Raw genomic sequence first — 461,373 nt, 5'->3', positions numbered from 1 at the left:
TTAACCATCTTCCTAGAGTGTAGCAGCGTTACGCTAGGCGCACCGTGCTGTTATTGTTGTTCTAAACGTGGCGTGTCAACGCTAACATCTCCATTCTGTCCACGATGACGTAGCCAATGATCTAGCAGTGTGATCGCCATCATCGCCTCAGCGATAGGCGTCGCACGAATACCGACACACGGGTCATGGCGGCCTTTCGTTATTACCTCAACTGGCTGACCATGTACATCAATTGATCGCCCTGGCGTGGTAATACTTGACGTTGGCTTCAACGCTAATCGAGCGACGATCGGCTGGCCACTGGAGATTCCGCCCAACACCCCGCCCGCGTGATTAGATAGAAACCCTTCGGGCGTCATCTCGTCGCGGTGCTCGCTGCCACGCTGAGCAATGCAACCAAATCCAGCGCCGATTTCTATCCCTTTTACCGCATTGATGCTCATCAAACCATGCGCCAGATCAGCATCTAAACGGTCGAAGACCGGCTCGCCTAACCCGACCGGCACACCGTCGGCAATCACGGTTATTTCAGCGCCTACGGAATCTTGATCCCGACGCAGCTGATCCATATAGGCTTCAAGTTCGGCCACTTTGTCCGGGTCAGGGCAGAAAAAGGCATTTTCGGCTACCGCGTCCCAGGTTTTGAATTCGATTTTAATGGGCCCCAACTGGCTCATATAACCGCGAATCTGAATCCCTTGCGCGGCCAGTACCTGCTTGGCAATAGCGCCAGCAGCAACACGCATGGCTGTTTCTCGCGCGCTAGAACGACCGCCGCCCCGATAGTCGCGGTGACCATACTTATGATGATAGGTGTAGTCAGCGTGGGCGGGACGGAATTGATCTTTGATTTTAGAGTAGTCTTTGGAGCGCTGATCGGTGTTCTCGATCAATAAACCAATCGACGTCCCCGTGGTTTTGCCTTCAAACACGCCAGAAAGGATCCGCACCTGATCCGGCTCTTTACGCTGAGTGGTGTGTCGAGAGCTACCTGGACGGCGGCGGTCTAGGTCGATCTGCAGGTCTGCTTCACTGATCGGTATGCCAGGCGGACAACCGTCAACAATAGCGCCTAAAGCAGGGCCGTGACTCTCACCAAACGTGGTAACGGTAAATAGCTTGCCAAAGGTATTGCCAGACATGGGCGTTAGTTCCTTACACAAAAGACGCCGCATGGGCGTCGAGTTCAGCGGCGCTCAAGGCAAAAACACCCTGGCCGCCACGCTCGAATTCAAGCCAGATAAAGGGTACTTCAGGGAAAGCAGCCTCCACATGGCGGTCGGAATTGCCAACTTCAACAATCAGCCAGCCCTCGTCGGTTAGGTGCTGGCGTGCCTCACGCAGAATGCGTCGCACGATATCCAACCCGTCGTTACCAGCGCCTAACGCCAGAGCAGGCTCATGGCGGAACTCGGCAGGCATAGTGGCCAGATCACGCGCATCCACATAAGGTGGGTTAGATACGATCAGGTCAAAACGCTGCCCTTCCAGGCTATCAAACACATCGGATTCGACAGCCCGCACGCGATCACCAACGTCGTGACGGGTAATGTTTTGACGAGCAACCGCTAAAGCATCCTGGCTAATATCCGCCAACGCCACTTCGCAGGTAGGCAACACCAATGCCGTGGCAATGCCGATACAGCCAGACCCGGTACATAAGTCCAATACTCGGGTGGGCGGTTCTTCCGGGAACCATGCAGCAAAGCCGTCTTCAATCAATTCAGCAATAGGCGAGCGCGGAATTAACACGCGTTCGTCAACACTGAACGGGAATCCTGCAAAAAAAGCCTCGCCTAATAGGTAAGGCAGCGGGCGACGAGTCGTCACCCGCTCTCGCGCTAGTCGGATAATGCGTTCGCGCTCTACTGGCAGCAAACGTGCATCCAGCACAGCCGGGTCGACGTTCCATGGCAGATGCAGTGCGCCTAAGCAAAGCGCAACGGCTTCGTCCCAGGGCGATTCCGTACCATGCCCATAGTGCAACCCCGCCAGATAAAACTCGCTGGACACCCAGCGTAAGTAATCGCGCAGTGTAAAAAGCTCGCTCACCAATGCCGATTCCGGCAACGAAAGCATTGAATGGGAGGTCTCATCATTGAGATGCGTGGTCACAGCGGCTCCTGGCGTGTAAAAAGTTCATGGAAGGATTGTACCTTTGACGCCGTCTGGTTCACAGCGCGTGGTTCACGGTGAACGGTTCACAGCAACGACAAGCTCGCTATACTGTGCGCTTCTCAATTATGCTTATTTGTTAACACTTCATTTCTCTATTTGAGCCGACCATGACGCGACACCTGCCCAACGACGACGATATCAGTGCCTTTCGCCAAGCGCTGCAGGCAGCAGGCGTGCGCCGTATTGCCAGTAATCAAGCTGACACCGGCAAGCCTAAGCGCAACGACGAAACTGCCCTGCAAGCACGTCGACAAGCGGCAGTAGAGAGCAACACGCTGCAAACCAGCGGTCGCACGACCGACGGTCGAGTAGAGGCGGTACGCCCCTCAGAGTATCTGGAATTCAGCGTGCCCGACCTACCTTGGCGCACCTTTAGCCAGTTAAAACGTGGCCAAACTGCGTGGCAAGCGGGGTTGGATTTACACGGTTATACCCTAGAAGAAGCGAGGATTGAGCTGGAAAGTTTTTTGCGCGACGCCGCTGCACAAGGCATGCGCTGCGTTCTAGTCGTGCATGGTAAGGCCTGGGGCACCACCTCAGACTTTCCGGTGCTTAAAAGCCATACCAATGCGTGGTTAAGAGAGTGGCCCGGTGTCTTGGCGTTCTGTTCCGCCACCGATATCGATGGCGGTACAGGCGCAGTGTATATTCTACTGCGTAAGCGCGGGCAGTAGACGGCTATGTCACTCGGTCGCATCCGACGCAATGCTAGGCATGCGGCGCTCTAACGCTTCATCAGCAAGATGCCGACCCAGCCGAATTAATTCATTAGCGCGGTGAAACTCGTAAGTGCTGCAAACAGTTTTGGGAATTTCGATCAATACATCCGGCGGATAGCCTGCGATTTTATATTTCGCCAGCGCCGCCTGGGTGATATCAAACGACTCTAGAATCATATCGAGCTTGCCCCATTCACGCCGACCACGCAGGTCAACGGTTTCATCAACATCGCTCTCTTCACCATTGCTACCCCCCAACCCATCCCACAGACGGCGCGTGGTGGCACGCACATCGTCCATCCAACCGCCAATATTAGCATCACGATCGCGCTCTAACGCAGTGCGGCTGTCGCTTGTATCTTCGCTGGGTAACAACTCTGCTAAGGTGATCGGTTGTGGGCTGTGCGCCGTCACGTTAACCGCCACGACAAAATCAGCTTCGTGGGTGGCTAATATCGGCATGATCGGCAGTGGGTTTAGCAAGCCGCCATCAACGAGTACCTGGCCCCCCACATGTACCGGCGTAATCACGCCGGGGACTGCAATAGAAGCACGGATTGCCTGGAGTAAAGGGCCGTTTTGAAACCATACTTCACGTTGACGAATCAGATCCGTCGCGACGGTCGTTACCGGAATAGGCAGGTCCTCGATCAGCATATTGCCGACCAGCTCTTCTAACTTGCTCATGACCTTATTCGCGCGCATGGCGCCCATCGGGCTCCAGGTAACATCGACCAGTTTGAGCACGTCTAAATAGTCCAGGTTGCACACCCACTCCCGGTATTCAGGCAGCTTTCCAGCGGCATAGATACCAGCAATTAGCGCGCCCATAGAGCAACCGGCAATCGAAATTATCTCGAAGCCGCGCGCTTCTAATGCTTCGATAACACCGATATGGGCATAGCCCCTGGCCCCTCCACTCCCTAATACCAGCGCAACCTTATTACCGCCATTCAAGCCGCTGCTTGCCACAGGTGCTTTAACAACATGCGCTACTTTTTTCTTCATCGTCATCTTCCTAACGCGAGCAATCAGGTACCCGCTACGCTTGCTGACTGATTGTGCTGGCCACGCGATGCACCGATTGTGGCTCAAGGTGCAGATGATGGCCACCCGCGAGTACATGGCGCGTTAACTGTGGTACTGCTTGGCGCGCTTTTGCTGCCCAACCCCGTTCGCCTAAAATACCTCGCTCCCCCTCTATCAATAGCACCGGGGCTTGAATCTCCGCCAGTAGCGCCAACACCTGCTGGGGCGTAAAGCGCACCAAAGAAGGCTTTAGTAAACGGCTATCCGTGCGCATTTGCACATGCCCATCGGCAGTGGCCTGGGTGTTACGCTCGACAAGTGGCGTGGCGGTGATGCTGTCCAGCGGCGTGACACCTCCGGCTACCCGCGCGGCAACTGCACTCTCAACATCGGGATAACGAGGAGGACGGGAAAGCGGCCGCCGATAGGCCACTAGCCCTTTACGTAGTTGGCTGGCCGTCTCTTCAGCAGGTGTATTTAATGCGCCTAAGCCATCTAACAGAATTAGCTTATCCACCTTCTCAGGCAACGCTGCCGAGACTAGGCAAGCCACGGCGGCCCCCATCGAGTGAGCAAGTAGCGTCGCCTTTTCGATCTCTAATGACTCCATAGTATCCAGCACGTCGTGGGTATAGTCCCATAGTGCATAGTCGCTTCCTGCAGGCGCATGAGCTGAGTGCCCGTGACCACGGAAGTCGATCGCTACAATGCGAATATCCAGTGCTTTCACCAACAGCGGCGCCAGCCGGCTGAAGCTCGCCGCGTTGTCTAGCCAACCATGCAGCGCCACCCAAGTAGGCGCAGTGCTACGCCCCCAGCTAAGCGCCGCCAGCCGACCATTTGCCAGGGAAAGTGGCTGCGCAGCGGTAGCAACGTGGGTCGATTCATTCATAAACAGGATCTCTTAAAAGCCGGATAACCAAGCAATGTTATATACGTCAGATGACGCTCTAAGACGTAAACGTTACCATGCTAAGCGCAGCGCATCTGCCGCTTTATGCGGATAACTCTTGCGTGCTGCGACTACTTCGAAATGCTCTTAACGATGATGATCAACAGGAAAATGACTATGAAACCACGTCGTGACACCCGCGCTCGCAATCTTGTGTTCTTGATTACCGTGATCAGTGCGTTGGTGGTTGGCCTGTGGCTTGCTCGCTAATCCAATAGCTCCCTTGAGCCAATACTCCCCAGACACACAGCGCTGAGCATCGCTTGCAATTTTTCTCCCATGAATAAATACTGCCCTCAAATACTGGTTATAAAAACAGTATAAAAGTACATTATTTATTCATGAGGATGCCGATGATGCCGTCCCAACCCGCCTCATCAGAAACAGTCACGTTTACAACAAGTACGTTAACAACGAGCACATTTCCAACAACGATGGTTGCGACAGCCCTGCCGTTAACCTCTCAGCCGTTGCCATTTCCAACGTTACACGGCCGTGCTGGGTTTAGCGGCTTCCCCTCACCTGCTCAAGATTACGAACCACGCACGTTGGATCTCAATGAGCGGTTGATTAAACACCCTAACCATACGTTTTATCTCACCGCCGCGGGCGACAGCATGGAAGGCTGGGGGATATTTGAAGGTGATTTGCTGGTGGTAGATCGCAGTATACCGCCCCGCTTAGGGCATATTCTGGTCGCCATGTTTGAAGAGGAAGTACTGATAAAGCGTTATGCGCTCTATCAAGGCACGCCACACCTCTGCTCGGCACATCCTCACTATCCACCGCTGCCGTTAGAAGAGACAAACTGCCAGCTATGGGGGGTGGTACGCGCTGTGGTGCATGAGTATTTGCCATGATTGGCCTTGTTGATGCCAATAATTTTTATGTTTCCTGCGAGCGCGTTTTTAACCCCGCGCTTGAAGGCAAACCCGTGGGTGTGATGTCGAATAACGATGGCTGTGTGATTGCCCGTTCGGCCGAAATGAAGGCCTTGGAAATTCCCATGGGCACTCCCTCTTTTCAGTTGGAAGGTTTGCGCCGACGGAGAGAGATTCACTTATTGTCATCTAACTACGAGCTATATGGCGACATGTCCGCACGGCTCGCCCAGCTACTGCGGGATGCCTGTCCAGACGTCGCGCCTTACTCTATTGATGAAATGTTTATCTACCTGGATGGCTTCAGCGACGCTCAATGCCAAGCGCTCGGGGAAGTTATCCGCCGCCGTGTTCGCCGCTATTTAGGGCTGCCCGTATGCGTAGGGCTGGCACCTACCCATACGCTAGCCAAGCTCGCTAATCACGTTGCCAAACAGCAACCTCACTACCAAGGCGTCTGCCTACTCACTGCCAATAGCCCGACCACGATGGCGCTGCTTAAACAGCTGCCGGTGAATGACGTATGGGGCGTCGGCAGACGCTTAGCAGAACGGCTTGCAGTGAGTGGTATTCGCACGGCGTGGCAGTTGCGGGAGTGCGATCCAAAACAGCTTCGCAAACGATTTTCAGTGGTGCTTGCACGTACAGTGTTAGAGCTACGTGGCACCTCCTGCTTGGAAATGAACGCACTAGAAGCGCCGCGTCAGCGTATTATGACATCACGCTCTTTTGGCCAAGCAACCGGGGTAAAAGCGGAGTTGCACGCAGCGCTGCGCCGCCATGCTCAGCGTAGTGCCGAAAAACTGCGCCAGCAGAAAAGCCTTACCCGCGCCGTGTTACTGTTTCTAAACACCAACCGCCATCGTAAAGACCAGCCTCAGCTTTCACCTAGCGCGATGATTCCACTGGCATCGCCAAGTAACGATACCCGCATCATTTTAGAAGCCGTTCGCGAAGGGTTGGAACAGATGTATCGGCCGGGTTTTCAGTTTATCAAAGCCGGTGTCATGCTATTGGACTTAGTCGATGCACAGCAGTATCAGCTTTCGCTGTTGCAGCCTTCACATAAAGCGCACCCGCACTTAATGAACACCGTTGACGCGATTAACCAGCGCATGGGGCAAGGCACGATTCGTTTTGGAATGACAGAAGCGGAAGCACCGTGGCAGTTGCGCTGTGCACACCGCTCTAACCGTTACACCACCTGCTGGGACGAACTCATGGAGGCAGGCACTCACCCTGGCGCCATTGCAGCTGCCAGGGCGAAGCGTGAACAACAGCGGCTAGCGCGAGCGCAGCGCTTGGCGCAGCCGCGGGCTTAGAGTCTCCCCCACTGCGACCATGACCAGCAAAATCGCTAGCAGCCACGGCCAATGCACCGCGAACGAAACTTGGTAAAGCCCTAAGGCATCAGCAAAGATAACCAAAATACCCAACGGGCTAACGTAGCGCACCATGGTCAGCCATAGCGTATAAGGCAACGGTGCGAGGCCCAGTTCGTCGCGGAAGGTTTCGCTTTTCAGCACAAATCCCGCCAACACGACCGTACCCAGGCCACCCAGCGGCATCATCCAGCGCGAGGTCAAATAATCCAGCCAGTCAAAGAAGTTTTTACCCGCCAGTGTCCAATCAGCGCCCAGGTTAAACGATAGCATCGCCAGCGTGCTGATCAGCCATAGCACGGTGCCCGTCGCCCAAGAGGCCGATTTACGGGTCATGCCTTTGTTATCGCATAACCACGACACCGTGGCTTCCACCATCGAAATAGACGAGGTCAGCGCCGCCATCGAGAGCATCAAGAAAAACAGAATGCCAAATAGGGTGCCCATGGGCATCGCCTGGAAGGCCAGCGGCAAGCTCATAAAAATAAGCCCCGGCCCTTCACCAGGATTCATTCCGTTAGCAAAAATAACCGGGAAGATCGCCAGCCCCGCCATTAGCGCAACCACGGTATCAGCAATGGCCACGCTTATCGTGGTACGCCCAATGGATGCTCCTTTAGGCAAGTAGCTACCGTAGGTCAGAATCGCACCGGATGCCAACGACAAGGTGAAAAAGGCGTGGCCCAACGCCGCCAGCATGCCTTCACTGGAGAGGCTTCCCGCGTTAAACGAGAACAAGAAACTCACTGCCTCGCCAAACCCACCGGAAAACACCCCAAAAATAATAAGCAGAATGAGCATGAGCACCAGCCCGGGCATCATCCAACTGACGTTTTTCTCGATACCTTCCTGAACGCCTTTGCCCACAATCACCATGGTCAGCACTGCCACCAGGGTGCTCCAACCGCCCAGAATAAACGGGTTGGCATTATTGGCTCCAAAGACCGCCGCCATGTCATCAACGCTACTGCCTGCGAGGCCACCGGTGAGCATTTTCCATAAATAGGAGAACGACCAACCTGCGACCACAACATAAAACGACAGAATCATAAAGCCGCAAAGCATCGCCATCCAACCAATCAGCGACCAGGCAGAAGAGCGGCCAGACTCATTGACGACACGCCGTATCGCATCAATCGGGCTGCCGCGCCCACGCCGACCAAAGGCAATTTCGGTCATCATCACTGGAACGCCAACGGCTAAAATGCACGCCAGATACACCAGCACAAAGGCCCCACCACCATACTCCCCGGTGATATAGGGGAATTTCCAAATATTGCCCAGCCCCACCGCCGAACCGGTGGCTGCCAGCATAAAGCCCCAGCGGCCCAGCCACTGAGTGCGAGGTTGCCCAGAAGACGCCATGACCTTCCACCTTGTCAGAAAAAAGCGCCTATCCTAGAGGATTTTATAACCAAAGCCCAAAATTCTTGTCTCACTCGGCGAACCAGCCATGCACATCTGAAGCAAGAATCTGGCAGACTAGTAAGCGATAAACACCACCCAACGGAGAGTGCTTAACATGAGCGACAGCGCCAAACCCTGGACGCAACCCATGCCCGACGCGCAGTTCAACATCATGCGCGACATTCTTGCCGCCCCTAGCCCGGTAGGCCTGGAAGGCGCCATGACCTACGGCGTACTGAAGCCCTACTTTGAAAGCTTCGCACCCAGCGGCTGGCATCTGCATCAGTTTAAAGGCAATGCTGGCGTAGTGCTGGACACCCACCCTGATCGCGATGACATGTTCAAAGTGATGATCATCGGCCATGCAGACAAAATTCGCATGCAGGTTCGCTCGATTGGCGAAGACGGCAAGATCTGGATCAACACTGACTCCTTCTTGCCCACCGTACTTATCGGCCATGAAGTGAAGCTATTCAGCGAAGATCCTGACGCTCCCGGCAGCTACCGCTGCATCCAAGGCGGTACAGTAGAAGCCCTGGGCGCTATTCACTTTTCTGATCCTGCACAGCGCGATGGCAGCAAAGGTATCAAAAAAGAGCAGATCTACCTGGACCTGCAAATCCATGGCGAAAATAAAAAGCAGCAAGTACTGAATTTAGGCGTTCGCCCGGGTGATTCGATTATTTTTGACCGCCCCATTCGCCCTGGTTTTAGCCCGAATACCTTCTACGGCGCTTACCTGGATAATGGCTTGGGCTGCTTTGTTACCGCAGAAGTGGCAAAGTTAATCGCAGCAGCTGGCGGCACCGAAAACGTACGCGTACTGTTTGCCATTGCCAGCTACGAAGAAATTGGCCGTTTCGGCAGCCGCGTATTGGCTGGTGAACTAAAGCCAGACGCACTGATTGGCGTAGACGTTAACCATGACTACGTAGCCGCCCCCGGTATTGGTGATAAACGCATGCAGACGCTGGAAATGGGCAAAGGCTTCACGATGTCTGTAGGCTCGATTGCCAGCGAACAGCTCAACCGCATTATCGCCAGCGCTGCCAAAGAGCAGGATATCCCCCTACAGCGGGACATCGTCGGTGTGGATACGGGTACTGATGGCATGGCAGGCGTGCTGGCCTCGATTGATAGTGCAGCTACCTCAATCGGCTTCCCGATCCGCAACATGCACACTATTTCCGAAACCGGCAACACCCAGGATGTGCTCGCAGCAATTCACGCGCTGACCCACACCTTAAAAGCATTGGATGCCCTGCCTGACCTGCAGCGGGAGTTCCTGGACAACCATCCACGGCTCGACCAAGCCAGCCCGCTTAGCCATCAGGGCAGCGACAAACCTGATACTGATGAAGCCCCAAAAACGTCAAAGCCCAAAAAAGCAAAAAAGCCGTGAAAAGAAAGTTAGTGAAGAGCTAGTGAAGAGCTAGTGAAGAACAAGTGTAGCCAAGCACTAGCCTAAAAAAGCCCCGGCCATTCCTGGCCGGGGCAGCAGTATTTCCTCCATAATCCTTCTTCACAAACGTCCTGTTCGTGCATCCCTGGTTTAAACAAGCCATCCTGCTTGTTCGTCCTTAACACTTTTCCTTGTGTTGCTACCTACCTTGAACCTCATATATGTCAAAAACATTAACCTGGGCTATCAAAACATAAGTTTTTTAAATTTTTCACGACCTGCTCACCAATAGATAGCAGCTTATATAAATAGCGAACTAGCCGTTTGCTGTTTATACTTTTTAAGCATCGTCACGGATGCATTTCTACACGGACGTTACCACGACTGAGCCCATTAACTCGCTTGCAGTAGGAGGTCAGCGTGAGACATATCATGATCAGCCCGACAGTCTATGGCGTGGATATTATTTGCCGCCACTGCGGCAACGCAGAATCCTCGACAACGTCGTACCTAAAACGATTTCGCCTTGAGGGCACTGGCAAAAACAGCGCGACACTACGCTGTATGAATTGCCAAACGGCAGTATCCACACCATTAAGCAAACTCAGCGCACTGTTTTATCATCACGCTTGTTAGCTAGCAGTGCCGTTTGCCCATAAAAAAACCCCGACCATCGCACTGGCCGGGGTTTTATCAGTTCCTCCCTGATCTTTCTTCACGAACCTCCTGTTCATGCATCCTTGTGCACCACAAGCACTCCTTGCTTGCACTTCCCTATAGCGCTATCCCTGCGCCATGTGCACACAGTGAGCCCTATAGCCGTTGAGTTATCTAACCTAAGCTATGAAATAGAAAATAGTTTCAACTCATGAGCCACACAGGTCTCTAGAGTGCTTGCAGTAGCTTGAAACAAAAACATACAATCTCGCAGGTTTAAACAATTTAAAGGACACCCCGTGACGACTCTCGTTTCTCGTGCGACTCAAAGCACTTCTAACGATAAGGGCCTCACCCCCTGGTTAGCAGCGGCTTTCATTAGCATCGCATTCGCTGCCCCCGCCTTGGGGGACAGCTGGGAAGGCAGTATAGGCGCAGGCGTAACCTACTCACCTGATTACCTGGGCAGCGACGACTATGAAACACAAGCGTGGCCTGTCCTTAACCTGACGTACGGCGATCAGCTCTCAATCAATGTGCGCGACGGTATTGAGTGGCACGCTATCCGTAGCGGAAACTGGACCGCATCTCCGTTCATTGGTTACACCTTTGGGCGAGACAACAAGGGCGATATCAGCCGGTTTGAAAAAGTCGATGACGGAGCCACGTTAGGCTTGCGGATTAGCTATCAGCAAGGGTTCTGGCGTTATAGCGTTGCAGGCAGTACGCCGGTAAGCGGTGACGTTGAAGGCGCGAAATTTTCCGCCAATGCTGTTATGCGTATGCCTGTGAGTGAACGGACATTTTTCACGCTATCGCCCAGCGTTACCTATTCAAACGAGAAGTGGACCGAGTCGCTATTTGGCGTATCAATGCAAGACAGCGTACGTAGCGGCGTGGCTGCTTATAACCCAGACAGCGGTTACTGGCGAATGGGGGTGAATGCCAGCCTTAGCTATTTCCTAACGCCTGAATGGACTGCTACCGGTTTCGTAGGCGCAACCCACTTGACTGGCAGCGCGGCCGACAGCCCAATCGTTGATGAACTAGGTAGCGATTGGCAAGCTCTCACCGGAGTATCGCTAAGCTATCGTTTTTAAAATCGGTCGTTTTTATAATCGACCGTTTTTAACATAGGCAGTTGGCCATGCCTTAATAAGGCTAGCTTTTGGGGCGTACGGATTTAATGGTTGATGGGGCACTTTAGCCCTATCAACCTGATACTGCCCTCAGATGGTTGACAGAATCCTCCCGTAGCCGAGCTCCTCTGCCCTGTGGTGTGTCGACATAACAAAGCAGAAACTAAACACTCATACCTGCCTCCTGTTGACTCCTACTCATTCTGATACAAGCAGGGCCTTTGAAAGCTGTTCTACTGACTGCGTAATCTCAGCTTTACTCAATGCTCCGAACCCAAACCTTAGGTGGGTCGGTATAATCTGATCATCGTTGTAAACGGTGCTTAAAGTTGAGTCTTTGCCGGGAAGCTGTTCCAGTACCTTCCCATTAACAAGCTTTGAAATATTTACCCATATAGCCATTCCTCCTGTAGGCAGCTTAAAAGAAACCTTATCACCAAAAAAACGGACGAATTCTTCTGCAGCGAAATTACGCCTTGCCTCATACTCCTTGCGCGTTTTTCTGATATGACGCCTGACTTCGCCTGATTCCATCAGATTTGAAAGCACAAGTTCAGATACCGCATTACCCTGCCTGTCAATCAATACGATTTCCTGTGCGGCACGCTCAATAAACTGAGCATCGGCCGCCATATATCCAAGTCTTAGACCAGGAGCAAAGACCTTCGACATTGAACCTATATGAACAACATTCTCAGAGTTCGGTAGGCTTGCGAGCGGAGGAATTGGGTTCGTTTCATAGTGAAACTCATGATCATAGTCATCTTCCAGAACCGCAAACTTGTATGTTTTGGAGAGTTCCAGAAGTACCAGCCGCCTGCTCATGTGCATACAAACAGTTGTAGGATACTGATGATGGGGGGTGACATAAATGGCTGCGACTGAATGTTCAGCCAGTATCTCTCTCAAGTGTTCTATATCTAACCCTTTATCATCAAGCCTGCATTTCAAGACTTTAAAGCCATTTGACTCAAACGCAGCTCTAGCGGGCAAATAACAAAGGTCCTCCATGACGATGGCACCTTTTCCCGGATCCAAAATACGAGAAGCGAGATAAATCCCCATTTGACTCCCTCTGACAACACAAACCTGCTCGGCAGAGCAGTTCATAAAACGGTCGCCGGATAGCATTTTCGCGATCGATTTCCGCAATTCAATGCTCCCTTTAGGGTCGCCATAACCCAGCTTTGATTGACGGCTAAGGTCTATACACACCCGTCGATAGGTTCGCGCGAGCAGCTCATAAGGGATAAGACGAGAGTCCGGAGTACCATCATTCATTATCGGTATGTTGTTATAAGGGCCGCGTGCCTCCTGGTAGAGTATTTCAACCAGCTCCGAGGCCGATTTTGTCCTGTCGGTACTGTTGACCAAGTAGTGGTCTGACGTGGACAGTCCTTGCTCGGGAAGGATTTCAGAAACAAACGTACCCGACCTAGAGCGTGTCACCAGCCACCCCTGAGCTTCCAGTTCTTCGTATACCTGCTGTACGGTTTTCCGATTAACGCCTAGTTGCTCGGCTAAAACGCGGGACCCCGGCAACATGCTGCCGGGCGTCAGCCGCCCTTCCTTAATATCCGCCGTTAACGTGTTCAACAGCTTTGAATGCAAAGTTTTACCAGAGCTGTCTTCCAGCCACAGCTGAGTTTGCCAAGGTCTTAACATGTCACCCCTCCTCTGGACCACTTAAATTAAAAAAACTGGCCCTTATTAAGGGTCCAAAACGGCGATATTGTACAACCATTATCAAAGCCACCTGAGGAAAAAAGCATGAAGACCGCCACTAAAGCAAAACAGGAACTAATGCAGATCGCAGAAAGCAATATGCAAGAGCGTATACAAGACATAGAGCTGACTGTTCGTGAAAAACTCGCGCTGACATGCCGAATCCTGTTCGATAAAGGTCACGATTCAGGCTTGGCAGGCCAGATTACCTGCCGTAGTGAGCAGCCCAATACTTTTCTAACTCAACGACTGGGTTTGGGGTTTGATGAAATTACAGCCGAAAACTTGTTAATCGTTGATCATGACCTCGAGCTATTGGCTGGCAAAGGCATGCCCAACCCAGCCAACCGTTTCCATACATGGATCTATAAAGAGCACCCAGAAGTTAATTGCATCATTCATACCCACCCTACCCATGTGGCCGCATTGTCGATGCTAGAAGTACCACTGGTCATTTCCCAAATGGACACTGCCGCTTTGTACAACGATTGCTCGTTCGTTGCTGAATGGCCAGGCGTCCCTGTTGGAAATGAAGAGGGCGTATTAATTTCAAAGGCGCTGGGTAATAACCGAGCTGTATTTCTTGCCCACCACGGACAACTTGTAACCGGCAAAACGATTGAAGAGGCCTGTAACTTGGCCATCCTGATCGAGCGAGCGGCAAAACTGCAGCTTCTAGCAATGTCTGCTGGTCAAATTAAGCCCTTACCTCATGACCTGGCCCAGGAAGCACATGACTGGGTATCGTCCGACAAACGAAACAAAGTGAATTTTGCTTACTACGCAAGACAGGCTCTAAAAAATCACCAAAACTGCATTTAAGGGGTAAGTCATGAACTTATCAGGCATCATTGGCTATCCGGTAACTCCCTTTAGCCAAAATAATAAACAGGTAGATCTCAACAAACTCGGTAGCGTGATAGATGTGCTACTTGAAGCCAAAGTAGATGCTATTGCTGCATTAGGCAGTGCCGGTGAGGCCGCCTATTTGAGTGAAGAGGAGTGGAAGCAGGTCGCTGAATACACTGTGAAGTATGTTGCAGGTAGGGTACCTGTGGTCATTGGTATCGCAGAGCTTACCACCGAGCAAGCGGTTAAATACGCGCAGCATGCCCATAACATCGGGGCCGATGTCATTATGCTCTCTCCATTTTCGTATTATAAATTGAGCGAGGCTGAAATCTTCCAGCACTACGAAGCAGTCTCAAGCGCAAGCCCGCTGCCCATAATGGTTTATAACAACCCCGCTACCTGTGGCGTGGATATGAGTCCCGAATTCATGCTTAAAATGGTCGACAGCATACAGAATGCATGCATGATCAAGGAAAGCACTGGCGACATACAACGAATGCACAAGATCTACACATTATCGGATGGCAAAGTGCCCTTCTTTAATGGCTGTAACCATATGGCGTTAGAGGCTCTCAATGCAGGTGCCAGCGGTTGGTGTACAGCAGCTCCTTGCCTGATAGGCGATAAACCGAAACAACTGTTCGACGCGGTCAAGAGCGGTGACAATGAGAAGGCTAAGGCACTGTTTTACCAGCAATACGAGTTTCTTGAATTTATCGTTTCATTCGGCCTAGCAGCAGCAATTAAATCAGGGCTTACACTTCAAGGAAAAGAAGCAGGTAACCCAAGAAAACCGCTTCTTCCTTTAAACAAGACAGCGCAACAGCGGCTTCAAAGTATGTTGGACAATCTGAATCAATAGAAGATAGAAATAGTGATATACGATGATTTTCAGTCCAAATGGCTGCTCTTAAGCAGCCGTTTATTACGCTCGATTTCGTGAACTTTGTCAGGGCTAATCGACAACGGACCGATTACCTTACAGCTTCGAGCGTTGCCTGGCTGCTGCAAACTCTTGGATAGCTAGTTTTAACCTTTGGAGCCTACCACTCAACGACTACTCATGTCTTTCACGGGTAAGCTCCTTCCCCTTCAAAACCATTCCATTAACCCCTCCCTTTTGGCTCTTTGAGGTTTATTCCTTTTTCGCATTACAAAGCATGTAATGCGCGCCGCCTTATTTTGCCTTGATGCATCTCAACAGCTTCACCAAGAGATACTTTAAGCTCATTAAAAACACTCATAATAAAACCTCTTCCTTAAGTCATTTGGTAAGCTTTTTAAACTCGGCTTTTTCTACCCTTGTTAAACTATCCTTCGTAGACGTTGGGTAAGCTAACACCAGATAAATGAAATCTACTAAAGCCAAAAAACAAATAACCCTAGCACTACCGCTTTAGATGAGTTATCCCAAAATCACGATTACCAATGGTAGGCACATCACAATGGCCAAGACCAGGATGTCGGCACTGCTGGAAATGACTGCTTGAGCATGGCTTTTCATAGTTGCATATGGAAACGGCGGGCATCATGCCCGCCGTCATGCTTTCTAACGCTAAAAAAGAACTACTTAACGCGCCAGCCATGCCATCAGTGCTTCAGCAGTAGCCGCAGAAGAAGGTGGATTTTGACCGGTAATTAGCTGGCCGTCTTCACGCACATACGGTGTAAAATCATCTGCTTTGCTGTAAATAGCGCCGTTCTGTTGCAACGCATCTTCCACCAAATGCGGAACAATATTCGTCAGGCCGACCGCCTCTTCTTCGCCGTTGGTAAAGCCTGTGACTTGGCGCCCTTTTACCAGTGGTTCACCACTGCTGTTTTTTGCATTAATCAACACGATAGGTGCATGGCAAACCGATGCCACTGGCTTGCCCTGGGCAATAAAGTTTTCGATCAGCTGGATAGAGTCTTTATCGTCAACCAAGTCCCACAGCGGGCCATGGCCACCAGGGTAGAACACAGCATCGAAATCATCAGCACTCATATCGCTAAGGCGGTGCGTTGCCGCTAGCGCCGCGTTCGCTTCATCATCTTGCTTAAAGCGCCGCGTTTCATCGGTTTGGCTATCGTCTGCGTCACTTTTTGGGTCAAGTGGCGGCTGCCCTCCGTTTGGCGAGGCCAGCGTTACGTCTGCACCAGCATCTTTAAAGACATAGTAAGGCGCTGCTAGCTCTTCTAACCAAAAGCCAGTTTTTTCGCCGGTGTCTCCTAACTGATCATGGGAGGTCAACACCACTAAAATACGCTTGCTCATCTAATAACTCCTAAGTGTGAAGCGTGCGATAGCGTCTCGCGTTACTTATCCTACCTTGGGGCGTGTTTTCCGGGTTGCAAGGCGCATAACCTTTTCTACTCACTTGCGTTACAGCAGACTCTTCAGCGGCATCCATAACCCCATGGCAATCATGACAAGGTTTTCCGTCAGCGAAATAAAGCCCAGCGGCACATTGCTATTCCCTCCCGCACAGGCACATTTCAGTTCTCGCTTATCGATATACACCGCCTTAATCACCGACACAGCACCCACCGTACCAATGAACAGTGCCAGCGGCGCTGCCAGCCAGATCAATGCCCCCGCCAGCATCAAGACACCCGCCAGGGTTTCCGCATAGGGGTAAACATACCCATAGGGCACATAGCGCTTGGCCAGCAAATCGTAATTCAGAAACATGGTACTGAAGCTTTCCACGTCTTGAAGCTTCTGCAACCCAAGCAACACCATGGCACTAGCCACTGCATATTCAGGTAATCGCGCCGTCAATAGCGCCCCATGGGCCAGCCAGCTAATCGCCAAACCAATCAACAACGCCGTGGCAAAAATGGCGATCACTGGCCGATAGGATGTTTCCTGAGCACTCGGCACGCTTAACCCCAAATAATCGCGCACCTCTTCATAGCCACCGATGCGCTTATCATCAATATAGGTTTGCGGCGTCGTACCGACCTGCTCTTTCGCTTTAAATGCATCGGTTTCGTCGCGGGATGTTAACGGGTGGTCATGTACCTCGTAGCCCTTACGCTGCAGCAATGAAACGGTTTTCAAACCAAAGGGGCACTGGTGCGCATCCGTTTTCATGCGATAAATATGTGCCGTTGCCATGCTTCCTCCCTGTTGTGCAACAAAGTGCAGCCCATCATTCGCTGCCTAGGTATAAGGGTAGACACCTTAGCCAGTCTTGCCGAACAGCCTTTGGCGCTGACTCGTTACCTTCGATAAGATAACGCGGTGAACTTCTTTTTTAGGTTAGCGAGCACGCCGTGAGCATTGAAGCGCGAGAGTTTTATCGCCAAGGGCCAATGCACCGCCCAGAGCGTGCCAGCAACTTTGCGCTGATCCGTCGCCAGTTCGATTTTCGCTCAATTGAAATAGGCCGCTGGGTGACCACCGCCGAGCGCGACCGCGCCGCCGAACTTTTTCACGATGCGCTGTGCGATTTAATGCTGATCCTGCACGGTAATGAAGCACTGATTTCGCTGCGTGGCTCGTTAGCTCTACAGTACGGCTGCGGCGGTAGGCCCGGCGTTTCTGCCCATTACGCTCCCAGCCAGCGCAGCTTTTCGCTCGCCAAGAATGCAGGGCCTGGCAGCATTGCCCACGAATGGTTTCACGCCTTCGATCACTACATTGCCCAGAAGTGTTTTAACAATGTGCCCGCTAGCGCCTTCGCCTCGGCGGCATGGCTAGCAGATGCAGTTCCGATTAATCACCCGCTCAACCAGCGCCTACTCACCTGCTTCCACGCTATTCTGCTTCACCCCGACGGCCAGCAGCCCAGCGCGCTTTTCAACCACTCCGCCGCCATGGACAAAGCACTCGGCCAGCTCTATTACAGCAAACCAGAAGAGCTATGCGCCCGAGCCTTTGAAGCCTTCGTGCAAGACGCCAGCATCAAAAACCACTTCCTGGTGAAAGGCACCAAAACCTCCCCTGAGGCAGAACGCGGCCTCTACCCACAAGGCGAACAGCGCGAACGCATCAACGCGCTATTCAGCGCCTATTTTGCCAGCTTGGGGAAAGCACTCAGCAAAGAGAGCCGCTCATAAAACGTGAGTTGTGCGAAACACGCCAATGACGACTACGCTTCAATGACACTCATTTCTCAAAGGAAGAGAAAAATGCCCTCTACTACAACCATTGTGGTTATCGTTGTTGTGATCGTTGCCGTCACAGGGATAGGTTTCAGCGGCCTACTCCCCTTTTAAGGGGAAGTGACACACACCTCATCGCTGAGAGTGTAATGAGCGGTGGGTAGGCAAGGGCTTTAAACATGATCTTAGCCTCGCAGCGCCGCTGCGTCTCACGGCTGGAGATGATGCCTAACCGCCACCAAAATGCACTAGGGCGGCTATCTCTTCAAGCCTGAGCTGATCAATTGCCCGATCAACCAAATGACTCAGTCATAGCCTGACATGGCACAGCCTCTCAGACACGATTTATGGATACGCCGCCATCTACCAGCATCGCAGAACCTGTTGTGAAACTGGAGGCATCAGATGCTAAGTACAATGCGGATTGAGCAATTTCCTCGGGGGTCGCCATACGCTTGAGAGCATGCAGGTTATGCACAAACGCCAATGCTTCCGGCGTATTGGCAAATTCACGTCCCGCTGGTGTATCAGTACCACCGGGCAGAAGGGCGTTGACCCGGATATTCTGAGGCCCATGCTCTGACGCCAACACTTGAGTCAATCCAATAAGGCCCGCCTTGCTGGCTGCGTAGGCAGCCATACCAGGCATACCTGCGGTGTAACCAACGAAGGTAGAGGTGAAAATTAATGAACCTCCTTTTCGGGCAGCCATGGCGGGAAGTTGATACTTGGCACCCAAAAATGCGCTGGTTAAGTTGGTCGCAATAACCTGATTCCAGTCCGTATGCGACATCTCCGGCACAGGGCCCATAGCACCCAGGATAGCCGCATTGTTAAAAGCGATATCCAACCCGCCAAAGTGACTTACCGCCTTATCTACCAACGCTTTGGCAAAAGCTTCCTCGCCAACGTCGCCCGCTAGTGCCAGTACCTGCCCGCCTTCCCCGTTGATTGCGTCCGCAAGGTCATCAAGCTCCTTTTGTCGCCTTGCGGCCACCACGACGGCAGCTCCTTCTTTCGCAAAAAGCTTCGCGGCTGCGTAACCAATTCCGGTGCTGGCACCGGTCACAATAGCGACTTTATTGGCAAGCATAGTCATCGTTATTCCTCTAGGATCTGCTTACTATAAAAGGGCATATGCCCAAACAGATGCCATATTAGGAGACCGAACGACTACTGCCGACCCGAATCTTGCTGTACTTCAATTACGCTATAACAGTTTATTAGTGCGCATACGCGTAAACATTATCGTCAGCCTTTGAAAATTGCGTATAAAAACAAACACAAAAACAATAAATCATTGTTTTATTTATATTTATTAGCAACTTTGTCACCTTTCATGGGCAAAAACAGAGCTAACGTAGCGCTAACCGCATGTGGATAACTTAAATGGCAGGCACGAAAAAGCCCGCTGATTGCTCAGCGGGCTTTTTCTATATTCTGTGGCGGAGAGGGAGGGATTCGAACCCTCGAAGCCTTTCGACTTACACACTTTCCAGGCGTGCTCCTTCGACCACTCGGACACCTCTCCACTTTTTTGCTCGGTTGTTAAGGCGTTGCCTTTCCCAACAGAACGGCGCATATTCTATGGTCTAAGACCTAAAATAGCAAGCCTTTTAAAGATTTAAGCAACAGGCAGCACGGCATAGCGTCCGCTGGCTTCCAGGCAGAGCGTGTCGCCACAGTAGAGCTGCTGGGTGAGTGCAATGCTGCCCCTGCCCCGCGCATTAAGCTTTTCCGCTAGCTGCTCAGGGCCTTCGGGGGCGCTGGGAGTGCAAATGATGCGGTAGTTGCTAGTGACTGGCGCAAGAAAGCGCTGACTGGCTTCGGCCACTACCACATCCTGCGCCCGCCCTTGGGCACGCAGCCATAGCGTTACCCAACACCAGCCCTGCAGCGTGGTTTGCGCCGTTAGCGCGCCGCCAAAGCCTGTGCCTTTGTCGTTTAAGTTAGGGCTAAGCGCTAGCTGCCACATCAACGCCCCGCCCTCTCGGGCGGTGCTTTGGGACATGCTCTGAATCCCCAGCGCGCCCACCATGGGAATTGCTTCCCCTAGCCACTGCTGAAAGGCGGCAAGGTCTTCCTGGGTTTCAGGGAGTGGCAAACGCGGGTAAGGCACTCCAGGTTGACGTGACTGGCTCATGACCGTTAATCCCAACGCTCTACAAAGTCGTCCACATTGTGCTGAGGTAGCGGCTTATGGCGACCGGCCAAGCTACCCAGATAGATAAACGCAACCACTTCGTCATTTTCGTCTAGCGATAGACCTTTACGCACCACGGGGTCAAAGGCGTACTTACCGCTGCGCCACATGGCACCTAACCCTTGCGCGTGGGCAGCCAGCAGAATGCCGTGGGCGGCGCAGCCGGCCGAAATCACCTGCTCCATTTTCGGCACACCCGGAATATCTGGGGTGACCTTGGCAATCACAGCAATGATCATCGGCGCACGCAGCGGTTTTTTACGCGCGGAATTTAGCGTGTCATCGCTGGCACTGGGGTCTTCTTGAAATTCCGCTTCTGCAAACAGCTCACCCAGGCGCTCGCGCCCTTCGCCGATAAATTCGATAAACCGCCAGGGACGCAGCTCTTTATGGTCTGGGGCGCGCAGCGCGGCTTGGTAGATAGCGCTGAGCTGGTCGGCACTGGGCGCAGGCTCGGTGAGCTTCCCCATAGAGCTACGTTCGTGAAGCAGCGTGAGTGCGTCCATGATGACTCCCCTTTTATTGATCGTTGAACGCTAGATTAGCGCCGTTGTTACTGCCTTGCTAGGCGCAATGGGCTGGGCGGTGTTAACCCAGGAGTTGCTCGCCATGGGCTGATATCAAGCCCGCCACGTCGCACATAACGGGCCAGCACTAGTAGCTCTTCAGGCTTAGCCAGTTGCATCAGGTCGGTAAAAATATGCTCGACACAGTGCTCGTGAAAGTCCTGGTGCTGACGATAACCGATTAGGTAGCGTAGCAGCCCTTCACGGTCGATTTTAGGGCCTTTGTAGCGAATTAATACACTGCCCCAATCAGGCTGGCCAGTCACAGGGCAGTTAGATTTAAGTAGATGGGAGTGCAGTGTCTCTTCAACAATCTCTTCGCTGACGACCAAATGCGCTGCACTGGGCGTGTAGTCACTGATATCGATATCCAAGTCATCCAGGCATTCGCCCGGCAAGCGTTGGGGGGCAAGCTCAGCGTCGTCTACACCTAATAGCTCCACGCTCACAGAAGCACCTGCCGCGGCGGCCAGGTCGCGCACAAGCACACGCTGCACCGCTTCTCGGCTTTCAAAGCGCGTTTGATTTAGGCTATTGAGATAGAGCTTCCAGGATTTAGACTCGATCAGGCTGGGGGAATCCGCAGGCAGGCGAAAACGGGCAACCGCCACAATGGGCTTACCTCGGTTATTCAACCAGGAAACTTCAAACGCGTGCCACTCATCTTCCCCAACAAACGGCAGTTTACTGTCTTCAATGCCCAATGGGGCACGGTTCGCAGCCCTGGGAATAGGATACAACAGCCCAGCGTCATACTGTTCTGGGTAGGCGGAATCGCGCCCTAAGGGCGCGTGTACTAAGGTATCGGGGCGGTGTGCCATGACTAGTTACTCTCTTGACCAGTTATGCTTGATTAGTATCGCGCTTTCTACTGGGCGTTATCACACGTCTAACTGCGAATGCCTTTGCCGCGCTCTAGCATGGTAAGCGCCACCATAAACAGCACAACGATAAAGGCAAAGATAGCGGCCAACGCCCAGACGACTGGAATATCAGAAACGCCTAAAAAGCCGTAGCGGAAGACGTTCACCATATACAGTATTGGGTTGAGCATGGAGACGCCTTGCCAGAAATCGGGCAGCATCGAAATCGAGTAAAACACGCCGCCTAAATACGTTAGCGGGGTCAAAATAAACGTCGGCACGATGGAGATATCATCGAACTTATTGGCCAGCAGCGCGTTAATAAAACCGCCGATGGAAAACAGTGCCGAGGTCAGCACAACGACCAGCACCGTGAGCAGTGGATGCTCGACAGTTAAACGGGTAAAAAACAGCGATACCAACGTAACAATTAACCCCACCCCCAAGCCGCGGGCCATACCGCCCAAAATAAAGCCGGATAAGATCACCCAATTGGGCATGGGAGAGACCATCATCTCTTCGATAGAGCGCTGAAACTTATTGGAAAAGAAGCTAGAGGCCACGTTGGAGTAACTGTTGGTGATCACCGACATCATAATCAGCCCTGGCACAATGAAGTCCATGTAGCTGAAGCCGTCCATATCGCCAATGCGCGAACCAATCAAGTTACCGAAAATGATGAAGTACATCGCCATGGTGATTGATGGCGGCAGCAAGGTTTGCGGCCAAATCCGCGTAAAGCGTTTGATCTCTTTAAGCACTAAGGTCCACAGCGCAATGAGGGTCTGCGTTGCATTCATATCCGCGCCTCCTGCTGCTTACGTTGATCAATCGCTTGCTGGCTACTTTCCACCATGGAAACAAACATCTCCTCTAAGCGGTTGGCGCGGTTGCGCATGGAAACCACGTTTAGCCCCTGTTCGCTTAAGGCACTGAACACGTCGTTAAGCTGCTGACCACGATGAATCACTAACGCCAGTTGGGAAGGCTCGATTTGCTGAATTTCAAACCCTTCAACGACGGGCGCTTGCTCAACCGGGGCGGACAAGTCGAGCAGGAAGGTTTCAGTGTTCAGCTCGGTCAACAGTTCACGCACACTGGTGTTACGCACGATTTCGCCTTGATTGATAATGGCGATATTGCGACACAAGCTTTCGGCTTCTTCGAGATAGTGTGTTGTGAGAATAATGGTAGTGCCTTCATCGCGATTAATACGCCGCATGTATTCCCACATACTGCGACGCAGCTCGATATCGACCCCTGCCGTTGGCTCATCAAGAATCAGTAACTTCGGACGATGCATCAGCGCACGGGCAATCATCAAACGACGCTTCATACCGCCCGAAAGCATACGCGCACTGCCGTTACGCTTGTCCCATAGCCCAAGGTCAGTGAGCAGCTGCTTAGCACGGGGCAACGCCTCATTACGGGTCATTCCGTAATACCCCGCCTGAGCCAAAATGATATCAATGACCTTTTCAAACTGGTTGAAATTGAACTCCTGGGGTACCACGCCAAGCTGGTATTTGGCTTTCGCGAAATCTTTATCGATGTCGATGCCAAAAATCGATACTTTACCGGCGGATTTCTGCACCAACGAGCAGACCACCCCCAGGGTGGTCGACTTACCCGCGCCGTTAGGTCCTAACAAAGCAAAAAAATCGCCCTGCTGGACGTCTAAATCAATACCTTTTAACGCTTGAAAGCCGTTGCCATACACTTTTGTGAGGCCACGAATAGACAATGCCGGTTCGGCCATGAATATGTCCTGTCAGCAAATGGGGGGCACAAGAAAACAAGTTAGACGAGAGGATATCGGGGCATCCGTATATTTTTTCAAGTCGCTCGAAAGACGGCCACGCGAAAATATCGCCAATTGATGTGCGATACAGTGTTCAAAACATAGGAAAAAAGTAACAAGAGGAAGAAAAGGAGTGTTTTTTGGAGCGGGAAAAGAAATCGATCAGACTGGCGCTCCAGCTCTCGCCCCTTGGCACCTATGTAAAACCGTTGTATGGAGCGGGAAAAGAGATTCGAACTCTCGACCCTCGCCTTGGCAAGGCGATGCTCTACCACTGAGCTATTCCCGCGTACAACAAACAGTGCTACGAAAAATGCGAGATGGCGTCCCATAGGGGGTTCGAACCCCTGTTACCGCCGTGAAAGGGCGGTGTCCTAGACCACTAGACGAATGGGACACTGTAAGCATAAAAAATGCTTGGAGCGGGAAAAGAGATTCGAACTCTCGACCCTCGCCTTGGCAAGGCGATGCTCTACCACTGAGCTATTCCCGCTTAACCTGTATTACTCGCAAATCGGATTGGCGTCCCATAGGGGGTTCGAACCCCTGTTACCGCCGTGAAAGGGCGGTGTCCTAGACCACTAGACGAATGGGACACTGTAAGCATAAAAAATGCTTGGAGCGGGAAAAGAGATTCGAACTCTCGACCCTCGCCTTGGCAAGGCGATGCTCTACCACTGAGCTATTCCCGCACTTCCGATACCTTGACGACTTCATACTCTATACCACTAACTCTAAAAGAGTAAGTGGCGTCCCATAGGGGGTTCGAACCCCTGTTACCGCCGTGAAAGGGCGGTGTCCTAGACCACTAGACGAATGGGACGTTTCATTGCCTCGTCGAGGTGGCGCGTATATTACTCAGCCCTTAATCTGCTGTCAAGCACTCTAAAACCGAAACGTTTTATCCTGCCACGAGTCGCGCCTGCTAAATCGAGTGCACTGACTCCCCCACGGCACTTTATACAAGAACAGCCGCTTATTTCTCATACACTTACTATACCGTCACGATAATGTCGCTAGCGTGTAAACACCATACTGGCAGTTTTCTTACCTTTCACACATGCTGAACCTGAACAGGCTATCTACTGTCACTCTGCGTAGTGATACGCTAGCCTGCTTAGTAAGCCTCTGTTTAACGATAACCAGAGGGAGAGGAGATCCCCATGGCGAAAATAGAAAAATCCGCTGATGAATGGCGCAAGCAACTCACCCCAGAGCAGTACCATGTGGCGCGTGAGAAAGGCACTGAACGTCCTTTCACCGGAGATTATCAGGTCAGTGATGCCCAAGGTATTTACCACTGCGTTTGCTGCCATGCGCCGCTGTTTGAAAACGAACATAAGTTTGATGCGGGTTGCGGCTGGCCAAGCTTTGATCGCCCGCTGGGAACACGCTGCATTGAAGAGCATAGCGACACCTCCCACGGCATGCGGCGCACGGAAGTCGTTTGCTCCCACTGTGATGCTCATCTGGGTCACGTCTTTCCGGATGGCCCGCCAGACACGACAGGGCTACGCTACTGCATCAATTCGGTGTCACTAGAGTTTCACCCTGACGAGTAATCGTCACTAAATCCTCGTTCAACCTCAGAAAGGCGGGCACCATCTGCTAGAATGGCAGCCCGCTTTTTTTGTGCCCGTTTTTCGTGCTTGTATTGCTTTGCGCTAATTAGGAGAAACTCATGCTCGGCTGGTTCCCCGGACATATGAATAAGGCCCGCCGCCAGATTAAGGACGCGCTGCCCGAAATTGATGTCGTGATTGAAGTACTTGATGCGCGCCTGCCCTACTCCAGCGCCAACCCGATGCTGGCCGAGCTGACTCGCCATAAGCCGGTATTGAAGATTTTGTCGCGGGCAGATCTTGCCGACCCTGAGCGTACTGCTGAGTGGGTGGCTTTTTTCGATGCTCAAGAAGATACCCGCGCCCTGGCAATTACCACTACCAATATTCGCGAGCTTAAAAAAATCCCTAAGCTATGCCACGAGCTGGCAGGCGCAGTACGTGCGGATAGAGATGTCCGCGTGATGGTAATGGGCATTCCCAACGTCGGAAAATCGACGCTTATCAACGGGCTCGCGGGTCGAAAAATCGCTAAAACTGGCAATGAGCCCGCGGTCACCAAGCGTCAACAAAAGGTACGTATCGACGGCCGCGTCGCGCTGATCGACACCCCTGGGGTGCTATGGCCAAAAATCGAAGACCAGGCTAGCGCCTATCGTTTGGCTGCAAGCGGTGCAATTCGTGATACTGCGATTGAGTATACCGATGTTGCCATCGTCACCAGTGCCGAGCTTGCCAAGCGCTACCCTGCAGAGTTGACCGCCCGCTATAAGTTAAAGGCGCTACCGACTTATGAAGCGCCCGTAGCACAAGAAGTGGATGCTGATGGCCCGCAAAAGCCAGATTTCTTAGCTATTGCCGGTTTTGACGGTCACGCCATTTTGAAAGAAATTGCGAGTAAGCGCGGCGGCTTACGCCCCGGCGGCGAGGTCGATATACACCGCGGCTCCGAGGTGCTGCTTCACGAGCTACGCGATGGCAAGCTCGGTAGGCTTACGTTAGAAACCCCAGGTGATATTCCACCACCACCGATACAAAACGACGAAGACAGCCACCTACAATCCGACGCATAATGAATCGGTCATCAATAACATCTTCGGCCACAGGACATTTTGGATAATAAACCCCATGGACACCCCGCAGCCTACAGAATCACACACGCTGAAAAAATCGCACAAACTGCATAACGTCTGTTACGACATTCGCGGCCCAGTGCTCGACCATGCCAAGCGCCTGGAAGAAGAAGGCCAGCGAGTTTTAAAGCTTAACATTGGCAACCCGGCGCCATTTGGCTTTGAGGCACCGGAAGAGATTCTTCAAGACGTGATGCGCAACCTGCCCACTGCCCAGGGCTACTGTGATTCTAAAGGCCTTTACTCGGCGCGTAAGGCAATTATGCAAGAGTGCCAGCGTAAACGAATTCCTGGGGTTGGCATTGAAGATATCTACATCGGCAACGGCGTTTCTGAGCTGATCGTGATGTCGATGCAGGCACTGTTAAACGATGGTGATGAAGTACTGATCCCCGCCCCTGACTACCCGCTATGGACCGCCGCAGCGAATTTATCTGGCGGTCACGGCGTGCACTACTTATGCGATGAACAAGCCGATTGGGCACCGGACATAGCAGACATTCGCGCCAAAGTTACCAGCCGTACCCGAGCCATTGTCATTATCAACCCGAACAACCCTACCGGTGCGGTTTACCCGCCTGAAGTGGTACGGGAAGTGCTGGATATTGCCCAAGAGCACAATTTGGTGGTGTTTTCCGATGAGATCTACGACAAGATTCTTTATGACGGCGTAGAGCATACCGCCACCGGTGCGTTGGCGGATGATGACCAACTGGTCATTACCATGAATGGGCTATCGAAAAGCTACCGCTGCGCGGGCTTTCGTTCCGGCTGGATGACCATTTCCGGTACGTTAGCCAAACAGCGTGCCAGTGATTTCATTCAGGGCCTGACCATGTTGGCCTCAATGCGCCTGTGCGCAAACGTACCAGCCCAGCACGCTATCCAAACCGCACTGGGTGGCTACCAGTCAATCAATGATTTGATTCTGCCGGGCGGCCGACTATTGGCTCAGCGAGATATTACGATAGAAAAGCTTAACGCTATCCCAGGGGTCTCTTGCGTGACGCCTAAGGGTGCGCTGTATGCCTTTCCCCGCTTAGACCCTAAGGTGTTTAACATTCAGGATGATCAACAGCTGGTACTGGACTTACTGCTCCAGGAAAAAATCCTGCTGGTGCAAGGCACCGCCTTCAACTGGCCGGAGCCAGATCACGTGCGCATTGTTACTCTGCCCTGGGCTGACCAGCTGGGTGATGCGCTTGATCGCTTTGCTAATTTCTTGTCTCGCTATCGTCAATAAAAGCAGTCATCAATAAAAACGGTGACTTGAAACTGACGTTAACAGCACGTATCTAAACTGTCATTCCACTAACGCTTTTTTAATGACCTTTGATGGAGAACCTGCACCATGATGCGAATTGTGCTGTTTTTAGCCACTAACTTAGCGGTGTTGCTGGTCGCCAGCTTAACGCTGCGCCTGTTTGGGGTGGAAAGTTACCTAAGCAGTCAGGGCATCAACTTTACTAGCCTGCTGGTTTTCTGCTTTATCTTCGGCATGGTCGGCTCGCTGGTATCGCTGTTTATTTCCAAATGGATGGCAAAGCGTTCGACCGGCACCGTGATTATCGAAACACCCTCTAATTCAACTGAGCAGTGGCTGTTGGATACAGTGGCTGAGCTTTCCCGTGAAGCCGGTATTAAAACGCCTGAAGTGGGTATTTTTCCTGCCCAGCAGTCCAATGCATTTGCTACCGGCTGGAATAAGAACGATGCATTAGTCGCCGTTTCAGCGGGCTTACTAAACCGCATGCGCCCTGAAGAAGTGCGCGCGGTACTGGCCCACGAAATCGGCCACGTGGCCAACGGCGACATGGTAACGCTGGCGCTGATTCAAGGCGTTGTGAATACCTTTGTTATGTTTTTTGCTCGGGTCGTGGCTCAGTTAGTCGACAACTTCTTAAGAAGTCGTAGCGATGGCGAAGGTGGCCTTGGCTTTATCGGCTATTTTGCCGTGGTGATCGTGGCAGAAATCGTCTTTGGCCTTGTCGCCTCTGCAATCGTTGCTTGGTTCTCACGCTATCGCGAATACCGTGCCGATGAAGCAGGCGCACGCCTAGCGGGCACCGGCGCGATGGTGAATGCGCTGGCACGTCTCAAAGCAGAAACTGAAATGCCTGACCAGATGCCCGATACCCTGCGCGCGATGGCTATTACAAAAGGCCAAACCCGCTCTTTGCTAGAGCAGCTGTTCGCCAGCCACCCACCGCTGGACGATCGCATTCGCGCTTTAAAAGAAGCGGCTTACCGTCAGTAAACGCCTGTTCGCTAGCTGCATAACACACAAGGCCCGCAAATGCGGGCCTTGTGCTTTCTAAACAACCTAACAATCAACACACCGTCACCACACAACTATACGCAGCGCACTTGAAAACCAGCCGCTAGCAGTGGTGCTTCCAGTACCGTTGCATCGTTTTCTAGCAACACGCGCAGCGTGGCAAACTCTCGGCGCAGCGGGTAATTTGCTCGATAGTCATCAAAGCCCTTTTTGACTCCTTGATGAAACACATGCCGCTGCAACGCATCGTGGTCGCGGCGCACATCGTAAACCGCGCGCGTGCATAGTCGGAGCGCTTCTTCTATCGGCATCGCTTGCTGCAGCGTTAATGCTGACAGCGCAGGCCGTGGGCAGAGTTCGCTAAACGTAACGCCACTTGGCCGCTCGATATGCTGAGCCAGCGCCTGCTGTATCATCCACGTGCCACGCAACTTGCCATCCAGGCTATGCCCGGCAATATGGGGTGTCGCCAGCGCTACCAAATCACGCAACCCAGCATCGATCTCCGGCTCATCTTCCCAAACATCAAGAATCGCCGTGATATCGCCTTTGCCCGCCAAACGACTCCGTAGCGCCAGACCGTCAATACAGTTGCCCCGTCCGGCGTTTAGCAACACAGTCCCAGGGGCTAGGTCATTAATACGCTCAGCATTAAACAGTTGATAGGTGGCATGGGGGCCCTCTTTCACCAGCGGAGTATGCAGGCACACGACGTCGCAGTGTTCGATGACGCTATCCAGCGAGTAAAACAGGCCTGTCTCCTTTACTGCAGAGGGCCCTTTTCCAGGCTGTTCTTTTGCTGCGCGAGGCGGATCACACACCATGGTTTCCACACCCAGTGCTTGCAAACGCTGCTGCAAGCGGCTACCAACGTTGCCAGCCCCCACAATACCCACCCTACGTGCCAGCAACGACCAACCTTGCCGTTCACTTATTAGCAGCAAGCTGCTAAGCACGTAATCCACCACGGCATCGGCGTTACAGCCAGGCGCACTAGCAAAACTAATGCCGCGCTCGCGTAATAACGCGCGATCAATGTGGTCAGTGCCAATAGTGCAGGTACCCACAAAACGGACAGGGCTTTGTGCCAAAAGCGCCTGGTTGACCTGAGTGATCGAGCGTACTATCAGCGCGTCGGCATCGGCTACATCAGAGGGACGAATCTCACGCCCTGGCAAGCGATGCAGCGTACCAAACGACTCAAAACAGAGGTCTGCGGCAGGGATATTTGCGTCGATAACAAGTTTCATAGGCGTTTTCGTATCCGGGCTTTACAATACGCCCGCAACGGCTTGCTGTGCAGGCATGATCAAGAAGCAGTTAAGGAGATGGGTGTGATCGTACGCTGGGAAACCGACCATGACTATGTGTTGGTGCATATTCACCAGGATATGTTTGGCGACTGGATTTTCAGCCGCGCCTGGGGGCAAATCGGCACCCAGTTTGGTGGGCTAAAGCACCAGTTGGCAGACACCCTGGAACAAGCACAAATGTGGATGGAAGATGAGGCTACCATCCAGACCTCGCGAGGGTTTCGCAAGGTGCTGGAAGCAGCCGATCATACGCCCGAAGGACAGGAAGCTATGCGGCAGTTGTCGCTACTTGATGCACTTTAGGTGCACCAAGTCCCATGTTAGCGACAGTAATTCAAACCTTAAGGCTGTTTTAACAGCGCTCTCAAGGGCTCTTTCAGGGCCTGTCTCAACCTAAATAGCGCCGTCCATCGCGCTGATATGCACCAACTGGCGGCGCATTTTCGGGCGGTGTGGTAAGTGCTACAAGCGCAGCCTCATCCAGCCAACCGCGCGCTCGTAACCAAGCGCTCAGCCTATCAAGATCAAGTCCTCGATCCAGCTCTTCCCCATTACCATCCATCAAAACCGGAATGCGCACACCGTAACGCGCCGCTAACGTAGCGTCGTCGCTGATCTCAATGTGATGCAACGATACCTCTTGGTTCGCCAAGGTTACCACCAGCGCCTCTAACTGAGCGCACAAGTGGCAGCCTAACGTTGTATAAATCGACAGATGAATCATATTCGATCTCTTTGCGCCCTTACGCTGTATGCCGAAGCAAAAACACATGATGCAGATTGGTTCGACGTTGAAAATCCGGATCAAACGTACGCGATGTAATATCTTCCACTACGTAGCGCTCGCTAAGCGCTTCGTCTAGTTTGAAGCGTCGCTGATTGTTCGAGAATACCAGGGTACCGCCGGGCGCAAGACGCGCCATGGCCAGTTCCACTAGCCGCGGATGATCACGCTGAACATCAAGGGTATCGCGCATTTTCTTGGAGTTAGAAAATGTCGGCGGGTCCATAAAGATCAAGTCAAATTCGGCGTTGGCGGTTTCAAGCCAGCGGAAACAGTCATCCCGCACCACACGATGCAGCCTTGGGTCCAGGTTGTTTAGCGCAAAGTTGTCTCTCGCCCACTCAAGGTAGGTATTCGACATATCGACACTGACGCTGTCGCTTGCACCGCCTAAGGCTGCTTGCACAGTTGCCGTGGCAGTGTAGCAAAACAGGTTTAAGAAACGCTTCCCGTTAGCCATTTCGTTAAGCAGACGGCGCACTGGCCGATGATCCAGAAACAAGCCGGTATCCAAGTAGTCACGCAGGTTCACCCACAAGCGAGCGTCACCTTCCTGCACTTCAAAGCGCTCACCGCTGGCATCCCGCTTCTGGTACTGGGCACTGCCCGTTTGCCGCTCACGACGCTTGATATACACCTTGCCTGGGTCAACGCCAAGGGCATCGGGCAGTACTTCCAAGGCATCAAACAGACGCTTTTGCGCCTGAGCGGGGTTGATTGAGCTGGGAGCAGCGTACTCTTGAACGTGCACTCGGTCACCGTAACGGTCGACTGCCAGCGCATACTCCGGCATATCAGCATCGTAAACACGGTAGCAAGTCTCAGCGCTTTTCTTGAGCCACTTTTTCAGACGTTTTTGGTTTTTCGCCAGTCGATTGGCAAACATTTGGGCATTTTCCGATACAGCAGGCTTGGCACTGGTGCTTGTTTGCTGCGCCACTTCACCATTTTCTGAGACAGCAGCAACACTGCCACTGTCTGGCGTATTGGCCGTGTGAGCGGCAATTTCCATGAGCAGCAACTTCGCATCCAACGCACCGTTCTTCAGCGCATACTGTTTGTGAGCACGCAGCCCAAGACGATGCCCTAAATCGGGATTACCGGTAAACAGCGCCAGTGTCCAACCAGGAAACAGTGCTTTCGCCTTCTCTCCCAACTGGGCATACAAACGCACCAACTCAGGCAACTCACCCAAGCGCTCGCCATAAGGCGGGTTAGTTATCAATAGCCCACGTTCAGCAGTAATAGTCTCTGGTCTGGTTAGCTGACTTAGGCTCTGCCCATGCAAGGTAATTAGCGCAGGAATGCCCGCACGCATGGCGTTAGCTTTAGCTGCTGTTAATGCTGCCGGACTCTGATCAAAGCCGACCAGCGCCGTTTTACAGCGCTTACGGCCTATCGACGCCCGCGCCTCAGCTTCGCGCTTTAACTCTTTCCACAGCGGCTCGTCATGACCTGCCCAGCCCTGAAAGCCGAAGCGCTCCCGATTGAGATTGGGTGCTTGGTCGGCGGCCATTAGCGCCGCTTCAATCAGCAACGTGCCTGCACCGCATAGCGGGTCTAACAGCGGCTCACCGGCTTTTGCTCGTTCAGGCCAGCCAGCACGCACGAGCAATGCCGCTGCCAAGTTCTCTTTCAGCGGTGCATGGCCAACGTCACGACGGTAGCCACGGCGATGTAAACTTTCGCCTGAAAGATCAACTCCCAGACTTAAGTTAGCGCGATGTAGATGGGCGTAGATGCGCAGATCCGGTGTTTTGGTATCAACATTTGGGCGCTCCTGGCCGGCTAGCTGCAGCGAATCCACAACCCCATCTTTGACCGTCTGGGCACCGAACCGGGTATGACGAATATGGTCGCTGCGACCATGGAAATCGACCGCCAGCGTTTTGCCTGGTGTTAAATGCTGTGTCCAGGGGAGCCGGGCAACGACGTCACGCACCTGTTCAGCGGTATCGATCATTGGCTCCCGAGCCAACAGCAAAATAATGCGGTTAGCTAACCGTGACCACAAGCATATGCGATAAGCGGTTGCTAGATTGGCGGAAAAATAAACGCCCGCCACGGTCGTTTTACCTGGCTCGGCGCCCAGCGCTGAAAGCTCATCAGCTAAAAGGCCTTCAATGCCTTTTGGGCAGGTAGCAAGGAGGTTTAGAGGGGCAGTTTGGCTCGACTCGGTCATGTTTATCGCCGCGCGTAAGAGCGCGATATTCCTATATATGGCAAATGAGTTTACGTCTTATGACAATTTGATGGTCGACAAGTGACCCCATAATGAGCTAACAATAAGAGTGTAGCTACTGAAAAACGCATGCGTTGTTTGTCAGGGTTCTATTAGCAACTAGCTTTCAAGACCCCTAATTTGTCGAGTCTGCCGCTTTGCCCGTTCAGCACGTGAGTGCTAGGCACTAGCGTTAAGTGGCGGCTTGCCAACGTTATTTATCGAAATAGCACTGATGCAAGTAGGGCATTTTTGCCCAGCGTGCTTTTCTTATCAAAGGCTTTCGTGAAAAGAGGTTAGCCAATGAAACGACAAAAACGTGATCGCTTCCAACGGGCTTATGTTCACGGCTATAAAGCAGGCGTCATGGGTCGCTCCCGAGATGACTGCCCCAGTCAAGATGTTAATTTACGCGAGTATTGGATGAGTGGTTGGCGTGAAGGTCGCGGCGATCAGTGGGACGGGATGACCGGCGTCTCCGGCATTCATAAAAATCCCATGGTGATGACCTAGTTTCTTTTACCTTTTCAAACATGACATTTGGAGTACGGAGCCCGCTGGCAAGCGGGCTTTTTTATCGCTCAACTATTGCTGCTTCAATGCCTCGGCGCACGCCTTCACTAATCCAGGCCCTTGGTAGATCAACCCTGAATAGAGCTGCACCAAGTCCGCGCCAGCGGCAATTTTAGCAACAGCGGCTTCACCGCTATCAATCCCACCCACACCTATAATAGGCAGCGTTGGCAGTTGTGCACGTAACAGACGAATCACCCTATTCGATGCTTCAAAAACGGGTTTTCCAGAAAGCCCGCCCGCCTCTTCTGACTGAGGGTCACTCTTAACGGCATCGCGAGCGATCGTAGTATTTGTCGCAATAACACCATCCAGTGCATTTCGAGCAATACTGTCGGCTACCAATACAACCTCTTCTTCGCTCATATCTGGGGCGATTTTGACCAGTAGCGGTACCTTACGGCCTAGCGCGTTGTCCAATGCTTGGCTACGCGAACGGATAGGTCCTAGTAACGCATCCAGCTGCTCGCCGAACTGTAATGTCCGCAGTCCAGGCGTATTAGGCGAGGATATATTGACCGCAATGTAATCAGCAACGCCGTGTACCGCTTCTAAACACAGCAGGTAATCATCGAGCGCATTTTCTACCGAGGTGGTTAAATTTTTACCTATATTGATGCCTACAACGCCTCCGTAGTGGCGCTTTTTAACCTGGGCGACAAGGTGTTCAACCCCTTTGTTATTGAACCCAAAACGGTTAATGATCGCCTCATGGCCTGCAAGCCGGAACAAACGTGGCTTTGGGTTACCTGGCTGCGCTTTGGGCGTCACGGTGCCTACTTCTACAAACCCAAAGCCCAGCGCACCCAGCGCATCCAAGTGATCGGCATTTTTATCCAGCCCAGCGGCAAGCCCTACCCGATTACTAAAACGCAGCCCCATCAGTTCGACAGGGTCGCTCACAGGCTCACCATACACCCGCTGCACACCGCCAACCCGATGCAGAGTATCTAACGCACCCAGCGCTAACCCATGAGATGCTTCTGGGTCGAGTCGAAATAACAGCGAACGGGCGAAGTTATACATCAGCGAGGCTCTCCAGAGCAGTGGGCATAAAGCAGACGAACGGACACGCTACATGAAGGCAAATAAACGACATAGCGCGCGGCGCGCAGAGTATAGCGTAAATCACGTTATCTTCGCAGCGCTGAGCGGCGAGAAAGGCGATGCCGTAAAAAAACGATCACAAGAGCAGTCTCAAGAACCGTCACAAAAAAAACCGCGCCCTAATTCAGGGCGCGGTAGGTGGTGTTACTTATCGAGCAAGTCGATAGCTAACCTGTGGCTTACGCTTCGCTATCGCTTTCAGCAAGATCAACCAATTCACGTACGGCGACGGCAAACAGTGCAAAACCACCTTCACTGCCTCCGCGCACTTCGTCAATCAAATGGCACCAGCGGCGATGTAGCTCGGCGTGCTGTTCAAGCCACTGAGCCACACGCTCTTGAGTGTCACGACTACCCGCTTCCAGTTTTAGGACGCTGGTCGTTAGTGCTAATTGCTGGCGATCAATGTCGTCGCGGAAGGTTTCTCGCGCTTGCGCTTGCCACGCATCACGCACTTCCAACTGGGTCACCTGCTGTATAATCCAGGGTAGTTCTAGGCGACTGCCAATTTCGTAGAACACTTCGGCTACACGCTGAGGCTTCTCATTAGTGACCCGCGCGGCGTGAATAATACCCAAACCTGCATAGAGGCTAGGCGACGCAGCCACTGTAGAGGCTAGCGCTTCAGGCACGCCTGCTTCTAACAGTTCATCGCAACGCTTACGCCATATCGCCTTCTCTTCTCCGCTGAGCAGTTCACCAATCCCTTCCTGCAGCTGAGCAAGGCGAGGCCCGAAATACTCAATTGTATCTTGGGTCGATAATCCCAAATGCTGACGCAGGAACCAGCGCGTTGCGCGGCGAACCATGCGCATCAGGTCGAGCATCATTGAGTACTGCACACGGTTCGGCACTTGGTTGTCCAGCGCCTCAATCTGCTCCCACAGTGCCGTCAGATTAAACGCGTCTCGAGCAACCACGTAAGCACGAGCAATATCAGCGCGCCCCGCACCGGTAGAGTCCATTAGACGACGAACGAAGACGATACCCATGTGGTCGACTAGATCGTTAGCTACCTGGGTGGCAACAATTTCGCGCTTCAGACGATGGTCATACATCTCGGTCTGATAGCGTTCAGTCAAGACGTCAGGGAACAAGCGCTCTAAATGACGATGAATGTAGGGATCATCCGGCACATCAGAGTTGATCAAGTCGCCTTTCAGGGTGCTCTTAGCGTAAGAAATCAGCACCGACAGCTCAGGTAACCGCATGCCCTGGTCATGGCTGGCGCGCTCTTTAAGCACATCATCAGCAGGCAGGAACTCTAATTCACGATCGATTTGGCCGGCTGACTCAAGCTCACTGATAAAGCGGCGGTATGGCCCCATGCCTTGATGAGACAGAATCTCTGACAGATCCAGCGCTTGGGTTTGGCGATAGTTATCGAGAATGACTAGGTTAGCCACTTCCTCGGTCATATCTGATAGCAGCTGGTTGCGCTGCTTGTCGGTCATATCCCCACGCTTCACCACTTCATCAATCAATATCTTAATATTGACCTCATGGTCAGAGCAGTTAACTCCCCCGGCATTATCGATAAAGTCCGTATAAACGCGCACACCCTTAGCAGCCGCTTCCATCCGGCCACGCTGGGTCAAGCCCAAGTTTCCGCCCTCACCAACAACACGGCAATTCAGTTCGGCGCCATTAATACGCAGCGCGTCGTTGGCCTTGTCACCCACGTCGGCGTCGGTTTCATCGGAGCTCTTCACATAGGTACCGATACCACCGTTCCACAACAGATCAATCTTGGCCTTCAGCATCGCGCGAATAAGGTCATTGGGTGAAAGGCGTGTTTCTTCGATACCAAACACCTGCTGCATTTCCGGAGTAATCGGGATCGATTTCGCGCTGCGGCTAAAGACACCACCCCCCTGTGAAATTAATTCAGCATTATAGTCTTCCCAACTGGAACGCGGCAGGTTGAACATGCGCTTGCGCTCGATGAAAGCAGCTGCTGCGTCGGGGTTAGGATCGACAAAAATATGCAGGTGGTTGAATGCGCCTACCAGTTGGATTTTATCTGACAGCAGCATGCCGTTGCCGAACACGTCGCCGGCCATATCACCAATGCCCACCACCGTGAACAAGTCTTGCTGGGTATTCACGTCAAGGTTTTTGAAGTGGCGCTTGACGGATTCCCAGGCACCACGCGCGGTAATCGCCATTTTCTTATGGTCGTAACCGTTAGCCCCGCCAGAAGCAAAGGCATCCCCGAGCCAGTGGCCGTACTCTATGGATATCTCATTTGCGATATCCGAGAAGGTTGCAGTCCCTTTATCGGCGGCAACAACAAGGTAGCTATCGTCACCATCATGGCGTACTACATTTTGCGGCGGCACAACCTCACCACCCACTAGGTTGTCGGTGACATCCAGCAGTGCGCGAATAAAGATTTTGTAGCAGGCGATACCTTCTTTCTGCTGGGTTTCACGGTCAGCGTTTTCTGGCATGCGCTTGCATACAAAACCGCCTTTAGCTCCCACAGGTACGATAACCGCATTTTTCACCTGCTGGGCTTTTACCAGGCCTAACACTTCCGTACGGAAATCTTCGTGGCGATCTGACCAGCGCAAACCACCGCGAGCGACTTTACCACCACGCAGGTGAACGCCTTCTACGCGGGGTGAACAGACAAAAATCTCAAACGCAGGACGGGGTTTGGGCATGCCCGTGACTTTCGAGGGCTCCAGTTTGTAAGAGATATAGTCTTTAAAACGACCATCATCCGCTTTCTGGTAGTAGTTAGTGCGTAGAGTCGCTTGAATAAGCTCCATAAAGCGACGCAGCAGCTGGTCATCATTCAGGCTGGCGACACTTTCCAGGTGCTCATTTAAACGAGCAATACAGTCATCTAAGCTTGCGGGCTGTCGCATGGGATCAAAGCGCAACCGGAATAGCTCAACGAGCGTCTGAGTGATTACCGGATAGTTCGCCAGAGTAGCCGCGATGTAGTCCTGCGACATACCAAAGCGAATCTGCTTAAGGTAACGGGCATAACCGCGCAGCATGGCAACTTCACGCCAATCAAGGCCGGCACCAATAATCAGACGGTTAAAAGCGTCGTTGTCCGCCTCACCAGCCCATATACGCTTAAATGCTTCGCTGAAGGTGTCGCGCATTTCACTTAAATTTACGCCTTCGCGACTATGCTCCAGCTCGAAGTCATGAATCCAGTAACGCTGCTGCGGGGCATTAATGTCATAAGGGCGCTCACCGATAACGCGCAATCCCAGGTTTTCCATCATCGGTAGCACATCAGACAGCGGGATCTGGGTTTCACGATGGAAAAGCTTTAAGTTCATACCACCCGCTTGCTCTTCCAAGGGGCGATACAGTGACAATGAGAGATCGTCACCGCTATCCAGGGTCAGTAGATGCTGAACATCAAACACCGCTGTGCGCGCATTGAAATCTTCTCGGTAACTGGCCGAAAATGCCTCATGGAAGTGATCCATTTGGTGGTTGGCGCGCTCTTCACCAAATCCTTCGATCATTGCTTCTTGAAGCTCATCACGCCAGCTACGTGCTAAACGTGCCACTTTATTTTCTAAGCGCTTAAGATCGTATTGGCTTGGACCTTCACCATTAAAGCGCAAAATAAGCTGAATACGGGCTAAAACCGATTCTGACAAATAGGTATTAAAGTCGCCAAAATGAGCGTCGAGTTCATCGCACAGCATCGTTTGTATGCGCTGGCGCAGGTCGGTAGAGAACACATCCCGAGGAACAAAGACTAAGCAGGAGTAGAACTTACCGCTGACGTCCGCGCGAATAAACAAGCGCACTTGACGGCGTTCGCGGATATTAAGAATACCCAGAGCTGTGCTGGCCAGGGATTCGGTGCTGATCTGGAAGAGGTCATCACGCGGGTAAACTTCCAACACTTGCAACAGCTGTTTGCCGTTATGCCCCTGGGGATTAAACCCGGCAATATCCATCACGGCTTTCAACTTACGACGCAGCAGCGGAATATTGCGTGGCGATTCGTTATAAACCGTAGACGTGAACAAGCCAAAGAAGCGCCGCTCGCCAATCACATTGCCGTCGTCGTCATAGCGATCAACGGTAATGTAGTCTGGGTACGTGGGGCGATGCACCCGGGAATGATGCGCGCTTTTAGCAAACGACAGTAGCTGGGGTACTAGTACATAGTCGCCATTTTCATCAACCCCCTCTTCAGTGCGGATACGCTCGCGGTAACGCGGCTGATCAAGGCGGAACACGCCCAGAACACTATTGGGGTCGCGCTGCAGCTCTTTACCTTCCAGCAGGTACTCGTCGTAACCCAGGAAGGTAAAGTTGTCTTTGAGTAGCCATTCCAGGAACGCGATGGCCTCTTCATGATCATCAGGATCAATTTGCGGCGGGCAGTTCTTTTCTAACTCTTGAATAGCCGACGTGATTTGGCCGCACATCTCGTCAAAATCGCTGACGGCGGTTCTAACATCGCGCAGCACTTCATGTAACTTATTCTCAATTTTGGTCAGCGATTCAGGATCCGAGTGACGATCCACTTCAATGACCATCAGCGACTCGCGCGCATCAGGCGCATTTTCATCTCTGGGCGAGGCCAGTGCTTTGAGCTGATGCTGGCCGTCACGCGCCACGGCAAGTACCGCGTTCTGAATAGCGTGAACCGTCAGCCCGCGACGATTCAGTTCAATCCGTACCGAATCGACCAAAAATGGCATATCTTCGTGCAAAACGGCAACGAAGGTATGGGTTGACTGCCAGCCATGCTCTTCAAAGTCAGGATTGAAGATACGCACCTTAGGATGCTGCGGGTCGTGGTGCTGTAAAAACTGCCAAATCGACAGTGTGGCCCCGTACAAGTCGTCTAAACGCCGATCCACCAAGTCCTCAACGGGGACCGTGGCGTAGAAGTGGCGAGCAAAGGCTTCAACATCTGCCGCTCGCTCCGGCTCCAGTCGCGCATCCAATCGCTCTTGTAGCTGCTTCAAAAGATCCCGCCGACTCTCTTCAATCGCAACGTAATGCATCCATCACCTCGACTGCCTGGGGCCACAAATTAGGCCAAAAAAACGAAGGACAATAGGCCTTTAGGCCACACTATCCACTAGCTTACGCTACCGTTACTTATCCCCCTAACCATCTGACAGGTTCTTCATGGTGTATGCCGCTTATGCATCATAAGCACTATTGACAAGAGCTCTTAAACATTATCAATAAGCTTTCTATTGCGCAGCATCCTTTCGTTTGAGCAATACACCGCATTCACAATGCTCGGTAAACGGAAACTGGTCAAAAAGCGCGAACCGTTCAATATGGTGCGTTTGCGTCAGTATGGTTAAGTTTTCGGCTAGCGTTGCAGGATTGCATGAAATATAGACGATTTGAGCGTATTCGCTGATTTGATGACAACTTTCAACGTCCAGACCCGCTCTTGGGGGGTCGACTAGCACGCTGGAAAACTCATACGCATCCAACGCCATCTCCGTCACTCGGCGACCTGTTTTGTCGCCTTTTAGCGCCAATGCGAACTCTTCAGCGGACATTCTTGCGACCTGAGCATTGGCTACCCCGTTAGCGTCCAGGTTAACGTTAGCGCTAGCTACCGAGGTGCGCGAAATTTCAGTTGCTAAAACGCGGCGGAAGTTATCCGCTAACGCAATGGTAAAGTTACCGTTACCACAGTAAAGCTCCACCAAGTCTTCCTCTTGCCGTCCGGCGGTGGCCTCTCTAGCCCAGCTAAGCATGGTCTGGCAGATATGCGCATTTGGCTGAGTAAAGCTGTTTTCAACCTGCTGATAAACCAGCTCACGACCATCAACTGTTAAGCGCTCCCATACATGATCGCGGGTTAGCACCAAGCGCTGTTTGCGCGAACGGCCAATAATCATGATGCCAAGCGTTGTCTCCAGCGCACGCGCTTCGGCTTCCCAGGCCTCGCCAAGCGGGCGGTGGTAAATCAGCGTTACCAGGGCTTCGCCAGATAAGGTGGTTAAAAACTCAACTTGAAATAAGCGCCGACGAAGTTCATCGCTGGCAAGGAACGCTTCTCGCAGACGCGGCATGAGCGCATTGATATGCTCACTGGCGACGGGAAACTGATCCAAACGCACAACCCGCTTATTTTTAGGATTGTGCGAATCGACCTCAAACATGGCGTAGAAGAGGTCGTCATCTTCATGCCAGATGCGAAATTCGCAGCGTTGCCGATAGTGGCTTGGCGGTGAGGGGTAGACTTCTAGCGTGGGTGTGGTGAACGCTGCAAAGGTTTTCTCCACGTAGGCTTGCTTTTCAGCGAGCTGTTCGGCGTAGCGTTCTGGTTCTACAGTGGGGATCGCCAAGGTAGTTCCTCATTTAAGTAAATAACATCAATAAAAACAAATAACCTAACAGAGGGACTACACCGCGTTAGGAATCGACAATTGTTGTGGCGCGTGAAAACCAAAACGCGCTAATCCGTTAGTCAGTTGCGACGCTGATGCTGTCGTGAAACAACGTCCATCTTGGGTGCTACTGACGATGGTAGGTGCCACTTGTCCTACCCGACGAGCAATAGCATCGCCAGAATCTACCCACGCCAGAGGTACCGGCGATAGCCGGATTAGCTCAGTTTTCAGCAGTGGAAAATGGGTACAGCCCAGCACAACGGTATCAAGTGCTGGGTTAGCCTGGGTAGCCTGCCATAACGGTGTTAGCGCTAGGTTTATGCGCTGCTGGTTAATCGGTATGCCGGATAGCCACGCTTCCGCCTCTGTGACAAGTTCACCTGCTGCCACCCTGGTGATCACACAGTCGCTCGCGAAACTATTAATTAACGTCTGCGTATACGGTCTATTGACGGTCGCCGCTGTAGCGAGCAAGCCAATGTGACGTGTCTGACTACGCAACGCAGCAGGTTTGATAGCAGGCACCGTTCCAACAACCGGGATATCTAACGCTGCACGCAATCCCTCTAACGCTAGAGTACTAGCGGTATTACAGGCAACGACTAAGACACTCGCTTGGCAGGCATCCACGGCTGCTTTACATACCGAGACAATACGCTGGGAGAGCGTCATATCATCGCGTAGACCATAGGGTAACCACGCATTATCACAGGCATAACACATTGCCAGGTGGGGATAATGCTGGCGAAGCGCATGGGCAACAGAAAGTCCCCCCACACCAGAATCAAACAGTAGTACAGGCCCTGACATCACCGCTTAACCAACCAATACGTTTTGTACACACCACCCTCCTCAAGCCGCCAATAAAAACGGGGCGTTAGTCTAACACGCCCCGCCCCCCCTTGAGTGATCAGCTGATGCGCTACATTGGCGGCACTTCGGCACCACGCAATTCAGCGTAAAGTTCGGGGTACGCTTGCTGTAGGCGCTCTAGCTCTTGTTCAGCCCCCTCAGGTAGCGCTTGACGAAGCTCTTCCATATCTTCTTCGCTGAAATGCTCATCTATCAACGGGAACAGGCCCTCTCTCTCATGACGGAGATAAGCACGGTGTGCATCAAGGTACTCTTTCAGCGCCTCTGCAAAGAGGTCCATTGGCAGCACATTATCCATTAGAATCATGTCGATATCATTGGATAGACGAGACAGACGTGGCTTTAATTTACGATAGTCACTGGCCATTTGCTCCATCAATGGCAGATGCTCAGGGGCCTGCTTTTGCAGACGCTCCACGCAGATCTTTTCCAGCGGAGAAGCGAAACCATCCATATAAGACAAAATGTAATCCACCACCTCGCGCATCAACTGGAAATCGGGCCGTTCACCGCTCGCGAGTGTTTTTTGTTTCAGCTGCAACACATGGAGCATTCGCGCCATGTTGGCATGATCTAGACGCAGTTGGTTTAACATCTTGCCGCCTCCTTTGTAAGTGCCTTACCTTTCGCCCATTGCCTGCTAGCGCTTAGGCGCATGGCATGAGCAGGGTTCAACTACACTAGTGTTAATCGTTACCATGCGCCTTTGGCATTACCTAGACAAGTAGGCGCTTATCCGTCGGTTATGCCCAAAGGTAGCCCGACGTTACATTATTTACCACAGACACGTGTTAATCGTTGATTGTTCAATGGCAAGATTTACGCTGGAAATTGATAGGGAACGTTTATATGGATCTTTTTGACCGCGCGTCCGTTACCACGAGCGAAGACGTGCCCCTTGCCTACCGTATGCGCCCACTAACCCTTAACGATTACGTCGGCCAGCAAGCACTAGTGGGGCCTGATAAACCGCTACGTCGAATGGCAGAGTCTGGCATTGTGCGCTCAATGATTTTGTGGGGGCCGCCAGGCGTGGGGAAAACCACGCTAGCAGAGTTATTAGCACGCGCGTCTGGCGCTTATCTTGAGCATTTAAGTGCCGTCATGGCCGGTGTAAAAGAAATTCGCTCAGCCGTCGAGCGAGCACAGCAACGTACATCACCCACCCTGCTGTTCTTAGATGAAATCCACCGTCTGAACAAGAGCCAACAGGACGCGTTGCTGCCCCATGTGGAGTCTGGCCTGCTAACACTGATCGGCGCAACAACAGAAAACCCCTCTTTTGAGGTCAACTCGGCGCTACTTTCCCGTGCTCGGGTGTATGTACTTAAACCGCTAAGCCATGACGAGCTTCTCCAGGTTTTGTCTCAGGCATTAAACGATGCTGAGCATGGGCTGGGGAGGCGCCGCATCGAGATGGAAGAGGGAGTATTAGATGCCCTTGCTCATGCTAGTGCAGGCGATGCTCGTCGCGCGCTGGGACTACTGGAAACGGCCTGCGACTTTACTCAACAACATGGTGATAAAGAGGTACTACACAAAGCGGTGCTAGCCGATGTTGTCGGCCATCAATCAAGCGCCTTTGATAAGCAGGGTGATGCTTATTACGATCTATTATCAGCAATTCATAAATCAATTCGCTCATCACGTCCCGATTCAGCCTTGCTGTATATGGCACGCTTTTTACAGGGCGGCGGCGACCCGCTTGATATTGTGCGCCGCTTAACGGCGATTGCCTCCGAAGATGTCGGCAATGCTGATCCACGAGCACTGCCCCTGGTCATTGCTGCCTGGGATGCCTACTTACGCTTAGGCGATTATGAGGGCCAGCGAGCGATTGCCCACGCCGCCATTCATTTAGCGGTTGCTCCAAAAAGTAATCGTATCGACCGTGCCTGGAAGGCGGCTCAGCAGTTTGTACAGCAGCAACCACAGCTGGAAGTTCCCAGCTATCTTCGTAACGCTCCTACCAAGTTGATGGAGCAGTTAGGACATGGCCACGGTTATCGCTATGCGCATAACGAACCCCATGGTTACCCTGCTGGCAGTGCTCATGACTGTTGGCCTGATGACTTACCTAAAGCACGCTTTTATGAACCGAGCGTCTTTGGCCAGGAGAAACGCTTTGGTGAAATAATGGCATGGCGGGAACAGCAGGATCTAGAAGCAGATCAGGCACCTTAAGGTGCCTGATCGGATCATCGGATGACATTAATGCGAGCGTGTACTGCTCTTCTCACACCATTTTTTACAGCTCTTCGCGGATAACATCAGTGCCTTCAGGAATATCAAAATTGAATAAGCTGCGGTCAATATTACCGTTACGGGTAATGTCGCTAAACGTAATTGCGGTACGTTGACCAGTGCTGTCCATCATCCACAGTTGCGTTAAGGTCTGATCGTCAAAGACCATGCTGAGCTCTTCGAATAACGTATCCGCTGAGATGGGAATCAGCGTAAACACATCGTCACCGTCCTGCTGCTCATGAAATACGTCATAGCTGGCAGTTAAATCGCTTGCACTGCCTGAGAGCAACAGCGCGGGGGTATGAGTGACCCGGTCATCCATTGCCTGAATGGTGACTTGCTCAAGATCAGGGTCATAGAGATATACATCATCACCATCCGAGACGACGACTTGCGTATAAGGCGCATCGACTTCCCAACGTAGCATGCCGGGACGCGACAGCCACATTTCTCCACGCGCGCTTTGTAAACGCTCGCCACCACCGTCCAAAATTTGCTGTTCAAATGTCGCTTGATAGTTCTCAAGCGGGTCAAGCCGCTCAGTCAGGCGCTCTGCGGCCTCGTTGGCCCACGCAATAGGCGATGCAAAGGCTAATCCTAGCGCACTGGCTGCTAACGCCAACGCTGATGAGCGTCGAGTATGTGTATCGCGCATTATTTTCTCCCTAGGCAGTCATTGCCGGATAGCGGACAAGGCAAGGAGCGTTAAGACGATCCGTGTAGCCTCTCAGACGCAAAACGCGCCGTAGGGTTTCACCTACGGCGCGATTTTCACGCTTATTGCATTATTGAACCAAGCACCTAGTATTCACTAACAGATAAGTCAGTGGCCTACCGGAGGCGGTGCTAACACTTCACGGGCACCGTTAGACCCCATAGATGTCACCACACCGGCACCTTCCATTGCTTCTACCAAGCGCGCAGCGCGGTTGTAGCCGATTTTGAAGCGGCGCTGAACGGCAGATATAGAAGCTTTGCGTGTTTCTGTAACGAACTGAACCGCCTCATCATAAAGCGCATCCTGCTCAGCATCATCGCCATCGACACCCTCAGCCTCAAGTCCCGTCAACGCATCGGCAGTGACACCGCCTGACAAAATCTCTTCGATGTACTCAGGCGTGCCACGTCGCTTCCAATCATCCACAACCCGGTGCACTTCGTCATCGTCTACAAAAGCACCATGAATACGGTTAGGCGGCCCCGAACCTGCAGGTAGATAAAGCATATCACCATGGCCAAGCAGGCTTTCGGCGCCCCCCTGATCCAAAATGGTACGTGAATCAATCCGCGACGATACCTGGAAGGCCATGCGCGACGGAATATTCGCCTTAATCAGCCCCGTCACTACATCAACAGAGGGGCGCTGAGTAGCCAAAATCAGGTGGATACCCGCTGCGCGCGCCTTTTGCGCCAAGCGAGCAATGAGTTCTTCAACTTTCTTACCGACGATCATAAACATGTCGGCGAACTCGTCGATCACCACCACGATGTAGGGCAGCTTTTCAAGGATTGGCGGCGTCTGATGCATTTCCCAAGGCTGCGGCTCCCAAAGCGGGTCGGCAACTTGTGCGCCGGCACTCTCAGCCTCATCTAAACGCCCATTAAAGCCTGCAATGTTACGCACCCCCATTGCCGCCATTAATTTGTAGCGACGCTCCATCTCCGCAACACACCAACGCAGACTATTTGCAGCCTCCTTCATATCAGTGACCACGGGAGCCAAAAGGTGCGGAATGCCATCGTAAACTGACAGCTCCAGCATTTTTGGGTCAACCATGATTAGCTTGAGCTCATCTGGAGTCGCTTTAAGCAGCATGGAAATCAGCATGGCATTCACACCCACTGACTTACCAGACCCTGTCGTACCCGCAACCAAAAGGTGAGGCATCTTGCCTAGATTAGCGACAACCGGCCCGCCGCCAATGTCCTGACCCAACGCCATGGTCAGTGGCGAGCTCTCCTGTTGGTAGCGGTCAGAGTCAATGACTTCACGCAGGCGAATCATTGCGCGATGGGGATTAGGTATTTCAATGCCAACCGTTGGACGACCAGGAATGACCTCCACCACACGTACACTCTTGACCATTAACGAGCGTGCTAGGTCTTTAGCAAGGTTGCTGATTTTGGAAACTTTCACCCCAGCCGCTGGCTTAATTTCAAACCGAGTGATAACAGGACCAGGCCATGTATCAACGACTTCCGCTTTAACACCATACTCACGCAGCCGCACTTCCAAGAGCTCGGCCATATCAGCAAGCTGCTCGTCGGTGTAATTAGGCTCATGCGGCTCTGGAGGCGTCAGCAATTGGAGACTAGGCACATCCCCTTCTGGCTCATCGAAAGTTTCAAACGCCGGACGCTGGCTCTGCAGATGCTCAACCGTCCATAGAGTAGGCCCATTGTCGGCGTCTTCTTTTTCTTCAGAAGACGCCACGTCGGCAGGCATGTCATTTGGAACCAACGCCTCAGAAGGCTCATCTCGGAGACTTTCAACCCCAGGCGCCTCCGCTCTGAGTGGCTCAACGCTAGGCACCTCAGCATCATGAAGCGTTGGCTCTTGGCGCACGGCAGTTACGGCTGACCGTGCAACAGGAAGGTCATCTTCCTCATCATCCCATACTGGCTCTGGTACGACTTCAGGTACCCGTTCGGAGCGAGGCTCAGGGGGATTCGCATAGACAGAGCGAGAGTCACCCTCATCTCGATCTCGCGGCGTGATTGCGGGCGTGGGCGTATGCTCGGGTTCAGGCATGCGCGTAGAAACAGGCGCCACCTCGCGCTCAACGTCGTCGCCTTGTTTAGCTGCGTCATGCTGTTTTATTTCATGCGCTGCATAAGACATCGCCTGAGACGTAGCTCGAGGCTCTATTTCATCGCGTGATACACCCATCGATGAATTAAATGGCTGCGTCTCTGCTGACTGGAAACTAGGCGCAGAATGAGAAGCCGTTTTTTCACCTGCCGACTCATCACGCGCTGGCTGATCGAACGTCGGCTCAGCCTCTCTCGCGGAGAGGGGTACTGAAAGTGTTGGCTCGCTGCTTTCGTCCTTGATGCGCACCGCAAAAGCATCCTCGCGAGGCGCGCTGGGTAACTTTTCCTCGACGCTTTCTGCAGTATCTTGTGCAGCTTTTTCCACACCGCTGCTCGCAATAGGCTCTATTTTAGGCTCTGTTTTCGGCTCTGTTTTAGCTTCACGCCGTTCTTCAACTGTGTTGACAGGCGGCTGGCTATTAGACTCAACCGGCGAAGCATCATGAGGGGCAGCCTGTTCAGGAATAGTCTGCTCAGGCGCAGCTGAGGATGCTGACTTAGGCAAGCCCTCCTCAGGCAACGCACCTGAAAATGCAGCAGCTGCCCATGGAATTGAGGTATCAGTCGTCGTAGAAAAACTAGGCTCACGACGTACGCGGCTGCTTTCTTGGGCGGGTGCCTGCTGGTGACTACTTTCTTTTTGACTTGGACGCTGCTCGTCACTCTCTGGCTTAGCCGCTTTAAATTCAGCTAGCGGTTTCTCTTTTACTTTTTGAGACGCCGCTTTCGCGGCAGCACGCACAGCAGCACGCTGGGAGCGTTTCTCACGCCCTTTAGCACGCCGAGCGCTGAACCACCCGCCTACTTTACACAGGCGACGACCAAGCTCATCAGCCACCTGTAACCACGACATGCCGCTAAACAGTGGAAAACCGATCAAGATTAGGGCAGCAGAAATAAGGCCAACGCCGCCGCTGCTGACCAGGGGTTTTAGGGTACTTACTAATCCTTCGCCCAATATACCGCCAGAGGCGTAAGGCAAAATGCTGTCAGGATGATAAAAATGCAGCGCCCCCAGCATCGTCGTGCCGAAGATAAGCAGCACTAACCCACCGGTATGGACAGCGATCGCTACCGGATCGATATCAAAGCGTACTTGGCGCGATCTCATTAGCCACCAAGCTGCATAACCAAACATTCCCGGCCACCACAGGGCACTTGCTCCCGACAGCGAATACAGCACGTCTGCAAGCCAGGCACCAACAGCTCCCATCCAGTTATGAACATCCGTTTCCGGACCTTGATAAGACCAACCTGGGTCGGCAGGGTCATAACTAAACAGTGCCAATAACAAAAATACGCACAACGCAAGCAGCACGACGACCACACCTTCGCGCGCCGAGCCCTGCAAGCGCAAACCAAATCGACGAGCTTTATCCTTTGCAGCTTTAACTCGCCCAGTTGAGGCTGTTGATGATGGTTGACGCGAGTTACGTTGCGTTCGCTTGTCTACCGCCTTATTTACTTTCAAGCGATTCTCCCTTTACACCTCAATGGCGTCTTTAATCCACTTGCGAGTTTGCATCATACCGAGCATCCTTTCGCCGTCACAGCGCTTCTATCGAAGTGTTCAGTAACAGGAGCAAACAATGCTACCTTGGCTTTCATCGCCACAGCCCATCTTTCCGTCTACCGAACTTGCCCTCGAGTCACCGAACGGCCTTCTTGCCGCGGGCGGAGAACTCTCCCCCCACTGGTTAATCGACGCTTACCGAAAAGGTATTTTTCCATGGTATAGCGATGATGAACCTATCTTATGGTGGAGCCCCAACCCACGCATGGTATTGCAACCAGCACAGTTTAAACGACGTCGTAGCCTTGTTAAGCGATTGCGACATGGTGGCTTTATCGTCACTCTGGATCAACAGTTTGAAAACATTGTTAAAGCATGCGCTGCGCCACGTTCTGGGGAACCGGGCACCTGGATCAATCAAGATATGCGCCACGCTTACCAACGTCTACATGAGCTAGGCATCGCGCATAGCATTGAAGTGCATCTTGATGGACAACTGGTTGGCGGGCTTTATGGATTAGCCATGGGGCCTATCTTCTTTGGCGAATCAATGTTCTCGAAAGTGCCCGATGCTTCCAAAATTGCCCTTGCCCACTTAGCCAATGCCATGCAACACCATGAGGGTAAACTGATCGACTGTCAGATGCACACACCTCACTTGGCGAGCCTTGGTGCGACAACAGTCGCTCGTAAGACGTTCATCAACTATCTTGAAAAGTGGTTGCCTAACGAGGCATTTAACTTAACGAATATGACCAATGAAGCGCCTACTATACCTGGATCACCGTGGCTTGATGCCATTGCTTCAGGCCATCATCCAGAATGGTAGACGTATTCAAACTAGTCCATGTTCAAGCTAGTCCATGTTCAACTAAGCAAGGAGGCAAGCCGTGAGTAGTAACGCTCCTCGCCGCCCGGTGCGGGATTTGCGCTTCTTCCTAACCGTTCCCCATGCCTGCAGCTATCTTCCTGGCAAGGAAGCAACCACTCTGTTCCTGGACCCCCAGGAATCTCCCGTTCCTGGCGTTTATGATTCACTCTCATTGCTCGGTTTTCGTCGCAGCGGTCGCCATCTATACCGCCCTCACTGCGAAGGTTGCAATGCCTGTCGCTCAGTACGCATTCCTATCAGCGACTTCAGCGCTAACCGCACCCAACGCAAACTCTGGCGTCTTAATGCTGATATTACTACACGTGTAGTACCTGCACGCTATGAGGCAGAGCATTATACGCTCTATGCAGACTATATCCGCATACGCCACGCCGATGGTGACATGTATCCGCCGAGCCGAGAGCAGTATCGTACCTTTTTAACGCTCGAAGAACCCTATGCACATCTTTTAGAAATGCACCTGGACGGGAAACTCGTCGCGGTCGCGGCATTTGATCAACTTGAGCATGGGCTATCGGCTATTTACACGTTTTTTAGTGTCGACAAGGCCCTGGAAAAGCGATCCCTGGGAACGTTTGCTATTCTCAAGCTTATTGAACTGTGTGGTGAAAAGTCTCTCCCCCACTTATATCTTGGATATTGGATTGAGGAGTGCCGTAAGATGAGCTATAAGCGTGCGTTCACGCCAATAGAAGTGCTCGACGGGCGTCATTGGCGGCCTTTAATTTGCTAAACTTGCCAGCTTTTTTGCCTTGATGGCAGGCTTACGGCACAATATAGCGCTGCTTGCTGGGCAGTCGTCATCTGACGATGCCCACTGAAGTAACTAATTAGACCAAACCATTACGTTAAATAAGTGAGGATCTGCCTATATGGCACGCGAAGATCATATTGAAATGGAAGGCGTTATTGTTGATACCCTTCCCAACACCATGTTCCGTGTTGAGCTGGAAAACGGCCACGTCGTTACTGCTCATATTTCAGGCAAGATGCGCAAAAACTACATCCGCATCCTGACAGGTGACAAGGTAAAAGTAGAGCTGACGCCCTACGATCTGTCAAAAGGCCGTATCGTTTATCGCTCGCGCTAAGCCTTGGTAATGCCTTCAAGCAAACACTGTCCGCGCAAGCACGCATCCTGTTTTCAAATACAGTGCAAATATAGCGTAAGTACGGCGCCGCTCTCTGGAAACGACAACGCCCCGTCGGATGACAGGGCGCTGTGCTAGTTAGGCATGAGCATAAAGGCCTAGTGTGGACTTAGGTGGCCTTAGCGCCCTTTTCAGGGCGCATCTGCCATCTCCGATTCCATTGATAAATGCAGCTCTCCCTCTTCAAGGCTTACGTGCACAATACCGCCTTGATCAGCCAACTCACCAAACAAAATCATCTCGGCCAACGGCTTTTTCAGTTTCTCTTGGATCAAGCGGGCCATTGGGCGTGCCCCCATATCAGGGTCGTATCCCTTCTCTGCCAACCAATCTCGTGCTGTATCATCCACTTCAAGCTGTACACGCTTTTCGTCCAGCTGCGCTTGTAGCTCGATCAGGAACTTATCGACAACGTTACGCACAACGGAGGTTGGCAGTGCATGGAACTGGATAATACCATCCAAGCGGTTGCGGAACTCAGGCGAGAAGGTACGGCGAATCACTTCCATCGCGTCGGTTGAGTGATCTTGGCTTTGGAAACCGATAGAGCGCCGTGACGCCTGCTCTGCCCCTGCGTTAGAGGTCATGATCAGGATAACATGACGGAAATCCGCCTCGCGGCCATTATTGTCTGTCAAACGACCGTGATCCATCACCTGCAGAAGCAGGTTAAACACTTCAGGATGCGCCTTCTCAATTTCATCTAGCAACAATACACAGTGCGGTTGCTTGGTAATGGCTTCAGTTAACAGCCCTCCTTGGTCATAGCCAACATAGCCTGGAGGGGCACCAATCAAGCGAGAAACAGTATGACGCTCCATGTACTCCGACATATCAAAGCGTACTAGCTCGATACCCATGATATGCGCCAACTGCTTAGCCACTTCGGTCTTACCAACGCCGGTTGGGCCAGCAAATAAGAAACTACCTACTGGCTTATCTGGCGATTTCAAACCGGCACGGGAAAGCTTAATGGCAGCAGAGAGAGTATCGATGGCCTCATCTTGTCCGAACACCAGCATTTTCAAGTCGCGGTCAAGCTTTTCAAGCAATTTACGATCAGAGCTTGAAACACTCTTTGGCGGAATCCGCGCAATAGATGCCACTACTGCTTCCACTTGCTCAACATCAATGGTGTTAGCCCGCACTTCCGGCGGCAGCATCCGTTGGTGCGCGCCTGCTTCATCAATCACATCGATGGCTTTGTCAGGTAGGTGACGGTCATTGATATAGCGATCAGCCAAACGCGCGGCACTCTCTAGCGCGCCATCGGTGTACTTAAGCTCATGGTGTTCTTCAAAGCGCGAACGCAGCCCTTTCAGGATCTTGATGGTGTCATCTACAGAAGGCGCGAGCACATCCACTTTTTGGAACCGGCGAGCCAGAGCGCGATCTTTCTCAAAAATACCGCGGAACTCCTGGAAGGTTGTCGAACCGATACAACGCAGCTCACCAGAGGAGAGTAAGGGCTTCAGTAAATTAGACGCATCCATGACGCCACCCGAAGCAGCCCCCGCCCCAATGACGGTATGAATCTCGTCAATAAAGAGCACAGCGTTAGGCTGCTTACGTAATTCACTAAGCAAGCTTTTTAGGCGCTTCTCGAAATCACCACGGTATTTAGTACCCGCTAATAGCGCCCCCATATCAAGTGAGTAGACCACTGCGTCAGCAATCACATCTGGCACGTCTTCTTCAACAATGCGCTTTGCCAAACCTTCCGCGATAGCGGTTTTACCAACACCCGCCTCGCCGACCAATAGCGGATTATTCTTGCGCCGACGGGCAAGGATTTGCACCACGCGCTCAAGCTCATGGTCGCGACCAATCAATGGGTCTATTTTGCCTTGACGCGCCTGCTCGTTCAGATTGGTAGCGTAACCGGTTAATGGATGCGCAGCCCCTTCAGAGCTACCCTCTTCAGCATCTTCACTCTCTTGGGAAGACGGCGATGGAGCAGGCCCATGGCCAGCTACCTTAGAAATACCATGAGCGATATAGTTAACAGCGTCTACACGTGCAACGCTTTGCTGCTTGAGGAAGTAAACGGCTTGGCTTTCTTGCTCAGAGAAAATAGCGACCAGCACATTAGCGCCAGTCACTTCACTCTTTCCAGATGACTGCACGTGAAATACAGCACGTTGCAGTACGCGCTGAAATCCAAGGGTTGGTTGCGTTTCGCGATCCGCCTGACTCTCAGGAATCAATGGCGTAGTCGAATTAATAAAGTCCTGCAGATCGGACCGCAGCTTATCGAGATTCGCCCCACACGCCTTTAGCACGTCAACTGCTGACGCATTATCCAACAACGCCAGGAGCAGGTGCTCAACGGTCATAAACTCGTGGCGCTTTGAGCGAGCCACGGTAAAGGCCGTGTTCAGGGTAAGTTCAAGTTCTTTGCTCAGCATGGCAGTCCCCTTTTCGCTACTACCTAGGGCGTGTCGCCACCTAGGGCTTGCGTCGGATCAGTTTAATCGACCGGCACTTTCAACATCGGGTACAAATGGCGCACTTGCAAGGCCCATCGCTAATTTTTTTCAACGCTTTCAGTCAGCAGCTTCAATATCACACATTAAAGGATGCTCGCATTCGCGGGCATATTCATTGACTTGATAACTTTTCGTTTCTGCAATATCCCGTGTAAAGATCCCGCACGTCGCTTTACCTTGGGTATGCACTGCAAGCATGACCTGGACCGCTTGCTCACTATCCATATTAAAAAATTCCTGTAATACCTCAACGACGAACTCCATCGGTGTGAAATCGTCATTATGAAGTACCACTTTATATAGCGGCGGCCGAGCAAGCTCAGGCTCAGCTGGCTCAACGGCCAGATCATCATCATATTCAGGCGCATCAGGCCGAGTCATTCCTGCGTGCAGGATAGCCGTAACGCATAGGCTGTCTGTAGTAGGCATAAGCAGCAAGGTTTGTCGTCTCTTAGCTGGCGGGTGGTGTCTTACAGCGCTTGAGTCATTCTAGCGTTCGTTGCCCTAGCTTGAATGACGCTAGTTCTAATGACTCTAGCCATTACTCATTCAGCGTTGTTCGACTCACTGTAGTAAGACGCCCGTTACCAGCAAGGGTTCATGGAAAATACAAAATTAGCATACTAAATAAGACAAAAAACCCTCGCCCACCAAGGCGGGCGAGGGATATCACAGCATTTTCATGAGTATTGCCGAACAGCAACACAGAGCGCTTGTGATTTATTTAACCGTTAGCGACCATTGCAAGGGCTTCGTTAAGCGTCTTACTCGGGCGCATAACTTGACTAGCCACTTCCCCATTCGGGTGGTAATAGCCTTTAAGGTCAACAGGCTGGCCTTGCACGCTATTCAGTTCGTCAATGATCGTAGCTTCATTGGCTTTCAGCGTTTCTACCAAACGGGCAAAGCGTGTTTTTAGTTCAGCGTCTTCATCCTGAGCTGCTAGTGCTTCTGCCCAATAGAGCGCTAGATAGAAGTGGCTTCCTCGGTTATCAAGCTCACCCACTTTGCGCGAAGGTGATTTATTGCTCTCAAGGAACTTGCCGTTAGCTTCATCCAACGCTTTTGCCAGTAACTTAGCACGGTCATTGCCAAAACGTTTGGCGAGGTGCTCCAAAGAAGCAACCAGCGCCAGGAACTCGCCAAGGCTGTCCCAGCGTAAGTGGTTCTCTTCAAGCAGCTGCTGAACGTGCTTAGGTGCGGAACCACCAGCCCCCGTTTCAAACAGACCGCCGCCATCCATCAGCGGCACGATGGAAAGCATTTTGGCACTAGTGCCCAATTCAAGAATCGGGAATAGGTCTGTCAGGTAGTCGCGGAGAATGTTGCCCGTCACCGAGATTGTATCAAGGCCACGAATCACGCGCTCAAGGGTGTAACGCATCGCCCGGACTTGAGACATGATATGGATTTCGAGGCCATCCGTATCGTGATCTTTGAGGTACGTTTTGACCTTTTTGATCAGCTCATTCTCGTGCGGACGGTAAGGGTCAAGCCAGAACACCGTCGGCATACCAGAATCACGGCAGCGCTCAACCGCCAACTTCACCCAGTCGCGAATCGGCGCGTCTTTAACCTGGCACATACGCCAGATATCGCCCTGCTCCACAGTCTGTGACAGCAGTACTTCACCTGTGTCCAGATCGGTGATATTGGCAACACCATCCGCAGGCACTTCGAAGGTTTTATCGTGCGAGCCGTACTCTTCGGCTTTTTGCGCCATCAAACCAACATTGGGCACAGTACCCATTGTGGCCGGATCAAACGCGCCGTGCCACTTACAGAAGTTGATCATTTCCTGATAGATACGCGCAAACGTCGACTCGGGCATGACGGCTTTGACGTCCTTGAGACGACCATCAGCACCGTACATCTTACCGCCAGCGCGAATCATTGCAGGCATCGAAGCATCGACAATCACATCGCTGGGTGAGTGGAAGTTGGTGATGCCACGTGCCGAGTCAACCATCGCCAGCTCTGGGCGCTTGTCATGGCACGCATGCAGATCACTAATGACTTCATCACGCTGGGATTCTGGCAAGGTCGCAATTTTATCGTAAAGATTAGCGATGCCGTTGTTAACATCGACACCCAGCTCTTTGAAGAGCTCACCGTGCTTCTCAAAGGCGTCCTTGTAGAAAATTTTGACGCAGTGCCCGAACACAATGGGGTGCGAGACCTTCATCATCGTCGCTTTTACGTGCAATGAGAACATCACACCGGTCTTACGCGCATCCTCGATTTCACGCTCGTAAAACTCCAGCAACGCTTTCTTGCTCATAAACATGCTGTCGATGATTTCGCCTTCCAGCAGCTCGACCCGGGGCTTGAGCACCTTGGTTTCACCGTTGGCAGTGATCAGCTCCATCTTGACGTTGCGGGCGCGATCCAGAGTCATCGACTTCTCGCCGTGGTAGAAGTCGCCACTATGCATGTGCGAAACATGGGTACGCGACGCCTGGCTCCACTCCCCCATAGAATGCGGGTACTTGCGGGCGTACTCTTTTACCGCCTTTGGTGCGCGACGATCAGAGTTACCTTCACGCAATACGGGGTTAACTGCGCTGCCTTTCACTTTGTCGTAGCGCGCTTTAACATCTTTTTCTTCGTCGCTGCTGGGGTCGTCCGGATACTCGGGCAGCTTGTAACCTTGTTCTTGCAGCTCTTTGATCACCGCCCGTAGCTGCGGCATAGAAGCACTGATATTCGGTAATTTGATGATATTGGCTTCAGGCACCTTGGCCAGTGCACCCAACTCGGCCAGGTGATCCTCGATACGCTGCTCTTCAGTCAAGTAGTCGGGAAATAAAGAGAGAACGCGAGCCGCCAGGGAAATATCCCGGGTTTCCACCTCGATACCCGCAGCGTCGGTGAAAGCGTCAATAATCGGTAGCAAAGAGTATGTCGCGAGCGCAGGCGCTTCGTCGGTGAGCGTGTAAATGATCTTCGGCGTTTTAGACATTTTGCGTTAACCTCTTTTTTCTATCGCTGTGATTATAGAGATCCTGAGCGACGCGACTTCTTCAACGAGAGACCATGCCGCGAAGCAGGCGGGGCCATTTAATTTGGCTTTCCCGGTTATCAATCGGTGGTTTTTACGGTGGTTATTTCAGTGGAAATTACGACAACTCCAGCACGACATAAACGCGATTCAAAGGCAGCTTTTCAAGCACTGCCTTTGACAGATTAGCCTCAAAGTATACCAGCGCTGCATTTTAATCGCATGAGAGATTGTCGACAAATCAAGGGCACCCTTCTAAAGAGATTATGAGCACTTTATATTTACTGCATAAACCCTATCGTATGCTCTCTCAGTTTACCGACAAACAAGGCCGCGCCACATTAGCCGATGTTATAGATGTGCCTGGCGTATACTCCGCAGGGCGACTTGATTATGACTCTGAGGGTCTGCTGTTATTAAGTGATGATGGCAGTCTCATTCACCGTATCGCCCACCCACGTCACAAGCAGCCCAAAACTTACTGGGTGCAGCTCGAAGGGCGGATTAATGATGAGGCAATGAGTGCGCTGAAAAACGGTGTCGTCTTAAAAGATGGCCCAACCCAGCCTGCAAAAGCCCGGCGTATTGAACCACCGGCCATCGCACAACGCGACTCAAGGATTGACCCTAAGCGCCACCCAATTACTAGTTGGTTGGAACTAACAATCAGCGAAGGCCGCAACCGCCAAGTACGGCGCATGACTGCCCATGTAGGATTTCCTACGTTGAGATTGATACGCGCGGCGATTGGCACTTGGCAACTTGGCGATTTGGCTCCGGGCGAGTGGCGCAAAGAAACACTACACGCCCCCCGCCCCACTAAAGCGACTAAGCGCAGTAGCGCTCCTCGGCGCAGGTACTCAAAATGAGCAGTGAGATGATAAAAAATGCCATCATCAGAAGCACCGTTGCCTGCGTGATCCAGCGCAATGATCGTTTTTTGATGGTGGAAGAAGCCCGCGGCGGCAGACAAACCGTGTTTAACCAACCAGCTGGACATGTAGAGCCAGGCGAAGGCCCAATGGCAGCCATCTTGCGCGAAGTACAGGAAGAAACCGCTTGGCAGGTGACGCTAACCGACTACTTAGGGCTTTATGTCTTCCACACGCCCGAAGGCCTTACCTTTCATAGCCATGGTTTTATAGCCACACCAGACGTCATGCTCTCATCCCCCATTGATAGCGACATCACCGCCACTCACTGGCTGACATTAAATGACATCAAGGCTCTCGGCGATGCTGGCCGGCTGCGCAGCCCCCTGGTGCTGAAACGGATCGAAAACGCCATTAAGGGCCGCTGTTTTCCTCTCGCCGTGATTCATGAGTGAAGCACTCGAAGCACCAAGCCTCCATCGTGTATAATCAGCATCCAATTGCACACCACTTCAACTGAGGATGCCAATGACATCCACCCATGGCACGTCTATTGCTGAAGCGCCCGAGACCCAAAAAGTAATCGTTGGCATGTCGGGCGGCGTTGACTCATCGGTTTCTGCTCTCCTTCTACTCCAACAAGGGTATGAGGTTGAGGGCCTGTTTATGAAGAATTGGGATGAGGACGACGGCACCGAATACTGCACGGCAAAAGAAGACCTCGCCGATGCAGAGGCCGTGTGTGAGAAGTTGGGTATCAAATTGCATACGGCCAATTTCGCCTCCGAGTATTGGGATAACGTCTTCGAGCATTTTTTAGCCGAATATAAAGCGGGTAGAACGCCCAATCCCGATATCTTGTGCAACAGGGAAATCAAATTTAAGGTCTTTCTAGACTACGCTGAAATGCTAGGCGCCGATAAAATCGCAACCGGGCATTATGTTCGCCAAGGGGTTCGCGGAGGACGCCCGCGCCTGCTAAAAGGTGTGGATAACAATAAAGATCAAAGCTATTTCCTACACGCGGTGCCTGAAGCAGCGATTGCGCGCACCCTGTTTCCGGTTGGAGAGCTGGAAAAGCCTGCCGTTAGAGCCCTGGCTGAACAGCACGATCTTATTACCGCCAAGAAAAAAGACTCGACGGGTATTTGCTTTATCGGCGAGCGCCGTTTCCGTGATTTTTTGCAGCAATATCTGCCCGCGCAACCTGGCAATATTGAAACGCCCGAAGGCGATGTCATTGGCAAGCATATGGGGCTGATGTACTACACCCTGGGGCAGCGCCAAGGGTTAGGTATTGGTGGTCTCGCCAACTATTCGGAAGACCCATGGTACGTAGCGGCCAAAGACCTTGAGCGCAATGTATTGATTGTCGTCCAAGGCAAGCATCACCACCTGCTGTTCACCAATGCATTGGCCACTGAAACCATGGACTGGGTGGCAGGAGAACCGCCTGCTGCGCAAGGCCGTTACACGGCCAAAACCCGCTATCGTCAAAGTGATTGCCCATGCGTAATCCATGCGCTGCCCGACGGCACTGTTGAGGTGGTGTTTGATGATCCGCAGTGGGCGGTCACACCTGGCCAGTCATTAGTACTTTATGATGGTGAAATCTGCTTAGGCGGCGGCGTTATTCGCGCCACTTGGAATACCACGGAGGCCGCTGCATGAGCGCTACCCCTATTCGTCGCGCGCCGGAGTCTCAAGCCGCTCGCCAAGCACTGGCACTGGCCGGCGTTTTTCAATCCGCTAGTTTGGTAGACGAACTCGCGCGCACTGGACAAGTAGATCCTCGCGCCTGGGAAACACTTATCAATGCAACCGTGGACACCAACCCGGAAAGCTTTGAAGCTATTTATGGCGGCCACCCCAACAATTTACGCCGCGGATTAGAAACACTCGAAGCCCTTGTTGGCCGCAAACAAGCCAACCCTGTGGTTCTTCGCTACGGTTTTTCGCTACTACTGTTAATGAACAAACTGCGCACTGACCGCCATATGATGGATTTACTTGGTCAAAAGCTGTCCCACGTACAGGGGCAGGCAGAGCACTTTGGCAGCACTCATGAAAATGTGATTGCAAGCCTGGGTGATGCCTACCAAGAAACCATTTCGACGTTCAAAACCCGCATCGTGGTTCAGGGCGATCCCTCTTTACTGCAGACTCGCATGATGCCCGAGCGGGTGCGCGCCTGTTTGATGGCGGGCATACGTTTTGCGCTGCTATGGCACCAACAAGGCGGCCGTCGCTGGAAGCTTGTCTTCCAGCGTAAAGCGTTGAGGCGCGCGCTTGATAGCCTTGGCTAACGCGCCCAAAGATCATCTAGGCACTTCGCGCCATTTCTTTTCGGCATATTGCTGTTCGAACCATTGACTTCAGACCACCTTGGAAACCAAGCCATGCAACTCTCTGCTTTGACCGCCCTCTCCCCCGTTGACGGACGTTACGGCGCAAAAGCCGCCGCACTACGGGAACACTTCAGCGAATTCGGTCTTATCCGTGCACGCGTGATTGTGGAAGTGCGCTGGCTGCAGCGCCTTGCTGACCACAGCCAAATTGTCGAAGTACCGCCGCTGTCAGTGGAAGCGACGGCTTTTCTTGAACAGTTAATTCGTGACTTTTCTGTCGAAGATGCCGAACGCATTAAAGAAATTGAGCGCACCACCAACCACGATGTCAAAGCGGTTGAGTATTTCTTAAAAGAGAAGATTGCAGGGCAACCCGAGCTCAACGCGGTCACTGAATTTATTCACTTCGCTTGCACCAGCGAAGACATCAACAACCTTTCCTACGGCGTTATGCTGGCAGATGGCCTAAAAGCCACTCTACCTACCTTGCATGAAGTCGCTGATGAGATTGCCAAACTGGCCATTGCCCATGCGGCTCAACCGATGCTTTCGCGCACTCATGGGCAAACCGCCAGCCCCACAACGTTAGGCAAAGAAATGGCCAACGTGGCCTACCGGCTTAAGCGCCAGCTCAAGCAAATCGAACGCGTTGAGATTCTGGGTAAAATTAACGGTGCTGTAGGTAACTATAATGCCCACCTGACAACCTACCCAGACATTGACTGGGAAGCCAACGCACGCACCTTTGTGGAAGGCTTAGGACTAAGCTTCAACCCCTACACCACACAAATTGAGCCCCACGACTACATTGCCGAGCTTTTCGATGCAGTTTGCCGCTTCAACACTATTTTGATCGACTTTGATCGTGACGTATGGGGCTATATTTCGCTGGGCTACTTTAAGCAGCGCACCGTCGAAGGCGAAATTGGCTCATCGACCATGCCACATAAAGTTAACCCAATTGACTTTGAAAACTCGGAAGGCAACCTTGGGTTGGCCAATGCCGTGCTTAATCACTTGGCCCAGAAACTACCGATTTCACGCTGGCAGCGCGACCTGACGGATTCCACAGTGTTGCGCAACTTAGGCGTTGGCTTGGCTTACGGCCTGATTGGCTATCACGCCAGTCTCAAAGGTATCAGCAAGCTTGAAGCAAATCCTGAGCGTCTCGCTGAAGACCTGGATAACAGCTGGGAAGTATTGGCTGAGCCAATTCAAACGGTCATGCGTCGCTACGGCATCGAAAAGCCCTACGAAAAGCTTAAAGAATTAACCCGCGGCAAACGTATTGACCAAGCAGGCTTTGCCGCTTTTATTGATACGCTAGAGCTACCCGAGTCGGTTAAAAATGAGCTGAAGGCCCTCTCTCCTGCCAGCTATATTGGTAATGCAAAGGCTCAAGCCGAAGCACTTAACCAGCGGCTTGCTGCACTCTAAACGACGCACTGCGCCCTTAGTCAGGCGCAGCGCTCATTTGAACTAGGATAACGCCATGAGCCAACACGATAAGCCACTCACATTGCTGGGCGATTTAACGCCCGAAGACTTCTTGGCCAATTACTGGCAGCAGAAGCCGCTGCTGATTCGTGGCGCTATCCCCGATTTTGTTAGCCCCATCGATCCCGATGAGCTAGCCGGGCTTGCCTGCGAACCCGGTGTAGAAGCGCGTCTTGTAGAAGAAAATGGGCCTGATGGTCCCTGGCAGGTTTCCCACGGTCCGTTTGACGACGCAACCTTTGAGCGGTTGCCGGAAGGCAACTGGAGCCTCCTGGTTCAAGCCGTCGATCACTACGTACCTTCTATCGCTGCATTAATGGATGAGTTTGATTTCCTTCCCCGCTGGCGGTTGGACGACATCATGGTCAGCTATGCACCACCCGGTGGCAGTGTCGGCCCGCATATCGACCAATACGATGTTTTCCTGTTACAGGCTAGCGGCCACCGGCGCTGGCAACTAGGCGGTAAGCAGCCAGACAACGCGCCCATTATCCAAGGTATCGATCTACGCATTCTCGAAACCTTTGAGATTGAAGCCGACTCTGACTGGACGTTATCACCGGGCGACATGCTGTATCTCCCTCCCGGCTGGGCGCACCACGGCGTTAGCCAAACCGACGACTGCATGACTATCTCAGTAGGGTTTAGGGCACCATCAGCGGATGAAGCCATCACATCCTACGCCGACTATCTCGGAGAGCAGCTTGCTGACTCCCACCGCTACAGCGATGCAGGCATGTCTCCTGCAAGCCAAGTGGGTGAACTCGATGATGCGGCCGTCGAACGTATGCGCCAATTTGTACTTTCCACTTTGGATAACCCTGAACAAATAGCCCAATGGTTTGGTCGCGTCATGACCCAACCGAAATATATTGACCAAGTAGCGCCTCTTGAAGTGCCCATGACGGAAGCTGACCTTGTTGCGCAACTACAACACGGTGAACCACTGTTTCATATGCCCGGTTCCCGCGTTGCTTGGCGAAGCGATGCCAACGGTACCACGCTCTTTGTCGATGGCGACGGACACTCCTGCTCAACCGAGCTAGCCAAGCGGCTTGCCGACCCATCGCCTATGTATGAAGACGTACTTGCCATTGATGGGGCAGCAGCGCTGATAACACAGTTAGTAAACACTGGAAGCCTAGGCTTTATGGGCGAAGAGGATGATGAGGAGTAGCTAGCGGTGTCGACGGCAACCATTATTAACGGTGATTGGAGTACGCTAAAGGATATAGCTTCCGAGATCCGCCGCGTGGTGTTTATCGAAGAGCAGTGCGTGCCTCATGAGGAGGAGTGGGATGGCCGTGACGAGGAGTGCAGCCACTTCATTGCCTACCTTGAGGATCAGCCAGTGGGGACTGCGCGACTGCTGCCCGACGGCCATATTGGGCGTGTCGCGGTACTCGATAGCGCGCGCGGCGCTGGCATTGGCTATCAACTTATGGAAACAGCCATCCAGGCGGCCCGAGAAGCAGGCCATGCCCATGTAGCGCTGAGCGCTCAACTGCACGCCCTCGCTTTTTACCAGCGCCTGGGATTTGTGGCGCATGGTGACACCTTCATGGATGCCGGAATACCTCACCGGGAGATGCTATTAACGCTGTAGTTTTGCTGTTCTCACTTCGCTTGTAATCAATCGATAAAAGCGCCACTAGCTATGTGGCGCTTTTTTTTGCTCCATTTTCAGCCCAGCTGACGAAAAACGACTACACAAACAGAGCATTTCAGCACGCTCCTGTAGTTGAACTACAACCCCTTCTGCCCCCAAGTGACAATTGTTGAAGCTGGCTTTCTCGTTGATAGTTATTGCACCGCAGCGTTATGGCGCAACATTGAAGGTAGCCAAATTGGAAACGCTGTAATCGACGTTTAAATAAGCATCTCCACAATGATGACTCTCCGATGCGACGTTTGACTAAGAGACGTTTTGCTCAGAGACAATTGGCGTAGAGACAGCGCGTTAAATTTCGATAATGCTGAACACATCTTCGCAGGTGCAGCATAAGAATAAGCTAACTTGCGAAATAGCTATCATGACCCCGGAGGAAACAGCTTATGTCAGGACTGCTCGACGATATCAAAGCAATGGCCCAACTGCGCGAAGCTCAAGGCGGCAAATGGGAAGCGATCAAACCTGAATACGCTGCACGCATGCGTGCTCAGAACCGCTTTCATACCGGTTTGGATATTGCGCGCTACACTGCAAAAATTATGCGTGACGATATGGCTGCCTACGACGCAGACACATCTAAGTACACGCAGTCTCTGGGGTGCTGGCACGGTTTTATTGGCCAACAAAAACTGATTTCCATTAAAAAGCACTTTGGTACGACTAAACGCAGTTACCTCTATCTGTCAGGCTGGATGGTAGCCGCCTTGCGCTCCGAGTTCGGCCCACTGCCCGATCAGTCGATGCATGAAAAAACATCGGTCGCTGATCTGATCGAAGAGCTGTACACCTTCCTGAAGCAGGCAGACGCCTGGGAACTTAACCACCTGTTCCGTGCTCTGGATGATGCTAAAGAAGCAGGCGACAGCGCTAAAGAGCAAGAGCTGATCAGCAAAATCGATAACTACGAGACGCATATCGTACCGATCATTGCCGATATCGATGCAGGTTTCGGTAACGCTGAAGCGACTTACCTGCTGGCCAAGAAGTTCATCCAAGCGGGTGCTTGCTGTATCCAGCTTGAAAACCAAGTTTCCGATGAGAAGCAGTGCGGCCACCAGGATGGTAAAGTTACCGTCCCCCACGAAGACTTCCTGGCAAAAATCAATGCAGTGCGTTATGCCTTCCTTGAACTCGGCATCGAAGATGGCGTTATCGTGGCGCGTACTGACTCGCTAGGCGCAGGCTTAACCCAGAAAATCGCAGTGACTAACGAACCTGGCGATCTCGGCGACCAGTACAACAGCTTCTTAGATGGCGATGTCATCGAAAATGCTAGCGACATCAATAATGGTGATGTGGTTATCAAGCAAAACGGTCAGCTGGTTAAGCCGAAGCGTTTAGCGTCAGGCCTCTATCAGTTCAAACCGGGCACTGGCGAAGACCGCGTTGTGCTTGACTGTATCACCAGCCTGCAAAACGGTGCGGACCTACTGTGGATTGAGACCGAGAAGCCACACGTCGGCCAAATTGCCAGCATGGTTAATCGTATCCGCGCCGTCGTGCCCGATGCCAAACTGGTTTACAACAACTCACCGTCATTTAACTGGACACTTAACTTCCGTCAGCAAGTATTTGATGCCTGGGAAAAAGAAGGCAAAGATGTTTCCGCTTACCAGCGCGACAAACTGATGGGTGTTGAATACGACAACACGGAACTTGGCCAACTAGCGGATGAGTGGACACGTAACTTCCAACGCGATGGTGCTCGTGAAGCCGGTATTTTCCACCACCTGATCACTCTGCCGACGTACCACACAGCGGCACTGTCGACTGATAACTTGGCTAAAGGCTACTTCGGAGATGAAGGCATGCTGGCCTACGTCGCAGGGGTACAGCGCCAGGAGATTCGTCAAGGCATTGCTACTGTCAAACACCAGGATATGGCTGGCTCTAATATTGGCGACGACCATAAAGAGTTCTTCCATGGTGACGCGGCACTTAAAGCGGGTGGCAAAGACAACACTATGAACCAATTCGGTTAATCATTTAATTAGCAATACCCAACAGGGAGCTTCGGCTCCCTGTTTTTTTATTGCACTCCCACCTCCCCAGCTGCTCAAACATTGTGTACGCTTTTACACATTGCTTTCTTAATACTTGTCTACACTTAAATTTGTGATCTTTCTTACTGATGGCTAGTCAAAACTAGCCGCTTAGGTTATCTTTAGCGAACGCTGTTCTATAACTAGCTTACGTATTACCACCGTTGGGCTTAGCAGCCATGCGGGTCAAGACACACTGGAGGTTTGAATGAAACGTTTACTACCTATTGCAGCATTAAGCATTCTTACGCTGGCAGGCTGCGCCAATACTGCACCTTACTCAGGTGATGTGTATCGTGGTAATCAAGCGCAAACAGGCCAAAGCGTGACCTATGGCACCATCGTGGCGATCCGTCCTGTACAAATCCAGGCAGACAGCCGTACGGGCAACCTGTTGGGCGGCGGCGGTGGTGCTGTCATTGGCGGACTGCTGGGCAGTCAAGTTGGCGGTGGCTCTGGTCGTCAACTAGCAACCGTTGCAGGCGCATTAGGTGGTGCAATTGCGGGTACCGCCGCGGAAGATCGCGCTAACCGTATCAGTGCGTTGGAAATGGAAATTCGTCGCGACGACGGCACAAATGTGATCGTGGTTCAAAGCGCTGACCGTCAATATCAAGCAGGCCAGCGTGTTCGCCTGATCGGTAGCGGCGCTAACTTAAGCGTAGCTCCGTACTAAGCTCGTATTACCAAACGCTTCCTAGCCAGTAACACAGGTAGCGCCGTAATAGAAAAATGCCCGACCAAGTAAACTTGGTCGGGCATTTTTGTCGCCTTCGCTAATGGCTAACAAAGCATAACTTAGTGAGCTACTTTATTACTCGCCCAGCCTGCCAGCTTTGCGATTACCAAACCAATAATGGTCAGCAGAATAACGACCAGAAGGATATCGACTGGACGAATCAGCGTTGTAGCACCCAACACGGCTAATGCTGCCACCCATAAATAGCGGTTGTCGCCATGTGTTTTTAATACCTCAGGCAGCATTTTATCCAACCCCTGGCTGACACTGCTATCCCAGCGTTTGTTCGCAAAGTAGGCAATTAGCACAAAGGCGATAACCCAAATCAAGAAGATTGTCATAACCAGCTCCAGTGAATGTTGTCTAAAGGGGGAAAAGAAGTTGTCGTAGGGTATCCCCGGTTACCCCGTGGCGCAATAGCGCCAAAGGAGTGGGAGGAGGAAAAAGCCTGCTTACCCCCTGACAAGCAAGCTTTCACGCGTTACCATGTTGGGACATGCACTCACCGAAAGGTTATTAAATGCAAATTGCGCAAAACTCGGTTGTCGCGTTCCACTACACCCTGACCAATGATGCAGGTGAAGTGCTAGACAGTTCCGAAGGCCGTGAGCCGCTGACGTATCTACACGGCGCTGGCAACATTATTCCAGGTCTGGAAAAAGAACTCGAAGGCCGTACCGAAGGCGATAAGCTGAACGTAAAAGTAACCCCAGAAGAGGGCTACGGCGAAGTTCAAGAACAGCTTATGCAAGAAGTACCTCGCGATGCGTTCCAAGGTGTTGAAAGCATTGAGCCGGGCATGCAGTTCCAAGCCCAAACTCAAGGTGGCCCGCTGATGGTTACTGTCAAGAAAGTTGAAGGTGATACTGTTGTCGTTGACGGCAACCACCCGCTGGCTGGCCAGCATCTTAACTTCGACGTTGAGATTGCCACCGTTCGTGAAGCGAGCCAGGAAGAAGTCGAGCACGGTCATGTGCACGGCGAAGGCGGCGTAGAGCACTAAGTTGCTTAACGCGTGCTTATGGGCGGCCTAGGGCCGCCCTTTTTAATGGACGCTTACCAGATTACTCCTCAGGGATAATCACTAACTGTCCATAGCGCACACTACGTGACGATGTCACTTCATCAGAGAACTGCTTCAAGGCACTACCCTGCCCTTTTAGTAGCGCCACTTCCAAGCAGCTATCATGATTAATATGCACATGAAGCGTCGATAGCGTTAGATCATGATGATCATGGAAGTGTCGGGTTAAGCGTTTCGATAAATCTCGCGCCGCATGATCGTACACATAGACGAGCGCGCCCATGCATGGCGCCTCAGGCGCGACCTCCTCTTTAGCCTGCTTTAATCCACTGCGTGTTAAATCGCGTATCGCCTCTGAGCGGTTTTGGTAGCCGCGCGCATGCATCAATGCATCGACCTCGCTCAGCAGTTCCTCGTCCAGCGTTACCGTTACCCGTTGCATATTCTCTCCTAAACTAACGCCGCAAGCGCGGTGCTGCCATGACTTCCAGACCTTAAAGTATGATGTTATTGTAAAAACATCATACTGCTGGTTTCTGGGATATCTTATGCGTCGTACTATCTTACTGGGTCTGGCGGCTACATGCGTCGCGTTTAGCACGCCGGCCTTCAGCAAAGAGCAATTGGTTTTGGCAATCGGCGGAGAACCCGAGCAAGGGTTCGATCCATTGCTTGGCTGGGGCCAGTACGGTAGTCCGCTTTTTCAATCAACGTTGCTAACCCGCGGACGTGAACTTACGCCAGAAGCCGGATTGGCTACCACGTGGACACTGTCAGAAGACCGACTCACTTGGATACTCACTCTGCGCGATGATGCCCGCTTTAGTGACGGCACACCGCTGACTGCCAAGGATGTTGCCTACACCTTTAATGCCGCAAAGCAAGCCGGTGGCCGAGCCGATTTAAGCGCACTGAACAAAGCCCGCGCCATCGATAATACGACCGTGGAACTGTCTTTAAACGCGCCGCGGATTACCTTCATCGATCAGTTAATGACGCTTGGTATCGTTCCAGACGCTAACAGAGAAAACGGTTATCGCGAAGGGTACGGTAGACAGCCGCTGGGCTCAGGCCCTTATCGACTCGTCGAATGGCAAGAGGGCGAGCAACTAATTGTTGAGCGGAACCCCTACTTCCATGGCCCTTTACCGGCCTTTGAGCGACTGGTGTTTGTATTTACTGGCGAAGAGGCTACGTTAAGCGCGGCCCATGCAGGGGAGCTCGACCTTGCCGCTGTGCCACCGGCACTCGCCACCAACTTGCCAAGCGATATGCAGCGCATCGTCATGGAAAGCGTCGATAATCGAGGTATTTTGTTTCCTATGCAGCCTGCTACGGGCGAGCAGTCTGCGTCTGGCGCGCCTATTGGTAACGATGTTACTGCCGATAGCGCGATACGCCGGGCGGTTAATCTTGCCCTTGATCGAAATACCCTCGTTGACGTCGCCCTTAATGGCTTTGGGCGCCCAGCATTTGGCCCTGCCGATGGGCTACCCTGGAGTCTGGATGACGAAGCCTTTACAGCGCCCGACATCGACCGTGCCAATGCGCTACTCGATGCAGCAGGCTGGGAGCGTCGTGCCGACGGGCTACGCTATAAAAACGACCAGCCCGCTCGTTTTCGCTTGACCTACCCTGCCAGCGACACCACTCGCCAACTGCTTGCTCAGGTAAGCGCCGAAATGGTACGTCCGCTGGGCATTGAGATGCAGCCGACAGGCCGTCACTGGGACGAAATACAGCGCGAAGCACTGCACCAAGACGCCATCGTCTTTGGTTTTGGCAGCCACAGCCCACAAGAAGTGTACTACCTATTTCATAGCCAGCACGCGGGGTTTGGCTTCTATAACAGTGGCTACTACTCAAACGCGACAGTGGATAGCCACCTAGAAGCCGCTCAAGCGGCGGCAGGGGCAGAAGAAGCTAACCGTCACTGGCAAGCCGCCCAGTGGGATGGCAACACGGGCTATGGCTTTAGGGGCGATACTAGCTGGGCATGGATGGTTAACCTAGCCCATGTATATGCAGCCAACACCTGCCTGGACCTTGGGGAATTAGGCATTGCGCCTCACGGCCACGGCTGGCCGATTACCGCCAACCTGCTTGAATGGCGCTGGACGTGCGATTGATTAAGATACTGGCAAGCCGTTTAATACGCCTTGCGTTGGTATTGCTGTGCGTCGCTATAGTGACGTTTGGGTTAGTCATGCTGTCGCCTATTGACCCTGTAGATGCCTATCTTGGCCCTCAAATGGCACAGGTAAGCCCCGAACAACGTGCTCTGATCGCTGAAAGGTGGGGCTTTGATGCCTCGCCTGCCGTTCAATTTGGTCATTGGCTGAGCCAATTGCTAAGTGGCGAGTTAGGCTGGAGCCACATCTACAATCAACCGGTTAGCGAAGTTATCAGTCAGCGTTTCCAACGCTCTTTTATCTTGCTGGGTAGCGCTTGGCTAATGTCGTTGCTTGTTGGCTTTGCGCTGGGCGTCATCGCCGGTGCGAAAGAAGGCTCACCATTCGACCGGCTGATTAGTGGCTACGCCTATGTCACCGCCTCAACACCTGCTTTTTGGCTTGGCATGCTGGCTGTACTAATGTTTTCCGTTTATCTCGGCTGGACCCCGACCTGCTGCGCTGGGCCGGTGGGCGTACTCAACCAAGACGTTAGCATGCTGACTCGATTGCACCACTTAGTACTACCCATGACGACACTGGCCCTGCTAGGCATCGCCACCATCACCCTTCACACCCGCGCGCGCATGATAGCGCTGATGAACTCCGACATCGCCCTTCACGCTTTTGCCCAAGGAGCCAGCCGATCAGATATCGCCTGGCGCCATGGCCTACGTCATGCCAGTCTCCCGGCACTAACACTCGCTTTTGCTTCGCTGGGAGAGCTGTTTGGCGGCTCAATATTAATCGAGCAGGTATTTGCCTACCCCGGCCTTGGACAAGCCACTGTTGAAGCAGGACTACGTAGTGATGTTCCGCTACTGCTTGGGATAGCGCTGTTTACCGCGCTGTTTGTCAGTGTCGGCAATCTGATCGCAGATAGCCTGTATCCACTTATCGACCCACGCATGGCACAGGAACAGCCATGAGAATGATCCAACCACGCTTAGCCGCCGCTGGCTATATTGGCCTTCTACTCATAGTGTTGGTTTTGCTGATAAGTAGCTCATGGTGGGCAGGCCCTAGCGCGGCGCCAATGCAGTTTGATGCGCGCCTTATGCCACCGAGCACCAGCCATTGGCTAGGCACCGATGCTTTGGGACGCGAGCTATGGGCGCGAACACTGGCTGGGTTAAGACTCAGCTTTTGGGTAGGGCTAAGCGCTGCGCTACTCGGCACACTCATTGCGTTAACGCTAGCGACGCTGGCGACACTTTCAACCACGTTAGATGCTCTCGTTAGTCTGCTGATTGACACGCTGCTAAGCGTACCGCACCTGATATTACTACTCCTATTGGCCTTTGCTTTAGGTGGTGGTACACAGGCAGTGATTATTGCCGTGGCACTTACCCATTGGCCAAGTTTAGCCAGGATACTAAGGGCGGAACTCTTTTCCCTACGCCATGCCCCCTACGTTGCTATTTCCCAGGCACTAGGAAAAAGCCGTGGTTTTATTTTAGTACGCCACTTACTCCCCCATTTAATTCCCCAATGTATTGTTGGCGCGCTATTGCTATTTCCTCACGCCATTCTGCATGAAGCCGCACTGACTTTTCTGGGCGTAGGGTTAGACCCAACCCAACCCGCTATCGGGGTATTACTCGCCGATGCTATGCGCTACTTAACCGGAGGCTTTTGGTGGTTAGGAGTATTCCCAGGCCTGGGATTACTGCTGATGGTGCTATCGATTGATCGTTTAGCGGTGCAATTGCGTCGCGCTCTATAACGGGAGGAAGCAAGCATGCTGGATATAGAGAATCTGACGCTGCAATTACCCTACTACCAGTACTGGTGGCGACGTGCGTGGACCACCTGCATTGATAACCTGTCGTTAAGCATACAACCCGGTGAAATACATGCTGTCATTGGTGCATCCGGCGCCGGAAAAAGCTTGCTAGCTTACACAATTATGGGATTGCTACCCGAAGGGGCAAAAACCAGTGGTCAGCTATTTTTTAAAGATGCGCCATTGACCGCTGAACGCCAGCGCCAGCTCAGAGGCCGCCAGCTGGGCCTCATTCCGCAATCACTTAATGCCCTAGACCCACTCGCCAGCAGTCAACGCCAAGTTAGTTGGGCGGCTCGCCGGGCAGGGCAAGGCAAAACCGTCGCTTGGTACAGCGCAGAGCGGGCACTCAATCATTATCAGCTCAGTCATCACGCTCAGCGGGCATACCCCCACCAGCTTTCAGGCGGTATGGCTCGGCGTGTTTTAGCCGCCATGGCCCAAATCGGCAACGCCAGCCTAATTATTGCCGACGAACCAAGCGTAGGTTTGGACCCTCAACAGCGCGACCGTGTATTGGCCTCTCTGAAGGCACTCGCGCTTGAAGGAAAGGCCGTCATGCTAATTACCCACGATTTGCGCCACGCGTTGCCCATCGCCGACCATGTAACGATACTGCGCCAGGGGAAGTGTATCGAAGCGACTCCTGCCACTGCCTTTCAAGGCAATGGAAAACAGCTTAAAAGCACCTATGCCTGCGCGCTATGGAATGCTCTGCCCGACAACACCTTTAGCGCTCAGGTGCCTGTTAACGAGCGCGGCCCCCATACTGATGCCGTTGACCTAGCTAAGGAGTCAACCCTTGCTTGAAGCACGAAAAATCACCTTTGGCTTCCGTTCTCAAGCACCACTATTAACGCAACTTTCGTTATCACTTGAGCGGGGAGAATGGCTGGGGCTAAGCGGTGACTCAGGGGCAGGCAAGTCTACGCTGGGAAAACTCTTGGCTGGCTTACTGCAGCCACAACAGGGGGAGATTTATGCCGATGATAAGCCACTCCCTTCCCGTGGACTGCGGCCGGTACAGTGGCTACCGCAATCACCGGAACTTGCCGTCAACCCACGTTGGCAAGTAAAGAACATACTCTGCGAAGCATGGTGCCCTTCCGCATCATTAATGCAGGACTTTGGCATCCAACCTGATTGGCTATCGCGGTTTCCAACCACCTTGTCTGGAGGAGAATTACAGCGGGTATGCGTATTGCGAGCGTTAGCCCCGGGGGTGCGCTACCTGATCGCTGATGAAATCTCGACCATGCTCGATCCTATCACCCAAGTGGAGCTATGGCAGGCAATAAGAAAGGTGGCTGATCGCCAGCAACTTGGCGTGTTAGTGATCAGTCATGACGCAGCACTGCTAGCGCGATTGTGCACTCGCCGCCTCCATTTACAAGGCACACTTAATGCCGTTCACGACGTTCGAAGCGCCTTAAACCAATGCTAATAATTAGCGTAACGCTAAGCAGCAGCCAAGATCCCAACGCGATGCCCTGCCACTGCGCCCAGCGCCAAAATGGCTCTAACCAGAATCCACCAACACTTGCCCCGAGGTAGTAAAATACCAAGTAAAGCGCTGAGGCACTGCCCCTAGCACCCTGTGCATAGCGACCCACCCAGCTAGAGGCCAAAGAGTGTGCTAAGAAAAACCCAAATGCGTTAATGGTGAGACCAACAATAATCAGCGGCAGAGCGTTGGCCAGCGTTACCGCCGTGCCTAGCATCAAAATTAAGATACCCACGCTCATACAGCTCGCGGGTGAAAAACGATCGGCTAATCGACCTGATAGCGTAGAACCCAGCGTCCCCCCCAGATACGTCAGGAAAATCAGCCCCAAGCTGCTAGCCGCTAACTGATACGGCTCACCCGCTAAACGGAACGTGATATAGCTGTACTGATTGATAAAAATAAGGAAGTTAATTCCGCCCAGGCAATAAGCGGCCAACAACACCGGCGTGCGTAGATGCCCGAGCAAATCACCGGCCGCTTGGCGAAATTTAAACCGCTTGGCTGTAAAGGCTCGACTATTAGGTAGCAGTCGCCAAAAAACCGCGCACCCGGCGACCGTCATGATTCCTACCGCTAAAAATGCCGCCGTGGGGCCGCCTATGGCCGCCGCGCCACCGCCTACAATTCGGCCACTAATACCGCCCAGTGAATTGGCGCCAATATACAAACCAACCGCACTGAGCAAAGCAGGCTTCTCAAACTCATCCCCCATCCATGCAATCGCAACGGCTGGCAACCCGCCCAGCACGAACCCTTGCAGTAAACGCAGCAATAATAAGCTTTCGAAGGTAGGTGCAAACGCCAATGCAAGGGAAAGGCCGCCAGCTAGTAGCAACGTAATGCGCATAATAGCCTCACGGCCAATCGCATCAGAAAGGGGGCCAAATACGAGTAGCGCGAAAGCCAGGGAAAGCGTGGAGGCGGACATCAAAAAACTAACACCTAAGGTAGATACTCCATAGGTGTCCTTAAGCCCGGGTAGCAGCGGTTGCGGGACATATAAATTGATAAAAACAAGGAACGACCCTAGACAAAGAGCCGCAGTCGCGCGCCACCAGGCGCGCGTTCTAGCCTCAATCATGTGATGTCCACACTATGCAAAACTGATCGCAGACATTTACGGCATATAGCGGTTACTTAGCTGGGCTAAGTTGGTCGGTTCTAGCGCGCGCCGAGCCTGCCAATAGTAGCGCTTCCAGTAGCTGTTATCCAAACGAGAAATCATTACGCCTTTGGAAGAGGACGCGTGTAAAAAACGGCCATCCCCTACATAAATGCCCACATGGTTGTATCGACCTGGAGGGCGGAAGAAGACCAGATCGCCCGCCTGTAGCTCTTGGCGGTCGATCGGGCGTCCCTCATGTACTTGATCATAGGTAGAGCGTGGCAATTCTAAATTAAACGTGTCACGAAACACATTTCTTACCAGAGCAGAGCAATCAATGCCTTGTTCCGAGGTACCGCCAATACGGTACGGCGTCCCAGCCCATCGCTGATGTTGTTCTAACAGCGCTTGGCGAATGATCGTAGGTGGCGGCGTCTGAAGGCTACGCAGTTGGCCAGTGGCGTTACTGACCGGGGACATTGCAAGGTTTTCACCTTCTGCCAATCCCGGCAGCGCCATTGAGAAATAATTCTCGGGAGGCTCCATGCCCTGGCGTGAGGCAGCGCCCGCACAACCAGTTAAAACAGCGACAACAGCACAAACACTTACAACACGGACAGCGGTCACAGCGGGGTGTGGCGACGCAACCATGCGATTAACCTCGTAACAATAAAAATATTTAATGGGAATGAGGTATGAAAAAACTCATTTTTTTCATACCCTGGACTATAAGCTAATTACCCTGTGCTTGGCGAGCTTCAATGTAATATTCGCTGATCGCCCGGTAATGTATCGATATGTAGCGGCGCAAAATGACGCGGTTTATTTCCAGGAAAATCAAGGCTTGCCCAAGGGCCAGCCAGTATAGGAGCGCCACACAACCATGCGACTAACGCCTGCCGAAACCCAGCCAGAAAGCTTTCTCGCTCTGGTGTTTCGCCCATAAAAAACGAAAAACCGGCGTACATTCCCGCGGCGTACTCTTGCCAGCCAGAATAGTGCTCAGCCGCCAGCTTATAAGCCCGGTCTAGCACGTCGGCAAATGCTTGTCGGTCTAACCAGCCAAGCTGGCGCGCAGCAATGGCAAGGTCGACTAATTGCGCAATGTCCCAGGCAGCCATATCTACATCGTTACAACCATCTTCATTACTTTGCACCCGGCGCAAGCGCAGCAGATGATGGCGTTCCTCCTCGGCACACTCCCCTGACTCGAGAATAGCGATTTCGGCATCCAAGCGATCAGGATTAAGTGTGTAGGGCGCATAGTTAATTTGGTACTCCTGACGATCCCCAGACTCGAGCATGAAGGTTAAAAATTCCTGCATGTCATCAGCACTGGTCAGATGATAATGGCTTTCTACCCATTCACGGATATCAGCACACTCTCTAGGGCTTTCCGGTTGAGGCTCACTCCACACGGCGCTATTAAGCGGCCCAACCAGCGACATAGCCGTAAAATGGCTGAGCGTTGGCCGCTCGCCAGGTTCGCACCACGCATCAGGGTGCCAATTCAACCAATGGAAAAGACTACCAGGGTCTTCTAAGTGCCAGGCAATTTCGTTAATCAGCGAGTCGTGCTCCGGCTCTGGTAAGCAGCTTTCCCAGGCAAACCATGCTTCAAGCAAACGCTTTGGTGTGGCATAAAAGCGACATAGGCAACTACGCAAAGCGCTGGCATAGGCCATCAGTGGTTCACGCTCAAATAGGCTGCTATCCAGCGCCATATGTAAGTAGAACGCGAACTTCTCTGCCATATGAATAGTGGCAGCATGACGGCTAACCCCTTTTACTGCATTACGTTGCTTTAGCTCATCAGGTGTAGGCTGACCAAACGGCGTCTGCGATGGCGGCATAACGCCATGAATGGCGTCGGCGGCAAGCTGATTAAGGTGATGCGCCTGGGCCGGTAGCCAATAGCGCACTAACGCTTGGTGTCCCTCATCAGCATGCAGGTCTAACGAATCCTGAAGATAGACCGCCGCATCGGCACGGCGCTGTTCTGCAATAGGCGCGGATGGATTCAACTGACGCAGCATCACATCAGGTTCTCGCACGCTGGCCAGGGCCAGCAACCAGTGATGGGAAGTATTTCTCCACTGTTTAATGCGTTCACGAGATGCGTTCAGCGTTAGCTCATCCAGCAGCGAGCTTAGCGGACACTGCCACGGACTATGGGGCGCCTGCGTCAGTAGCTTATGGCGTTTACTAGGCGTCATACCACGCCGATCGACCCCTTCAAACAAGCTTTGACCCCGCATATAGGCTTTCAACACCGCGTACCAATCATGGTAACGACGGTTAATCAAGTCAGCCGCATGCGCTGCCAAATCATCAGCCTCCGTTTGGCTTAACCAGCCACAACAAGCGCCCGCCCACGCCAGCTCAGCCAGACGTAGCCAGTCCCAAGCAGCCCACTCTAATGGCTCCCCTTGACTAACAAATGTGGCCAATACCGGTGCATAAGGAGCATCTGCAACCGCACCCCGCTGCCACTCTTGGCGCTGAGCATGGTCCATAGTGAGCAGTTCACGGGCTTCGATATCCCAGCTCTGCCGCTCCCCCTGGGCGCTTAGCCACAGCATCACTTCCAGCAGCTGATCACGGTCATGAATTTGCCAGATACGTGCTAACCATGCAGGGGCGTCTGGCCAGTCAGCAGCACTTGCTGGGTAACTGAGCATCGAGCGAAACAGCGCACATAGCCGCCACGGCTGGGCTGATGGCTCTTCTGACCATAGCGTTTGGGGTTCAGGCAATCGTGCCAGTGCTGCTTCCAGAACTTGCCAAGTGATGCCTTCGCCCTCACTCTCTAAATCCGCTAATGCCTGACAAGCGTCAATAAAGCGATCATCCGCACCGGTTTCCCACCCTTTCACACCAAGTGCTCGGCGCAGGTCGGAAAGCCAAGCGCGTAGGTCGCTGTAATCAGACGTAATACGACGGGTAATATGATGCGCCCACGTTTGCGCCTGAGATTGTGTCAGCCAACCTGCCGCGCCTGCTAACGCTGCCCACTCTAGCGCCCCCAGTAGTCGATCAGCTTCACCGGCCGGGGCATCCAGCGCAAAAAAGAGCTGATCAGCCAACTCGCCACGGTGCGCAATACCCAGCTGTAGCAGACGTTGCTCGGCCGCTCCCGCATCCACCGTCAGCGGATGCGGCGTAAAGGCCCAATCACACAGCACAAGCTGTTGAGCCCACCAGGCATTCAGTGCATCGGCCAAAAGACACCTCTAAGAAACAGGAAGCTATTAATGAAAATAAAAAAAGAGTGAGCCGCCTATACAATTAAGGCCGCTTAAAATAAAAAGAGACATCGTTATAACGACATCGCCAAAATGGCATTACTAAGGGGACATAGTGTAACGGAAAGTGGCGCGAAGGCCGATAGCGACGAAACGTTAAAACGCGGCAAAAAATGAGCGCCTAAACCAACACTGCCCGGCACAGGGCCGGGCAGTAAATAATGCATCAGGTTAGCTATGCTAAGCGCTTTTCACTTTACTGATTATCCATAACAACACGACTGCACCGACGATTGCGGTCACCAACGAACCAATAAAACCGCCTGCTTGCAAACCTAACAGGCTAAATAAAAACCCGCCAAGCAGTGCGCCAACAACACCGACACCAATATTGCCCAAAATACCAAAACCACCGCCACGCATGATGTTGCCAGCGATCCAGCCAGCCAAACCACCAATAATCAACCACGCAATAAAGCCGCCCATAGTGCCTCCTTGATGTTCACTTTCGTCAGGGTTTTACCTATAACATCTTAACTGCAACGTTTTATTCGCAGTGTTTTACGTATCACTGTTGCTTGTCCTACCATAGCACACGGCGCTACGGTCCTGCCCATTTGATCCCCTTCCTTACAAGGAAACCTTATGATTCCCGATTCTCTCAAGCAATTACTGTCCGATGTAGACGGCCACCAGCAGGTAACTTGGCAAGGGCGCGACATAGCGCTGTTCAAGATGGCTTGGGGAGAAATGGCAGTTAGCCTACAGGGCGCACAAGTGCTGCATTTTGAACCCACTGACGACACCGGCTGGCTTTGGGTTACCCCCACACCGCAGGCGCTTCCAGGTGCGATCCGTGGTGGCATCCCCCTATGTTGGCCCTGGTTTGGCGACGAACGCTATGCCGATGAAAGCCCTGACCGTAACGGCCCTTTTCACGGGCTTGCTCGTCACGCTCAATGGCGTTTAGACGCGATTGATGACCATGCTGAAGGTATTGAAGTGCACCTCTCTCCTATCGAGCGTCTACATAGTCAGCTAACCGCTCGCGTCGTCATTCAAGCGAATGCCCAGCGCTTAAACGTTGAATTAATTAGCGAAAACATTGGCGAAGCGCCGGTCAAGATCAGCGGTGCGCTACATACTTACTTAGCTGTTAGTGATGTACACCAGTGCCGTCTGGAAGGGTTGGCTGGCGCACGTTATTTAGACAAACTGCGCGGTTTTGGCGAAGACCAACAACAGGGCACGCTGGCTATTCGCGGCGCCGTCGACCGTATTTATCACACCAATGAAGCCGTATTGCTGAACGATGGGCAGCGTACGCTGCGTATTGCCAAACAATCCAGCGACTCCACCGTGGTGTGGCACCCAGATAGCGACTTGCCCAGTGATACGCCTGCCGACGCGGCACGTCACTTTTTTTGCGTTGAAGCTGCTAACACCCGCCTAGATCCTGTATGGCTAGTCCCCGGCGCACAACACTTATTAGGTACGACATTAAGCCGCGGTTAATCCTCGGTTCATCAATGCTTTGTTATCATCAAATTAGTTAATATTTTGAAGGGAGACCGAATGGATCCACAGCAATGGCTGGAGGCTGCCACGTTTGCCTTTAACCTAATCGGCATGGTGGTATGCTTAATTGGCTTAACACTTGCGCAAAAAATGCAGCGCCGCTGGCCAGGGTATAGCGTCGCTGTGATTGGGTTTATCATCGCCACCCTACCCATGCTTTCCCAGGTTGTACTAATAAGGAATTGATAGGATGCGCCAGCCGTTAAGTCGCGAACTGAGCAATTTGTTAGAGCGAGGCCGTGACCGACAATTACGGCTGGCGGTAACGGGGCTGTCTCAGGCCGGGAAAACCGCGTTTCTAACGTCACTGGTTAACCAATTGCGCCACGCTGGGGTAGAGGCCCAACTAGACTTGTTACCCGTCGCCCGTGAAGGGCGTTTGCTGGGTGCGCAGCGGTTGAACCAACCGGACCTTGGCGTGCCACGTTTCCCCTATGATCCTGGCATGGCGGCGCTACGTGCTACGCCGCCGCGCTGGCCTGAGCCCACCCGTGGCATCAGTGAACTGCGCTTACAGCTGCGCTACCGCCCTGCCCAGCAAGGCTGGTTTACTCCAGACATTGCCCACTTAACCCTCGACTTGTTCGACTACCCAGGCGAGTGGTTGCTGGATTTACCCCTGCTACAGCACGACTTTTACAGCTGGTGCCAGGCGCAATCACTGCATGAAGGGCCACACCGGAAGGTGTTGTTCAGCGAATGGTTAATGGAGGCTGAACAACTAGACCCTGCCGCCGAGGCGGATGAAGCGAAACTGGCAGCGCTCGCAGATGCCTATGCCCAAGGCCTTCGCCGGGCCAAACAGGCAGGGTTTTCTGATCTTCAGCCTGGACGCTTTCTGCTCCCCGGCGAGCTAGATGGCGCGCCCGTACTGCAGTTTTTTCCGCTACCTGAATTAAATGCACCAAAAGAAACCCTGGAAGCACTACCTGATACTAGTATTTACGCCACCTTGGCCGCGCGCTTTCGCTACTACCAGCAGCAAGTGGTACGGCCCTTTTATCGTGACCATTTCCGTCGTTTCGATCGTCAGATTGTGCTGGTCGATGTGCTTGGTGCGCTTAATGCCGGGCCGGAACGCTTTGAAGACCTTTCCCATGCGCTGCGTCAACTGATGCAAAGCTTCGATTACGGCAAGCGCAGCCTGTTGACGCGTCTATTTGCGCCGAAAATAGACCGTCTGGCCATTGCGGCTACCAAAGCTGACCACGTGACGCCCGACCAGCACGGTAATGTTGTGCAACTGCTGGAAGCGTTACTTGCTGAGCCACTTAAAGACCTGCGTTTTGCCGACATTCCGGTGAAGGCACTGTCACTAGCGGCCATACGCGCCACTGAAGCCCGTGAAGTTCTCCACGAAGGCAAACGCACTCCCGCGCTAAAAGGCACTACCCTTGAAGGCGAAGACGTGCTGGTCTACCCGGGTGACGTGCCAAACCGTCTTCCGAAACCCGACTTTTGGCAGCAGCAAGGCTTTGACTTTCCCAGCTTTCGCCCAATGCCTATCGACAGCGAAGCGCTTTCACATATCCGCATGGACGCCGCTATCGACTGGCTGATTGGAGATAAATTGATATGAGTAATCCTCAGCCGCGTCGGGATTTCCAAACACAAGAAGCACCCGCCCCCAACTCCGAGCAGTTGCGTCAGCGTGAAAGTTTTGCCGCGACTGAATCGCATCAGCCGCTGACTCCCCAGGCAGACATCAAAGCACTTCCGGAAGCGAGCCTGAGCACACCCCGAAAACGCCGTTGGGGGTTGATGTTTGCCCTGGTCGGCGGTGCTACCTTGGGCAGCGTAGAATTGGCCACCGGCATTCCGGACGCCTTTTCCCAGTCACAGTGGATGACCATGGCCTGGCAGCTGTTTGGCATTAGCTTGATTGGTATAGGCGGCTTGTCGTTGTTGAAAGAGCTTGGCCGTCTGCGCCGCTTAAAGCGCCATGACCGATTACGCCATGACCTGGCAGAACTGCCACAACGCTCTACCAAGCAAGCCCAATCCATGGCAGAGCAGCTCAAGCGCCAGCTAAAACTGGGCGATGATGATCCTCATTGGCAGGCGTTTCAACGTGCCTGCCAGCCCCATCATAGCGGAGAAGAGATACAAACACTGCTGCGCTACCATCTACTAGCGCCCCGCGACCGCGAAGCCCAGCGCCTGATTACCCGTATGTCTGGTGAGACGGCCATCATGGTGGCCATCAGCCCACTGACGTTGGTAGACATGGCACTGGTGGCCTGGCGCAGCCTTGCCATGGTCGACAGACTCTGCCGCCTTTACGGACTTGAGCTTGGTTACGCTAGCCGTCTACGGCTATTTCGCAATGTGCTGCATAACATGGCCTTTGCCGGAGCCAGTGAGCTCGCCACGGATGCCAGCATGGATATGCTCTCACTGGACTTGGCAGGCAGGCTTTCCGCTCGTGCGGGCCAAGGTTTGGCCACAGGCCTACTGAGCGCCCGTTTAGGGCTACGCGCCCAGCGTCTATGTCGCCCAGTGGCCTTTACGGAACAAGAGCAACCCAAGTTGGCCGATCTACGCCAAGACCTATGGCGGCAAATCAAACGGCTCGATAAAGAGCCCGTTTCACAAGATCGTTAAACGGGAGGGTTCGATGCGATCCAGTCAAGAAACGTGCGTTTGCCAACCCCATTGTCATTTGGGTTGGCATCAATGATGCCGTAACCATTGGGCGTCGCCAGACTGAGATGCTTCAGTCCGACCAGCATGCCACGTTCAAGCATGTCTTCGACTAGACCTCTCCAACCCAGCGCTACGCCTTGCCCTGCAATCGCCGCTTGAATCAACAGCGTATAGTTATTGAAATCCAATTCGGAAGATTGGCCATGAGGCGTCCCGCCCATTTGCTTGAAGTATGTCGGCCAATCCAGCCAGTGCTGCCGTTGATCAGCGGTAAGGGTCAGCAGGGGGACTTCAGCAAGCGATGAGAGCTGTTCCAATGGGCCGTACTGTTTCAAAAAACCAGCACTACAGACAGGAAAAACCTCCTCCTGGAACAATGGAGAAGCGTTTTTCATCCCCCGTTCATCACAGAACATAATGGCCACATCGACCTCTTGCCCTCTCCAATCAAAGACTTCTTGGCTAGTTAAAATGCGCACGTCGATCTTGGGGTGCTGCTGCCGAAACATCGGCAGCCGCGGCATCAACCAGTAAGCAGCCAACGAAAAATCGGTCAAAATATTGACGTGCGGACTGTGCTGGCGATGCTGCAGCCGTTCGATCGTCTCCTCAATGATCGAAAACCCCTCTTGAACACTGGCAAACAGCGCATGACCAGATTCGGTCAGTAGCACGCCACGGTATACCCGGTCAAAAAGCCGCAAGCCAAGCTCTTCTTCCAGTGCCCGAACCTGCTGGCTGACCGCCGACTGGGTCGAACGCAGTTCACGAGCTGCTGCAGTAAAGCTCAGATGTCTGGCTGCTGCCTCAAAGACTCTCAATCCATTCTGCGACACCCTTTTACCCGCCACTGACATTAGCTCACCTAATGGAAAACATTAAAAAACAGCCAGTTTACAGCATAACGGATTAGCAGAGAGACTGGTTAAGAATTGATACGCGCCACGACCTGGAGTTTCTGCACATGACTGCTCGACAACCCAACATTCTCTTTCTGATGGCCGACCAGATAGCAGCCTCGGCGATGCCCTTCCACGGCCACCCCATCGTAAAGACTCCCCACCTCTCACGATTGGCAGATGAAGGGGTAGTGTTCGACTCAGCCTACTGCAACACCCCGCTATGCGCGCCATCTCGTTTTACGTTGATGGCCGGTCAATTGCCGTCACGCATTGGAGGTTATGACAATGCCGCTGATTTTCCAGCGGACACTCCCACTTTCGCCCATTATCTACGCGATGCTGGTTACTACACTGCCCTCACCGGTAAGATGCATTTCTGCGGCCCTGACCAGCTGCATGGTTTCGAAGAACGGCTGACCACCGACATCTACCCGGCCGACTATGGCTGGTTTGTCGACTGGGAAAATTTTCATGAACGGCCTAGCTACTACCACAATATGTCGTCGGTGATTCAGGCGGGGCCATGCGTGCGCTCCAACCAGCTCGACTTCGACGATGAAGTCGCTTTCCGCGCTAAGCGCTTTCTTTACGATTATGCCCGCAATGGCGAGCAGCGGCCCTTCTGCCTGACTGTTTCAATGACGCACCCACACGACCCTTACACCATTCCTCAGGAGTACTGGGACCGCTACCAGCACGACGCCATCGATATGCCACGGGTACCCTATTCAAGAGAGCTGATGGATCCACACTCCAAGCGGCTGCGTCATGTTTACCAGTGCGATGAGGGCACCATCAACGATGAGCAGATCCGCAACGCGCGACATGCTTATTATGGGGCGCTAAGCTATGTCGACGATCAAATCGGTGACGTGCTTAAAGCGTTGAAGGAGACTGGCCTCGATGAAAACACCATCATTGTTTTCTCAGGTGATCACGGTGATATGCTCGGCGAGCGCGGCCTGTGGTACAAGATGAGCTGGTTCGAGGGCTCAGCACGCGTGCCGATGATTATCCATGCGCCACAACGCTTTACTCCAGGCAGGGTGGGTGAATCGGTATCGACCATGGATCTGCTGCCAACGTTTGCCGAACTAGCCCACAATGGAAGCGCACCAGAGTATGCCGTGCCGATTGATGGTCGCAGCCTCTTGCCGCACCTGACGGGTAACGGTGGTCACGATGAGGTAATAGGCGAGTATCTTGGCGAAGGGGCTATTGCACCGCTACTAATGATTCGTCGCGGTCGTTACAAATTCGTCCACACTGCACCAGATCCAGATCAGCTATTCGATCTCGATGCAGATCCGCTAGAGCTCAATAATCTCGCCGAAAGCCCTGCTTATCAGGAATTATGTAAGGAATTTCGCAATGAGGTCGCCAGTCGCTGGGACTATGAGCAGATGCATAATGAGGTGATTGCCAGTCAACGGCGCCGTAAACTAGTTTCACGGGCCCTTAAGCAAGGCAAAGTTACGCCATGGGATTATCAGCCCACTTTCGATGCTAGTATCCAGTATATGCGTAACAACATCGACTTGGACGACCTAGAGCGTCGAGCACGTTTATCAGCCACCGCCTCCGTAACAAACAACCGTTGATTCATCATTTAACCACTACCACCCTAAAATAAAGATGATAAGACGGCGGATGCGCCCATTATTAATAATAAGGGAAACTCTATTATGAGCACTAAAAGCGACCCTGAGTCGCCGCCTATGGCTAGTGATATGCAAACCGACTACGTGGTCGGGCAGGATAATATCGAGGGGAGCTTTGGCCCCATCGGGTTTGATATCCATAATCGCGTTTTTGCTGTATCCGCCCTTTCTTCGGTCGTGTTTATTATCCTCACCCTACTATTTCCTGAACGCGCAGGGAGCATTTTTCAGTCGATCGTCGCCTTTTCCACGGGAACCCTGGACTGGTATTTCATGATCCTGGTGGATTTCTTTATTCTGTTTTGCTTGGCTCTAGTGGTCTTGCCTTATGGATCAGTCAGGCTAGGGGGGCCTGACGCTCGCCCGGATCATAGCTATCTTTCTTGGTTTGCAATGTTGTTCACTGCTGGCATTGGCATCGGCTTACTGTTTTTTGGCGTTCTAGAGCCGGTTTATCACGCCAATGTTTCGCTGCCTTTAGGTATTACGTCGCCCTTCGGAAGTGACGGAACACTGAACCCAGACGCGATTGCTAATGCTAGTGCCATGGGGCTTGCGGGTACCTATCTTCACTGGGGGCTGCATGGCTGGGCAGTGTATGTTGTGATGGCGCTCGCACTGGGCATTTTTACCTATAACAAAGGCCTGCCATTTTCGATACGTTCAGCATTTTTTCCAATTCTGGGCGAACGCGTCTGGGGCTGGTGGGGTCATGCCATCGACATTCTGGCAGTGTTTGCCACCCTCTTCGGACTGGCCACATCCCTTGGGCTGGGTGCACAACAAGCGAATGCAGGGATGAACTTCGTCTTTGGCATGGAGGTAAACACCACCACCCAGGTGATCGTCATTGTGCTCGTAACGGCAGTCGCGCTAGTGTCAGTATGGCGTGGATTAGAGGGCGGCTTAAAGAAGCTGTCTGAATTCAATATGATCCTGGCCGTGTTGTTCTTCTTCTTTGTTTTGTTTGCCGGGCCAACGTTGATTGCGCTAAGCGGTTTCATGTCCGGGCTTGTCACCTATGTTGCTGACTTCCTGCCTCTATCGGCCCCTTTCGGCCGTGACGATGATGCCTATCGTCAGTCCTGGACGATTTTCTACTGGGCGTGGTGGATCAGTTGGGCACCTTTCGTCGGCATGTTTATCGCCCGCGTGTCGCGAGGCCGTACCGTGCGAGAGTTCGTGCTTTGTGTGCTGCTTGTTCCCAGCTTGTTCATCTTTATTTGGATGGGCGTCTTTGGTGCTACGGCGCTAGATCAGCTCTACGCAGACCCCGCTAGCAGTCTGGTTAAAGAGTATGTCATCGACAACTACAGACCTGAACTTTCGCTATTTGGCATGCTTAATGAGCTGCCTCTAACAGGCATTATGTCTACCTTAGGCATCGTATTAGCACTGATATTCTTTGTTACCTCGTCGGACTCGGGGTCTTTGGTGATCGACACTATCACTGCCGGCGGAAAAATTGACGCTCCCCGCCCACAGCGCATGTTCTGGGCAATTGTTGAGGGACTTATCGCTATCGTACTGCTGATTGGTGGCGGCTTATCAGCGCTTCAGGCAGGCGTGACAGCAACGGCCATTCCATTCTCAATTGTTATGCTGTTGATGTGCTACTCGATCATTAAAGCGCTGAATGGCGAGTTAAAGCATATACGTCGCTAACGAGGACATAAGGACGATAGTAAAGAGTCTCTGCTGGTATCCGCAGAGACTCTTTCTTTTACCGTATTATCTTATTCAGCACTACGTGGCGCTAATACATCAAGCCAAGCGCTGTTCAGTCTCGGCATCAAATAGCACGGCGCGGGCCATATCGACGCGTAGCGATAAGCGTTCGCCGGGTGCAATTGCGCACTTGGGCCCCACCCTGGCGGTGATTTCCTGCTCTCCCAGCGGCAGGCGTAGCAGAATATCGGCACCGGTCGGCTCAACGATGCTTACCTTGGCCTCCATTAGTGTCCCTTCCGCCTGCTCGCTCAGCCGAACATCCTCCTCGCTGAAGTGTTCTGGTCGCAATCCAAGAATAATTGGCTTATTCAGCTGTTCCACAAGCCCCGCTGCGTTGCGTTCAGAGGGCCATGGTAGTAAGAGATCGTCTTCATCTGGGGTGGCAATACGTAGTACATAGCCATCGCCGGCCGTCTCCAGCGTCGCGCGAATAAAGTTCATCGATGGTGATCCCATAAAGCCTGCGACGAACATGTCGACCGGGTTGTTATATACCTCATCGGGGCTACCAAGCTGCAGGATATTGCCATCACGCATCACCGCGATGCAGTCGGCCAGGGTCATTGCTTCAACTTGATCATGGGTGACGTAAACAATTGTGGTGCCTAAGCGCTGATGGAGCTTTTTAATCTCGGTACGCATATCCACCCGCAGCTTTGCGTCCAGATTTGATAGCGGCTCGTCAAATAGATACACCTTGGGTTCACGTGCCAGCGCCCGTCCCATGGCCACCCGCTGACGCTGGCCACCCGATAGCTGGGCAGGCTTACGCTCAAGCAGGTGAGAGATTTGCAGCAGATCGGCCACGCGCTCTACGGCACCGACACGCTCGGCTTTGGGCACCTTGCGCATTTCCAGCCCAAAGCTGATGTTTTGCCTTACGGTCATGCTGGGATAGAGCGCGTAGGACTGAAACACCATGGCAATATCCCGCTCAGCGGGCGTGCGCCAAGTGACGTCTTCGCCGTCGATATAGATATTGCCGCTAGTCACTGGCTCCAGCCCGGCGATGGCGTTCATCAGCGTGGATTTACCACAGCCAGATGGCCCCACCAAAATCAGGAATTCACCAGAATCAATCGAAATACTGACATCTTTCAGCACCCGCTCGCTGCCGAACTCTTTGCGCACGTTGTGAATTTCTAACGCTGCCATTATGAAAATCCCATTGTAAGACTGCTGACAAAGTTGTTATTTCGGTCTGAACAACCCTTGGCGGGGGCGCTGTAAATCCTTCCTTGGACGCTACTTTCGCCATCCATGGCGAAAGACCCCCGCTACGGGTTGATTCTGACCTTGCTAAAGAAACCTCTAGAAAGTTGTCACCAATCTGATTGTTATTAGCCTTTCACGGAGCCTGCCGTCAGCCCGCGCACGAAATACTTTCCGGCCAGCACATACACCACCAGCGTTGGCAGTGCTGCAATCATCGCGGCGGCCATATCGACGTTGTACTCACGCACACCAGTGGACGTATTGACCAAATTGTTGAGCGCCACCGTCACCGGCTGGGTGTTGTGGGCCGAGAACGCCACGCCGAACAAAAAGTCATTCCAAATCTGGGTAAATTGCCAGATAACTGACACCACAATAATCGGCGCGGAAACCGGTAATAAAATACGCCAGAAAATACGGAAGAATCCCGCGCCATCCAGCTTCGCTGCAGAGACCAGCTCGTTAGGAATTCCGACATAGAAGTTGCGAAAAAACAGTGTGGTAAAGGCAATGCCAAAAACCACATGCACCAGAATCAGCCCCGCACGTGAGCTGGAAAGCCCTAACCAGCCCAAGGTTTGTGCCATTGGTAACAGCACTACCTGAAACGGGATAAAGCAGCCAAATAGCATCAGCGCAAAGACCAATTCAGAGCCTTTAAAGCGCCATTTGGTCAGCGCATAGCCATTTAGCGCCCCGACCGTGGTGGAGATCAGCACGGCAGGAATCACCATCGCAAAGGAGTTCCAAAAATAACCGCCGACACCTTCACAGCGCATACCGGTACACGCTTCTCCCCAGGCTTTCGTCCAGGGTTCAAGGGTTGGATTTTGCGGCAGCGATAGCAGCGTTCCCGCACTTATTTCGCTCAACGGTTTAATAGAGGTCATCAACATGACCACCATCGGCAAGATATAAAACAGCCCCGCTACAATCAGTACGCCGTAAAGCACAGCCCGCAACAGCCGTGCGGCAGGCGTTTGCCGACGAATCACGTTAGCCATGTTTGCGGCTCCTTAGTTCGGAATAGAGGTAAGGAATCAAAATCGCCAGAACACCACCGAGCATTAACATAGCGCTAGCGGAGCCGAGCCCGATCTGAGCCCGATTAAAGGCGTGGGTGTACATAAAGGTGGCGGGCAGATCGGTGGCATAACCAGGCCCACCGCCAGTGAGTGCGACCACTAAATCAAAGCTTTTAATCGCAATATGGGACAGAATCATCACCGCGCTGAACACCACCGGACGCAGGCACGGCATCACCACCCGCCAGTAAATGCGCGGCAGGCTAGCACCGTCTAACTGAGCAGCTTTGACGATGCTGTCATCAATACCCCGCAACCCCGCCAAAAAGAGCGCCATCACAAAACCAGACGCCTGCCAAACTGCCGCAATCACCAGGGTATAAATCGCCATATCAGGATCAACGATCCAGTCGAAGCGAAACGACTCAAACCCCCAGCTTTGCACCATCGCCTGAATTCCCAGCTGGGGATTCAGCAGCCACTTCCAAACCACGCCCGTAACAATAAACGACAGTGCCATGGGGTAGAGATAAATCGTGCGCAGCGCGCCCTCTTGGCGAATTTTCTGATCCAGTAGAATTGCCAACAGCGCGCCAATCACCAAACAAATCACAATAAACAGCACGCCAAACAGCACCAGGTTGCTAGAGGCTATCCACCAACGTTCGTTGGCCATTAGCCGCGCATATTGGCCAAAGCCAACAAAATCGTAGCTGGGCAGCATGCGCGAGCTGGTTAGCGACAACACAAAAGTCCACAACATAAAGCCGTAAACAAACAACAGAGACACCGCAACAGAAGGGGCAAGTACCAAACGGGGCAGCCAGGCTTGTAGCCAGCCAGACGCCGTCGGCCGCACTAGAGTGCGCGTCGTGGGTTCGCTCATAAGATTATTCCTCGCCAGTCAGCCACTAGCCCCGCCGTTGCGGCGGCGCTAGTTACGTCACTTATTAAAAGAACGCAGTGGCTTAGAAAGAGGCGGTTTCAGCCGCACTTACCAACCGCTCAGCAGCTTCTTCGGCAGGCATATTGGTGTCATTGAAGTAGTTGGTCACAACATCAAAGATCGCTCCCTGGACATCAGCGCGCACCGCCATCCCGTGAGCCAAGCTGGGGACTAAACCGCCTTCATCAGCAGTGCGTTGGAAGTCAGCAAGCGACTGCTGAGCACAGCTATCGAAGTCACTTATATCAAGGTCAGATCGCGCAGGAATAGAGCCTTTGGCAAGATTAAAAGCTTCCTGGAAAGTCGGCTCCAAGACTAAGCGAGCCAGGGTCTGCTGGGCCTCACGCCCAGCGTCGTCGCTCATACGAAACATCGTTAGGCTATCAATATTAAACGTAAAGGCATCTTCAGTGCCGGGCGCAGCCGCGCACAGATAGTCTTCACCAGCAGTCAGGCCTGCGGCGGTGAACTCCCCTTTGGCCCAGTCACCCATTAGCTGGAAGCCTGCAGTGCCTTCAATGACCATGGCGGTGGCAATGTTCCAATCGCGGCCAGACATGCCCTCATCCATCAGCTCACGTAGACGCTTAAAGTCTTCTAGCGCTGCGATCATCTGTTCCCCGCCAAGCGCCTCTGGGTCTAGTTCCACCAGCGCCTGCTGATAAAACTCGGCTCCCTGGCTACCCAGCACGACACTTTCAAACACCGTCGCGTCTTGCCACGCTTGGCCACCATGGGCTAGCGGTACAAAACCAGCCTCACGAATGGCTTCACCGGCGGTAAAAAGCTCATCCAGCGTGGTAGGCATTTCAACGCCTGCCGCTTCTAGAACGTCAGGGTTCGCCCATAGCCAATTAACGCGGTGAACATTCGCGGGAACGGCAACATAATGGCCATCGTAACGCATAATATCGGCAACTATTTCAGGCAGTAAGTCATCCCAGTCTTCAGCGGTAGCGACCTCGTCTAAATTCCCCAGAAGGCCGAGCTTGCCCCACTCTTGAATTTCGGGGCCATTAATGAGCGCAGCGGAAGGCGGGTTGCCAGACATTGCACGAGATTTAAGTACCGTCATGGCGGTTTCACCACCACCCCCTGCAACAGCGAAATCCTGCCAGCCATAGCCTTCGGCTTCCATTAACTCTTTGAGGAAGTTTGCGGCACGGGCTTCACCGCCGGATGTCCACCAGTGCAGCACTTCCACTTCGTTGGCTTGGGTGGTGCTGGCCGCCATGCTGGTGCCAGCCGCCACGACTAATGCAAATACGGACTTTTTAAACGTAGGTACGTTAAATACGGGTATATTGATACTCGGCATGAATAGCTCCTGCTGTTGTTATTGTGCTGTTGTTATTGTGCTGTTGTTTTTATGCTGATGTTTTGTGCTGATGAGATGTCGTTGCTGATAATGCTCAACTGAACGACTCACAGCAGAGTACGCCACCCTGGCACACAACGGGAGTTACCGATTCCTGCATAGTCTTGGCAATTTATTAATAGTGTTAGAGGTTTATTACAAGTCAGTAACACTCGTTTGGCGCGGTAGCATTAACGTGGCCACTAACCCACCTGCCGAGTGATTCGATAAGACGATATCGCCTCCATGGGCACGGGCAATATGCCTGGCAATGCCGAGTCCCAGGCCGCTTCCACCGGTGTAGCGACTTCGAGAGGCTTCCAGGCGCACAAAAGGTGAAAAGACTCGGGTAAGCTGCGCATCAGGAATACCTGGCCCACTATCATGAATGCACAACGTGACGACACCCGCCTGCTCTTCCAGCGTTACGGTTGCTTTCTGGCCATAAAAAACGGCGTTTTCAAGTAGGTTTGCCAAGCAGCGTTTTAGCGCCAGAGGCTTAACGGTTAGTGGTAACACAGCGCCATGAAGTGACACCTCACCGCCGTACAGACGTAACCCTTCGGCAATCTCCAGCAGCAGCGCGTTAAGATCTGTAGGCTGGGGTTCTTCATGCAGATCCAATCCTTTAACCGAGGCCAGTGCGCCTTTGACCAGCTCACTCAACTCGTCAAGCGAGGCACAAAAACGTTCACGCTGAGCAGCATCATCGAGCATTTCGGCACGCAGCCGCATGCGTGTAATGGGCGTTTTAAGATCATGAGAAATTGCCGAAAACAGTCGCTCGCGCTCATCAACCTGCTCTTGAATGCGTCGCTGCATGCGATTAAAGGCCGCTGCGGTGGCGGCCACTTCTTTAGGGCCGCTCTCTTTAAGTGGCGGGCTAGCCAAATCATCACCCAACTGGCGTGCTGCTCGGGAAAGCCGCGCCAACGGCCGAGTCACACTGGTAATACCGAGTAACGAAAGCGCCAGCACGCTTAGCAGCACCAGCACGCCGACCAATAAACGCTCTTCAGACAGCCAACGGTAGCCGCTAAAAATATCCGGCACGCCCAGTAGTGTGGCCACGTAAAGCCAGGTATCCGGAGCCAACTCCAGTTGCACCACTAAGATAGGGGGAGAAAGCGGCTCCATTAACAGACTGTGCTGTCCCCAGCGGGGTGGTAAATCGTAAAGCAGCACTTCGTTATTGAAGACACGTAAGTTTTCCGGGCGGGAAAACTCCACCACCACATCGTCAATGGAGAGCTGCTGGGTCAAAATAGAGCGCACGTTGTCTACCACGACCTCTTTTTCAGGGCCGCTGCCAATATCTTCGACTGGAATGCGTCGCTCATTCACGCTGACAAAAAAACGCGTGCCGCCCATGCTACGCAGTTGATCCAACACAATGTGCCGATAATCTACCGGCAGCGAACGGAAAAACCGCATGGTCGAGGCAATACTGAAGGCCATGTTGCTGGAAAGCTCATCTAACTGTTCAAGCTGGCTGGCTCGCACCTGAGAAGTCCATAGCGCATAGCTAGCCGCTTGAGCAACCAGCACCCCTGTAATCATAATGACCACAAAGCGCCCACGTAGACTGCTTGGCAACCAACTCGCGAGAATGCGCTTTACGCTCTTCACGAAGCAGCTTCAACCCTAGCGGTCAACACATAGCCAGCCCCACGCACAGTGCGAATCAGCTGGGAGTGCTGTGCATCTTCCCCTAGCCGCTGGCGCAAGCGACATACATGTACGTCAATCGAGCGATCTAGCGGTGGTGCTTCACGTCCGCGGGTCAAGGTGTAGAGATCGTCGCGAGTAATGACGGTGGCAGGCCGTTCCAGAAACACCTGCAGTAGTTGGAAGTCTGCGCCGGAGAGCGCAGTGCGAATACCTGCCTGGTCAATCAGTTCGCGGGTCATGCGGTCCAGTTGCCAGTCGCCAAAGCGCACCCAGCGAGCCTCTTGGGTCGGCGCGCCAGTTGCTGCCGGGCGGGCTCGACGCAACACCGCTTTAATCCGCGCCAGCAACTCACGAGGGTTGAAGGGCTTAGCGATATAGTCATCAGCGCCTAACTCAAGCCCCAAAATGCGGTCGGTATCATCGGCACTGGCGGTGAGCATAATAATCGGCGTATCGCTGGTTTTTCGCAGTTCCCGGCAGATAGTAAAACCGTCATCCCCCGGCATCATAACGTCAACGACCAACAAGTCTGGCGCTTGATCAGCCAGTTGCTGATACAGCGAATCCGCGCCGTCGGCGGTCAACACGTGATAGCCGTGACGCCCTAAATAGTCTGCCAACAGTTCGCGAATTTCCGAGTCGTCATCAACGACCATCAAGGTAGCAGGCGTGGTTGTCATGGTAGCAATATGCCCTGGGTTATTATTACTCGTTATTATCGTTTTAGGGGCTAGATGATGGTGGAGTGGCCATCCTGTCGCAAGCGGCCATCGACCAAGTTACAGCGCGAAGCGTTTTGCTAGCCACCGAGCCACGGCCGCTTCGCCATGATGGCCGATACGCTCAGCGTTGGAAACTCGATCAAAAAGCTCAGGGTGGGCGTTGTTCATTATCTGGGCCTCCCCTGCCAGATTAAGCATTTCAGTATCGTTTAGGTTATCGCCAAATGCTAAGCACTCTACTGGCGTTAGCTTTAGCTTTTTCAGCAGCGCTGTTAAGGCCACGCCTTTATTGACGCCACCCGCCATAATTTCTAAAGAGTCGATCGTTGAGTATGTGATATGTAGGCTGTGACCATGCGCCTCCTGGGCCTGATATTCCAGTTGCGCTAACGCAGCCGGATCGCCTATATAGAGCACTTTACCAACCCCATCAGCATCCATCGCTTCCTGCGGCACAACTTCGTAACGAAAGCCCGTCGAGGCATGCAATGACAACAGATGCGGTGCGTCGGCATCGATATACCAGCCGCTTTCACGGTAAAGGTTGAGCCTTACCTGAGGCGGGCGCGGCAACTGAATAAGCGTTTCGACGTAGGCTGGTTCAAGATGGGTCGCGCTCAAAAGCGTGCCGTCTGGAGCATGGATATAGGCCCCGTTGGTACTGATTAAATAGGCCGGGATATCCAACTGATCGCGAAACACGCGCATATCGTTATAGTGGCGACCAGACGCCAGCGCGACATGATGGCCTTGCGCTACAAGCGCTCTAAGCACCTCAACCGTATTGTCGTGCAGCCGGTGGTCGCTGCCTAACAGCGTACCGTCAAGGTCGGAAACGATAAGGCGTGATGTCATGGTGCACTCCTGATGATAGAACTTCTCAGCTTATCCGATTACGCTCGCCGCTCCCAGCCGGCCTAAAGAGACTCAGAACCCTCTAAGGCAACGCTGCCTGAAGAGGGCTCTTCGTTATCTTAACGTTGGTTAATTTAGCGTCACGACACGACTATGCCGCTGACCATTGGCACTAGCACTGCGTAATAGCACCGTGTTTTCCACCTCGGGGCGCGCGCTGTCCTGATAGACCTGCCAGCTCGCCCCGTCGTCCAAGGAGTACTCAATACTGACTCCTGGTAACGCGACATTGGCGACTAGCCTGCCCGCTTCAACCCGGGCTCCTGGCAACGGCAGACGATAAGCGATCCCATCGCGCTCCAGTCGTGGCAGAACACGCTGACCAAGCAGGTTGGCAAAACGCTGCCAATCTTCAGTCAACGACTCATCGTCGACAAAGGACGTCTCGCCACCGATAAACGTCTGACCAGGTTGATAGTCGAGTTCCCACTCGGCTTGGTGCCAGGCTCGCTCGGCCAACGCTAGCAGACGCGGGAAGATCATGTACTCCATCTGCGTCTCGCTACGTACCGTTTCACCCCAGGCTTGAGCGGAAATCCCCCGAGCGCCTTGCCATCCCTCAGCGCTCTCGGAACGAAAGGTATTACCGTCTCGATCAACTGAGGTTTCCGCATTTTGCGCCAGATTATCGGGGGCAAAGGAGAACACTTTGCGCGTATCGGTGAAACGTGTCGCCCAGTAGTAGCCTCGTTCGTGTGGATTGACCTCGTAGGGCATGTCGAAGTAGAGATAATCTGGGCTAGAAAGAATCACCTCATAACCCCGCGACTGCCACTCGGCCACCGACTGACTACCGCCCCAAAACAGCGGATCCCAGAAATTGACCGCGACCTGTGGCGTCGCAAACTCAGCGGCGGACTCAACATGCTTAAGGCCGTCTTGCCAGGCTGACATACGCGCTATTCCGTAGCTATCAGCGAGTTGATTGACCTGTAGGGCAAAACGGCTCGGCAGTTCCTCTACAGAAGCAACCTCTCCATCGGCAACGCTCTGTTGGCAAATTGGCGACGCCTCCCAGGGGTGATGCTGATCACTCTGGTCGATGGTTCCTCGCCAGTCGACCGGTTCGTCGGCATCGATATCCTGAAAACCATGACCCAGTAGGATATTCTTGGCTTCATCACCACCAAAGTGCCAGTTGTCCAGCGCCTGCCCCGCCTCTTGGTGCATCGATACCACTTCGCCCATCACCTTATCGACAAAGCGGTTCGTCGACTCAAGACAGGGGTTGAGGTAGCTGCGACGATCATAGAGCTGAACCGACAGCGTATTAGACGTATCTTCGGGGTCGATTAATCGATACTCATTGGCTGCCGCACTATCGCCCTCCTCCATCAGCCGACGATATCGCGCTTCCATAGCCACCACAGCGGCGCGAGCATGAGCTGGCATATCAATTTCAGGCACCACCTGAATATGGCGAGCCTCGGCATAGCGAACAATATCGATGTAATCCTCACGGGTGTAGAAACCGCTACCGGCAGTATCGTCCTTTGGCCCAGAGCCCAACTGAGGTAAAAGACAGTTCGTTTCTGCCAGATCATGACAGCGCTTGCTGCCTACTTCGGTTAATTCCGCCAACCCTGGAATTTCCAGCCGCCAGCCCTCATCATCGGTGAGATGGAAATGGAAACGGTTGAGCTTGTACGCAGCCATCTGATCCAGCAGGCGCAACACGGCGGCCTTATCTTTGAAATTCCGTGCAACATCCAGCATGACGCCGCGATAGTCGTAACGTGGAGCATCATCAATGTCCATCGCTGGCACCAGCCCCTCCTCATCCATGGCCGCTATTAGCGACTGGACAGCGTAAAAAGCCCCGCTAGCGTCAAAAGCCAGAATATCGGCACCGGACTCATTGAGCTGCAGGCGATATCCTCCTTCCCGTGCCAATGCTTCATCGAGAACTTCTGACTCAGAGACCAAGCGGGCTCGGATCACCAAGCTGTCGCCACCTTCGTTGACGGGGATGTCGAGCCGTTCGAAGCGCTCTCCCAGTACCGCTAGGCTGGCCTCGCTAAGCATTGGCATCTCGAGGCTGACCCCTTCAGACAAATCGAGAGTAGCCTCTCCCAGGCGAGATGAGCGCGGTGTCGGCAAAATAGCTCCCCGCAATGCGTCGGCGGGCATTGCAGTGGCCGCAGCGTTGCGCTCGAAGCGTGTCTCGGCGGTCATCACCACGTTGTTATCGTCCGGTGTACGCATAAGCTGTTCACCGAAGGGAGCACGGACAAAATCGCTCAATACGTCGTCACGGGTATTATCGATCACCGCGGTTTCATCGCCCACGGCTAGGTACCAGTTGGGCATCACATCGGTCATGAATAGCTGCCAGTACTCACCCACAATGGGAATTTCCAGACTCTCTCCAGCGCCCAGCCCAGTAAAAGAGTCATTGGGCTCAAGGCGATGCAGATCCCCAGTGATACGCGTCAGCGACAGTTCAGGATGATCCATCTGCAGCAAGCGGCGAATACTCGAAAAATAGAGCTCCCAATCGCTCGCCTCAATGGCCTTATCAGAGGTATTGGTCAAAAGAATCGTCGCGGTGAAACAGGCGGCATAATCCGCCCCCAGTCTCTGGCAGTCGATATCATGCGCCTGCGGCTGGTTGGCGGTTATCGTGTACTGCACGTCCAGCCGCTGCGCCAAGTCGCGGGCAGACGACGCGTCAAGCTGAGTGGTTTCGCTGGCCTGGGCTGCCGCCGAGTTGATTGCAACCCCGATAGCCAGTGTCGTTAGGGCCTTCGTCAATGTTGTCATTGTTTTCACCTCAAGCATTACAGAATCGAGAAAGGAGCCACGACCGTGAACTTGATGTCGTGCTCATCTTGAAAGGCATTTTTAAAGCCGCCATCTCCCCAGGAGGCGTAGTCGGTGCGGTTGTCGTAGCGGGTATAGTGAAGTTGAAAACGCGTGCCCTCGGCCCAGCCATTCTGAACTTTGTAATGCACGTCAAAGTTCCAGGCGGACTCACTAAAGCGGCGCCCGGGGTCCTCAAAACCTGAGTAGGGACGAGCATCCCAGCCATAAGCATGAGCCAAGCCCAGTGACCAACCAGGCAAATCCCAGCCTTCCAGGTCATAGGTGACACCGGCGTAGAGGGACTTTTCACCATCGTGATTCCAGTCGGACCGGGCATCCCACCAGATATCCAAGCGGCCGTTGGACGATGCATAAGGAGTGGTCATTCGAGGCAGGAAGTAGCCCTGAGACCCAGGTGCATGCACCCAGCTAAACTCAAGCCGCCAATCGAAGGCCCCCTGATCATAATGAGCGGTAAGCACCTGTTGCCAGGCAGTACCGTCATAGACGTCGTTGGCTGAGCCATCGTCATGGCGGTCACGGGCGGCGTAGGTTTGGTAACTCAAACGCAGCGGGGAGTCGTTCAGCTGGGTGGCATAAGACACCTTGCCGAACCCTTGATCCATATAGCCATGGGCTTGCCCAAAAGCTGCCTCGATGGCCAGCTCATCGGTGACGTCGTAGCGTGCTCCCAGCGAGTGCAGGTAGTCGATCGTCTCTCCATCAGCTTGGCGGAACTCGTAGAAGCTCTGATACCAAGGCGCCTTGTAACGATCAGCATGAAAATAGCTCAGCGATAGGTCACCTATCCTGGCGCCGAGTTCTCCACCGCGATAAGTGCCTGGCAGGAAGGACCAGTTGGGGGCGATAACACTGGTGCCTTGGGGCTGCAGATATCCTAACCGCCCCCACATATCGCCAACCTTGAACTTGAGTGCGGCCCGATAGAGGCTTGCACCATTCGTTTCCTTACCGTCCCAGCGCTCTTCCCACAGAGTGCTCGCCGGACGAAAATTGAATTCCGTGCCCTGGTGGCGGTTCTGAAAGTCGTAAGCAGCAAAGGCGGCTAGATCCAGCCCCACAACGCCCCCCGCATGACCACTCGAGAAGTCGACAGCCAGATTGGCGGTGGAGTGCTGCAGATTGGAAGCGTAAGCCCCTGGAGTGCCCTCGCCATCCGGCCCCATACCTCCCGAACGACGATCACGGTCGCGATAGATATAAAACAGGGTGGTCTCAAGGCTGGCCTCTTCCATAAAGCCCTGGGGCTCGTCGGCAGAAGATGTCAAAGGAACCAACGATAAGGTACCGATCAGGGCTAGTTGACCAAAGCGACCTAACGGCTGCCCTTTTTGGGGCGTAGGTATGCTTGATATCAGCATGGCGTCGTATCCGATTGTTGTTGATTTTGTATTAGCGTTGCAGTGACGTGCACGTTTTAAAGACGCGCGGGGTCTGTGGGGCAGCGCAGCGCTGCCCTATAAACATGGGTCTATGACGTAGAAGTCTTGGCTAAATCGCCACGGCTACCCGTTACTCAGCCGTTGCCGAGTAACGGGTATCAATTACGAGCGTTAGGCTCTTAGTGAATGCGCGATAGCAGCGGCTTGATCGCCGACGATCAGGTGCCATGTATTGCCGTTCAACGCCTGGATGCCTCTGCATCCCAGTTGGTCAAGCGCGGCGCTGTCTAGCCCAGCGCCATCGACTAGCTCTACGCGCAGGCGTGTCTGGGCTTGAACGTCCAGCCGTTGTACGTTGGCATTACCACCTAAGGCAGCCATCCAGCGTTGGGCCACCTCGGCGGGCAATGCCGTTGGTTGAGAAGGGGTTGCGGGGGTGCCAGGGCTCTGTTCAGCAGGGCTGTGTTCAGAAGGGCCATGAGAAGAGGTATTAGCATCAACCGCCGTTCCACTCTGCTCAAGCGCTTGTCGAATCTCATCTGCGATACCATCTGCAATGGGCCCCATCACTACCTGCAGACCACCGCCCTGAAGACGCATAATCCCCCGAGAGCCCAATGATTTCAGGGTCGCTTCATCAATTGCCTCAGGATTCTCCAGCACCAAGCGCAACCGAGTCGTACAGGCACCTACGCTTTTCAGGTTGCTCGCGCCACCTAACGCCGTGACAAACGCCGGGCCACGCTCACCAGGTGGTGCTGAGGCTGCTGCGGAGGAAGTAGTTTCAGGCTCGCGCCCGGGAGTAGGTAGGTTAAAGCGGACGATGGCCCAGCGAAATACCGTGTAGTACAGAACAAAATAGACGAGACCGACAGGCAGCATCAGCCAGCCATTGGTGGAAAGCCCGTAAGAGAGCGCAAAGTCAAAGGCTCCAGCGGAGAAGGTGAAGCCAAGCTTCACGTCCAGCCAGTGCAACAGCGCCATGGAAATGCCCGTTAACACTGCGTGCATGCCATAAAGCAGCGGTGCCAGGAACATAAAGGTGAATTCGATGGGCTCGGTGACACCGGTCAGGAAAGCCGTTAACGCCAGCGAAAGTAACAAGCCACCCACCTGGGCACGGCGCCCTTTTGGTGCAGCATGGTACATGGCCAGTGCCGCGGCTGGCAGGCCGAACATCATCACCGGGAAAAAGCCTGCCATAAAGCGCCCTGCTTCAGGGTCACCGGCAAAGAAACGATTAAGGTCGCCATTGGCGACTACCCCAGCGGCTGTCTCAAAATTGCCGAAGACGAACCACACTAGGCTGTTCAGCACGTGATGCAGGCCCGTCATAATCAACAAACGGTTAATCGTTCCGTAGACGAAAAGCCCCAGTTCACCTGCGCCAATCAGCCAGTGACCAAGAGCATCAATGCCATGTTGAATGGGCGGCCAAATCACCCCAAAAACCACCCCCATTGCCACTGCCGCTAGGCCAGTAGCAATAGGTACAAAGCGTCGCCCACCAAAAAAGGCCAGATAATCAGGGAGCTGGATCGACTTATAACGATTATAGAGTAGGCCTGCCACGCTGCCGGCAATAATCCCTGCCAGCACCCCCATATCGATCTCAGGGTTAAGCGCGGTCAGCACCGCATCTAGCACCAGATAGCCAATCACCCCGGCCAGGCCAGCAGCGCCGTTGCTATCATCCGCGAAGCCTACGGCGAGGCCGATGGCAAAAATCAGCGCCAGGTTGGCGAAAATGGCCTGGCCAGCACCAGCAATAAAGGCAACATCCAGCAGATCAGGCTGCCCAAGGCGCAGCAATAGACCTGCAATGGGCAATACCGCGATGGGTAGCATCAGAGAGCGGCCAAGCCGCTGTAGCCCGCCCATCAGGCGGGAACCGAAGGTCGTAGAAGACATTTCAGCACCTCTCAAGGGTCGTTGTTGTTATGTCGGTTTGGTTGGCCTGAGCAAGCCACGCGCTTAAGTGCTGGCGTACAGCGGTCGCATCGTCCAAGGCCAGTAGTGCGGGAAGTTCATCTGCCAGTGCGGCAGCATTCAGGCAACGCAGGGCAGCTTTCACTGCAGGCACACGAGCAGGTTCTACAGAAAGTTCATCGACACCCAGTGCGACGAGTAGAAGCGCGACCCGCTCATCCCCCGCGGCGGCACCGCATACGCCCACGGGACAGTGCCCTTTCGCGCCGTCTACCGTCGCCTGAATTAGCCGCAACACCGCGGGATGCAATACATCCGCTCGTGCGGTGAGCGCCGGGTCCTCGCGGTCCATCGCCAGGGCGTATTGGGTTAGATCATTGGTGCCGATTGATAGGAAGTCAGCTTCAGCGGCGAGGCTTCTGGCGCATAGGGCAGCACTAGGCACCTCGATCATAGCGCCAAGGCGCGGCCGCGCTTCAAGGCCCATCTCGCAGGCCAACGTCTCTAAGCGCTTGCGCACTTCGCGCAGCTCGCCAACCTCAGTCACCATCGGCAGCATGATATGCAGCGTTGCCAACGGCGTAACGCCGAGCAGCGCTCGTAGCTGGGTCTCCAGCAGCTCAGGCTGGCTGGCCCACAAGCGAGCGCCCCGAACGCCCAGCGCTGGGTTAGGTACTGACGGCAATCGCAGATAAGGAAGCTGCTTGTCGGCACCAATATCCAGGGTGCGAATAATCACAGGCTTGCCATCTAAGGCCTTCACCGCAGCCTGATACTCCTCGCGCTGAGTCGCTTCGCTGGGGGCACTATCTCGCTCAAGAAACAAGAACTCACTGCGCAGTAGGCCGACACCATCAGCCCCCGAGTCTGCCGCTAAACGGGCCTCTTCGGCGCCACCGATATTGGCGCATACTTCAATTTCTCGCCCATCCAGAGTCATCGCTGGTTCATGGGCTAACGCTTGTGCTTGCTCAGCTTCATAACGGCGAGCATCAATACGTTCTGCCACTTCCGCCCGTTGAGCCGCGCTGGGACTCAACGCCAAGCGCCCATTTTCCGCATCTAGAATGACGCTCTCGTTTGTGGCGCTATTAGCAGCCTCAATCAGGCTCCCTCCCATGGCCACAAGGCAGGGAATCCCTCGGGCGCGCGCCAAAATAGCCACATGGGAAGTAGTGCCGCCGCCCGCGAGACACAGCCCAGCAGGGTGCTGGGCGGCAACGGCCACCAGCTCTGAGGGTGTCAGTTCATCAGCAACGACGACGGCTCCCTTCGGCAGCTCAGGAAGTGCCGCTTGCTGGTCGTCGCTGAGTTCCACCATCACACGGCGCTGCAAGTCGCGCAGATCAGCAACCCTGGCGGCAAGCAGCGTATTTCCACTCGCCGCAAGCCTTGCAGCTTCACCATCAAGCGCCTCACGCCAAGCTTGGCCAGCGCTGCGACCGTCACTAATGTGCTTACCTGCCGCTGCCGCCAAATCGGGATCTTCTAGCCAGGCACTATGGGCAGCAAAGATTTCCGCCTCGGCGCTCTGCCCTTGGCGCGTCGCTTGTGCTTCAGCGTTGGCTAGCGCCTCACCAACGCTTAACAGCGCCTTTTTCAAGCGAGCTGTCTCAACAGCTTCGCCCTCGCCCATCAAGGGCACAGTGGGGAGCGGCAATTGATAAGAGACAAGCGGGCCGATGGCTAAACCAGGGCTAGCCACTAAGCCAGCCAGTTCGCCCTCTTGAAGTGTCACTGAGGCTAATGTAGACGACGCAGGCGCGCTATGTTCGTCGGCTTCAGGCGTAGTCAACAGGCACTCGGCGTCATCCAGTGCGGCCTCAGCAGCCTCTCCCTGGGCCGTCAGTTTTAACGTTGCGCCTTCGGTCAGGCCCAAGTTCATTAATGCGCTAAGACTAGCGGCACTCGCACTGGCAGCGTTGTCGCTTGAACCTTCATGCTGCACCGTCAGATTAACGCTATGCTGGCGAGCAATAGCACGCAGCCGGGCAGCAGGCCGTGCATGCAGTCCCGATGCCAAAGCTAGGGTCACTCGGCGTTCAGCCAACGGCCCATCAGCACCTGTATCAGATTGCTCAATAGCCGTGCGAGTGAGTACCAGCAATGGCTCACCAAGGGAAACCCGTTCCCCTTCGCGATGCTTCGACGGCAGTAATTGCCAACCAGCCGCTTCGGTGATCACCAATGGAGTAATCAGCGCACTTGCGCCCAGCGCTAACGCATCGGCATCGAAACGGCACAGCGGGTCACCAGCGCGCACGTGATCACCTACGACGACCAAAGGCTCAATACCTTCCCCGTTTAACTCAACCGTATCCAGGCCCAGATGAAGCAGTAATTCAACACCCGCCTCGGTTTTTAAAGTGAACGCATGGTGGGTACGCGCGCACTGCACCACTTCTCCGTCACAGGGAGCATGCAGGCATTCGTCCAGTGGATCGAGAGCAATGCCCTCACCCAGGGTTAGGCTGGCGAAAACTGGATCGGGCACCGCTGTTAGGGGTACCACAACCCCCGCCACGGGGGCCCGCAGCGTTAATGATTGGTTTGCGTCTGACATGGGAGAACTCCCAAGATTGTTGTTATGCGTTACAGGGTGCAGGTAACTTTATTGAGGTGCCGTGGGCGATCTGGATCACTACCCCGAGCCTCTGCAAGCCCTGCCACCATTTGATAAAAGCTCTGAATCACCGATAGTGGTTGCAGAGCCTCATGTCCAGCATCTGCCAAGGTTAAATTGCGCTGTACCACGCTCTTGTCGGCAGCAAGGACGACTCGGGCGCCAACACTCTTGAGCCACTCGGTTAACTCCAACAAGCCTGCCTGTTCGGGCCCTGGTGGCGCGAATACCAGCACCGGATAATCAGGGCCAATTAGCGCCATCGGACCATGGCGAACTTCGGCACCGCTAAAGGGTTCCGCTTGAATTGCACAGGTTTCTTTAAACTTGAGCGCCGCTTCCTGAGCAACGGCAAGACCTGCTCCACGACCAATCACCATCATCTTGTCGGCATTTAGCAGTGCCTCGATGGCCGGTGACCAGTCCATCGCCAGGGCCTGGGTCAGTCGTTCTGGCAGTTGTTCCAGAGCAGTGAGTAGCAGGCGGTCTTCCTGCCAGTGGCCGATAAGCTGAGCCATGGCAGAAAGCGTGGCCAAGTAGCTTTTGGTGGCAGCGACACTTTTTTCTTCTCCCGCATAGAGCGGAATTTCACTATCGCTGGCCTCGCCCAGAGGCGACTGTGGCGTATTGACTAGCGCTATCGTTCGAGCCCCAGCGGCAGCGAGCGACTGCTGCATCGCCACTAGGTCAGGGCTTTGTCCAGACTGGGAAACCGCCAAGGATAATTGCCCAGTTAGTCGCCAAGGTGCCTTCGCCAGAGTGGTCAGCGAAGGAGGCAGCGAGGCCACCGGAATGCCTTTACGCTGCATGCATTGGTAGGCGAAGTAGCTGGCGGCATGATCGGAACTGCCCCGAGCCACGGTGACGGCTGCAGTGGGCTCGGCAAGGCGCAAGCGCTCACCTAGTGCAGCAAGCAACGCGTGATTACGCTGCAACTGACCGCGAACACGTTCAGGGGCGTTGCGAGTTTCTTCAAGCATCAAAGACATTTATGAAGCTCCTTGGGCGTTTCCACAGATATGACGGCCTTCGACATAGACCGCCTGGAGTTGAAGTTGGGGGTCAAGGATGACCAGGTCCGCCAATGCGCCCTCTTGCAGGCGGCCAATGTCGTCGATCCCCAGGAAGTCGGCGGGGAAACGTGACAGGCGATCTGAGGCGTCCGCCAGGGTAAGACCGAGGCTAATGAAGTTACGTAATGCCTGATCCATGGTCAGCGTACTGCCTGCCAAGGTGCCGTCAGCCAGACGCACACCTCCCAGACATTTGGTGACGGTCTGCTCACCTAGACGGTAATCACCGTCTGGCATGCCTGCCGCTGCAGTGGAGTCGGTAACCGCGTAGAGATTAGGGATGCAACGTAAGGCGGCACGGATGGCACCAGGGTGTACATGCAGCAGATCAGGAATCACCTCGGCGTACTGCGCATGGGCGAGCGCTGCGCCGACCATTCCTGGCTTGCGGTGATGCAGTCCGGTCATGGCATTGAACAGATGCGTAAACCCGCAGGCACCATGCGCCATTGCCTCAACACCCTCTTCATAGCTGCCAAGCGTATGGCCTATCTGAACCCGCACACCACGCTCGCTGAGATGGCGAATTAATGCATAGTGGCCAGCTAATTCAGGGGCAAGTGTCAGTAAACGGATAGGGGCCAAAGCACACAGCTCATCCACCTCCTCAATCACGCCGTTACGCGCATGGGCGGGTTGAGCGCCCAGCTTACCGGGATTGATATAGGGGCCTTCCAGATGAACGCCCAATACCTTGGCGGCATCCGGCTCCTGCGCCTCCATATAGCAGGCGATATCGCCTAACACCTGACGGATCCGCTCATCTGGCGCCGTCATGGTGGTCGCAAGCAAGCGGGTGGTGCCAAAACGCACATGGGTGCGTGCTAAGGTGGCAAGCGCTGTGCCGCCTTCCATGGTGTCGGCACCGCCACCACCATGCACATGCAAATCGATAAAGCCGGGAATAATGCGTGGATGGTCATTGGTATCAGGATCTACCGGATCGCCGTCAATGCGCCGGATACGCCCGTCTTCCCAGTGGATCTCGCCCAGGCGCCAGCCCTCAGAGGTGAGAATATTGCCAAACTGCATAAAACCTCCTAGCGGGTCATCTCGACCATAAAGTCGTAATAATCAGTGCGACAGTAGGTAACGGTAAGCTCTGCCGGAGAGCCATCTGCGAGATAGCCGAGACGCGTCACTTTGAGCAGCGCCTGGCCCTCAGGCACCTCCGCCAGCATGGCTAGCTCTGCGCTGGCATTAATGGCGGTGACATGCTGCAAAGCGCGTGCAATTCCTTTCCCATTGGCTTCCAAGGTTGCATACAGCGATGTCTCAACCGTCAGCGGATCAGACAGCACTGAGGTGGGCAGGCAACTCTCTTCCACCGCCATTACTACCTCATCGGCCAAACGCAAACGCTTGAGGCGCGTGACTTGAGCATCAGCCCCCAGGCCAAGGCGCATGCTCTCTTCTGCACTGGGGTTAGCCAGCTTGCGTTCTAACCAATGAGAACTCGGCGTAAACCCACGCTGGGTCAGCAGCTCGGTAAAACTGGCGAGCCGCGACAAGGACTGATTGAGGCGAGGGGCAATAAACGTGCCCGAGCCACGGTTACGGTGAATCAATCCAAGCTCTGCTAGGCGATCCAATGCCTTCCGCGCAGTGATGCGCGAAACCGCTAAGCTTTCAGCCAAATTGCGCTCCGAAGGCAACGCTTCGCCAGCTTGCCAGGCGCCCGTCTCAATGGCTTGTTCTAGTTGGCGCGCTAACTGCTGATAAAGCGGTGTCGCGCCCTGAGGGTCAAGATGAAGCTGAGTAAAGCGTGGGTCCATGAGTGTCTACCAGTAGCGGCCATACCAATTAGATACCACTATAGACCCAATAAGATACCAATCAAATACCAATTAGATACAACTATGGTTGAATAGTGACGGCCGACCTAGTCAATAAGGCAATAAAGCACGCACAAAATTGAACGCAGATCATTGATAGTTTGGGACCAAAGCGAACTTCAGGGTAACCACGATTGGCGCGGCCTTTGGGAATCCGTATAGTGGCAGGCTACTCTCGCCAACTGATTGAACACATGCTGCAAAACAACTCATTGCTTGCCCAGCTCAAGCAACAGATCCGTGACACCACTCCACGCGCTGAAGGGGTGATCAAAGCCACCGAAAAAGGCTTCGGTTTTCTTGAAACCGACAGCGGTGAATCTTATTTCGTGCCGCCCCCCGCCATGAAGCAAGTACTCCATGGCGATCGCGTCGAGGCAGTGATCCATGAAAACGGCGACAAAAAGTCCGTAGAGCCTGAGAAGCTGATCGAAGCTGGGCTTGACCGCTTTGTTGCCCGTGTTCAGAAGCGCGAAGGCCGTTTAGCCGTTGTGCCCGACCATCCGTCGATTCGCAATGTGCTGAAAGCGCGCATAAAGAACAGCCTGGATGAAGCCACCATTGCTGATGGCGACTGGGTTGTCGCGCGGCTGGTACGCCACCCGCTGAAAGAGAACGATCGCGGCTTCTTCACGCAAATTGATGAGCTAGTGGCCAAGGCCGACGATCCCGCCGTTCCGTGGCGCGTCACCCTTGCCCGCCATGCGCTGGAGCAAGAGTGCCCGGACGCAGGTACCGAGTGGCCACTGCATAATGAAGGGTTAACCCGTGAGGACCTCACGGCGCAGCCCTTCTTTACTATCGATAGCGAAAAAACTCGCGATATGGACGATGCGCTACACGTGGAAGCGCTGGAAAGTGGCGGCTGGCGGCTAAGCGTCGCGATCGCTGATCCAACGGCCTACGTCGAAGAGGGCCATGCGGCCGACCTTGAAGCGCGCACCCGTGCGTTTACGGTCTACTTACCTGGCCAGAACGTGACCATGCTGCCTGAACAGCTGGCAGATGATCTCTGCTCGTTGTGGGAAGGCCAAGAGCGCCCTGCTCTTGCCTGCACGCTGGACATTAATGCCGACGGCAGCCTAGGTGATTACCGTTTCTTTGCGGCCAATGTGAAATCCCACGCCAAACTGGCCTATGACAGCGTTTCCGACTGGATTGAAGGACAAGGTGAGTGGGCTCCTGCCGACAATATCGCGGAGCAGTTGAAAGCACTGCGCGATTTGACTGAGGCGCGCACTGCTTGGCGCAACGAACACGCGCTGGTGTTTAAAGATCGTCCTGATTACGTTTTCGACCTGGACGACGCGGGCAACGTGTTAGGCATTCGCACCGAAGATCGCCGTATTGCCAATCGTATGATTGAAGAGTCAATGATTGCCGCTAACGCTTGCTGCGCGGATTTCCTTGCCCAACATATCGGTCACGGCATCTTTAATGTGCACCGCGCTTTTGAGCCAGAAAAAGCCGAATCTGCTCAAGAGTTCTTAGCCACTCAAGAGATTGAGGTCGCCCAGGAAGCGCTGACAGAACTGGCTCACTACAAAGAGCTGAAGCGCGCCCTGGAAAGCCGTGATGATGCTTGGCTGGACGCGCGCCTGCGCCGTTTCCAAGGCTTTACCAGCATGTCAGCTCAACCCGGCCCACACTTCGGCCTGGGGTTACCGGCTTATGCCACTTGGACGTCGCCAATTCGTAAGTACGGCGATATGGTCAACCATCGTTTGATCAAGCGTGTGCTTAAAGGTGAACAGGCTCCAGCAGAAGCCAGCCAGCAGCTCACCGAGCAACTCACCGAACGGCGGCGCCTGAACCGTATGGCAGAACGCGACGTAAAAGATTGGCTCTACGTTCGTTACTTAACGCCAGCGGCTCAAAATCAAGATGCCTTCGACGCAGAGATCATGGCGATCAACCGTGGAGGTATGCGCGTACGTCTGTTGGAAAATGGTGCTACCGCCTTCGTCCCCGCCCCGCTAATGCATAGCGATCGCGATAAAGTGGTCATTGATGATAAAGAGGGTCGCATTCAGATTGAAGGCGAAGAGCGCTACAAGCTGGGCGATAGCCTGCGCATTGCGCTAACAGAAGCCCGTGAGGAAACCCGCTCGCTGGTCGCCAAACCCACTGAATAACATTACCTTGTACCGCCCACGCCACGGCATTGCCGTGGCGTTTTATTTTCCCACCATCCATTAACTGTCGCAGAACTGACTTATTTCTTCCTTATGGTAATCCGATGACACCCTTGTAGTTCGGAGGTTACCTTGCACATCGCTGATGTGACCATGTTTCACGCCCCGGCAAGCGGCGGCGTTCGTACTTATCTGCAAGCTAAACACCGGGTGCTTGCGCATACGGCCAACCTGCGCACTAGCCTGTTAGTGCCGGGCGCTGAGCGCGACAGCCTTGGTGACCACCACACCTTGCCAGCGCTACATCTCCCTTTGGGCCAGGGCTACCGCTTTCCGCTGAGAGGGTCACGCTGGCGCGATGCACTGATCGAGCTAAAACCTGATCTTATCGAGGCTGGCGACCCTTATGTAACGGCATGGGCAGCCCTTGCCGCAGGCCAAAAGCTTGGCGTGCCGGTGGTCGGATTTTATCACTCAGATCTGCCGCGCTTAATGGGGGATCGCTTTGGCCGCTACGTAGAGAAACGCTTAACGCGCTACGTCAAAGACCTCTACTGCCAATTTGATAGCGTGCTGGCACCCTGTAACGCTATGGCTAATCGACTCAGGGAGTGGGGAGTCGATAACGTTCGCGTTCAGCCATTAGGGGTCGACTTAAACCATTTTCACCCTCAGCAGCGAGACCCTGCTTTCCGCCAAGGGATGGGCATCCCCAGCGATAAAAAGCTGCTGATCTTTGTGGGTCGCAATTCCCGCGAGAAAAATATTGATGTGCTGCTGGCGACGATGCGCCAGCTCGGCAGTGATTACCATTTATTGCTGATGGGTCCCGGCATGCCCCATCAGGTGCCTAGTAATGTCACTGTCGTGGATCGCTGCTGCGGCGCACATGAAGTAGCCAAAGCACTCGCCAGTAGCGATGCCCTTCTGCATGCGGGTACCCGGGAAACCTTTGGCTTGATCGCTCAAGAAGCGATGGCCTGCGGTATCCCTGTCGTGGGTGCTAGGGCCGGAGCACTGGTCGAAAATGTGCCATTAGGCGCAGGCATTCTGTGTCAGCCACTCGACCCGGAGGCCATGGCCGAGGCATGCACAGCCTTGTTCAGTAATGACATCGCTGCCAGCGGGCGCTATGCCCGACATTTTGTCGAACGCCAATTTAGCTGGGATAGCGTCATCCAGTCTCTACTTGAGCACTACATCGACCTTTGCAACATTGAACTTCCCAATGCCCTCGCCCACCACCACTAAGCCCCAAGGATTACTGCGTTTTCGCCCACTGCATGGTTTTCTACTGGCGGGAGCGCTCTTGGCCCCGCTCGTACTTACCACTTGGCTGGGCGGTGCTGAGGCGCTGCAGCGTATTAAACATTTTCCATTCGAGTTATTGCTGTTGATGGTGATGTTAGCGTTTCTGTGTTGGAACCTGAACGCCACAAGACTGCGGTTAATGTTAGGTGGCCGTGCAGGGCAACTGGGGCAACGTGGTGCGCTGGGCATTGAGCTGGCATCAAAGTTTGCGCTGTGCGCTACACCAGGAGGGAGTGGAGGGCCAGCCACTCTACTAATCCTACTTGGACGACGCGGCTTCCCTCCCGCCAAAGGGGCAGCAGTGTTTTTGATTGATCAAGGCTGTGATTTACTGTTTTTCCTGACCATGCTGAGCGGCTTAGTACTCTTCTCTCTGGTCAGCGATACCCAGTGGCCGCATCAGTCATTAGTACAGTGGTCACTGGTCGGTTTAGCATTTATGGCGACCCTGGTCAGTGGTGCGATGTACTACTTACCCAGCCTGTTGCGTGCAGGTGGCGTTATAACGGCGTGGCCAAGCCGTTACCGACGGCGCTGGTTAGTAAGGCGCTTATTGCGATGCCGATATGCGCTCAAGGTCACACTCGGACTGCCTTTTACAACGCTGCTTGCGATGATGATGCTCACCACCGCACACTGGTTAATGCGCTATAGCTTGCTCTATGTCGCGGTGCTGGGCGTGGGTGGCCATGCCGATTGGATGTGGACGTTTTTAACCCAAATGCTGGCCATGGCGGCCAGCCAGCTTAGTTTTCTTCCTGGCGGTGCTGGTGCCGCTGAAGTGGGCGTTGGCAGTTTATTGCTGCCCTTGATGGAACGCGAGCAGGCTGCAGCAGCCGTCTTAGTGTGGCGACTGGTGAGCTACCACCTCTATTTAGTGGTGGGGGCGCCACTATTTATTCTGTACAGCTACCGAATGCTAAACAGAAAATCCGATAATAAAACGCCGGCAAGATAACCGTACACCAACGAATAAGGGCGCCCCGAGGGGCGCCCTTATCGCGTGCGACTAGAGGTCGATAGCTTACCAGCCAGTGACTTCTTTCAGTGCATCGCCGATTTCAGCCAGAGAACGCACGGTTTTAACACCGGCATCTTCTAGGGCAGCAAACTTCTCATCCGCAGTACCTTTACCGCCAGAGATGATTGCGCCCGCATGGCCCATACGCTTGCCAGGAGGTGCAGTGACACCGGCAATGTAGGAAACCACAGGCTTAGAAACGTTGGCCTTGATGTAAGCCGCTGCTTCTTCTTCAGCCGTACCACCGATTTCACCGATCATTACGATCGCTTCGGTTTTCGGGTCATTCTCGAACATTTCAAGAATGTCGATAAAGTTAGAACCCGGAATCGGGTCACCACCGATGCCTACACAGGTAGACTGACCGAAACCATGGTCAGTTGTCTGCTTAACAGCTTCGTAAGTCAGGGTGCCTGAACGCGACACGATACCGACTTTACCCGGCTGGTGAATGTGGCCCGGCATGATGCCAATTTTACATTCGCCAGGCGTGATAACACCTGGGCAGTTCGGGCCGATCAGACGCACGCCCAGCTCGTCACATTTTACTTTTGCTTCGAGCATGTCTAGCGTCGCGATACCTTCGGTGATGCACACGATCAGCTTGATGCCAGCGTTAGCAGCTTCAAGAATCGAGTCTTTACAGAACGGTGCCGGAACGTAGATTACGCTGGCTTCCGCGCCGGTTTTCTCAACCGCTTCTTTCACGGTGTTGAAAACGGGCAGACCCAGGTGCGTCTGGCCGCCTTTGCCCGGCGTAACACCACCGACCATTTGCGTTCCATAGGCAATCGCCTGTTCGGAGTGGAACGTGCCCTGGCCACCCGTGAAACCTTGGCAGATGACCTTGGTGTTCTTATCGATCAGGATGCTCATTACTTGCCCTCCGCTGCTTTTACAACCTGCTGAGCCGCGTCGGTCAGACTGGTAGCAGCGATGATGTTCAGACCGCTAGACGCCAGTTTTTCAGCGCCCAATTCAGCGTTGTTACCTTCCAGACGCACAACCACTGGAACGTTAACACCAACTTGTTCAACAGCACCGATGATGCCTTCAGCAATCATGTCGCAACGAACGATACCGCCGAAGATGTTCACCAGAACCGCTTTAACGTTGTCGTCAGAAAGGATGATCTTGAACGCTTCTGCAACACGCTCTTTGGTCGCGCCGCCACCAACGTCCAGGAAGTTAGCAGGCTTGCCGCCACTCAGGTTGACGATGTCCATGGTGCCCATCGCCAGGCCAGCACCGTTAACCATGCAGCCGATGTTGCCATCAAGCGCGACATAGTTAAGTTCCCACTTCGCTGCATCAGCTTCACGCTGATCTTCCTGGGAAGGATCGCGCATCGCTTGAAGATCCGGATGACGGTACAGCGCGTTGCTGTCGAGACCCAGTTTGGCGTCGAGGCAGTGCAGATTGCCTTCGTCGGTAATAACCAGCGGGTTAATTTCTAACAGCGCCAGATCTTTGTCATGGAACAGCTTAGAAAGGCCCAGGAAGATCTTGGTGAACTGCTTGATCTGGTCGCCTTTAAGGCCCAGAGCAAATGCTAGCTCACGCGCTTGGTAGGGCTGTGCGCCAACCAGCGGATCGATTTCGGCTTTCAGAATCTTTTCTGGCGTTTCTTCTGCAACGGTCTCGATTTCAACACCGCCTTCAGTAGAGGCCATGAAGACAACGCGACGGGTGGTGCGATCGACGACGGCGCCGAGATACAGCTCGTCAGCGATGTCGGTGCAAGTCTCAACCAAAATTTTAGCAACCGGCTGACCTTTTTCGTCAGTCTGGAAGGTGACCAGGTTCTTACCTAACCACTGCTCGGCGAAAGCTTTCGCTTCAGCCGGATCTTTAATCAGCTTAACGCCGCCCGCTTTACCGCGGCCACCAGCGTGAACCTGGGCTTTAACCACCCACATGTCACCGCCGATCTTTTTGCACGCTTCTTCAGCTTCTTCGGGAGTGTCCACGGCAAAGCCTTTAGACACTGGTAGACCATAATCAGCAAACAGCTGTTTGCCTTGATACTCGTGAAGGTTCATCGATTCATGCCATTGGTTGCATGTGACTCGAACGATGACCCGCTGCTTTAAAAGAGCGGGGCATCCCCGTACCTTCGTCCCCGCTGATTTCTCACAGAGCCGAAAGTGTTGCGCCACCTGACGGTGGCGCTTGGTTGTTGCTTAGCGAATTACTTACGCTTCTTACGGTTAGCCATATGAATGGCATGGCCTTCTACCGCAAGCGCTGCTTCATGCACAGCTTCCGACATAGTCGGGTGTGCGTAGCAGGTCAGAGCTAAGTCTTCAGCGCTGGAGCCGAATTCCATTGCAATCACGCCCTGGGCAATCATCTCACCCGCGTGCTGACCAACAATATGCATGCCGAGAATACGGTCGGTTTCCGCATCGGCGATAATTTTGGCGCTACCCTCGGTGGCGTTGTTCGCCATCGCACGACCACTTGCCGCGAACGGGAAGCTACCAGTCTTAACTTCAATACCTTTCGCTTTGGCATCTTGTTCGGTCATACCGACCCAAGCGACTTCCGGGAACGTGTAGATCACGTTCGGAATCGTGTCGTAATTCATCTCGGCTTTGTGGCCAGCGATGATATCAGCGACCATAATGCCTTCTTCCGATGCCTTGTGCGCCAGCATGGGGCCACGCACACAGTCACCAATGGCATAAACACCGGGTACATTAGTGCGGCACTGATCGTCAACAAAGATAAAACCGCGCTCGTCCAGCTCAACGCTCACACCATCGGCAATCACACCTTTGGTGTACGGACGACGACCAACGCAAACAATCAGTTTGTCGAAGGTCATTTCCTGTTCGCCATTGGCATCGGTGTACTTAACGATGACTTCATCGCCATTGGTTTCCGACCCCGTCACACGGGCGCCCAGTTTAATATCCAGCCCCTGCTTTTTGAGCAGTTTCTGTGTTTCTTTAGCGATCGCCGTATCGACCATCGGTAAGAAGCTATCCATCGCTTCCAAAACAGTCACTTCAGAACCCAAGCGGTTCCAAACGCTACCCAGCTCTAGGCCGATAACACCAGCACCAATAACGCCTAAACGCTTCGGAGTTTCCTGGAATTCCAGCGCGCCGGTAGAGTCAACAATCAAGCCTTCGGTTAGCGGCGTCGGTGGAATTTCAACCGGCACGGAACCTGCAGCAATGACGATGTTATCAGCGTCGTAAGTGGTGGTATTGCCGTCCAGATCGGTAACTTCGACTTGCTTACCGGAAACCACTTTACCGGTGCCTTCAATAGCAATAACACCATTGGCTTTAAATAAGCCTGAGATGCCGCCGGTCAAGTTCTTAACGATCTTGTCCTTGCGAGCCATCATTTTTTTGACGTCCATCGTGACGTCACCGGCATTAATACCCATGTCGTCGAAATCGTGCTTGGCTTCGACGAACTTGTGCGAGGCTTCAAGCAACGCTTTAGACGGGATACAACCGACATTCAAACACGTACCGCCGTGAACGACGTTGCCTTCTTTACCAATCCATTTTTCAACACAGGCGGCCTTCAGGCCCAGCTGCGCAGCGCGGATAGCCGCTACGTAGCCACCAGGGCCTGCACCGATAACGATCACATCAAACTTGTCAGCCATGTTGGCTCCTTTAGCTTGGTTGCCTCCCCCCGTTTGAGCTTAAAACGAGCAGGAGGCAAGGTGCGATTGCATTAGAACGCTAATACAGCAGAGGAGGCGGATCAACGCGCTCCGTTATACGTCCAGCAGCAAGCGAGCCGGGTCTTCCAGCAGCTCTTTAATAGTAACCAAGAATCGTACCGCATCTTTACCATCAATCATGCGGTGGTCGTAGGACAGCGCCAGATACATCATCGGGCGAATCTCGACCTTACCATTCACAGCCATTGGACGATCCTGGATTTTATGCATACCCAGGATAGCGGTTTGAGGTGGATTGATAATCGGGGTCGACATCAAAGAACCAAAGGTACCGCCGTTAGTGATAGTGAAAGTACCGCCGATCATGTCATCCATGCCCAGCTTACCGTCACGACCACGCTTACCGAAATCAACAATGGTGCGCTCAACGTCGGCAATTTTCATGCTATCGGTATCACGTAGCACCGGTACAACCAGGCCACGATCCGTTGATACCGCAACGCCGATATCTTGATAACCGTGGTAAACGATATCGGTACCATCGATAGAGGCGTTAACATCCGGGAAGCGCTTGAGTGCTTCAGAAGCCGCTTTTACAAAGAAGCCCATAAAGCCCAGTTTAATATCGTGGGTTTTCTGGAACGTCTCTTTGTACTGCGCACGAAGCGCCATGATTTCAGTCATGTCCACTTCGTTATAAGTGGTCAGCATGGCAGCCGTTTGCTGTGCCTGAACCAGACGCTTAGCAATGGTTTGACGCAGACGCGTCATCGGGACGCGCTTCTCAACGCGATCACCTTCCACTGCCGGTGCGGCGGCAGCTGCTTTCGCCGGCGCTGAAGATTTCGCTGCTTTTTTGGCAGACCCATCTTTCACGGCTTTTTGCACGTCTTCTTTCAAGATGCGGCCACCTTTGCCGGTGCCCTCAATCTTGGCGACATCCAGATCATGCTCAGCAACCATCTTGCGTGCTGCCGGCGCGAGGATCTTATCGCCGACCTTCTCATCAGCGCCCTCATCATCGCTACCCGCAGCGCTTGAAGCAGAGGCACTGCTGCTCTCTTCACCGGCGCCACCAGCACCTTCAGTAAAGATGGCCAGCACCGCTTCGGACTCAACCTGGCTGCCTTCTTCGGCCTTAATTTCTGCCAGTGCGCCATCGGCAGGTGCAACAACTTCGAGCACAACTTTGTCGGTTTCGATATCGGCTAACACTTCATCGCGCTTAACCGCTTCACCTACTTTCTTGTGCCATGTTGCCACGGTGCCTTCCTGGATAGACTCAGGGAAGCTTGGGGCTTTTACGTCATGTTGCTTACCACCGCCGTTACCGCCGCTGGCTTTTTTCTCTGCAGACGCTTTAGCGCTAGCACCGTCAGAAGATTTTTCTTCTTTACCGCTAGACGCGCTGCCTTCACCGATTTTGCCTAACACCTGCTCTGACTCAACGGTATCGCCTTCTTCTGCCATCACGTCAGTCAGGGTACCCGCTTCCGGCGCGACGACTTCTAGCACCACTTTGTCGGTTTCGATCTCAACAATCAGCTCGTCACGTTCGACGCTGTCACCCGGCTTTTTATGCCACGCAGCCACAGTGCCTTCGGCAACGGATTCCGGAAAGGTTGGCGCTTTGATATCAGTAGCCATGTCGTTTCCCTTATATGTTCTCTAAACCCGGTGGGCGCTTATAGGTTAAAAGCGTCTTCCACCAGCTGGCGCTGCTGTTCAGTGTGGACGGACATATAGCCCGCTGCCGGTGCGGCAGAGGCAGGACGTCCTGCAAATTTCAAATCACGTCCGAGGCCATCTTTCAGCATATCGGCTACGGCGCGCATGTGGTGCTGACTTGAGTACCAAGCGCCCTGGTTTAGCGGCTCTTCCTGGCACCACACGATGTCTTCCACATTGGCATACGCCTGGAGCACTTCCAAAAGTTCTTCTTTCGGGAAGGGGTAGAGTTGCTCAAGACGAATAATCGCCGTGTCATCACGTTCGTTTTCAGCACGCCAGTTGGCTAGGTCGTAGTACACCTTACCGGCACACATGATAACGCGAGTCACCTTTTCTGCCTCAAGATTCGCCTGATCCGGTAACACCATGTAGAACTTGCCGTGAGCGAGGTCTTCTAGGCTAGATACCGCTTCTTTATGACGCAGTAGCGACTTCGGCGACATGATGACTAGCGGTTTACGTAACGGACGAATGACTTGACGTCGCAGCAGATGGTAAATCTGTGCGGGGGTTGTCGGCACACATACCTGCATGTTGTGTTCGGCACACAGCTGCAAGAAGCGCTCTAACCGCGCGGAGGAGTGCTCTGGCCCCTGGCCTTCATAGCCATGTGGCAACAGCATGGTCAGTCCACACAGCCGCCCCCATTTGGTCTCACCAGAAGAGATAAACTGGTCAACCACGACTTGGGCACCGTTGAAGAAGTCACCAAACTGGGCTTCCCAAATGACTAAGTCACCGGGTGCTGTCGTCGAGTAGCCGTACTCAAAAGCCAGCACAGCCTCTTCCGATAAGAAAGAGTCGTGAATGGTAAAGCGCGGTTGACCGTCTGACATATTCTGCAGCGGAACGTACGTCGAACCATCTTTCTGGTTATGAATAACCGCATGACGGTGAGAGAACGTTCCACGACCAACATCCTGACCGGTAATACGAATCGGATGCCCCTGATCAAGCAGCGTGGCATACGCTAGCGTTTCAGCGAAGCCCCAGTTAAGCCCCATGCCGCCCGCCTGCATTTTGCGACGGTCTTCATAGATTTTAGCGACTTGGCGCTGTACTGCGACGCCATCAGGAATCTCGCACATTCTCGCGGCCAGCTGCTGCAAACGCTTCATATCGAAGGTAGTGTCTGCATCACCGGTCCACTCATGCCCCAGATAGGGAGCCCAATCCACAAATAGTGATGTATTAGGCTCCTGCACCAAGGCATTGGCTACGTGATTGCCTGCCACAAGATCATCGCGGTAGGTTTCAACCATTGCCTTAGCGTCTTCTTCGGACAATACGCCCTGCTCAACCAGACGCTTTGCATAGAGTGAACGCGAAGAAGGGTGATCTTTAATCTTGGCATACATCATCGGTTGGGTACCCGATGGCTCGTCGGCCTCGTTGTGGCCGCGGCGACGGTAGCACACCAGATCAATAACAACGTCTTTCTTAAACTGTTGACGGTAATCCAATGCCACTTGAGTCGCATGGATAACCGCATCAGGATCATCGCCGTTAACATGGAAAATCGGCGCCTGAACCATCTTAGCAATGTCAGTACAGTATTCGGTGGATCGCGCGTCCAAGGGGTTCGAGGTCGTAAAGCCCACTTGGTTGTTAATCACGATGTGTACTGTGCCACCGGTTTTGTAGGCACGGGTTTGAGACATCTGGAATGTCTCCATCACCACGCCCTGACCAGCAAACGCTGCATCACCATGAACGTTGATTGGCAGTACTTTACTGCCCTCTTCATCATTGCGGCGATCTTGGCGTGCGCGTACTGAGCCTTCTACTACTGGCGCGACAATTTCCAAATGCGACGGGTTAAACGACATTGCCAAGTGAACTTCGCCACCTGGCGACATGACGTTAGAGCTGAAGCCTTGGTGATACTTCACATCACCAGAACCACGCTCGATCACCTTTTTACCGTCGAACTCGTCGATCAATTCAGCGGGGTTTTTCCCCAGAATATTAACCAACAGGTTCAAACGGCCACGGTGAGCCATGCCAATAACAACTTCTTTAGTGCCATAGCCGCCGGAGCGCTGAATCAACTCGTCCATCATCGGGACAAATGACTCACCACCTTCAAGACCGAAGCGTTTGGTACCTGGATATTTAGACGCTAAATAATTTTCCAAACCTTCGGCAGCGGTGAGGCGCTCAAGCACATGCTTACGCACATCGTCGCTGAATTTCGGCGCACTGCGCACCGATTCAAAACGCCGTTGCAACCAACGTTTCTCTTCGGTATCGACAATGTGCATGATCTCGCAACCGATAGAGCGACAATAGGTCTGCTCCAGCGCATCAACAATGTCACGCAGCGGCGCTTTATCAATACCTAGAAAAAACGAACCGGTCTGGAACTCGGTGTCAAGATCAGCTTTGGAAAGCTGATGAAATGACAGATCGAGATCTGGGACGGGGGTGGGATTACGCAGCCCTAGCGGGTCGATATTGGCCTTCTGATGGCCACGAAAGCGGTAGGCGTTAATCAGCTGCAGGACCTTCACCTGCTTTTTATTCTCACCGCCATCGGAGGCGGCGGCTACTCTGCCTGGGCGACTTTCACGACCCAGTTGGTAGAACTGATCACGAGTGGGGCTTAGTGGAACATCGTGGGAGGCACTGCCCTCAGAACGAGGCAACTGATCAAAATAGCTGCGCCATTCATCTGAGACAGAATCAGGATCGGCGAGGTACTGCTCATAAAGCGCTTCCACGTAGTGGACATTGCCACCACTAACGTGAGAGGAACGCCACATCAACTCCATTATGCCTTGTTGCATCTCTCGGTCACCCTGCACTGATGGGGTGGTATCGGTATCGCTGCAATCGCGCAACGACATCGCTATTGCCCTGCCGGCGGGGCGGGACATATGCCGGCGGCGCCGACCGGAGGTCGGAAGCCCTATTCATACTAGCTGTAAGTACTACATTTTCACTGCATACCACTTCAGTACGCTCTATCTCACTGCGCACTATTATACCTTCGTCTACTTACTACGTTAATACAAAGGCTTCTTTTATCTAGTCATGCTCAATCAGTTCATGCTCAAAAGCCGGTACTTGCGGCACCGGCTTTTAAACTTGACTGGTTAAGTGGTGCGACGCGTCGCCGCACCACCTAACGCCCCTATGATAACAAGCGAAGCGCTACGATTTAAGTGGCTTTATGCAGCAACTTACGTAGCGATCGCATTTTTTTCATAGGATTAGGCGTTTACGTCGCATCAGCCAACAACATTTCACGAATTTTACCAATTGCACGGGTCGGATTTAGTCCTTTTGGACACACCGCAACGCAATTCATAATACCGCGGCAACGGAACACGGAGAACGGATCTTCCAGACTGGTAAGGCGCTCGCGAGTCGCTGTGTCACGTGTATCCGCAAGAAAGCGATAAGACTGAAGCAAACCAGCCGGCCCGACAAACTTGTCTGGGTTCCACCAGAACGATGGGCATGACGTAGAGCAGCATGCACAAAGAATACACTCGTACAGGCCATCTAGCTTGTCGCGCTCTTCTGGTGACTGCAGACGCTCAATCGCTGGCGCAGGCTCATCGTTCTGCAAGTACGGCTGAATGCGCTCGTACTGCTTATAGAACAGCCCCATATCCACAACCATATCGCGGATAACCGGCAGACCCGGCAACGGGCGCAAGGTCAGTTTATTGCCTTTAACGACATCTGACAGCGGCGTAATACATGCCAAGCCGTTTTTACCGTTCATGTTCATGCCATCGGAACCGCATACGCCCTCGCGGCAGCTGCGACGGTACGCAAGACCACTATCCTGCTCTTTCATCAGATGCAGAACATCCAATACCATCAGATCACGGCCTTTGGTATCGACCTGGAACTCCTGCATATAAGGCGCGGAGTCGGTTTCCGGATTGTAGCGGTATACGGATACCTGAAGGTTAGACATGGTGACTCCCTCTCGTCAGTGCAGAGATTAGTAGGTGCGAACCTTAGGCTCGAATGTATCAACAGTTTTCGGCTTGAAGTTGACGTCGCGCTTCTTCAGCTCTTTCGTGGCCGGGAAGTAAAGCGAGTGCTTCAGCCAGTTGACATCATCACGGTCAGGATAGTCGTAGCGCGAGTGCGCACCACGGCTCTCTTTACGCTCAAGGGCAGCAATCGCCGTTGCTTCTGCCACTTCCATTAGGTTATCAAGCTCTAAAGCTTCAACACGCGCCGTGTTGAAAGCATTGGACTTGTCAGGCAGGTGCGCATTAGCAATACGGCTGCGCAGATCGGCCAGCTTTTTGACACCTTCCTGCATATTCTTCTCTTCGCGGAATACACCGAAAGAGGTCTGCATGATGTCTTGAAGCTCAGCTTTAAGCTCAGGAATGCTCTCACCACCTTCCGATTCATTCCAGCGCGTAATACGTTTCATCGCTGATTCGATATCAGATTCAGAAGCATCCAGGTAATCAACACCTTCGTTCAGCGCGCCTTCAATAAACATACCCGCTGCACGACCGAAGACCACCAGATCCAGCAGCGAGTTACCGCCCAAGCGGTTAGCACCATGAACCGATACACACGCCGCTTCACCACAGGCAAACAAACCGTTAACGATATGATCGTTGCCGCTTTCGTCCTGGGTAATTGCCTGACCATGAATATTGGTCGGAATACCGCCCATCATATAGTGGCAAGTCGGCACGACAGGAATCGGATCTTTAGCAGGGTCAACGTGAGCAAACGTTTTCGATAGCTCAACGATACCCGGCAGGCGCTTACCAAGAACTTCTTCACCCAAGTGATCAAGCTTCAAGAAAACGTGATCGCCCTTCTCACCACAACCACGACCTTCCAGAATTTCCATGACCATTGAGCGAGCAACAACGTCACGGCCTGCCAAATCTTTGGCGTTCGGCGCATAACGCTCCATGAAGCGCTCACCATCTTTATTGATCAGGTAACCACCTTCACCACGGCAACCTTCAGTGACCAGCGTACCCGCACCATAAATACCGGTCGGGTGGAACTGCCACATTTCCATGTCCTGCATCGGGAAGCCAGCACGTAACGCCATGCCAATACCATCGCCAGTATTGATCAAGGCATTAGTAGTAGAGGCGTAGATACGACCTGCCCCCCCCGTGGCCAGAACAGTCGCTTTCGATTTAACGTGGACAACTTCGCCAGTTTCGATGCACATGGCGATACAGCCAACCACATCACCGTTGCTGTTTTTCACCAGATCTACCGCGTACCACTCATTCAAGAACGTGGTGTTGTTCTTGAGGTTGTTTTGGTAAAGCGTGTGAAGCAGTGCGTGGCCAGTACGGTCAGCGGCTGCGCAGGTACGTGCCGCCTGACCGCCTTCGCCGAAGTTTTTCGACTGACCACCAAATGGACGCTGATAAATACGACCATTATCAAAGCGCGAGAACGGCAGCCCCATGTGCTCAAGTTCAAACACCGCTTTCGGGCCTTCTGAACACATGTACTCAGCTGCGTCCTGGTCGGCAATGTAGTCGCCGCCCTTAACAGTGTCGTACATGTGCCAGCGCCAGTCATCGTTCGGATCTGACGATGCAATGGCACAAGTAATACCACCCTGGGCAGAAACCGTGTGAGAGCGTGTCGGGAACACTTTGGACAGTACGGCTGTCTTTTTACCAGATTTGGCAAGCTCTAAAGCAGCACGCAAGCCAGAGCCACCGCCACCGATGATAATGGCGTCAAATGTCAGGCTACGAAGGTTAGACATGTATCAAGCTCCCCACAGAATTTGAATGCCCCACACCAGATATACGAAGATGGCCAGAATAATCAGAGTCTGGGCACCCACGCGCAGGCGAGTGGACTTGAGATAATCGGTGGTGACCGTCCACAAACCGATCCAGGCGTGCGCTGCAATGGAAACAAATGCGAGCAGCGAGAAAATACGCATCCAAGTTTGATCGAACAGTCCACTCCAAGCGTAGTAATCCAGATTAGGATTGAGCAGCAGGTAGGCGACGATAAAGACGGTATATACAGCCAGGATTACCGCTGAAACGCGCTGCATTAGCCAATCGGATAATCCGCTACGGCCAAAACTTGTGATGTTGGTTACCATACCCAAACTCCTGCCAGGATGATCAGAACGACACTGACGACAACAGTGATTTGTGCTTTTTTCACGCCACCTTCTAGGGTCACGCCGATATCCGCATCCATCAACAGGTGTTTAATGCCTGCTACAAAATGGAATGCCAATGCGGATAACAATCCCCAGGCAATGAACTTGGCGAAAAAGTTATTGGCCAATGCGTTGCTGACGGCATCAAAGCCAGCCGGAGACGATAGTGATTTACCCAGCGCCCAAAAAGCGAAGATCAGGCCAACGAAGAGGATGACACCCGTAATACGGTGTGTAATCGACGTTAGCGCCGGTAGTGGGAAATGTATCGTAGTAAGGTCTAAGTTTACGGGTCGTTTGCTATTCACGGCGTTATACACACTCTCTTGGCCCGCTCTGCGACAGGTCGGGCATGGCCCGAGCGGGCAGTGGTTGCTGGAAGGGGCTCGGCCGTTGCCAAGTCGAGCACGACCTCCTACCTGCCGGTCGCGCGCCGTGGATTATAAGAACCTTCGCCCCTGCTGACAAACCGAACTCAAGCTTAACTCGACTATGGTGCAAGAAAAATGAGGTCAACCTGAGTCGATTTTGCGTTGCAGCATGGTTATAGTGACAGGAGATTGATGGTTTGATAAGTCCGTAAACGTGTCGTCAACCCCCTGACGCCTCTACCACGAACTCCACACTTATCATATACAAAGCTCATCCAATACAACAACAGCTGTACAAGGATACCTAGCGCTTAGGCTAATTGACAAAATGTCGCACACTTCTATAGTAGGCGAGCCTTTTCGCCGGCGCGGTATGCGAAACAACGACATTACGTCCCAAACCGAATTCGAAAGGAGGCCAGCATGGCTGACAGGAAAGCGACATTGACGGTAGACGGTCTAGAAAAATCGATCGAACTACCCATGTATTCCGGCACACTTGGCCCCGACGTCATCGACGTACGCGGCTTAGGTGCTGAAGGCCTGTTTACCTACGATCCCGGCTTCATGGCCACCTCTTCCTGCCAGTCCGCTATCACTTATATTGATGGTGGCAAGGGCGTGCTGCTACACCGCGGCTACCCCATCGACCAACTGGCCAAAGAGTCTAACTTTGTCGAGGTATGCTACACCCTACTGTTCGGTGAGCTGCCTAACGATGAACAGTATGCAGATTTCGAGTCGCGCATTCGTAACCACACCATGGTGCACGACCAGATCAACAATTTCTTCAAAGGGTTCCGCCGCGATGCGCACCCAATGTCTATTCTTTGTGGCGTCGTTGGCGGCCTAGCTGCTTTCTACCATGACCACATGGACATCACCCAAGAAGAAGATCGCGTGATCAGCGCTATTCGCCTCATTGCAAAAATGCCGACCCTGGCCGCAATGTCGCACAAGTATAATGTTGGCCAGCCGTTCAACTACCCCCGCAACGACCTGAGCTATGCAGAAAACTTCCTCTACATGATGTTCAGCAACCCGTGCGAAGAGTACAAAATCAATCCGGTATACGCGAAAGCCATGGATCGCATCTTTATGTTGCACGCGGATCATGAGCAAAACGCTTCGACCTCCACGGTACGCTTAGCAGGCTCAACCGGCGCCAACCCCTTTGCCTGTATCAGCGCCGGTATTGCGGCACTTTGGGGCCCTGCGCACGGCGGCGCCAACGAAGCCGTACTGAATATGCTTGATGAAATTGGCGACGACTCTGAAGAAAACATTCAGCGGTTTGTCGACAAAGCCAAAGACAAAGATGACCCCTTCAAGCTGATGGGCTTTGGCCACCGTGTATATCGCAACTTTGACCCGCGCGCCAAAGTAATGAAAGAGACTTGTGATGAAGTTCTTGCTGAGCTTGGCTTAGCTGACGACCCGCAGCTCAAAATCGCTAAGCGACTGGAGCAAATCGCCCTTGAAGATGAGTACTTCATTGAGCGTAAGCTGTATCCAAACGTCGATTTCTACTCAGGCATCATTCTCAAAGCCATGGGCATACCGACCAATATGTTTACCGTTATTTTCGCGGTATCCCGCACCATTGGCTGGATCTCTCACTGGCATGAAATGCTCAGCGAAAGCTACAAAATTGGCCGCCCGCGCCAGCTGTATATTGGCCACGACATGCGCGATTATCCTAAAAAATAACGCCACGCTAACAGCGTAGCGTCACTAGGATAATAAAAGGCCACCCACGGGTGGCCTTTTGCTTATCGTAAATTCTTTTTTATTACTCTACACAAAATATTCCACACCCCTAACACTCACCACACACCCACAAGGTGCTCTATGCGAACCATCACTACTGTTGCTTTTATTGGCCTGGGCGTTATGGGCTACCCTATGGCAGGCCATCTTGCCAAACAAGGCCTCACAACGCGTGTTTACAACCGTACAAGCAGTAAAGCAGATGCCTGGGCAAACGAGTTTGGCGGCACAGCACATGCCACCCCCAAAGAAGCCGCTGACGGCGCTGACTTGGTTTTAATATGCGTAGGTAATGATGACGACGTCAGGCAAGTGACCACCGGTACCGACGGCGTGCTGAGCAGCATGGCAACCGGCACCTATCTCATCGATCACACCACTGCCTCCGCAGACCTTGCCCTGGAGCTCGATATTACCTGTCGCAATCAAGGCGTGGCCTTTTTAGATGCCCCTGTCTCTGGCGGACAGCAAGGAGCCGAAAATGGCGCCCTAACAATTATGTGTGGCGGTGAACAGGCACACTTTGATGCTGTTCACCCCATCCTTAATCACTACGCTCGTGCCGTCACACTAATGGGCGGTGCTAGCAGTGGCCAGCTTACTAAAATGGTCAACCAAATTTGTATTGCTGGCTTAGTGCAAGGTCTTGCCGAAGGCCTCCACTTCGCTGAACAAGCAGGGCTGGATCAACAACAGGTAATTGATGTGGTGTCCAAGGGTGCCGCTGGCTCATGGCAGATGGAAAACCGCCACAAAACGATGATTGCCGATGAGTACAATCACGGCTTTGCAGTAGACTGGATGCGCAAAGATTTAGGCATCTGTTTAGAGCAGGCTCGTCGACTGAGCGCCACACTCCCCATCACCGCCCTGGTTGATCAATTTTATGCTGATGTGCAGCGCATGGATGGCGGACGCTGGGACACTTCGTCGCTTTTGAAGCGCCTACAAAAGCCAGAATAATGCTTGACTTTTAAGCGCCTCGATCTTGAAAAGGGTTTTCCACACTATCTGTGGATAACCCTGTTCACAACCACTACAAAACGTCCCACAATCGCCATGAACAGTGACCCAGCCTTAAATTGATCATTTTTTAACCTAACATAACTTATTGATTTAAATGAAATAATTCTAAATCACTGATTTTTTGAGACAACAACCCAGGGTTGTGCACAACCCCTTTCACAAACTTGCAAAAGTGGACAAGTCAAGCACAAAATCGCCAAAAAACGATCGAAATGGGAATTATTTCAGCCAGCAGCGAGAATAATGGGGACGCAAAAAGCGACAGATGAGTAACCTCATTGCCTTTGGTTAAAATGCGTATTGTGAAGAATATTCACTGACAATAAGTCAGCAAATAAATTCTGAGGAATCAGGAGGTGGCGTCCCATAGGGGGTTCGAACCCCTGTTACCGCCGTGAAAGGGCGGTGTCCTAGACCACTAGACGAATGGGACGTTATTAACCTAAATAGATACGGCCTTGAGACGCTATATTGAAAACCTTGTATTGGAAATTAACAACCAGAGTTTTCGATATTGGTGGAGCCTAGCGGGATCGAACCGCTGACCTCAACACTGCCAGTGTTGCGCTCTCCCAGCTGAGCTAAGGCCCCACATGTCTCGAAGACGGAGCGTATGTTACTGATTACGCCCGTCTTCGTCAAGCCTTTCAAATACTCTTTTCAAATACTCGTATTACAGGCGCCTTTAGAAAGCTCGCTAGTGAAAAGCCCGAAAATCAACTAAGCACCTAGAGATCACGGAACTCTTTTTCAAAGCGTTTGGTTTGCTTTTTCGAAACACCGCCTAGCACCTCAATGGCACTACGGAGTCGTGCTCGCGTCACGTCGGAACCTAAGATCGCCATGGCATCCATTACAGAGGTACTCGAAGCACTGCCCGTAATGGCAATAAAGACAGGCGCGAGGAAAGCCTTCATCTTAATATCAAAATGCTCAGCAAGCAGCTTAACTTCCGCCAAGAGCACTTCCTTTGTCCATGCAGGAACGGCCTCAAAACGCCATACCAAGAATTGTAGCAGCTTAACCAACTCTTCCTTCTCAAGCTTCACGCTATCGAAGTCGTTTTCCGTTAGCACAGGCAGCCCAGAAAAGAAGTGCCCCGCCAGCGGAATGACTTGAGACAGAGTTTCCACACGAGGGCGCACCTGAGGAAGTATTTGCTTCACGTACTCCTCATTGAACGCCCATTCCCGAAGCGCCTGAAGTAGCGCATCGTCATCTAAGTCTTCACGAATATAAACGCCGTTCAACCAGGTCAATTTTTCCAAATCAAACACCGGTCCACCTAACGATACTCGCTGAATATCAAACTCAGCCATCATATCTGACAGGCTAAACTTTTCACGCTCGTCAGGCATCGACCAACCCATACGGCCTAAGTAATTAGTGACCGCCTGAGGCAAGAACCCCATGCGCCGATAATAGTTAATCGACGTTGGGTTTTTGCGCTTGGACAACTTGGACTTATCGGGATTACGCAGCAACGGCATATGGCACAACTGCGGCATTTCCCAGCCGAAGTATTCATAAAGTAGCTGATGCTTAGGCGCTGAATTAATCCACTCTTCACCGCGCAGCACATGGGTAATGTTCATTAGGTGATCATCAACCACGTTGGCCAGATGATAAGTAGGCATGCCATCCGACTTCAGCAGAATTTGAGCATCAACTTGCGCCCATTCAACTTCGATTGTGCCGCGCAACATATCGTTAACCACACAAACGCCGGTGCTCGGCACCTTCATGCGAACGACATAAGGCCAACCTTCCTGCTCACGACGAGCTTGCTCATCTTCGCTCAACGCTAAGTCAACGGGCTTCAAGGCCAAATGCATACCGGCTGCTTTGCGAGCTTCCCGCAGTTCATCCAACTCTTCACTGGTGCGGTAACACTTGAAAGCATGCCCTGCATCCATCAACTGCTGGGCGTACTGAGCGTAGATATCACCTCGCTCGCTTTGCCGATACGGGCCGTGAGGACCGCCAATATCTGGGCCCTCATCCCACTCCAGCCCAAGCCAACGTAACGAATCTAAAATCATCTGTTCTGATTCAGCGGTAGACCGAACCCGATCGGTGTCTTCAATGCGCAGAATGAACTGGCCACCATGCTGACGCGCAAAACAGAGATTAAACAGCGCAATATAGGCAGTACCTACATGCGGATCACCCGTTGGAGAAGGCGCGATACGAGTACGAACGGTCATCAAAATGTCCTTTTGGCAATAGAGCGTCTCGGCATTATACGCACCCTGAAGGCAACCAGCAGTACCTTGCAGGGAACGAGTTTGACTTAAAAGCGTCTGATCAGAGGTTGGAGGCTCATTGATAGGAAGATGCGCGTTAAAGCACAATCGCTTAGTATGGCGCTGCCCCTATGATTCATGTTCATACTCGAAAGCGCCTCGCGATTTTTAGTATGCACTGAGCGCCGCCGATAGGGTGGAAGCACACTCAACGAGCTTGTTTAGCTCATCGATAGGAAAATGAAATGGAATCGCTAGGCTCACGTATAAAGCAACTGCGGCTTCGGGCCAAGCTCAACAAAGCTGCCCTCGCACGCAAAGTAGGCGTATCAGATGTCACCATTTCTTACTGGGAATCCGGTGCTATCAAACAAATCGGCCACGAACGCCTCGTTGCGCTCGCCGACGCCCTTGATTGCTCTTTGGCAACCCTGCTGGAAGGTGACAGCGCTGCTCCTCTGTTAACCCTGACACATACTGGTCCCCTCCCCTGGGAACAGGTTCAGGCAACTATGATGACAGTGCCACACCATCTGCCGCTAAAGATTGATTGGAAAGCTCCCTGCATAATGGCAACCCCCGGCCAAGAAACGGATTTCTCACCGGTGTCAGCAGGCGACTTAGTGCTATTAGGGCCTACCCATGTGTTCCACAAAGCTGGTCATTATCTGATCCAGCAAGAGCAAGGTTATGTTATTGAGCATTTTGCTAAAGCGCCCAGTGACACCACCATACATGCGGTACTGCTAGCACACTGGTCTCCTGCCTAAAGCATCTTTATCTCCCCCCACGTCCTACATTTCTTCAACCACATCCACCTGGTCGCGCGTACGTCTTGGTTCACTGCCCACTAAGAAACTGCGCGAGTAGGTGGCAACCTGCCCTAATCCATGGCGAGTTTGGCTAACCAGCTCGCCAGCCAAGTGCTCTCCTTCACTGCCAATGCGCGCCTGAACCTCTTCTGGCTGCACAGCTGCTTCTGAAAGCTGGACCGTCACAATATATCGCCCATCCGGTAGACCACTGCCAGAACCAAAGGGGCCAGCATTAAATTTCTCGTGCAAAACACGGGTACGCTCCTGCCAGCGCACGCGACTTATCTCTCGTTCAATGGTTACCTGAATAAGAGCGCCGTCCGGCAGGTTGGTTTCGCCGTCTACCATTAAGCGACGATCGGAGCGCAGAGAGGCGCTAGCCGAAATGGCTACAACGAGAGGTTCAACCACCTCCTGTGGCTCGGCGCTTTGTTGTGGGCTAGGCATTTCAACGACTGACTCAGGCGACTCTGGGGGCAAATCCTCCTCCTGACTACCACAGCCAGCCAGCAGCAGCACGCTCACCAACACTAAACGGATACCACCTAGTGTCTTATCCATAGAGACTCCTCAACAACGAAATATCAGCTTACCACTGCCCAGCCCTATTCACATTGAGTTAGACCGCAAAAGAGTAGTTCTTTTGCCTGCCCGCTACCCACCAAAACACCGAGCTTTGAAATAGCAATATTTACCCCCTACCTTTGCCGACGTCCACCTTAACAATTGTGCAACGTCTGCTTTGTACTCAAACCCGCTTTTTGCGTACAATCGCTCGCCAACGACTCCCCCGCTGCAAAGCAATTACCCCAGGCTTATACCGCATCGTATGATGCAAGTGATTGATATGACTAAAGCTAGCCCAGCAGACGCTGCTCGTCTGTTTTCTGTGGCCCCGATGATGGACTGGACAACCCGCGACTACCGCGCGTTTGCACGCACGTTAACCAGGCGGACATTGCTGTATACCGAGATGGTGACCACCGGTGCCATTTTGCACGGGTCGCCCCGTGAGCGCTTTTTAGGCTATAGCGATATAGAGCATCCGATTGCGTTGCAGTTGGGTGGCAGCGATGCGGGAGAGCTGGCCGAGTGTGCAGCTATTGCCGAGGCGTGGGGTTACGACGAGGTCAATCTGAATGTCGGCTGCCCCAGCGACCGGGTGCAGAACAATATGATTGGCGCTTGTTTGATGGGCCACCCTGAAAAAGTGGCGGCGGCAGTGGAAGCTATGCAGGCGGCAGTGTCGATTCCGGTCACGGTGAAGTGCCGCATCGGGATTGACGATCAGGATGAAGATGCTGACTTGGCGCGGTTTATTGAGATCGTAGCGAATGCTGGTTGCAACGTCTTTACCGTTCACGCGCGCAAGGCGTGGCTACAAGGTTTGTCGCCTAAGCAGAACCGTGATGTACCGCCACTAAACTCCCCCCGGGTACACCGCCTGAAACAGAGCCATCCAGAGCTGCATATCGGTATTAATGGGGGGATCAAAACCCTTGCCGAGTGCAAAGCACAGCTTGAGCACGTAGACAGTGTGATGGTGGGTCGCGAGGCGTATCAGAACCCGTGGCTACTCGCCGGGGTCGATGAGCAGCTGTTTGGTGAAGCAGGGCCTGCGCGCACGCGTTTGGAAGCGGCTAACGCATTTCGACCGTATATTCAGCAGCGGTTAGATGAAGGAGCCAAGCTGAATCATATTACCCGCCATTTGCTGGGGTTATTTCAGGGCTGTCCCGGTGGCAGACGCTTCCGTCGTCACCTGTCTGAGCACGCGCATAAAGAAAACGCGGGCCTGCGCCTTTTCGATGAGGCGCTTAGCTTAGTTCGCGAACCCCAAACAGAGGCCCAGGAAGCACTACAATCCGCGACCTAGCTCGACGGTGGGCGGCATGTTTAGACGACGCCTAGCGGCTTGGGCACGCTAGGCGTAAAACGCCACCATGTGTTTGCGGCCGGACAACAGCTTACCAACGTCGATAGATAGGCAGTCTTTGTGGTACCAGGCCTTGGTTAAATCGAAAGGACTGTGGGTGCGGTATTTTTTGGCATCATCATACACATTAATCTTACTAACCCAATAAATATAAAATTACTAATGTTCCAACCCCAGCTGTTCCTAATGCACCGAGAGTATCTATCAAATCACTTTCAACCATTTTTAATACATTGAAAGTACCATAGCGTTCAAGCAACTTTGAAATACCGTTCGACGTTATACTGAGTATGGCAATAATGATCTCTATTTTTTCTATTCCTATTAACCACAGCAGAGTCGCTAGCAAAGTAATTAAAACAACACTGGCTCTAAAGGAAAGCCATTTAGCAGAACTTATAGATGCATTGACACCACCTATCAAGCCCTCCTCTGTTGTCATTTTTGTAGGTAGAAACCGTCCCCAAAAACCTTGGTTAGAGTCCAACAGATGCGATAAAACCATGTGCACACACCAGAATAGTTGAGCAGAGTGAAAAACAGCTTGCCATGTAATACTTAACGATCAGTTAAACATTCATTAATTGACGCGGCTCTGGCACAGTTGGCTAATATCTTCTGCCTGCTGATAAACGTCCGTTGTTATGTCAAGCAAACCCAGTACGCTGTGAAATAAGTTATCGTGCGAGGCGGCTTGATCAGAGATTTGTCGTAGGCAGTCCGTATCAAGCCCTTGCTGCTGTGAAAATGAGCTGGACAGCCACCAAACCATAGGCACATGCGTCTGTTCGTCGGGGGCAATGGCGTAGGGAATACCGTGCAAATAAAGCCCTTTTTCGCCCAGTGATTCACCATGATCAGAGAGATAGACCATCGCTGTTGCGTATTCATCCTGATGCTTTAGCGTCTCAATCACCTGATCCAACACAGTGTCGGTATATAGAATGGCATTGTCGTAGCTGTTGGTAATGGCATCTCTTGAACACTTGGCTAAATCAGCGGTAGTACAAGCGGGAACAAAACGTTCGTAGCCATCAGGATAGCGTTGGTAATAGCTGGGGCCATGGTTGCCTAGCTGGTGCAACACGACCACCTGATCAGTTGAGGTACCACTAATTTGCGTGGTTAAAGCTTGAACCAGTGCCTCATCCAAGCATCGCCCATCTTGGCACAAAGACGCATAGTCCTCTGGCGCAAGCGCTTTTGTCGTCACTCCCTCGCAGACGCCTTTACAACCTGACTGGTTATCAAGCCAGGTGACCTCTAAACCGGCGTGGGCTAATACGTCCAGCAACGATTCATGCTGCTGTGCATAAGATTTAGTGTAATCGGCACGCCCCGGTAGTGAAAACATGCAGGGTAATGAGACTGCTGTGCTTGTACCGCATGAGGAAACATCTGAAAAATTGATAACGTCAGGCTGCTGGGCAAGTTTAGGTGTGGTTTGGCGTTCATAACCATTTAACCCCCAGTTCGACGCCCGTACCGTTTCGCCCACCACAATGACGAGTAATGTAGGTTTGTCGCCCACTTGCGAACTGATACGGGCGTCCTCCCCCACAGGAGAACGCACCATATTCGCGGTAGCGTGCTGGCTGGAAAGAGCCTGCGCCATCGAAACAATATAATTACCTGGGGTCACCAAGTAGCGAAGCTCTTTATTGTTGCGCATAAGTGACGATAATTCTTGATAAGATAAGAAGATCGCCAACAGCAATATAGCAGTGCTGGCAAGACAATAAGCCAAGCGACGCAATATTGCTTTCTGCCAAGTTGAAGGTGTTATTTTAACTCGCCAAATCATGACGGTAGGCAAACCAAAAAAGATCGCCAAATGAATCAGCAAACCAACTGTGAGCAGTTCCTGTGCTTCGTTAGTGTCCGTTTGAAGGACATTTTCTAGCATGGAGGTATCAAAATAGGTGCCGTAGTAACTGGTAAAGTAACTGACGAAGGCGGCAATTAGAAATAGCAAGGTTAACAAGGGTTTTACGAGCGTTCGCAAAGCAAGGCTAACGAAGACCAAATAGTTAAGGCAGGTCATCACCAAAAACATATTGGCAAAGGTTAGCCACGTCTTGATGGCAAAAGGATCATAGCCAGCAAAGGCCTGTTGCCAAAAAGGGACATTGTAAAAAACACTGAATATGACAACACTCCATAAGACAAGCAGCTCCGTGCTTAACGTGGGACGATAATGCCAAACGGTGTCAACAACTTTTGAAGGCAATGATAGCAAAGAGGGCATCGAAAGAATCTCTGTATGAAAAGATTAATGAACACTGGGGCGTAATAAGAACCTTGAAAGAACAAAACTTACGGTCCAACAAATCATGACGGTCCAGAGGTCATGGGAGAGAAAGTGCGCCCCACGAAACTGCTGAGCAATTCCAAACGTAAGGCCAAGCCCTAAACCCAGTGCGAGCCCTGCCCATCGCCACTGGGGCCGTATGGCGGCAAAAAAGAAGTAGCTGGCTATCCACGTGTATCCTGCGCTGGCATGCCCGGCGGGAAAGCAGGCGGACGCTGGCATTGAGGGAGGCCGCATGCTTAACAAGCCTATAAAGTCACGCGCTCCACCATAGCGAACTAAATCCCAGGGGCATTCCATGCTCACCAGGTGTTTAATAGTTGCTACAAGTAGCGCTGAAAGAAGCGTTGCGGAAAAAAGATAAAATAGCGGCGTGCGATATGTTTTAAGACAAGTCACCGTGGTGCTTAGTATCAATAGTAGGAGTGTGGCTAACCCCATAGCCAAGCTTAGCCATTTACCGCCTTTATGGAGCACTGCTTGGGTAAGATAGGTATCTTTCCATGCCCAAGCATTACCTTGAAGGTGATAGATAAAATCAGTTATCTTGAAGTCTATTTTTAAACTACCAAAAACCGACATAGCGATTAAAAACAAGATCCATACGGATGCTACAGGCTTGATAACATTTAGTTGATCAGCACGCATAGCCATACACCCATCATCATAAAAATAGTCATCATGACGGCGGCAGCTCCCATGTCTTTAGCACGCCCGCTAAGTTCGTTATTTTCTAGTCCGATACGGTCAATTGTACTTTCTATGGCGGAGTTAATAAGTCCCACTATCACGACAAGGGTGAGTGAAGAAAACAACAGCGCTTTTTCTACAGAAGTGGCATTAACAAAAAATATAAAAGGGTAGAGAATGAGACAGAGCATCACCTCTTGTCTAAAGGCAGATTCATTTACCCAGCAAGACTTTAAACCCGACACTGCATTTATAGAGGCGCGAAAGATTCGTTTAAAACCCGCACCATTGCGTTTTGATGTAGTTGAGATAGGCAAGACAGTACACTCGATAACGTAATAGTAGCGTCACTATAAAGTGCGAAACTTAACGAACAGTTATGCCATTAATTCAGTCGCTAGAACATAAACACCCATCACTGAGTGGTGGTATTACCCACTGTGTGGGTTGGCTCACTGGCTGAATTCAGATGAGTGTGCTATTTGGAAAGTAGGTTACCGTATTTAAGAAAAGCTTAAGTTTTGGTAGCGAAGATAGCAGCTTGTCGATTGAGGGGATCAGCATGCGCGCACTGCTAATAGAAGATGACCCCTTGCTTGGGGATGGCATTAAGACGGCGCTAGAGCGTGAGGGCTACACGGTCGATTGGTTTATGCTTGGCCGCGAGGCAATCAGCGCTATCGACAGCGAGACCTTCAGTGTGATTATTTTGGATCTTGGCCTGCCCGATATGGACGGTATGCAGGTACTGCATTTACTCCGGCAGCAGTCTACTCTACCTATTTTGATTTTGACGGCTCGCGATGCGATGGAAGACCGCATTGGCGGTTTAGATGCGGGAGCGGATGACTATGTGCTCAAGCCGTTTAACTTGCAGGAGCTACTCGCCCGTTTGCGGGTCGTAATGCGGCGCGCTGAGGGGCGTGCCTCGCAAATATTAACGCTGGGTGCACTGAGCATTGATGAAGCTCGCCATACAGTGAGCTGGCGGGGCAAAGACGTAAAATTGGGCCGACGCGAGTATGCCCTATTGCTAGAGCTAGCTAGACACCCGGACAGGGTGCTATCTCGCCCTCGTTTAGAAAGTTTGCTTTACGGCTGGGGCGAAGAAGTGGAGTCCAATACGGTGGAGGTTCACATTCATCATCTGCGTAAAAAACTTGAAAAGCATCTGATTATTAACGTGCGTGGGATTGGCTACCGGCTGGATAGCCAGGCGCAATGAGATCGATACGGCATTATCTGCTTCGCACGCTAGCCATTGCCATGGTTGTCGCCGGGGGTGTTGCGGTTACCGCGGCTTATTTAATTACCGATCATGAGCTAGAGGAGATTCTCGATACACAGCTCAGTCTGCATAGCCGGATTGTGGCTGGCCAGCTCGATCCCAACGCGACCCTTGACGACTATGCTCGTCTGGCTTCACGTATGGGCCTTCCTGAACATCCAGCTCAGCTATATCGCGACGGTAACGCAGTGCCTGTGAGTCGCTCTGAATCAAGCCCTAAGCTTTACCACGAAGAAGAGCTTAAATTAGTCCTGGGCTTTTGGAATGCCGATGGCTCACCCAGGCTGCTAGGAGGCAAATGGAGTGATGCAGGCCCTTTCCCCGCGCCTTTAGAAGAGGGTTTTCGCTGGGCAAAATACGATGGCCATCGTTGGCGGGTTTTCAGCATGTTCGATACTGCCAGCGATACCTGGATCAGCATGGGGCTGCGAGGCTCGTTTCATGATGCAGTGGTGGAGCGCATTACCTGGAACAATTTGTTGCCCATGCTGCTGTTGCTGCCACTCCTGCTTTGGCTGATGAGTCGTATTATCCAACGTGGCATTGCGCCCATCCAAGCGCTTTCCAGCCAAGTACAAGGCCGCTCCGCCCACGACCTGCGTAAAATTGATAATCCGGTTCCTCAAGAGCTTAATGGGTTACGCCAATCACTAAACGACTTTATCGCCCGGTTGAAAGAAACCTTAGAGCGCGAGCGACGCTTCACTGCAGATGCAGCCCATGAGTTACGCACGCCGTTAGCAGCGTTGAGAATCCACTTAGATAATGCGCAGGCAGGCGGAGAGCAATCATTACAAAAGGCTTATGTCGGGGTTGAAAGGCTTCAGCGGGTGGTAGAACAACTGCTTATTTTGGCTCGATTGGACCAAGCGACCACAACCTCATCAGCCACTATCGACCTCTATCCGATTATTGCCGAATTGGTAGCCGAGCTATGGCCACTCGCTGAAGAGCGCAATCAGCACTTGAGGCTAATAGGCTTAACCCACCTGGAGGTTTGCGCCGACGAAATTGAGGTGGGAATTCTCTTTCGTAACCTGCTGGATAACGCCCTGCGCTATACCCCGCAAGGCGGTCAAGTGGAAGTAGAATTAGCGCTTTGGGAGGGGCTACCTCAACTCACAGTGAGAGACACGGGCCCAGGACTCCCCGAAGCACTTCTGGATAAAGTCACTGAGCGTTTTAGACGCGCTGCTGGCCAAGGCACCACCGGTAGCGGATTGGGTTTATCGATTGTATCGGAGCTGGCTCAGCGCCAAAAAGCGCGCCTTACGCTTAGTAATCGCACGCCTAGCGGGCTAGCGGCAAGCGTGACATGGGAGCAAAACCAACACCAAGATAGTTAATTAGCTTCAACATAGCGATTGTCACCAACTCCAAACACTAAATAATACGTACCAAGCACTAAGTAATAGGTACCAAGCACTAAAGCCGAGTATCAATACATCGCATCAGGCGGAGGAGTCAGGCTTGATTGGAAGTTTTCAATCGCCGTCTCAGCTTCTTCAATTTCATCAAAACGGGCGATGTGATAAAGCGCTTCACCTTCATTTGCTAGTGGCAAGCGGCTCATACCAATAACAATACCGTCAGCCATAGAGAGCACTTCACCTTCATCATTGCCGAAGGGGTCTGCTACTTTACCGAGCACCTCGCCTTTTGCGACTCGAGCCCCCAGACGCACCTTAGGACGCAAAATGCCATCAATGGGCGCCCTCGCCCAGCTGGAGCCATTGGCAAGTTCAGCAGGCATTGGCGAGCGGCGACGCTGCTCGCCGGTCAGCATACCTAAACGGCGCATCACGCGTAATACGCCACGCACCCCGGGGGCAATTGCCCACTCATCAAAACGTAGCGCCTCACCAGCTTCATAAGTAAGCACCGGAATACCACGGTTCTGAGCATAGTGGCGCAGGCTACCTTCGCGAAGCTCTGCATTGAGTACCACAGGGGCACCAAACGCATCGGCCATGCGCTCAGTTTCACTGCCTGGCTTTAGCTGAGCACGAATTTGCGGAAGATTGGTGCGATGAATAGCACCCGTATGCAAGTCGATAATATGCGTGGCGTGATCGACAATTTCATCGCGAAATAGCGCCGCAATACGCCCGCCTAACGAGCCCTTTTCGCTACCCGGAAAGCAACGGTTCAAATCGCGGCGATCTGGCAAGTAGCGCGTTTGCTGTAAAAAACCGAAAACATTAACGACGGGTACCGCAATTAACGTGCCACGCAAGCTATTGATTGCTTTGGAACGCAGCAGTCGACGCACAATCTCGACTCCATTAATTTCATCGCCATGAATCCCTCCACACACCAGCATGACCGGGCCATCTTTGCGCCCATGCACGACTTCGACCGGAATATGCAGCTGCGTGTGGGTATACAGGCGTGCCACAGGTACATCAATTTGTAAGCGTTGGCCAGGCATTACAGTGCGCCCAGCCAGGGTAAAAGGTGCTCGCGCCATGCTGAGAGTCCTATAGCGTACAATAACGTTTTCGTTTCAAAACAGCGTTTCTAAATAAATCTTATACGCTTTTTACTGGCAAATGACGAATTTGTTAATCCACGTTATGAGCTAAAGCAATTAACCATACAGTTTTGAATGTAAAAAGTGGTGCACATAAGATAAAATGGGCGTATCACGTGTCAATTACTGAGGTTACGTTTTTATATGGCAAGAAAAACCAAAGCGGAGGCTGCTGCGACTCGCGAAGCGCTGTTGGATGCGGCTGAAGAGGTGTTTTTCGCAAAAGGCGTAGCTCGCACATCGCTGGAGCAAATTGCTCGTCACGCCGACCTGACGCGCGGTGCTGTTTACTGGCATTTTAAAAATAAAGGCGACCTTTTTATGGCGCTAGTGGAGCGTGTGCGCATGCCCTTCCAGTCACTAATGGAAGAGGTAAATAACGCCGACCCGACCATCTCACCACTAACGGCTATACAACTTGCCTGCTATGCCGGCTTAAACCGCATGGAACAGCCATCTCATCAGCGAATTTTATCGATTCTTTTGCACCGCTGTGAATTCTTTAGCGATATTAACCCGATTAAAATGCAAGACGAGATCGCAGACGAGTGTTTTGATGAAATGCTGTCGGTATTTCAATTGGCCCAACAGCAGCAATTGCTACGCGCTGATCTAACCCCGGAGGTGGCAACGCGGCTTATGCAGGCGGCACTGGGGGGCTTATTTCATGATTGGTTGCGAAATCCAGAGTCTTTTTCGTTGTGCGAACGGGGCGGTGAACTCATCGATACATTAATCACCATGATGAAGCGCTAACCATCTCGCTGCAACGCAGCAATACACCTATACTGAGCAAATCGTCAGCATAGGATAATTTTATGGATGCTCTTGAATTTGTTCGTATCCGCGAACTTGATATCGCTGTGCGCATTTGGAATCCCGATGCGCACCGCACGCTGCTGGCATGGCATGGTCTTGCGCGCCACGGCGGTGATTTTGAAGCCCTAGCCCGTCAGCTGGGCAGCGAATGGCGTATTCTTGCACCAGATACACCTGGTCGCGGCCTTTCCAGCTGGTCACTGTTTCCTGCCCACGACTATCTCTACAGCCACTACATGACTATCGCGATAGGCGTCCTGGATCATTTCCAATTAAATCAGGTCGACTGGCTGGGCACTTCCATGGGCGGGCTATTGGGCATGCTGCTGGCTGCTGACAAAACACATCAACAGCGGATTTCTAGACTTATCCTGAACGATGTTGGGCCTGAGTTGAATAAAGACGGCCTAATCGCGCTTTCCAGTTATTTCAGCCTAACCCACCGCTTTACGAACTTTGCAGACCTACAAAAAGAGCTGACACAGCACTACGCAAGCTTTGGAATTACCACTGATGATGAATGGCGAGCGCTGGCATTGGGAAGCGCACGGCGACTACCTGATGGTAGCTGGACCTACCACTTCGACCCCCGTATTGGCGAGCAATTCATCCATGATACACCGCGAGATACATGGGCAGATTGGGCGAACATTGACTGCCCTGTGATGGTAATTCGAGGCGCCGAGTCAACGTTACTGGATGCCGAAACGCTGCCACGCATGAAAGCAGTGCAACCCGGCTTAGTCACGTTCACCGCCCCAGGCTGTGGCCATGCCCCTATGCTGAACCATCCTGAGCAAGTAACACCGCTTCGTCAGTTTCTCGACACCCCACTAAGCGCCTTCCCCCGTAGCAAACCAACAACCGCCACCACTACTTCGCACCCTATTGGCCAATGGCTTATTAAGCAGTGGCGGCGCCTATTTGGCTAAACAATACGTTGGCTAAACAACACTCGCCACTAGGTGGAATAGCCGTTTGAATGATGCTTGCGGCGCAAGCGAAGCTTATTCACGCGAACCCGCGTATCAAGATACTGTTGCTCAAGCACACTGCGGTACGCACCTTCGCTGGCAAGATATTTCACAAGCACCCGGCGCTCGCCAGCTTGCGGGCAGTCCCCCGCTTTGCAATGCAATTTAACGGCGCTACCGGGCTCATTTTCCAGCTGAGCAGATGCGTATTCATCATTCTGGCGCTCTGAGACAACGACCGTAGCGCCCAATAAACAGCGGCGATTGAATGGCTGATAGCGATGAAGCGCGCGTTGTAATGAATGGCACACGGCTGCCGCAATCGGCGATGCAACTGCAAATGCAATCCACAGCACGAGCACGCCGACAGGCACCCTCAACATCCCCAACGATAGCCAGCGAAGGGCTAGTAGCTCAATAGCCAGCGAAATAACACTCGCAAAAAGCACTAAAAAGCTTAACGCAAGCGTGGCAGGTACACCTGCAAAGCCTAAAGACACCAGTGTGCTGGCCATATGATCGTCGCGCAGACTATCGCGCTCAAATAGCTCCAGCGGCGCAAGTCTGATTAACACCAGCAGCCAGTAGAGCGCTATCAAAGCCAACAAGAAGGTAAAAACAATTGTTGGAAATTGCAGTACGGCGGAAACAAGTGATTGCATCATGGCGTGCTCTCCTCCAGACAAAGCCTGGTGATGTTTTCGCTTGACGTTATATTTATTAGCACAAGCTAAAAACAGGGTCTCTTTTAGCGTAGACCACCTTACGCGTTTATGCGGTTCTCTAATTGCTCTTGATCAAGTTTGTAAAAAAAACGGGCACCATGAAAACATGGTGCCCGCTAGCAAGTCGCTAAACAGCGTTACGCTTGGTCGTGACCTAGCGCTGCCGTCTCGTTGTTACCATCCCGGTCAGGGTGGCGTTTCCGATAGAGCCAATCAGATACCGTGGCAATCATTGCGTAGAAGCTTGGAATAAACAGACTTCCCAGCACGGCAACCGACGCCATACCGACCGCAACGGTGGTGCCGATATGGTGGCTACTCACATCGCTCGCGCCAGAGGCCAGTGCCAATGGCAAGGTGCCGAAGATAAAGGCCAGTGACGTCATAACGATAGGACGGAAACGAAGCTCCGCGGCGGTAATCGCTGCTTCACGAATCGATTTACCATGCTCTTTACGCTGCAACTCGGCAAACTCAACGATAAGGATCGCGTTCTTAGCGGCCAAGCCAACCACCACCAGCATACCAATTTGGACATAGACACTGGTATCCAGGCCACGCAACGCAATACCACCCACGCCCCCCAAAAAGGCAAACGGCGTGGCGGTAAGTACCGCTAGTGGTAGCGACCAACTTTCATACTGTGCCGCCAGTATCAAGAACACCATCAAAATACCAAACACAATGGCAAGTAACGCAGTATTGCCAAGGTTGGACTCTTGATAGGCAGTCCCCGTCCAGCCCATTCCCCAGTTTTGGCCCAATGTTTCCTGAACCACTTCTTCCATCGCTTCGATAGCCTGTGTAGAGCTGTAGCCTGGCGCTGGATTACCCTGGAACTGAGCCCCCGCATAAACACCGAAGCGAGAAACCACAGATGGACCCGTTTGGCGTTCGAGCGTTACGAACTCAGACAGAGGAATGCGCTCACCACTGCCACTACGAACATAAACGCTACTTACATCGTCGGGTGTTTTACGGAACTTATCTTCATTCTGTAAATAGACCTGGAAGTTACGGTTTTGGTAGCTAAAGAAGTTAACAAAACCATTACCGAAGGTATTAGCTAGCGCCGAGTTGATATTCTCAAGGGCGACACCATAGCTCAGCGCTTTTTGCTGATCTATTTCCGCACGGTAAGAAGGCACATTGACGTTAAACGTTGTAAAAACGCGGCTTAATGCAGGATGCTGGTTAGCCGCCTGCATAATTTGCAATGACGCTTGATACAACTCACGAGGTGACGCGCCTTCAAAAGATTGCAAATACCCGGTGAAACCACCCGTGGTTGAAAGCCCCATGATCGGCGGTACGTTAAACGCCATCGCCGAACCACCATCAATGCTCGCCCCTAACTGCATAATACGACCAACCAACTCATTAGCCGTTAAATCGCGTTCTGCCCAGGTTTTCATGTTGATAAACATAATGCCCCGTGCAGTATTGACCGCACTCGACAGAATGTCGTATCCCGCCACAGCAGAGGAGTACTCAACGCCCGGGATGGCTTCTATCTGTGAGCTAAGCTCATTCATATAGGCTTGGGTTCGGCTAAGCGACGCAGCATCTGGCAATGAAACGCTAACCAGCACGATACCTTGGTCAGTTTCCGGCACCAGTGTGGAAGGCGTATTTGCATAGAGCCAGTAAGAACCGGCCCCCACCGCCACAGTCAGTGCAAGCGCTAACACCCAGAAACGCACCAGTTTTTTCACAAACCACATATAAACGGCGGTAAAGCCAGCAAAGAGACGGTCAAACAGGCGCAGCGGTGTGGTAATGGCACGCTTAAACGCGGACTGTTTCGTTTTATGCAGGTCATGCTTAATGAAGATGGCCGACAGCGCGGGGGTGAACGTTAGTGCCATCAGCGCCGATAGCGCCACCGATATCGCCACGGTAATCGCAAACTGCTGATAAATCTGGCCGGTAAAACCGCCCAGGAACGCCACGGGCACAAACACCGCCGCCATAATAAGCGAGGTGGCAATAACCGGGCCACCCACCTCTTTCATCGCACGGATAGTGGCGTCACGAACCGTAATATCGTCTTCTTCGCTCAATACCCGCTCAACGTTCTCCACCACTAGAATCGCATCATCCACCACGATGCCTATCGACAGCACCAAGGCAAACAGCGTTAACAGGTTAATAGAGAAACCAAACAAGTAAAAACCAGCAAAAGTACCGATAACCGAGACCGGCACGACCGACATAGCAATGACCGTAAAGCGCCAGTTCTGCAAGAAGATGAACAGAATCACGATAACGATCAAGAATGCTTCAATAAACGTATGCAGAACGGTTTCTACCGAGGCATCGATAAAGAGCGTGGTGTCATAAGGCGTTACATAGTCAAGCCCGGGTGGAAAACGCCCCGATAGTTCTTCCATCGTGGCTCGCACTGCTTCAGCGGTTTCCAGTGCGTTTGCACCCGGCTGCTGGTTGATGATGATCGGCGTCATTGTGGCGCCGTTTAAGCGTGCATCAACACCGTAGAACGAAGCGCCTAGCTCAATACGTGCTACGTCCGCAAGGCGCAGTGAAGAGCCGTCAGGATTCGTACGCAGGTAAATATTACGGAAATCATCGGTTCCCGATAAGCGCCCGCCGGCGGTAATCGTATAGGTATAAGCACGCGGTTCGCTTTGCGGTGTTGCCGCTAAGTTACCTGCGGGAATTTCGGTATTCTGCGCGCGAATAGCGCTAGCTACCTCACTGGGCGTGAGGTCATACTGAGCCAGCTTGTCAGGGTCCATCCACACCCGCATCGCAAACTCACCGCCGCCTAACACTTCGGCATTGCCGACGCCTGGCACTTGGCGTAGCTCATCCAAGATATTCAGCGTGGCGTAGTTTTGCATGTAGATTTTGTTGTAGTCACCGCTAGGAGACGTCAAGGCAACAAGCATCAAAATAGAGTCAGAGCGTAACTCAACCGTCACCCCTTGAGACTGAACCGCCTCAGGTAACTGCGAAAGCGCGCCCTGCACTCGGTTATTGACATTGATGGTGTTGATATCACCATCAGTGCCAATGTTAAACGCAACACTCAGGCTCATAAGACCATTATCAGCGCTGTTTGAGGTCATATATAGCATGTCCTCAACACCATTGATGGCCTCAGCAAGCGGTGCCGCGACGGTTTGCGCAACCGTCTCAGCATCCGCCCCAGGGAACTGAGCCTGAACGGACACGGTGGGAGGTACAACGCTGGGATACTGCTCTATCGGCAGTATTCGCATCGCCATCGTACCTACCAGCGTCAAGATAATCGCCAGAACGGTGGCGAAAATCGGTCGGCTGATAAAGAAGTTGGAAAAGTTCATTATTGCGCGCCCTCTGCCCCTTCAGCGGGCTGTGCGTCAGTCGCCCCATCCTGCATTGCCTCTGCCTGCCCGGCTTCTTGCTGGGCGTCTTGCTGCTCAGCTTCTGCGACGATGTCGGCAGCGTTACCTTTAAATGGCTGGGGGTCAATTAGCATTCCTGGCTCAAGGCCAGCAGGGTCGCCTACGATGACACGCTCGCCAGCAGTAAGGCCATCATGAATGATTTGCCATGGACCAGCCACTTCGCCGAGTTGAACCGTGCGCTCGCGCGCTTTATTTTCATCATCGACAATAAAGACTTGCGGCCCCATTAACCCTTGAGTAACGGCAATCTCTGGTACGGCCAGGACATCAAAACGCTTCAAGCCTTCAACACGAACCCGTACAAACTGACCAGGCAATACCGCGCCATCAGGGTTTGCGAACGTTGCTGACGCCTGAACCGTACTGGTGCCGCTATCCACACGAGAACCCAGGAAGTTCAAACGCCCTTCCAGCTCAGCGCTGTCGTCACCATACTGTCCTGGCACACTCAAACGCGCGCTAATGTCTGATGCGTTACCACTCTCGCCCAGCTGTCGGCGTAACTCAAAAGCATCGCGCTGAGGTAGTTGAAAACGCACTTCAAGAGGGTCAAGCGGCGTAATAGTGGCTAACTCAGTTCCTGGTGTTACCAAATTACCAACGTTGACCTGGCTTAAACTGATCATGCCAGATACCGGTGCGGTGACGTTAGAATAGCCTAAATCAAGGTTAGCACTGGTTAACGCAGCATCTGCTTGGGCGACACTTGCCTGGGCAACGCGCTGGTCAGCTAGTGCTTGGTCATACTGCTGGCGACTGACCGAGTTTTGGCTTAGCAACTGCTCGAAACGCTGCGCATCACGCTGGGCACGAGCCAGTTCAGCACGCGCACTTTGCAAGTCGGCCTCACGTTGGTTAACGGTAGCTTGGTAGAGATCTGGCTCGATGGTATAGAGCCGATCCCCCTGCTCTACCAGTTGACCTGGCTCAAAGTGACGCTCTTCAAGAAACCCGTTTACCCGGGCCACCAGTGTGACTTCACTGTCGCTGCGCAGCAGTGATGGGTAGGATTTATTCAGAGGAATATCCTGGCGGGCTATTTCAACTACTTCTACTGCATGGGGCGGAGCTTCCTGCTGCCCAGCCTGCTGTTGCTGAGGCTGCTCCTGGCCGCATGCGGCTAGCGCCAATGCAGCTATCAGCGTCACTAGACTCGCTCTACCTGAGTGAATCATTTTCTTCATACGTTGGTTTCCCATTAATCTTTGCAACATTGACGGATAGCAGCGCAGCGTGTGGTTGGTTAATGTGCTAAAAAACTAACAACTCGCTAACTTACGCACCCGGCGTGGGTGGAGCGCCAATATCCATAGCCCGCTGGTAGGCGTCGGGGTCGCCACCCTCAGGCAGGGTGAAGTTCACCTCATCTCCCGTTAGCCACGCATTGACTTCTTCAATCGCCTCAACGTCTAACAAGCCTGCCTGCTGACGCAGTGAGAGCAAATTGACCACATAGTCATAACGTGCTTCAGCATAGTTGGCGATAGCGTTATAGAGGCTTTGTTCAGCATTCAACACGTCCACGATATTACGTGTGCCTACTTCATAACCGGCACGGGTAGCTTCTAAAGCACTACGGTTAGAGACGATTGCCTGCTGACGAGCCTCAACGGTATCGACGTTGTTACTAACCTGGGTATAGAGCGAACGCACTTGTTGGATAGTAGTGCGGCGTTGGGACTCGTAATTGTATTGGCTACTTTCCAGCTGGAAGGTGCCTTGGCGAATACGGGCGCTGGTGCTGCCACCGGTATAAATAGGTAAGTTCGCCGAGACACCCACTTGACTTGATGTGTTGTAGCCACTCACCAAATCACTATCGCTATCCGAGTACTGGTAGTTAGCAAATGCCTGAACAGTCGGCATACGCCCGGCACGCGCCAGCTCGACGCCTACGCGGGAAAGCTCAATGCCTGCCTGCTGCGCTAATACCTGCGGGTTACGCTCAATGGCTTGTTCTACCCAATAGTTACGATCCGTGGGAGTTGGCAGAGCAATCGGCATACTGTCGCCCAGCGCGTCGATACTGGCGTAACGCTGCCCAGTCAGTTGTTCAAGCACCTCAAATGCCACCTGAAGATTACTCTCTGCTGCTATGCGATCAGCGCGGGATTGATCAAAGCTCGCCCGAGCTTCCTCTACTTCAGTGATGGCAATGAGGCCAACTTCAAACTGCTCTCGAGCCTGCTCAAGCTGGCGGCCAATCGCACGCTCTTGAGCTAAACGCGCCTCGAGCACTTCGTGGGCACGCAAAATATCGAAATAAGCGCTCGCGACATCAATCAGCAACTGCTGCTCAGTGGCGGCCAATAAGTACACTTGTTGGTCAATCTGACGTTCAGCCTGATTCACTTCCTCACGTGTGACAGCATTGAAGAGTGCCTGGGTCGCCTCAAGTGTTAATGACGCGGTGTTGTAGCGATCATCGCTGACACCCGCCGCATTAGAACCGGCACCAGCACTCTGCCCGGCTCTAGAGGAGGACTGGCTTTCGTACTGCTGGTTATGGACGACATTGCCAGAGGCATTTACCTGAGGCAACAGCGCGCCACTTGCCACATCGCTTGCCGCTTCAACACTTGAAAATTCAGCACGTGCAGAGGCCAAGGCAGCGTTGTTGTTAAGCGCATCGCGAGTGATATTGACTAAATCTGCCGCTTGAGCGGGCAGGACGAAAGAAGATGTCAGCACTGCTAATAGCAGGGGACGAAAAGGGGCATTGACTGCCCAGTGTGCCAGTCGCATGGGATTGCCTCTAGGTGTCAACGTAGGGTGACGATAATGATAGCCATTCTGAAGGGTGGCATTATAGTTACATTCATGTATGTATGCTAGGCTTGAACTTAACCTAAATATATGAACAGCGTCACGTATAGATCACCACACTCCACAAGACTCTCTATTACCTTAGTCCAAAGCCCCATGAGCTTGCAGCTTTTTACGCTTCTATTACCCACTCGAATCGTAAGTGAACCATGTTACAGCTAATGTAGTGGCGTGCTAACTCAAGGGAGCGTTTGAGTCTCTCAACAATATGCGGCAGTGATTGGCAATCCAGGCAGATAGCTAATAAAGCGAGAAAAACAGCACAATAATTATGATTATTCTGTCAAAAACGCTACCCCATTAACTCTCAAAAGCTTCCAACACTGCCACGCAGCGTTCAACGGCACTGCGATACCCTGAGCCAAATAACAGTAGATGGTTAAGCAATGGATAAAGCTGAAACAGCGCTTCGCGTCTTGGCCAGTCGATTGGCTTATCGCCGTTCCAGTAAGCATCAAAAAAAGGCACATCAGGCGATCCAAACAGGGTGAGCATAGCCACATCAACATCAGGATAATGGCGGTAAACAGCAGGGTCGATCAGTGCCGGCCCTCTAGTGGTTGTCAGCACATTGCCCGACCATAGGTCACCATGAATAAGGCTGGCAGACGAATCTGGCAGCCATGTTTCTAGTTGCTCTGCTTGGTGTTCAACACGGCGGCGCAACGTGCCATCCAGCAGGCCCTGCTGATAACAAGTTTGAGTAAGAGGCAGTAGACGCCGTTCGCGCTGAAACGCACGGCCATCTGCCAGTGGGGAGTTAGGTTGGGGCGTACGCCCACACGCATTGTCCTGATGCCAGCCATGGGCATCACTTATCACACCATGCAGCTCACGCAGCCCTTCGCCTAAAGCGACGCTACTTTGGGTGTTTGCGGGTTGGGTATCGAGTGACTCTATCACCAGCCACCCCAGCGTCTCTCCTAGCACCTCAGGTATCACTAATGAAGTGCCCGCCCCCTTGAGCGCGCGGAGCCCTTCTGCTTCGCCAAGCAATCGCGCGGAATCGTCGTGTTTGATAACGACTTGCCCTTGGCGGGTAGTCAAGGCGTAAACAGCCGCTATATCACCGCCACTGAGTGGCTGAAGCTTATCAGTAGGGGTTAATCCCAGCGTATCTAGCAGATCGCGCAAAACGGCATCCATGACTTCCTCCGCTCAAGGTGCATGTACTCTCCGCATCTCTCCTTAAACGGTACAAGGCAAAGCAATATCTTTCTAGGCAATCCGCATTATTAAACGCTATGACGCTGAGCAAGCGCCTCGCGATAACGCTGATAAATCGCCTCATAAGCAGTAACACGGCCAGCATCAGGGTCGGCAAGGGAAGCAGCATCCAGGTGCACCAAGCGCTCACAAAGCGATGCCAGGGTCACACCCTCCTGGTGTAAATCGCACCAAGCCGCTTGAATGGCCGCCCCTAACGCAGCGGCATCGGTAATCTCTGGGCAGATTACCTGGGTATTAGTAATGTCAGCCACCATTTGCCGCCAAACCGGGCTCTTGGCGCCGCCGCCTATCAGCCTAATTTGGCTGGTGTCGGTAGCTAGATCACCTAACAGTTCCAAGCCATAGCGCAGGCCAAAGGTAGCACCTTCCATCACCCCTCGACAGAGGTTAGCTTGAGTCATATTAAGGCTGGTCAAACCAAGAAAATCACCCGTCGCATTGGGCAGCATCGGTACCCGTTCGCCGTTAAAAAACGGCAGCACAACCACTCCCTCGGCCCCAACCGGGGCGCTTGCCACCTGCTCACTGAAGGTAGCTAAATCCAGTCCAAACAGCTCACGCACGCGGGTAGTCGCAGAGGTAACGTTCATAGTGCAGATTAACGGCAGCCAGCCACCGTGACTGGCACAGAAGTTGGCCACCATAGCGCTGTCGCACACCACCGAATTAGGTGAATAAGCGCACACCGTGCCGGAGGTCCCTAAACTAAGCGTTACCAGCCCCTGAGTAATATTACCGGTGCCAATTGCGCCCAGCATGTTGTCGCCGCCGCCAGAAGACACCACCACATCATCATGAAGCCCCAACTCTTTCGCCACTAGCGGGCGCACTCGCCCTGCTGGCTCGTGCGCCTGGATAAGACGAGGCAACACACGGTCTGGGTCAAGTTCCGGCGCAATGGCTGCAAATACCTCTTTCTGCCAGCATTGGGCACGGGTATCGAAATAACCGGTGCCCGACGCATCACCCGCCTCAGTGACCCGCTCACCAGTCAGCCAGAAGTTGAGGTAGTCGTGGGGCAGTAGCAGAGTGGCTATACGCTGGTAGGCATCAGGATGATGCTTCCGCAGCCACGCCACTTTAGACGCGGTATAACCAGTTTGTAACACCAGACCCAGCTTCTCCAGGCAGCCCGCGTCACCGCCAAGTCGGTCGACTAAATCGCTGTTTTGAGTACTGGTTTCGGTATCGCACCACAGTTTGGCGGGATACACCGGCACACCATCCGCATCCAGTGCCACCATGCCGTGCTGCTGTCCGGAAACGCCAATCCCCCGCACCTGCTTGGCATCAATGCCAGCACGCTCAAGCGCTTGAAAAAAAGCTCCTTTGAGCGCTGCCAGCCACTCTGCTGGCGCCTGCTCCCGGCGGCCATGCTCTCCCTCGTCTAGGCTATGAGGACGACTGCCTTCACCCAGGATGACGCCACGCTCCACATCTACCACCACGACTTTGGTACTCTGCGTACCGCAATCTACCCCGATATACATCACAACGTTCCTTTGGACGCGACCAGAGCCTCAAGAGTAGCCTGTGCTCCCCGTTCATGCAGCGACGTCAATGACTTTAGGTAAGCGTTTAGAAAGCGAGGCTGGTCAGCCAAGTCGCCAAACAGCTCGCGGTTCTCGACAAACGCAGCGGGGTTCGTGCGGTTGTTAGTGGCAATAGCCATCAATGGCTCACGCAGACGGTCCACGATATCAATAGCCTCTCCCTGCTCATCGACGCCTTCAGCGTAACGTGCCCAGCTGGCGACCACGGCGGCGCTACGTTCAATCTCCCCCCCCTGAGAAAGTTGCTGGCGAATCACCGGCACGAGCCATTTGGGAATACGATCAGAGCTTTCAGCACAGAGTCGTGCCAGAGTGTCTTTAATTTGCGGGTTGGCGAAGCGTTCAATCAGGGTCAGCCGATAGGTTTCTAAATCTACTCCTGGCACTGGCGCCAGCGTAGGCGTGCCCTCTTCACGCATATAGCCCAGCAAAAACTCGACAAACAGCGGGTCTTGGCACACTTCATGGGCGTAACGGTAGCCTGCCAGATAGCCAAAGTAAGCAAGCGCCTGATGGCTGGCATTGAGCAGGCGCAGTTTCATCAGCTCATAAGGCTCTACATCATCGACAAGTTGCACGCCTGCCTTCTCAAGCGCCGGGCGACCCAGGGGAAAGTGATCTTCCAACACCCATTGGCTGAAGGGCTCGCATACCACTGGCCAGGCATCTTCTACATCAAACCGCTGGGCCAGCTCTTCAATATCCGTAAGCGCTGTCACTGGTGTGATACGATCCACCATGGCATTGGGAAACGCCACTTCGGCAGCTAACCACTCGCCAAGCCCTGCGCTGCGAGCACGAGCGTAGGCACTGAACATGCGTTTGGCCACGTCACCGTTACCTTGAATATTGTCGCAGGACATCACCGTAAAAGGTGCAATGCCTCGCGCCCGGCGGCGAACCAGAGCTTCCACCACTAAGCCGAAGCTGGTGGAAGGCTGCTCTGGATGGGCGAGATCATCACGCACCTGTGGAGAATCCAGATTGAATTCTCCGGTCACTGGATGGAAGTTGTAGCCACCTTCCGTCACGGTGAGCGACACAATCTTGATGCTGGGATCGGCCATTTTTTCGATCACCGCTTCGGGGTCTTCCGGCGCAAATAGGTAATCCACCATACTGCCGATCACACGGGGCTGATACTCGCCGTCGGGGTGCTTCACTACGAGCGTATAGAGGCAGTCTTGCGCAGCAAGGGCCTGCTGCATACGCTTATCGCCGGGCATTACCCCCACTCCCACAATGCCCCATTCAAACGCCTCACCCTGATTCATTAGCGCATCCAGGTACATCGCTTGATGGGCACGATGAAAACCACCGACGCCAATATGCACAATGCCTGGCGTCACGGCCTGCCGATCATAAGTAGGCGTCTCAACCGCCGCGCTGAGGGCACCCATGTTGTGATTATTAAGCTGGGTCATCGTCACTCTCCGGGTCATTTGTTAGCCACGCCGCGTCCTAGCGCCAGCGCTGGTCAGCGGGCACGCTGCCGTTTTTTACAAGTTCAGCGTTAAGCATGTCTTTTTGATGAGCGCGCTCAAGGGCGCCGATATGATCTTGGCCCATACACAGCCAACGATTCACCAACCGCTCAACCAGTACGGCATCGTCCACATCGATAAACAGCGTCCAGTCGAACAGCTTGTGCAGCGCCCGCCAGGGCTCTTGATCCAACAGCAGGTAATTACCTTCCACAATCACAATGCGCTGCGCTGGAGTAATCAACCGCCCTGCAGCTCGAGCGAGATCCAGCGGCCGGTCAAACACCGGCACCGCTACCGATTGGTCGGCGCGACGAATGCGCACTAAGTCATGGTGTAAGCCATCAACATCGAAAGTGTGCGGCGCGCCTTTCACTGGCAGCTGCTCATCACCTAGCACGGCGTTATCGAAGTGGTAGCCATCCATCGGCACCACGGCTGCCTGCCCTGGCCGCTGCTGATTAATGGCATCGCATAACAGCCCGCTGCGATAAGACTTTCCTGCTCCAGGTGGGCCCGCCAGGGCAACCATAAAGCGTGCTTTGCCTTTAGCGGCATCCAACAGTTGGTGGCTTAACGAAACAAGATCAGGGGTCATAGGCGTATCAACTCATCCAGTTGCCACCATCGACGTTGAGCGTCTGGGCAACGACATAGTCACTATCCTGACTAGCAAGAAACACGGCGGCCCCCGTGTGGTCTTCCGGCAATCCCATACGCCCAAAGGGTACAGACTCGCCCACCAAACGCTTTTTCTCGCCCAGCGGTCGGTTCTCATAGCGTGCAAACAGTGCATCGACTTCTTCCCACATCGGCGTATCCACTACCCCCGGTGCAATGCCGTTCACGTTAATACGGTGCTTGATCAAATCCAGCCCACAGGACTGGGTCAGGCTAATCACAGCGGCTTTACTCGCACAGTAAACGCTGACGAGTGGCTCTCCCCGTCGGCCTGCCTGAGACGACATATTAATAATTTTCCCCCCTTGGCCTTGTGCCACCATGGCGCGAGCCACGGTCTGCAGGGTAAAAAATAGCCCCTTGGCATTCACCGCAAACTGCTTGTCAAAGCTAGCCTCTGTCACCTCGAGCACCGGTGCCATATCAAACACCGCGGCGTTATTGACTAAAATATCGATCCCGCCAAATCGCTCGGTAACGCTCGCCACCATGGCGTTGATAGAGGCTTGGTCGCACACGTTCAGCACGACCCCCATCACGCGCTCGGCGCTAGCGTCTTGTTGCAGCGTGGCGAGTGCATCGTCGATGGCGCTGGCATCGATGTCGGCCACAATGACCTTCGCCCCTTCGGCGAGATAGCGCTGAGCAATGGCTAAACCGATACCCCGGGCACCGCCTGTGATGACGGCGCGTTTATTGAGCAGTTTCATTGTTATCTTGTCCTTGCAAATGGGATTGCCACTCGTCTACTAAAGCGTGAAGTCCGCGCATATGGGGCAAAATTCGCCAAGCGCCCGCCGCCAGTAGCCGTGAGGACTGCTGTTCATCAACATGACTTGCCCCCACAAAACCAATCACTCGCATGCCTGCAGCATAAGCAGCGGTTACCCCTGCCACGCTATCTTCTACCACCAGACAGCGGCTGGGTGAGCAGCCAAGAGAACTGGCCGCCAAGTGATAAATAGCGGGGTCCGGTTTGGGGTTTTCGACCTGCTCAGCGGTGAAAATCGGCACATCGCCCAGCGCGCCGTCCAGTTGGGTCGTGGCGAGCGATGCCAGTACGCGACAACGGCGGCTGTTCGAGACCACAGCCTTAGGTAAGTCGATGCCGCTGACGGCTGCATGCACCCCTGCAATGGCGGTTAACTCCCTCGCCAAGCGCGCCTCAATGGCGCTATCAACCAGCTCAGCGGCATCGGGCGGCAACAAGTGACGGCTTAACTGTTCCAGGTGCTGGAGGATATTGGCCGTCGTCATACCCAGGGCTTGGCTAAGTAGTGTTGGGATATCCAGATCCGGTAGCCACTGCCCAAGGTGGATTTCCAGAGTCTCTTCAGCGAGTGCTTCGCTATCCACCAGGACGCCGTCACAATCAAAAATCAGCGCTTTCATACCTGCTCCCCTGGAGAGGCAGGTTCCGTAGCCGCGCGATTATCTTGACGGGTCAGGCTTGCTAGCGGGTGCTGCTGCAGGCTAGGTAGGGCGAGCCCGCTTGCGTCAAACAGATGGGCGCGCTCGGGGGCAAAACCAAAACGCACGCTATCATTGACCCGGTAGGCCACATCGCCATCAGCCATAATAGTGATCAGCTCATCGTCCATTTGAACGTAGAGCGAGGTTTGACCGCCGAGGCGCTCAAGCACTTTTATCTTCCCACTCAGCGGCCCCTGCTCATCAAGGACCAAGTGTTCTGGGCGAACACCCAGCTCAAGAGTGGCGTTAGTATCCAGGTGCCCACCGTCGACCGGCACGCTGCGCTCACCGCCGCCGGGCAGACGAATCGCTACGCCTTCAGACGTTACGTCGGTCAACGTCACCGGTAGAAAATTCATCTTCGGTGAGCCAATAAAGCCTGCCACAAAGCGATTGCGCGGATGGTGATAGAGCGCCATTGGCGAGCCCACCTGCTCCACCACGCCATCGTGTAGTACAACGATTTTATCGGCCATGGTCATGGCTTCTATCTGATCATGGGTGACGTAAATCATCGTGGCATCTAGTTCTTCATGCAGACGTGCCAGCTCAATGCGCATCTGCACCCGCAACGCCGCATCCAAGTTGGAGAGCGGCTCGTCAAACAGGAAGATACTAGGGTTACGCACAATCGCCCGGCCAATCGCTACCCGCTGGCGTTGTCCACCGGAGAGCGCTTTAGGCTTACGATCTAATAGCGGCTCCAGCTGCAGAATTTTGGCCGCCTCCAGCACTTTGGCGCGGCGCTCCTCTTTGGGCACTCCAGCCAGGCGCATGCTGAAGCCCATGTTGCCCTCAACCGTCATGTGCGGGTACAGCGCATAGCTCTGGAATACCATGGCCAAGCCTCGGTCGGCGGGGCCCACATCGTTTATTCGCTTACCATCGATCAGAATGTCGCCGTCGCTTGCACTCTCCAAGCCCGCGATCATGCGCATCAGCGTGGATTTACCACAGCCCGAAGGGCCAACAAACACCACGAACTCACGGTCGTTCACCTCGAGATCAATGCCTTTGATGACCTTGGTGTCGCCAAACTGTTTGATAATGTTCTTCAGTTGTAAGGTTGCCATGGGGAACTCCTTTACTTGACGGCGCCAAAGGTCAGGCCGCGCACCATTTGTTTTTGGGTCATCCAGCCGAGGATCAGGATGGGGGCGATTGCCATGGTGGAAGCCGCTGAAAGCTTGGCCCAGAATAGCCCTTCAGGGCTTGAGAACGAGGCAATATAAGCGGTCAGCGGTGCCGCTTTCGACGAGGTCAAGTTGAGACTCCAGAACGCTTCGTTCCAGCTCAAAATCACTGAAAGCAGCCCGGTAGAGGCGATGCCCGGCAACGTTAGCGGCAGCAGCAGGAAAAATACCTCCTGCAGAGTGGACGCGCCGTCCATCCTGCCGGCTTCCAGAATGTCTTTGGGCATATCCTTGAAGAAGGTGTAGAGCATCCATACCACGATGGGCAGATTCATCAGGGTGTAAATAATGATTAGCCCGGTACGGGTATCCAACAACCCCACATCTCGGAAAATCAAATAGATAGGTACCAAGACACCGACAGGTGGCAGCATTTTGGTAGACAGCATCCAGAGCAGCGTGCCCTTGGTGCGCTTAGTCGGCAAAAAGGCCATGGCATACGCCGATGGAATGGCAATCAGCAGTGCTAAAAAAGTCGAGCCAAACGCCACGACGACGCTGTTTAGCGCAAAACGCGCATAGCCCGAGCGTGCCTGAACGGCTTGATAGCTCTCAAGCGTGGGGGAAAAGATAAAGCTTGGATCTGCAATCGCTGCCGTTTCGGTTTTAAATCCGGTCAGCACCATCCACAAGATGGGAAAAAAGATAATCAGGGCAATCGACCAGCCCACTAGAGTTAAGACCAGTTGCCTGATGGGCAACGAGCGAGCGTTAGCTGGCGCGACGCTATTACGATGAAGTGTCATTGAAATGCTCCCAAGACGCCCTGTCACCGGGGTTAGTCTTCTAAGTTCTTAGCGACCATACGGACAAGGAAAATCGCGACGATATTGGCGAGAATGATGGCGATCACCCCACCCGCTGAGGCCAAGCCCACATCGAAATCCAGTAGCGCTTGGATATAGATCAAATAGGCTAAGTTAGTGGTCGCGAGTCCCGGCCCGCCGGAGGTGGTGACAAAAATCTCGGCAAAAATCGTCAGCAAGAAGATCATTTCAATCATGATCACCACGCTGATGGCACGCTTTAGGTGCGGCAGCGTAATGAAGAAGAAAATCGCCAGTGGCCCAGCACCATCCATGCGCGCTGCTTCCACCTGGTCTTCATCCAGCGACTGCATGGCGGTGAGCAGGATCAATAGTGCAAACGGCAGCCACTGCCACGACACAATAATGATGATGGACGGCAGTGGTAGCGATGAGAACCAGTCCAGTGCAGGCAGCCCTAGCGACTGCGCCAGCCACGCTAGTACCCCATTAGAGGGGTGCATCATCATGTTTTTCCATACCAGCGCACTCACCGTTGGCATGACAAAGAAGGGAGAAATCGCCAGCACGCGGGCGATACCACGCCCCGCAAACTCCTGCTGAAACAGCACCGCGAGCAGCGTGCCACCCACCACGGTAACCACCAGTACCGACCCTACCAGTAATAGGGTGGTGCCCATCGCCGACCATAACGCAGGGTCAGTCAGCAAGTATTCATAGTTTTCCAGCCCGGCGAAGCCGGTCATCCCTGGCATGAGTAAGTTATAGCGCTGAAAAGAGAACCAGATCGTCATGCCCAAGGGCACGATCATCCAGAGCAGCAGCAGCGATACCGCGGGCGCTTGAAGCGAAAGCGTTCTTAGCCCACCGACCGTTCGGCCAGAAGCACGTGTTCTATTCATGGAAACACCTACAAGAAAACAGACCTGCTAGAACCACTGAAATACGCCTGCCCACATAACCGACATAACCGGGCAGACGTAAGAGTGCATTAACGTTCGATGTAGCCTGCCCGCTGCATGGTGCGCTCGGTGGCTCGCTGAGCGCTATCAAGCGCCTGAGCTACTGAGGTGTCACCGGTCAGGGCGGCGGCAATCGTTTGGCCCACTTGCGTACCAATCGACTGGAACTCTGGAATACCTACAAACTGAACGCCGACATAGGGGGTTGGCTCTAGGCTGGAGTCGGTAGGATCAGCTTCTTGTATGGCGTTAAGCACAAAATCAGCAAAGGGCGCGGCATCAACGTACTGCTCGTTGGCATAGGTGGATTCACGAGTCCCCGGCGGCACGCTGGTCCAGCCGTTCGTTTCACCAACAAGCTCGATGTACTCCTGTGAAGTCGCCCAGGTAATGAATTCCTGTGCTGCTTCTTTGTGCTCAGAGGAAGCGGGAATCGCCAGCGCCCAGGACCACAGCCAATGAGAGCCTTTAGGGGTTTTGGCGATGGGTGCTGGCGCAAAACCTAGCGTACCTGCTACGTCAGACTCGTTTTCGTCGTAGAGTTTGCCTGCTGCCGAGGTGGCATCAACCCACATAGCGCAGTTCCCACGAGAAAAGAGCGCTAGGTTTTCGTTAAAGCCGTTGGAGCTGGCACCGGGCGGACCGTAGTTGCTTAGCAGGTCAACATAGAACGCAAGCGCATTGTTCCAGGCCTCAGAGTTAAGCTTCGGGTTCCACTGCTCATCAAACCAGCGGCCGCCAAACGTGTTCACCAGCGTCGAGACAAAGGCCATGTTCTCGCCCCACCCCGGCTTACCGCGCAAGCAAATACCTGCCAGGTTCTCTTCGCTACCGTGTAACTGCTCGGCCCAGTCGCGCACCTGCTCCCAGGTTGGCTGCGCTGGCATCTCGATGCCAGCCTGCTCAAACAGGTCGGTGCGGTAGTACATCATGGAGCTTTCCGCGTAGAACGGCAGGGCGTGCAGCGTGCCATCTAGGCTTAGGCCATCGCGTACCGATGCCAGTAAATCATCTTCATTGTAGTCATCGGGCAAGTTTTCCAGCGGCTCAAGCCAGCCACGATCTGCCCAGATGGGCACTTCATAAGTACCGATAGTCATCACATCGAACTGCCCGCCACCGGTGGCAATATCCGTGGTCATACGCTGACGCAGCACATTCTCCTCAAGCACGACCCAGTCCAGAGTGATATCCGGGTGCGCTTGCTCAAAGGCATCGGTCAGGCTCTGCATGATGACCATATCGTTATTGTTTACCGTGGCAACGGTGATTTCTGTTTGAGCGTGGGCTTGGCCAGCTACCGCAATAGCGGCCGCTAGGGTCGTGACGGGTAAATGACGGGCAAGACGCATACAGCTTTCCTCTTGGCAAATATTGGTATTGTTTTTATCGGCACAGCGATTACTGGAACTGTCGTTATTAGGGCTGTCGTTATTAAGGACTGTGATTATTGGCAATGTAGCTATTGGCACCGCAGTCAATTTGATCAAATTGATCAATCATCGATCAAATGATCGTACGAAAGCCAAAAAAAAGCAAAGCCTACTCTTTTAGACTTTATGCTAATTCATTCAGCTATTTGCATGTTGCACTGCGCTATAATTCATTGAGCAATAGTGTTAACGATTTGTCTCGCCGCAATTTCATCCGTTATCAATCCTTTTAACCAGCCTCCTCGCAATGCTGCCCGTATGGCGGGCGCTTTATCGTGCCCACCCGCTATTGCCACCATAAGATGCTTACCGAACCGCTCTAGAGGCAAGCTGGTCACTCGCCGTGTTATTGAGCAATCAATCACCTCGCCCTGATCGTTAAGCGGCCAGCCCAGCAACTCACCTACCGCTTTAAGGCTCAATAGCTCATCTAACTCACTTTCGCTGATGAAGTGGTCTTGAAACAGCGTGGCTTGCCGATCGATTCTGCCGACCCCAATAAAGGCAGCTTCAGATTCTCTCGCCACATCGGCAATCGCTTTAAACAGGCGCTGTGTCAGCATGGCCTCTTTCTCGACTAACGACTCCGCTACCACGGGTGCAGGTAGTAAAAAGCGCTCGCCACCCGTTTTATCCGCCAGCAGCATGACCGCGTCGTAGCGGTTAGCCGAACCATCCCTGGCAACATTACCCACCAAAGAAACAAAGCGATGTTGGGGCCGCTCAATACGGCTAAGAGCCTCTACCGCAGCCCTAACCGAGCGCCCAGTCCCCAAAGACAGCGTTAATGGATCGCTGCGCTCCACCAAACGAGCCATCCGCTCAGCACCTGCAACAGCTAAATAATACGCAGCATTTTCAGGTGCCTGGCTATCGGCGGGCACAACATCGCAATATGCCAAGCCAAAATGATCGCGAAGCACGCTGCCTAATGTCATACAGGTAGAAATAGGATGGTCAATATGGACCTTTACCAACCCTTCTTGCCTTGCGAGCGCTAACAGGCGCTGGACACCGGGTCGAGAAACCCCTAACTGGTTGGCAATTTCATCCTGAGTCATACCACCGACATAAGACATCCAAGCGGCTCTGGCCGCCTGATCAAGCTTCACCTCAAACTTATCCATTGACACACTCACTGCCCTATAATTTGAAATATTGTCGCACAACGCCTTCACTAGGGCTCTTGCGCCATCGTTTATTAATAAGGATAAAGTTGACTATGTACAAGCTTGCTTTTTTTGTTCCCGTTGAAGATGCCGAGAGTGTTAAAGAAGCGGTCTTTGAGACAGGCGCTGGCCGACTTGGTGATTATGAAGCCTGCTGTTTTCAAACCCGCGGTACCGGCCAGTTCCGCCCGCTAGAGGGTGCGCACCCCCATATTGGACACGTAGGATCACTTGAAACTGTCGAAGAAGTGAAGGTGGAGCTTGTTTGCCGCGATGAGTATATACGGGCAGCGATTGCGGCATTGAAGTTAGCCCACCCCTATGAAGAGGTGGCCTATGATGTTTGGCAATTGGCCGACCTGTAATTCAGCAATACAAGGCGCTAGAAGACCACGTGGCGAGCAACGCCTAAACAGCAATAAAACTTAGGCGCTGCCAAAATATCGCTCTCTGTCTTCAGGGGTAATTGAGCTGATGTGCAGCGGGTAGTGGGCATTTTTACGGTCTTCATAAAAGTGCTGTAACGTGCGCTCAATCGTTGGAAAAGCAAGCTCGTCCCAAGGAATTTCATGCTCTTCGAACAGCGCTACTTCCAAGCTTTCAGGGCCTGCGCTAAAACCACCGAGAAGCTCTGCACGAAAAATCATATACACTTGATTGATATGAGGCAGATCAATGAGCGTATATAACCCCTCCAGCTTGACCTCTGCAACGGCCTCCTCCCAGGTCTCGCGTGCGGCAGCCTGCTGAGTGGTTTCGGCGTTTTCCATATAGCCCGCGGGTAGCGTCCAATACCCTTTGCGCGGAGAAATCGCCCGTTTACACAGCAATATTTTATCGTCAATCACCGGCAGCGTACCCGCCACAATACGCGGATTCTGGTAATGAATAGTGCCGCAGGCATCGCATAAATAGCGCGAGCGGTCATCGCCTTCAGGAACAGCAAAACGGACTTTTTCACCACACTGACTACAAAAATTCATCGCGTTTTCTCTACGGCTGATGGGGCAAGGCTTTAACGTACTTGACGTCAATAACCGCTGCTGGGTAAAAGAGAACAAAGTAAATGGAAACCCTATGTTAGAGAAACTGCGCAAACAACTGCAACAGCACTCCCCCCAACGGCTAGACCACGTTGCCATGCCTGAGGCTGCCGTACTAATGCCTATTGTTGAGCGTCCATCGCCCACGCTGCTGTTTACACGGCGAGCGAGCCACCTCAGCACTCACAGTGGCCAGGTCGCCTTTCCCGGTGGCAAACGCGAAGCCTCTGATACTGACCTCTATGCTACGGCTCTTCGCGAGGCACAAGAAGAGATTGCGCTAGCGCCCTCTTTAGTACAACCCTTGGGAAGGTTATCAGACGTTATTTCGCTACATGGCATCCGCGTCACGCCATGGGTCGGCATTATTCCGCCAGATTTGCCGTTGGTAGCAGATCCCTCAGAACTAGACACCATTTTTGAAGTGCCACTCCGTCACTTTCTAGACGACAAGCGCACCCACACCGATGTAATAACGGTAGATGGCGTTGCTCACTACGTACCTAGCTACCATGTCGATGGCCACGTGATCTGGGGGCTTTCTGCCATGATGCTGGTAGAACTACTGGCAGAAGGGTTTGGCATGTCAATTGACCTTTACCAGCGCCCACCAGGGGCGTTACGGCACTACCCAGAGAGAAGCAGTCGCCTACCAAAAGCAGCTAGCATGCCGACGAAGAGAACCATGAAATGATTGCCTCTGCAGCGCCAAACTCTTTACCCAATAGCAGTAGCCCTCCAGCGATCAACCCTATTGCCCATCTTGCCCTGGTTGATGCGCTCGTTGAGCAAGGCTGGTACGTGGGTAACAACGTGATAGACCTTGATCTTTGCCAAGCGCTGCACCGAGAGCTGAACCATATGGCCGAACACGATGTGCTTGATGAGGCCGGCATTGGCCGCGGCAAGGAACATCACCTTCGCAAAGATATTCGCGGCGATGCCATTCATTGGTTGGATAGAGAAAGCGCAGCCCAGCGTCGCTACCTTGACGCCATGGCAGAACTCCAACTGTCGCTCAATCAAGCGCTTTTCCTAGGATTGTTTGAGTATGAAGCTCACTTTGCCCACTACCCGCCAGGTGCATTTTATCAACGCCACTTAGACAGTTTTCGAGGACGAGCTAACCGGGTTATTTCAACCGTTGGTTACTTAAATCCTGACTGGCCCTTGGATGGCGGCGGAGAGATGGTCATTTATCACCCCGATACCCCTTCTCAGGAGGTTGCCCGCGTAGTGCCTGAAGCAGGTACGTTCGCCTGTTTTTTATCCGAAACCATACCCCACGAGGTGTTGCCAACCCAGCACCCGCGCGCCAGCATCGCTGGCTGGTTTAGGCGCAACGCCTCGCTGGGTGGCGTGCTAGACCCGGCCCGCTGAAACACTATGGACACCAGTAACGAAGCCACATTAAGCGCCAGAATCAAAGCCCTAGAAGCACAAAATGCAGCGCTGGAAGAAGAGAAGCGTCACTATCAGTGGCTGGCTGAAAGTACCACTGACTTGATATCTCGCCATGCCCGCGACGGTACTTTTTTATATGCCTCTCAAGCGGCGCGAGATTTACTCGGCTATGAACCCGAAGAGCTGATTGGCGTATCGGCCTATCAGCTGTTTCATCCTGCCGATCTAAGTGATCTGCTGAACAAATCCCCCCGGGTCTACTATCACGACGGTTTTTATCAGCAAACCTATCGCTTTCGGGCTAAGGCAGGTCACTACATCTGGTTTGAAACCACCAGCCGAACCCGCCGAGATGCTGCCACAGGCGAGCTAATTGATATTTTATGCGTCTCTCGGGATGTGAGCCGCCGAGTCCATGCCGAAGCCACAAGAGAGCGTTTAGCGCAGGTGGTCGAATCTACCACTGACTACGTACTTTTTTTAGGGCCTAACCACCATATCTTCAGCGCCAATGAAGCAGCTCGGCGCTGTTTTTCACTCCCGCGCGATGCCATGCAAGTTGCTCTGTCAGCGCTTTACCACACTGACTCGTTGGCGCTGCTGGAACAGGTCGTCTTTCCGGCGGTAGAACGCTATGGCTCGTGGAGCGGCGAGCTGGAAATGCTCAGCACAAACGGCTCGGTTCCTGTGCTCAGCGTCGTGCTTACCCACCGCAGCCGCGGGGCGGAACCTGGGCACTTTGCCTTAATTAATCGCGATATTAGCGTGCGTAAAGCCGCCGAAGCCCAGGCTCGTCGGCACCAAGAACAAATTGCCCATGCCAATCGGTTAGCCGCCGCCGGAGAGCTTGCGTCTAATATTGCCCATGAACTCAATCAACCCCTTGGTGCCATCGCCAATTACGCCAGTGGCGCCCTTTTGAAAACAACGCATACGCCCAACTTGCCCGCCAGCGAGCTACAGCTGCCACTGGCTCGCATTGATGAGCAAGTACAGCGTCTCGCCCAACGACTCCGCCATATGCGCAGCTTTGTGCGTAAGCGCAGCCACTGTGCCAAGCCCCTGGTACTTGAGCACGTCATTGCCGCCGCCTTTCAACTGTGCGACTGGCAGTATAAGCAGGCCTCTGTTCAGCTTACCCAGCAATTGCCCCACGGGCTGCCACGTATTTATGCGGACCCTATTGCCCTTGAGCAAGTAATCGTTAACCTATTGCTCAATGCGCTAACCGCTAGCCGTGATGTTCCTGGTGCCGATCAGGTCATCGTTTCAGCGCAAAAAAGCGGCAACCGGCAGCTGACCCTTAGCGTTGAAGATCAAGGTCTGGGTGTAGCGCCAGATCATCAAGACACCATTTTTGATGCCTTTTTCACCACCCGCGATGAAGGATTGGGAATGGGGTTGGCAATTAGCCGTTCGCTAATCGAAAGCATGGGTGGAGCGCTGACTCTGCGCCCCCAGCAAAGCGCGAAAGGCGCATGCTTTGACATAATACTTCGCACAGAAACAGTCTGATTGCGCAATCAGTGCATCAACAGGGGCCAGTAATGACCAGCAGTGTTGAACCACAGCCTACCGCCACCATTGCAGTGGTTGATGATGATCAAGCATTGCGTGAATCGCTGGTTTGGCTGCTTGAGTCCGTCGGCTTAACCGCCCAAGCGTTTCATGACGGCGAACAATTCTTAGCGAGCCAGCACGATAAGCTGGGCGCGCTGCTGCTTGATGTGCGCATGCCAGGCATGAGTGGACTGCAAGTGCAGCAGCAGTTGGTTGATCAAGGCGCTACCCTACCGGTCATTATGATGACGGGGCATGGCGATGTCCCTATGGCAGTGGCTGCACTAAAGAACGGCGCATTTGATTTTATTGAAAAGCCGTTTAACCACCAGCAGCTGATTGACAGCGTGCAACAGGCGTTGGGCAGCGCTCATCAACAGCAGCGCGCTCAGCAGCAATTGGCAATGCTGCGAGCACGTTACCAATCGCTACGCCCGAAAGAGCAGCGCATTGTGATTCATGTAGCAGAAGGAATGACCAGTCGTGAAATTGCCGAGCACATGGAGATTAGCGGAAAAACCGTCGAGGTCTATCGGTTAAGAGCCATGAAGGCCATGCACGCTGCAAATTTGGCAGAACTGGTGCGGCAAGCGGTGGCGCTGGAGCTCGTTTCCTCGCTCAGCGCCTCCCCTATTGATAGCGAACGGCCTAGCTAAAACGGCTTAGCTAAGTGGCACAACCTGACCATTGGCTTTTTCCAGCACATTACGCACCTGTTCGTAATCAATGCCGTGCTCATCACCTTCGTGTGCCTCAATTAGGCTAACCACTTCTAACAGCGTTTCCATCCCAAAACTCTGTTCATCCGTGGGCGTAAAAGCTTGAACATAGGCATTTTCGTTACTCCCCCAACCCACTTTGACGGGGCTGTCGATAATGTTTACCTGCGTGCCGACTGGAATACGCCAAAATACCGATTCAATATCTTCTGGGTGCATCCGAATACAGCCCCGGCTAGCGCGCATGCCAACACCGTCGGGCTGATTAGTGCCATGAATTAAGTAGCCAGGGATATCCAGCAAAATAGCGTATTGCCCTAACGGGTTATCTTCACCTGGTGGAACAACTGCGGGCGCAGGATCACCGCGCTCAGCAGCTTCTCGGCGAATAGATTCAGGTGGATACCACGCAGGGTTCTCAAGGCGCATAGTGGTCTTAGTAATGCCCAGCGGCGTATTGAACGCATCGCGACCAATTCCAATAGGATACGTTTCGACCCGCGGTGCCTTGCCCTCTTCTACCTCTGGGTAATAGTAAAGCCTAAGCTCAGCAACATTAATCACAATACCCATACGCGGCTCGTCTGGCAGAATATATTGGCCAGGTATTGTCACCTCAGTACCTTCGCCTGGTATCCAAATACTGGTATCCGGGTTGGCCATGCGAATCTCTTCGTAACCCACATTATGCTCGCGAGCGATGTCGAGCAGGGTATCCTCTTTTTTCGCCGTGACCGTATAAACCTCGCCCACCATATTCCCCTCATCAGGAAGTAAAAAGTGGCCTTTGGGTAATTCACTCTCACTGGCAACAGCACTGGATGCAAACAACCAAGCTCCCAGAGCGACACTGCTAGCCCACAATTTTTTGACCTGTCGAAGCGTTTGATACCGTGCGGCAACTGTCATGGGGTCTCCTTTATTATATAGCCCCAAGGTGCTACCTGATGTTGAACAGGCTGCTGTGGGGGAAATTTGCGTACGAATATGAACAAGCGATCTGAGCGGGTCAATTCGACAGACTGTCGCAGTAGACTCAACGCCCAGCGTGAGCGAGGCGTTTCATTGAGAGCAATTTTAACGTTTATTAATAAATCTAACACGTCTTGGTTTGACGCTGATGTCCATTTAATTTGATCTTAACTATTCGTGCTTCATTAGCATTGCTAGACAGTGCATAGCATCTATCTTTCATAAACGCCTTTTATAAATACTTAAATCGGCTCTTACGCACCCAGAAAAATGCCACAAAAAAGCGCTGCATGTATGTGCAGCGCTTTTCGGCGTTATCTGGCGTTCGAATCACCCCTTTAAAGTTGCTTCCATGGTTATGTCCGCATTTAATACTTTGGAAACAGGGCAGTTTGCTTTAGCCGTTTCGGCGGCTTCTTGAAAGGCTGCGTCATCGGCACCGCTTACGCTGGCCACAACGTCCAAATGAATACTGGAAATATCGAAACCATCGGCACTTTGTGAAAGCGTTACACGCGCATTGGTATCAATAGCATCAGCGGTAAAACCTTTCTCGCCAAGAATCATCGAAAGCGCCATTGAGAAACAGCTTGCATGAGCAGCACCAATTAACTCTTCCGGGGTGGTGCCGGGTGCTCCTTCAAAGCGCTGTTTGAACGAATAGCTCGCATCCAATGCTCCACTTTCCGTTGCCACATTGCCTTGACCATCTTTGAGGCCACCTTCCCAACGTGCACTTGCTTTACTATCCATTGCGTTCTCCTTTCCTCTGATAGTTAGCGTCATCTCGTTTTAGGGCACACGCATCGCGCCCGCCAACCCCAATCAGCGTAGCTGATTCTAGCGCCGCTGCCGAATTTACTCGATCAACATGCCTATACTACTGCTTAGCGGTTATACACTATTCGCTTTCCAACGCTTTATCGTTAAGCTGAGCAGTACTATGGGACGCACTTCACTTATGGTCGCCGCAATGAATCTAAGGACACATCATGTCATCGACTGATGCGCTGCGTTTGGTGTTGCTCTCCTCCCTATGGGGGCTATCGTTTATTTTTATGCGTGTAGCCGCGCCGGAATTTGGCGCTATTCCGCTAGTGTTAGTCCGGATGGGAGTTGGCGCTTTGCTCTTGGTGCCGCTGCTCCTGAGCCTGCGCTATCTGCGGCTGATCTGGCAGCACAAAGGACCGTTACTACTGCTGGGTGTGATGAATCATGTGCTGCCTTTCTCATTGTTGGCGTTAGCAACAACGCGCTTAGAAGCAGGGTTTACTTCGCTGATAAACGCCACCACACCAATCTTTACAGCTCTATTAGGTGCCGCCTTTTTTGCCACTCCCATTCAACGTCAGCAGTACATTGGTCTCGCATTAGCGCTGCTGGGTGTGTATGTGCTGTCTGCTGACCGACTAGACTTCACTCTAGGCGGCGACGGCTGGTTTATTGTTGCAGTACTCGGTGCCACGTTTTGTTACGGACTTGCTGGTAACTACTCGAAAACACGCTTGAGCCATCTACCCAGCCGCGTGTTGGCGGCTGGTAGTAGCGCGATGTCAGCCCTGATATTACTGGTACCTGGTTTGCTGCTCTGGCCTAGCGAGCCGGTCAGCGTGCTCGCCTGGGGTAACGCCCTGGCGCTGGCGATGCTAAGTACCACATTAGCCTTCCTGCTTTATTTCGGCCTATTAGCGAGTGCAGGGGCCACGGCCACCTCAACTGTCACCTTTTTGGTCCCTGTCAGCGCACTGCTATGGGGATACTTGTTACTTAATGAGACGCTGAGTCTTCAAGTGGTGGCTGGCATGGTCATTACCCTAGCAGGCACCGCCATTGCTACCGGACTATTAAGGCTTAGGTCGCGCGGCGCGCTGGCACCACCTCATCCCCCACACGAATAGTGCTACCTTGCCCGGTAGTTAGCGTGGCGTTTTGGCCAAAATGCGCGCCTTTAAGATGAGGCTGAGTGTTTAAGGAAAGCAGCGTTTTTAGTGGTTCTGCCTGTTGCGGCACGGTGCCGGTTTGCTGGTCCACTGTGGTAATTTTGCAGCGCTGGCAGGGTTTGCGAAGCGTCAGCTCATAGCCACTCTGGCCAGCGAGTGTGGCCCACTGGTCTTCCGCCCAGGCGCTTTCACACTCGACCACTATATTCGGCCGAAAACGGTTCATCGGCACAGGGGATTGGCCATTGGCAACAAGCGCTTTATTCAAGGCATCCAGAGAACCGGTGGTGGTTATCAGGAAAGGATAGCCATCAGAAAAGTAGGTATGTGCTTCACCTCCCGCCAGAAAATCTTCTTCAACGGGACGCGTAAATTCGCTAGCAAAGCGCACTAAGCTAATGCCTTGTGCTTGCTCACCCAATGCCGCCACAAGCCAGTGCGATACATCCTCGCTTTCTGGCATTGCTTTGCAGTGGTCGTTCCACACTTTTACCAGACGCAAATTACCTTGGGGGTCTGCAAGGGGAATCGCGATCGGGTCTACATTCGGATGAGATAGCACCAATGCCTGATCGGTTAGTTCGACCGCAATGGTGGCAAGCTGAGGTAGCTGGCGCTGAGTAACAAAACGCTGCTGGGCATCCACCAGCATCCAGCGGCGATCCCAGGCCAACCCATGGCCATTGAGTTCACTTTGAGTAACGTCAATTCCCTTCAAGGATTTAACCGGATAGACAATGAGTTGGGTAATGTTCACGGCGGTCTTATGCTCTCTATAATGATTCTTTTAGTGATCAAGCTTTAATTAAAAGCCTATCGAGTTTGCTGGCTCGCCGCTAGCTACCCAGAAGCTAAAGTGTCTTGCCCGCCTCAATTCGATACCCCAAATCTATGATTTGGTGCTCAGGTGCTTCGCCACGAATGCGCGACAATAGCGTTTTCGCAGCGGTTTCCCCAATAGCTTGCCGAGGTGTAATGACGCTAGCAAGACGCGGACTCATCGCTTGGCCGACATCGTGGCCATGAAACCCAGCAATCGCCATCTGTTCGGGGACACTGATGCCATGGCGCAAACACTCAAAGTAAGCCCCCACTGCAACATCGTCGTTGGTGCAGAAAACACCATCGGCACTAGGATAATCTCGTTGAATTTCCTGCATAAGCGCCGCTCCGACGCTGTAGGAAGAGCGCTGACTACTCTGCAGCGTTATCGGCGTTAGGCCTTGCTCCTCCATGGCTTGGCAATAGCCTTGCTCACGCTGGCGTGTCCGCTCATCCAGACGCACAGCCAGATAAATCACCTGGCGCCTGCCACGGCGAATCATCTCGCTCACCATATCGTAAGCGGCCTGTACGTTATCGTAACCCACCGCCTGTTGCAGTGGCGGGCGATGAGTATCCATAATTTCAACAATGGGAATACCGGCAGTCTCCAACATCCGCAGGCTACGCGGCGTGTGATCGCGGTCAGACAAGATGATGCCGTCCACATTATATGAGAGCAGCGAGGCGAGGCTGCGCTCTTCAAGTTCAGGACTGTAACCGTAGTGAGACAGCATCAAGTGATAACCGGCAGGCTCGGTGTACGCTTCGATACCGACAATGACATCAGCAAATACCTGGTTGGTCAGCGATGGTACTAGCACACCGATAGAGTGACTGGTCGCCCGAGAAAGCAGGTCTGGTGCCCGGTTGGGAATATAGCCAATCTGTTCCGCAACGCTGAAAATACGTTCGCGAAGCCCTTCCGATACCGTATCAGGATCCCGCAAGCAGCGACTGACGGTCATCTTTGTCGCGTCAACGCGATCAGCAATATCTTGTAATGTTGGGCGTTTTTTCTTCAATGGCGTCACTGACTGTTCTGTTAAGTGCGTACGTCTGTTAAATGCGCAGGGGCCATACCATAGCGAATAGTATGCCCCCTCGCCTATCCCACCCTTTAGCCTAATGAACGCGTAGCGTGGGCGCTAGCGCTGCCGTGAAGCGCTCGACAATCTCGCTAGGCGAAAGCGCAATGGAGACGGTCACCGCTTCATCACTGCTTGGCGGCTCTAAATCGGCGAGCTGGCTTGCCAGCATATTATCACCTTTGAAGAAGTGCCCTGCCCGGGTTGCTAACCGTTCTCGCAGAAGCGCGTGGCTTCCTTCTAGATATAAAACATGCAGCGCAGGGTCACCTTCACGTAGGCGATCCCGATAGCGTTTTTTAAGGCCGGAACAAGCGATGACCACGGACGTATTACGCGCTTTATGGGCCGCGAACAACTCAGCAAGCGTTGCCAGCCAGTCACGACGATCGTTGTCATTGAGTGGCGTACCGCTGGCCATTTTCGCTACATTAGCCGGCGAATGATGGTCGTCACCGTCAATAAACGTTGCGCCCAACTTTGCTGCTAACTGTTGTCCGATATGCGACTTCCCTGATCCAGAAACGCCCATGACAAGAATACGATGTGATGGCTTATTCACTCGATGCTCCTATCAATTGCCGCGCACGGCGGTGAGGTCAGGCAACCAAGTAACGATGCCAGGGAACGCAACCAGCACCACCAGAACAACGATCAAGGCGGCGTAATAAGGCAGCATGGCTTTTACCAGAGACTCCATAGACACTTTGCCGACGCTGCACCCAACGTACAGGCAGGTGCCAACCGGCGGTGTTAATAGCCCAATACCTAAAATAAAGGCCATGAGAACGCCAAAATAAGCGGCATCGACGCCTACCGATGTCACGATCGGCGCAAGCATTGGTGCCATAATCACCATGGCTGGTGTTAGATCCATTACGAAGCCCACCAACAGCAGTAACCCCGCCACAATCAGCAGCAGCAAAAACGGCTCCTGGGTAATCGCCTGTACTTGGCGCACTAAGGTTTGTGGCACCATGTTAATGGTTAAAAACCAAGCAATAACGGTGGCAAAAGCCAACAACATCATCACCATGCCAGTGAGCCTTGCGGTTCGAATTAACATACCGCCTAACGCACTAAGCTTAAATTCACGGTAGACCAGCAGGGAAATAACCAACGAGTAGAGCAGCGCAGCAACGGCGGCTTCTGTGGCGGTAAACACGCCGCCAATAATCCCGCCAATCACGATCACAGGCAGTACCAGGGCTAGCCAGGCATCCTTAAACGCTTTCCACAACCGATCCCAGCGAAATTGGCGAACGCCGCCACCCTGCTTGCTCGCTAGAATAAAGGTGGTGACCATTAACGCGGCGCCAATTAACAGGCCAGGCACAATTCCTGCGATAAACAGACGACTGATCGACGTCTCAGTAACAATGCCATATAAAATAAGCGGTATAGACGGTGGAATAATAATGCCGATCACCGACGACACGGTGTTTATCGCCGTGGCATTTGCGGCGCTGTAACCTTGCTGTTTCATCGAGGGGATCATCATCGCGCCGGTCGCTGCGGTATCCGCAACTGCCGAGCCGCTGATCCCGCCAAAAAACATCGAACCGGTAATCGCTACCTGACCAAGTCCGCCGCGCATAAAGCCTACTAACGCACCAGCAAGCTCCATCAAGCGTCGTGCAATACCGCCATTGCTCATCACTTCGCCGACGAGAATAAAGAAGGGGATCGCCAACAGCGGGAAGCTATTTACGCCACGAATTGACTGCTCAATCATAATCGATAGCGGGATATCAGACAGCACCGCCATGACTAAGGCTGCTACCCCTAGGCCAAACGCAATCGGCAAACCAATCACAATAGATGCCAATAATATGGCTAGAAAAATCCACAACATGATTAACGCTCCCCTGGTAAGTCAGCCGACTGGCGATGTGGTTGACGGATAACCCCCACGCTGACCCACATACGCCAGAGCGATACCGCCGCGATAAAAATGACGCACAACACCAACGACAGGCTGACCAAGCTTAGCGGTACCCCCATAATGGCAGAGCGTCCGCTTGAGCGGCTGAGCACTTGATAACCGCCCCACATCATCACGAGCATCAGCCCACTAATAATCAGGTGTTGCAAGCAATAGAGCATGTGCGCAACACGTAACGGCAAACGCCTCACCAGCGCATCCACAGCAATATGTTCATAGCGTGCAAACGCCGCCGCGGCGCCGATAAAGACCAGCCAAATAAACAGCATGCGCGCCAGCTCATCGACCCAGGGCAGTGAATGATTGAACACAGAGCGGCCAACGACATTGCTGGAAACCGCGACAATTAGCGCCGCCAAAATAGCGCCAATCAAATACTCCATAGCGAGTGTTAACCAGCGGAACAGCGCAGGTCCTTGACGCGTCTCAGTATCAATCTCAAGCAGTTTGCGATTAGGGTCATTCAAGTAAACCGACGGATCTTCCAACGTTGCTGCTGAAGAAGTCACCGCGTTTGGGGGAGTAGAAGAGGATGTCATAAAAACTCCGAGGGGCACTGACAAATCGGGCAGGCGTGTGGGCCTGCCCGAGGGTGCGCGATACGTAGCAGATTAGTGGCTGCTGTCTTCCACGATTTGTTGGATTTCAGCAATCAGCTCCTCACCGATACGCGGCGCCCACTGTTCATAAACAGGCTGCACGGCGTCTTGGAAAGCAGCTAACTGCTCATCATTCAAGCGGGTAATTTGCATGCCGCGTTCTGTTAGCTGTTCACGCGACCAGTCGTCATACTCGGCAGAAAGTTGGATTTCGTACTCAGCCGACTGTCGGGCGGCTTCCTGCACCAGCGCTTGATACTCGGGTGCCATGCGGTTCCAGGTACGCTCGGAAAGCATCATGATAAATGGCGTATAAACGTGGCGCGTTTCGGTGCCGTAATCCTGCACTTCATTGAAGTTAGAGGTAAGGATAGTGCTCCAGGGGTTTTCCTGGCCGTCCACAACGCCTTGCTCAAGCGCCGAAAATAGCTCGCCGAAGGCCATGGGGGTTGGGTTGGCACCTAATGCTTCCCAAATTGCCAGGTGAACCGGATTTTGCATGGTGCGTACGCTCAGGCCGCGAACGTCCAGGCCAGCCACATCTTCCGGTGATTCGACGGGGCGTGCGCTGTTAGACAGCTGGCGGTAGCCATTTTCAGAGAACGTCAGCGCTTTTAAGCCTGTGCCCTCAAACGCATCCAGCATTCCCTGAGCTACGTCACTCTGCATAACAGCCACGGCGGCTTCTCGGCTCGGCAGTAGGAACGGCAAATCAAATGCTGACAGTGCCTCCACATACCCAGTCGTTGCCGAACTGGAAGGATAGGTCATATCCAAGGTGCCGGTTTGCAGCATTTCCATCATTTGGACATCGTCGCCCAACTGACTGTTGGGGAACACATTGACCGTAATACGACCATCGGTACGCTGCTCAAGAATTTCACCGAAGTACTGGCTAGAAAGAAACTGCGGCGATGTTTCGGACAGACCGATGCCCATACTCAGGGTGTGACTTCCATGATCAGCCACTACGTCGCCTTCAATCGCGGGCGGATCAGAAAGTTCAGGGCCTTGAGCATGTGCCATGCCAAAAGTCAGAGTGGTCGCGCCGACCAGAGTAAGCGTGCTGCGCCAAATCGTTGTCATGACGTTATCTCCAGAATAGTCGTTGTTGTTGATTGGCTATTTACCGAAAGGCAGTCGAATCGTATCGGGCACTAGGTTTGCAGTTTATGCTCCAACAAATTGTTACCGGTAACATTCGATAAACGAAGGCTAGCTATCGCAGCACTCGGTGTCAAAACAAAACGTCCCACTTACGACCAACGTCTAGGGATAGCTACTCCCTTCCCCGCGCGCTACATTACGCGTTATGCACCCTGTCCTGGAGTCGACATGCCAGCGCTAGACCCTTGTAGCGAATTAGAGCTAGATCACCAGCTCTGCTTTGCGCTGTATTCAACATCACTGATGATGACCAAAGTTTATAAACCTCTGCTCAAAGAGCTGGGGCTCACTTACCCGCAATACCTCGCTATGCTGGTACTGTGGCAAGAAGACGGCCTAACAGTAGGTACTCTAAGCAAGCGCTTGCTTACCGATCCAGGCTCGTTAACACCACTGCTAAAGCGACTTGAAAGTGATCAACTACTTATTCGGCAGCGTAGCCTGCAAGATGAACGTGTCGTCGAGTTATTCCTGACCGATAAAGGCCGCTCGCTTCGTGAACAGGCGCGCCACATTCCCAGCTGTGTCGTCAACGCCAGCGAAACGTCGGTTGAAGCACTCAACCAACTGAAAGAGGATTTAGTCCAACTGCGCGAAAACCTACTTAAGGTCAAGTAACCTGCTGAAGGCGGTGGCTGGATAGTAAATTTCCCCACCTATTTACTTGCGCACAAAATAAAGCTGCACTAAATTAATCTCCAAAGCACTCGTTATGATGCATAACAGCTAGGTTTATATCAGTCAGGTTTATATCAGTCAGGTTTATAACAGCCAGGTTCATAACAACCCGGTCCACAACAATCGTCCACAATAATCAGGTCTAGGAAATAATCTATGTCTATTGAAACTGTTGCTTACCGCGCACATGCTAACGCCACTGGCGGCCGCGAGGGCCATGCCAAATCTTCTGACGGTGCGCTTGATGTTAAGCTCAGCACACCCAAGGAACTAGGTGGTGCAGGCGGTGAAGGTACTAACCCCGAACAGCTATTTGCGGCAGGTTACTCTGCTTGCTTTCTAGGCGCACTTAAGCACGTCGCCAGCCAGGAAAAAATTAAACTGTCCGACGACACTCAGATTGATGGCAGTGTGGGTATTGGTGCCATTCCTACCGGCTTCGGCATTGAAGTTGAGCTGAAAATTAGCTTGCCAGGTTTGGAAAAAGACGTTGCCCAAGCACTGGTCGACAAAGCCCATATTGTGTGCCCCTACTCCAACGCTACCCGCGGAAATATCGATGTCACACTGACGCTGGTTTAATTACCTAGCGCCCAGGCCACCGCTTTGCTTGCGTGCAGGGCGGTGGTGTCATAAAGCGCTATCTGGGTGTGTTGCTGCTCAACCAACAGCGCTATCTCGGTACAGCCTAGAATGATGGCCTCGGCGCCCTGCTGGTGTAGCGACGTCATAATATCCAGATAACGCTCACGCGATGAAGCGTGGATATGGCCATGGCATAGTTCGTCGAAAATAACTTGGTGCACCTCGGCACGCTCTTGCTCATTCGGAATGACAACATCAACCCCAAAGCGCTCTTTTAAGCGCGCCTTGTAAAAGTCCTGCTCCATCGTGAAACGGGTGCCGATCAACCCAACCCGAGTCACGCCATCACTCTGACACTTTTCCCCGGTAGCATCGGCGATGTGCAAAAAAGGAATCTGAATAGCGGCTTCAATCGCAGGTGCGACGTTGTGCATGGTATTGGTGGCCAGCAACAAACACTCTGCCCCAGCCGCTTCAATACGTTTGGCTGCACTGGCGAGTAACTGGCCTGCAGTTTGCCAATCGCCCTGCTGCTGCAAGGTTTCTATTTCAGCAAAATCAACACTTATCATCACAATCTGCGCTGAGTGAAAACCGCCCAGCGCCTGATTAACCCCTTGGTTTAGCGCCTGATAATAGCTTTGTGTCGACTCCCAGCTCATACCGCCTAATACGCCAATAGTCCGCATAACATTTCTCCATGGTAAATAACTATTTATTATCAGACTAACAACCCACTATCCTTGTACCCGCGTTTTAAGGCCCCATAACGCCTTAGTAGCCGCAACATTTCGGGTGAGTCGCTGCACCGCCCTTTTTTATTGTAGGAATAGCGAGGACATCATGAGCGACAACACGACCTATACGCCACCGCGGGTTTGGAAATGGGAACCTGGTAACGGCGGAAAATTCGCTAACATCAATCGCCCCGTTGCTGGTGCGACCCACGAGAAAGTACTACCCGTGGGTAAGCATCCGCTGCAGCTTTACTCTCTTGCAACCCCTAACGGTGTCAAAGTCACTGTAATGCTTGAAGAACTGCTGGAGCAGGGTATTAAACAAGCAGAATACGATGCTCACCTGATACAAATTGGCGAAGGCGATCAGTTTGGCAGCGGCTTTGTTGAGGTAAATCCTAACTCTAAGATTCCAGCGCTAATGGATTACAGCACTACCCCGCCTCAGCGGGTCTTTGAGTCAGGTGCGATTCTGCTTTATTTAGCTGAGAAATTTGCTGCGTTCTTACCCAACGATCCGGCGCAGCGAACCGAGTGCCTATCCTGGTTATTTTGGCAAATGGGCAGTGCGCCTATGCTGGGTGGCGGTTTTGGCCACTTTTATGCTTACGCACCAGAAAAATACCAGTACCCGATTGATCGCTATACCATGGAGGTCAAACGTCAGTTGGATGTACTGGATCGCCACTTAGCAGATAATCGCTTTATGGCGGGTGATGAGTACACCATCGCGGATATGGCGATTCACCCCTGGTACGGCGCGCTGGTAAAAAACCGCGTGTACGAAGCGGCTGAGTTTTTAGACGCCCATACCTATCAGAACGTCTTACGCTGGACCGATGAGATTGATGCACGTCCTGCCGTTCAACGTGGCCGAATGGTTAACCGCACCTGGGGAGAACCTAGCGAGCAGCTCCACGAACGTCACGATGCCAGTGATTTTGATCACAAGACCGAAGATAAACGTTAAACCCAGGACAACTGTGAACCGTTAAGGCGGCCGCATTGGCTAACGATCGCTAAGGATGGCGACTTACCATGCTTCACTACCGATTTTTAGTTCATTATTCATAGCGTGTCTGACAGAGGCAGTCCATGTTTGATCCAAAATACGCCCAGCTGATATTTTCTTTCTTAATGGCACTGTTTATGTCGTGCATTATGTCGCTGGTGATTACGCTCTACAATGTCGGCTTCATTGAAGGCATTGCCTTTGTTTGGTTGAAAGCATGGCTCTTTGCTTTTGCAGTTGCTCTACCGGTAATTAACCTAGTATCGCCTATTGTACGGCGATTGGTTAAGGTGCTTATTAAGCATCCACACTGACTGTTTATACTAACCGTTCACACCAATCATCCAGACTCGGCACTGCAGGGGCACCTTCACTCACCAGCAAAGCGCTCAAAATAAAGCCTTGTGAACCCAGCTCTAGCAATCCTAGCGGAGGCAAGAACTGGCAGACACTAGGCTTTCATCTACCTAACGATTGAGCCGCTGAGCGGCAAAAGCCTTTGAAAGCAGCACTTCTTCTAGTTACTGGACGCGAGAGTTATTCAGTGCGTAATTCCAAACACGATAGAAATAAAAAATATACCCAAGCCCAAGCGTCAAAACTGAGATAATCATCCACAAAACGATATGACCAATATTGCTAAAAATATTGATATCACAGACCATTTTACGTTCTACGCCTGTTGCTGTATCCACCACTGAAGTACGATTAATCACAAAGCGTGAAAACGAGTAGGGGAAGAAAAACAGTGCAATCCCGAAAGTAATAATCGTTAGCACCACCCAAATCAACAAGTGGCCAATAATATCTAGAATAGAGAGATTCGCCTTAATATTCACGGTGCGTCCTTAAGTGTTAAGAAACAAACTGCCGCAGACTACCACCCACTTGTGTAAGCGTGAATGACAAATTGCCGCCATGGCTATAAATTTATAATTTTTAATCGTTTAGCAAAAAGCCGCTAACACCGTTCAGGTTTGAATGCGCGCGCCTTAGGAGCGCTCACCCCACCACTCTGCATACGAGCTATTGTGAGGGGCAAGACCACTTTCATCGGGGGTGCCGTCTTGCCACCATACCGGGCCGCGCTCCCCCAGCAGCTCCTTGGCAGATTGCACCGCCTCGCGTGCTTGGCGCAGCGCTAGTTCATCGTTAAGTTGTTGCGCACTGCGCACCGCTCGGCGGGCTTTCATCAGTGCCTTTATATGGGTTCGTTTTTCGTCATCGCTCAAGCGTGGGTCGGTACAGCGCCATAGCTGGTTTTTTGCTACAAAATAGCGGCCATCTGGCGTGTGTGGATACTTATTGGCCATACCGCCCCCTTCGCATGTAGTGTTACTAAAAGCGTTTCGTTAACGTAACCGCCCCGAATTTGTCCTGCTCATCTTGTCCATCAAACTCACGGGTACGCTGAACAGCAGCATATGTTATTTGCCAGTCCTCCCAGGCCATAGCAAGCCCAGCAGAGGCTTCTGCTACCCACTCTTCGCGGTCAACAGAGTGGCTATCTCTGAATGTATTACCATCAAGTGTTAGGTTCTGCGCCATGTAATAGCCTTCTACATTCGCAAACAGATACCACTGCCAGCCACGATGACCACTCATTAGATGACGACTACCCGGGTTGGGTGTCAGCGTAGGAATGCCTTCGGCATCGTCCCCCCAACGTACGCTATAGCCTGCACTGGCATAGGTATACAAGTTGCCTAGCGCTGCGCCTAAGCTGGGGCCGTGGGAGAGTTGTTTACCTGCAAACGGTAGGTCATTCCACCATTGGCGACGAACGGTTGCATTCACTAACGCCTCATCGCCCAACTGGTTTTTCCAGCCTCGGGGGCGGTCGCTATCGGTGACACGGTGTACTTCGCGCTGAATACTGTCAGCAAGGGAGGATGGCCCCACGAGTCCGATATCGAGATGTAAATCGGTCGCTTGCGTCCAGTGCCCCATTGCCACGTCTTCATAGAGCGATAGCCCACCGTAGACAAGACCTGCGTAGGGGCGATCATCGTCGATCAACGCACGGCGCTCGATATTGTTCGGCGTATAAATCTGGTGAACCAAACGATAAGACGCCCTGTCCGCTTGACCAATAAGGCTATCGGGCAGTGCTGTCGCAAGGCGCTGTAGCCAACTTGTTTCTTGCGGCGAGAAGGTCCAGTTAAGCTCGAAACCACTGGTAAAGTGGCCGTCATCGCTGCTGGCAAAACCATCATTTTCAAATTTGGCCGACAGAGAACTGTCGCTAGCCACGCCCAAGGAGGGCATTAGGCTTAACGGTAACATAAGCAGCAGCGCCTTCCTGCCTAGAGGAGAGGTATTATTCATGGCTCAATCCTTGAGTGTTGGGGAAAGCAAGAGCAACCAATTATTAACAAACATGAATGATTGTATGTAATCGCACGAATAGATAGCAAGCGTACTTTCTTGCTATCTACCCTGCTAACTCAATGCCTGTCACAACATCCTGTCGTGAAAAGCGCCGCCATTTCATATATGGCCACTAGCTAGTTTTGAACTCTCTAGCGATCCCTGAGAAGCCATTGGGGCGTTACTTCATGCTGGCCATTCTCATCGGTAATGAACAGCGAGCCATCGCTAATCATCACTGCCCAGTTAATCGAGCGTGGCAGACCCTCTGCGATAGTCGCCAGTGCCTCTTGCGGTAGCCCCGCCACATGTACATTTTTAAGCGACGCCACCGCCGGTAGCACTTTATTTTCCCACAGGTCTACTCGCCCATAAGCTAATAGAGACACCCGCTCAGCACGGCGTGAGCACCACGTCATACGCTCGGCATCGGGTAAACCTACTTCTATCCAGTGCAACACACGGCCATCCAAGCTTTTTTCCCACAAAGCTGGTTCGTCCACATCGGAAAGGCCACGGCCAAAAGCAAGCGCTTCGCTATACCACAATAGGTAGGCGATTAACCGTGCGCACATCCGATCTTCGGTTTCAGAAGGGTGTCGAGCCACGGTAAAACGCAGCGTCTCATAGACATTGCGATCAAGGTCGGTCAGGTTGACATCAACTTTGTAAGGGGTAGCACTCAACGCCATTGGAAATATCCATCTAAAATTTGCGCCAGTGTAGCGGATTTATCGCAACACAGGGGCGACAGGGGCGTCATACCGCTCGGTAATCGTTTAATAAGGCGGCGTTTTTAATCGTGTCCTGCTCATGCATGGGCTCACGCCAGGTTTCTGCCAATGCGGCTTGGTACCACTCCTCCATCGCCGGATGGGCAAGCAGATGCTGAACATAAGCCTGTGATGCTTCGCTCAGCGGCAGACTATACGTCTGCACCCGAAACGCAACGGGGGCGTAAAACGCATCAACAGCAGACAGCTGCTCACCAGCCAAAAAGGGACCTCCAAAGCGTTCAAGACCTTCCTGCCATAGCGAGTCTAGTCGTGCCAAATTGCTGTTTAAGCCTACTGAACGCTCTTTTAGCGCAACACGCACGCCACAATTCATTGAGCACTCATTGCGCAGTGCACTAAAACCACTATGCATTTCAGCACTGGCACAACGCGCCCAGGCGCGTGCCGCTTTGTCTGCGGGCCACACAGCCGGGTACGTTTCAGCCAGATACTCAACAATAGCTAATGAATCCCATGCCGCCACCTCGTTATCCGGATCTACCAAACAGGGCACCAAGCCTGAAGGTGAAAAACGCCTAAAGGTGGCGTAGCTCTCACCAATACCGCCTTCAAACGGCATGACGTGTTCATTGAAGGGAATATTCAGCGCCTTCATTAGCACCCAAGGGCGCAGCGACCAAGACGAGTAATTTTTGTTGGCAATATACAGGTCAAACATGCAGCGCTCCTTGCACAGGACATTCATCGGCAGCCGCGCTTAACGCGCCGCTTGAGCCAGGGTATTGCTTCCTAATCCCATTAATACGCCACCGCCGATGCGTTGAATCAATCGAGAGGAGCCGTGGGACTTTTGTAGCCACTCCCGCAGCGGGCTAGCCAGCAGCACCACCATGACATCTGCCGAAGAGAACAACGCATTGGTAGCGATACCCAGCCAAAGCAGCTGCCATGCCACCGGCATGGCACTGTCAGGCTGGACAAATTGAGGTAGAAAAGCCACAAAGAAGAGCGCCGTCTTAGGGTTAAGCACTTCGACCAGAAAGCTGTCACGCAGTACGCGCTTAGTGGTCGCCAGTGGAACTTCGTCGCCATGAGAGCGAATGCCCTGCTTCCAGAGACGCAGCCCCATCCAGAGCAGATACAGCCCACCGATGACCTTCATCGCTATGTAAGCTGGCGGAATAGCCGCAAACAGTAGCGCTAAGCCTAACGCGGCAGCAATTACGTGGACATAACAACCAATATGCACACCGATAACCGCTAACCAGCCTGCTCGTCGGCCTCGCCCCAGGGTTTGCGCTGCGGTGTACAACATCGCAGGCCCGGGTAGGTAAGCAAAACCAAGCGCGGCGAGGATAAACGCGGCCCATTGCATTGTGGTCACTCCAAACAAAGCTAAGATAGTAAGCCTGAGAATAAAACGGGGGTAGCGCAAGCGCCACCCCCTAAAGAAGTAAAAGTGAATAAGTGAACGCTTAGAAGTTGGGTTTTCGCTTCTCAACGAAAGCGCCCATGCCCTCTTTCTGCTCTTCGCCAGCAAAACAGAGCGCAAATAGGCTGGTTTCCAGCGCCAAAGCGCTATCAAGGTCTTGATCTAGCCCATCGTGAACGGCTTGCTTCGCGCCACGTACTGACAGCGGGCCGTTGCCTTTAAGCTGCTTGGTGAGCTCTTCTACATAACTTTCCAGCTCAGCCTGGGGCATAACACGGTTGACTAGCCCAATGCGTAACGCTTCCTGAGCATCGATTTTGCGGCCAGTGGTTACCAGATCAATCGCCATAGCAGGGCCAACACGACGCGGCAAACGCTGGGTGCCGCCAAAGCCAGGAATCACACCTAGCAGTACTTCTGGCTGGCCAAAGATAGCGTTGTCGCTAGCTACCGCCCAGTCGCAGGCCAACGCCAATTCGCAGCCGCCGCCAAGGCAAAACCCGTTCACCAGCGCGACCACCGGCACGGGCAATGTTTCTAAGCGCTTGATAGTCCGCAGCGCCTGGGTAGCGAAAGCACGCGCTTCTTCTGGCGTTTTGGCACGCATTTCGGTGATATCAGCACCGGCAACAAACGACTTTTCACCGGCACCGGTAATGATGACAGCGCGTAACCGTGGATGCGCTTCAAGCTCCACAAGCGTAGCTTCTAAGGCGCTAAGCACATCACTGTTCAGCGCATTCAATGCCTTAGGACGATTAATCGTTAGGCGTACCACACCATCGTTATCAACTTTTTCAATCACTGCATCGCTCATACAGGCTCCTTAATTGTTATTACGCATTTAAAGTGAACACCTACCAACCCTAGCGAACGCTTGGTTGGTAGGCAATCACTTCTTTTGTCGCGCTTGACTGACCTGATGGCTTTCGCGTGCTCACTCGTATATATGGAAGCCGCGACCGCTCTTGCGTCCTAGATACCCAGCATCCACCATACGCTTCAGCAACGGACAGGGGCGATATTTAGGATCGCCAAAGCCTTCCTGCAATACGTTCATAATCGCCAAACAAACATCAAGGCCAATCAAGTCCGCCAGCGCTAATGGTCCCATGGGATGGGCAGCGCCGAGCTTCATCGCTTCGTCGATGGCCTCTGGTGTTGCAGCCCCTTCTTGAACAATAAAGGCGGCTTCGTTAATCATCGGCACCAACAAGCGATTAACCGCAAAGCCTGGCGCATCACCAACCGGTACCGCCGTTTTACCCAGCGCTTTTGCCAACGCTTCGATGCGCTCAACGGTGGTATCAGAAGTCTGCTCAGCACGAATCACTTCCACTAACTTGAGCACCGGCACTGGGTTGAAAAAGTGCATACCCACTACCCGTTCGGGGCGTTCACACACAGCAGCCAGCCGCGTTAGCGAGAGTGATGAGGTATTAGAGGCAAGAATAGCATCGCTGCTTAAATGACTCAGATCACGAAACAACTTTTCTTTCAGCGCGGGTTGTTCTGGTGCGGCTTCAATAATAATGCCGCAATCACTCAACGCTTCTAGGTCAGTGGTCGTGGAAAGCCGCGCCAGCGCTTCCTGCTTAGCTGACTCGCTGATTTTCTGTTTCTCAACCAGTTTGCCAAGGCCTTTATCTATACTTTTCTGAGCACGGGTAAGCTGCTCATCAGCGACATCAAAGAGACGAACCGTAAAACCACTGGCAGCGACGACCTGAGCGATCCCCTGCCCCATGGTGCCTGCTCCCACTACACCGATTGGTTGTTCACTCATCGTTCTGTATCCCCTGAATCATTTCTGTTTCGCTTCTTCGCGCAAAACAAATTTTTGAATTTTGCCCGTTGACGTTTTTGGCAGTTCGCTAAAAATAATGGTCTTCGGTACTTTGAAGTTCGCTAAGTGCTCTCGACAATGAGCAATAATGTCGGCTTCGGTAATTTCACCATAACCGATTTTTAATTTAACAAACGCGCATGGAGTCTCGCCCCACTTTTCATCGGGCTTGGCCACAACGGCGGCTTCCTCTACCGCTGGGTGGCTATAAATGGCATCTTCTACTTCGATAGTGGAGATATTCTCACCGCCAGAAATGATAATGTCTTTAGAGCGGTCTTTAATTTCGATGTAGCCATCCGCGTGCCAAACTGCGAGATCGCCAGTGTGATACCACCCACCTGCCAAGGCTTCCTCAGTAGCTTCGGCATTCTTCAGATAGCCCTTCATTACGTTGTTGCCGCGCATCAAAATTTCACCAATGGTCTCGCCATCTTTCGCGACGGGCTCAAGGGTCAACGGGTCGGCGACGCAAAGCGCTTCAAGCATGTGGTAACGCACCCCTTGGCGCGCCTTGATTTTGGCACGGGCTTCCAACGGCAGTTCATTCCACGACTCACGCCAAGCGCACACCGTCACCGGACCATAAACCTCGGTTAACCCGTACACATGGGTCACTTCAATCCCAAGTTTCTCGACACCAGCAATCACTGATGCAGGCGGCGCGGCACCCGCCGTGGTCACTTTAACGGGATGATCAAACTCTCGCTTCTGATCAGCAGGCAGGTTGACAAGGCCGTTCAGTACAATCGGCGCCCCGCTGAAGTGCGTTACCTTTTCATCCACAATCAGGTCGTTAATCCGCTTTGGATCTACTTTGCGCAGACACACGCTAACACCGGCGTTAGCGGCAATCGTCCACGGGAAACACCAGCCGTTGCAGTGGAACATCGGCAGGGTCCAGAGGTAGACCGGATGGTGCGGCATAGCCCACTCTAAGATATTGCTGACCGCGTTTAAGTAGGCGCCACGGTGATGGTAAACCACCCCTTTAGGCTTGCCCGTGGTGCCCGAGGTGTAGTTCAGCGAGATAGCTTGCCACTCATCTTCAGGCAGTTTGTAGGCATAGTCGGCATCACCTTCGGCGAGCAATGCTTCATACTCAACCTCACCAATGCCTTGAGTTTCGCCTAAAAATTCCAGATCAAAAACATCAATAATCAGCGGCTTATCGTCTAACAAGGCAACGGCTTCGTTGATCAGCGGTGCAAATTCAGGATCAACAAGAACGGCTTTTGCTTCACCATGGGCCAGCATATAACTGATAGCTTCGGCATCCAGGCGAATATTCAAGGTATTGAGCACGCAACCAGCCAGAGGCACCCCAAAGTGGGCTTCAAACATCGCCGGAATATTAGGCAACATCGCCGCCACCGTTTGACCAGGCTGTAGGCCGCGTTTTTCAAGCGCCGATGCCAATTGGCGACAGCGGGTCCAGGTTTCTGCCCAGGTGCGGCGTGTTGTGCCATGCACTACCGCTGGGTAATCGGGATATACCGACGCCGTACGCTCAATAAACGTCAATGGAGAGAGTGGTACATGGTTAGCAACTGTGGGCGGCATGCCCTGCTCAAAAATGGATGCGTTCATAAATCACCTTTTATGTTGATCGTTTTGGTGTTGATCATCTTTATCGTTAGCGCTGATCTTGCTCTTCTACGCTTTGGATAGCCGAAGGCTCACGCCCGAACATATTTGTTTTTTGTACTAATACGTACAGCACAACCCCTGCCGCTAACCCCCATCCAGCACCGTATACCGCCAGTACGACGGCCATCGTGCCTGCAACGCCACGTTCGGCTGTGGTTTTAGTCTGCTCAATACCTACCATTAAGCAAATATAGCCAGTCAGCAGCAGTGTAAGCGAGAGCGCTATGGGCAGCACCGGCTGAAACATACTGACCAATGGCAAGGTGAACAGCGCAATAAAACCGGTAATCCAGAAAGTACCACCGCCGCTATAAATCGATTCCATCGCATGGCGGCCATTTTTATAGCGCTCTGCCATGGTGGCCGTTACAGCCGTCCAGATCGGGCCCGCTAAACCAGGATAGGGAGCAAAGAAAGCATGCATGCCGTTACGAATAGCGGTGACATGGTGGATACGGTCCGTGCTGTAGTCGATTTTTTCATCGCTACGAATATGGTCAACACGGGACATCAAGGTACGCCCGACGACAATATCACCGAATGCGATGACGTAGGCGATCACCGCGGTGGGTATGGCCAGCATAAAGACATCAGCGCCAGGAAAGCCGACCGTAAAGGGTAGATAGTTCCACACTTCGGTGAAGTTCGGCTGGGTAATTCCCCACTCAATCGTAGGACGCGGGTACTCACCAATCGCCCAAGCCACCAGGATCGCAATAATCATGCCTGGCACCATGCCGTAGTTGGCAATTTTACGAATGATCGCGTGATCTTCTACCCAGCGCTTAAAGGCCACCGAAAACAGCATAAATATGGCAATTAGCATACCCGCGATTAATGATATCGGAGTCTCTGCTAAGCGCCCGCCCTGCTGTATTTCACCAGTAATAGCCGCAATACCGGCACCGATAATAATGCCTGCCTGGAGGGAGTTAGGCACCAAGTGAACCAGCTTACGGCCCAGCCCAGTGACTCCTAAAATTAAGAAGATTAAAAAGACCAAGAATTGAAGCGCAAACAGCGCCTGAATAGCTTCTGGACCTGGCTCAAAATCCCCTAGGAAAGCTAACACCACCGGTACCGCAGGGGTAATCCAACCAGGCACCATGGGCACGCCTAACAGCGCAGGAAGCATAAAGCCGACGCCGCACACCACCACATAAGCCAAGGCCACATCATAAGGTAAACCAAGGTACTGCTCTAAAAGCGGAATCATCGCCAAGCTAACGACAAACATGATGAGTCCTTGAACCATCTCTGCCATTTCCCAGCGATAATGGACAAAGGGGAGCCGCACTTTAAACGGCCCTAAGGGCCAATATGGCTGCTCTTCGCCGTGCTGGCGGTGCTTAAGTTGCATGAAGTACTCCTTGGTTTGAGTCATTAATGTTGTTGTGAACCGGGAAAAAGAGTCAGCGCAACAATACGCATAGGCGCACTGGCGCGGTTAAGCACAACGAGACGTTTTAAAACGACCGTTTCATTGCGTCTTAACGTAAGCCGCCGACCCAACGGCCGGCGGAAATGAGTGGTTAAAGCACTTAGGCCTTACAGTGGTTTATGGCGTTAATTCGAAATCACTCAGGCACTGCATACCCGCTTCGATAACCGCGCGTTGCGCGCGGCCAGCAGGCAGCCACTGGGTGATAACAAAGTTAGCGCTGGACAGCTTGACGCGATAAAACGGCTCATCGCTGCCTTTTTGTAGCGCGTTGGTCGCGTGGAGTGCGGCGTTGCCCATTTGCCAGGCACATAGCACATGGCCCGCTAGGTTGAGCAACGGCGTTGCATAAGCCTGCACTGCATCTGGGCCAGTTTCCGGGTCACGGCCTTGTTCAAGCACAAGTTGCATGGCGGCACGCAGGTCATCGGCACCGGCCGCTAGCGCACTGCCCATCCCCGCAAGGCTAGGCTCTGAACGCATTATCTCAGCGTTTTTTTGCACTTCATCAATTAACGCAGATAACGCGGCACCACCATCACGCTGTAGCTTACGTCCCGCCAAATCGAGGGCCTGAATGCCGTTAGTGCCTTCATAGATAGGCGCGATTCGTGCATCTCTAAGTAGCTGGGCAGCGCCTGTTTCTTCCACATACCCCATGCCGCCATGCACCTGAATACCCATTGAAGCGATATCCACGGCTTGGTCGGTCGAAAAGCTTTTGACGATAGGGATCAGTACATCGGCGCATGCTTGGGCAGTTTGGCGCTCGCTGTCGCTTTCACTGTGCCGAGCAAGGTCAAGCTGGCCTGCGCAGTAAAGCGCCAGAGCACGAAGGGCATCGGTGCGGGCGCGCATTGAGAGCAGCATCCGGCGCACATCTAAGTGATCGCTGATCGTACATTCGTTACCACCACGAGATTTAGGCGCTCGCCCCTGAGTGCGATCCAGGGCGTAAGCAAACGCATGCTGGCAAGCACGCTCAGCCACCCCGATACCTTGAATACCCACTTTGTGGCGCGCTTCGTTCATCATGGTGAACATGTGGTTAAGACCGCGTCCCTCTTCACCCACCAGATATCCAATAGCGCCGTCGTTTTCGCCAAAGCTTAAGGTGCAGGTAGGCGAACCATGGATGCCCAGTTTATGCTCGATAGAGGCGCAGGTGACGTCGTTGCGCTCGCCTAACGAGCCATCTGCGTTAACCAGGAACTTCGGCACTAGGAACAGCGAAATGCCCTTGTTGCCTTCAGGCGCATCAGGTTTTCGCGCCAGCACAAGGTGAATGATATTTTCGGCGGCGTCGTGCTCGCCCCAGGTGATATAGATTTTTTGGCCGCTAATGCGGTAATGGTCGCCGTCGGGGATGGCTTTGGTACGTACTTTAGACAGGTCGGAGCCTGCCTGAGGCTCTGTTAGGTTCATGGTACCTGTCCAGGTACCTTCAACGAGCTTGGGGAGATAGGTTGTTTTTAGCGTTTCACTGCCATGATGCGCCAGAGCTTCGATTGCACCTGCCGTCAACATGGGGCAAAGACCCAAAGCCATATTGGCACCGTGAAGCATTTCTTGAACAGCGCTGGCGACCACTTCAGGTAGGTTTTGTCCGCCTAACGCTTCCGAAACACCAATGCCGTTCCAGCCGCCTTCTACATACGCTTGATAGGCCGCTGCGAAACCCTCTGAGGTGGTGACACTACCATCGGTGTGGCGCTTAGCACCTTGTCGGTCACCGACGCTATTTAGCGGCCCCCACACATCGCCGGCAAGTTTTGCTGCCTCTTCCAGCACCGCCTCGACCAAGTCGGGCGTGGCTTCTTCGAAGCCCGGCAGTGCAAGCGAGCGGTGCGCGAGTAGCTCTTCGAGTACAAAACGTAAATCGCGTACCGGCGCGGCATAATAATTCATGGCGAAACCTCAGAGAAAATCGGTGATAAATAGCAATTAGTAAAAACACTATCACGAATAGTAGTTTCACTACTTTCATCACACCATTAGCCCAAGGTCTCACCTGCTGAATTAACGCCAGTCCGCTAGCGGCGTTTTTGGCTACGTTTTTAGCTACGTTTTTAACTACGTTTCACCCACTCCCAGCACGGGTTATCGACGCGCCTCTGTTTCCACATCATCGTAATAAACGATATGGGTTTGATCTTCTGAGGGTGGGCCAACGATGGGTTCAACAGCATCCACGTCAGGCACAACATCGGAAAGGTCTTCCAGGTGCTCATGCTCGAGCGCGCCTTGCATCAGCTCCTCAGTAACCACTAGCTCGGCACCTGCTGCGGTCATCGGCGTTGTCGGCGTAAAGGGAGCCACAGGAACTGGCGCAGGCCGCACACTGCGTCGCCAGCTGAAAAAGACAACAAAAAACAGGCTCAGCGAGCCAAACGCCCAGAACAATCCCGCATCGCCCGCCGCGGTCATTACTGGAGAAATCATTAGCGGGCTGATGGTAGCCCCAATAGAGTTGATCAATAGCAGGCCCTGGCTCATGCGTACCAGCGCCCCCGCCGGAGCACGGTCGGCAGCATGGCTAACCGCCACCGGATAAAGCGCAAAAACACCGCCGCCGAGCAAAAACAGTAGCGCCGCCAGTAAGGGGGTCGACATCGGAAGCCATATCATGGCCGCGGAAATCACCACACAGAAAGCGCTGATGGCGATCAATACAATTTGCCGGTCGTGACGGTCAGACCAGCGTCCAATCGGGTACTGAAGCAGCATGGCGCCAAGAATCACGACGGCCATCATTTGCCCCACCTGGTTGACGCTCATACCAATGCGCTGCAAATACAATGGCAGCAAGGTGTAGGCGGCAGCCACCACCATGCCAGACCCTAAACTCCCCATTACCCCTGTTGGCGTCATCGTAATCAAGCGGTGCGGCGGTAGCGGCTCAGCGTGTTCCATAATAGGCGACACCCGCGGAATCATGGCCATGGGTAACACCGATAACGATGCCAATAGGCCAATCACCATAAAGGGTGCAGTCACCCCCATGGCACTGGTGACACCTAACAGCAACTGCCCAATCACACCCGCGGCATACAGCGAGATCATATACATCGCCAGCAACCGACCACGTACTTTTTGCTCGCCAGAGGTCAGCAACCAACTCTCAATCACTAAATAAACGCCCACGGTGGCCCAGCCGCCAATTAAACGCAGCACAAACCACGCCCAAGGATCAAAAAACAGCCCTTGCAACAGCACCGTGACAGCGACCAATGAGGCAAAGCTACCATAAGCACGGATGTGGCCTATGCGCAGCAACAGTCGGTCATTAAATAACGCGCCAAGCGCTAAGCCAATAAAGTAAGCCGAGGAGACAATACCTATCACCGTTGCCGACTCACCCGCAGCGTCTAGCCGCACAGAGATCAGCGTGGCAAGAAAGCCATTGCCAATCCCAAGAATAAACAGCCCTAATAAGGGCGCTAACGCCATGGCTAGCAGTTGCCGCGACATATCGCTTCATGCCTCACAGAATAAAAGCCCCCTTCAGGGCTAACACATGGCTGGAGAAAACTCCAACCGCAGAATCGGGCGGCGAATCTACACTCGTTCCGTGGGTTTCACCAGTTTTTTTCGCTCCCCATTGCCAGTGTAATCCGCAATAGTGAGAAGCGCATTTGCAACTCACCAGAAAGCAGTCGATATTGAATGCGGTGGCTGCGTCATTAGCCCCCTTGCCCTACATCAACAAATGCTAGAACAAACATTGCCATACTGACGCCTTCCAGGCTGAGACACATGCATTGTATCGACACATTTGACACGGAGAGGTCTCCTTTCTATTTGCCATGGCCAATCAGATGCCCAATACGTTCGCTCCCTTACCTGCGGTCATTCGCATGAAATATCGGCTCGCCCCTAAGCAACAAGACAAGGTGGCATATTTAGCGATCATGCTGCTAGTCCTGAGCCTGTCTGGCTGCACCTCGCTGGCCCCCCCTCACTCGGTGCCAGCAGCAACATTGCCCGATGTTTACCCAGATGAGCGCATGCCAACAACGGCTGCTGATGCTGATATTGCTTGGCGCAGCTACTTCACCGACACCAGGCTACAAGCGCTGATCGAACAGGCACTGACCACTAATTATGATTTGCGCAGTGCTTTATTGCGCGTTGAGCAAGCACGTGCAGCCTATGGTATTCAACATGCAGAGTTGCTACCCACACTTGGCGTGCAAGCTGCTGGTGAGCGTTCACGCACACCCTCTGACCTGAGTCCTAGCGGACGTACGCGGATTGGCAACCAGTTCCAGGCGGGCGTCGGCTTTAGCAGCTGGGAACTAGATTTCTGGGGGAGAATACGCAGCCTTAATGAGGCTGCCCTCGAGCAGTACCTAGCCACCGACGAGGCGCGGCGTGCTACCGAAATCAGCCTAATCGCTCAAGTTGCCGACAGCTATTTTCGTCTTCAGGAACTTGATGCGCGCTTGGACCTAGCCCGCCGCACCATCGACAGTCGGCAAGAGTCACTGCGGATATTTACTCGGCGCGTCGAAGTCGGCGCAACGTCACCACTGGAACTCACCCAAGTTGAAATGTTGCTGCAGCAGGCCAAGGCATTAGGTGCCCAGTTGGAGCAAGCCCATGCTCAGCAAGCCAACGCCTTGGCGCTATTAGTTGGTTCACCTATCGAAAAGGTAACAAGTGACGGGAATAAAGTAGCAGATGATACTCTGCCCCCTCTCGCGCCGGGGCTGCCATCGGAGCTAATGACCCGCCGCCCCGACATTCGCGCCGCCGAGCACCTACTGCGCTCGACTAACGCTAATATTGGCGCTGCGCGCGCGGCTTTCTTCCCGCGTATCGCGCTGACAGGCAGTTTGGGCACGGCGAGTGCTGACTTGAACGGTCTGCTTGGAACTGATAGCCAGGCATGGAATTTTTCCCCCACCCTGTCACTGCCCATTTTTGATAGCGGTCGCCGAAAAGCCAACCTGACGCTGGCCGAGTTACGCCACGAACAAGCCATAGTCGAGTATGAGCAAGTCATCCAGCAAGCCTTCCGTGATGTTGCCGATGCTTTGGCTGCTAACCACTGGCTAGCTGAGCAAGTAGAAACTGCCAATGACATGTTAGCAGTACAGCGCGAGCGTGCCCGCTTAGCCATGCTGCGCTATGAAAACGGTGCGGTGCCCTACCTAGAAGTTCTGGATGCACAGCGCGACTTGCTTTCCGCCGAGCAGCAGCGGCTAGCAGTTCGCCGCCAACTGCTGTCAGCCCGAGTGGCCTTATACACAGCGCTCGGCGGCGGATCAGCTACTGTGACAAGCACTTCCGCTCTCACTCCACCTCATGCTGAATGACATTAGGGCCTAGCAATATGCACTCTTCGCTTAAGAAACTGATCCTTGCCGCCGGGGTAATCCTTATTGCTGCTGGCGGCTATTACTACTGGACTGAATTGCGCGACGAAGGCCTCGGGGAAGGCTTCGCTAGCGGTAATGGACGTATCGAGGCCACTGAAATCGATATCGCTACCAAGCTTCCTGGACGCGTTGACGCAGTCTTGGTCGATGAAGGCGAGTTTGTCACCGTTGGTCAACCCCTGGCGCGCATGCAGATCCAGGTGCTGGAGGCGCAACGCGATGAGGCAAGAGCCCAGTATCAACAAGCACTCAATGCCGTACTCAGTGCGGAAGCGCAGGTTGCCCTGCGGCAAAGCGACCATCTTGCCGCTCAGGCCGTCGTGACTCAGCGTGAAAGTGAACTTGATGCGGCTCAACGCCGCTTGGCTCGCTCTGAAACCTTATCGCGGGAAGGAGCCGCTTCGGCACAAGAACTTGATGATGATCGTGCTCGGGTCAATAGTGCACGAGCAGCCGTTGCCGCCGCTAACGCCCAGGTGGATGCCGCCCAGTCGGCCATCGCAGCGGCTCGCGCCCAAGTGACCGGCGCCCGCTCTGCGGTTACTGCCGCCGAAGCCACCATCACGCGTATCGATGCAGACATCACCGACAGTCAGCTGGTTGCGCCTCGTGCAGGGCGCGTACAATTCCGTATTGCCCAGCCTGGCGAGGTACTTCCAGGTGGAGGGCGAGTGCTGAACCTGGTCGATCTTAGCGACGTACACATGACGTTCTTCTTACCTGCCGAACAAGCAGGTCGTGTGGCGCTGGGCAGCGAGGCACGTATCATCCTGGATGCAGCACCTGACCTAGTCATACCTGCGCGCATCTCGTTTGTCGCCAGCACGGCACAATTTACGCCTAAGACGGTAGAGACCGCTTCGGAACGACAAAAATTAATGTTCCGAGTGAAAGCACAGATTGATCGAGACCTTCTACAACGCCATCTTGAGCAAGTTAAAACCGGTGTCCCTGGGGAAGCCTGGGTTAAACTTGACCCCGACGCAGAGTGGCCTGCTGAGTTGGCTGTTCGGGTACCACAATGATAGCAACACCGCCCTCATCACCTACGCCAGCGGTAGTAACACTATCAGCCATCCAACTGCACTATGGTAAGCAGATTGCCCTGGCGGGCATCGATCTAGAAATCCCTGCGGGCAGCATGGTTGGGCTGATAGGGCCTGATGGCGTTGGAAAGTCCAGCCTGTTAGCGCTTATTGCGGGGGCACGCGCGATCCAACAAGGGCAAGTGGAAGTGCTCGGCGGCAATATGGCCAACAAGCGTCATCGCGACACTATCTGCCCGCGTATTGCCTATATGCCCCAAGGGTTGGGCAAGAACCTCTACCCGACGCTTTCAGTAGAGGAAAACCTACAGTTCTTTGCCCGCCTCTTCGGCCATGAGCATGCCGAACGACGCCGCCGAATCGACGATTTAACCCGTAGTACGGGACTGCACAGATTCCTCGACCGCCCAGCAGGCAAACTTTCCGGCGGCATGAAGCAGAAGCTGGGGCTATGCTGCGCGCTGATTCATGACCCCGATTTATTGATTCTCGATGAACCAACCACCGGCGTCGACCCGCTGGCTCGCGCCCAGTTCTGGGAGTTGATCGCACGTATACGTCGCCAACGCCCGCAGATGAGTGTCATGGTTGCAACCGCTTACATGGATGAAGCCCAACGCTTCGACTGGCTAGTGGCCATGGACGACGGCAAAATTCTGGCTACCGGAACGCCAGCGGCATTGCTAGAGCGTACTGCCAGCAACTCCCTAGAAGCTGCCTTTATCGCCCTGCTACCGGAAGAGAAAAAACGCGACTATGCCCCCGTGCATATTCCGCCGTTGGCACAAGATGACGATGAAGTCGCCATTGAGGCTAAGGATCTCACTATGCGCTTTGGCGATTTTGTCGCCGTCGACCACGTCAGCTTCCGGATCCGGCGTGGCGAGATTTTCGGTTTTCTTGGCTCCAATGGTTGTGGCAAATCAACCACCATGAAGATGCTTACCGGTCTATTGCCCGCCAGTGAAGGCCAAGCCTGGTTGTTCGGCAAACAGGTGGATACCCGCGATATCGATACCCGCCGCCGTGTGGGTTACATGTCCCAGGCGTTCTCACTGTATGGCGAACTAACCGTTGAGCAGAATCTTATCTTGCACGCCCGGCTTTTCCAGGTTGCTGAAGCCGAAATAGCCGCCCGCGTGGATGAGATGGTGAAACGCTTCGACCTACAAGAGGTACGCGGCAGCCTGCCGGAGAGTTTGCCACTCGGCATCCGTCAGCGTCTTTCGCTGGCGGTGGCCATGGTCCACAAGCCCGAACTGCTGATCCTGGATGAGCCGACTTCTGGGGTTGATCCCGTTGCCCGCGACAACTTTTGGCGGCTGATGATTGAACTAGCGCGCCGTGACCGGGTGACCATATTCATTTCTACCCATTTCATGAATGAAGCCGAGCGCTGTGATCGCATGTCGATGATGCATGCCGGTCAAGTGCTCGATAGCGATACGCCTGCGGCACTGGTGAAAAAACGTGGAGCAGCGACTCTGGAAGAGGCATTCATCGGCTATTTAACCGAAGCAGGCGCCGACGAACAGAACCAAGAAGCGCCTGAGCCAACGCCCCCCCCAGTGGCCAAAGTATCGCCCAGCACGGTGCCTAACAACGTAAAACACAGCGCTTTTAGTCTACAGCGTCTACTTAGCTACACTTGGCGAGAATCGCTGGAGCTTCGTCGCGATCCGGTGCGCGGCACTCTTGCCCTACTTGGCTCACTCATCCTGATGTTAGTTATTGGCTACGGCATCAGCCTGGACGTAGAGGATCTCAGCTATGCCATCCTTGATCGCGACCAGACGACCTTGAGCAATAGCTATGCGATGAATCTTGCCGGCTCCCGCTACTTTATCGAGCAACCGCCATTGATTGATTACGCAGATATGGACAAGCGCATGCGCAGTGGCAAGCTCACCCTGGCCATTGAAATCCCTCCTGGCTTTGGCCGTGATGTGAAGCGAGGAAGCCCGGTTGAAATCGGCGCCTGGATTGATGGTGCCATGCCCCAGCGTGCTGAAACCGCACGCGGCTACGTGCAGGGTATTCATCGACAGTGGCTGCTCGAGCAAGCAGCGCAAGCCACGACTAATGTCACGGCCCCCGCAGCCAGTGTCGAAACCCGCTTTCGCTACAACCCTGATGTTCAGAGCCTGCCAGCCATGGTGCCCGCAGTCATCCCGCTTCTGTTAATGATGCTACCGGCGATGCTGACCGCGCTGGCCGTCGTGCGGGAAAAAGAGCTAGGGTCGATCATCAACCTCTACGTCACACCCGTCACCCGTAGCGAATTCCTAGTCGGCAAGCAGTTGCCTTATATCGCTCTCGCTATCATCAATTTTCTGCTAATGGCATTACTCGCGGTCACGCTATTTGATGTGCCTATCAAAGGCAGTTTCCTGACGCTGCTGTTAGCAGTAGTGATCTACAGCATTATCGCAACGGGCATGGGATTGCTCGCTTCGACGTTGACGCGCAGCCAAATCGCAGCGATGTTCTTCGCCATCATCGGCACGTTGATTCCCGCTGTGCAATTCTCAGGAATGATCGACCCGGTCAGTTCACTAGAAGGCGCGGGGCGTTTCATTGGCACCATCTACCCCACTTCCCACATGTTAACCATCACGCGCGGTGTATTCAGCAAAGCACTCGGGCTTAGCGACCTCTATGCCTTATTCATACCACTGTTGATCGCGGTACCAACGATCATGGGACTGTCTATTTTCCTGTTAAAAAATCAGGAGCGCTGAGATGCATAGTGTCCTGACTATCTACCGACTGGGCGTCAAGGAACTATGGAGCCTGATCCGCGACCCGATTATGCTAATTCTGATCGCCTACGTGTGCAGTATCTCGGTCTACACCAAGGCGACCGCGTTGCCCGAAAGTCTCCACATGGCTCCCATCGCCATCGTTGATGAAGATAACTCGCCGCTGTCATCTCGTATCATCACGGCGTTCTATCCCCCCCAATTCGCTACCCCAGACAAGATCTCACTTCATGAGATTGACCCTGGGCTAGATGCAGGCCAGTACACTTTCGTCCTCAATATACCACCCGACTTTCAGCGCAACGTACTGGCTGGTCACGCCCCTCAGATTCAACTCAATATCGATGCCACACGCATGAGCCAAGCATTTACTGGCAATGGCTATATCCAGCAGATCGTTATGGACGAGATCAACGCGTTTACTCAACGTTACCGCAGCTCTAGCGCTCCACCCGTCGACCTAGTGCTGCGAGCGCGCTTCAATCCTGGGCTCGAAAAAGCCTGGTTTGGATCGCTGATGTCTATCATCGATAACATTACCATGCTCTCTATCATTCTCACTGGCGCGGCATTGATACGCGAACGAGAGCACGGCACCATTGAGCATCTACTGGCAATGCCAGTCACCCCGACGGAAATTATGCTGGCCAAGATCTGGTCAATGGGCCTGGTGGTTCTGGTCTCCGCACTGCTTTCGCTCTATTTAGTTGTTAGCTGGGCTTTACAGGTACCCATAGCAGGCTCGGTGGCACTGTTCGCTGTGGGGGCAGCGCTCCACCTCTTCGCGACCACCTCTATGGGCATCTTTCTCGCCACCCTTGCACGCAACATGCCACAATTTGGCATGCTAATGGTGCTGGTACTACTGCCCCTGCAACTGCTATCTGGGGGTACGACGCCACGCGAAAGCATGCCGGAAATTGTCCAGCACATCATGCTGCTCGCCCCAACCACTCATTTCGTTGAACTGGGTCAGGCAATCCTTTATCGAGGTGCGGGGATAAACGTAGTATGGCCGCAGTTTCTACTGCTGCTGTTGATCGGTAGCGTTCTATTCGCTTTTTCTTTATCGCGTTTTCGCAAGGCCATCGGCCAGATGGCATGAGTCATGAATTCTGGCACCGAATCATCAAGGTAATGGTCTGCGGCGGAGCAACACCACATCCGCTGCGGGAAACTCCACCACCATGCCCCAACGTTCGGCTATCCAACAAAACGTTGCTTCGCTGAAGAAGCTCACATGCGTCGGGTCGTTTATATAGTGCCAGCGGGCAAATGCTGCTGGGGTACTGACACGCTTTGTCATGACCCCAAGATAGCCCCCGGGGACTATTTTCTCGACCAGTTGACTAAGCTCTTCGCCGGGCCTCGCAAGGTGCTCTAACACCTCGGTGGCGGTAATAAAGTCATACTGGCGGTTGAGTACCTCAACGTCTGGGGCGTAAAAAATATCGTAAACCGCCATCGCGAACCCTGCCTCTTCAAACATCACTGACAGCGTAGGCCCCGGGCCACAGCCAAAGTCCAGCCCATGGGCATCTTGTGGTAGCTTCGCCACTAACGGGGCAAATAAACGCCCCAAAAAATGCCGATATCCCGTATCATGCGGCGAATTCTGATGCTGGTCGTACTCTGCCTTTTCTTGATGCGAATCTAAATGCTGCTCGGCAGGCACAAACACCAAAGCGCACGTGGCACACTGGTAGTAATCGCGGCGACGGTCTTGGTTATAAAGCGCCGGTTCAGGCGTATTGCATAGCGGACAGCGTCGCATCATCGTATTCTCATGTTTTACGTTTTTTTAAGGAAAGTGGCATGCTCTCAGGTTTTGACCATCTTGTTGTTACGGTGACTGATATGGGTCGCGCCGTGGATTTTTATTCTCGTGTGCTGGGGTTAGACGTGCGCTACCGAGACGCACAGCGGGTAGATCTTATGCTAGGCGACACGGCACTGCGTTTGCATCAAACCGATACTGATATTGCGCCTGTTTCTGCCACCCCAACCCCGGGCAGCCTGGACTTATGCCTGCGCTGCCAGCTGCCGCTGGATGAGTTCAAACAGCATTTGGATGCGCTGGCGATTGACGTAGAGCTTGGCCCGGTTGCTCGCCAAGGTGCTAATGGTCCAATTGAGTCAATTTACTTACGCGACCCAGACGGTAATTTGCTGGAAATTTGCCGACCTGCTGCCCGCTAATGATAAGCCGCGCCAGCCGCGCTATCATAGCGTGCTTAAGCGACGTCTTCAGGGACGTTTCATGGCGAATAGCAAAAAGGATCGGTTATGCACGACGATGCCAACAAAGCACCTTTAGAAGGTGAAGTAATTAACGACAGTACCTCCTCAGAACAGCCGGATACCACCATGGCGATGGTGATTTACGCGCTTTATTTGGCAAGCTTTTTGGTAGGGTTCACCTCGTTGGTCGGTATCGTTATCGCCTATGTCTATCGTGGTAAAGGCCCTGAATGGCTAGATGAGCACTACCGTTACCAGATCCGTACGTTTTGGATTGGGCTGCTCTACGGCAGCATCGCCACGTTGCTAACGTTTATTCTGATTGGCATCCCCATGCTACTGGCACTGGCCGTATGGTTTATTGTTCGCTGTGTGAAAGGCTTTAAGGGTCTGCAGGAGAAGCGTGCGCCAACTAACGTTGATAGCTGGTTCCTGTAACTTATGACAGAGCAGTCACCGTCTAAAAAATCACGTTTCCAAGCACGTGCCATCATAGCCCTTTGGAAGCTCCTGGCGCGCTGGCCACTTGGCGCGCTATGGCGTATCGCCGTGCGGTTAGGCCCGCTGGTCTATCGCTTTAGCAAACGAGAGCGCCAGGTGACGGAAATCAATCTGGCAGTGGTTAACCCAGAAGCCACTGCCAGCCAGCGCAAAGCCCTTGCCATACAAAGCCTGCGCCACTCGGCGGCGACAATGCTGGAACTTGGCCATGCGTGGATGGCTGCGCCCGAAAAAGTAGCAGCCAGCATTTTGTCGGTTCATGGCCGAGATAAGCTGGACAGCGCACGTGCCGAAGGCCGCGGCGTCATTGTACTTGCTCCACACTTTGGTAACTGGGAGGTGCTTAATTTTTGGCTCTCCAGCCACTTCCCTTTTACCGCCATGTACGAGCCACCCAAAATTGCCGACCTTGAGCCCATTATTCGCCATGGCCGCGAGCGCATGGGAGCCAGCTTGGTACCCACCAACGCCAGAGGCGTTGCTGCCCTTCTCAAAGCGCTTAAGCGTAGCGAAGCTATTGGCATCTTGCCGGATCAAGAACCTAACTGGGGCAGCGGTGTATTCGCCCCTTTTTATGGGCGCGATGCCTATACGGCAACGTTGCTACCGAAACTGGTCGCCCGCACTCAGGCAAGAGTCGTCACTGGCGTTGCCTTACGGGTGCCTGGCAAGGGATTTGAAATTCATTTCCTTGACGCCGATGAGCAGGTTTACAGCGCCGATGATGTAGTCTCAGCCAGCGGTGTTAACGCTAGCGTAGAAGCGTCAATTGCACTTGATCCAACGCAGTATCAATGGGAATACAAACGCTATCGCAAAGTAATAGAGCAACAGCAAGGGCTGGCAAACGCCAAAGAATTTCGGCTTTATTGAAGGGTAACGAGGTAATCTATGACCCAGCGTTATATTCTCAATGAGGAAGCGCGCCCACCACAAATCATTTATGCACTCTATTTAGCGGGTCTAGTAACAGCCAATGTTACGCTGTTGATTGGCGTTATAATCGCTTACGTGTATCACAAAGAGGCCGCGCCGTGGCTGCAAGCGCACTACCGCTATTTGATCCGGACTTTTTGGATAGGCTGCCTCTATTTTTTCGTCACCTTTACCCTTAGCTTGATGTTAGTAGGCACATTGCTATGGCCACTATTAGCCGTGTGGCTTGGTGTGCGCTGTATTATTGGCTGGCTCGCAGTGCGCAAGGGAGAACCGCCAGCGCGTCCTGGCAGTTGGCTCTGGTAACAACTAAGCAAGCCCCTATACAACCACCGCTAAGAATGACGGGCTGGATCATGGTGTCGCCCCTGTCGTTGACCAAGAAGAGGTTAATGCTGGCGTGCCGAAGTCTTGCTGTAACCAATGACGCAGCTGGCTCATTTTCGCGGCTCCTTCAGGGCTTTCCAGTGACGGCAGCATGCCATCAATAAAACCACGTGCCTTAAAAGGTGCTAAGAGCCGGGGGTCACCGCTAATCACATGCACAGGCACCGCTGCACTGGCGTTGTCGCCGGTAATCAGCGGTGCCGCTTGATGATCTCCCAGTACAATCAATAGCGTATTGTCATCAACCACTCGCTCGGCCCAGCGCCCTGTGACCTTTACAGAGTAGTCTATTGACCACGCGTAATGGTCACGGATGCTCTCAATATCCTGCCAAAGCACCTCTGGCGGATCGCCGGCCTCCTCCCAAGGGGCGAAAATACGCCCATCGCCGATCATCGACCAGTCTTCGAAAACGGGCAAAATGGGTGTCCATGGCGCGTGGCTGGAGATAAGTGCGAGTTGCGCGAATACCGGCACCTCACCTAATAAATGTCGCTGGGTGTAATCCAGCGTGAACTGATCGGGCATCGTAACCCAGTTCAGCGCAGGCCCGGCATAGGGTATATCTTTCGCTGCTGCAATCTCATCAAACCCGTAGGCCAGCCCTTCTGGCCAAGCCAACGTAATGGCTGGCATAACACTGAGCGTCCGATGCCCAGTGCTACTAAAATCATTAATCAGCGTTGAATGATCGCTTTCCAGCATCAGCCGATACCATAGCTGATTATCAATCCAGCGACCGCTTAGTGCCGTGGCATGGGCAAGCCAAGACTGACCTCCCCGAATAGGCGATTCTAGCAACCCCGAAACAGCGTGTAGACCACGCTGCCCCAAACGTTGCTGTATGCCCTCTAGCGTAGGCAGTACGACACTGCTGTAACGAGCATCATTAATGGCCGATACACCATAAGATTCAATAAACGTTAATAAGACATTGCGCCCTAACAAACCAGGTAATGGTTTAGGCGCTAATGGTGACGCCTGCAGCTGTTCGCTAAACGCCACTCTCGCCCGGTGCGTCTCCACCACCTGTTCCCACTGGAAACGCGTGGTGTTAACAGCAGGCAGCGTTGATTTAGCGATCAGGCGCTTGCCGTTAGCTTCGGCAAGCGCGAAACCGGCTGCAGTGATCACCACGAAGATGGCTAGAGCACCTGAAATACTCCTCACCAATAACGCTTGAGCGGGCAACAGCAATCGCAGCATCACCCATAAACTCGCTAGCAGAGCCGCACCGCCCAGCAACATCAGGCAAGTTGCGGCGAGTTGACCTACATTACCTACTAGCAAATGGTAGATAGAGCGCACCAAGGGCACGTCTAGATAGAGGTTAAGTGAACGCCCAAACGCGGTGTGTGTCGCGGCATCACCCAGGTTGGCCGCCGATACTAACGCCAGCCAGCCTACCAACAAAATTGCCAACCAGCGACGTAAGCTACCAGGGCGAATAAGCAGCATCGCAGGGGCTACAAGCCATGCCTCCCACGCAATTAGAGGAGAGCCAATCTCACCGAAACGCCACCAAAGCGGCAATACCAGCAGAAGGTTGAGCGTTACACACGTGAGTAGAAGACGAATCATTAGCGCTTCAACAGCATAGTAATCACCTAGATATTACCCGCTTAATGGAATTTAAAGCTTGCACATGGCCATAAATATCATGTACCAACAATACAAATGGTATAACTTTTGTTGAAATATTTCATATACTGATTTTATGGTTACCACGCTGGCATGCAATCGAAAGGAACTCGCTCATGAGTGTTCGTACTGCAGCAAAATGGATGTTGTCACTTAACTGTCTGATCGCCTTTTCTGCGCCTGCTAACGATGATGATGTTTTTGACTACGTTATTGAACGTGCTAAAACTTTAGCCGATGCGCCTTACCAGCCCCCGCATGAGACGCTTCCCAGCGCTCTGACGTCGTTAGATTACGACCTGTATCGACAAATCCGTTTCAATCCCGAGCGAGCCTACTGGCGCGATGAAAGCCCTTTCAGTATGCAGCTATTTCATAGCGGATTTATATTTCAAACACCCGTCACGATTAATGTGATCGACAATGGTGACGTTGAACCACTCTCTTTCTCGGCCGATGACTTTCAGTACGATGGTGATGCCAACCGTTTGTTAGAGCATGATTTAACGGGCAGCGGTCATGCCGGTTTTAGGCTGCACTATCCTATCAATAGTGATGATTATGCCGATGAATTTGCTGTTTTTCTTGGCGCAAGCTACTTCCGTCTAGTAGGCCGCGATCAAGCCTATGGTCTTTCTACCCGCGGTCTAGCCATTGATACCGCATTAGCCAGTGGTGAAGAGTTTCCCGAATTTCGCGAATTCTGGCTCTATAAGCCGGATGAAAACGCTGACAGCGTTACGCTTCTGGCACTCATGGATAGCCCATCGCTAAGCGGAGCTTACCGCATTACGTTAACGCCGGGTGAGAGCACCGAGGCAGATGTAGAAGCAACGCTGTTTGCACGTTCTGATATAGCAAAGCTAGGGGTTGCGCCGCTCACCAGCATGTTCACCTTTGGGGAGGCCAGCACCCAACGAGCTGATGACTTTCGTCCTCAGGTACATGATTCTGATGGTTTGCTAATCCACACGGGGTCCGACGAGTGGATTTGGCGGCCGTTGCAAAACCCCTCATCGGTTCGCGTATCAGCGTTTATGGACGACTCCACTTCTGGGTTTGGTCTAATGCAGCGAGAGCGGGATTTTAGCCGCTACCTAGACCTTGAAGCCCGCTACCATCGCCGCCCTAGCCAATGGGTCGAACCCCTTGCTGACTGGGGACCAGGGCATGTAGAACTTGTCGAAATTCCTACGCCAGATGAGACTCACGACAATATAGTGGCTTATTGGGTCGCTGAAGAGCCGCTAACTGCTGGCGAGTCTCGCCACTTTCACTATCGAACCTTTACGCTCAACGAACAGCCCGAGGCTAACTCACTGGGTAAGGTTGTGCGTACCCGCCATGGCAGCGCAGCGGTTCCAGGCGAGGCCGACTCCCCGTCTGCTGACCAGCGCCAATTCATCGTCGACTTCCAGGGCGGCAAACTGGATGATCTGACATCAAGCGAGCCAATCGAGCTGGACATCAGTGTACTCGATGGCGAGGTATTACTACCTCAAGTCAAAACACTGCCCAACAACGGCCAACGGGCCACTTTCCGATTACCCCCCAGCAGCGAACCCAGCGATATCCGGCTACGGCTGATGGTCGAAGGAGAGCCGATTACTGAAACCTGGAATTACGTGTGGTATCCCGATGTCTGATCTCCACGCGTTGCGGCCTTCAATGCCTTGGCTTAACGGTCGCCGAGCCCTTCTTGCCTGCACAGTGTTAGCCACTAGTACCGGTGGCTGTATCGCAATGGCAAAGGTCGTTGCCAATTTTGCCATTGGCTGGCAGCTCACCATGTTGGTCCTATTTGCATTAACGTTTACTTGGATAGCGCTGGCTTTCTGGGGGGCACTATGTGGCTTTGCGCTTTGTGCGCTACGCCGAGATCCGCTCAGCTTACGCCGCCAAACTATTAAAAATCCTAATGCTAGCCTGTTAGTCAGCCGCACCGCGCTAGTAATGCCTATTTATGCAGAGCCTCCCATCCCGACCATTGCAGGGCTAGAAGCTACATGCCGCTCACTTCTCCAGCAAGCAGAAGCGTATGGGGCAGGAACACCTAGTGCTATCAACCAACACTTTGAAGTGTTTGTGTTAAGCGACACCCAAGACATGGCCATGGCAAACATCGAAGCAGCTCATGTGGCTGCCTTGCAACAGCGCCTTGCCGGACAAATAACCGTTTATTATCGGCGGCGCTCTAATAATGACGGCCGCAAAGCAGGCAACATCGCCGAATTTTGTCGCCGCTGGGGTCGCCGCTATGACTATTTAGTGGTGCTCGATGCCGACAGCCTAATGAGTGGCGCTACGCTACTGCATTTAGTCCATCGGATGCAGCGCCAACCCAGCGTAGGACTTATTCAAACGGTGCCTATTCCCGTTGGCCAACGCACGCTATTTGGTCGTTTTACCCAGCTAGCTTCAGCACTTTACAGCCCGATGTTGGCAGCGGGCCAAAGCTTCTGGCAGGGCGATGCGGCAAATTACTGGGGCCATAATGCGATTATTCGCACACGGGCCTTTATGGCCCATGCAGGGTTACCTATTCTTCCAGGTAAGCCTCCGCTGGGAGGAGAGCTATTAAGCCACGATTTCGTCGAAGCGGCTCTCCTGAAACGAGGTGGCTGGCAGGTGCTGCTCGATACCTCTGCGACCACTGCCGTATCTCGCCATAACCCTTACGCTAGCGCATCACATAACAGCTTTGAAGCCATGCCGAGCAACATGCTCGACTTTGCCAAGCGTGACCGCCGTTGGCTACAGGGCAACCTGCAGCACTTACGCTTACTCACCGGCGCAGGATTTCACCCGATTAGTCGGCTACACTTTTTATTCGGCGCGTTTGCCTACCTTTCTTCGCTTGTTTGGCTTGGGCTTCTACTCTGCACTAGCCTGATGGTGGGCTATCAAGCCATTGAGACCACCTCAAACCCGCCGTTGCCTGAAGCCCTCTCTCTAGGGCTGTTAAGTGTAACGCTGGGTATGCTGATTGCACCCAAGCTGTTGGGGCTATTACTAACGTTCTGGCAATGTCCCCATGCGTATGGCGGACGACTTAAGCTTGTCACCAGCACGTTATTGGAAATTGTGTTTGCCGCTTTGATTGCGCCACTGATGATGGCGTGGCATAGCTTATTTATCATCAACGTGTTGATTGGCCGAGCTATCGACTGGCAAACCCAACACCGGGGGGAGCGCTCGCTAAGTTGGCGAGAGACATGGCACCACACCGGGTGGATGACGCTGTGCGGTATAGCCTGGGCAGGCACGATGATGCTTTTTTCACCCTCGGCGTTCGGCTGGTTAACCCCCGCATGGCTGGGGCTGATTGGAGCTGCTCCGCTGGTGAAATACTCCAGCAGTGCCACCTGGGGAGGCCTCGTTAGCCGCAAGTTCGGCTTACTGCAAACACCTAGTTCAGCACAACAACCACCGCTTTTGGAGGACTTTGTCGCGTTAGAAAACCGCAGCCACCAATCCAGTGCCACCTTAGCTCGCTCGTTGCCAACACTTGCTCTAGCACTTCCCCAGGAACAGCCTGGCGAAATGCCCTGCCAGTCATTTCGATGTCACGTTCAAACAGCAACCGAGCATGCACCATCCGTTAAGGAGCCCTACTAATGCCTTCTGCTTTTTCTCATCGGCTGCGCAGCGCCAGCGGTATGGCGCGTTCACTGTTTATTTACTGGCGGCCAGGAAGGCAAAGGGGGCTAAAGCAGTTATATCGTCCATTTATTCAACCGGGCGATATCGCTTTTGATATTGGCGCTCACTTAGGCGATCGTAGCGCCGCCTTCCATGCGCTAGGTGCTCAGGTAGTGGCCTTAGAGCCACAGCCAGCACTGGCTAAATGGTTTAAACGGATACTCAATCGACCGAACATCACGCTATTACCACTGGCCGCCGGACCGCAATCCGGCTATGCGGATATCGCTATCAGTGTTAGCAACCCGACCCTATCTACCCTAGCGACCGAATGGCGACATCAGGTGGGCGAACGAAACCCCGGTTTTCAGCACGTGCAATGGGAGCAACAGCTAAGCGTGGAAGTTATTACACTGGATCAACTGATCACCACTTACGGCGAACCAAGCTTTATAAAAATTGATGTTGAAGGGTTTGAAGCAGAAGTATTGATGGGGCTTAACCACCCAGTGGCAGCGCTTTCGATAGAGTTTGTTGCGGGCATGTTAGAGGTCAGCCATGCCTGCGTTGAACAGCTGTCCCGTCTTGGCGACTACCGTTTCAATGCAATTGCCGGTGAGCAGCGCCACTTTCGCTGGGCAACTTGGCAATCCCCTGAAAACATTACCCAGTGGCTCAACGATGGCGTTGACGGCTTAGCCTCCGGGGATCTCTACGCCTGCCGTGCCGACCATCCGCTGTTAAACGCATCCGCATAACTCTTCAACAAACGCTTTCCAAACACGGCTCTTAAAACACGGGCTTTAAAACACAGCTTTTAAGACATAGCTTTTAAAACAAGAGAACCTACATGATTTATCACTGGCAAATCCTCACCGCTCCCCAACTCGCCTCGATTGCCGAAGGTGACCCAGTCGCAGTGATCACCTTGGGGGCCATTGAGCAGCACGGTACTCACCTGCCGCTGGGCACCGACCTGATCATTGGTGAAGGGTTACAAGCCGCCATGTTAGGCATGATTGACCCAGCACTCGACGTGCTGTGTCTGCCAGCAATTGCCGTCGGTGCGAGCGACGAACACGCCAGTTTTGCTGGAACACTTAGCCTACCCGCGCCACTCGCCATCGCCACATTAGAAGCCTATGGCGCAAGCATTGCGCGTACGGGGATCAAAAAGCTGGTGCTGATTAATAGCCACGGCGGCAATAAAGCCGTGATGGACCTTGCCGCATTAACCCTACGCCGGCAGTTTGCAATGCGCGTGGTGAAAGCCACCTACACGCGGCTGCCACCGCTGGAAGGTGCTATCAACGCCGATGAGCTGCGCTATGGATTGCATGGCGGATTGTTGGAAACCGCCATCATGCTGCATTTAGCACCGGAGCTTGTGCAGCTCGATAACTACCAACCTACCCCACCGGCAATGCCTAAAGGGGACGCCCTGGTCAGCCCAGAAGGTAGCGCCGCGTTTGCCTGGCTTGCCGAGGACCTGAGCAGGTTCGGCGTTGCCGGTGATGCAACAGGTGCTCATCAAGCATTGGGTGAACGGCTAGTCAGGCACTACGCCTCTCAGTTGGCGCAGGTGGTGGCCGAAACCGCCCACCTGCCACCGCTTATCACTGGTAAAACGCCAGATTAACGCCCACGACCTTCAAGCACATCGTCTAAGAAATGCCCTGCCCGGTTAGCTTTGGCGCTTAGATAGCGGTGATTGTGATCAGTCACACTGCCGTAAAGCGCCTGACGTGAGACGACCTCAATACCCCCTTCACGCAGCGCTGCCATTTTTAGCGGGTTGTTGGTCAGCAGCTGAACTTTATCGATCTCTAGCGCATTGAGCATGTCCACCGCGACGGCGTATTGGCGCTCATCGTCGCCAAACCCTAGTACCTGGTCGGCATCGACGGTGTCTAAACCGCCATCTTGCAAGGTGTAGGCGCGCAGCTTATTGGCTAAGCCAATTCCCCGTCCCTCTTGTGCTAAATAAAGCAGCACGCCGCCACCCATCGCTTGAATATCGGCCACCGCATTACGTAACTGTTCACCACAGTCACAGCGCAAGCTGCCGAACAGATCGCCGGTGAGACAGGCCGAGTGCATCCGCAAAGGAATCGCCCCGTGATTAGCTTCCAAATCACCGATCACCACGGCCACGTGTTCACGTAAACCATCGGGTTCACGGAACAGCACAAAGCGGCTCTCAGGCGCGTCTTCAAGAGGAATACGCGCTTCACTGACCCGCTTTAGCATCCCCGGGGCACCGGCTAAACACGTCTCTGCATCACGGGCATTAACTTCTAACAACTCGCCTTTTGATAACTGCTGAGCAATATGCTCGGCTGAGGCCGCACTGACCTCTGCGCACAGCGCCGCCGGTATCAATAACGCACGCCGCATTAGTGCCACAGCGCCCCTCTCCCCCACGCCAGCAGGCTTCAGGCCGCTTAACAGCGAATGAGTCTTCGATGCTTCATTGGACACCGCAAGGTGATGTAAATCACGCTCACTGATTTGCTCGGTGAGCGGTAAGCAGGCCGCATCCGCCTTAAGCGACATGCCCATTGCCTGCAAGCGATGACGCGTTAACACCAACGCTGGCCGAGAGCCGGAGAGTTTCGCCAGTGAATCGACCGACACACTGCCTTCAAGAGCCTGTACCAACAGACGTTGCTCTCCGGTATTAATTACCACGGGCAATCCACGGCGAATATCGAAAATAGCGCGTTCAATGTGATACATGTAGGCCTCCAAGTTGCCGGTTGGGGCGGACAACGTTTGCTTGCGTCGGGCAGCATGGCCCCGCATGATGAGTTGCTGTTTTTTGAGTGGAGATACCATGCCGAGCACCAATGACGTAACGATCGATATCGACCAAGCGTGGGCATGGTTGCTGGATACTCAACAGGGCATCAAAAGTGACGCCACGATGACGCTTGATACCCATAGCGGTTGGCACTCTTCCTGCGCAGTCACAAGCGCCGCGCAGGAGCTGATGACGTGTTTGCTGCCACTGGTGCGTCATTCGAGCTGGGTGGTTGCCCAACTGGGGCAAAGCCTGGATGGGCGCATCGCTACGGAAAGCGGTCACTCCCACTACATCAATGGCGTTGAAAGTTTGGTGCATCTGCACCGCCTGCGGGCGCTGGCAGATGCCGTAGTGGTTGGCGCGGGTACGGCGAGTGCTGATAACCCTCAACTCACCGTGCGCCATGTAACGGGGAAGCACCCTACCCGAGTAGTGATTGACCCACGAGGACGCGTGCCCGTTGATGTAGCGCTGTTTAGTTCGTCTACCGCCCCCACGCTGCACCTCACCGGGCCAGAGGCAACGGTGGCGCCAACGGCCGCTGAACACTGCGTGCTGCCGCTGGATACCAACGGTCAGTTCCACCCTAGCGACGTTATTGCCCTGCTGGCGGAGCGTGGTCTTACGCGGGTACTGGTAGAAGGCGGCGGCGTCACTGTTTCGCAATTCATTGAAGCGAACGCTGTAGACCGCTTGCATTTGCTGGTTGCACCGCTGCTGATCGGTTCGGGCAGACCCGGGCTGCAGATGACGCCCATCGACACCCTTGAAAGTGCGTTGCGCCCGACGATGCGCTCTTTCCGCTGCGGGGACGACACGCTGTTCGACGTAGTGCTGAGTGGGCGCACTGCCTGACGGCGTACCGGACGGCGGAGAACTGGATGGCGTAGCTTGTGTCCGTGAAGCCAACGCTGCCCAAATGCCTGGCAGGCTAGCCATCAGCACTAACACACCATACGCCAGTGATATCGCCACGCCTTGCGCCGAAGGCAAGCCCACAAACATCCAAATGCCTGCGGCAGCGCCTTCCCGCACTCCCCATCCAGCAATCGAAAGGGGCACCAGCATCGAGAGCAGTAACACGGGTGCCAGCGCCAAAATATCGAGTGCCGCTAATTCCACGCCAATCGCACGAGCCGCGCAGACCATTACCAGGCCATAGCTAAGCACGATAGCAAGAGAAGAGATCAGTTGCCGTGGCCATACGTCGCGCTGCAGTAGCCCGCGACGCATATCCTGCCCTAATGCAGCGCACCAAGCGGGTAGCGTTACCGCCGAACGCCGCAACCAGATCATCAGCGTCACACCGGCCACCATCACGCTGCCCACTACGCCTACTACTACCATCAAGCCACTGAAACCCAGTGTTGTTAGCCAGAGTGGTGACGTGAACAGGGCGATTAGTGTGTAAAGTGCAATCGCCAATTGCCCAGAGGCACGCTCAATCACCACCGCACGCCAAGCACTTCCCTTTGAGGAGGACTGACGGGCATGGCGATGGGCACGGCCTGCATCACCCAACACGCCGCCGGGTAGGAGTTGGTTAACCAATAATGCTAAGTAGTACTCCCGCAGTGCATAACGGTAGCGCAACGGCACGTCGATTAAGCCTGCCGTCAACTGCCAGCGCCACGCGCTCAGCATCACTTGCAGCACGCTGATCAACAGCGCCAGAGCCATCCAACCCGGCGCAAAACGCTGCACTTCGGCCATCACCGCGTCTGGCTCTACCCACAGGGCAACAGCAACCAGCAGCCCTAAGCTCACTAGCCCTTTTTGCACCCACGGGGTTCTCAGCCAGCGCCAGCGTCGCATGGGATTAGCCCTCATCCGCTGGCAGCGCCAGCAAGTCGCGGTGGCCTACCCAAATACCGATCTCGCCGTTGGCTACCTGGCCCAGGCGCTGATCACGCCAGAGAGCAATCCGTGACGCCGCCTCAGGAACCTGTTCGCTAGCAGCGCTCGCCCATCCTTCAATCAACGCGCCCATCAAGGGGTGCTGCGCTGGCTCGCCCGCCGCCAAGCGCCATGGTGTTTCAGCCTCGTTAACACGATAACCGTGGCCAGCCATCGCGATAGCTAGCGCGCTGTGAGCAGCGCCGCCTAATGCACCGCCTAAGCCCTTATCGCGACGCTGGTGTGCGTTGAACAGCTCACTGATCCAGCGGTCGTCAAGGTCGTTCAGAGGTTGCTGCTGGGCATTGGTAAAGTACCATTCGCCGGTAATGCTTAGAGCGATAAGCAGCGCTTGCCGGTGTTTAGCACACTGTGCAGCCAAGGCATCAATCCACTCTTGAGATACCAAGTCAATCAGCGCAGATGCCGTCACTACGTCACAGTGCGTAAGAGCTGGGTGATCAAGCTGGTTTAAGGAGACGCAGTGGGTTTCGACCTGCAGCGGCTCACCTTTACCGGTGTTCAATTGGCTAGTTCGCGAGTAGGCTTCATTCAGTAAGGCCGGGTCATGATCAATCAGCATCCAGCGCTGGGCATGCTGCAAGCGAGGTGCAAGAAACTGGCTATTGCTACCTCGTCCACAGCCTAAATCCGCCAGTGTTATTGGCGACGAAGGTTCTGCTCTCTGCTGACTTTCTGATAACCAGCTCGCTAACGCCTCCACCAACGCTTGGCTGCGCGAATTGGCATCGACGCTTTCACGCAGCGACAGCCAATCCGCGCTAAATTGGCTTCCCGCCGACAATGTCGAAGGTTGCTGCAACGCCTGGGCAAACGCTTTTCCTGCAGTCTGCCAGTCGCCCAAGCGTTCGCGTGCAGCGGTAGCACCTGCACGTAGTTCAGTACGTAGTGTCTCATCCTGGCAGAAAGCCGCCAGCGCCCTCGACAGCGCCTGAACATCCCCCGGTGCTACGCTGATGCCAGCCCCTTTGGGTAAAGTATCCTGCAGCGCACCGCCAGTGGTGGTGATAACCGGCAAACCATGGGCTAGCGCTTCAGTTACCACCATGCCGTAGCCTTCGTACCAAGAAGGTAACACCAGCGCATGGGCATTTTGATAAGCAGCTTCCAATGTCGCAGCATCACATTCGCCGTGAAGCGTTATCCAATCACCAAGTTGATGGTTGTCGATCAGTGTTTGAACGCGCTCCGTAAATGCGGCATCGCGAGCACCGCCAAAGCAATCACATCGCCAGTGACCACGCTCAACACCCGCCAAGGCTTGAACCAAAATATCCTGCCCTTTACGCGAGGTCAGCGTTGCCACGCATAGCAGGCGGATAGGTTCGTTGGGTTGCGCCGCGGGGCTGACCGGAGCACGTTCAACGCCAGGTTCCACCACGCTGATAGGGGCACCAAATGGCAGCGCATACTGATTCGCCAGCGCTGTTACACGGCGTTTAGTAAAGCGACTGGTCACAATCACTCTATGCACATGCGCCAGACCACTTAATTCACTACGGTGAAAACGCTGCTGATCCAGCTCATTCAAGCCCTGCTCGTCACCTAACGGATGATGCAGTAATGCAGTGATATCAAGGCGCTCAGCGTGGTCAGCCACCACATCGGGCAATGCCCCCATGGCTAGGCCATCAATAATCACTCGCGAACGATCCTGTAATGCAGAAAGCGCACTGGCTAGCGCTTGAGCCGCCTCATCATCGGCATCAGGAAAACGCCCTGCCAACCCCACCACATTGATAGCCAGCCTACGCTTGCGCAGCGCAGCGACAATATGGGCGTCGTAAATATACCCGCCGGTACGCTGGTCTGGATCGCCAGCCACTATCAAGGTCAATGGCTGACTCATAGCGCTCCTTCATAGCTTGCCCAAGCCACATGAGATTCATGCAGTTTGATCTCCATATGCGTCAGCCCCTGAGCGGTGGCGCCCATTTTTCCTGCTTTAATGGCAGCCGCCAGCTGGTCAAAAATCACCTTGGCCATAAATTCCGTGGTGGTGTTTTTACCGCTAAACTCGCTTACCTCATCAAGGTTGCGATAGTTGTAAGCCGCCAGCACCTCTTTAACCGTCTCACTGGCCAAGCCGATATCAATCACTAGACCATCCTGGTCAAGTTCAGGGCGCTGGAATACTACGTCCACGACATAGGTGGCGCCGTGGGTGCGTTGGGCAGGGCCGAATATTTCCCCATTAAAACTATGGGCAATCATGAAATGGTCACGAACGCATAAACGGTACATAGACACTCCTGTCGTGTTAAATAAGCCACATCGCCTAAGCGGGCAATGGATAACGAATTCGATGGCAAAGCGCTGTGCTATCAGGCCCAAACAGAGCAGGCGCCAGCGTTGGAAAATCAGCAAAATCGCTCTCACCGCTGATCAGTTCATCCAACCTAGGGTCGATGAGTAAGCGTAAAGCGAGCGCTAAACGGCGGCGATAATTCCAACGCGGCTGCAACTGGGCAGGCAGTTGTCCAACTTGGCTGGCGCGAAGCGTTAAACGCTGGGAGTGAAAAGCACCACCGAGTGGTAGCGACACATCGCCTTCGCCAAACCAGCTCATTTCAATCACCCGGCCTTCGTTGCCCAGCAAGCTCATGGCCAGCTTCAGGCCATCCGGCTGACCACTAGCATGGATCACGCAATCTTGGTCGCTGGGTACCTGTTCTGGTGTACAGAAGGCAATCCCCAAATGCGTTGCCAACGCTTCTCGCTCGGGATTAATGTCGATTAGGCGCACTTCTACACCTGGAATTTGCGCACATAAATACGCCACCAGCACACCGACGACTCCAGCGCCCACCACACACACGTGCTCGCCAAGCATAGGGTTAGCATCCCACACGCCGTTAATGGCAGTTTCCATATTGGCAGTTAGCACAGCACGGTAAGCAGGTACGTCATCGGGAAGCGCTAAAACAGCGTCGACAGACACGACGTAGTAGTCCTGGTGCGGAAAAAGGCAAAAAACGGTTTTATTCAATAAATGATCTGGCCCCTGCTCCACATAACCAACGTTGCAGTAGCCGTATTTCACGGGCGTAGGAAACTCACCCGCTTGGAAGGGAGCGCGCATGCGCAAATATTCACTTTGCGGCACCCGTGCGTTAAACACGAGCGACTCAGTGCCACGGCTTACGCCACTATAAAGGGCACGAACCCGTACCTCATTGTCGTCGGGTGATGCTAGTGGCTCCTGCTTGAGCTCACCATGGGTAGGGTGGGTCACCCAAAAAGCCGTAGCGGTATCAGGCGGCAACATGACATTTCCTTATGGTTTAAGCGCTTCATCCCTCCATACAGCGTAGCCTAGAAAGCGAAGCGGCTGCTTAAGCCCTGGCTGCTTAACCCCTGTCAGCGCGAAGATGATTTGAAACAACTATATTCACATCATGGACAACCTTACCTTCTTATACAAGAATGGTACATAAGAAATATGTTTACACACTTTAATTCAACCGCGGGCCAGTCAGCCGCTTTGCGAGTCAGCATGCCCTCTCTTTCCAACACCTCCAGTGTCTCTTTGCCCAAGCGTATTTACACCTTGGCTGAGATAGCCCTGGCCAGCCTATTACTCGCAGGCTTAGGATCGATGCTGCCGGGATTAGTCGCCAGCGCTGCAAACTGGTGGTTGGCAGCTGGCTTCTACGTCGTGATGGGCGTACTGGTGGTAAGTTTTTGGCCCCATGGCCCGCTCGGTTGGGCAAACCGGGTAACGCTTGGGCGCGGCGTACTCGTCGCCATCGTGGCAGGGGCACTGGCAGCGAGTGCCTTTACTAACGCAATTTGGCTATGGCTAGCGGTGGCCGTCATCGCGTTATTACTGGACGGTGTGGATGGCTGGATTGCCAGGCGCACTAAAACTCACACCACGTTTGGCGCGCGCTTTGATATGGAGCTGGATGCAGTATTAATCCTGATACTCTGCATCGGCTTATTGCAGAGCGAACATCTAGGCGCTTGGGTACTACTGATTGGCGGCATGCGTTATTTATTTATCGCCGCTAGCTGGCCATTTGCGTGGCTAAAAGCACCGTTATTCGAAAGTTTCCGGCGTAAAGCAGTGTGCGTGTGGCAGGTCGTTGCCTTGCTGCTGGCGTTAACGCCACTCACTTCTCCTCTTGCTGCAGGCCTGCTTGCTCTGAGTGCGTTAGCCTCACTCAGCTACTCATTTGGGTTCGATGTGTGGTGGCTGTACCAACAACACAAACATAACGCCCACTAGCAAAGTAAAGATCACGACATCATCTCGCTAAACGTCTCCAACACGCCACTTTGGCCGAGCAAAAGTGGCGTGTTGGATTACTCTACTGCACTAAACCCTCTTGACCAGAATGGCGACGAGTCATTCAGGAGGGCTCTCCTTCTAGCCTCCCTTCTTTGGCATCATGGCTCAACGACCAGAGTGGCGTTGTGATGGCTGACAAGCGGGCGAGAGCCAGAGAGTTTACGCAGCGCCACATAGAATACCGGCGTTAGGAAAAGCCCAAACAGGGTGACCCCAACCATGCCGGCAAACACCGCCGTACCCAGCGCTGCCCGCACCTCGGCGCCCGCTCCGGTGGCAATGACCAACGGTAGCACGGCGGCGGTGAACGTGATCGAGGTCATAATAATAGGACGCAGTCGCAGTCGGCAGGCTTCTAGGGCCGCGTCCACCACGCTTTTGCCCTGCAGTTCCAGCTCGCGGGCGAACTCCACAATCAGTATGGCGTTCTTACACGCTAAGCCAATTAGCACCACCAATCCTACCTGTACGAAAATATTGTTGTCGCCATCACCAAACCAGACGCCGATGAGTGCCGAGAGCATGCACATGGGGACAATCAGGATCACCGCTAAGGGTAACGTCCAGCTTTCGTAGAGAGCCGCCAGCACCAAAAATACCAACAGAATCGACAGTGGAAAGACCACCAGCGCAGCGTTTCCCTGGGTGGACTGCTGGTAACTTAGATCGGTCCATTCGAACGCCATGCCCGGCGGCAGCACCTCCATTGCCAAGGCGTTGATCGCATCCATTGCCTGAGCAGAGGAGAGCAACCTAGGGTCAGCCTCCCCGGCTAAGTCCGCCGCCGGATAGCCGTTGTAGCGCAGTACCGGGTCTGGACCGAAGGTTTGTGTGATATTTACCATGGTACCAATAGGCACCATTTCGCCCTGGTCATTGCGGGTACGCAGGCGGGCAATATCTTCCACGCTGGTCCGGTAAGGAGCGTCCGCTTGGGCAATCACCTGCCAAGTTCGGCCAAAGCGATTGAAATCATTCACATAGGTAGACCCCAGATAGATCTGCAGAGTGTCGAATAGCTCGGTTAATGGCACTCCTTGGGCTTTAGCCCTCAGCCGATCGACCTCGGCATCTAACTGCGGCACATTCGATTGGTAGCTGCTAATCGGGAAGCCCATCCCTGGCGTTTGGGCGATAGCGCCCTGGAGCTGATTAACCGCTCCCTGCAGCGCTCCGTAACCCAGGTTGCCGCGATCCTCGATGAACATCTGGTAGCCCGACCCATTGCCAAGCCCCAGAATGGGGGGTGGCATAAACGCAAACGCAAAGCCCTCTTTCAGGCCCCCTATGCCCTGATTAATCCTGGCGTTAATCTCTGCGGCGGTGAGGCTACGCTCGCCAAAGGGGCTAAGAGTGAGAAACACCACCCCTGTATTGGAAGTGTTCGTGAACTGCAGCGCGTTGAGGCCAGGAAAGGCAATAGCGTGCTCAACACCTTCGGTCTCCATGGCAATATCTACCACTTCTTGGAGCATTTGGTCGGTTCTCTCCAGGGATGCTCCTTCCGGCAAAATAACGCCAGCAATCAGGTACAGCTTGTCCTGCACCGGAATAAAGCCAGGTGGCACCACCTTGAACATCAATCCCGTTCCGGTGAGTAATAGAGCGTAAACCATGAATACCGCCCCCCTCCGTTTTAAGGAGCGCGCCACGCCGCCCTGGTACTTTTCTGCGCTGGCGTTGAAGAAGCGATTGAAGGGTCGAAAAATCCAGCCGAATAGCCAATCGATTAGTCGAGTGAGTCGATCCTTAGGCGCGTCGTGGGGTTTGAGCAGCATCGCCGCCAAAGCGGGTGATAAGGTTAAAGAGTTAATCGTGGAGATAACAGTAGAGATGGCAATCGTTACCGCAAACTGGCGGTAAAACTGCCCGGTCACCCCGGAAAGAAAGGCCATCGGTATAAACACCGCACACAGCACCAAGCCGATAGCAACGATTGGGCCAGAGACCTCTTTCATCGCCTGATGGGCTGCGGCCTGGGGATTGAGCCCTTCACCGATGTTGCGCTCGACGTTCTCCACCACCACGATGGCGTCGTCGACCACAATGCCAATAGCCAACACCAGCCCAAATAGGGTCAGCGTATTGATCGAGTATCCTAGTAGGTAGAGCGCCCCAAAGGTGCCGATCACCGATACTGGCACCGCCAATAGAGGAATGATGGAGGCGCGCCAGGTTTGCAGAAACAGAGTAACGACCAGTACCACCAGCAGCACGGCTTCCAGCAGGGTTTTGACGACTGCCTTGATCGAATCGCTAACAAAGATGGTGGTGTCGTAGACCGCTTCATACTCAACGCCGGTAGGAAACTGCGTGGCCAACTCATCCATGGTCGCCACCACCTGTTCGCGGATAGCCAGCGCATTGGCACCCGGCGCCTGGAAAATACCAATGGCGACCGCGTCATTACCATCAAGCTGTGAACGCAGAGTATAGTCCCCAGCGCCCATTTCCAGTCGGGCCACATCCGACAACCTTAGAATATCGCCACTGTCACCGCGTTTCAGCACGATATCGCCAAACTCCTCCGCCGTCTCCAAGCGCCCACGGGCGTTGATCAGGGTTAGAAAATCACTCTCTCCGATGGGCTCAGCGCCCAACTGCCCGGCGGATACCTGAACATTTTGCTCGCGCATGGCAGCCACTACATCGCTAGCGGTGAGACCACGCGCCGCTACCCGCTCAGGATCGAGCCAGGCACGCATGGCGTAGTCACCACCACCAAAAATCTGGGCGTCCCCTACCCCTTCGAGCCGGGCCAGACGATCTCTGACATGCAGCCGCACGTAGTTGCGCAGATAGAGAGTGTCGTATTCGCCCCCGGGCGAGGTCAGGTGAACAACCATCAGGAAAGTGGGCGACTGCTTCTGGGTGGTCACGCCCTGGCGGCGCACGGCTTCCGGCAAGCGCGCCTCGGCTTGACTTACCCGGTTTTGCACCCTGACGGCGGCCTCCTCCGCATCAGTACCAGGGCGGAAGGTGACGGTCATCTGCAGTACGCCATCAGAGCCTGCGACGGACTTGAAGTACATCAAGTCCTCGACACCATTGATGGCTTCCTCCAAAGGCGTCGCCACGGTTTCGGCGATCTCCTTCGGGTTGGCACCCGGATAGACCGTGCGCACCACCACCGAGGGTGGTACCACATCCGGGTACTCGCTGATCGGCAGGTTGGGGATGGAGATCAGTCCGATCGCCAGGATGATAATCGACAGCACCGCCGCAAAGATCGGTCGGTCGACAAAGAAACGGGAGAAATTCATAGCGGTTTACTCTTCCCTGGCAGCAAGGGTGGCGGATGGGGCATCGACAGTCGAGGCGGCAACGGCGCTTTGCGGGCTCACTTCCATTCCAGGGAAGAACACTTTTTGCACACCGTTGACGATGATTCGATCACCGGGGCTAAGTCCCTCGGTGATCACCATCTGCTCGCCCATCTGGCGACCGGTAGCTACTTGGCGACGCTCTGCCCGATTGTCACCATCAACGACATAGACATAGCGACGATCTTGGTCGGTCAAAATTGCCTTACGTTCCACCAGCAGCGCCTGTTCCAAACGAGCTATCGGCATTTCAACCCGGGCAAACTCTCCCGGCCGGATACGACTATCAGGGTTGGCCAACCGAGCCCGGAACTGAAGTGTTCCCGTGCTGGGATTTAAGCGGTTATCAATAAAGTCCAGCGTGCCACTGTATTGACGCTGCGGATCGCCGCCCAACTCAATCTTAAGGCTGCTTTCCTCATCAGTTAGCAGGGCTTGGCTGGCAAAAGCGGCCTGTTCGTCCGCTTCGAAGTAGACATGAATCGGGTCGATAGTCACGAGAGTCGTCAACAGGCTTTGGTCAGCGTTAGCCAAATTGCCTCGGGTCACCATTGCCCGACCGGCACGACCACTGACCGGCGCTGTAATGCGGGTGTACTCAAGGTTAAGCTCGGCGGTCTGCAACGCAGCCTCGGCAGCATCGACCATGGCACGGGTACTACTCAGGGCCGATTGACGCTGGTCGTGCACCTCCTGTGAAATCGCCTGACGCCCCAGCAAGACCCGAGCACGCTCAGCTTCACTGCCCGCTTGAGCCTGCTGGCTCCTGGCCTGGGCTAGATCCGCCTGGGCGGCGCTAACACGAGCTTGGTATGGGCGCGGATCAATCAGGAACAGTAGATCGCCCTGCTCCACAAGCTCTCCCTCCTCGAACGCCACCTCCTGGATATAGCCGCTGACGCGGGGTCTTAGTTCCACCGTTTCCGCCGCTTCTACTCGCCCGGTGAAGGTTTCACTCAGCACTACCGGCTGAGCAACCATACTCACCACTTCTACCTCTGGCGGCGGTGGTGGCAAAGCTGCTGCCTCATCGCTCTTAGCCTCGCATCCAGTCAGCAAGACCATGACCAGTAGCAGCGGGATGAGTCCCCGGCAACTTGTTGAGAGAGCACTTTGATCCAAACTTCCCATGATTACTTGCTCCAGTGGCTATCGGAAACCGATATCAGCGTTGGTTATATAATTGCGTACCGCATTGGTGGTTAGCGTTTAACTAGTCGGTTGGGCAGCGCCAGATTCGACATCCACTTTGCAACCTCAAGTTAAGTTGAGGTCAATAGGTCAACGGTCGATTTTTTTATCAAGGAGGCTGACAGGAGGTTGCTAGCGCCTAAATCAGCAGCTCTCTACAGTAGGGGATTTAAGGGCAATGGAGGTATCGGGTTCCTGCGGCAAGATTGCCTATTTCTGTCGTGAGGAGTGAAAGGCTTCACTTGGCGGGGAGGTTGGATCATCGCGCTGTTTCAGCTTTTTAGCATAATGACCGTTTTCTGACATGCGGCACGGATTGCCGATTTCTACTTAGTACTTGCCCGATTCTGCAAAAACAACTCAAAAACCTCCTATGCACGCGGCAAAGACATATACTGCAGGCTGTTAGGGAGGAGAGCCATTGACCGATACCGTGCCTGAGCAGATCACCTATTTCAGTGACGGCCTGCCGCAGCAATTAAGCAAGCTTATCCGTCGCTGGACGCCCTTGGAGGAGCTTCAGAATACGGCGATTCCCGAGGTGCAACTAATACGTACTGATGCCCCCACCACCTTTCACTGCGCCGTATACGAGCCGTGCCTGTGCTTTGTCATTCAGGGCAGCAAGACGGTGCTACTGGGTGACAAGGAGATCGTCTACACCGGGCCTAGCTGCATTGGGAGCGCCGTTCACCTACCAATAGTAGGCAGGATTGATCATGCCACTCCTGAAACCCCCTATTTAGCGGTTAAAGTCTCGGTGGATCCACAGGAGGTAGCAGGGCTGATACTGGAACTAGGTGATAAAGCGCCACCCGCGGGAAATGATACTATCTGCCCCGAAACAGACTGCGGGCTTAAATCGGCGCCCATGGACTCAACAATGCTGGGTGCGCTCTATCGACTATTAAGCCTGCTCGACACACCGGACGATATTCAGATACTTTCGCCCCTAGCTAGGCGCGAGCTGATCTACCGGGCACTCATGGGTGCAATGGGGCCTCACATGCGCCGATTTGCCGCCTCTGACTCCCAAGCCAACCGGATTGCCAAGGTCATCTGCGCTCTTAAAGAACGCTACACGCAACCGTTCAAGATCAGCGAGCTGGCCGCCGCCGCCAACATGAGCGAATCGACGCTTTACCATAGCTTCCGACAAGTCACACGCATGTCGCCGCTGCAATACCAGAAGAAACTACGCCTGCACGAAGCCCGACGACTGATGCTGGCAGAAGGGCTGGAAGCGGCCACGGCCAGCTACCGGGTGGGTTATGAAAGCCCTTCCCACTTCAGCCGCGAATATAGCCGCATGTTTGGCGCACCGCCACGTGCTGATGTTACCCAACTACGCGGCATCGCTGCTGCCTCGCAGCCAGCTTAATTCTGAGTGTATTGTCGCTATGATGAGCCGATGCTGGCAATACCACTCTGATTACCGCGCGTTCTTCCTCAACACTCATTACTTATGAAACTAAGCTAACAAACTCACCACTCTTTTTAACATCCACTTTTAGCCTCACACTATTTAAAAACATTGAATCAACTATCATAAAATATATAAAAGCTAAGAAAATCAGCCAATATAAACACTGTTAGCCAAGGCTATACTAGTTCGCAACTACAAACTTTATTTTTAACTACGCTGCTTGTTTGCTTAATCAAATATGGTAGGATTCATCGCAACTTAATACCCGACCTTGTTACTCAGGCATACCTCTCTAGGTGATGCCCAAGGCATTTATACGCGGTAATTTTTGGCGAGAGTTCACACTCCATGACACCGACCACCATGTTGTTTCTAGCCGTTTCCATGTCGGCCGATGCGTTTGCCGCCTCGATAAGTAAAGGTGCCGAGTTAAAAAAACCCAGATTCCGACATGCCATTGGTATTGGTCTCGTCTTCGGCATTATTGAAACGTTAACCCCCTTGCTAGGCTGGATAGCGGGCAAGGCATCTCAACAGTACGTTGAAGCCTGGGACCATTGGATTGCCTTTACCCTACTAGCACTGATCGGCCTGCATATGATGCATGCTGGGATCACAAAGGAAGACAAAATAGAGCATCGCAAACAGACGCTCTGGTTATTGGTGTTGACCGCCACTGCTACCAGCATTGATGCCATGGCTGTGGGCGCCAGCCTCGCCTTCATCGATGCCAATATCATAGCCACCAGCCTAGCTATCGGCCTCGCTACTACGGTAATGGCCTCTATCGGCACTTTTCTGGGCAATAAACTTGGCCATTTTGTCGGTCACTGGGCCGAACTTATCGGCGGTATTGTGCTAATCGGAATTGGCTTAGCAGTATTGGCCGAGCACACAGCTTTTTTTAATTCTTAACCAGCCAACTATAACCTTATCCCCTTTTAAACTTGGAACTCTTTCTTAAGCGATTGAGCCTTTACACATCAAGCCACCATAAAAAGCGTAAGAAGAAGCCAGTTATTTAACTAAAGACTAAAGATTCGTTAGCAGGTCAGCCAAATGGCGTAATTCATCTGGATTACGCACAGCGTATAGTGCCTGAATACGACTATCCACGACTTCCAGTGTCATGATCTGGGTTAGCCCTTCGTATTCGATCGTTAACCACCCAGGAAGCCCATTAACAATTACAGGGCTTACCCTGCAAGGGCTGGATGACGTCAACTTGCGGGCCAAGCCTGCAAGTTGACGTCATCCAAAAACCCTAGACCACGGCCTCTTGTGGCGTACCGCGCAAGGTCAACAGCGACAAGCCCGCGGCCACCAACGAGCACAGTGCAATGGCTGCGGTCAGCATCAGCGGAGTGCCGTCGAACACCACACTGACCACAGCAATGGCGGCAGCGCCCAGCATCATTTGCAGGGTGCCGCCCAGGGCCGCCGCTGTACCGGCGATGGGGCCGTGTTCCTCCAGCGACAACACCATGGACGTGGGGATCACCAGACCAAGAAACGCAAAGGTTGTAATCAGCATTCCCACCAGCAGCGGGAAACTGGTGTATCCCAGCGCCATCAGCGTAAACATCAGACACGCCGACACGGCGTAACCGGCCACCGCCCATTTCACCACCGTGATGGAGCCGAAACGGACACCGAGATTGGAGGCAACTTGGCTGGTGGTAAAGAACCCCAAGGCGTTCAGTGCGAACGCAAGGCTGAACTGGAGTGCAGTCAGGCCGTAGTGGTCGGTATAGAGAAATGAGGCGGTGGCCAGAAAGGCAAAGAAACTGGCCATGCCCATACCACCAATCAACGTCAGGCCCATATATCCCGAGTCCCGGAACAATACGCCGAAAGCGTTCATCATGGCGTTGAAGCGAAAAGGTGCGCGGTCTGCCGGGGCCAACGTTTCCTTCAAAGCGAAGCCGGTCAGAAACAGGCCCAACAGCGTGGCAATGGCGACTGCCAGAAAGACAGCACGCCAGCCGAAGGGCACGATGATCGAGGTGCCCATCAGGGGTGCCAGCATCGGTGAAACGGCGATTACCAACATGATGGTGGACATCATGCGCGTCGCCTCGGTGCCAGTGTAGCGGTCACGGATCACCGCGCGCGGAATGGACATGACCGCAGCCGCCCCCATACCTTGCAAAAAGCGCAAAGCAATCAGCCATTCGATGGTGGGCGCAAATGCACAACCAATCGAGGCGACACCGAAGATACCAAGGCCAAAGTAGAGCGGTGGCTTGCGGCCGAGCACATCGGAGGCCGGTCCGTAAAAAAGCTGACAGATACCAAACGCAATGAAGAACGACATCAACGTCCATTGCGCGGCCGACACTGACGCCCCCAGGTCTTCACTGATGGCCGGCATAGCAGGCAGATACATATCAATGGCAAAAGGGCCTATCCAGCTCAGCAGGCCGAGCACCAGTGCCATTTTGATCATATCGGTTTTCACTGAATATTCCTTTATCAATAAGTGTGTTCATCCGAAAGCCGAAATGGCCTCGTCCTATGCCCTATATCCTATGTTCTATGCCAAACAGTCGTGTGGGGGAGGTAAATATCGACAACAATTTGCAAAATATTATTCTGAAGGCTGATCGTGATTGCTTGTCACAATTGAACAGCTGCTCTACTAAAACGTCCGAGCCTGGTAATGAATACCGGCCCCTTCTTCACAGTATTGCTTAAGGCTCAGCAGGAATATCGCCCAATTATAGTTGCAGAAACGGTAGAACTCGGTCACTTCACGCCAATCGGTATGTTTGAGAGTGACAGCCGTTTTGCCTCCTCGTTGCTCTAACTCGAAACTGACGCTGGTCCCAATCCACTCTGGGTCTGAATCGATACATTGCCAGGTCATCTTAGTATTGGGCACCAGTTCCACGATCGTCATCTTTGTCAGGTGCTCATCTCCAAACCGGAATTCATTGACCGCATTGATTTGGGCAGTGAATGTTAAATCCTGGGTCCACACTTCGGCCAAGCCACGAGCCGTGGTCAGCATTTCGTAAACACGTGAAAGAGGGGCATTGATGTATTGAATATGTTCAATGTGTACCATCAGTATCACTCCTTAGCAGAGGGCTGCCGCCTTCCAGCAAGCTTTTGAGGCTGGAAAGAATAACTGGCCAGCCGACGCTGATGCCTTGTAGTACTTTGCTGTCCTCCTCGAATTGATCGTGAATCAGTGTCAGACGCACTTGGCCCATATACTCGCTAATTTCAAACGTCACCCGAGACGGTTTTTCAGGTCTTGTCAGATCAACTTTTTCGCCCTCATATCCTGGCATCTCGTCATCGTTTTCAGGAATGAAGGTATAGGACAAACGGTGCGGCGGGTCTGACTCCAGCACCTCGCCTTGCCAATCCAGTGATCCATCGGCCTTGACGAGTTCAACCGTAGCTCCCGCTGTCCACTCCGACGTAATCTGCCGGCCACCCCAGTATTGGCGGGTAAACTCCCCTTCCGTCAACGCTTTCCACAGTTTCTCGGGCGTCGTGTTAATGTAAATAACGTAGGCAAAATCGGGCTTACTCATTGTGATGGTCCTCAAGCTTCTGTTTGAGACTGTCCACCGCCGCAATCCGCTGATGAGTGAACTTACTGACCCAGCGTTGGTGGATCTGCTGAATTGGCTCGGCATTGAGGTAATGCAGCTTTTCTCTCCCCCGCCACGCCGTAACCACCAGCCCCGCTTCTTCCAGCAGCGCCAAGTGTCTGGTAACGCCCTGTCGACTCATGGAGAGTCGTTCGCACAGTTCATTGAGTGCCTGCCCATTATTTTCAAACAGGCTATCCAGCAGCTGGCGCCGCGAGGGATCAGCGAGCGCTTTGAAAACAAGATTGAGATTAGTTGTCATAACGACATTATGCAACTAAATAGTTGCATGTCAAAATTTAGTGCTCACCCTCACCAACTGCCTGCACATGCCGGAGGCTAGCAACCGACAGCAACGCAAGCACCAAAATAGTGATGCCACTGACGGTAGCCGCAGCACTCATTCCTTGCGTAAACGCTGACTGTGCTTGCTCAAGTATCCCGTCGGGAAGTCGTTCAGCAACGGACGTTGCGGACCACAAACTTTCTCCCAGAGCACGGGAGACATCGTCTGGCACCTCGTCCGGAATCGCACTAGCAATCTGCACGCGATACAACAGGGTTGCCAGGCTACCGAGAAGTGCGATGCCCAGTGCCACACCCAACTCCTGAACCATCTCAGACATCGACGACGCGGACCCAGCTTTTTCCGCAGGAGCCGCGCCTACCACTAGATCAGTGCCCAGCGCAGCGATGGTGCCCAACCCCAGATACACTAATGAAAATCCCAAAACGACCTGGAGTACCTGAACAGACAGCGGGTCTACTTGAGCCAGAAAAGCACAACCGATGCTTGCAAGCATCAGCGCGACAGCAATAACAAACGCAGGCCGAATACGGCGCGCCAAGATAGGGGCAAGGATACCGGCAAGTACCATCATCAGCGCTGGCGGCCCCATCCACAGCCCAGCAATCAGCGGCGTGTAGCCCGCCACTAGCTGAAGATATTGAGTGACTAGAAGCATCATTCCTGCCACTCCTACCAACCCTAGCAACATTATGACCAGCGCAGCAGTGAAGGTTTTACTGGCAAACAGTTTGAGATCAAGCAAAGGATCAAGCAGCTGCTTTTGTCGACGCATAAAGAGCAGTGTTCCCACGATTCCCAGCGCAAGTGTGGCCAATACCAGTGGCGTCACACCGGCTTTAGAGAACGCCTTTATGGCATAGATACTGGGCAGAATTGCTATCAACAGCAGTAGAACACTCAAAATATCCAAACGACCTGCCTGCGGATTGCGATACTCCGGCAGCAGTAATGGCGCAGTTAATAACAGTACGATGACGATGGGCACGGCAATTAGGAAAGCCGCTCCCCACCAAAATGGGGCTAACAGCAACCCACCGACCACTGGCCCCAAGGCCATCCCCAGTGCAAACATGGTCGCCCATATCCCAATCGCCAATGCCCGCTGGCGCAGATCAAAAAACATATTGCTAATCAAGGCCAGTGTAGAAGGCATCAGCGTTGCTCCGGCAACACCCAGCGCTGCCCGCGCCACAATAAGCCACTCGGCATTAGGCGCATAAGCGGCAAACACTGACGCGACCGCAAACGCAAAGGCCCCGATCATTAGTAGTCGACGTCGGCCAACCCGATCCCCGAGCGTGCCCATCGTGATAAGAAAACCAGCGATCATGAAGCCGTAGGCATCCATAATCCACAGCGCCTGAGTACTGCTAGGCTGCAGCTCTACCGCCAAAGCAGGAAGCGCGAGGTAGAGAATAGTGACATCGAGCCCAAGCAGCATGGTGGGCAGAGCTAATACCGCAAGCCCCGCCCACTCTTTAATGCCAGCTTTGTTGCAGGGCCTTCCGCCGGTATCCGTATAACCTGTGTCCGTATTACCTGTGTCCGTATTAACAGGGGTGTGAACATCACAGCTGAATGACATGTCGCCTCCGACTTCATCAAGGAAGCAGGCATTCTCAGACACTCAATATGGGGTTACAATATAGCTAATTATCCTATTACTAGAGGTAATAGCATGGCCAATCATCGGCTTGAGCGAACACAGAGTGATCTCACTGAATTCATGCTGCGGCATCGTCAAAAATTAACGCCTGCTGACGTCGGGCTTCCCACCAGCGGACGAAGGCGTACCCCGGGCTTAAGACGAGAAGAGGTTGCAGCGCTCGCTGGGGTAGGCCTGACGTGGTACACCTGGTTTGAGCAGGGCCGTGACATTAAGGTCTCCGAACGCTTCCTGCTCAACCTCTCCCGTGCCCTAAAACTGGATGACGCTGAGTGCTGTCACCTATTTCTATTAGCGCACCGCCGAGCGCCGCCTGCAGAAGCGTATCAAGAGCAGAGCACTTCCCCCCGAATCCAGTCGCTGATGGATGACCTCTCTCGTCCTAGTTACGTGATGAACCTGCGTTGGGATGCTATTGGCTGGAATGCGCAGGCTGATGAACTACTACAGTTCAGCAGCCGAGAAGCGTCTGAGCGCAATCTATTAAGGATGGTATTTACGGCTCCCGATCTGCGTCGACGACTCCCTGACTGGCAACAGGATGCGTCGAATATGCTGGCACAGTTTCGTTGTGACTTAGCTGTCGCCCCTGAAGACCCAGTCATGCAAACGCAAATTGAAGAGCTTTGCCAGTTATCGCCAGACTTCCGGCACTGGTGGGAAGCGTCAAGCATGGAAGGTTACAACCGAGGAATCAGTAGCCTCCTTGATACAGAGGGCGAGCATCATACCTATACCCATGAGACGCTCATCGTTGATGAACACCGTCATCTCAAGATGGTGGTTTATTTCGACAGCTAATGTTCGTGTACTAGCCACTGACGAGCCTGAGACATCGTTACCCGCGCAACATGCTGGGCAAGGAGCCACTCCTGACATACAGGTAAACTTCTCGTTAAAGCTGGAATGCCCTACTTTCAAGCTGCACGCGTAGCTTTTGAAATGCGATAAGTAAAAGTACTGCTAAAAAACCACTCACACTAATCAGCAACGATACCGCTGACCAACTAAAAGCGCTGGCCAATCCTCCTGCCACCACGGGGCCAATCAATAGCCCGATATTGTTACCTTGCATGGCAAAGCCAAGTGTGGCGCCAACCAGTGAGCTGTGAGGCGCGTAATCCGGGGCACTTTTAAAGATCACCACCGGCACAAACCCGCTAGCAAAGGCAAATATTACACACAAAGCGTATACTCCCCACTCTGGGGTAGGCACGCTGAATACTCCGATACCACCTAACACCATAGCGCCAAAACCTGCCGTCAAGAGACAGATAGGCTGCACCCCGCGAGTCAAAAGTTGCCCACCGACGATATTACCAACACCACTTAACGCGATGGCAGCGGCACTTAGCAAACTCGCACTCTCATCACTGACCCCAAGGCGCTCTGCTAGCAACGTTGGCAGAAAACTAAAAAGAGCGAAGAAGATGCAAGAGAAGACGACAAATAACCCCCCAAGCACCCAAGGCCCAGGGGCAGTAATAGCTACACTTATATCGCCAAGTATCGAGTTATGATTTGCTCTGAAACTCTCCGACGCTGACACTGCCCACCCCAAAAGGGCAGCATAACCAATTAAGATTCCAGCGTTGAACAGCCAAAAACCCCGCCATGTAAGCCAGTTCATCAGTGGCGCTGATAGAAAGACCACGGTCATTCCGACCGGCATAAAAACTGCCCAAAGCGCCATTGCTCTACCGCGAATACTGGCTGGCGCTGCTGCGGCAATCAGTGTAGGAGCAGCGACAGTGAGCCCGAGAAAACCCAGGCCTTCAAAAACACGTGTCGCAAGAAGCATTTTAGCATCGCTTGAAAACGCTCCTAGCGCAGAGCCTATCCCCATCACCACTAAGCTACAGAGAGCCATTCGCCTTGCGCCAATGCGATCAACGGCTAAACCGATAGGTGCTCCGGCGACGGCACCGATGACGGCGAACGCAGACATCAACCAAGCAGCCGTACCAAGTCCCAACTGCAATTCCTCTTGCACGGCCTTGAGAGCCATCGATGCCTTACCAACCTGGCAGGCTGAAATGACGCCAGCCCCGATGATCAGTGCGACTACGGGCCAGGCCGCAGCCGTTTGCGACGGGTGGGCACCACTCATCAGGAGACGACCTGTGCTCTTTGCTTTCGACCACTTGCCAGAGCGGTGGCGATTTCTGCAACGTGTCGGCCTTGAAAGCGTGCTCCGTCAAGTTCATTGGCGCTTGGCTGGCGACTACCTTGCTTATCGTCTTCAGCCAGCGTAGAGGCACCATAGGGCGAGCAGCCGGTAATCTCGTCCATACGCATTTGCCCCTTGAAGGTATAAGGCAAGCCGACGATCACCAAACCCAGATGCATCAACACCACCTGCGTGGCGAGAATCGTCGATTCCTGACCGCCATGCTGGCTACCTGTTGAAGTAAAGACACTACCGACTTTGCCCACTAGACGATCCTCAAACCACAGCCCCCCTGCTTGGTCGAGAAAATTCTTTATCTGACTCGCCATGTTGCCAAAGCGAGTCGGAGTACCAATGATGATGGCATCGAAATCCGCAAGTTCTGCGACTTCAGCAACTGGCGCTCGCTGATCAAGCTTGTAGCCTGAACGGCTGGCGATATTCTCAGGCACCAGCTCCGGCACTCGCTTGATAGCAACATTAGCACCCGCTTGCCTAACGCCTTCTGCAACAGCGTCCGCCATTGTCTCGATATGGCCATAACTGGAATAGTAAAGGACAAGTACGTTACTCATATGTAGGTCTCCTAAGGTGTCTCAAAATGAGGAGGATGCGGTCATGCTCCCTTCGCCCTCCTTAGGCAAAACTACACTCGTCAATTAACTAAAAAAATGACAATATTTAGTCTTTAACTATCTACTTAATCGATCATGTTAGATGCACTGACACTTGACCAAATGCGTGTGCTCATTGCCGTTAGCGAAGCAGGAAGCTTTAGCGGTGGTGCGGAGTGCCTGGGGCGAGCACAATCAGCGGTCAGCTATGCCATTGGCAATCTCGAGTCGCAGCTGGGTGTTACTCTTTTTGACCGCTCGGGCTACCGGCCTGTTTTGACGCCCGAGGGGAGAATGCTGCTGGCAGATGCACGCGCCATTCTACTTAAAGTTGACACACTGCGTGCTCGTGCACGGGGCTTTGGAGAGGGTGTAGAACTAGGACTAGACATCGCGCTCGATCCACAATTTCCGCTAACAGTTGCTTCTCGGGCTTTAAAAGAGTTGCAGGACGCCTACCCACTTGTATCGGTACGCGTGCTGCCGGCTCCCCTGGGTGAAGCCATTCAGCTACTTCAGCAGCATCACTGCACCCTTGCCATCAGCGGAATTGACATCCCCGATCCTCAGATCGAGCGAGAAGCTATTGTGTTTGTCCCACGTGCTGCCGTGGTATCCACAAGCCATCCGTTGGCCAATCGCACAGTCAGCGGGGAGACCATTACGGCAGCCGAACTCGCCGACTATGTTCAAATCGTTACCGAAGACCCATCCACTCTCACTCGCGGTCGCGAATACGATGTACTGTCACCGGGTACGTGGCGGGTGGGCGATAACTCAATAAAGCACGCGCTAATCTGCGCAGGGATTGGTTGGGGCAATCTGCCGCTATGGCTGATCGAGCGTGATCTACAGGAAGGACGACTCGTCCGAATACCAGCGGCCGAATTCGGCTCTGAGGGCGAAACCGTTGCTCGGATGTGGCTGATGCATCGTACAGACGAACACCTCGGGCCAGCTGCCAAAACGTTAAAGGAGGCCCTAATTCGTCAGTCAATGACGCTAGGTACGGCGTAGAAAGTGGCGATTAATCCGCAACTCAAGAGTGGTCGCTATACTTTAACCAGCAACGTTATCTGTCCGATGTTGGAAAAAAGCAGTGCAACCCTATTTGATCTGAGACTTAAGCCAATCGACAAAAGCCTGCATTTTGGCACTATGCTGCCAGCGTTGGGTCGGGATGTAGTAACACAGCAGAGAATCGACGCTTTGATACGAAATGGGCTGCAATGCGTTGGCTTTCACAAAGTCAGAAACCAGAGTCTCTGAACAAAACACCAGCCCTTTCCCTGCTATAGCTTCATACACACCATAAAGCTCCTGGTCAAAATACTTTATTTCAAAACTTGGCAGTGACGCTTCATTTTCTATTAACCAGTTTTCCCAAGGCGCGTCCGGCAGTTTCTTGTTCTTCCATTTAGTCAGATAGACCGTTGCTGGCTTATCCACTGTGATGGAGCGGATAAAAGGACAGCTCCCATATAGGTTAAAACGCTCTTTTTTTAATAAATTTGATTCATCAACTCGGGTTACGTCCCCCAAACGGATAGAAAGGGTATTCACTTTCGACGCCACTACTTCACCTGTTGATACTTCAATATCAACATTTTGATGAATTTTATTAAAGTCATGTAGCAACGGAATTAGCACCAGTGCAGCAAAAGATGAGGTGGTATCAACATTCAGCTTTGAGGCATCTGACTTTATATTATCTAAAGCAGTCTGGATTTTTTGCAGACCGGCGGTTGTCGCCTCAGAGAGCTGGTGCCCTTCTGAGGTTAAAATCACGCCCCGATTGATTCGGGTAAACAGCCGCACTCCCAACCTATTCTCAAGGTTGCTGATGTGATGCGACACATTTGCCGACGTTATCGACAGCTCCTCGGCAGCATCTTTAAAGCTCCCCAGCCGAGCGGCTGCTTCAAACACCTTAATCGCCTGTAGTGAAGCATTCACCGCTAGCCTCCTATTTTTGGTTTCAACCCGGCTTCTCAATAGATAAGTTTTTCTCACCTATCGATCCAGTTTATTCATTTGTCGCAGTATTGGCAAAAGGGCAGCATAGCCACTCCACACCGCTATCTGCTGAGGCCATCATGCGCACATTACTTCATATAGACGCTAGCGTACGTAAAGCGACAAACCCAAATCCTGACCACAACTCAATATCAAAACGTATTGCTATGCAGTTTGTGGATAAATGGAAATCTGCTAACAGTGCTGATAATTACATTTATCGTGATATTGGCTTGAACCCACCTGCTTTTATTGACCAAGACTGGATAGGTGCCGTTTTCACACCAGATGAACGGAAAAGCTCTGAGCAACGTGAAAAACTAGCGTTATCCGATCAGTTATTTAATGAGTTAGCACAAGCGGATGTTATTTTAATATCTTCACCTATGTACAACTACGGCATGCCAGCCCCTCTTAAGGCGTGGTTCGATCAGATCATGCGTATAAATAAAACATTTAGTTTTGATTTAGCTCGTGGTGATCATCCGATAGAGCCGCTTTTGTCTGGGAAAACACTAATTTTAGTCTCTTCATGCGGAGAGTTTGGCTTTGGGCCAGGAGGTGAACGTGAGCATATGAATCATCTCGGGCCGCATATTAAAACATTGGGCAGATACTTAGGCGTCGAGTCATTTTATGAAATAACGTCAGAGTACCAAGAATTTGGAGATGAAAGGCATCAGAGATCAGTTGCTAATGCGCTTAAAAATGCCGGATTGCTAGCAGAGGATCTGGCTAGCAACGCATAAACCTTTGCTTTGAGTGGCCGTCGGGCAGTCTTAAATGACTGCCCTCGTTGCTCTGGTCGCGTCAACGAGCTTTTTGCCGAAGTGCCGCCTTATAAGCACGGTCAGCCCACTCCTTAGCATGTTCTGGATCTTCAAATATCTCCTCGGGAGCAGCATAGTAAGTCATTTTTACCCTTTTACCGCTCTTCTCGTATTCAAACTGTTCCATTCCCAGCTCGATAAAAGAGCCTACCGAACGTTCGTCTACTTTAAGGTAAAGAACATCATCGGCGACTAGCGCAAACATAAGGCCATCGCGATAAACGCCATATCCGCCAAACATACGTTTAGTTTGGATGTCACCAAATAGTACAAATACGTCGCTAAGATTCGCGATAAATTCACTGGTAGCTTTCATTCCCCTTCCCCGATTTCGGCCGCATCGCGTAGCAGTGTTGATAAAGTTGCGAGGCTTGGTACTAAAGGGCATCCGGACATAGCAACCGATGCTGCTTAGCCTAGCGGTAGCATCAGGCCAACCTTAGAAGCGATTCACTCCAGTCTCACACCATAAATCTCACTGGGCGCAGGATCGGCTTATCAAGTAGTTGAGATGCAAGCACACCTCTGGCCACTCGCCCCTGCTCAGGCTATACATCACTGTATCGCGAATGGTCCCATCGCGGCGCAACGCATGGCCACGAATTACGCCATCTTTCTTTGCGCCTAGACGCTCAATCGCGCGCTGACTGGCGAAGTTGAAGTTGTCGGTACGCCAGCCGACCACGTTACAGCCCAATGTGTCGAAAGCGTGTGTCAGTAGCAGTAGCTTACAGGTGGTGTTCACATGCGTACGCTGAACCCGCTTGGCGTACCAGGTGTAGCCAATTTCAACGCGTTTTACGTTGGGCAAAACATCATGGTAACTCGTGGTGCCAAGCACCCTACCACTCGCCTCTTCAATCACGGCGAAAGCAAAGCGATGGCCTTCCTCGCGGCTTTTTAAGGCGGTATCAATATAGTTGCGTGTCTCATCGGGCGCTGGCACCGAGGTAATGCGCAGACTCCATAACTCGCCATCTGCAGCGGCGGCTCGCAAACCGGCTTCGTGATTGAGTGAGAGCGGCTCAAGCGTTACGCCATGGGCAGTAAGGGTGATAGGTGCGATAAAGGCCATGTGTATACTCAACTATCTTCTTGAAGGATGGGACGAACGCTCAACCAGACTGAGTCATCTTAATACCGGTATTCAGCTAGATAACCATAATCGCAACAACCCCAATAGAAAGTTTATTGTGATTGGAGTATGCCAGCAGGTCTTCTTCAGCGTTTCCCCTGCCCCGCGCACCGTAATGCTCCGGCCATCCACACTCAAACATTTCTTGGAGTGCTGGCAGTAGTTCAGAATGATTAGCTAGCAGAGCCAAATCTAAATTACACACCATGGTTTCCAAAGTGTTCTAGTGCCAACCTTCAGCGGAGCAGACGCGTTAGCGACTGCGTCCGCCGGAAGGTATAGTTAACGATTTTTCACGAAAACCGTCTAAATCTACCACTCATTCTAAGACCATCTCTCATATTCATCCCCATCAAGATGAGATTGATGGCACCAGCAAGCAATTCGACGCCTTGCACCACGTAGAAATTAGTATCAAAAGCGCCTACGGATGCCCAACGATCAAGTAATACTGCACATGGAATTAGCACCAATATTCCATTGGCACCAATAAATGGCATTCTCTTCTTCTTTTGTAGTACGAGCTTTCCCCTTCTTGATTTTGCTAAGGCGAAACCACTACCGCCAGTTAATGCAATGGAAGGAATAAGGATAAACAAGCCTGGCCATACAATGAGACTTTTCAGGGTTGCAATGGATTCCTCCGTACCGAAAAGCTCAACGAAAATAGTTGCCGAGAAAAACGTGGCAATACACAAGACGGCAACGGATGCTGCAAGTCGATGGAGTATGAGCGTCATGGTTTCCTCCGGAAGGGCAAGTTGGTAACATGTTGTCATTATGTGAATGACGACCATGGTTGTCAACATGTTGTCAAATTGCCGGAAGGATTGCATATGAATGACGCTCAGAAAGGCCCGGTGTTCACCGAGATTGTTCTTGAAGTATTCAAGCTAGGAGGGCTCCTTGTAAGTGAAGGTGACCAAATGGGTTCGGAATATGGCATTACGAGTGCTCGATGGAAGGTTTTGGGTGCTCTTTACCTAGCAGGTGAGCCACAAACTGTACCTCAAATAGCCAGAAGCATGGGGCTGACGCGACAAGCCGTACAACGACTTGTTGATGCCATGCGTGAGGATAAACTTCTGTTTTTCCAGGACAATCCAGGACATAAGCGCGCAAAGCTTATAAGCCTCTCGGAATTTGGGAAAACGGTATTTTTGAAGTTGGATGAAAAACAATCGGGATGGGCAATGAAATGCTCAATAGGTATCACCAAGGCAGAACTTGAGACAACACTGTCTGTTCTTAAGCGAATCTCCGACTCTATTGACCGCTAACGTTTGTAGCAAGGGCGCGACGTCAGGAGCGTCCCTTGCCTACACTTGCTAAACAGTAATTACACTCGAATGGGCGGCTATTACTTCCCAGTGGTTACCTTCCGTATTTTGCCAAACTCGAGTAAACCTAAATGTTCCATTTGCTGGATTACCAGCATAATTTCCTAGGATTGTTACCTTGGCAAATACAATCGCTGTATCCTGTTGCAATTTGATCTGCTGATCATCTACAGAGATATTGGATATGTCCAACAAACCTGATTTATGCGCTTCTAAATCGTCTTTTTTGCCAAGAACCTGACCTAAATGATTCGTAAAAATCAGATCGGATGACAAGAGCTTATCTAAAGTAACCGTGTCGGATTCAAGCATTGCCTTACACAATAATTCTTCAGCTTCGAGAATTTGGACTTCCCTGATATTTTCCACCGTAGCTCCTTTTACTATTTAACGAGGCTGTAGAAAAACCCGATTTCGAGCCATTTCCACCGCCTGTTGTCCTTATTCATTTACCCAGCCGGTCATCTGGCTGAGTAATCTTAATATCGGTATTTAGCCAAATAACCATAACTCGCTAACGTCTCAATGTTATGCACTAGGCGGTATAACTGCCACTGGCCCTATCTACAACCGCAACGCCTGAGTTAGAGCGCTTTTTCATAGATGGATACGTTATCCCCTCCGTAAAGCACGGTTTCGATATACGACCAGCCACTTCGCTCCAGAAGGCTGTTTGCTGTGCTTGTGCCGCAGTAGATTTTTTTGTATCCCAGCTTGCGTGCGATGCTTTCAAGCTCAACCGTCAATGTTGCGCCAATTCCACGACGCCGGTACTGAGGGAGTACCATGCCGCCACCCATCCAAGGGGTGAGGTGGTCGTGTGTAGAAACACATTTAGCCTTCAATACCGCGATACCAAGCGCAGAACCATCCTGCATCGCAACAACCCCAATAGGAAGCTTATTGTGATTGGAATATGCCAGCAGGTCTTCTTCTGCGTTTCCCCTGCCCCGCGCACCGTAATGCTCCGGCCATCCACACTCAAACATTTCTTGGAGTGCTGGCAGTAGTTCAGGATGATTAGCTAGCAGAGCCAAGTCTAAATTACTCACCGTGGTTTCCAAAGTGTTCTAACTCTCTAATCAGTGGGCAAACGTAATGGGACCGAGCTGTGACATTTTCCACATCTCCTATAACGCGCAAACTTGTGAGTTTAGCAAGGCTTCGGCACCCGTGAGTTACGCGGCGATTAATACTCTTAAATACATTGACCAGCCTGAGCTTCATGAAACGTTTCGTCGGCGTCACATAGTAATACTAAGCTTTCACCATCATTTCCAACTCAGGAAAATAAACAATCGAAAACACTAATGCCGCGTTAAGGTGTGACGAAAGCTGGCTAAAATCTTGAGCGAAGCGAAACCAACAAACAGCTAGGAATCGGCTTAAACGCTTTTAAAGCTTCAGCCTCCAGCTTTACTAACCAACAATTTTATACTGGCCACGCCAAAAAAAAGTGCAAACACACTTTCAAAAATCACTTTAGATTTCAAATATATCTGCCTAACCCTCTCATGTGAAAAAAGAAAGGCGTAGCCAAAAAACACCAATGAACTGACCAATCCGACAACTAAGATAACTGACAATAATTCCGATGGATTCGCAGTAGCAGGAACACCAATTGAGAAAAGGGAACCAAAAAACAAAACCGGTTTAGGGTTAGTCAGATGGATGAGCAACCCATGAAAGTAAGTCCCTCTTACTGACGTGACTTGCATTTTAGGCAAGTGTAATGTACTTGCATTAAAAGCTGAACGCAGAGACTTCAAAGCTAAATATAAAAGGTAGAATGCCCCACAGTATCTCAACACCTCAAAAAGCCATGCATTCCCATGAAGGATCGCGGCTAGACCGAAAGCCGCGGATGTCGACCAAAATAGAGAACCTGTTAGAACACCCGCAGCCAAGTACAAGCCAAAGTAACGACCATGGTTCATGGAGGCTCCAGCTATTGCAAGCGTAGCTGGCCCAGGACTAGCAATTGCAGCGACTGCGGAAACAATAATAAGCAAGTAATTTATCTCTTCCATTTTCCTTGGATCCCCATGAAATTTTAACGCTCGGCTCGCCGGACAAATTTTTGTTGTCACCCTTTGTTATACAATTTACCCGAACATCTGAGCATTGGCATCTTTGAACTCAAGGCCGTCAAATGATGTGACGAATACACTATGCCGTACTCAGCTTACTTCATTGCCTTGTTATATGGCTTACCCTGCAAGGCATCAACGCCCAAAAAATTGCAGATTTATTTCTGCATTTTTAGCAAATTCAGTGAGTTGATTCCGTTTGTCTTGCTTCACCAGTATCAATGGATAAGAATCAGAATCTTCATTAATTTGGGCTAAAAAACAACCTGCGCTCTCAATACATTCATATGGCATAGGAGCTAGTTTGTCACTGTGCATGAAATTACCAATCGTATTATGCCCACCATGAGCTTTGTATTTTTCTTTCAGCTCATGAAAACAAGAAACAGCGGAGAGCTCTCCATTGCTCAGTTGATCAAGCTCGTCAAGAGCAAGGTCACCTTCATAATTGTGATCAACATAGACAATCTTGTTTTTCGCCATCAGCGCATCGATTAATACGATCTCACGAGTGAGTTCATCGATTGATTCGACTCCCCGCTGGTACAGATCATCCTGGTACTTTAAAAAGTACTCCTTTTGATCATTGACAAATAGCTGTATTTGTTTGAGCACATCTGCATCCTGACCACTAATTTCTCCGGCAAATTCGATCAATGATTCACCTCCAGACAAAGATGGTTTTATGGAGTCACCCGTTTTACGGGATGACAAGCCCAACCATACAGTCAAGCACGTAAATATCTTTTTAATCATTTAACGCTCCTTAAATTTTGAGCCATATAACGCCAACATTAAATGCCATTGGCCGAGGCCGGCCATGCAGGCTCTTGTTCACCATATTCCCAAGACTTCAGATATACCTGTTTATATTCTGAGTTTATTCGATAGGCGACATAGAAGCTTTCCCAAAGCTGGCTTGTTACCCACCAAAGGCCTTGTTTCGAATCAACAGGGTCCCAGCCGGGTATGAGGAAGCTGAAGCTTTGGGGCTCCTTGAGTTTCTCCGTCAGTTCCTCAACGAATTTCTAAGCGTCTTCCTTGGATGCCATATCTCTTCCCGCATTTAACGCCCAGCACAGCGGCTGGTAAAGCTGGCACGTAATTGCGCAGCAATTTTAGTGACAGTTTTGACAGTCCGATGCTGTTGCTTGTTAGCCTTTTCACATTGAAATACAGTCTGATGAATATAAGTCATTCAGACCAATATATTTTTCTGGCAGCCCTGGACCTAAAATAGGTTTTCTATCTTCCTCTAAGTCGAATAAGGAATTATTTAATTCAAGTAGGTACTTTAAAATATCAACCTTACCCTTGGCTCCATAAGCAGATAAAACAGCCTTGTCCAATTCATCTTGGGCTTTACTTACAGGATTATTGGGTGATTCCTCCATTGCTCTATATAAATCTCTTAAACTCCAACCCTTATCATTCATTATTTCTCGTCTTTTAGATCTAAGGTTCCTAGCACAATTAGCGACATTAATGACGGATGCTTTTGTGGGGGACTGTGGCCAAGGAAAAGAATCAAAGACAGTGTCAGAAGTGTACCTAGGCCTCCCATTATGAGTTGAACATCTAGCCTTAAACCACTCCCAATGTAATGATGATTGAAAAATTCCGAAAGAGTAGTCGTCCGTACATGGAAATACTACTACTGAATCATTTGGATGAATTGAACTACTAATAAACTCAAAAATAGGACGTTTTGTGACTCTACCACAAGCAATATATCGTGTTATTCCTTCTAAGGTATCCATTAGTTCATAACGCGGATAGGACATTTTCCACCAGCTATTTAGAAAATTTCTGTGATGCCAGTTAACTCGTGCATTTGGTTTCGCTTCCAATGTTTTTTTGTTTTTTTTTGCTTCCTCTTCTGCTTTATCTTCTCGCTCAATCAACACCGTTTCTTTGATTTGAGAATAAGCAAATTCGTATGAAGAAATATCAAATGCATCTTGCTTTCGAAAGTCGATTACATATCGTTTAGGCCTAGAATCCGGTGTTCCCAGTAATTCATTAGTGGTTAGGAAGGGAAATGTAATTTCGCAATATTTTGAATCTGATTTTATCCAGCTCTGGGCGACTTCTTTTGTAACAAGAAAAGATTTATGTCCATGAGTTTGCCCCTGATAGCATAATTTTGAGTACTTATTAGCATCTAATGCTTTCGCTTCAGTAACATCAATACCTGGACTTAATGCTGAACTAATAACGGGAACGTCTAGATAATTAAACTTTGAGTTCTTTCCGTATCCATCTTGTATTGTGAGTTTCTTTTTACCTTTTTCACTTCCCTTGATCCAGTTAACAATAGATACTTCTACTGCAGCATCGCCTGACCAAGTTTGTGTTGAAACTGCGTTGGTTATAGTTCCACCGTTTTGCACAACATAGTCAAGACCTCCTTCTCTTGAGAAATTTTGTCTGATCGTATTAGTTCCAACTAACCCTGCACGTTGACCTTCGCACATTAGCTCATGAGCCTTTCTAAACCAATAGACACAAAAATCAGCTCGACCGGGGACATCTGGATACGCCTCTCTAATAGTATCAATATAAACAGGATCCATTTCTGCTTGCATTTTATTCTTTGATTGATAAGGAGGATTACCTATAACAACATCAAATTTAGGCCATGGCTCCAATATTGCGTCTGATTGATATATACACTCATCCAAATTATCTAGAGGTAAGCCTTCATCAAAACTTAACCCTAATGTTCCCATTAATCCGCCTATCCTAGAATTCCATTTATCGGCTGCTAATTCTTTAGCGAGCATCATAGTAGTTTTTGCTACTTCTACGGCGATTGGCAGCACATCAATTCCATAAAATTGCTTGCTAGATACGCGTGAAATGCCCAAATTTAGCGATGCTAAGGAAGATTTAGTGAACGAATATGCCATTTTTTCAATTATTTGCATCTCAATTTCTTTAAGTGCAATGAATGAAACAAACAAAAAATTACCGCAGCCGCATGACGGATCGAGAACAATAAAATTACCAAGCGCTTCATGTAATTTTTTTAGTTCGCTTAGAGTTGTTGTTTTATCAATTCGTGCTTTCCATGGTTTTATAATTGTCGGATAAACAATTTTTTGAATATCAACTTCACTTGTGAAATGCGCTCCAAACGCATGGCGCTCTTCAGCATTCATTGTCCCCTCGAAAAGTGAGCCAAATATTGCAGGATTAACATTCTTCCAATTGAAAGTTGATGCCTGATACAAAAGCTCTAGCGCGTAGTCATCTAGCTCAATGGGCTCGACATGATCAAACAAACCACCATTAAAATATTTGATGTCTTTGAACATGCCGGCTTTGGCAGGCTTAGGGTTTGCCATTTGTCTAAAAAGGCCACCAATAAGGTCATATGAACTTTCACCTTCTTGGCATTTCCTGATAATTTCTGCGAAAAAATAATGTGGAAGAAGACCGAAGTCTTCTGAAAAAAAAGAAAGAACGCATTGAAGTAAAAACCTTTGAGCATCCTCTCTAGATTCTCGTTTATCAAATATTAGATATTTAAATAATTCACCAACGGTTCTAGCAGCGTCCTCTGAAATAGCCTTTACGTTGTTTTTGAATATAGGAACCTTTTCTTCAGCAAGTAAAAAATTTAGAGCACTGAACCTGTCCGGAAGCTCGCTTACTCTCACTTCGTCAACTAACGTAAGCTGTTTATATATCAGAAAATTTTCGAAGTTACATAACACAATGTACTCAGGTTTTTGTGCTCCAGAACCAATTGCCACCTCAGGATTCATTTCAATCCAATAATCTCTAGCCTGCGGAAAAGCATCTTCAAGATTTTTGAACTTTTTCTTCTTCATCTCTATTAGCACACCGCTTCGTCCATTAGGTGACCATAAACAATCAGCGAACTTCGTTTTTCCAGATGAAAATTTTATTCTTGTTTCAAGGCTGCCATTAGCCTCAATTATTCCACCATGGCCAAATGCTCGAAAAAGGCGATCACAGAACAACTGTGCCTCGCCTTTTTCATCTCCAGCAAGAGTAGAAACATAGTCTACAAACTCCAAAATGGCCGTTTCATCTAACATTTACTTTCTAATTCCTTGTTGAAATATACTTCTCATTTGAAGGCTAACGCCCACAGCACGGGCAAATTTGAAGCGCAGCGGAAAATTTGTCCCAGTGCCTGTGCTTGTTAGGTTTTTTAGGCACATGTACCTAGCAATAATGCTGTAGCATTTTGTCCGATGAGAGTGGGCAGATCATGCGGCCCACTTGGTAGAGCACTTGAATCTAATGAGCCTATTGCTTGCCCAACTACAACCTCCCAAGGTTTATTACTTCCTGCTATTGAGCAGATCAACTGTCGTATTTCCTTTATTTTAGTATGCCTAAGGCGATCGTCATATTTGATAAGCTCACTAATTTTTCCGCTATCTTTGTGTGTTGCATTGTCCTCAAGCCATGCATTTGCAAGTATCTGGAATTCATTCCAGGTTTTTCCGAGAATAGTTAATGCCTGATCTGAAAGAAGTAAATTTTCGATGGCATAGCATTGGAGACGAAAACGAACTACCGAACCATGATTAGGGATTTCATCCTGAACCCCATCACCATCCCTAAGCGAATAAGCTAAAGGATTATCATAAAGACTATCAATTAATTCTGCGGTAAATCTTTCAAGCTCTGTCTGTTGATCAACTGAAGTTGCAAGCACCGGAAATAATTTAATCTTACCTTGTGAGGATCGAGATGCTTGCTGCCAAACCCGCTCGTCATCCTCCCCTTCTAAAATCAGCATCACATCGTCGCTTAGGCTTAATGAAAGAGGGTGACCAAAGAAAGGTGCTACTTTCTTGATTTGGTTACTCACTTCACGGAACGTTATCTTATCGACACCAAAATTTTTTGTTCCTACAGTAGCGCCGTCAGCTTGCGAAAGAGCACATATAAAGGGGGTGCTATGAGTAGCAATGATAACAGCCACCTTCGGACTCATAGATTCATGAAGATCACTAACCAAGCTCACCAAGAATGTAGCCAATCTGTACTGCAAGTCTGGATGCAAGTGCACATCGGGCTCATCAATAAGGAGAAGATTCAATCTATCCTTTTTCAAATTATCAAAGAAATACATCATCTCAACTGCAAGAGCTACAGCTTCGGATTCTCCGCTACTAATTTGATCAGGCTGAATCGTTTCACCCTCATTGTTCCGAAATACAAAGTCGGAGCCTTCCTGACAAATAATGAGGTTAGCAAGTAGTCGGTTAATCTTTTCAAGCCTTTCAACACGGAAGTTCTTTGACTGATCTTGCCTGATTTCAGGCGTATCCTGCATTTTTCTTAAGTAAGCAGTTTCTACCTCACGCAGAAGATTAGCCGACGCTGCCTTAAAATTCTCTGCCTGATTTTTTCTCCTAACCTCCTCAAGCCAACCAGGACTGTTTTCCATGTTGGTCATTACATTACCGTCACGCCGAAAAACACCTGCTCGTTCAGGGCTAATATAGCGGACATAGTAAGAATCGTTACGGAATATCGCTTGATCTATTGCTCGTAGAAATCGACTTTTCCCAGCCCCATTCCGCCCCAAGAGAACATTAATACGTTTAAGACCATCAGCTTTGACGCCGCCTAAATCCAAATTACTTAAAGTCATTTCAAATTCCGATTGAATGCTCATGGAAACCTAACAGTGATTATACGCCTCGCCACAAAACCCCAATAAACGCGACGGCACATTCATTGGGGTTTTGCAGCCACCCAATTTGACTCTACCCCATTGATTCCCAAGGGGGCAAAGCAAATTTTGGCAGCCTATCCAAAATTCGCGTGCTTGCGTGTTTTTCCTTGCCCAATAATACTGTATAAACAGACAGCTACCAAGAGTGACTCTTATGAGACTAATGGAACGCGTCAAGGCGACACTGCGGGTCAAGCGCTATAGCCTCCGTACTGAGAAAACCTATTGCTACTGGATTCGCTTTTTCATTCGTTTTCACAGAATGCAGCATCCTGCCAATATGGCAGGCAATGAAGTGCGGCAATTTTTGGAATATCTCGCGTTAGAAAGGCGCGTTGCTGGGACAACACAAAACCAGGCACTCAATGCCATCGTATTTATGTATCGCCACGTTCTAGATCAACCGCTGGGTGAGGTGGGTAATTTTAGCCGGGCTAAGCGCCCTAAGCGCCTACCTGTCGTGCTTTCTCACCAAGAAGTTATGGATGTATTTGAGCATCTGTCCGGCTCCATGCTCCTGATTGCATCGCTGATGTACGGCTCTGGGTTACGAGTCTCCGAAGCTTGTCGGTTACGCGTAAAAGATATCGATTTTGCGCGCCACGTCATCACTGTCCGTGCAGGCAAAGGCAATAAAGACCGCACTACGTTATTACCACCTTCTTGTGAGGAAGCATTAAACGCCCATATTCAGATAACAGAGCAGCAACTTGCGTCTCGTATAGCAACCAACGCAATTCCTGTATCACTGCCCTACGCGCTGGATAGAAAATATCCGAATGCAGGCATTTCCCTCGCATGGCAGTGGCTTTTTCCTTCATCCAAGCCCTGTTTCGATGAGTGGGGACGTGTAGTGCTACATCACATCCATACTTCTGCTGTACAAAAAGCCGTTAAATATGCCATGCGCTCCGCTTCTTTAACACGCCCAGGCTCATGCCACTCTTTACGACATAGTTTCGCAACTCAGCTGCTTAGCCAAGGCACTGACATTCGCACGGTTCAAGAGTTACTAGGCCATAAAAGCATCGAAACCACTCAAATATATACCCATGTGCTAGGTAATGGATTTGCGGGTGTTAGAAGCCCACTAGGTTAATGCAGTACATTCACGTTTTTAAGCAGCCCGCTATTCACTCACTATCCCCCTTGCATCTCTTCTCTCGTCCTCCTAGACTGCTTGGCACTAACTGCTTGACGGGGTGCCGGTGAATCCGGCTGAGATGGTGCAGGGCGTATCCACTTGATACTGCCAAAGCGCTGGTCCCGCTGAACCTGATCCGGCTAATGCGCTGCTCCTATGACGAGCGCGCGGGTACCGGCGTAGGGATCAAGCGATGGCCTTGGCTAGCTCTTCCTCACGATCGCACGCCACCTTCAGCGCCATTCACTCGATCTCAATCGCTCGCCCTCCGGATCATTACTACCGGAGGCACCATGGGCTACCGCTTTACTGATCTTACTAATGCCTGCCATGACGACTGGCGCGCCTATATTGAGCACGATTTTGTCCGCCAGCTGGGTACCGCCACGCTGCCAGAAGCATCCTTTCGCCACTATTTGAAGCAGGACTACCTGTTTTTGATTCACTTCGCCCGCGCCTACGCGTTGGCCGCCTATAAAAGCCCTACGCTGGCTGATCTGCGCCAGGCCCATGAAGGCTTAAAAGCCATTGTGGATGTGGAGTTGGGTCTGCACGTGGGCTTTTGCCAGGAGTGGGGGATTTCCGAGCAAGCGTTGGCGGAGCTGCCCGAAGCCAGGGCTACCCTGGCGTATACCCGCTACGTATTAGATACCGGCAATCGCGGCGACCTGCTCGATTTACACGTAGCGCTGGCTCCTTGCTTAGTGGGCTACGGCGAAATCGCCAACTGGCTGAACGCTCAGCCTTCTACCCTACGTGGCAGCCAAAACCCCTTTGATGCCTGGATAGCGATGTACGAAAGCCAGGAGTTTCAGGCCGCCATGCAGGCTGAGCTTGAATGGCTCAACGCCCGCCTGGCCGATGTTACCCCTGCCCGCTTTGCCGAGCTAAGCAAGATCTTCCGCGACGCCACGCGTCTGGAAATCGATTTCTGGCAGATGGGTCTGGATCTGATAGACAGCGATCTAACAGACCAAGATCCCACCCATTAAGCCAACACAATAACCATAATCAACAACGAAGGAAGACGACCGTCATGACGAAGACTTTAGAAACTGAAACTGTAAAAGCTAAGACCTCAAAAACTAAGACCGTAACAAGTAAAACCAGTCATTTTTTAGCTGAAACCGCCCAGGTCGATGCCGCTGCCATTCAGCCGCTGCCTGCGTCGCGCAAGGTGTACGTTGAAGGCTCGCGACCCGATATTCGCGTGCCGTTTCGGGAAATCACTCTATCGCCCACTAAAACCAGCAGCATTGATGAAGAGAACCCGCCGCTACTGGTGTACGACACCTCTGGCCCTTACACCGACCCAGCCGCCAACAACGATTTACGCAAAGGCTTACCCGCCCTGCGCCGCGCCTGGATTGAAGAGCGCAACGATACCGAGTTCCTTGACGGCCCCACCAGTGAGTACGGCAATCGCCGCGCTAACGACCCAACGCTTGCTCAGTTGCGTTTTGATTTAACGCGCACCCCGCGCCGCGCAAAACCAGGTAAAAATGTCACCCAACTGCACTATGCGCGCCAGGGCATTATTACCCCTGAAATGGAATTTATCGCCATTCGCGAAAACCAGCGCCGCCAAACATTAGGCACCGCTGAAGTTGAGCGTATTCTTGGTCACCAACATCCTGGCCAGAGCTTTGGTGCAAAACTGCCGGAAGAGATCACACCGGAATTTGTGCGCGATGAAGTCGCCCGGGGGCGTGCGATTATCCCCAATAATATCAACCACCCAGAATCCGAGCCGATGATTATTGGCCGTAACTTCCTGGTCAAGATTAACGGCAACCTGGGTAACTCGGCAGTTACCTCGTCGATTGAAGAAGAAGTCGACAAAATGACCTGGGGTATCCGCTGGGGATCGGACACCATCATGGACCTTTCCACGGGCCAGAACATTCACGAGACCCGTGAGTGGATTATTCGCAACTCGCCGGTGCCGATTGGCACAGTGCCGATCTATCAAGCGCTTGAGAAGGTTAACGGCATTGCCGAAAACCTGACCTGGGAAGTGTTCCGCGACACCTTGATTGAACAGGCTGAACAGGGCGTGGATTACTTCACCATTCACGCGGGTGTGCTGCTACGCTATGTGCCACTGACCGCCAACCGGGTGACCGGCATTGTCAGCCGTGGCGGTTCGATTATGGCCAAATGGTGTCTGTATCATCACCAGGAAAGTTTCCTGTATACCCATTTCGAAGAGATCTGTGAGATCTGCAAACAGTACGACGTAGCGTTTTCGTTGGGCGATGGTCTGCGCCCCGGCTCAGTCGCCGATGCTAACGACGAAGCGCAGTTCGCCGAGCTGGAGACCCTGGGTGAGTTGACGAAGATCGCCTGGAAACACGACGTCCAGGTGATGATCGAAGGCCCTGGCCATGTGCCCATGCACTTGATTAAAGAGAACATGGATAAGCAGCTTGAGGCATGTCACGAGGCACCTTTCTATACCCTCGGCCCATTGACCACCGATATCGCCCCCGGCTACGACCACATTACATCTGGCATCGGTGCGGCCATGATCGGCTGGTTCGGCTGTGCAATGCTCTGCTATGTGACGCCAAAGGAGCACTTGGGTCTGCCGAATAAAGATGATGTCAAAACCGGCATCATCACCTACAAGATTGCTGCCCACGCAGCGGACTTGGCCAAGGGCCACCCGGCAGCACAGCGTCGCGATAACGCGCTTTCCAAAGCACGTTTTGAATTCCGCTGGGAAGACCAATTCAACCTGGGGCTAGACCCGGACACCGCCCGTGAATTCCACGATGAAACCCTGCCGAAGGACTCCGCTAAAGTGGCGCACTTCTGCTCCATGTGTGGGCCGAAGTTCTGCTCCATGAAGATCAGCCAGGAAGTACGCGATACCTATCGGGACCGCACACCGGAAAATACCGCTGAAAGCGATTCTGAGGCCGTTAAGCGTGGCATGCAGGAGCAAGCCGAGAAGTTTCGCCGAGAAGGTAGCGAACTGTACCAGGAAGTTTAAAATAGCAGCCTGTAAGTTTTACTGCTAACAAGTGGCTCTTGGGTCTTACACGACCTCAAGGGCCATTTTCTTAACCAAGAAGAGGCTAGTTTAAATTAATTTGTGTATGATTATCATTCACAATGAGTGTTATTTAAAATGCTCACTTTAAAGTCACCATTTTTCAAAGGACTGATGTTAGATGAGAACTAAATTATCCTTGGCTGTTTCTCTTGCCCTTCTCAGCGCAGGCGTACTGAGTGGCTGCAGCGATGATAGCGCGCCAACAGCAACAGACACCCAGCAGGAAGCACCAAAAACCCTCTCAACTTCGCTGCTGAAATATATCCCCGCCGACTCTCCCTATTTTGTGGCAACACGGGAATCAATGCCTGAACAAGATGCCTTTGCTCTTTACCAGCGCATGCAGCCAAAGGGCAACCTGGAAGCGGACTTGGATGAACTGCGCGACACGCTGCACGAGATAGACGATGAGGTATTGCATTCGCTGGTATCTCTGTTGATCGCGATGGGGGAAGAGTTTGTCGGGGTTGAAACACTCGATGATATCCATGCGCTGGGCTTTAAAATGAGTCCCCAGGTCGCTTTATACGGACTGGGCATCTTGCCCACTTTGCGTATAGAACTGCAGGATGAAGACGCTTTCCGCGAAACGCTTCAGCGCATTCTCACCAATGCAGAGATCACTCCGAGTACGGCTACAACAGACGGGCATGAGTACTGGGTACTAACACAAGATGGTCCGATCAAAGCCATCATGGCCATTATCGATAAGCAACTGTTGATGTCTGTGGTGCCTGAAAATGCCACCGATGAGTTGCTATCACAGGTGCTGGGTAACAGCCTACCTGACAGCAACGTTGGTGATACCGGCGCCCTAGAGGAAATTGAACAGCGTCATGGCTTCACGCCCTATGGTGCCGGGGAAATCGACTCATCACGCCTGCTTAGTGAGCTGAGCACACCCACACACTTAGCGACTCAAGCACTATTGGACGCGGCTGATGCAGAGCGCTTGGACCTCTCCGCCTGCCAAGCAGATATTGACCGCATCACCAATCGCTTCCCCGGTATTGTCATGGGTATGCGTGAGTATAACCTCGACCGTATGGAGATGAATCTCATCCTAGAAACCGATGAGGCTATTGTCAGCGACCTCCGTGCCATGACCGCCCAAGTTCCGGGCCTTGGTAGCACAGAGGGCATGGCTAGCTTCGGGCTAGGTCTGAATCTACCGGTGCTGATGCAAACTGTTCAGAAGTATGCCCAGGAAGTGCGTCAAAACCCCTTTAGCTGTGCTGAGCTACAGGAGTTAAACAGCAGCTGGAATGACCTCAACAAAGCGATCAATAATCCCATCGCCATGATGGTTGGCCCATCCTTGTCTGGTTTCAGAGCACGCCTTAACAACCTGACAATGAAACAGGGCGAGCCCGCCGGTACCGGTCTTTTGACCCTCGCTTCGCAAAACCCGCTTGCCCTGCTGTCTACAGCAAGCGCGTTCGTGCCTGATATAGGGACACTAGGACTCGAACCCGGCGGAGAAGCCAAAAGAATCGACAGCATGATGCTGCCACCAGACTCACCAAAGCTCTACGCGGCGATGTCTGAAAACGCCATTACCTTGGGCGTTGGCATTAGCGATTCCGAAACACTACAGGAAGAACTGCAAGCCTCTGTTTCCGAGCGGGACCTACTGGTTCATGGCCATCTGACAGGTGAGTTCTACGATTCGCTGGCCGATGTCATAGCGCAAATGCCTTCCGATGAAATGGCAGAGTTTGATGTTGATCTGCTCAGGCAATACAGCGATATCTACAAGAACATGGAGTACTGGTTCAGAGTGGATGATGCAGGCGTTGAAATGAGCTTCTCGCTGGAATTGAACTAAGCACTGGCTATCCCTTAAATCCGAAAAACTCGCTATTGGACGCAGCTAACATTGCGGGCGCTAGCGAGTTTTTCGTCGGCAGCCACGCTAATAAAGGGGCCATTGGGCTTGTCGTCAATTTCAATGTGCCCAGGCTCAACAAAAATAGCCGCTTTCATCATGGTAGGCATGATTGAAGTGAGTGATACCCCATCACTATTGAGCCCACTGGATGATGGAACGGCAATTGACGTGGAACAATGAGAGATACATTAGATATCTATAGACTTAAATAGCATTTAGCGCGCTATCTTACTTATACCAAGTGTACCGCTGGCTGCTGTTTTTTTAATCTATGGGTATCCATTATGCCGACACTACCTTTCAACCCCTGGTCGACCGCAATTGCTGTGGCCACCACTTTATTGATTTGGCTGGTAATTCCTTTGCCAGAAGGGCTGACGCCAAACGCTTGGCTTATGCTGGCAATATTTGTCGGTACCATTGTCGCGATCATCGGCAAAGCCATGCCTATTGGGGCGATCTCTGTGATTGCGATTTCTATTGTCGCGGCCAGCGGCGTTACCGGCGATACGCCAGGCAAGGCCATCACTGTCGCCTTAAGCAGTTATGCCAACCCACTTATCTGGTTAATTGCCATTGCGATTATGATTTCACGCGGGTTGATTAAAACTGGCCTGGGTGCGCGTATTGGCTACTACTTCATCTCGATTTTTGGCAAGCGTACGCTGGGGATCGGCTATGGCCTCGCCTTTTCCGAACTTTCAATTGCACCGGTCACACCCAGTAATACCGCACGGGGTGGCGGTATTATCCACCCCATTATGCGCTCTATCGCTCACAGCTTTGACTCGCATCCTGAAGACAACACGTCGGGTAAAATCGGTAAATATCTAGCGCTGGTGAATTACCACAGCAACCCCATCACCTCGGCTATGTTTATCACCGCCACCGCTCCTAACCCATTAACCGTTCAACTTATCTCGTCCGCCACCGGAGCGGAAATACAGCTGAGCTGGTTAACCTGGGCGGTCGCCATGCTGCTGCCGGGCTTGGTCGCCATCCTGGCGATGCCGTACATTCTGTACTTGCTTTACCCACCGGAAATTAAAGAAACCCCAAATGCCACTCAATTGGCGAGAGATAAACTTGCCGAACTAGGAAAACTAAGCCGAAACGAAGGCATTATGCTGTTCGTTTTCTTAGTGCTGCTTTTGCTTTGGGCGGATATCCCAGCGATATTCCTGGGGGATGCGTTCACACTTAACACCACAACGTCTGCGTTTATTGGCCTATCGCTACTGCTGCTAACAGGGGTTTTAACCTGGGAAGATGTGCTGAAAGAAAAAAATGCCTGGGATACGCTGCTGTGGTTTGGTGCTCTTATTATGATGGCTAGCCAGCTTAACGAAACAGGCCTAATTAGTTGGTTTTCAGCGAATATGCAGAGCTGGATTACTACGATGGGGATTGGTTGGGCGGGAGCTTCTGCACTCTTGGTACTCACCTTTCTTTATACCCACTACTTTTTTGCCAGCACGACTGCACACATCACCGCGATGATGGCAGCATTTCTCACCGTTGGCTTAAGCCTCGGCGCCCCACCTATGCCTTTTGTGCTGATTATGGCGGCCACATCTTCGATTATGATGACCTTAACCCATTACGCCACAGGCACTTCACCCGTCATCTTTGGCTCAGGCTACCTGACGCTGGGAGAGTGGTGGAAAGCAGGTTTCATTATGAGCGTGGTGAACCTGCTCATCTGGGTAGTCGTTGGTGGTTTATGGTGGAAGCTGCTTGGCCACTACTGAGTTACCGCCTAAAAGCCAACAGAGGTTATTGACCTCTGTTGGCATTGAACTGCCCTGGATAGACGCTATTTCTTAGCTTTCTATTTGGCCTTACTTTTCACTTTATCTTCTTTGCCGCTTGCCATGACGAGCACCTCTAATCCGTTAGTAGGGATGATGCCGCTCACTAAGTGAATACTTACTCCGAATGGCGACACCTTCCTTAGCGTAGCCTTGGTAAGAAAAGTTACCTCAATTACTTTTAGGCAGGCGCGTTGGCTGCCAACTATTTAGCAAACAGTGTAAACACGCCATGACCAACAAGGTGCCCACGAGCGCAACGCACATTGAAGAAAACCGATAAAGCGCACTATAAACAAGGTCTTGCTGCGGGCCTAATGACTGGCCAAAGAGAATACCCAACGTTGTCAGGCCTCCAAAGCCAATGCCTGAGCCGCCACCTTCCAAGATATGCTCTCTAGCAAACAGCATTAATCCAAGCCAATAGAACAAAATCACCAGTAAAAAATGATGGCTTTGGGTGTAAAGCAATAACTGCATTGCCAACGCCAGATTACAGCCCAGTAACGTGCCGATTGCCCGCTTACCTGCCGATACTCGCGCGCCGGAATAACCTAAAGCAAACAAGATCAGAATGGTGGCCATTTGCGCTGACAGCGAATCACGGAGGTCAAACACTTGGAACACCACAAACGAGAGCGTAGCCGTAATGCCGCCCATCAATGTTTCATGGCGAATTTGAGCAGCAGGCTTTGCACCACGCGGTGGTGGCTGGCGGGGTTCAACATCGGGAAATAGCGTATGCATCAACATGGCAATAAATACCGCCAGCAAGCTGGCCATAATATTGCTCGCCAACAGATCGCTTAAATCAACACCTGGGTAGCTAGCAAAGTGCAGCAATATGCTTAGCGTCAGTACGCCATTCGCGCCAAACAGAAAAAACGGGCCTTTTGCCATTAAATTGAAGCGCAGCAAAAACAGACCTAGTACAACCAGCGTCATTACTAACGGCATATGCTTTAGCAGCCCCACCACCATGCTAACTTCCAAAGCATTCAAACTAACGTTGGCCAAAAACTGGCGAATGATATTGCCATTTAAAAGGGGCACCATGCCTAACAAGAACATCGGGAAGACGGTGAAAAACACCCCATAATTCCAGCCCATTAGTTGGCTGATAATAAACCCCAGTGAACCGCCGCCCGCGACCCGTAAGCACTGGCGCAGGCCGTTTTGAGAGAGCGCTGGCTTATTAACAGCCACTGCTGGTGTCTTATTAATAACCGTTTTAATAGCCGCTTTAGTAAACATAGTGCAGCCAACTAATCAGCTGCGCCTGCAGCCATGCAAACGGCTTAGCCATGTCATGCTCGCCCGGCACTAGCTGCACCGTTGCCCGCACACCACTTGGGGGTAGTTCAGTCAACGGCGTATCTAACGCCACATGAATACGCGTGCGCTGCGCATCTCGCACCCAGCGATCTGAAGCAGGAATATCCACAAGTTGGCCATCCGCCGCCTGTTGACCTGCGCGGGTGCCTGCATCAAAGGCACTGACATGCCCTTCAAAAATTTGTCCCGGCAAGCCATCGAAGACCACTTTTGCTTCATCGCCAAGCGCCACATGGCGCAGGCTCTTTTCACGAAAATCAGCCACAACCTCTAGCGTGTTCGCGACCAGCGCCACCGCAGGCTGTCCCGCCTGCAAATAATGGCCAGGCTGTAGCTGAAGGTTAGTGACCACACCGGACTCAGGCGCTTTTACTACCGTATGGGCTAAATCCAGCTCGGCTCTCTCCAGGGCATTATTCGCTTGGCGAAGGCGTAAGTTATCGTCGCCCTCTTCTCCCAACTGTACTTCTAAGCTGTCAATCTGCGCCTGGGCAGATGCCACAGCCGCCTGCGCGGTATGTTCAGCCGCGACCTGCTGTTCGTACTGCTGGCGGGAAATCCCCTGACGCCCAAGCAGCGCTTCAGCACGGCGGCGCTCACCGCTGCGCTCATCGAAAGTAGCCTGTGCCGAGGCAAGTGATGCCCTAGCAGCTGCTAGCTCTGCATTTAAGCGGGCGTTTTCTTGCTCCGCTTGCTCCCGGTTTAACTGGGCTTGGGAGCGGGCGATTTGAAAGGGAGATGGGTCTAAGCGAAACAGCACATCCCCTTGGGTTACCGACTGATGATCGCTCACCACCACGTCTTGCACAGGGCCGCTTAGCTCAGGAGCAATGCTGGTGACGGGGCGCATTGCCCGCGCCTCAGGCGTCATGGGCATAAAGCTATCGGCCACTAAGAAGTAAACGAACAGCAATAGGAATACGGTCAGGGCTATTTTCACCCATCGGGTAAATTGTTGATCAGGGGACATTGGAATTTCTCATTGACGAGCATCAAAGCGACTAGGTCACCGCTTGGAGATATTATTAGGTGGAATACTTTAGTCTAACAAACAATTAGCAAGCTAACAATATTTTCATTATGAATGAGCGCTCAATCAAGCCACTCCAATAACGTACCCTGGAGACATCGACTTATATACGAACTAGCCTCCTTCCATTCTCTAGTTCGTTAGAAAGCCCCTTTGCCGAGCACAAAAAAGCCCTATCGCTTGGCTTAGCAATAGGGCCTTGTTTCTTCGGTAGGTTAATTAAGTATTAGGCAATTACCTTAAAAGCGGTACTTTAGGCCTACACTGGCAGCATCAAAATCATAGGCAGATTTATCTAGGTAGCGCATGTAATCAGCGCCTACCGATACATTGGAACTGATATCCATTTCTGCACCGGCACCGTAGGAGAAACCGGTTTCACGGTCATTATTAATATCAACCTCTGTGAAGCCCGCTAAGCCATACAAACGCACTTCCGGAGCAATGGGTACGATACCTTTCGCATAAGCACCCGCAACGTGATTTAGCTCGGCACCACCATCTGAACCACCTGTTCCCAAATGGCCTTCTAAGGCGAAATAGTCATTGAACTGTGCCCCACCGCGGAGACGCAAACCAACGTCATCGCGTGAAGAACCTCTTTCTGGGTTCAGGCTCCAAAACATGGCATCGCCGCCCACATATCCTTGTGGGTACTGAAAGGATTGTTGCGCTTGAGCCGATGCCGCGAACGTACCCGCACCAACTAAAAGAGCGGCAGAGGTGAGTGATAATACGGTCATCTTCATAAGTTAAACCTCAGTTAAAAAACAGTGTTTCCTTACACTTTTTAATTTTGGCTTATACTTTAGGAGAACGCAATCTGCCAGCTCAACTTGCACACAGTTTCCTTTTTCCCCTCCTACTTACCTACCTTTGGAAAGACTGAGCACAACAATGCCACCAACCACCACAGCCCCGCCAACCAACTGGCTAGGGGTTAACATCTGACCTAGCACAATATAGCCAAGCAGTAACGATGCTACTGGCTCGAAGTTCATAACTGGTGCATTACGCGCCATGTCCAGGCGTGGCACAAAAATAAACAATAGGGAAAAAGCACTGCCGTATAGCAAGGCTAACAAAGCTAGTCCTGTCCAGCCTGCGCTGTTATCTGGCAAGCTCATTCCCCCAGGAACTGCACCCAGTAACCCACCAACGATCATGGCAATAAACACCGTTTGCATGGTCAGAAGGCTACGTAAGGTGCTGCCAACCCCTGCCAAGCGATGCTCAGTAACCCAAAGCGCGCAAGCAAACGCGAAAGCGGCACTTAACCCAAATCCTATACCAACCAACCACTCAGACCCCATGGCATTGGCATCTCCAAACCAGCTCGGTATATCGAGTACCACGAGCAGCCCAATCAAAATAGTGCCCATAATCAGGCAACTACGTAGCGAAGGCCGAGGACCGCCTAACGCCCAACTTAACAGCGCTAATTGAATAGGAAAGGTATTAACCAGTAACAACGCAATGACCACCGGCAAACGTGCAACCGCTGAATAAAGGCTAACACTTTGAATAGCAATCAGAAGCCCTACTGCCAGCTGCCATGGCCATGTGCCGGGCGGTAGCCACAGCCGCTTTTTTTGAACCACGACCAGCGTCAGTAAAATCAAACACGCTACGCCTGAGCGCATCAATACCGCAAGAAGTAATCCAGCACCATTATCAAACGCTAGCCGCGCGGAAACGTGGTTGGCTGCAAACATAGTAGCCACCGACATCATCAGAAAAATGGCTAGGTGGCGAGGTAGTAGCGTTGGTAATGAGGTAGAAGGCATAGCAACAAAGCGGCTCACGATAAGTAGATTAACAGTAGGATGACGACATTCTATGACGAAGGCTAACGAAATACCGCGCCAATATCATTGCAGTACAGCATACTATACCAAGGTCTAAGCCTCTTTTACGCTAACTACTTTACAAAGGTTGTCATAAACACACCGATGCTGGTCATTAACCGTGGCTCTTCTATCAACGATGCATTGATTGATAGTGCCCCTCAAGGGCCGGGAACCATGATGCCGAAACGGGAGGAAGTTAATAACCTATTTCCCAAGCTACCCAGGTCGGCGCTATCCCCCCTTCACATCAAGCTAGTTCTCAGCGGTTGATAATTGCTGCCTGACAAACTCAAGAGAGGGCCGTAAAAAGTGTAAACAGGAGCCGGTTCGATAGATATTCAAAGATTCAGGTATACGCTGTAATTTGCTATACGAGTAGCTATGTAGACACTCTTCGGCATGGTGTTTCTGCTCGCTACCCAACGAAACTAAATCACCTACCCAATGCCAGGCCTGATTGCGCTCGGCGTAGGCCTTCGCTTGAAAGGTGTATTGGTCGTAAATCAGCCACTGGATACTTGGGTCATCGTCAATACGAACCGCTATGCAAGGGTCCGGCTGGTTCAAGCACATCAAATTCTGTTTAGCCAGCAGCACCAGCAAAGACTCGGGCATCGTAGCCATCTCAGGCCTTATACGAAACTGTTGGGCTAGCTCACCCAGGTCGTTAGTATCCATCAGAGACTCGATGTTACCGGATTGAGCTTGCTTTATGTGAAACTCGACACGACGTTTCAGCTCAGGATGCGTCTGGGCAAACTCGCTCTCGGCCAGCTCTTGCAGAGCTAGCTTGCCGGGCCGCCCAAGTCGATAGAGCACATAGTCGAAATCAAAATCTTCCACTGCTGTGTGCCCATCCAATAATCGCTTTACCTGATGCTGGGCAGACCAGTGGCTCATGTCAGCCAGTGGCGTATTAACCAGTATCAGCACACTGGCCACCAGAAGGGCCAGCCACCTATTGACGCGGTGAATACCGGGTAACGCTGCTTTTCGGCGCCAAAGTATTATCACGCTGTAACTGAGGGTAAAAGTCGCCACCAATGCTTGCAGCAGCCCAGCCCATAACCGGTCCAAACTGAGCCCATACTGGTCGATACGTAGCCATAGTGCCCAAGCCGCCAATAGGCTGCCAATTGGCAGGAGTACGACCGCCACCAAAACCGTATTGCGTAGCCAACCAGGGTAAGGAGGATTGCTATGGGTTTGATGGAATACAGCGTTAAAGAACAGTAGTAAGGTTAACATCAGCGCCATAAGGATTTGCGCTGCCTTGCCTGTATCCCATATGGGTTCTAACCCTGTCCACATCAGCACGGCGAAGAATAGCAGGATGACCAGGGCAACTAACGGCAAAAGTGTCTTGATAAGCGCTTCACACATCAGCCTTACGCTGGCAAGAAAGCGGAACCGGTTGCGAATCATCACCACGGCGATACCGAGCATCAACCAGGTAACCGGATATACAAACACCGGTTTATAGAAAACCCGTTCAAAAAAGTCTATGCCGATGGCAGCAAAAAGCGCTCCCCATAGCCCCAAAATTACCCAAAAAGCCCCTATAAACAGACTGACCTGGGCAATTGTCAGGGCGAATTCCCATGAGTAATTCAGCAATGGTTGATAGGCTTTTGGCCATGTGCCACTGGAAGCACTGCTTCGAAAGAACAGAGCAAGGATGAGCATAGCCACCCCCACAGTCATGCTAAAGGAAGCCATAAGGGGTGATGTATTCCGGTAAGGCGCTTCCGGCACAGAGGTTGCCCAACCAAGGTGCCACCCCATCCAAAACAGCAGAGGCGTCAACAACAGCGGTATTAAATTGATACGATCCCGCAGTCGCACCATGCTAATCAGGTAAAAGGCAGGTACCACGATAGTGATGGAATAAAGTGCGCTTAGCCAGCGTTGGTCAGTGGCTAGCCAGTGTGTATGTTCAACAGTCAGATGCAACGCGTAGAGTGCAACCCCCTGAAACAGGGCAATAAGAATCAACCCAATGCTGGTGCTACGATCCAAGGCGCTTAGACGGTTATCATCCATGACAATTCTCTGAGGGGCAGGTGGCGAACGTGATACCACGTCATTAGTCGGCTCAGAATACCAATAATCGCAGGTAGACGTTATTCATGGGTGGCCAATATCAATTAACAATTGCACCACGTCTTAAGTCATTACTGACCGTGACTCCACATAGAAAAATAGCCCCAGGCAGTGCCTGGGGCTATTTTATTTAGCGAATTAACGTGTGTAAGAATTACCTGTCAGGCCCACATAGGCACCATGGCTTCCAACACCATCACTAAGCTCATTGCGGTAATCGTCAGAATCGATACACCGAACACCTTTTTGGCCCAGCGCACGTCATCACCCAGTCGAAAACCACACAACGCTAGGTACAGCCAGTACCCGCCCATTGCTAATGCAACGCACAGATACCCAGTGCCCGCTTTACTCGCCAGCACCAACGCAAGCGATGCGGGAATAAACGCGACGATGTAGCCCAGAATGTGGTGTTTTGCCCGTTTAATTCCATGCACCACCGGCAGCACCGGAATCGATGCCCGGCGATAATCCGCATAGCGAAAAATCGCAATCGCATACGAGTGCGGCATCTGCCACAGGCAGAAGATGACCAGTAGCATGAAAGCACCGCTATCAAACTGCCCCGTCACCGCACAATACCCAACAACCGGCGGCATTGCTCCCGAAAGACTGCCCACCAACGTGCCGTATTCAGAGTGCCGCTTCATATAAAGGCTGTACAGCCCAACATAAACGCCCCAGCCGATCACCGCCAATGCCACGGTTAAGCCGTTGGTACCCAGCGCCAAACACACCACGCCCGCTACCCCAAGCAGCGCCGAAACGCCCAATGCCTGAGTAATAGAGATACGTCCTTTGGCCAGAGGGCGATGGCGCGTACGCGCCATCAAAGCATCAATATCACGGTCAATAACGTTGTTACAGGCGCAGCCAGACGCAATGACCAGTGCAATACCCAACATGACCGTACTAAACGTGACCCAATCAAAAGTACCGTGGGCGGCTAAAAAATAACCGCCTAAGGTCGCAATGAGATTGCCGCCAATAATGCCTGGTTTCGTTAGCGCGAGCAGGTCACGCCAACGGCTAGGCACTATCGTTAACCGATCATCATGTTGAGATGCAGATGCTGCATGATCCATAAAGAGCCCCCTACCACCAAGACAAGTATCGTCAGCGTGAAAACGAAAGACATCACGTTCCACCCTTCGTCGGCTTTGGTGTTCATATGCATAAACATGACCAGCTGAACCAAAATCTGCAGCACGGCTGTTACTGCGATAACGACCACCGTCGTGACGGTGCTTAGTGCACCGCTCATCACGACCGCGAATGGAATCACGGTTAGCACTAAAGATAGCAGAAGCCCAGTCACATACGATTTAACGCTGCCATGGGAAGAAGTTGAATTAGATGAAGAATGGCTCATCTCACAGCACTCCCATTAAATAAACGAACGAGAAAACACAGATCCAGACGATATCCAGAAAGTGCCAGAATAGGCTCAGGCAGAGAATTCTGGGACGAGTCATCGGTGTTAGCCCCTTGGTAGAAAGCTGCACCAGCATGACAAGAATCCATACCAAGCCAACGGTCACGTGCAGCCCGTGAGTACCCACCAGGGTGAAAAACGACGAGAGAAACGCACTCTGGTCAGGCCCATGCCCTTGATGAATCAAGTGCTGAAACTCGTAGACTTCCATGCCAACAAACGCTGCGCCCAGCAGGAAGGTTATCGCTAACCACGCCTTTACCTGACTAATGCGCTCAGCATTCATGGCCAACACGCCCATGCCGAAAGTAAAGCTACTAAACAGCAGTAAGAAGGTCTCGACGAGCACGAAAGGTAGCTCGAAAATATCTGCCGCCGTCGGGCCGCCCGCTGTGCCCTTCATAAGCACGGCGTAGGTAGCAAACAGTGACCCGAAGATCACTAGATCGCTCATTAGATAGACCCAAAAGCCGAACACTTTAGTGCCACTGGCATCATGGTGCTCATGGTGTTCATGGGGCTCAGACGTTGCGCCATGGTGTAGAGTATTGGTAGCCATTACGCTCGCGCCTCCGCATAGTTTGTCTGCTTACTATCAGTTGAGTCACTGGCGGTCGGGGTGGTTTTGCGCTGCTGGTGTTCACGCTCAATCCGCGCCACTTCTGCGGCAGGCACGTAGTAGTCGATATCATCGTTGAAAACACGCGCTAAGAAGCTGATGACTACGCCAAGCGCACCCACCGCGGCTAGCCACCAGATATGCCATACCAGTGCAAAACCAAGCACCAGAGCAAACAAGCTGATAACCGGCCCTGCCACGGTATTACGAGGCATGTGGATATCGGTATAAGGTGCTTCGTCCAACTGCTCGTTGCTACGCTGTTTTTGCGACCAGAAACTGTCGATATCGCCAACTTCAGGCAAACGGGCAAAGTTATAGAACGGTGCTGGTGATGACGTTGACCACTCCAATGTACGGCCATCCCATGGGTCGCCAGTCACATCGGCGTTCAGCTTGCGATCACGAATGCTCACCCAGAACTGAATAATGGTGCAGGCAATGCCCATCATGATGATGACGGCACCTACCCAGGCCAGGATCATCCACGACTGCCATTCAGGGTTGGCGTAGGATTGCATACGGCGCACCGCACCAAAGAAACTCAACACATAGAGCGGCATAAAAGCGACATAGAAGCCGATAAACCAGCACCAGAATGAGCGCTTGCCCCACTTCTCGCTAAGCGTGAAGCCGAATGCTTTAGGGAACCAATACGTTAAGCCCGCCATCATGCCAAACACTACGCCACCAATAATCACGTTGTGGAAGTGGGCAATTACGAACAGGCTGTTATGCAGTACAAAGTTGGCAGCAGGTAGCGCCAACATCACGCCGGTCATACCGCCTAAGGTGAAGGTAATAATAAAGCCTAACGTCCATAGCACCGGCGAAGTCAGTTCCAGGCTGCCGCGGAAGATAGTGAACAGCCAGTTGAATACTTTCACCCCGGTAGGAATGGCAATAATCATCGTCATAATACCGAAGAAGGCATTGACGTTAGCGCCAGCCCCCATGGTGAAGAAGTGGTGCAACCAGACGATAAACGACAGCAACGTGATCGCCACTGTGGCCCATACCATGGTGGTGTAACCAAACAAACGCTTACGCGCGAAAGTCGCGATCACTTCAGAGAACACGCCAAAGGCTGGCAGGATCAGGATATACACTTCCGGATGGCCCCAGGCCCAGATGAGGTTGACGTACATCATCATGTTGCCGCCAAAATCATTGGTGAAGAAGTGCATGCCGAAGTAGCGGTCTAGGGTTAACAGCGCGATCGTCGCGGTAAGAATCGGGAAAGAGGCAATAATCAGGACGTTGGCACAAAGCGATGTCCAGGTGAAAATAGGCATGCGGAACATGGTCATGCCTTTAGTACGCATTTTCAGGATCGTAACAAAGAAATTAATCCCGGTGAGCGTCGTCCCTATGCCGGATATTTGTAACGCCCATATCCAGTAATCGACCCCCACACCAGGGCTAAACTCTATCCCCGAAAGTGGCGCATAAGCGAGCCAGCCAGTTTTGGCGAATTCTCCTACTACTAGGGAAATATTAACTAGAATCGCGGACACCGCGAACAGCCAAAAGCTCAGGTTATTCAAGAAAGGGAAAGCAACGTCGCGTGCGCCAATTTGCAGCGGCACCACCAGATTCATCAGGCCGATGACCATGGGCATCGCAACGAAAAAGATCATAATCACGCCATGGGCGGTAAAGATCTGGTCATAGTGTTCAGGGGGGAGATAACCCGCGGCCCCACCAGCAGCCATCGCTAACTGGGTACGCATCATAATGGCATCGGCAAAGCCGCGTAGCAGCATCACCAAGGCAACCACAAAATACATAATACCGAGCTTTTTGTGGTCAACGGAGGTAAACCACTCGCTCCACAGCCAGCCCCACTTTCGGTAATAAGTTAATGCGCCGAGAAGCGCAGCACCGCCAATCGCCATCATGGCGGCAACGATCATAATGATCGGTTCGTGATACGGAATCGACTCTAACGTCAGTTTTCCAAACATGCTTAACCCCCCGCTTCAACGCTTGTGGGATGGCCGCTCATCGCGTGATCCTCACTCGCATGCTGATTGGTAACGTGGCCAAACGCGGCCTGATGATGGGTAGCGCCCGCGCTTTCTAGCTCGCCAGACTCGCCGTGGCTATCGTCAGCATCACTGGCGGCTTCGGTGTGGCTAGCATGATCGCCATGACCACCGTGCCCACTGCCACCGGTATGAAAGCTGGTCAGAATCGACGTATACAGCGCCGGAGATATCTCAGAGAAGTACTCAACCGGGTGGTATTCACTCGGTTTGGCTAAATCGCTATAACGGTCGGGATACGTCAGGGTTTCATTGGAAGCCCGCACGTTTTCAACCCACGCCTCAAACTCTTCAGGGGTGGTAACGTGAGCATCGAAGGTCATTCCTGAGAAGCCAGCGCCGCTATAATTAGTGGAACGGCCCGGATAAACACCGACGTCGTCTGCAATGAGATGGACATCGTTATCCATACCCGCCATGGCATAAATTTGGCTGCCTAAGCGCGGAATAAAGAACGCATTCATCACCGAGCCAGAGCTGACTCGAAAACGCACCGGCGTATCCACCGGAAAGGCAAGCTCGTTGACACTGGCAATGCCTTGTTCGGGGTAGATGAACAGCCATTTCCAGTCCAGCGCTACCACTTGAATTTCCATTGCGGCGGTATCGCTTTCGATGGGCTTATGGGGATCCAAACTATGGGAGGTTTTCCAGGTAAGAAACGCTAAGACGGCGATGATTAGACAGGGCACTGTCCATACCGCGACTTCAATCGCATTCGAATGCGCCCAGTCGGGTAGGTATTTAGCAACATTGCGATTGCTGCGCCGATAACGCCAACCAAACAGCAGCGTCATCACTATCACCGGAATAACTACAATTAGCATCAGCCCAAATGAGGTCAGTATTAGCGAACGTTGCTCAACGCCAATCTGCCCTTTGGGATCCAACAATGCAGAACTGCAGCCCGTTAACAACAGGCACAACATGACGAGCACGAATGTGCCTCGCCTGCGCCAGAGGGTATGTCGTTGCATGGTGTGATCTCGTCAGAGAGTTGTCCAAAACAGCGCGCTAATTTGACCAGCTGAATAGCTAGCTAAATAGCACGCTAACTAACACCCCATACTTTTCCCAGAACAGTGAGTACGTATGCGTTGCTCCGGGAAAAATATGCGCTACCGAAGGGATTGATAGCGAGTCATAGCCAGTACACGCCACGCGCGCATCAACTACGACTAAAGTATTTTCTATTGATCTGGATCAATCAGAAAGAGACGCTTTGCCGCACCCCGAATGCTCAATAGTGTGTTATGCGACTGTCACACTGGGTGATGCATGAGGAAGACAATCTTGTACTTTCGGCGCACTGTCATCGTCGGTCACGACAATATCGAAATCGGATAACGCGGCAAAATAGGCTGGGCGCACTAAGCCAAATTTACTGGCATCAACAATCAACAGGCGCTGCATAGCCGTTGCAATGGCAGCCTGCTTGGGCGCTACTTCATGAAAATGGAAACAACTAACCCCACGTTCGCAGTCCACTCCTGCGGCAGAGATCAGTGCTTTATTAATGCCTAAACGCTCAATCGCAGCACGCATACCGTCACTGCCAAACGATTGTGATGAGGCATAAAACAGCCCCCCTAGCAGCACTAACCGCACATTAGGCAGCGCGGCCACTGAGTTAGCCACGTTAAGGGCATATGTCACCACGGTAAGTTCGCGGAAATGGCTTAACTGACTTAGCAAAGGGATTAGCGTTGAACCGCAATCAATAAACAGTGTATCGCCGTCTTCAATAAAGCTGACAACTCGCTGACAGAGCCGATACTTAATCTGATAATGGCTCGCCTGTTGCTCAGTCAAGTCATATACCGGTGTTACACCCGGGTAGTTTGCCATGACCAACCGACCACCCAGCAAGCTAATCGCCGAAGGCTGCGTAGTAACGTCCCGACGGATCGTCATTTCAGAAACACCGCACAGCTCAGCAGCATCGCGCAGATGCAACGTTCCCCCGCTAGCAAGCGCTTCTTGCAACTTGGCCAAACGCTGAGCGCTTCGGTCATTCATAGCAAACCTCTCCTTTAATCCCAAGTTCAGGCGTTATTTGTTATCAGCGGTTAGTGGGTATCCAGGGTCTATGCTGAGCCAGCCCTCACTATATTTCCACTGTCAGACGCTGCTCTGCGACTATTTGAAAGCTATATCACATATACAGAGCGTTGATGGGGCAGTACTTGCAAATCAACGTTAAAAAAATAACACTAAATGTTATAATTTTAACATCAACATCAGCCCACACGACTCATAACAACCCTGTTGAGGCTTCCATGACTGCTCGAACACCTTCTCGCTCTGCTTTCGCCACGCTTGGCACTGGCGTTTTACTGGTTAGCTCCGCACTGGCAACACCAGCGTTAGCCAACGACACCCCCGCGTCACCAACCGCTCCCCTTTGGTCGTTTGCCAACGTTTCGGTGAACTACTTAGATTGGTCTAACGGCACTGAAGCGCGCACCGCTAGTAACGCAGCAAAAAGCGACTTCACGTTTGTCGAAATCGAAGGCGGCGTAGGTTACAGCTGGGGCGAATTCTACGGCTTCTTCGATTTCGAGAACCCAACCAACGACCAGTTTGACGAATCAAGCGGTGGTAAAGATAACTTTCGTACCGCTGGAAAAGTCACCTCACACATTTATTTAGGCGATAGCCCGCTATCGATCTATGCGCACCTGTACGACTTCCGCGATTATGGTTTCAACGCTCGCGAGCAGGATCAAATTCTTGGTCTCGGCTACCGCACGACGTTCGACAATGGCTTATGGTTTAAACCGTTTATTGGCGCAGCACGTGTGCAGAGCGACGGCTACACTGGTATGAACGGCTTTATGGCAGGCTGGGTAGCAGGTTATGACTTCTCAGCGCTCAACCAGAATTTCAGCGTCACCAACTGGCATGAACAAACCTTTGGCCGTGACGACGAGTATTTAGAACAAAACTACGTGGGCGATAAAGCAGATAGCGTAGGTACCAACGGCGCACTTAGCTTGTGGTGGCACCCTTCTGAGCTAATTACCACTGGCGTGCAGTATCGCTACTCAGACAATAAGCTGGGCACCCCGAACGCTTACCAAAATGCAATGATTTACTCAGTAAAATTAAACTTACTGTAATCGCTCCACTTCACACGCTCGGAAGGTACCCACATGACTCTCATCATGAGCTTGGTAGGCATGGTTACGCTGGTAACCATCGCACTTATCTTCTCTTACGACCGTAAATCAATTCGGCTGCGCACCGTGCTTGGCGCGTTTGCCATTCAGGCGGGTATTGGTGCATTTGTCCTTTATGTGCCCTTTGGCCAAGCAGTCCTGCAAGCCATTTCATCCGGCGTTAGCCAAGTATTGGTCTACGCCAATGACGGTATTGGTTTTCTGTTTGGCGGCTTAGCCGATGTCGATAACGTCGGCTTTGTGTTCGCCATTAAAGTACTGCCAGTCATTATCTTTTTCTCGTCACTCATTGCAGTGCTTTATTACATAGGCATTATGCAGTGGGTCATTCGGATTTTAGGTGGCGCGCTGCAAAAAGCGCTCGGCACTTCACGTACCGAATCGCTTTCTGCCACCGCAAATATCTTTGTTGGCCAAACCGAAGCGCCGCTGGTGGTACGTCCGTTTATCGCCCGCATGACGCCTTCTCAGCTATTTGCAGTGATGTGCGGTGGCCTGGCATCGGTGGCTGGTTCGGTACTGGCGGGTTACGCCGCCTTGGGTATTCCCATGGAATACTTGGTCGCCGCTTCGTTTATGGCGGCACCAGGCGGCCTACTGTTCGCCAAATTAATCATGCCTGAAACTCAAGACGCGACCGATAGCGACAGCGTTTCTAGAGTAGAAGAAGAGCTTAAAGAGCAGGAAGACAAACCCGCCAACGTATTGGATGCCGCCGCAGCGGGTGCTACCTCAGGCATGAAACTTGCCGCCAATGTCGGTGCCATGCTGCTCGCGTTTATTGCGCTGATTGCCCTGATTAACGGGATTCTAGGCGGCGTTGGCGGTTGGTTTGGCTTTGAGTCACTCAGCCTTGAACTGATTCTCGGCTGGCTGTTTGCGCCGCTTGCCTTCTTACTTGGCGTCCCTTGGGAAGAAGCCACCCTAGCGGGTTCGTTTATCGGTCAAAAACTGGTGGTGAATGAGTTTGTCGCCTTTATCAACTTGGCTCCCTACATTGATGGAGAACAGGTGGTCGCTGCCACGGGTCAAATGATGACTCCGCACACCATGGCGATTCTTTCCTTTGCGTTATGTGGTTTTGCCAACCTGTCATCGATTGCCATTTTGCTGGGCGGCTTAGGCAGCATTGCCCCTACACGCCGTAAAGAAATTGCCCGTTTTGGCGTGAAGGCCGTATTGGCCGGTACACTCTCTAACCTAATGTCGGCCTCAATTGCAGGCTTCTTTATTGCGTTGAGTAGCGCCACGGCTTAACGCAGCGAGCACGACACTATGCAACGGGCGCTGCCATTTTCACGCAGGGCCCGTTTTGTCTTTTATTAATTTGCGAGAATTCCATGACTGCGACTGCCTCCTCTCAGCACACTCAAGCCCAACTTACCCAAGCTGCCCGTCAAGCACTCACCCTCATGGACCTAACGAGCCTGAACGATAGCGACACCGATAGCACGATTGAGGCGCTCTGCCAGCAAGTTAAAACCCCCTTTGGCAACCCAGCAGCAGTATGTGTTTATCCGCAATTTGTAGTTACCGCGCAGCGTGCGCTAACCGCTCACAAGCTCAATGACCACGTTAAAATTGCCACAGTTACCAACTTTCCAGATGGTGGTGACGACATCATGGGTGCCGCCCGTGAAACCCGCGACGCCGTTGCTTCCGGTGCCGATGAAGTCGATGTGGTCTTCCCCTACCGCGCGTTGATGGCAGGCGATGAAGCAACCGGCCTAGAGCTGGTCGAAATGTGTAAAGCCGCCTGCGCCGGTCAAGCACGCTTAAAAGTCATCATTGAATCGGGCGAACTCAAAGACCCCGCGCTTATCAAACGTGCCAGTGAACTGGCTATTGAAGGCGGCGCTGACTTTATTAAAACATCGACGGGTAAAGTGGCAACAAATGCCACTCTGGAAGCCGCAGAGATCATGCTCAACGCGATTAAAGCCAGCGGTCAAGATGTCGGTTTTAAAGCCGCCGGTGGTGTGCGCACCACCGAAGAGGCCGCCGAGTATCTAGCACTTGCTACGAACATCATGGGCGCACAGTGGGTAACGCCTGAGCACTTCCGGTTTGGTGCCTCCAGCCTGCTGGGTAATTTATTGAACACGTTAAACGGCGCCCCACAAACCGCACCGCTCGCCACTACTAACGGAGGCTACTAAATGTCATCTACCGCTTCTCATCACGCTCTCCTGCCCCAGGAACTGATTCGCCTGAAGCGCGATAATCAGCCGCTACCCGCAGAAGAGATCAAAGCCTTCGTACAAGGCATTGCCGATGATCGCATCAGCGACGCCCAGATTGGCGCCTTCACCATGGCGGTGTTCTTAAACGGCATGAGCCGTGAAGAAGTCGTCGCCCTGACCACCGCGACCCGCGACTCTGGCCATGTCATGCAGTGGGACTCCCTCAACCTGCCTGGCCCGATTGTCGATAAACACTCTACCGGCGGCGTTGGTGATTTGGTGTCGTTGGTGCTCGGCCCCTGGGTCGCCGCTTGTGGCGCGTTTGTGCCGATGATTTCCGGCCGAGGTCTTGGCCACACCGGCGGCACGCTGGACAAGCTGGAGTCGATCCCAGGTTACGATCCCTACCCCGCGCCGGAACGCTTTAGCAGTGTGGTGAAATCCACCGGTGTAGCGATTATCGGCCAAACCGGTAACCTTGCCCCCGCCGATAAACGCATTTACGGCGTGCGTGATGTGACCGCCACCGTAGAGTCCATTCCGCTAATTACCGCCTCTATTCTGGGTAAAAAACTGGCCTCTGGTTTAGATGCCTTAGTGATGGACGTTAAGGTTGGCAGCGGCGCCTTTATGCCCACGCCGGAAAAGTCCCGCGAGCTAGCCAAAAGCATCGCCAACGTGGCAACCCAAGCAGGAACCCCAACCACTGCTCTGCTCACCGATATGAGCCAGCCGTTGGCGCCTTGCGCGGGTAATGCGGTAGAAATCGTTGAGACCCTGGCCCTACTGCGCGGCGAACGTGCCAACAGCCGCGTGATGCAGGTCACCCGCGAACTGGCAGTGGAAATGCTAATCGCCGGCAAACTGGCCAACAGTCGTGAAGAAGCCCTAACTAAGCTGGAAAAAGCGCTAACCTCGGGGGCAGCAGCCGAAGTCTTCGCCCGGATGGTGCGCGAGCTGGGTGGGCCCGCCGACTTTATGGAACGCTCGGATAGCTACTTGGCCACCGCCCCGGTCATTCAGCCGGTGTACCCCGATCAGAGTGGCATCGTACAGCGCATCGACACCCGCGCCGTCGGTATGAGCGTGGTCGAGCTAGGCGGTGGCCGCCTGCGCAACGACGCTAGCGTCGATCACAGCGTCGGCTTTAGCGATATTGTCGAAATTGGCGACCGCGTCGATAGCCAGCGCCCGTTAGCCATCGTTCACGCCCGCAGTGAAGATGCAGCCAAGCGCGCTGCTGCTCAGTTGCGTGCCGCCATGACCCTTAGCGAAGAGCCTGCTGCAGCGGACACACTGCTGCAAGACACCTTCCGAGGAGAAGCCTAATGCGTCGTGCGATTGTATTAGTCCTTGATTCGTTTGGGATCGGTAGCGCCCCCGATGCTGATAAATTCGGCGACCAGGGTGCTGATACCCTGGGCCACATCGCGGCTGCCTGCGCTCGCGGTGACGCCGATACCACTGAGCGCTCAGGTCCCCTGAAACTGCCTAATATGGCGTCACTAGGCCTGTTCCACGCCCACCGCGATGCAACGGGAAAGATCGCCGAAGGCGTTAGCCTGCCAGCTCAATTGAAAGGTGCATACGCCCACGCCAAAGAGATCTCCAGCGGCAAGGACACCCCTTCCGGCCACTGGGAAATCGCTGGCGTACCGGTACGCTTTGACTGGGGTTATTTTGTTGATAAGACCGACAGCTTCCCCGCCGAGCTGTTGGAAAAAATCGTTCAACAAGCTGACCTGCCCGGCGTAATCGGTAACTGCCACGCGTCTGGCACCGAGATCATCGCCCGCTTGGGTGAAGAGCACATAGCCACCGGCAAGCCAATTGTGTATACCTCGGCAGATTCCGTGTTTCAGATCGCCGCCCACGAGGAGCACTTTGGCTTAGAGCGCCTCTACGCCCTATGCGAAACCGTGCGCGAGCTTCTCGAGCCCTACAACATTGGCCGTGTGATTGCCCGCCCGTTTAACGGCGATGACAGCGCCAGTTTTGCCCGCACCGGCAACCGCCGCGACTACAGCGTTGAGCCACCCAGCCCCACCGTATTGCAGAAACTGGCCGATGCGGGTGGCGAAGTGGTCTCGATTGGCAAGATCGCGGATATTTACGCGCATTGCGGCATTACCCATAAGGTCAAAGCCAGCGGCCACGACGCCCTGATGGAAGCCACGCTCGCCGAAGTAGCCCGCACCGCGAAAGAAACCAGCGACCGCCCAACCATGATCATGACCAACTTTGTTGATTTTGATTCGGTTTACGGCCACCGCCGTGACGTGCCGGGCTACGCCGCCGCGCTTGAGCATTTCGATGCCCGCCTACCGGAGCTGCTTGCCGCACTCAACGATGATGATTTGCTGCTGCTCACCGCCGACCACGGTTGCGACCCCAGCTGGGAAGGCACCGAACACACCCGCGAATATGTGCCAGTGATGGTGCATGGCGCAGGGTTTGCCCCCGGCCCGCTAGGTGAACGCGGCACCTTTGCCGATATCGGCCAGACATTAGCCGCCTTCTTCGCCGTTGAAGCGATGGAAGACGGCAAGAGCTTTTTACCTAAAGCGGCTTAAAGGCCGATGACAAATCATTAGCACACTATTGTGCAAGGCCAGTATCAACCCGTAGCGGGGGTCTTTCGCCAAGGATGGCGAAAGTAGCGCCCAGGGAAGGGTTTACAGCGCCCCCGCCTAGGGTTGTTCGGGCCAATCATTTTTTAGATAGGAGCGTTTTATGGCAACACCACATATCAATGCTGAAATGGGCGATTTCGCGGATACCGTTCTGATGCCCGGCGACCCGCTGCGCGCCAAGTACATCGCCGACACCTACCTGGAAAATGTTCGCCAGGTGAACGATGTACGCAGCATGTTCGGCTACACCGGCACTTACCAGGGCCGCGAAATTTCGGTTATGGGTCACGGCATGGGCATTCCGTCGGTGTCTATTTATGCCAAAGAGCTGATTACCGACTACGGCGTTAAGTCGATTATTCGTGTCGGTTCCTGCGGCGCGGTACGCGACGACGTCAACGTTCGTGACGTGGTCATTGGTATGGGTGCCTGCACCGATTCCAAAGTGAACCGCATGCGCTTTAATGACCACGACTTCTCGGCCATCGCAGACTTTGAGCTGACAAGCCATGCCGTAGCTGCCGCCAAGGCGCAGAACGTGCCAGTAAAAGTCGGCAATATCTTCTCAGCGGATCTGTTCTACAACCCGCAGACCGACATGGCCGAACTGCTCAAGCGCTACGGCATCGTGGGTGTGGAAATGGAAGCGGCAGGCCTTTACGGCGTTGCCGCAGAGTTTGGTGCTCGCGCACTAACCATCTGTACGGTGTCCGACCATATCCTCAAAGGCGAGTCGCTCTCCAGCGCCGACCGTCAGACCACCTTCAACGACATGATGACGATTGCGCTAGACACCGTATTGCGTGACGACGCTGCCAAGGCCTAATAGCCATTGATGAGGATAATGCCATGAGCCAAGCGGATCAGGCACTGGTTGACACGCTGCTGACCACTTTGGGCAACGCTTATGCGCCCTACTCTAACCACCCAGTCGCCGCGGTAATGGAGTGCCCGGATGGCCAGCAGTTTGCAGGCGCTAACGTGGAAGTGGCGCACTACAAAGGGCTGTGTGCGGAAGCCTCAGCGATTTCCGCCATGATCACCGCTGGTCAGCGCGAGCTTGCCAAGGTGTACGTGATGGGACCAGGCGAGCACCTGTGTACCCCCTGTGGCGACTGCCGTCAGCGCATTCGTGAATTCGCTACCCCAGAAACGCAAATTATGGTGCTTTCACACCAGGGCGACGTGCTAAAAACCTATACCATGGAAACACTGCTTCCCGATGCCTTCGGCCCCGAGCAATTGCCACCGCGTTAATATCAACTTTATTACTAAACAAATTTAAACTGGGCAATTAATTGCCCAGTTTTTTTATGCTTGGCGAATACAGACTCTGATCATTGGATTGGATTGAGCTTGCCGTAATCTATTGAATGAGTACTCATTACAGCACCATCAAAATGCACGTCAGCTTACGCACCGGACGACAGGAGACTCGCCGCCGCTCTCGTCGTTGTTAGGTATGAGGAGATATCTAAGCGGGGTTATCGAGTGCTGCACTCAGTTTTTGAGACCAATTTTTTTGACGCTTTCTCACTTTACAAGGTTGCTGTTTGCTACTAAACATATGGAGTAGCTTAATTTAACTTAAATACCAGAGACACTTATGAAAATTACAAAAAAACGCATTATCATTGTAGGTGGAGGAATTGGCGGAACAATGACGGCAAATAATTTAGTCGTCAAAATGTATCATGAGATAATAAAAGGAGAGGTTGAGATAATGATGCTCTCAAACTCTCCCAATCATGTTTACAAGCCAGCTAATATGTATGTAGCTTTTAATGCTTACCATCCGCATGAACTGGTCCGTAAGCAACGAACACTGCTACGCCCCGAGATTATTTTTCATGTTGATGGCGTGGAAACCTTTGATTTTGAGAGGAACCATGTTTTATGCGAAAGCGGTAAGCGTTATGAATATGAATACCTTGTTATTTCTACTGGTTGTGTTCCGTCACCAGAGCGTATAGAAGGGCTAAAAGAAGCAGGAGATCATTTTTACCAGACTAAAGCGGCCCAGCAGCTCGGTCAAAAAATACGTACGATTGAAGAAGGTCGTATTTTTATCACCGTAAACTTTCCTAAAACACCTAACGTTCCTCATCAGTGTGGCATTGCGCCTATCGAAACAACCTTGATGCTTGATGAATATTTACGTAAGCGAGGTGTACGCAACAGGGTTGAGATTATTTATAGCTACCCGACAGTTTCTCAGCTATTACGCAACTGTTTATTTTTACAAAAACCAACCTGTGATGTTTTGCCTAATATTTTTGAAAGCAAGGATATTAAATACCAGCGAGGGTTTACTTTGGATAAAGTTGATCCAGAAGGAAAGGTTGCCTACTCTGAAGAGGGCAACTCTCAAGAATTTGATATTCTCATGAGCACCCCGCCTATTCGTGCTGTTGATGCGGTAATCAACTCAGGTAGATCCGAAGCTGCAAATAACGAAGGATGGTTACCAACAGATTTTGAAACCTTAAAAATGTACGGCACAAATAATGTTTATGTGATGGGAGACACTGTCGATTTGCCCGTTAGCAAGGCAGGAGGAACGGCACACAACCAATCACCTGTAGTTGTGGAAAATATCGCATCAGAAATTCGTCGCGGATATACCTCGGCAATATATGATGGAAAGGTTCAGGCAATTGCTCAAATGGGCCTAGAAGCAGGTATGCCACTATGGTACGACTATAAAAGTGATGTACAGATTGCACCACCGACAAAACTAGGTGGCTTAATGCGCAAAACCTTTAATCGCAGTATTTATTGGGCAGTTGCTCGCGGGTTAGTTTAATCATAAGGGGTTGACCATGTCTGAAGAACATCAATCAAACATAATAGAAGAAAAGCTTATGACGGATACTGCTCTTAACGACCCTGCCACGATCGAAGGTGTGAGACATCTGATCGAAAAATTATCTCCATTAATCCAGGCGGGGCGATTTGATAATATCGTCGATCTGTTATCACTGATATCGGATAACATTGAGTTTCTTGATGAAGCCACACTGGAAAAAACCACGAAAGTTGGCGAAGAGATTTTAGCACTGGGTTGGACAGCTGGAAATTCTGTTCGCATGGCAAATGCTCAAACAGAAGCCTTAGAGAAGCCACCCAGCTTGTTTAAACTACTTAGCTCTCTCAATGATCCTGATGTTCGTCGCTCGTTACATTTCTTCATCGGGACCATGCGTATCATTGGCCGACAAATGAAAAGTGAGTAGTCGTGCCATATTGATGTGAACCGATTACTACCTTAAACGCGTGCTTTTATGTACATGCCCGTCGATATACGAATTAATATTCGACGGGCAAATGGTGATGGAAATTATACGCTACATCGCCATAGGGTAACCCATTTTAGAAGTAGCCTGCTCCACGCGGCATCATGCCAAGATGATTTTCAACACGCTTGACGCCCTGGGTATTTTCAGCCGCTACGGTCACTGCCTGCTTCTGTTCTCCAGACTCTACTAACCCCCAAATTTCTACGTTTCCGCCATCAACAATCACACTAAAGCTTTCGGTCCGTACGCCGGTGTTATTGTTGATTTCTTTAAGAATGGCTTCTCGGATAGAGCGATCATCCTGTGGCGACTGGGTGGGCGCTACAACCGCGTTAGCAATCCCTTGAAGTAAGTTTGCGCGACTGACAATACCAACGAGCTTACCGTCGCGCACCACTGGTACCCGCTTGATGTGGTGCTTCTCCAGCAAACGAGCGATGGTATGCAGCGGTGCATGTTCTTCAACGGTTAATGGGTTGGGTGTCATTACCTCATGCGCCTTACGCCCATGGGATTTAATATATGTCCCCGGGTCTTTACCGCCACTGAAGAGCGAGAGCCACCAAGAGTGGTTATCGTCCGCTTCATCTTTCACTCGACGCATCAAATCGCCTTCGCTCACGATACCTAACACCCTACGCTCATCATCGACGACCGGTACGGCACTGATGCGGTTTTCGAGTAGTAACTGCGCTATATCGCGCACATTTGCGTCGGGATCTACACACACCACGTTGGGTGTCATAATATCAATAGCTTGCACGATATCCTCCAGGCGACAGGGTCGCAGTCGCAAATTATATTGCCTCCCTTTTGAGACTAGTGCGCTCCGGGTGATTTTGCTATGCAGGCTTAGCCTCAGTGCACATCTATTGATCCAACGCAGTTTATTTGCTGACTTTTGCTACGCTTTCCTCAGCGACTTTCTCGACATCGACAATCCCAGAACGGCTGACTACCACTTTCCAGCGAGCTAGATAAGTTGTGTCCTCACTCCCCGCCTCGCGAATGACCAAGTTAAACAGGTGACGTCTCTCGACGCTTTCTCTAACGACCTGACCTTCCTTCAGACGGTAAATAAAGTGCTTCTCTTTGCTCATTAAGCGCGTCAGCATGGAAAGATCGATATGCAGCGTTTCACGGGTATGCTCATAACCGCTTAAAAAGCGGGTGGGCGACATACGCGAGCTGGAACGATAATGAAGTACTTCTTCTTCACGCTGAGCGACCGTGCGACGGCGCATTTGCTGAATATCAGCATCTAGTGAGGCATAGCGTTTATAGTCGAACCACTCTAACTGCCGACCCACCGCTTGATTACGCGTGGGGTCGATATATTGCCGCCGCCACTTTGGCCTTCCGCGCCGAAGCCAGCGCCATAACGTGTTACGCAGATCGTCTTTAAACACCTCCCGCATCGCATAAAGCAGCGCCAACGCCAAGACAAACAACGCAGTAACATCGCCCAGTGCGCTGCGTAAGTGGAGCACACCAAGCGAAACAAACGTCATTACCACTGCAGTCGCCAATGCTTTGACTGCTTTCTGCTCGCCGCTCCCAAGCTCTAGAGCACGCTGTTTGAGTGTAATTGGGTGTTCAATAAGCCGCCTTAGCAAGCGCATTTTATTCGACATCCGAGTAGGGTCTTCCATCACCCGTTCAGCGTTATACTCCTGCTCTTTTCGATAGTCGCTCTCACGCTGACAGACGATGATAAAGCGACGCTTTATCTCGCTAAACTCGCCACCACGTGGCATATGCGCTACCAATGCCAACAGTTGTTGTTCGGTAAACCAGGAAAGGTAATTATCGATGTTGGCAAAATACTTATAGAGCCGCTCGTCGGTGGGCGAATTGCGCCGTAAGCGTTTTAGAATGCCTTCGCTCAAATCGCTCATTTCATACAGTTGATCACGGAGCGCATCGGCAAGCTCTTGAAGCTCGCCGCTCTCCTGGCGCTGATCGCTAGTTGCATGGCGTAGTTTTCGGGCGCTGACCAGCATTGCCTGAGTCGTTCGTTCTAACGCCCCAACGTATTGGTAAGCGTACAAACTTAAACTCAACCGATAGGAATCACTGCCTAACTGATTACGGCTCGCTAAACGGCTATGGACCAGCGGCAAATGGTACTCGTCACTGTAGTAAGTGCGTGAAACGCTGATCGCGCCGTGATAAAACGCCTCTTCTGAAATGACATGAGTGCTAAGCCCAAGCTCTTTGGGTACAAATAGGTAAACATCGAGCGTGTGGGACGTTTCTTCCTTGAGCCGTCGAGTGAGCCTCAGCTGGAAGCTATTTTTACGCTCAACATTGATCACCTAACGAATCTCCTACTTCATTGCGTAACGCGATGATATACCATGGCCATTCATTATCAGGATGGCCGTTAAAGCACTTCTACGGCTAACCTCTTTGCCTTGGAGCCAGGGAATGTCCATTGCCCGTTTTTCACCCTTTGAGCTGTTGCTGCTAAAGAGCCGCAGTCAAGTGGATACGGCAACACTACTACTGTTAGCCTGGGTGCTTGTACATCGCCAGCAGGTGTCTGAAGGCCAGCGGCGACGCCGATTGGCTCAAGTTACCGCGCAATTTCGTCACGGTCACGAACTTGGGCCAGTGATGAGCATTGCTCATAGTCAAGACCTTCAAGCCATTCAGCTAGCGGCCGAGGTTGTGCGCAAAGAGTGTTCCAACGAGCGCAGTCTCAGCATACTTTACCAAGCGATCACGTTAGCCACCGACGATGGCGAGCTATCCTTGAGTAACCATTACATTCTGGGCTTTCTCGCCGATTTGCTAAATGTCACGCCGGCCACATTCGGCACTCTCTTTCATGAGTTAACGGGCAAACCACTGCAATCAGCGGAGGACCCCAGTCGAGATGCTTACTGGCAGGTTCACGATCCAGAATATCACGCGCGCAAAGCTCGTGATGCACAGGCGGCTGAGCAGCAAGCAAAAGAAGCTGAAGAGCGCCAGCGTGCTAATAAAGAGCAACAGCAACAAAGGCAGCAGCATAGGCAACGCCAACAGGAGGAGGCACACCGCGAGAAGGCAAGACAGCAGCAGGCCAAGCAGGAACAGAAAAAGCAGGAACAGAACAAGCAGGAACAGAACAAGCGGGAACAGGATAAACAACAAGAGCGCCGCAAACGACAAGAACAGGCCCAACAGCGTCAGCGCTGGCAACAAGAGCAGAAGCGCCAGGAAGAAGCCCGTCGCCAACAGCGGGAGCGCCCCTCTTCACCAGCCGATCGCCACACTCGGGCGCTAGCAGTCTTAGGGCTAACACCCGGGGCTAATCGTGCCGATATCCGCCGAGCCTATCGCCGCATGGCGCAGCTGCATCACCCTGACCGTTTCTATTCGGGTAGTGAACATCAAGTAGCACTGGCATCAACCCGCTTTCAGCGCATCAAAAGCGCCTACGATTATTTGATGCAAAACCTCTGATCAGCCTACTGTTAACGATTAAGAGCCAGGCACCTCAACCGACAGCGAGTATCGACTCGAACATTATGCGCGATTTGTACCAACGACTGACACTAACACCCGACGCGAGTGACCAAGAAATCAATAGCGCGGTGGCTCGCTGCCCAAACAGCGCGTTGCGCCAGGACGCTGAAACCGTACTTGGCGTTGCCGAACACCGCGACGCTTATAACAAGCTCCATAAAACCGTCAGCGACATAGGACAACTGCGGGCAAGACTTGGGCTCACCCACGGCGCTCATTGGCAAGGCGATGTGGCCAACGACTTTTCCCTGCCACCCGATCATGCTATTTCGCGCCATGACGAGCTGATTGATCGCGTTAGTCTTGCGGTATCACTTTATAACCGCTGGCGGCGTTTCAAGGGTCCATGGCTACTCGTCGCCTTGTTGGCCATAGGTGCTGGCATAGGTCTCGCCTTTGGGCTCGCCTTGGGCCTTGGACTTAGCGTGGGATGACGCCTCTGTCCGCTCACGCTCGTCTCGGCGCAGTTCTGCTTCTGTCGGGCGCGGAGCGGGTTTTGGCGGCGCAGGCCGTTTACGTGGGCTATCGCCGCTTTCATCGCTACTATCCCCTGCCCAGCTCTTGTCACCCGGCTCATCGAGCGTGAAATCCGTGCCGGTGCGCTCTTTTCCTGCAGGCTCTTCCCTACTAGTCTCATCGGGCTTACGATCTTGCCGACCATCTTCTGAACGCGCCTCCATGCTGACACTGAGACGCGGTACGCCTAGATCGATTTCCTGCGCTTCCATGCGTTGCTTCAGTAACAGGTTAAAAGCTCGCGATACGTCCCACTGCATTTCGGGTGCTGTACGAAAACGCATACGCAAAATAGGACAACCATCTTCAAAGCCCTGCACACCCTGCATTTCTAAAGGCGACCAAATATAGTGGCGCATCATGGGGTCTTTGCGTAACTCTTGCGCGGTCTCTTGCATCAGCGTAATTGCATCATCAATTTTCATCGCATAAGGGATACGAATCCGCATCAGCGCAATACCGAACTGACGCGACATGTTATGAATCGACTCAATACGACTAAAGGTAATAATGTGGACAACACCATCTAAATCACGCAGCTTCACAGTACGTAGCGTTAAGCCCTCCACGGTTCCCATATGGCCATTAATCTGAACGAAGTCATCAACCGCCAGGGAGTCTTCGATCAGAATAAAGATCCCAGTGATTAAATCCTGCACCAACGTTTGGGCACCAAAACCAATCGCCAGACCGATGACACCCGCACCCGCGAGCAGTGGTGTGACATTAACACCAAGGTTTGCTAGCCCGGCAATCACCGCAATAATCAAAATCGTCACAAAAATAACATTACGGATCATCGGCGTGATGGTTTGCGCCCGAGCTTGATTCACTCGCCTACCGCGAGAGCGTGCGGAGGACGTTAACGCCCGCTGAATAGCCGTATCAGCAAAGATCCACACCAGCCAAGCCAGCAGCACAGTTGCCCCCAGACTTATCAAGGCTTGGCCAATACGGGCACTGGCTACCGCTTGCTGACCAAGGCCAAACAGCGAACCGCCCCAAACCTGCATAAACAGTTCAGCGAACACCATCCAGGCGCAAAGGTGGGCAAGGACAAAGCCAAAGCGCTCTAAACGCTTACGATATTGGCTGTAACGACGCCGATGACGGCGTTTACCCAAACGCTCAGACTGACGTCTCAGCAAGCCCGTTACCACTAACGTCAACACTAATAAGCTTGCCGAGATAATCGAGCGTGCAAGCGCTGTACCCACATCACCCACGGTGATAAAGATCGCCAGTAATGAGCCACCGACCATCAGCAGTGCAGGGATATGCCAAAGGCCGCCCAGCGCACGGATCATCTCAACGGCGGCACTGGCATCACGGCGCTGCTTGTAAGGACGGTTGCAGATCAAGTGGCGAACAGGTCGTTTAAATTTAAAGATAAAGCGTGCTGAAAGCAGCGCAGCCAACATATTCGCAAGCACCGACACTAAGCTGGAAAGCTCACTACCCAGCAACTCGACCAAGCGAGTGGAGTTCACCGCATCGCCTAAGGCGATTAATGCGCCAATGACAAACAGACCCCGCAAGGCTTTTTGTTGCAGCACCTGTACCGCTGTAAAACGATGGCCGCGGCTGAAAAACGCAATAACCGTTTCAATCACTACCGACAACGCGCGACCGCACACACAAACGTAAGCCAGAACCAACACAACCGTTCGGCCTGGGCTGTAAGGTAATATCTGCCCAATCCCTAGGGTAATCGCAAATGACAGTGCCCAAGGCAGCATGCGGCGTAAAAAGTGCACTGCCAATAACCATGCTTTCGGGTCTCGAGGCAAATCAAGCGGCCATTCTCGTCGTGTGGCGATCAAACGCCCAAACGCAATCATGACGACCAGCAGCGTCCCCCAAATAACACCAAGGACGGCGCCTTCGGCCACTGCACGTAGCGCCTCCCCCTGGTCAGCACCATCATTTAATGCGCGTAAGTCGGCAGCCCCTTGAACCAATTGTCGTGACCATTCATCAACTGGCGAGTCACCAGCTTGAGCCTGCTCGCCAATATCGGTCAGCGTATCGGCTAATGCGCCTAGCAGGCCTTGATGAACGATTTTGTCCTCTTCGCCAGCCTCGGTGGCAAGCTGCAATTCACGCAGGGAGTCGAGCAGCGCTCTACGCTGTTCTTCATTCTCCAGCATTGCGATCACATCGCTAAGCGAGCTTTGGAAGCGTTCACTACTGACACTCTGCTCTTCTGATGCATCATTGCCTCCCCCCAGGCTTGGCAGAGAAACGCTCTGCGCCTGCGCGAAGGTCATCACACCTATGAGTAGCGTCAAAAAAACGCCTAACACGATATTGATTGTCCAGTGCTGTCGCACGCTTGACTCCCGAAAATAAACCGGCGTAACACGCCGATTAGTTAGCGTTTACTTAACTTTATACTCTCAGCCTTAATGCGTGACTATGATAGGCTGTTGGCTTAAACGTTCACCTCAAGGATACCGAGATGACGCTGCAAGCCCCTCCTAAGCGTACAAACAGTGATGGAAAAACAAGGCGTGTCGGTGTGGAAATCGAATTCGCCGGACTTCCACCGCATGATACCGCTGAACTGGTACGCGAACTATTTGGGGGTGAGCTTAACGTGGTAAGTCCCCACCGGCTACTGGTTGAAGCGACACGATGGGGCGAGTTCGGTATTGAGCTGGATACCCAATATGCTCACCCCGATAAGACGTTACTGGAAGAACACCATGAAAGCGATAGCGAATGGGCACGCCAGCAGCACCATCGGCGAATAGAGTTCCATCAAAAAACCCGTGAACTGATTGGCGACATGGTAACAGGCTTAGTGCCTACGGAAATTGTCTGTCCGCCGATCCCCTGGGATCAGTTAGCTGAACTAGACCAACTATTTAGTGCCCTGCGCGACAAGGGCGCGAAAGGTACGGATGCCAGTTTGCTCTACGGATTTGGGCTGCATCTCAACCCTGAAGTAGAGCGGTTTGAGGTTGATTACCTTCTAGCCATGATGCAAGCCTACTTGCTTCTCGCCAGTTGGCTGCGCGATGAAATCAAAGTCGACATTACCCGTGAAGTACTACCTCACGCTAACCCATTTCATAAAGAGTACGCCCTTAAAGTCCTGGATTCTGGTTATCAGCCTGATTTAGATACGTTTATCGATGACTATCTGCACTATAACCTAACACGCAATCGAGAGCTGGATTTACTGCCGCTGTTTGCGCACCTGCGTCCTGACCATCCCAATGAGCTGCTGCATAGCCAACTCACTAAACCACGCCCGACATTTCATTACCGGCTACCCAATGCGCAGCTTTCTCAGCCCGGCTGGGGGTCGGTTGTGGAGTGGAATCGCTGGGTTGAGGTAGAAAAGCTAGCCGCAAACAGTGAGGTGCTGCGCGCTCGCTGCGATGAGTATATTGCTGAACACAGTCAACCTTGGTGGAAACGCTGTAAAACGAAGCTGCTTGGCCTATTTAAGTCATCCTAAACACACTGCCTGAGTGAGAACGTGCCGGCATGTCTCGACCACTTATTGGGATTACAACCTCTGATCAAAAAAGCCACCTAGCGTGGTGGTTTGACTGGTTCGCCGTATGGCGACATGGTGGCAAACCGCTTCGCTTGTCCCCGTCACGCCCCCTGCCTGCCCATCTTGACGGGCTAATTATTGGCGGTGGCGATGATATTCAAGCGCATCTTTACGGCGGTGAAGTACAGCTGGATGTGCGGCTGGACCCCGCCCGCGATGAATTGGAACTCAGCCTACTCGGCCGATTTATTCCACAAAACACTCCGGTATTGGGAATTTGCCGAGGAGCTCAGCTCATCAACGTCCACCTGGGAGGTACCCTCGACCCTGATATTTATACTACCCACGAAGGCCTGAAACGACGGCGCACGGTGCTACCGCGCAAGACAGTAGATATTGTCGGGGGAAGTAAGCTTTATCAACTATTAGGCGTCACATGGTGTCGTGTGAATAGCCTGCACCACCAGGCGGTCAATCAGGCAGGTAACGGCATCAATATTGTCGCCCGCGACCGGGACGGACTAGTACAGGGAATTGAGTCCACAAAACATGATTTTCTAATTGGCGTGCAGTGGCATCCTGAATGGCTTATTTTCAACCGCCCCCAGCAACGTTTAATTAGTGCACTGGTGGCGGCAGCGAAACAAGGTACACACTAGCAACCTACGTACTGCCTCTGACTAGCCTTTTAAGGCTGCCAGCGCGGCTTCATAATCAGGCTCATTTTTCAGCTCGCTGACCAGCTCACTGTGCAACACGCGATTATCTGCATCGAGCACTACCACGGCACGGGCGCACAATCCTTCCATTGCACTATTCGCCAATGCGACACCCCACGCTTCTTGGAACTCTCGATGGCGGAAGGTAGACAAGGTTTCAACGTTATCCAGCCCTTCTGCGCCACAAAAGCGCTTGGCCGCAAATGGCAGGTCAGCAGACACCACCAGTACCACGGTATTATCCAATTGCGCGGCCAGTTCATTAAACCGTCGAGTAGACACCGCACAAGTGGGCGTATCGACACTCGGGATAATATTCAGTACTTTGCGCTTGCCCGAATACGTATCAAGGGTAACATCTTCTAAATTAGCATTGGTAAGCGTCATCAGCGGCGCAGTTTGACCTGGAGCAGGTAGCGTTCCCGCCACATCCATCGGCTCGCCAGCACGGGTTATCTGTTGCATATTAAGCTCCTAATATAAAGTGAAAACGGTGTATGGTGGGAGCTATCACCTTACAGGGTAATGCCTTAACGGGGCTAACCTTTCCTTCCTAACCTTCCCTTAGACAGGATAACGAGAACGCCATGGCCTCTTTAGTTATTATCAAAACCGGTGATGCTTTCCCTGAAGTGGTCGATCAATACGGTGATTTCGAGCAACTCTTTATCAATCAGCTTTCGACGTCACTACCGACCGACCTGTCACTCAGGGTTTGGGATGCGCGCAAACAAGGCGTTCCTCCTACCCCCAGTTCATTCGCCGGCATTATGCTCACGGGTTCCCACAGTATGGTGAGCGAACAGGAGCCATGGAGCGAAGCACTAAAACCTTGGCTTGAGCAGGCGTTAGCTGAGAACGTCCCGATGCTTGGTGTGTGTTACGGCCACCAGTTGATGGCTTCAGCATTCGGCGGTATTAGCGATTACCACCCTGCAGGCAGAGAGTCAGGAACCCGCAAAGTTCAGCTGACCCAAGCAGGTCATCAAGACCCTCTGTTTAGCAAGCTCCCCTCACACTTCTCGGCTCACCTAACCCACGCCCAGTCGGTCATGCAGCTGCCACCCAACGCCACGGTGTTGGCGCATAACTGCCACGATGCTCATCAAGCATTACGTTATGGCCCCCGCCAATGGAGCGTGCAGTTTCATCCAGAATTCACCCAACCAGTGATGCATGCTTATATCGAGCGTCAGAAAGCCGCATTGCGCGACCAAGGCGACAATCCCGATGAACCCATTAACGCCATCACTGACACTCAAGCAGCCTCTAGCCTACTGCGCCATTTCCTGAGCTTTACGTAAGCCGCTTTTGGTCGCGCCTGGACGCAAGTCGGTCCGCTAATCGCGTGGGTTCTGGTAACTTGGTGCGCCCTAAACAACGCACCACCCAGTCCAGCGATGTTTCAAGGGATAATCGATGTCCAGGCGATACGAACACTGGCTTCACATTTTTCCGCGAGCGTAGCACAGCACCAATCACCTCGTTACCTGATGTTAGCGGCACCCAGTATCCCTGCGTGTTTCCCACCTCTTCATGCTGCCCCGTTAAGCGGGACTTAGCGATGCCGATCGTCGGTAAATTTAGCCATAGCCCCAGGTGAGCAGCGACACCCAGCCGCCGAGGATGCGCAATCCCCTGCCCGTCGACCATTACCAGCTCGGGTGTGATCGCAAGTTTTGCGAATGCCTCCAGGGCGGCTGGGATCTCGCGAAAAGAGAGCAGCCCGGGAATATAAGGCATCCGTGTTGGCTCACGATGAACCACCTGCTCTACCATAGTTAGATGTTGTGGGGTGTCAGGCTGCCATTTCAGGACAACAATTGCCGCACGAGTAATCTCACCGTCCGCTTCAAACCCAATATCGACCCCAGCAATGTGATGTACAGAGTCGATACGATCCGTGGTTTCAAGTCGTTTCGCCAGCACTTTTTGCAGCGCTACGGCTTCTTTTGGAGCTAAATTCCAGTCATGTAGCGGTGCGTCCATGCAGACTCCTTTTACTGAACCATCATCATACTAACGTAGCTCAACTTCTCAGCAGCAATAACAGGCAAAAAAAATCCCCTTAAGCCGCTAGGCGTAAGGGGATAGAACGATCGTTAAACGTCGTTTTAAAGCACCACTATCTATCTATGGCGCTATACAATAACTTAAGCACAATAACTTAAGCGCGTTCGCGGCGACGAATCGGCGCATCGCCGTCATCACGACGACGACGTGGAGCACGCTCAGGCGCGCTGTCTTCACTAATTTCTAACGGACGACCTGCGACACGGGCACGTGCCATTTTCGCCAGAATAGTGGAAGGCAGGCCACTGGGTAGCTCAACTACCGAGAAAGCGTTGCGGATATCGATCCGACCGATACGGGCACCTTCGATGCCACCTTCGTTCGCCAGTGCACCCACCAGCTGACCAGGCTTAACGCCATCCTTATGGCCAACAGAAACACGGTAACGAATCATACCTTCACTAGGTGCGCTTGAACGCTCACGACGGCCACCAGACCTACCACCAGGCGCGCCATCACGCGGGGCACGCTCTTTACGCGGGGCTTGCAAGCGACCAATCGGCGCTTCATCAGCACGCGCCATCGCAGCAAAAGCACAGGCTAATTCAATGGCATCATGGCCTTCTTCTACCAGGCGTTCAACCAGTGCACGCTGCTCTTCAGCACCTTTGGTCAGGGCCGCTACAACGCGATGATGGAACACGTCATCACGGTGAGCACGAATAGCAGCTTCGTCTGGCAGCGGCATTTCCGTCATTTTCTGACCGGTAGCCTGCTCCATCCAGCCCACTTTACGGCCTTCACGGAAACCAGCGAACGTAATTGCGATACCGCTACGGCCCGCACGACCGGTACGACCGATACGGTGTGTATAGGCTTCTGCGTCTTGTGGCAGATCGTAGTTGATCACGTGCGTAATACGCGGCACGTCAAGACCACGAGCAGCGACGTCGGTCGCAATTAGCACATCAACCTTGCTACGCTTGAGACGTGTAATGGTGCGCTCACGCAGGCTTTGGTCTAGATCGCCAGACAGGCCTGCGGCATTAACGCCACGCGCTGTTAGCTGCTCAACCAGCGTGGTACAAGCGGCACGAGTACGCACGAAGACAATAGCGGCATCAACCGGCTCAACTTCAAGGATACGTGCCAACGCTTCAAGCTTAGCGCCACCATCGACGCGTACAATGCGCTGTTCAATGTTTTCACCGGTCGTCGTACGCGACTCAATCGCGACTTTCACCGGGTTAACTAGATAGCGGTTAACAATGCGCTCAATTTCAGTCGGCAGCGTTGCCGAGAAGAACACACGCTGAGCATCTTTAGGGGTATCGGCAACCACGCGTTTTACGTCGTCGATAAAGCCCATGCGCAGCATTTCGTCAGCTTCATCCAGCACAAGTGCCGAAAGGCCATCGAGTTTCAGACTACCGCGATCAAGGTGATCGATAATACGGCCAGGGGTGCCAACAACAACCTGGGCACCGCGCTTTAGCGCGCCTAACTGCTCACGGTACTCTTGGCCGCCACAAAGGATAGCGACTTCAAGGCCCTTGAGGTTTTGACCATATTTACTGAACGACGCAGCAACCTGCTGGGCAAGTTCACGGGTCGGAGCCATAACCAGTACTTGAGGCTCGCGACGGGTAAGTTCTAAACGCGATAACAATGGCAATGCAAATGCAGCAGTTTTGCCGGTGCCGGTTTGTGCTTGGCCCAGCATATCGCGGCCTTCCAGCAACGCAGGAATTGTCTGCGCCTGGATCGGCGAGGGAATTTCGTAGCCTTGTGCTTCAACAGCAGAGAGAACGGCAGGCAACAGAGCAAGATCGCCGAAGCTCGGCGAAGCGACAGAAGTCGAGGTCATTAATCACACCTTGGTAGGCCGGTTTTTCCGGCAAAAAACATCGTAAGCGTCTCTGACTCTGCTCGTTAATACGCGTGACAATGCCTATTAATGAACAAGGATCCGCAAGGCGGATATTATCATCAGTGGAGTCGGAGACGCCGGTCGCACCTAGCATTCGGTTAGCAAACATCGCATAGGCGGGCTAACCGCTGTGGCGACCTTCTGCGCCGATTTCACCCGTTTGGTGAAATGCTGGAGGCGCGCCATCTTCACAGCAATGAACATCTGCAGTTGGCAAGATGTTCCCGCAAGCACTTCGCTTCGTAGTCAACGCTACGCAGGAAATCGCTTATCGTCGTGATGGAGGGGTCAACACATGCGAGGAGGGCGCATCCTAACACCGCCAGCCGATCATGACCAGCTTTTTTACTTTAACCATTTTTAATAGTCTGGCTTGCAGATACTCCCTGTTCGTCTAACCTGAGAGGTGCCTAACGATGTTCACTAACTTCAAGGAGTGATGCTATGAACTGGGATAAAATTGAAGGCAACTGGAAAGAAATGAAAGGAAAAGCTCGTGCAAGCTGGGGAGAACTAACTGACGATGAACTTACCCAGATTGGCGGCAAGAAAGACCAACTTGTTGGCAAGCTACAGCAGAAATATGGCATAGAGCGGGAAGAAGCCGAACGCCGTGCTGATCAATGGGCGAACGATCTTTAACGTTTGTCGTCTAATTAAGCCGCACATTAATAGCTACACGGAGAGATGCTATGCGTAAGACAATGCTTACCACCGCTATCAGTACCGCCCTTTTAGGCAGCTTAGCCTTTGGTGTTCAGGCCTCAACTGAACCCCAAGGCATGTATTCTGCAGATGACATCATGGATGCAGAGGTGTTTTTTGTTGGTGGTTCTGGTGAAGAAATAGGTGAAGTGGAAGATATTCTTTTTGATGAAGAAATGCGCATTTCAGCGTTAGTCGTTGAAAGCGGCGCAGTTCTGGGTCTGGGTGGTCGTGAAATTGTGATTAATACCGATCAGTTTACCCTGGAAACCCATACCGAGAGTGATGGTGGTACCGAGCACCGTATTATGCTCGAGGCTTCCCAAGAGGAAGTCGAATCCTTCCCTACCTATAATCGTGATTGGTGGGAGCAGACTAAAAACAGTGCTCGCGATGCGTGGCAAACGACCAAAGAAGGTGCCCAAAGCGCTTGGCAAACTACTCGCGAAGCCGTTAATGACAACCAGTAACTTAAATCGCTTAAGCTAGCGCTTAACTAGCCAAATGGGCCACCCAGCAACTGGGTGGCCCATTTGTTAGTAACGAGATTTGAGAGGCAGTTTCTGAGCAGCGCTCTGCTTATCAACTAGTATGAAGCCCGACGACGGATGCCCTGCCCTGGCAAACGCTGACGATCATGAGGGCGATCTAAATCCAATAGCGGTCCAGCAGGCACAATGCGTGTAGGGTTAATCTTGTCATGGCTGTAGTAGTAGTGGCGTTTTATCTGGTCCATATTGACGGTCTCTGCAATGCCCGGCCACTGATACAGCTCGCGAACGTAATTTGCTAGATTTGGATAATCTTCAATACGCTTTAAATTGCACTTAAAATGACCGTAGTAGACAGCATCAAAACGGATCAGCGTAGTGAAAAGCCGAATATCCGCCTCTGTTAACCACTCCCCCGCTAGATAACGATGCTCGCTCAAACGTTTTTCCATTCGATCTAAGGCATCGAACAGCGCCTGCACATGCTTTTCATACACCTGCTGATCCGTCGCAAAACCCGACTTATAGACACCGTTATTAATATGCTCGTACACATCGTCGTTGATGTCGTTAATGGTGCTACGCAGGTCATCAGGGTAAAAATCTAAATCGTTACCGGTCAACTTATCAAACGCGTGATTAAAAATGCGTATCAAATCAGCTGACTCATTATTGATTATTGCGCTACGTTGCTTATCCCAAAGCAGCGGTACGGTGACGCGTCCCGTATAGGTAGAGTCATTCATCGTGTAGAGCTGGTGATGATAGTCGACGTGGTTAACAGGATCCCCGCTGGAGCCCTCAGCTTGGTTATACGTCCAACCCTTATCCTGCATCAAAGGGCTGACATGAGAGGCACCAATAAGTGATTCCAGCCCTTTTAATTTGCGCATAATCAGAACTCGATGCGCCCAAGGGCAGGCTAAAGAGACATAAAGATGATAACGGTCTGCTTGCGCGGGGTAGCGCTGCCCTTGCCACTGTTTGCCTGACGATGCACCGCCTGACAGCACTTCTCTTATGGAATCGTCGCCCACCCAGTCGCGCAGCTGAGCAGACTCACGGACAAATTCGCCACCATGCTTCTTAGTGTCGTACCACTGATCAACCCATTCGCCGTTAACAAGCAGTCCCATCGGGCGGTCTCCTGTTGTAATAATCGTATGTAGTAAACGCATTAATAATGCTGATGGCGTTTAGCATACGCCCGCTTTCCCGATGCTCAAGCGGATGTTTTACGGCGATTCATTCGATGAAATCGAATCCTTAGGACAGAGTTCGCTCACCCCCTGCTTCAATGCCTGTGCCATCGCGTGGGCTGCAGGGCCAGCGCGATCTCGGTCTCTGAATATCAACTGCATGGGCACCATACGTATCCCTCCAGCACTCAACGGCAGAGGTTTGAGTTGCCCACTTGAAAGCTCATCAGCAATACGGGTTTCTGGCATCCAGGCAAACCCTAATCCACGCTTCAACATATCTAAAGACGTGTTTAAGTGACTCACCGTCCATCGTTGCTCCGCTTTCAGCCAGCCGGAATTAGTCGACTGGCGTAGCGCTGAATCACGTACGACCAGTTGGCGATGCTGGGTTAGATCCCTCAGGTCTAGCGAGCGGCTAAGCTGGTGTAACTCATGGCTTGGGTGTGCCACAGCGATAAACCGCACGTTCACCAGTGGTTCACCTAAATACCCCTGAGCCGCAATCCCTGAAACCACGAGATCGGCACGGCCATCGTGAAGCATCTCCGTACCACCATTTAGCACGCTTTCATGCAACTGTACTCTGACCTGAGGATACATTTCTGAGAAACGCTCAAGCGCTTTCGCTTGGGCAGCGGCTGGAAAAATCTGATCAATAGCGACCACGATTTCAGCTTCCAAGCCAGCAGCCAAACGGGTAGCAACATCTTCTAAAGAAGCGGCACTCTCAATTAACTGGCGAGCTCGGCGCAATAAGAGTTCGCCCGCCTCAGTTAGGCGTACTTGCCTACCTACCGGCTCTAACACCTGAACACCCAATTGCTCTTCTAACTTGTGCACGGCATGGTTAAGCGTAGATGGGCTTTTATGAATAGCCTCGGCCGCCCGCGCAAACCCACCATGGTCAACGACGGCTGCCAGCATCTGCCACTGTGCAAGAGTTACTCGAGACATTTCGATTCCCTCGACGCTAAACAGCGAAATAGTCCGCTTGATCTTCGAAAAACCCATATAGAATGCCAGGAAAAAGTGCTGAGTACTTGCTTGCAAACAATTATTCCTAGGTATCAGTCCGCCAAGAGGGGCTAGCTGACTCTTTTTTCCTTAAGTCGCGGTTAATCGACACTAAAATTGCCAAACACGACAAAGAAACAATTTTTTACAAAAAAGACAGCATCTCACACCGCCAATTACTAAGCGCCCTTAACAAATCTGCTGAAGACCACCTGATGACGAGTGGTTGGCTTTCAAGTCGCCTAAACTTTTAGACAAAAATGATACAAATATAATACAAAAGCATTGTAAAATTAATTTAACTTTTAAAGTTGGTGGAAAATATTGCTTAGCGCCACCTCCCTATGGTTAATTAGTCTGCCCACTTAGCCCTAACACGGCTATCGAGAAGTTACTTTTTTTAGCGAACGGCGTTCATAAACAGATTTACTTGCTTATTACTTCCGTATTTCAATGAAGTACATTTAGTGTACAGGTATACAGTCTGTTCACTCTTACCCTCATGGGGTATGGTTCCTGGGTTTACTTTCTTTCATGTTACTCATTTATCACGAACTCGGCGGCCCATTTACCCATGTTGCGAATTCTTCATTCGCTGCCCCGCACACATAAATTGTTACTGTTACCCGTGGCTACAATGGTCACTGTGCTGGGCACACAAAAGTTAATTACGACCTACCACGATTTAAACCACGCTCATACACCACTGGAAAGCGTGCTTGTACCGCTTCCCAGCGACTCTGCTCCTGGGGTCCCCTCACTGCGCCAAGAACGCACCCCTGTTGCTGAAGCCATTGATCGCGCTTCCCGCGCGATTGATGCCACGCGGGAAAATATTCCGCTGCACGACCTTGCTGCTAAAGAAATTGTCGATCTGGATGTCATTCCTAGCGCCGAAGCCTCAATGGCTAGCGACACGACGCAACCTCACATTAGCGCCCAACTGGATGACAGCGCGCTCCATATCGCCGTGGTGCTAGGAACCCTCTCCAGCGGTATGCTCGAAGTTGATAAAACTGCTTCTGGCGATGTGGATAACACGGCTTCCGTAGAAATTGCCGATGCCACTTCATATGAAGATTATGGCAATGAGCTATTTGGTGATATTTCTTTTCTCGAGCTGGAGCTTGCTACGGACGAGCCCTACGTTCCCAGATGGAAAACACATATTGTTGAGTCGGGTGAGACCTTCGCGTTGCTGGCACAGAACAAGCTAGGCCTTGGCTACAGCGAAGTAATGGCGCTGCTAGAGGATCTTCCAGACCCTCGTATGCTTACGCATTGGCGTGCTGGCCACAGTTTTGATTACAAGTTAGATGAAAATGGTCGTTTGCTGTCGTTGCGTATGATGAAAAACACCCGCGACGGTATCTTGCTAGAGCGTGATGAAGAACACTTTGCCGCCACGGTTATTGAGCGCCAGGGTGAAGCAGTACAGCGTCTCTACGCGGGCAGCGTAAGCGGTAGTTTTGCACGCTCGGCCCAGGCAACGGGTCTAAGCAGTAGCGCCGTTACTGAACTCACCCACCTACTTGAGCAAAAACTCGACTTTCGACGCGACAGCCGTCGTGGGGATCGCTTTCAAGTGCTAGTTGAGTCAGACATGATTGATGGGGAAGCGTTTGACTCTCGCGTGCTCGCTGTTAAGTACGATGGCGAACGCATGGACTTGACGCTTCTGCGTAATGCCACTGATAGTAACTTTTATACGCCTGAAGGAAGTAGCTTAGATCCTGCTTTCTCGCGCTATCCGTTTGAAGGCAATTACCGTCTAAGTTCTAACTTTAACCCACGCCGCAAACATCCGGTAACTGGCCGCATAAGCCCGCATAATGGCACCGATTTTGCGATGCCTATTGGCACACCTGTTATTGCTCCCGCCAATGGTCGGGTGGAAAAAGTGGGTAACCATCATGCTGCAGGGCGTTACATTGTGGTTCGCCATGATAATGGCTATCAAACCCGTTATCTTCACCTTTCTCGCCCGCTGGTCAGCGAAGGTGCGCGTATCGAAATGGGTGAACGCATTGCACTTTCAGGCAACACCGGACGGAGTACAGGGCCTCATCTGCACTATGAGGTCATCGTCAACAACACGCCTGTCAACGCGATGAACGTAGAGCTGCCTGAAAACACCAGCCTTAGTGGCGATACGTTGATTGCGTTCCAGCGCCAAGCTGAGCCCATGATGGCGGCACTGGATAGCGGTGAGACAGGCACTATCAGTGTTGCTAACTACGAGCGTCAAGAAGAAGAGCAGTAACTTTCTGACTCTCTTTGCATCAAACAGTAACGCCGCCCTTATAGGGCGGCGTTATTGCTTTGAAGTAAGCCTGCGTTACCAACCTTGCCGATAAGCCATCCTTACAAAATATCTAGCCATCAATCCTCCCATCACGTTATACCGCTCGTGACAATGCAGCCAATAGATCGGCGTCGCGGCGATAAATATCATCGCGAAACTCTACTTCTCCTTGCGCATTTGGCCAGGCCGTTAAGTAGTGCAGCGCGACAGGAATACGCTGCGGCAGATTAACATTGCGATCACTTCCACCACTGTTAAGCAACGAAGACAATTGGTAGCGACTGCCACTATCTTGAAGCAGTAACTGCGCAAATTCCGTCACGCCTTCAACGCGCACACAGCCAGAACTGAGCGCTCGCTGATCGCGCTGAAACACTCCCCTGGCAGGTGTATCGTGAAGATAGATCATCTCATTGTTAGGAAAACGTACCACCACGCGGCCTAACGGGTTACCGCCACCTGACACTTGACGCAGCATCACTGCGCCTGGCCGCTGCCAGTCAATAGCACCAGCGTCTAACCGCTCGCCGGAGTGACTTATCACTTGGATATTGCGCCGGGCCAAATAGCCTGGATCTCGTCTAACCTGAGGTAAAACGTCCTCGCGCATAATGGTCGGTGGAATCGTCCATGACGGGTTGATAGTTAAGTGGCTAATCGCCGAATGAATAATAGGCGTTTCGCGCCGCGGTGTGCCGACTACCACCCTGGCATCCCAGTGCTCACCATTGGGCCGAGTGTAGTGCAGTCGATACCCCGCAATGTCGACCCACACACGCGGCTCATCGGTTTGGGTAGGCTTGAGCCAACGCGCCCGCTCTAAGTTGACACGAAGCTGATCAATACGCGACGTGACCGGCGTGTTCAATGCAAGCCGTGTGCGCTGGCCCACAACACCATCTTCTTGCAACTGATGACGACGTTGAAATTGCTTAACGGCCCTTTCTAGCTCAGCATCATAAGTGCGCTGGTTGCTAACCGCTGACTGCGCCTCAATCATTGGGTAGGCACTGCTATCCGCCCCCAGCAAGTTGGTTTCTCCCCAATAGGCCAAACGCTGTCGCAATACCAGTACATCCTCATTAGTATCGCCTGGGCGTAACGCCTCATCGCGACTTGCCAGATAGGGAACACTGCCTTTTTCAGCCAGCGTACGGTATTGGCGTAGCGCATCACGTAGCTGAGCGTACTCCGTTGACGAGGGCCTTACATAGTCAAGCGCGCCCTGAATATCGCCATTTTCCACCGCATGGACAATGCGCAGCAAAGAGTAGCGGCGCTCTGGCCTAGGGATATCCCATTTGGGCTCGACCTCGTTTGGGTTCACCTTGCCCCGCGAGAGGTGCTCAAGTGCAAGCAAAAGTGCTGTCGTTGCCTGAACATCAAAATCAGCTTGGGCCAACGCACCTGCTTGCTGGCTAGCCTGAAATGCAGTCAGCAGGATATCTGCGTCATAATCACTAGGCGTTAGACCATCATCTTCAAGGCTATTTAACGCCTGCACCAGTGCTTCAACACGACTGCTATCTTGCCAGACGAGTCGCTGGTTTAGCTGCTGATAAAAGTCTTCAACAGGCAGTAACTCACTAGATTGAGTCGCTAAACGCTGAGCAAGTGCCTGCTCAAGAGCGCCTGTATCAGCTTGCGCGCTGGTAACCAACTGAGGCGCTTGGACCAGCGTCAGACACAGGGCCATCCCTATCGCCCATCGTCTTATTAACGTTGTCTCGTTCATCGCTCCTCCTTGCGTTACTATTCATCGTCGCTATTTATGATTGCGATTCATCATTATTGCGCTACATCTATTTATCATAGCCGTTTACCTGTCTACTTCGTCGATATCTATTGCAGGATTGCACTCTATGCTTTTTTACCTACGTGCTTCTACCGTCATTGTTTCGCTTCCACTGCTGTTATTGAGCCTTCCCTTACAAGCCGCCAGCTTTTTTTCACAGGTCGCTTCTACCGCGCCACCCGGCATTTCGCCCTTGCATCATCAATTACTCCAACTAGCGCCATCGGCAACGCCAGAGGCGCTGCGGCTCGCCGCTCAGTCACTTAGCTGTGCTGACCCAACCGCTGAGCGCTTAGCCGTCATTGATTACTCACTTCCGTCTACCGAGCCACGGCTTTGGGTCTTTGACCTACATCGACATAAGCTGCTGTTCAAAGAGCTGGTTTCCCATGGGCAGGGTTCAGGCGATGCGTTGGCAGAGGTCTTCTCCAATACCCCCGAAAGCCATCAATCCAGCATCGGGCTCTTTCGCACAATGAATAGTTATTATGGTCGTAATGGCTATTCATTGCGTTTGGATGGCTTAGAGCCAGAGGTGAACGACCTCGCGTTTGAGCGAGCAATTGTGATTCATGGCGCTGACTATGTTAGCGACGACTTTATCGCCCAGACCGGTAGACTCGGACGTAGCCACGGCTGCCCTGCCGTACGCGAAGACATCACTTATCCGCTTATCGACAGTTTAAAAGAGAACCAGTATGTCTTTGCCTACTATCCGGATGAAGAGTGGTTAGCAACATCGCAGTTTCTGCGCTGCCCAAACGACAATGCTCGCCATCTAGCCCAACGCTGATCATCTTTCTAGCAAAATTGCCGAGCGGCGAAGCTGCTCACTGTGTAAGACCAGCCTTTAGGCTGGTCTTTAAGACTGATCCAAATACATTAAGAAACATAGACTCATAAAACACAAGAGGCTGGTTTTTATCATTAATATAAGGTAACTCCGGCAAGCACAGCAACTACCTGCAATACTTTGTGACAAAACATCACAAAACTATTTACTATTTTGCAGGTACTGGCCATGTTTGCTTTTATGCACCCGTATCAAACTATCCATCGCCTAGAGCAGGAAGTGGCAACATTGAATGCCCAACTGGATGCTGAAAAAAAGCGTCACAGTTGTCGCGCGATCAGCTTGATGACGCCAGTTGAGTCACTCAGCATGCTTCAGGCCAGGGGCGCGGACATGCTTTGCTCATTGAGCAAGGGCGTAGAAGTGCATGCTCAGCACCTTGCTGCCGAGCAATCGACACTCACAGACACCTTCGAGCGTCTCCATAAAGCCGAGCAAAGCGCACAAACATTGCAACAACATCGCCAACGCTGCCAGCAAACAGACACGTATTTATCGTCCCCTTTAGTGACAGAGCAAGCCTTCCACGATATACGCCAGTTGAGTGTCGAATTAGGACACAATGCAGGCCATACACAAGCGCTAGCGATTACTGCGGCTTTGGAAGTTGCCCACTTTCATGAACAACCGGCAGGCATGCCAGCGATTGTGCAGGACCTGCAGGAGTTATCAGAACACTCACGGCAATTAGCACATCAGCTAGCACAGTGGGTCGAGCGCACTGCATTGCAAGTCAATGAAGACGCAAAGATCCGAGATTATCAGCAGCAGGAAATAAAGGCACTCACCAGCGCTGCCCAAGCAGCAGAACAGGTCATTGAGCAGTTGATAGACCAATCACGCCATATGTATAAGGTCATACACCACAGTACAACCACGGCTTATTTACACGCCGCCAAACTCGAGCATGCGGTATGGAAAAGCCGCCTTTATAGTCAACTACTCTCTGCTCATCTGGAAGAGAGCTTAGAAGATCACCAGCACTGCACGCTTGGGCATTGGTACTTTATGGGTGACGGTCATCGCTATAAGCATACCGAGGCTTACAAAGCGCTGGCGGCACCCCATAAGCGTTTTCATGAAAGCGGTTTAGAAGCTCTTAAGTTTGCTCGACAAGGTGATCACAATGGCCAGCTTGCGGCGCTGGCCATGATGGAAGAAGCCAGCAGCCAGCTAGCGCTCCAGCTTGATAAATTGATGGAACATGCTGTTTATGAGGTTCCCCTTTCAAATGGGCGCCCTTCGCCATTAGCAGATTCACCTTGATAGCGTGCTGTGCGCCTGCCTAGCAGGCGTACACATATCACGCCCTTTTATGCCATGCTGAGTGGGTTACTGCGCTTTTAATCACTCACTCAGCAGGGAAAGCAATGTCGCAGATCAAAAAGCTAGATCTCGCTTTACAGGGCGGTGGAGCCCACGGTGCTTATACATGGGGAGTCATCGATCGCCTACTTGAAGATGACCGTATCGACATAGAGGGCATCAGTGGCACAAGCGCTGGCGCAATGAATGGCGTGGTCATGGCAGATGCCCTCACCCGCGGTAATAAAGAGACAGCTCGCCAAGCGTTACACCAGTTTTGGAAAGCGGTTAGTCGAGCAGGGATGGCGAGCCCAATTCGCCGCTCACCACTTGATGTGCTTACCGGAAACTGGTCTCTCGATCATTCACCGGGCTATGTGGCCATGGACCTTTTAAGCCGTCTGGTGTCCCCCTACCAACTGAACCCTCTCAATATTAATCCACTGCGCGACATTATTGCCGAGCATATTGATTTCGAACGTGTAAGACGTTGTGAGCAGCTTAAGCTATTTGTGACCGCCACTAACGTTCGCACTGGAAAACAGCGCGTCTTTCGCCGCGAAGAGATGAGTGTGGATGCGGTGATGGCCTCTGCTTGCCTGCCATTTGTATTTCAAGCCGTTGAGATAGAGGGTGAAGCGTACTGGGATGGCGGTTATATGGGTAACCCAGCGCTGTTCCCTTTAATGGAAGAGTGCAGCGCCCGCGACATTCTATTGGTGCAGATTAACCCCATCAGCAGAGAAGAAATACCCACATCTGCCTCAGCCATAATGAATCGACTAAACGAAATTACCTTTAATTCAGCCCTGATTAAAGAAATACGCATGATTGCAGTGCTTAAGCGCACACTGGATGAACAGGGTATCGAAAACTGCTATCAGCAAGCTCTGTTCCACCGTATCAGTGGCGAACAGGCGCTAGAGGATCTCTCGGTATCGAGCAAAATGAACTCAGAGTGGGCATTCCTATGTTACCTGTTTGAGCAAGGGCGCGATGCCGCCGAGCGCTGGCTAGAAACTCACTTTGAGTCGATAGGTGAACGCTCAACACTGGATATTGACGCTGTTTATTTGCACGAATAATCAGCACTGACGTGCCGCACGCCTTTGCTGCAGATGCGCCACCTTGGTGCATTACCCGCTTGCCGCAACGCTCCACCTATCAAAAAAATAAACATAAGAAACTGATTTTAAAATTAAAATAATCTTATGGCGAACTACTTGCTTAACTCTTACTGAATGATGGTAGGCGTGGACCAGGCCCAACGGGTACGAGTGCGTCGAACCTGCCCTTCAATGGCGAAGGCATGTTCTCGTTAACAACATAGCGCCTTTCCAAGCGCCATGTTTTGACCCACTCGTATCGTGCTCTGTGAGGCCATCCATGGACATTCGCAATAAAGCTAACCGCATTCGGCTATTAAACTTCTCTACCCCTCAAATGCGCGCGTTCCACTTCTCCTGGTTCGCGTTCCATATCTGTTTTTTTGGTTGGTTTGGCATCGCGCCACTGATGGCGGTGGTCCGTGAAGACTTATCACTCACCCAAACGCAAATCGGCAATACCATTATTGCCTCGGTTGCTATTACCGTTATTGTCCGCCTGCTCATTGGCGTACTGTGCGATAAAATTGGGCCTCGTAAAACCTATACCGGTTTGTTAATGCTGGGCGCTGTGCCCGTTATGGGCATAGGTTTTGCCAATAGCTTTGAGACCTTCTTACTCGCTCGGCTGGCCATCGGCGCCATCGGTGCATCCTTTGTGATCACCCAATATCACACCACGATGATGTTTGCTCCGAATGTCGTTGGCACCGCCAATGCGACCAGTGCTGGCTGGGGAAATTTGGGCGGCGGTACGACGCAAATCCTGATGCCGTTGATCTTCTCAGGTCTACTAATGCTTGGCGTTAGTGAAACGCTAGGGTGGCGCTTGGCAATGGTGGTGCCTAGTGTCGTACTGTTTTTTACTGGGATTGGCTATTGGCTGTTTACCCAAGATGCTCCCGATGGCAACTTTAGCGACCTGCGCGCCCGCGGCGAACTACCCGAAGCCACAGGTGAAAATAGCGCTGTACACAGCTTTCTGACCGCAGCAAAAGATATTCGCGTATGGGCGCTGTTTATTGTTTACGGGCTCTGCTTTGGCGTCGAACTAACCATCAATAATATTGCCGCTATTTACTTCTTCGACAAATTTGATCTGACCCTGGCGACCGCTGGTTTAATCGCTGGTTTATTTGGCCTAATGAATATTTTTGCCCGTACCCTTGGCGGCGTCTTTTCAGATCTGTTCGCCAAACAAGGCGGTTTAAAAGGTCGAGTCCGCTGGCTGTTTATCGCCTTAGTATGTGAAGGAATAGCGCTCATTGCCTTCTCACAAATGCACGTCTTAAGCCTCGCAATCGGCATCATGCTGGTCTTTAGCCTGTTTGTTCAAATGGCCGAAGGAGCAACATTTGGCGTGGTGCCCTTTATCAATAAAAAAGCACTCGGTGCTGTTGCCGGTATCGTGGGGGCGGGTGGAAATGTCGGTGCCGTATCCGCCGCCTTTCTGTTCCGGAGTGAAAGTCTTGGTTATCAGCAAGGGCTTTTTTACCTGGGCATTACCGTATTAGTGCTTGCTTCTTGTGTACTGGTAGTACGTTTCAGCGATGCCACAGAAGCTGAAGAAGCAACTGCCTATCGTGATGCGGTTGGCAACGATACGAACGCAGGCGCACTCTCGCTGCGTTAGCACTCACTTCCCCCTCTGGATGCTTTATCCGCGATGATTTTTTACGACATGTTTTCGCGGCACATATCGCAACAGAGGGGAATTCATCTCAGGCGGGGAGTAAAAGGAAACCACTATGTCTACAGCCCAACAACTACTCTTAACCGCCCTTCGGTGCGATATCGATAGCCTGCACCATTTAGCCACCACCTCAGAGATCGTTGGCGACATTAGCGGTTTTATCCATGCGCTCCAGCGTGAACGAGGTGCTTCGACGATTTACCTTGTCTCGCAAGGTAAACGGTTTGCCTCTCGGCGGAAGGAATTTGTACAACATAGCCAAGAAGCCGAGACCGTTATGCGCCAGCGGCTAGAAGCACTTGCCGAAGAAGCACGACCACAGGCAGCAGCACGCTTACTCAGGCGGATCGCGGCGGTGTGGCTTGCCCTGGATGACCTAAACGCGTTACGACAAGCCATACATTCGTTTGCGATCTCTCCCGATGCGGCAACCCAAGCCTTTAACCACTTAATTAGTGGACTCCTCGCCATTGTATTTGAAGCAGCAGATACCTCAGTAGACCCGGATATCACTCGCGCACTAGTGGCTATTTTCCACCTTATGCAAGGCAAAGAACTCGCTGGGCAAGAGCGTGCCTGTGGTGCCTTTGGCTTTACTCATGGGCATTTCGACGATGCCCATCGCGAATTGATTCACCAATTAGTACGCGATCAGCAACGCTGCTTCGATACCTTTGAAGAGTTTGCCTCATCCGAGGCTGAGCTTATTTGGCTGCAGACTCTTTCACCGCGAACACTCGATGGGATTCAGCAGCTTCGCAATATTGCTTACCAACATGCCTGCCAACACTCTCATCAAGAAGGCCGCGTAAACAAAACGCTTAGTGAAACATGGTACGACCTAACCACATTACGCATTGATAGCATCAAAGCCGTTGAAGACACCCTAAACCACCAATTAACGGCGTTATGTCATCAAAAAATCGCTCAAGTGCATGCGACGTTAGAACAAGCTAAAACACCTCTTAACCAGCCTACTCTTGCTCCCTGTGAACAGCTTCTTGCCTTAAGCGATACACAACCATTAGGTGAGCTGACAGCTAGTGCTTTAACCTCTCCATTAGGACGTTCACTAATTGAGCTTGCCCATGCCCAGTCGAGCCACCTTCAAGGGCTCAGTGATGAGCTGGAAAATACCCGCAAAGCCCTGCGTGAACGTAAGCTCATCGAACGCGCCAAAGGCCTCATCATGGCTCACCAGGAAATGACCGAAGAAGAGGCTTACCGTTTTTTACGTAAAACCTCGATGGATCACAGTAAAAGCATGGCCGATATGGCGCAGTCAATACTCGATCTTTCCTCTATGCTCAAACGCAAAGACGAACACACGCACCCAAGCTGAAACAGCTATTTGCAACACTGCGGGCAATTAGCCATTCTAATATCTCCCCTTCCTGAATGAGCTAGGAGCACACGCTATGCAGCACCGTGTCCTAATGATCACTGGCGCCTCAAGTGGAATTGGTGCCGCCACCGCGCGAGCAGCCTCACGTGAAGGTTATAAACTGATACTTGCCGCCCGCTCTACCGAAAAACTCACTGCGCTGGCCCAGGAGCTTGGCCCAGAAAACGTGCTGGCGTGTGCGCTGGATGTCACCGACATGGCGCAACAGCAAGCAATGGTCGATCAAGCGATTGAAACATTTGGGCGCATCGATGCAGTCTTTGCCAACGCTGGGCGCGGAGGTTCTCCCGGCGGTTTTAGCGGTGCAGATCACAACGCTTGGCGTGAGATGATACTGACCAATATTTACGGTGTAGGGCTAACGCTTCAGGCATGCCTTCCCGCGCTAAAGCGAAGCAAAGGGCATGTACTATTAACCGGCTCAGCTGCTGGACGAACGACGATTCCAGGCTCGATGTACAGCGCCACAAAATGGGCAGTGACAGGTATAGGCTATAACTTGCGTGAAGAGCTACGCGGAACGGGCATGCGCGTCACCTTGATTGAACCGGGCATGGTGGATACCCCTTTCTTTGATAAGTCACCAGAGCATGCGCTTGAAGATCGCGATATTGCCAACGCCGTGATTTATGCACTTTCTCAACCACCACACGTCGATGTGAACGAGATTTTAATTCGGCCAACGCCACCCACTGGTTAAGCGACGCTACGAACGGGCAATAATGGCACCTTGCATTTCTTCTTACCTGCCCACATAACACTGGAATACCTAGCGTGCTAATAAATCACGCCGTAAATTTAGCCGCCCATACGCTTTTTAATGCAGGTGCCCCATGAGCCAACTCGCTAATACCGCCCTTTCCGTGCTCGACTTAGCACCGATTCGACAAGGTGGTAGCGCTGAAGAAACATTTCGCAACAGCGTGTCCCTAGCGCAACGGACAGAACAGCTCGGCTATACGCGCTACTGGCTGGCTGAACACCACAACATTGCCGGCATCGCTAGCGCAGCAACGGCCGTATTAATTGGCCATGTTGCTGGGCAAACCTCCACGATACGCGTGGGCAGCGGCGGCATTATGCTACCTAACCATCCGCCCCTGGTGATTGCCGAGCAGTTCGGCACCTTAGAAACACTTTACCCAGGCCGGATTGATCTAGGACTAGGCCGTGCGCCCGGCTCAGATGGCGCCACCATGCAGGCGATGCGCCGCAATGCACAGGCGGGCGTCGATGATTTTCCGCAGCTGCTAAATGAGCTGCAAAGCTACTTAACGGATGCAGACCCTCAGCAGCGTGTGAAAGCCGTCCCTGGACAAGGCACCCACGTACCTATCTGGCTACTCGGTTCTAGTGGCTATAGCGCGCAACTAGCCGCAAAACTCGGGCTCCCCTTTGCGTTTGCGGCCCAGTTTGCGCCGGGATACTTATTCGAAGCGTTGCGGCTTTATCGTGATAACTTCCGGCCGTCGGAGCACTTAGATAAACCCCATGCCATGGTAGGGTTACCCGTTATCGCTGCTGAAAATGATGCCATGGCGCATTACTTAGCAACGACCTCCCAGCAGAAATTTCTTAGCCTTATTCGAGGCAAGCCGACCCAGTCGCTGCCCCCGGTTGAGCAGATGGACTGGTCGCCGATGGAGCGCTCCCAAGTAAGCCAGTTCCTAGGTGCCGCCATCATTGGCGGGCCCGATACCGTCAAAGCTGAGCTAGAGGCCTTTCAAGCGCGTACTGGCGCTGACGAGTTAATGATCAATAGCGACTTTTATGATCATGCCGACCGCTTGCGTAGCTATGAAATCGTGGCTGACGTCGCTCGATAACTTATTAATGAAACGCCAAAACTATGACCACACTTAGCTTTACACCTATGACGCAAGAGGACTTCACGGTCTTCTGGCCTACTTTTCAGTCCATCGTTAGTGCTCAAGAAACGTACGCTATCGATCCTGACATTACCTTTGCAGCAGCTTATAGATTGTGGTGCCAACAGCCCAAAGCGTCATTTGCGGTAAAAGATAGTCAAGGCGAGTTACTGGGTTCTTACTATCTAAAAGCCAACGCTGCAGGCCCTGGCCAACACATTTGCAACTGCGGCTATATGGTAACGCCTGCTGCTAGGGGGAAAGGTGTCGCCCGCCAGATGTGCGAACACTCGCAGCAGGTAGCACGTCAACATGGCTTTGAAGCGATGCAATTTAATGCCGTGGTGGCCACAAACCAAGTGGCCGTCGCCCTGTGGCAACGGCTAGGGTTCACAATTGTCGGCACGATTCCTAACGCCTATCGGCACGCATCCCTGGGGTTAGTCGATAGCTACGTGATGTATAAAGCGCTGTAGTGACCACTTAATAACCAGGCACGCTTTATTGGTAGGACATCATAGAGAGATCACCGGGTTATTTAAGGCAGCGCTGCAGAAGCTCTTCAGCGGCGGCGCTGCCTAACTCGGTTAAGTGAGCAATATTGCGTTCTGGGATTTGTTCCGTATCACCGTAAAAAGCAATCGCTTTTTCGACGCTGGCCTCGCGCAATAGATGAACCATCGCGTAGGGCGAGCGATTAGTGTAATTCGCTGCATCTTCAGGCTCAGCATCGGCAAAACAGTAATCAGGATGGAAGGTTGCTAGCTGATAGACACCTTCATATCCCAGGTCGACCAGCAGGCTTTCGGCAAGCTCGACATAATCCAGGTAGTGATCGAAGCTTTTAAACAGCGTAGGAAATACCAGCAGTGTGGTTTCCGTTTCCGGATGCTCGTTCAGCCACTCTACTTCGGCTATTAGTTCTTCCAATGCCACGTCGACTTTTTTCGAGCGTACCACCTCGACCCGAACGCTACCGCCATCAAGCTCGCGCTTAGCAAACGGGCATATATTGTGCTCCACAATAAAGCTGCGTACCCACGCTAACGTTTGCTCTGCTATCTGATTATCCGCCTCTTGCATCACGCCTACTACCTTACATTAGAGTGGCTGTTACCACGGTTAGAACCTGCTCGTGTATCGGTAAGAAAGAGTGTACCTGCAAGAACCAGTAAATGCTTCAGACGTGTTCCTGAAACCGTGCCAACGCCACTTCATAAGACTTATGAATATGATCATCCATTAGGGCCCGAGCCGCTTTTCCATCTCTGTTTAACGCCAGCTCCACCAATTGATGGTGCTGTTCGTCCAACTCTTGTCGAATAGAGGGCATTTTGGGCCCCAAGCGGCGATAGCGATCAAACTGGTCGTGCAGCTGTTCTATAAATCGCAGTAACCACACCGACCCACAAGGCGCCACCAGAGTGCGATGGAACTGAGTATGTAAACGCTCCCACTCCTCCCCTTTATCGAGTGATACATCCGCACGTTTTAAGCGATGAGCCGCCGCCAAAAGATCGGCTTCCCAGACCGCATCGCCGTGGGCAATGGCACGCTCAAACGCCATGCCTTCTAGTTCAGTGCGCAAGCGTGCAATATCATCCAGCTCTTCCCTCGACAGCTTCGGAACCCTGAAGCCACGTTGGTTTTCTTGGATTAATAAACCGTACGCCGCCAGTTTATTTAATGCTTCACGCAGCGGGCTTAGCCCTACCTGGTAGTGCTCTTTCAGCGCATTAATGGCTAATTTTTCTCCCGCCGCAAAGCGGCCACCGACTAAATCTCTGCGCAACGCATCGTAAATAGGGCTGGAGGCTGTATCAGCAGCAGGAGGGATGTGCTTGTTCATTCCGTGATCCTTTTGCGCATCTTCGCGAACGCGTCTGTTAACGGAGATTCTAGGGCTAGGTGTTGACGTCTCACAATAGCCTAGCCTATATTCTATTTTATTCATAAAAATCGATTTTCAACAAAACAAACGATTAAGAGGCGGAATGGATGCTTTTAACTGAGACGCTGCTGCTAATGGCACAGCGCATATGAAACAGTCGGCACTCTTTTGGGCTTTCTTGCGTGTTGGCCTCCTCGGCTTCGGCGGGGGGCCGGCCATGATACCGCTAGTACGTGCTGAAGTTGTGACCCGGCACAAGTGGCTAACCGATGAGGAGTTTGCCGACGTACTTGCCATCGGCAACACGCTGCCCGGCCCTATCGCGACTAAGATGCCTGGCTATATCGGCTACCGGGTTGGCGGCATCAGCGGCTGTATTGCGGCGGTTATTGCCGTGATTGTGCCGATGATTGTGGCAATGATTGTCATGCTCGGTATTTTTAGTCGCTATCGCGACGTTGCCTGGATACGTGGCATGGGGCAGGCAGTTATTCCTGTCGTTATGATCATGATGGGGCAATTAACCTGGGATTTTTTCGACAAATCTCAAGCAGCTCTTGGCTGGCTAGCAAGCGCGCTAATGGCCGTTATTGCAGGTGGATTAATTTATTGGCTGGGTGTGCATCCTGGCTGGGTCATTGGTGCCATCCTATTAACAGCCTTACTGCGTCCAACGGCTAAAAAACGCGTCGAGGGCTCAGCATGATTTATTGGGAGCTTTTCTTAGCGTTTTTTATTCCTAACATTATTGGCTATGGCGGTGGCCCCGCGATTATTCCTCTTGTTGAAGCCGAGGTGGTTGGCCGTTATGGCTGGATGACCTCTCAAGAGTTCGCCGAAACCCTGGCCTTGGGCAACGCCCTCCCCAGCCCTATTGCAACCAAAATGGCGGGCTATGTTGGCTATGACATCGCAGGCATTGGCGGTGCATTGGTGGCTGTTTCTGCCACGGTTATTCCTTCTTTACTGCTGATGCTCGGGGCGCTGGGGCTGCTTTACCGTCATCGTGACTCTCCCCGCGTCAAGCGTATGAGCCAGTGGGTGCGTCCGGTTATCGCCATCATGATGGCGTGGTTAACCTTGGGCTTTCTACTCGAAAGCCTTAACACTAGTGGGGCTATCCACACGCTGATTATCGGCATAGCGGCCGCTATTGCCTTATTGCGCTTCAACATGCATCCCGCCTTTGTAGTTATGGGCGCCTTGGCTTATGGAGGGATCATTATTCCGTAGCAGAAGACGCAGAAGTTTTAAAACAATAATAGCCATGCACTTAAGTTTAACGCGCCACAGCTCACAATAACTCAAGCACTATAAATGGGGAATCCAATGACCTTTAAATCACTCTTCACCACTACCGCGATAGCTGCAGCACTCTCTCTGCCTACCTTTGCGGCAGCCACAGACCATTATCCTGAGAAGCCGATTGAATTTATCGTTCCCTGGGGGCCAGGTGGCGGCAGCGACCTGCTAATGCGACTTGTTAGCAAGCACCTTGAAACAGAGCTGGAGCAGGCTGTCCCAGTGATTAATATGCCTGGCGCTAGTGGCACGGTAGGCCTGCGCGAAGCCTCCCGGCGAGATAGTGATGGATACACGATTTCGCAAATACATGAAGGTTTGCTGATTGCGCACCACTCGGGGGTTACCGATCTCAACTGGGACGATTTTGATGTCGTTTCCATGATGACCAGCGATAACTCAGTCATCGTAGTCAATGCCGATACGGGTTGGGAAACACTTGATGACATGCTCGAAGATGTCACTTCAAGTCCAGGTGAGTACCGAATGGGCGTTACGTTGGGTGGTATTCCACACTTATGGGCTGTGCAGTTTGAAGAATCCACTGGCACTCAGTTTGGCTATGTGGGGTATGAGGGGACTGGAGAGCGGTTACGCGCACTAGCAGGCGGCCATATCACAGTGGCTATTGAAGATTATTACTCCGCTCGCGCCTTCGTCGAAAATGGCGATTTGAATGTACTGGCAGCCGCGACCTCTGAACGCATCGAAGAGCTACCCGATACGCCTACGCTGAAAGAGCTAGGCCATGATCTGGAGTTTTTGGTCACCCGTGGCGTTGTTGTCCCAAAAGGCACTCCAGAATCGGTGATTACAACACTGGAAAGCGCACTTAAAAATGTCGCTAACAGTACGGAATTTAAAACCGATATTGAGAACGTAGGCGGCACCGTTCGTTACCTTAACCGGGAAGATTACACCGCTTATTTAGAGCGCAATGATGCATTCATTGAAAATAACGCCCACCTTCTTGATTAAGGTAACACCACGCTTGAGGAGGCCATTATGGAACGCAGAAGCCCTGAAATAGCGCTGACCTCTGCTTTACAGCTGCTGTCTTATCTCATTATCGCCCTAGGTGCTTTATTGATGGCCTTCAAGGCCGGCTCATTGCCGGCCTCTCGTTGGGAGCCCATGAGTGCAGGGGTCTTTCCACAAATCATTTTCGTTAGCATTGCAATTTTATGTGGTGTCGCTGCTATCTCTGACATTTCCAAGCACGGCTTACCACGCCTATCCTTTAGCATTGCTTGGAAAAGGTTAATTGCGCTAAAGGCCGTTATATTTAACCTAGTGTTATTTATTATTTATGTGGCAATCATGCCTGTCGCTGGCTTTATTATTAGCACCTTTGCATATTTACTTATTGCTCAATTTTATCTAGCGCCCAAAAAACCTATTACCGTATTGATTGCCATTTTTGTTGCCATCCTCTTTTCGACTGGACCTTACTATTTATTTTCTGAGGTCTTCAATATCTATCTTCCCCGAGCTCAATGGTAAGGTGATCTATGACTGACGCTTTTCTCGTAGCGCTAGGGGGTGTCACTGAACCCTATACGCTATTACTCATGGCAGTAGCGACGTTTGCAGGTATTGTTGCCGCGGCAATCCCTGGCTTTACGATAACGATGGCAATTGTCCTTACCTTGCCACTCACCTTTGCTATGCCGCCAATGCAAGGTATCGCGGTCATGCTTGCTGTCTACGTTGGGGGCTTAAGCGGCGGCTTATTTAGCGCCGCTTTACTGGGCATTCCAGGAACGCCTTCGTCAGTTGCGACCACGTTTGATGCCTTTCCCATGGCAAGGCAGGGCAACCCCGGCAAGGCGCTATCATTAGGATTATTTGCTTCATTTGTGGGCTCGATTATTTCTATTGCAGTGCTGATCGTCGCAGCGCCACCACTCGCACTTCTAGCCGTTAAGTTAGGCCCATGGGAGTATTTTGCCCTTATTATTTTTGCCTTAACCGTCATCGCCAGTTTAGTGGGTGATTCCCTGCTTAGAGGGCTGATTGCAGGCCTTATTGGTATCGGTATTGCAACAATAGGGCCTGATCCATTGATGGGTCGCGAGCGCTTTACCTTTGGTTATGAAATCCTTACGGCAGGCATCCCCTTCCTGGTTGTTTTAATTGGCATGTATGCCATGAGTCAATTGCTGTCAGAGCTGGAGAATAAAGGGGGAGATAATCACTCTTCTGGAGCACTGATTAGCGGGGATATGCGCCCTCACCTGTGGCAAACCGTAAAAGACATCACCCTGAAACCCATCAACGTTATACGTTCATCCTTACTCGGCGTATTTATTGGTGCAGTACCCGGTGCTGGTAGCTCAATTTCTAACCTGCTGGCCTACGACCAAGCTAAACGTGCTTCTAAGCACCCAGAGACATTTGGCAAGGGCGAACCCCAAGGGGTAGTTGCTTCTGAATCAGGTAACTCCTCAACGGTTGGCGGTAGCATGATTCCCTTGATTGCATTAGGCATTCCGGGATCGCCCGCCGATGCAGTTCTCATGGCAGCCATTATGGTACATGGCATCAGCATTGGTCCGCGCTTAATCCTTGACCATCCCGACTTGGTTTACAGCATGTTTATTGCCATGGCGATAGCTTCTGTCTTCATGCTGTTAATCGGCGTTGTTTTGATGAAGGCTTTTTTACGACTACTAAATGTACCGAAGTATATTGTTGTTCCCGTTGTACTCGCTTGTTGTGCGATTGGCACTTACACCCTAAATAACCGCTTATCAGACCTTTACCTGCTTGCCTGCATCGGTGCCGTGGGCTACCTGCTAAAGAAATTGGATTATCCGTTAGCGCCGCTTGTACTGGGCGTTGTATTGGGCCCAATAGCAGAAACCAACTTAAGGCGGGCTTTCCAGACCAGTGCTGATTGGACACTCTTTTTCACTCGGCCTATATCAGCGCTGCTGCTTACATTAGCGGTTGCCTCTGTGATTTACAGTATTTATAGCTATATGAAGCAGCGCCGCCTAATGGCTCAACGTTTAGGTGCCACCTCGAAATAGGAATACTAATGCACACTGATCCACACTATTACCCTTCCGCTTCACGTCGCATGGTTACCTTTGGCAAACGCGGGATGGTTGCGACATCTCAATCGCTTGCGGCACAGGTAGGTATTGATATTTTACGCAAAGGCGGCAATGCCATTGATGCTGCCATTGCGACAGCAGCTACGTTAACCGTTGTTGAGCCTACCTCGAACGGTATCGGTAGCGATGCCTTTGCTCTGGTATGGGTAAAAGGTGAGCTACATGGCCTCAATGCTAGCGGCCCTGCTCCAAAGAGTATTTCATGCGATGCCGTTAAGGCCCTAGGCCATGAGGAAATGCCTGCCCATGGATTAGTACCGGTCACCGTGCCTGGTGCGCCTGGCGCTTGGGCTGCGCTTTCAGAGCGTTTTGGTAAACTGCCGTTTGAGCAGTTGTTAGCACCAGCAATAGAATTAGCTGAAGAAGGGTTTGCTGTATCTCCAGTAGCGAGTCAGCTATGGGAAAGCGCCGTAAAGCGCTATGGTCAATACCAAGCAGCAGAGTTTACCCCCTGGTTTACGCACTTTACCTCCAACGGGCACGCCCCCAAAGCGGGTGATGTTTGGCGCTCTCCTGATATGGCAAAAACGCTGCGTGAAATTGCCAACAGCCACGCGGATGCGTTTTATCAAGGAAGCCTAGCAGATGCGATGGACGCCTTTTCACGTCAGCATGGCGGCTTCTTACGCAAAGAAGATTTACAAGCCTTCAAGCCGGAGTGGGTCAAACCCATCAGTGTCCGGTATCGGGGCCATGATATTTGGGAAATCCCCCCCAACGGCAGCGGGTTAATTGTGCTCCAAGCGCTGGGGATACTTGAGTCACTAGATGACCAATCGACAGATCCAGTGGAAACCCTGCACCGCCGTATCGAAGCAACAAAACTGGGTTACGTAGATGGCTTACGCTACATTACTGAATGCTCCGCAATGCAACCCAGCGTTGAGCAAATGCTATCGAGTGATTACCTCTCGCAACGCGCAGGCCTTATTGGCCAAGACGCCATTAACCCGGCCCATGGCAATCCGCTAAAAGGCGGCACCGTCTACCTAGCAACAGCGGATGATGACGGTAATATGGTGTCATTCATTCAAAGCAATTTTGAAGGCTTTGGTTCTGGAATGGTGGTGCCTGGTACCGGTATCAGCCTACAAAACCGGGGTTGGTCATTCTCCCTAGATCCACAACATCCCAACGCGTTAGCACCCGGCAAACGCACTTACCACACTATTATCCCCGGCTTTATTACCAAAGATAACCAAGCCGTTGGGCCCTTTGGCGTGATGGGTGGCTACATGCAGCCCCAAGGTCATGTGCAGGTAGTAACAGCGATGCTAGAGGATCACTTAAACCCACAGGCAGCACTGGATATGCCGCGCTGGAAGTGGACCAACGGCAAAACAATTGAAGTCGAAGCCGATTTCCCCAACCACTTAGCACTTGCCCTAGCCCGCCGCGGGCATCACATCGTTAAAGTCGCCGACTCGATTACTTTTGGCCGCGGGCAAATCATTCTACGCGACCCTGACAGCGGTGTGCTCCAAGGCGGTACCGAGCCGCGCACTGATGGCGCGGTACTACCTCTTTAAATTTTCGTTTACCCAACGTTCACCACGGCCTTTCAATATCCGCCTTGCAAGACTCTCCGATATCCACCTACTGCTGTGCAGTTAACGCACAGCAGTAGGCTGGCTATCAACGCCAAAGCGTCGCATCATGGCACTCTTTCTTGCTAGGTACTTGCCTGTCTCACTATGCCGCCAATACCGTCCGACACTACCTCTTCTTCACCGCTGAGCGGTTTCTTTAGTGTGTTCCGCTATAGCAGACGAGCGCTTGCACTCGTGTGGGAAACTTCACGCTGGATGATGCTGGGCTTAGCGTTATGCACCTTGGTGGCAGGGGTTCTACCTGCCGTGGCTGCCTGGGTCGGCCAACTGATTGTAGATGGCGTCGTGGCGGCGATGGACAGCTACCAGGCAGCGAGTTCACCCAACCTCTGGGCAACACTAACGCCTGTATTAGGCTTAGTCGCCTTGGAAGGGCTAATTATTGCGTTTATTGCCCTGGCACAACGTGGCCTTTCGGCCCAGCAATCGCTGCTGCGTGCGCTGCTGGGACAAAAAGTTAATGTGATGATTCTAGAGAAAGCGGGCACGCTGTCACTCAGCCAGTTTGAAGATTCAGAATTGTACGACCAGCTCACTCGGGCACGGCGGGAAGCGTCTACGCGCCCGCTCGCGCTGGTGAATAAAACCTTTGGATTGCTACAAAATGCTATTTCACTGGCTAGCTTCGGGTTTCTACTGGTGCAGTTCTCCCCCTGGGCGTTACTCATCTTGGTGGTGGGAGCATTGCCCGTATTTCTCTCAGAGGCGAAGTTTTCCGGCGATGCCTTTCGGCTATTTCGCTGGCGCTCACCGCAAACCCGTATGCAGATCTATTTAGAAACGGTGCTTGCTCGGGAAGACAGTATCAAAGAGGTAAAGCTCTTCGGCTTAGAAGGTCTGTTTCTCCAGCGTTACCGGGATATCTTTACCAAACTATTTGCCGAAGACCGCCGCCTAACGTTACGCCGTGAAGGCTGGGGATTTATCCTTGGCCTGTTAGGCACGCTGACATTTTACGCTGCCTACGCCTGGGTAGTAATTGAAACTGTCGCGGGAGCACTTACCCTTGGCCAAATGACCATGTATTTGATGGTATTTAAACAAGGCCAAAGCGCCCTGTCGGCAAGTTTGACTGCTATTAGCGGTATGTACGAAGACAACCTCTATCTTTCCAATCTTTACGAATATCTCGAGCAACCCACTGAAGGCGAGGAAGGCCACCTTACCAAGGGGACAGCGCCTGGTGATGGGTTACGCTTCGAAAACGTCAGCTTTGCCTATCCCGGTGGCAGTGACGTACTGCACAATATTTCGCTGCATTTAGCGCCGGGCAAAAGTATTGCCTTAGTCGGTGAAAACGGCTCGGGCAAAACCACGTTGATTAAGCTATTAACGCGGCTCTACCACCCGACCAAAGGGCGCATTTTGTTGGACGGTAGCGACCTCAAACACTGGGACACCCAGGCATTACGGACGCGGGTTGGAGTTATTTTCCAGGATTTTGTGCGCTACCAGCTCTCTGTTGGCGAAAACCTTGGGGTTGGCGATACCCAAGCCTTTGATGACCAGCAACGCTGGCAACAAGCCGCTCATCATGGCATGGCGGATAGCTTTATCGACCGCATGCCACATGGCTACCAAACTCAGCTAGGGCGTTGGTTTAAAAATGGCCAGGAACTTTCAGGTGGTCAGTGGCAGAAAGTAGCGCTTTCACGCGCTTATATGAGCCACCATGCCGATATTTTAGTGCTGGATGAGCCTACCGCAGCGATGGATGCCGCAGCGGAAGCCGAAGTATTCGCCCGCTTCCGCGAACATAGCCACGATAAAATGACGATTTTAATTTCCCACCGTTTTTCGACAGTGCGCAGCGCAGACCAAATCATTGTGATTGACCAGGGAAGCATTATTGAACGCGGCACTCATGAAGAACTGCTTACTTGTAATGGTCGGTATGCAAAACTGTTTCGGCTTCAAGCCAAGGGTTATCGTTAACTGAACAGTTGACGCTCCTATAAGCATCGGTTAAAAAATAAAAGCTACTTTCGAAAAGTAGCTTTTATTTTTACTAACGAGACTTTTTCAGAGACCTTCTCATGCGCTGGCAAATCCCCGCAACTCGAATGAATAAGCTGCACCGAGTTATTAATAATTCGGTATCGGCCTATTGTTGTCGCGCGCCAGAAATGTAGTGAGAAAATTGGCCGCGGCAGATGTCGCGGCCATGCGTTTTATCGTTACCTTTGATACTCCCTGATCGCGATGTTGCCCGGCCTCCTAACCCAGGAGACCGACCCAATGGCAGCACTCACAATTACCCGTAAATTACTCCACGCGGTTAAGCGCTATCGTACCCAACGGCGTTTTTACGAAGAACCGCGCTTTCATGATCCGCATCTGTTAAAAGATATCGGCTTACGCTGGGAGCAAGGCCAGCTGGTATCTATTCACGGTGTTAATGAGCTCCACAACCTCACGCAGCGCCATCAGGCCGACACCCGTGCTGCCTATGAAACGTGTCCACACTGCGGGAGCAGCCTGACATAGCCAACGCCCCGGTCACAGGAAGTGGCCGGGGCGTTTGAATGCGTACCCATCACATTGCATTAAAAAAGCCGACCCAGTAGGTCGGCGAAGCTGATGAGAGTTGCTCGGTAAAAAGGCCGAGCAATAAGATGCCCGGGGAAGGCATCGCCAAAACGCCTGCTCAAGCGGCTTGGCGATACCCTCGCCCGTCAACCTTACCTTTACGAGAGTAACTCCCCTTACCTTTTTTCGGTGTTTGCTGCTGCATTTTGAACATCGGTGTGCGCAGCTGCGCTTTCAGTGCGTTATCGCGTATCTTGCCTTTTTTCACGGTGTACTCCTCATCCTTTGAAAAACAGCTTTTGAAAAAACAGTTTTTAAAAAATAGCCATCAACAGTCATTTATTAGGCGGCGCATTTGCTTCCGCCGCCTGCCATTCCTATTGGTTTCGCCGCTTGTATGACCCAATGAGATCGGCCAAGTTCCCAAGCTGCTTACAACACTTAATCAACACGGGTGGTTAACGTGCTCGCGGCAGGACTTTCCGCCACCATGCTCACCACGCTGCCCACCATGATCAGGCACGGTGAGGGTAACGGTTGAGCAGCGAGTCGAGCGGGCATATCCGCTAACGTGCCCACTAAGGATTGCTGTTCAGGCTGGCTAGCGTTTGCTACCAACATAATGGGCCACGTATCGGGTAGGCCCGCTTGGCGAAGGCCGTGGCAGATAGCATCTACTTTGGAAAGCCCCATATAGAACACTAGGGTTTCATCCTGACGAGCAAGGGTTGCCCAGTCTGGCGTGCCGCCTTCGCGGCACAGTTGCGCCGTAATAAAGCGCAGCTGCTGGGCATGGCCACGATCAGTGAGCGGAATACCCATCCCCGCAGCGGCTGCCGAGGCAGCGGTAATGCCTGGCACTATTTCGGCGGATATTGAGGCATTTGCTAATGCTCCCAGCTCTTCACCCATACGTCCAAATACGCCAGGATCTCCCCCTTTCAAACGTACAACTGACTTACCCGCCTGAGCAAGCGAGACGATTAGCGCTCCTATCTCATCTTGGGGCACACTGTGATGCCCGCTCGCTTTCCCCACGTAATAGCGTTCGGTGCCTGGCGGTATCAGCCCCAGCACATCGTCGCCCACTAAACGGTCATAGACCACCGCATCAGCCTGCATTAACAGTCGCGCCGCTTTCAGGGTAAGCAGCTCCATATCGCCGCTTCCTGCACCGACTAAATACACCGTTCCAGAACGGCATTCACCGCTTAGCGGAAGGCGTAAGCGCTCGGCTGACTCGCGACCAAAGGGCGCTAACACCCGCTGACTGAGGCGCATAAAGGCCTCAAGCCATTTCTGGGTTAGTTGTTTGCTTAGCGCACGCATTGGGACGCTCCTCTTCAAGTAATGATTTCAGTTCTGGAATACAACTGCCGCACTGAGTGCCACAAGCCAATCGAGCGCCGAGGGCTTCCACACTGATATCGCCCCCACGAATAGCCTTAATGATAGTGGTTTGTCCTACTTGATGACAGCTACACACCACGGGCCCAGCATCCATCGCACCATCATCGCCACCTGCCAGAAGCCGTTGGCGGTGGTGCAGATCTAGCGCCGTGTCGTTAAAGCGCGCCTCCAGCCAAACCAATCCAGGTAACTCTTGCGGTGGCCCTACCATTAGCCACCAGCGTAACTGCCCATTCACTATCCCTGCTGCGCGCAGCCTGCCGCTACCACTGTCTTCGCACCACAGCGACGCAGGTACATTGAGCCACGATGCCGCTGTTGCTAGCCAGTCAGTGATCGGCGCCGTATCTGCGAGCTGCCAGCGCTCACAGCTGCTCATGGGAATACGTGACCAATAAGCGTTTTTACACCAACCAGGGGAATCCTTAATAGTTTGGTCATTGGCTACCAGCAGCGTTGCTTGCCAATCGATGGGCAAATTCGTTAACGCCACTGCACCTTGCTTGGTTTCTGGTTGGCCAGACACAGGGTCGCTATAGCCAGTGATCAGCGCGCCGCTTCGGCCATGCTTAGTAAAGCAGTCGGTCCAGTGCATGGGCACAAACACTTCCCCCTGCCGCTGCGCATTTGAAATACGTACTCGCCCACGGTACTCACCTTCCGCTGCCGACAGCATTGCAAGCCCTTGGTCAGCAACACCGGCGTTGGCCGCATCCACTGGGTGCAGCTCAATAAACGGTTCTGCCCGATGATTCATCAGCCTTGGCGCCCTAGCTGTGCGGGTCATAGTGTGCCATTGATCGCGCACACGCCCAGTATTTAGCCGCAGCGGATAGGTCGAGCTGAGCGTTTGTTCTGGCAACCGTGGTGTAATCGGCAGTAATTTGGCTCGCCCATTGGCCGTGGCAAACACACCTTCTTCAAACAGCCTTGACGTGCCCCGGGGCGCAGATTGATTAACCGGCCACTGAATCGGCGAGAGCGCATCATAAGCGGCCTGCCCTTTGCCTGCCAGTCCCGAAATATCAAACAACCGCTTGCTCGTGCCACTGTTTTCAAAACCGGAGAGCCGTGCGTGCTCGTCGAAAATTTCCCATGGATGGGAGTAACTAAACGCCTCGGCAAACCCCAAACGTTTAGCAACTTCGCAGATAATCCACCAGTCGTGCTGGGCCTCGCCAGGAGGTGTCAACATGCCGCGCTGGCGGGAGATTCGTCGTTCAGAATTGGTCACTGTCCCGTCCTTTTCTGACCAAGCTGACGCGGGTAGCACAATATCGGCATAGGGCAGCAGGTCAGTGTTAGCAACGCATTCCGACACAATAACCAGCGGACACGATGCCAGCGCACGGCGTATTTTTGCACTATCCGGCAGGCTAACGGCCGGGTTAGTCGCCATTACCCATAGCGCCTTAATTTCACCGCGGTCAATGGCATCAAACAGCTCAATCGCTTTATAGCCAGGGGCATCTGGCAGCGTGGGAGTTAAATGTTCAGTGGCCCAAAAGCGGCTGACCAGATCACGTGCGCCGGGGGTATGGTAGTCCATATGCGCCGCCAACTGATTGGCAAGCCCTCCTACTTCTCGTCCGCCCATCGCATTGGGCTGACCAGTGATTGAAAACGGCCCAGCCCCCGGTAGACCAAGCTTGCCGCCTGCCAAGTGGCAATTAATGATGGCATTGCACTTATCGGTGCCGCTAGTGGATTGATTAACCCCTTGAGAATAGAGCGTGACAACATGCAACTGGCTGGCAAACCAGTAGTAGAAGGTTTCCAGACGCTCGGGGTCGACATCACAGGTCGCCGCTACCTCCGCCACCGAGCCTGCGGTTTGCTGGGCCGCCGCCAGGGCATCTTCAGCCCCTTCGGTGTGGCGCTCAAGATAGAGAGTATCGAGCTTGCGACGCTGCGCCATCCACGCCAGCAGACCATTGAACAGATAAGCATCGCTGCCCGGCTGGATACCAAGATAAAGATCCGCGATTTCACAACTATCGGTCACCCTTGGGTCGATGACTACCACACACATCAATGGGTTGCGCACTTTGGCAACTTTCAGGCGCTGATAAAGCACCGGATGATTCCAGGCCAGATTTGAGCCGACCAGCACCACTAACTCCGCTTCTTCTATATCTTCATAGTGACAGGGCACCGCGTCAGCGCCAAAAGCGCGCTTGTAGCCCGCTACCGCTGACGCCATACACAGCCGCGAATTGGTATCCACATGGGGCGTGCCTAAAAAGCCTTTAAACAGCTTATTGGCAACGTAGTAATCCTCAGTTAATAACTGACCAGAAAGATATGCTGCCACGCTGTGCTGACCATGTTCTGCCCTTAAGGCATTTAAACGATCGGCAGTCGCGCTTAGGGCAGTGTCCCAGGAGACTTCAGCACCATCGACGCGAGGCTGGGTCAACCTCCCCTGTTGTCCCAAGGTCTCATGTAGCGCAGTGCCTTTGACGCACAGACGCCCGTAGTTAGCAGGGTGCCCCCGGTCCCCTTCCACTGCGATGACGGTGCCACTGTCTATCGTCGCTTTCACTCCGCAGCCAACACCGCAATAGGGGCATGTGGTTTTGGCTTGCTGCGTCGTTGTGGACTGCTGCCCTGCTTTTGCCCCTCGCATAACACCTCCTCGGGTCGAGCCTGAACGCCGTATATACGTATATAAATGCCGAGCATAAAAAAACGCCCAGTCCCGTTCTCTAATGCGCTTTATAAACGCATTGAGAGAAGAGGGCTGGACGTCGTTGCCACAGCGCACCTTCAGTGGTGCAAACTAGCTTTTACCACTACAGACTTTTACATCTGCCAAATTTCTAACAGCGACACATTTTCTAACGACTCGTTATTTTTCTAACAGCTTTGGAATTGTTCTCTGCCATCGCCTAGCAATGAGTGCTTATTGCTTATTAACGTACTTATTGCCTTGGAAATTGCAAAAGCCAAGCCGGAAACCTAAAAAATTAAACTTAATCATTTAAAAACAAAAACTTAAAAAATAAAAAACCATCACACAACGTTCTTTTTTATACTCTGCACGCGCTAAACGGTGTGTGAGAGTGCACGCCATCTCCCTTTTCGCACCATCACCGTGCAGTCTGTCCGAAGGGCTGTGTCATCGCCTCTCTACCAACCACATCTAAACAGTTGAAGTTATTCGAAAATAATATTCCATATAGCCAATTGGCCAGCTCCTTGCTGTCCTTATTTAAGACAGCGTAAGGTTTCTAATCAGCTGGCAGCCAACGGCGGTTGTCGCGCGTTTTTTAAACAACGCCAACGGGCAACGACGCCCCTGACACACCTTTCTTAACGAAAGGCGGTGTCAGGGGCGTTTTTTTGTTTGGTGTTCACACAGCCGCAACGACATAGAGGAGTCACCCATGGAAACCACTTCCCGGTGCTCACCCAACGACCATCTGGTGATCATTGGCAATGGCATGGCAAGCCATCGTCTCATCGAGGCGTTGGTAAAACAGCCCACACGCCCACAGCGAATCACGGTGATTGGTGCCGAGCCAACCCCTGCCTACAACCGTATTCTGCTTTCCCCCCTGTTGGCCGGCGAAATGCAGCAGGATGCGCTTACCCTACGTGATGCCCAGTGGTACGCCGACCAGGGCGTTACGCTAATACTGGGTGAAAAGGTCGAGACGCTTGATCGCGCAAGCCAAACATTGACCACCGATAGCGGCCGATCGCTTGATTACGATCACTTGGTCATCGCCACCGGCTCGCGCCCGGCGCTGCCCGATGTTCCGGGTATTGAGCTTGACGGCGTACACGGCTTTCGCGACTTGCAAGATGCTGATGCACTTAGCGACATCGCTCAACAGGGCGGTGATGCAGTGGTGATTGGCGGCGGCCTGCTGGGCCTTGAAGCGGCTGAGGGGTTACGTAAACGCGGCAGCGACATCAACGTAAGTGTGCTCCAACGCAGCGAGCGGCTGATGAACCGCCAATTGGATGCGACCGCTGCTCACCTACTTAAAGATACCCTCACTCAGCGCGGTTTACAGATCATCACTGACGCACAGCTAGTGCGACTAGAGGGCGACGCCCAGGGCCGGGTCGCCAAGGTGTATCTTGCCGATGGCCGCCAGTTGAACGCCTCCAGCGTGATTATTGCCGCAGGTATTACTGCCAATGCGGAACTTGGCCGCCAGGCAGGTCTGCACACGGATCGAGCTATCGTGGTGGACGAATGGCTCACCACCAGCGACCCGGCGATCTCGGCGCTGGGCGAATGCTGCCAGTTCAATGGCACTACCTACGGTTTAGTGGAGCCAATCTGGCGACAGGTAGAGGTGCTCACCGCGACGCTGTGCGGCACGCATTCCCAAGGCTACGCAGAGGCCCCCAACGCCACCAAACTCAAAATCAGCGGTGTGGCGCTCTATGCCTTTGGGCCCACCGAGGCCAGCGCCGAGCATGAAGTACTGAATTATCACGATCTTGAGCACGGCGACTACCGCCGCCTGCTGCTGCGCAATGGCCAGATTGAAGGCGCGGTGCTTTACGGCGACACCAGCCAAGGCCCTTGGTACTTCGAGCAGGCGCTCGCGGGTACCGACCTCAACGCTTACCGCCAAGCCTTGTTGTTTGGTGCCGCTGATGTCGATGCGCTCCAGGCGAGCATGACTGACCAGCAGAACGCCCCTTCCCATCTACCGACCTCAGAGGTGGCATAATGTCTACCCAAAAACTGGCAACTCCCGAACAGCTTATTATTATTGGTAACGGCATGGTCGGCCACCATCTGGTCGAGCAGCTCGTCGATAATGCTGCCCTTGGGCGCTATCAGGTCACCGTGTTTGGCGAAGAGCGCCATCGCGCCTACGACCGTGTACATCTCTCCGAATACTTCAGCGGCCGCGATGCCGATTCGCTCGCGCTTTGCGAAGCGGATTACTACGCCACCAGCGGTGTGGAACTGCGCACTGGCGAAGCCGTCATTGAGATCGACCGCAACTCACAAGAGGTGGTCACCGAACAGGGTCGTTACCCTTACGATCGCCTAGTGCTGGCTACCGGCTCTTTCCCCTTTGTACCGCCGATTCCCGGTAACGACCGCGATGGCTGCCTAGTGTATCGCACCCTGGATGATCTAGACGCCATCCAGGCGGCCACCGAAAATGCTACCACCGGCGTGGTCGTAGGCGGCGGCCTGCTAGGTCTCGAAGCGGCTAACGCCCTGCGCGGTTTGAACCTGGATACGGCCGTTGTAGAGTTCGCGGCACGCCTGATGCCGATGCAGGTGGATAACGAGGGTGGTGAGCTGCTGCGCGAAAAAATTGCAGCCCTGGGCGTACAGGTGCTCACCGAGCGTGCCACCCAGCGTATTGAAGATGGCAAGGCGAGCCGCCATCGCATGGTTTTCCAAGACGACAAGGTACTGGAAACCGACCTGATTGTGTTCTCGGCAGGTATTCGCCCCCGCGACCAGTTGGCCAGGGATTGCGGGCTGGAGATTGGTGAGCGCGGCGGCGTGGTAGTGGATAACCAGTGCCTCACCAGCGACCCGGCCATTCTGGCGATTGGTGAAGTGGCGCTATGGAAGCAGAGTATTTTCGGCTTGGTCGCCCCTGGCTATCAAATGGCCAAAGCAGCGTTTTCGACGCTGACCGGTGGCGATACCCAGTTTGGCGGTGCGGATATGAGCACCAAGCTCAAGCTGCTGGGCGTGGATGTCGGCTCGATTGGTGACGCCCATGGCAATCAAAACCCCAGCGCACGCATGTTCCGTTACTTAGACCCGATCAAACAGGAGTACCGCAAACTGGTGGTCTCCAGCGACGGTAAAAAGCTGCTCGGCGCCATGCTGGTGGGCAATAACAGCGTTTACGACACGCTGCTGCAGTATTACGCCAACGGCATTGAGTTGCCCGACGAGCCCGCCTCATTGATTCTGCCGCAAAGCAGCGGCGCCGCGCCTACTCTCGGCCCCGGCGCACTGCCGGAAACCGCCTCCATTTGCTCTTGTCACAACGTCACCAAGGGCGATATTTGCGCCACTATTGACGCGGGCGCGGTGGATCTAAGCGGCGTCAAAACGGCCACCAAAGCCAGCACCGGCTGCGGCGGCTGCACCGCACTGCTCAAAAGCGTGGTCGATCATGAGCTAGAAGCCCGCGGCGTAGAGGTTGATAAATCGATTTGCGAGCACTTCGCCCATACCCGCCAGGAGCTTTACGATATTGTGCGCGTGGAAGGCATCAAAACCTTCAGCGAATTGATCGAAAAACACGGCAATCAGGACACCCTCTGCCTGGGCTGCGACATCTGCAAACCCGCCGTGGCGTCTATTCTGGCCTCCTGCTTCAATGAGCCGATCACCGACGCGGCGCATATTCCACTGCAGGATACCAACGACACCTTTATGGCCAACATGCAGAAAAACGGCACCTACTCAGTAGTGCCGCGTGTTGCCGGTGGCGAGATTACCCCAGACAAGTTAATCGTGCTGGGCGAAGTAGCCAAAAAATACAGCCTCTACTCCAAGGTCACCGGCGGTCAGCGTATCGACTTGTTCGGCGCCCGTCTGGAAGACCTGCCGAATATCTGGGGCGAGCTAATTGCCGCAGGCTTCGAGACCGGACACGCCTACGGTAAATCGCTGCGCACGGTTAAATCCTGCGTCGGCAGCACCTGGTGCCGCTACGGCGTGCAGGACAGCGTCGGCATGGCGATTCAGTTAGAGAACCGCTACAAGGGGCTACGCTCGCCCCACAAAATCAAGTTTGGCGTATCCGGCTGCACCCGCGAGTGCGCCGAAGCCCAGAGCAAAGACATCGGCATTATTGCCACCGAAAACGGCTGGAACCTCTACGTGTGCGGAAACGGAGGCATGCGCCCCCGCCACGCTGAACTGTTTGCCACTGACCTGAATGACGAGCAGCTCTACCGCACCATCGACCGCTTCTTGATGTTTTACGTGCGTACCGCCGACCGCCTGCAGCGCACCTCGGTGTGGCGCGAAAACCTCGATGGCGGCCTGGAGTACCTCAAACAGGTGATCCTGGAAGATAGCCTAGGCATCAACGACGAACTGGAGCGCCAGATGCAAAGCGTAGTGGATAGCTACCAGTGCGAATGGGCCGACGCGATTAGCGACCCAGAGAAGCTCAAGCGCTTCCGCAGCTTCGTCAACGACGACCGCCCGGATCCGTCGATCATTATGACCTCCGAGCGCGGCCAGCTACGTCCCGCTTAGACACTAATGCCCTGCTTAAACACTACATAATCGCAAACCAGATAACGCTGACGAGGTAACTGATGACCGCGACCGCACTCAAGCACACCGTAAGTACCGATACCTGGCAGCCGCTCTGCACTAAAGCTGACTTGGTAGCATTTTCCGGCGTCGCTGCTTGGTTAAACACCCCAGAAGGCCCTGCCCAAGTGGCCATTTTCTACTTACCGAAGCAGCGCCCCCAAGGACACGAGAAAGAACTCTACGCCCTTGACCACTTTGATCCGTTTTCTAACGCTAACGTCATTGCCCGCGGCATTATCGGTGATGTTAAAGGTAATCCAGTGGTTGCCTCGCCACTCTATAAGCAGCATTTTCGCCTTGAAGATGGCCAATGCTTAGAGGATGAGAACATCAAGCTGCGTACCTGGAAAGTCGCGTTTAGGGGCGAGGAGGTCTGGGTAGCGAGGTAACTGACAGCTGCTTTACGATGACGTTACTCCCGGCGAGGAATAGCACTCGCGTAGGTATTCAAGCTCAAAAAATGTTCATCTGCCCGCTGCAGCGCCTCGAGTGTCTGTGATCGATCAGCTTCTGCCAATAAGGTGCACAGTACTTCTGAGATGGCTAAGGCGGGCGTTAACGTATGGAAAAAGCTGTCGCTTTCCGTGGGGCAAAAAATCGTCTGCTCTGACAGCCCGACCAGTGGCGATACTTCACTATCGGTGATCGACAGAATCGTCAGCCCCTTGTCTTTTGCCAACTGCGTCAGTTCCAGTGTCGCTACTGCGTAAGGTTTGACGGAGACAACCAGCAAGGCATCTTCGGGCGTGGCGCGAATTAGCGCATCGCCGCCGGTTCCTGCCGGTCCATCCAGGTGAACCGAGCGGTCCCCCAACAGTGACATCACGTAATGGAAATGCCACGCCACGGAGTGGCATGAACGCAACCCTAGCACATACACTTTTCTAGCTGATTTCAGCGTATTAGCGATGGCTTCCAACCGTTGCAGTGAGCCAGGCTCACAAAGCTGAGAAATCTGAGCACTCAGCCCATGCAGCATATGCGCGGCGATATTGCCGTTGGCCGAGGCTCTAGCCCCCTCGTTTCGCTGGCGAACCTTGGCGGCAAAACCATCGTTCCCCCGCCGCAGTGCTGCCACATAGTGCTCGCGAATATCATCGTATCCTTGCTTGCCCAGAAACTTTGCAAGCCGCGTCATAGTGGCAGGCTGCACCGCCGCATGGCGCGCCAGTTCGCGCATAGAAACCAGTGCCACCTCATCAGGGTGTTCCAGCACGTAGCGAGCCGCCTGCTGGAGCTGCGGCGACATGGCATCGTACTGGGCAATAATTTGCTCCCTTAAAGGGTCGCGCTGCGGCATATGTGTTGCCTCTTATGCGGCTTGTTAAAACAGCCGCCGATTTAAACGTTACTGTTGTCAAAAAACAATGATCTATATGTTTTAACAAAAACAAAAATGATTCAATTGTTGCAAAGACTGACCAAACTGTGCCAATCTTCTCCTTATGGCGTGCTCACATCGCTAAGTGACCCTAAGGAACCGTTTCCATGACTCGTATTCTTCATCGCAGTATCGGCCCAACACTCCCCCATGCCGCGTCGGCTCAAGGCGTCTATATAACAGACACCACTGGGCGCCGATACCTAGATGCCTCAGGAGGCGCTGCGGTCACCAGCGTTGGTCACGCCCATCCGGAAGTGTTGGCGACGATGCGCGCTCAAATTGATAACCTCTGCTACGCGCATACGTCTTTTTTCACCACCGACGCTGCCGAAGCGCTTGCCGAGAAGCTTGTTAATTTGGCACCTGAAGGCTTGAATTACGTCTATCTCGTGTCAGGTGGGTCAGAGGCCGTTGAAGCGGCACTGAAGATGGCACGGCAGTACTTCGTGGAAATTGGCGCCCCCCAGCGTAGACATATCATTGCCAGGCGTCAGAGTTACCACGGCAACACGATTGGTGCGTTGGCAACCGGTGGCAATGCGATGCGGCGTAAGCAGTTTCAGCCCATCCTGCCAGAAACTCATCATGTCTCCCCCTGCTATGCCTATCGCGAAAAAGGCGCCGAGGAATCGCCAGAGGCTTACGCTATTCGGCTTGCCGACGAACTCGAAGCAAAAATTCTCGAACTCGGCCCTGAAGAAGTCATGGCGTTCGTTGCCGAGCCCGTTGTAGGCGCCACCCTTGGTGCCGTCGCCTCTGTCGCGGATTACTTTAAACGTGTGCGTGCGGTTTGCGACAAATATGGCGTACTACTGATCCTCGACGAAGTGATGTGCGGTATGGGTCGCACCGGCACTGTCTTCGCCTGCGAGCAAGACGGCGTCATACCGGATATCGTCACGATAGCCAAAGGTTTGGGTGGGGGTTATCAGCCGATCGGTGCGGTGATGCTGTCCGACAAAATTTACGATAGCTTTGCCAACGGTTCTGGCCTGTTCCAGCACGGACATACTTACATCGGCCACCCTGTTGCTGCGGCCACCGCTAACAAAGTGGTTGAAATCATTGCACGCCCTGAGACACTCGCCAATGTAAACGCCATGGGCGCGAGATTACACAGCGGTTTGGAAGCGATGCTTGGTACATCACCGCATGTTGGCGACATTCGAGGAAGAGGCCTGTTTCGCGGCATCGAACTGGTGGCGGACCGGGACACTAAAACGCCTTTCGATCCGAGCCGAAAAATTCACGCCAAGATTAAGCGACAGGCTATGGCGCGAGGGCTGATCAGCTATCCAATGGGCGGCACCATTGATGGCATTCACGGCGACCATATTTTGCTGGCACCGCCTTATATTATTGAAGCCGATGAAGTCGACCTAATCATTGAACGTATTGCCGACGCTATCAACGCCGCCATCGCCGAGTGACGGCACGTCCCCCTATCTGAATGGAGATCACCCATGTCATCCTCTCCCTGCCCGCCTATTACAGATGCCGACTGGCCAAACGAAATCGCTGAATTACGCGGAGACTTTGCTGGCGCGCTTAATGTCTATCGCACCATGGCCCACCACCCGGCTTTGCTTAACGCCTGGGCACCTTTGCGCCAGCATGTTGTTAAGGAAAATGCCTTAGGGCCAGAATTAACCGAGGTAGTGATTCTACGCGCGGGCCTGCGCATGGGTTCACGTTACGAGTGGGCTCATCACGTCAGCCGAGCGCTCGCTCTAGGATTCTCCCCTGCACGAATCGATGCCATTAGAACTCGCCCCGAAGGCGTTGATGGTCTTATCGTCGACGCTGTGGATGCATTGTTTGACCAGCGAATGCTATCACCCGAGCAAGAAGCAGAACTCGCAGAGGCTATCGGACGCAAGGCCGTTATCGACCTAATTGCGATGGTGGGGTTTTATTCGGTATTGGGCTATCTGCTCAAGACTTACGACACACCGATCGACGACAGCATTCAACAAGAAGCGCAAAAAATGCCAGCGCTGTTTTCATTAACGTCTTAGGCATGCCAGTCCCTGGCGCAGGCTTCAAGCTATCCCAGGGCAGACCATTAAGTACTTATGCATACATTTGCGAGTATTCAGGCCTCATTAAATCAGTGGCCGCCCATGATCAGTGCCCGCTTAATTTTATTCAGGCACTCGAGGCTCATCATCTAGGAGGCCGCTTTTAACGAGCGATGGCGGCGTAGCCGCCCTTGCTATAACCAGGTAAATCAGTTGAATCATCGTCGAAGTGTCGAACCAAAGCTAAAGCCCTGTCTCACAACAATACATTTGCTTCTAAACACTAGACATCTGTTTTTTGCATCATCACACAGTCAAGCTTCCGACCTGCTACTACCGAATACTCAGGTAGCTTTTCCATTACTTCGAACCCAGCCTTTGTCAGGACCCGCTGTGAAGCGTGATTGTCTAAAGAAACAGTCGCCGTGAGCGTATTAATTTGGTCAATGCAACGAGCTTCGCTAATCAGATGGTTCAGCGCCTTTTGCGCCAGCCCATTACCACACGCATGTTGCGCTATCCGATACCCCACCTTTGCGTAACCATTTTCTATCTCACGTAGGTTGGCGCGCCCAACTATCGCACCTTGATACTGGATAATAAGCGGCCTCATGCGTCCTTGGGCATTTAACGCCAAGTACTCATGAATATGCTGGCTAATACCTTCCGGCGTGTAGAAGTGCTCCGCTCTGGCCTCTATATGCTGCTCAAACCAGTCACGTTCAGTGGCTTCGAACAACAATAGTTCAGCGGCATCTTCCGGAGCAATTTGTCTGAAGGAAAAAGCATCAGCATGGCGCATAAGCACATCTCTCCTTGGGTGCTAAATCAGTGCATCAAAGACTATCTCCATAGCCTTAGAATAAACAAATCACTGACACTGCGACCACTGATATTGCTATGCTTGCCAGACTCTTGGGTAGGCAATATCGGAGCAAACGTTCGTGAAAACAGAATCCAGTACCTTGGCGTTTTCTGCCTTTATGGCACTGCTGATTGGGTGCGCAGGCATTACTGCGACACTAGCGTCTAACTCCCAGGCTATTTTGCTGGATGGATCATTTAATCTTATCTACTTCAGCGTAGCGCTGGTCACTATCAAAGTCAGCAAATTAGCCAGCCGCCCCGATAGCGAGTCCTATCCGTTTGGCTACAGCTACTTCGAGTCGCTGGTAAATCTATGCAAAGGCTTATTGATATTAGGCGTTTCCATCTTTGCGTTGGTGGACGCCATCGCTGCGTTACTGACAGGTGGGCGGGAGATCTCAGCAGGGCTTGCGGTTATCTACGCACTGTTTGCCACCGCCGCTTGCTCGCTCACCGCTTGGGTAATGCACCGCAGCCAGCGCCACGTTAGTAGCCCGCTGGTGGCTGCAGACAAACTTAACTGGCTGGTGAACAGTGTTATCTCGGCTGCCGTGTTAGCAGCGTTCTGCTTGGTGATGCTGTTTGAGCGTCTAGGCTGGCGCGGTATTGTCCCTTATGTCGATTCACTTCTGGTGATGGCCGTGGTGTTGCTATGCCTTGGCGTACCGGTGCGTATGGCCTCCCAGGCACTGCGAGAACTGCTCAATAAAACGCCCGACGAAACAGTCGCCGAGCCTGTGCGTCAGGCGGTTGCTCGCGGGCTTGCCGATATCGACACCCAGGAAGTTCGGGTACGCATGGTGCGCCCTGGCCGGCTGCTGTATATCATGGTCCACGTGGTGCTACCCAAAGCACTGCATGACTCTACGCTTGCCCATCAAGATGCCCTGCGCCAGCAGATTGATGAAGAAGTACGCCGTATTTATTCACCGGTCGTCTGTGATGTAGTGTTCACCGAGGATGATCGCTGGGCAGCGCCTTCCTGCGGGCAGCTAGTGAAGAGATACGCTTAATTGCGCCACATTAAAAAGCGGCCTGTGGGCCGCTTAAAATGCTAGTACTGCCGTTATAAACCGCTTGAGAACATAACCCTCTGTTAAACACCGATATCCCGGTAATGGCGGGCCACTTTCTCGATGGCGATCAGATAGGCTGCCATGCGGTAGTCGTTAACTTTCGGGTTTTCGTTACGGGTGCGAATAATCTCTTGCAGCGCCAAACGCATAGTGTCGTCCAGCCCCGAACGGACTAGATCAAACTCATCGGCGCCGCGGGCGAGCTCATCAGCCAGATGCTCTGGCACCTTATGGCCCGTTGATTCTTCAATCGCCTGAATAATGTGCTGGCCACGTGCTTCATGAAAACGTTTATCGAGCCTGCCAAAGCGAACGTGATTGAGGTTACGAATCCACTCAAAGTAGGAAACCACTACGCCACCAGCGTTGCAGTACGCATCGGGGATAATCTCGACACCTCGCTGTTGAAGAATTTTATCGGCTTCATAGGTAACCGGACCATTGGCAGCTTCAGCAATAAGCGGCGCTTGAATATGGTGTGCATTCTTGGCATTGATAACACCTTCCAATGCCGCTGGTATAAGAATATCGCAGGCACGCTCTAATGCTTTGCTGCCATCTTCTTGGTATTCAGCCGCCGGGTATCCCTTAACGCCACCGGTCTCAGCAATATACTCACGCACGGCCTTAACATCTAAACCATCGTCGTTAACCAAGGCGCCATCACGTTCGATGATCGCAGTAATCAAGCAGCCATCTTCGGTTTGCAGAAAATGGGCGGCGTGATAGCCCACATTGCCTAACCCCTGCACCACGACTCGTTTGCCAGCCAAGCCTCCCGACAGGCCGCAACGCTTGATTTCTTCTGGATGACGGAAAAGTTCGCGCAACGCATACTGCACCCCGCGCCCGGTCGCCTCATTACGCCCTCGCACGCCACCATGCTCGACCGGCTTCCCGGTTAACGCGCCCATGTAGTTGATGTCATTAGGAAACATCTGGCGGTAGGTATCTACCATCCAGCCCATTTCACGCGGCCCAGTGCCCATATCGGGGGCGGGCACGTTGGCGGCAGGGCTTAGATACCCTTTATTGATCAGCTCGCGCGCAAAACGCCGTGTAATGGCTTCCAGCTGTTTTTGAGTGTACTTGCCCGGATCAATGATCAGCCCCCCCTTTGAACCACCGAACGGTACGTCGACAATCGCGCATTTATAAGTCATCAGCGCCGCTAGGGCCTCAACTTCGTCCTGGTCGACCATCATCGCAAAACGAATACCCCCCTTTGAGGGCAGACGATGATCACTGTGGGTGGCTCGCCAACCAGTAAACATTTCAATCTTGCCATCGATATCAATCGGAAACGATACCTGCACCACGCTCTGGCACACCTTCAGAGCATTCCCAATACCCTCTTCCAGCTCCATGATGTCGATAGCGTGATCCACCATGTGCTCGACGCTTTCACGAAAAGACATACCCTGTTGGGCGAACTTAGTATCACTCATAAGTGGCGCTCCATTGCTGCGTTGTTTTTATCAGTATTGTTATCGGAACTGTTTCGGGAATAACCACACCTGTCTTTGTGCTACAGGGTTTTAGCTGGTTTAAACTCCCTAACCCCACCGACTCTAACAAAGCCCCTACGCCAGCAACTTTCAACTATTGTTAAATAGTCTCAGCATATAAAACGCCACTAAATGTTTCGTCAGCTATTTGCTTAAAGAACCACGCAGCCAGCCTAATCCATTAGCACTTGGCGATACTCTCGTTGATTCTGGATAACTAACCAGAGTGTTGCGACAACTCCCCCCAGTAAGGCAACTCCAAATAGCGTTAATGCCGCGCGATGCCCTAGGGCATCGATAAGCACTCCCGTTGTGATCACTGGAATACTGAAACCAATGTAGGCCATTAGAAAATACCCAGCGCTCGCTTGAGTAGAAGATGGGCCAGCCACGGCTAACACGCCACTTAATCCGCCCAGGTAAATAAAGCCGTAACAGGCGCTGCTAGCCATGACCGTACCTAGTAGCAATATGGGTAAGTGCCCCGCGATAGCTCCCCAAGCAATCAGCCCATAAGCCGGTGGCAGAATCGCAAGTCCCAATAACGTAGACCGATATGACGACAACTTTCTGGCCCAGGGTTGAAATAACACGCCACAGCTGCAAATACCGAAAACAGCAAAGCCACTCCAAACGCTTAAACCATGCTGGTCTAAAGCGGAAGGCAATATGGCAATCACCAGCCCCACCGTGGCCCAGGCAATTAGGATCGCAAAGCCAAACCGAATGGCTCCATTTGGGAAGCTAGGCAAACGGAGCATGCTGCCTTTCGGCCCACTAGGCATGCCTTTTCGCAACGTCAACACGCCTATTAATGCGAAAGCGCTAATACATAGATATAACCACAAACTGGGGGGCGTTAAGCTAGGCGTAGTAACGATAAAAACGCTGGTCCCCGCTGCCCCTAAACCGAAGCCAAGCGCGCTGCTAATCGTGACGTAACTGGTAGAAGCTTGTTTATCATCGCCTTGCCATAATTGTTGCATATAGGCTGGCGCCACCGCGGATGCTAGCGCGGTCCCCACCCCAAGTAGAAAACGCGCAACGCCGAGCATTACGATGCTAGGCGCTATTAGCATCAGGCAAGTGGCCAGCATATTAAGCAGTAACGCAGTGACAATGATTGCTTTGTAACCTATCCGCTCGGCCAAGCCATTAAGCCCCAGCAATACAGGCATTACCCCTGCGACGTAACAGGCAAACGCAATTGTCGTGGCACCAACACCAACCCCGCCTTGCGCTGCCAACGCACCATATAGCGGTGCCTGCAAATTAACGGCCGTGGTGATCATACATAGCCCGAAAGCTAGGCGGGCTGCGCTGTACTGGTTCATGCATTAACTCACTAGAGATTGCTAAAAGAACCATAAAGCTCGCACGCTTATTCAAGCGGGGTAAGATACACTGGGCCACTATTATTGAGGCACTGTTCCGGTTTTTTAATGAACAGTTGATCCAGCAGGACTATCTATGAAGTTAACAGTTGATCGGCATGCCAACACGCCTATTGCACAGCAACTTGAAGAGGCGATCAGCACTTGGATTAAACAAAACAAACCTGGTAATGGCAGCCGTCTACCCTCCATTCGCTATTTAGCTGCGACACATCACGTTAGCCGCAATGCGGCTATTGAAGCTTATGAGCGTTTAATCGCCGCAGGGTTGGTGCGCTCAAAACCAGGGGCAGGTTTTTTTGTTGCCGATAGTCCACCAAGCGAGCACCAAACAGCTTCCAGCCCACTGCAGGAAGTGACCAACGGGCTTTGGGGGCTTTTTAGTGCCGATGAGACGGCCCTGCCCCTTGGATGTGGCTGGTTACCCAGTCATTGGCGGGAGAGCGATGATTTAACCTATGCGATCCGCCAAGTTGCGCGTATGAATCGCGCGGACATTTTTGAATACAGCACCCCCCAAGGCCCCACGGCGTTACGCCACTTAATACAAGAGCGACTTCGGCTTTTAGCGATCACGGCAAATCATCAGCAAATTGTCACCACCAGCGGCAGCAGCCATTCGCTAGATTTATTGGTGCGCTTGCTTCTCGAACCCGGAGACGTTGTCTTCGTCGAATCACCAGGCTATTACAACCTATTTGGCCTACTCCATCTGCAACGTGTTCGTGTTATCGGCGTGCCTCGCTTAGCCGACGGTCCTGATCTTGAACGCTTAGAAGAATTACTTGCAGAGCATCGGCCGACGCTTTTTTATACCAACAGCGTTTTTCAAAACCCCACAGGGGGAACGCTAACGCCCACCATTGCGCATCGCTTATTACAATTAGCCGAGCAGTACGATTTCAAACTGATAGAAGATGATATATACGCAGACTTTCAACATACGCCAAGTGCTCGCTTAGCTGCGTTAGATGGCCTTAACCGGGTTATTTACTTGGGCAGTTTTTCAAAAAGCCTCTCCTCTTCGCTGCGCGTTGGTTATATCGCGGCGCCTTCTTCAATGGTGCAACGCATTGTCGATATCAAAATGCTAACCAGCATTTCTTCTTCACGCTTTGCAGAGCAAGTCATTACCACCATGCTTCAAAACGGTAGTTACCGAAAGCTGACGGAACGGTTAAGTACTAGGCTTTCCAACCACATGTCGATGGCGCTTGCGATGCTCAAACGTGCCAATTGGGATGTTTATACCGAGCCGACCGGTGGGATGTTTGTGTGGGCAAAGCCACCGGCAGCGATAACACCTGAACGATTGAGTGAACTGGCTGGTGACTGGAAAGTTACCCTGTCGCCGGGACATTTATTCTTTGCCGATCATCAACCAACGCCCTGGCGGCGACTCAACGTGGCTTATATGCAAGACCCAAGAGCGAAAGGGTTTATTGAAGGATAATTCAATGACCTATCAATCAACCTCCACCACCAAACTCGGCTCAAACAGCTCTGGCGTAAACTCATCGGGATAACCGCCTGGATTAGCGATGACGCGCGTGCCGTTACATAAAGTATCGACGGGCTCATGGACGTGGCCATGCACCCATAGGTCCATCTTGCCCATCAATTGAGGCAGGTGGGAGGCAAAGGCTGGGGACAATGCATCACCCAAATACTGTTCAGGAATGCAGCTGTGTAACGGTGCGTGATGGCTAATCACAACGCGTGGCCCATCAAAGGGTTGCTCAAGCTCATTGCTAAGCCAAGCAAGTGCTTCAACGTGTAATGCTTGGCTAGCTTGAGGGGTAAACACCTGATTTGGAGCTGTTGTCACGATGCTAAAATCGGGCATATAGCGCAACGCTTTAGCGTCGGTCTCTGCTGGGTTGTGCGTTGGGTCATCGGCATAGAGCGCAAAATCAGTCCATAACGTGGTGCCATAAAAACGCACTCCCCCAATAGTCACCGCTCGATTATCCAGCAACTCAATATTGTTGCGCTTGGCTTCAATGGCGAGCTCATCACGAAGTAGCGGCATGCAGGTATCGTAAAACTCATGGTTGCCCGGCACATATAAAATAGGCATTGCTGGAAACTGTTGTCTGGCCCAAGCAAGCCCTGCCGTTTTCTGATGAATATCGCCCGCCAAAATGACGATATCGGCCTCAACTTCTGGCAATTCGCGGCCCCCATCAAAAAACTCCAAATGAAGGTCGGATAAAATTCGCAAGCGCATAGCGTTCCTCACTTTTCCTTGTGTCACGGTCGTTTTATGGCGTAAGCCGCTCAATAAACTCGCTAACATAGTGAACCACCACGGCCTCCACTTCACGGTGGGGCACATGCCCAACGCCCGGCAGTATTTCAGTGTGTGCAGGACCTCGGGTATGGCGAGCGATGCCTTCAGGTTGGCGGTGCGAACCATACTCATCATTTTCACCATGAAGCACCAGCGTGGGGCAGTGAACGTGCTGAAGAGCGGGCGTAAGCGACCAGTGTTCAAATGCTGGATGTAACCACGTGTCTATCCAGCCGTTCAGTACCCAACGCGCCTTATTACCGTGATATTTTTCTAATTTGGCAAATTGCTCCGGCATTTGAAAGGCGGCCCGCGCCTCTTCAATACCTTGTTGTGTGCGTGGTTCATTTACCGCCTGCGCTGCAATGGTAATCAAGCCTTGGCACTGCTCTACATACTGCCCTGCACAGTGCACCGCCATGCAACCGCCAACGCTATGTCCCAGCGCAATAAAATGCGTTAACTGAAACGCACTCTGAAGGGCTGCAAAGCTGGTAGAGGGTTCATCGTCGATAAAGCTCAGCAGTGGCGGTGTCAGGCACGCGTCGGAGCGCCCAAACCCTAGACGGTCATAAGCAATCACTCGTCGCTGGGTCGCCGCACATAGCGCCGCTGGAAAGCTACGCCACAAATCCACACAGCCTAACGAGTCATGGAGCAGCACAATGGGCACATCCGAGCGCAAATGAGACGTTTCCCAAGTACGAGTAAACACGCGACCACGTGGTGTTGCTACCCAACGGTCTTGGAAGATAGGTTCAGGGCACAGAGTGTCAAAATCGACAGTTGTTGGCACCATAATATAACTCGTTGTTTTATTGATTAGTTATAGGTATGTCATCAGCATACCACGCTAAGTAGATAAGACTTCGCACCAATTATTTTGGTTATCAGAGGCCAAAATGCTGCACCGCAACAAAGATAGTCTATACTTTAAGTGTGTCCCAACAGGAGGACCACCTTATGATGTCTACATTCGGATTATCGACACAAGATGACGAGGTACTCGCTTTTTGGCACCGCCAAGCCCACTGGCAGCATGCTGCTAATGAAGCATTAGCGACCTACTTCGGCTAAAAGAAGCTTTTTTAGCGCCATCTCTCCCCTATAGACTAAAAAATAACCACACAAGCCGACTTTTTCAGTCGGCTTTTTAATATTATGAAAATCTTTTCCATTCAATGATGTAGGTGAGCAGCTACTGATTTTGTAAGCCATTTCTTACACACCATAGCAATTCTCCTACATCTTTAGGACTAGATTTAAGGGCTGAAATGCGCATAGACTTTAGCCCGCAGTTAACTTGCTGCGTCGCACAAAGAAAACCATATATAACTAAATTGGGGTCACTAGAGCCCATGATGGCTGAACCGTCCCTTAACCTCTGAATGAATTAGGAGTACTCGCCATGTCATCTTTCGCTGCTCAAGATCAGACAGTAGAAGTGGATGTGATGCAGGTTTGGGCTAATCGTGCCCAACAGCAACGCGCAGCTTTTGACGCCATCGCTGCTTATATGAGTCAGCAGTAAGCAACAACGCCTCAGCCTTTGGTTAGTTTTCGGCCTGAGGTGTTGTCGTCTTGTTTATCAAGCCAACTGCGCTAAGTAAGTGTCCTGCAAGATATACATTCGCTTCACATCACGGTATTTGCCGTTGATAAAGAACTCTTCAACCAAATGCCCCTCCTCTATGAAGCCACTCTCCTCGTAGAGATGAATAGCTTTAACGTTCTCCACCGCCACAATCAGATATATTTTGTGTAGGTTTAAAATGGTGAACGAGTAGTGCAATGCTTGACGGATTAATGACCGAGCAAACCCTTTTCCCTGGTGATCTGGCGTGATGATGATCTGAAACTCACCGCTGCGGTGAATATAGTCAATTTCAATCAGCTCAACTAAACCGATGGCATGTCCGTCGCTGTTCTCTGCGACAAAGCGCCGCTCGGCGTTGTCATGAATGTGCTTATTATAAAGCTCCTCCAGCTCATCAAATGATTCGTAAGGCTCTTCAAACCAGTAAGACATAATGCTCTGGTTATTATTTAGCTCGTGAACAAAGCGCAGATCGTTGCGTTCCAGGGCACGGAGCTTTAGATCGGTGGCGAGCATAACTCTGTCCTTTCTCTACGTATTGAGGTTTCGCTTTTCGCGCTGATTAGACATGCAGTATGCTCGAAAAGAGTTTTTTGTCATCACAGGAGTTTCGCATGATTGACCTACGCAGTGACACAGTGACTCGGCCTTCCCCCGCCATGAAAGATGCCATGATGGCCGCTCCAGTGGGCGATGACGTGTGGGGCGATGACCCAACGGTCAATACGTTTCAGGAAAAGCTGGCTGAGCAGACAGGCAAGGAAGCAGCGCTACTATTTCCAAGCGGCACACAAAGCAACCTTGTAGCGTTAATGGCTCACTGCGAACGCGGCGATGAGTACATCGTGGGGCAATCAGCCCATACTTATCGCTATGAAGGCGGTGGCGCAGCGGTGTTAGGCAGCATTCAACCGCAGCCTATTGAAAATGCCGCCGATGGTAGCCTGCCATTAGAGAAAATAAGCGCAGCTATCAAAGCCGACGATTTTCACTTTGCGCGTACCAAGCTGCTAGCGCTAGAAAACACCATCGGCGGCAAAGTGCTGCCCGCCGAGTATGTGCTGAAAGCAACTGAATTGGCCCGTGAGCGCGGGTTGGCAACGCACCTGGACGGCGCACGGCTGTTTAATGCCGCAGTAGCCACGGATACCCCACTGAAGCAACTCTGCTTGCCATTTGATAGCGTGTCGCTGTGCTTTTCGAAAGGTCTGGGCGCTCCCATCGGCTCTGCCTTAGTGGGCTCGCAAGCCTTGATCGACCGCGCACGGCGCTGGCGTAAAATGGTCGGCGGTGGCATGCGCCAATCAGGCATTATCGCCGCCGCCTGCCAGTATGCTCTGGAGCACCATATCGCTGACTTAGCCGACGACCATCGCCGTGCAGCCCGCTTGGCGGAAGGCTTAGCGAAACTGCCCGGCGTCGAGATTGCTGCTCAAGCAACTAATATGGTGTTCGCTCACTTTCCCGACGAACATGTACAGCCGCTCTCTGCTTGGCTGAAAGAGCATGGCATTTTGATTGAACTACTTTATGCCACGCGGTTTGTTGTTCACCGTGATATTGATGATGCCGATATAGATAAAGTCATCGCCGTTATGCAGAGCTACTTCAGCCGCCTCTAGTCAGCTTGAGGCCTGTTAAAGTAGCGTAGAGCCCAGCGCTAAGTGTATTGCAATAACCGCCATCATCAGACCAATTAGCCCATCAATGGTACGCCATGCTACTGGGCGGGAAAGCCAAGGCGAAAGCGCTGCCCCGCCCCACGCCAACAGGCTGAACCAAAGAACAGAGGCAGTCGATGCGCCTGCGACAAACACACCCGCGCTTTCCTGCTGAGCACCAATAGCAGGAATTAACAATAGCGTGTCCAGATACACTTGGGGATTCAATACCGTCACGGCCAAGGTCGCCAACAGTACTCCGCGCAAGCTACGCGCTTTTACGCTACCGGCCTGCAGCCCCTCGCGTCCGCTAACAGCCCTCAGTAATGCCTGTGCTGCCAACCAGCTTAAAAACGCTACGCCTACCCAGCGCATGGCTTCCATCGCGTTCGGCATTGTCAGTAAAAACGCGCTAGCACCAAACATACCAGCGGTTAGCAAGATAATATCCGCGCTCATACACAGCCCCGCCGACCACCAGTGATGTTCACGGCGCACTGCTAACCCCAGCACATAGGCATTTTGCGCCCCGATAGCCATGATGATACCGCCAGATACGACCAAGCCCGTTAAGTAACTTTCCCACATTGCGCTGTCCCCAGTACCAGAATTAGCGTCGCTTTAAAGAATCGTGGCACTAAGATAGCGGGCAACTTAGATAACTAAAAATCATCCTGCTAATGGGGCATTAGTTTTTTTAATAACCAATACATTTGTTATCTACACTTAGGCATACAATGCCAGCTCTAGACAGTCTTCAGCTGTCCGTAGGCAGCAGACGCTGCTTTCGCTTGCGAAATTCCGGTGACAGTGGACATAGTCCACAATAACTCCCACCCGGCAAAAGATAGCCGAGGTAGCAGTGCCGATGAAGCCGCACCGGCACTTCTCCCTCCTCTGTATTCCTTAGCGCTTGTCGTTTTGAGCCAAACATCGGGTTGCGTTTGTTACAGTGCCAAACACGCTGCTCTAGCAGATATGCTTTATCACTCTCAGCCCGCTGAACAGCGTTGGGAGAAAAGGCGTTCCGCTGTTGTGCAAGGGTAAGAAGTGTCTCTAATCGCCGCGCAACATTTCCCCACAATATCTTGGCTGGCACTCTAGTGCGCGAGGACAGGTAGCTAATAAGCGGCTCCAAATGTTCTTTTATTAGAGGAGCATAGCGCCGCTGAGTATCGAGGCCAGCAATACTTTCGCCAAGATGAGGAATAACGAAAGCGACGGGTGCTGCATTTTCATCCAATACTACCGATATATCCTGAGGTCTGACGGGGAATCCATGTTGCAGTACTGTTGCGGCGACGGCGATAGGCGGAACTAGTAGAGTGACGTATTTAAGAAACCAGATAGATGCCACTGGCCGCAAGTCGTCAACGTCGTAAAAGCGAGCGCGCCGCAGCAAAATGGCGTCAAAATTCTCTGGCTCATTAAGTAGGTCGGCTAGCAGGTAGGCGTGGCTCCCCGCCTCCTCCCTACAGATCAGGCCTTCACCGAAGTGGGCCCACTCGCCTCGAAAGATGGGCGTTAATAATTTGATCATATTGTCATCAATGCTCACTGCGCACGTCGAGGGCTTCGACCAAGAGGTCAGCAAAGCTTAGAGTAGAAGGAAGAGCACCGAAATGATGAAACGTCGCAGGCAAATAGAGCTCATCTCCGCGCCGCAAGCTGCGCATATACCGCCAAGTACCCTGTGCAGAAAATTGCTCACGAACGGGACTATTAGCGTAGGGGCTTTCTAATATCACCAAGCGGGCATCAATATCGATCAATGCGTCAATGCTGACGGTCGTAAAGCCCCAGTGATTGCTTTCCCCTTGCCAGACGTTGGTCAGTTCCAGCTGCTCCAAAGCACTTTGAAACATACTGTTGCTACCAAATACCCGAGCGTGACGGTTATCCATTAAGCGAATGATTAAAAGGGGTGGCTGGTTATCTGGGATACTCTCCCGCAATGCATGGAGATGCTGTTCAGCTTCGCGTATTAAGCGTTCTGCAGAGCTTTCAGCATCAATGTATGTACCAAGCTCCCGAGTGAAAGAAGTCAGCTGCTGCCAGGAATCTGCTCCTGCTTCATTGCCGTACGGCGTTAGGCTCTTCAATGGGGAAATACTAGATAACTGAGCAGAAATCTGGGCTAAATTCGGTGAAATCAAAATTTTCTGTGGTGAAACTTGGCTTAGCAGCTCCAAATTAGGCTGGAAGCCTATGCCTAGGTTAGTAGCACCTGACAACCTAGGGTCAGAGAAAGAGTGGGCCTCAGGATCCGTCAGCGACGCTGGTATTATATCCATCGCGACCAGTGTTTCGACGATACGGATATCGAGAGCGGCAATTGTTGAATTATTAGAAGACGCAAGGCTTTTAGTAGGCAGTGTTAAAACCGCAATGATGAGCATCGCCACTACTCTATTAAGCATTACTCTATTAAGCACTACTCTATTAAATGAAACCCTCAGAGTAATCGTGAAACCCGGCATGATGATCTCTTTTGAACGGACTAGCGGCGAATTTTGAGCACAAAAAGAAAGGGGTGCTCCCCCCTTCCTTTTTGAGCGTATCGTGTGTTCAATCAGAACTCGAAGCGGACTCCACTATAGAATGTTCTCGGATCCCCCACGCTTATCCGGGTATTGCCGCCTGAGGCAACAATATACTCTTCATCGGTAACGTTCTTGATACCCAAGTCAAAACGTAGGCGGTTGCCGTTACCGACAGGGAGGTAGTACCAGAGGCCAGCATCAACAACTGTATAGTCCCCAAGCTCAAAGCCATGAAGAGTCTCACCAAGATTGTTAACGTGGCCATTATCGCCATAGCGGTTGCTAGCATAGGTAATGCCACTACCAATACCTAGCCCCCGAAGAGCACTTTCAGGGTTCTGGAATTCGTAGCTTGCCCAAAGACTGGCTGTCGTGTCAGGTACGTTACGCGGTTGATTGCCGTTCGTTGCTTCGTTATCACTAACTATCTCTGCATCAAGCAAGCCAATAGCGCCACGCAGGTTGAAGCCATCGACAGGGTTAGCGGCGATAGAGACCTCGACGCCTCTAGAGATGATGCCACCCGTTGGCACTGGCTCTCCGTTGATGGTTTCGACCACGTTATCTTCTTCGAGATCAAAAACTGCACCGGTAATAAAGTAGCGGTTATCGGCAGAACTCCACTTCACGCCTGCTTCGACCTGTCGACCTTCTCTAGGAGCCTGTTCGAAAACGTCTTGACTTCCTACATATATATTTTGAGGCTCGAAGGTGTCAGCATAGCTGAAGTATAGATTTAACCCAGGCATGGTCTCCCAGACTAAGCCGACCCCCTTTGTAAGCTTACTGCTGCTACCTGAATCAATATCGGTCGAAGAGCCAGTTAAATAGTTGTCATTATGATAGCTATTCTCGGATATTTCATATCTAAGCCCAATATCAAACGTCACTGCATCCGTTAGCGAGAACTCGGTAGCCGAGAATACGCCATGCGATTTTTGGCTAACATCGTAAAATTGTTCGCTACTAGGAGATTCAAGGTCATTAACAAGAGTGAGAGAGTCAGGCGAGGATACAGTGCCCCCAATCTGAGGATTACCGCTTAAGTAACGCCACTCATGGCTGAACTCTCGATATTCCACCCCCGTTGCTACACGTATTGGGATAGCCGTGTCGATTTCACCGATGAGCTGGGAGCGAGCAAATTTATATATACGCGTGCGGTCTTGGTTGGCACCAACACGCCGGATTAGCGTATCTCTCGTAAGTTCGCTGCTAACATCGGCTCCAACAGAAATCACTTCAGCACGAAGATCTTCCCCCGTTTCTCTAGAATAAAAGAGCTTATTGTCTATTTCCCAGGCTGAATCTGCCAACGGAATGACAACGTCAAGCTCAGCCAAGTGATATTCACTGTTGCGCTCATTGGGAATATTTCCATAGAAGCGAGTATCAAAAGGAACATCCGCTAGTCGACGCTGTGAACTTCCCACCGGTACTGTAATTAGTCCCCTATCTATTTCTCGGCGATCCCGGGAATATTCATGATTGAACCCTACGCTTGCTCCTGACTCCCCTTGCCAGAGCAGGGCAGAGGATAGGAACTGCCTATCGACAAAGGTGTCGCGAAATGTCTCACTATCCTCAAGCGAGCCAGTGATCCGGTAGGCCAAGTTTTGGCTCTCACCGACAGGGCCTGTGAGATCGATGGTTCCACGTCGTTGTCCATGCTCATCGAAGGTTGTCGAGATGGAATGTTCGCGTTGAAACTGTGGCTGTTTGGTTTCTATATTAACGATGCCACCTGGCGACATCCGACCGATATCAGCCACGGGCCCTTTGATTAACTGAATATTATCAATAGTGGCTGGATCAATACGGCTTTCATGGCTAAATGGGACGCCATTTCGATAGAAATTATCGTTGCGGTTGAAGCCTCGAATCAGCGAGTGCTCCCGGGTGCCGCCATAACCATCTGCTACTACTACATTGGGCGATAGGCGAAAGGCATCAGCCATTTCTCTCGCCTGTTGGTCGAGCAGGAACTGTTCAGGAATGACGTCGATGGATCGTGGTACATCAATAATGTCTTTGGGAAGACGCATCGAGGAGTCGGCGTAGCGGCCTTCATAGCGGGCAGGTAGAGTGCCGTAAACCGAAATAGTTTCTAAGTTCTGATCAGCTCGCTCATTCAATATCTCCAACCGATAACTACCCTCAGCACTGCGCACTGGCGCAAGGCCAGTGCCTGCCAGCAAGCGCTGTAACCCCTCATCGATACTGTACTGGCCCTGCAGGCCGTTGGTCTGTACGCCGCTGGTCAGCGCCGCATCGAAAGCAATCTCGATGCCTGCACTGACTGCAAAACGGTTCAGGGCAGTCTCGAGTCGTCCTGCATCAATGGAGTAACGCTGCTGAGCCGATGCGCCCTGCCCCGCTGTTTGCTGAGCAAGCGCTGTTGCGGGCAGACCCAACAAGCAACCGGCGAGCAGGCCATATTTAATGGCTCGCGGAATGGCGCGGCCCAAAGGCGTAAGAATAAAGCGTGAGTGCGCGTGCTGCGTCGTCATGAAGATCCCCGTTGATTGATGCATTTTTTATGTTTACATCAGCTCTTCCGAACGAGAACGAGAATCCCTCAATTTTTTATAACATTTTTCTGCTGTATCTCTATCCTTCACTGCGCGGCGTTAGGGTCACCCATAGCGGCGTGCGGTAAATCAGCTCTAGTGACATGGCATCAGCAAGGCTTGCCAGAGCACGGTCGGTGTCTTGCAGCGAGAACACGCCACTTACTCGCCGGTTGGCCACCTCCGGTGCGCAACGTATCACCCCATGGCGATAGCGCTTCAATATATCAAGCACCTCAATCACCCGCATGCTCTCCGCCACCAGCCGCCCCTCAAAGCGTGCCTGTTCGATAGCATCTAGCGGTTCGGGTGGCATCACCCGTTTGGTATTCATAGCGGCTTGCTGACCAGCATCCAACGTTGTCCGTTCGTCGCTGCCTTTTCGCACCAGAGCCACTCGCCCCTCGTAAACGGCTACATGGGTGTTTTCTGATTGCTGCTGGACACTGAAGCGAGTGCCCAGCGGATAGGAAAGCCCCTCCTTCGTCATAACGCTAAACTCCCGGGCATCCGCTGTTTTTGATGTGGTAATCAGCACCCCACCACGTAGCAGATGGAGTCGCCTTTGGTGGGCATCAAATCTTATGTCGATGGCGGTATCGGTATCCAACACCAGGTGAGTGCCATCGCTCAGCGTCACCTCTCGTATCTCGCCAATACCGGTGGCGTAGTCAGCGAACTGGCGTTGCCACTGAGGCGTATGCGGTAGCCCAAACCCCAGCCCGCTTAATAGTACGGCCAGGCCACCCCACTGCAGCAACCCCCGCCGGGAGACCTGGGAAGACGAAAACAGCTCGCTACGGGCAGCGTGGCGCGGCAGCGCGGCCAACTGACCATCAATCGCCTGCAACTGCTGCCAAGCGCGCTCATGTTCCGGCGACGCTTGTCGCCAGGCTAGGCAAGCCTCGCGCTGTGCCTCGCTGATATCGTCACTCCATAGACGCGCCATCCACAGACTGGCCTGCTCCAGCACGGCAGGATCGATGGGCTCATGGGAGACGTTGGCGAATGTGTGGTGCATGGCTTTCACTTAGGGTTGAGGCTCATTTATCGCGCGGTGGCAGGCTAGCAGCGCCCTGGCGATATATTTCTCTACCGAAGAGACCGAGACACTCAGTGCCTCAGCAATGTCTTGATAACTCAAGCCGTCCAAACGACACATAAGAAAAGCCCGGCGAGGCTTGTCAGGAAGCTCATGGAGCAGCGCATCAATTTCGACCAACGCTTCGATAGTGAGTGCTTGCTCCTCGGGGGAAGGCGCGAGTGTTTCTGGGAGCAGGCTGAGAGTTTCCAAATAGGCAGTTTCGATTCGTCGACGACGGTAGTGATCGATCACTAACCCCTTGGCGACCTGGGTTAGAAAACGCCGCGACTGATCCGACGCTGGCGTAGTACCTCGCGCCAATATGCGTAGGTAAGTATCGTGAGCAAGATCTGCAGCGGTGTGGGAACAGCCCAGCTTGACGCTTAACCAGCGCCTAAGCCAGCTGTGATGATTATGATAGAGGGCTTCGAAAGGTGCCTCGCTTCCGCCCTGTTGCTTTATCGATACCATCGCCCGTTGCCACCGCTTGCCCGTGCCAAATGCCCCCCAAAAAGGGGCAAAACCAGACGCAAACAATAAGTGATAATACTTATCATTACAAACAATATAGCGATGTAACGCACCTGCAGATAACAGAACGGCGCTAGGGGGTGACAGGCTCCTCCAGAGCCTCAACGAGGGATTCGGCGAAGCGGAGGGCAGATGGCCAGCCTCCCCAGTGCCAATAATCGACGGCTAACGTAGTTGTGTCTTGGCTAGTTAAAGCAGGCCAATGCTGCCAAATGCCCTGCTCCAGCAAGGTTTGTTGCGTTCCTTCAACGGAGTAAGGGCTTTCCAGCATGATCACATAGTCTTCAAGGCCAAATAGCTGCTCGGCGGTGACGGTGGCAAACCCCCACCGATTGACGTCCCCCTCCCAGGCATTGTTGATTCCCAGTTGTTCCAGCACTAACCCTTCCAGGCTGCCTTGGCCATATACCCTGGCGTGGCGCTCATCCATCAGGCTCACTAACACTACCGATTGAGCGCTTCGCTCACTATGTTTGCGCTGTTCTGCCAACGCCTCAAATTGCGCTTCAACGCCTCTTAGGTAGTCGTTAGCGTGTGCTTGATCACCCGTTAACTCGGCTAACTGCGTCGTTAAGTTATTTAGCCGTTGTTGTAGTGCAGGAGGTGTCTCATAAACCACCCACTTTTTTAACGTTGCCAAACGGCTGAGTTGGGGGATTAAGTTGGCATGAGCAGGCGGTGAGATAAGAATATGCGAAGGCGCAATGTCTTGTATCAACTCGAGGTTAGGTAAGTGGCGGCTACCCAACTCCATAGCAGTAGAAAGCACTTGGGGATCGCGCCACCATACGCGATAACCTGAGAGGCCGCCCACGGCTTGGGGCGGTTCTCCCAGGGCTTGCAATGTTTCAGCAATCGCATAGTCCAGTGTAACTACTGCCGTGTTCGAAGGTACCTCGCCCTGCCCCAACAACTGCGAGGAAACCACCATCAGCATGGCGGACAAAAACCCGCTCGTAGTCTTTTTAATAGGGTGCGACATGCCTAGTTACCTTGGTGTAGCTCAATAAAACTTGCGTTAATAACTGAAGAACAAGGTGCCCTGCACAGTACGGTCAGTGCCCCAGTAGCAGCGTGCGGCGTTGTTGCACTCTCCCACATACTGCTTATCGAATAGATTCTCCACATTGAGACCTACCCGCCAGTTGTCGTTAAAGTCGTAGCCAAGGGAAATATCAGCGAGGGTCACCGCTTTGGTACTTAAGACATCGCCGTAAGCAAGACTAGCGTCAGGATAAGCATTAGAGCTCCCTAAATAGCGCACACCTAGCCCCACTTCAGCGCCTTGCATAGCACCTTCCAAGAACTCGTAATTCGCCCACAGCGATGCTTTATGGCGAGGTACTCCGGCTACCTGATTATCTTCATAACGGGGAAACGCCACATCCTCAACAATACGTGCATCGGTGTAGGTGTAAGCGACGGCTACGCTAAGCGCATCGTTAATATCGCTAACCAACTCTAACTCGACGCCATTGGAATCGGTACGCCCCACATTGCGGTAACCACCGATAGCGCTGTCATAGTTAATGTCATTTTTCATCACGATATCGTAGGTCGAAAGCGTAATCGCGGTATCCGTGTCAGGAATGTCGTAGCGCAGGCCTAGCTCATACTGGCGTCCGGTAATAGGATCTAGCGGTTCATTAGTGGTGACGGAGACTTGGCGCGCTGGCACAAAGGTCGTGGCATAATTCATATAGGGCGATAAGCCGGAGTCGAACTGATACATCAAGCCCGCTTGCCAGCTAAACTCCTCATCAGTCACCGTGAAGCCACCACCGGGTGTAAGGTAGTTACTATACTCCGTCTTAGCCGAGTCAAAGCGCCCACCCACTTGGGCAATAAAGCCACCCATTTGGCTATGCAATTGGGAGTAAATACCGGTTAACGCCTGCACGTCCTCGCCATCCTCAGAACGCTGTAGCGTTTGTGGCGGCGAATTCCACTGGGGGTTAAAGATGTTGATCGACTGAGGCGTGCTGAACCCCACGTCCTGCGTCTGCGAAAAAGAGGTTCGGTCATATCCAAATCCGGCGAGCCAAGTGTGCTCAACAACATCGTTACCAAATTTGCCCACTATTCGGTTATCAACTGCCAGCGTTTTGCTATCGTTATCGCGATCACGTCCGTAAGCACCAACTACATTGTCATATCCATCGCCTGGGTAGCTCCACCACACCTCCTGACGGTTCACCTGGGAGCGCAAATAGCGCGCGTTTTGTTGGAAACGCCAGCTATCATTGAAAGCGTGCTCATACTCGTAACCTAGCGACCAGACTTCACGCTCAAAGGTGTCCCATTCAGGGTGACCTAGATTGGTGCTGCTGCTTAGCGTACCTGAAGGATGATCGAGTAGCGTACCTGCCGCAGGAAGGCCTAATTGCAACTCGCTATCATCTTTCTGGTACATACCCAACACCGTCAGACGGTCTTGATCACTCAACTCAAACGTCAACGAAGGGGCTATGTAGGTACGATCATCATTTACGCTATCGATTTGGGTATCCGACTCACGGTGCAGAAATACAACACGCCCCTTTACCGACCCGTCAGTATTCAACGGGCCTGAAATATCGGTCGAGATTTGGCGACGGCTATGACTACCATAACTGAGGTTTACTTCTCCCTCATGATCAGCAGTAGGTCGCTTGCTGACTAGATTGACCAACCCACCCGGTACGTTTTCACCGTAAAGCGCCGACGTAGGTCCTTTAAATACCTCGACGCGTTCCAATCCGTAGGGCTCGGCGGAAGTCGAATAAGCATTAGGCTGAACCCGCAGGCCATCTCGGTAGGTACCGTAGCCATAGTCTCGCTGGTTCATGCCACGAATAAAGAAAATGTCCCCTGCCAAGCCGTCACCCACAGGAAAATCACTCGACGAAATACCGGGCACATAGCTAAGAATATTGCTTAGCGTGCGCGGGTTCTGATCTTCAATACGCTCACGTGTGATGACCGACACCGTGCGCGGCGTATCCTCAAGGGCGATATCAGCTTTGGTAGCCGTAAGGCTACGCTCTGCTCGGTAGCCATAATCTGGCCCAACAGGAGACGCGCTCAACCAATTGGCTTCGACCTGAAGCACCGGTAACGTCTCATTAGTGGCTCCCGCTTCCAACCGGTAACTACCATCCCTCTGCAGGGCTGCCGTTAAACCCGTTCCATCCAACAACCGCTCCAGCCCTTCATTAACGCTGTACTGGCCTTGCAAGCCGGGGCTTTGGCGCCCTTCCCCCAGCTCGCCAGCGCCGCTAATAAACACACCCGCCTGGGCAGCGAAGCGGTTAATTGCCGTGCTAACCGGACCGCTGGCAATATCATAGTGGCGTGCTTGCTGCTGAGTGACTTGAGCGATGGCGGGCTGCGATAGCAGCGGTGCTGCTAATAGCCCAGCGGTGGCAAAATGAACCGCCAGCGTCAAGGCGCGGCGGTTAAGCGTCGGTTGGGGCTTGGCAGTAAGTGGTCGAAGTGCCGTGCGCTGTTGGAGCATGTTGGTTCCCCTTGCAGATACGTTTTAAGTGCTTATAAAGGGGAATCGAACCAGTGCGAAAAAGGGGAACCAGCAAAACCAATTTTTTCTCTTTTTATTCCTCGCTGGAGCTTGTTTCGTCTGCCTCTATTTTGATCCACCAGGGCATGATTTGGCGCACCTTCACCGGTAGTGTGGTCTCGACCATGTTCAGGGTGCGCTCTAAATCATCGAGCGGGAAAGCGCCAAGTAGGGTGAGGTTCGCCACCTCTGGGTCGACCTCTAGGCGGCCGTGGTGATGACGGCTAAGCGCCGCGGCAAAGTTCTTAAGCGACATGTTCTCGGCTAACAGAACGCCGTTGGCCCAGGCTTCCCGACGGCCTTCAGCATGGGTGAGTTCCCCGATACGGCCTTCAGTGTAGTGAGCTTGCTGCCCGGCATTGACTACCTGCCGCTGGCTTGCATGCAGAGCATCGCCCTGAGTCTGGATAGCCACAGCGCCATCAAACACCGCCAGCAACTCACCTGAAGGCTGTTCACCCACGCTAAAACGCGTGCCCAAGGGCGTGAGACGTGCACTGCGGGTATCCAGGTAAAATGGTCGCTGGGTGTCTTTGCCAGTCGCTATCAGCACTTCACCTGTCACCAGCGCCAAGCGGCGCTGCTCTTGATCGTAATCAACATTGAGTGCTGAAGCGCTGCTCAGCCAGACCTGGGTGCCATCTTCCAGCACGATATGAGTGATTTCACCGGTGGCGGTGTGATAATCAGCGCCCCACTGCTGTACTAGCCGTGGCAACGGCGTGCTTTGCCACAGCGCGGCGGAGAGTGCAGAGACCAGCGCAATGCTTGCTAGCCCTCCCAGCAGGTGGCGACGCCCTCGCCGCCGTTGGCGCGCCAAATTAATCACGCTGTTCGCGGCTTGCCGCTCATCCTTTTCCAAGCTGTCAGCGAAGCGGCAGCTGACACCTTCCACTTGCTGCCAAGCCCAACGATGAGTGTCGTTGGCATCTCGCCATGCCTGCCAGCGTTGGCGCTCTGTTGCCGGCATCTCACCTGCTTGCCACTCGGCAAACCACTCAGCGGCCTCTGCCAATGCACGGCGTTTGGCGGCTTCATCGGCGCTAACCGCAGAAGCCATTTAGAGGCTCGCCTCGAAGCCCGCTTCGATCAACGCGCACTGCAGCATGGCCTGGGCCATATATTTTTTGACCATACGCTCGGAAATTCCCAGCTCCTCAGCAATCTGCCGATAGGGTTTACCGTGTAGCTGCGAGGCCAAAAAGGCGCTAGCGACTTTCTCGGGTAGCCGCGCCAGCATGCGATCGATTTCGCACAGTGTTTCGATGACGATTTGCTGGTGTTCGGCAGAGGGCAAATTCGTCTCGGCGCTGGCCGCTAGAGCTTGCTGCCAGGCACGCTCAATATCCTGCCGACGCCAATGATCCACGCATAGCCCTTTGGCCATGCGACTGAGGTAGGCTCTGGCGCCTTCGAAACTATCCAAATGGCGAGGCGTTTTCAGCAGCCGCACAAACGCATCCTGCGCCAGATCCGCCGCCGACTCACTACATCCCAACCGCTGGCTGAGCAACTGCTGCAACCAAGGCTGATGGTGGTGATATAACTGACCGAGGGAGTTTCGACAGCCGGTATGGTAAGCCACAGGCTCGGCTGTTCGGGGTGCCGCCGCCATATAAAAAGTGCCTCACTTATTCGAAAATGATTCTTATTCTTTTTCAATTCACAGGCAGTGTCAATGCACAGTGCTCAACGAACCTCCCCACTTTGAGATATAACACCCTGCAAAATACTTCCCACCAACAACACCAGTACCACTACCGACGCCATGCACAACGCCAGCATGGTGAACATGCTCGAATAACAAAGTGGCATTGGCTCTGGAAAAATTGGACGCCGGAAGCGCCAAATTCTGGCTATCCATGCAGATCAATTATGACCTCTTTCAGCTTCACCATAATCAGGGCGAGGCTTAGCCGAGCGATACCACGCACTAAATTAATAACGCTAAGCGACTCACATCAATAACTACCCACTCACCCTTGCCACCGCATCGCGGCTGGCCGCTTCGCGTTGCTCACCGGTGAGTTCGACCAACTGTCCCTGGCGCATTTCCAGCAGCCGATCGGCTTGATCGAAGTAGTGGTCGTCGTGGCTGATTACTACCAGCGTTTTGCCCAGCGCTCTGAGCTGCGGCAGTAGCTCGCGGTAAAACACCCGCCGGAACTGTGGGTCCTGATCGGCGGCCCACTCGTCCAGCAGCAGTAGTTCGCGCTGCTCCGCAACGGCCAGCAGCATTGCTAAGCGCTTACGCTGGCCCTGGGAGAGGTTGGCGTTGGTGACCCGATCACCGTCGAAGTCGAGTTTAGTTTGCATGCCCAGAGCTTTTAGCCACTCTTCTATCAGCATCGCGTCGGGTGATTCCCCCGCAGGCCCCATCAAGCGGTCAAATAGATGCAAGTCGGTATAGATGGCGGAGAAGTGCTGGCGATAGGTCTTCCAATCTTCCTCCTGCAGCGGCCTGCCATCGACCCGAACACAGCCGCTTTGCGGCTGATAAAGCCCAGTCAACAGCCTCGCCAAGGTGGATTTGCCACTGCCATTGCCGCCGATCAGAAACACCACCTCGCCACGCTTTAAGGTCAGGTCAATCGGCCCAATGGCGAAGCCCGACCGCGCTTCTTCGGTGGGATAACGGTAGGTGATCTGTTCCAGCATTACCTCTTGCCAGTCGTGGTGCTGCTTGCCGCTATCGAAGGAATCGCGGTGTTCCGCTAGATCCAGCGCGCTAATTTTCTCGAAGGCTACTCGGGCGTTGATCAGCGGTGGAAAGGCGCCAATGGCTTGAATTAGCGGCGCACGAAGAAATAAAAGCGTGAGCGAGAAGGTGGTGGCCACTTGCGCTGATGCCCAACCCAGGCCGTTGGCCAGGAAAAACACCACGCCAATGGCCCCCAACATCATGATATTAAACCAGTTGACCGCGCTAAGATGGTAGGTATCACCACGAATGATATGGTGCCGATACGCTTCCGCGTCAGGTGTGTAAACGTCACGGTACAACCACTCGGCCCGGTCACGGTTAAGCGCCAGCTCTTTGCGCCCTTCAATGACCGACTGATAGTCCGCGTAGAGGCGGTCTTCTGAATCCCTCAGCTTGGCCATATGCCGATACACTTTCGCCACCAAGCGCATGCCGACCAGGATAGTAAAAATCACCCACAGCGCCGTCACCATTAGCATCGTTGGTGAAAGCCAAACCAAATAAGCAGTGGCACCCACCGTCAAAACACCACCCTGCACCAATTCTGGCAAGCGCACAAAGGCCACGGTGATATAGCGCACATCGCTGGATAAGCTGGCCAATAAACGTGCGCTGCCAATCTGCTCAATACGCTCGATATCGGTATCCAAGATACGTTTGATCAACTGCCCCCGCAGCCGATAGACAAAGTGGTGTCCCAAGGTGGTCAAGGCTAATTGCGAGGCTAGAGTAATCGCCAGCAACAACGCCACTAAGCCCAGGAATTCTGGCAGGATGCGCCATGGATCGGTAAAGGTGCCCAACAGCCGCTGATTGATAAAGGCGATAACACCGATGCCCAACCCCGCACTGGCCAAACTAAGTAGCACCACGGCCAAAAATGGCCAGCGATAATCGCGCCATATAATCTTGAACAGCTCCATGTGCAGGGCCTCCTGGCACTTCAAAAGTTAGCCGATATTTAAAAGCTAGCGTTGGCGTTTGGCTGGCTTATTCTCGGGTTTTAACGGGCAAGCGCCGCACAGCGGCTCGCCGGGCAACCGATATTTAATGCAGCATAGACGCCGCACTCGAGCCGGGGTTTCACCGCCCAGTTCCAGATAGCGCACCGGTTGATAGAGCGGATTGCGCCGCCCGTCAGGCAAGGTCTTGGTATCGAGATAATTCAGCAGCGGCTCACCCGCGCCAGTGAAGTCTGGATGCCGCGAGCAGGTCTTGCCCACAAACTCCACATAGTGACCAAGATTGCTCCAGAACACTTTGGCAGAAAGCCCGGAGACCTCGGCCAACGCCTCGATAAGCGGCGCACAGTGGTCATCGAATAGGCTGCTAAAGCGTGCCTGAAGCGCTTTTGAGGTCAACGGCACACCACCATGCGGCAGCCAAATGCGCGTCGTCTGACCGTGATCACCTAACGCCAGCCGCAGCTCACCCCCGCCGACTGGCAGCTCATAGCCCAGCAGTAGATTGGCCACCAGCGTCGGAATCGCGACACTGCTGAAATGAAATTTCGACCATATCGAAGCGGCGGCCAGAAAATCAGCATCGTCACCGTGGTATCGGCAGTAACGCGATAGCTGGGCGAAGAGCACGTCATGATCCAGCAGTTCAGTAGCCGCCAATGTCGTCTCATCAGGCTGACCAAACGCAGGTGCCTTTAAGTTATCCAGCGGCGGCTGGCGATAGAGCGCCAACAAAGCGTCTGCTGGATTCGTCGCTGCCGCTAGCACGCTTGCCGCTTCGCTCATAGCCGCCGCAGCCCCCACATAAAGTAGGCACCGCCAATCAGGGAAGCGACCAAACCTGCCGGTATCTCGTACGGGAAAATAATCTGACGCCCCACCCAATCCGCCAGCACCATTAATAGCATACCGATCAACGCAGCACCCAGCAGGTGCTGTCCTGCCCGAGAGAAGCCGACCAAACGCGCCATATGCGGTGCCAACAGACCAATAAATGACAGCGGCCCCACCACCAAGGTGGCGCAGGCGGTGAGTAGCGCCACCAGCAACAGCAGCGCCAAGCGGGCACGGTTGAGGGTTACCCCAAGCGCCTTAGCCGTCGGTGCGCCTAATGGCAAAATATCTAGCCAACGAGTAAACGGCAGCGTGACCAACGCCAATACCGCAGCAATACCGCCAACCACCACGGCGTTGGTGATATCCACGTAATAGGTCGAGCCCGCTAGCCAAGCGATCACCTGCTGACCACGTGGGTCACCGCCCGCCAGCATCACGCTACGCACCGCATCAAACAGGGCGCTGACAGCTACCCCGGTAAGCAGCAAGCGCTCGGGGAGATAACCGCTTTTGCGGTTGATGCCCACCAGCACCAGCAGCGTCGCGAAAGCCCCCAGGGTACCCACGCCAATCAGCATCATATTGGTGGGCGCGGGTAATAGGAAAATCCCCAGAATCAGTGCAATGGCACAGCCACCGCTGATACCCAAGACTTCAGGGCTGGCCATGGGATTGGCGGAAAGGCGCTGCAGAATCGTGCCGGCAATTGCCAGCATTAGCCCACTCGCTGCTGCCGCCATTACCCGCGGCATGCGCCACTGCATCACGTTCCAGTTATCCGGCGACAGTAAATACCAGCCATCAACCCCCTGCCCCACCAGCAAGCCAAGTAATGTGGCGCCTAGTAGCGCGAGGAGTAACCCCGTCGCCAAACGGGAAGGCGCTGGATGGCGATGAGCAAAAACGCCCGCCCCTTTTGGTGGTTGATCACCCCGCAGTTTCAAACGTGGAATCAGCCACATTAACAGCGGCGCCCCCAGGGCACCGGTAATCGCCCCAGTGGGTATAAAGGCCGCCACCATGCCACCGAAATGTTGCAGCAGCAGATCAGTGGTGGCCAACAACACAGCTCCTAGCAGCGTCGACCAAAGCAGCCGTGGCCCTAAGCGGCGCGCACCGGCCATGCGCACAATATTAGGCGCAGCCAAGCCGATAAAACCGATGATACCGACCACGCTGACAATGCTACCGGTAATAAATACCGCCAGCCCCATCCCTGCAAAGCGCAGATAGGTCAGCGAGACGCCTAGGCTCTTGGCGCTGGCATCGTCCAGTTCTAGCACCGCCAAAGGGCGCAGTAGAAACCAGGCTGCCACGCAGCTAATTGCCAATCGTGGCCAGAGAACTGCCACGCCATCCCAACCGTTTTGTGCCAGCGACCCCGCGCCCCAAATCAGCAGCCCTGAGAGCGCTTCGTGGTTAAACAGCAGCAGTGCCGTAGAGAGCGCCCCTAAGTACAGATTAACCACCAAGCCCGCCAGCACCACCACGATCGGCGCCAGCCCGCGCCGCCAGGAAAGCAAGAAAACTAACCCAACCGCCAGCGCCCCACCCACTAAGGCGACCCATTCGCGCCCGGCGACAAGCAGCCCCGGCGCCAGCAAAGTAGCAGTCATCAACGCCAGGTTGGCGCCCGACGCCACCCCTAGGGTGGTGGGCGAGGCCAGCGGATTGCGCAGCACTTGCTGCATCAGCACACCCGCTAGCCCCAAGCCGCCCCCAGCTAGCAGCGCAATCGAGAGGCGCGGCCACCACGCATAGTGAAGCAACAACTCGTCAACATTCTCAAAGGAGGGCACCACTAACGCCTGCAACCCCAGTATAAAACCGCCCTGCCCCTGCAGACCTAGCCAAAACAGCACCACCATCGGCAAGCTAAGCAGCAGGCAAGCTTTTGCAGGCGACATCCCCCCCATTCGCTGGGTAACTTGCGCAGCGCTTAGCATAGCGAACAACCTTTTGTCATAGCCGGGCAGATCGCCACACAGGGCCTGATAGGCAGCAGAGTCATTTTCTTAGCCTTACTCTTTTCTGGAGTTAGTGGTTGAATTATCCGCAACGATTCTAAATGATAATAATTAGCACTACAATTAAGCGATTTATTAATGGAGACAGCCACAATGGCGGCTAAACAAACCTATCAGCTTTTCGATATCACTCTCGCTCGGCGAACCCAAGTCAGCGCTTCGTTAGTTAAGTTCACCTTTACTGGCCCAGCCGTCAGCCAAATGGCGACCTACGCGCCGGATCAACGCGTCAAACTGTTCTTCCCCGAAGGCGGTGGTAGCCTCGACCCGCTGTTTGAGATTGCCAAGCTGGAAGAGCACGACTGGTACAGCGCCTACCGCGCCCTACCAGATGCCCAGCGCCCCTCTGCACGCACCTACACCATCCGCGCCCTGCGCCCAGAGCAGGCTGAGGTGGATGTAGAGTTTGTGCTCCACGGCGACAATGGCCCTGCCTCACGCTGGGCAATGCACGCCCGTCCAGGTGACCGGCTAGCCATGACAGCCCCTGACGCTAACGCGGAAGGCCCAAAACAGGGCTACGAGTGGAAGCCCCCCCAAGGCGTGCGCCGTATTCTAATCATCGCCGATGAAACCGCTCTCCCCGCCGCGGCTGGCATTCTGGAAACCCTTGATGACCTGCCGCTCAAACCCAAGGTTGAAGCGCTGTTCGAAGTGCCCCGCAGTGACGACGTTCAGCCGCTGCCCCAAGCCGCTAAGCTGCACTGGCTGGCCCGTGATGCTGACCCCGGCTGCCAGCACGGTGAGCTGCTGCTGAGGGCGCTGCGCGATATTGATCTGCACAAGGAAATTCAAGCGCTAGGCGGCACGCCTACGGCAGCCACTAGCAACGTCGAAAGCGACAATGAGGACGGACCTCTCTGGGAATCCGCCACTCTGGATGACAGCGCGCCCTTCTATGCCTGGATTGCCGCTGAAACCAAGGTCGCGATGAAGCTGCGCCGCTACTTGGTCAACGAGTGTGGCCTCCCCAAACAGTACGTCACCAGCATGGGCTACTGGCGACTGGGCAAGGCCAATGGTTAAAGGAACGGCAAACAACACGGTGTCAAACAGTGACCCCATAAACACGCCGGCTCTCGTGGCTACCCCGGTTTGATAGGGGCGACACTCATACACCATGAGCAAGCCACCAAACCAAGACTGTCTACTGTCATCGCCACGTCATGGATGGTTCGTTACCTTTATCAACTGATTTGATAACAGCCATATAAGCCCCAAGGAGAAACGACATGCTTGAGAGCGAAAACAGCTTACTGGAAACAGTTAAACAAGCAGCCTATGAGGCGGGCGTGCTGTTGCGCGAGGGGTATTCGCAAAAGGGGCGGATTGCCTTCGAACAAAAGGGGGCGTCAGACTTTGTGAGCTACTACGATACGGCCGCCGAGAGTATCATTATCGACTGCATCAGCAGCGCCTTTCCCGATATCGCTTTCCTCGGTGAAGAGAGCGGCCTGACGCCCACCGATAGCGACTATACAGTGATTATTGACCCCCTTGATGGCACCAGCAATTTTCTGCATGGCGTGCCTCACTTCTCGGTGTCTATTGCGGTCACCAAAGGTGATGCGCTAATTATCGGTGTTGTCTACCAACCACTCCTTGATGAGATGCTTTGGGCAGGCCAAGGCGCGGGCGCCTTTCTCAATGACCGCCCGTTAACAAGACCAGTCCCTCGCCCGCTAACCGAGATGCTGGTGAGCACTTGTCTGCCCTATCACGCTAAAGGCGACTGCACGACAGCGCTAAATCAACTCGCGACATTAATGCCTCAAGTGGCGGGTATCCGCAGCCCTGGTTCAGCGGCACTTGAGATCGCTTATCTCAGCCTAGGTCGGTTTGATGCTTTTTGGTCGCAAGGCGCCGCGCTCGACTTCTGGGATATCGCTGCCGGTATTGTGATAGCTCGGGAAGCTGGATACACCGTCACGGATATCTCTGGTGAGGCAAATCCTGTTCAATGGAACAGCCTAATTGCTGCGCACCCCGAGCAGCATAGCCAACTGCTAACATGTTTAAGCTCTTGCTAACAAAATATCCGCCCTTCAGCGTTCAAACGCCGTATTGTGCGTTGATAAAAAATAAGCCACTGGACCTGGGGTATGCCCTGCTTATTTTTTGTGCTTTCCTCCCTGGCGCGCTTTGAAGCGCGGATTCGTTTTACAAATGACATACAGCCGTCCGCGACGTTTGACCACTTGGCAATCAGGATGGCGGTTTTTGGCGGACTTGAGCGAGCTAAGTACTTGCACTCTATATATCCTCTACTTAGCGCCAGAAGAGCGGCGCGAAACCAAACCGAAGCGCTGCTGAAAACGCGCCACCCGACCTTCAGCAGAAACTCTGCGCTGCTCGCCGGTATAGAAAGGGTGAGAAGCGCTAGAGACATCCAGGTCAATCAATGGGTAGGTATTGCCATCATCCCAGACAATTGTCTGCGTTGAGGTACAGGTAGAACGGATCCGAAACGTGGCACCGCAGCTGGTATCGCGGAACACTACGTAGCCATAAGCGGGATGTATGCCCTTTTTCATACTCAACTCCTTCAACTCAAAAGATACAAGATAACATAACAATTACACATGATTCTCATTAACATGTAAAGGCTATCTTGCAAGCCTACCCCCGTTAACTCACAACTCAACGCTTGCCCCGTAGCACTGCGTTAGCCGCCAATACTCAAGCCCTCGTAGGGCTTATCTAAGCCCAACAACAGAAATCTTTTAATTTTTTTGTTAAAAATGAGAACCATTAGCACTAGAATAGAGCCATTATTATTAACCCTATCGCCAGGAGTCATTCATGTTCGAGGTCAAAGGCGCTACCTTTGAAATCAATGGTAAGCAGATTCTAAATCCCATTGACCACAGCTTTCATGAGGGCAAAGTTTACGGCTTGATTGGCCACAATGGCTCGGGAAAGTCGACGCTGATTAAGCTGATGGCCCAGCAGCAACCCACCAGCCAAGGCGAGATTCACTTTGACCAGCGTCCACTGCGTGACTGGGGAAATCGCGAGTTCGCTCGTCAGGTAGCTTATCTGCCCCAGCATTTACCCAGTGCTGAAAGCCTGACTGGGCGCGAGCTGGTGGCTTTTGGTCGCTACCCTTGGCACGGCCTGCTCGGTCGCCATAACCAGAAAGACAAAGACGCCATTAATCGCGCCATCGCCCTTACCCACACAGAGGCCTTTGCCGACCGCTTAGTCGATACACTCTCCGGCGGCGAGCGTCAGCGAGTATGGTTGGCTATGCTACTCGCCCAGGGAAGTCGTTTCTTGCTGCTCGATGAGCCACTAGCAGCACTGGATATTGCTCACCAAATTGAAGTGCTAGCGCTGGTTCGCAAGCTATGCGATGAGCTGAACCTTGGCGTCATTATTGTATTGCACGATATCAATATGGCATCACGCTACTGTGATGAACTGATGGCACTGCATAGCGGTCGTTTGCTGGCCCATGGCAGCCCGGATGATTTGATGAGTTGCTGCACCTTAGAAGCGATTTATGGCCTACCCATGCAGGTGATGAAACACCCCAATGGGGAGCACAATATTGCTGTAGCCCAATGAGTGAAGACATACCGACGCGCTAATGCCAGACGAGATCACTGTCCACATTAGCGCGCCTATTTAATTACTCCTTCTTGATACCGGCTTTCCAGACTGACTCACATCGTGTCGGTACAGTGTTGTATTTCATCAGCCATTTGGTTAAGTAATGCGTCGTAAAGCCCTGCACCTAGTGTTAAGCCAACGCCTAGAGGGTCCATTACACCAATATAAACATCCGTATCGCCAAAGACAGTATCAACGATTTGCGGATTAAATTGCGGTTCGCTGAATACACACGTAACGCCTTCTGCATCAACTAACTGCTGGATAGTTTCAATACGTCTCGGGCTGGGTGAGGATGCATCACCGATAGAAATAGCACCCGCCGCAGTGACACCCAACGCTTTTTCAAAATACTGATAGGCATCGTGAAATACGATAAAGCGAGTCTGCTCGCTATTGGCTAAGCGTTCCTTTAAATCTTGCTCAAGTGCTTCAATTTCTTGCTGGCCTTGTGCCGCATTAGCACGATAGTGGGCGGCATTGTCAGGATCGATTTCGCTAAGTTGCTGGGCAATGGCATCGAGCCAGCGCCGCGCATTACCAGGATCCAGCCAACCATGTGGATCTTGCCCATCGTGATGATGGTCGTGGCCGTGGTCGTGGTCGTGGTCGTGGTCGTGGTCGTGGTCGTGGTCGTGGTCGTGGTCGTGGTCGTGGTCGTGGTCGTGGTCGTGGTCGTGGTCGTGGTCGTGGTCGTGGTCGTGGTCGTGGTCGTGGTCGTGGTCGTGGTCGTGGTCGTGGTCGTGGTCGTGGTCACCCAGATCAAACGTCGCGCCTTCACGATATGCAAACGTATTAATGCCGGGTACGCCCATTAGTTCCAGATGCTCGGCGTCGTTTGCCAAATTGGCGATCGGAGCCGATAACCAAGGCGTTAGATCATTACTTACCCATATGACCACATCAGCATCATTTAACACTTTGGCTTCCGAAGGCCTCAGTGAGTAGCCGTGGGGTGATGCACCAGGCTGAATGAAAAGGTCGGGAGTCCCGAGATCCCCCATAACTTTGGCCACTAGCGAATGGACCGGCGGAATGTCTACCGCCACACGGGGAACGGCGGCCAAGGCTGACAATGGAAAGCTCGCTAATACCGGCAGGGTGTAACGTAAAAGTCTGTACTTCATGATGTTCTCCAAATTATCAAAACCATAATGCCCCCTCTTTCATAAGTTCTATTTAGGAAGCCATACGACCTAGTTAGAAAGCGTTGATAGCCACAGAAGCATTAGTCCTTATTTTTAATATATGATATAACATAACAACTCGAATCAGAATAGCAATTAACCGAGAGGCTGCAAGCTGATGTCTCAATTCACACCCGGTAATGCCCCTCTCCTGCGCGCCAAACAAATCAATGTTCTGATCAGTGGCCAGCATATTTTGAGAGATATTAATCTGACATTGCACCGTAAAGAGATTGTCACGCTGATTGGCCCAAATGGCTCAGGAAAATCAACGTTAGTTAAAACATTAGTTGGGGCTATTAAGCCAACATCAGGCTATGTGGCCATCGACGAGAAGTTGTCTATCGGTTATGTGCCCCAACGACTCCATTTAGACTCAACGCTACCGATGACGGTCTCACGCTTTATTAACCTTCCTCACCGCCATGCCCGCCGCGATGTGCAGCAAACATTAGCAAACGCGGGGGTCGAGGCATTGGAGAATTCCGCCATGAGCCACCTGTCAGGCGGCCAACTCCAACGGGTACTGCTGGCCCGGGCGCTTATCACAAAGCCAGACATCTTAATTCTCGACGAGGCAACACAAGGGTTGGATTATCGAGGCATTGCGAATTTTTATAAAAAAATTGAAGAGGTTCGCCAGCACTACCGCTGTGCCGTATTAATGGTCAGCCATGACCTTCATGTCGTCATGCGTACCGCCGACCATGTGCTGTGCTTAAACGGCCACATCTGTTGCGAGGGCAAACCAGAACGTGTTGCGTCCTCCCCAGACTATCAAGCGTTATTTGGTGAACAGACAGCACAGATGCTTGCTTTTTATCGTCATCACCATGAGGAGGCAGCCCATGTTGGATGACTTCATGTGGCGCGCGACTATTGCTGGGATATTCGTTGCCCTTGCTGCGGCACCGCTTGGCTGCTTTGTGGTTTGGCGACGCATGGCTTACTTTGGTGATGCGACATCTCATGCCGCTATCCTTGGCGTTGCGCTGGCTTTAATGTTCAATCTCTCTATTTTTGCAGGCGTATTAACCGTTGCCCTCACTATGGCCGCTTGCGTAACGCTACTCAGCGGGCGCGGTTATGCCATGGATACGCTACTCGGCGTTATGGCTCACTCGGCCTTGGCGATCGGCCTGGTCGCTGTTTCATTTATTTCGGGAGTCCGGATTGATCTGACGGCATATTTATTCGGCGATATCCTGGCCGTTGGCCAGAATGACCTGTGGATCATCGGTGGCGGCGCATTACTGATATTGGCGTTACTCTTCTGGCGTTGGTCGGCACTTCTGACTGCTACACTGAGCGATGAACTTGCCTACGCCAATGGCATTCAGCCCCGCCGCGAGCAATTGGTCTTAACTCTTTCTCTTGCCCTGGTCGTGGCTGTAGCACTCAAGGTGGTCGGTGCATTGCTAATTGCAGCCTTACTGATTATTCCTGCTGCAACGGCAAGGCCTTTCTCCAGAACGCCTGAAATGATGGCACTAGTAGCTATGTGTATTGCGACATTGGCGGTTACGTTGGGACTCAGGGCCGCTTACTATTTTGATACCCCCACGGGGCCGACGATTGTTACCTTGGCCGCTGGCTTTTTCGCGCTTTCAACTCTAGGGATAAATACTTTTCGCTATTTAGGCCAGCGTTAGGTATCTGTCAGGTCAAATGGTTATCCCAGCGGAATTCCTGGCTGGCGAGCAACTCGGGCACTGCCGTGTCAGGGGTTACACGGTAGAGTCCGCCCTGGCCGGAGGAGACCAGAAAGCCGCCACTCCCATCACAGCGGGCACCGGCAGCGTCGGGTAGCTCCAGGTTAGCGTTCAAGCGGCCCTGTTCAGCATCTAGCAGCAGCACCCGATTACCGCGAGGAGCGGTCACCAGAACAGTTGCTGAAACACGGCTAAACGCGACGCTAGCGGTGTAGTGCCGGAGGCTGGTGGTGACCTCATCGGGCAGCGCCAGCTCTGAGAAGTCTCCGGCAGCATCCAGACGACAAATCAGCGGATAGGATTCCCACTCAGGGCCTTCAAATTGGTATCCGGCGATCACCGTGCCGTCCGCTGCCACGTCTAGATGGCGGCAGCTAAGCTGGTGGTGCGAAGGGGCATGGCGGGCGACTACTTCGCCACTGTGGCGATTCATAAGCATCAGCGCCGGGGCCATGGTGTCCAGATTGAGCTTTACCCGGCCGTAGTCTGGATGAGTCTGGATTCCGCCCAAACCAATCACCAGAGTGTCGCCATCCGGCATCAGCCGAAGCTCATGGGGTCCGATACCATCCAGCGACATATCGCGCACATGAGCGTAGTCGTTGGCAGCATCGTAAACGCGCACTAGCCCGGCGCTGTCCGACAAACGATTGGCGGTGACATACAGATAGCGCCCGTTCAGGTCGAAAACCCCATGTCCATAGAAATGGTAACCTTCTCCCGCTGAAATGGTATGAGCTAAGCGCCGATTAGCCCCATCGATCACATGCATTCGAGTGCCGGGGCGGCGGGCAAAAAGTACTGCCTGGTGGGAGCTAGGACGTAGGCAGCCCCCGTGACAGCGCTCGGGCACTTCAATCATAAAGCGGCTTTTGCCATCCAGTGCCACTCCAGCGATGTAGTGCTTCCCATCAAGATCATCAACCGCGCTAAACAGCCAGTCAGCATTTTCGCGCCCCGGCACCGCCCAGCTCAGTGGTGTTAATGCCATTAAGACGCTTCCTAGCCCAGCTTTCAGCACCTGCCGTCGCTGCATCGCTCAATCTCCATCGCTAGAATTAAAGCCACGCACTAGGCCAAGCTCGGCCGCAATTTCGGTTCCTAGCAGATAGTTCAACTGACCAATATTGAGGTAAAGCGACTGCAGGTCACGAAAGGCTTGATCGTCCAGTGACGTTGTCAGCCCCGAAGGCAGATCACTCGCCTTGGCTAACGTCTTGTCCAATTGATCACGAAATGTCTCGGCGAGTGGCACTGCATCGGCTTCGCGCAGCAACGTCGAGAGCCCTGGAAGAAAACCTGTGCGCAGCCCTTCAAGCGTACTTTCCACCAAACGAATGGAGTTACCGCTACGCCAAGCTTCCGCTAAATAACGATTAGCAGGCGCCCCTTGTAGCCCCATTGGCTCACCAAGACGTTTCTGCTCTAGGGTTTCGATTGCTTGAATGGCGTTAGCCAGTGTGGTTTCGGTGTAACGCGGGGTATCACGATAGTGCATACCAAAGGCCTGCCAGTCGCGCTCCAGTGCGCTACTCGTGTCTACGAGATGAGTAGAGATAGCCTGCAACAAGCCGCACATAGCCGGTTCACCAAGTGGCCGGTCACTCATAGCATCGTCATATAGCAAGTACTCAATAGCCGGAAATCCCTGAATCGCGACGCTATCGCTAGCAATATCTTCGGCCGTTGGCGTGGTGTCCGCTCTCAACCATCCTTCTACCTTGCTACCTACGAGGTTTTTGCGGTCTGGCCAGAACTGAAGTTGCCAGCCACGGCTATTCTGCTCAATGGGCCCAAACTGGACAAAGCGCACCGCCTGCCAAGCTTGATAAGCCCCCAGCCAGTCGCTTTCAAGCCGCTGCTTGAGCGATTCATCGGGAGCTTGGCAAAAACGCGTTGCACTAGCCTCAAGGCGCTCAGAGGCATGACTGAGTTCGGCATACTGCTGCGCTATCGCGCCATGCCAGATATCACGTGGTGTATTGGTATCCGTATCAGCGGAACCCAGTGCAGAAAAGGGAGCCGCTAAAAACGCAACGGCTACCCCCAAACGACGAAGAGAAGAAATCACATTAACTCCTTACGAATAGACGACAGCCGTAACAGAAGCGTTGCAAAGCTCATAAAGACTCAAGAAAGCGAATAAGTTCCGCGCGCTGGTCAGCGGGTAGATGTCGATAGGCTTCAGTGACCGCTTCTGCTTCGCCACCATGCCACAGCACCGCCTCCTCCAGCGTACGAGCACGGCCATCGTGGAGAAAGCCAGCCCGAGGATTCACCGTTTGTGCTAAGCCAATCCCCCACAACGGTGGGGTGCGCCATTCGCGCCCATCCGCTTGGAATTCACTACGATGGTCGGCCAAAGCTTCGCCCATATCGTGGAGCAGCAGATCGCTATAAGGCCATATTTCTTGATTCGCTAACGCCGCCCGAGGTGCATCCGAGGCAGTGCGATGGCGGGGGGTATGGCAGCTTGCGCAGCCCAGTGCGTTAAATGTCTCGGCCCCCTGTATCACCTCAGGATCATCCATGTTGCGGCGCATCGGTACCGCTAGGCTAGAGGCATAGAAGGTGATGAAGTCTGCAATTTCATCGCTGACTTCAGGCGTTCCACCATCAGCAAAGGCATCGCACCCCTGACTCTCCATGCAATCCGTTTGCGGCGCTAAGCGAGACGTTAGCCCCATATCGCCGGCGAAGGCGTGCATGCTCTGCTGTTCAATGCTGGGCTCACCCGCTTTCCAACCAAAGCGCCCCATCACCGTGGTGCCACTGCGCACATCCCAGACTTGGTTATAGCGCCCAGAAATGCCATCGCCATCGATATCGTTGGGGTCGGCAGCCGCCATCAGGTCTGCTTCAGGAATCGCTTCCAGCAGGCCCAAACCAATCATTGGTGGCGCCAACCGTGGCGACGTCAGCAGCGTATTTGGTAGCTCACCGTAGGCAGGTTCGGCAATTGAGTAAAGCGGCTCCTGCAAGGTAACGCGATGGCCGTCGGCGAAGCTCACCTCCCGCGGACGGTACTCAATGATCAGTTTGCCCTCCGGTTGCACGCCAGGAATCGCGGAGGTTTGTAGCTGCAAGCCGTAGTTGGGTACCGGCAGCGCGCCCCGTTGCTCTAGAGTTTCCGGCTCCGCCTGATCGGAAGGCAGCGAAAGACGCAGGAACAACGCAATGGGGGTTTCATCTCCCATCGGCGGATGGCCACGCCCATCCTTGAGATGACAGCCTTGGCAGCTATTGGTATTAAACAACGGGCCCAGGCCATCACGGGCTTCAGTGCTGGCAGGTGCGACCACCCAGGGGTTGCGGAAAAAGCTATTGCCGACGCTGAAGTCAAGCCGCTTGGTCATCGACATGTTACGTAGCGGTAATGAATAAGCGTTGTGATCAAATTGTTCCACTGCCCCATCGCCACCACTCATCGGCGACGATTGAATGGCGGGAGATTCAGCCGCCTGCAGAGAGGCCACTACCAAAGAGGCCGCCAACAGTATTAAGAAAAGGCTGCACTGAGCGAGTCGCCTGAAGGCAAAAAAGCGAGAGAAGTGGCACATAAGTATACCTTGAGACAAACGACAAAAGCCGTCCGACAGCCAAGCTGCCGGACGGCTCATAAAATCACACTAATGATTTAGAAGCGATGGCCTGCATCATCCGGCTGTAAAGAGGTAACCCCCAGCTCACCGGCGGCTTCTTCAAGGGATGCCGTTTGCGCTACCAGGGCGAAAATGGCGTCGTTGATCAACTTACTCCCTTGCTCGTTGCCGGGTGCAATCATCATATCAAACGCCATCGGCGAGCTTTCCGCTTCAGCCGCTTGCTTGATAGCATCAAGCTTGGCCATGGTTGCCTCAAGTTGGTCACTCAGGCTATCAGCAAGTGCTTCATTTTGCTGCGACAACAAGTTTTCCAATGACGGGCCCTCTACGATACTGCCATCCAATCGCTGATAGCTGCCCGTGTAAATATTCTGAATCCCCTGGCCATTATAGTAATGGGAGTTATGAGTATTATCGCTAAAGCAGTCGTGCTCATCCTCAAAAGAGTTGGCTTCAAGCGCAACTTTCAAGCGCTCTCCTGCTAGCTCGCCCAACGATAGCGACCCCATACCAAATAGCATACGGCGCAGGCCTTCTTGATCGCTTTCAGCCAGTAGTTCCTGACGGTAGTTGTCTTCAACTTCCGGTGACCACTGAGCCACCATCCACTCAAGATCGCTGACTAACAGGTCCGACACTGCATCCAGGTACGCTCGGCGGCGATCGCAGTTACCATGGGTACAGTCATCGCCAGTTTGGAAGTCGCTCACCGGACGTTCACCACTGCCTGCTTCGAAACCATTAAGGTCCTGCCCCCAGAGCAGAAACTCGATAGCGTGGTAGCCGCTGGCGACGTTGGCTTCTGAGCCACCTACTTCGTTAAGATCGGCTAAGAGCTCCGGCGTAATATCACTGACATCCAGGGCTTCCCCCCCTATCGTGATACGTTCGTTGGCAATGACATTAGCAGTGGCCCCTTCATTACCCAACTCATGCTGGTAGCCATCGCTTTCGACATAATCAATCATGCCTTCATCCAGAGGCCAAGCGTTCAGCTGCCCTTCCCAGTCATCCACCACCACATTGCCAAAACGAAAAACTTCGCTTTGCTGATACGACACCCGTGCTTGCAACCAGGCTTGCTTCGCGGCGTTCAGGGCCTCAGCAGTGGGGTTGGCCAGCAATTCGTCGATACGCTCGTTCAACACCTCGGCGGCATTGAGCGCATCGGCGTAATTGGCATGCGCCAAGTCAGCATAGTGATGGACCACAGCATCGGCGCTAACGGCATCGTCAGCGGAAACGGCAAAAGGCATCAGCGCGCTAAGCGCAACAATACCTGCAAGAGGGCGACGGAGCATGTTGAAAGGCATTACAGTGTCCTTTAAGCGATGGCATTAAGAGGTTAGTGTCGTTTCCCTGCAGATTAATGTAATTCATTTACTTATGACATTCAATCTCACCTAAGTAGGATATGGCGCTTTTATTTGTTAAATACGCGCCTTTTGCATAACGTCATTACTTTCTTAAACTGGGAAGACGGCCATGTTGGATTACAAACTTCTCCATGCCCTGGCCACAGTAGTGGAGTGCGGTGGTTTTGAACGAGCAGGCGATACATTAGGGCTTTCTCAATCAGCCATCTCTCAACGTATAAAAGCACTGGAAGTACGCCTAGGCCAGCCTGTGCTAATGCGTCACCCCAAGCTTTCACCTACACCGGCTGGTCAGCGGCTGCTCACCCACTACCAGCAAGTACAGTTGTTAGAACGTGACTTACAGCAGACACTACCTACGCTAGATAACGCAACGACCCGACTAAGAATCGCAATCAACGCTGACAGCGTGGTGACGTGGTGGGCAGCCGCAGTGGCAGATATCTGTCAAACCGAAGGCGTATTGCTCGACTTAGTTATTGAGGATCAGGACGTTGGGCTTAACCGTCTGCGGGATGGCGATGTCGCAGCCTGTCTTTGCTCTACGCCAACACCCATCGCGGGTGCACGGTGTATTAAAGTAGGTGAGATGCGTTATCTCCCGCTAGCATCACCCGCCTACGTGCAACGCTATTTTCCTGAAGGCCTTTCCGCAGAAGCCTTCCAGCAAGCCCCGGTGATTGTATTCGGCCCTCATGACCAGCTTCAGCATCAATTCCTTGCCCAGTGCGGTTATCACGGCCATTTCCCCTACCACCTGTGCCCTTCATCAGAAGGGTTTGTGCGTCTCGCCGCCGCAGGCATTGGCTACGGAATGGTTCCACAACTGCAGGCACTAGACCAACTGCAAAAAGGCCAACTAGTCAGCATCGCCCCCGGCCACTCACTGACAGTGCCACTCTATTGGCATTTTTGGCGCCATAGTGGACAACTAATCCAGCAACTAACCAAAAGTCTGAACTGCCTCATGCTTTAGACCCATTGTCGACCTCTCGCGTTGAAAGAGGTCTACACTCTCACTAGGAGCAAAACGTGCCCAAGGCAGGCAAGGGAACCTAGGCACTAAGACCTAGAAGCGATAAAACCCAACGTAAAAATAACCAAAATAGCGATATTTATGGATGCTTACCGTTGGTTAAAGCGCCTTCCGGCTGGCTTGTTAGTGCTTATTATTAGCTGGCATTCACAAGCAAGCATGGCAGCTACCCTCGTCGCCTCGCCCGAGCAGGCGCGTTACGATTTAAATGAAGTAAGCGGTTACTGGAGTACATCAGAATCGCTAAACCTACGCGATGTTTTAGCATTATCTCCTGCATTTACGCCGGCCCATCACGCCTCTGATCTACATTTCGGCTACACACAAAGCGATGTTTGGCTAACAACGCAAATTCATAATGCATCGCCCCTCCCGGCTACTTGGATGGTTAAATTCGAATACCCATTTTTAGACCATGTCACCCTGTATACGCTGAGGGAACACGCTAGTGATGTTCAGTACAGCGGAATCGCCGTTCCAGTTGACGAGCGATCAATCGCCCACCGACAAGCCGTTTTTCCGCTAATGCTGGACGGCGGGGAAACAGTGACGATCTATACCCAAGTAAAAGCTGCTGGTAGTAAATTCCTGAGCTATAGCTTAATGACGCCAGAGGCGTTTTATGCTCAGAATGACCAGCATAACTTCTGGCTGGCGACTTACTTCGGCATATTGCTAACATTAAGCGTTTACAATCTGCTGCTATTTTTTGTGCTAAAAGAGCACGTATTTCTCTACTACGCTCTATTTGCCTTCGGTTTTACGACGGCATCTTTGACGTTCAATGGCCTGGGTACGCTGATGTTTTGGAGTTTCCTAGGCGACAACACTCCACGCCTGGTAGCAATTGGTTTTACGTTTGCTTCTGCGATGGGAGCCCTATTTACTCAAAGCTTTCTTAACACAGCCATCTACTGCCCGCGCTGGCATCAAATCATCACGCTGTTTCGCAGCTACTGCTATGTAGCGCTAGTAGCAGTGATATTTTTGCCAATTCAACCCGCCCTGCGCTTAATGGATATAACGGGATTTGCTACCTCATTATTAATGCTCGTGTGCGGTATTTATTGCAGTTGGCGCTGCGTGCCCAGCGCGCGTATTTTTGCGCTCGCCTGGTCAGTCTTTTTACTAGGGGCTAGCGTCTTTGCACTTCGAAACCTTAGTATTCTGCCCGCCAACTTCCTCACTCTTCACGGAATACAAATTGGCTCAGCCATTGAGATGTTGCTGCTATCTTTCGCACTGGCCGCACGTTTTAACAAATTAAAATGGCAAAAAGAGCGCGCCCAGGCAGAAACCGTCGCAATGCTTAAAAAGCAGGAGGCTATTCTAGAAGCAAAAGTAGCAGCCCGCACCCAGGCGCTAGAGAAGCTGGCCAACCACGACACCCTTACCGGCTTGCTTAACCGCAATGGGCTGGCACGCTGCGCAGAAGCGGCTCTTCAACATTGCAAACAAACGCATACCCCCTTAGCGCTAGTCATGTGTGACCTTGACTGCTTCAAACCAATTAACGACCAGTATGGCCATGAGGTAGGCGACTTCGTGCTTCAGCAAGTTGCCAAGCGTCTCGTGCACGTGGCACGTGGGAGTGATCATTGCGCGCGCTTTGGCGGCGATGAGTTTATTCTCTTACTAGAGGGGATAACTGATCAGGCGACGTTAGAGGAGATGCGTAACCGTATCGAACAGACCGTTCGCTCGCCTATCAAGCTACCTGATGGCACATTAGTTAGCGTCGGCGTCAGCATCGGTATTTGTACCAGCCATGCAGATAGCGATACGTTAGCCAGCATGCTTCGTGAAGCGGATAGCCAGATGTACGCCGTTAAGTCACGCCAAACCACCCGTTGCTATGGTTATGGTTCAGCGTGATATTAACGGATAGTAAGCGCTATCAGTCAAACAAGCTCATACGTTTCATAACGTTATCGCGCTTGATTCGCCAATGAAATAAAGCACCCGCAATATGCAGCGTAATAAGCACGACTAACGCCCAGCCTAAACGCTCATGCCAAACAAACAGCGTTTGCGAAAGCGCTTCGTTCTTGCCCAAGATTCCCGGCAAATGCCATTGGAAGAACTCAACAGGAAAGCCACCGGTAGCAGTGGCTGCCCAACCCAGCAGTGGCATAACCACCAATCCCGCATAAAGCAAGTGATGCACGCTAGTACTGATAATTCGCTCGAAAGCATTGAGTGGCGGCTCGTGGTCGGGCACAACAAAAGCTAGCCGCGTAATAATCCTCAGCGTCATTAGCAATAGTATCGTCACACCTAAGGTCTTATGGCTGGTATAGAGTACGTTGGTAAGCGTATTCCCCAGCAAATCAACGGTGCGTTCATACCCCAGGAAGCCCAGCGTTAGGCCACTTGCCAATGACAGCAACACAGCGACTGCCACTAGCCAGTGCAATACTCGATGCGGATAAATGTAGTGATCTAACTCGTGCATTCAGAACTCCCGGCTCATGCGCCTCATGGTAGTTAGCTTAGCTCAGTCAGCTTGCATTAGAAAAAATAATGCTCATTTACGACTCGCAAACTCGAACGCGAGCCCGGTCTTTTTTTCATTGATTTTGTTTTATCTGGCCTATGCTCATCACGCTAATCAGAGAATCCTAAATTAGCTCTCTCATTGAGCAGTATCGCGGTCAACTCCCATTTGGCCGCCTTTGGACCAATTTTCCTGGGTTACTTCTTGAAAAAACACCTGCACGCTCGCCGGATCGCTACCATACACATCGCTGAAAGCGTCAGTAATGCGCTTTGCCAACTCTCGCTTTTGGGCAAGATCACGGGGGAATTGCTGGATAGTGACTATAGGCATCTTAACTTCCTATCAAAGAACACATTAAAACGACACCTTATAACGCTTCACTAGGTGCCGCTAGCTGTTCGCGAATCAATTCTCCTAAACGCCGCGCAGGTTCAGACGGGCGGTGTGGGGCACGATGGAGCGCTAGCTCAATCACTGGCAAGGCAGGAAGGCCACTGCTGTCATCCAGCGGGCGCAACGATGGGGTTAACATACTACGCGTTACCACAACAACGGCTAACCCCGCTGTTACGATAGGGGCAAGCCCCGCCATTGACTGGCTAGTATACGCAACGCGCCAATCACGCCCAGCCGCCTGTAACGCCTGCTCGGCAACCTCGCGAAAAACATCAGCGCCTGGCGAATAAAGTGCCAGCGGAATAGGGTCACTTAGCGAAGGCTGCTGATTTACCCCGACCGCCCATATTAGCGGCTCACGGCGAATCACATCGCCTCCTGGTGAGTTTCGTTGGCGAGTCACTAGCGCCAAGTCCAACTCCGCTGCTTTAACCTGTTCGACCAAGTGAGCACTGGTACCACACTTTACGGTTAGTCCCACCGCAGGATACAGCTGGTGAAAGTACGCAAATACCGACGGCAATAGCGACGCATAGTCTTCAGGAATGCCCAGCGTTAAATCACCCGTTATCTGGCGCGCCTGCATATCGCTCCAGGCGTCATCATTGAGTGCCAAGAGGCGGCGCGCGTGAGCCAGCAAACGATCTCCTTCAGGGGTAAAACGTAGCTGTCGCCCAGCTCGCTCATGCAAACGCACATCAAGCTGCATCTCTAAACGCTGCAACTGCATGCTCACTGTTGATTGGGTGTACGCAAGACGCTTGGCCGCTGCCGTAACGCTACCTGTATCGGCAATAGTAACCAGCGTACGAAGCAGCGTTAAGTCAAACGTTGGCGCGCGCATACATCACCATTATTGATAATAATGATCATAAAAGATCGATATTGTGATGAGTGTTTAATGAGTATGCTGCGTGCCTCAGGTTAAACGCAAGGAGAGATGCCATGCAGCCCGTTCATTCCCCGGTTGTCATATCACCCAGGTACAGCGTATGCGCAGCGCTTGTGGCGGTGATGTTATGGAGCATAGCGCCGCTGTTAGCTGCACTGGCACAAGATACCTCTCCGCTTCAGCTTAGTGCACTTACGCTGCTGGCAGGTGCACTGGCAACATTGCCACTCAGCCGTCGCGTTAACATCGCGACTTGCCGTACGCGCTGGAAAATTAGCGTATGGCTTGGCCTACCACTGTTGATTGTCGGCGCTGTTAGCAGTTACTACATTGGCATGCGTCTAGCACCTGCCGCAGAGGCCGCGTTGATCACCTACACCTGGCCAGTGCTGTTTGTGTTATTAAGCCAATGGAGCCGGTTTGGTCGTCTGCATATCGCCAGCGTGACAGGCGCGCTAATTGCTTTTTCAGGCGCTGCTATTTTGTTACTACCGCAAGCCTTAAGTGGCAGCTTTGGTGGGGCTGCTTCAGGGTACGGGTTAGCGCTACTGGCGGCTTGTTGCTGGGCGCTCTACTCCTGGCTCGGGCAAGTAGCTCCTGTGCCACTGACGCCATTGCTCCCGAGGCTATTAATGATTGCCTGCGCTGTTGCAACCTGCGCCAGCTTGATAATGGAAGGCACCTTCATAATGCCGCAGGGTGAGACTCTGTTGGCGGGCATCGCGTTGGGACTTGGGCCGTACGGTATTGCGATGGTGGCCTGGGATAAAGCGCTACGGTTTGGCCAAGCCAGCCTGGTAGGCAGCCTTGCCTATGGCGTACCCATTCTAGCGGCACTGCTACTGGTGCTGGCAGGCGTCAGCGTGTTTGACTGGCGACTGCCAACGGCCGCCTTATTGGTCGTCGTAGGCTGTTTAAAAGCGAGCCGCTAAAGCACTATTGACCTAAATAGCGAGGCTTTGCGATACCTTCCAGCGCATCAAGGGGGATCGTCAGAACAGGCTGGCCGGCTGCATAAGGGGCAATTTCATAGACGTTATATTTAACTTCCCAGGCAGTTGCCAACGGGGCTATGTTGCGACTCTCGCTGAGCGGCCAATTGAGGGCAAACTGCTCATCATGGCCCATCTCCTCTATCCAGCGTTGGTGGGCCTGATCAAGCAGTGCTTGAAAAGCGCTCTGCTGACCTTCCAAAAGCATATCGTCTGGATCAACCACACGCAGCTGACGCTCGTCTATCACCATAAATTCAGTCATTGGCAAACCATGCGCCTGCCCCGCGTGATAAACGTAGCTACTTAGCTCAAGTATCAATAAGTCGTTGTGCTGCCCATAAACCTCAGCTTCTAATATCGCCTCGCTAGTCATTGTTCCCGGCGCGGTGCGATTATCTTCCTCAGCTAGCTCAAAAAAGTTTTGTGCATAGGCCTGCCAGCTATCAGCGGGTAATGCATCTTGCTCAGTAATGCCCATCGCAAGCGTTAACAGCCGTTTTTGTAGCTGCTCCGTTAGCTCTGCAGACTGCGGAAACGCAAGCGCAGACACGGTGACGGTAGAGCACTGTTCAGCTTGACACTCAGGTGCTATGTACTCTTTTTCAACCGCTTCTGAAACAAGCGCAAGTGACTCTTCAGAAGCATTATCCGACGACTGACAACCACTTAATAACAATAAACCAATCACCGTTAAACCGAATGAATAGCGCAGCATAAAACCACCTTGTGAATAACGTCGCCACCTTCAAGCCACGTAAAATGTAATACAAAAGCAAACGCCCCTACTGTCACCAGCAAGGGCGTTGCATCATACAACGTGCGCTAAATTACGCGTCAGGCTGCATCTCTGTTGGCTCTGTATTGACTTGCAACTCAAACATGCCGCTGCCGCTAACTGCGAAACCACGTGCAACAACAGTGTAGGTACCCGGCAAAAGCGCCTGCTCTAAACGCGAGTTAGTGCCGCTACCGCCGTCATCATCGCTATAAGAATCGCCGCCGCCACTTAGCTCTAAATACGTATCAAAGTCACTTGAACGCATGCTGAGCCTAACCAAAGAGCTTTCTTCTAAAGTGAGTTCATAGGTCAACGGCTCACCACTATACCAGCCAGTGAGCGTTTCATTAGCTGTTAACTCACCCTCATTACGTAGTTCTACACCCTCCGGCAATTCACGCGGTTCTACTGAAAGCGTAAACAAACCGCTGTCGGAGCCATACGCCGTACGTGCTGTTAATTGATAACTACCCGGTGCTAAAAAGTCGGCAATACTGGCATCCAGATTGCCAGCACTGTCGTCATCTTCGCGGAAGTAGCCATTTGGCCCTTCCAGCACAAGATAAGAGTCGATATCACTTGAGCGCATATTAATTTGATACATACCAGCTTCTTCGATCTCTAGCTGATAGCTTCGATCCTGGCCGCTAAACCAACCACTCAGCGTTTCGCTGGGTACAACGCTCCCTTCATTGCGCAGATCGTCAGGCATTTCACGTGGTTCCGCACTCAAGGTGAAAAGACCACTCCCTTCGCCGAAGGCAGAGCGTGCGGTGACGGTGTAATCACCAGGAGCAAGGAAATCTGAAACACGTGCATTCAAGTTGCCAGCACTATCATCATCCTCACGGTTATAGCCGTTCGGCCCAGACAGCTCCAGATACGCATCAAACTCATCGGCACGCATCTCAATTTGATACATACCTTCTTCTTCAACGGTTAACGTTACTTCCCGTGGCGTGCCCGGCAGCCAGCTATCCATCGGCTCGCCAATGGTCAGCGTGTCAGAATCGCTCAGCTCAACCGTACGGCTATTAAGGGTGAATGGGCCATAGCTGCTTGCATCCGCCCCACTGACGGCCACTACGTATTGACCATCTTTTTCGATACGATGACGAACGGTCTCGGCATTCTCCAGCAGCTGCAGCCCATCGTCATAGAGAGCGACGACTCCCCTTAAGGCACCACTGAGAGAAAACTCGACTAACGAGTCCTCTTCCAGGCTGATGACATAGCGCACATAGCGGCTACCATCATTACCGTTCAGCTCCGCTGCCGAGGTAATCTCTCCCCTAGTTTGCTCACCCAGCGTGATACTTTCGAGCCCTGCTAGTGCTTGGGAAGTCTGCCCCTGCTCCGCACTGGTAGGTTCATTGGCGATTGCCTTTGATGTAAAACTGGGCGCCGTCTGAGCGGCTAACAACCCAACAGCAACCCCACCGGCGGCAACCAAAACTAGCGTTAGAGAAGAAGACTTAGCCATAGGTGCATCCTTGTTTATTGGCAAACATGTAAAACCTAGCGAGTGCTAATTATATGATGCCTATCTGAGTAAAGTGAGCCTTTATCTAAAATTTATACCAGACACATGACACTGCCGAGTTACATCGACCACACTTCGTTAACTTGCTGAATCACAACGGCACTGAAGAAAGTTGCAAAAAATCTTAATTTAGAAGCCAATTGCATCGATCTTCGTAAAGCTTGCCGTATTAAAATGACCACGTTACTATCGGGGGCAGATATCGGTAAATACTCCGACACATAAAGAATCGGCACAATGTAAACTGAGGCACTCCAATGGGAGCATCTAAACGGTTCATCCGCACGAGCTGTGCTGCGGCATTACTCACTTTCTTTTCCACTGGTCATGCATTTGCCACCGAAATTCAAGAGGGAATTGCATCCTTCTACAGCGATCGCTTCCAGGGCTCCCCGACTGCCAGTGGCGTACCTTTTGACCAGCAAGCGCTTACGGCTGCCCATCCAACACTTCCTTTTGGTACCAAGGTGCTCGTTACCCGCCCTGATACTGGCCAGGAGGTCGAAGTACTGATTAATGACCGCGGCCCCTTTGTTAAGGGACGTATTATTGACCTATCAAAACGGGCAGCTCGCCAACTCGGTATGATTCGGCGTGGCGTTGCACCAGTCATGATCACCCTGGTCGATTAACGGATAACACACTCGCAAGCGTGTGATACCCCTTAAACAAACAGCGTTGAAGAAGATTAATGGAAAGCGGCTCACCAGGGCCGCTTTTTTTATTGCACAGCAAATTAACGCTTCGACGAACTTGAAAGCGCGCTAACGGTCTCTATGCTGCAAAGAGATTTGCTTAAATCACACATGCAGGAGGCGCCCATGCAATCTCGCTTTTTTACCTTAACCGATTATCCCACCGGCTTACCTAAACGCGAACTATTTTCACTCCAAAATCAGGAGCTTCCCGACCTTGACGAAGGTGAAGTAAGAATTCGCAATCGCTGGCTGTCCGTTGACCCATATATGCGCGGACGAATGACAGGCATGCGCACCTATGTCGCCCCTTTTGAGCTGGGCAAGCCGATGGAAGGCGGCGCAATTGGCGAGGTCATTGCGTCTAACCACTCAACCATTAAGGAAGGCGACAAGGTCAGCCACATGGGTGGTTGGCGGGATATCGCGCAGCTGCCAGGCGACAGTGTTACTGCGCTACCAGACAGTGACGTACCAGAACAAGCTTATCTCGGTGTATTAGGCATGCCAGGCATGACGGCATGGACAGGTTTGAATCTTATTGCCGAGTGCAAACCTAGCGACAATGTACTGGTAAGCGCTGCCAGTGGTGCTGTTGGCTCGCTTGCTGTTCAGCTGGCGAAAGCAAAAGGTTGCCACGTGGTTGGCATCGCTGGGGCCGCTCACAAGCTTGCGTGGCTTGAGTCATTGGGCGTAGAACCGGTTAGCTACCAAGGCCGAAGTGCGCAGGAGCTCAGCGACGCTATTAAGCTTGCTAGCCCTAATGGCATTGACGTGTATTTTGAGAACGTTGGTGGAGTCTGCTTAGAAGCAGCGCTAAGTCAACTCAATGACGGCGCGCGCATTGCGGTATGCGGCATGATTGACAGCTATAACGCCGAAGTACCAGCACCAGGGCCGAGCAACCTTTCCCAGCTAGTGGTACGCAAAGCTAAGATGCAGGGATTTATCGTTGCCGATCACTGGTCTAGCTATCGCTATTTCCTTAACGAAGTCTCTCCTCAGGTAGCGAAAGGCAATATAGCTTATAAAGAAACCGTCAAAGAGGGTCTTGAAAGCACACCGGATGCCTTTCTAGCGCTTTTTGAAGGGGGCAATACCGGTAAAATGCTGGTGAGGCTCACTAACTAAGCCATGCTTGCACTAAGTTAACCCCCGCTCACTTCCCGCCCCCAACGCAAAACCGCGCTACGTTAACAGGCGCGGTTTTTTGGCTTATAGCATTACTTAGCAAGCAAATAATTAGACCAAAAGCGAATTGATTATTAAAATTACCCATAATCAATGTGTGTTTTAACCCATCATCACTGCCAATGGGTTAGGGCACGTTGCAGATCTGTCGCTTTTCTAATTTTATCAAGCGGCTTCAATTCGTTGTTAATAGGGGTTTTCTCATGGATGGACACACGCGTGCCCGCGGCAAATGGCCAGCGCTACTGCTCGGCCTGCTACTCGCGGTAGCTGGTGTTGCACTGACCATTGGCGGCGCTAAGCTGCTTAGCTTAGGTGGTAGCGCTTACTACTTAATCGCTGGGATCAGTATTTTTATTGTCGGTGTACTGCTGGCAATGCGCAAAGGCGCAGCCTTATGGCTTTATGCAGTAGTACTTTTTGCAACGCTGCTATGGGCACTCTGGGAAGTTGGCCTAGACTGGTGGCAGCTGGTCCCCAGGGTTGCCATTGTCTGTTTAATTGGCATCATTTTACTGCTTCCCTGGTGGCGAAAGCCGCTACATTCACGCGGCGGCAGCCTAGCGCTAGTGGCCAGCATTGTTGCAGCGATTATTGTGGCAATTGCTAGTCAATTCACCTATCCAGGTACTGTGACAGGCACGATAGCGTCTACCAATGATACACCTGAGGTTAACCCCGCCCAGGCTGCAGGCGATGACTGGCCTGCCTACGGCGGCACTAATGCAGGCACGCACTACTCCTCGCTTAGCCAGATTACCCCCGACAATATAGGCGAACTGGAAGAGGTGTGGCGTATTCAAACCGGTGATGAACCAGGCCCCAATGCACCACCTGAAATCACCAACCAAAACACACCGTTAAAGGTCAACGATAGCCTTTATATTTGTACATCGCACAGCCGTGCAATGGCACTATCGCCCGAAACCGGTGAGACTTTGTGGACATTTGACCCCAACATTAGCACCATGGGCGCAGAGGACTTTTCCGGCTGGGCGCATATGACCTGCCGTGGCTTGGCGTATTACGACGCGGCTAACTATTCCAGCAGTGCTGAAGATTCCACCGTCGATAAACCAACGCTGTATGCCGATGGCAGTCAGTTTGAACTCGACCTATCTTTCTCGCTCACCTCTCAAGAAGATTCAACTTCTGAGCTGCTAAGCGCCACCGATGTCATGTGCCCACGCAGGCTTTACCTACCCACCGCCGATGCTCGCCTGATTGCACTTAACGCCGACACAGGGGAACGCTGTGAAAGCTTTGGCAAAAACGGTGAGATCGACCTGACGCATAATATTGGCCAGTTCAATCCAGGTGGTTATTACTCGACATCGCCTGCCACGGTCACTGAAGACTTAGTGATTTTGGGTGGCCACGTTACTGACAACAGCTCAACCGACGAACCCTCCGGCGTCATACGCGCCTTCGACGTACATACTGGCGAACTAGTGTGGAACTGGGACAGCGGGAACCCTGAAGACACCGCCCCATTAGCAGAGGGAGAGACCTACACACGTAACTCACCCAATGTATGGGCGCCGATTAGCGTCGATGAAGCGCTTGGCCTCGTCTACCTGCCCATGGGTAACGCTACGCCGGACCAGTACGGCGCTAACCGATCTGAAAATGATGAGACCTATAGTGCCGGGCTAGTGGCGCTTAATCTGAACAACGGCCAGGTGGCCTGGGTGTACCAGTTTGTGCACCACGACTTGTGGGACATGGACACACCTGCACAACCCGTATTGATTGACTTAGCGACAGCAGATGGCACCCAGCCAGCCGTCATCCAGCCTACTAAACAAGGCAGCCTGTATGTATTAAACCGTGAGACTGGCGAGCCGATTGTGCCGATTGAAGAAGTGCCCGCTCCTCAAGGTGCTATTGAAGGCGACTGGACGGCAGAAACTCAACCTCGCTCAGCGCTGAACTTGCTACCACCGCCGCTTACCGAGCGCGATATGTGGGGCGCATCACCCTTTGATCAGATGATGTGCCGCATCCAGTTCCGCTCGCTGCGTTACGAAGGCCAGTACACACCGCCTTCGCTGGAAGGCAGCATTATCTACCCCGGCAACGTTGGGGTGATGAACTGGGGTGGTGTTGCAGTAGACCCAGAACGCCAAGCACTGTTTACCGGCGCCAAGTACTTAGCGTTTGTTTCCAAGTTGATTCCACGCGATGAAGTTGAGGATGGCCAAGGCTCTGCTAGCGAGCAAGGTTTGCAGCCCAACACGGGCGCCCCCTACGCAGTCGAACTTGGCCCGCTGCTGTCAGTACTCGGCCTTCCCTGCCAAGCGCCCTCTTGGGGGGATGTGGCAGGCATCGACCTGCAAAGTAGCGAAGTTGTGTGGAAGCACCCCAATGGTACCACCCGCGACAGCATGCCCTTTGATCTGCCAGTTGGTCTGAACGTCGGCGTCCCTGCGCTAGGTGGCCCGCTGACTACTGCGGGCGGTGTTTCCTTCCTAAGCGGCACGCTGGATCAATACCTGCGTGGCTACGACATCACCACTGGCGAAGAGCTGTATAAAGCTCGACTGCCTGCTGGTGGCCAAGCAACGCCGATGACCTACACCGGCGCAGATGGCCGCCAATATGTGGTCGTTACCGCCGGCGGACACGGCACCTTCGGCACCAAAATGGGTGACTACGTGATTGGTTACGCTTTACCGGAATAGCCATGACCTAGCGTAGTAATAAACGAGAACGGGCGACCCAATGGGTCGCCCGTTTTTTGGCTAGGGTGCCTCTGATTAAAAACTCAGCTCCACACCACCATAAACACTGCGTCCTGGGGCTGGCTCATAAAAGCGGCCAAACGTGCCGTTTATGCGCACATTGGCATAGTGTTTTTCATCAAGCAGATTGCGCAGACCAAGATAAGCGCTTAGTCGCGTATCTTCACTTAACTGCCAACCATCGCCTACCCTGAGGTTGAGCAGCCAATAGCTATCCACCTCCGTCGCATTGGCGTTATCCGCCACTAAATCACCGATGTATTCGGTTTCCAACGTGGCGAAACGCTGATCAATGTTTTCCCAAGTCAATTGAGTGACCCACGTCTGCTCTGGCAACCCGGGAATCCGGTTACCATCAAAACGTTCGCTAGGTGTTGCAAACTTGTCGAATTCATAACGCGCGAGGGTTAAAGCGCTATCCAAACGCCACTGGTCGGAAAGCTGCCAGCCCAGCGCCAGCTCTAGGCCATCGCGATTTGTGTCGCCTGCATTTTGATAGAAGGTACGCCCACCCTCATCATACGGCACCAGTTCATCGCGAACCCGGACCGAAAATAGGGCGAGATCGTAATCCATCGCCAACGGCTCAATGTAGCCACGCAGGCCTATCTCGCGATTCCATGCTTTTTGCGGTTCAACCGCGGGATTAAAACCACCACCAGCCGGGTTGGCAAATTCAGAAAACGTAGGCGTCTCAAACGCGGTGCCGGTATTAATATACGCTTGATGCTGCGGACGATAGCGATAGCTTAGCCCCGCCGAGCCACTCCACTCGTTAAAGGTACGCTTTCCGCTTTGATCTCCGTCATCAATAAATCTATCGTCGACGTCTAGCGCCACCCGATCAAATCGCGCGCCCAACGAGAGCGAGAGCTGTTCCGAGAGCGCCAAATCCCCTTGGGCAAACACCCCCGCGGACGTGGCCGTTTGGGTTTCATCCGCTAACGACTCGCCGACAGCCCCTTGAGCATCGACATCGTTACGAAAACGCTCATCTTCTTGGCGCGCCACATCCACCCCAACGATATAACTCAGCGGCAAGCTCCCTAACGCCACTTCATGATGATATTCAGCGCTTGCGCCCATATAGTCACGCTGATAGCCCAAACGACTACTGCCCACAAATGGTAGCTGCTGTTCAAAATCACGCTGAGCAATAAAGCCTTTAAGATACAGTTCGCCATCACCCGCCGCTAAGTCCTCGTATTGCAGACCCAACAGCTGCTGGTCGACGTTTTGCCCAGCATCTAGCGCCAGCGAATTGGGCGCGGCCTGATCGCGCCCAGCGGCAACTTCACGGGCATTGAGTGCACCGGGATCTTCTGAACGGGGGTTCTCCAGCAGATTAATAATCGCGGTAACCGCCCGCTCACTGCCGAGTTCTCGGCGTAACTTCGCATTCAGCAAATACTTCTCGGTTGAGCTTTGTTCGCGATAGCCATCAACGCTAAGCGCCGTCAGGCTGACATGGTGTGACCAATCGCCCTGAACACCGCCATTTTGCAGCGCCACTTTTTGATAGCCATCACTACCTGCGCCCATCCGCAGCCGTGTACCGGGGCTATCACGCCCATCGGCAGTGGTCACATCAATGACTCCGCCAGCCGCATTACCGTAAAGCACTGAAGACGGCCCGCGAATCACCTCAATACGCTCGGCACTATCTAAATCAATGGCGTCCAACTGCGCCTGGCCATCTGGAAGTGTGTAAGGAATGCCATCCACCATAACGGTAATCCCACGCACACCAAATGGAGCACGCGCGCCAAAGCCGCGAATAGCGATTCGCTGCCCTTGGGCGAAGTTATCGCGGTTTTGTAAAAACACCCCTGGTACTCGATTAAGCGCTTCATCCAACCTCACCCGCTGCCGACCTTGAGCAAGATCTTCGTGCGCCAAGGTCGACACTGCTGCAGGCGTAGCATATAGCTCGCGGGCTAGCCGCGGAGCGCTCACTTCTACCGTAGGCAGTACCGCCTCCCCACTACTGGGTACCTGTGCCCACACAGGGCTGGCCAGAACAACGCTCGCGAGCAGCAGAGATGACGGTAGATAGTGACTCATGGCGTTCCTTATTCAGCTGTAGTCGATGGGCTTTCACAGCCCTAATTTCTCGAAGATCTAATTTTTTGAAAATCTGAGCTATTGAAAATCCAAGTTCTTGAAAACCTAAGCTCTTGAAAACCTAAGTTCTTGAATACGCCTACCTAAGCAAGTGAACGATAGCCCAAATACAAGGTCTTACCTAGGTCGCGCTGATTCGCAAAACCTAGTCATTGCGACTACGTTACGCTCAGTCGCTGAACCGCACTGTTGCTAAAAGACCAGCATTAGCAGTCAGCGCTAAAACTGTTATTGATATCTACCTTCTAGAAACCCACACTATTAACCTGTTCGTTATTAACCAACAAACTGTGTAAGCAAAGGAGGCTGCATGGCGTTTACCGCAACTGACCCGATCAAGATGATCTTTGCCATTCTTCTACCCCCACTAGGGGTGTTTTTTGAGGTCGGTTTCAAAGGACATTTCTGGCTAAATATCATTCTCACGCTATTTGGCTTTATTCCAGGCATCATTCACGCCTTCTATGTCATATTGAAACACTAGGCACATTGATGCATTTTTATGCACCGATTTAACAAACGCCGCCTTGTCGAGCACAAGGCGGCGTTTGTCTTTATTGATCATACCTGGCTTACCGAGCCTTGCCAGTCGATTAAAACCGAGCCCTTCAAAACCTGGCCCTGACGTTATGCGTGCAAGCGGCGATGCAAAGCATGGACTTGCTCGTCCAGCCCAGGCACTGGGCCATCAACAGTCAACCCAGGCACCACCTCATTAATCGATAGCGGAGCGACAGGCGGTGGCGCTACGCCCAATTCAGCCAGCCATGCTCCCAGCTGCTCAGCAGAACTGACGTAAACGATACGGCCTAATCCTACCCATCCATGAGCTGCTGCACACATTGGGCAGTGCTCTCCTGAGGTATAGACGGTCGCTTTCGAGCGCTCTTCAGGCGTCATATGATTCGCTGCCCAGCGAGCCAGCGAAAACTCTGGATGCTGAGTAGAATCTCCACCGGCAATGCGATTTCGATCCTCGGCTAATACCTGACCTTCAGCATTGACCAGCACACTACCAAATGGCTCATCCCCTGCATTTAAAGCTTCCTCTGCTAAAGCCACAGCGCGCTTTAGGTATGCCAATTCATGTTCGGCAATCATTGGATTCTCCTCGATTTGATAACGTGCCTGACCAACAGGGTTGTCATTTCAAAAGTGCTTCGCCAAAGATAGCATTTTTAATATTGCAGGTCTGACCCACCGCAAAGCACCCACGCACCTGAGCAATGGGATGAAAAAAACCGCCGTACTGGCACCATCCCCCAGAAAATATTCATAAAAAGGCTTTGACCCGAAGAAAAAATCATGTACTGTAACGTCAGTTGGTTAGCAAGCAGCATGGTTTCAGAAGTGTACGATCTATTTCGGCAGCCTGATATTGTATTCCTTGTTTCACCCACTACTATTCATCTGGGTAATACCAGGAACTTTATTACAGCGCATTAGCGCGAAAGGATCTACATCATGGCAACTGGCACAGTTAAATGGTTTAACGACACTAAAGGTTTTGGTTTCATCGCTCCTTCTGACGGCGGCGACGACCTTTTTGCTCACTTCTCTGAAATTCAGTCTGACGGTTTCAAAACCCTTCAAGAAGGTGCTAGCGTTTCTTTTGACGTTACCCAGGGTAAAAAAGGCCTTCAGGCTTCTAACATCAAGCAAACGTCCTAAACCTTAACGGTTTAAGAGTTTGCTCGAACCTTAACCGGTTCGGATAACAAGGCCCGCTTATGCGGGCCTTGTTGCGTTTGCGTATTGAACATGAAAGACAAAATGAAAGGCAGTTAGCATAAAGATTCAGAAAGAGAGTATGCTCGGATTAGCCCCCTATTTACGCTCATACACCATTAGTTTGGCATCTACCGTCAGGGTAAGCTCATCAAGTGCCGCCGCACGTGCCCGCCCCTCCTGGCTGGCACGGTAAAGATGGGGCGTCATGGCTAATAGATCACCAATTAATGCCTGCTCTTCCAGCGCTATTTGATAGTTAAGTGACTCTGTGTACAACAGAGTAAAGCCCTCAGGCACCTCCCGCTCATTTATCGTGTCTGGCTTAAGCGTGGGATAAATCACCTCCCTCAGCTCACGCAGGTGCCCCACCCCAGCCTCAACCTGTACCAATAGGCCACCTGGCTTTAATACCCGCGCAAATTCGTGATGCACTGGAAAGCCAAACATACACAGTACACTGTCAAGCGTCTCCGCTTGAACTGGCAAGTGCGCATTGCTCCCGACGACCCAACGACAAAGCGGAAATGTTTTATCATCTTGTCTAGCCGCCGACAGGACTGCCCACTTGGAAATATCTAACCCCAGCAGTGAAAGTGACTGCGCATTGGATGCAGTACAGGCTAGCTCACGCAAGTAATAGCCTTCACCGCAGCCAGCATCCAGGCAACCAAATAGTGAGCCGGCGGATTGCGCATCAGCATGGCTTAACAGATGCTTACTTACCGCCTGAGCAATGGGCTGGTAGTAACCAGCTTCAAGAAAACGCTGCCTTGCAGCCACCATCAGCTTACTGTCACCAGGGTCAGCGGAACGCTTTTGCTGTACCGGAAGCAGGTTAACATAACCTTGCTTAGCGACATCGAAGCTATGCCCCGCAGAGCAGCACCAGGTACGGCCTGCCAAATGAAGCGGCTCGCCATCTAACGGACAGGCTAATAATTGAAAAGGAGCGCTACTCATAACAAAGTGAACTCATAAAACATATTCCTATAAAACGTTGGTTTATAAACTTTTCTTTTGCCTATACGACCTGCGGGCGACATCTTTAAACAGCGTGGACTGCCACTGACGAACAGCTAGTACCGAGGTGGTGCCAAAGCGCTGATGAATGGGCAGCCCACTTTCGCGTTCACACAGGGCGTGAAACTCTTTTGCTAGCCGCTGCATCGTTTGTTGCCACTCAGTATTACCCGCATGAGATAGCAAGCCATTCAGCACAATGAGCTTTTCACTGTCGCTATCGAAACGAGACTGAAAAAACTCTGTGGCAATATATTGCTGGAAAAAGCGCTGAATAGGGCCGCCAGGCCGCCAGCGAAAATTCGCGGCCACACGCCGCCGAATTCGATTACCCGGCAATAGGTCAATCAGCTTTAGTCGTTCTAGCGCCAGCAGTTGCTGAGTGCATTGCGCCTCGCTGAGCTGGTACTGGTGATGAATTTCATCAAACCGATAGCCGTTAATCACACACACAGCGACCAAAAACAGCTCACGATCATCGACAATGCTCTGCTCTTGCGCCTGGGTCAGCTCTTGCAAACGGTGCTCTTCCTCTTGCATGGCTTGCACCAACTCAGCAAATTCCAGGTTAAGCTGGTCGCAAATACGCTCTAGCCGCTCTAAGGTAATGTGCTGCTCAGCGAATAGCCGTTTGACCGAAGCCTCGCTTAACCCAAGCCATAACGCCACATCAGCGTAAGTTTTCCCTTGGGAGCGCAGCTGGCGTTTTAAGGTATCAATAAGCGCGCTTGTCTGAGACACATCACCTCCAGACGCATAAAGTAGCGTATAACGATACCTTAAAGCCCAAATAACTCAACTTTAACTACCAGAGTTGCAACATTAACCCCATTTACCGAAAGTGCTCTAACTTCTGGTTTATAAGGCGTCATTTCATGCAACCTTTACTACGCATCACGGGTGTTTGGCCCTACCTGATTGCCATTTTCTTGAATGCCTTTGTGGATTTAGGGCATAAAATCGTCATTCAAAACACGATTTTTAAAAGCTACGACGGCGAAATCCAGGTGGTACTGACGGCATTGGTCAATGGGCTTATTCTATTGCCGTTTATTTTGCTGTTTAGCCCAGCAGGCCATGTGGCGGATAGCTATCCCAAAGTCCGCATTCTGCGGGTTTCAGCCTGGGCCGCTGTCGCTATTTCACTGGGCATCACCGCCGCTTATTACCAAGGTTGGTTTTGGCTGGCATTTGCCATGACGCTAGTACTGGCAGTTCAATCAGCCTTTTACTCTCCCGCAAAGTATGGCTTGGTGAAAGGGCTATTTGGCAAACCTCGCTTGGCTGAAGCTAACGGGCTTATCCAGGCCGTCACCATTGGTGCCATTTTGGCAGGCACCGTGGCCTTTACTGCGCTGTTTGAAAGCTGGATCTTACCCAGCGCCCAAACACCCGGCGAGCTATTGCGCAGCATTGCGCCGCTGGGTTGGCTACTGGTATTGAACAGCGCTATACAAGTGATAGCGCTTTATCGCTTGAAACTGGATACCGCTCAGCCTTCCACACCCCCGCTCACTTGGCAGCGCTATATCAAAGGCAGTGCACTTAAAGACAACCTGAGCATTTTGGGACGCCAACCGATACTGCGGCTGTCGATTATCGGTCTTGCCACTTTCTGGTCGGTGGGCCAGGTGCTGCTCGCTGCGTTCCCCGCCTATGCCAAAGATGCACTCAGCATTGATAACACCTTAGTCCTGCAAGGTATTCTTGCCGCTAGCGGCATTGGGATTGCGTTAGGATCATTGCTTGCCAGCAAGCTGTCTCGCAATCGCATTGAAACCGGCTTGATTCCTTTGGGCGCTGTTGGTGTTGCGGTGGGTCTGTGGTGCCTGCCACTGTTCACTACCCCCATCAGCCAAGCGCTGAACTTTGTATTTATTGGCATGATGGGCGGAGTATTCATTGTACCGCTCAATGCACTGATTCAATTTCATGCGGCAGACCATGAACTAGGTACCGTGCTAGCTGCTAACAACTGGATTCAGAATCTGTCTATGCTGGGTTTCTTAGTGCTTACCGCACTATTTGCCCTGGCAGGTGTGGATAGCCATTACCTGTTGCTACTCGTGGCTACTGTCGCCATGGTGGGTGGTGGTTACACCATTTTCAAACTGCCGCAAAGCTTAGTACGCTTTCTACTCAGTTTCCTGCTGACCCGCCGTTACCGTGTTGATGTTCATGGGTTAGAGCACCTGCCTGCCCAAGGCGGCGTGCTGCTGCTTGGCAATCATATCAGCTGGGTAGACTGGGCAATGGTGCAAATCGCCTGCCCTCGCCCCGTGCGTTTTGTCATGTTGAAGGATATTTATCAGCGTTGGTATTTACGCTGGTTTTTTAAAGCGCTGGGCTGTATTCCTATCGAACGGGGCGCAGGAGCCGATAACGCTTTAGCAGCGGTTGCCGAACAGCTGAATAACGGTGAAGTGGTATGCCTATTCCCTGAAGGCGCGATCAGCCGCAACGGCCAGCTAGGCGAGCTGCGCCGAGGCTATGAACGCGCCTGTAAGCTGGCGAACCCAGAGGTACGTATTGTGCCGTTTTACCTGCGCGGGCTGTGGGGTAGCCAGTTTTCCCGCTCATCCAGCAAACTCAAAGAGCTGCGTAACGCGCCTCTCCATCGCTCAGTCGTCGTTGCGTTTGGCAAGCCGCTGCCTAAAGACACCCCGGCCGACGTGCTCAAACGGCGCATCTTCGAACAAGCAACCAACTCGTGGCAACATGCTATCGATGAACTGCCCTCGCTGCCCGACGCCTGGATTCGTAGCGTGAAGCGTAACCTTGCTGCACAAGCACTCACTGATTCCCTTAGCCGCCCGCTGACGGCAGGCCAAGCACTTACCGCCAGTCTGCTTATTGCAAAGCGCATCCACACGCTAACCCCTGAGCAAAACGTGGGCCTACTGCTACCCAATAGCAGCGCGGGAGCACTGGCCAATATGGCAACACTTCTGGCTGGAAAAACGCTGGTTAACCTCAACTATCATCTTAACAACAGACCCAATGGCACCGCGAAAGAGGACGTGTTGTCTGCGGCACTCACCCAAGCCGACATCAATACAGTGCTGACCTCGCGCCACTTCGTCGAAAAACTTCAGCAACAAGGGCTAAGCGTTAACTCACAGCTGGCAAATACCCAGACGATTTACCTGGAAGACCTACAAGCCAATATCCGACGTCATGAACGCATCAGCACTTGGCTTGCCGTTCGCCTGCTACCTGCATGGCTGCTTCAGCGCCTTTACTGCCGCAGTAGAGATGCCAATGCCACCGCTGCCATTGTGTTTCCAAGCACAAGCGAAGGACAGTCCAAAGGCGTCATGTTGAGCCACCGCAACCTGATGGCAAATATTAAGCAGACCTCCGATGTGCTTAATACCCAATATGACGATGTGGTGATCGGCTCGCTGCCTCTGTTTCATGCCTTTGGGCTCACCGTTACCCAACTACTGCCACTTATCGAAGGCCTGCCACTGGTCTGCCACGCGGACTCCAACGACACTGCTGGCATTGCCTGCGCCGTCGCCAAGCACAAAGCCACCCTGATGTTCGGCACATCAGACTTTCTACAGCACCTAAACCACAGCCCCAACGTGCACCCACCCATGCTAGAAAGCCTACGGGCAGTCGTTGTCAGTGCCGAAAACTTGGATGAGCAGGTATGCAGCGACTTCGTCCTAAAATTCCATAAGCCCATTTATAAAGGCTATGGGGCAACCGAGACCGCCCCCGTGGCCTCGGTTAACCTGCCGGACTCACTGGGCGCTCATTACCAAACCATACAGAAAGGTAGTAAAGCAGGTACCGTTGGCATGCCGCTTCCCGGCACCAGCTTTAAGATCGTTGAGCCGGAAAGCTTTGCGGAACAGCCTACCGGGGAAGCAGGCATGATTTTGATCAGCGGCCCCCAGGTGATGCAGGGCTACTTAAACGACCCGAAGCGCACAGCCGCCGCCATTAAAGAACTCGATGGCCAACGCTGGTTTGTCACCGGCGATAAAGGGTTTATCGATGAAGATGGCTTTTTAACCCTAATTGGCCGTTGGGCTTAAACGCTGGCCAACACGAGGTAGCCATTGCTGCCGACAGGATAAAGCGTTTAGCTAGCCAAGCTTAGTATTCAGGCTTGGCTAGCTGAGTTACGTATTAGCGGTTGGCCTAAAAGGGCCATCCTTGCAGCCACAGCTTTTAGCTAACGAGACGACTTTCTGATTGGAGAGAATAACATTTCGCAATGGATAAAGTCTGGTATCGGCTCACCCGCAAGCTATCTCCCCTTCTCGCACCAAAAAAGAGATAACCCCTAAAGGCGTGCACTAATCTGGAATTTACACCTGCGCTTGTGATTCTTAAAACACTTACAAACTTAAACTAAATAATAAAAAACAATGGATTATAAAATCTGGCACGGTACATGCATGTGTCTGCATGTACCGTATATTGGCTAGATAATTAGAGCCCTGCAGATTAATCCTTAAATTCAAAACACTGTTTTTAAGACATTGCTCTTAAGACATTATTCTTAATACATTGCTCTTAATGCTATGCATAGGATGAAACTGCAAAGCTGAATGGACTCTAGTTACCTGCCTATGACTTCATAGAGAGGTAGCAATGTCATTCAACCCAGAAGGTGTTACCCGTCGGTCTTTTTTGGGCATGGTGGGCGCAGTCGCCGGGGCGGCGGCAATGTATTCTGCAATGAGCACAATGGGTTTTGCTTCACCGTCTAACTGGCGGGGTCGACTAAACCTACAGGGAGCCCCTGACAATACCAACATTTTAATTTTAGGCGCTGGGTTAGCGGGCATGACAGCAGCCTTTGAGTTGCGTAATGCAGGCTACAACGTAAAAATTCTCGAGTATCGCGATAAGGCCGGAGGCCGTTGCTGGACATTGCGCGGAGGCGACAGCTATACCGAGTTAGGTGGATTTACCCAGCATATCGATTTTGCCGAAGGAAATTACTTAAACCCTGGCCCTTGGCGAATCCCGTCAGATCATTTTGCTGTATTGGATTACTGCAAGCGCTTCGGGGTTAAACTGGAGCCTTTCATTCAGGTAAATTACAACGCCTACCTACATGACTCAGAGGCCTTTGATGGTAAACCTCAACGCTTTAAGGAGGTGGCCACTGATTTCAGAGGACACGTCGCAGAGTTACTTGCCAAAGTAGTTGATCAAAAGGGGTTAGATGAAGCGGTTAGTGCTGAAGATGCAGAAAAACTCATTGCCGCACTCAAACGCTATGGGGCACTAAACGACAATTTAGATTATGTAACAGGGAATGAGTCTTCCACTTTCCGTGGTTGGGCGCACCCTGAAGGTGGCGGCGTTGATGGGAAACCTGAGCCATCTCAAGTGAACGCCCTTTCTGACATACTGAACTCAACGCTTTGGCGCAATCTAACGACAGGCGATAACTTGCATATGCAGTCCACCATCTTCCAACCAGTGGGTGGGATGGACATGGTTGCTAAAGGGTTTGAAGAGCAAGTTGGCGAGCTAATCACTTATAACGCTAAAGTTACCCGAATTAGCCACGAAGGTAATCGCGTAACAGCCTCTTGGGTCTCCGCCGAGAGCGGCAGTAATGAACAAACAGAAACCGCCGACTATTGCATCTGCACCATTCCTTTTTCGGTACTCAGCCAGATTGATCATGACTTCTCACCACGTATGAGCAAGATCATTGATTCCATGCCCTACGCATCAGCCTTCAAAGCGGGCATTGAGTTTAAGCGACGCTTTTGGGAAGAGGATGAGCATATCTACGGCGGTATTAGCTATACCAATCTGCCTATTACGCTAATTTCTTACCCGCCCTACAACATGTTTAGCGATGGCCCGGGCGTGCTTTTAGCTGCTTACCCATGGGGTGCTTACGCCTATCAATTTAATGCCCTCTCTCCCGAAGACCGAATCGCCAAGGTCATGGAATACGGATCGCAGATTCACCCTCAATATTACGATGAGTTCAAAACCGGCGCTTCAGTGGCATGGCATCGTGTTCCATGGACACTGGGCTGTTATGGGCTATGGCAAGATCGTGAAGCGGACTACCAAGACGCCACCGTAATGGACGGGCGAACGTTAATGGCAGGCGAGCATATTTCGTATCTTCCGGCCTGGATGGAAGGGGCCGTACTCTCCGCTCTAGATGCCGTCGAACGCCTACACACCACTATTACAGAGGCTTAAGGAGTTCGCGATATGAAAACACTATTCACTTCAATGGCTACACTCTTACTCTCTATGCCACTCATGGCCCAGGAGACTTCCATTGATACGAGCAACTGGTTCGATGACCCTTCCATGCTGACACAAACTGACGGAGCATCCATCTATGCAGGTGTTTGTGCTGGTTGTCACATGCCCAGTGGGCAAGGTGCCAAAGGGGCAGGAGAATACCCAGCGCTTGCTAACAATCCCAACTTAATGACGGCTGCCTACCCAATCAGCTTGGTTATCCACGGCCATAAAGCTATGCCCGCTTTAGGTGGCTTATTGGAAGATGAACAAGTTGCTTCGGTAGTGAACTTTATCCGCACCAATTTTGGCAATAACTACACTGACAACCAAGCTAGTGCAGAACAGATTGCGAGTATGCGCTAACTTTTTTTCACTCAACCATAAGCAATTCAAAAGGAATTAAATGATGAGTTTTAGAAGCGCTATTATCGGGCTAACGTTGCTCTCCGCCTATGCTGGCAATGCACTAGCGGAAGACATTATTCGCCACCCTATTCCCAATTCTGATTTTCCTATCCTACAAGCGGTTGAGATACCCTCCAGCAGTACGACGGTTTATCTTAGTGGCACCGTTCCTAGTGTGATCAATGAAGATGCCGATCCAAATAGTGCCGAAGCGTTTGGAACCACCGAAGAGCAAACAGTGACGGTAATGAACCGTATTAAAGCGCACTTAGAAAGCCTAGGTTTAGGGGTAGGCGATATTGTAAAAATGCAGGCGTTTCTTGTCGCGCCAGAGGGCAAGACAGTTGATTTCCAGGGCTTTATGGCAGGCTACACGCAATTCTTCGGTACCGAAGAACAACCTAACCTACCCGTTCGCTCTGCCATGGTCGTCGATGCACTGGTCAATCCCGGCTGGCTAGTAGAAATTGAAGTTACCGCCGTTCGACCGTAGCCTACAGGATCGAAAAGAAAGCAAAACAGTCGATTACATAAAAGTAGTCGGCTGTTTTAACAGCAAGCTGTTAGCAGGCCAGTTTTTAAAACTTAATCAAATTCCCCGAGAAAAAATCTAGCAACAACAGGTAGTGAATATTCTGCCCAGCGCTGCTGGGTATATGATCTTCACCATCATAGTAGTAAACCGCAGGCTTACGGCCATGCCCGCGTAGACGTTTTTCCAATCGCCTAGTCATCTCAACCGACCACATGCGGTCTTCCGTGCCATGGGAAAGCAGTAGCGGCCCAGGGTAGCGCTCAATTTCAATCGGCGTAGTCGGCAGTAAACCTTCATGACTATCAAGCCATGTCCAGGCGCGCTTACTGACATCCCAGGCTTGCCAACCGGGATCACCCGCATCACGAAAACCACGCGCGTCAAAGGCACCGCAAATGACATCTGGGGCACTATGTACAGCGATAGCATCAGGCGCGCCTTTTAGCTCATCCCTGGCCATCAGTGAGCCAAGCAACAACGCATGCTCGGCACCGCGTGAAACGCCATAAAGCCCAACGCGCCCTTCGACGTATTGAAAATCTCTGAGCGCCCTTAGCGCCTCCATACTACGCTCAAGCGGGTAATCGATTATATGCCCTGCATTCCACATATTACCGCCGCTTGAATAACCATAGGGGAAAGCCAAGAAACCATGTGCTGCGAACAAAACAGCATCTCGGTGACTCCAGCCTGCCCACCCGCCTTCAGAGCCATGTAGCAACATGATCGCAGGAAAAGGGCCATCGCCTGCCGGGCCATAGGTAACACCCCAATCGGGAAGAAAACGCTGCACTACCTGTAATTGTGATTTCATCATGTCCATTTCCTAACGTCCTTGTGTTTCTTTCCGCTAGCGGGATCGTTAAAACGAGCAGTCAGCTGAAACCAGTATTCAGCCGTTTGATCAACGGGTGCCTCTATAGTTATTGCTACCCCTTCCGTTTGCCTTAAATATGATTTTTTCCTTCTTTAGCAGTCGCTGGAAATAACGCTTCCATAGCGTTTAAACATTATGGATCATTAGGATTTACCAGCCGACGCCAAGGATCTTGCTATGCACCAACCTATCGCTGTTTTCGACGCGGGTATTGGTAGCTATGCCATTGTTGCGGAGATACACAAACGCCTTCCCAAACAGGATATTTTATATTTTGCTGACCGGGCGAGCTTTCCTTATGGCAGCAAAGGGCGTGATGAATTACTCACAGTCATGCATCGCACGCTGCGCTTTCTAGAGAGCTACACGCCATCCGCCATTGTCATCGCCTCGAACGCTCCTTCTATTATGGTGCTGGACGATATTCGTCAAAGCACATTGGTCCCCTTGTTCGGCGTCTACCCACCTATCGAAGAAGCGCTTGCCGCATCGGTTACAGGCAAGATTGGCATTATGGGTGTGCATTCTCTCATCGAAAGTTCACCTCTGAAGCAATTTATCGCTCACCATACGCCTAATCCGGGTAACGTCAGCCTGATCAATGCTTCCCCCATGGTGGAGCTTGTCGAAAATGGTGCCTTCATATTCGCCCCGGAGACAACTCAGCAAGCGGTCTCTGCTTTTATAGACGACGTTTTCCAACGGCATCCTGATATCGATACTCTGACGCTTTCAAGTACCCATCTACCTTGGTTGCGTACTTTCTTCGAATCGGCGAGACCAAACTGCCGCTTCCTCGACCCCGCCGAAGCGATTGTCGCTGGGCTAGGCAACGGCACACAAGGCACGGGACAAATTCGTGGCCTAGTGACAGAAAGTGATGCCTATAACGTAGAAACCTTTCAACGTATGTTGCAGCAGTTCGGCGTAGATATTCCGTTAGAGGTAGTCTCGCTACCATAACGTATGGCCTGCTGGCATTTCAGCGTAAACAAGATGAAATACCAACAAGCTGATACGTCAGGCAGCGGCACTTGCCGCTGCTTGGTTGCCCTCTATTCAGACGGTTTATCCGCAGAATGGTCTGTTCCCTGCGAACGCTTGCCTTGCCCTTCTCCGCGTGCAATATCTTCATGGCTGATAACCATGACTTCTCTTGGCCACCACTCAGGATGGTTATCACGGATAAAGGCCAGCATTTTTTCACGAATGTTCATCTCGGCCGTCCAGCCCGCCATAGGATCGGATGTCATTAAATAGCAAGTGACCGTTTGCGCGTAGGCCGTTTGTTTGGTCACGTAACAAAGCAACTTATGGTGCTCAATGACATTATCTTCTTCCTGGGCATAGGCTAAAAACATCTCCCTCACTTGAGAAATATCAGCGCTTAAATGCAGCGTCAGTTCTAAGAAACGGTACATTTTAGTGCTCTTCACCGAGAGGTTTTCAAACGGCTTAGACGTAAAGTAGGTAACCGGCACGATGACACGTCGTTCATCCCAGGAGCGCAGTCGAATAAAGGTATAAAAAATGCCCTCAACATAGCACCATTGCCCTTCGAAGATGACCAAGTCACCAATTCGTATAGGCTTGGCAAGCGACAGCTGAAAAGAAGAGAGGATATTGCCTAACACCGCTTGGCCGGCAATACCTACCAGTACGGCCAGCACACTAGCCGACGCCAACAGCGATAAACCTAAAGACTCAAACAGCTGGATCTGCCCCAGCACATAAACCGACACACCAATGACGGTGATTAAGATAATCACGCGACGCAAAGCATACAGCGAGGTTAACAGACGTCTCTTGTCTTTAGGCTTGGTATCGTCAATTTCCCCGACTAAGCGCCGGGTCATGCGCAGCATGATCGTGTCGATCAAGCGTAGTGCAATGGTACCAGCCCCCCAGGCCATAATTGAGATCAACAATACGCGGAACGTCGTCGTCACAATGGCGGAAAACGATACAACGTAGTCCAGCAACATCTGCGTTACCAGCGACATAACAATCATCGCCATGGGCACGCCAATTTGATCGGCGAAAATAGTAGACACGCCTGAAGGCAGAATACGTGCCACTAACCCAACAACGTAGTAAGTCACCATGCCTACCGTTCCGATGGCGATTAAAAAAACTGGGATCGCTAACCATTCCCAAATTTTTAGTATGCCAAACGATGCCTTCAACCGTTCTGGAATATAGCTTTCTAGCATTGAAGGCCCATACTCTTCATAGAGAGCTGGAATAGACGACACGCTCTCTGGCATTACTAGCCAAACAGGATCCTCTTCGTTGATTCGATAACGCCCTATGCGAACATCATAAGCCTGTCCTTCTACTTTTAATGCTGCCAGCTCTATATTTCGCCGTGGCGACCCCGCTAAGGGGTTCTGACCAGAAGTATCTTCAATCGCTGCGTCTTGGCGAGCAGGCAGATTCGAAGCATTTAGCCACTCGCCACGCTTTAGTACCTCCGCTAACTGCCTCGCAAGCTCAGCTCCTCTCGCCTGCTGTTCGCTTGAATCAATGCCGTTTAGATTAAGCAAATGCGCGGCTGAGGCGTAATTTCCACTTTCGGTGAAGTTTAAAAAGCTACGGACCGCTTCTCGTGGAGACATCCGCTTAGCCTCTTCCGGCACCTCTCCCAGCCCTGCGTTAAGCGAATCAATAGCGAACCACCGCTCATTTTCACTCTCATCTCCTTGAGTTTGCGCTGTGCTAACGCTGGAAAACACCAAAGTGACAACCAGCACAAACCACATAAGCCACGAGCTGCTTTTTTTCATAACAACCTTGTCATTAAAAGTAAGTGAGCTAAATAACCACTAACTGGCAACACAATCGCCAGTCCTGCGCTGAATACAGTGCATCCATGCCAGTGGTTGAGCAAAGTACAGACGACGTTCTTCAATCAATCAAGCATCTAGTGTTCCAACACTGCAACACTGAGTCTCAGACGCACTATCTATTACTGGCATCACTTAACACGTACCCTTCTTAACCAGCAACGTACTCTTTAAGGAGAAACGATGAAAAAGTTAGTAGCTGTTACTAGCGCGCCACGCCCTCACTGGGTGGGTGACGGTTTCCCGGCGCGTTCGCTGTTCTCCTATGGCCCACGCTCCGAGCAGTTGAGCCCCTTTTTGCTACTGGACTATTCCGGGCCTGCCGATTTTACTCCCACCACACGGCCACGTGGTGTCGGGCAACACCCGCATCGCGGGTTTGAAACCGTCACGATTGTCTACCAAGGCGAAGTGGCGCACCGTGACTCAACGGGCAAAGGCGGTGTGATTGGCCCAGGTGACGTGCAATGGATGACGGCGGGTGCGGGTATCCTACACGATGAGTTTCATTCGCCCGCGTTTACAGAGCAAGGCGGCACGCTTGAGATGGTGCAGCTGTGGGTAAACTTACCTGCCAAAGACAAAATGGCTACACCAGGCTATCAGGCAATTTTTAATGCCCAGATTCCTGTCGTGGAATTGCCAGAGCAAGCGGGTAGCGTTCGCTTAATTGCAGGTGACTATGTCGATGGCAACCAGGATACCCACGTGGGACCTGCACAGACGTTCTCTCCGATGAATGTCTGGGATGTGCGGCTAAACGGTGGTCAGACAACCACGCTGACGCAGCCGGATGGATGGACAACCCTGCTGGTCGTGCTAAAAGGGACGGTTCAAATCAATGGCGAAGAGGTACTGCGTGAAGCACAAGTGGCCGAGCTTTCTAGAGAAGGTGATGCGCTGACGCTTGAAGCCAACAACGACGCAACTCTGTTGCTGCTAAGTGGCGAGCCGCTCAATGAGCCAGTGGTCGGTCATGGGCCGTTTGTGATGAATAGCGAACGTGACATCATTGAAGCGATAGAAGACTTTAACAACGGTCGCTTTGGCCATATGCCAAACTAGTTAAGTGGATACTATTTAAATAGCGACTAGGCTGGCTGGCTTAAACAGCCAGCCATTTTGCTACCAATTAATTACGCTGCTGGCCTGGAAAAGGAATGAATTCTTCATCGTCCCCCGGCGGCAATTTAAATCGCCCATGCTCGAAGTCACCTTCCATCCACGCCTGCTTAGCAGCCGCTAACTTTTCCCGGGAAGACGCAACGAAGTTCCAGGAGATATAGCGTGGCCCATTGAGCGTTTCGCCACCGAGCAGCATTAGCCGAGCTCCGCTTTCGCCCGCAGTTACGGTAATGGGGTCACCCGGGCGGAAAACCATCATTTGTCCCGCATCAAAGATATCCCCTGCAATGCTAACGCTACCCGACGTTACATAGAGTCCACGATCTTCGTGGCCATCTGGCAAAGGAAGCTTAGCGCCTGGCTGGAGAACTGCATCCGCATAAAACATCTCCGAAAAAGTCTGCACAGGCGCCTGTTCACCCCATGCCGTACCCAGAATCAAGCGAACCTCTTTACCCTCACCTTTAAGCAGCGGCAATGTCTCCTGCCCATGGTGCGCAAAGCTGGCGGGTTTATCTTCGTATGCTTCAGGCAATGCCACCCACGTCTGAATACCAAACAGAGAGTGCTTATTTTGACGTGTCGCGGGGCTAGTACGTTCAGAATGGGTCACGCCATTACCCGCAACCATCCAATTAACCGCCCCAGGATGAATCATCTGATTCGTCCCCAGACTGTCACGATGCTGGAACTCTCCCTGGTACAAGTAAGTGACCGTAGCAAGTCCAATATGGGGATGAGGACGAACATCGATACCATCCTCTCTAAGAAATTCAGCGGGCCCCATCTGATCGAAAAAAATAAACGGCCCCACCATCTGGCGCTTGGGCGCAGGAAGCGCACGCCGTACTTCAAAGCCACCCAGGTCGTGCGCACGAGGTACGATCAGTGTCTCAATATCGTGTAGGTTGCCTGCGGAAGGACATTTAGGCTCAATATCGGGCATCCAGCTCATAGGAGTTTCTCCAGAAGTGAGAGGCAGGAAAGTGTCGAAAACTCGTTAAGCGAGCACATCGCGCCACTCTGAGTGGCGTGCAAACTGCGCCTTTGCAAATGGACATAACGGCATGATTTTCTTACCCGAGTAGCGTGCATCCTCAACCGCTTGAGCAACCAGCGTAACACCAACTTTTTGCCCACGCATGACATCAGGCACTGCGGTACTGTCGATGATAATCATCGAATTCCCCGCTTTTGAATAAGTCATCTCCGCTTCGACCCCATTGAGCTCGACAACGTAGCGCCCCTTGGTATCGCTGGTTTCATGTTCAATGGTAAAGAGGCTTGCAGGTGTATCAGACATCGCCTTCTCCTTCTTGTATTTTACGTTAACCAGCCAAAGGCCTATTGCTATAACTTAATAGGTATCAGCGAAACATCCATGACGCGACCAGACGCACTACACGGGGCATCACCACATAGACCACCAGCCCGACCACGCTGGCAGCGACAACACCGTGGCGAATACCCCATGTATTCAACCAGGGAAATAATGCGAAAAGCGGCCCCCAAAGAAACGGAACCAACATGGTAAGAGGCCAGATAACCGAGGTTGTAACAAGCCACTGTTTCCAGCGCACAGGCTGTTTGTTAACAGGTGTATTAGGTGGCGAGAACCAGTAATCAATACCGCTTTGAATCTGGATGACCTCTTCCTCCCGAAAGGCGGGTAACGCATCATTGATCAACGCCTTTCGTTCGGCAGACTCAAGCCACCTCCCGGCTTCAGCATTAGAGGCAAACCTAAGCGCTATTTCATAATCATTGTGCCCCTCAGCAGGACGAAGAATATGTACGCCAAGATGGCCAGGATAATGACCCGCTACATGGATAATTTTTTTTAACCATGCTTCATACTCAGCCCGAGCTTCAGGTTTCACGCGATGACATATCTTCAGCGTTATCGCACCAGACTCTGCGGGGGACTCTGCACTATGTTCAAGGGGCATGGTGGTATTCCATAATTGATGGACAACTGATTAATACCATCCTTGCAAACAATGACTAGGGACTTACCTGCCCCCAGTCATAAGCATGGTTTACTTCTTCTCAGAGGATTGTGTCAAAGTACTGTAGCTATTCATTAAGTTGCGATAGTCGGGGATATGGTTAGAGAAGAGCGCCCCTAGCCCTTCAATATCATTTCTCCAATCACGATGAAGTTCGCAGGCAGCACCAAACCAGGTCATTAGCTGGGCACCGGCGCTGGACATACGGTCCCAAGCAGCATCACGGGTAAGTTCGTTAAAGGTACCCGATGCATCGGTGATCACGAACACATCAAACTCTTCTTCAAGTGCGGAAAGCGCCGGGAAAGCCACACATACCTCGGTCACCACGCCCGCAATAATCAGCTGTTTTTTGCCAGTCGCCTTAACCGCTTTTACAAAGTCCTCGTTATCCCAGGCATTGATTTGTCCAGGGCGTGCGATGTAAGGCGCCTCTGGAAACATCTCTTTTAATTCAGGCACCAGCGGTCCATTAGGGCCATCTTCGAAGCTTGTGGTAAGAATCGTTGGCAGACCAAAGTATTTCGCCAAGTCAGCAAGCGCCAGTACATTATTTTTGAACCGATCAGGATCAATATCACGAACTAAGGACAGCAGCCCAGTTTGGTGATCTACTAAAAGAACAGCGGCGTTATCTTTATCGAGACGAACATAGGGGTTAGCCATGACATACTCCTTTATCTATTAGCCTGAGTGGGCTTTTGGAAAACACAGATCCAACAGCTCTTGCGCATGCCATACAGAGTTTAGTCGTTCGCTTACTTGATGATTAGATGGAAAATTAAGACACAGCGTTGCATAGGGAGAACAGAGGGAGAACACATGACATCCCCTAATCTGAATGATCTTTATTATTTTGTGAATGTAGTCGACCATGGAGGTTTTTCTCCAGCAGGCCGCGCGCTGGGCATTGCCAAATCAAAATTAAGCAGACGGGTGGGAGAGCTAGAAAGTCAGCTTAACGTGCGCTTGATGCACCGTTCGACTCGCCACCTAACACTCACGGATATTGGCCAACGCTACTACCAACACTGCAAAGCCATGTTAGTGGAAGCTGAAGCGGCTCAGCAGTTCATCGAAGAAACCCAACAAGTGCCCTGCGGTATCATCCGTATCAGTTGCCCCACGGGGCTATTGAGCTTTCACGTGAGTGCAATCCTGGCGGATTTCATGGTGCTCTACCCAGATGTCCAGATACACCTGGAAGGAACTAACCGCAGTGTTGACCCGTTTGTTGAGGGGTTTGATATTTCGATCCGCGCCCGCCCCTTACCTTTAGAAGATAGCGAGCTTGTTCTGAAGGTACTATCAGATCGCGGGCAATGCTTGGTAGCAAGCCCAACACTGATTGAACAGCACGGTATGCCATCAACGCCCAACGATCTTTGCACATTGCCTAGCCTAAGCAGAGCAAGGCCAGAGGAAGCCCACGCTTGGCACCTTCAACGCAACGCTGAAGAGTGCCGAATTGAACATTCGCCACGGTTTATCACCACTGATATGACCGCTCTTTATAGAGCAGCACTGGCTGGCGTTGGTGTGGTACAACTTCCAAGTTTAATGTTAGGTGATTCGTTGATCTCAAATAAGCTAGTGCAAGTATTACCTGAGTGGCAACCGCGCAGGGAAGTCATCCACGCGGTTTACCCCTCTCGCCGCGGTTTACTACCCTCAGTAAGGGCGCTGCTTGATTTATTAGCCGAGCGTTATGCCGCCATAGGTATTGAACACTGATGCAGCACATCACCGTTCCATCTCTCCCAAACGGTTTAGTGATGCATCATATAGCGCCTCTAGCAGCAGCTCACCCTGCTCATTGGCTCGGAACTGACCGTAGCGGGCGGGCTCAAAACGCTCAGCGTGCCCTTCCTGAAAGAAAAATGCATCCGTAGCAAAGCGCACGTTCCCATTGCGTAGCCGATAACGTAGGCGTCTTTCGTCATCGCCGAGCGGCGTGCCATCATCCAAGCGCTGGAAGTGGGCGATTGATGCTTCATCCAAACGAACGATCACACGACCATTGGCTGCCGTTGGCATGACATTTCCATCCGCCTCTTCGTGACGATCAATTGCACGCTGCATACGAATACGGTTGGCCAAGGCAAAACTTAACACCATGTAGTCACCCTGCATTAACGAGCGCGGATCAACCGGGGCAAGCTCCAAATAGACAATTTCACCTTCGGCTAAGTGATGCTCTTTCTGCCAAATGGCCCAGTTAACCACCGCTAGCACAACAGCAGTGGTCGCAATGACTATCCAGCGGTTTCGCTTCACGTTACGGCTCATTAGCATCTCCTTGCGGCGCGGGCTTATGCACTGTTAACCATCGATTTAACCACCAACGCTTCAGTACCCAGCGAATGGATAACAGCAACGCCCCCATTGCCAGCAGCATGAGAGACTTCATCAACAGCGTCACCTCCAGCCAGTAGTAATAATTACTAGCCGCCATCAGTAGTAACAAAATACCGCTTCCCATCAGCATCCGATGACTCAGCGTAAATCCGAGCAATAGTACGGTAACTCCAGCGCCAAGCCCCGGCATATACACTGATACCACCGCCACTAGCGCGACTGCGCCATAAATTACCAAGCGTTGTGCAATAGTAGGCTGAGAGTGCTGACGAAATGCCTGAAGGATGACGCACACTAAGGCCAGCGCCACCAAAGCAGTGCTCAGCCAACTGGCAAGCCATGGGTCAAACCACTGAGCGTCTGAATCGTAAAGCCAAGCAAGCTGGTTAGAGTACGCCTGCCCTTGAAGCACCAACACTCCCATTAACAGGCCAGCCCCCCATGCCTGAACCGCCCCTATGCGCCCAGGCCAACGACATTCACTCAACCAAAGCAGTGTCAGCACCAGCACCACCATGCCAATCGCCACCGGTGCCAGTCCATTGGCTGCTAGCGCCATCGTTAAGGCTAAACTTGCTAAAAACGCCGACATACTGCGGTGAACCTGGCTCGGCATGATCAGCGCCAGCACGCACTGCAACGCCAGCAAACTCCACCATAGGCTGGCGGAAAAACCCCACCTCTCGACCGCTGGCCAGGCCACTAATAATTGCCCTGCTAAGCTAAACGCCAGCGCCATGTGCTCCAGTACATCGCTTCGCGCGGCGCGTAATAGCGCAAATGCCCCGCCAATCAGTAGGCCGCCTACGACAAGTGAAGCCACTGAGCTTTTCAGTACAAACACAACTGCCGTGGCAATAAACCCCAACAGAAACAGCGCGGCTAACCAACCGAAAAACGCCTGCACAACCCGCACAAACCAGGGTGAGTCTAGCGGCGCTATAGATGAAGGCTCATTTAGCGAAATACCAGCCTGAGCTAATCGCTGTTTTAACGTACTCATAGACTGGCTCATGACGTCTCCTCGGCATTCAATCGCTTCAGCCACATCACCGCTGCCGCCCCCATGGCAAAGACCGCACCTGCCAGCAACAGTAAGCCGCCTTCGTGCCACTGGCCTTCCCATAGTACGTAGCGTGCGAGCAGTAGTGTGATTACTGTAATCACCGATACGCAGCCCCCTGCCAACATAAATAGCTCAAGCCGCCACTGACGATAAACGCCATACAGCACTGCCAACCATACAGGGTAAACCGCCACAATCGCTGTCAACGCATACGTTTTCCCACTCACCCACGTCATCATCAGTAGCGTCAGCGGTATACCGCTACCCAGTGCCAACAAGCAAATCGCCCAACGCCCCGGCCAGTTGCGGCGCTGCACACCCCATTCCCACACAATTTGAGCCGCTAAGTTGATCAGTACCAGTCCCCATAAAGCGGCATTATCAGCTAAGAACACACTGCCTAAAATGCCGCCCCAGGTGCTGCTATACAGCCACACTGATAGGTTCAAAAGTCCTAGCCATGCCACCCAAAGGGCATCAAAACGAGCGATCCATACCAACGGCAAACTAAGCAGGGACCAAACGAAAAACAACTGCCATGGGTCAGCACCCGTTTGGTAAACCTGACCAACCAGCGCCAATAGCACTCCTATCAACAGAAACGCCGCAGCTAACGCCACGCGGAACAGCATCACGCTCGCACTACCCCACACCGCTATGCCTGCCGCTAACACCAACGCGGCCTGCACTAACGCAAAGCGTGGCAGGCGACCCATATCGGCCCAATTGAAAGCCACGAAAAACATCACCGCGCAAGCCAATGCCAAGCCACCCAGCCACAGCAGTAGCCGATCAATCAACAGCGCCCAGGCGTGGGGCGACGGGTGCAGTCCCGCCACCTCAACCGCTAACGGCACTTGTTCAGGAGGTATCACTCCCTGCTCAATTAACGACATGAGTTTACGGCGTGTAGTGGCCATGAGCGCTCTCCTTGCTGAAGCACACTGATTGAAATAAGGGGAAGCGTTATTACAGATATCGCCCTATCGTTAGCGTCCCCGTGACACATTTGTGAACTTTGCGCGATACACTCTATATCACCCCGTGACCCAGCTGTGATGCTGAGCATCTAGGATAGGATTTGAACCTGCTAGTTCGGCAGGCTTAAATCTTGGGGAGACATCTCTGTGAACAAGCTTACTACAGTCACTGCTATCTGCTTATTTAGCCTAATGGCAACGGCTAGCCACGCCGATGACATGATGTCCGAAGAGGGCATGGTGGAAAGTGACATGTCGCAGTCTATGGGCAAAAGTGACATGGCGATGGATGATATGTCCGACGCGATGGACGATTCTATGGACGGGGATATGCACGATGACAGCATGTCTGACGATGGCATGGAAATGGAAAAAGACATGGAAATGCAAGACGAGGACATGTAAGACGAGGACATACAAGCTTCTGCCACACGATTAATCTGAGCACTCAAAAGCTGGGACAGCTATGACACGAAACGTACTGATTATTGAGGACAACCCGGGTATTGGTGAGCTCGTCCGCATGCATGTGGCCGAGCTTGGTATGAACCCCGTTCTTTGTGAACGGGGTGATACCGGGCTTGAACGTTTTCGTGAAGGGGGTATCGATCTAGTAATTCTCGACTTGATGCTGCCCGGCCTGGACGGGCTGTCGATTTGCCGCGAAATTCGCTCCGGCCCAGGTTACGTTCCGGTACTGATGCTAACCGCCAAAAGTACGGAGCTTGATCGCGTGCTAGGTCTGGAAATGGGGGCGGATGATTACCTCACTAAGCCTTTCAGTGTGGCTGAACTATCCGCAAGGGTGAAAGCCTTGTTTCGACGCGTAGATGCTATGGCATCTGCCACCGTCACGGAACCCAGCCAGCAAGTACTAATCACCGACGGACTGCGCATTGATCCGCTGCGTCGGCGGGTGTTTATAAAGGATCAGCCCGTCGAACTCACCGCGCGGGAGTTTGATCTGCTATGGCACTTTGCCAGCCACCCAGGTCAGGTATTCAGTCGTACCCAGCTACTCGACACTGTGTGGGGCTACAGCCACGAAGGTTACGAGCATACCGTCAACACCCATATCAACCGCTTACGGGGCAAGATAGAAGCGGACCCTGCTGACCCGATATTTATCCAAACCGTTTGGGGGGTGGGCTATCGCTTCCGCGAATAAGTTATGCTGAAAACACTCTACACCCGGTTAGCGTTAGGCTTGTTTCTGTTATTGCTCGCCGTCGGCCTGCTATATACCTTCATCAGCCTCTATTCGCTGCGTGAGTACAACGCCTCGGTCAACCAGGCGTTACACCAGAACCTGGCCAAAAACCTAGTATCAGACAGAAATTTAGTCAGCAACGGGCAACTCGATAGTAGCGCCTTAGAAGAACTGTTCGCACTCTACATGGCCATTAATCCCAGCATCGAGATCTACCTGCTAGGGCTAGATGGCACCATTCTGTCTTATTCAGCAGATCCAGCGAAGATTAAACGCAAGCAAGTATCGATGGTCCCTATACACAGGCTGATGGATGACATGAGCCTTTATCCGATACTTGGCGACGACCCCCGCAGCCATGACCGGCAGAAAGTTTTTTCCGTTACTCCAGTGCCAACAGCAGGCAACCCCGAAGGATACCTTTATGTCGTACTACGGGGTGAAGAGTACGACGCGGCGGAAACCATGGCCCGTGGCGGCAAACTACTGGAAATGAGCGCCTGGGCACTGCTGGTCAGTCTGGCAGTGGCGATGCTTGCAGGGCTGACTATTTTCCGCCTGCTGACCCGCCGCTTGAGATCATTAACACGGCGAGTAGAAGCGTTCGAGAACAGCGACATGAGTCAGCTCCAACTTGACAACAAATGGCACGACAAGCAGCCCGTGGTGCGTGACGAGATCGACTATCTGGACGTTACCTTCGACGACATGGCCCATCGAATTGCCAGCCAAATCGAACAGCTGACCGAAAAAGATGCTCAGCGCCGTCGTTTGATCGCCCAAGTATCCCACGACCTGCGCACCCCGCTAGCCTCCATGCAAGGCTATATCGAAAGTCTGAAATTAAGGCGTGATCGGCTCAGCCCCCAAGAACAAGATCGCTTTCTCGACATTGCCCTCAAAGAAGGCCGTCGGTTAAGCCGCTTAGTGGATGAGCTCTTCGAGCTTGCTGCACTTGAAGCAAGAGAGAAACAGCCGGTGCCAGAGCCCTTCCCGCTAGCAGAACTGGTCCATGACGTGGTGCAGAAGCACGGCCAGACTGCACGCGACAACCACTTGGCGCTAACGTTAAGTGGCAACCCAGCATTGCCAACCGCGTATGCCGACCTAGCGATGACCGAACGTGTGCTGGACAACTTAATCAGCAACGCCATTGCTTACAGCCCCGCTGGCGGCCACATCAACGTTGTGCTCAGTCAAACGAATGGAGAACCACAGGTTTGCATACAAGATAGCGGCCCAGGCATTGCGGAACAGGATCTGCCGCATATCTTTGACCCGTTTTATCGTGGCGAAACCTCTAGTGGCACTGGCCATGCTGGGCTAGGGCTAGCGATTGCGCGCAGAATCATGACGCTTCAGGGCGGTGATATCAGTGTCGAAAACCTAGCCAGCGGCGGAGCATCGTTCTGCATACGGTTACCCACCGCCCCCTCGCCCGCCAACGTTATAAATACGTAATAACCTAGAGAGTTGGTTGTGATAACTCTCATGCAAACTGGTCACAGTAGTCACACCCTTTCCCCATAGCGAGTGGAGACACCACATGCTTATAAAGATTGCCAAACCGAGTGATTTACACGAATCCGATGTAACACCGGAATCTATTTACCTCTCCCGGCGGCGCTTTATGGGCGGCATGGCGGGTTTAGGCGCGGGGCTTGCCCTCTCCGGCCATGTCCGCGCCAGCGAAGATTATGCTGATGTGCCAGAAGGCGATGCCCCAGCTTGGCTGAGGGAAAAAATCAGCGACACCCAATGGCGAGCTATCACCCCCAGCGATCCTGATAAAGATAAAATCGCCCCTTTTGACGATGCCAGCGGCTACAACAACTTTTTTGAGTTTGGCACCGATAAACGTGATCCCGCCCGTCATGCAGGCAACCTGGAAACCCAACCCTGGAGCGTAGTGGTCGATGGTGAAGTAAATAACGGCGGGCGCTTTGCCCTAGAAGACTTCGCTAAGCCCGCGCAGTTTGAAGAGCGCATTTACCGCCTGCGCTGCGTAGAAGCGTGGTCGATGGTGATACCCTGGCTTGGCATCCCCCTTGCGGAGGTGATTCGACGTGCTGACCCCACTAGCAAAGCCAAGTACGTGCGCTTTGAAACCCTGGTGGACCCAGAGCAAATGCCTGGCCAGCGCTCTTCGTTCTCGATAATCGACTGGCCTTACGTAGAAGGTTTGCGCCTAGACGAAGCCATGAACCCGCTAACACTGCTCGCCATGGGCATGTATGGCCGTGAACTGCCTAACCAGAACGGCGCTCCCTTGCGGCTGGTAGTGCCCTGGAAGTATGGCTTCAAAAGCATTAAATCGATTGTGCGTATCTCACTGGTGGAAGAGCAGCCGGTCAACTCCTGGCAGAAAATCGCCGCTGATGAGTATGGCTTTTACGCCAACGTTAACCCACAAGTTGACCACCCACGCTGGAGCCAAGCCACCGAGCGGCGGCTTCCCAACAGCCTGTTCAACGCTAATACCATTGATACCCAGATGTTCAACGGCTATGCCGACGAGGTCGCCGAACTATATGCTGGCATGGATTTAAGGAAGCACTACTAATGGCTGCGCCACGGGTATGGTTACTGTGGCGGGTAGGCGTTTTCCTGGCGGCGCTCGCGCCGCTGGTGTTCTGGGGCTGGCAGGTAGCGATTAACGCCGCAGGCCCCGAGCCGGGCAACTACCTGCTGCTGAACATCGGCATTGGCGGGCTATGGATGCTGCTGCTCACGCTAAGCCTTACGCCGCTCACCAAGCTCACCCGCTGGAAGGGTTTTGCATTGATCCGCCGTCAGCTTGGTCTGTGGACACTCGCCTACGCTACCCTGCATATGCTCAGCTATGCGCTGTTTATTCTAGGGCTTAACTGGGCACTGTTGGGTAGCGAGCTGGTCAAACGGCCCTACATCATTGTCGGCATGATCGCACTGATCGGCCTTGCCGTATTAGGGGCGACCTCTAACAAATGGTCGATGCGCCGCTTAGGTAAACGCTGGAAGCCGCTACACAAATTTGCCTATGTCATTTTAGGCTTGGTGCTACTGCACTTCTTCTGGGTAGTGCGCGCCGACATGCAAGAGTGGGCCATGTATGCCGCCATTGCTGCACTAGTTATGGCAACCCGCCTACCGCCCGTCGCTCGCACACTGCCCAAGTTGCGCTATCGATTGAGTCGTACTTAGGGTTTGTCGAAACCTAACCAAGTACGCAGCGCAGATGCTTGCGATAGGCAGCTTTGTCGCGTGCTACATCTGGAGCCTTCATTACGTCGTTGGCGATAAAGGTCGGTAGGGCTTCTAAGCCAATAAATTCCTGAGATTTGTGGAACGGGAAGTAGACACCATCCACACCGCGACCTTCAAAGAAGTTATCCGGTTCATCGAACGCTTCCAAAGGCGCGTTCCAGGTTAACGACAACATATAGCGACGCCCCTGTAGCAAGCCACCACTGCCGTACTGTTTGCTCAGGTCTTGGCGGCTACGGCCATCGCTGGCGTAAAGCGAGCCGTGGCCTTCTGTGAATACCTCATCGATGTAGCGCTTCACAATCCAGGGCGCGCCCATCCACCAGCCAGGCATTTGATACACAATCGTGTCCGCCCACAGGTAATTCTGCACCTCGGCCTTCAGGTCATAGCCTTGATCAATCACCGTCTCGCGTATCTGATAGCCCATTTCCTGTAGAGCGCTTACTGCCACGTCGTGCAGCGTATTATTGAGTTCACCGCCAGAGTGTGCAAACGCTTTACCGCCATTAATCAGCAGAATTTTCATTAATAAAACCTCTCATGATAGCCTGACATCCATGCTTATATTCTTTGGCATGGCGTTTAATGAGCGGTATTGTGAGTTCAAAACATGAGAAAAAATAGCGACACTTCAGCAAGACACTTTTGATTTAAAATCAACAAACAAGGTGTTCGCCATTAAGGCAACCGATGACGCTATGAACAGCACTCAATGAAAAGCACCCTTGAAGAACAGCAGACCTTTGTGACAGTCGTCGATAGCGGCTCAATCACCGGTGCCGCCGAACGGCTTGGCATGACCGTTTCTGGGGTTAGCCGTGCGCTCAACCGCCTGGAGCAAAAACTCGGCGCTACCCTACTTCGTAGAACCACGCGTCGCCTGGAGCTGACCGAAGAGGGAGAAACATTTCTAAACCATTGCCGCCGTATTCTCGCCGCCGTGGAAGAAGCCGAAGAGGCGATGCTGGATCGCCACAATCAGCCTCAAGGCAGGTTACGGATCAACGCCGCTCCCAGCTTTATGCAGTTCATGATTGTGCCGATTATTGGCGAGTTCCGCGCACGCTACCCTGGTATTACCCTGGAACTCGATACCCATGACCGCTTTATAGATTTACTGGAGCAGCGGGTTGATTTGGCCATCCGCATTGGCAAGCTAGAAGACTCGTCGCTACACGCCCGCCTCCTTGGCTACAGCCCGCTGCGCCTTCTGGCCAGCCCCGCCTACATTGAACGTCACGGCGCGCCGCAAAGCATCGACGACCTTCAAGACCACAGCTTGCTAGGCTTCAGCCAGCTCGATCATCTCAACCGCTGGCCTCTGTGCCGCGCCGATGGCCAACCCTTGCATATCACTCCAACGCTGGCGGCCTCCAGCGGAAGTACGCTAATAGAGCTGGCCATTGCAGGAGAAGGTATTGTTTGCCTCGCCGACTTTATGACCATCACTCCCCGTCGCAACGGCACACTGGTGGATGTATTACCCCGCTGCATAGAAATGCAGACCCAAGCGGTCAATGCCGTGTACTACCGCCAAACCACGCTTTCACAGCGCACCCGGCTGTTTATGGAGTTTTTAGCTGAACAGCTGCCAGGGAAGTACTTGATCGCCTAAATCACTCATTCAGCCGCCTCGAGTGCCCACAAGCTGTTTGAGAACACGCGATTCCAGCACAAAGGGAACGGACATATGATCTTCGCCCTCCACGGTGTGAAAACTGCTACGCAAACCGTATGCCGACAATGCTTCAATACGCTGGTATAGCTGGCTAGCATCCTGCTGATTCTGCAGGGAATCGTTATCAGCGACGACCAATGACAGGCTGTGATGGATAGCATTTACTTCTCCGGCTTCTACCTGCTGCCTAAAATCACGCTCATGTTTTAATAGGTAGCTATTGTTCCACCAGAGACTAGGGCTGGCCGCGACAATGTGGTTAAACAGATCCGGCCGAGTAAATAAGGCATAAATCGCAAACATGCCGCCGAACGAGTGCCCATAAAGGCTCTGGTGATTAGCATCCACAGGGAAGCGCTCGGCGACCGCCGGCATTAAGCTATGCTCGATAAAATCGAGCAGTTCATCCTGTCCTCCTTGAGGTGGTTCGTTCTGCTCTTCTGCCACCGGCGGAGATAAGTCGTAGGAGCGCCGCAGAAAGTTATGCGGCGTTTCTCCTGGATAACCAATACCCACAATGATGGCTTGGCGAAACTGCTCTTGCGCCCGCTTAGCCTCATGTAAAGAGGCGAAATAGGCGTTGCCATCCAGCACATAAATCACCGGGTAGCCACCACTGTAGGGCACCTCGCCTTCCGGTTTACTGATCAGGATACGATAGGTGGCGCCCTGATCGTTTTGCATCGTCCATTCCAGCGTCTGATCAAGGGTTACCTGACGCTCAACCGTTGCGGCTGACTCATCGACTTGCGCTGCCTGCCCCGCTGTAGCGACTAACGCCAACCAGAAAAATACAACGCTACTCACGAACTGCTTCATGACTACTTGCCCTCGCGACACTGTCATTTCATCACCACCGGTAAGCAACGCTACCAATCAGACTGCGCCCAGCACCACGATAGCAATAGATGCCCTCGCAGGAGATATGCTCTTCGTCCGTTACGTTAGTGGCGTTGAGGCTGGCACGAACTCCCTGTAAAGAGCCCGCGAAATCATAGTGAGCCGCCATATCAATCAGGCTGTATCCAGCGTTTTTATTGCTGTTGGCGTTATCAATATACTCACTCCCGGTGTAGCGCACGCCACCGGAAAGATGCAGTCGTTCCAACGCAGGAACGCGATAGTCCACCCAAAGGGACGCTAGATGGCGTGGAGTATTCGCCAGGTCGCTCCCCTCGTTGCCATCATTATCTGCGGTGATTTCGCTACGGTTATAGTTGTAACTTGCCGTCATACGCAGGTTATCGGTGACATTCCCAACAGCCTCAAGCTCCACCCCCCGGGTGCGCACTTCTCCGGTTTGGATTTGAAACATCGGGTTGTCCAGGTCGGAGGTTTTACGGTTAGTTTCATCAATCTGATAGATCGCCGCAGTCAGCATTGCGTTACTACCTGCTGGCTGATATTTCACCCCCAACTCAAACTGCTCACCCTCGGTAGGGTCAAAGTCATTGCCGCTGGCATCGGTGCCGCTCTCCGGCAAAAACGACTGTGCATAGCTAAAGTACGGAGATACCCCTGAATCGAACGCATAAAGTGCGCCAAACCGCCAAGTGTTCTGTTCATCTCGGCTTTCACTGGTAGCGCCGGTGAGATTGTTGTGGGTCTCGTCGCGCGCCCAATCGCGACGCAGACCCGCGGTCAAACGCCAATTATCGAGTTTAATCTGATCCTGTAAATAAAGGCCTCTACGATGGTTTTTACCACTGTCATTTGTCCAAACGTTACTCGGCCGAGCAACAGGCTGACTATAATCCGGGTTGTCGATATCGATCGACGGCGCGCTGCCGCCCGCATAAATAACATCGTTCTCAATATAGGAGTAGTCGACACCTAACATCACCTGATGCTCCACCGCACCCTGATCTAAGGTCGCCATCAGCCGGGTATCGGTGCTAAGCGACTCCATCTCTTCGTAAAGGCCGACACTGCTGCGGCTTAGCGTTGTACCGTCTAAGCTGCCTGCGGAAAGGTATTGGTTAGTAGCATCTACCTGACCGTAGCGTACATTTTGTTGCAGCTGCAGTTGGTCACTCCAACGGTGGTTAAATTCATAGCCTAGTGCCCACTGCTGTTGGTCCAGCTTGTCGTAGTCTTCATCGCCAGCCCAAAAATGGGTCAGGTTATCACCATCCTGATAAGGGCGCGGTGATGCGGAGGTCTGGCGCTCCTGATACTGCGTAATGAAGGTAATGTCGGTACTGTCACTCATCTGCCAATGGAGAGTGGGCGCTATCAGGGTGACGTCATTATCCACCTGTTCGATATCTGTTTGTGCATCGCGCATAACACCCACTAAGCGGTACTGCACATCGCTGCCTATATCTCCTCCCACATCGAACTGGCCTTGCAGATGGTCATGACTGCCGACCTGCAACTGCACTTCCTGTGTCGCATCTGCCTGCGGTCGTTTGCTGACCCGGTTTACCAGCCCACCGGGTGAAAGCTGGCCATAGCGCATCGAATCGGGGCCTTTAACCACCTCAATGCGCTCCAGGTTATAGGGCACAGTGGAATAGTAAGAGAGCCAACCACTATTGGGTTGGCGCAAACCATCAAGAAAATCACCGTGATATACCGTCGTAAAGCCTCTCACCGAGATCAAGTCAAAGCGCGGATCCATCCCCGATCCTTCCACTCGAACCCCAGCCGTGTAGGCTACCGCCTGCTCTACGGACAACGGCTGGCGGTCACGAAGCTGCTCTTCGGTGACCACACTGACGCTTTGCGCAAGCTCTATCAGCGGCGCATCGGTTTTACTACCTGCCGAGGTGCTATAAGCCAAATAACCATCACTATCGATTCGGCTGCCCACCACTTCGACGGTATCCAACACCATGTTCTCAGCGCTAGCCGCTTTTTCCATGACATAGTCCGCAGGTCCCCGCTTGACCACTTTCAAACCACTGCCCTGCAGCAGTTGAGCAAATCCCTCGTCCACGCTATAACGACCATTCAATCCAGCACTGTGCAGCTCATCAGTGAGATAAGCGGAAAAAGACAACACAACGCCGGCATGGCTGGCGAACTGACTCAATACACTGCCGAGTGGTCCCGGTTCAATGTTATATGTCTGTTGGCTAGCAGCCTGCTGCGACTGTCCGCCCGCTGTTTGCGCCTGTGCTGCCTGAATAGGCAACAACACCATCGAACTCATCAAGGCACAACCCAGGGCGATGCCGCCAAGCGCACGCGAAGGTTGACCGCCATGGTGGTATCGAAGTGATATAAGTGTCTGCTTGGGCTTAAAGGGTGTGGTCATCGTAATCTCGTCAAGTCCAGAGTCGGTAGATTTATCTCTAGGTCGAACGAGATCGAAAAAGGGACAATAAATAATTCTTTTTTTATCCGATCGCTTTTATCGTTACCCAATAATGGGTCAGGCGGACGATGCTAACCGGCAGTGCATTAGCAATGGCTTGCAGTGCCCGATCGGTGTCATCAATAGGAAAAGCGCCTGATACCCTCAGCCCGGCAATAGCGGGATCACAACGCAGCATGCCTGTACGGTAACGACCCAACTCCGCCACCAAACGGCTCAATGGCCAGTCCACCGCCACCAACAGGCCGCGCGTCCAGCTATCCGCCTGAGCATTGGCGGTGACGACTTCCACATTAATCGAGCTCATCTGCGCCTGCTGTCCGGCAACAAGGCGTTGCGTCTCACCACCCGCCGACTGTGGGATCAACTCGACCTGATCTTCCAATACGGTAACTTGGGTCGAGGTATCCAACTTGCGCACGGTAAACACAGTGCCTAACGGCACCACAGTGCCCTGCTCGGTATGCACTTGAAGCGTTTTAGCAGCGCTGGCGTTTTCAGCGCCATGACGCGTGCGAATAAAGATTTCACCGGCATAGAGGCGAATCAACCGGGAAGTCGAGGTTTCCACTACATCCAGTGCGGTGGCGGTATTGAGCACCAGTTGGGTACCGTCCGCTAGCGTATATTGGCGACGCTCGCCCCGCGCGGTACGGTGGCTGGCCATCCAGCTTTCCACTGGTGCCTGCTGCCAAGCCAACGAGCCCAGGGCGCCTCCCACTGCCAACAAGGCAAAGCCGCGCAGCACTGCTCGCCGGCTATGATTCTGGCGCTGCTTGATCTGCAACGTATTGAGTGAAAGAGCGCCAGGAACCGCCTGCAATTGCTGACGCAGTTTTTCCACCTGCTGCCAAGCCTGAAGATGATCCGGATCTGCTTCCAACCAAGCACTATGTGCCTGTCTTTGCTGCTCAGTAACATCCTCCGAGCACAGCAACGCGTACCAGCGGGCAGCCGCTCTGAGGGTATCTTTGCGGGCTGCCTGGGTATCGCTCATAGCGATTCTTCGCACATCAACAGCAAACAGTGTTCAGTCGCCTTGGCCATGTACTTTTTCACCGAGCTGACGGACACTCCCAAGCGTTTGGCGATCTCGGCATAACGTAGCCCCTCTAAATGACAGAGCAAGAATGCTTGGCTTACCTTATGGCCTAACCCTTCCAACATTTCATCAATCTGCAGCAGGGTTTCCAGAATCAAGGCCTGCTCTTCTGGTGAGACGACCACTGGCTCAGGTTGCTGCTTCAAAGCTTCTAACCAGGCTTTTTCCAACGCATCCCGACGCACGAAGTCCACCCATACCCGGCGGGCGATGGCGGTCAGAAAGCTACGAGGCTCATGAAGTTTGCTAATTTGGGAGGAATGATTGGGAGAAGAGAGAATGCGCAGGAAGGTATCCTGAGCCAGATCAGCCGCCTGCCAGCTACAGCCTGTTTTGCGCTGCAGCCAACACTGCAACCAGCCATGATGTGCATTATACATCTCGGCCAATGGCGTCTTCTCAGCTGAAACAGGCATTCCCCCTCCGATAAACGATCAGCAAACGGAGGGATATTCTAATAACAGCCAACAGTTAATACAAATCATTATTATTTTCTTTACGATAACTATTAATCTTACTAGCGACTATCCAGTCATTAAAGGCTTGTTCCTCTGCGCAGTTACCTTGGTGAGCATAATAAACCAATCGTAGATGGCGCTCTTCATCAACAGTGAGCGTCGTGTGCTCGAACGCCACCTCGCCCAGCTCTTCAAGGTAAAGATGACGCACTCCCTGACAAGGGGCGTTGACCTCCTGGGTTTTCCACATCAACTTAAATTCGGGCGAGACCTTGGTTAATTCTTCAATAAGCTCATCAATGGTGGGATCTTGAGCCGCACGGGCAAAGTCGCGCCGAAAGCTGGATAGCATTTGGCTGACCTGCGCTTTCCAAGGTGATAAACGCTGACGCATACCAGGGTCGGTAAATAATAGCCACAGCAGATTGCGGCGCTCAGGCACATGGGATGAGAAGCTGAAGAGCTTATCGGCGGCATCATTCCACGCCAGCACATCCCAGCGTAAGTTAAGAATATACGCAGGCCGTGTCGGCAAATCGTCCATCAACGTTTGGATCAGCGGTGGCACGCTGCACCAGGTTTTGCCTAGCTCAGAGGGTAATCGCTGATGAGTCAGCAAGAACAAATGGCGTCGCTCAGTCGCATCCAACTTAAGCGCTTTGGCTAGATTGTCCAGAAAGGTCGCCGATACGCTAATATCGCGTCCCTGCTCTAACCAAGTATACCAAGTCAGTCCCACGCCCGCTAACGCAGCGACTTCTTCGCGCCTTAATCCCGGCGTACGCCTTCGGCGGCCACGAGGCAGACCTACCTCTTCCGGTGCGATTTTCTCTCGATGTTTACGGAGAAACTCAGCCAAATCTTGCCGCGCTCGAGTCAGCGTCCGGGGTGCAGTCATTTTGTTACCTTTGAGAACTCATCATTTCTAATAAGCTAGCACTTTTAATAACCTAGCACTTTTAGTAATAGCATAAACGGTTAAATTGTACCCCTCTTAAAGCCTCTCCAGAATAACCCTTCGCTGGCAGAACGCCCGGTGATTTTTCGACCCTTACTTAACATGGAGAGCGTGATGGCTGACCAATCTCGTCTATCGGTATATCTAGTGGCACTGGGTGCTTTTGCGCTTGGGATGGCCTCTTATGTAACGGCAGGGCTCATTCCACTCATTGAAGATGCCTTTAGTGTCTCTGCTGCCACGGCTGCTCAGCTAGTCACGGCATTTACCTTAGCCTATGGCTTAGGCTCGCCTGTCGTTGTTGCACTTCTGCCCGGTCATTATCAACGCGTAGGCTTACTACTGGCGCTAGCCGTGTTTATTGTGGCCAATATCGCCAGCGCCCTGGCCAGCAGCTTCATATCCCTTGCCATATGGCGGGCAGTCGCTGGCGTTGGCGCAGGGGTTTATCTTGCGATGGGTATTGCCGCCTCAGCGGCCATCACAGCTAAAGCCCACCGTGGTAAAGCGATTGCTATCATTATGGGCGGTATGGCGAGTGGCACGGTATTAGGGGTGCCTTTCAGCCTGCTGCTGGCGGAACGTTTTGGCTGGGAATCAGCGATGTGGCTTATTTCAGTACTCGGCATCGTCGCCTATGTCGGGCTTCACGCCAAACTGCCTACCCTCCCCTCCTTACCGTCACTGCCGCTTGCCCGCAAGCTGGCTATTTTGAAAGCCCCGCATGCCATGGCCATTCTGACGGTTTCCTTATTGGGCGCCGTTGCCAGTTTGGGTATGTATACCTTTATCGCCCCTTTTATGACGGCTACCGAGTCAGGCGCTGTTCGGTCGATTACCGGTTATTTATGGGTATGGGGGATTGGCGGCGTCGTGGGCAGTTTTCTGATTGGGCCTCTGGTGGACAGATTTGTCGGCCCTGTGATTACCCTGGCGATTATGTTGTTGCTCTCTTTAGCGCTCATTGCTCTGCCTGTTACAGCGTCGATTCACCCACTGCTGACGTTACTGCCTATTGCCATTTGGGGAGCTGTAGGCTGGGCACTGCAAGTGCCACAAAACAACGAGTTGATTCGTACGCGCCAACCCCACGGCGACGATAATCTGGCGGTTGCACTTAATGAATCAGCGCTCTATTTAGGCAGTGCGATAGGCGCTGCCAGCGGAGGCATTATATTGGCCCTCCAATTTCCCGTTTCGACACTTGCGATTGGCGCGGGGGTTGTCGCCGCGTTAGGTGCGGCAATCCAGCTAGTCATCATACTCACCAAGCGCTAGCTCAGTTCGTATACGCCAAGTGGCATGACGAGAGTGGTATGAAGAGAGTGACATGAAGAGAGTGGCATGACGAGTGCCGCTTGGCGGTTGCGCATAGATCGGCCTAATGCTTAACACCTAAACAGCGCGTATTGCGATAAAGCAAGATTAGCTTACGCTTTCTATACTGCTGGTTATTGGCAGCGTCAGCAGTGGTCGCAAAACTGCTGGCCCTCCGCGAGTCAACTTAGTCATATTGTTTCTATTATTTTTCTCCAGTTATTCAAGGATATTATGAGTCTTCAGGAAATCGCTTTCGGTGGCATCCTTCTTAGCCCACTGCTGATCTATGCCCTCTTAGGCTTCATTGTCACGTTGGTGACCCGCACGCTGCTTCACTGGGTGTTGGGGCAGCATACGTTGTGGTACGCAGCGTGGTTCGACCTGTCGCTCTTCGTCATCCTTACGGCTGGCATTACCTTTGTATTTACTATCCTGCTCGGGGGTTCTTGATGCGCCATTCGCTCCGACTGCTACTCACTCTGGTTATTGTCGCACTTGCGATTGCCGCCGGTACCTGGCTATGGCGTTACTATCTTTATACTCCCTGGACCCGCGACGCTCGCATTCATGCAGAGGTCGTCACGATTGCGCCTGATGTATCGGGTTGGGTGGATACGCTCAATGTCACCGATACCGATTACGTTAACCAGGGTGACGTACTGTTTGAGATTGATGACACACGCTATCAAACGGCAGTCGACAGAGCCCAGGCCACGGTTGAACACCGTCAAGCAACGCTCGAACTCAGCCGCGCAGAAGAGAGCCGGCGTAACCAACTGCGTAGCAGTCGTGCGATTAGTGCAGAAGACCAGCAGGTTGCCCAAATCAACTCACGTATTGCTGCCGCCGATCTCAATCAATCCCAGGCCGATCTCATCAGTGCCCAGCTTGATTTAGAACGAACACAAGTAACGGCGCCGGTCAGCGGCCATGTACTTAACGTGCAATTTGTCGCGGGTAACTACGTAAATCGCGGCACCTCGGTAATGGCACTGATCGCCGCCAACTCTTATTACGTGGTGGGCTATTTCGAAGAGACCAAAATGGCGTCGATCAACGTAGGCGATCCGGTCGAGATCATTCTAATGAACGGCGCTCCCCATCTGGACGGCCGGGTGGCGGGTATTGGCCGAGGTATTGCCGATAGCAACACGACCCTTAACCAGCAACTGCTACCGCAGGTGGCGCCAACGTTTAACTGGGTGCGCTTGGCACAGCGTATCCCAGTACGCATTTCGTTAGACAACGTCCCTGACGACACGCTGCTTAGCGTCGGTATGACAGCAACGGTACGCGTCCACGCTGCCGAACAGCCTGAGTGATCCATGTCGCCGTTTGTTAATACCTACCTGACGCCCAATGCCACGGCGGTCAAGTTCGCTATCAAAACCACCTTGGCAATGATGCTGGCACTCTATGCGGCTCTCTGGCTCGACCTGGAAAGGCCTTACTGGGCGCTAATGTCGGCTGCTTTTCTCCAGGTTCGACCGATGAGCGGCATGGTGATCGAAAAAGGCATTTTCCAGCTTAGCGGCACTGTTATCGGTGCCGTTGCAGGTATCGTGATAATGGCGCTGTTCGTCCAAGCGCGCATACCCGCACTTATCGTATTGACGGCTTGGATTATGCTGTGCACATATGTCGGTTCACTGTGGCGTAACAACTACACTTACGGCTGCCTGATGGCCGCCGTCACTGCGATGCTGATCGTGGTGATTTCCAGTGGCAGCACACCAGCGGGTATTTTCGATATCGCCGTGGCCCGGCTTTCCGAACTGGGGCTAGGCGCAGTCTGCGCGATGCTGGTCAGCTCACTACTCTGGCCATCTCATGTAGGTGCACACCTTGCCACCCAGGCCGATAGCGTCATCAACGAAGCCTTCGAGCATGCCGCCCTGCGCTTGGAAGCCAGCAACGATATTCCAGCAATGCAGAAAGCCCTGCGGAGTAGCCTAGAACCATTAACACTACTGGAAACCGATAGCCAAGCGGCCCGTTTTGAGGGCCCTGTCGGCCCCGGCCGAGTGCGTGCCACCCATGTGCTAACGCGGCGTACGCTACGCTTTTTCGCCAACCTCCAAGCACTTCATCAACTGATGTACGACCACGCCGATCGGCTCGACCCACAAAGTATCGAGCTTGCATGCCAGGTCGCTCAGGGCTTTCGTGAGGCAGAACACGTAAAGGGGGTCGCTAAAGCAAGAAAAGCACTCCAGGTACTACGCCATCAGGTTCATGAAAGTGACCAGAGCAGCATCGCCCCACTCGACCAGCGCCTTCGCTTGGGGCTTCGCGAGTCGATTGGCCATGCGCTGGTGATGCTCGACGCCCGCGAGGCCATTGCTGCACCGGGGCGCCATAAACTACGCTCATCGCCGCTAGCTTGGCACCGTGACCACCTAGCCGCCAGTATTAACGCTATACGCTCGGGATTGCTGTTTGCGCTGCTGGCAACCTTCTGGATTGTTACCGCTTGGAATAGCGCCATGATTGCTATGATGCTGGGCACGTTGTTCTCAGCCTTCTTCGCTAGCCGCGAAAACCCCGTAGCTATCACGATGATGTTTTACGAAGGCATGTTGGCGGCGATTCCCAGCGCCTTTCTGTTCGGCCATGTACTGCTCTCCCAAGCCAATGGTTTCCCGATGCTAGCAATGCTGTTTGGCACGCCACTATTTTTAGGCTTACTGGGAGCGACTAACCCGGCCACCATGGGGTACTGTTTAGCCTTCGCTATTTTCAACATTCTGCTGACCATACCTGGCAACGGCATGGATTTCTCTTTCGACAGCTTCGCCAACCGGGTGGTGGCCGTGGTGATTGGGCTAACCTGCGTCGTTATGGCTTTTCGCCTACTGCCAGGGCCAGGTGCACGACTTAGGCGGCGGCGTCTGATTAAGGCAATTTCCCAGGATATCGATGGACTACGCCGACGTTCGATTCGAGATGCTGAAACCCGCTTCAGCGGCCATATGGCCGACCGACTACTGCAGCTCGCTCAACACGACGATATGCTCCCCGAGGACCAACGCCATCTGTTTATTTTAGGCCTGACAGGGCTCGACTTAGGCACCGCGATGTTGCGCCTGCGTGACCGTTTTGACGATGCGCCGCACCCGTTAATCCGCCGAATGCACCAAGACCTACTGCAGACGCTGGCCAACGGTTTTGCAGAGAGCGCCAACGGACGGCCGCCCCAAGGTATTCGCGAAGCCGGTCAGCAGTTAGAAGCGGCGATTGAGACCTACGGCGACATTCCCGCCGACCATCTCGTGCTCATGAAAGGCTTGGTTGAACGACTCGAACTGGCCTTAGAGCGTCTTGCGCGCATTATGGCGGAGCGGCCACATAGTAAGCCTTCAGCTAAGCAGCGCTTGTCGACACCCGCATCACAGTGAGCGAATAAATCAATGTTATAGGGCGTTTCGACTTTGCCAGCGAGATTGCCGAGAATCTCCTTGCCCTAACTAAAGCGTAGCTGCTGGGGCGCTTTAGATTGATCAAAACGGAGGCTCATCACTACCAGGCCAATGAAAATCACCCCAAGCATCAGCCATGCCTGCTCAAAACTACCCAGCAGGTCTTTTATCACCCCTGCCGCAACTGGTGCTAAAGAGGCAATGAGATAGCCGATGCCCTGTACCCAAGCGGTCAGCTGGCCAGCGAGCACGGGCTCGTCTGAGTGATCCATCGTGATAATCAAACTTAACGGAAAGAGGCCACCAATTCCCAACCCCAGTAGCGTGATTGCTAGCCAAGCCATTGCTTCAGGCACCAGCCCAAGCAGCAAGAAACCCGCCACCGATAACAGAAGTACCAGCAGTAAGACCGGGCGGCGGTCTTTCATTTGTTGAGCCAAGATAGGAAACGTTAGGCCAGCTATCACCTCAATGGCCGTGAGCCAACTAAGTGCCAGCCCCGCTTGCGTTTCCGACCAACCTAAATGGATAAAGGTGGGCGGAATCCAAGCCAGAAGGCAGGTATAACCCGCTGTGCCTAAACCAAAGAAAATCGCCAACGACCAAAATCGAGGCTGCCGAGCCATCGCTGAAAAAGCAATGCTAACGCTGCTGTTTTGACTAGGGGCTGGCAGTACTTGCCCGCGCATCACCCAGCCAATGAGCCCTGCAAGTGCTAAAAGCCCCCATAACGCCAAGGCGCTCTGCCAGCCAATATAGTCACTCACTACAGGGGTAATGGCAGCGGCGAGAGCTGCGCCTCCCATAATAGAGGCAATGTAGAACCCCATCACCATGGGAGTTTTCTCGCCTGCTGCCTGCTTTATCACCGCAGGCAGCGCGGCCTGGATAAACGCTATGCCAATGCCAGCGCCCAGTGCGGCTGTCCCTAAACCGGCATACCCGAAGTCAAACCAGTGTAACGCGTCCGACAGAGCAATCGACGCAAGTGCCAGGGTAATCACGCTATTAAAACCGACCCGTTTTACGAGCAATGCACTAACAAAACACCCTAGCCCCATCGCTAGTACCGGCAACGTGGTTAAAAGCGATAACTGTGTAAATGAAAGACTTACATCGTGGCGAATTGCCTCAACCAGCGGTCCAATAGCCGCCATGGATGGCCGCAGGTTGAGCCCAATCAGAATGATCAGCAGGATCGTTCTTACCAACGGTATTGATCTCGAATTGCTATTGCGCATACCCACTGCCCACCCTTTATCGGCCATTGCTAAATAAGAATCGGCACTTACTGTAAAACCTCTAGTTAACTTGAGGTCAAGAGAAATAAGGGTTACTGAGACATTTTCGGAGGAAAGAGGAAAGAGGAAAGAGGAAAGAGGAAAGAGGAAAGAGGAAAGAGGAAAGTAGCAGCATTGGCTACGCTTCCAAAAGAGCCATTTGCATGCCTATAAAACCGGCACCCAAATGGCTCTATTTATGGTCGACGCCTGCTAGCACAAGTGCATTTCTAAAGTTAACGACTGGTATGAACTAACTCTATTGATATTAAGTTTTCAAAAATACGTATTCGTGGTTAGCGGCCTAAAACCCCAACAACCGCTTACGCATAGGACGAATAGAGAACAGTACCAGTGCGCCTAAAGCCAACCACTCGACCGATGCAGGTAGCAGCTCCTGAACTTGGTTGGCCTGTTGAACCGGGTCCCACCCAGTCATCGCCAGTCCTTGATCGAACACCCAGCCAATCAGCACCGTCACCAGCAGAATGCTGACGAGATAAACCGCTAACGCTTGGCTGCCAAACTCACGCCGCAGAATAGCCAGCGTTGCTAGGCTCGTCACAGGGCCTGCCAGTAGGAAAACTAACGCCATCCCCGGTGAAATACCCGCTAATAGCAAGCCAGCGGCAACCGGTGTAGCTGCAGTAGCACAGATATACAAAGGAATACCGATGACCGCCATTAGGATTAGCGCCAACAGGCCACCCGAAAAACCTACCAGGGTTTCTGGCGGCACAAAGGTAACCAGCACCCCCGCCAGCAATAAACCGGCAAACATCCAGCTACTGATGTCATCCAATAAATCGCTAAAGGCATACTTTAATCCTGCGATCACCCCCGTCGACTCAGAGGCATGTGCATGAGCATGGCCATCATCAGCCCCTTTTGATGCACAGCAGCTGCTAACAGGGGTGCTTTTCGGCAATGCAGTTTGGCCAGTAAAACCGACTAAAATGCCCGTCACTATCGCCGTTACCAAGGCTCCCAACACTCGCGCCAGGGCCATTAATGGGCCCAAGAGCACACTGGTGATGAGCATTGAATCTACCCCAACGCCGGGTGTACTAATCAGGAAGGACGTGGTTGGCCCACGGCCCGCCCCACCCCGATGCAGCGCCAGCGCGGTGGGAATCGCCCCGCAGGAACACAATGGCAACGGCATACCAATCACCGCTGCGCGTAAAATGCTGCCCAGTCCACGCCCTCCCATCCAACGCTGTAATAGATGCTCGGGCATTAAGGCCTTAATTAATCCCGCAATCACCAGGCCCAACAGCAGCCAAGGCGCGGCACTTAACGCAATACTCAACAGCTCATTGATCAAACTCATCGTCGGTTACCTACTTGTTAGTCAAGAGAATAACGACTAGCCTAAACCCTGTAATCGTTACAGGGTCAAGCCAATGAAACGCTACTATCGTATCGGGGAAGTTGCCAGCCGAACCGGATGCTCGCCGGAAAGCATTCGCCATTATGAAAAGCTGGGATTACTGGCACCGCCACAGCGGGGAGAGCAAGGCTACCGGTCTTATGATCAGGCGGCATTAGAACGCATTGGCTTTATTCGCCATGGTCGTAGCCTGGGGTTAGATCTGCACAGTATCCAGGAGTTATTAGCGCTTTCCGACAACCCCGACACCGACTGCACCGCCGCCGATAATATTGCCAGCCGTCATTTAGAGCACTTAGAAGAACGCATCGCTGCCTTACAAGCACTGGCGGGGGAACTGCGCCAAGTGGTGCATCAATGCCGAGGCGGCAAGGCGGCTAACTGCCAGATCATTCAAACGTTGTATGACCACCAACCCACCTGCACCAAGCGGGGGTGCGGAGAAGTGACGGCGTAAAGATAGCCCTAGCAACATCGACGTTCGCGCCACTGTCGACGACGTACATCCGTATCGTAAAAAAGGAACACCGCATGATTGAGACAAGGGAACAACTCGACGCTATTAAAAAGTCATGCTACTCAATGGTGACCAAAAGCGCCGGGGTCTCGGCAGGCACTGCCATTATTCCCATACCTGGGCTGGATATCAGCTCAGACGTAGCCATCTTGATGCGCATAATTCCCAAAATTAATGCCCAGTTTGGTTTATCGCCTGAACAAATCGAAAGTTTAGATACTGAGACCAAGCTTTTTGTGATGACTGCCATTTCCAATGCGGGAAGCAAGTTAGCCGGGAAATACATCACCAAGACGTTAATCATAACGCTGCTGAACAAGATGGGCGTCAAAGTCGCCGCTAAAGGTGTGGCTAAGTTTGTTCCCTTTATTGGCAGCGCTGTGGCAGGCAGTATTAGCTTTACTGCCATGAAGTACATGGGCAACAGACATATCGAGGATTGCTACAAGATTGCCTTGGCAACTCTGGAAAACAAGCAGCTACCTCCAGTGGCAGAGCCTGCAACCTTTATCCCTGCCGACGACCCTGCTAATTCCCATTAGCGGGTAGCAATACGGACTGACAGAATAGCTTCCTACCTTGAGACAGCGATTAACACGCCTAGAGGAAGTTACAGTGTCATCTATGGACTGGAACTAGGGCTATATCGTTGGCCTGCATGAAGATTACCCATGAGCAGCAAGCTTAGTACACCAAAACAGGCGAGCCCTGCCAACAACATTGCCAAATGAAAACCACTTTCCATCGCGCGGGTAAAAAGGTCTTGAAGAGCGATTGAGGTGTTGGGGAATACGTGCTGAGTAATAGCCTCACGCGCAATCTGCTCCACACTACCCACTCCTTGTTCAACTCCTCTCTCAACTACGGCAGAAGCAGAGGCAAAAACATGAATTGCCCGTTCACTCATTAATGTACCAAGCAGCGCAATACCAATTGTCATGCCAGCTTGGCGGAGTGCATTCATTGTTGCAGAGGCGGCTCCCGATAGTTCGGCCGATGCCAGGCTCATCACGGCAATGCTAGTGGCAGGAACTGCCAGCCCCACCCCGACACCGAGTAACGCAAACCATACCCCTACAATCCAGTAAGGTGTTTGTGCCGTAGCCGTTGCCATTAATAGCAAAGCAAGCCCAGCGAAGCCGTATCCTACTGCCGTTAACCGCCGTAGAGGAATCAGCTTATTTAATCTTCCGAATAGCAGAGAAACGCACAGCGTCATGACAAATTGCGGCATCATGCGCCAGCCAGCCTCAACAGGCGACCAATGCTGAATCTGCTGGAGAAAAATCGAGAAAAAGAACAGGCTGCTGTAGTAAGAGAATCCCAATATGAACGAGGCAAAATTCGCCACTAAGAAAGCGCGCTCCTGCAGTAGTGCTATCGGCAGTAAAGGCCGCTCTACTCGACTTTCTACCACCGCGAACAGTACAAAGCTGATCGCGGCGACCATCAAGGCAATGCCCCCCATTGTGATATTTTCGCCTGCCTCAATCATGCCAAACGACAACGCGCCCAGGGCTACCACACTGAGAACTTGGCCCAACGGATCACGTGCAGCGTGTTCGGGATATTTACGTTCTTTAATGCCGTACATGCCTAGCACAACGACCAATATCCCCAGAGGAAGATTAATCAAAAAAATGCTCTGCCAGCCAAAATGATCCAGCAATAGCCCCCCGCATAACGGCCCCAGGATTAGCGCCAAGGCGTTGGAGGCTGACCAAGCACCAATTACCTGCGAACGCTCCTTTGGATCGGGAAAGGCAGAGGTAAGAATAGGCATAGCACCACAGATCAGGAAAGCGCCCGCAGTTCCCTGGAGGGCCCTACCCAACAGCAACATCGGCAATGACGGCGCCCAACCGCACAATGCAGAGCCCAGCGTGAACAGGATGACACCACTGAGCCAAGCGCGCTTTTGACCATACCTATCCGCTATGGGGCCCGCAGACAACATGAACCCAGATAGGCAGATCGCATAAGCGTTGACTACCCACTGCAGCCCTACGATATCGGTGCGTAATGCCGTCTGCATGGTAGGGAGTGCCACGTTGACGATGCTGATATCAAGTGTGGCAATAAAGCTTCCAAGACAAACAGCGCACAATGCGCCGTAGCGGCGAGAAGGCTGCATGACAATTCCTTGCGGTGAGATAGAAAATTGCGTGCTCTTTTTTCAAGCATACAAATCGACCGACCGTCGGTCAATAAATTATACTGTATTGATCACCTGTGCTCTAAGCCATCGCTCGCCTAAACTAGGCCGTATTTTCTAAGCAGTGCATGGCGCCACGGCCGATATCATTGCAGCCAAGACAAACGACCGTGCATACTTTGCACACCAAGTGGCAGACGCTTGTCTGCGTATGCTGCCCTCTCCAGAAAAGCAGCCAGATAAACTTTTTTATCGCAGATCTCAGCGCCTATGATTACCGCCTTTGCCGTATCCAACTATCGCAGTTTGAAAAACGTTGTCTCCCCCCTGGCAGATCTCAATGTGGTGACCGGACCCAATGGGTGTGGAAAATCCAACCTGTATAAAGCGCTGCGGCTACTGGCAGAGACAACTAAAGGCAATCTGATCTCATCAATTGCCCAGGAAGGCGGGCTTGACTACACCTTATGGGCTGGCCCGGAAAAACTGACCAAAAGCATGAAAGATGGCACCGCACCCATTGAAGGCTCTGCCAAGAGAAACAATTCCCGCCTTAGGCTGGGTTTTGTGGGTGAAGACTTTGGTTACGCCATTTCACTGGGAATGCCCGCGCCACAGGGGTTTGCTGGCTACGGGGACCCCTCCATGTTTCAGTTCGACCCCGAGATAAAGCGCGAGTGTATTTGGGCTGGCGACGTCTGCCGCCCCAGCAGCTGCCTGATCGACCGAGTCGGACCAGTGGTGAAGGTGCGTGCTGGCCGTAAATGGCAGGTTTACAACGCCCATCTTCATAGCCACGAAAGCATTTTGAACGAAATCAGTGACCCCATCGCCGTGCCTGAGGTTCACGCGGTTCGACAAACCATTCGTAGTTGGCGCTTCTATGATCAGTTTCGCACCGATCCGCAATCTATGATCCGAACACCACAGATAGGCACCCGCACCCCGGTGCTGGATCACGATGGCCATAGCCTAGTGGCTGCATTACGAACTATCCACGAGATTGGCGACAGAGAAGCGTTATACGAGGCGATTGAAGACGCCTTTCCCGGTGCAACCATCAATTTTGCAGCCGACGCCGGTAACCGCTTCCTATTACAATTTATTCAGGATGGACTGCTACGCCCTTTAAACCAGTCGGAGTTATCCGATGGAACGCTTCGCTATCTACTGCTGGTAGCAGCGCTACTCACCCCTCGTCCGCCCTCCCTATTAGTGCTAAATGAGCCGGAAACCAGTCTACATCCGGATTTGTTACCAGCGCTGGGCCGCCTGATTATTCGTGCTTCGCGGGAAACCCAGGTTTGGGTGGTTTCCCACGCGCCACGCTTGGTAGCCACTTTGGAAAAAGAGGCTGCCTGCAACGCTATTGCTCTAAATAAGGAGTTTGGCGAAACCGTTATCCTCGGCCAGGGATGGTTAGACGAACCACCCTGGCAGTGGATGGATTAAAAGGATGGATTAAACCAAACAGAGTGGAATCACTTGGTCGCCGGGTTTTAACGAAGTTATCCCATGTCCAAGCTCCTCGGCGATGCCCACCTCCTCATGCCCCAGAACACAAAACAAACCCTCTGGGTCTTTGCCGGATAGCGTAAACATATCCGTATGACACAGACTGGTGTTAACAATCCTGACTAAGACTTCGCCCCACTTCGGGCCTTCCAGAGCGATTTCTTCAATTTCTAGTGGCCGGTTGGGTACCCAGGCAATGGCTGCACGTGTTTTCATCATCTCCGCGTTTGGATGACGTATTAGCGCGCTGAGCTCCCAGCAAACCTTGCTATCTAAGGCGTTATTTATGTTATGTTATAACATAATTTAAATGCAATGAGAGCGGTAATGAACATCTGGATGAAGCTAGAGAATGCCAAGCGCGGCGAGCGCCAACCGCTAGCAGCGGTGATTGATGCCATTCCCTGGAACGACGACGGCTTGATCACCGCCATCGCGCAGCAGCACGACAGCGGTGAGGTACTGATGCTGGCCTGGATGAACCGCGAGGCGTTACTCGAAACGCTAACGACTGGCCAAGTGTGCTACTGGTCACGCTCGCGGAAGGCTCTGTGGCGCAAGGGCGAAAGTTCCGGCCATCGCCAGCGGCTAGTCGAGTCGCGACTAGACTGCGACGGCGACGCGATACTGCTGCGGGTTGATCAGCACGGACCAGCCTGCCACACCGGGCGGCCCAATTGTTTCTACAACGCCATCCGCAACGAAACGGTTGAGGTTATTACCGCACCGTTGAGCCATTGACATCAAAACCGCCTAACAGCTCTTGCTGGCAGCCAAGCTCACGCAACACCGCCTCACATCGAAACAACCGCTAATGCCCCTGCCTGTGCTCATAACATCATTCAATACGAGAACGACGCCATGACCGACACGCCCTTTACCGCTAACGGAGAGCCTCTTACGATCACCCTGCCGGATGAGCGCCAGCTGACGCTAACGTCTCCCACTTGTATCGCCGAAATTGCCGCCACTATTGGCCCTGGTTTGGCCCGTCAGGCACTGGCTGGCCGTGTGAACGGTAAGTTAGTAGATGCCTGTGATCTGATCACCGCTGATGCATGGGTACAGGTCATCACGCCCAACGACGACGAAGGGCTGGAGATCATCCGCCACTCCTGCGCCCACTTAGTCGGGCATGCCGTAAAGCAGCTTTACCCGAACGCTGAGATGGTGATTGGGCCAGTCATTGATGACGGTTTCTATTACGACATTGCCTATGAGCGCCCTTTCACACCAGAAGATATGGACGCTATCGAAACACGCATGAAAGTGCTGATTAATCAGGAATACGATGTCGTCAAACAGCGCCTGCCAAGAGACGAAGCGCAGGGTATCTTCCGCGAGCGGGGTGAAAGCTACAAGCAGCGGCTGATCGAAGAAATGCCTGATGAACAGAGTCTAGGGCTCTACTTTCATCAGGAGTACGTAGATATGTGCCGTGGCCCCCACGTGCCTAACACGCGTTTTCTGAAACATTTCCGGCTGACCAAACTTTCCGGCGCCTACTGGCGAGGCGATGCGCGCAATGCTCAGTTGCAACGCATTTATGGCACCGCATGGGCCGACCGGAAAGCGCTTAAGTCCCACCTTAAACGCCTCGAAGAAGCCGAAAAACGCGACCATCGCCGCTTAGGTCGCCAGCTAGGGTTATTCCACTTTCAAGAGGAAGCTCCAGGCGCCGTTTTTTGGCATCCTGATGGCTGGAGAGTGCTACAGACACTGATTGCCTATATGCGCCGCCGTCAGCAAAACAGCGGCTATGTCGAGGTCAACACCCCCGATATGATGGACCGCGGTTTGTGGGAGACCTCCGGCCACTGGCAGAACTACCAAGAGCACATGTTCACCACCCAGACAGAAGATGGCCGCTCACTGGCGCTCAAACCCATGAACTGCCCAGGCAGCGTGCTGCTATTTCGCCATGGCCTTAAAAGTTACCGTGACTTGCCGATACGCATGGGAGAGTTTGGCAAGGTACATCGCTACGAACCCTCTGGTGCGCTACATGGCCTTCTGCGAGTGCGCCACTTTACCCAAGATGATGCCCACATCTACTGCACCCCCGAGCAAATGAATGACGAGTGCCGCCAAGTGGTGGCGCTGGTACTCGATATTTACCGCGAATTCGGCTTTGAAGATGTGCGCCTGAAACTCTCCACTCGGCCAGAGAATCGCATGGGTAGCGAGGCGGTGTGGGATCGCCTTGAAAATGCGCTGATCGCATCACTGGAAACGATGGGTTTAGATTACCAACTCAACCCTGGCGAAGGCGCTTTCTACGGCCCCAAGCTAGAATTCGTGCTGCGCGATGCCATCGGCCGCGACTGGCAGTGCGGCACCCTGCAGGTAGATATGAACCTACCAGAGCGTTTTGGGCTCGACTACGTCGATGAGCAAGGCCAACGCCAACGCCCCGTGATGCTACACCGCGCACTTTTCGGTTCATTAGAACGCTTTCTCGGTATCCTTATTGAGCATCATGCTGGCAAGTTGCCCGCATGGCTAGCACCGCAACAAGCCGTCGTTATGTCGATCACCGAGCCACAGGCAGGTTATGCCAACACCCTGGCTGAAACGCTGTGCGGCGCGGAAATTCGTGCCAAGGCCGATGTACGCAATGAAAAGATCGGCTACAAAATCCGCGAGCAGACTCTACAACGAATTCCTTTTTTGCTAATCGTCGGCAGCCGCGAAGCGGCAGAGGGTAAAGTCACCCTGCGCCATCGTGATGGAACTGACCTAGGCACTCTGCCCGTGGATGAGGCGATCACGCTATTAGCAGAGCATAGCCGTGCCCCCGACATTGATGCCCAGCGCCGCGAACAAGCCAGCCGCTTGGAGCGTCTGCGCGCGCCAACACCCGCAGTGGAGACACCGGCATGACCAGCGCTGGGCCAGCTCGACTATTCGGTATTGAAGGCAAAGGACGAATTGCTCTAGGCTATGATGCCGACCTTACGTTGGTCGACCTTAAAACCGAGCGCTTCATCACAAATGAATGGATCGCCAGCGTTAGTCGCTGGACGCCTTATCACGACAAACCAGTGACCGGCTGGCCGATAGCGACCGTAATACGCGGCCAAACAGTCGTTCGTGATGGAGCGCTGATGGATAGCCCCCAAGGGCAACCCATCAAATTTCTAGAAGTCCCCTTATAGACGACTCAGCCAGGAGGCAGCATGCCGCTTCTCGATAGCTTTACCGTTGACCACACCATAATGAATGCCCCAGCCGTGCGTGTTGCCAAAACCATGAACTCGCCTTCTGGCGATACCATCACCGTGTTCGACTTACGATTTAATAAGCCAAATGAAGACATGATGGGTGAAAAAGGCATCCACACTCTTGAGCACTTGTTTGCAGGGTTTATGCGCAATCATTTGAACAGTGCAGACGTCGAAATTATTGATATTTCACCGATGGGCTGCCGTACGGGGTTTTATATGAGCCTGTTGGGCAGCCCAAGCGAAGAGCGTGTCGGCAATGCCTGGCTAGCCGCTATGCGCGATGTACTAGCGGTTCAGCGAATGGACGAGATTCCCGAGCTCAATGAGTATCAGTGCGGCACCTTTGTTATGCACTCGCTAGAAGAAGCCCAGCAGATTGCGCAAACTATCATTGAGCAAGGTATTGGGGTAAACAAAAACGATGACATCGCCCTTAGCCCCGAGCAACTAAAAGCCTTAGGTAACGATGTGAAGTGATCGCCTCAGAGGCATCAGCGCTTTTCAGAAGCCGCTCATTAAATTGATAGTGAGCGGCAGCACTTACTAAAACTAGATGACTTCGTCGCATCGCGGCCACACAGACCACCACTATTCGGTTTAGTGGTGGATCAGCTTATCCATTAGGCAATGTAATTACCCCTTTCAAGTAAGGTGCAACGCAACCTTTGATAATCACGCGCTCGCCTTCTATCTCACAACTCAGCGCACCTTTTCGGGCTCCCCCCTGGCGTGCTGTAAGCTGCCGTTTACCCAGTTTTTTCGCCCAGAAAGGCGCAAGCGAGGTATGCGCCGAGCCAGTCACGGGGTCTTCCTCCACACCGACTTTGGGGCCGAACCAACGGGAGACAAAGTCTACATCGCTGCCTTTCGCAGTCACGACAATGCCGCGTCCTGGAAGGTGCTTCAATTGCTGCATATCCGGCGTTAGCGATTCAATCAACTGAGCATCGTTAACCACCACCACGATATCGTCAGATATCAGCAGCTCTTCGATCTCATTAATCCCTAACGCCGCCTTTACCTCAGCTTCCATCGCCAAGGGTTCGACTACCTTGGCAGGAAAATCCATCGCCAGTTCGTCGCCGTCACGCTGCACTAAAAGCTGCCCACTGCGGGTCTCGAACGCCAGTGTTTCAGCGCTATCGCCCAGCACATTAAAGATCACCCACGCCGCCGCCAGCGTAGCATGACCACATAAATCCACTTCCACTGAAGGGGTAAACCAGCGCAAGTGATAGCCAGACTCGGTCGGCACAAAGAAGGCGGTTTCAGAGAGGTTGTTCTCCGTGGCTATTGCCTGCAACAACGTATCGTCCAACCACGCTTCCAACGGACAAACCGCCGCAGGGTTACCTTCAAACGGTTTAGAGGCAAACGCATCTACCTGGTAAAGATCAATATTCATTACAGCCAGCCTTTTCTAACGTCATGGGTCATTATGTTTTGGATAGCACGAGGCTTTTGGCAAGTGCGTACCGTTTGGCTCAGTCTGTCTCGACGGCGGAGCGCCCTTTAATGATAGAACGGGCAAGCATCAGATACGCCACCGAGCCACAGGCGGCCATGGCCAGGATGACCGCTTCAAGCGTATGCGGCAACATGGCAGACAATGCGCTCAGCAACCCAGCGACACCAAACTGCGCAGCCCCCAGAAGCGCTGCTGCCGTTCCGCCACTGGTCGGAAAGTACTCCAAAAAGCAGGCCTGAATATTTGGCGAAATCGCCCCCACCGCACCGATGGTCAGCATCATGGCAGGCAAGAAGGCGTACAGCGGCCACTCCATAAAGGCGGCCATCACCAACAACAGTATGCCAACGCCCTGGCAGCCCGTTGCCAGCTGCAGGATACGCAGTGACGATAGCCTGGAAAGCAACGCTCGATTGAGAATATTGAAGATAAGCATCGCGACGATATTCGCCGCAAACAGCATCGAAAAGCTTGAAGGCGACTGGCCGAAATGCCCTTGATAGATAAATGACGCATAGGTGATGAACATCATTAGAGTCGAAAACGAGGCAGCCTGCCAAACGATGAACGGCAGAGCTGGCTTTGTCGACAGTACCAGCTTGTAGCGCGCCAGCAGGCTCATTTTAGGGCTTTTCGCCCGCGACACTTTACCCGTACCGGTAAAAAGCACCCGCACCAGCAACGGCACCAGCAGCACCGCGTATACCGCCAAGGCGAAAAAGATAAAGTGCCAGGAACCCAGCGCCAGAATCGCGCTGCCTACACTCGGCGCAATGCCAGGCGCCAACACCATGATAAAGCCCATCATCGAGAACAACTTCGCGGCGTCGCGGCCAGCCACCCGGTCGCGTACCAACGCCGGCACAGATACCAGAGTAAAGCCAGCGCCAAGGGCCTGAACGGCTCGCCCGCCGAGTAGCGTGTTCAAGGAATCCGCCATACCAATGACAATGCTTGAAAGCGCAAAAATCGCCAGGCCGCTCATCAACACCCGCTGCCGCCCGAAGCGGTCTGAAAGCGCACCGCCGATTAACTGACCAAACGCCATTGCGAAGACATACACTGAAACGCTCAGCGATACCGCCTGCTGAGAAACTCCCAGCGATTCGCCAATAACCGGAAAAGCCGGCAGGTACGTATCCATGGAAAACGGGCCCAGCATCATGGTCAATGCCAAGCTCAGCACCACAATGAACGGCGTTTTAGATTGGGTCATAGAAGCTCACGGTAGAGAGGCGTAATGATGGACAACATCAACAATATGATACCGACAGTTGCTATCAAGGCAATCGAATAGGTTGATAGCTTGCTAATAAAATTTTCGTGCAAGGTTCTGAGAACAGTCCTTGAGAGCAGAGCCATTAGAGTAAGTGGACAGCGCCCAACCAACAACGGGTATGATTGTGTAGCGCATTTCACACCAACAAGGAGAGCCGAATGCCCGCCTACATCGTACTAACCCGTGAGCACACTCACGATGCCAAGGAAATGGAGCAGTACGCTTCCAAGGCCAAAGCCGCCCGCGAAGGCCACGACCCACAACCGCTCGCCTTTTACGGTGACTTTGAGGTGTTAGAAGGAAGCGCCATGGAAGGTGCGGTGATTCTACGCTTCCCCGATATGGCCGCCGCCCGCGCCTGGTACGAAAGCCCCGCCTATCAGGACGCCCGCAAACACCGTTTCCAAGGTGCCGACTATCGCGTTTTTCTGGTGGATGGAATAGAAGAGGCTTAATGGGCAAAGCCCCTGCGGTCGTCGGCGAGGGGGACAGCTATCGCAACAAGATGAAATGTTCGATCAACCGGGTCATCAGCGTTTTCTGATCCGGTAGGCTTTCTGCCACCAATAGGGCCAGGGCCACTAGGGTATTGTCATTAATCAGTTGCTCTACTGGCTTTGCCAGCAACGCGGCGTTGCGGCGCAGGTACCACAAGAATAGAAACGAGCCGCAGCGTTTGTTGCCATCGGCCAGAGGGTGATTCTTGATCACAAAATAAAGCAGGTGCGCGGCGCGGGTGGCGACGTTAGGGTAAAAAATCTCATCCCCAAAGCCTTGCTCAATGGTGGCCAGAGCGGACGTCAGACCGTCCCCCCGTAACTGACCGAATAGCTCGGTGGCCTCCCCCTTGCCAATCAGGGTCTGTTGATAGCCTGAAGTGCCTCTTCCAATCCTAAAGACTGCATACCCGGCTGTTTGATGCCCACTTCCGCCAACTGCTGCTCATCGTAGCCCTGTAGCAAACTCCAGGAGCGGGCGTAATCGCTAATCACACGGGCAACCGCTTCACCTTCGGTTGATACCAAGCCTTGATTGGTCAGGGTTCGGCTGAGCAAACTCACCGCCTGCTCAAACTCTATGCCACGCTCGGTTAGACGGCGTTGGTTGAGGGTGTAACCTTGAACCAAATGGTCTTTAAGAACCTGAGTGGCCCATCTACGAAACTGGGTGGCACGCTTGGAACTGACCCGATAACCAACAGAAATAATGGCATCAAGGTTGTAGTGTTTAGTCCGGTATCGCTGCCCATGCTCAGCCACATGTTCCAAAATGGAACATGTGCTGTCTTCACTCAGCTCTCCACTCTTATAAATATTACTTAAATGTTTGGTGATTTCAGGGCGCTTGGTGTTAAACAGTTCAGCCATCTGCGCCTGACTTAGCCAAACGGTCTCTTGCTCCAGCGTTACCTCAAGGTGTGATTGCCCATCTTCACCGGTGAATATCTGTATTTGCTGATCATTCATGAGTGCTGCCTCCCAGGTTTACATCAAACGCTTTATGTCTTTAAAACAAGCCCCTCCCAAGCAAGCAGCACTCAATACGGCAGTAGTCACCTTTCCATACTAAAAGAGAGATTCAAGCGCGCCCGCAATCAGAGATTAAGTAAACCCTACCACAAAAACTGTTCATTTATACAGTAAAATATCGCCATGATTTTGCCAAGAAAAATTAGACGCTTCAACGCACAAAAACCATCACCACCAGCACCATGGTCAGCAGTAGCAGGTATACCCTGGCATGAATGCGATCAGGAATGCGCCCGATCCAGGTCGACGCCAGTCGAATACCGAGCCATGAGCCCACGGCGAGTGCCAGCAAGGCGCGCAGATCCACATAACCGGCATACCATTCCCCCAGCGCTGGGTGACTTGACGACAGCAACACATACGTCGCGGTGCCACTCACCGCCATGGGCAGCGATAGCGGATTGGCCATCGCGGTGGCTGCCGTCATACTTGCGCCTCTCCGGCGCATGAGCGGTACGCTCATCACACTGCCACCCACGCCCAGCAAGGCGGCCACCGAACCAATCAATATCCCCGCCATCGCCGTTACCCCACGCCCCATAGGGCGCACCTCGCTCTCCGCCTGGTGCAGAAAACCGGGCCGCAGAACGGCATCCATAATCGTAAGCCCCAAATAGCCGATAAACGCCCAGCGCACCCACTCGCCACTTAACGACACGGCCGCCGCCGCGCCCAGCACAGCCCCAATGGCGATATAGCCCACTAGCGGACGCACCAGATGCCACTGCACGGTCTGCCGTTGATGGTGGCGCCATGTGGACAGCGAAGCAGCAAAGACCATCAACGCCGTCGAGGTAGCCACCGCGATATGCATAGCCGCCTGACCGATGCCACTATCCGGCCCATGGACGGCAATCAGCAGGGTATACAGCAAAGGCACCACCACAAACCCGCCGCCGAAACCAAACAACACCGTGGTCACTCCCGCCACCCCACCACAAACAAGCAATACGCTATACACCGGCACTCTCCTGATGAAACGAAGCAGCAGGCACTATATGCTGGCGAGGATTGGCCGACATTCGTCATTCGGACAACCATCAATGCATTTCAGCCAGGTTAACGTTAATGCTCAATACGTCCCTTTCAGATGTGGATCATGTAGCACGGCCCGTCGTGGCCATCGGCACTGACTACCGCCCCGGCACCCTCCTCGATTTTCATACCCATCGGCGTGCCCAGTTTCTCTATGGCATGAGCGGCGTGATGGAAGTCAATACGGATGACGGCACCTGGATGGTGCCGCCTTATAGCGGAGTCTGGCTGCCTGCGGGTAAGCGCCATCAGGTGCGCATGAATGGAGTGAGCACCCGAAGCCTGTATATCGAGCCCCACGTCGCGCCACGCGCTTCGCCCAACTGCGAAGTGCTAGTCGTGACGCCTCTCCTACACCACCTACTGCTGGCGTCTGCCCATATCCCCGCGCACTATGACGAAAACGGCCGCGACGGTACCCTTGCTCAACTACTCCTATACGAACTGGAACAAGCTCAGGCCTTGCCGCTATTTGCGCCCCTGCCCCGCGATCTTCCACTCGCCAACCTGTGCACAGCGTTTCTCGGCCAGCCAAACATTCACACGCTGCCTGATGAATGGGCTCAGCAGCTGCACTGCAGTCAGCGCACTTTCAATCGCCTATTCCGCCAGCAGACCGGGCTCTCCTTTGGCGTATGGCGCCAACAGGCCTGCCTAATGGCGGCTATTCCCAGGCTGCTGTCCGGCAGTTCCGTTACCCAAACCGCGCTGGAGCTCGGCTACGACAGCCCAGCCGCGTTCTCCAGCATGTTTCGCAAGGTGCTCGGCCAATCTCCCAGCGCTTTCGTCCAGGCGGCGTTAAAAGAGGACGGCGACTTAAAATGATATCTTCGGATCATAAATTGAGCCGAATAGGCTTTTTATTCGGCTCAAGGATGAAATAGCCCTGCGCTGCTTATTCCTGTTAAGCTGTTAATGTCGTTAAGCCAGTCATGAAGCACCGATTTATGGATTCAAAAAAGACAGATCGCTAAGCCGCAACAACTTTTTTTCGTTGTTGCGGCCGCCTGCTTAAACCACTTCCTTGCATGTAGGCCGCCGCCAAATCATCTTATTTGCGCGGAGACTTTATCGTGCCTATTAAACATCCCCGGCTGTGGACTTACAGCCTTCCGGTAGCGCTGGTTTTACTGGCTCCTTTTAATATTTTAGCGTCGCTCGGCATGGATATTTACCTACCGATTGTGCCCGCTATGCCAGCGATTCTCGGCACAACACCCGAGATAGTTCAGCTAACGCTTACTCTGTACATGATTATGCTTGGTGTCGGTCAGATTATTTTCGGGCCGCTTTCAGACCGCTTGGGTCGGCGCCCGATTCTGATTAGCGGGGTCTTCGTATTCGCGGTAACTTCATTGGCACTCGCGATGACTACGTCAGCTTGGCTTTTCGTGTTACTACGATTAGTACAGGCTGCTGGGGCAGCCGCGATGCTGGTGGCCGTTTTCGCAACGGTGCGCGACGTTTATGCGGATACCCCCGAGAGTGCGGTCATCTACAGCTTAATGAACGCGATGTTGGCGTTCGTTCCCGCGTTTGGGCCGATTGCAGGAGCCTTAATTGCGCGTTATTTCGGCTGGGAAGGCATATTTCTTGCCCTTTGTTTCTCTGCACTCATAGCGCTCCCCTTCGTATTACCAAAATGGCATGAGACACGACAAAGCAGAGAACACTCCAGCAGAGCCGATTTTAGCGTAGTGCTTAGAAGCCCTTACTTCTGGGTTTATACGCTAGCTTTTGGCACGGCGATGGGCTCGTTTTTTGTGTTTTTCTCTACTGCGCCTCGGGTACTCATCGAAGGAGCTGGCTTATCCGAAATGGGTTTTAGCGTTGCCTTTGCCACGGTAGCTGTCGTGATGATTGCCACAACGCGCTTCGCCAAGCGCTTCGTGGCACACTGGGGAATCTCTGGCTGCGTGACTCGTGGCATGCTAATGCTGCTTTTTAGTGCAGGCTTGCTTGGGATGGGCGAGATCTTCCTGGCACCCAGCATCGGGTCTTTCGTGTTACCCATGTGGCTGGTTGCGATCGGTATCGTGTTCACAACATCGGTGACAGCCAACGGTGCGCTTCATGAATTCAGCGAGATGGCAGGCACTGCCGTTGCCCTGCACTTCTGCATTCAGAGCCTTATCGTCGGTGTGATAGGCACAGGGGCAGTGATAGCACTTGATGGAAGCAGCGCTTGGCCACTTATCGCCTATACCGGCGGCATGGCAGCGATGACACTCGCTATGCTTATAGGACTAGCGCGATATAAACAGCAGAGGTAGGTTGACTCAATCAGCCCTAACGCCAATGCAGGTTTGCGGTAATTCTCGCTGAAGCACTGCTTATCTTTTCAGGCCATTCGTTCCAAAATGAATGGCCTGAGTCGTTAGCTCGCCCACCATCACCGTCACTAGCTTCCTCACTTCGAGTGTCACTTCGAGCGTGCCGATTATGATGGCGGGCATTTAGATACCTGATACTTACTTCGCGGCGTGTGCTTTTTTAGTCGGCATAAGGTGCAGCACACCCACCACCAGCGAGCCCACCAACAAGCCAATCACCGCAGAACACAGCGTATTGAAACTCCAGCCCAGCAAGCCACCCAAGGCACCGGTTGCCTCGGCAATACCATGCTCGACATGATGTACCCACGCATAGGGTGCGTTGAACCAACCCGTGCCATCGACCCCCAAATTGGCCATCAGAATATGCCCACCTACCCAGAGCATGGCGACGGTACCCACCACCGAGATGGTTGCTAGCACCTTGGGCATCGCAGTCACCAGACTACGGCCCAGGGCCTGAATTGCCGAATTACTCCGCTGAGCAAGTTTCAGGCCGATATCATCCATCTTGACCAACAGCGCCACCACGCCATACACCAGCAGCGTGATAACAAACGCCACCACCACCAAGCTCGCCATCTGTGACCAGAACCCCTGATGGGAGACAGTAGCAAGCGCGATTACCATGATTTCAGCAGACAGAATCAGGTCGGTGCGAACGGCACCACTGACGATCTTTTTCTCGGCTTCCGGCCCCTTCTCTACCGCAGGTTTTTCGTCGTCATGCTGACCGGATAGCTTATGCCAGACCTTCTCCGCGCCCTCAAAGGCCAAATAGGTGCCACCCACCATCAGGATGATCGGCAAGAGCGCGGGCAAAAAGTAATTCAGCAACAACGCCACCGGCAGGATAAAAATCAGCTTATTGCGGATCGACCCCAGCGCGATCTGCTTCACAATCGCCAGTTCCCGCTCCGCGGTTACCCCCTGCAAATATTGCGGCGTCACCGCCGTATCATCGACCACCACCCCGGCCGCCTTCGCCGTCGCACGCCCCGCAGCAGCACTCACATCGTCCAGTGATGCTGCGGTCAACTTCGCCAATGCGGCAATGTCATCCAGCAACCCTATCAAGCCGCCTATAGCCATGGATACTTCCTCCGTGAATAACAGGTGCAGATAGTAAAGCACATAGCGGATGGGTAAGCCCTCGTTGGTGCTGGTGAAGACAACTCCCCGTGTCCCAAACTTCTTACCCGGCACATGCTGCCCCCAACTCTCATACCCACAACATACAAAAGGCCACTCGGTATTCCGAGCGGCCTGAAAGAGGCTCGCCAAGTGTCCCCTAAGCGGGCGCGATCACTTCCACTCGATTGCCGATGGATTGTGGCCTGCCATGTTCGTCGCCAATAACGGCGGGGTAAGCAGCACGATCAGCATCGCGATCAACGCAAAGCCTAGGCCTACAAGCAATGGCGAGATCAGAGAAAACCCAAAGTCCAACCCTAATGCAGCGATAAAGCTACCAAACATAATCCCCAGGGTAATCACAGAAGAGTGGACGGTATGGGTAAACGTCCTCTGGCCTTGAGGAAGCTGCATAATACGAGCGACCAGCGCTGGATTTAAACTGACACCACACAGACCAATGACTAAAGTCGCCGCACCCGCAATATAAGAATTGTGGCCAAACAGATAAAACACTGTAAGAGCACCTCCAACCAAAAACAGGCCAGAAATGAGCACCGTTTTTGCGTGGTGAACGGCAAGCTTGGCGACGATTTGATTCCCGACCAGCATAGCAACACCATATGCCAGCAGCAGTAATGTGATCGCATGCTGTGACAATGAAGCATGCTCAGACAACATGGGCACTATGTAGCTAAAAGGGGCGTATGCGGCACTGATTACAAAAAAGCTGGTCGCGTACAGCCAAACTAATTTGGCATTTTTCAGTGCGAGAATTTCACTCCTAACCGCCAGCGATGCCTCGGGTTGAATGTTGGGTAACCTTAGCGCGGTTAACAGAGCACAAAACAATGCGAGCAATGCCAACAGGTAGAAGCTCATCGACCAGGTAAACGCTTCTGACATTACTTTTGCCACTGGCAAGCCAATGATGGTTCCCAACATAATGCCGGACAAAACCAGGGCGACAGCATCCAGTTGACGAGATTTGTCGACCAACTGCTGGCACATACTGATCGCAACACCAAAGAACGCACCGGCAACAGCGCCGGTGATCAAGCGCGATAACATCAACAACCAATATTGGTGCGTGAGCGCTCCTAAGATTTCACCTAGTACAAACACGCAGTACAGGCGAATCACAAACGTTTTGGGCGGCAATCTATTGAAGATTAAAGTAAGCACGGGGCCGCCAATCGCCATGGCCGCCGCAAAGCCAGAGACCAAGTAGCCCACTTTTGCCACGGAAATACCCAAGTCACGGGTTAATTGTTGGGTCATGCCAAGAACTTGCAGCTCACAACAGACCATTAAAAAGATACCAACGCTCAGTAAATAAGTGCTGCTGGGAAGTCGAGCTTTCATAGTTATCACTCATGGAATAAAACGATTGTCCCAGTATCACTTATGAACTAAGGTGAGATAAATAAACGAAAATTAGAACATTAATAACTCAAGTTATGGATCTGGATTTAAACGCCGCACGTTGTTTTGTCAAAGTGGTCGAGCTGGGTAGTTTTACTCAAGCTGCACATATTTTGGGTTTGACTCAGCCGGGCATTTCTAAAGCGATCACTCGATTGGAGTCTCAGGTAGGCGCTAAGCTCATTCATCGCAGCACTCGGAAAATCCGGGTAACGGAGGATGGGCAGCTGTTTATGACGCGAATTCAGCCACTTGTTTATGGATTTGAAGAAGCGCATAGCGAGCTCAAGCACAATCAGGCGACCCCTGCTGGTTGCTTAAAAGTGAGCGCGCCTTCGGCATTAGGACAGTCGCTGATGATGCCCATAATAAGAAGCCTCACGGAACAATATCCCGCGCTAGAGATTGAACTGTCGCTTACCGATCAGAAAGTGCAGGTTTTTGATGAAGGATACGATGCCACGCTGCGATTTGGCGCCATCGACGATGATCGTTTAGTCGCTTTTGCGTTACAAGATGCCGATTGGGTGACCATTGCCTCGCCCACATACTTCGCCAAACAAGGTGTCCCCTCGCATCCGGATGAACTTTGTCAGTTTAACTGCTTGCATGTAAAACCTCGTGGTCAGACAAACGCCTTTCCATGGCGCTTTCGCATTGACGGAAAAAGTACTGAGTATCAACATTTGACTGGCAACGTGTGCTTTGACCATGGCGATCCATTGGTTGACGCCGCCCTTCAAGGCTTAGGCATAGTACAAGTACTGCGCTGCGTGGTGAGCACTCAATTGGCACGAGGTGAACTCAAAGAAGTCTTAGCAGACTTCCGCCCGCAAGCGTATCCGTTTCATTTGCTGTATCCGCCATCACGCCAGCGCTCGGCGAAGCTCACAGTGTTACGCGATGCCCTGGACCTGCACTGGGGGCGAAAACCGCTTAACCCCCAACAGGTTTAATACCAATGTTCCAATCTGCTGTGTTCTAAGGCATGAACTGAGCGTTCTCCTTAGACCAAACCGAACCGGCCGTCATCAGACGGCCTCTTGAAACCATCAAGTGTTTGGCGCGAGGCCGATCAGCGAATCTCGCAGGTCGTTTCCTTGCCGTAGACATCGCTGACGCGCGGTGCCCCGTCGCCCATTACCAGCCCTCCGGCGCTACGCAGATAGTAAGTACCGGGGGTATCAGCAGCGAATTGCGCCCCGATGTAAACGCTGTCGCCTTCTTCGACTCGGATACCGGAAAACTCGGTTGCGAAGGTATCCACAGTTAGGGCCCGCTGGCCGCAGACCAGTTCGAGAGTTTGTGACGGCGGCTCAAGCATCAGTTCAGCTACCAGCTCAGCCTCGCGCTGTAAATACTCGCTCTTGACGCAAGCCCTGAGGTCGGGCTCCTTCCAGCATTCGTCCCGGCCCGAGATCCAACCGCGCTGCATGGCACGCAGGGTATCGGTGGTTTCATCGGCTCCCACGTCCAAGCTCTGCGCCGCAGTGACAGCCGCGGCGAACCGGTCGGCCAGACGCCGATCCAGCGCGGCCAGCTCGGTGTCTTCGCAGATCAGTTTTTCCGCAGAACTTTCGGCCTGCGCGCAATCGAAGGAGGGCCCCTCTTGCGCCAGTCCTATAGCGGGCACCAGCGCCAAACAGGTGAGGATCGAGAGGGATCGCATATTCATCGGTTTTCCTTTTCTTGATGGGGTTCAGTCCGCCTGCAACCCGGCATAGACAACCATACCGAACGTCGTCCAGTCGTTTAGAATATGGGTGCCGGCCGAGGCCCAGATATTACGGGTGATAAGGTAAGGCAACAGCAGGACGATTCGGATCGGAATGAGCGCAACGGCCTGCTCCATATTCCCCTGATACGTCGGCAAGTGAACCAGCCCGAAGATGATCGACGCAACCAGCACAGCGAGACATAGAGCGGATTTACGCGGCATGGCTCGATGCAGCAGCGCGAGGCTACCGAGAAAAATCAGAACGGTAAAGATTTCTTCGCCCAGCAGCTGAACAGCACTCCAGCCAAAGAACAGGACCTTGTCTAGCCCAGATGCCGTCGTCAACATGCCCCCCGCCGGATTCGCCGCGGTGTGGAACACACTGTTGATCAGGGTGCCGACAATGATCGTCACGATTACGTTCAGCAAGAAGAACAGTACGATGAGTCCGATGTCTCTAAGACTAAGTGGCCGGAACAGGGCAAACGGCGCCTTGGCGCCGCCGACTGCGGCGACCGCAACCAAAGGAATGAGGACGAACAACAGCGGAGGGATAAAACCGCCGAAGCCGCTGTGGAACAATGGCTGGGCGACAATAAGCACGACGAAAGAGACCGCGACGGCTGCAAGCACGATACCCCAGCCTGTCAGGCTGAAGCCGTTGGGAAACCTCCGATAGTAAGGCAAATCCAAGTCTTGCCTCTCGAAGAACAACATAGTGTTGGCCGCAAGATCGTTCACACTCATGGGCGTAAACCTTTTCACCTATTCACCGCATTTCAAGATGATAGGCTACCTTTCAAAAACTAACCTAAACATATGTCGTCGATATTACTGAGTGGCCATCACAGTTTTAGCCTGATCGACGCTGGATCATATTTACCACTCTTAAATGTCTGGCGATGGTAGGCTGGAAAGATAGATGCTGAAGTCGATTTTTGGAAGGCACCACTCACAACCCTTTATCGGCTTCCGGTCCCTTCTCTACCGCTGGTTACTCGTCGTCATGCTGACCGGATAGCTTATGCCAGACCTTCTCCGCGCCTTCAAAGGCCAGCTAAGTGCCGCCCACCATCAGGATGATCGGCAATAGCGCGGGCAAAAAGTAATTCAGCAGCAGCGGCACTCACATCGTCAGCGATGCTGCGGACAACTTCGCCAATGCAGCAATGTCATCCAGTAATCCTATCAAGCCGCCTATAGCGATGGATGCTTCCTCCGTGAATAACAGGTCATACAGCGGGTGAGTTGCCTTCAAAGTGCTTTGAGGCAAAGGCATTCACTTGCTATAGGTCGATTTTCATTGCAAGCGATATGGCCTCACTGACAAAGTCCACTACTTTACTGCGTGCCTTCACAAGCTTGCCCAAGTAACACCGTATAGCGCGTACTGCGCCCACCGCCGGGAAGCTTGGAAAGGCAGCCTTTTTCCAGCAGCTCGGCCAAATCCCGCGTTGCGGTGGCCTTACTCACTTTGGCCAACGATTGGTACTTACAAACATTGATGCCCTGCTCAAACTCCTCCCCCACTGTATCTAACAAGCGGTTCAGCACCTTGATTTGCCGTTCGTTCAGCACGGTAGTGGCATGGCGCTGCTAGAAGGTGGCTTTCGGTCGATTCTTAGTAGCACCTGTCCAAGCGCCTCTTTCAGCGTACCCAGAAACCACAACAACCAAGGCGTAATATCGAGACTGCCTTTCTGGGCAGTTTCGCAATGATCATAGTAAGTATTTCGTCGCGACATTATGGTCACGCTCATCTATCTCACGATAACAAATGATAGGCTAGGGATTAGCGGTGGTGTTCAATTGATCAAGAGAGAGTGCGCTTGAGCTATTTTCAGAGAAAGCTGTGGTTTGCCGACCAAAATGGTCAGCACCATCTGAAGCAAGACGACCTACTGATGCGCCGTGAACCTATCGTCGTGCTTGGTGAGCCAGGCATGGGGAAGACCATATTACTTAAGGAGCTAAGCGCGAAAAATGGTAACGCTTTCTGCCGCGCTCAGCAGTTGATTAATAAGCCGCGGCCAGAGACTCTTCTCGGCGACAATGAACGTCTAGTTATCGACGCGCTCGATGAGGTGTCCGCCCAATCCGACGGAGATGCGGTCAATCTAGTACTGAGAAAGCTAGGTGAACTCGACTACCCCCCTTTCATTATCAGCTGCCGAGTAGCGGATTGGCGTGCTGCTATCTCAACACAGGCGATTGCCGACCAATATGGCGATGTGCCACCACTGGAAGTGCATCTCACACCGCTCGACAAAGATGAACAATACGAGCTGCTCACCCAACTTTTAATTGGCGACGCGAAGCGCGCACGAACGCTGCTTGATCATTTCGTGCGATTCGGTCTCGATTTCCTTGGAAACCCACAGACGTTAAAGCTGATAGCAGCTCTGCCTAAAGATCGGCTGTTGCCAGCAACCAGCGGCTCTCTTTTTGAGAGCGCTATCGATACGCTCAGGAAAGAGCATAACTGTCTGAAAACTGAGCTACCACATGATGTAGTTCTTGATGCGGCGGGCGCAGCATTTTCAGCTCTGATACTAACGAGCAATTCACGCATCATCGATCAACCGAGCGGTGCGATTGAACCTGCTGACAAGGCTCTGCCACTGGCAGAGGTTGAAGCATTTGATCACGGCCACGTAAAGTTAGCGGCAAACACAAAACTTTTCGCAACCGATCTGGATGGACTGACCTACACCCATCGCCGCATCGGGGAATTTGTAGGCGCACGCTGGCTAGCTTCGCGCGCTGATACGCGAACGAAGCGTCAACGCCTTCTCAGGCTGTTCCGGTCGAACGGTCTAGTGCCCGCTTCGCTGCGCGGTCTCCACGCCTGGCTGGCACGTGACCGGCAATTAGCAGAGGCGGTGATCGACGCCGATCCAATGGGGGTAGTCGAATATGGCGACGCGGAGGAACTAGCATGCGAGCAGGCACGGCAGCTATTTACGGCACTTGAACGGCTCTCTACACATAATCCTCGATTTAGCGGCTGGCAGGAATACCGAGCAGCGGCGCTGGTAATGCCACCTCTTATGAGTGAAGTTGCACGCGTAATTAGTAACACTGAGTCCGAATTCGGACTAAGGGCATTTTTGTTGCAGCAACTCAAAGGTGCACCGACGGCTGAGAGCCAACGCACGTTACTACGCGAGCTCATGCTTAGTGAGGCCGAACCCTACGGTATACGCCTTGAGAGCGCCCAGGTACTGGTTGCACTTGGTGGCGAGAACTGGTCTGTGCTTCTAGAAAAGTTGCGGCAACAGATAAGGAAGGATGCACTTCGACTCGCGTACGAGTTGATTGATGATATCGGTGTGGAGGCCTTAAGCGATGAGCAGATTGTAGCAATCGTTTTCGCTCACGATGGGCTTTCTGTATGCCCAATTGAGTCTGAAGCAGAGCGCAACACTGTACTCGGACTCTTTTACCCTCTTGCCAGAGAGGTTCCTATAGCAAGGCTAGACGGCCTACTTGACCATTTTGCCACTCAGGCCGAAATGCTCCTTTCTGGATATGCTGATATAGAAGAAAACAGCTTGATTGACCTTCAATATGCTTTGTTGCTCAGGAGGCTCAAGAATGGCCATGCAGTGGAGCCGCTGCGGCTTTGGCAATGGCTCGAACCTTTCAATAGACCAGCTTCCTATCAACGCGACCAAGGCAGGGAAATTGGAGAATGGCTAAATAAAAATCCGTTAGTACGCCGAGCTATCCAACGGCATGTCTTAATTGATAAAGCGGACAACAAAAATATATCGCAGAGAGCTTGGCCACTGCAGCTTGGGTTCATCAACTTGTATCCCACACAGGATGAAATTATTAGCCTGTTACAAACTCTAGATTCTAATGATCGCACCGACGAACGCTGGCGAGAAATTATTATGCTTGGTCGAACATGGGGTGAGGAGGGTAAGGCACTTCGTGAAGCGGCCAAGCTCTTCGCACATCACCGATCCGATCTGCTCACCTGGATTGATAACTTAGCCGAGCGAAAGATTCCAGAATGGGAGCGAAAGCAAGAAGAAAATAAGCGACAGCGCAGGGCAAAGCAGGCTGCCAAGTTCGATGAGCACCGCCGCGACTTCTTCGCCAATATAGAGAGAGTCAGATCAGGACAATTTAGATGGATTCTCGCACCAGCACAGGCATACCTCAAACGTTTTCGGGATATCGGCAACGACGTGCCAGCACATAAGCGTGTTGCGGAGTGGTTGGGCGAGGAAATCGCAGCTGCAGCGCGTATAGGATTCGAGGCGTTTCTTCAAACCTACCCACCACGACCTAGCGCGAAAACAATAGCACTGAGCTACGCCCAGAGTAAGTGCTGGCCGTCAGGCGACATTATCGTTGCGGCACTCGCAGAACGGGCACGAACATTGTCGGAGCCATTCGAGGGAGTGAGTAGCGAGCGGCTGGCGGCTGGACTTTTCGAATGCTGGCATACGGCCATCTGCGATCACGCAGGACTACAGGAGCTTGCTCCCAAGATCGAAGTCGAATTGAAGCGTCGTGAACGATGGAAACAAGTGGTGCGGCTCTATACCGAGCCGCAGTTGAGACAGCAGGTTCAGCATGTGGATCATCTTAGAGCATTCATGCGCAGCGATGATAGTGGGTTCGGAGCAGATCTCGCCGAAAACTGGTTAACCCATTACCCCGACATGTCAGCTGAAGCAGAGTCAGAAATGATCGACCGATTGCTGCGCTCAAACCGCCGTGACGCGCTGCGGGATTTGATTGTCGATCGACAAAAGCGGGAAATTGACGACGAACGGCGTCGGAATTGGCAGGCGATAGCGCTAATCGTAGATTTCGATGTGGCACGTGCATGGCTAGGCAATGAGATCGAGCCAGAGTTGATTTGGCATTTTCGAGACCGATCTGGACATGGCGGGCGTTACAATGGAACCGGCTCCTTCCTATCGATCAACCAGCTCGCCTGGTTGATAGCTACCTTTCGTGGGCAGTGGCCACAGGTTAGCTGGCCAAACTCGGAGATGGTAGGCGATGTAAACCATTGGGATGCGTCGGAATATATTCGGACGCTAATTACTAGACTAGGAAGCGATGTCTCTACTGAGGCCGTAGCGGCGCTCACAGCACTACGAGACGCACACGAGGATAGTTATACATGGGCGCTGCGGACGGTTTCTGCCGAACAGTTGCAGAAGCAAGCTGACGAAAGCTATGCCCCACCGACACTCGACCAGATAAAGATGATACTGGACGACAGCTCACCAAACAGCGTTGCCGACTTGTGCTCGATAGTGGTTGACGAAATGCGAGAACTAGCCAGGCGGTTACGCGGCAGCTCAGAGGATGAGGTCAACTTGTACTGGACCGATAACGGCTGTCCACGCTCGGAGAACGAATGTCGCGACCGAACCGTTGCACTACTACGCGGCCATCTTGCGCCCCTGTCGATCTATCCAGCCAACGAGGCCGATATGCCTCAAGATAAGCGCGCAGATATTGTCTTCCAGCATAACTCTCTGCTGTTGCCATTAGAGGCCAAACGCCAACAGCACCGAGACTTGTGGAAAGCAATTGATAGCCAGCTTGAAACATTCTATACCGGCCACTGGCAGGCGGAGGGACAAGGCCTATTCCTAGTATTCTGGTTTGGCTCCGGCTACAAAATTTCTACACCTCCCGGAGGTGGAGCCAAACCAACCAGCGCCGAAGATTTACAAAATAAGCTTGAACAGAACTCATCAGTCAAAGCGGGTCGGATCGAAGTTATAGTGCTCGACTTATCGCGTTAAACCTCGCGCTATTTTCAGTAATCGAATATCAAAATTAACACCAACTAGAGAGCGCCTTGCAACAAAAAAGCCTGCCTGTAACGGCAGGCTTTCGAAGGAAGCGTTTGTTGCGCTGGAGTTAAAGCTCGCTCAACGGCCCTGCCCCGCATTCACTCCCACTCAATAGTAGCAGGCGGCTTGCTGCTCACATCATAAGTCACCCGCGAAACCCCTTCCAACTCATTGATAATCCGGTTGGAGACCTTCTCCAGCAGCTCGTAAGGAAGGTGCGCCCAGCGGGCGGTCATGAAGTCGATGGTTTCGACCGCGCGCAGCGCGATAACCCATTCGTAGCGGCGGCCGTCGCCTACTACACCTACCGATTTCACCGGCAGGAACACGGCGAAGGCTTGGCTGGTTTTTTCGTACCAACCGGCGGCGCGCAGTTCTTCGATGTAGATAGCGTCGGCATCGCGCAGGATGTCGGCGTACTCTTTTTTCACTTCACCCAGAATGCGCACGCCCAGGCCGGGGCCAGGGAACGGGTGGCGGTAGACCATATCGTAGGGCAAGCCGAGTTCGAGGCCGAGTTTGCGCACTTCGTCTTTAAACAGTTCGCGCAGCGGTTCCACCAGCTTGAGCTTCATGGTTTCCGGCAAGCCACCGACGTTGTGGTGGGATTTGATCACGTGCGCTTTGCCGGTTTTAGAAGCGGCGGATTCGATCACGTCCGGGTAGATGGTGCCCTGGGCCAGGAAGTCGACGCCTTCAATTTTGCTGGCTTCTTCATCGAATACGTCGATAAAGGTGTTGCCGATAATCTTACGCTTGGCTTCCGGGTCTTTCTCGCCCTGCAGCTTACCCAGGAACAGTTCTTCAGCGTCGACACGAATCACCTTCACGCCCATGTGCTTGGCGAAGGTTTCCATCACTTGGTCGCCTTCGTTTTTGCGCAGCAGGCCGTTATCGACGAATACGCAGGTCAGCTGGTCGCCAATGGCTTTATGCAGCAGCGCTGCTACAACCGAGGAGTCGACACCACCGGAAAGACCAAGCAGTACATGGCGGTCGCCCACTTGCTCGCGTACGCGCTGTACTTGGTCTTCGATAATTTGTGCCGGCGTCCACAGTTTTTCAGCGCCGCAAATATCCAGCACGAAGTGCTCAAGAATGCGCTGGCCTTGCAGGGTGTGGGTCACTTCCGGGTGGAACTGTACGCCGTAGAACTGCTTCTCTTCCCAGGCCATGGCGGCAATCGGGCAGCTCGGCGTGGAAGCGGTCACGGTGAAGGTGTCAGGCACCTGGGAGACTTTGTCGCCGTGGCTCATCCATACGTCTAGCAGGCCTTTGCCGCTGTCGGTATCGATGTGGTCTTTGATGTCTTTGAACAGCGGGGTGTCGCCGTCGATTTGAATCTGGGCGTAGCCAAATTCGCGCTGGTTAGAGCCTTCCACTTTGCCGCCAAGCTGCTCGGCCATGGTCTGCATGCCGTAGCAGATACCAAACACCGGCAGGCCCATTTCGAACACGCACGCCGGTGCTCGCGGGGAATCCAACTCAGTCACCGATTCCGGGCCACCGGCCAGGATGATGCCGTTCGGGTTGTATTCGCGAATTTCTTCTTCGGTGATGTCGAAGGCGCGGATTTCGGAGAATACACCGATCTCACGTACACGGCGGGCGATCAGCTGGGTGTACTGGGAGCCGAAGTCGAGAATCAGAATCTTATGGGCGTGAATGTCACTCATGGCGGGGTCTCGGTTAAGCGGTGTGGGTGCCGCTGTTAAGGCCAAAAAGCAAGCGGCGGGGCAATGCCCGCCGCGCCATTTAACTAAACGTGCTGGTTAGCTCACCCGGTAGTTGGGGGCTTCTTTGGTGATCTGCACGTTGTGAACGTGGGATTCGTTAAAACCAGCGCTGGTAATTTGTACAAATTCCGGCTTGGTGCGCATTTCTTCAATACTACGGCAGCCGGTGTAACCCATAGAGGCGCGCAGGCCACCCATCAGCTGGTGAACGATAGCGCCCATCATGCCTTTATAGGGTACGCGGCCTTCAATGCCTTCCGGCACCAGCTTCTCGGCACCTTCGTTCTTATCTTGGAAGTAGCGGTCGGCGCTGCCCTGGCTCTGAGACATGGCACCCATGGAGCCCATGCCGCGGTAGGCTTTGTAGGTACGGCCTTGGTAAAGCTCAACTTCACCCGGCGCTTCTTCGGTACCGGCCAGCAGGCCACCGACCATCACGGCGCTTGCGCCAGCGGCGATCGCTTTGGCTAAGTCACCCGAGAAGCGAATGCCGCCGTCGGCGATCAGCGGAATATCGAACTCTTTCAGCGCTTCTGCCACGTTAGACACCGCGGTGATTTGCGGAACGCCCACGCCTGCCACAATACGTGTGGTGCAGATAGAGCCGGGGCCAATACCCACTTTAACGGCGTCTGCGCCCGCTTCCGCCAGCGCTTTAGCGGCAGCGCCGGTGGCAATATTGCCGCCAATCACTTGAATATTCGGGAAGTTCTCTTTGATCCAGCGCACGCGGTCAATAACGCCTTTAGAGTGACCGTGGGCAGTATCAACGATGATCACATCGACACCGGCTTCGGCCAGGGCAGCAACGCGATCCGGCGTTTCCGGGCCAGTACCTACGGCGGCACCTACCAACAAGCGGCCGTCGCTATCTTTGGCAGCCATCGGGTAAGTGCGGGCTTTTTCGATATCTTGGAAAGTTACCAAACCGCGCAGATGAAATTCGTCATCCACAATCAGCATTTTCTCAATGCGGTGTTCGCGCATTTTGGCTTTGCTGGTTTCAAGGTCGGTGCCTTCCTTGACGGTAACCAACCGCTCGCGGGGGGTCATGATGTCCGCCACGCTGTCGCCGTGGTTGGGCTGGAAGCGCATATCACGCTCGGTCACAATACCTACCAGGGTTTCGCCTTCTACGACGGGGAAGCCAGAAAAGCCGTTCTCACGCGCCATCGCCAGCAGGTCATCCAGCTTCGCCTTAGGGCTAACGGTGACTGGATCTTTGACAATCACGCTTTCGTGCTTTTTAACCTTACGCACTTCAGCGGCTTGCTGACTCATGGTCATGCTCTTATGGATAATGCCAATGCCGCCTTCCTGAGCCATCGCAATTGCTAGACGCGCTTCGGTAACGGTATCCATTGCAGCGGAAAGCAGCGGGATATTGAGTGAAATATTGCGGGTCAGGCGGGTTTTGAGGCTGACATCCTTGGGCAGAATATCGGAGAAGCCGGGAACGAGGAGTACGTCATCGAACGTAAGTGCTTCTTGGGCCATACGTAGCATAGCGGCAACACCCTGATAGAAGAGGAAGTGGGGCGTGGAAAGTTAATCCCCTATTATAGCGTTTTGAGGGCCTTTCCAGCAATGTGAAGAAGGTTTTCAATCCAGACCAATGGCTAATAAGTTAGGATTCTTACGTAAGTCGCCCGCTCGCTCATTCTCTTTTTAAGGTTGCTCTATGCCCGATACACCACAAGCGCTTTCTGTTAGTCAGTTGAATCAGCGCGCCAAACAGACCCTTGAGCGCGATGTGGGCGAAGTGTGGGTAGAGGGCGAGCTTTCCAATGTTTCCCGCCCGGCGTCTGGGCATATTTACTTCACCTTGAAGGATGAGCGTGCGCAAATTCGCTGTGCGCTGTTTCGCCAGCGGGCGCGTTTTGTGGCAGCACCGATGCGCGATGGCGATCAGGTTAAGCTGCGCGGCCGGGTCTCGCTGTTCGAACCGCGCGGCGACTATCAGTTGATTGCTGACGCCGTACAGGCGGCGGGCTTAGGGGAGTTGCTGGCGGCGTTTGAGCGCTTAAAAGCGCAGTTGGAAGGCGAAGGTGTGTTTGCCAATACGCGCCCCCTGCCCTTTCCTCCCCGCAAAATTCTGATTTTAAGCTCCGCCAGCGGCGCAGCCATTCGCGATGTGCTGGCAGTGCTGGCGGCGCGCTGGCCACTGGCAGATGTCACGCTGATCCCAGTGCCAGTACAAGGCGCCGAGGCTGCCCCTGCGATGATTTCGGCGCTGGGGTTACTGAACCGACAAGCGCGCTTAGACCCTGACCAGGATGTGGTGCTGATCACCCGCGGCGGCGGTAGCTTAGAAGACCTGTGGGCGTTTAATAACGAGCATCTGGCACGGGCGATTTTTCACTCCCGCTTACCGGTGATGTCGGCAGTGGGTCACGAAGTGGATGTCACCCTGGCGGATTTCGCCGCCGATATGCGCGCCCCTACCCCATCAGCAGCGGCCGAGCGTTTAGTGCCTGACCAGCATGCGCTTAAGCAGCAATTAACCCAGGCAGAAAACCGCTTACAGCGTGCCATGCAGGCACGCTTAGAGCGCGATAGCCAGCGGCTGGATACCCTGCGCGCCCGCCTTCGCCACCCAGGCGAGCAGCTTGAGCGTCAACGCCAGCACGTTACCGCCCTTTGCCAACGGCTGCAGCGCGCCATGCAGCAAACCGTTCAGCAGCAACAAACGCGGGTCACCCAGTTAAGCAAACGCTTAGCCAGCCAGGACATGGTGCGCCTGCACCGCGCAGAGCAAGAGCGTGTTAGTCAGCTCCAGCGCCGTTTAGCCAGCGCTATGCAGCGGGCGTTGGAAGTGCGTCAGGCACGCTTGAGTAGCGCCGCCCGTGAGCTAAATGCCATCAGCCCACTGGCGGTATTGGGGCGCGGCTATGCCATTGCCCAGGATGAAAAGGGCCAGGTTATCCGCCGGGCAGAGGACACCGCGCCAGGTCAGAAGCTCTCGCTACGGCTGGGTGAAGGTCGGCTAAACGTAGAGGTAAAACGGCGCTACAAGCAGTAGCGCTTAGCGCATCTCAATATCCAGCTCAGTGATAAAGCGATCTCGCCGCGAAATTGCCTTACCTGCGTCATCTCCTGCCAGGGTGGCACAAGCATTAATCAGGCACTCCATGGCGGCAAAATAGGCCACCATGCTGTTGGAAATAAAGCTGCTTTCATGGGGCACCAGAATAGATACCTGGGCATACTCAACCAATGCGGAGCTGGCGTAGTCGGTTACGGCCAAGGTTTGAATGCCATGAGCCTGCGCCATCCGGCACACATCCACCACTTGGCGCGTATAGGGCTGGCAACTGGCGGCAATCAGCACGTCACCTTCGGATAACGACGCCAGCCCTTCCGCGACCCCGTTAGTGGCGTCGCTAAGCAGAGCTACGTCAGGGCGCAGCATGCCTAGCCCGTAAGCAGAGAAACTGCACAGTGCATGAAACTGACGTACTCCGTACAACCGAACCCTGGGTGCGTTGATCACTGTTTGGGCGAACGTTTCAATATCATCATGCTTTACCCCTTGCAGAAAGCGGTCGATATTGTGCTTATTTTCAGCGCATAACTGCTCCGCCTGGACATGCAAACTGCGCTTGTCGGCAGCCAACGCGCTGGCAGCATGGTCGCGGTAAAAAGAGGCAGAAGAGGTAAAGTTCGCGCTCAACAGAACTCTTTGTAGATCGCTGAAACGGGCATAGCCGAGAGAGCGTGCCAAGCGAGAGATACTCGATGGGTTGACCTCTAACCGACGAGCTGCCGAAGAAATAGACAGCAGCACCTGATCCCCCTGAAGATCGAGCAGGCGTGCCAGCACTTCCCGCGACTTGGGGCCAAGACGTAGCTCGCTCTCGCCCCGAGCAATGCTAAGCGCCAGTTCACGCAGACCATCAACGGTTTCCGGGGGCTGGCGCTCAGCTATCAAGTGTTTAGAGAGCGAAGAGTCAACTTGCGAAGAAGAGTTTTCCGTCATAAGCGGGTGGCGCTCCAGGGCGATCATAAAGTTGCCATGCTACACCATCCACTTCAAGACGCATGACCGCCGTGACCAGAGTATTCTCGTGATCAGGGTCGTCAGCACTGAGTCGCAGAATGGGCAGGCCACTGGTTTGTTGATCATGCAAAATGGCCAACGGCGCAGTCTCTCCTTCCGCTAGCAGCTGATCTCCACGCTGCTGTCGGTCTCGTGAGGAGTCAGTAATCCATTGAGATGCCACACCACTGGGGTGATACAGCGCATGATTAGCATGCACGCTGGGGGCATTGAGTGCTAGCTGGGCAGCCTCCCCACCACCAAACTCGATACTCATCACCTCTCGCTGCCCACATTCGGCAAGCGAAAAATGAAAGCCGCCGCACTCATTATAATGCTGCAGTAGTGCAACGACGCCGGCCACATTGGGCTGGCTTAAAGCCGACCGTCCTAACACCATTCTTGGCACCTTAGGCGTCACATTGAGCAAGCGCAAATTATTGACCGCCTGCACCCAGCCCTGGCGGGTAAACGCCAGCGTGTGGCCCGGTATCGAACCGGGATAGCAGAAAGCGGTAAACCCCTCGCCCATCGCTGATGTCACTTCAGCCATAAAACAGTGGCCACGGAAGAATGGCAGACCATCCTCATTATGCGCCACCAGCGGCGTTTCTCCGGGGATCGCCAAGGTCGTGCAGCCGTCCGGTGCATGGGCCAACAGGTCACCCCGGCAGTTCCAGGCGAATACCGCTTCAATGGGCAGGTTAAGACCTTCCGCAAGTCCCTCTAGCTCTTCCCACACTTGAGGAAAATCACGCTGCGTATTGGCTGCCATGATAGCAACAGCGTTCCGGTAAATCGGGTCGTTAATTTCAGCCCAGATAGAGCTTGGCAGCAAAAAGCGATGCACCGCATCACGCCCTGCGCGCCCAAGAGCAACGCCAATGTCACGTGGCTGTCCATTGATAATCTGCCAGCCAATAGAGCTCATTTGTTTAGACATGGCGCAGAAAATCCTTCATCCGGTCATTAGGCGGGTTATCAATGACATCGACAGGGTTGGCATCAACCGCAATTTTACCGTGCTCCATAAAAATCAAGCGCGTGCCAACCTGTTTGGCGAAGGACATCTCATGGGTCACCACCACCATGGTCATCTGTTCTTCTGCCAGTTTTTGCATAACATTCAGTACTTCCTGCTTGAGTTCAGGGTCAAGCGCGGAGGTAGGTTCATCAAACAGCATTACTTTGGGCTTGATCGCCAACGCTCGAGCAATAGCGACCCGCTGCTGCTGCCCACCAGAAAGCTCATGAGGATAGTGTTTCGATTTATCCCCCAGGCCGACTTTTTCCAATAGTTCCTGGGCACTATTATCAGCCGCCTTACGTCCCATTTTGCGCACATGGCGTTGGCCAAAGGCCACGTTTTCCAGCGCTGTCATTTGTGGAAATAGGTTGAACTGCTGGAAGACCATGCCCGCTTCCTGACGAATTTCGCGCAGCGTTTTGTTGCCTCCCTTAACGCTCATGTCGTCAACGAGAAGATCCCCCGAGGTGATCATTTCCAACCCGTTAATACAGCGCAGCAAGGTGGATTTTCCAGAACCGGATGGTCCTATTAGCACGACCACTTCGCCACGATTGATATCCAAATCCACCTTATCAAGTACCTTAAGCGGGCCAAAGTGCTTGGACACATTCTTGAACTCTATGATGGCGCTCATAAGATCCTCATCCGCTTCTCAATGATACGCAGCAGTAGCGACAACGTGCCGGTCATAATCAGGTATAACACGGCGACCGCCGTCCATATCTCGACTGCGCGGAAGTTAGCCGCCATGATTTCTTGGCCGGTGCGCGTCAGTTCGCCGACACCAATCACAATAAACAAGGAGGTATCTTTCAGGCTGACAATGCACTGGTTACCCAGCGGTGGAATCAAGCGGCGAAAGGCGAGCGGTCCAACGATATAGACCACCACTTTCCAGCGCGGCAAACCGATAGCACGTCCTGCCTCGGTTAATCCTTTTGAAATTGATAGCACTGCGCCACGCACAATCTCAGCAACGTACGCCCCAGCATTAATGACAATCGCAAGGATTGCTGTCGTCATCGGGTCAATACGGATATCCACCAGCACCGGCAAGGCGAAATACAGAAACATCACCTGTACAACAATCGGCGTGCCTCGAATAATTTCGACGTAGATAAACGCCAGTGTATTGAGGATATAGCCGCCGTAGGCGCGCATCAGGCCAATAACAGCCCCCAGCGTAATACCACCGATCAACCCCGTTACGGTGATATACAGCGTGATTTTTGCGCCATTAAGCAACGCAGGCAAAAATCCTATAACAATCGACCAATCGATATTCATCTAGACTCTCCTGACAATGCAACGTCAGCGGAGGAAGCCCTCCGCTAGTAAATAAAACTTCAGGAGATTATTTGCTGGGCGCTTCGCCGAACCACTTCGCGTAAATTTCGTCGTAGCGGCCATCTTCCCGCATCGCCGCTAATGCTTGGTTAACTGGCTCGACCAGCTCGCTCCCCTTGGGAAACGCAATGCCATACTCGTGCGCCATCATCTGCTCACCGACAGCTTTTACCTGGCCGTCACCAGCGGTGGCAATGTAGTAGAGAACATTGGGCGTATCATGCATTGCGGCATCAACGCGGCCGGTGCGTAATTCCAGGTAAGCATTGTCGATATTGGGGAACTGGCGTAGCTCGGTGTCGGTGAAGTTTTCCCGTGCATAGTCAGCAGCAGAGGTGCCGGTGCGAACGGCCAGCATTTTGCCTGCTAAGTCTTCAGCACTTTCGATATCACTATCAATTGGCACCATAATGCGGAAGCCGCTTTCGTAGTAGCCATCTGAAAAATCAATCACCTCAGCACGGTCTTCACGGATAGTAATCCCCGCTAGGGCAACATCTAACTGGCCAGTCTGCAGGCCAGGAATAATGCCATTGAAATCCATTGGCCTTAGCTCGAACTCCAGCTCAAGCTCTTCGGCAATCATTGTCCACATATCGATATCAAAACCGACATATTCACCGTCTTGAGCAAACTCAAAGGGCACAAAGGCAGTATCGGTGGCAACCACTAGCTTGTCCGCGGCGGCAGTCGCTGCCGTGAGAGAAAACGCAGTAGCAGCCATTAACGTGGTTAGTGTTTTCATGGAGAAATCCTCGTGACGTCGATGTTATTGGTTATGCGTGAGTGACGTAGCGTGTAGATAACGGTGTTGTTATTGATTTGGCTTAGATGGGCTTGAATTGGCTTTGCTGGTTTTAACCACAAGCCCATCTGCAAATATAATTGCACATATACTTAAAATGACCAAATATTTGCATTTATTTTTTACACGCATGCGAAACCGGGTGTCGCAAAGACACCCGGCTCGTCTAGAACTTTCTCTTTAAGTAAGCGTTTTTAGGCTAGATTTTTCACCAACACCTTGGATTTTCGGGCGTGGTTGTAAGCTTCGCGTTTTAGCGGCGGTAGGTCATCTAGGCTGGCAGCACGGAAGCCGTGTTCGACAAACCAATGGGCCGTGTGGGTAGTTAACACAAATATTTCGCAAAGCCCACGCTGTCGGGCGCGACGCTCTAACGCTTCCACTAGGCGCTCGCCGCGCTCACCGCCGCGATAGTTGCCATGCACCGCGACACAGGCCATCTCCCCCACCGTGGTGCCTGGAAAAACATGCAACGCGGCACAGCCAATTACCATGCCGTCACGTTCGATCACCATGTAGTCGTCGATTTCGTGCTCTAGTCGTTCCCGCGAACGAGCCACCAACATGCCACGTCGCTCCAGCGGCTCCAGCAGCTCTAACAGGCCAGCAACGTCGTTCAGCCTGGCTGGGCGCAGTTGCTCATAGCGGTGCTGGGTGATCATGGTGCCAACGCCGTCACGGGTGAATAACTCCCCTAGCAGCGCATCGTGGTTACGCCAGGAAAGTAGATGGGTGCGCGCCACTCCTTCCCTAGCGGCGATGCAAGCGGCGTTCAAGTGGCGTGCCAACTCACTGCCCGGCAACGCCTGCTGCAGGCGCGGTTCGGCCTCTGCCGGAGAAAGCTGGCGCAATAGCGCACCATGCTCGTCTTCAAGCCCTTCCGACTCGCCTAATAGAATCAACTTATCCGCTTTCAGCGCGACGGCAGCCTGTTGCGCCACTTCCGAGGCATCTAAATCAAACACTTCGCCTGTGCTGGAGAAACCCAGCGGCGGCAGCAGCACCAGCGAGCCTTTTTCCAACAGCCCTTCAATAGCGCTTGAGCGCACTCGGCGTACTTCACCACTGTGATCAAAATCAATGCCTTCACGCACCCCTAATGGCTTAGCGGTCACCAAGTTGCCGGAAATCACGCTAAGCTCTACACCGTGTAGTGGCGTGCTAGGCAGCCCCAGGGAAAGACGAGCTTCTAGCCATAAGCGCTGGCGTGCGGCTACCTGTTCCACGTGAGCCATCACCGCTCGGTCAGCTACCCATCGGCCATCCACCCGTGTTGGCTCGACACCGGCAGCCGTCAATGCGTCATGCACTTGTGGGCGAATACCAAACACCACAACTAGCCGCACCCCCAGGGTGTGTAGCAGCGCTAAATCTTGAATCAGCTGCTCTCCTCGGCCAGACGCCATGGCTTCGCCCTCAATTAAGATGACAAAGGTTCGTCCCCGGTGCGCATTAATGTAGGGCGAAGCATTACGAAACCAATCAACAAAAGGGAAGCGTGTGTCCAAGGGCCGCTCTCCGGCAGCAGGTGAATGAAAGTATCAGCGTTTACTTTAACAGAGCATAAAAAACAGCGGCACCTTCTTGTGTAAAAGAAGATGCCGCTGTGCGTTTGGCCAACCAGCCACGTATTGGGCGGGGTTATCCCTACCTGTTAACCAAACATGCCTTTGAACATAAAGAAGAACAGAATAGCCAAACCAGCCCCGGCAGGTAGCGTAATCAGCCAGGACATGGCAATAGTGCCAATGACACGCAGATTAAGCGCCGCCATACCCCGGGCAAGACCTACGCCTAATATCGCCCCCACCAATGTATGGGTGGTTGAAATCGGCAGACCCGTGCCTGAAGCTAATACCACTGTGGTCGCGGCTGCCAGCGTGGCGGCAAAGCCACGGCTGGGAGTGAGTTCAGTAATACCGGTTCCCACGGTGGCAATGACTTTGTGGCCGTAAGTGACTAGGCCCACCACGATACCACCACCGCCCAGTACCAATACCCACCAGGGCACTAGCGCAGAGCCTTCAATTTGGCCGCCAGTTTGCACCACGCTAATGACCGCCGCTAGCGGGCCAACCGCGTTCGCAACGTCGTTAGAGCCGTGAGCAAACGCCATGGCACACGCAGTAAAGATCATTAATACGCCGAAGACCCGCTCAACGTTGGCGTATCCAAAGTGATCATTGGCATTTTTCTCAAACTTGATACGACGCTGCATCACTAGGCCTACAGCCATGATCACAAGTCCTAACAAGATAGACAGCAGCAGGCTTTGACTAAAGGTCAGGTCCAGCCCAACGTGAGACAGGCCTTTGGTTAGCGTGACCATCGCCACAATAAAACCAACCAAAAATACGTAGCCCGGTACATAGCGTTTGGCAGCTGTGAAGGGATTATCATTTTCAAAAATCAGGTGGTGCACTGATTTGAACAGCACAAAGCCGATAGTGCCTGCTAAAAGAGGAGAAACGACCCAGCTTGCTGCAATGGTGCCAACAGCGCCCCAATCAACCGTAGAGGCACCCAATCCTGCTACGGCAAAGCCCACAATGGCACCTACAATTGAATGCGTTGTGGAAACCGGCCAACCTTTCATCGATGCCGCCAGTAACCAAGTACCCGCTGCTAGCAACGCTGATAACATACCGTACACTAGTAACTGTGGATCTTCCTGGAGCAATTCTGGGTCAATAATGCCTTTACGAATGGTGTTAGTCACTTCACCACCCGCCAGCCAAGCACCTAAAAACTCAAAGACAACCGCAATAATAATGGCTTGCTTGATGGTGATCGCTTTTGACCCCACCGAGGTTCCCATCGCATTGGCAACATCGTTCGCACCAACGCCCCAAGCCATAAAAAAGCCAAACAAACAGGCCAGAATGATAAAAATTTCACCGTGCTGGGCAATAATCTGCATAGGAATCCCTTAGCGTGCGGTCAAAATCTGTAGGCGGCTGCCCACGCGTTCAGCGCGATCAGAAACTTCACCGACCCACTCAATGATTTTGTAAAGGAAAATCACATCAACAGGAGGAAGCTGGCTTTCAAGCTCAAACAGCTGGCGACGTATCGCGATCTGCTGGCTGTCGGCTTGGTGCTCAAGGGTGTGCAGCTCACGGATCATATTCTGCATAACATCGGAAACATTGCGTCCAAAACCGGACTCAAGCAGCTCTTTCAGCTCTTCAAGCGCTTGGCGAGCCTGAGCCACACACGCCACGCTGGTACGCATATAATCGCGCATGGGGTCGGCCAGCTCATTGGGTACACGCATTTTACGTCCCAGCATAATGCCGGTAATGTCGCGCACCTTGTTGGCGATCTTATCTTGCACGCTGATAAGGTCGAGCAAATCGGACCGCGAGACGGGAAGAAACATCGTGTTGGGCAGGTTAAGCCGTAGCTCTGTTTTCAACGTGTCGGCGTCATGCTCTAAGCGAGTAACGTTTTCACGCAGTACAGCTGCGGTATCCCAATCACCGGCAAGCGATGCTTCGAAGAACGGCAACAGTTGGTCGGCACATTCATTGGCCTTGACGATGTGGGCCAGCAGCGGCTGGAATGGCGAGCGGCCAAACATCGCGGAAAAAGGGTTGGAGGTAACCATATAGCCTTTAGCCTGTTTTCGGGGAGCCTGGAAATGGCGGCGCCAGTATAAAGAGTGCGCTCGCCGCCGTCATGAAAAGTTCACAATGTCATGAAAAATTAATTGAAATGTCACAATACAAAGGTGGCTAATGTCATGGAAAATTCAACATCTACTTCTAACTCTATTTCAGCGCCCACCGAAATAGAGCTTAAGCTTGCCCTTGCGCCAGCTCAACTAAACACGCTGCTGAGCCACACAGCACTAGCCGAAACACCCCAACGGCAACATCTGTCGAACACCTATTTCGATACCCCTGCGGGCGATATGGCCAATGCACGGATTGCCGTGCGTTTACGCCAAGTTGATGATCGGGTGCTACAAACGGTGAAAACTGCCGGTCATGGTGGCGGCGGCCTTTCTACCCGGCAAGAGTGGGAGTGGCAAGTTCCTAACCCACAGCTTGACCAGCATGGCTTAGCTGCCCTTCCGCCCTTCAAAGACTCACTAGGCACCGCTATTTCCGCGCTACGACCTGCGCTGCGCACTGACTTTACCCGGCGCAGCTGGCAAATCGACTGGCAGGGCAGCCATATCGAGCTCGTGTTGGACGAAGGAGAGATTGTCAGCGGTGGTGCTCAAGCGGCTATTTGCGAGGTCGAACTAGAACTAAAAGCGGGTGAGCCAGAAGCGCTTTGGGGGCTAGCATTAACGCTCACGGAAAGCGTACCGCTGCGACCTTCGGATACCAGCAAAGCTGCTCGCGGCAATGCGTTAGGCGTGCAGCAGTGGGCGCTACCTGAAGCTGACGCACCGGCTGAGTGGCTACACAGAGCCACAGTGGCGCTGGACGCTTACCACGATAGTGGCCTTGCAGAACACTTAACCATTGCACAGCAGGCGTTAGCCACACTGGCGACTCATCCGCAGTTGGATGAAAGCTCCCACCGCCACGCTCAGGTGCTGACCAAGTCACTAACGGACAATGGCTATCCAACGTCCGCTTATGGCACTGCTGCGCTAACCCTGGCGCATCGCTTCGCCTATCAAACCACGCTACGCTAGAAACATTCAGCCCACTTCAGGATGTCGCGATGAGTTTTCAATTAACTCCCGGTGCAGAAGGACTGCGCACACGGCTTTTCCATATTATCTTCGAGTCTGATACGCCGGGAGCCAAAGGGTTTGATATTGCGCTGATTATCGCCATTTTAATCAGCGTGACGGTTATCTTGCTGGACAGCGTAGCGAGTTACTCCGAACGCTACGGGCACATTTTTTACTATGCAGAGTGGCTATTTACGCTACTTTTCAGCATTGAACTGGCGGTGCGGATTTACTGCTTAGAGCGCCCAACGGTTTACCTAAAAAGCTTCTACGGCATTGTCGATGTGATCGCGATTTTGCCAGCCTGGTTAGTACTGCTGGTGCCTGGTGCTCACGGGCTGGTCATCGTACGGGTACTGCGGGTACTACGCATTTTCCGGATTTTGAGGTTGATGGAGTTTATCGGCGAGGGGCGTTTACTACTCGATGCGCTTAGACGCAGTATTCGTCAAATCCTGCTGTTTTTTAGCAGCATCATGATGGTCGTCATACTGTTTGCTGCGCTGATGTACACCATCGAGTCTCCAGAAGCCGGTTTTACCAGCATTCCAATGTCGATGTACTGGGCAATCGTGAGCATGACCACGGTGGGCTACGGCGATATTGTCCCCGCCACGTCGATAGGCAAAGCGATCACGATGATTCTGATGCTGTTGGGCTATTCGATTATTGCCGTGCCTACCGGGGTATTTTCCGCCCAGGTTATCCGCTCCATTCGCGAAGACCGTTATTCAGAAGAAGCCTGCCCCGGCTGTGGCCATGACCGCCATGAAAAGCGCGCTCGTTACTGTCTGCGCTGTGGCACCTGGCTGGATGAAGAGAGCGAAGACCCGCGCAAGAAAGCAGCAGACCCAAAAGATAGCCACGAGGGAGACGAAGACACAAACACGCCCCAGGGCAGCTAACCAAAATAGCCAAGCCCAGGGCGCGCAGTAATTCATTTAGGGAGATTATGTGATTGCTAGGCCGTTACGTTGATCAATCGGCGCTCAGGTCGGCCTCGATAATAAACAAGCGGCCGCCATCCACAGTGTTGGCGTCCAACATCTTCTGCTCAAGCTGACCATCGGTGGACCAAGTGGCGAAGTCATCGTCGTTCAGCACCCCCAAGCGTTGGTCATCAATCACCCACAGACCTTCCATTTTATCGTGGGGATAACCGACTTCTGCCACCATATCTACCACTAGAGACTTGCTCACTGGCTCGATTCCGGCGCTGGCCAGAGCACTCCATCCCTGCTCTAGAACCACTTCTTCCAGGGTTTTACCTGCCAAGGTTAGCCCCAGCTCGGCATCCTGTTCCAGATCGCCGTTGGCTGAAACCGCCTCAAGATTGGTGCCCGAGGCAAGGTCAATGCGGTAAACCTGCTTCTGAGCATCAGGTGTCGCAGCCTCAGCACCGTCAGGACCACCGTTCAGAAAACGGCCATCTCGTTCAAGCACCAAAAACTCAGTGGCGCTCAGCGCAACAAGCTCCGAGTTAGAGTTCTGGTTTTGCTCTTGGCGGTAGAGGTACTGGCCAATCTCCCCCGAGTCCAGATCCACTGTAACGATGCGGGTGATATCCAGATCCTTCACTGCACTGCCAGGGTTGTACAGTGTGGACTGCATAATACCTACCAGCGTTTGCTCATCCGGCGTGATAGCCAGCCCTTCCATACCTCGGTTGGCACGTCGGTTGGCAAACTCTGCTGGCAGGTTCATCTCGACCCTGTCGTCGTCAGCAAAAGGGTTGATTCGACCGATTTCACGACCCTCGGCATCGAAGTGAACCATGTGCGGACCGTACTCATCGCTAACCCAGAAGGTGCCGTCCGATAGCGCCACCAGCCCTTCGCCATCCAGACCATAATCATCCAAGCGGATCGGATTAGTGGCTTCATTATAGGGCTGGCTATCGTCTACTAAGATCGGCTGACCATTGGCATGGTAAGGGGTTTCCCCCGTTCCACCGAGTGCCAAGCTGTTAGGCAGACCACTGATCTCGCTACCATCAGGGCGCTTAAGCAAAAGGGTGGCAACCTGTTCGATCACACCGTTCGCTTGAAGCTCAAACAGACCGATACGGGGCGTATAGTCCGGTGTCGGAAAGACTTTCCCCTTGCCATAGTCGCCAACAAAATTGGCATTGGGGCCACGATCAGTCAATGCATAGAAACGCGTTGAATCCGTGGGATGAGCGGTCATTGCCGATCCAAAGCCGCCATTACGGATCTCAAAAGCCTGCTGAGATTTGCCATCTGTTAGATCATCCCGTAATACGCTATGAGGAAGAAACACACCAGCGGCGGGGAAGCTATCGAACACGGTGGCATTGGTATCATCAGCGTTAGCATTATCAGTGCAGCCCACCAGCAGGGAGGACGTCAGTAAGGATGCCATAAAGAGCTTATGACGGTTCATTGGTTGGTTTCCTTATCGAATACAGGTTGACGCCCGTTGGCGTCTCAGCCGCCTCCACAGGCACAATTTCCAGCGTGCCCCGGAGCAAGGCAAGTTATGAAAAGTCTAGTGGCAGGAATATCGAATGAGGGGTGGCGCCGTCACGGCTGTCTTACTAAAACGCGCTCACACCGGGAAGGTTCGATTTGTTATGGCATATCGCTATGTTCACAGCCACCAAGATAACTTAGTGGCAACCAATGACAGGTGAATGACATGTTAGTGACTAGCGGCACAGGGACAACTTGCGGGGCTAATAAAAAAAACGCCCTGGCTATTAACCAGGGCGTCTCCTCAATAGTAACGGCACGATGGAAGTGGTTACATTTTATTCGTCTTCAAACGGAGCTTCCCACGCGTTGAGCTCCGCGTCTCTCCAGCTTCCGTAACTGGCATTGGGGAAAACAATCCAGTCTTGACCAAAGCGCTCAGCGTGGTCGTTAACTAGGTCGCGTTGCTCTTCAAGACTTGCGTCGACAAAGTCACCCGAGAAGTCATGAAGCGTATCGCCCAACTGCATCACCAACGTATGATTGTCTTCGACGATAGCGCGACGCTCGGTCTTGGGTGGGCCAAGGAGCATGACGCGCTCGTCAGATACCTGAGGAAGCTCTAATGCTTCCATAGTGGCCAGCGTATCTGCTTTATTTTCTTGGTAGCGATCCGACACATAGTAGATCGACACACCTTGCTCATCAGCAAATTCGAGAAAGTCTTTCGCGCCCGGGATCAAACGTGGCTCGCCCTCGCGCTCCCAATGCAACCAAGTATCCCAAGCAGTGAAGTCGTGGCAGGCCTGCATATCGCGCACTAGCAAAGCGCTATTATCGATGAGCGTCTCATCCACATCGGTAATGATGGCCAAATCGGCCCCTTCACCATGCGCTTCAATTTGTTTTTCCAAGCGATAGGTCGCCAGTTCAAAGCCTTGGCGCTGTAAAGCAGTTATTTCTGCGGATTGCTGTTGGTAACGAAGCCCCATGGCGTACTCAACCTGATCACAAGCGCTAGCGTCGTCGGCTACTGCGCCCCCTGATAAAGGAAGTAGCGCCAAGCTTGCAAATGCTGTGGCAGTGGCAGCGTTGCGGTATCGAGATATCGTCATTAAGCAATCTCCTGTCAGTGATGGTTATCAGGCTGAGAGGGGAACCCCACACCATCCATCATTATTAATTATCAATAATAAGCATAATCATCATAATTTATTTTTATTGATCATTCAAACAACAAAGATAGCGCGCTAGATGAATAAGTTGATACGCATATCATGTTTAAAAATTTTTGTGGATTTTGGGTGATGAAGAGACAGGCGGGAAGACAGCAACCCCCTCGATACTTGTCACCAGGGGGCTACCAATACAGGCTAGAGAGCGGTGTTAACTTGTAAACGGCGTAATATCGCCGCGGCCTTCCCGTACAATTTTGGGCGGCAGCTCGCGCAGGTCAATCACACTGGTGGGGTCTAGGTGGCAAGCACCGCCATCGATAATGGCATCAAGGTGGGCCCCGAAGCGGTCGCGGATCTCTTCAGGATCGCTCATTGGCAGGGTCTCTCCTACCGGAATCAAGGTGACGCTCATCAACGGCTCACCCAATGCTTCAAGCAGCGCGTGGGTAATGTGGTGATCAGGCACACGCACGCCAATGGAGCGACGCTTCGGATGCAGCAACAGGCGCGGAACCTCTGTGGTGGCATCCAAAATAAAGGTGTATGGGCCTGGAGTGTGGGCTTTCAACAGCCGAAACACAGCATTATCCACTTTAGCGTAAGTGCCAATCTCGGAAAGATCCGAACACATCAGGGTGAAATTGTGCTTATCGTCTAACGAACGCAGCCATTTGATCTTCTCAATGGCTTTTTTTTCACCCAAGTGGCAACCCAGTGCATAGCCCGAATCCGTTGGATATGCGACCACACCACCTTTGCGGATAATATCTATTGCTTGATCAATCAAGCGTTTCTGCGGATTTTCGGGGTGAATCTGAAAATATTGGCTCATCGCTTGCTCCTGCCCTTGGGCATATCGTTATCGATTTCGTTTCTAGATTAGCCGATATGCGGTTTAAGACCCAGGACCTAACATGCCACTGGGCGCATCGCGCAAATGAACTAAGCGCGGATGCTGCCAAATCGGCGGCGCAGCAGTGCGCGGTATTAAGCTCATACTACCGGGGGCGGCGTGGCTGCCAGGAAAATGAAAATCGCTGCCCATGGAGGCGTATAAATCGCGCTCCACTAATTGCCGAGCAAGATCACGGGTGCTGTCTGGATTCTGCTGACCACTCACCAGTTCAACGCTTTGCCCACCTGCGGCTTGAAAGGTATCCATCAGCAAACCTCGCTTGCGCCGGGTAAGCCCATAGCGCAGCGGGTGCGCCAGCACCGCCACGCCGCCTGAGGCCACCACCCAGGCGACTGCATCACTGATTTCCGGCCAATGAGCTTTTACATCGCCTTTTTTACCACTGCCTAAATAGCGCTTAAACGCGCCAGCCCAGTCATCTACCACGCCTTCAGCAACCAGTGCGCGGGCAAAGTCGGGCCTGCCTAAAGGGCGATCGCTGCCTGCCTGGGCGCGTGCCTTTTCGAGCGCGTCAGGTAAGCCCATTTTTTCCAGCCGCTCGGCAATCACTTCAGCACGCCTGATCCGCGCTTCGCGCTGCAGTGCAAGCCCTTCTATCAGAGGCCCCTGCAAGCCGCCAGGCATAAGCGCCACTACGTGGATATTAATTCCCTGCCAGCGCGTGGATAACTCACAGCCGGGCACCAAGCAAAGCCCTGCTTGCTGCGCCGCGATGCCAGCTTCTTGAATACCTTCCATGGTGTCGTGGTCTGTCAGCGACATGTGGGTAAGACCACGTGCAGCGCACAGCTTTACCAGCTCGGTAGGAGTAAGCGAGCCATCTGACGCGGTAGAGTGCATGTGTAAATCCACCGTATAACGCTGGTCGGCATCAAACACGCGGGGCAGATGGTTTAGAGGAAGATAGTTCGCAGGAAGTAGGGGCATAAGCATGACGCCGTGTGGCGAGTTTGTCAGAATAGGGTGGTGTGAGTAAAACAGGCACCCTGTTTTCCCTTAACGGTATACCGTCGCTCACCATGGTGCGCGCTTACAGGGGCGCGGTCAATTCAGTACGGAACAACCGCCCTAGCATTCAAGGAGTTATCCCCATGCTTTACGCTATTATCAGTGAAGATGTATCCAACAGCTTGGAGCGCCGTCTCGCGGCACGCCCGGATCACCTTGGTCGCCTAGAAAAGCTGCGTGATGAAGGCCGTTTGGTTCTGGCTGGCCCCCACCCCGCTGTTGATACCGATAACCCAGGCGATGCAGGCTTCAGCGGCAGCTTAGTTGTTGCCGAATTTGACAGCCTTGAGGACGCTCAAGCCTGGGCTGACGCCGATCCATACATCATTGCTGGGGTCTATGCCAAGGTAATTGTTAAGCCATTTAAAAAAGTAATGCCTTGACCGATAGAGGCGAGTGTGAAGAGTCCGTCTTCTTTTTCACAGAGCCTGTGGAAAACTCTGTGAAAACTCGGCGGACGCTTTCCCCAAAGCTAGAGCTGATGCCCTTATCAACAAGTTGATCATTTTTTAACCTATCTTTAACACAAACTTCATCAGTACGGGGATACCCGCGTGACTCAACGCTCTAGCTATACTGCCCTGCCCCCGCTCGCGGCGTTAACAGCACCTTTGCTCACTTGGAACGAGGCGTCTCCTCATTCGCAGGCCTTCGACGATGTGTATTTTTCTAGGGAAGATGGCCGGGCTGAAACCGAGCACGTTTTCCTGGGGGCAAATCACCTTCCCAAGCGCTTTGCGGACTGGCGACACAGCCGCGCGTTTGTGATTGGCGAAACAGGCTTTGGCACCGGGCTTAATATGCTGTGCGCATGGGACTGTTTTGAGCAGTACGCACCAAGCAGCGCACGCCTTCACCTGTTATCCACTGAGAAGTTTCCGCTTGACCGAGTGTCTCTTGAGCGCGCACTAAGTGCCTGGCCTTCGTTAGCAAATTATGCACAAGTGCTATGCGCCCAGTGGCCTGAAGCCGTCAGCGGTATTCACCGCCTTCATCTCAACGAGCGAGTGACTCTCGATCTGCACTTTGGCGACACCACCGAACGACTGAAGCTACTCGACGGTCAAGTCGACGCCTGGTTCCTAGATGGCTTTGCTCCTGCTAAAAACCCAGCAATGTGGCAGCCTGAGCTGTTTGAGGCCATGGCTGCACGCTCTCGCCCTGGAGCAACATTTGCCACGTTTACCTGTGCCGGTGTCGTTAAACGAGGGTTAAAAGCAGCAGGGTTTAACTGGCAAAAGGTGCCTGGGTTTGGGCGCAAGCGGGAAATGTTAGCAGGCTATATCGACACACCACCCAAAGACACTCGCCGCCAGTCAACGCCATGGTTCACGCCGCCTGCGGCAAGGCCAGCGAACCATGTGGCGGTCATTGGGGCAGGCATGGCCGGTTGTAGCGTAGCAGCGGCGTTGGCCAAGCGTGGGGTTCAGGTAACGGTCATTGAACGCGACACCCCTGGAGCCGGTGGCTCCGGTAATCGCCAGGGAGCGCTGTATGTAAAGCTAGCCGCGGAAACGAATAACCAGAGCCGGTTTTATTTATCAGGCCTTCTCTACAGCCAGCGCTGGCTTAGCCAGTGGGCTTCAGCAACACCACAGGAAGCGCCGCTGTGGCAACCATGTGGCGTGGTACAACTGGCGTTAAGCGACAAGGAGGCTGTGCGCCAGCAGCGCTTTATGACACGCCATCCGCTACCAGAAGCGGTGGTATCCGCTCAAACCGAGACGCTTGGCGAGCTGGCGGGCGTTCCCATCACAGCGGCTCACGGACTGTTTTATCCCCAGGCAGGCTGGGTGCGCCCCAAACTGCTCTGCAAACAGCTACTACAGCACGCGAATATCACCATGCACCAGGGAGAAGTGACAATCCTTCAGCCCGATAGCAAAGCTTGGCAGGTCGTATTGGCCAGCGGCGAGACGCTGACCGCTGATCACGTTGTGGTAGCCAATGCGTCTCTGGCTAACCGCTTTGAACAAACCGCAGCGCTACCGCTACAGCAAGTTCGCGGCCAGGTGAGCGAAGTGAAACTGCCCGAAGGCGTGCAAGGCCCGCAACGTGTGGTATGCGCGGGTGGCTATGTATCGCCGCCAGTGGAAGGCGTGCTGACGTTCGGGGCCAGCTTTGTGCCTAATAACGCCACCAGCGACGTTACGGCAGCAGACCATCAGCGCAATATTGATGAACTACGCCAAACACTGCCTGAATGGGTCGCCACCCTTGAGGCCTCAGGCGTAACGCTAAGCCCCGACACACTAGCAGGTCGTGCGGCGGTAAGGGCAGCCAGCCCTGACAAAAGCCCCTACGCGGGGCCAGTACCCAATGCTGACGCATGGCAGCAAGATTACGCGATGCTGCAAAAAGATGCTTCTAACGTGCCAGATACCTTAGGAGAGCACCATTCAGGGCTGTGGATATCTAGCGCTCATGGCTCTCGGGGCCTTTCCAGCGCTCCGCTCTGCGCCGAAATCATTGCCTCGCGAATGTGTGATGAGCCGATGCCGCTAGAGCTATCGTTAGTGGATCATTTACATCCTGGGCGACGGATTATTAGTGCGCTAGTACGCGCTCAGTAATCGCCTTCTTCCTCATCATCGGCAAGATCTCGCCCAAAGGAACGCCATTGGGCGAGCGTCATCACCTCGGTCATTTCTAACTCAAGATCGTGAGCAATAATCAGTTCGTGACGCTCAAGCTGCTGTTTAAGCTCGGCTACCCAGCCGCTCATACCTGCGCCGGTATCAGTGGTATCGTATCCTTGGCGTGTCACAAATGCTTCAAGCAAAGCATCCAGCGTTTCCGGCGGCAGCATACGTGCTGGCACTTCAATAAAACGGCTCATTCACTCTGCTCCCAGACAGCTAGACGCTCAATAAAGGCGGCTTCATCAATCACTTCAACGCCCAGTTGCTCTGCTTTGGTTAATTTACTGCCTGCGGCCTCGCCCGCTACCAAGCAGGCAGTCTTCTTGGAAACACTGCCGGCCACCTTAGCGCCTAACGCTTGCAGCCGCGCCTTCCCTTCGTCCCGGGTCATGGTATCCATCGTGCCGGTGAGCACCCAGGTCTGTCCCTCTAAGGGTGTCGGGCCTTGCGTCACTTCACTCTCTTGCCAAGTGATGCCCGCATCAAGCAGTGCTTTCAGCGTTGTTAGGTTATGGGGTTGACGGAAAAAAGTATGAACATGGGCAGCGACAATCGGACCAACATCATTCACCGCTTCCAGCGCCGCTTGATCAGCTTCTTGCAAGGTCTGAAGTGTCCCGAAATAGCTGGCTAAATTTGCCGCTGTGGCTTCGCCTACTTCACGAATACCCAAGGCGTAAATAAAACGTGCCAGCGTGGTGTGCTTAGCCTTATCCAGAGCATTTACCAAGTTGGTCGAGGATTTTTCACCCATGCGTGGTAGCGTCTGAAGCTGCTCAGCGGTGAGATGAAATAAGTCTGCTGGCGTTTTCACCCAGTCCAGGTCCACCAACTGTTCAATCAGCTTCTCACCCAACCCATCGACATCTAGCGCTTTACGGCTGGCGAAATGCTTCAGCGCTTCTTTACGCTGCGCGGCACAATAAAGCCCGCCTGAGCAACGCGCAACCGCCTCGCTTTCCAACCGTTCAATATCCGAACCACACACCGGGCAGTGATTGGGAAAGGTAATCGCACGCGCCTGGGCAGGACGCTTGTCGATATCGACGCGTACCACTTGGGGAATCACGTCGCCCGCCCGACGGATGGCTACCGTATCACCAATCATCACACCTAAGCGAGTGATCTCATCGGCGTTATGCAGCGTCGCATTCGATACCGTTACACCAGCAACAGTGACCGGTTCTAACCTAGCAACCGGGGTGATCGCACCGGTACGGCCTACCTGGAACTCCACATCGTTAAGGGTCGTGACTTCTTCTTGGGCAGGAAATTTAAATGCTACCGCCCAGCGTGGCGCCCGCGCTACAAAGCCAAGCTCTCGCTGATGGCGCAGATCGTTTACTTTAATCACGACGCCATCGATGTCGTAACCCAATTGGTCTCGCTTTTCGCCCAATTGATCGCAGTAATCAGCCACCAGCTCAGGGCCATTGACAGTGCGGAGCTCCGTGCTGGAACGAAAACCCCATGCCTTAAGCCTTTCCATTTGCTGGCTATGAGTGGTCATTGGGCTACTGCTAAGCGCGCCGTCGCCAAGGTTTGCCATATCGAGCCGGGCAACTTGATAAGCATGAAACTCAAGTGGGCGCGTTGCGGTAACTCGCGGGTCAAGCTGACGCAGACTGCCAGCCGCCGCATTACGCGGGTTAGCAAAGACCTTGCTGCCTTCTTCCCTCGCTCGATCATTAAGCGCTTCAAAGCCCGCATGGCGCATAATAACTTCGCCGCGTACTTCTAATAACGCTGGAATGTTGTCGCCCATTAGCTTTAACGGAACAGACCGCAAGGTGCGCAAATTCGATGTAATGCCTTCTCCGGTACGGCCATCGCCACGGGTTGCGCCACTGACCAGTACGCCCTGCTCGTACACTAACGATACCGCGGCACCGTCGAGCTTTGGCTCACAGCTAAACTCAACGCTATTCGCCTGACACTCCAAACGTTCAGCGACACGCTCAGCAAAGGCGGTAATGTCATCACGGCTAAATGCGTTATCTAAAGAAAGCATGGGTATCGCATGAGCGACTTCAGGAAACCCATCTGCGGGCGCGGCACCCACGCGCTGAGTAGGCGAATCCGGTGAGACCAAATCGGGGTACTCGGACTCCAATTGCTTCAACCGCTGCAGCTTGCGGTCGTAATCTGCGTCGGTCAGCTTAGGTTCATCTAAGATGTAATAGCGGTAATTAGCGTCATCCAAATCGGCACGCAGTTGGCTAATTTCTTCCAGAAGTTGTTTCTCAGGCTGACTCATTCAGATGTTCCGGCATGCAAAAACAGGTGTTTAGTAACAAAAACACCCGCCTTCTTTGGGAAGGCGGGTGTTAACGAAACGCGACGCTTAACGCGCTTGCAGTTGGCGCTGCAAGCGATGGCGACGTTCAAACTCATGAACGCGCTGCCTTGCAAACTCAATGGTTTGCGCCGTCATTACGCTACGGTTTTCATCTTTAAGCTCACCCCCCATATGGCGTACGACAACCATCGCCGTTTCGACCATCGCCTCAAACGCTGCTGAGCTATCTTCAGCGCCCGGCAGCGGCATCAGGAACGTAATACCAGGGGTCACAAACTCATCCATTTCTTCAATGGGGAACGTACCAGGCTTGAGTACATTCACCATTGAAAATTGCAGTTCGCTATCGAAGCTTTCTGTTTCAAAACGGTGAAAGACGCCCATTTCACGGCTATAGCGAAGACCGCAGGCCATGATTAGCTCAAGCAATTTACCGCCATCAAAACCTTCAGGTTCCCGCGAAAGCACACTGATCACGACCATTTCAGAAGCGTCGGTGAGCGCATCTCTGGCACGCTCACTATTAACGTCGTGACGTAGCGCTTTTTCTAACGTCGGGTGCGTACGTACCACGTTATCCCGATGACTCGTTTCAGGCGCATAATCGTCGTAGTCATCAACATCGTGATAACTCTCATCGTGCGCAGAAATCGTCGGCTCATTATGCTCATTATATTGCGCAGCCTCGCGCTCCGCGGCTGCGGCCATTGCAGCGGCCTCTCGCGCTTCGGCTTGCTCTTGGGCAATACGCGCTTTTTCCGCGTCGGCTGCCTCTTTTGCTTCACGGCGCTGCTGCGCTTCAAGCGCTTTGCGCTCGGCTTCAAGCGCCTTACGTTCAGCTTTTTGCTTGGCTAGTGCTTCTGCACGTTTCGCCTTCTCTGCTTTCTTACGCTCTTTCTCTTTACGGCGCTCAATTACACGACGTTTAAAGGAGCGGCCAATGCCTTCGAAGTCGACCAGGCGGTATTCATCAACCTCATCGTCATATAGCTCTCTATCTTCGCCAGCAGTATCTGCACGCAGTTGACGACGCTTGGGTGTTTCAGCAGCATGTTGAGCTGCATCTTCAGGTTCAACTCTTAGTGTCGGCTCTGCCTCAGCTTCTTCAGTTACAGTCGGCTCAGCC

The 461,373-nt window shown here is 52.8% G+C and carries 408 protein-coding genes, 9 tRNA genes, 2 pseudogenes and 1 riboswitch (1 of these 420 cut by a window edge); of the genes and pseudogenes, 174 read left to right on the top strand and 245 right to left on the bottom strand.

What is annotated here, in order from left to right; all coding sequences use genetic code 11:
- Positions 1–50: 50 nt before the first annotated feature.
- Positions 51–1,142, bottom strand: a complete 1,092-nt coding sequence (aroC, locus tag IR195_RS05945) for a chorismate synthase (protein WP_146945235.1) — start codon at positions 1,140–1,142, stop codon at positions 51–53.
- A 13-nt stretch (positions 1,143–1,155) separates the two neighbouring features.
- Positions 1,156–2,115 (bottom strand): 50S ribosomal protein L3 N(5)-glutamine methyltransferase, encoded by a 960-nt coding sequence (gene prmB, locus IR195_RS05940; RefSeq protein WP_125746638.1) that lies wholly within the window; start codon positions 2,113–2,115, stop codon positions 1,156–1,158.
- A gap of 170 nt (positions 2,116–2,285) precedes the next feature.
- On the opposite strand from prmB, the gene IR195_RS05935 reads away from it, so the two are divergent.
- On the top strand, positions 2,286–2,852 hold the full coding sequence (locus IR195_RS05935; RefSeq protein ID WP_125746636.1) for a Smr/MutS family protein: 567 nt from the start codon (positions 2,286–2,288) through the stop codon (positions 2,850–2,852).
- A gap of 9 nt (positions 2,853–2,861) precedes the next feature.
- Here the strand turns inward: IR195_RS05935 and IR195_RS05930 are convergent, their stop codons facing one another.
- Together IR195_RS05930 and IR195_RS05925 are read right to left on the bottom strand one after the other, a co-directional pair.
- Complete coding sequence (locus IR195_RS05930; RefSeq protein ID WP_206049016.1) at positions 2,862–3,905, bottom strand: patatin-like phospholipase family protein; 1,044 nt, start codon at positions 3,903–3,905, stop codon at positions 2,862–2,864.
- Between the two features lie 34 nt (positions 3,906–3,939).
- The gene (locus IR195_RS05925; RefSeq protein ID WP_206049015.1) at positions 3,940–4,818 is read right to left on the bottom strand and encodes an alpha/beta fold hydrolase; all 879 of its coding nucleotides are present in this window, start codon (positions 4,816–4,818) and stop codon (positions 3,940–3,942) included.
- A gap of 494 nt (positions 4,819–5,312) precedes the next feature.
- On the opposite strand from IR195_RS05925, the gene IR195_RS05920 reads away from it, so the two are divergent.
- Both IR195_RS05920 and IR195_RS05915 read left to right on the top strand, forming a co-directional pair.
- A complete protein-coding gene (locus tag IR195_RS05920; RefSeq protein ID WP_146945246.1) occupies positions 5,313–5,738 on the top strand; it encodes a LexA family protein in 426 nt (141 codons plus the stop codon).
- Entirely contained in the window at positions 5,735–7,081 is a 1,347-nt protein-coding gene (locus tag IR195_RS05915; protein WP_206049014.1) for a Y-family DNA polymerase, read from the top strand. Before IR195_RS05920 ends, IR195_RS05915 begins: the two co-directional genes overlap by 4 nt.
- Here the strand turns inward: IR195_RS05915 and IR195_RS05910 are convergent.
- Positions 7,043–8,506, bottom strand: coding sequence for a sodium-dependent transporter (locus IR195_RS05910; RefSeq protein WP_206049013.1), 1,464 nt, complete (start codon positions 8,504–8,506; stop codon positions 7,043–7,045). The two genes, IR195_RS05915 and IR195_RS05910, sit on opposite strands and share 39 nt — an antisense overlap.
- Positions 8,507–8,663: 157 nt before the next feature.
- Here IR195_RS05910 and IR195_RS05905 point away from each other — a divergent pair, with 157 nt between their 5' ends.
- Positions 8,664–9,950, top strand: coding sequence for a M20/M25/M40 family metallo-hydrolase (locus tag IR195_RS05905; RefSeq protein ID WP_206049012.1), 1,287 nt, complete (start codon positions 8,664–8,666; stop codon positions 9,948–9,950).
- Between the two features lie 956 nt (positions 9,951–10,906).
- Positions 10,907–11,707 carry a MipA/OmpV family protein gene (locus tag IR195_RS05900; RefSeq protein ID WP_125746624.1) on the top strand — a complete coding sequence of 267 codons (801 nt, stop codon included), beginning with the start codon at positions 10,907–10,909 and terminating at the stop codon, positions 11,705–11,707.
- 237 nt (positions 11,708–11,944) lie between these two features.
- Here the strand turns inward: IR195_RS05900 and pdxR are convergent, their stop codons facing one another.
- The gene (pdxR, locus tag IR195_RS05895; RefSeq protein WP_241006801.1) at positions 11,945–13,411 is read right to left on the bottom strand and encodes a MocR-like pyridoxine biosynthesis transcription factor PdxR; all 1,467 of its coding nucleotides are present in this window, start codon (positions 13,409–13,411) and stop codon (positions 11,945–11,947) included.
- A 105-nt stretch (positions 13,412–13,516) separates the two neighbouring features.
- Here pdxR and IR195_RS05890 point away from each other — a divergent pair, with 105 nt between their 5' ends.
- Both IR195_RS05890 and IR195_RS05885 read left to right on the top strand, forming a co-directional pair.
- Complete coding sequence (locus IR195_RS05890) at positions 13,517–14,293, top strand: aldolase (RefSeq protein WP_206049011.1); 777 nt, start codon at positions 13,517–13,519, stop codon at positions 14,291–14,293.
- Between the two features lie 10 nt (positions 14,294–14,303).
- Complete coding sequence (locus IR195_RS05885; protein WP_206049010.1) at positions 14,304–15,185, top strand: dihydrodipicolinate synthase family protein; 882 nt, start codon at positions 14,304–14,306, stop codon at positions 15,183–15,185.
- Between the two features lie 708 nt (positions 15,186–15,893).
- Here IR195_RS05885 and IR195_RS05880 read toward each other — a convergent pair.
- Both IR195_RS05880 and IR195_RS05875 read right to left on the bottom strand, forming a co-directional pair.
- Positions 15,894–16,580 (bottom strand): type 1 glutamine amidotransferase domain-containing protein, encoded by a 687-nt coding sequence (locus IR195_RS05880; protein ID WP_125746618.1) that lies wholly within the window; start codon positions 16,578–16,580, stop codon positions 15,894–15,896.
- A 108-nt stretch (positions 16,581–16,688) separates the two neighbouring features.
- Positions 16,689–17,426 (bottom strand): MauE/DoxX family redox-associated membrane protein, encoded by a 738-nt coding sequence (locus IR195_RS05875; RefSeq protein ID WP_206049009.1) that lies wholly within the window; start codon positions 17,424–17,426, stop codon positions 16,689–16,691.
- A gap of 158 nt (positions 17,427–17,584) precedes the next feature.
- Here IR195_RS05875 and IR195_RS05870 point away from each other — a divergent pair, with 158 nt between their 5' ends.
- Positions 17,585–18,370, top strand: a complete 786-nt coding sequence (locus IR195_RS05870) for a CLCA_X family protein (protein WP_206049008.1) — start codon at positions 17,585–17,587, stop codon at positions 18,368–18,370.
- A 379-nt stretch (positions 18,371–18,749) separates the two neighbouring features.
- On the opposite strand, the gene IR195_RS05865 is transcribed toward IR195_RS05870, so the two are convergent.
- The 13 genes from IR195_RS05865 to IR195_RS05805 all read right to left on the bottom strand — a co-directional run bounded on the left by IR195_RS05865 (position 18,750) and on the right by IR195_RS05805 (position 24,671).
- On the bottom strand, positions 18,750–19,514 hold the full coding sequence (locus IR195_RS05865) for an SDR family oxidoreductase (protein WP_206049007.1): 765 nt from the start codon (positions 19,512–19,514) through the stop codon (positions 18,750–18,752).
- Positions 19,515–19,858: 344 nt separating this feature from the next.
- Positions 19,859–19,946: transfer RNA gene (locus IR195_RS05860), tRNA-Ser, on the bottom strand.
- Positions 19,947–20,039: 93 nt separating this feature from the next.
- Positions 20,040–20,558, bottom strand: a complete 519-nt coding sequence (locus tag IR195_RS05855; protein ID WP_125746610.1) for a YiiD C-terminal domain-containing protein — start codon at positions 20,556–20,558, stop codon at positions 20,040–20,042.
- A gap of 5 nt (positions 20,559–20,563) precedes the next feature.
- The gene (locus IR195_RS05850; RefSeq protein ID WP_125746608.1) at positions 20,564–21,124 is read right to left on the bottom strand and encodes a nitroreductase family protein; all 561 of its coding nucleotides are present in this window, start codon (positions 21,122–21,124) and stop codon (positions 20,564–20,566) included.
- A 47-nt stretch (positions 21,125–21,171) separates the two neighbouring features.
- Positions 21,172–22,005, bottom strand: coding sequence for an NADPH-dependent 7-cyano-7-deazaguanine reductase QueF (gene queF, locus IR195_RS05845; protein ID WP_206049006.1), 834 nt, complete (start codon positions 22,003–22,005; stop codon positions 21,172–21,174).
- Positions 22,006–22,073: 68 nt separating this feature from the next.
- Entirely contained in the window at positions 22,074–22,847 is a 774-nt protein-coding gene (locus IR195_RS05840; RefSeq protein ID WP_038482594.1) for an ABC transporter permease, read from the bottom strand.
- Positions 22,844–23,806 (bottom strand): ABC transporter ATP-binding protein, encoded by a 963-nt coding sequence (locus IR195_RS05835; RefSeq protein ID WP_146945245.1) that lies wholly within the window; start codon positions 23,804–23,806, stop codon positions 22,844–22,846. The genes IR195_RS05840 and IR195_RS05835 overlap by 4 nt, the downstream gene beginning before the upstream one ends.
- Positions 23,807–24,062: 256 nt before the next feature.
- Positions 24,063–24,137: transfer RNA gene (locus IR195_RS05830), tRNA-Gly, on the bottom strand.
- Positions 24,138–24,169: 32 nt separating this feature from the next.
- Positions 24,170–24,245 (bottom strand) — tRNA-Glu (locus IR195_RS05825).
- A gap of 21 nt (positions 24,246–24,266) precedes the next feature.
- Positions 24,267–24,341: transfer RNA gene (locus tag IR195_RS05820), tRNA-Gly, on the bottom strand.
- Positions 24,342–24,368: 27 nt separating this feature from the next.
- Positions 24,369–24,444, bottom strand: a tRNA-Glu gene (locus tag IR195_RS05815).
- Positions 24,445–24,465: 21 nt separating this feature from the next.
- Positions 24,466–24,540 (bottom strand) — tRNA-Gly (locus IR195_RS05810).
- A 55-nt stretch (positions 24,541–24,595) separates the two neighbouring features.
- Positions 24,596–24,671: transfer RNA gene (locus IR195_RS05805), tRNA-Glu, on the bottom strand.
- A 340-nt stretch (positions 24,672–25,011) separates the two neighbouring features.
- Between IR195_RS05805 and msrB the strand changes: the two genes are divergently transcribed.
- The 4 genes from msrB (at position 25,012) to htpX (ending at position 28,800) form a co-directional block, all read left to right on the top strand.
- Entirely contained in the window at positions 25,012–25,410 is a 399-nt protein-coding gene (msrB, locus tag IR195_RS05800; protein ID WP_125746602.1) for a peptide-methionine (R)-S-oxide reductase MsrB, read from the top strand.
- Positions 25,411–25,529: 119 nt separating this feature from the next.
- Positions 25,530–26,483 carry a ribosome biogenesis GTPase YlqF gene (ylqF, locus tag IR195_RS05795; RefSeq protein WP_206049005.1) on the top strand — a complete coding sequence of 318 codons (954 nt, stop codon included), beginning with the start codon at positions 25,530–25,532 and terminating at the stop codon, positions 26,481–26,483.
- Positions 26,484–26,538: 55 nt separating this feature from the next.
- Positions 26,539–27,786 (top strand): pyridoxal phosphate-dependent aminotransferase, encoded by a 1,248-nt coding sequence (locus tag IR195_RS05790; protein WP_089038711.1) that lies wholly within the window; start codon positions 26,539–26,541, stop codon positions 27,784–27,786.
- 108 nt (positions 27,787–27,894) lie between these two features.
- Positions 27,895–28,800: a protease HtpX gene (gene htpX / locus IR195_RS05785; RefSeq protein WP_125746599.1), complete on the top strand. Its 906-nt coding sequence runs from the start codon at positions 27,895–27,897 to the stop codon at positions 28,798–28,800.
- A 95-nt stretch (positions 28,801–28,895) separates the two neighbouring features.
- On the opposite strand, the gene pdxB is transcribed toward htpX, so the two are convergent.
- Complete coding sequence (gene pdxB, locus IR195_RS05780) at positions 28,896–30,071, bottom strand: 4-phosphoerythronate dehydrogenase PdxB (RefSeq protein WP_206049004.1); 1,176 nt, start codon at positions 30,069–30,071, stop codon at positions 28,896–28,898.
- Between the two features lie 84 nt (positions 30,072–30,155).
- On the opposite strand from pdxB, the gene IR195_RS05775 reads away from it, so the two are divergent.
- Positions 30,156–30,437: a WGR domain-containing protein gene (locus tag IR195_RS05775; protein ID WP_030070186.1), complete on the top strand. Its 282-nt coding sequence runs from the start codon at positions 30,156–30,158 to the stop codon at positions 30,435–30,437.
- An 85-nt stretch (positions 30,438–30,522) separates the two neighbouring features.
- Here the strand turns inward: IR195_RS05775 and IR195_RS05770 are convergent, their stop codons facing one another.
- Together IR195_RS05770 and rlmKL are read right to left on the bottom strand one after the other, a co-directional pair.
- A complete protein-coding gene (locus tag IR195_RS05770; RefSeq protein ID WP_125746595.1) occupies positions 30,523–30,858 on the bottom strand; it encodes a glutaredoxin family protein in 336 nt (111 codons plus the stop codon).
- A gap of 19 nt (positions 30,859–30,877) precedes the next feature.
- Positions 30,878–33,100 carry a bifunctional 23S rRNA (guanine(2069)-N(7))-methyltransferase RlmK/23S rRNA (guanine(2445)-N(2))-methyltransferase RlmL gene (rlmKL, locus tag IR195_RS05765; RefSeq protein ID WP_206049003.1) on the bottom strand — a complete coding sequence of 741 codons (2,223 nt, stop codon included), beginning with the start codon at positions 33,098–33,100 and terminating at the stop codon, positions 30,878–30,880.
- Between the two features lie 342 nt (positions 33,101–33,442).
- On the opposite strand from rlmKL, the gene rmf reads away from it, so the two are divergent.
- Positions 33,443–33,652, top strand: a complete 210-nt coding sequence (rmf, locus tag IR195_RS05760; RefSeq protein WP_125746591.1) for a ribosome modulation factor — start codon at positions 33,443–33,445, stop codon at positions 33,650–33,652.
- Positions 33,653–33,724: 72 nt separating this feature from the next.
- Here rmf and IR195_RS05755 read toward each other — a convergent pair whose 3' ends face one another.
- The 5 genes from IR195_RS05755 to IR195_RS05735 form a co-directional block, all read right to left on the bottom strand.
- Positions 33,725–34,738 (bottom strand): quinone-dependent dihydroorotate dehydrogenase, encoded by a 1,014-nt coding sequence (locus IR195_RS05755; RefSeq protein WP_125746589.1) that lies wholly within the window; start codon positions 34,736–34,738, stop codon positions 33,725–33,727.
- Between the two features lie 260 nt (positions 34,739–34,998).
- On the bottom strand, positions 34,999–39,822 hold the full coding sequence (locus IR195_RS05750) for an NAD-glutamate dehydrogenase (RefSeq protein ID WP_206049002.1): 4,824 nt from the start codon (positions 39,820–39,822) through the stop codon (positions 34,999–35,001).
- Between the two features lie 195 nt (positions 39,823–40,017).
- A complete protein-coding gene (gene trmA, locus IR195_RS05745) occupies positions 40,018–41,133 on the bottom strand; it encodes a tRNA (uridine(54)-C5)-methyltransferase TrmA (protein WP_125746585.1) in 1,116 nt (371 codons plus the stop codon).
- 57 nt (positions 41,134–41,190) lie between these two features.
- Positions 41,191–41,988 carry a glutamate racemase gene (murI, locus tag IR195_RS05740; RefSeq protein WP_125746582.1) on the bottom strand — a complete coding sequence of 266 codons (798 nt, stop codon included), beginning with the start codon at positions 41,986–41,988 and terminating at the stop codon, positions 41,191–41,193.
- A 112-nt stretch (positions 41,989–42,100) separates the two neighbouring features.
- Positions 42,101–42,646, bottom strand: coding sequence for a hemerythrin domain-containing protein (locus IR195_RS05735; RefSeq protein ID WP_125746581.1), 546 nt, complete (start codon positions 42,644–42,646; stop codon positions 42,101–42,103).
- A gap of 254 nt (positions 42,647–42,900) precedes the next feature.
- Between IR195_RS05735 and IR195_RS05730 the strand changes: the two genes are divergently transcribed.
- Positions 42,901–44,235 carry a replication-associated recombination protein A gene (locus IR195_RS05730; protein ID WP_125746579.1) on the top strand — a complete coding sequence of 445 codons (1,335 nt, stop codon included), beginning with the start codon at positions 42,901–42,903 and terminating at the stop codon, positions 44,233–44,235.
- 64 nt (positions 44,236–44,299) lie between these two features.
- Here the strand turns inward: IR195_RS05730 and lolA are convergent, their stop codons facing one another.
- Both lolA and IR195_RS05720 read right to left on the bottom strand, forming a co-directional pair.
- Positions 44,300–44,953: an outer membrane lipoprotein periplasmic chaperone LolA gene (lolA, locus tag IR195_RS05725; RefSeq protein WP_206049001.1), complete on the bottom strand. Its 654-nt coding sequence runs from the start codon at positions 44,951–44,953 to the stop codon at positions 44,300–44,302.
- A gap of 168 nt (positions 44,954–45,121) precedes the next feature.
- Positions 45,122–48,583 (bottom strand): DNA translocase FtsK, encoded by a 3,462-nt coding sequence (locus IR195_RS05720; RefSeq protein WP_206049000.1) that lies wholly within the window; start codon positions 48,581–48,583, stop codon positions 45,122–45,124.
- Positions 48,584–48,701: 118 nt separating this feature from the next.
- Here IR195_RS05720 and aat point away from each other — a divergent pair, with 118 nt between their 5' ends.
- From aat to infA, 3 genes are all read left to right on the top strand, one after another.
- Entirely contained in the window at positions 48,702–49,454 is a 753-nt protein-coding gene (gene aat, locus IR195_RS05715) for a leucyl/phenylalanyl-tRNA--protein transferase (RefSeq protein WP_146942548.1), read from the top strand.
- A 61-nt stretch (positions 49,455–49,515) separates the two neighbouring features.
- Entirely contained in the window at positions 49,516–50,250 is a 735-nt protein-coding gene (locus IR195_RS05710; RefSeq protein ID WP_125746571.1) for an arginyltransferase, read from the top strand.
- A 139-nt stretch (positions 50,251–50,389) separates the two neighbouring features.
- Positions 50,390–50,608, top strand: a complete 219-nt coding sequence (gene infA / locus IR195_RS05705; RefSeq protein ID WP_007111068.1) for a translation initiation factor IF-1 — start codon at positions 50,390–50,392, stop codon at positions 50,606–50,608.
- Positions 50,609–50,799: 191 nt separating this feature from the next.
- Here the strand turns inward: infA and clpA are convergent, their stop codons facing one another.
- The 3 genes from clpA to IR195_RS05690 all read right to left on the bottom strand — a co-directional run bounded on the left by clpA (position 50,800) and on the right by IR195_RS05690 (position 56,119).
- Positions 50,800–53,076: an ATP-dependent Clp protease ATP-binding subunit ClpA gene (clpA, locus tag IR195_RS05700; RefSeq protein ID WP_125746569.1), complete on the bottom strand. Its 2,277-nt coding sequence runs from the start codon at positions 53,074–53,076 to the stop codon at positions 50,800–50,802.
- Between the two features lie 138 nt (positions 53,077–53,214).
- Positions 53,215–53,538, bottom strand: a complete 324-nt coding sequence (gene clpS / locus IR195_RS05695; RefSeq protein WP_125753484.1) for an ATP-dependent Clp protease adapter ClpS — start codon at positions 53,536–53,538, stop codon at positions 53,215–53,217.
- A 343-nt stretch (positions 53,539–53,881) separates the two neighbouring features.
- Positions 53,882–56,119 (bottom strand): NADP-dependent isocitrate dehydrogenase, encoded by a 2,238-nt coding sequence (locus IR195_RS05690; RefSeq protein ID WP_125746568.1) that lies wholly within the window; start codon positions 56,117–56,119, stop codon positions 53,882–53,884.
- Positions 56,120–56,424: 305 nt separating this feature from the next.
- Between IR195_RS05690 and IR195_RS05685 the strand changes: the two genes are divergently transcribed.
- The 9 genes from IR195_RS05685 (at position 56,425) to IR195_RS05645 (ending at position 65,265) form a co-directional block, all read left to right on the top strand.
- Positions 56,425–57,027: a pseudouridine synthase gene (locus IR195_RS05685; RefSeq protein WP_206048999.1), complete on the top strand. Its 603-nt coding sequence runs from the start codon at positions 56,425–56,427 to the stop codon at positions 57,025–57,027.
- Between the two features lie 8 nt (positions 57,028–57,035).
- A complete protein-coding gene (locus IR195_RS05680; protein ID WP_125746564.1) occupies positions 57,036–57,485 on the top strand; it encodes an NUDIX hydrolase in 450 nt (149 codons plus the stop codon).
- A gap of 73 nt (positions 57,486–57,558) precedes the next feature.
- Positions 57,559–58,701, top strand: coding sequence for a tRNA 2-thiouridine(34) synthase MnmA (gene mnmA / locus IR195_RS05675; RefSeq protein ID WP_206048998.1), 1,143 nt, complete (start codon positions 57,559–57,561; stop codon positions 58,699–58,701).
- Positions 58,698–59,336, top strand: a complete 639-nt coding sequence (hflD, locus tag IR195_RS05670; RefSeq protein ID WP_206048997.1) for a high frequency lysogenization protein HflD — start codon at positions 58,698–58,700, stop codon at positions 59,334–59,336. Before mnmA ends, hflD begins: the two co-directional genes overlap by 4 nt.
- A 93-nt stretch (positions 59,337–59,429) precedes the next feature.
- A complete protein-coding gene (gene purB / locus IR195_RS05665) occupies positions 59,430–60,815 on the top strand; it encodes an adenylosuccinate lyase (RefSeq protein ID WP_038482516.1) in 1,386 nt (461 codons plus the stop codon).
- A 55-nt stretch (positions 60,816–60,870) separates the two neighbouring features.
- Entirely contained in the window at positions 60,871–62,052 is a 1,182-nt protein-coding gene (locus IR195_RS05660; RefSeq protein WP_146942556.1) for a cupin domain-containing protein, read from the top strand.
- Positions 62,053–62,058: 6 nt separating this feature from the next.
- Positions 62,059–62,481, top strand: coding sequence for a GNAT family N-acetyltransferase (locus IR195_RS05655; RefSeq protein WP_125746556.1), 423 nt, complete (start codon positions 62,059–62,061; stop codon positions 62,479–62,481).
- Positions 62,482–62,930: 449 nt separating this feature from the next.
- Positions 62,931–64,529, top strand: a complete 1,599-nt coding sequence (locus IR195_RS05650) for an isocitrate lyase (protein WP_125746554.1) — start codon at positions 62,931–62,933, stop codon at positions 64,527–64,529.
- A 268-nt stretch (positions 64,530–64,797) separates the two neighbouring features.
- Positions 64,798–65,265, top strand: a complete 468-nt coding sequence (locus IR195_RS05645; RefSeq protein ID WP_125746552.1) for an outer membrane lipoprotein — start codon at positions 64,798–64,800, stop codon at positions 65,263–65,265.
- Positions 65,266–65,387: 122 nt separating this feature from the next.
- On the opposite strand, the gene IR195_RS05640 is transcribed toward IR195_RS05645, so the two are convergent.
- Positions 65,388–65,669, bottom strand: coding sequence for a hypothetical protein (locus tag IR195_RS05640; protein WP_125746550.1), 282 nt, complete (start codon positions 65,667–65,669; stop codon positions 65,388–65,390).
- Positions 65,670–65,848: 179 nt separating this feature from the next.
- Between IR195_RS05640 and IR195_RS05635 the strand changes: the two genes are divergently transcribed.
- Positions 65,849–66,331, top strand: coding sequence for an FKBP-type peptidyl-prolyl cis-trans isomerase (locus tag IR195_RS05635; protein WP_125746549.1), 483 nt, complete (start codon positions 65,849–65,851; stop codon positions 66,329–66,331).
- Positions 66,332–66,392: 61 nt separating this feature from the next.
- Here IR195_RS05635 and nikR read toward each other — a convergent pair whose 3' ends face one another.
- Entirely contained in the window at positions 66,393–66,794 is a 402-nt protein-coding gene (gene nikR / locus IR195_RS05630) for a nickel-responsive transcriptional regulator NikR (protein WP_125746547.1), read from the bottom strand.
- A 106-nt stretch (positions 66,795–66,900) separates the two neighbouring features.
- Between nikR and IR195_RS05625 the strand changes: the two genes are divergently transcribed.
- Genes IR195_RS05625 through IR195_RS05605 form a run of 5 tightly spaced genes read left to right on the top strand, consistent with a single transcriptional unit; the run spans position 66,901 to position 71,753 of the window.
- Complete coding sequence (locus IR195_RS05625; RefSeq protein ID WP_206048996.1) at positions 66,901–68,481, top strand: ABC transporter substrate-binding protein; 1,581 nt, start codon at positions 66,901–66,903, stop codon at positions 68,479–68,481.
- Positions 68,472–69,452 carry an ABC transporter permease gene (locus IR195_RS05620; protein WP_241006800.1) on the top strand — a complete coding sequence of 327 codons (981 nt, stop codon included), beginning with the start codon at positions 68,472–68,474 and terminating at the stop codon, positions 69,450–69,452. Before IR195_RS05625 ends, IR195_RS05620 begins: the two co-directional genes overlap by 10 nt.
- Positions 69,449–70,249: an ABC transporter permease gene (locus IR195_RS05615; protein ID WP_206048994.1), complete on the top strand. Its 801-nt coding sequence runs from the start codon at positions 69,449–69,451 to the stop codon at positions 70,247–70,249. The genes IR195_RS05620 and IR195_RS05615 overlap by 4 nt, the downstream gene beginning before the upstream one ends.
- Positions 70,250–70,264: 15 nt before the next feature.
- Positions 70,265–71,119, top strand: a complete 855-nt coding sequence (locus IR195_RS05610) for an ATP-binding cassette domain-containing protein (protein WP_206048993.1) — start codon at positions 70,265–70,267, stop codon at positions 71,117–71,119.
- Positions 71,112–71,753 (top strand): ABC transporter ATP-binding protein, encoded by a 642-nt coding sequence (locus tag IR195_RS05605; protein WP_206048992.1) that lies wholly within the window; start codon positions 71,112–71,114, stop codon positions 71,751–71,753. The genes IR195_RS05610 and IR195_RS05605 overlap by 8 nt, the downstream gene beginning before the upstream one ends.
- On the opposite strand, the gene IR195_RS05600 is transcribed toward IR195_RS05605, so the two are convergent.
- From IR195_RS05600 to IR195_RS05585, 4 genes are all read right to left on the bottom strand, one after another.
- Positions 71,710–72,897, bottom strand: coding sequence for an MFS transporter (locus IR195_RS05600; RefSeq protein WP_146942570.1), 1,188 nt, complete (start codon positions 72,895–72,897; stop codon positions 71,710–71,712). The genes IR195_RS05605 and IR195_RS05600 overlap by 44 nt on opposite strands.
- Before the next feature lie 36 nt (positions 72,898–72,933).
- The gene (locus IR195_RS05595) at positions 72,934–73,572 is read right to left on the bottom strand and encodes a C40 family peptidase (protein WP_125746534.1); all 639 of its coding nucleotides are present in this window, start codon (positions 73,570–73,572) and stop codon (positions 72,934–72,936) included.
- A gap of 107 nt (positions 73,573–73,679) precedes the next feature.
- Complete coding sequence (locus tag IR195_RS05590; protein WP_206048991.1) at positions 73,680–76,145, bottom strand: DUF1266 domain-containing protein; 2,466 nt, start codon at positions 76,143–76,145, stop codon at positions 73,680–73,682.
- A gap of 261 nt (positions 76,146–76,406) precedes the next feature.
- Positions 76,407–76,652 carry a GlsB/YeaQ/YmgE family stress response membrane protein gene (locus tag IR195_RS05585; RefSeq protein WP_125746531.1) on the bottom strand — a complete coding sequence of 82 codons (246 nt, stop codon included), beginning with the start codon at positions 76,650–76,652 and terminating at the stop codon, positions 76,407–76,409.
- 159 nt (positions 76,653–76,811) lie between these two features.
- On the opposite strand from IR195_RS05585, the gene IR195_RS05580 reads away from it, so the two are divergent.
- The 4 genes from IR195_RS05580 to IR195_RS05565 are packed head-to-tail and all read left to right on the top strand — an operon-like array spanning position 76,812 to position 80,348.
- On the top strand, positions 76,812–77,681 hold the full coding sequence (locus IR195_RS05580; protein ID WP_206048990.1) for a D-hexose-6-phosphate mutarotase: 870 nt from the start codon (positions 76,812–76,814) through the stop codon (positions 77,679–77,681).
- A 60-nt stretch (positions 77,682–77,741) separates the two neighbouring features.
- Positions 77,742–77,930 carry a hypothetical protein gene (locus IR195_RS05575; protein WP_125746527.1) on the top strand — a complete coding sequence of 63 codons (189 nt, stop codon included), beginning with the start codon at positions 77,742–77,744 and terminating at the stop codon, positions 77,928–77,930.
- Between the two features lie 4 nt (positions 77,931–77,934).
- Positions 77,935–79,323 carry a YcjX family GTP-binding protein gene (locus IR195_RS05570; protein ID WP_125746525.1) on the top strand — a complete coding sequence of 463 codons (1,389 nt, stop codon included), beginning with the start codon at positions 77,935–77,937 and terminating at the stop codon, positions 79,321–79,323.
- A complete protein-coding gene (locus IR195_RS05565; RefSeq protein WP_206048989.1) occupies positions 79,320–80,348 on the top strand; it encodes a YcjF family protein in 1,029 nt (342 codons plus the stop codon). The genes IR195_RS05570 and IR195_RS05565 overlap by 4 nt, the downstream gene beginning before the upstream one ends.
- On the opposite strand, the gene IR195_RS05560 is transcribed toward IR195_RS05565, so the two are convergent.
- Positions 80,345–81,247 (bottom strand): LysR substrate-binding domain-containing protein, encoded by a 903-nt coding sequence (locus IR195_RS05560; RefSeq protein WP_125746521.1) that lies wholly within the window; start codon positions 81,245–81,247, stop codon positions 80,345–80,347. The genes IR195_RS05565 and IR195_RS05560 overlap by 4 nt on opposite strands.
- Before the next feature lie 107 nt (positions 81,248–81,354).
- Between IR195_RS05560 and betC the strand changes: the two genes are divergently transcribed.
- Positions 81,355–82,893, top strand: a complete 1,539-nt coding sequence (betC, locus tag IR195_RS05555; protein WP_206048988.1) for a choline-sulfatase — start codon at positions 81,355–81,357, stop codon at positions 82,891–82,893.
- 84 nt (positions 82,894–82,977) lie between these two features.
- Positions 82,978–84,618, top strand: a complete 1,641-nt coding sequence (locus IR195_RS05550; RefSeq protein WP_125746517.1) for a BCCT family transporter — start codon at positions 82,978–82,980, stop codon at positions 84,616–84,618.
- 99 nt (positions 84,619–84,717) lie between these two features.
- Here the strand turns inward: IR195_RS05550 and IR195_RS05545 are convergent, their stop codons facing one another.
- The 14 genes from IR195_RS05545 to IR195_RS05480 form a co-directional block, all read right to left on the bottom strand.
- On the bottom strand, positions 84,718–85,839 hold the full coding sequence (locus IR195_RS05545) for an ABC transporter ATP-binding protein (protein WP_206048987.1): 1,122 nt from the start codon (positions 85,837–85,839) through the stop codon (positions 84,718–84,720).
- Positions 85,840–86,024: 185 nt separating this feature from the next.
- Positions 86,025–86,903, bottom strand: coding sequence for a carbohydrate ABC transporter permease (locus tag IR195_RS05540; RefSeq protein WP_038482458.1), 879 nt, complete (start codon positions 86,901–86,903; stop codon positions 86,025–86,027).
- Positions 86,896–87,810 carry a carbohydrate ABC transporter permease gene (locus IR195_RS05535; protein ID WP_125746513.1) on the bottom strand — a complete coding sequence of 305 codons (915 nt, stop codon included), beginning with the start codon at positions 87,808–87,810 and terminating at the stop codon, positions 86,896–86,898. The genes IR195_RS05540 and IR195_RS05535 overlap by 8 nt, the downstream gene beginning before the upstream one ends.
- An 82-nt stretch (positions 87,811–87,892) precedes the next feature.
- On the bottom strand, positions 87,893–89,188 hold the full coding sequence (locus IR195_RS05530; protein ID WP_206048986.1) for an ABC transporter substrate-binding protein: 1,296 nt from the start codon (positions 89,186–89,188) through the stop codon (positions 87,893–87,895).
- Positions 89,189–89,383: 195 nt separating this feature from the next.
- On the bottom strand, positions 89,384–90,856 hold the full coding sequence (locus IR195_RS05525; protein ID WP_206048985.1) for an ATP-binding protein: 1,473 nt from the start codon (positions 90,854–90,856) through the stop codon (positions 89,384–89,386).
- Entirely contained in the window at positions 90,853–91,578 is a 726-nt protein-coding gene (locus IR195_RS05520; protein WP_125746507.1) for a response regulator, read from the bottom strand. The genes IR195_RS05525 and IR195_RS05520 overlap by 4 nt, the downstream gene beginning before the upstream one ends.
- Before the next feature lie 99 nt (positions 91,579–91,677).
- Complete coding sequence (locus IR195_RS05515) at positions 91,678–92,475, bottom strand: Cof-type HAD-IIB family hydrolase (RefSeq protein ID WP_206048984.1); 798 nt, start codon at positions 92,473–92,475, stop codon at positions 91,678–91,680.
- Positions 92,476–92,604: 129 nt separating this feature from the next.
- Positions 92,605–95,298, bottom strand: coding sequence for a beta-N-acetylhexosaminidase (locus IR195_RS05510; RefSeq protein WP_206048983.1), 2,694 nt, complete (start codon positions 95,296–95,298; stop codon positions 92,605–92,607).
- Between the two features lie 17 nt (positions 95,299–95,315).
- Positions 95,316–96,722 carry an OprD family outer membrane porin gene (locus tag IR195_RS05505; protein WP_206048982.1) on the bottom strand — a complete coding sequence of 469 codons (1,407 nt, stop codon included), beginning with the start codon at positions 96,720–96,722 and terminating at the stop codon, positions 95,316–95,318.
- Between the two features lie 192 nt (positions 96,723–96,914).
- Positions 96,915–98,654: an N-acetylglucosamine-specific PTS transporter subunit IIBC gene (nagE, locus tag IR195_RS05500; protein WP_125746499.1), complete on the bottom strand. Its 1,740-nt coding sequence runs from the start codon at positions 98,652–98,654 to the stop codon at positions 96,915–96,917.
- 1 nt (position 98,655) lies between these two features.
- Positions 98,656–101,235, bottom strand: coding sequence for a phosphoenolpyruvate--protein phosphotransferase (ptsP, locus tag IR195_RS05495; RefSeq protein ID WP_146942597.1), 2,580 nt, complete (start codon positions 101,233–101,235; stop codon positions 98,656–98,658).
- Positions 101,236–101,264: 29 nt separating this feature from the next.
- Complete coding sequence (locus tag IR195_RS05490) at positions 101,265–102,284, bottom strand: SIS domain-containing protein (RefSeq protein WP_125746495.1); 1,020 nt, start codon at positions 102,282–102,284, stop codon at positions 101,265–101,267.
- Positions 102,285–103,400 carry an N-acetylglucosamine-6-phosphate deacetylase gene (gene nagA / locus IR195_RS05485; RefSeq protein ID WP_206048981.1) on the bottom strand — a complete coding sequence of 372 codons (1,116 nt, stop codon included), beginning with the start codon at positions 103,398–103,400 and terminating at the stop codon, positions 102,285–102,287. It abuts the gene before it with no gap.
- A gap of 8 nt (positions 103,401–103,408) precedes the next feature.
- On the bottom strand, positions 103,409–104,143 hold the full coding sequence (locus IR195_RS05480; protein WP_125746491.1) for a GntR family transcriptional regulator: 735 nt from the start codon (positions 104,141–104,143) through the stop codon (positions 103,409–103,411).
- 254 nt (positions 104,144–104,397) lie between these two features.
- Between IR195_RS05480 and IR195_RS05475 the strand changes: the two genes are divergently transcribed.
- The 3 genes from IR195_RS05475 (at position 104,398) to IR195_RS05465 (ending at position 108,607) form a co-directional block, all read left to right on the top strand.
- Entirely contained in the window at positions 104,398–106,338 is a 1,941-nt protein-coding gene (locus IR195_RS05475) for an exoribonuclease II (RefSeq protein ID WP_125753481.1), read from the top strand.
- Between the two features lie 132 nt (positions 106,339–106,470).
- A complete protein-coding gene (locus tag IR195_RS05470) occupies positions 106,471–107,589 on the top strand; it encodes an N-acetylglucosaminyl phosphatidylglycerol synthase (RefSeq protein ID WP_125746489.1) in 1,119 nt (372 codons plus the stop codon).
- Positions 107,567–108,607, top strand: a complete 1,041-nt coding sequence (locus tag IR195_RS05465; protein ID WP_206048980.1) for a glucosaminyl phosphatidylglycerol flippase — start codon at positions 107,567–107,569, stop codon at positions 108,605–108,607. Before IR195_RS05470 ends, IR195_RS05465 begins: the two co-directional genes overlap by 23 nt.
- A 66-nt stretch (positions 108,608–108,673) precedes the next feature.
- On the opposite strand, the gene sucD is transcribed toward IR195_RS05465, so the two are convergent.
- The 9 genes from sucD to sdhC form a co-directional block, all read right to left on the bottom strand.
- A complete protein-coding gene (sucD, locus tag IR195_RS05460) occupies positions 108,674–109,546 on the bottom strand; it encodes a succinate--CoA ligase subunit alpha (RefSeq protein WP_125746485.1) in 873 nt (290 codons plus the stop codon).
- Complete coding sequence (gene sucC / locus IR195_RS05455) at positions 109,546–110,712, bottom strand: ADP-forming succinate--CoA ligase subunit beta (protein WP_009722517.1); 1,167 nt, start codon at positions 110,710–110,712, stop codon at positions 109,546–109,548. The genes sucD and sucC overlap by 1 nt, the downstream gene beginning before the upstream one ends.
- A 149-nt stretch (positions 110,713–110,861) precedes the next feature.
- The gene (lpdA, locus tag IR195_RS05450) at positions 110,862–112,301 is read right to left on the bottom strand and encodes a dihydrolipoyl dehydrogenase (RefSeq protein ID WP_206048979.1); all 1,440 of its coding nucleotides are present in this window, start codon (positions 112,299–112,301) and stop codon (positions 110,862–110,864) included.
- Between the two features lie 114 nt (positions 112,302–112,415).
- Positions 112,416–113,969 carry a 2-oxoglutarate dehydrogenase complex dihydrolipoyllysine-residue succinyltransferase gene (gene odhB, locus IR195_RS05445; protein ID WP_146942603.1) on the bottom strand — a complete coding sequence of 518 codons (1,554 nt, stop codon included), beginning with the start codon at positions 113,967–113,969 and terminating at the stop codon, positions 112,416–112,418.
- A gap of 38 nt (positions 113,970–114,007) precedes the next feature.
- Positions 114,008–116,842, bottom strand: a complete 2,835-nt coding sequence (locus tag IR195_RS05440; RefSeq protein WP_125753477.1) for a 2-oxoglutarate dehydrogenase E1 component — start codon at positions 116,840–116,842, stop codon at positions 114,008–114,010.
- A gap of 434 nt (positions 116,843–117,276) precedes the next feature.
- Positions 117,277–117,987, bottom strand: a complete 711-nt coding sequence (locus IR195_RS05435; RefSeq protein WP_125746479.1) for a succinate dehydrogenase iron-sulfur subunit — start codon at positions 117,985–117,987, stop codon at positions 117,277–117,279.
- A gap of 27 nt (positions 117,988–118,014) precedes the next feature.
- A complete protein-coding gene (sdhA, locus tag IR195_RS05430) occupies positions 118,015–119,787 on the bottom strand; it encodes a succinate dehydrogenase flavoprotein subunit (protein WP_206048978.1) in 1,773 nt (590 codons plus the stop codon).
- 3 nt (positions 119,788–119,790) lie between these two features.
- Entirely contained in the window at positions 119,791–120,138 is a 348-nt protein-coding gene (gene sdhD / locus IR195_RS05425; protein ID WP_038482412.1) for a succinate dehydrogenase, hydrophobic membrane anchor protein, read from the bottom strand.
- Entirely contained in the window at positions 120,132–120,509 is a 378-nt protein-coding gene (sdhC, locus tag IR195_RS05420; protein ID WP_171880175.1) for a succinate dehydrogenase, cytochrome b556 subunit, read from the bottom strand. Before sdhC ends, sdhD begins: the two co-directional genes overlap by 7 nt.
- A 486-nt stretch (positions 120,510–120,995) precedes the next feature.
- Between sdhC and gltA the strand changes: the two genes are divergently transcribed.
- Together gltA and IR195_RS05410 are read left to right on the top strand one after the other, a co-directional pair.
- A complete protein-coding gene (gltA, locus tag IR195_RS05415; protein ID WP_083002030.1) occupies positions 120,996–122,282 on the top strand; it encodes a citrate synthase in 1,287 nt (428 codons plus the stop codon).
- A gap of 141 nt (positions 122,283–122,423) precedes the next feature.
- Positions 122,424–123,305, top strand: coding sequence for an NAD(P)-dependent oxidoreductase (locus IR195_RS05410; protein WP_206048977.1), 882 nt, complete (start codon positions 122,424–122,426; stop codon positions 123,303–123,305).
- Positions 123,306–123,725: 420 nt separating this feature from the next.
- Here the strand turns inward: IR195_RS05410 and IR195_RS05405 are convergent.
- From IR195_RS05405 to gltX, 3 genes are all read right to left on the bottom strand, one after another.
- Positions 123,726–123,801, bottom strand: a tRNA-Glu gene (locus tag IR195_RS05405).
- A gap of 82 nt (positions 123,802–123,883) precedes the next feature.
- Positions 123,884–123,959 (bottom strand) — tRNA-Ala (locus IR195_RS05400).
- A gap of 137 nt (positions 123,960–124,096) precedes the next feature.
- Entirely contained in the window at positions 124,097–125,575 is a 1,479-nt protein-coding gene (gene gltX, locus IR195_RS05395) for a glutamate--tRNA ligase (RefSeq protein ID WP_206048976.1), read from the bottom strand.
- A gap of 284 nt (positions 125,576–125,859) precedes the next feature.
- On the opposite strand from gltX, the gene IR195_RS05390 reads away from it, so the two are divergent.
- Positions 125,860–126,384: a helix-turn-helix domain-containing protein gene (locus IR195_RS05390; RefSeq protein ID WP_038482396.1), complete on the top strand. Its 525-nt coding sequence runs from the start codon at positions 125,860–125,862 to the stop codon at positions 126,382–126,384.
- A gap of 24 nt (positions 126,385–126,408) precedes the next feature.
- Here IR195_RS05390 and IR195_RS05385 read toward each other — a convergent pair whose 3' ends face one another.
- On the bottom strand, positions 126,409–126,990 hold the full coding sequence (locus tag IR195_RS05385; RefSeq protein WP_146942609.1) for a hypothetical protein: 582 nt from the start codon (positions 126,988–126,990) through the stop codon (positions 126,409–126,411).
- A 286-nt stretch (positions 126,991–127,276) separates the two neighbouring features.
- On the opposite strand from IR195_RS05385, the gene dusA reads away from it, so the two are divergent.
- Entirely contained in the window at positions 127,277–128,305 is a 1,029-nt protein-coding gene (gene dusA / locus IR195_RS05380; protein WP_206048975.1) for a tRNA dihydrouridine(20/20a) synthase DusA, read from the top strand.
- A 196-nt stretch (positions 128,306–128,501) separates the two neighbouring features.
- Here dusA and IR195_RS05375 read toward each other — a convergent pair whose 3' ends face one another.
- The 4 genes from IR195_RS05375 to IR195_RS05360 form a co-directional block, all read right to left on the bottom strand.
- Positions 128,502–128,870: a hypothetical protein gene (locus IR195_RS05375; protein ID WP_206048974.1), complete on the bottom strand. Its 369-nt coding sequence runs from the start codon at positions 128,868–128,870 to the stop codon at positions 128,502–128,504.
- Positions 128,871–128,945: 75 nt separating this feature from the next.
- Entirely contained in the window at positions 128,946–130,613 is a 1,668-nt protein-coding gene (locus tag IR195_RS05370) for a phosphoethanolamine transferase (protein WP_206048973.1), read from the bottom strand.
- A 24-nt stretch (positions 130,614–130,637) separates the two neighbouring features.
- Positions 130,638–131,324, bottom strand: coding sequence for a phosphatase PAP2 family protein (locus IR195_RS05365; protein WP_125746351.1), 687 nt, complete (start codon positions 131,322–131,324; stop codon positions 130,638–130,640).
- Positions 131,306–131,683: a diacylglycerol kinase gene (locus IR195_RS05360; RefSeq protein ID WP_241006799.1), complete on the bottom strand. Its 378-nt coding sequence runs from the start codon at positions 131,681–131,683 to the stop codon at positions 131,306–131,308. The genes IR195_RS05365 and IR195_RS05360 overlap by 19 nt, the downstream gene beginning before the upstream one ends.
- A 245-nt stretch (positions 131,684–131,928) precedes the next feature.
- Here IR195_RS05360 and IR195_RS05355 point away from each other — a divergent pair, with 245 nt between their 5' ends.
- Entirely contained in the window at positions 131,929–132,591 is a 663-nt protein-coding gene (locus IR195_RS05355; RefSeq protein WP_206048972.1) for a response regulator, read from the top strand.
- Entirely contained in the window at positions 132,588–134,000 is a 1,413-nt protein-coding gene (locus IR195_RS05350) for an ATP-binding protein (protein ID WP_206048971.1), read from the top strand. Before IR195_RS05355 ends, IR195_RS05350 begins: the two co-directional genes overlap by 4 nt.
- A gap of 92 nt (positions 134,001–134,092) precedes the next feature.
- Here the strand turns inward: IR195_RS05350 and IR195_RS05345 are convergent, their stop codons facing one another.
- A complete protein-coding gene (locus tag IR195_RS05345; protein ID WP_206048970.1) occupies positions 134,093–135,124 on the bottom strand; it encodes a succinylglutamate desuccinylase/aspartoacylase family protein in 1,032 nt (343 codons plus the stop codon).
- Positions 135,125–135,331: 207 nt separating this feature from the next.
- Between IR195_RS05345 and IR195_RS05340 the strand changes: the two genes are divergently transcribed.
- Positions 135,332–135,943 carry a TetR family transcriptional regulator gene (locus tag IR195_RS05340; RefSeq protein WP_206048969.1) on the top strand — a complete coding sequence of 204 codons (612 nt, stop codon included), beginning with the start codon at positions 135,332–135,334 and terminating at the stop codon, positions 135,941–135,943.
- Between the two features lie 62 nt (positions 135,944–136,005).
- Entirely contained in the window at positions 136,006–136,938 is a 933-nt protein-coding gene (locus IR195_RS05335) for an alpha/beta fold hydrolase (protein ID WP_206048968.1), read from the top strand.
- A gap of 29 nt (positions 136,939–136,967) precedes the next feature.
- Here the strand turns inward: IR195_RS05335 and IR195_RS05330 are convergent, their stop codons facing one another.
- The 15 genes from IR195_RS05330 to IR195_RS05260 all read right to left on the bottom strand — a co-directional run bounded on the left by IR195_RS05330 (position 136,968) and on the right by IR195_RS05260 (position 155,847).
- Positions 136,968–137,642, bottom strand: coding sequence for a hypothetical protein (locus tag IR195_RS05330; RefSeq protein WP_125753471.1), 675 nt, complete (start codon positions 137,640–137,642; stop codon positions 136,968–136,970).
- Between the two features lie 200 nt (positions 137,643–137,842).
- A complete protein-coding gene (locus IR195_RS05325) occupies positions 137,843–141,034 on the bottom strand; it encodes an efflux RND transporter permease subunit (RefSeq protein WP_206048967.1) in 3,192 nt (1,063 codons plus the stop codon).
- A complete protein-coding gene (locus tag IR195_RS05320; protein ID WP_206048966.1) occupies positions 141,034–142,302 on the bottom strand; it encodes an efflux RND transporter periplasmic adaptor subunit in 1,269 nt (422 codons plus the stop codon). The genes IR195_RS05325 and IR195_RS05320 overlap by 1 nt, the downstream gene beginning before the upstream one ends.
- Positions 142,303–142,393: 91 nt before the next feature.
- Entirely contained in the window at positions 142,394–143,863 is a 1,470-nt protein-coding gene (locus tag IR195_RS05315; protein WP_206048965.1) for a TolC family outer membrane protein, read from the bottom strand.
- Positions 143,864–144,244: 381 nt separating this feature from the next.
- The gene (locus tag IR195_RS05310; RefSeq protein ID WP_206048964.1) at positions 144,245–145,090 is read right to left on the bottom strand and encodes a fructosamine kinase family protein; all 846 of its coding nucleotides are present in this window, start codon (positions 145,088–145,090) and stop codon (positions 144,245–144,247) included.
- Between the two features lie 89 nt (positions 145,091–145,179).
- On the bottom strand, positions 145,180–146,664 hold the full coding sequence (gene xylB / locus IR195_RS05305; RefSeq protein WP_206048963.1) for a xylulokinase: 1,485 nt from the start codon (positions 146,662–146,664) through the stop codon (positions 145,180–145,182).
- On the bottom strand, positions 146,664–148,151 hold the full coding sequence (locus IR195_RS05300; RefSeq protein ID WP_206048962.1) for a mannitol dehydrogenase family protein: 1,488 nt from the start codon (positions 148,149–148,151) through the stop codon (positions 146,664–146,666). Before IR195_RS05300 ends, xylB begins: the two co-directional genes overlap by 1 nt.
- Before the next feature lie 37 nt (positions 148,152–148,188).
- Positions 148,189–148,809 (bottom strand): nucleoside/nucleotide kinase family protein, encoded by a 621-nt coding sequence (locus IR195_RS05295; protein ID WP_206048961.1) that lies wholly within the window; start codon positions 148,807–148,809, stop codon positions 148,189–148,191.
- A 7-nt stretch (positions 148,810–148,816) separates the two neighbouring features.
- Positions 148,817–149,602, bottom strand: coding sequence for an L-iditol 2-dehydrogenase (locus IR195_RS05290; protein WP_206048960.1), 786 nt, complete (start codon positions 149,600–149,602; stop codon positions 148,817–148,819).
- Positions 149,586–150,284 (bottom strand): HAD family hydrolase, encoded by a 699-nt coding sequence (locus IR195_RS05285; RefSeq protein WP_206048959.1) that lies wholly within the window; start codon positions 150,282–150,284, stop codon positions 149,586–149,588. Before IR195_RS05285 ends, IR195_RS05290 begins: the two co-directional genes overlap by 17 nt.
- Complete coding sequence (locus IR195_RS05280; protein ID WP_206048958.1) at positions 150,281–151,438, bottom strand: ABC transporter ATP-binding protein; 1,158 nt, start codon at positions 151,436–151,438, stop codon at positions 150,281–150,283. Before IR195_RS05280 ends, IR195_RS05285 begins: the two co-directional genes overlap by 4 nt.
- Positions 151,439–151,449: 11 nt before the next feature.
- Positions 151,450–152,304 (bottom strand): carbohydrate ABC transporter permease, encoded by an 855-nt coding sequence (locus IR195_RS05275; RefSeq protein WP_089038790.1) that lies wholly within the window; start codon positions 152,302–152,304, stop codon positions 151,450–151,452.
- A 32-nt stretch (positions 152,305–152,336) separates the two neighbouring features.
- Entirely contained in the window at positions 152,337–153,227 is an 891-nt protein-coding gene (locus tag IR195_RS05270; protein WP_206048957.1) for a carbohydrate ABC transporter permease, read from the bottom strand.
- A gap of 89 nt (positions 153,228–153,316) precedes the next feature.
- Positions 153,317–154,639 (bottom strand): ABC transporter substrate-binding protein, encoded by a 1,323-nt coding sequence (locus tag IR195_RS05265; RefSeq protein WP_206048956.1) that lies wholly within the window; start codon positions 154,637–154,639, stop codon positions 153,317–153,319.
- Positions 154,640–154,890: 251 nt separating this feature from the next.
- Positions 154,891–155,847: a sugar-binding transcriptional regulator gene (locus IR195_RS05260; protein ID WP_206048955.1), complete on the bottom strand. Its 957-nt coding sequence runs from the start codon at positions 155,845–155,847 to the stop codon at positions 154,891–154,893.
- 95 nt (positions 155,848–155,942) lie between these two features.
- Between IR195_RS05260 and IR195_RS05255 the strand changes: the two genes are divergently transcribed.
- Positions 155,943–156,254, top strand: coding sequence for a YqfO family protein (locus IR195_RS05255; RefSeq protein WP_089038794.1), 312 nt, complete (start codon positions 155,943–155,945; stop codon positions 156,252–156,254).
- Positions 156,255–156,314: 60 nt separating this feature from the next.
- Here the strand turns inward: IR195_RS05255 and IR195_RS05250 are convergent, their stop codons facing one another.
- Entirely contained in the window at positions 156,315–156,872 is a 558-nt protein-coding gene (locus tag IR195_RS05250) for an NUDIX hydrolase (protein WP_089038795.1), read from the bottom strand.
- Between the two features lie 94 nt (positions 156,873–156,966).
- On the opposite strand from IR195_RS05250, the gene IR195_RS05245 reads away from it, so the two are divergent.
- The 4 genes from IR195_RS05245 to IR195_RS05230 are packed head-to-tail and all read left to right on the top strand — an operon-like array spanning position 156,967 to position 160,552.
- Entirely contained in the window at positions 156,967–157,626 is a 660-nt protein-coding gene (locus tag IR195_RS05245; protein WP_171880173.1) for a CoA pyrophosphatase, read from the top strand.
- Positions 157,623–158,312 (top strand): 2OG-Fe(II) oxygenase, encoded by a 690-nt coding sequence (locus IR195_RS05240; RefSeq protein ID WP_125746312.1) that lies wholly within the window; start codon positions 157,623–157,625, stop codon positions 158,310–158,312. Before IR195_RS05245 ends, IR195_RS05240 begins: the two co-directional genes overlap by 4 nt.
- Positions 158,313–158,318: 6 nt before the next feature.
- Entirely contained in the window at positions 158,319–159,851 is a 1,533-nt protein-coding gene (locus tag IR195_RS05235; RefSeq protein ID WP_146942647.1) for a PAS domain-containing sensor histidine kinase, read from the top strand.
- 32 nt (positions 159,852–159,883) lie between these two features.
- Positions 159,884–160,552: a response regulator transcription factor gene (locus IR195_RS05230; RefSeq protein WP_206048954.1), complete on the top strand. Its 669-nt coding sequence runs from the start codon at positions 159,884–159,886 to the stop codon at positions 160,550–160,552.
- A 6-nt stretch (positions 160,553–160,558) separates the two neighbouring features.
- On the opposite strand, the gene IR195_RS05225 is transcribed toward IR195_RS05230, so the two are convergent.
- Both IR195_RS05225 and IR195_RS05220 read right to left on the bottom strand, forming a co-directional pair.
- Positions 160,559–161,524, bottom strand: coding sequence for a L,D-transpeptidase family protein (locus IR195_RS05225; RefSeq protein WP_206048953.1), 966 nt, complete (start codon positions 161,522–161,524; stop codon positions 160,559–160,561).
- A 393-nt stretch (positions 161,525–161,917) separates the two neighbouring features.
- The gene (locus IR195_RS05220) at positions 161,918–162,340 is read right to left on the bottom strand and encodes an OsmC family protein (protein ID WP_125746306.1); all 423 of its coding nucleotides are present in this window, start codon (positions 162,338–162,340) and stop codon (positions 161,918–161,920) included.
- Positions 162,341–162,579: 239 nt separating this feature from the next.
- Between IR195_RS05220 and IR195_RS05215 the strand changes: the two genes are divergently transcribed.
- Positions 162,580–163,485: a DMT family transporter gene (locus IR195_RS05215; protein WP_125746304.1), complete on the top strand. Its 906-nt coding sequence runs from the start codon at positions 162,580–162,582 to the stop codon at positions 163,483–163,485.
- On the opposite strand, the gene IR195_RS05210 is transcribed toward IR195_RS05215, so the two are convergent.
- The 6 genes from IR195_RS05210 to IR195_RS05185 form a co-directional block, all read right to left on the bottom strand.
- The gene (locus IR195_RS05210) at positions 163,439–164,284 is read right to left on the bottom strand and encodes an MOSC domain-containing protein (protein WP_206048952.1); all 846 of its coding nucleotides are present in this window, start codon (positions 164,282–164,284) and stop codon (positions 163,439–163,441) included. The two genes, IR195_RS05215 and IR195_RS05210, sit on opposite strands and share 47 nt — an antisense overlap.
- A 94-nt stretch (positions 164,285–164,378) precedes the next feature.
- Positions 164,379–165,374, bottom strand: a complete 996-nt coding sequence (gene gntR / locus IR195_RS05205) for a gluconate operon transcriptional repressor GntR (protein ID WP_206049750.1) — start codon at positions 165,372–165,374, stop codon at positions 164,379–164,381.
- A 100-nt stretch (positions 165,375–165,474) separates the two neighbouring features.
- Positions 165,475–165,999, bottom strand: a complete 525-nt coding sequence (locus IR195_RS05200; protein WP_206048951.1) for a gluconokinase — start codon at positions 165,997–165,999, stop codon at positions 165,475–165,477.
- 12 nt (positions 166,000–166,011) lie between these two features.
- Complete coding sequence (locus IR195_RS05195) at positions 166,012–167,292, bottom strand: TRAP transporter large permease (RefSeq protein WP_206048950.1); 1,281 nt, start codon at positions 167,290–167,292, stop codon at positions 166,012–166,014.
- A 2-nt stretch (positions 167,293–167,294) separates the two neighbouring features.
- Complete coding sequence (locus IR195_RS05190; RefSeq protein ID WP_206048949.1) at positions 167,295–167,921, bottom strand: TRAP transporter small permease; 627 nt, start codon at positions 167,919–167,921, stop codon at positions 167,295–167,297.
- Positions 167,922–167,993: 72 nt separating this feature from the next.
- Entirely contained in the window at positions 167,994–169,067 is a 1,074-nt protein-coding gene (locus IR195_RS05185; RefSeq protein ID WP_206048948.1) for a TRAP transporter substrate-binding protein, read from the bottom strand.
- Between the two features lie 249 nt (positions 169,068–169,316).
- On the opposite strand from IR195_RS05185, the gene IR195_RS05180 reads away from it, so the two are divergent.
- On the top strand, positions 169,317–169,766 hold the full coding sequence (locus IR195_RS05180; protein WP_125746290.1) for a MarR family winged helix-turn-helix transcriptional regulator: 450 nt from the start codon (positions 169,317–169,319) through the stop codon (positions 169,764–169,766).
- 216 nt (positions 169,767–169,982) lie between these two features.
- Positions 169,983–170,408, top strand: coding sequence for an organic hydroperoxide resistance protein (locus tag IR195_RS05175; protein ID WP_206048947.1), 426 nt, complete (start codon positions 169,983–169,985; stop codon positions 170,406–170,408).
- Here IR195_RS05175 and IR195_RS05170 read toward each other — a convergent pair.
- Complete coding sequence (locus IR195_RS05170) at positions 170,405–171,100, bottom strand: aspartate/glutamate racemase family protein (RefSeq protein WP_206048946.1); 696 nt, start codon at positions 171,098–171,100, stop codon at positions 170,405–170,407. The two genes, IR195_RS05175 and IR195_RS05170, sit on opposite strands and share 4 nt — an antisense overlap.
- A gap of 154 nt (positions 171,101–171,254) precedes the next feature.
- Here IR195_RS05170 and yghU point away from each other — a divergent pair, with 154 nt between their 5' ends.
- Together yghU and IR195_RS05160 are read left to right on the top strand one after the other, a co-directional pair.
- Positions 171,255–172,118 (top strand): glutathione-dependent disulfide-bond oxidoreductase, encoded by an 864-nt coding sequence (gene yghU, locus IR195_RS05165; RefSeq protein ID WP_172420222.1) that lies wholly within the window; start codon positions 171,255–171,257, stop codon positions 172,116–172,118.
- A gap of 125 nt (positions 172,119–172,243) precedes the next feature.
- Positions 172,244–172,474, top strand: coding sequence for a DUF2798 domain-containing protein (locus IR195_RS05160; protein ID WP_038482296.1), 231 nt, complete (start codon positions 172,244–172,246; stop codon positions 172,472–172,474).
- Between the two features lie 207 nt (positions 172,475–172,681).
- On the opposite strand, the gene IR195_RS05155 is transcribed toward IR195_RS05160, so the two are convergent.
- From IR195_RS05155 to IR195_RS05100, 12 genes are all read right to left on the bottom strand, one after another.
- A complete protein-coding gene (locus IR195_RS05155; protein WP_125746282.1) occupies positions 172,682–172,999 on the bottom strand; it encodes a DUF6693 family protein in 318 nt (105 codons plus the stop codon).
- A gap of 153 nt (positions 173,000–173,152) precedes the next feature.
- Positions 173,153–173,473, bottom strand: a complete 321-nt coding sequence (locus tag IR195_RS05150; protein WP_125746280.1) for a hypothetical protein — start codon at positions 173,471–173,473, stop codon at positions 173,153–173,155.
- Between the two features lie 25 nt (positions 173,474–173,498).
- Complete coding sequence (locus IR195_RS05145; protein WP_206048945.1) at positions 173,499–174,488, bottom strand: lipid A deacylase LpxR family protein; 990 nt, start codon at positions 174,486–174,488, stop codon at positions 173,499–173,501.
- Positions 174,489–174,682: 194 nt separating this feature from the next.
- On the bottom strand, positions 174,683–175,222 hold the full coding sequence (locus IR195_RS05140) for a YaeQ family protein (RefSeq protein ID WP_125746276.1): 540 nt from the start codon (positions 175,220–175,222) through the stop codon (positions 174,683–174,685).
- A gap of 67 nt (positions 175,223–175,289) precedes the next feature.
- Complete coding sequence (locus IR195_RS05135; RefSeq protein ID WP_125746274.1) at positions 175,290–175,985, bottom strand: glutathione S-transferase family protein; 696 nt, start codon at positions 175,983–175,985, stop codon at positions 175,290–175,292.
- Between the two features lie 39 nt (positions 175,986–176,024).
- Positions 176,025–176,642: a LysE family translocator gene (locus IR195_RS05130; protein ID WP_125746272.1), complete on the bottom strand. Its 618-nt coding sequence runs from the start codon at positions 176,640–176,642 to the stop codon at positions 176,025–176,027.
- A 100-nt stretch (positions 176,643–176,742) separates the two neighbouring features.
- A complete protein-coding gene (locus tag IR195_RS05125; protein WP_125746270.1) occupies positions 176,743–177,516 on the bottom strand; it encodes an enoyl-CoA hydratase/isomerase family protein in 774 nt (257 codons plus the stop codon).
- Positions 177,517–177,636: 120 nt separating this feature from the next.
- Positions 177,637–178,485, bottom strand: coding sequence for a 3-hydroxybutyryl-CoA dehydrogenase (locus IR195_RS05120; RefSeq protein ID WP_146942668.1), 849 nt, complete (start codon positions 178,483–178,485; stop codon positions 177,637–177,639).
- Between the two features lie 18 nt (positions 178,486–178,503).
- Positions 178,504–180,135 (bottom strand): acyl-CoA synthetase, encoded by a 1,632-nt coding sequence (locus IR195_RS05115; RefSeq protein ID WP_125746266.1) that lies wholly within the window; start codon positions 180,133–180,135, stop codon positions 178,504–178,506.
- A 46-nt stretch (positions 180,136–180,181) separates the two neighbouring features.
- The gene (locus IR195_RS05110; protein WP_206048944.1) at positions 180,182–181,555 is read right to left on the bottom strand and encodes a solute carrier family 23 protein; all 1,374 of its coding nucleotides are present in this window, start codon (positions 181,553–181,555) and stop codon (positions 180,182–180,184) included.
- Positions 181,556–181,753: 198 nt separating this feature from the next.
- Positions 181,754–183,544 carry an acyl-CoA dehydrogenase gene (locus tag IR195_RS05105; RefSeq protein WP_206048943.1) on the bottom strand — a complete coding sequence of 597 codons (1,791 nt, stop codon included), beginning with the start codon at positions 183,542–183,544 and terminating at the stop codon, positions 181,754–181,756.
- 192 nt (positions 183,545–183,736) lie between these two features.
- Positions 183,737–185,107 carry an MFS transporter gene (locus tag IR195_RS05100; RefSeq protein ID WP_206048942.1) on the bottom strand — a complete coding sequence of 457 codons (1,371 nt, stop codon included), beginning with the start codon at positions 185,105–185,107 and terminating at the stop codon, positions 183,737–183,739.
- A gap of 347 nt (positions 185,108–185,454) precedes the next feature.
- Between IR195_RS05100 and IR195_RS05095 the strand changes: the two genes are divergently transcribed.
- Genes IR195_RS05095 through IR195_RS05080 form a run of 4 tightly spaced genes read left to right on the top strand, consistent with a single transcriptional unit; the run spans position 185,455 to position 191,933 of the window.
- On the top strand, positions 185,455–186,957 hold the full coding sequence (locus IR195_RS05095) for an efflux transporter outer membrane subunit (RefSeq protein WP_206048941.1): 1,503 nt from the start codon (positions 185,455–185,457) through the stop codon (positions 186,955–186,957).
- A 17-nt stretch (positions 186,958–186,974) separates the two neighbouring features.
- Positions 186,975–188,045 (top strand): HlyD family secretion protein, encoded by a 1,071-nt coding sequence (locus tag IR195_RS05090; protein WP_146942677.1) that lies wholly within the window; start codon positions 186,975–186,977, stop codon positions 188,043–188,045.
- On the top strand, positions 188,042–190,807 hold the full coding sequence (rbbA, locus tag IR195_RS05085) for a ribosome-associated ATPase/putative transporter RbbA (RefSeq protein WP_206048940.1): 2,766 nt from the start codon (positions 188,042–188,044) through the stop codon (positions 190,805–190,807). Before IR195_RS05090 ends, rbbA begins: the two co-directional genes overlap by 4 nt.
- 1 nt (position 190,808) lies before the next feature.
- On the top strand, positions 190,809–191,933 hold the full coding sequence (locus IR195_RS05080; protein WP_089038822.1) for an ABC transporter permease: 1,125 nt from the start codon (positions 190,809–190,811) through the stop codon (positions 191,931–191,933).
- 24 nt (positions 191,934–191,957) lie between these two features.
- Here IR195_RS05080 and IR195_RS05075 read toward each other — a convergent pair whose 3' ends face one another.
- Positions 191,958–192,605, bottom strand: a complete 648-nt coding sequence (locus tag IR195_RS05075; RefSeq protein ID WP_206048939.1) for a class I SAM-dependent methyltransferase — start codon at positions 192,603–192,605, stop codon at positions 191,958–191,960.
- A 38-nt stretch (positions 192,606–192,643) separates the two neighbouring features.
- Between IR195_RS05075 and IR195_RS05070 the strand changes: the two genes are divergently transcribed.
- The 4 genes from IR195_RS05070 (at position 192,644) to IR195_RS05055 (ending at position 194,812) form a co-directional block, all read left to right on the top strand.
- On the top strand, positions 192,644–193,027 hold the full coding sequence (locus IR195_RS05070; protein WP_125746252.1) for a VOC family protein: 384 nt from the start codon (positions 192,644–192,646) through the stop codon (positions 193,025–193,027).
- Positions 193,028–193,114: 87 nt separating this feature from the next.
- Positions 193,115–193,507, top strand: a complete 393-nt coding sequence (locus IR195_RS05065) for a DUF4870 family protein (protein ID WP_206048938.1) — start codon at positions 193,115–193,117, stop codon at positions 193,505–193,507.
- 3 nt (positions 193,508–193,510) lie between these two features.
- Entirely contained in the window at positions 193,511–194,443 is a 933-nt protein-coding gene (locus IR195_RS05060) for a lysophospholipid acyltransferase family protein (RefSeq protein ID WP_125746248.1), read from the top strand.
- 18 nt (positions 194,444–194,461) lie between these two features.
- Complete coding sequence (locus tag IR195_RS05055; protein ID WP_206048937.1) at positions 194,462–194,812, top strand: DUF4870 family protein; 351 nt, start codon at positions 194,462–194,464, stop codon at positions 194,810–194,812.
- A 48-nt stretch (positions 194,813–194,860) separates the two neighbouring features.
- On the opposite strand, the gene IR195_RS05050 is transcribed toward IR195_RS05055, so the two are convergent.
- Positions 194,861–196,474, bottom strand: a complete 1,614-nt coding sequence (locus tag IR195_RS05050; RefSeq protein ID WP_206048936.1) for an alkaline phosphatase family protein — start codon at positions 196,472–196,474, stop codon at positions 194,861–194,863.
- A 176-nt stretch (positions 196,475–196,650) separates the two neighbouring features.
- Here IR195_RS05050 and IR195_RS05045 point away from each other — a divergent pair, with 176 nt between their 5' ends.
- From IR195_RS05045 to IR195_RS05030, 4 genes are all read left to right on the top strand, one after another.
- Complete coding sequence (locus tag IR195_RS05045) at positions 196,651–198,180, top strand: OpgD/OpgG family glucan biosynthesis protein (protein WP_125746242.1); 1,530 nt, start codon at positions 196,651–196,653, stop codon at positions 198,178–198,180.
- Positions 198,173–200,152 carry a glucans biosynthesis glucosyltransferase MdoH gene (gene mdoH, locus IR195_RS05040; protein ID WP_206048935.1) on the top strand — a complete coding sequence of 660 codons (1,980 nt, stop codon included), beginning with the start codon at positions 198,173–198,175 and terminating at the stop codon, positions 200,150–200,152. The genes IR195_RS05045 and mdoH overlap by 8 nt, the downstream gene beginning before the upstream one ends.
- Positions 200,152–200,934: an FkbM family methyltransferase gene (locus IR195_RS05035; RefSeq protein ID WP_206048934.1), complete on the top strand. Its 783-nt coding sequence runs from the start codon at positions 200,152–200,154 to the stop codon at positions 200,932–200,934. Before mdoH ends, IR195_RS05035 begins: the two co-directional genes overlap by 1 nt.
- A 92-nt stretch (positions 200,935–201,026) precedes the next feature.
- Positions 201,027–201,815: a creatininase family protein gene (locus IR195_RS05030; RefSeq protein WP_206048933.1), complete on the top strand. Its 789-nt coding sequence runs from the start codon at positions 201,027–201,029 to the stop codon at positions 201,813–201,815.
- On the opposite strand, the gene ribA is transcribed toward IR195_RS05030, so the two are convergent.
- Positions 201,812–202,915 (bottom strand): GTP cyclohydrolase II RibA, encoded by a 1,104-nt coding sequence (gene ribA, locus IR195_RS05025; RefSeq protein WP_206048932.1) that lies wholly within the window; start codon positions 202,913–202,915, stop codon positions 201,812–201,814. The genes IR195_RS05030 and ribA overlap by 4 nt on opposite strands.
- Positions 202,916–202,979: 64 nt before the next feature.
- Between ribA and IR195_RS20460 the strand changes: the two genes are divergently transcribed.
- The gene (locus tag IR195_RS20460) at positions 202,980–203,837 is read left to right on the top strand and encodes a RibD family protein (protein ID WP_338073969.1); all 858 of its coding nucleotides are present in this window, start codon (positions 202,980–202,982) and stop codon (positions 203,835–203,837) included.
- Positions 203,838–203,966: 129 nt separating this feature from the next.
- Here the strand turns inward: IR195_RS20460 and IR195_RS20455 are convergent.
- From IR195_RS20455 to IR195_RS05005, 4 genes and pseudogenes are all read right to left on the bottom strand, one after another.
- A pseudogene (locus IR195_RS20455) lies at positions 203,967–204,695 on the bottom strand (lysylphosphatidylglycerol synthase transmembrane domain-containing protein); the annotation flags it as partial.
- A 106-nt stretch (positions 204,696–204,801) separates the two neighbouring features.
- Positions 204,802–206,748, bottom strand: a complete 1,947-nt coding sequence (locus IR195_RS05015; protein ID WP_206048930.1) for a glycosyltransferase — start codon at positions 206,746–206,748, stop codon at positions 204,802–204,804.
- Positions 206,745–207,143 (bottom strand): 6-pyruvoyl trahydropterin synthase family protein, encoded by a 399-nt coding sequence (locus IR195_RS05010; RefSeq protein ID WP_206048929.1) that lies wholly within the window; start codon positions 207,141–207,143, stop codon positions 206,745–206,747. Before IR195_RS05010 ends, IR195_RS05015 begins: the two co-directional genes overlap by 4 nt.
- Positions 207,144–207,177: 34 nt before the next feature.
- The gene (locus tag IR195_RS05005; protein WP_206048928.1) at positions 207,178–208,167 is read right to left on the bottom strand and encodes a zinc-dependent alcohol dehydrogenase; all 990 of its coding nucleotides are present in this window, start codon (positions 208,165–208,167) and stop codon (positions 207,178–207,180) included.
- Positions 208,168–208,395: 228 nt separating this feature from the next.
- Here IR195_RS05005 and IR195_RS05000 point away from each other — a divergent pair, with 228 nt between their 5' ends.
- A complete protein-coding gene (locus IR195_RS05000; protein WP_206048927.1) occupies positions 208,396–209,130 on the top strand; it encodes a CDP-alcohol phosphatidyltransferase family protein in 735 nt (244 codons plus the stop codon).
- A 161-nt stretch (positions 209,131–209,291) separates the two neighbouring features.
- Here the strand turns inward: IR195_RS05000 and IR195_RS04995 are convergent, their stop codons facing one another.
- Both IR195_RS04995 and IR195_RS04990 read right to left on the bottom strand, forming a co-directional pair.
- Positions 209,292–212,456, bottom strand: coding sequence for an efflux RND transporter permease subunit (locus IR195_RS04995; protein ID WP_206048926.1), 3,165 nt, complete (start codon positions 212,454–212,456; stop codon positions 209,292–209,294).
- A 6-nt stretch (positions 212,457–212,462) separates the two neighbouring features.
- Positions 212,463–213,647 carry an efflux RND transporter periplasmic adaptor subunit gene (locus IR195_RS04990; RefSeq protein WP_206048925.1) on the bottom strand — a complete coding sequence of 395 codons (1,185 nt, stop codon included), beginning with the start codon at positions 213,645–213,647 and terminating at the stop codon, positions 212,463–212,465.
- A 481-nt stretch (positions 213,648–214,128) separates the two neighbouring features.
- On the opposite strand from IR195_RS04990, the gene IR195_RS04985 reads away from it, so the two are divergent.
- Together IR195_RS04985 and IR195_RS04980 are read left to right on the top strand one after the other, a co-directional pair.
- Positions 214,129–215,088: an AraC family transcriptional regulator gene (locus tag IR195_RS04985; RefSeq protein WP_125746219.1), complete on the top strand. Its 960-nt coding sequence runs from the start codon at positions 214,129–214,131 to the stop codon at positions 215,086–215,088.
- Between the two features lie 393 nt (positions 215,089–215,481).
- Positions 215,482–216,048, top strand: coding sequence for a manganese efflux pump MntP (locus IR195_RS04980; protein ID WP_125746217.1), 567 nt, complete (start codon positions 215,482–215,484; stop codon positions 216,046–216,048).
- A 349-nt stretch (positions 216,049–216,397) separates the two neighbouring features.
- Here the strand turns inward: IR195_RS04980 and IR195_RS04975 are convergent, their stop codons facing one another.
- The 5 genes from IR195_RS04975 to IR195_RS04955 all read right to left on the bottom strand — a co-directional run bounded on the left by IR195_RS04975 (position 216,398) and on the right by IR195_RS04955 (position 220,636).
- Positions 216,398–217,594, bottom strand: a complete 1,197-nt coding sequence (locus IR195_RS04975) for a multidrug effflux MFS transporter (RefSeq protein WP_206048924.1) — start codon at positions 217,592–217,594, stop codon at positions 216,398–216,400.
- A 180-nt stretch (positions 217,595–217,774) separates the two neighbouring features.
- Positions 217,775–218,203, bottom strand: coding sequence for an SRPBCC family protein (locus IR195_RS04970; RefSeq protein WP_206048923.1), 429 nt, complete (start codon positions 218,201–218,203; stop codon positions 217,775–217,777).
- Positions 218,190–218,681 (bottom strand): SRPBCC family protein, encoded by a 492-nt coding sequence (locus IR195_RS04965; RefSeq protein WP_146942711.1) that lies wholly within the window; start codon positions 218,679–218,681, stop codon positions 218,190–218,192. Before IR195_RS04965 ends, IR195_RS04970 begins: the two co-directional genes overlap by 14 nt.
- The gene (locus IR195_RS04960) at positions 218,674–219,003 is read right to left on the bottom strand and encodes an ArsR/SmtB family transcription factor (RefSeq protein ID WP_083007844.1); all 330 of its coding nucleotides are present in this window, start codon (positions 219,001–219,003) and stop codon (positions 218,674–218,676) included. The genes IR195_RS04965 and IR195_RS04960 overlap by 8 nt, the downstream gene beginning before the upstream one ends.
- 37 nt (positions 219,004–219,040) lie before the next feature.
- The gene (locus tag IR195_RS04955) at positions 219,041–220,636 is read right to left on the bottom strand and encodes an MFS transporter (protein WP_206048922.1); all 1,596 of its coding nucleotides are present in this window, start codon (positions 220,634–220,636) and stop codon (positions 219,041–219,043) included.
- Positions 220,637–220,729: 93 nt separating this feature from the next.
- Between IR195_RS04955 and IR195_RS04950 the strand changes: the two genes are divergently transcribed.
- Complete coding sequence (locus tag IR195_RS04950) at positions 220,730–221,518, top strand: helix-turn-helix transcriptional regulator (RefSeq protein WP_206048921.1); 789 nt, start codon at positions 220,730–220,732, stop codon at positions 221,516–221,518.
- 94 nt (positions 221,519–221,612) lie between these two features.
- On the opposite strand, the gene IR195_RS04945 is transcribed toward IR195_RS04950, so the two are convergent.
- On the bottom strand, positions 221,613–222,827 hold the full coding sequence (locus IR195_RS04945) for an MFS transporter (protein ID WP_206048920.1): 1,215 nt from the start codon (positions 222,825–222,827) through the stop codon (positions 221,613–221,615).
- Complete coding sequence (gene wrbA, locus IR195_RS04940) at positions 222,827–223,462, bottom strand: NAD(P)H:quinone oxidoreductase (RefSeq protein ID WP_206048919.1); 636 nt, start codon at positions 223,460–223,462, stop codon at positions 222,827–222,829. Before wrbA ends, IR195_RS04945 begins: the two co-directional genes overlap by 1 nt.
- Before the next feature lie 135 nt (positions 223,463–223,597).
- Here wrbA and IR195_RS04935 point away from each other — a divergent pair, with 135 nt between their 5' ends.
- Positions 223,598–224,518, top strand: coding sequence for a LysR family transcriptional regulator (locus IR195_RS04935; RefSeq protein WP_206048918.1), 921 nt, complete (start codon positions 223,598–223,600; stop codon positions 224,516–224,518).
- Between the two features lie 90 nt (positions 224,519–224,608).
- On the opposite strand, the gene IR195_RS04930 is transcribed toward IR195_RS04935, so the two are convergent.
- Positions 224,609–225,457 (bottom strand): LysR family transcriptional regulator, encoded by an 849-nt coding sequence (locus tag IR195_RS04930; protein WP_206048917.1) that lies wholly within the window; start codon positions 225,455–225,457, stop codon positions 224,609–224,611.
- A 140-nt stretch (positions 225,458–225,597) separates the two neighbouring features.
- Between IR195_RS04930 and IR195_RS04925 the strand changes: the two genes are divergently transcribed.
- Positions 225,598–226,266 carry an FMN-dependent NADH-azoreductase gene (locus IR195_RS04925; protein WP_206048916.1) on the top strand — a complete coding sequence of 223 codons (669 nt, stop codon included), beginning with the start codon at positions 225,598–225,600 and terminating at the stop codon, positions 226,264–226,266.
- A 61-nt stretch (positions 226,267–226,327) separates the two neighbouring features.
- Here IR195_RS04925 and IR195_RS04920 read toward each other — a convergent pair whose 3' ends face one another.
- From IR195_RS04920 to IR195_RS04910, 3 genes are all read right to left on the bottom strand, one after another.
- The gene (locus tag IR195_RS04920; protein WP_206048915.1) at positions 226,328–226,663 is read right to left on the bottom strand and encodes a TfoX/Sxy family protein; all 336 of its coding nucleotides are present in this window, start codon (positions 226,661–226,663) and stop codon (positions 226,328–226,330) included.
- A gap of 159 nt (positions 226,664–226,822) precedes the next feature.
- A complete protein-coding gene (locus IR195_RS04915) occupies positions 226,823–227,422 on the bottom strand; it encodes a GNAT family N-acetyltransferase (RefSeq protein ID WP_206048914.1) in 600 nt (199 codons plus the stop codon).
- Between the two features lie 353 nt (positions 227,423–227,775).
- Positions 227,776–228,222, bottom strand: a complete 447-nt coding sequence (locus IR195_RS04910) for a hypothetical protein (protein ID WP_125746199.1) — start codon at positions 228,220–228,222, stop codon at positions 227,776–227,778.
- Positions 228,223–228,318: 96 nt separating this feature from the next.
- On the opposite strand from IR195_RS04910, the gene IR195_RS04905 reads away from it, so the two are divergent.
- A complete protein-coding gene (locus IR195_RS04905) occupies positions 228,319–228,762 on the top strand; it encodes a MarR family winged helix-turn-helix transcriptional regulator (protein WP_206048913.1) in 444 nt (147 codons plus the stop codon).
- A gap of 48 nt (positions 228,763–228,810) precedes the next feature.
- Here the strand turns inward: IR195_RS04905 and IR195_RS04900 are convergent, their stop codons facing one another.
- From IR195_RS04900 to IR195_RS04875, 6 genes are all read right to left on the bottom strand, one after another.
- Positions 228,811–229,191, bottom strand: coding sequence for a nuclear transport factor 2 family protein (locus IR195_RS04900; protein WP_206048912.1), 381 nt, complete (start codon positions 229,189–229,191; stop codon positions 228,811–228,813).
- Between the two features lie 215 nt (positions 229,192–229,406).
- On the bottom strand, positions 229,407–229,874 hold the full coding sequence (locus IR195_RS04895; protein ID WP_146942728.1) for a GNAT family N-acetyltransferase: 468 nt from the start codon (positions 229,872–229,874) through the stop codon (positions 229,407–229,409).
- Between the two features lie 351 nt (positions 229,875–230,225).
- The gene (locus IR195_RS04890; RefSeq protein WP_206048911.1) at positions 230,226–230,852 is read right to left on the bottom strand and encodes a LysE family translocator; all 627 of its coding nucleotides are present in this window, start codon (positions 230,850–230,852) and stop codon (positions 230,226–230,228) included.
- Between the two features lie 195 nt (positions 230,853–231,047).
- Positions 231,048–231,668: a DUF6630 family protein gene (locus IR195_RS04885; protein ID WP_206048910.1), complete on the bottom strand. Its 621-nt coding sequence runs from the start codon at positions 231,666–231,668 to the stop codon at positions 231,048–231,050.
- A 407-nt stretch (positions 231,669–232,075) separates the two neighbouring features.
- A complete protein-coding gene (locus IR195_RS04880) occupies positions 232,076–234,982 on the bottom strand; it encodes a DNA methyltransferase (protein ID WP_206048909.1) in 2,907 nt (968 codons plus the stop codon).
- Positions 234,983–235,098: 116 nt separating this feature from the next.
- A complete protein-coding gene (locus IR195_RS04875; protein ID WP_206048908.1) occupies positions 235,099–236,580 on the bottom strand; it encodes an AAA family ATPase in 1,482 nt (493 codons plus the stop codon).
- Between the two features lie 214 nt (positions 236,581–236,794).
- Here IR195_RS04875 and IR195_RS04870 point away from each other — a divergent pair, with 214 nt between their 5' ends.
- The 5 genes from IR195_RS04870 to IR195_RS04850 all read left to right on the top strand — a co-directional run bounded on the left by IR195_RS04870 (position 236,795) and on the right by IR195_RS04850 (position 244,487).
- Complete coding sequence (locus IR195_RS04870) at positions 236,795–237,739, top strand: integron integrase (protein ID WP_206048907.1); 945 nt, start codon at positions 236,795–236,797, stop codon at positions 237,737–237,739.
- 89 nt (positions 237,740–237,828) lie between these two features.
- A riboswitch (TPP riboswitch) is annotated at positions 237,829–237,987 on the top strand.
- A 90-nt stretch (positions 237,988–238,077) separates the two neighbouring features.
- Positions 238,078–238,776 carry a thiaminase II gene (gene tenA / locus IR195_RS04865; protein ID WP_206048906.1) on the top strand — a complete coding sequence of 233 codons (699 nt, stop codon included), beginning with the start codon at positions 238,078–238,080 and terminating at the stop codon, positions 238,774–238,776.
- Between the two features lie 44 nt (positions 238,777–238,820).
- On the top strand, positions 238,821–240,782 hold the full coding sequence (gene thiC, locus IR195_RS04860) for a phosphomethylpyrimidine synthase ThiC (protein WP_241006798.1): 1,962 nt from the start codon (positions 238,821–238,823) through the stop codon (positions 240,780–240,782).
- Positions 240,783–240,963: 181 nt separating this feature from the next.
- Positions 240,964–242,673, top strand: coding sequence for a hypothetical protein (locus IR195_RS04855; protein ID WP_206048905.1), 1,710 nt, complete (start codon positions 240,964–240,966; stop codon positions 242,671–242,673).
- A gap of 347 nt (positions 242,674–243,020) precedes the next feature.
- Positions 243,021–244,487, top strand: a complete 1,467-nt coding sequence (locus tag IR195_RS04850; protein WP_206048904.1) for a DASS family sodium-coupled anion symporter — start codon at positions 243,021–243,023, stop codon at positions 244,485–244,487.
- 231 nt (positions 244,488–244,718) lie between these two features.
- Here the strand turns inward: IR195_RS04850 and IR195_RS04845 are convergent, their stop codons facing one another.
- The 11 genes from IR195_RS04845 to IR195_RS04795 form a co-directional block, all read right to left on the bottom strand.
- On the bottom strand, positions 244,719–245,801 hold the full coding sequence (locus IR195_RS04845; RefSeq protein WP_125746173.1) for a DUF2955 domain-containing protein: 1,083 nt from the start codon (positions 245,799–245,801) through the stop codon (positions 244,719–244,721).
- Entirely contained in the window at positions 245,791–246,852 is a 1,062-nt protein-coding gene (locus IR195_RS04840) for an HlyD family secretion protein (RefSeq protein WP_206048903.1), read from the bottom strand. Before IR195_RS04840 ends, IR195_RS04845 begins: the two co-directional genes overlap by 11 nt.
- A 299-nt stretch (positions 246,853–247,151) precedes the next feature.
- Positions 247,152–247,661, bottom strand: a complete 510-nt coding sequence (locus IR195_RS04835) for a porin family protein (RefSeq protein ID WP_125746163.1) — start codon at positions 247,659–247,661, stop codon at positions 247,152–247,154.
- A gap of 117 nt (positions 247,662–247,778) precedes the next feature.
- Positions 247,779–248,699: an EamA family transporter gene (locus IR195_RS04830; protein ID WP_146942750.1), complete on the bottom strand. Its 921-nt coding sequence runs from the start codon at positions 248,697–248,699 to the stop codon at positions 247,779–247,781.
- Positions 248,700–249,014: 315 nt separating this feature from the next.
- Positions 249,015–250,805, bottom strand: a complete 1,791-nt coding sequence (locus IR195_RS04825) for a DUF4153 domain-containing protein (protein WP_206048902.1) — start codon at positions 250,803–250,805, stop codon at positions 249,015–249,017.
- 221 nt (positions 250,806–251,026) lie between these two features.
- The gene (gene cyoE, locus IR195_RS04820) at positions 251,027–251,950 is read right to left on the bottom strand and encodes a heme o synthase (RefSeq protein WP_125746157.1); all 924 of its coding nucleotides are present in this window, start codon (positions 251,948–251,950) and stop codon (positions 251,027–251,029) included.
- On the bottom strand, positions 251,908–252,237 hold the full coding sequence (cyoD, locus tag IR195_RS04815) for a cytochrome o ubiquinol oxidase subunit IV (RefSeq protein WP_125746155.1): 330 nt from the start codon (positions 252,235–252,237) through the stop codon (positions 251,908–251,910). The genes cyoE and cyoD overlap by 43 nt, the downstream gene beginning before the upstream one ends.
- A gap of 1 nt (position 252,238) precedes the next feature.
- Positions 252,239–252,859, bottom strand: coding sequence for a cytochrome o ubiquinol oxidase subunit III (gene cyoC / locus IR195_RS04810; RefSeq protein ID WP_146942754.1), 621 nt, complete (start codon positions 252,857–252,859; stop codon positions 252,239–252,241).
- Positions 252,859–254,886, bottom strand: coding sequence for a cytochrome o ubiquinol oxidase subunit I (gene cyoB / locus IR195_RS04805; protein WP_206048901.1), 2,028 nt, complete (start codon positions 254,884–254,886; stop codon positions 252,859–252,861). The genes cyoC and cyoB overlap by 1 nt, the downstream gene beginning before the upstream one ends.
- A gap of 2 nt (positions 254,887–254,888) precedes the next feature.
- Positions 254,889–255,944: a ubiquinol oxidase subunit II gene (gene cyoA / locus IR195_RS04800; RefSeq protein ID WP_125746149.1), complete on the bottom strand. Its 1,056-nt coding sequence runs from the start codon at positions 255,942–255,944 to the stop codon at positions 254,889–254,891.
- A 274-nt stretch (positions 255,945–256,218) separates the two neighbouring features.
- Positions 256,219–256,986: a DeoR/GlpR family DNA-binding transcription regulator gene (locus IR195_RS04795; RefSeq protein WP_206048900.1), complete on the bottom strand. Its 768-nt coding sequence runs from the start codon at positions 256,984–256,986 to the stop codon at positions 256,219–256,221.
- A 260-nt stretch (positions 256,987–257,246) separates the two neighbouring features.
- Between IR195_RS04795 and IR195_RS04790 the strand changes: the two genes are divergently transcribed.
- The 9 genes from IR195_RS04790 (at position 257,247) to IR195_RS04750 (ending at position 266,201) form a co-directional block, all read left to right on the top strand.
- Positions 257,247–258,089, top strand: a complete 843-nt coding sequence (locus IR195_RS04790) for an outer membrane protein OmpK (protein WP_206048899.1) — start codon at positions 257,247–257,249, stop codon at positions 258,087–258,089.
- A 33-nt stretch (positions 258,090–258,122) separates the two neighbouring features.
- Positions 258,123–259,406 carry a NupC/NupG family nucleoside CNT transporter gene (locus tag IR195_RS04785; protein WP_193059925.1) on the top strand — a complete coding sequence of 428 codons (1,284 nt, stop codon included), beginning with the start codon at positions 258,123–258,125 and terminating at the stop codon, positions 259,404–259,406.
- Positions 259,407–259,489: 83 nt separating this feature from the next.
- Positions 259,490–260,308: a deoxyribose-phosphate aldolase gene (gene deoC / locus IR195_RS04780; protein WP_206048898.1), complete on the top strand. Its 819-nt coding sequence runs from the start codon at positions 259,490–259,492 to the stop codon at positions 260,306–260,308.
- Positions 260,309–261,661 carry a thymidine phosphorylase gene (gene deoA, locus IR195_RS04775; RefSeq protein WP_206048897.1) on the top strand — a complete coding sequence of 451 codons (1,353 nt, stop codon included), beginning with the start codon at positions 260,309–260,311 and terminating at the stop codon, positions 261,659–261,661.
- Positions 261,661–262,905: a phosphopentomutase gene (locus tag IR195_RS04770; protein WP_206048896.1), complete on the top strand. Its 1,245-nt coding sequence runs from the start codon at positions 261,661–261,663 to the stop codon at positions 262,903–262,905. Before deoA ends, IR195_RS04770 begins: the two co-directional genes overlap by 1 nt.
- Positions 262,906–263,065: 160 nt before the next feature.
- Positions 263,066–263,791 carry a purine-nucleoside phosphorylase gene (deoD, locus tag IR195_RS04765; protein WP_083001709.1) on the top strand — a complete coding sequence of 242 codons (726 nt, stop codon included), beginning with the start codon at positions 263,066–263,068 and terminating at the stop codon, positions 263,789–263,791.
- A gap of 23 nt (positions 263,792–263,814) precedes the next feature.
- A complete protein-coding gene (gene cdd, locus IR195_RS04760) occupies positions 263,815–264,222 on the top strand; it encodes a cytidine deaminase (RefSeq protein WP_089038876.1) in 408 nt (135 codons plus the stop codon).
- Between the two features lie 349 nt (positions 264,223–264,571).
- Entirely contained in the window at positions 264,572–265,771 is a 1,200-nt protein-coding gene (locus IR195_RS04755; protein ID WP_206048895.1) for an NAD(P)/FAD-dependent oxidoreductase, read from the top strand.
- Between the two features lie 16 nt (positions 265,772–265,787).
- Entirely contained in the window at positions 265,788–266,201 is a 414-nt protein-coding gene (locus IR195_RS04750) for a helical membrane plugin domain-containing protein (protein ID WP_206048894.1), read from the top strand.
- A 136-nt stretch (positions 266,202–266,337) separates the two neighbouring features.
- Here the strand turns inward: IR195_RS04750 and IR195_RS04745 are convergent, their stop codons facing one another.
- Together IR195_RS04745 and IR195_RS04740 are read right to left on the bottom strand one after the other, a co-directional pair.
- Positions 266,338–267,027, bottom strand: a complete 690-nt coding sequence (locus IR195_RS04745) for a CBS domain-containing protein (RefSeq protein WP_125746127.1) — start codon at positions 267,025–267,027, stop codon at positions 266,338–266,340.
- Positions 267,028–267,151: 124 nt separating this feature from the next.
- Positions 267,152–268,582, bottom strand: a complete 1,431-nt coding sequence (locus IR195_RS04740; RefSeq protein WP_206048893.1) for a hypothetical protein — start codon at positions 268,580–268,582, stop codon at positions 267,152–267,154.
- A 112-nt stretch (positions 268,583–268,694) separates the two neighbouring features.
- Between IR195_RS04740 and IR195_RS04735 the strand changes: the two genes are divergently transcribed.
- Positions 268,695–269,717, top strand: a complete 1,023-nt coding sequence (locus tag IR195_RS04735; protein WP_206048892.1) for a J domain-containing protein — start codon at positions 268,695–268,697, stop codon at positions 269,715–269,717.
- Between the two features lie 65 nt (positions 269,718–269,782).
- Positions 269,783–270,214, top strand: coding sequence for a hypothetical protein (locus IR195_RS04730; RefSeq protein WP_125746121.1), 432 nt, complete (start codon positions 269,783–269,785; stop codon positions 270,212–270,214).
- On the opposite strand, the gene IR195_RS04725 is transcribed toward IR195_RS04730, so the two are convergent.
- Positions 270,131–272,629 carry a mechanosensitive ion channel family protein gene (locus IR195_RS04725; protein ID WP_206048891.1) on the bottom strand — a complete coding sequence of 833 codons (2,499 nt, stop codon included), beginning with the start codon at positions 272,627–272,629 and terminating at the stop codon, positions 270,131–270,133. The two genes, IR195_RS04730 and IR195_RS04725, sit on opposite strands and share 84 nt — an antisense overlap.
- A 128-nt stretch (positions 272,630–272,757) precedes the next feature.
- Between IR195_RS04725 and IR195_RS04720 the strand changes: the two genes are divergently transcribed.
- Together IR195_RS04720 and IR195_RS04715 are read left to right on the top strand one after the other, a co-directional pair.
- On the top strand, positions 272,758–273,765 hold the full coding sequence (locus tag IR195_RS04720) for an amidoligase family protein (protein ID WP_206048890.1): 1,008 nt from the start codon (positions 272,758–272,760) through the stop codon (positions 273,763–273,765).
- Between the two features lie 29 nt (positions 273,766–273,794).
- Entirely contained in the window at positions 273,795–274,466 is a 672-nt protein-coding gene (locus IR195_RS04715; protein ID WP_125746115.1) for a gamma-glutamyl-gamma-aminobutyrate hydrolase family protein, read from the top strand.
- 21 nt (positions 274,467–274,487) lie between these two features.
- On the opposite strand, the gene tpx is transcribed toward IR195_RS04715, so the two are convergent.
- The gene (gene tpx / locus IR195_RS04710; RefSeq protein WP_146942779.1) at positions 274,488–274,991 is read right to left on the bottom strand and encodes a thiol peroxidase; all 504 of its coding nucleotides are present in this window, start codon (positions 274,989–274,991) and stop codon (positions 274,488–274,490) included.
- 122 nt (positions 274,992–275,113) lie between these two features.
- On the opposite strand from tpx, the gene IR195_RS04705 reads away from it, so the two are divergent.
- Complete coding sequence (locus IR195_RS04705) at positions 275,114–275,830, top strand: glutamine amidotransferase (protein WP_206048889.1); 717 nt, start codon at positions 275,114–275,116, stop codon at positions 275,828–275,830.
- On the opposite strand, the gene nfi is transcribed toward IR195_RS04705, so the two are convergent.
- Both nfi and IR195_RS04695 read right to left on the bottom strand, forming a co-directional pair.
- Positions 275,823–276,515 (bottom strand): deoxyribonuclease V, encoded by a 693-nt coding sequence (gene nfi, locus IR195_RS04700; RefSeq protein ID WP_206048888.1) that lies wholly within the window; start codon positions 276,513–276,515, stop codon positions 275,823–275,825. The two genes, IR195_RS04705 and nfi, sit on opposite strands and share 8 nt — an antisense overlap.
- A gap of 178 nt (positions 276,516–276,693) precedes the next feature.
- Positions 276,694–278,406 (bottom strand): DEAD/DEAH box helicase, encoded by a 1,713-nt coding sequence (locus IR195_RS04695; RefSeq protein ID WP_125746107.1) that lies wholly within the window; start codon positions 278,404–278,406, stop codon positions 276,694–276,696.
- Between the two features lie 507 nt (positions 278,407–278,913).
- On the opposite strand from IR195_RS04695, the gene IR195_RS04690 reads away from it, so the two are divergent.
- Both IR195_RS04690 and IR195_RS04685 read left to right on the top strand, forming a co-directional pair.
- Positions 278,914–279,111: a CsbD family protein gene (locus IR195_RS04690; RefSeq protein WP_146942783.1), complete on the top strand. Its 198-nt coding sequence runs from the start codon at positions 278,914–278,916 to the stop codon at positions 279,109–279,111.
- 50 nt (positions 279,112–279,161) lie between these two features.
- Positions 279,162–279,644, top strand: a complete 483-nt coding sequence (locus IR195_RS04685; RefSeq protein ID WP_089038892.1) for a PRC-barrel domain-containing protein — start codon at positions 279,162–279,164, stop codon at positions 279,642–279,644.
- A gap of 116 nt (positions 279,645–279,760) precedes the next feature.
- Here IR195_RS04685 and IR195_RS04680 read toward each other — a convergent pair whose 3' ends face one another.
- Positions 279,761–280,801 carry a glutathione S-transferase family protein gene (locus IR195_RS04680; RefSeq protein WP_206048887.1) on the bottom strand — a complete coding sequence of 347 codons (1,041 nt, stop codon included), beginning with the start codon at positions 280,799–280,801 and terminating at the stop codon, positions 279,761–279,763.
- 99 nt (positions 280,802–280,900) lie between these two features.
- Positions 280,901–281,821 carry a LysR family transcriptional regulator gene (locus tag IR195_RS04675; protein ID WP_146942787.1) on the bottom strand — a complete coding sequence of 307 codons (921 nt, stop codon included), beginning with the start codon at positions 281,819–281,821 and terminating at the stop codon, positions 280,901–280,903.
- Between the two features lie 634 nt (positions 281,822–282,455).
- Here IR195_RS04675 and IR195_RS04670 point away from each other — a divergent pair.
- A complete protein-coding gene (locus IR195_RS04670) occupies positions 282,456–284,144 on the top strand; it encodes a peptidoglycan DD-metalloendopeptidase family protein (protein ID WP_206048886.1) in 1,689 nt (562 codons plus the stop codon).
- 136 nt (positions 284,145–284,280) lie between these two features.
- On the opposite strand, the gene IR195_RS04665 is transcribed toward IR195_RS04670, so the two are convergent.
- Positions 284,281–285,921 carry a L,D-transpeptidase family protein gene (locus IR195_RS04665; protein ID WP_206048885.1) on the bottom strand — a complete coding sequence of 547 codons (1,641 nt, stop codon included), beginning with the start codon at positions 285,919–285,921 and terminating at the stop codon, positions 284,281–284,283.
- A gap of 127 nt (positions 285,922–286,048) precedes the next feature.
- Here IR195_RS04665 and IR195_RS04660 point away from each other — a divergent pair, with 127 nt between their 5' ends.
- From IR195_RS04660 to IR195_RS04625, 8 genes are all read left to right on the top strand, one after another.
- Complete coding sequence (locus IR195_RS04660) at positions 286,049–286,774, top strand: murein L,D-transpeptidase catalytic domain family protein (protein WP_206048884.1); 726 nt, start codon at positions 286,049–286,051, stop codon at positions 286,772–286,774.
- Positions 286,775–287,002: 228 nt separating this feature from the next.
- Positions 287,003–288,100, top strand: a complete 1,098-nt coding sequence (locus tag IR195_RS04655; RefSeq protein WP_125746091.1) for a CZB domain-containing protein — start codon at positions 287,003–287,005, stop codon at positions 288,098–288,100.
- A gap of 104 nt (positions 288,101–288,204) precedes the next feature.
- Positions 288,205–289,224, top strand: coding sequence for a patatin-like phospholipase family protein (locus IR195_RS04650; protein WP_125746089.1), 1,020 nt, complete (start codon positions 288,205–288,207; stop codon positions 289,222–289,224).
- A 301-nt stretch (positions 289,225–289,525) separates the two neighbouring features.
- Positions 289,526–290,878 (top strand): NarK family nitrate/nitrite MFS transporter, encoded by a 1,353-nt coding sequence (locus tag IR195_RS04645; protein ID WP_206048883.1) that lies wholly within the window; start codon positions 289,526–289,528, stop codon positions 290,876–290,878.
- Positions 290,879–290,993: 115 nt separating this feature from the next.
- On the top strand, positions 290,994–292,280 hold the full coding sequence (locus IR195_RS04640; RefSeq protein WP_146942793.1) for a nitrate regulatory protein: 1,287 nt from the start codon (positions 290,994–290,996) through the stop codon (positions 292,278–292,280).
- Between the two features lie 76 nt (positions 292,281–292,356).
- Entirely contained in the window at positions 292,357–293,043 is a 687-nt protein-coding gene (locus tag IR195_RS04635) for an SDR family oxidoreductase (RefSeq protein ID WP_206048882.1), read from the top strand.
- A gap of 133 nt (positions 293,044–293,176) precedes the next feature.
- Positions 293,177–294,169, top strand: a complete 993-nt coding sequence (locus IR195_RS04630; RefSeq protein WP_125746081.1) for an LLM class flavin-dependent oxidoreductase — start codon at positions 293,177–293,179, stop codon at positions 294,167–294,169.
- A 23-nt stretch (positions 294,170–294,192) separates the two neighbouring features.
- Positions 294,193–294,687, top strand: a complete 495-nt coding sequence (locus IR195_RS04625) for a GNAT family N-acetyltransferase (protein ID WP_206048881.1) — start codon at positions 294,193–294,195, stop codon at positions 294,685–294,687.
- A gap of 58 nt (positions 294,688–294,745) precedes the next feature.
- Here IR195_RS04625 and IR195_RS04620 read toward each other — a convergent pair whose 3' ends face one another.
- Together IR195_RS04620 and IR195_RS04615 are read right to left on the bottom strand one after the other, a co-directional pair.
- Positions 294,746–295,294: a DUF1415 domain-containing protein gene (locus IR195_RS04620; RefSeq protein WP_206048880.1), complete on the bottom strand. Its 549-nt coding sequence runs from the start codon at positions 295,292–295,294 to the stop codon at positions 294,746–294,748.
- Between the two features lie 97 nt (positions 295,295–295,391).
- Entirely contained in the window at positions 295,392–296,060 is a 669-nt protein-coding gene (locus tag IR195_RS04615; protein WP_125746075.1) for a GntR family transcriptional regulator, read from the bottom strand.
- Positions 296,061–296,250: 190 nt separating this feature from the next.
- On the opposite strand from IR195_RS04615, the gene IR195_RS04610 reads away from it, so the two are divergent.
- From IR195_RS04610 to IR195_RS04575, 8 genes are all read left to right on the top strand, one after another.
- Entirely contained in the window at positions 296,251–296,808 is a 558-nt protein-coding gene (locus IR195_RS04610) for a chromate transporter (protein ID WP_146942799.1), read from the top strand.
- Positions 296,805–297,335 (top strand): chromate transporter, encoded by a 531-nt coding sequence (locus IR195_RS04605; protein WP_125746071.1) that lies wholly within the window; start codon positions 296,805–296,807, stop codon positions 297,333–297,335. The genes IR195_RS04610 and IR195_RS04605 overlap by 4 nt, the downstream gene beginning before the upstream one ends.
- A 96-nt stretch (positions 297,336–297,431) precedes the next feature.
- Complete coding sequence (locus IR195_RS04600) at positions 297,432–298,382, top strand: Bug family tripartite tricarboxylate transporter substrate binding protein (protein WP_125746069.1); 951 nt, start codon at positions 297,432–297,434, stop codon at positions 298,380–298,382.
- 27 nt (positions 298,383–298,409) lie between these two features.
- On the top strand, positions 298,410–298,907 hold the full coding sequence (locus IR195_RS04595) for a tripartite tricarboxylate transporter TctB family protein (RefSeq protein WP_125746067.1): 498 nt from the start codon (positions 298,410–298,412) through the stop codon (positions 298,905–298,907).
- Between the two features lie 8 nt (positions 298,908–298,915).
- Positions 298,916–300,439 carry a tripartite tricarboxylate transporter permease gene (locus IR195_RS04590; RefSeq protein WP_206048879.1) on the top strand — a complete coding sequence of 508 codons (1,524 nt, stop codon included), beginning with the start codon at positions 298,916–298,918 and terminating at the stop codon, positions 300,437–300,439.
- A gap of 8 nt (positions 300,440–300,447) precedes the next feature.
- Complete coding sequence (locus tag IR195_RS04585) at positions 300,448–302,055, top strand: gamma-glutamyltransferase family protein (protein ID WP_146942805.1); 1,608 nt, start codon at positions 300,448–300,450, stop codon at positions 302,053–302,055.
- A 165-nt stretch (positions 302,056–302,220) separates the two neighbouring features.
- On the top strand, positions 302,221–304,071 hold the full coding sequence (locus IR195_RS04580) for an ABC transporter ATP-binding protein (protein WP_206048878.1): 1,851 nt from the start codon (positions 302,221–302,223) through the stop codon (positions 304,069–304,071).
- Between the two features lie 303 nt (positions 304,072–304,374).
- Positions 304,375–304,623: a hypothetical protein gene (locus tag IR195_RS04575; RefSeq protein ID WP_241006797.1), complete on the top strand. Its 249-nt coding sequence runs from the start codon at positions 304,375–304,377 to the stop codon at positions 304,621–304,623.
- A 160-nt stretch (positions 304,624–304,783) separates the two neighbouring features.
- On the opposite strand, the gene arfA is transcribed toward IR195_RS04575, so the two are convergent.
- The 3 genes from arfA to IR195_RS04560 all read right to left on the bottom strand — a co-directional run bounded on the left by arfA (position 304,784) and on the right by IR195_RS04560 (position 308,704).
- Positions 304,784–304,933 carry an alternative ribosome rescue factor ArfA gene (arfA, locus tag IR195_RS04570; RefSeq protein WP_125746057.1) on the bottom strand — a complete coding sequence of 50 codons (150 nt, stop codon included), beginning with the start codon at positions 304,931–304,933 and terminating at the stop codon, positions 304,784–304,786.
- Positions 304,934–305,106: 173 nt separating this feature from the next.
- On the bottom strand, positions 305,107–305,994 hold the full coding sequence (cobA, locus tag IR195_RS04565) for a uroporphyrinogen-III C-methyltransferase (RefSeq protein WP_206048877.1): 888 nt from the start codon (positions 305,992–305,994) through the stop codon (positions 305,107–305,109).
- Complete coding sequence (locus IR195_RS04560; RefSeq protein ID WP_206048876.1) at positions 305,954–308,704, bottom strand: nitrate reductase; 2,751 nt, start codon at positions 308,702–308,704, stop codon at positions 305,954–305,956. The genes cobA and IR195_RS04560 overlap by 41 nt, the downstream gene beginning before the upstream one ends.
- A 760-nt stretch (positions 308,705–309,464) precedes the next feature.
- On the opposite strand from IR195_RS04560, the gene IR195_RS04555 reads away from it, so the two are divergent.
- The 3 genes from IR195_RS04555 to nirD all read left to right on the top strand — a co-directional run bounded on the left by IR195_RS04555 (position 309,465) and on the right by nirD (position 313,746).
- A complete protein-coding gene (locus IR195_RS04555; RefSeq protein ID WP_206048875.1) occupies positions 309,465–310,772 on the top strand; it encodes an NAD(P)/FAD-dependent oxidoreductase in 1,308 nt (435 codons plus the stop codon).
- Positions 310,772–313,294: a nitrite reductase large subunit NirB gene (gene nirB / locus IR195_RS04550; RefSeq protein ID WP_206048874.1), complete on the top strand. Its 2,523-nt coding sequence runs from the start codon at positions 310,772–310,774 to the stop codon at positions 313,292–313,294. Before IR195_RS04555 ends, nirB begins: the two co-directional genes overlap by 1 nt.
- Positions 313,295–313,356: 62 nt before the next feature.
- Entirely contained in the window at positions 313,357–313,746 is a 390-nt protein-coding gene (gene nirD / locus IR195_RS04545; RefSeq protein WP_146942820.1) for a nitrite reductase small subunit NirD, read from the top strand.
- 23 nt (positions 313,747–313,769) lie between these two features.
- Here nirD and IR195_RS04540 read toward each other — a convergent pair whose 3' ends face one another.
- Positions 313,770–314,657, bottom strand: a complete 888-nt coding sequence (locus IR195_RS04540; protein WP_146942822.1) for a MurR/RpiR family transcriptional regulator — start codon at positions 314,655–314,657, stop codon at positions 313,770–313,772.
- Between the two features lie 188 nt (positions 314,658–314,845).
- On the opposite strand from IR195_RS04540, the gene IR195_RS04535 reads away from it, so the two are divergent.
- Positions 314,846–316,171: an aspartate aminotransferase family protein gene (locus IR195_RS04535; RefSeq protein ID WP_206048873.1), complete on the top strand. Its 1,326-nt coding sequence runs from the start codon at positions 314,846–314,848 to the stop codon at positions 316,169–316,171.
- A gap of 33 nt (positions 316,172–316,204) precedes the next feature.
- Positions 316,205–316,759 (top strand): carboxymuconolactone decarboxylase family protein, encoded by a 555-nt coding sequence (locus tag IR195_RS04530; RefSeq protein WP_206048872.1) that lies wholly within the window; start codon positions 316,205–316,207, stop codon positions 316,757–316,759.
- A gap of 286 nt (positions 316,760–317,045) precedes the next feature.
- Here IR195_RS04530 and IR195_RS04525 read toward each other — a convergent pair whose 3' ends face one another.
- Positions 317,046–317,564, bottom strand: a complete 519-nt coding sequence (locus IR195_RS04525; protein WP_125746039.1) for a GNAT family N-acetyltransferase — start codon at positions 317,562–317,564, stop codon at positions 317,046–317,048.
- 142 nt (positions 317,565–317,706) lie between these two features.
- On the opposite strand from IR195_RS04525, the gene IR195_RS04520 reads away from it, so the two are divergent.
- Positions 317,707–318,642 (top strand): cation diffusion facilitator family transporter, encoded by a 936-nt coding sequence (locus IR195_RS04520; RefSeq protein WP_125746037.1) that lies wholly within the window; start codon positions 317,707–317,709, stop codon positions 318,640–318,642.
- Between the two features lie 83 nt (positions 318,643–318,725).
- Here IR195_RS04520 and IR195_RS04515 read toward each other — a convergent pair whose 3' ends face one another.
- Complete coding sequence (locus IR195_RS04515) at positions 318,726–320,153, bottom strand: Glu/Leu/Phe/Val family dehydrogenase (protein WP_206048871.1); 1,428 nt, start codon at positions 320,151–320,153, stop codon at positions 318,726–318,728.
- A gap of 233 nt (positions 320,154–320,386) precedes the next feature.
- Positions 320,387–321,547: an MFS transporter gene (locus IR195_RS04510; RefSeq protein WP_206048870.1), complete on the bottom strand. Its 1,161-nt coding sequence runs from the start codon at positions 321,545–321,547 to the stop codon at positions 320,387–320,389.
- Positions 321,548–321,683: 136 nt separating this feature from the next.
- Between IR195_RS04510 and IR195_RS04505 the strand changes: the two genes are divergently transcribed.
- A complete protein-coding gene (locus IR195_RS04505; RefSeq protein WP_206048869.1) occupies positions 321,684–323,060 on the top strand; it encodes an aminotransferase-like domain-containing protein in 1,377 nt (458 codons plus the stop codon).
- Between the two features lie 12 nt (positions 323,061–323,072).
- Here IR195_RS04505 and IR195_RS04500 read toward each other — a convergent pair whose 3' ends face one another.
- Positions 323,073–323,837, bottom strand: a complete 765-nt coding sequence (locus IR195_RS04500) for a metallophosphoesterase (RefSeq protein ID WP_206048868.1) — start codon at positions 323,835–323,837, stop codon at positions 323,073–323,075.
- A gap of 34 nt (positions 323,838–323,871) precedes the next feature.
- Positions 323,872–324,699, bottom strand: coding sequence for an alpha/beta fold hydrolase (locus tag IR195_RS04495; RefSeq protein ID WP_206048867.1), 828 nt, complete (start codon positions 324,697–324,699; stop codon positions 323,872–323,874).
- Positions 324,700–325,308: 609 nt separating this feature from the next.
- Here IR195_RS04495 and IR195_RS20530 point away from each other — a divergent pair.
- Positions 325,309–325,431: a hypothetical protein gene (locus tag IR195_RS20530; protein ID WP_264298800.1), complete on the top strand. Its 123-nt coding sequence runs from the start codon at positions 325,309–325,311 to the stop codon at positions 325,429–325,431.
- Positions 325,432–325,488: 57 nt separating this feature from the next.
- Here IR195_RS20530 and speG read toward each other — a convergent pair whose 3' ends face one another.
- Positions 325,489–326,013: a spermidine N1-acetyltransferase gene (speG, locus tag IR195_RS04490; RefSeq protein WP_125746025.1), complete on the bottom strand. Its 525-nt coding sequence runs from the start codon at positions 326,011–326,013 to the stop codon at positions 325,489–325,491.
- Between the two features lie 98 nt (positions 326,014–326,111).
- Between speG and ltaE the strand changes: the two genes are divergently transcribed.
- A complete protein-coding gene (gene ltaE / locus IR195_RS04485; protein ID WP_206048866.1) occupies positions 326,112–327,119 on the top strand; it encodes a low-specificity L-threonine aldolase in 1,008 nt (335 codons plus the stop codon).
- 15 nt (positions 327,120–327,134) lie between these two features.
- On the opposite strand, the gene IR195_RS04480 is transcribed toward ltaE, so the two are convergent.
- The 13 genes from IR195_RS04480 to fhuB all read right to left on the bottom strand — a co-directional run bounded on the left by IR195_RS04480 (position 327,135) and on the right by fhuB (position 343,891).
- Positions 327,135–327,746 carry a LysE/ArgO family amino acid transporter gene (locus tag IR195_RS04480; protein WP_125746021.1) on the bottom strand — a complete coding sequence of 204 codons (612 nt, stop codon included), beginning with the start codon at positions 327,744–327,746 and terminating at the stop codon, positions 327,135–327,137.
- 169 nt (positions 327,747–327,915) lie between these two features.
- A complete protein-coding gene (gene fhuF / locus IR195_RS04475; protein ID WP_206048865.1) occupies positions 327,916–328,698 on the bottom strand; it encodes a siderophore-iron reductase FhuF in 783 nt (260 codons plus the stop codon).
- A gap of 7 nt (positions 328,699–328,705) precedes the next feature.
- The gene (locus IR195_RS04470; RefSeq protein WP_206048864.1) at positions 328,706–329,638 is read right to left on the bottom strand and encodes an ABC transporter substrate-binding protein; all 933 of its coding nucleotides are present in this window, start codon (positions 329,636–329,638) and stop codon (positions 328,706–328,708) included.
- Between the two features lie 92 nt (positions 329,639–329,730).
- Positions 329,731–332,211 carry a TonB-dependent siderophore receptor gene (locus IR195_RS04465; protein ID WP_206048863.1) on the bottom strand — a complete coding sequence of 827 codons (2,481 nt, stop codon included), beginning with the start codon at positions 332,209–332,211 and terminating at the stop codon, positions 329,731–329,733.
- Positions 332,212–332,311: 100 nt separating this feature from the next.
- Positions 332,312–333,292, bottom strand: a complete 981-nt coding sequence (locus tag IR195_RS04460) for a FecR domain-containing protein (RefSeq protein ID WP_241006796.1) — start codon at positions 333,290–333,292, stop codon at positions 332,312–332,314.
- A 9-nt stretch (positions 333,293–333,301) separates the two neighbouring features.
- Positions 333,302–333,826, bottom strand: a complete 525-nt coding sequence (locus tag IR195_RS04455; RefSeq protein ID WP_206048861.1) for a sigma-70 family RNA polymerase sigma factor — start codon at positions 333,824–333,826, stop codon at positions 333,302–333,304.
- A gap of 133 nt (positions 333,827–333,959) precedes the next feature.
- A complete protein-coding gene (locus IR195_RS04450) occupies positions 333,960–334,868 on the bottom strand; it encodes an ABC transporter substrate-binding protein (RefSeq protein WP_206048860.1) in 909 nt (302 codons plus the stop codon).
- Between the two features lie 36 nt (positions 334,869–334,904).
- Positions 334,905–337,382: a TonB-dependent siderophore receptor gene (locus tag IR195_RS04445; protein ID WP_206048859.1), complete on the bottom strand. Its 2,478-nt coding sequence runs from the start codon at positions 337,380–337,382 to the stop codon at positions 334,905–334,907.
- 94 nt (positions 337,383–337,476) lie between these two features.
- Positions 337,477–338,502, bottom strand: coding sequence for a FecR domain-containing protein (locus IR195_RS04440; RefSeq protein WP_206048858.1), 1,026 nt, complete (start codon positions 338,500–338,502; stop codon positions 337,477–337,479).
- Positions 338,503–339,057 carry a sigma-70 family RNA polymerase sigma factor gene (locus IR195_RS04435; protein ID WP_206048857.1) on the bottom strand — a complete coding sequence of 185 codons (555 nt, stop codon included), beginning with the start codon at positions 339,055–339,057 and terminating at the stop codon, positions 338,503–338,505.
- A 353-nt stretch (positions 339,058–339,410) separates the two neighbouring features.
- A complete protein-coding gene (locus tag IR195_RS04430; protein ID WP_206048856.1) occupies positions 339,411–341,069 on the bottom strand; it encodes a multidrug ABC transporter permease/ATP-binding protein in 1,659 nt (552 codons plus the stop codon).
- 45 nt (positions 341,070–341,114) lie between these two features.
- Positions 341,115–341,894, bottom strand: a complete 780-nt coding sequence (fhuF, locus tag IR195_RS04425; protein ID WP_206048855.1) for a siderophore-iron reductase FhuF — start codon at positions 341,892–341,894, stop codon at positions 341,115–341,117.
- Positions 341,891–343,891 (bottom strand): Fe(3+)-hydroxamate ABC transporter permease FhuB, encoded by a 2,001-nt coding sequence (gene fhuB / locus IR195_RS04420; protein ID WP_206048854.1) that lies wholly within the window; start codon positions 343,889–343,891, stop codon positions 341,891–341,893. The genes fhuF (IR195_RS04425) and fhuB overlap by 4 nt, the downstream gene beginning before the upstream one ends.
- Positions 343,892–344,065: 174 nt before the next feature.
- Here fhuB and IR195_RS04415 point away from each other — a divergent pair, with 174 nt between their 5' ends.
- Both IR195_RS04415 and IR195_RS04410 read left to right on the top strand, forming a co-directional pair.
- Positions 344,066–344,998, top strand: a complete 933-nt coding sequence (locus tag IR195_RS04415; RefSeq protein WP_206048853.1) for a siderophore-interacting protein — start codon at positions 344,066–344,068, stop codon at positions 344,996–344,998.
- 206 nt (positions 344,999–345,204) lie between these two features.
- Entirely contained in the window at positions 345,205–346,002 is a 798-nt protein-coding gene (locus tag IR195_RS04410; RefSeq protein WP_206048852.1) for an inositol monophosphatase family protein, read from the top strand.
- Between the two features lie 81 nt (positions 346,003–346,083).
- Here the strand turns inward: IR195_RS04410 and ykgO are convergent, their stop codons facing one another.
- Together ykgO and IR195_RS04400 are read right to left on the bottom strand one after the other, a co-directional pair.
- Positions 346,084–346,224 (bottom strand): type B 50S ribosomal protein L36, encoded by a 141-nt coding sequence (gene ykgO / locus IR195_RS04405; protein ID WP_082072625.1) that lies wholly within the window; start codon positions 346,222–346,224, stop codon positions 346,084–346,086.
- A 12-nt stretch (positions 346,225–346,236) separates the two neighbouring features.
- Positions 346,237–346,506 (bottom strand): type B 50S ribosomal protein L31, encoded by a 270-nt coding sequence (locus IR195_RS04400; RefSeq protein WP_095602579.1) that lies wholly within the window; start codon positions 346,504–346,506, stop codon positions 346,237–346,239.
- A gap of 268 nt (positions 346,507–346,774) precedes the next feature.
- Here IR195_RS04400 and IR195_RS04395 point away from each other — a divergent pair, with 268 nt between their 5' ends.
- Positions 346,775–347,542 carry an ABC transporter ATP-binding protein gene (locus tag IR195_RS04395; protein ID WP_206048851.1) on the top strand — a complete coding sequence of 256 codons (768 nt, stop codon included), beginning with the start codon at positions 346,775–346,777 and terminating at the stop codon, positions 347,540–347,542.
- A gap of 98 nt (positions 347,543–347,640) precedes the next feature.
- On the opposite strand, the gene IR195_RS04390 is transcribed toward IR195_RS04395, so the two are convergent.
- Complete coding sequence (locus tag IR195_RS04390; RefSeq protein ID WP_206048850.1) at positions 347,641–348,714, bottom strand: zinc ABC transporter substrate-binding protein; 1,074 nt, start codon at positions 348,712–348,714, stop codon at positions 347,641–347,643.
- Between the two features lie 178 nt (positions 348,715–348,892).
- Between IR195_RS04390 and IR195_RS04385 the strand changes: the two genes are divergently transcribed.
- Together IR195_RS04385 and IR195_RS04380 are read left to right on the top strand one after the other, a co-directional pair.
- Positions 348,893–349,633, top strand: a complete 741-nt coding sequence (locus IR195_RS04385; protein ID WP_206048849.1) for a metal ABC transporter ATP-binding protein — start codon at positions 348,893–348,895, stop codon at positions 349,631–349,633.
- Positions 349,623–350,426: a metal ABC transporter permease gene (locus IR195_RS04380; protein WP_206048848.1), complete on the top strand. Its 804-nt coding sequence runs from the start codon at positions 349,623–349,625 to the stop codon at positions 350,424–350,426. Before IR195_RS04385 ends, IR195_RS04380 begins: the two co-directional genes overlap by 11 nt.
- 7 nt (positions 350,427–350,433) lie before the next feature.
- Here IR195_RS04380 and IR195_RS04375 read toward each other — a convergent pair whose 3' ends face one another.
- The 4 genes from IR195_RS04375 to IR195_RS04360 form a co-directional block, all read right to left on the bottom strand.
- Positions 350,434–351,522, bottom strand: coding sequence for a DUF1513 domain-containing protein (locus IR195_RS04375; protein ID WP_206048847.1), 1,089 nt, complete (start codon positions 351,520–351,522; stop codon positions 350,434–350,436).
- Positions 351,523–351,525: 3 nt separating this feature from the next.
- Entirely contained in the window at positions 351,526–352,557 is a 1,032-nt protein-coding gene (locus tag IR195_RS04370; protein ID WP_206048846.1) for an imelysin family protein, read from the bottom strand.
- A gap of 49 nt (positions 352,558–352,606) precedes the next feature.
- On the bottom strand, positions 352,607–354,046 hold the full coding sequence (locus IR195_RS04365) for a di-heme oxidoreductase family protein (RefSeq protein WP_206048845.1): 1,440 nt from the start codon (positions 354,044–354,046) through the stop codon (positions 352,607–352,609).
- Positions 354,047–354,123: 77 nt separating this feature from the next.
- Complete coding sequence (locus IR195_RS04360) at positions 354,124–355,404, bottom strand: imelysin family protein (protein WP_146944654.1); 1,281 nt, start codon at positions 355,402–355,404, stop codon at positions 354,124–354,126.
- A 172-nt stretch (positions 355,405–355,576) separates the two neighbouring features.
- Here IR195_RS04360 and IR195_RS04355 point away from each other — a divergent pair, with 172 nt between their 5' ends.
- Both IR195_RS04355 and IR195_RS04350 read left to right on the top strand, forming a co-directional pair.
- Positions 355,577–356,443, top strand: coding sequence for a LysR family transcriptional regulator ArgP (locus IR195_RS04355; RefSeq protein ID WP_206048844.1), 867 nt, complete (start codon positions 355,577–355,579; stop codon positions 356,441–356,443).
- A 141-nt stretch (positions 356,444–356,584) separates the two neighbouring features.
- Positions 356,585–358,378, top strand: a complete 1,794-nt coding sequence (locus tag IR195_RS04350; protein WP_206048843.1) for a diguanylate cyclase — start codon at positions 356,585–356,587, stop codon at positions 358,376–358,378.
- 22 nt (positions 358,379–358,400) lie between these two features.
- Here IR195_RS04350 and IR195_RS04345 read toward each other — a convergent pair whose 3' ends face one another.
- The 3 genes from IR195_RS04345 to IR195_RS04335 all read right to left on the bottom strand — a co-directional run bounded on the left by IR195_RS04345 (position 358,401) and on the right by IR195_RS04335 (position 360,243).
- Positions 358,401–358,958 carry a cytochrome b gene (locus tag IR195_RS04345; RefSeq protein WP_172420122.1) on the bottom strand — a complete coding sequence of 186 codons (558 nt, stop codon included), beginning with the start codon at positions 358,956–358,958 and terminating at the stop codon, positions 358,401–358,403.
- A 180-nt stretch (positions 358,959–359,138) separates the two neighbouring features.
- The gene (locus tag IR195_RS04340; RefSeq protein ID WP_146944650.1) at positions 359,139–359,333 is read right to left on the bottom strand and encodes a tautomerase family protein; all 195 of its coding nucleotides are present in this window, start codon (positions 359,331–359,333) and stop codon (positions 359,139–359,141) included.
- Between the two features lie 37 nt (positions 359,334–359,370).
- The gene (locus tag IR195_RS04335) at positions 359,371–360,243 is read right to left on the bottom strand and encodes a LysR substrate-binding domain-containing protein (protein WP_125745971.1); all 873 of its coding nucleotides are present in this window, start codon (positions 360,241–360,243) and stop codon (positions 359,371–359,373) included.
- Between the two features lie 101 nt (positions 360,244–360,344).
- Between IR195_RS04335 and IR195_RS04330 the strand changes: the two genes are divergently transcribed.
- Positions 360,345–361,223: a DMT family transporter gene (locus IR195_RS04330; RefSeq protein ID WP_146944646.1), complete on the top strand. Its 879-nt coding sequence runs from the start codon at positions 360,345–360,347 to the stop codon at positions 361,221–361,223.
- 4 nt (positions 361,224–361,227) lie between these two features.
- Here the strand turns inward: IR195_RS04330 and IR195_RS04325 are convergent, their stop codons facing one another.
- Positions 361,228–362,001 carry an RsiV family protein gene (locus IR195_RS04325; protein WP_206048842.1) on the bottom strand — a complete coding sequence of 258 codons (774 nt, stop codon included), beginning with the start codon at positions 361,999–362,001 and terminating at the stop codon, positions 361,228–361,230.
- Between the two features lie 112 nt (positions 362,002–362,113).
- Positions 362,114–363,547 carry a hypothetical protein gene (locus IR195_RS04320; protein ID WP_146944642.1) on the bottom strand — a complete coding sequence of 478 codons (1,434 nt, stop codon included), beginning with the start codon at positions 363,545–363,547 and terminating at the stop codon, positions 362,114–362,116.
- Positions 363,548–363,864: 317 nt separating this feature from the next.
- Here IR195_RS04320 and IR195_RS04315 point away from each other — a divergent pair, with 317 nt between their 5' ends.
- The 3 genes from IR195_RS04315 (at position 363,865) to IR195_RS04305 (ending at position 368,177) form a co-directional block, all read left to right on the top strand.
- The gene (locus IR195_RS04315) at positions 363,865–364,239 is read left to right on the top strand and encodes a septal ring lytic transglycosylase RlpA family protein (protein ID WP_089038975.1); all 375 of its coding nucleotides are present in this window, start codon (positions 363,865–363,867) and stop codon (positions 364,237–364,239) included.
- Positions 364,240–364,428: 189 nt separating this feature from the next.
- The gene (locus tag IR195_RS04310) at positions 364,429–365,433 is read left to right on the top strand and encodes an NADP-dependent oxidoreductase (protein WP_206048841.1); all 1,005 of its coding nucleotides are present in this window, start codon (positions 364,429–364,431) and stop codon (positions 365,431–365,433) included.
- A gap of 263 nt (positions 365,434–365,696) precedes the next feature.
- The gene (locus IR195_RS04305) at positions 365,697–368,177 is read left to right on the top strand and encodes a glucose/quinate/shikimate family membrane-bound PQQ-dependent dehydrogenase (RefSeq protein ID WP_206048840.1); all 2,481 of its coding nucleotides are present in this window, start codon (positions 365,697–365,699) and stop codon (positions 368,175–368,177) included.
- Positions 368,178–368,252: 75 nt separating this feature from the next.
- On the opposite strand, the gene IR195_RS04300 is transcribed toward IR195_RS04305, so the two are convergent.
- Positions 368,253–370,301, bottom strand: a complete 2,049-nt coding sequence (locus IR195_RS04300; RefSeq protein WP_206048839.1) for a TonB-dependent receptor family protein — start codon at positions 370,299–370,301, stop codon at positions 368,253–368,255.
- Between the two features lie 370 nt (positions 370,302–370,671).
- Here IR195_RS04300 and IR195_RS04295 point away from each other — a divergent pair, with 370 nt between their 5' ends.
- Entirely contained in the window at positions 370,672–370,845 is a 174-nt protein-coding gene (locus tag IR195_RS04295; protein ID WP_038481890.1) for a YqaE/Pmp3 family membrane protein, read from the top strand.
- Between the two features lie 143 nt (positions 370,846–370,988).
- Here the strand turns inward: IR195_RS04295 and IR195_RS04290 are convergent, their stop codons facing one another.
- Positions 370,989–371,462, bottom strand: coding sequence for a nucleoside deaminase (locus tag IR195_RS04290; RefSeq protein WP_206048838.1), 474 nt, complete (start codon positions 371,460–371,462; stop codon positions 370,989–370,991).
- Between the two features lie 363 nt (positions 371,463–371,825).
- Between IR195_RS04290 and IR195_RS04285 the strand changes: the two genes are divergently transcribed.
- Positions 371,826–372,032 carry a cold-shock protein gene (locus IR195_RS04285; protein ID WP_125745955.1) on the top strand — a complete coding sequence of 69 codons (207 nt, stop codon included), beginning with the start codon at positions 371,826–371,828 and terminating at the stop codon, positions 372,030–372,032.
- Positions 372,033–372,188: 156 nt separating this feature from the next.
- Here the strand turns inward: IR195_RS04285 and IR195_RS04280 are convergent, their stop codons facing one another.
- Together IR195_RS04280 and IR195_RS04275 are read right to left on the bottom strand one after the other, a co-directional pair.
- Positions 372,189–373,052: a putative RNA methyltransferase gene (locus IR195_RS04280; RefSeq protein WP_206048837.1), complete on the bottom strand. Its 864-nt coding sequence runs from the start codon at positions 373,050–373,052 to the stop codon at positions 372,189–372,191.
- Between the two features lie 42 nt (positions 373,053–373,094).
- A complete protein-coding gene (locus IR195_RS04275; protein WP_206048836.1) occupies positions 373,095–373,853 on the bottom strand; it encodes a helix-turn-helix domain-containing protein in 759 nt (252 codons plus the stop codon).
- 134 nt (positions 373,854–373,987) lie between these two features.
- Here IR195_RS04275 and IR195_RS04270 point away from each other — a divergent pair, with 134 nt between their 5' ends.
- From IR195_RS04270 to IR195_RS04255, 4 genes are all read left to right on the top strand, one after another.
- Positions 373,988–377,161, top strand: a complete 3,174-nt coding sequence (locus tag IR195_RS04270; RefSeq protein WP_206048835.1) for an acyl-[ACP]--phospholipid O-acyltransferase — start codon at positions 373,988–373,990, stop codon at positions 377,159–377,161.
- 562 nt (positions 377,162–377,723) lie between these two features.
- Positions 377,724–379,310: a flavin monoamine oxidase family protein gene (locus tag IR195_RS04265; RefSeq protein WP_206048834.1), complete on the top strand. Its 1,587-nt coding sequence runs from the start codon at positions 377,724–377,726 to the stop codon at positions 379,308–379,310.
- 12 nt (positions 379,311–379,322) lie between these two features.
- Complete coding sequence (locus IR195_RS04260; RefSeq protein ID WP_206048833.1) at positions 379,323–379,724, top strand: c-type cytochrome; 402 nt, start codon at positions 379,323–379,325, stop codon at positions 379,722–379,724.
- 43 nt (positions 379,725–379,767) lie between these two features.
- The gene (locus IR195_RS04255) at positions 379,768–380,259 is read left to right on the top strand and encodes a RidA family protein (RefSeq protein ID WP_206048832.1); all 492 of its coding nucleotides are present in this window, start codon (positions 379,768–379,770) and stop codon (positions 380,257–380,259) included.
- Between the two features lie 85 nt (positions 380,260–380,344).
- Here the strand turns inward: IR195_RS04255 and IR195_RS04250 are convergent, their stop codons facing one another.
- Entirely contained in the window at positions 380,345–381,118 is a 774-nt protein-coding gene (locus IR195_RS04250; RefSeq protein ID WP_241006795.1) for an alpha/beta hydrolase family protein, read from the bottom strand.
- A gap of 237 nt (positions 381,119–381,355) precedes the next feature.
- Here IR195_RS04250 and IR195_RS04245 point away from each other — a divergent pair, with 237 nt between their 5' ends.
- Positions 381,356–382,141: a glutamate racemase gene (locus tag IR195_RS04245; RefSeq protein ID WP_206048831.1), complete on the top strand. Its 786-nt coding sequence runs from the start codon at positions 381,356–381,358 to the stop codon at positions 382,139–382,141.
- A gap of 92 nt (positions 382,142–382,233) precedes the next feature.
- Here IR195_RS04245 and IR195_RS04240 read toward each other — a convergent pair whose 3' ends face one another.
- Positions 382,234–383,964 carry a mechanosensitive ion channel family protein gene (locus IR195_RS04240; RefSeq protein ID WP_146944626.1) on the bottom strand — a complete coding sequence of 577 codons (1,731 nt, stop codon included), beginning with the start codon at positions 383,962–383,964 and terminating at the stop codon, positions 382,234–382,236.
- Between the two features lie 243 nt (positions 383,965–384,207).
- On the opposite strand from IR195_RS04240, the gene IR195_RS04235 reads away from it, so the two are divergent.
- Entirely contained in the window at positions 384,208–385,089 is an 882-nt protein-coding gene (locus IR195_RS04235; RefSeq protein ID WP_206048830.1) for a pirin family protein, read from the top strand.
- Positions 385,090–385,156: 67 nt separating this feature from the next.
- On the opposite strand, the gene IR195_RS04230 is transcribed toward IR195_RS04235, so the two are convergent.
- From IR195_RS04230 to ycaC, 4 genes are all read right to left on the bottom strand, one after another.
- Positions 385,157–386,104 (bottom strand): pirin family protein, encoded by a 948-nt coding sequence (locus IR195_RS04230; protein WP_146944623.1) that lies wholly within the window; start codon positions 386,102–386,104, stop codon positions 385,157–385,159.
- Positions 386,105–386,149: 45 nt separating this feature from the next.
- Positions 386,150–386,452, bottom strand: coding sequence for a GNAT family N-acetyltransferase (locus tag IR195_RS04225; RefSeq protein WP_206048829.1), 303 nt, complete (start codon positions 386,450–386,452; stop codon positions 386,150–386,152).
- A 64-nt stretch (positions 386,453–386,516) separates the two neighbouring features.
- Positions 386,517–387,098, bottom strand: a complete 582-nt coding sequence (locus IR195_RS04220) for an antibiotic biosynthesis monooxygenase (protein ID WP_206048828.1) — start codon at positions 387,096–387,098, stop codon at positions 386,517–386,519.
- Positions 387,099–387,188: 90 nt separating this feature from the next.
- The gene (ycaC, locus tag IR195_RS04215) at positions 387,189–387,824 is read right to left on the bottom strand and encodes an isochorismate family cysteine hydrolase YcaC (protein WP_125745931.1); all 636 of its coding nucleotides are present in this window, start codon (positions 387,822–387,824) and stop codon (positions 387,189–387,191) included.
- 156 nt (positions 387,825–387,980) lie between these two features.
- Between ycaC and IR195_RS04210 the strand changes: the two genes are divergently transcribed.
- Positions 387,981–388,892: a LysR family transcriptional regulator gene (locus tag IR195_RS04210; RefSeq protein ID WP_206048827.1), complete on the top strand. Its 912-nt coding sequence runs from the start codon at positions 387,981–387,983 to the stop codon at positions 388,890–388,892.
- A 9-nt stretch (positions 388,893–388,901) separates the two neighbouring features.
- On the opposite strand, the gene IR195_RS04205 is transcribed toward IR195_RS04210, so the two are convergent.
- The 3 genes from IR195_RS04205 to IR195_RS04195 are packed head-to-tail and all read right to left on the bottom strand — an operon-like array spanning position 388,902 to position 391,502.
- Complete coding sequence (locus tag IR195_RS04205) at positions 388,902–389,447, bottom strand: GDYXXLXY domain-containing protein (protein WP_206048826.1); 546 nt, start codon at positions 389,445–389,447, stop codon at positions 388,902–388,904.
- Positions 389,437–390,531: a DUF4401 domain-containing protein gene (locus tag IR195_RS04200; protein ID WP_206048825.1), complete on the bottom strand. Its 1,095-nt coding sequence runs from the start codon at positions 390,529–390,531 to the stop codon at positions 389,437–389,439. The genes IR195_RS04205 and IR195_RS04200 overlap by 11 nt, the downstream gene beginning before the upstream one ends.
- Entirely contained in the window at positions 390,528–391,502 is a 975-nt protein-coding gene (locus tag IR195_RS04195) for a DUF2157 domain-containing protein (RefSeq protein WP_125745923.1), read from the bottom strand. Before IR195_RS04195 ends, IR195_RS04200 begins: the two co-directional genes overlap by 4 nt.
- A gap of 207 nt (positions 391,503–391,709) precedes the next feature.
- On the opposite strand from IR195_RS04195, the gene IR195_RS04190 reads away from it, so the two are divergent.
- From IR195_RS04190 to msrQ, 5 genes are all read left to right on the top strand, one after another.
- Positions 391,710–391,967, top strand: a complete 258-nt coding sequence (locus IR195_RS04190) for a hypothetical protein (protein WP_125745921.1) — start codon at positions 391,710–391,712, stop codon at positions 391,965–391,967.
- A gap of 61 nt (positions 391,968–392,028) precedes the next feature.
- Positions 392,029–392,730 (top strand): response regulator transcription factor, encoded by a 702-nt coding sequence (locus IR195_RS04185; RefSeq protein WP_125745919.1) that lies wholly within the window; start codon positions 392,029–392,031, stop codon positions 392,728–392,730.
- A 3-nt stretch (positions 392,731–392,733) separates the two neighbouring features.
- Positions 392,734–394,233 carry a sensor histidine kinase gene (locus IR195_RS04180; protein ID WP_206048824.1) on the top strand — a complete coding sequence of 500 codons (1,500 nt, stop codon included), beginning with the start codon at positions 392,734–392,736 and terminating at the stop codon, positions 394,231–394,233.
- Positions 394,234–394,318: 85 nt separating this feature from the next.
- On the top strand, positions 394,319–395,335 hold the full coding sequence (gene msrP, locus IR195_RS04175) for a protein-methionine-sulfoxide reductase catalytic subunit MsrP (protein WP_125745915.1): 1,017 nt from the start codon (positions 394,319–394,321) through the stop codon (positions 395,333–395,335).
- Positions 395,335–395,955 (top strand): protein-methionine-sulfoxide reductase heme-binding subunit MsrQ, encoded by a 621-nt coding sequence (gene msrQ / locus IR195_RS04170; RefSeq protein ID WP_146944607.1) that lies wholly within the window; start codon positions 395,335–395,337, stop codon positions 395,953–395,955. The genes msrP and msrQ overlap by 1 nt, the downstream gene beginning before the upstream one ends.
- 13 nt (positions 395,956–395,968) lie before the next feature.
- Here msrQ and IR195_RS04165 read toward each other — a convergent pair whose 3' ends face one another.
- Positions 395,969–396,547, bottom strand: a complete 579-nt coding sequence (locus tag IR195_RS04165; protein WP_206048823.1) for an NAD(P)H-dependent oxidoreductase — start codon at positions 396,545–396,547, stop codon at positions 395,969–395,971.
- 186 nt (positions 396,548–396,733) lie between these two features.
- On the opposite strand from IR195_RS04165, the gene IR195_RS04160 reads away from it, so the two are divergent.
- Positions 396,734–397,636 carry a LysR family transcriptional regulator gene (locus IR195_RS04160; RefSeq protein WP_206048822.1) on the top strand — a complete coding sequence of 301 codons (903 nt, stop codon included), beginning with the start codon at positions 396,734–396,736 and terminating at the stop codon, positions 397,634–397,636.
- A 9-nt stretch (positions 397,637–397,645) separates the two neighbouring features.
- On the opposite strand, the gene IR195_RS04155 is transcribed toward IR195_RS04160, so the two are convergent.
- The 5 genes from IR195_RS04155 to IR195_RS04135 all read right to left on the bottom strand — a co-directional run bounded on the left by IR195_RS04155 (position 397,646) and on the right by IR195_RS04135 (position 403,479).
- Positions 397,646–398,518, bottom strand: a complete 873-nt coding sequence (locus IR195_RS04155) for an alpha/beta hydrolase (RefSeq protein ID WP_206048821.1) — start codon at positions 398,516–398,518, stop codon at positions 397,646–397,648.
- A gap of 31 nt (positions 398,519–398,549) precedes the next feature.
- The gene (locus IR195_RS04150; RefSeq protein ID WP_241006794.1) at positions 398,550–400,961 is read right to left on the bottom strand and encodes a TonB-dependent siderophore receptor; all 2,412 of its coding nucleotides are present in this window, start codon (positions 400,959–400,961) and stop codon (positions 398,550–398,552) included.
- A gap of 82 nt (positions 400,962–401,043) precedes the next feature.
- Entirely contained in the window at positions 401,044–402,018 is a 975-nt protein-coding gene (locus IR195_RS04145) for a FecR domain-containing protein (RefSeq protein WP_206048820.1), read from the bottom strand.
- Positions 402,015–402,539, bottom strand: coding sequence for a sigma-70 family RNA polymerase sigma factor (locus IR195_RS04140; RefSeq protein ID WP_146944596.1), 525 nt, complete (start codon positions 402,537–402,539; stop codon positions 402,015–402,017). The genes IR195_RS04145 and IR195_RS04140 overlap by 4 nt, the downstream gene beginning before the upstream one ends.
- A gap of 55 nt (positions 402,540–402,594) precedes the next feature.
- Entirely contained in the window at positions 402,595–403,479 is an 885-nt protein-coding gene (locus tag IR195_RS04135) for a helix-turn-helix transcriptional regulator (protein ID WP_206048819.1), read from the bottom strand.
- Positions 403,480–403,653: 174 nt separating this feature from the next.
- On the opposite strand from IR195_RS04135, the gene IR195_RS04130 reads away from it, so the two are divergent.
- The 4 genes from IR195_RS04130 to IR195_RS04115 all read left to right on the top strand — a co-directional run bounded on the left by IR195_RS04130 (position 403,654) and on the right by IR195_RS04115 (position 408,257).
- Positions 403,654–404,817 carry an MFS transporter gene (locus IR195_RS04130; RefSeq protein ID WP_206048818.1) on the top strand — a complete coding sequence of 388 codons (1,164 nt, stop codon included), beginning with the start codon at positions 403,654–403,656 and terminating at the stop codon, positions 404,815–404,817.
- 273 nt (positions 404,818–405,090) lie between these two features.
- Positions 405,091–405,309, top strand: a complete 219-nt coding sequence (locus IR195_RS04125; RefSeq protein WP_206048817.1) for a DUF1656 domain-containing protein — start codon at positions 405,091–405,093, stop codon at positions 405,307–405,309.
- On the top strand, positions 405,309–406,181 hold the full coding sequence (locus IR195_RS04120; RefSeq protein WP_206048816.1) for an efflux RND transporter periplasmic adaptor subunit: 873 nt from the start codon (positions 405,309–405,311) through the stop codon (positions 406,179–406,181). Before IR195_RS04125 ends, IR195_RS04120 begins: the two co-directional genes overlap by 1 nt.
- Before the next feature lie 3 nt (positions 406,182–406,184).
- Positions 406,185–408,257: an FUSC family protein gene (locus IR195_RS04115; protein ID WP_206048815.1), complete on the top strand. Its 2,073-nt coding sequence runs from the start codon at positions 406,185–406,187 to the stop codon at positions 408,255–408,257.
- A gap of 65 nt (positions 408,258–408,322) precedes the next feature.
- On the opposite strand, the gene IR195_RS04110 is transcribed toward IR195_RS04115, so the two are convergent.
- On the bottom strand, positions 408,323–409,519 hold the full coding sequence (locus IR195_RS04110) for an MFS transporter (RefSeq protein WP_241006793.1): 1,197 nt from the start codon (positions 409,517–409,519) through the stop codon (positions 408,323–408,325).
- Positions 409,520–409,862: 343 nt separating this feature from the next.
- Positions 409,863–410,891: an SO_0444 family Cu/Zn efflux transporter gene (locus IR195_RS04105; RefSeq protein WP_206048813.1), complete on the bottom strand. Its 1,029-nt coding sequence runs from the start codon at positions 410,889–410,891 to the stop codon at positions 409,863–409,865.
- Positions 410,892–410,964: 73 nt separating this feature from the next.
- On the opposite strand from IR195_RS04105, the gene IR195_RS04100 reads away from it, so the two are divergent.
- Positions 410,965–411,408, top strand: coding sequence for a MerR family transcriptional regulator (locus IR195_RS04100; RefSeq protein WP_206048812.1), 444 nt, complete (start codon positions 410,965–410,967; stop codon positions 411,406–411,408).
- Between the two features lie 74 nt (positions 411,409–411,482).
- The gene (locus tag IR195_RS04095) at positions 411,483–412,010 is read left to right on the top strand and encodes a hypothetical protein (protein ID WP_206048811.1); all 528 of its coding nucleotides are present in this window, start codon (positions 411,483–411,485) and stop codon (positions 412,008–412,010) included.
- 80 nt (positions 412,011–412,090) lie between these two features.
- Here the strand turns inward: IR195_RS04095 and IR195_RS04090 are convergent, their stop codons facing one another.
- The gene (locus IR195_RS04090) at positions 412,091–413,602 is read right to left on the bottom strand and encodes an MFS transporter (protein ID WP_206048810.1); all 1,512 of its coding nucleotides are present in this window, start codon (positions 413,600–413,602) and stop codon (positions 412,091–412,093) included.
- A gap of 291 nt (positions 413,603–413,893) precedes the next feature.
- Here IR195_RS04090 and IR195_RS04085 point away from each other — a divergent pair, with 291 nt between their 5' ends.
- A complete protein-coding gene (locus tag IR195_RS04085; protein ID WP_206048809.1) occupies positions 413,894–415,075 on the top strand; it encodes an AAA family ATPase in 1,182 nt (393 codons plus the stop codon).
- Positions 415,076–415,096: 21 nt separating this feature from the next.
- Here the strand turns inward: IR195_RS04085 and IR195_RS04080 are convergent.
- A pseudogene (locus tag IR195_RS04080) lies at positions 415,097–415,354 on the bottom strand (alcohol dehydrogenase catalytic domain-containing protein); the annotation flags it as partial.
- A 111-nt stretch (positions 415,355–415,465) separates the two neighbouring features.
- Here IR195_RS04080 and hisI point away from each other — a divergent pair.
- From hisI to luxS, 4 genes are all read left to right on the top strand, one after another.
- Entirely contained in the window at positions 415,466–415,879 is a 414-nt protein-coding gene (gene hisI / locus IR195_RS04075) for a phosphoribosyl-AMP cyclohydrolase (protein ID WP_125745883.1), read from the top strand.
- Between the two features lie 120 nt (positions 415,880–415,999).
- On the top strand, positions 416,000–418,021 hold the full coding sequence (gene thrS / locus IR195_RS04070; protein ID WP_206048808.1) for a threonine--tRNA ligase: 2,022 nt from the start codon (positions 416,000–416,002) through the stop codon (positions 418,019–418,021).
- Positions 418,018–418,296: an amidohydrolase family protein gene (locus tag IR195_RS04065; protein WP_240645143.1), complete on the top strand. Its 279-nt coding sequence runs from the start codon at positions 418,018–418,020 to the stop codon at positions 418,294–418,296. Before thrS ends, IR195_RS04065 begins: the two co-directional genes overlap by 4 nt.
- Positions 418,297–418,317: 21 nt before the next feature.
- Positions 418,318–418,842 carry an S-ribosylhomocysteine lyase gene (gene luxS, locus IR195_RS04060; RefSeq protein WP_125745879.1) on the top strand — a complete coding sequence of 175 codons (525 nt, stop codon included), beginning with the start codon at positions 418,318–418,320 and terminating at the stop codon, positions 418,840–418,842.
- Between the two features lie 136 nt (positions 418,843–418,978).
- On the opposite strand, the gene IR195_RS04055 is transcribed toward luxS, so the two are convergent.
- Positions 418,979–419,770: a PhzF family phenazine biosynthesis protein gene (locus IR195_RS04055; protein WP_206048807.1), complete on the bottom strand. Its 792-nt coding sequence runs from the start codon at positions 419,768–419,770 to the stop codon at positions 418,979–418,981.
- A gap of 79 nt (positions 419,771–419,849) precedes the next feature.
- Positions 419,850–421,049, bottom strand: coding sequence for a Bcr/CflA family efflux MFS transporter (locus IR195_RS04050; RefSeq protein ID WP_206048806.1), 1,200 nt, complete (start codon positions 421,047–421,049; stop codon positions 419,850–419,852).
- A gap of 221 nt (positions 421,050–421,270) precedes the next feature.
- Between IR195_RS04050 and IR195_RS04045 the strand changes: the two genes are divergently transcribed.
- Complete coding sequence (locus tag IR195_RS04045; protein ID WP_146944567.1) at positions 421,271–421,567, top strand: DUF1330 domain-containing protein; 297 nt, start codon at positions 421,271–421,273, stop codon at positions 421,565–421,567.
- A gap of 37 nt (positions 421,568–421,604) precedes the next feature.
- On the opposite strand, the gene IR195_RS20450 is transcribed toward IR195_RS04045, so the two are convergent.
- From IR195_RS20450 to IR195_RS04030, 3 genes are all read right to left on the bottom strand, one after another.
- A complete protein-coding gene (locus tag IR195_RS20450) occupies positions 421,605–421,895 on the bottom strand; it encodes a type II toxin-antitoxin system death-on-curing family toxin (protein WP_338073967.1) in 291 nt (96 codons plus the stop codon).
- 71 nt (positions 421,896–421,966) lie between these two features.
- A complete protein-coding gene (locus IR195_RS04035) occupies positions 421,967–422,578 on the bottom strand; it encodes a virulence RhuM family protein (protein WP_206048805.1) in 612 nt (203 codons plus the stop codon).
- A 214-nt stretch (positions 422,579–422,792) separates the two neighbouring features.
- Positions 422,793–423,602: a sulfite exporter TauE/SafE family protein gene (locus IR195_RS04030; protein WP_206048804.1), complete on the bottom strand. Its 810-nt coding sequence runs from the start codon at positions 423,600–423,602 to the stop codon at positions 422,793–422,795.
- Between the two features lie 107 nt (positions 423,603–423,709).
- Between IR195_RS04030 and IR195_RS04025 the strand changes: the two genes are divergently transcribed.
- Both IR195_RS04025 and cml read left to right on the top strand, forming a co-directional pair.
- A complete protein-coding gene (locus tag IR195_RS04025; RefSeq protein ID WP_206048803.1) occupies positions 423,710–424,501 on the top strand; it encodes an AraC family transcriptional regulator in 792 nt (263 codons plus the stop codon).
- Between the two features lie 254 nt (positions 424,502–424,755).
- A complete protein-coding gene (gene cml / locus IR195_RS04020) occupies positions 424,756–425,949 on the top strand; it encodes a CmlA/FloR family chloramphenicol efflux MFS transporter (protein ID WP_206049745.1) in 1,194 nt (397 codons plus the stop codon).
- A 60-nt stretch (positions 425,950–426,009) separates the two neighbouring features.
- On the opposite strand, the gene IR195_RS20525 is transcribed toward cml, so the two are convergent.
- From IR195_RS20525 to IR195_RS04010, 3 genes are all read right to left on the bottom strand, one after another.
- A complete protein-coding gene (locus IR195_RS20525) occupies positions 426,010–426,132 on the bottom strand; it encodes a hypothetical protein (protein ID WP_276313932.1) in 123 nt (40 codons plus the stop codon).
- Positions 426,133–426,147: 15 nt separating this feature from the next.
- A complete protein-coding gene (locus tag IR195_RS04015) occupies positions 426,148–427,101 on the bottom strand; it encodes a DUF808 domain-containing protein (protein ID WP_206048802.1) in 954 nt (317 codons plus the stop codon).
- A 213-nt stretch (positions 427,102–427,314) separates the two neighbouring features.
- A complete protein-coding gene (locus IR195_RS04010; protein ID WP_206048801.1) occupies positions 427,315–428,508 on the bottom strand; it encodes an MFS transporter in 1,194 nt (397 codons plus the stop codon).
- 95 nt (positions 428,509–428,603) lie between these two features.
- On the opposite strand from IR195_RS04010, the gene IR195_RS04005 reads away from it, so the two are divergent.
- Positions 428,604–429,524 carry a LysR family transcriptional regulator gene (locus IR195_RS04005; protein ID WP_206048800.1) on the top strand — a complete coding sequence of 307 codons (921 nt, stop codon included), beginning with the start codon at positions 428,604–428,606 and terminating at the stop codon, positions 429,522–429,524.
- A gap of 119 nt (positions 429,525–429,643) precedes the next feature.
- Here IR195_RS04005 and IR195_RS04000 read toward each other — a convergent pair whose 3' ends face one another.
- The 4 genes from IR195_RS04000 to IR195_RS20440 all read right to left on the bottom strand — a co-directional run bounded on the left by IR195_RS04000 (position 429,644) and on the right by IR195_RS20440 (position 432,030).
- Positions 429,644–430,243, bottom strand: a complete 600-nt coding sequence (locus IR195_RS04000) for a lysozyme inhibitor LprI family protein (protein WP_146944553.1) — start codon at positions 430,241–430,243, stop codon at positions 429,644–429,646.
- A 24-nt stretch (positions 430,244–430,267) separates the two neighbouring features.
- On the bottom strand, positions 430,268–431,032 hold the full coding sequence (locus tag IR195_RS03995) for a CPBP family intramembrane glutamic endopeptidase (RefSeq protein WP_206048799.1): 765 nt from the start codon (positions 431,030–431,032) through the stop codon (positions 430,268–430,270).
- A 594-nt stretch (positions 431,033–431,626) separates the two neighbouring features.
- Positions 431,627–431,863, bottom strand: coding sequence for a DeoR family transcriptional regulator (locus IR195_RS20445; protein WP_241006792.1), 237 nt, complete (start codon positions 431,861–431,863; stop codon positions 431,627–431,629).
- On the bottom strand, positions 431,857–432,030 hold the full coding sequence (locus IR195_RS20440) for a hypothetical protein (RefSeq protein ID WP_241006791.1): 174 nt from the start codon (positions 432,028–432,030) through the stop codon (positions 431,857–431,859). Before IR195_RS20440 ends, IR195_RS20445 begins: the two co-directional genes overlap by 7 nt.
- 84 nt (positions 432,031–432,114) lie before the next feature.
- On the opposite strand from IR195_RS20440, the gene IR195_RS03985 reads away from it, so the two are divergent.
- On the top strand, positions 432,115–436,068 hold the full coding sequence (locus IR195_RS03985) for an NACHT domain-containing protein (protein WP_206048798.1): 3,954 nt from the start codon (positions 432,115–432,117) through the stop codon (positions 436,066–436,068).
- 149 nt (positions 436,069–436,217) lie between these two features.
- On the opposite strand, the gene guaA is transcribed toward IR195_RS03985, so the two are convergent.
- The gene (gene guaA, locus IR195_RS03980) at positions 436,218–437,795 is read right to left on the bottom strand and encodes a glutamine-hydrolyzing GMP synthase (RefSeq protein WP_125745855.1); all 1,578 of its coding nucleotides are present in this window, start codon (positions 437,793–437,795) and stop codon (positions 436,218–436,220) included.
- Positions 437,796–437,891: 96 nt separating this feature from the next.
- Complete coding sequence (gene guaB / locus IR195_RS03975; protein WP_125745853.1) at positions 437,892–439,361, bottom strand: IMP dehydrogenase; 1,470 nt, start codon at positions 439,359–439,361, stop codon at positions 437,892–437,894.
- Positions 439,362–439,536: 175 nt separating this feature from the next.
- Between guaB and xseA the strand changes: the two genes are divergently transcribed.
- Positions 439,537–440,877, top strand: a complete 1,341-nt coding sequence (gene xseA, locus IR195_RS03970) for an exodeoxyribonuclease VII large subunit (RefSeq protein ID WP_206048797.1) — start codon at positions 439,537–439,539, stop codon at positions 440,875–440,877.
- Between the two features lie 3 nt (positions 440,878–440,880).
- Here the strand turns inward: xseA and IR195_RS03965 are convergent, their stop codons facing one another.
- The 8 genes from IR195_RS03965 to IR195_RS03930 all read right to left on the bottom strand — a co-directional run bounded on the left by IR195_RS03965 (position 440,881) and on the right by IR195_RS03930 (position 448,686).
- Positions 440,881–441,834, bottom strand: a complete 954-nt coding sequence (locus IR195_RS03965; protein WP_125745849.1) for a MurR/RpiR family transcriptional regulator — start codon at positions 441,832–441,834, stop codon at positions 440,881–440,883.
- Positions 441,806–442,837 (bottom strand): C45 family autoproteolytic acyltransferase/hydrolase, encoded by a 1,032-nt coding sequence (locus IR195_RS03960; RefSeq protein WP_206048796.1) that lies wholly within the window; start codon positions 442,835–442,837, stop codon positions 441,806–441,808. Before IR195_RS03960 ends, IR195_RS03965 begins: the two co-directional genes overlap by 29 nt.
- On the bottom strand, positions 442,830–443,558 hold the full coding sequence (gene glnQ / locus IR195_RS03955; RefSeq protein WP_125745845.1) for a glutamine ABC transporter ATP-binding protein GlnQ: 729 nt from the start codon (positions 443,556–443,558) through the stop codon (positions 442,830–442,832). Before glnQ ends, IR195_RS03960 begins: the two co-directional genes overlap by 8 nt.
- On the bottom strand, positions 443,555–444,211 hold the full coding sequence (gene glnP, locus IR195_RS03950) for a glutamine ABC transporter permease GlnP (protein ID WP_125745843.1): 657 nt from the start codon (positions 444,209–444,211) through the stop codon (positions 443,555–443,557). The genes glnQ and glnP overlap by 4 nt, the downstream gene beginning before the upstream one ends.
- Positions 444,212–444,278: 67 nt before the next feature.
- On the bottom strand, positions 444,279–445,016 hold the full coding sequence (gene glnH / locus IR195_RS03945; protein ID WP_125745841.1) for a glutamine ABC transporter substrate-binding protein GlnH: 738 nt from the start codon (positions 445,014–445,016) through the stop codon (positions 444,279–444,281).
- A 254-nt stretch (positions 445,017–445,270) separates the two neighbouring features.
- Positions 445,271–446,584, bottom strand: coding sequence for an amino-acid N-acetyltransferase (gene argA, locus IR195_RS03940; RefSeq protein WP_206048795.1), 1,314 nt, complete (start codon positions 446,582–446,584; stop codon positions 445,271–445,273).
- Positions 446,585–446,730: 146 nt separating this feature from the next.
- A complete protein-coding gene (locus tag IR195_RS03935; protein WP_206048794.1) occupies positions 446,731–447,996 on the bottom strand; it encodes an inorganic phosphate transporter in 1,266 nt (421 codons plus the stop codon).
- A 9-nt stretch (positions 447,997–448,005) separates the two neighbouring features.
- Entirely contained in the window at positions 448,006–448,686 is a 681-nt protein-coding gene (locus IR195_RS03930; RefSeq protein ID WP_125745835.1) for a TIGR00153 family protein, read from the bottom strand.
- A 135-nt stretch (positions 448,687–448,821) separates the two neighbouring features.
- Here IR195_RS03930 and IR195_RS03925 point away from each other — a divergent pair, with 135 nt between their 5' ends.
- Both IR195_RS03925 and IR195_RS03920 read left to right on the top strand, forming a co-directional pair.
- Positions 448,822–449,730: a CYTH domain-containing protein gene (locus tag IR195_RS03925; RefSeq protein WP_206048793.1), complete on the top strand. Its 909-nt coding sequence runs from the start codon at positions 448,822–448,824 to the stop codon at positions 449,728–449,730.
- Between the two features lie 29 nt (positions 449,731–449,759).
- Positions 449,760–450,677, top strand: coding sequence for an ion transporter (locus tag IR195_RS03920; protein ID WP_206048792.1), 918 nt, complete (start codon positions 449,760–449,762; stop codon positions 450,675–450,677).
- A gap of 73 nt (positions 450,678–450,750) precedes the next feature.
- Here the strand turns inward: IR195_RS03920 and IR195_RS03915 are convergent, their stop codons facing one another.
- The 4 genes from IR195_RS03915 to IR195_RS03900 form a co-directional block, all read right to left on the bottom strand.
- Positions 450,751–452,175, bottom strand: coding sequence for an esterase-like activity of phytase family protein (locus IR195_RS03915; RefSeq protein ID WP_206048791.1), 1,425 nt, complete (start codon positions 452,173–452,175; stop codon positions 450,751–450,753).
- 367 nt (positions 452,176–452,542) lie between these two features.
- Positions 452,543–453,319 (bottom strand): 5'-nucleotidase, lipoprotein e(P4) family, encoded by a 777-nt coding sequence (locus IR195_RS03910; protein WP_206048790.1) that lies wholly within the window; start codon positions 453,317–453,319, stop codon positions 452,543–452,545.
- Between the two features lie 271 nt (positions 453,320–453,590).
- A complete protein-coding gene (locus tag IR195_RS03905) occupies positions 453,591–454,214 on the bottom strand; it encodes an L-threonylcarbamoyladenylate synthase (RefSeq protein ID WP_125745825.1) in 624 nt (207 codons plus the stop codon).
- Between the two features lie 63 nt (positions 454,215–454,277).
- The gene (locus IR195_RS03900; RefSeq protein WP_206048789.1) at positions 454,278–455,225 is read right to left on the bottom strand and encodes a PHP domain-containing protein; all 948 of its coding nucleotides are present in this window, start codon (positions 455,223–455,225) and stop codon (positions 454,278–454,280) included.
- Positions 455,226–455,389: 164 nt separating this feature from the next.
- Here IR195_RS03900 and IR195_RS03895 point away from each other — a divergent pair, with 164 nt between their 5' ends.
- Together IR195_RS03895 and mnmC are read left to right on the top strand one after the other, a co-directional pair.
- A complete protein-coding gene (locus tag IR195_RS03895) occupies positions 455,390–455,689 on the top strand; it encodes a YciI family protein (RefSeq protein WP_125745821.1) in 300 nt (99 codons plus the stop codon).
- A 171-nt stretch (positions 455,690–455,860) separates the two neighbouring features.
- The gene (gene mnmC / locus IR195_RS03890) at positions 455,861–457,879 is read left to right on the top strand and encodes a bifunctional tRNA (5-methylaminomethyl-2-thiouridine)(34)-methyltransferase MnmC2/FAD-dependent 5-carboxymethylaminomethyl-2-thiouridine(34) oxidoreductase MnmC1 (protein WP_206048788.1); all 2,019 of its coding nucleotides are present in this window, start codon (positions 455,861–455,863) and stop codon (positions 457,877–457,879) included.
- On the opposite strand, the gene IR195_RS03885 is transcribed toward mnmC, so the two are convergent.
- The 3 genes from IR195_RS03885 to zipA all read right to left on the bottom strand — a co-directional run.
- On the bottom strand, positions 457,873–458,145 hold the full coding sequence (locus tag IR195_RS03885) for a YheU family protein (RefSeq protein ID WP_125745817.1): 273 nt from the start codon (positions 458,143–458,145) through the stop codon (positions 457,873–457,875). The genes mnmC and IR195_RS03885 overlap by 7 nt on opposite strands.
- Positions 458,142–460,205 carry an NAD-dependent DNA ligase LigA gene (gene ligA / locus IR195_RS03880; protein WP_206048787.1) on the bottom strand — a complete coding sequence of 688 codons (2,064 nt, stop codon included), beginning with the start codon at positions 460,203–460,205 and terminating at the stop codon, positions 458,142–458,144. Before ligA ends, IR195_RS03885 begins: the two co-directional genes overlap by 4 nt.
- Before the next feature lie 87 nt (positions 460,206–460,292).
- Positions 460,293–461,373, bottom strand: partial view of a cell division protein ZipA gene (gene zipA / locus IR195_RS03875; RefSeq protein WP_206048786.1) — the 3' portion only. The gene runs 839 nt beyond the window's last position; 1,081 of the gene's 1,920 nt are visible here — the last part of the coding sequence; its start codon lies off the right edge, out of view; its stop codon occupies positions 460,293–460,295.

Origin of the sequence: Vreelandella venusta (assembly GCF_015689495.1) — a bacterium.
Lineage (GTDB): Bacteria > Pseudomonadota > Gammaproteobacteria > Pseudomonadales > Halomonadaceae > Vreelandella > Vreelandella venusta.
This window is presented reverse-complemented; position numbering and strand designations above follow the sequence as displayed.

Coding starts and splice junctions, on each gene's coding strand:
- aroC (WP_146945235.1), bottom strand. CDS start 1,142: ATGTCTGGCAATACCTTTGGCAAGCTATTTACCGTTACCACGTTTGGT.
- IR195_RS05935 (WP_125746636.1), top strand. CDS start 2,286: ATGACGCGACACCTGCCCAACGACGACGATATCAGTGCCTTTCGCCAA.
- IR195_RS05930 (WP_206049016.1), bottom strand. CDS start 3,905: ATGAAGAAAAAAGTAGCGCATGTTGTTAAAGCACCTGTGGCAAGCAGC.
- IR195_RS05925 (WP_206049015.1), bottom strand. CDS start 4,818: ATGAATGAATCGACCCACGTTGCTACCGCTGCGCAGCCACTTTCCCTG.
- IR195_RS05920 (WP_146945246.1), top strand. CDS start 5,313: ATGGTTGCGACAGCCCTGCCGTTAACCTCTCAGCCGTTGCCATTTCCA.
- IR195_RS05915 (WP_206049014.1), top strand. CDS start 5,735: ATGATTGGCCTTGTTGATGCCAATAATTTTTATGTTTCCTGCGAGCGC.
- IR195_RS05910 (WP_206049013.1), bottom strand. CDS start 8,506: ATGGCGTCTTCTGGGCAACCTCGCACTCAGTGGCTGGGCCGCTGGGGC.
- IR195_RS05905 (WP_206049012.1), top strand. CDS start 8,664: ATGAGCGACAGCGCCAAACCCTGGACGCAACCCATGCCCGACGCGCAG.
- pdxR (WP_241006801.1), bottom strand. CDS start 13,411: ATGTTAAGACCTTGGCAAACTCAGCTGTGGCTGGAAGACAGCTCTGGT.
- IR195_RS05890 (WP_206049011.1), top strand. CDS start 13,517: ATGAAGACCGCCACTAAAGCAAAACAGGAACTAATGCAGATCGCAGAA.
- IR195_RS05885 (WP_206049010.1), top strand. CDS start 14,304: ATGAACTTATCAGGCATCATTGGCTATCCGGTAACTCCCTTTAGCCAA.
- IR195_RS05880 (WP_125746618.1), bottom strand. CDS start 16,580: ATGAGCAAGCGTATTTTAGTGGTGTTGACCTCCCATGATCAGTTAGGA.
- IR195_RS05875 (WP_206049009.1), bottom strand. CDS start 17,426: ATGGCAACGGCACATATTTATCGCATGAAAACGGATGCGCACCAGTGC.
- IR195_RS05865 (WP_206049007.1), bottom strand. CDS start 19,514: ATGACTATGCTTGCCAATAAAGTCGCTATTGTGACCGGTGCCAGCACC.
- IR195_RS05855 (WP_125746610.1), bottom strand. CDS start 20,558: ATGAGCCAGTCACGTCAACCTGGAGTGCCTTACCCGCGTTTGCCACTC.
- IR195_RS05850 (WP_125746608.1), bottom strand. CDS start 21,124: ATGGACGCACTCACGCTGCTTCACGAACGTAGCTCTATGGGGAAGCTC.
- queF (WP_206049006.1), bottom strand. CDS start 22,005: ATGGCACACCGCCCCGATACCTTAGTACACGCGCCCTTAGGGCGCGAT.
- IR195_RS05840 (WP_038482594.1), bottom strand. CDS start 22,847: ATGAATGCAACGCAGACCCTCATTGCGCTGTGGACCTTAGTGCTTAAA.
- IR195_RS05835 (WP_146945245.1), bottom strand. CDS start 23,806: ATGGCCGAACCGGCATTGTCTATTCGTGGCCTCACAAAAGTGTATGGC.
- msrB (WP_125746602.1), top strand. CDS start 25,012: ATGGCGAAAATAGAAAAATCCGCTGATGAATGGCGCAAGCAACTCACC.
- ylqF (WP_206049005.1), top strand. CDS start 25,530: ATGCTCGGCTGGTTCCCCGGACATATGAATAAGGCCCGCCGCCAGATT.
- IR195_RS05790 (WP_089038711.1), top strand. CDS start 26,539: ATGGACACCCCGCAGCCTACAGAATCACACACGCTGAAAAAATCGCAC.
- htpX (WP_125746599.1), top strand. CDS start 27,895: ATGATGCGAATTGTGCTGTTTTTAGCCACTAACTTAGCGGTGTTGCTG.
- pdxB (WP_206049004.1), bottom strand. CDS start 30,071: ATGAAACTTGTTATCGACGCAAATATCCCTGCCGCAGACCTCTGTTTT.
- IR195_RS05770 (WP_125746595.1), bottom strand. CDS start 30,858: ATGATTCATCTGTCGATTTATACAACGTTAGGCTGCCACTTGTGCGCT.
- rlmKL (WP_206049003.1), bottom strand. CDS start 33,100: ATGACCGAGTCGAGCCAAACTGCCCCTCTAAACCTCCTTGCTACCTGC.
- rmf (WP_125746591.1), top strand. CDS start 33,443: ATGAAACGACAAAAACGTGATCGCTTCCAACGGGCTTATGTTCACGGC.
- IR195_RS05755 (WP_125746589.1), bottom strand. CDS start 34,738: ATGTATAACTTCGCCCGTTCGCTGTTATTTCGACTCGACCCAGAAGCA.
- IR195_RS05750 (WP_206049002.1), bottom strand. CDS start 39,822: ATGCATTACGTTGCGATTGAAGAGAGTCGGCGGGATCTTTTGAAGCAG.
- murI (WP_125746582.1), bottom strand. CDS start 41,988: ATGTCAGGGCCTGTACTACTGTTTGATTCTGGTGTGGGGGGACTTTCT.
- IR195_RS05735 (WP_125746581.1), bottom strand. CDS start 42,646: ATGTTAAACCAACTGCGTCTAGATCATGCCAACATGGCGCGAATGCTC.
- IR195_RS05730 (WP_125746579.1), top strand. CDS start 42,901: ATGGATCTTTTTGACCGCGCGTCCGTTACCACGAGCGAAGACGTGCCC.
- lolA (WP_206049001.1), bottom strand. CDS start 44,953: ATGCGCGATACACATACTCGACGCTCATCAGCGTTGGCGTTAGCAGCC.
- aat (WP_146942548.1), top strand. CDS start 48,702: ATGCTACCTTGGCTTTCATCGCCACAGCCCATCTTTCCGTCTACCGAA.
- infA (WP_007111068.1), top strand. CDS start 50,390: ATGGCACGCGAAGATCATATTGAAATGGAAGGCGTTATTGTTGATACC.
- clpA (WP_125746569.1), bottom strand. CDS start 53,076: ATGCTGAGCAAAGAACTTGAACTTACCCTGAACACGGCCTTTACCGTG.
- clpS (WP_125753484.1), bottom strand. CDS start 53,538: ATGACTCGGCCTGATGCGCCTGAATATGATGATGATCTGGCCGTTGAG.
- IR195_RS05690 (WP_125746568.1), bottom strand. CDS start 56,119: ATGTCTAAAACGCCGAAGATCATTTACACGCTCACCGACGAAGCGCCT.
- IR195_RS05685 (WP_206048999.1), top strand. CDS start 56,425: ATGAGCACTTTATATTTACTGCATAAACCCTATCGTATGCTCTCTCAG.
- IR195_RS05680 (WP_125746564.1), top strand. CDS start 57,036: ATGATAAAAAATGCCATCATCAGAAGCACCGTTGCCTGCGTGATCCAG.
- mnmA (WP_206048998.1), top strand. CDS start 57,559: ATGACATCCACCCATGGCACGTCTATTGCTGAAGCGCCCGAGACCCAA.
- hflD (WP_206048997.1), top strand. CDS start 58,698: ATGAGCGCTACCCCTATTCGTCGCGCGCCGGAGTCTCAAGCCGCTCGC.
- purB (WP_038482516.1), top strand. CDS start 59,430: ATGCAACTCTCTGCTTTGACCGCCCTCTCCCCCGTTGACGGACGTTAC.
- IR195_RS05660 (WP_146942556.1), top strand. CDS start 60,871: ATGAGCCAACACGATAAGCCACTCACATTGCTGGGCGATTTAACGCCC.
- IR195_RS05650 (WP_125746554.1), top strand. CDS start 62,931: ATGTCAGGACTGCTCGACGATATCAAAGCAATGGCCCAACTGCGCGAA.
- IR195_RS05645 (WP_125746552.1), top strand. CDS start 64,798: ATGAAACGTTTACTACCTATTGCAGCATTAAGCATTCTTACGCTGGCA.
- IR195_RS05640 (WP_125746550.1), bottom strand. CDS start 65,669: ATGACAATCTTCTTGATTTGGGTTATCGCCTTTGTGCTAATTGCCTAC.
- IR195_RS05635 (WP_125746549.1), top strand. CDS start 65,849: ATGCAAATTGCGCAAAACTCGGTTGTCGCGTTCCACTACACCCTGACC.
- nikR (WP_125746547.1), bottom strand. CDS start 66,794: ATGCAACGGGTAACGGTAACGCTGGACGAGGAACTGCTGAGCGAGGTC.
- IR195_RS05625 (WP_206048996.1), top strand. CDS start 66,901: ATGCGTCGTACTATCTTACTGGGTCTGGCGGCTACATGCGTCGCGTTT.
- IR195_RS05615 (WP_206048994.1), top strand. CDS start 69,449: ATGAGAATGATCCAACCACGCTTAGCCGCCGCTGGCTATATTGGCCTT.
- IR195_RS05610 (WP_206048993.1), top strand. CDS start 70,265: ATGCTGGATATAGAGAATCTGACGCTGCAATTACCCTACTACCAGTAC.
- IR195_RS05600 (WP_146942570.1), bottom strand. CDS start 72,897: ATGATTGAGGCTAGAACGCGCGCCTGGTGGCGCGCGACTGCGGCTCTT.
- IR195_RS05595 (WP_125746534.1), bottom strand. CDS start 73,572: ATGGTTGCGTCGCCACACCCCGCTGTGACCGCTGTCCGTGTTGTAAGT.
- IR195_RS05585 (WP_125746531.1), bottom strand. CDS start 76,652: ATGGGCGGCTTTATTGCGTGGTTGATTATTGGTGGTTTGGCTGGCTGG.
- IR195_RS05580 (WP_206048990.1), top strand. CDS start 76,812: ATGATTCCCGATTCTCTCAAGCAATTACTGTCCGATGTAGACGGCCAC.
- IR195_RS05575 (WP_125746527.1), top strand. CDS start 77,742: ATGGATCCACAGCAATGGCTGGAGGCTGCCACGTTTGCCTTTAACCTA.
- IR195_RS05570 (WP_125746525.1), top strand. CDS start 77,935: ATGCGCCAGCCGTTAAGTCGCGAACTGAGCAATTTGTTAGAGCGAGGC.
- IR195_RS05565 (WP_206048989.1), top strand. CDS start 79,320: ATGAGTAATCCTCAGCCGCGTCGGGATTTCCAAACACAAGAAGCACCC.
- IR195_RS05560 (WP_125746521.1), bottom strand. CDS start 81,247: ATGTCAGTGGCGGGTAAAAGGGTGTCGCAGAATGGATTGAGAGTCTTT.
- betC (WP_206048988.1), top strand. CDS start 81,355: ATGACTGCTCGACAACCCAACATTCTCTTTCTGATGGCCGACCAGATA.
- IR195_RS05550 (WP_125746517.1), top strand. CDS start 82,978: ATGAGCACTAAAAGCGACCCTGAGTCGCCGCCTATGGCTAGTGATATG.
- IR195_RS05545 (WP_206048987.1), bottom strand. CDS start 85,839: ATGGCAGCGTTAGAAATTCACAACGTGCGCAAAGAGTTCGGCAGCGAG.
- IR195_RS05540 (WP_038482458.1), bottom strand. CDS start 86,903: ATGGCTAACGTGATTCGTCGGCAAACGCCTGCCGCACGGCTGTTGCGG.
- IR195_RS05535 (WP_125746513.1), bottom strand. CDS start 87,810: ATGAGCGAACCCACGACGCGCACTCTAGTGCGGCCGACGGCGTCTGGC.
- IR195_RS05530 (WP_206048986.1), bottom strand. CDS start 89,188: ATGCCGAGTATCAATATACCCGTATTTAACGTACCTACGTTTAAAAAG.
- IR195_RS05520 (WP_125746507.1), bottom strand. CDS start 91,578: ATGACAACCACGCCTGCTACCTTGATGGTCGTTGATGACGACTCGGAA.
- IR195_RS05515 (WP_206048984.1), bottom strand. CDS start 92,475: ATGACATCACGCCTTATCGTTTCCGACCTTGACGGTACGCTGTTAGGC.
- IR195_RS05510 (WP_206048983.1), bottom strand. CDS start 95,298: ATGACAACATTGACGAAGGCCCTAACGACACTGGCTATCGGGGTTGCA.
- IR195_RS05505 (WP_206048982.1), bottom strand. CDS start 96,722: ATGCTGATATCAAGCATACCTACGCCCCAAAAAGGGCAGCCGTTAGGT.
- nagE (WP_125746499.1), bottom strand. CDS start 98,654: ATGTCTTCTACGACCTTCGGTTCCCGCCTGATGGGCGGGCTACAGCGG.
- ptsP (WP_146942597.1), bottom strand. CDS start 101,235: ATGTCAGACGCAAACCAATCATTAACGCTGCGGGCCCCCGTGGCGGGG.
- IR195_RS05490 (WP_125746495.1), bottom strand. CDS start 102,284: ATGTCTTTGATGCTTGAAGAAACTCGCAACGCCCCTGAACGTGTTCGC.
- nagA (WP_206048981.1), bottom strand. CDS start 103,400: ATGCAGTTTGGCAATATTCTCACCTCTGAGGGCTGGCGCCTGGGCGAG.
- IR195_RS05480 (WP_125746491.1), bottom strand. CDS start 104,143: ATGGACCCACGCTTTACTCAGCTTCATCTTGACCCTCAGGGCGCGACA.
- IR195_RS05475 (WP_125753481.1), top strand. CDS start 104,398: ATGCTGCAAAACAACTCATTGCTTGCCCAGCTCAAGCAACAGATCCGT.
- IR195_RS05465 (WP_206048980.1), top strand. CDS start 107,567: ATGCCCTCGCCCACCACCACTAAGCCCCAAGGATTACTGCGTTTTCGC.
- sucD (WP_125746485.1), bottom strand. CDS start 109,546: ATGAGCATCCTGATCGATAAGAACACCAAGGTCATCTGCCAAGGTTTC.
- sucC (WP_009722517.1), bottom strand. CDS start 110,712: ATGAACCTTCACGAGTATCAAGGCAAACAGCTGTTTGCTGATTATGGT.
- lpdA (WP_206048979.1), bottom strand. CDS start 112,301: ATGGCTGACAAGTTTGATGTGATCGTTATCGGTGCAGGCCCTGGTGGC.
- odhB (WP_146942603.1), bottom strand. CDS start 113,969: ATGGCTACTGATATCAAAGCGCCAACCTTTCCGGAATCCGTTGCCGAA.
- IR195_RS05440 (WP_125753477.1), bottom strand. CDS start 116,842: ATGCAACAAGGCATAATGGAGTTGATGTGGCGTTCCTCTCACGTTAGT.
- IR195_RS05435 (WP_125746479.1), bottom strand. CDS start 117,987: ATGTCTAACCTTCAGGTATCCGTATACCGCTACAATCCGGAAACCGAC.
- sdhA (WP_206048978.1), bottom strand. CDS start 119,787: ATGTCTAACCTTCGTAGCCTGACATTTGACGCCATTATCATCGGTGGC.
- sdhD (WP_038482412.1), bottom strand. CDS start 120,138: ATGGTAACCAACATCACAAGTTTTGGCCGTAGCGGATTATCCGATTGG.
- gltA (WP_083002030.1), top strand. CDS start 120,996: ATGGCTGACAGGAAAGCGACATTGACGGTAGACGGTCTAGAAAAATCG.
- IR195_RS05410 (WP_206048977.1), top strand. CDS start 122,424: ATGCGAACCATCACTACTGTTGCTTTTATTGGCCTGGGCGTTATGGGC.
- gltX (WP_206048976.1), bottom strand. CDS start 125,575: ATGACCGTTCGTACTCGTATCGCGCCTTCTCCAACGGGTGATCCGCAT.
- IR195_RS05390 (WP_038482396.1), top strand. CDS start 125,860: ATGGAATCGCTAGGCTCACGTATAAAGCAACTGCGGCTTCGGGCCAAG.
- IR195_RS05385 (WP_146942609.1), bottom strand. CDS start 126,990: ATGGATAAGACACTAGGTGGTATCCGTTTAGTGTTGGTGAGCGTGCTG.
- dusA (WP_206048975.1), top strand. CDS start 127,277: ATGACTAAAGCTAGCCCAGCAGACGCTGCTCGTCTGTTTTCTGTGGCC.
- IR195_RS05375 (WP_206048974.1), bottom strand. CDS start 128,870: ATGGTTTTATCGCATCTGTTGGACTCTAACCAAGGTTTTTGGGGACGG.
- IR195_RS05370 (WP_206048973.1), bottom strand. CDS start 130,613: ATGCCCTCTTTGCTATCATTGCCTTCAAAAGTTGTTGACACCGTTTGG.
- IR195_RS05365 (WP_125746351.1), bottom strand. CDS start 131,324: ATGCGTGCTGATCAACTAAATGTTATCAAGCCTGTAGCATCCGTATGG.
- IR195_RS05355 (WP_206048972.1), top strand. CDS start 131,929: ATGCGCGCACTGCTAATAGAAGATGACCCCTTGCTTGGGGATGGCATT.
- IR195_RS05350 (WP_206048971.1), top strand. CDS start 132,588: ATGAGATCGATACGGCATTATCTGCTTCGCACGCTAGCCATTGCCATG.
- IR195_RS05345 (WP_206048970.1), bottom strand. CDS start 135,124: ATGGCGCGAGCACCTTTTACCCTGGCTGGGCGCACTGTAATGCCTGGC.
- IR195_RS05340 (WP_206048969.1), top strand. CDS start 135,332: ATGGCAAGAAAAACCAAAGCGGAGGCTGCTGCGACTCGCGAAGCGCTG.
- IR195_RS05335 (WP_206048968.1), top strand. CDS start 136,006: ATGGATGCTCTTGAATTTGTTCGTATCCGCGAACTTGATATCGCTGTG.
- IR195_RS05330 (WP_125753471.1), bottom strand. CDS start 137,642: ATGCAATCACTTGTTTCCGCCGTACTGCAATTTCCAACAATTGTTTTT.
- IR195_RS05325 (WP_206048967.1), bottom strand. CDS start 141,034: ATGAACTTTTCCAACTTCTTTATCAGCCGACCGATTTTCGCCACCGTT.
- IR195_RS05320 (WP_206048966.1), bottom strand. CDS start 142,302: ATGAAGAAAATGATTCACTCAGGTAGAGCGAGTCTAGTGACGCTGATA.
- IR195_RS05315 (WP_206048965.1), bottom strand. CDS start 143,863: ATGCGACTGGCACACTGGGCAGTCAATGCCCCTTTTCGTCCCCTGCTA.
- IR195_RS05310 (WP_206048964.1), bottom strand. CDS start 145,090: ATGGATGCCGTTTTGCGCGATCTGCTAGATACGCTGGGATTAACCCCT.
- xylB (WP_206048963.1), bottom strand. CDS start 146,664: ATGTATATCGGGGTAGATTGCGGTACGCAGAGTACCAAAGTCGTGGTG.
- IR195_RS05300 (WP_206048962.1), bottom strand. CDS start 148,151: ATGACCCAGCTTAATAATCACAACATGGGTGCCCTCAGCGCGGCGGTT.
- IR195_RS05295 (WP_206048961.1), bottom strand. CDS start 148,809: ATGACCCCTGATCTTGTTTCGTTAAGCCACCAACTGTTGGATGCCGCT.
- IR195_RS05290 (WP_206048960.1), bottom strand. CDS start 149,602: ATGAAACTGCTCAATAAACGCGCCGTCATCACAGGCGGTGCCCGGGGT.
- IR195_RS05285 (WP_206048959.1), bottom strand. CDS start 150,284: ATGAAAGCGCTGATTTTTGATTGTGACGGCGTCCTGGTGGATAGCGAA.
- IR195_RS05280 (WP_206048958.1), bottom strand. CDS start 151,438: ATGGCAACCTTACAACTGAAGAACATTATCAAACAGTTTGGCGACACC.
- IR195_RS05275 (WP_089038790.1), bottom strand. CDS start 152,304: ATGACACTTCATCGTAATAGCGTCGCGCCAGCTAACGCTCGCTCGTTG.
- IR195_RS05270 (WP_206048957.1), bottom strand. CDS start 153,227: ATGAATAGAACACGTGCTTCTGGCCGAACGGTCGGTGGGCTAAGAACG.
- IR195_RS05265 (WP_206048956.1), bottom strand. CDS start 154,639: ATGCGTCTTGCCCGTCATTTACCCGTCACGACCCTAGCGGCCGCTATT.
- IR195_RS05260 (WP_206048955.1), bottom strand. CDS start 155,847: ATGGATAAGTTTGAGGTGAAGCTTGATCAGGCGGCCAGAGCCGCTTGG.
- IR195_RS05255 (WP_089038794.1), top strand. CDS start 155,943: ATGTACAAGCTTGCTTTTTTTGTTCCCGTTGAAGATGCCGAGAGTGTT.
- IR195_RS05250 (WP_089038795.1), bottom strand. CDS start 156,872: ATGAATTTTTGTAGTCAGTGTGGTGAAAAAGTCCGTTTTGCTGTTCCT.
- IR195_RS05245 (WP_171880173.1), top strand. CDS start 156,967: ATGTTAGAGAAACTGCGCAAACAACTGCAACAGCACTCCCCCCAACGG.
- IR195_RS05240 (WP_125746312.1), top strand. CDS start 157,623: ATGATTGCCTCTGCAGCGCCAAACTCTTTACCCAATAGCAGTAGCCCT.
- IR195_RS05235 (WP_146942647.1), top strand. CDS start 158,319: ATGGACACCAGTAACGAAGCCACATTAAGCGCCAGAATCAAAGCCCTA.
- IR195_RS05230 (WP_206048954.1), top strand. CDS start 159,884: ATGACCAGCAGTGTTGAACCACAGCCTACCGCCACCATTGCAGTGGTT.
- IR195_RS05225 (WP_206048953.1), bottom strand. CDS start 161,524: ATGACAGTTGCCGCACGGTATCAAACGCTTCGACAGGTCAAAAAATTG.
- IR195_RS05220 (WP_125746306.1), bottom strand. CDS start 162,340: ATGGATAGTAAAGCAAGTGCACGTTGGGAAGGTGGCCTCAAAGATGGT.
- IR195_RS05215 (WP_125746304.1), top strand. CDS start 162,580: ATGTCATCGACTGATGCGCTGCGTTTGGTGTTGCTCTCCTCCCTATGG.
- IR195_RS05195 (WP_206048950.1), bottom strand. CDS start 167,292: ATGTTGTGGATTTTTCTAGCCATATTATTGGCATCTATTGTGATTGGT.
- IR195_RS05190 (WP_206048949.1), bottom strand. CDS start 167,921: ATGACATCCTCTTCTACTCCCCCAAACGCGGTGACTTCTTCAGCAGCA.
- IR195_RS05185 (WP_206048948.1), bottom strand. CDS start 169,067: ATGACAACGATTTGGCGCAGCACGCTTACTCTGGTCGGCGCGACCACT.
- IR195_RS05180 (WP_125746290.1), top strand. CDS start 169,317: ATGCCAGCGCTAGACCCTTGTAGCGAATTAGAGCTAGATCACCAGCTC.
- IR195_RS05175 (WP_206048947.1), top strand. CDS start 169,983: ATGTCTATTGAAACTGTTGCTTACCGCGCACATGCTAACGCCACTGGC.
- IR195_RS05170 (WP_206048946.1), bottom strand. CDS start 171,100: ATGCGGACTATTGGCGTATTAGGCGGTATGAGCTGGGAGTCGACACAA.
- yghU (WP_172420222.1), top strand. CDS start 171,255: ATGAGCGACAACACGACCTATACGCCACCGCGGGTTTGGAAATGGGAA.
- IR195_RS05160 (WP_038482296.1), top strand. CDS start 172,244: ATGTTTGATCCAAAATACGCCCAGCTGATATTTTCTTTCTTAATGGCA.
- IR195_RS05150 (WP_125746280.1), bottom strand. CDS start 173,473: ATGGCCAATAAGTATCCACACACGCCAGATGGCCGCTATTTTGTAGCA.
- IR195_RS05145 (WP_206048945.1), bottom strand. CDS start 174,488: ATGAATAATACCTCTCCTCTAGGCAGGAAGGCGCTGCTGCTTATGTTA.
- IR195_RS05140 (WP_125746276.1), bottom strand. CDS start 175,222: ATGGCGTTGAGTGCTACCCCTTACAAAGTTGATGTCAACCTGACCGAC.
- IR195_RS05135 (WP_125746274.1), bottom strand. CDS start 175,985: ATGTTTGACCTGTATATTGCCAACAAAAATTACTCGTCTTGGTCGCTG.
- IR195_RS05130 (WP_125746272.1), bottom strand. CDS start 176,642: ATGCAATGGGCCGCGTTTATCCTCGCCGCGCTTGGTTTTGCTTACCTA.
- IR195_RS05125 (WP_125746270.1), bottom strand. CDS start 177,516: ATGAGCGATGCAGTGATTGAAAAAGTTGATAACGATGGTGTGGTACGC.
- IR195_RS05120 (WP_146942668.1), bottom strand. CDS start 178,485: ATGAGTGAACAACCAATCGGTGTAGTGGGAGCAGGCACCATGGGGCAG.
- IR195_RS05115 (WP_125746266.1), bottom strand. CDS start 180,135: ATGAACGCATCCATTTTTGAGCAGGGCATGCCGCCCACAGTTGCTAAC.
- IR195_RS05110 (WP_206048944.1), bottom strand. CDS start 181,555: ATGCAACTTAAGCACCGCCAGCACGGCGAAGAGCAGCCATATTGGCCC.
- IR195_RS05105 (WP_206048943.1), bottom strand. CDS start 183,544: ATGAATTATTATGCCGCGCCGGTACGCGATTTACGTTTTGTACTCGAA.
- IR195_RS05100 (WP_206048942.1), bottom strand. CDS start 185,107: ATGTCGCGGCAACTGCTAGCCATGGCGTTAGCGCCCTTATTAGGGCTG.
- IR195_RS05095 (WP_206048941.1), top strand. CDS start 185,455: ATGCCCAATACGTTCGCTCCCTTACCTGCGGTCATTCGCATGAAATAT.
- IR195_RS05090 (WP_146942677.1), top strand. CDS start 186,975: ATGCACTCTTCGCTTAAGAAACTGATCCTTGCCGCCGGGGTAATCCTT.
- rbbA (WP_206048940.1), top strand. CDS start 188,042: ATGATAGCAACACCGCCCTCATCACCTACGCCAGCGGTAGTAACACTA.
- IR195_RS05080 (WP_089038822.1), top strand. CDS start 190,809: ATGCATAGTGTCCTGACTATCTACCGACTGGGCGTCAAGGAACTATGG.
- IR195_RS05075 (WP_206048939.1), bottom strand. CDS start 192,605: ATGATGCGACGCTGTCCGCTATGCAATACGCCTGAACCGGCGCTTTAT.
- IR195_RS05070 (WP_125746252.1), top strand. CDS start 192,644: ATGCTCTCAGGTTTTGACCATCTTGTTGTTACGGTGACTGATATGGGT.
- IR195_RS05065 (WP_206048938.1), top strand. CDS start 193,115: ATGCACGACGATGCCAACAAAGCACCTTTAGAAGGTGAAGTAATTAAC.
- IR195_RS05060 (WP_125746248.1), top strand. CDS start 193,511: ATGACAGAGCAGTCACCGTCTAAAAAATCACGTTTCCAAGCACGTGCC.
- IR195_RS05055 (WP_206048937.1), top strand. CDS start 194,462: ATGACCCAGCGTTATATTCTCAATGAGGAAGCGCGCCCACCACAAATC.
- IR195_RS05050 (WP_206048936.1), bottom strand. CDS start 196,474: ATGATTCGTCTTCTACTCACGTGTGTAACGCTCAACCTTCTGCTGGTA.
- IR195_RS05045 (WP_125746242.1), top strand. CDS start 196,651: ATGAGTGTTCGTACTGCAGCAAAATGGATGTTGTCACTTAACTGTCTG.
- mdoH (WP_206048935.1), top strand. CDS start 198,173: ATGTCTGATCTCCACGCGTTGCGGCCTTCAATGCCTTGGCTTAACGGT.
- IR195_RS05035 (WP_206048934.1), top strand. CDS start 200,152: ATGCCTTCTGCTTTTTCTCATCGGCTGCGCAGCGCCAGCGGTATGGCG.
- IR195_RS05030 (WP_206048933.1), top strand. CDS start 201,027: ATGATTTATCACTGGCAAATCCTCACCGCTCCCCAACTCGCCTCGATT.
- ribA (WP_206048932.1), bottom strand. CDS start 202,915: ATGTATCACATTGAACGCGCTATTTTCGATATTCGCCGTGGATTGCCC.
- IR195_RS20460 (WP_338073969.1), top strand. CDS start 202,980: ATGATGAGTTGCTGTTTTTTGAGTGGAGATACCATGCCGAGCACCAAT.
- IR195_RS05015 (WP_206048930.1), bottom strand. CDS start 206,748: ATGAGTCAGCCATTGACCTTGATAGTGGCTGGCGATCCAGACCAGCGT.
- IR195_RS05010 (WP_206048929.1), bottom strand. CDS start 207,143: ATGTACCGTTTATGCGTTCGTGACCATTTCATGATTGCCCATAGTTTT.
- IR195_RS05005 (WP_206048928.1), bottom strand. CDS start 208,167: ATGTTGCCGCCTGATACCGCTACGGCTTTTTGGGTGACCCACCCTACC.
- IR195_RS05000 (WP_206048927.1), top strand. CDS start 208,396: ATGCCCTCTCTTTCCAACACCTCCAGTGTCTCTTTGCCCAAGCGTATT.
- IR195_RS04995 (WP_206048926.1), bottom strand. CDS start 212,456: ATGAATTTCTCCCGTTTCTTTGTCGACCGACCGATCTTTGCGGCGGTG.
- IR195_RS04990 (WP_206048925.1), bottom strand. CDS start 213,647: ATGGGAAGTTTGGATCAAAGTGCTCTCTCAACAAGTTGCCGGGGACTC.
- IR195_RS04980 (WP_125746217.1), top strand. CDS start 215,482: ATGACACCGACCACCATGTTGTTTCTAGCCGTTTCCATGTCGGCCGAT.
- IR195_RS04970 (WP_206048923.1), bottom strand. CDS start 218,203: ATGGTACACATTGAACATATTCAATACATCAATGCCCCTCTTTCACGT.
- IR195_RS04965 (WP_146942711.1), bottom strand. CDS start 218,681: ATGAGTAAGCCCGATTTTGCCTACGTTATTTACATTAACACGACGCCC.
- IR195_RS04960 (WP_083007844.1), bottom strand. CDS start 219,003: ATGACAACTAATCTCAATCTTGTTTTCAAAGCGCTCGCTGATCCCTCG.
- IR195_RS04955 (WP_206048922.1), bottom strand. CDS start 220,636: ATGTCATTCAGCTGTGATGTTCACACCCCTGTTAATACGGACACAGGT.
- IR195_RS04950 (WP_206048921.1), top strand. CDS start 220,730: ATGGCCAATCATCGGCTTGAGCGAACACAGAGTGATCTCACTGAATTC.
- IR195_RS04945 (WP_206048920.1), bottom strand. CDS start 222,827: ATGAGTGGTGCCCACCCGTCGCAAACGGCTGCGGCCTGGCCCGTAGTC.
- wrbA (WP_206048919.1), bottom strand. CDS start 223,462: ATGAGTAACGTACTTGTCCTTTACTATTCCAGTTATGGCCATATCGAG.
- IR195_RS04935 (WP_206048918.1), top strand. CDS start 223,598: ATGTTAGATGCACTGACACTTGACCAAATGCGTGTGCTCATTGCCGTT.
- IR195_RS04925 (WP_206048916.1), top strand. CDS start 225,598: ATGCGCACATTACTTCATATAGACGCTAGCGTACGTAAAGCGACAAAC.
- IR195_RS04920 (WP_206048915.1), bottom strand. CDS start 226,663: ATGAAAGCTACCAGTGAATTTATCGCGAATCTTAGCGACGTATTTGTA.
- IR195_RS04915 (WP_206048914.1), bottom strand. CDS start 227,422: ATGGCCTTTATCGCACCTATCACCCTTACTGCCCATGGCGTAACGCTT.
- IR195_RS04910 (WP_125746199.1), bottom strand. CDS start 228,222: ATGACGCTCATACTCCATCGACTTGCAGCATCCGTTGCCGTCTTGTGT.
- IR195_RS04905 (WP_206048913.1), top strand. CDS start 228,319: ATGAATGACGCTCAGAAAGGCCCGGTGTTCACCGAGATTGTTCTTGAA.
- IR195_RS04890 (WP_206048911.1), bottom strand. CDS start 230,852: ATGGAAGAGATAAATTACTTGCTTATTATTGTTTCCGCAGTCGCTGCA.
- IR195_RS04885 (WP_206048910.1), bottom strand. CDS start 231,668: ATGATTAAAAAGATATTTACGTGCTTGACTGTATGGTTGGGCTTGTCA.
- IR195_RS04880 (WP_206048909.1), bottom strand. CDS start 234,982: ATGTTAGATGAAACGGCCATTTTGGAGTTTGTAGACTATGTTTCTACT.
- IR195_RS04875 (WP_206048908.1), bottom strand. CDS start 236,580: ATGAGCATTCAATCGGAATTTGAAATGACTTTAAGTAATTTGGATTTA.
- IR195_RS04870 (WP_206048907.1), top strand. CDS start 236,795: ATGAGACTAATGGAACGCGTCAAGGCGACACTGCGGGTCAAGCGCTAT.
- tenA (WP_206048906.1), top strand. CDS start 238,078: ATGGGCTACCGCTTTACTGATCTTACTAATGCCTGCCATGACGACTGG.
- thiC (WP_241006798.1), top strand. CDS start 238,821: ATGACGAAGACTTTAGAAACTGAAACTGTAAAAGCTAAGACCTCAAAA.
- IR195_RS04855 (WP_206048905.1), top strand. CDS start 240,964: ATGAGAACTAAATTATCCTTGGCTGTTTCTCTTGCCCTTCTCAGCGCA.
- IR195_RS04850 (WP_206048904.1), top strand. CDS start 243,021: ATGCCGACACTACCTTTCAACCCCTGGTCGACCGCAATTGCTGTGGCC.
- IR195_RS04845 (WP_125746173.1), bottom strand. CDS start 245,801: ATGTTTACTAAAGCGGCTATTAAAACGGTTATTAATAAGACACCAGCA.
- IR195_RS04840 (WP_206048903.1), bottom strand. CDS start 246,852: ATGTCCCCTGATCAACAATTTACCCGATGGGTGAAAATAGCCCTGACC.
- IR195_RS04835 (WP_125746163.1), bottom strand. CDS start 247,661: ATGAAGATGACCGTATTATCACTCACCTCTGCCGCTCTTTTAGTTGGT.
- IR195_RS04830 (WP_146942750.1), bottom strand. CDS start 248,699: ATGCCTTCTACCTCATTACCAACGCTACTACCTCGCCACCTAGCCATT.
- IR195_RS04825 (WP_206048902.1), bottom strand. CDS start 250,805: ATGGATGATAACCGTCTAAGCGCCTTGGATCGTAGCACCAGCATTGGG.
- cyoE (WP_125746157.1), bottom strand. CDS start 251,950: ATGGATCATGCAGCATCTGCATCTCAACATGATGATCGGTTAACGATA.
- cyoD (WP_125746155.1), bottom strand. CDS start 252,237: ATGAGCCATTCTTCATCTAATTCAACTTCTTCCCATGGCAGCGTTAAA.
- cyoC (WP_146942754.1), bottom strand. CDS start 252,859: ATGGCTACCAATACTCTACACCATGGCGCAACGTCTGAGCCCCATGAA.
- cyoB (WP_206048901.1), bottom strand. CDS start 254,886: ATGTTTGGAAAACTGACGTTAGAGTCGATTCCGTATCACGAACCGATC.
- cyoA (WP_125746149.1), bottom strand. CDS start 255,944: ATGCAACGACATACCCTCTGGCGCAGGCGAGGCACATTCGTGCTCGTC.
- IR195_RS04795 (WP_206048900.1), bottom strand. CDS start 256,986: ATGAATGACCGAAGCGCTCAGCGTTTGGCCAAGTTGCAAGAAGCGCTT.
- IR195_RS04790 (WP_206048899.1), top strand. CDS start 257,247: ATGACTGCTCGAACACCTTCTCGCTCTGCTTTCGCCACGCTTGGCACT.
- IR195_RS04785 (WP_193059925.1), top strand. CDS start 258,123: ATGACTCTCATCATGAGCTTGGTAGGCATGGTTACGCTGGTAACCATC.
- deoC (WP_206048898.1), top strand. CDS start 259,490: ATGACTGCGACTGCCTCCTCTCAGCACACTCAAGCCCAACTTACCCAA.
- deoA (WP_206048897.1), top strand. CDS start 260,309: ATGTCATCTACCGCTTCTCATCACGCTCTCCTGCCCCAGGAACTGATT.
- IR195_RS04770 (WP_206048896.1), top strand. CDS start 261,661: ATGCGTCGTGCGATTGTATTAGTCCTTGATTCGTTTGGGATCGGTAGC.
- deoD (WP_083001709.1), top strand. CDS start 263,066: ATGGCAACACCACATATCAATGCTGAAATGGGCGATTTCGCGGATACC.
- cdd (WP_089038876.1), top strand. CDS start 263,815: ATGAGCCAAGCGGATCAGGCACTGGTTGACACGCTGCTGACCACTTTG.
- IR195_RS04755 (WP_206048895.1), top strand. CDS start 264,572: ATGAAAATTACAAAAAAACGCATTATCATTGTAGGTGGAGGAATTGGC.
- IR195_RS04750 (WP_206048894.1), top strand. CDS start 265,788: ATGTCTGAAGAACATCAATCAAACATAATAGAAGAAAAGCTTATGACG.
- IR195_RS04735 (WP_206048892.1), top strand. CDS start 268,695: ATGTCCATTGCCCGTTTTTCACCCTTTGAGCTGTTGCTGCTAAAGAGC.
- IR195_RS04730 (WP_125746121.1), top strand. CDS start 269,783: ATGCGCGATTTGTACCAACGACTGACACTAACACCCGACGCGAGTGAC.
- IR195_RS04720 (WP_206048890.1), top strand. CDS start 272,758: ATGACGCTGCAAGCCCCTCCTAAGCGTACAAACAGTGATGGAAAAACA.
- IR195_RS04715 (WP_125746115.1), top strand. CDS start 273,795: ATGTCTCGACCACTTATTGGGATTACAACCTCTGATCAAAAAAGCCAC.
- tpx (WP_146942779.1), bottom strand. CDS start 274,991: ATGCAACAGATAACCCGTGCTGGCGAGCCGATGGATGTGGCGGGAACG.
- IR195_RS04705 (WP_206048889.1), top strand. CDS start 275,114: ATGGCCTCTTTAGTTATTATCAAAACCGGTGATGCTTTCCCTGAAGTG.
- nfi (WP_206048888.1), bottom strand. CDS start 276,515: ATGGACGCACCGCTACATGACTGGAATTTAGCTCCAAAAGAAGCCGTA.
- IR195_RS04695 (WP_125746107.1), bottom strand. CDS start 278,406: ATGACCTCGACTTCTGTCGCTTCGCCGAGCTTCGGCGATCTTGCTCTG.
- IR195_RS04690 (WP_146942783.1), top strand. CDS start 278,914: ATGAACTGGGATAAAATTGAAGGCAACTGGAAAGAAATGAAAGGAAAA.
- IR195_RS04685 (WP_089038892.1), top strand. CDS start 279,162: ATGCGTAAGACAATGCTTACCACCGCTATCAGTACCGCCCTTTTAGGC.
- IR195_RS04680 (WP_206048887.1), bottom strand. CDS start 280,801: ATGGGACTGCTTGTTAACGGCGAATGGGTTGATCAGTGGTACGACACT.
- IR195_RS04675 (WP_146942787.1), bottom strand. CDS start 281,821: ATGTCTCGAGTAACTCTTGCACAGTGGCAGATGCTGGCAGCCGTCGTT.
- IR195_RS04670 (WP_206048886.1), top strand. CDS start 282,456: ATGTTGCGAATTCTTCATTCGCTGCCCCGCACACATAAATTGTTACTG.
- IR195_RS04665 (WP_206048885.1), bottom strand. CDS start 285,921: ATGAACGAGACAACGTTAATAAGACGATGGGCGATAGGGATGGCCCTG.
- IR195_RS04660 (WP_206048884.1), top strand. CDS start 286,049: ATGCTTTTTTACCTACGTGCTTCTACCGTCATTGTTTCGCTTCCACTG.
- IR195_RS04655 (WP_125746091.1), top strand. CDS start 287,003: ATGTTTGCTTTTATGCACCCGTATCAAACTATCCATCGCCTAGAGCAG.
- IR195_RS04650 (WP_125746089.1), top strand. CDS start 288,205: ATGTCGCAGATCAAAAAGCTAGATCTCGCTTTACAGGGCGGTGGAGCC.
- IR195_RS04645 (WP_206048883.1), top strand. CDS start 289,526: ATGGACATTCGCAATAAAGCTAACCGCATTCGGCTATTAAACTTCTCT.
- IR195_RS04640 (WP_146942793.1), top strand. CDS start 290,994: ATGTCTACAGCCCAACAACTACTCTTAACCGCCCTTCGGTGCGATATC.
- IR195_RS04635 (WP_206048882.1), top strand. CDS start 292,357: ATGCAGCACCGTGTCCTAATGATCACTGGCGCCTCAAGTGGAATTGGT.
- IR195_RS04630 (WP_125746081.1), top strand. CDS start 293,177: ATGAGCCAACTCGCTAATACCGCCCTTTCCGTGCTCGACTTAGCACCG.
- IR195_RS04625 (WP_206048881.1), top strand. CDS start 294,193: ATGACCACACTTAGCTTTACACCTATGACGCAAGAGGACTTCACGGTC.
- IR195_RS04620 (WP_206048880.1), bottom strand. CDS start 295,294: ATGCAAGAGGCGGATAATCAGATAGCAGAGCAAACGTTAGCGTGGGTA.
- IR195_RS04615 (WP_125746075.1), bottom strand. CDS start 296,060: ATGAACAAGCACATCCCTCCTGCTGCTGATACAGCCTCCAGCCCTATT.
- IR195_RS04610 (WP_146942799.1), top strand. CDS start 296,251: ATGAAACAGTCGGCACTCTTTTGGGCTTTCTTGCGTGTTGGCCTCCTC.
- IR195_RS04605 (WP_125746071.1), top strand. CDS start 296,805: ATGATTTATTGGGAGCTTTTCTTAGCGTTTTTTATTCCTAACATTATT.
- IR195_RS04600 (WP_125746069.1), top strand. CDS start 297,432: ATGACCTTTAAATCACTCTTCACCACTACCGCGATAGCTGCAGCACTC.
- IR195_RS04595 (WP_125746067.1), top strand. CDS start 298,410: ATGGAACGCAGAAGCCCTGAAATAGCGCTGACCTCTGCTTTACAGCTG.
- IR195_RS04590 (WP_206048879.1), top strand. CDS start 298,916: ATGACTGACGCTTTTCTCGTAGCGCTAGGGGGTGTCACTGAACCCTAT.
- IR195_RS04585 (WP_146942805.1), top strand. CDS start 300,448: ATGCACACTGATCCACACTATTACCCTTCCGCTTCACGTCGCATGGTT.
- IR195_RS04580 (WP_206048878.1), top strand. CDS start 302,221: ATGCCGCCAATACCGTCCGACACTACCTCTTCTTCACCGCTGAGCGGT.
- IR195_RS04575 (WP_241006797.1), top strand. CDS start 304,375: ATGGCAGCACTCACAATTACCCGTAAATTACTCCACGCGGTTAAGCGC.
- cobA (WP_206048877.1), bottom strand. CDS start 305,994: ATGCGTGCGCTAAGCAAACAACTAACCCAGAAATGGCTTGAGGCCTTT.
- IR195_RS04560 (WP_206048876.1), bottom strand. CDS start 308,704: ATGCGAGGGGCAAAAGCAGGGCAGCAGTCCACAACGACGCAGCAAGCC.
- IR195_RS04555 (WP_206048875.1), top strand. CDS start 309,465: ATGGAAACCACTTCCCGGTGCTCACCCAACGACCATCTGGTGATCATT.
- nirB (WP_206048874.1), top strand. CDS start 310,772: ATGTCTACCCAAAAACTGGCAACTCCCGAACAGCTTATTATTATTGGT.
- nirD (WP_146942820.1), top strand. CDS start 313,357: ATGACCGCGACCGCACTCAAGCACACCGTAAGTACCGATACCTGGCAG.
- IR195_RS04540 (WP_146942822.1), bottom strand. CDS start 314,657: ATGCCGCAGCGCGACCCTTTAAGGGAGCAAATTATTGCCCAGTACGAT.
- IR195_RS04535 (WP_206048873.1), top strand. CDS start 314,846: ATGACTCGTATTCTTCATCGCAGTATCGGCCCAACACTCCCCCATGCC.
- IR195_RS04530 (WP_206048872.1), top strand. CDS start 316,205: ATGTCATCCTCTCCCTGCCCGCCTATTACAGATGCCGACTGGCCAAAC.
- IR195_RS04525 (WP_125746039.1), bottom strand. CDS start 317,564: ATGCGCCATGCTGATGCTTTTTCCTTCAGACAAATTGCTCCGGAAGAT.
- IR195_RS04515 (WP_206048871.1), bottom strand. CDS start 320,153: ATGAGTGATACTAAGTTCGCCCAACAGGGTATGTCTTTTCGTGAAAGC.
- IR195_RS04510 (WP_206048870.1), bottom strand. CDS start 321,547: ATGAACCAGTACAGCGCAGCCCGCCTAGCTTTCGGGCTATGTATGATC.
- IR195_RS04505 (WP_206048869.1), top strand. CDS start 321,684: ATGAAGTTAACAGTTGATCGGCATGCCAACACGCCTATTGCACAGCAA.
- IR195_RS04500 (WP_206048868.1), bottom strand. CDS start 323,837: ATGCGCTTGCGAATTTTATCCGACCTTCATTTGGAGTTTTTTGATGGG.
- IR195_RS04495 (WP_206048867.1), bottom strand. CDS start 324,699: ATGGTGCCAACAACTGTCGATTTTGACACTCTGTGCCCTGAACCTATC.
- IR195_RS20530 (WP_264298800.1), top strand. CDS start 325,309: ATGTCATCTTTCGCTGCTCAAGATCAGACAGTAGAAGTGGATGTGATG.
- speG (WP_125746025.1), bottom strand. CDS start 326,013: ATGCTCGCCACCGATCTAAAGCTCCGTGCCCTGGAACGCAACGATCTG.
- ltaE (WP_206048866.1), top strand. CDS start 326,112: ATGATTGACCTACGCAGTGACACAGTGACTCGGCCTTCCCCCGCCATG.
- IR195_RS04480 (WP_125746021.1), bottom strand. CDS start 327,746: ATGTGGGAAAGTTACTTAACGGGCTTGGTCGTATCTGGCGGTATCATC.
- fhuF (WP_206048865.1), bottom strand. CDS start 328,698: ATGATCAAATTATTAACGCCCATCTTTCGAGGCGAGTGGGCCCACTTC.
- IR195_RS04470 (WP_206048864.1), bottom strand. CDS start 329,638: ATGCCGGGTTTCACGATTACTCTGAGGGTTTCATTTAATAGAGTAGTG.
- IR195_RS04465 (WP_206048863.1), bottom strand. CDS start 332,211: ATGACGACGCAGCACGCGCACTCACGCTTTATTCTTACGCCTTTGGGC.
- IR195_RS04460 (WP_241006796.1), bottom strand. CDS start 333,292: ATGCACCACACATTCGCCAACGTCTCCCATGAGCCCATCGATCCTGCC.
- IR195_RS04455 (WP_206048861.1), bottom strand. CDS start 333,826: ATGGTATCGATAAAGCAACAGGGCGGAAGCGAGGCACCTTTCGAAGCC.
- IR195_RS04450 (WP_206048860.1), bottom strand. CDS start 334,868: ATGTCGCACCCTATTAAAAAGACTACGAGCGGGTTTTTGTCCGCCATG.
- IR195_RS04445 (WP_206048859.1), bottom strand. CDS start 337,382: ATGCTCCAACAGCGCACGGCACTTCGACCACTTACTGCCAAGCCCCAA.
- IR195_RS04440 (WP_206048858.1), bottom strand. CDS start 338,502: ATGGCTTCTGCGGTTAGCGCCGATGAAGCCGCCAAACGCCGTGCATTG.
- IR195_RS04435 (WP_206048857.1), bottom strand. CDS start 339,057: ATGGCGGCGGCACCCCGAACAGCCGAGCCTGTGGCTTACCATACCGGC.
- IR195_RS04430 (WP_206048856.1), bottom strand. CDS start 341,069: ATGGAGCTGTTCAAGATTATATGGCGCGATTATCGCTGGCCATTTTTG.
- fhuF (WP_206048855.1), bottom strand. CDS start 341,894: ATGAGCGAAGCGGCAAGCGTGCTAGCGGCAGCGACGAATCCAGCAGAC.
- fhuB (WP_206048854.1), bottom strand. CDS start 343,891: ATGCTAAGCGCTGCGCAAGTTACCCAGCGAATGGGGGGGATGTCGCCT.
- IR195_RS04415 (WP_206048853.1), top strand. CDS start 344,066: ATGGCGGCTAAACAAACCTATCAGCTTTTCGATATCACTCTCGCTCGG.
- IR195_RS04410 (WP_206048852.1), top strand. CDS start 345,205: ATGCTTGAGAGCGAAAACAGCTTACTGGAAACAGTTAAACAAGCAGCC.
- IR195_RS04400 (WP_095602579.1), bottom strand. CDS start 346,506: ATGAAAAAGGGCATACATCCCGCTTATGGCTACGTAGTGTTCCGCGAT.
- IR195_RS04395 (WP_206048851.1), top strand. CDS start 346,775: ATGTTCGAGGTCAAAGGCGCTACCTTTGAAATCAATGGTAAGCAGATT.
- IR195_RS04390 (WP_206048850.1), bottom strand. CDS start 348,714: ATGAAGTACAGACTTTTACGTTACACCCTGCCGGTATTAGCGAGCTTT.
- IR195_RS04385 (WP_206048849.1), top strand. CDS start 348,893: ATGTCTCAATTCACACCCGGTAATGCCCCTCTCCTGCGCGCCAAACAA.
- IR195_RS04380 (WP_206048848.1), top strand. CDS start 349,623: ATGTTGGATGACTTCATGTGGCGCGCGACTATTGCTGGGATATTCGTT.
- IR195_RS04375 (WP_206048847.1), bottom strand. CDS start 351,522: ATGCAGCGACGGCAGGTGCTGAAAGCTGGGCTAGGAAGCGTCTTAATG.
- IR195_RS04365 (WP_206048845.1), bottom strand. CDS start 354,046: ATGTGCCACTTCTCTCGCTTTTTTGCCTTCAGGCGACTCGCTCAGTGC.
- IR195_RS04360 (WP_146944654.1), bottom strand. CDS start 355,404: ATGCCTTTCAACATGCTCCGTCGCCCTCTTGCAGGTATTGTTGCGCTT.
- IR195_RS04355 (WP_206048844.1), top strand. CDS start 355,577: ATGTTGGATTACAAACTTCTCCATGCCCTGGCCACAGTAGTGGAGTGC.
- IR195_RS04350 (WP_206048843.1), top strand. CDS start 356,585: ATGGATGCTTACCGTTGGTTAAAGCGCCTTCCGGCTGGCTTGTTAGTG.
- IR195_RS04345 (WP_172420122.1), bottom strand. CDS start 358,958: ATGCACGAGTTAGATCACTACATTTATCCGCATCGAGTATTGCACTGG.
- IR195_RS04340 (WP_146944650.1), bottom strand. CDS start 359,333: ATGCCTATAGTCACTATCCAGCAATTCCCCCGTGATCTTGCCCAAAAG.
- IR195_RS04335 (WP_125745971.1), bottom strand. CDS start 360,243: ATGCGCGCGCCAACGTTTGACTTAACGCTGCTTCGTACGCTGGTTACT.
- IR195_RS04330 (WP_146944646.1), top strand. CDS start 360,345: ATGCAGCCCGTTCATTCCCCGGTTGTCATATCACCCAGGTACAGCGTA.
- IR195_RS04325 (WP_206048842.1), bottom strand. CDS start 362,001: ATGCTGCGCTATTCATTCGGTTTAACGGTGATTGGTTTATTGTTATTA.
- IR195_RS04320 (WP_146944642.1), bottom strand. CDS start 363,547: ATGGCTAAGTCTTCTTCTCTAACGCTAGTTTTGGTTGCCGCCGGTGGG.
- IR195_RS04315 (WP_089038975.1), top strand. CDS start 363,865: ATGGGAGCATCTAAACGGTTCATCCGCACGAGCTGTGCTGCGGCATTA.
- IR195_RS04310 (WP_206048841.1), top strand. CDS start 364,429: ATGCAATCTCGCTTTTTTACCTTAACCGATTATCCCACCGGCTTACCT.
- IR195_RS04305 (WP_206048840.1), top strand. CDS start 365,697: ATGGATGGACACACGCGTGCCCGCGGCAAATGGCCAGCGCTACTGCTC.
- IR195_RS04300 (WP_206048839.1), bottom strand. CDS start 370,301: ATGAGTCACTATCTACCGTCATCTCTGCTGCTCGCGAGCGTTGTTCTG.
- IR195_RS04295 (WP_038481890.1), top strand. CDS start 370,672: ATGGCGTTTACCGCAACTGACCCGATCAAGATGATCTTTGCCATTCTT.
- IR195_RS04290 (WP_206048838.1), bottom strand. CDS start 371,462: ATGATTGCCGAACATGAATTGGCATACCTAAAGCGCGCTGTGGCTTTA.
- IR195_RS04285 (WP_125745955.1), top strand. CDS start 371,826: ATGGCAACTGGCACAGTTAAATGGTTTAACGACACTAAAGGTTTTGGT.
- IR195_RS04280 (WP_206048837.1), bottom strand. CDS start 373,052: ATGAGTAGCGCTCCTTTTCAATTATTAGCCTGTCCGTTAGATGGCGAG.
- IR195_RS04270 (WP_206048835.1), top strand. CDS start 373,988: ATGCAACCTTTACTACGCATCACGGGTGTTTGGCCCTACCTGATTGCC.
- IR195_RS04265 (WP_206048834.1), top strand. CDS start 377,724: ATGTCATTCAACCCAGAAGGTGTTACCCGTCGGTCTTTTTTGGGCATG.
- IR195_RS04260 (WP_206048833.1), top strand. CDS start 379,323: ATGAAAACACTATTCACTTCAATGGCTACACTCTTACTCTCTATGCCA.
- IR195_RS04255 (WP_206048832.1), top strand. CDS start 379,768: ATGAGTTTTAGAAGCGCTATTATCGGGCTAACGTTGCTCTCCGCCTAT.
- IR195_RS04250 (WP_241006795.1), bottom strand. CDS start 381,118: ATGATGAAATCACAATTACAGGTAGTGCAGCGTTTTCTTCCCGATTGG.
- IR195_RS04245 (WP_206048831.1), top strand. CDS start 381,356: ATGCACCAACCTATCGCTGTTTTCGACGCGGGTATTGGTAGCTATGCC.
- IR195_RS04240 (WP_146944626.1), bottom strand. CDS start 383,964: ATGAAAAAAAGCAGCTCGTGGCTTATGTGGTTTGTGCTGGTTGTCACT.
- IR195_RS04235 (WP_206048830.1), top strand. CDS start 384,208: ATGAAAAAGTTAGTAGCTGTTACTAGCGCGCCACGCCCTCACTGGGTG.
- IR195_RS04230 (WP_146944623.1), bottom strand. CDS start 386,104: ATGAGCTGGATGCCCGATATTGAGCCTAAATGTCCTTCCGCAGGCAAC.
- IR195_RS04225 (WP_206048829.1), bottom strand. CDS start 386,452: ATGTCTGATACACCTGCAAGCCTCTTTACCATTGAACATGAAACCAGC.
- IR195_RS04220 (WP_206048828.1), bottom strand. CDS start 387,098: ATGCCCCTTGAACATAGTGCAGAGTCCCCCGCAGAGTCTGGTGCGATA.
- ycaC (WP_125745931.1), bottom strand. CDS start 387,824: ATGGCTAACCCCTATGTTCGTCTCGATAAAGATAACGCCGCTGTTCTT.
- IR195_RS04210 (WP_206048827.1), top strand. CDS start 387,981: ATGACATCCCCTAATCTGAATGATCTTTATTATTTTGTGAATGTAGTC.
- IR195_RS04205 (WP_206048826.1), bottom strand. CDS start 389,447: ATGAGCCGTAACGTGAAGCGAAACCGCTGGATAGTCATTGCGACCACT.
- IR195_RS04200 (WP_206048825.1), bottom strand. CDS start 390,531: ATGAGCCAGTCTATGAGTACGTTAAAACAGCGATTAGCTCAGGCTGGT.
- IR195_RS04195 (WP_125745923.1), bottom strand. CDS start 391,502: ATGGCCACTACACGCCGTAAACTCATGTCGTTAATTGAGCAGGGAGTG.
- IR195_RS04185 (WP_125745919.1), top strand. CDS start 392,029: ATGACACGAAACGTACTGATTATTGAGGACAACCCGGGTATTGGTGAG.
- IR195_RS04180 (WP_206048824.1), top strand. CDS start 392,734: ATGCTGAAAACACTCTACACCCGGTTAGCGTTAGGCTTGTTTCTGTTA.
- msrP (WP_125745915.1), top strand. CDS start 394,319: ATGCTTATAAAGATTGCCAAACCGAGTGATTTACACGAATCCGATGTA.
- msrQ (WP_146944607.1), top strand. CDS start 395,335: ATGGCTGCGCCACGGGTATGGTTACTGTGGCGGGTAGGCGTTTTCCTG.
- IR195_RS04165 (WP_206048823.1), bottom strand. CDS start 396,547: ATGAAAATTCTGCTGATTAATGGCGGTAAAGCGTTTGCACACTCTGGC.
- IR195_RS04160 (WP_206048822.1), top strand. CDS start 396,734: ATGAAAAGCACCCTTGAAGAACAGCAGACCTTTGTGACAGTCGTCGAT.
- IR195_RS04155 (WP_206048821.1), bottom strand. CDS start 398,518: ATGAAGCAGTTCGTGAGTAGCGTTGTATTTTTCTGGTTGGCGTTAGTC.
- IR195_RS04150 (WP_241006794.1), bottom strand. CDS start 400,961: ATGACCACACCCTTTAAGCCCAAGCAGACACTTATATCACTTCGATAC.
- IR195_RS04145 (WP_206048820.1), bottom strand. CDS start 402,018: ATGAGCGATACCCAGGCAGCCCGCAAAGATACCCTCAGAGCGGCTGCC.
- IR195_RS04140 (WP_146944596.1), bottom strand. CDS start 402,539: ATGCCTGTTTCAGCTGAGAAGACGCCATTGGCCGAGATGTATAATGCA.
- IR195_RS04135 (WP_206048819.1), bottom strand. CDS start 403,479: ATGACTGCACCCCGGACGCTGACTCGAGCGCGGCAAGATTTGGCTGAG.
- IR195_RS04130 (WP_206048818.1), top strand. CDS start 403,654: ATGGCTGACCAATCTCGTCTATCGGTATATCTAGTGGCACTGGGTGCT.
- IR195_RS04125 (WP_206048817.1), top strand. CDS start 405,091: ATGAGTCTTCAGGAAATCGCTTTCGGTGGCATCCTTCTTAGCCCACTG.
- IR195_RS04120 (WP_206048816.1), top strand. CDS start 405,309: ATGCGCCATTCGCTCCGACTGCTACTCACTCTGGTTATTGTCGCACTT.
- IR195_RS04115 (WP_206048815.1), top strand. CDS start 406,185: ATGTCGCCGTTTGTTAATACCTACCTGACGCCCAATGCCACGGCGGTC.
- IR195_RS04110 (WP_241006793.1), bottom strand. CDS start 409,519: ATGCGCAATAGCAATTCGAGATCAATACCGTTGGTAAGAACGATCCTG.
- IR195_RS04105 (WP_206048813.1), bottom strand. CDS start 410,891: ATGAGTTTGATCAATGAGCTGTTGAGTATTGCGTTAAGTGCCGCGCCT.
- IR195_RS04100 (WP_206048812.1), top strand. CDS start 410,965: ATGAAACGCTACTATCGTATCGGGGAAGTTGCCAGCCGAACCGGATGC.
- IR195_RS04095 (WP_206048811.1), top strand. CDS start 411,483: ATGATTGAGACAAGGGAACAACTCGACGCTATTAAAAAGTCATGCTAC.
- IR195_RS04090 (WP_206048810.1), bottom strand. CDS start 413,602: ATGCAGCCTTCTCGCCGCTACGGCGCATTGTGCGCTGTTTGTCTTGGA.
- IR195_RS04085 (WP_206048809.1), top strand. CDS start 413,894: ATGATTACCGCCTTTGCCGTATCCAACTATCGCAGTTTGAAAAACGTT.
- hisI (WP_125745883.1), top strand. CDS start 415,466: ATGAACATCTGGATGAAGCTAGAGAATGCCAAGCGCGGCGAGCGCCAA.
- thrS (WP_206048808.1), top strand. CDS start 416,000: ATGACCGACACGCCCTTTACCGCTAACGGAGAGCCTCTTACGATCACC.
- IR195_RS04065 (WP_240645143.1), top strand. CDS start 418,018: ATGACCAGCGCTGGGCCAGCTCGACTATTCGGTATTGAAGGCAAAGGA.
- luxS (WP_125745879.1), top strand. CDS start 418,318: ATGCCGCTTCTCGATAGCTTTACCGTTGACCACACCATAATGAATGCC.
- IR195_RS04055 (WP_206048807.1), bottom strand. CDS start 419,770: ATGAATATTGATCTTTACCAGGTAGATGCGTTTGCCTCTAAACCGTTT.
- IR195_RS04050 (WP_206048806.1), bottom strand. CDS start 421,049: ATGACCCAATCTAAAACGCCGTTCATTGTGGTGCTGAGCTTGGCATTG.
- IR195_RS04045 (WP_146944567.1), top strand. CDS start 421,271: ATGCCCGCCTACATCGTACTAACCCGTGAGCACACTCACGATGCCAAG.
- IR195_RS04035 (WP_206048805.1), bottom strand. CDS start 422,578: ATGAATGATCAGCAAATACAGATATTCACCGGTGAAGATGGGCAATCA.
- IR195_RS04025 (WP_206048803.1), top strand. CDS start 423,710: ATGCTCAATACGTCCCTTTCAGATGTGGATCATGTAGCACGGCCCGTC.
- IR195_RS20525 (WP_276313932.1), bottom strand. CDS start 426,132: ATGCCCGCCATCATAATCGGCACGCTCGAAGTGACACTCGAAGTGAGG.
- IR195_RS04015 (WP_206048802.1), bottom strand. CDS start 427,101: ATGGCTATAGGCGGCTTGATAGGGTTGCTGGATGACATTGCCGCATTG.
- IR195_RS04010 (WP_206048801.1), bottom strand. CDS start 428,508: ATGAAAGCTCGACTTCCCAGCAGCACTTATTTACTGAGCGTTGGTATC.
- IR195_RS04005 (WP_206048800.1), top strand. CDS start 428,604: ATGGATCTGGATTTAAACGCCGCACGTTGTTTTGTCAAAGTGGTCGAG.
- IR195_RS04000 (WP_146944553.1), bottom strand. CDS start 430,243: ATGAATATGCGATCCCTCTCGATCCTCACCTGTTTGGCGCTGGTGCCC.
- IR195_RS03995 (WP_206048799.1), bottom strand. CDS start 431,032: ATGAGTGTGAACGATCTTGCGGCCAACACTATGTTGTTCTTCGAGAGG.
- IR195_RS20440 (WP_241006791.1), bottom strand. CDS start 432,030: ATGTCGCGACGAAATACTTACTATGATCATTGCGAAACTGCCCAGAAA.
- guaA (WP_125745855.1), bottom strand. CDS start 437,795: ATGAGTGACATTCACGCCCATAAGATTCTGATTCTCGACTTCGGCTCC.
- guaB (WP_125745853.1), bottom strand. CDS start 439,361: ATGCTACGTATGGCCCAAGAAGCACTTACGTTCGATGACGTACTCCTC.
- xseA (WP_206048797.1), top strand. CDS start 439,537: ATGCCCGATACACCACAAGCGCTTTCTGTTAGTCAGTTGAATCAGCGC.
- IR195_RS03965 (WP_125745849.1), bottom strand. CDS start 441,834: ATGACGGAAAACTCTTCTTCGCAAGTTGACTCTTCGCTCTCTAAACAC.
- IR195_RS03960 (WP_206048796.1), bottom strand. CDS start 442,837: ATGTCTAAACAAATGAGCTCTATTGGCTGGCAGATTATCAATGGACAG.
- glnQ (WP_125745845.1), bottom strand. CDS start 443,558: ATGAGCGCCATCATAGAGTTCAAGAATGTGTCCAAGCACTTTGGCCCG.
- glnP (WP_125745843.1), bottom strand. CDS start 444,211: ATGAATATCGATTGGTCGATTGTTATAGGATTTTTGCCTGCGTTGCTT.
- glnH (WP_125745841.1), bottom strand. CDS start 445,016: ATGAAAACACTAACCACGTTAATGGCTGCTACTGCGTTTTCTCTCACG.
- IR195_RS03935 (WP_206048794.1), bottom strand. CDS start 447,996: ATGCAGATTATTGCCCAGCACGGTGAAATTTTTATCATTCTGGCCTGT.
- IR195_RS03930 (WP_125745835.1), bottom strand. CDS start 448,686: ATGGTTACCTCCAACCCTTTTTCCGCGATGTTTGGCCGCTCGCCATTC.
- IR195_RS03925 (WP_206048793.1), top strand. CDS start 448,822: ATGGAAAATTCAACATCTACTTCTAACTCTATTTCAGCGCCCACCGAA.
- IR195_RS03920 (WP_206048792.1), top strand. CDS start 449,760: ATGAGTTTTCAATTAACTCCCGGTGCAGAAGGACTGCGCACACGGCTT.
- IR195_RS03915 (WP_206048791.1), bottom strand. CDS start 452,175: ATGAACCGTCATAAGCTCTTTATGGCATCCTTACTGACGTCCTCCCTG.
- IR195_RS03910 (WP_206048790.1), bottom strand. CDS start 453,319: ATGACGATATCTCGATACCGCAACGCTGCCACTGCCACAGCATTTGCA.
- IR195_RS03905 (WP_125745825.1), bottom strand. CDS start 454,214: ATGAGCCAATATTTTCAGATTCACCCCGAAAATCCGCAGAAACGCTTG.
- IR195_RS03900 (WP_206048789.1), bottom strand. CDS start 455,225: ATGCCCCTACTTCCTGCGAACTATCTTCCTCTAAACCATCTGCCCCGC.
- IR195_RS03895 (WP_125745821.1), top strand. CDS start 455,390: ATGCTTTACGCTATTATCAGTGAAGATGTATCCAACAGCTTGGAGCGC.
- IR195_RS03885 (WP_125745817.1), bottom strand. CDS start 458,145: ATGAGCCGTTTTATTGAAGTGCCAGCACGTATGCTGCCGCCGGAAACG.
- ligA (WP_206048787.1), bottom strand. CDS start 460,205: ATGAGTCAGCCTGAGAAACAACTTCTGGAAGAAATTAGCCAACTGCGT.